The following is a 420569-nucleotide window of genomic DNA, read 5'->3' as shown; positions in this document are numbered from 1 at the left end:
AAACCCCCGCCCCCAGCGACACCGTCGGCATCAACCTTCCCAAGCCCGAACGACTCCAGGCAGCTTGACAACGCCCGATCAGGGGGCTTTTGTGACTGCTCGGCGGGATCAGATCGCGCTGGGCAGTTCCCCACGGGCGGCCTCATAGGCCGCGCCCACCCGGTAGAGCCGGTCATCAGCCAGGGCCGGAGCCATGATCTGCAGGCCCACCGGAAGCCCGTCGTCGCCGGAGAGCCCGGACGGCACGGACATACCGCAGTGCCCGGCCAGGTTCAGCGGCAGCGTGCACAGATCGAACAGGTACATCGCCAGCGGGTCGTCGACCTTCTCCCCCAGCCGGAACGCCGTGGTGGGCGTGGTGGGCGAGATCAGCACGTCGACTGACTTGTAGGCCTCGTCGAGGTCGCGGGCGATCAGGGTGCGCACCTTCTGGGCCTGGTTGTAGTAGGCGTCGTAGTACCCCGCCGACAGCGCGTAGGTCCCGAGCATGATGCGGCGCTTGACCTCCGGGCCGAAGCCGGCCGCGCGGGTCAGCGCCATCACCTCCTCGGCGCTGTGGGTGCCGTCGTCGCCGATGCGCAGCCCGAATCGCATCGCGTCGAAGCGGGCCAGATTTGACGACACCTCCGAGGGCAGGATCAGGTAATAGGCACTCAGCGAGTAGTTGAAGTGCGGGCAGTCCACCTCGGAGACCTGCGCGCCCAGCGCGGTCAATTGTTCGACGGCGGCGTTGAACGACGTCAGTACACCCGGCTGGTAGCCCTCCCCGCTGTGCAGCTGGCGGACCACCCCGATCCGCACGCCCGACAGGTCACCGCCTGCCCCGGCGCGCGCAGCGGCCACGACATCGGGCACCGGTGCATCGACCGACGTGGAGTCGCGCGGGTCGTGCCCGGCGATCACGGCGTGCAGCAGCGCGGTGTCGGCCACGGTGCGCGCGCAGGGCCCACCCTGATCCAGCGACGACGCGCATGCCACCAGCCCGTAGCGACTCACGGTGCCGTAGGTGGGTTTGACGCCGACGGTGGCGGTCAGCGCGGCCGGCTGGCGGATGGAGCCCCCGGTGTCGGTGCCGATCGCCAGCGGCGCCTGGAACGCCGCCAGCGCCGCGGCACTCCCCCCGCCGGACCCGCCCGGCACCCGCTCGACATCCCACGGATTGCGGGTGGGGCCATAGGCGGAGTTCTCCGTGGAGGAGCCCATCGCGAACTCGTCCATATTGGTCTTGCCCAGGATCGGGATGCCCGCGGCGCGCAGCCGCGCGGTGACGGTCGCGTCGTAGGGGGGCCGCCAGCCTTCCAGGATCTTCGATCCGCAGGTGGTGGGCGCGTCGATGGTGGTGAACACATCCTTGAGAGCCAATGGCACCCCGGCCAGTGCCGACGGCGCCTCGCCGGCCGCGATGGCCTTGTCCGCGGCCTCGGCGGCGGCCAGCGCCTCTTCGGCGCCGACGTGCAGGAAAGCCCCATAGCGCTCGTCGGTGGCCTCGATCTGGTCGAGGTGGGCGCGGGTGACCTCGACCGAGGACACCTCGCGGGCGGCGATTCTGGCCGCCAAGGTGGCCGCGTCGGAACGGATCAACTCACTCACTGGCTCTCCCCCAGGATCTGCGGGACCGCGAACCGGTTCTCGACGACGCGGGGCGCGGCGGCCAAGGCCTGCTCTTGGGTCAGGCACGGCACGATCTGGTCCGGCCGGGTCACGTTGACGTCCTTGAGCGGGTTGTCGGTCGCCTCGACGCCGGTGACGTCGACGGCCGCAATCGTGCTGACATGAGTCAGGATCGCGTCGAGCTGGCCGGCGAAGCCGTCCAACTCGTCCTCGGTCAGCGCCAGCCGGGCCAGTCGGGCCAGGTGAGCTACGTCGTCACGGGAGATCTGGGACACGGCCGCCAAGCCTAGTCGGGCTGTGGAACAGTGTTCGCCGTGCCTTCCTATCTGCTGCGCGTCGAGCTCGACGACCGCCCCGGCAGCCTCGGCTCGCTGGCGGTGGCGCTGGGCTCGGTGGGAGCCGACATTCTCTCCCTGGACGTCGTCGAGCGCGGAGCCGGATCAGCGATCGACGATCTGGTGGTCGAGTTGCCGCCCGGGTCGATGCCCGACGTGCTGATCACCGCCGCCGAACGACTCGAGGGCATCCGGGTGCACACTCTCCGCCCGCACACCGGGCTGCTGGACGCACACCGCGAACTCGAACTCATCGACCACGTCGCGGCGGCCGGTGGTCGCCAGACCAAGCTGCAGAAACTGGTCGACGAAGCGCCCCGGGTGCTTCGGGTCAGCTGGGCCGCGGTGCTGCGCGCCGAGGGGTCTGCCGGGGGGTTCCGCCGGCTGGCCGGCAGCGCAGGCGCCCCGGAAACCGCGGTGGTCGCGGTGCCGTGGTTGCCGATCGAGCGCGCCACCGCCTTGGACAACACCGCCGACTGGGTTCCGGCGGTGTGGCGGGACATGGATATTGCGCTGCTGGCCGCCCCACTCGGTGACCCGGGCACCGCGATCGTGTTGGGCCGCACCGGCGGGCCGGCCTTCCTGACCGCCGAGGTGGTACGGCTGGGTTATCTGGCCGGGATCGTCGCGACCCTGCTGCGCTAATCCGTTGAGGCGCCGTCGTCGGCAGCCGGTCCCTCGGCCAGCAACCTGACGAACCCGTCCTCATCCAGGATCGGCACGCCTAGTTCGACGGCCTTGTCGTACTTGGACCCCGGCGCATCACCGGCGACGACATAGGCGGTCTTCTTCGAGACCGACCCGGCGGCTCGGCCGCCGCGCGCGACGATGGCCTCCTTGGCCTCATCGCGGGAGAACCCGGTCAGCGAGCCCGTCACGACGATGCTCAGGCCCTCCAGCGTGCGTTCGATGCTCTCGTCTCGTTCGTCGGCCATCCGCACCCCGGCGGCCCGCCACTTGTCGACGATCGCACGGTGCCAGTCGACGTCGAACCATTCGGTGACCGCCGTGGCGATGGTGGGGCCGACGCCCTCGACGGCGGCCAGCTGCTCGGTGGAAGCCGCGGTGATCGCATCCAGGCTGCCGAATTCGGTTGCCAGCGCCCGGGCCGCGGTCGGGCCGACGTGGCGGATCGACAACGCCACCAGCACCCGCCACAGCGGTTGAGATTTGGCCTTGTCGAGGTTGGCCAACAACTGTTGGCCGTTCTTGGACAGCACACCTTTCTGCGTGGTGAACAGCTCGGTGCGCAGCAACTCGTCCTCGGTGAGCGTGAACAGGTCGCCCTCGTCGGTGATGACGCCGGCGCTCAGTAGCGCGATCGCCGCCTCGTAGCCCAGGGCCTCGATGTCGAAAGCGCCGCGGCCGGCGACGTGGAACACCCGCTCGCGCAGCTGCGCCGGGCAGGATCGGGCGTTGGGGCAGCGGATGTCGACGTCGGCCTCCTTGGCCGGCGCCAGCAGGGTTCCGCATTCCGGGCAGTGCGTCGGCATCACGAATTCGCGTTCGGTGCCGTCGCGCAGGTCGACGACGGGCCCGAGCACCTCGGGGATCACGTCACCGGCCTTGCGGATCACCACGGTGTCGCCGATCAGCACCCCTTTGCGTTTGACCTCCGAAGCGTTGTGCAGGGTGGCCAGCCCCACCGTCGAGCCGGCGACCTTGACCGGGGTCATGTAGGCGAACGGGGTGACACGGCCGGTGCGACCGACGCTGACCCGGATGTCGACCAGCGTGGTCTGCGCCTCCTCCGGCGGATACTTGTAGGCCACCGCCCAGCGGGGCACCCGCGAGGTGGCGCCGAGCCGGCGCTGCAGCCTCCGCTCATCGACTTTGACTACCACTCCGTCGATTTCGTGTTCGACGTCGTGGCGGTGCTCGCCCCAGTAGACGATGCGTTCGGCCACCGCCGCCATGCCCTCGACGCGGGTGGTGTGGGTGGAGACCGGCAGTCCCCAGGCCTTCATCGCGGTGTAGGCGTCGTGCAGGGTGTCGGGGTTGAAGCCTTCGGTGTAGCCGAGGCCGTGACAGACCATCCGCAGGTTGCGCCGGGCGGTGACGGCGGGGTTCTTCTGCCGCAGTGAGCCGGCCGCACTGTTGCGGGGATTGGCGAACGGCGGCTTTCCCTCGGCGACCAGTCCGGCGTTGAGGGTTTCGAAGTCCTCCAGCCGGAAGTACACCTCGCCGCGCACCTCCAGCACCGCCGGGACCGGGAATTCGCTGTCGGCGGTGAGGAATTCGGGAATGTCGACGATGGTGCGCGCGTTAAGCGTCACGTCTTCGCCGACGCGACCGTCACCGCGGGTCGCCCCGCTGCTCAATCGGCCGTCGCGATAGACCAGACCCAGCGCCACCCCGTCGACCTTGAGCTCGCACAGGTAGCTGGTATCGCCGCCGATCTCACCGATGACCCGGCCGGCCCAGGCCGTCAGCTCATCGGGCGAGAACACGTCTTCCAGCGACAGCATCCGCTCCAGGTGCTCGGCCGGCGCGAAGTCGGTGGTGAAGCCGGCCCCGCCCACCAGCTGGGTGGGCGAGTCGGCGGCGCGCAGCTCGGGGTGTGCCTCCTCAAGTGCGAGCAGCCGGTTGAACAGTTCGTCGAACTCGCCGTCGGTGATGATCGGCGCATCCTTGACGTAGTAGCGAAACTGGTGTTCGCGTACCTCTTCGGCCAGGTCATGCCACTGCCGCCGGATGTCGGGGGTGACGCTGTCCGCCTCTGGGCTCACGTTGGCAGGTTATCTGCTGGCTACCCTGGCGGCATGCCGCACCCGATCATGTTCCGCGATGACGACCCGGGTCTGACGGACCTGCGCCGCATCGCCCTGGGGTTTCCCGAGGCCATCGAGAAGATCTCCCATGGCCGCCCGGTGTTCTGCGCCCCCAAGATGTTCGCGATCTACGGCGGCAGCACCAAGGTCACCGGCGCGATGGTGCGCCACCCCCACGCGCTACTGGTCAAAGTCGACGAGTCCGAGCGGCGGGCACTGGAGCAAGACTCGCGATTCTTCTATCCGATGTACCTGGGTCCGTCCGGTTGGCTGGGACTGGATTTCACTGCGGCTCCGGTGGATTGGGACGAGGTCGGCGAGCTGATCGACGCCTCGTTTCGGCTGACCGCGGCGCAGCGGCTGATCCGGCGTCTGGACGGGACCTAATCCTCGACAACCTCGACGAATGCCCGCAGCCGCTCGATGGCGGCGTCCCAGCGCCGCGACAGTCCGGTGAGATAGTCGCTGGCATCGGCCAGCTGCTGAGGCTGCACCGTCCAGATGCGCCGACGACCGCGACGGCTGCTGCTGATCAGACCCACCGCCTCCAACAGCTGCAGATGTTTGGTGGCAGCTTGACGCGTTACCGGAATGGCGTCGGTTATCTGCGACGTCGAACACGGCCCTCCGTCGCAGAGGCGCCCGATGATGCGCAACCGGTTCGGGTCGCCGAGCGCGTCGAAAACGGGCGCCTCGATGACCGTCACGCCCGCTCCAACTCCAGGTATTTGCCCACCAACCGAACCTGGTGCGCCCAGCCGCCGGTGTTCGCCTCGAAGGCGCTCGATTGCCGGGACGCCGGCAGTGCGTCGAAGCCGCTCTCGACAATGGTGAGCCGCACTCCGTCGGTCGTCTCGACCAGGGTGAACTCCACCAGCGTGGTGGGTTCGTCCTCGACGTCTGTCTCACCCGGGCAGGGGTGCCAGCGGAAGGCGAGCCGCCTGCGCGGTTCGACCGTGACGACCTGCCAGGTGCTCCGGTTGCCGGCGTGCGGTTCCTGCAGCCGGGCAACCTCCTCATCGACGGTCGTCGGCGTGATCGTCGCCGTCACCGACGCGCCGGCGACAAAGGGACCGTCGATCCGGACGCCGAACCATTGCCCGAACTGCCCCGAGTCGCTGATCGCGCGCCAGACCCGGTCCAGCGGTGCCCGCAGCACGACTTGCTTCTCGATACGGTCGCTGCTCATATGCAACCTCCTGGTTGCCTATCAGTACAGCAAGTCTACGGCTGAAGCGCAACTTTTTGGTTGCCCTTATATCGCCTCGGGATCGCCGGCCAGCGCCTCGCCCACTTTTCGCACCAGGCCGGCCGCGGTGCGCGCCCACGCCGCGGTGGCGCCGGCCATCCCGCAGACCGGGCTGATGCCGACCCGCTCGGCCAGCACCGAGCGGGCAAAGCCGATCCGGTCGGTGATCGCGGCCGCCGCGGCGGCCAACTCCTCCACGGACGGGGGCCGCGACGACGCGACCGCCGGAATCAGCCCCATCACCACGGTGCGGCCGGAATCGATGAACGCGCCGATCTGGTCGTAGTCTGTGGAGTCCAGCGCGGTGCAATCCAGCGCTAATGCCGTGATCACGCTGCGTTGCAACACGTTCCACGGCAACTCAGAAGTACAGGTGTGCACCATCACCTCGCCTCCCACCGCCTCGACGCAGCCGTCGAGCAGCGTCGTCGCCACCGTTTCGTCGATGGCGCGCACCGGACTGAACGAGGTGACCCCGGCCAGCCGACCGGTCACTGCGGCGGCCAGGGAGGGCTCGTCGAGCTGCACGATCACCGGAGTGTCGAGCCGGCGGGACAATTCGGCCCGGTGCCTCTTCAGGCCCTCTGCCAGCGATGCGGCCAAGTCCCGTACCGCACCGGGGTCGGTAATGGCCCGGTGCCCTCCTGCCAACTCCAGTTGCGCGGCCAGGGTGAGCGGCCCGGGCGCCTGCACCTTGACCGGATGCCCACCGCCGCGCAGGCCGGCGATCTCCCAGGCTTCTTCGAGGGCGTCGGTGTCCTCGGCGAGCAGGCTGACCGCGCGACGGCTCAGCGCGCCGGGGCGCGCGGCCAGTCGGTAGCCGCGGGGGGCGGTGTCGATGGCGATGTCGACCAGCAGCGCACCGGCCCGGCCGATCATGTCGGCACCGACCCCGCGGCCCGGCAATTCGACCAGGTGAGCCAGGCTTGCGCCCAGCTCACCGACGACCACGTCGGCGGCCTGCCGCGCGGAGATGCCCGGCCAGGAGCCGATTCCGGTCCCGACAGCGAAGGCATTCACCCGGCAACCGTATCGGGATAACCTTTCAGCGGTGAAAACATGGCGGCGGGCACTGATCTGTGGCCCGGTCGCGATGTTGCTGGGCTGCACCCGATTGGTCGGCGGTGCGGCGTTGCCACCGGTCGGTCCACTTATGGCGGACGGCGTCCTAAGCGTCGGCCGGCTCATGCTCGATACGTCCCGGATGCGCGGCATCACCGGCTCCGGCGAGGAGCTGACCATCATCCCCACAATGGATTCCACCGCGCCGGTGGACATCGACGAGCTCGCCGCAACCGTCCCGCCGCCCTGCCGCTTCATCTACGCCGAGACGATGGTGTTCGGCAGCGAGCACACCCAGTTCCACAAGACCACCTACCAGTACCCGCCCAAAGGCGCTTTGATCTCCGAGGGTGCCGCGGCCTACCCCGACCCGGAGTCGGCCCGCCGCGCCCTTGACACTGTGGTGACTACCGTCGCCGAGTGCGCCGACAGTCCCACCGGGCCGGGGTTGGTCGGCGAGTGGAGCGCCGATGAGCAGTCGCTACATACCCGTCCCGGTGCCTGCGGACGTGCCTACCTGCTGAAATCGGTGGTCCTGTTTGAGGTCACGCACTGCGGCTTTTCCGAGTCGATCGCCGACCTGGTGCTGACGAACATGGCGGCCGAGGTGCCCGGGTAGGTCGACTCACACCCCGGTGCCGGCGATCGTGGCACTGGCGATGACCTCGTCGCCTTGTGCGTCCGGGCGGTAACAGGCCAAGGTCTGGCCGCGGGCCACGCCGCGCAGCGGCTCACGCAGCCGCACCCGCAGCTCGTCGCCGACCAGTTCGGCCAACGCGCCGACGGTCTCGCCGTGGGCGCGCACCTGCACCTCGCACTCGAGGGGGCCCTGCCACGCGCTCCCCGAGGTGAACACCGGCGCGCGCCCGGTCAGCGCCACCACGTCCAGGTCGGCGACGGCCCCCACCGTGACGGTGGCGGTGGCGGCGTCGATGCCGGTCACATACCGCGGCTGGCCGTCCGGGCCGGGGCCGGCGATGCCCAGGCCCTTGCGCTGGCCGATGGTGAACGCGTGTACCCCGTCGTGTTCGGCCAGCACCGCGCCGCCGGCGTCGATGACGGCCCCGGGCCGGACACCGATCTGGTTGCCCAGGAAGGTGCGAGTGTCGCCGGTCGGGATGAAGCAGATGTCGTGGCTGTCGGGTTTGCTCGCCACGGCCAGGCCGCGTTCGGCGGCTTCGGCGCGGATTGCCGGCTTGGGTGTGTCACCGATCGGGAACGCCGCGTGGCTGAGCTGTTCGGCGGTCAGCACCGCCAGCACGTAGGACTGGTCCTTGTCGGCGTCGACCGCGCGGCGCAGCCGGCCGTCGACCAGCCGGGCGTAATGGCCGGTGGCCACCATGTCGAAGCCGAGCGCCAACGCCCGGACGGCGACTGCGGAGAACTTGATCTTCTCGTTGCACCGCACGCACGGGTTCGGGGTCTCGCCGCGCGCGTAGGACTCGACGAAGTCGTCGATCACCTCTTCTTGGAATTGTTCGGAGAAGTCCCACACGTAGAACGGGATGCCCAGCACGTCGGCGACCCGGCGGGCGTCGTCGGAGTCCTCCCGCGAGCAGCAACCCCGCGAGCCGGTGCGCAGGGTGCCCGGGTTGCGGGACAGCGCCAGGTGCACGCCGACCACGTCATGTCCGGCGTCGACCATGCGGGCCGCGGCAACCGACGAATCCACCCCACCGCTCATTGCGGCGATTACCTTCATCGCGGCACCCCCGCAGCGGCCAGCATGGCGTGGCGGGCCCGGTCCACCGCGCCCGGGAGCACCGCCAGCACCGCGTCCACGTCATCATCGATGCTGGTGTGTCCCAACGACAGTCGCAGCGAACCACGAGCGATCACCGGATCGGCGCCCATCGCGGTCAGGACGTGTGAAGGCCGTGCCACCCCGGCGGTGCAAGCCGAACCGGTGGAGCATTCGATGCCGTTGGCGTCCAACAGCATCAGCAGGGAATCACCTTCGCAGCCGGCAAACGTGAAGTGCGCGTTGCCGGGCAGCCGCTCGGTGCGCGACCCGTTGACGCAGGTGTCTTCGATCGCCGCGAGCACCCCGTCGATGAGCCGGTCACGCAGGGCCGCGACACGGTCGGCGGTCACCTCAAGTGACCCGACAGCGATCCGCAGTGCGGTCGCCATTCCGACCGCGCTCGCGACATCCGGTGTGCCCGAACGGATGTCACGTTCCTGACCGCCGCCGTGCGTCAGTGGAACACAAGACACGTCGCGGCGTATGAGCAGTGCGCCGGCGCCGCAGGGCCCACCGAACTTGTGGGCGGTCAGACTCAGCGCGGACAGTCCACTAGCGGTGAAGTCGACCGGCAGCGCCCCTACGGCCTGCACTGCGTCGGAATGCATCGGCACCCCGAATTCGGCGGCGATCGCAGCGAGTTCGGCGATCGGCATGACCGTGCCCACCTCATTGTTGGCCCACATCACCGACACCAGCGCGACGTCCTCGGCGTCGCGCAAGGCTTCCCGCAAAGCATCCGGTGACACCGACCCGTCGGGTCCGGTGGGCAACCAGGTGATCTCGGCGCCTTCGTGGTCGGCCAGCCAGCTGACCGAGTCCAGCACGGCGTGGTGCTCGATCTCGGTGGTGATGATCCGGCGCCGGCGGGGGTCGGCGTCCCGGCGGGCCCAGTAGATGCCCTTGACCGCCAGGTTGTCGCCGTCGGTGCCGCCGGCGGTGAACACCACTTCGGACGGGCGTGCGCCCAGCTGCGCGGCGATGGACTCCCGGGACTCCTCCATCCGGCGCCGCGCGGTGCGACCCGCGGCGTGCAGCGACGAAGCGTTGCCGACCCTGCCCATCACAGCCGTCATCGCCTCGATGGCCTCGGGGTACATCGGGGTGGTGGCGGCGTGATCCAGATAGACCATGACCGGCCCAGGATACCGGGCACTTCGAGCCGGCCCGGCGCGGCGGCAGGCTGCCGGGGTCGTCAACAGAAGATGCAGGCCGGTCGGGTCGGCTGTGCCCGGCACCCGACCGCGGCCTGGCAGCGGGCGGCCAGCTCACGGCGATCGGCTCCCGGCAGCTGCAGGGATGCGACGTGCACCTGCGCGACGACGCCCCGTGCGGTGATCAAACGCCGCATCGAGGCCACCAGGGTGTCGTCGCCGACGAAGGCCGGCAGGGTCGAGCGCGCTCCGTCGTGGCGGTGGTAGGTCAGCCGCAGCGGCTGCACCGGGCGCGACGCGTCGACGGCGGCCTGGAACATCGCCGGATAGAACCTGCCGTGGGCGCGCCCGCACCAGGTGGTGCCTTCCGGGAACGCCACGACGGTGCGACCGGCCCGCAGCCTGGCCGCCACCGCCCCGACCACCGCCGGCAGCCGCCGCAGGCTGTCCCGGTCGATCGGAATGATCCGCATGAGCCGGGCCAGCGTCCCGATGCCCGGCCAGCTGATCAGGTCGGCGCGTGCCACGAACATCCCCGGCGACACCGCGCCGACGACGAACACGTCCAGCCAGGAAGTGTGCGCGCTGACCACCAACATGCCGCGTAGGTTGCGCACCGGTCCGCCCGTGGTGATCACCCGCACCCCGAAACAGCGCAACACCAACCGGCAGCAGCCGCGCTGGAACCGCACCCGCCCCGGGAGCGGCACCGCAAGCAGTGGCAGCACCGGAACGAGCAGCAGGACCAGCGCGAGCCGCAACACCACCACCGCCGGGGACAGCTGCTCGACACCGCCGCGTACGCACGCCGGCGTGCAGAATCCGCGGGGCGCCCAGGCGTGCGTCACGGGCCCGGTCACGCGTCCGCGGTGGCGCCGGCCACCGAAGACACCGCCGCCACCGAGCGCAGCCGGTGCAGGTAGCGCGTGTCGGCTTCGCTTCGGCACAGCAGCGCCGGGAAGTCCCCGACCCCGAAGGCGGGGTCGTGGGCCGGTTCACCGCAGATCCGCGCTCCCAGCCGCAGGTAGCCGCGCAGCAGCGGCGGCATGACCGGGCGGGCCGGCGGCGCGATCTCGTCGAGCGATCTGCCCTCGAGCATCACCGGCCGGTACGGGGTCACCCGGTGCGGTGAGGCGTGCCGGCGGCGCACGAAATCACGGACGCCGCGGATCTGAGTGCCGGGCGGGCCCTCGCCGTTGACGGGCACCGACACGCAGCCGGTGATGTAGTCGTACTGGTAGCGGTCCAGATAGGCCAGGATCCCGGCCCACATCAACAGCACGACGGCGCCGTTGCGGTGCCCCGGGCGTACCACCGCCCGGCCCATCTCGACCAGCGACGGCCGCAGCGGGTCCAGCGCTCCGACATCGAATTCGCTTGCGCTGTAAAGGCCACCGGCGGCGATGGCGCCGGTCGGGGGCAGCATCCGGTAGCAGCCGACCAGCGCTCCGGAGTTGTCGTCGCGCACCAGCAGGTGGTCGCAGAATTGGTCGAACCGGTCGGCGTCGCGGCCGTCGGCGGCGTAGGGCAGGGCGAAACCCGGCTCGGTGCTGAACACCTCGTAGCGCAGCCGCTGGGCGGCTTCGATCAGGGCGGTGTCGGTGGATACCAGCAGCGAGTAGCGCGGGGTGTCGGTCGTGGCGGTTTTCGGGTCGGGGGCGATGAGTACAGAACCAGTGCTCACACTCAGCACGGTGGCGCAGCCATGCGGCGCCGAGGCAATCACCGCATGACATGTCGGTGCACGCTCGGTGACGACTTGTGCCCGGCGGCAGTTCAGTTACCGAGAAACACCACGTTGTCGCTGACGGGGTTGCGCGGAATGCGCAGGTTGTTGGCGGGAAAAGCGGGGTCGGCGTAACCGATGCACAGTCCGCACAGCACCCTGAGGTCGTCGGGGATGTCGAGTTGTTCCCGCACGATCTCGGGATACATCGCCGTGGACACCTGTACGCAGCTGTCCAGTCCGCGGTCGGTCAGGGCCAACAACAACGTCTGCAGGAACGCTCCGACCCCGACCGCATCAGCTAATCCCAGATCCTGGTGCATACACACGATCCCGGCTACCGGGGCACGGAAGAACTCCCAGTTGCGGCGCTGGGCATTCCACCGTCCGTCGCCGTCTTCTCGGGCCAGTCCCATCGCGCCGTACACCAGCGCGCCGAGTTCGCGGCGTAACCGGTTGTGCGACTCGGGAAGTCCGCCGATCACTTTGGGCCGGTTGACCTGCACCTCGGCGGATAATGCCGCCACCAGACGTTCGCGGCGTGTGCCGGTGACGATGAACAGGTGCCAGGGCTGGATGTTGGAATTCGACGGCGCCCGCATCGCCAGGCTGAGGGCCTCATTGAGCAGCTCGGCCGGGACCGGTTTGTCGGCCAGGAACATTCGCGACGAGTGTCGCCGATTGACCACGTCATCCAAGCGGGTGTCCATGTTGCGACTCCAACGCTCAGGCGGCGGCGCCGCCGCCGTCGGCGTGCAGTGTCGAGCCGGTGACGAAGCTGGAGCGCGGGGAGGCCAGAAACAAGACGGCTTCGGCGATCTCGGTCGCGTGCGCGGTGCGACCGAGCGGAAGCGTCCGGCCCAGTTCGTCGTTGACGTCGCCCCACTCGGCGACCACCCCATCGGTGGCCGTCGGGCCGGGCGCGACGCTGTTCACCCGCACACCCTGCGGTCCGAATTCGGCGGCCCAGGTGCGGGTCAGCGATTCCAACGCGGCTTTGGACGCACTGTAGCTCGACGCACCGGGGACGCCCTTGAACGCGACCATGCTGGTGACGTTGACGATGCTGCCGTAACCGCGCCGCAGCATCGCCGGCACCAGGGACGCGACCAGGAAGTAGGCGCCGCGCACGTTGGTGTCGAACGTCGACTCGAAGGATGACACGTCCTGTTCGATGGTCAGCGCGCCGGGGAAGCTGGCGGCGTTGTTCACCAGGATGTCGACGCCGCCATCGCCGCATTGCCGGACAAGGTCGTTCACCGATTCGAGGTCGGACAGGTCGGCGGCCACGAACCGCACGCCGGCGCCCAGCTCGGCGGCGGCTGCGGCGCCGCGGTCAGCGGACCGGCCGGTGATGATGACCGCGGCGCCGTGCCGCGCGAGCAGCCGTGCGGACTCGAGCCCGATGCCCGCGGTCCCGCCGGTCACCAGTGCGGTCTGGCCGGCAAGTTCGTTCACTGCGTCGCCAGCCAGTCCGCCAGGCGGGTCTGAGCCAAAGTCGCCTCAGCGCCGGTGACCAGCCCGGTGTCGCCGACCTTGGTGCCGAAGTAGACCGCCTCCGGGTCGACGACGATCGGCAGGGTCTCACCGCGGTGGGCCAGCGCCACCGCGGCCAAGTCGGCGAAGGTCATCTTCTCCGGCCCGCCGACCTCGACGATGCCGTCGACCGGCGCCGCCTGGGCGGCCCGGGCCACCGCGGCGGCCACGTCGGCGCCGGCGATCGGCTGGATCAGCCCCTCGGGGGCCCGAACCACGCCGTCGACGGTCAGCGACGCGGTGATCGCCTCGGCGAACTCGTGGAACTGGGTGGCGCGCACGATCGTGTACGGCAGCCCCGATTCGGTGATGATCCGTTCCTGGGCGACCTTGGCGCGCATGTAGCCGCTGTCCGGCAGGGTGTCGCAACCGACGATCGACAGCGCCACGTAGTGGCCGACGTCGGCCGCCTTGGCGGCCGCCACCTGGTTGGTCGCCGAACGGGTGAAGAAGTCCATCACCGGGTCATCGTCGAAGTTCGGCGAGTTCACCACGTCGACCAGCACGTCGGCGCCCGACAGTGCCTCCACCAGGCCCTTGCCGGTGAGCACGTCGGCGCCGGTGTCGCGCGACGCCGCCACCGGCTCATGCCCCGCGGCGGCCAACAGCGCGACCACCTTCGAGCCGATCTGCCCGCTGGCGCCCATCACAGTGATTTTCATGTCTTTCAGACCTTCCGTTTGCCGTTTACGCTCCCTTCACATTGGCACCGGAGAAGCCGTGGGTGTACCCCGGAAAGTCCGTAGTCTCACCCGCGCCACGGAGCATCACGCAGTTCGCGGCGCGACCGGATGCCGAGCTTGGCGAACACCTTGCGCAGGTGCCATTCGACGGTGTGCGCGCTGATGAACAACTGCACACCGATCTCGGCATTGGTCAGGCCCGCGCCGGCCAGCTCGGCGATCTGCCTTTCCTGCGCGGTCAACGCGTCGCCCGCGGCGACAGGCTGCTTGCGGACCTTCTCCCCGGTCGCCTGCAGCTCCCGGTGACTGCGCGCGGCGAACGCCTGCGCCCCGAAGCCGCTGAACATCGCATGCGCGAGCCGGAGTTGGGTCCGTGCGTCGGTGCGGCGGTTCTCCCGGCGCAGCCACTCCCCGTAGAGCAGGTGGGTGCGCGCCAGCTGCACGGCGATACGGGTTCGTCCCAGCCGTTCGATCGCCTCGGCGTAGAGGCCTTCCGCGGCGTCGCCGTCGCTGAGCAGCGCCCGGGACCGGGCCCGCACCCCGAGCGCCCAATCGGTTCCGGCGGCCCGGGTTCGGTCGTCGAGTTGCTCCAGCGCGTCGGCGGCTACGGCGTGCTGGTCGGTTCGCGCGGCGGCCTCCACCAGTTCCGCCAGGTTCCACCCGTAAAGCCCCAGATCCTCGTATTCGCACGCCCGGCTCAGCGCTTCGTATGCCAGTTGGTAGCGGCCCAGGCCGTTGTGCAGCACCGCCCCGGCATAGCCGGCCAGCGCGGTCACCCGTCCCTCCCCGCGCGCGGCCCCTTGGCGTGTGGCGGCGTCGATCAGCGCGACGGCCTCCGCTTCCTCACCGGCCCACGCCGCGAGTGCCAGCGCGTGGTAGCTCACCGGCGCCTGGCCGGCGGCGGCCGCGATGGCGCCGGCGTCGGCGATCAGCACCCGGGCCGCTGCGAACTCGCCGGCCTGGACATGGACACCGGCCCGAGTCGTCAGCGCCATCGGCAAGGCCGCGAGCGCACCGGTGCCGGTGGCGACCCGGACTGCGTCGGTGGCGATCCGGTGCCAGGCTTCGTCGTCCCACAGATCGTGCACGGCTGCTTCGTATCCGACCGGAAACGCCTGCCATGACCAGGTTCTGGGGATCAGCGCCGCAACAGCCGCACGCATCGGCGCCACGCCGGCGGCGCTCCCTGCGCTGATTCGGGTGGTCAGGGCCCGCAGCAGCAACTCGGACGGCCGGTTCGGGTCAACATCCGGTCCGGCGGACAGCGTCGCTGTGACGTGTTCGCGTACATCGGCCCCAAACCGCCGGCCGGCGTACATCGCCGCGCTGACCGCTTCCAGCAGCGTCTCCTGTGCCATCGCCGCATCCAGTGGCTCCAAACCACTTGCAGCACGAAAGAATTGGTGCACCGAGTCGACCAGTCCGGGCGCTTCGCCGCCGCCGCGGCCACGGGTGAACGCCAACTGCGCGCGCATGCGTGCCACCCGAGCGCGCTGCAGATCGTCCAACGGCGCCAGTTCGGCGGTGGCCAGCAGCTGACCGGCCGTGTCGAGATCGGCGGCCGCGCGCATCGCCTCGGCCGCGTCGAGGGCGCGGGCGCCGCGCCGGGCGGCGTCCGGGGTCAGTTCGGTGGCCCGGTTCAAAAACGCTGCTGCGGCGGCGGTTCCACCACGAAGCTGGGCTCGCCCGGCGGAGTGTTCCAGTTCAGCGGCCACCGATTCATCCGGTACCGCCGCGGCGTGTGCGGCGTGCCAGGCGCGGCGGTCGGGGTCGTGCGCCGAGTCGGTCGCTTCGGCCAGGGCACGGTGGGCCTGCCGGCGCTCATCGTGCTGCGCCGCACGGTAGACGGCCGAACGCACCAGCGGATGACGGAACCGCACCCGCGGGCCGGTTTCGAGAAGCCCCGCCGCTTCGGCCGGCGCCAGGGCCGCCGTCGGCAGGCCGAGCAGCTGTGCGGCGGCCAGCAGCAATGTCGGGTCGCCCAGCGGCTCGGCCGCGGCCAGCAGCAACAACCGCTGGGTGTCGTCGGGCAACGACCGGACCTGGACCAGGTAATGCTGTTCGATCTGGCCGGCGACGGGTTGGACGTCGGGCGGGTAGTAGCCGCCGGCCAGTTCGGCCGCCGACAGCCCCCGCGGCAACTCCAGCAGCGCCAGCGGATTACCGTGCGTCTCGGCGACGATGCGGTCGCGCACCTGCACATCGATGCGGCCGGTGACGGCGGAGGCCAGCAGCTCGCGGGCGTCGGCGTCGCCGAGTCCGCGTAGCACCAGCCTCGGAAGGCCGGTCAGGGCGTCGACCGGCTCGCGTAGCGCGAATACCAGCGCGACCGGTTCGGCCACCAGGCGGCGGGCCACAAAGCCCAACGTCTGCGCGGTTACCCGGTCCAGCCACTGGGCGTCGTCCACCAGGCACAGCACCGGGCGCTCGCCGGCAGCCGCGGCGAGCAGGCCCAGCACGGCCAGGCCGACCAGAAAGCGGTCCGGGGCGAGACCTGACTTCAGCCCGAAGGCGATCTGCAGCGCCTCGCGTTGCGGCTCGGGAAGCGCATCGGCGCAATCCATCACCGGGACGCACAGCTGCTGCAGGCCGGCGAAGGCGAGTTCCATGTCGGACTCCACCCCGGCGGTGCCGATCACCCGGAACCCGGTCGCGGTCTCGGCGAGGTGGTCCAGCAACGCAGTTTTGCCGACACCGGCCTCGCCCCGCAGGATCAGCACCTGGCCGTCGCCGGCGCGGGACCGCGTGAGGAGGTCCTGCAGTTGCGCCTGCTCGGCATCCCTGCCGACCAGCCCACGACCAGTCCCCCGCAAGCGGGAGGTACCCCCAGCAAAAGCCCCCGTTTCGTGTACGAAACGGGGGCTGTTGCGTCTACTGCTCACGCAGAAGAAATTAACCCTTGCGGGCCTTGACCGCATCGGTCAGCTGCGGGGCGACCTTGAAAAGGTCCCCGACGATGCCGTAGTCGGCGATCTCGAAGATCGGCGCTTCCTCGTCCTTGTTGACCACCACGATGGTCTTGGACGTCTGCATGCCGGCCCGGTGCTGGATCGCGCCGGAGATGCCCAGCGCGATGTACAGCTGCGGCGAGACGGTCTTGCCGGTCTGGCCGATCTGGAACTGACCCGGGTAGTAGCCCGAGTCCACCGCGGCACGCGAGGCGCCCACGGCCGCACCGAGCGAGTCGGCCAGGTCCTCGACAACCGAGAAGCTCTCCGCGCTGCCGACACCACGACCGCCGGCCACCACGATGGAAGCCTCGGCGAGCTCCGGACGGTCACCGGCCACCGCGGGCTCACGCGAGGTGACCTTGGTGACGTTCTCGCCCGCTGCGGGCACCTCCACGGTGACCTGCTCACCGGCGCCGGCGCTCGGGGCCGGCTCCACGGCACCCGCCCGCACGGTGATCACCGGGGTGTCGCCGGTGGGCTCGGCCTCGACAGTGTAGGCGCCACCGAAGATGGAGTGCACCACCTTCGCGCCTTCTTTGACCTCGACCACATCGACCAGCAGACCGGATCCGATCCGGGCCGCCAGCCGACCGGCCACCTCTTTGCCGTCGGCGCTGGCGGCGAGCAGCACAGCGGCCGGGGTCGCCGATTCGGTCAGCGCGGCCAGCACGTCGACGGTCGGGGTGAGCAGGTAGCTCTCCACCACGTCGGACTCGGCGACATAGATCTTGGCGGCGCCGGCCTCCTTCAGCCCGTCGACCAGCGGGGCGGCGGCGCCGGGGCCCCCGACGACGACAGCGGACGGTTCGCCGAGCACACGCGCGGCGGTGATCAGTTCGGAGCTGACCTTCTTCAGCGCTCCGTCGGCGTGCTCAACGAGCACCAGTACTTCAGCCATAGTTTGTCTTCGTCTTTCTCTAAGTCCGGGGATCGCTTAGATGAGCTTCTGGGCAACGAGGTACTCGGCGATCTTGGTGCCGCCTTCGCCCTCGTCGGTCACCTTCTCGCCAGCGGTCTTCGGTGGCTTCGGCGTCGAAGCGGTCACCTTGGAGCCGGCGTTGGCGACACCGACCTCGTCGCCCTCCACACCGATCTCTGCCAGCGTGAGCACGCTGACTTCCTTCTTCTTGGCGGCCATGATGCCCTTGAAGGACGGGAAGCGCGGCTCGTTGATCTTCTCGTTGACGCTCACCACCGCGGGCAGCGAGGCTTCCAGGGTGAACACCCCGTCGTCCGTCTCACGCTCACCGGTGACCTTGCCGCCCTCGACGGTCAGCTTGCGCAGGTGGGTCAGCTGCGGAAGACCCAGGTACTCGGCGATGATCGCCGGAACCGCGCCGCCGACACCGTCGGTGGACTCGTTACCGGCGATGACCAGCTCGGTGCCCTCGATGGCGCCCAGCGCCCGGGCCAGCGCCCAGCCGGTCTGCACGACGTCGGACCCCTTCATGCCGTCGTCGAGCAGGTGCACGGCCTTGTCGGCCCCCATCGACAGCGCTTTGCGGATCGCCTCGGTGGCCCGCTCGGGACCGGCGGTCAGCACGGTCACCGTTCCCTCCGCGCCTTCCTTCTCGCGGATCAGCAGCGCCTCTTCGACGGCCCGCTCGTTGATCTCGTCGAGCACGGCGTCGGCGGCGTCACGATCCAGCGTGAAGTCACCGTCGGTGAGCTTGCGCTCCGACCAGGTGTCTGGGACCTGTTTGATCAGGACCACGATGTTCGTCATGAGTGTGGTTCGTCCTCCTCGAAGGGGTCTTGCAGCGGCCGGCCACAAGACTGGGTCACGATTCACGCAGCCGCACAATCATGTTACTGATGAGTAACTTAGAGCGGTTCGCGTGTACAGCGTAGCGGGTCGTGATAGGGCCGCTGCGGGGTAGCCGGTTCGGGGACCGTGCGGTTCGCGTTAGCCTGCCTGTGCAATGAAATCCACTGACGGTCCCGATTCCCCCGCAGACACCACGTTGATGCTGACGGGGGAACGCACCATTCCCGGCCTCGACGTCGAGAACTACTGGTTCCGCCGCCATGAGGTCGTCTACCAACAGTTGGCGCAGCGATGCGCCGGTTTGGACGTGCTCGAGGCCGGCTGCGGCGAAGGCTACGGCGCCGACCTGATCGCCGGCGTGGCACACCGGGTGATCGGCCTGGACTATGACGACGCCGCGGTGGCGCATGTGCGGGCCCGCTATCCGCGGGTGGAGGCGATCCAGGGGAATCTGGCCGAGTTGCCGCTACCAGATGCAGCGGTGGACATCGTCGTCAATTTCCAGGTCATCGAGCACCTGTGGGACCAGGCCCAGTTCATTGCCGAATGCGCCCGGGTGCTGCGACCGGGCGGGTTGCTGATGATCTCCACCCCCAACCGCATCACCTTCTCCCCCGGGCGCGACACCCCGATCAACCCGTTCCACACCCGCGAACTCAACGCCGCCGAGCTGACCGAACTGCTGGTCGACGGCGGATTCGTCATGGACGGCGTTTACGGGGTTTTTCATGGGCCGGCTCTGCGCGAGATGGACGTTCGACACGGCGGCTCGATCATCGACGCCCAGATCGAACGCGCGCTGGCCGATGCGCCGTGGCCGGAGGATCTGACCCGCGACGTCGCGGCGGTGCGTACCGCCGACTTCGACATCATCGAGGCCGGCGACGGTCACATCAACCGCCATATCGATGACAGCCTGGATCTGGTCGCGATCGCGGTGCGGCCGTGAGCGAAAGGCCTTCGGTACCGGGGATGTTCACCCTGGTGCTGCACACCCACCTACCGTGGCTGGCCCACCACGGCCGCTGGCCCGTCGGCGAGGAGTGGCTCTACCAATCCTGGTCGGCGGCCTACCTGCCGCTGATGCGGGTGCTGCGGACACTGGCCGCCGAGGGCCGGCGGAACCTGCTCACCCTCGGGATGACGCCGGTGGTCGCCGCCCAACTCGACGACCCGTACTGCCTCGACGGCATGCACCACTGGCTGGCGAACTGGCAACTGCGCGCCACCCAGGCCACCACCCTGCCGGATCTACGCGCCTTCGGCCGCCACGAGTGCGCCGCGGCCGAGCAGGCTCTCGACGAGTTCGCGCTGCTGTGGCGCCACGGGGCCAGCCCGCTGCTGCGCGAACTGGCGCAGGCCGGCACCGTCGAACTGCTCGGCGGTCCGCTGGCCCACCCGTTCCAGCCGCTGCTGGCACCGCGACTGCGTGACTTCGCGCTGCGCGAGGGCCTGGCCGACGCCCGGGCGCGGCTGGCCTACACCCCGACCGGGATCTGGGCGCCGGAATGCGCCTATGCGCCGGGCCTCGAGCACGGCTACGCCGCCGCCGGAATTTCGCACTTCATGGTCGACGGTCCCTCGCTACACGGCGACACCGCGTTGGGCCGCCCGGTCGGTGAGACGGACGTGATCGCGTTCGGCCGCGACCTGCAGGTCAGCTATCGGGTGTGGTCGCCGAAATCCGGTTATCCGGGGCACGGCTCCTACCGGGATTTTCATACCTATGACCACCGCACCGGACTGAAGCCGTCCCGGGTCACCGGCCGCAACGTCGACCCCGAGCACAAGGCGCCGTACGACCCGCAGCGCGCCGAGGCCGCCGTCGACGCCCACGTCGCCGATTTCGTCGAGGTCGTCCGTAACCGGCTCAGCGACGAATCCGAGCGGATCGGCCGGCCCGCCCATGTGGTCGCCGCCTTCGACACCGAGCTGTTCGGCCACTGGTGGTACGAGGGACCGCTGTGGCTGGCCCGGGTGTTGCGGGCGCTGCCGGAGGCCGGGGTTCGCGTCGGCACCCTGTCGGACGCGATCAGCGACGGGTTCGTCGGCGACGCCGTCGAACTGCCGCCCGGCTCATGGGGTTCGGGCAAGGACTGGCAGGTGTGGTCCGGCGAGAAGGTCGCCGACCTGGTGCAGTTGAACACCGAGGTGGTCGACACCGCGCTGGGCGCCGTCGACAAGGCCCTGGCCCAGTCCGCGGCGCCGTCGGGCCCGACCCCGCGCGACCGGGTCGCCGACCAGATCCTGCGGGAGGCGCTGCTGACGGTCTCCAGTGACTGGCCGTTCATGGTGAGCAAGGACTCCGCCGCCGACTACGCCCGCTACCGGGCGCAGCTGCACGCCCACGCCACCAGGGAGATCGCCGACGCGTTGGCATCAGGGCATCGCGAAGCGGCCGAACGGCTGGCCGAGGGCTGGAATCGGGCCGACGGTCTGTTCGGCGCACTGGATGCCCGTAGGCTGCCACGGTGACCCCTCTACCTCAACGACGAGGACCAGCCACGTGAAGATCCTGATGGTTTCGTGGGAATACCCGCCGGTGGTGATCGGTGGGCTGGGTCGGCACGTCCACCACCTGTCCACCGCGCTCGCCGCCGCCGGGCACGACGTCGTGGTGCTGGCCAGGCGTCCCTCCGACACCGACCCGAGCACGCATCCGTCCTCGGACGAGATCAGCGAGGGCGTGCGGGTGGTCGCCGCGGCCCAGGATCCGCACGAGTTCTCCTTCGGCGACGACATGATGGCCTGGACGCTGGCGATGGGTCACTCCATGGTGCGCGCCGGGTTGTCTTTGAAGATCGACGGCGGCCAGACGTTATGGCGTCCCGACCTGGTGCACGCCCACGATTGGCTGGTGGCGCACCCGGCAATCGCGCTGGCCGAATTCTATGATGTGCCTTTGGTTTCCACGATCCATGCCACTGAGGCTGGGCGGCATTCCGGCTGGGTCTCCGGCCGGCTGAGCCGTCAGGTGCACGCAGCGGAATCCTGGCTGGTCCGCGAATCCGATTCGCTGATCGCCTGTTCGGCCTCCATGCGTGACGAGATCATCGACCTGTTCGGGCCGGGGCTGGCCGAAACCACCGTGATCCGCAACGGAATCGACGCCGCTCGTTGGCCGTTCGCTCACCGCCGGCCCCGGACCGGCCCGCCGGAGCTGCTGTTCGTCGGGCGGCTCGAATACGAGAAGGGCGTACACGACGCCATCGCGGCGCTGCCGCGGATCCGCCGGGCTCACCCGGGGACGACGCTGACCATCGCCGGTGACGGCACTCAGCAGGACTGGCTGATCGAATGCGCCCGAAAGCACCGGGTGCTCAAGGCGACCCGGTTCGTAGGGCGGCTGGACCACGAGGAATTGTTGGCGTTGCTTCACTGCGCCGACGCCGCGGTGCTGCCCAGCCACTACGAGCCGTTCGGCTTGGCCGCACTGGAGGCGGCGGCCGCCGGAACCCCGCTGGTGGTGTCGAACGTCGGCGGGCTGGGTGAGGCCGTGATCGACGGCGAAACCGGTATGTCCTGCCCGCCGCGCGACGTGCCGGCCCTGGCTTCGGCGGTCTGCACGGTGCTCGATGACCCGACCGCGGCGCAGCGCCGCGCCGTGGCCGCCCGGGATCGGCTCAGCGCCGACTTCGATTGGCACACCGTCGCCGACGAGACCGCGCAGGTGTACCTGGCCGCCAAGCGACGCGAGCGCGAACCGCAGCCGCGCCGGCCGATCATCGAGCACGCTCTGCCCGACCGGTAGCCATCGCCGTGTGGGGCCGCACCTCCGCCGTAGTCACGCACCGTCGTTCGTGGCTGGTGGCGCTCGCGATCCTCTTGGCTGCCGCCGCGCTGATGGCATTGGGCGGACACAATGCCGACGCCAGCGCATCACCGGATCTGCTGCCCGGATCCTCGGAGTCCGCTGCGGTCGCCGCGGCGCAGCGCGGCTTCCCCGAGGGCGATCGGGCGACGGCGATCCTCGTCGTCACCCGCGATGACGGCGCAGCGCTGAGCACCGACGACCTCGAGGCGATCCAACAGGCGGACGCCCGCATGCAGCGGGCCGCCCGGCCGGGAACCGGCACGCCCGGTGTGGTGCGGGTCTCCGGAGACGGCAGAGCAGCGATCGCCACCGCGCCGTTGAGCAGCTCGCTGTCCGGATTCGAACTTCGCGACACGGTGCAGGCACTGCGGTCGGCGGTGACCGACCGGCTGCCCGGCCCACTGGCCGCCCACGTCACCGGCGGGCCCGCTTTCGGCGCCGACATCGCCAATGCCTTCACCGGCGCCAACATCACCCTGCTGGCAGTGACAGCGCTGGTGGTCGCACTCCTGTTGATCGTCACCTACCGCTCACCGGTGCTGTGGTTGCTGCCGCTGCTGGTCGTCGCGTTCGCCGACCGGGTCGCCACCGTGGTGGGCGCCGTGGTCGCCGACGCGGCCGGGGTCACCTTCGACGGCTCGACATCGGGGATCACCAGCGTCCTGGTGTTCGGCGCCGGTACCAACTACGCGTTGCTGCTGATCTCCCGGTATCGCGAAGAGCTGCGCCAGTCCGCAGATCACCGCAGCGCGTTGCGCGCCGCGGTGCGTGCTGCCGGTCCGGCGATTGTGGCCAGCAACGCCACCGTGGTGCTGGCTCTGCTGACGCTGATCGCGGCGAGCATTCCGAGCACTCGCAGCCTGGGAATCTGCGCGGCCTGCGGGCTGGTGGTGGCCGCGGTGTTCGTACTGCTCGTTCTCCCGCCGCTGCTGGCGCTGTGCGGACGAAACGTCTTCTGGCCGTTCATTCCCCGGATCGGTGAAGATTCGACGACCACCCGCTGGCGCCGGGTCGCCGAGGCGGTGGGCCGCCGGCCGGCCCCGATCTGCGCGGTCGCGGTGGTGATGCTGGGGGTATTGACAACCGGGCTGCTCGGCACCCGGATCGGCCTTTCGCAAACCGAGCAGTTCCGGGTTCGCGCCGACTCGGTGACCGGCTTTCAGACCCTGGCCGAGCACTTCCCGGGCGGCGCGTCCGACCCCACGGTCGTCATCGGGTCCAGCGCCCGCACGGCAAAGCTCCGGGATGCCATCACCCGGGTGCCCGGGGTGACATCGGCGGTTCCCACCGGCCTGTCGCCGGCCGGCAAGACCCGGTGGTCTGTCGTGATCGACGCCGCACCGTCGACCGCCCACGCATTCGACACCGTTACGGAACTGCGGGATTCGGTCCGCGTCGCGGACCCCGGTGCACTGGTCGGCGGTGCCGACGCCCAGGCGCTCGACATCCGCGACGCCGCAGACCGTGACCGTCGGGTGCTGATCCCGGCGATCCTGGCAGTGGTTCTGGTGGTGCTCTACGCGCTGCTGCGCGCCGCGCTCGCCCCGCCGATACTGGTCGCCGCGACCGTGCTCAGCGCGCTGGCCGCACTCGGCCTGGGTGGCTGGGCCAGTATCCATCTGTTCGGTTTCCCCGCCCTGGACAACGGCACCCCGCTGTTCGCGTTTCTGTTCCTGGTCGCCCTGGGCGTCGACTACACGATCTTCCTGGTGACCCGCGCCCGCGAGGAGAGCGCCGAACACGGCACCCGCGAAGGCATGGTGGCCGCGGTCGCCGCCACCGGCGGGGTGATCACCAGCGCGGGCATAGTTCTGGCCGCGGTGTTCTGCGTGCTCGGTGTGCTGCCGCTGATCGTGCTGACCCAGTTGGGCATCATCGTCGGGGTCGGCATCCTGCTGGACACCTTCGTGGTCCGCACGCTGGTCATCCCGGCGTTGTTCGCGCTGATCGGCGACCGGATCTGGTGGCCGTCAAGACCCGCGGGCATCCGGGGATGAGAAGCCGCGCCGCGATCCTGCGCAGCTACGGCGCCCCTTGGTCGCTCGAGGAGTTCGAACTCGATCCGCCGCGCGCCGGCGAGGTCCTGATCAAGATGGCGGCGGCGGGCTTGTGCCATTCCGACGAACACATCCGCCAGGGCCATCTGGCCGCGCCGTCGCAGCACGCCCCCATGGCCCCGACCATCGGCGGCCACGAGGGCTCGGGTGTGGTCGTCGCGGTCGGTGACGGTGTTGCCGGGCTGGCCCCCGGCGATCACGTGGTGACGTCTTTCGTCGCGGTATGCGGTCAATGCCGTTGGTGCGCTTCAGGCATGGAGTACATCTGTGATGCCGGGGCGGGCACCATGCTGCCCGGTATGCCTACCGACGGCACCTTCCGGCACCACGGCAGCGATGGCTGCGACCTCGCCCATGTGTCGAAGATCGGCGCGTTCGCCGAGCACACCGTCGTCTCTGCCGCCTCGCTGGTCAAGATCGAGCCGCACCTGCCACTGCTGCCCGCCGCGTTGCTGGCTTGCGCGGCACCGACCGGATACGGCTCGGCGGCGTACCGCGGCGGGGTGCGCGGCGGAGACACGGTGGTGGTCATCGGGGTGGGCGGCATCGGCATGGCCGCGGTACAGGGGGCCCGTATCAACGGGGCGGTCCAGATCGTCGCGGTGGATCCGGTGGCATTCAAACGAGAGTCGGCAATGGCATTCGGCGCCACCCACACCGCGGCCGGCGCGGCCGAGGCTTTCGGGGTGGTCACCGACCTGACCCGCGGGGTGATGGCCGACGTTGTGGTGGTGTCCCCGTCGGTCGTCACCGACTCCGATGTCGAAGACGCGCTGCGCCTGACTCGCAAGTCCGGCACCTGCGTGCTGACCGGAATGTCAGTGCAGGGCACCCGGACCGGTCTCGATCCGCAGGATCTCATGCTGATGAACAAGAGCCTGTGCGGCACCGTCTTCGGGTCGTGCAACCCGCGCACCGACATCCCGATGTTGGCCACGCTCTACGAGGCGGGCCGACTGCAGCTCGACGAGATGATCACCAAGCGTTACCGGCTCGACGACATCAATGAGGCGTACGCAGACCTGGCCGCCGGCGCATTGGTCAGAGGCGTCATCGACTTCGGCCTCTAGACATTCGTCGCCGCTAGCTGGTGACCTCGAGCCCGTCCAAGCTCCCGGCTTCCCGCCACTGGCCCAGGATGTCGGCGTATTCGGTGGGGCTGCCGAAGAAGAAGCTGTCTTGGCGCAGCCTCGCGTTGGCCTGGCCCTCGCGGTTGTAGTAGCCGGGCGTACACGTTTCACGCCGGCCGGCGATGACACCGGAGCGCTGCACCACACCGTCGACCCAGCCCTGCTCGGCGTCGGGGGTGGCCTCCAGCGCGGTGATCCCCTGCTGCAGCGCCCGGGCGATCACCCAGGCCACGTGACTGGACTGGGTGTCGATCAGGTAGGGGAAGTTCACGGTGAACCCGGACTGGGCGATGCTCTCGATGAAGCAGTTCGGGAAGCCGCTGACGTGCAGCCCGTGGAAGGTACGTACCCCGTCGGCCCACTTGTCGGTCAGTGTCACACCGTCCCGGCCGATGACTTCGAATCCGGTACGCCGGCAATAGTCGGTTCCCACCTCGAATCCGGTGGCGAAAACCAGGCAGTCCAAAGGGTATTCGGTGCCGTCGACCACGGCGCCGGCACTGGTGATCCGCTCGACGCCGCGGCCCCGGGTGTCGACCAGGGTGACGTTGTCGCGATTGAATGCCTGCAGGTATTCGTCGTGGAAGCAGGGCCGTTTACAGAAGTAGCCGTACCACGGTTTCAATGCTTCGGCAGTGGCCGGATCGGTCACCAGCGCGTCGACGCGGCCGCGGATCTCCTCCATCTTGGCGAAGTCGGCGAGCTCTGCGCGGGTGGATTGGTCGACTGCCCCGTCTCCGCTGACGATCGGCAACTTCTTGGTGAGGCTGGTCCACGCGTCGTCGACCAGGTCTTCGTCGGCGTGACCGCCCGCGGTGAGGATCTGGAAGTTCTCCATGCGGCGCCGCTGCCAGCCGGGCTCCAACTCTGCCGCCCACTGCTGGTCGGTCGAACGGTTACCCCGCACGTCCACCGTGGACGGAGTGCGCTGGAATACGTACAGCTGCCCTGCCGCCTCGGCCAGCCGCGGCACGCATTGAATCGCCGTGGCACCGGTTCCGATGATCCCGACCCGCTGGTCGCCCAGCTGCTGCAACTGTGTGCCGGTGTAGTCGTAGTCCCAGCGGCTGGTGTGAAAGGTCCGGCCGGCGAATTCGTCGATTCCCGGGATACCAGCCAGCTTCGGTTTCTGCAGGTACCCGTTCGCCATCGACACGAATCGGGCCCGGATCACATCTCCCCGGTTGGTGGAAATCAGCCAGCGTGTTATCGCTGGGTCCCAACGGATTTCGAGCACCTCGGTCTGTAGGCAGGCGTCCCGGTACAGGTCGTAGTGGTCGGCGATTCGCTGGCAGTGCGCGAAGATCTCCGGTCCCTTGGCGTATTTCTCGGTCGGGACGTAGCCGAGTTCCTCCAGCAGCGGCATGTAGACGTAGGACTCCACGTCACAGGCGATGCCCGGATACCGGTTCCAGTACCAGGTGCCACCGACGTCGGCCGCCTTGTCGATCAGCCGGATGCTCTGCACCCCGAGCTCGCGCAACCGGGCACCAGTCAGCAGTCCACCGAAGCCTGCGCCCACGATCGCGACGTCGACCGCATCGGACAGCGGCTCCCGGGTGAACCCCGGGTCGGCCCACGGATCTTCGGCAAATCGGGAGAAGCGACCTCGCACCTCGACGTACTGGTCGATGCCGTCGTTCCGCAGGCGTCGCTGACGCTCCCGGGTGTACTTGTCCCGCAGGGCATTCGGATCAAAGGCTGCGCCTTGGAAATCCTGGCCGTCCGTCACGATCGAGGCACCTCCGGATCACCAACTGCCCAGCAACCCGCTCAGCATATAAGCAATCAGTCGATTCGGGCAGCCGTGGCGACCGCCATCGGGGGCGCGTTGTTCTACGCGCTTGTTGCGGCGGCGATTCCGATGTCGATCCATTCGGCGAGCCGACGCCGCGAGCCCAGATGCTCGCCATCGACGTGGACCCAGCCGCGCATGGTTCGCCCGCCCATCTCCATGGGTTGAGCAGGAGTGGTTCTCAAGAGCTGTTCTGCGCGTGCGGCACCGACGCGGACCAGCAAGCCGCTGTCAGCACTGGCGGCGATCGCGATTTTGCCGGCGACGAGGAAAGCCAAACCTCCGAACATCGCCTTTTCGAGCACCGGTGGGCCATCGGCAAATATCTCCCGCACGCGGGCTGCCAGCTGCGCGTCGTAGGCCACTATGACCCCGAACGTGTGGGCCAGTGGCGGATTACCGCCGCGGATTGCCCGGGGGTATCGGATGGAGCCCGAGCAGGCCGTTCCGAGACTGTCATAGCTATCTCTCCAACGCTGGACTTGATATTACAGCGACGCCAGATACCGCACCCGGTTTGCGATAACCCGTTGCGACACATCGGCATCGGGCACCAGCAGATCGAACCCGTGCGGACAACCCGGGTACACGTGCAGCTCGACGGGGACGCTCGCGGCGATCAGCCGCTGCGCAAAGGCAACGTCCTCCCCGGCGAAGATGTCCAGGTCGCCGACATCGAGATAGGCCGGCGGTAGGCCGGCCAGGTCATCGGTGCGGGCCGGCGCGGCGTACCCGTCTGCGTCGCCGCCGCCCAGCAGCGCGCCCCAGCCGGTGGCGTTGTCGTCGTAGCTCCAGGTGAGCAGCGTGCCACCCGCCGCATCGCCACCACCGGTCCGGTCGTCGAGCATCGGGTAGATCAGCAGCTGGGCTGCGATCGCCGGCCCGCCCCGGTCCCGGGCCAGCAGGCACACCCCGGCCGCCAGTCCCCCGCCGGCGCTGTCGCCCATCACGGCCAGCCGGGACGCATCGACGCCCAGCTCGGCGGAGTGCCCGGCCAGCCAGCGCAGTGCCGCATAGCAGTCCTGCAGCGGAACCGGATGCGGGAATTCCGGGGCGACCCGGTAATCGACCACCAGCATCGGCACCCCCGACGCGGCGACATAGCTGCGGACCACCTCGTCGTAGAGCCCACCGAGGCGTCCCCAGTCCAGGATCATCCCGCCGCCGTGCAGATACAGCGCCGCACTGCCGGGCTGATCGGCGCCGACCAGCCGGTACCAGCGCAACGGAAGCGTCCCGCCGTCGTAATCCAGCGAGAACTCCTGCACCTCAACGCCGCTGATCGGTTGCCGCGACGCCAGCGCCTGGTTGAACATGTGACCGGCGGTGCGGCGACGGGTGGCGACGTCACCGACCGCCGGCGGCGGCACCGCGTCGGCGCCTTCTCGCATCGCCAGCAACGCCGCGAGCACCTGGGGGTCGGGAGGACCGGCCATCAACACTCCGTCCCGGTGACCGCGGTCGCCACCACCTTGGTCTCCAGATATTCCTCGAAGCCGGCCAGCCCCATCTCACGACCGATCCCGGACTGCTTGTAACCGCCGAACGGTACGTCGGCGGAGTACCACATGCCGCCGTTGACGTTAACCGTCCCGGCCCGCAGCCGGGAGGCGACATGGGCGGCCCGGCCGCCGCTGCCGAACACGGTGGCGGACAGCCCATAGAGCGAGTCGTTGGCGATCCGCACGGCGTCGGCGTCACCGTCGTGTGCCAGTACCACCAGTACCGGGCCGAAGATCTCCTCGCGGGCCGCCCGGGCGTCGTTGGTCAGCCCGGCGATCACCGTCGGTTCGATGAAGAAACCGCGGTCCAGGCCGGCGGGCCGCCCGCCGCCGCAGTGAAACGTTCCGCCTTCGGCGATCGCCAGGTCCAGATAGGACTGCACCCGGTCGCGCTGCCGAGCCGAGATCAGCGGTCCACACCGTGTTTTCGGGTCGCTGGGGTCTCCCACCGGAATCCGGGCCATTGCCGCGGCCACCGCGTCGAGCGCCTCGCCGTAGCGGTCGCGAGGCACCAGCAGACGGGTGGTGAGCGCGCAGCCCTGCCCGGCGTGGGTCGTCACCGTCGATGCCGCCGCGGTGCACGCGCGGGCCAGGTCGGCGTCGTCGAGAACCACGAATGCCGACTTGCCGCCGAGTTCTAAGAAGACTTTCTTGATGGTCTGCGCGGCAGCGGTCATCACCGAGCGGCCGGTCGCGGTCGAGCCGGTGAAGGAGACCACGTCGACCCGGGCATCCTCGGCCAGCCGGGCTCCGATGCGGTGGTCGGCCGCGGTGAGAATATTCACCACCCCCGGCGGGAAGTCGGTCTTGTCGGCAATGATCCGGCCGACTTCGGCTGCGCACCATGGAGTGTCGGGCGCCGGCTTGAGAACGACGGTGTTCCCGGCCGCCAGTGCCGGTCCGAGCTTGGCGAAGGTGACCTGATGCGGGAAGTTCCACGGCGTGATGGCCCCCACCACCCCGAAAGGCTCTCGCACGAGGGTGCGTGCGGTCGGGATGCCCAGCGGGGCGGCCACGCCGAAGTCCACGGCCCAGGGATAGCTTTCGGCGGTGGCGGCGGGGAACTCCAGGTCGTCCACCGGGCCCTGCAGTTGGCCGTGGTAGGTGAGCGCCCGCGGGGCGCCGGCCTCGGCGATGGTGATCTCACGCAGGCTTTCGATCTCGTCGTTGAGTGCGTCGCGCAGTTGCCGAAGGCAGTGCACCCGTAACGCGGTGTCGCAGCACCAGTCCGAGGAGTCGAAGGCTGTCCTGGCGGCGGCGACGGCGCGGTCCAGGTCGGTGGCATCGGCGTCCGCGGCCTGCCCGAGAGGTTCTTCGGTGGCCGGGTTGATGGTGTCGAACGTGCCCCCACCACCGGGCTGAAGCGCGCCATCGATCAGCAGTCGGGTCGACGGGCCGGTCACGATCCTAGGCTAGCGACGAGGCCGCGGCGTAATCAGTCGATTGATCACATGCGCTACGGTGACGCCGGAGGAGGTGACCGGTCAGTCCCATGCCGCTGTTGAGCGCCCTGCGCCTGAACATGACCAATGTGCCCGGCGCCGGGCACGCCCAGCGCTACCGGGCGGCACTGGAGATGGCGTCCTACGCCGATGCCCACGGGCTGACCGCGATCGGTTGCGAAGAACATCATCTCGCGGCCACCGGATGGTTGCCGGCCCCGCTGCTGATGGCCGCCGCCGTCGCCGGATGCACCGAGACCATCCGGATCAGCGTCGGCGCGCTGCTGGTGCCGCTCTATGACCCGGTACGGCTGGCCGAGGACATCGCGGTCCTCGATCACCTGTCCGCCGGGCGGGTCAGCTTCGTCACCGGAATCGGTTATCGCCCAGCCGAATACCACGCCGCCGGCAAGGATTTCCGGAGACGGGGACGGCTGATGGACGAATGTCTGACCGTGCTGTTCAAGGCCTGGGGCGATGAGCCGTTCGACTACCGCGGCCAGTTGGTCGACGTGACGCCCAAGCCGTACAGCAGGCCGCATCCGGTGTTGTTCATCGGCGGGATGAGCATCGCGGCGGCCCGCCGGGCGGCCCGCTTCGGGTTGCCGTTCTCGCCGCCGATGCCGATGCCCGACGTCGAAGCGGTGTATCGGGATGAGCTGGCGCGCAACGGCAAGCAGGGTTTCGTGTTCAGCCCCGGAAACGGCAACACCGTCACGCATCTGAGCACCGATCCGGAGCGGACCTGGGCCCGCTGCGGTCACCACTTCCTCACCGAGGCGCGCGAATACAGTTCGTGGGCGGCGCCGGACGTGCCGCGCCCCAACGAACGTCCGGCGAGCACGATCGCCGAACTGCGCCGGGCCGGCACGGTGGAAGTGCTGACCCCCGGCGAACTCATCGCGCAGTGCCGCAACGGACGGACCGGCGTGACCCTGCATCCGCTGATCGGCGGCCTGCCTCTCGAGGACGGGTGGGAGAGCCTGCGTCTGCTGGTCGAGCGGGTGCTGCCGGAGCTGGAACCCTGACGGTTCAGGCCTGGATGGCAGCCAGCCCGACCATTCGATCGCCACCCCAGCTGCGCTGCAGATATCCCAGTACCCGATCCAACTCGGTCTGGGTGACCGCGGCCCGCTCACCGGGTTCCAGCGGATCGAAGTGGAAGATGTAGAGCCGCGAGGCGAACTGTTCGAACGGCAGCGACGCCTCGCCGAAGCGTTCGGCGTGTCCGGCGGTGCTCACCACCACACCGTCGCCCCAGTCCTGGCCACTGTCGTTGTTGGGGTTGTAGAAGTAGACCCGCATGGCCCCCTCGGGGTCCAGGCTCACCCGCAGCACGGTGATCGCATGCCACCCGACGAATCGGGCGGCGCTGTCGGTCACGGCGATACCGGCCGGCTGCGGGTGGATGAGCGGTTGATTTCCGTTGTAGAACGGGTGGTAGGCGCCGTAGAAGTGCCGCAGAAAGCCTTCCAGGTCAACCAGATTGCCGGTCGCGACATCGACGTTGATCCGGAAGCCACGCCCGGACCACCACCCGTGGAACTCCGGATTGACCCACCTGTGCGGGTCGCCTTCCCGACCTACACATCGCCGGAACATCTCCGCGTAGATGCGGTCCAGATGCGGCACCACGAGCAACGACACCGGATCGAGGTCGACGGGAAGGTGCGCGGCCACCCCCGCAGCGCTGTTCCCCGACGAGATCGGCTGCCCCTCGAAGTGCATGACGATTTCGTCGTCGCGCGCCGCCCAGGTGATCGTCTGAAGCAGATAGTCCGGATCGTTGTAGGACCACATCGACAGGGCACGCGCTGCCTGGCAGGTCGGGTTGTCACCCTGTCCCACCCCCAGCGGCAGCCCGAGCATCGACAACGTCCCCGCCAGTAGCCAGGTGTGCGGGTCCTGCGCAGGTCCGAACACCTGGGTAAGCCGCTCCCGGGACTGCTTGGAGACCGGCAGTGCCAACTGGCGCCACAGCGACGGCGCCACCGGCGGTTGGTAGAGGATGCCGCGTTCCAGCAGCAGCGCCAGCCCGTAGATGCATTGGGCCGTCTCGACGTGCACCGCCCCCGAGATCAGGCTGTGCACCAGATCGTGGAAGCAGAGCAGGCTGTCGCGGCCGGTGCTGGACAGGCCCAGCGCCTCGCCGATCAGATAGTCGCTCTTTTCCACCAGGAAGCGCAGCAGTACTGCGTGATAGGCCGAAACCAGCCCGGTGTCGTGCATCGACCGCGCGAATCCGGCCGCCTCGTACTGCAGCGTCGGTTCGTCCATCGATTCCAGCCGGCTGCGATACACCTGGACCCCGGGGTCTTCGCGACAGCCGTCGGTGGTGCCGTACAAGCTGGTGATCAGCCGATCGGTGCCCACCGCACCGCTGCCCAGATCAATGTCCGGATCGCTGCGCACGATCGAGATCTGGGTGATCATCGCCTTGATCTGGTCGACCTGGATGGGCCGCTGCCGCAGAATCCGCCAGATCTCGTCGACCAGCCGGTCGAGGACGCCGTCGTAACCGACCTGGTCGACCAGGTAGCGAAACAGGTCACGTGTCAACCGCGCCATCCGGCCCTGCAGTTCGCGCTCCGCCTCGGTCGGCGGGGTCAACAGCAGGGACAGGTTGATCGCCAGTACCTGCGCGAGATGGTGCCGCGCCTGCTCTGCGGTGATCAGCGGATGGATGTACTCGCCGTTGGCGACCGCGAGCAGACGCAGTTCGTTGACCGCCTCCAGCACCACGGTGTCAGGATTCGGGCTGCGCAGCGAGCCGGTGGTCAGCACCGGCAACAGCGTGCGTGGTGACGCCCAGTCCGTCCCGAGGAACAGGCCGGCCTCCTCCAGTGCCGCCGTCCGGGCCTGTACCGCCGCGCAGCCTCCCGGTTGCAGCAACACCAACCGGAGTCCGTCCAGAACACGCCGCAGCCGTTCCGGCTTGCCCATCACACCGGCCTCCGCCAGCGCCCCGGTCGCGTCGTCGAGCCTTGCCAGACGACTTTCCAGGGTCGCTACGTCACCGTTTGTCTGGCCCTCCGGTGAATTCGCAGTCACAACGGGTTCCTCACGTGCGTGCCGCCGCGTCAAACGTAGAAGTCAAGCCCCTCTTGCTGCTTGAGCAACCGCCGCATCTCATACGGATCCTCACCGAAGAAGTAGACCAGACCCCAGTGGGTGCCGAATGCGGTGCGCTTGGTGACAGTCTCTTCGAGCGGTGCGGTGAGTTCGTGCGATTCGAAGTATTGGTGATCCTCGGTCTCCTCGGGGATGGCCAGCGTGCTGACCACCCGACGGCGTGGATATACCCCGAAACAGCCCGCGTGCCCTTTGGCGTCGACGACCTCGCGCGGGAAGAACTCCTCGAGTTCCTCCTCGGTGGTCTTGGGGTCGAACACCACCACCAGGCCCTGATAGCCGTTGAACCCGTAGACGCGTTCCAACAGTTCGAAGACCTTGAAACCCGGCGGCCGGTAGGCGACCTCACCGAAGTACATCTCCCCATCGCTGGTCACGAAGTACTCGGGGTGGACGAAGCCGAAATCGATGTCGAACGTCTTGATCAACTTCTCGATCTGAGCGGTGATCTGGGCCCGGTAGCGTTCCAATTCCGGCGACGCCGGCACGAATACCGAATATCCGAGCGTGACGTACTCAGAAATGTTGAGGAAGCGAATTTTTCCATTGTGCACCCACGCCTCGACAGCGAATTCCCAGCCGTCGAGATGCGACTCCATCAAAGCCGGAAATTCCTCATCGGGAATCGAGTCGATGTCGTCGGGAGCACGAATTACCCGATGCCCCAGACAGCCGGCCTTGTCGAATGCCTTGAAGTGGATGGGGTCGTTAGGGTCCCCGTCGAGCTTCAGCAGCGTCTGGTTCACCCGCTTGAGGAACCGGATCACATCGTCGCGGTCGTGGGCCTCCTCGAAGATGCCGACTCGGATCCCGCCCAGCTGGGCACGACGCTTCATCAGTGATTTGTCCCGCAGCAACATGGCTTGGCCGAGCAGCCGCGGGTTGTCCAGCAGGACGGAGTTGATGGCCCCCGCCCACTCGACGGTCTCCTCGAAGAGCGGGATCGCGACGTCGACGCCGCGCTCCTTGAGGGTTTCGGCGATCTCCATCGACCGCTCGTTGAGACGCTCGAAATTCCAGGCGATATAGGGAATATCGTGCTGCTGACAGTATTCCTCAGCCCAGTCCGGTGCAACGACCACATACCGGCGGTCGAAACGGTCCACCGCATCAATGGCGTTCAAACTCCAGCCGAGTAATGCGATATAACCCTTCTCCGGGTTCCGGCGCTTTTCCGAGGTCCGCTCTTCTGTGATTCCGGCGGAATTCTGCAAAATCCCTCCATTACTTCCGGTTTTCTGCGTGCGCTTTCTCGTCCACGGTACCTGCCGGGCGCCGGCGCGCATCCGCCGTGCAGCGGGCGGGCCGCAGCGCCCGCACTCGGGCAGGGGCGGGCTCCAGCGGCGTCGGCGAGGCCGGCGATCTTGGCCGAATCAGGAGACGGCGAGCGTCAGCGCGCCGCTTTCTTGCGTTCGATGTCGGCCAGCGCGGCGGCCAGCTCGGCCCGCTCGGCGGCAGAGGTCTCCCACGCCAGTTTGCGGTTCTTGACCACCTTGGCCGGGGCACCCACCGCTATCGAGTAGTCCGGGATGACGCCCTTGACCACCGCGTGGGCGCCCAGCACGCAGCCGCGGCCGACGCTGGTCTCGCGCAGGATGGTGACCTTGGCCGCGATCCAGGTGTCCGGACCGATCCGCACCGGGCTCTTGATGATGCCCTGGTCCTTGATCGGCATGTCGATGTCGTCCATCCGGTGGTCGAAGTCGCAGACGTAGCACCAGTCCGCCATCAGCACCGAGTCCCCGAGCTCGATGTCGAGATAGGTGTTGATGACGTTGTCGCGACCCAGCACCACCTTGTCACCGAACCGCAGCGACCCCTCGTGGGCCCTGATGGTGTTCTTGTCGCCGATATGCACCCAGCGGCCGATCTCCAGCTCGGACAGCTCCGGGGTGGACTGAATCTCGACGCCCTTGCCCAGGAACACCATGCCGCGGGTGATGATGTGCGGGTTGGCCAGCTTGAACTTCAGCAGCCGCCAGTAACGCACCAGATACCACGGGGTGTAGGCGCGGTTGGCCAGCACCCAGCGCAGCGAGGCCAGCGTGAGAAAGCGGGCCTGGCGCGGATCCCGCAGACGCGAACCACGCCAGCGTTTGTGGATCGGAGCACCCCACATGGTCGTCATGGCCGGAAAGCCTACGCGAGCGGGTTTCGCCCACGCGCTACCCTCACCTGGACTCGTTCACTGCCCTGCCGATGATTGGGGACTGCCACTGTGTTGCGGCGACGTGGTGTCCTGGCAGCCATCGCGGTGACATCGATGGCGTGGGCGCTGGGCGGCTGCGCCAACACCGATTCGTGGGTGGACGCCGCCCCCGCGCCCGGCTGGCCCGCCCAGTATGCCGACGCCGCCAACAGCAGCAACTCCGCCACCGCGGGGGCCACGGATCTTCAATTGGACTGGACCCGTTCGGTCAAGGGCGAACTGGGAGCCGGTCCCGCGCTGGGCATTCACGGCTGGCTGGTGCTCAATGCACAGACCGAGGCCGGTTGCTCGCTGATGCAATGGGAGAACGCCGATCACGGCAGGCAGCGCTGGTGCACCCGGTTGCATCAGGGCGGCGGCTTCTTCGGTCCGCTCGTCGACGGCTTCGACAACGTCTATGTCGGCCAGCCCGGAGCGATGCTGTCCTTTCCGCCCACCCAGTGGATCCGCTGGCGGGCACCGGTGATCGGGATGCCGTCGACGCCGCGGATTCTCGGTGACAGCCTGCTGCTGGTGGTGACCCACCTGGGTCAGGTGCTGGTTTTCGACGCGCACCGGGGCACTGTCGTCGGCACGCCGCTGGACCTGGTGGACGGCGTGGACCCGACCGACTTCCGGCGCGGACTGTCCGATTGCGACGCCGCCCGCCCGGACTGCCCGGTCGCCGCCGCACCCGCCTTCTCACCGGCGAGCAACACCGTGGTGACGAGCCTGTGGCAGCCGGGCGCCAAGGAGTCCGGACTCGTCGGCATCAGGTACCACCCGGGCGGCACTCCCCTGCTCACCCAGGAGTGGACCAGCGATGCGGTCGCCACCGGGGTGCTGGCCAGCCCGGTGCTGTCCGCGGACGGCTCCACCGTCTACGTCAACGGACGCGACCAACGGCTGTGGGCGATCGACGCCGCCAACGGGAAGGCGAAATGGTCGGTGCCGCTGAAGTTCCTGGCGCAAACACCGCCCGCGGTGACACCCGGCGGGCTGATCGTCTCCGGCGGCGGGCCCGAGACGCAACTGGTGGCCTTCGCCGACCGCGGTGACTACGCCGAGCAGGTGTGGCGGCGCGACGACGCCATCCCGCTGTCTTCGGCGAGCCTGGCCGGAAAGGTCGGCTACACCGTTGTCTCCGGTACCAGTGTCGGCCCGGCCGGCTTGTCGCTGCTGGTGTTCGACCCGAAAGACGGTCACACCGTCAACAGCTATCCGCTGCCCGAATCGCGCGGGTTCCCGCTGGGGGTGTCGGTCGGCCATGACCGGCGGGTAGTGGTCACCACCAGCGCCGGTCAGGTCTTCAGCTTCGCCCCGGCTTGAGTTCAGACGGCGACCCGCTTCGCGCGGCTCCGCCGCGCTTGCGATCGCCTGAGGGTTCAGACGGCGAGCGGCGGCAGCGCGGTGCGCGGCACTTTCACCGAGGTGGCACCGGAGCTCATCGGCAACAGCTCCCCGGGCGCGAAGTAGAAGATCACGTCCTCGTTGGTGATGGCGAAGTTCTGATAGTGCGTCGGGTCCATCCCCGAACCCGACGAGATCAGGATCGCCGGCACGCCGGTCTGGCGCTCGAGGTCGCGCTGCACAACCGGAAAGATCGCTTCCAGCGGCTTGCTGTTGGACGCGAACAGCGTCTCGAAGGTGATCGGCTTACGGGTCGCCAGATCGTAGTTGAAGGACTGGTACCAGGTGGACGGCTGCGGGCCGCCGAGATCCTGGAAGATCTTGAGCACGACGCTCTGGGTTCCCTTGGGCGCCTGGCCCGAACGGTGCTGCTCGGAGGTCGCGTCCATCTCGTAAGGCATGTCCCGCGAGCCGGGCGACTTGGCCACCGTCAGGAACCCGTCGCGGTTCTGCACCAGGTAGTCGGTCAGCGTCTGCTGGTCGGGGTAGTCGACCGGGAACTTCATGTCCAGGGTGTAGCTGGAGTTCGAGGAGTGGACGTGACACAGCTGCCCGGACTCGATCGTTCCACCCAGTTCGGCACAGGGCGGACCCGCGATCGCCGAGGACATACCCAGCCAGCCGCCTACTGACCCGCCCACCAACAGGGCGGCCACCACAATGCGCATTGTCGGCTCGTCTCGCTTTGTCTCGACTTGCCGCAGCAAGCAGGAATGGCCCCGAAGCCGACAGCCTACCGGGCCGCTCACCGGGACGGACGGCAGACGAACGCAATCGCGCCGGTGGCAGACGAGGTGGCTGTCGATCCCGCTCGGCGGCCGCCCGCTACGAACTGAGCTGCTCCGCCGTCGCACGGATCTGCCGGATGAGGCGGTCCCGCTCAGATGGGCTCACCTGATCTCGCAGCGGCCCCAATTGCAGCTCGTAGACCGGTTCGCCTTTGTCGAACACCGGTGCGGCCAGGTAGCTGATCGACAAGGATTCCGAAGTAGCCAGTTCCGCCGCGGTATAAGCATTGCCGCCCAGCCCGGTCAGCAGCTGGAACACCCGCTGTCGAAGTGCAGCCCGCCCGGGGTGTTCGGCGAGCAACGCGGCGACCTCGGCGAGCACATCGAGGGCAGCTGGATCGGTGGCCCCCAAACCGAACACCACGACACCATCGCGCTGGGCCTGGTCGAGCAGATCGCCGAAGAACGGTCGCCGGGCTTTCTCCGCGGTGCGCAGCCAAGTCCGTCGCGCCTGCACACCACGGTGCGCGATCACCGCCGCAGCTACCGGTGCGACGATAGGCAGACGGACCCCGATTCCGACCGCGGCCGGAATCTGGCCTCGACCGCCCACCACGGTCAGAAAACTCAACTCGGTGGCGCCCACCATGGCGAGGGCCGCTCCGCAACCCGCCCGCTCCGAGAGCTGCTCGATGGTGGCGGTGGATTCGGGCGAGACGGCCCACAGTTCGCGGACCGCCTTCGCGACACCCATCAGCCCGGGACCCAGCGTGTACTTGCGGTCGGACCGGCGAACCACCCATCCGGCCCGCTCCAGCGTCAGCAGGATCGAAGTCACCGTCGCACGGTTCAATTCCAGCCGCGACGCGATCGACGCGACGGAATCCGGTTCTCGCTGGTCGGCGAGCAAACCCAGGACGGCGACTACCCGATCGGTCGGTGGCGAGCCCACTCGCTCGTCCTCATTTCGCCCCTCATCGGCCCGGGCCATTGCACTCCTTATGTCGGGTTCATGCCGAGAACCTCCGGACGTGACCGAATCCTACGAGGAAGGTCGGCCCGACCCCGCGCACCAGTAGTCAGCCGGGCCAAACGGCTTGCGCCGAGGTCTTTGCGAGGCGATCCATCCCGCCGTCTTCGAAGTAGGAGACGACGGCGTTGTCGTCGTGCACCACGAGAATGTTCGCGTCGAGGACCGCAAGCTGTTGGAACAGGCGGTCGCGGCCTGCCCCTCCTTTGCGTTGCGGCTCGTCGAGGACGATTGAGTCGCGATCAGCGAGACGCGCGGCAGATGAATGCCGTCGCACGCGCGGCCACCCGATGTCCGAGCCGGGTGATGACTACCGACAGTGCTCGGTCGCCGCGCAATCGCAGGCGCCGCCGCAGCACGTCGGGATCGACGGCAACGCCGCGGACCAGGATTTCCAGGGTGCCGCAGTCGAGGGCTGCCAGCGCCTGCCGAAGGCGCTTCTCGCTGTACGGCAGCGTCTCGAGTACCTCGAATCCGCGCACCCCGTCCGGCAGGTGATCGCCGGAAAGGTAGGCGATGTCGGGGTCGAGCTGCCACAGTCCGTGCCGGGCCCCGTACTGGCGGACCAGGCCGGCCCGCACCACCGCGCCGTCCGGATCGATGATCCAGCGTCCCGCCGAGCGCACGTCGCAGTCCCCCGGGTCGGCGTCGGTGATCTGCTCGCCGCGGTCCAGGATGGTGGCCCGGCGACGCACACCGGCCCCGGTCAGGCCGGGCGACCACAGGCAGGCCTCGCGCACCGAGGAACGCCACGACGTGACCTCGATCTCGCCCTGAAAACCGAGCATCCCAACTTTATCGAAATCGATTCCGGGAGCGACTTTTACGGCGATATCGCGGCCGGCGTAGACATCCAGTAACCGATCCAGGGCCGGCTGGTAGTCGGCCGGGTCGAAACGGCGCCGCCCACCGCCACGACGGCCCGGGTCGGCCAGCACCACCGCATCGCGGGTGACCGGCGCCAGTGCGTCGGCGCGGACCAGCGCGACCCCACTCAGGTTGTGGCGCGCCATCGCCAGCCGTATCGGGTCGAGATCGCTGCCCAGCACACGATCGGTCACCTCGGACAGCGCCGCCAACTCGGTGCCGACCGAGCAGGTCACGTCGTGTACCACGACATCGGGTGCGACCGCCGCGATCCGCTGCGCCCGGTGCCGCGCCACCGGTGCGGCGCTGGCCTGTTGCAGCGCCTCGTCGGTGAACAGCCACCGCGACGTTGCGGGCAGCTCGGCCAGCTTGGCCACCGCCCGTCGGCGCAGCAGGACGGTCTCGACCAGTGCCGGTGTCCGCTCGCCGAAACGGCCCCGCAGGGCGGCGATATCGGCGACACGCGTGACGTCGGTCAGCGCGAACCCGGCAACCTCGGCCAGGGCGGCGTCGCCGACCGCCGAGCTCAGGTAACCGACGTCGTCGGCACGAAAATCTAGGACGGTTTGACCCCGGTGATCATCACGTTGTAGAACCAGCCCTTCGGCACCACCCGGCGCAACACGTTGGCGTCCACCCAACTCAGCGCCGTCCAACTGCCGAAGGCGAACCTCGCCCATTTCCAGCCGAGTTTGCCCGGCGGAACCGTGGACTCGAACGTCCGCACCGGCCAGCCCAGCATGGCGGCGGTGAACTCTTCGCTGGCGGTGCTCACTTCGACGGCACCGGCGTTGGCCGCCATCCGTTCCAGGTCGCTCGGCTCAAAGGTGTGCAGGTCGACGATCCATTCCAGGGCCGCCGCCCGCGAATTCTCGTCGAGCTCTTCCTGCGGCCGTCGCCAGCTGCCCAACCCGGGCAGCTTCATCGCGGCGACGGTGGTCTTCCAGGTCAGGTCGGCCAGCCGGCGGGCGTAGCCGTTGCCGACGGTGGTGGGCTCGCCGGCGAACACGAACCGCCCGCCGGGCTTGAGCACCCGCAGCACCTCGCGCAGCGACAGCTCGACGTCGGGGATGTGGTGCAGCACCGCGTGGCCGACCACCAGATCGAAGGTGTTGTCCTCGTACGGGATGCCTTCGGCATCGGCGACCCGGCCGTCGACGTCCAGGCCGAGGGCCTTGCCGTTGCGGGTGGCGACTTTGACCATGCCCGGCGACAGGTCGGTGACCGACCCGCGCTGCGCCACTCCGGACTGCATCAGGTTGAGCAGGAAGAACCCGGTGCCGCAGCCCAACTCCAGCGCCCGCTCGTAGAGCGGCGCGGACCCGGTCCGTTCTGAGGCGGGCACGATCACGTCGAAGCGGCCGCGCGCATAGTCGATGCAGCGTTCGTCGTAGGAGATCGACCACTTCTCGTCGTACTGCTCGGCTTCCCAGTCGTGGTAGAGCACCTGGGCGAGCTTGCTGTCGTGGCGGGCCGCCTCCACCTCTTCGGCGGTGGCGTGCGGGTTCGGCGTCGGTTCCGTACTCATGATCGGTCAGCCTAAAGCCTGGTTGCCGACGCGGCGAAGCCGGGCGCTGGGGGCTATCGCCGCGCCCGGCCCACCTCTCGGGCTCAGCTCGCCACGGATGCCAGCGCGTCGCCGATCAAGTCGCCCGTCGTCTGCGCACTGGTGCTGGCGGTGTCGCCCATGGCGCCGGTGATGGTGTCGATCACCGCCTGCGGGAAGGCCTGGAACGCGGCGACCACGTCGTTGAAGCCGGTCTGCAGCGCGCTGGTGATGTCCGCCTGATCACCACCCTGGATGGCCTCCCAGATGTTCCACAGCGCGATCTGCTGCGTGTAGACCAGGTCGCGGTAGTCGACGAACAATCCGGTGAACAGATCCGGGGTCGCCGGGACGGCTATACCGTCCCAGCTGACCAGCGTCCAGCCGTCGGTGGGGTTGCCCTCAAGAATGGCCTGGCCCGCGTTGGGGGGCGGCCCGCCGTTTTCGAGCACCGTCTGCAGAATGGGCCAGATATCGGGGTTCTTGACGTTCATCAGCGTCCAGATGGCGATATCCCCACCGCTGGACGACGCCACAGCGGTCGTGGCGCCGTCACCCGCAATGGTGTTGTCGTACATCGTCTGGACGGCGGCGTTGACCTGATCCTCGAAGACCACCCCGTTGTAGCTGGTGCCGGGCTCCGTGGCGTAGAGGTTGCCGAGGATCCACGAAGCCATCGGCAGGAAAAAGTTAGCTTCGGTGATCAGGTCGCGGGGCGCTCCTTCGAAGGTTCCGGCGGGGATCTCGTTGAGATCCGACAGCACCTGCACGTCGGGCATCCCGGGCAGAAGGGCCAGCGCGGCCATGGTCTCCTGGGTCCGGACGAGCTCCGAAGCGTAGATGCCGGCGATACCGCCCGGGAACTCCGCCTGGATGGCGGCGGCGACGTCGTGCGCCTGCTGCTCGCCCAGGTCGGTCAGGTGAGCACCGGGTGGCATCGTGCCGAGAATGCCGTTGACGTCGTCAGTCGATTGCCCGTGCCGCACCAGATCCAGCGTGATGTCCTCGGCGGTCAGCGCGATGTCGAAGGTGCGTGCGGTCGGTGGCGCCGACACCGGGGTGGCGGTGACGATCCCGGCGCCGGCTAACGCGATGCCCACGGCGACCCACCGATAGCCAATAAGTCGCTGCATGTCCAACCCCCCTGAGTTGACTATGTGACTACTCCCCACGGTACTCACGTTGGACTCAGCTGAGCAATGCCAATTCTCCACAAATTCGACGTCTTTGGTTCAGGCCGTCCTGATACGAAGCCGGCGCAGCGGGGCTGCCGCTGCGTCCGGCCTCGGCCGTGTGCTCAGATCGCGATCGACGCCAGCGCGTCTCCGACCGCGTCGCCGGCGCTGCTGCCGGCGGCGTCGCCCGCGGCCCCGGTGATGGTGTCGATCACCGACTGCGGGAACGCTTCGAAGGCGGCGAGCACGTCGTTGAAGCCGGTCTGCAGCGCCGCGGTGATGTCGGCCGGGTCGCCACCCGCGATGGCCTCCCAGATGTGCCAGCCGGCCATCTGCGGCGCGACCATCAGGTCACGGAAGTCGACGAAAAGCCCGGTGAGCAGGCCGGGGTTCTCCGCCACCTCGGTGCCGTTCCAGCTGACCAGCGTCCAGCCGTCGGTCGGGTTGCCCTCGATCACGACCTGGCCGGTGTTGGGCAGAATCCCCTGGAGCAGCGACTTGAAATAGAGCTCGAAATCGGGATTCGTGACGTTCATCATCACCCAGGTGGAGATCGCCGCACCATGGGAAAACGCAACATCGGTCCCAGTGCTGTCGGGGTCCGCGATGCTGGTGTTGTAGATCGCCTGAATCGCGTCACCGTAGTTGTCCTGGAACGCCATCCCGTTGGGGTTGATGTCCGAACCCAGCATCGGCACCCAGTTCTGCCCGAAGATCCACGCGATGGTGGGCATCAGATAGAGCAGACCCGGGAGGGTGCCGGTCTCTCCTTCGAACATCCCGGCATTGATCTCGCCGAGCCCGGCCAGATGGGTCACGTCCATCCCCAGCAGCGCAGCCAACGGCGCTGCGGTCTCTTGCGTGCGGAAGAAGTCCGACGCGTAGATCCCGTCGATACCCCCGGGGAACGCCCCGTGGATGAGCGGGGCGACCGCGGCCGCCTGGTCCACGCCGTCCGCGCTGAGGTGTGCACCCGGTGCCGTCGTCCCGATGAAGCCCGTCACGTTCTCCGTCGATTCCGCGTGCCGGACCAGATCTAGCACTATGTCCGCTGCGGTCAGCTGGATGTTGGGCATGGCCACTACGGCAGCCATCGGCGAGCTCATCGGTACGACCGGAGTGTTGAGGGCCAGCGTGCCGGCGCCGACCAGGGCGACTCCGGCGGTGATCCACGGGCGGGTGTGGCGCATGGCGTACTCCTTCAGCGGCGGCAGATTCCGTTACGCTACGCGGCGTAGCGCAATTTCTTCGCTGAGAATAATCTGAGGTTTTCCCTATTGTCAATGGGTTGTTCGTCAGGGCCGATAGGCGCCCGGCCGCTACGCGCTCAGCCCGCCGGTCAGGGTGTCCATCACCGCCTGCGGGAACGCGCTGATTGCCGCGACCACCTCGCCGAACCCGGTCTGCAATGCGGCGGCGATATCCGCCTGGTCGCCACCTTGGAATGCCTCCAGGATGTGCCAGGCGGCCATCTGCGGCGCCGTGGTCAGATCCCGCCAGTCGACGAACAGCCCGGTGAACAGGTCCGGGGTGGCCGACACCTCATGTCCGTCCCAGCTGACCAGCGTCCAGCCGTCGGTGGGGTTGCCCTCGATCACGACCTGGCCGGTGTTGGCCACCGGATAGCCGACGCTGATCAGTTCGTTGATGACCAGCCCGAAGTCGGGGTTCTTGACGTTCATCAGAGTCCAGATCGCGATCGTCCCGGCGTGGCTGAACGCCGCACTGGTCATCGCGCCGTCCGGGTCGGCGACGGTATTGCCGTAGATGGCTTCAATCGCGTCGCTGACACGATCGTTGAACACGGCCCCGTTGACGTCCACCTCGGACCCCAGTTGTGGCACCCAGTACTGCCCCATGATCCACATGAGCGGGGCTGCGACATAGCCGATCTGGGTGAACATGTCGAGCGGCTGACCCTCCAACCAGCCCGCGTTGAGTTCGTTGAGCCCGGCCAATGTCGTGATGTCCATATTCAGCAAGTCGGCCAGCGGCTGTGCGGTGTCGTGGGCCCGGATCAGCTCCGAGGCGTAGATGCCGTCGATCCCGTCCGGGAACGCCGCCCTGATCTCGGGGGCGACGTCGCCGGCCTCCTGCTGTCCGACCGCGGTCAGCTCGGCACCGGCCGGTGTGGTGCCCAGGACACCCTCGGCGTTGTCCGCCGACTGGCCATGCCGTATCAGGTCAAGAGTGATGTCCTGGGCGGCGAGCAGGAGTTCGGCCGTGGTCGTGCCGGGCAGCGGCATTGTGACCGGCGCCGCCGCGACGGCGCCCGCTCCGACCAGCGCGACGGCAGCAGTTGTCCAGGTCCGGGTGACAAGTCGCATGGGCTCTTCCTAATGCCGGCACGGCGAGCGAGTTCGCCGTGTCACGCGACGTTAGCTGATAACAGCGTGAAAAAATGCCGTTATCGCCCCAAGGCTGTTCCGGCGTGGCGGACTAACGTGCGGTGTCGGTGGCTTTGCTTCCGGCCGCGAACACCTCCGCGAAGCGGCCGGCCCTCCTCGCCGCGTCGTCGCGGAGACCGCTGGTAGTGGCTAGATCGCCACCGACGCCAGCGCGCCGCCGGCGGTGTCGCTCATAGCCCCGGTGATGGTGTCGATCACCGCCTGCGGGAACTGGGTTATCGCGGTGAGCACCTGGTCGAATCCGGTCTGCAGCGCCGCGGTGATGTCCGCCTGGTCGCCGCCCAGGAGTGCCTCGTAGATGTTCCAGAGCGCCACCTGCGGCGCCGTGATCAGGTCACGGAAGTCGACGAACAGTCCGGTGAGCAGGTCCGGGGTCTGCGGGACGGCTGTCCCGTCCCAGCTGAGCAGCGTCCAGCCGTCGGTGGGGTTGCCCTCAAGGATGGCCTGGCCCGCGTTGGGCGGCGGACCGAGCGTTTCCAGCAGCTGCTGCACCAGCAGCAAAAACGGCGGGTTGTCGACGTTCATCAGCACCCAGATGGCGATCGGCCCGCCGCTGGAATACGCCACATCGGTCATCGGGCCGCCGCCGGCGATGGTGTTGTTGTAGATCGCGCCGAGAGCGCCGGTGACCTGCTCGTCGAACTGCACCCCGTTGATGGAGCCGGGCTCCGATACGAGCGGAAAGCCGAGCACCCACGCGGCCATCGGCGCGAAATAGCCGATCTCGGTAAGCAGATCCCGCGGGCTGCCCTCCAGGAGACCGGCGGGGATCTCGTTGAGCCCCGGCAGGATCTGCACGTCCAACCCCAGCGCCTGGGCCAGCGGGACCGCGGTCTCCTGGGTCCGGACGAGTTCGGAGGCGTAGATCCCGGCGATGCCGTTCGGGTACTCCTGCTGTATGGCCTGGGCGACGGCGTCCGCCTGTTGTTCACCCAGCGCGGTGAGATGAGCACCGGGCGGCAGTGTGCCGAGGATTCCGTTGAGATCGTCGGTCGATTGCCCGTGCCGCACCAGATCCAGCGTGATGTCCTCGGCGGTGAGCCGGATGTCGAACGCGCTCACCGCGTGCGCCTGCGGCGGGGCGCCGACGACGACACCGGCGAGGATGATTCCGGCGGCGACCAAGGGGCTTGCAGCGCGGTACAACATGTCGATTCCTGCTACCTGACGCTAGAATGTGATCTAGCTCACTGTCAAGGTTGCGCGGCCAGCGCTGCTTAAGGGTTGTCGAAGTTCCCGTCAATCGAGGCCTTAATCGCGGCCAATGCCTGTCCGGGGGCGTCGACGAAGCGGCCGGCCCACTTGAGCGCCGCGTCGTAAACCCCGTCGGGGGCCACCATGTCGTCGATCAGCCCCAGTGCGAGCGCTTCTTCGGCATCGAAGAACCGTCCGCTGAACGCCAATTCCTTGGCGCGGCTCGCGCCGATGGTGTGGGTCAGCCGGGTCAGCCCCGCAGCGTCGGGAACGAGGCCGGCCAGAATCTCGGTGGCGCCGAACTTGACGTTGTCGCCGCTGATCCGCCAGTCCGCCGCCAGCGCCAGTGCCAGGCCGCTGCCCAGCGCGTAGCCGGTGACGGCCGCCACCGTCGGCTTGCCGATTGCCGCCACGGCCCGCACGGCCTCATGGCGGACTCGGGTGAATCCCTCGGCCTCAACGGCGATCAGGGTGCGCAGCTCGGGCACGTCGTCACCGGCGCAGAAGATCTCGTGTCCGCCGAACAACACCACCGCGGCCACGTCGTCACGCGCCGACACCTCCGCCGCGGCGTCGGTGATCTCCCGGTAGACCTGCCGGGTCAAGGCGTTGGTCGGCGGACGCGACAGCACCACGGTGGCCACCCCGGGTGTCTCGGATGAGGTGTGGACCGCAACGAATTCGCTCATCCGGGCCACCGCGTACCCCGCGCCGCGTTGTAGCGCTCGGAGTTGAAGAACTCGATCTGCCAGTTGTCGCCGTGGCGGGCCAACCTGGGTTGGGTCACCACGATCTGGCGTTCCAGCGCCAGCACGTCCTGCACGCTGCGGCCGGCCAGCGAGTCCAATTGGGTCCAGGTCGGCGGCAGCAGAAAAGTGTTCCCGGCCGCGAAATCCTCGATCGCGGCTTCGGGAGTGATCCAGTCGGCCCGGTCGGATTCGGTGTTCTCACCGTCGGCGCGCTGCCCGACCGGAAGCCCGGCCACAAAGAAATAGGTGTCGTAGCGACGGGTGCGCTCGGCCTCGGGTGTCACCCAGTTCGCCCACGGCCGCAGCAGGTCGGCGTGCAATACCAGGTTCTCGGTGCGCAGAAAGTCGGCGAATGACAGGTCACCGGCGGCCAGCTCGCGGCGGGAGTCCGCGTACACCGACGCATCGGCGACCACGCGCCGCGGGTCGTCGATGGGTCCGGCGAACAGCACCCCGGACTCCTCGAAGGTCTCGCGTACCGCCGCGCACACCAGCGCCGCGGCCAGTTCGACGTCGACGCCGAAGCGCTGCGCCCACCAGGCGGGCTCCGGCCCGACCCAGGCGATCTCGGTACTGCGGTCCCGGTCGTCGACCCCGCCACCGGGGAACACCATCACTCCCGCGGCGAACTCCATGGCCGCATGACGGCGCATCAGGAACACGTCCAGGCGACCGCGTCCGCTGTCCCCGTCGCGCACCAGCATCACCGTCGCAGCCGGCCGCGTCGGCAGGGGCGGCGGTTGGGACTGGTTCATGCGCGCCTCCGATGGGCTGCCCGACCGCGGGTCCGGCGAGCGAAGTACCGCCCGTCGATGACGTCCAATGAGATCGATTGGCCGAACGCGGCCGACAGGTTGTCTGCGGTCAGCACATCGCTGAGCAGGCCGGCGGCGACCGTGCGGCCCTCGGCCAGCAGCAGGCAGTGGCTGAAGCCGACCGGAATCTCTTCGACGTGATGGGTGACCAGCACGATCGCCGGTGCGTCCGGGTCGGCGGCCAGATCGGCCAGCCGGGCGACCAGTTCCTCGCGCCCACCCAGGTCGAGGCCCGCCGCCGGTTCGTCGAGTAGCAGCAACTCCGGATCGGTCATCAGCGCGCGGGCGATCAGCACCCGTTTGCGCTCACCTTCGGACAGCGTGCCGTAGGTGCGGTCGGCGAGGTGCTCGGCACCCAGGCTTTCCAGCAGGTCGACCGCGCGGTCGTGGTCGATGGTGTCGTAGCGTTCGCGCCACCGGCCCAGCACTGCGTAGCCAGCCGAGATGACCAGGTCGCGGACGGTTTCATTGTCCGGGATCCGCTGCGCCAGCGCCGAGGAGCTCAGGCCGACTCGGGCCCGTAGCTCGGTGGTGTCGACCCGTCCCAGCTGTTCGCCGAGCACAAAGGCCACGCCCGAGGACGGGTGTTCGGTGGCGGCTGCGATCCGCAACAGCGACGTCTTGCCGGCCCCGTTGGGCCCGATGATCACCCAGCGTTCGTCGAGTTCGACCGACCAGTCCAGCGGTCCCACCAGGGAGCGTCCGTCACGGAGCAGTGCAACGCCCTCGAAGTGGATCAGCAGGTCTTGATCGGCCGCTGCGGAGGGGCCGGGGCGTCCGGTGTCGGGCACGGCCCTATGGTGCCGTATCCCGCCCCTGTGGTGACCGACCGGGGTGCCGGTTGGCCCGCTAGGCCGGAGGGATCTCGACCCGGCGCAGCACGCCGTCGTACGCATCGGCGGCCTCGATCTCGGCGCGGGTGACACCGAGGAGGAACAGCACCGTGTCCAGGTACGGGTAGCTCAACGATGCATCCGCCACCTCGCGCAGCGCCGGCTTGGCGTTGAACGCCACACCCAACCCTGCCGTGGCCAGCATGTCGATGTCGTTGGCGCCGTCGCCGACGGCGACGGTCTGCTCCAGCGGCACGCCCGCCCGCTCGGCGAACTCTCGTAGCGCGTCGGCCTTGCCGGCCCGGTCCACCACCGGCCCGGTCACCCGGCCGGTGAGCTTGCCATCGACGATCTCCAACTCGTTGGCGGCGACGAAGTCCAGCTTCAGTTCGTCGGCCAGCGGTGCGATCACCTGCCGGAAGCCGCCGGACACCACACCGCATTTGAAACCCAGCCGGCGCAGCGTGCGCAACGTGGTGCGCGCACCCGGTGTGAGCTCGATCTGCTGGGCAACCTCGTCGATGACACCGGCGGGCAGGCCGGCGAGAGTTGCCACCCGGTGGTGCAACGACTCGGCGAAGTCGAGTTCGCCGCGCATGGCGGATTCGGTGATCGCCGCGACCGCGTCTCCGGCGCCGGCGCGGGCAGCAAGCATCTCGATGACCTCGCCCTGGATGAGGGTGGAGTCGACGTCGAAGACGATGAGGCGCTTCGTCCGGCGGGACAGGCTGGCATCTTGGAATGCCACATCGACCCGCTGCTGCGCGGCGACCTGGCTCAGCGCGAACTGCAGCCGGCCCGCGGCACCGGCAGGCACCGAGACCCGCAGCTCCAAACCGGTCACCGGGTAGTCCGAGACGCCCCTGATCATGTCGATATTGGCATCGATCTCAGCGATCTCACGAGCCAGCGCTCCGAGGGCTGCGGCCGCCACCGGCCGTCCCAGGACCACGATCCGGTGTGTGGACGGCACGGCGATGATCGGCGCGTCGTCGCTGCGTTCGATCGTGACATCCAGGCCGACGCCGTGGATGGCCGCGGTGACCTCGGCGGCCAACGCCGTTCCGTCGGCCACCTCCGGGGCCCCCGACACCAGCACGCCCAGCGTCAGCCGGCCACGGACCACGACCTGCTCGACGTTGAGCAGCTCAATGCGGTACTGCGACAACACCTCGAAGAGCGCCGACGTCACACCGGGCTGATCGACGCCGGTGACGGTGATCAACACCGGCACCTTGGGCGCGCTCACCCGCGGCGGCTGCCGGACCGGACCCGGTGCCGCCTCACCCCCAACGGGCTCATCAGACCGGCGCGGGCTCGTACAGCTCGTCGCCGGGATGACGGCCGACGTGCGCCTCGGCACGCAGCCGATCGATCATGTGCGGGTAGTGCAGCTCGAAAGCCGGCCGCTCCGAACGGATCCGGGGCAGCTCGGTGAAGTTGTGCCGCGGCGGCGGGCAGCTGGTGGCCCACTCCAGCGAGTTGCCGTAGCCCCACGGGTCGTCGACCGTGACGACCTCGCCGTAGCGCCAGCTCTTGAACACGTTCCAGGTGAAGACGAGCATCGACGCGCCCAGAATGAACGCTCCGACAGTGGAGACGATGTTGAACGGCTGGAAGCCGTCGGTGGGCAGGTAGTCGGCGTATCGGCGCGGCATACCCATGTTGCCCAGCCAGTGCTGGATCAAGAACGTGGTGTGGAACCCGATGAACGTCAACCAGAAGTGCAGCCTGCCCAACCGCTCGTCGAGCAACCGGCCCGTCATCTTCGGGAACCAGAAGTAGATGCCGGCGAACGTGGCGAACACGATGGTGCCGAACAGCACGTAGTGGAAGTGCGCGATCAGGAAGTAGCTGTCGCTGACGTGGAAGTCGATCGGCGGGCTGGCCAGCATCACGCCGGTCAGGCCGCCGGCCAGGAACGTGACGATGAAACCGAGCGAGAACAGCATCGGTGTCTCGAACGTCATCTGGCCCCGCCACATCGTGCCGATCCAGTTGAAGAACTTCAGCCCGGTCGGGATGGCGATCATCAGGGTCAGCAGCGAGAAGAACGGCAGCAGCACCGCGCCGGTGGCGTACATGTGGTGCGCCCACACCGCGGTCGACAGGCCCGCGATGCTCATCGTCGCGTAGACCAGGGTGACGTAACCGAAGATCGGCTTGCGGGCGAACACCGGGATCACTTCGCTGACGATCCCGAAGAACGGAAGCGCGATGATGTACACCTCGGGATGGCCGAAGAACCAGAACAAGTGCTGCCATAGCAACACGCCGCCGTTGGCGGAGTCGTAGATGTGCCCGCCCAGGTGGCGGTCGACGGCCAGGGCGAGCAATGCGGCGGTCAGCAGCGGGAAGACGATCAGCACCATGATCGAGGTGACCAGGATGTTCCAGGTGAAGATCGGCATCCGGAACATCGTCATCCCGGGGGCCCGCATGCAGGCCACGGTGGTGATCATGTTGACCCCGCCCAAGATGGTGCCCAGACCACTGACGGCCAGGCCCACGATCCACAGGTCCGCGCCGGCGCCGGGCGAGTGCACCGCGTCACTCAGCGGCGTGTAGGCGGTCCAGCCGAAGTCGGCCGCGCCACCGGGGGTGATGAAGCCGGCCAGTGCGATCGTCCCGCCGCACACGAACAGCCAGAACGCGAATGCGTTGATCCGCGGGAACGCCACGTCGGGGGCGCCGATCTGCAGCGGCAGCACCAGGTTGGAGAAGCCGAACACGATCGGGGTGGCGTAGAAGAGCAGCATGATGGTGCCGTGCATGGTGAACAGCTGGTTGAACTGTTCGTTGGAGAGGAACTGCAAGCCCGGGGCGGCCAACTCGGTGCGCATCAGCAGGGCCAGCAGGCCGCCGATGAAGAAGAACACCATGCAGGCGACGCAGTACATGATGCCGATCAGTTTGTGATCGGTGGTCGTGACCATCTTGTAGAGCAGACCGCCCTTGGGGCCCATCAACGGGGGAAACGGCCGAGTGGGCTCGAGTTCTGCGCGCGGGGGTGCTTCGGCGGTCAAGATTCCTCCAAACATGGGCATCCCGGGAACTTGGGTCGAATCCTAACCCCGGGCGTCGCCCCGCCGGTATAGGCCTCCTACAAACTGTCGTATTCGTCTCCGCGACGGGCACGCCGCCGGCGGGTGTTAACGTCACCGCGTGACCTGGGCGGACCGGCGGGCGGTGTCGGTGGCAGCACTGGCCGTGATGCTGATCACGGCTTCAGGTTGCGCGGGTGAGGGTTCCGAAACGGCGCCGACTTCTACCACCACGACCATGGTCGCCGGGGCCGGCGTGCTCGGCAATGACCGCCGGCCCGATGAGTCGTGCGCGGCAGAGCCGGCCCGTATCGACCCGGGACCACCGATGCGGTCGGTTCACAACGCGGCCGGCGTGGAACCACCGGGCGCCGAGGTACCCGAAGAACCGGAGCGCATCGTGGTGCTCTCCGGTGATCAGCTCGACGCGCTGTGTGCCCTGGGTCTGCAGTCCCGCATTGTCGGGGCCGCGTTGCCGGACGGTTCGCAGAGTCAACCGTCATACCTGGGCGCCGTGGTCCACGAGCTGCCGGGCGTGGGCACCCGCAGCAATCCGGACATCGATGCCATCGCCGCACTGCACCCGGATCTGATCCTGGGGGCGCAGGGTCTGACGCCCGACTATTCGGCGCTGGCGTCGATCGGCCCGACCGTGTTCACCGGGGTGCCGGGCGCGGCATGGGAGGACAACCTGCGCGCTGTCGGCGCCGCGACCGCGCGCAGCGGCGCGGCTGATGCGGTGCTCGACAAGTTCGGTGAGAACGCCGCCGAAACCGGTGAGGCCAGCGATGCCACCCATTTCCAGGCGTCGGTGGTTGCGCTCACCGACAATGGCGTGCGGGTGTACGGGGCGGCCAACTTCGCCGCCAGTGTGCTCAAGGCCGTCGGCGTGGACCGGCCGGCATCGCAGCGCTTCACCGACCAGCCCTACATCGAGATCAGCGCGAGCGAGGGCGATCTGGCCGGCCGTGCGGACTTCTCGGCAGCCGACGGCGACATCGTCTACGTGTCATTCGCCTCAGCGGCGGCCAAGGCGCGGGCGGCCACCGTGTTCGACAGCGTCTCCTGGCGCCGGCTGGCGGCCACCCGTGACAGCCGAGTGTTCGTGGTCAACAACGAGGTGTGGCAGACCGGGCAGGGGCCGATCGCCGCCCGCGGAGTGGTCGACGACCTGCACTGGGTGAGTGCTCCGATCAATTAGCCGGCCCCTCCCCGATCACCCGCTGCAGTTCGGCCGACGCCTGTTGCCTGGCCGCGTCGGCCTCGTCGCGCAACCGCTGCACATCGGAGTCCACAGCACTGACCCGGTCTTGCAGGGATTCCAGTTCGCGTACCTGCCGGGCCCGCAGCTCACCTTCGGCGCCGTCGGTGCCGAGCACCCGCAGCTGTTCGGCGATGCGACTCTGCGCGGCGTAGGCCTCGCCGCGCTGCTCTTCGGCTCGCTCGCGCTGCTCCTCCAGCCGGCGAGCGGTGGCCCAGTGCGCCAGCACCCGAGAGAGCGTGTCGACGGTCGCCGCGTCCAGTGAGCGGCCGGCCAGCCACTCCTCCAGTTGGCCCGGTTCCAGGTCGTCATAGTCGATCGTGGAGGAAGCCGGCCAGGTCTCCAGCACCGTCGCCTCAACCGCCTGGTGCCCGGGCACCGGGACACTGAACCGGCGCCACACCCCGTCGTTGCCGGCGTCGGTGGCGCCGACCTGCGTGGTGAGCGTGTGGTGTGAACGCGAGGGCAACTCGAAGACCACGTCGACCAGGTCGTCGTGGTCGTTCTCGGCGTGCAGGGTGTGCCGCCGCTCGTAGCGCTGTTCCTCGACGACGGCGTCGGCGGTCAGCCGGATCCGGGTGGTGACGGTCTGCAATGTCGCAAAGCTGCGGCAGCGCACCGCGAGATCCTTGGCGAAGGCCAGCCGCACATCGGCACCGCGGGCGGTGAAGCCCAGCATGGCTTCTCCGGCATAGCCGTCCTGCTCGTAGATGACCGCCGGGCCTTCTTCGAGCACCACGCCGGTGGTGTTGGTGAACGCCAGCACGATGTCGGGAGCGAGACCGCGATCATCGCGCCACACCAGCTCCCGACGCGCCCCCTCGACGGGCGCGACGGCCAGCGGGACCATCGCCGCCCCGCCCCGCTTCAGTGACACCGGCGCGCCCAGTCGATACTCGAAATACTCGCCGCGGTCGGCGGTTTCGACATCAGCGGCGGCGTCTTGGTACGCATCGGCGCCGATCATGGAGGCAGCGCCGCCCGTCCGAGGGACCATGAGCATCTCGTCGTAGCCCCGCCCGGGCACCGCTACGCGCTCGTCTTCCTCCACCACCACGCGCCGCACCTGCCGGCCGTGGTAGAGATCGATGTCGAACGAAATCGGTTGTCCGGTGGTCAAAGTCACTTCGACGTCGGTCAGGTCCTCATCGATCGGGTTGTGGATGATGCCGGTGGCGACCAGCGTCACCGTGTCACCGTCGCGAATCGCCCGATACGACACCCGCCACATCGGTGCGGCAACGATGTAGGACACCCGCACCTCTTCGGAGGCGCCACGGATCTGCACGGTGACATCGCAATTGCGGCCCGCCGTGGCGGCGCGGGACCGGTCGATCAGGTAGTCCAGGTCCTCTTTCGACTGGGGTTCCAGCACATCGAGGCGGCGGGCGTCGGCAAGGTCGAGCAGGGCGACCGCACCGGATTCCGTGCGCAGCACCAGCAGTCGACTGTGCTTTCCCGCACCGGCCGCATCGTCCATACCGATCACTTCACCGCGGTGCGCCTGCTCGCCGCAGTGCACCTCGACGGCACGGCCGCGCAGCGCGGCGAGCAGGCCGACAAGTGCCTCACCCGGGTCCAGAAGCAGGTTGCGGTCAGCCAACTCGGTGCGCGGATCGGTCGGCGTGTCGAAGCAGACGGCGCCCACCGACGCGCTGCCCCCGGCGGCGTCGACCGTCAGCGATTTCAGCACGTCCTTCATGTCGTCGCGGCGGAACGTCAGCGCGAAGTCACCGTCCACCGGCCCGCGGCGGCCCACGAAGGCCATGCCGTGCTTGTAGAGGACGAGGCGATCGACTTTGGGGCAGGTGACCATGTTGCGCACGATAGCGCGCGGCACCGACATCGTTTTGCAGGCCGCAAGACGCCGATCGAACGATCTCGAGGCTTTTGCACCGGTAAACGCATACGCCCCACTGGACCTCTCAGTACTTGGTCACCCGGATTCGCTCGCGCTCACGTCTTACGGGTGTGAGACAACAAAAATTTACTGCACTGCAGAGGCTTTCATTCGGCTGATCTTTGCCATTGAGGCCGCTGATTGCTGGAGTGATCGGCGTGGCGCGGACCACTTCATTTTCGGCGACGGAAAACCCCGGCCGCAGTACGCTCATGCGGTGCCGGAAACGTCATACGCCAAGTGTGGCGATCTCAGCCTGGCCTATCAGCTATTCGGTGATGGGCCGATCGAGCTGGTCGTCGTCGGGCCGTTCGTCACCCACATCGAACTGGCCTGGACCCTCCCCCAATTCAAATCGTTCATGGACCAGCTCGGAACGTTCTGTCGCATCGCCTGGTTCGACAAAGCCGGGGTCGGGCTGTCGGACCCGGTGCCGAAAGTTCGCACGCTGGAGGAACGAGCGGCCGAGATCGAAGCGGTCATGGACACGGTCGGTTTCGAACAGGCCGTGGTGTGCGGACTGAGTGACGGCGGGCCGGTCGCCATCATGTTCGCGGCAACATGGCCGACGCGAACGCGGGCGCTGATCCTTTCCGGCACCGTTGCGTATTGGGGCTTCGAGGGCTGGGCCGACCTGGACCGAGACCCGGCCGAGCTGCGGGCGCGCTTCCTTGCCGAATTGGGTGAGGCCTACACGCCGTCGATCGAGCAGCTCGCCCGCTTCAGCAAGCCGGCCGCACGGTCCGGTCCGGGTGGGGCAATGGCGAAACCGCCAGTATCAGTGCCCCATCCGTCCGCTCGTTACGCCAGCTCGCGGCGTGCGAGCGCATGTGTGCCAGCCCGGGAATGGCGCGGGCTTCCTTCGAAGCGGCGTTCCTGATCGACGTGCGGCCGATCCTGCCGACCCTCACGGCGCCGACCTTGGTCATCCATGCCCGCGAGGACCCCGCGGTGCCCGTGCAGGGCGGCCGGTACCTCGCCGGACATATCCCCGGAGTGCGATACCTCGAGGTCGAGGGGACGGATCACGCACCCTTTCTGACCGAGCCGGACAAGATCCTGACGGAGGTCGAAGAGTTCCTCACCGGTAGCCATGCGGCGCCGGCGCAATCACACCGCGCCTTGCGCACCGTCTTGTTCACCGACATCGTCGCGTCGACGCAACGCGCCGCGGCGACCGGCGACGAGCGGTGGCGAGCGGTGCTGCAACGCTTCGGTGAGATCACCGCCGAGCTCACGGAGCGATTCAGCGGCGCGGTGGTGAAAAGCACCGGCGACGGTCACCTCGCCACGTTCGACGGCCCGACGCAGGCGATCCGCTGTGCGGAGGCATTGCAGTCCGACGCCGAAGCACTGGGCATCGAGATCCGGGTCGGCATCCACACCGGTGAGTGCGAACTGATCGACAACGACATCGCCGGCATGGCCGTGCACATCGCGGCGCGGATCGTCGGCCAGGCCGGCGCGGGCGAGATTCTGGTGTCGCGTACCGTGCGCGACCTGGTCGTCGGTTCGGGCACCGGCTTCGAGGACCGCGGTAGCGTCGAGCTTCGCGGCGTTCCCGGCAGCTGGCAACTTTTGGCGGTCAATCGCAACGGCCCGCCGGCCGGATCCGCCGAGGCAGAACTGGCGTCGACGCCGACCCCCGGCCCGCAGGCCTCGATGCGCCGGTCGGACCGTGCCATCGCCGTGATGGCACGGCAAACACCATGGATTCTTCGCGGGGCCGCTCGCCTCGCGCTGACCACCCGCCGCAGATGAATGTGTCAAAGATTACCTAACGGCCCCGGCGCCGCCCTCACGCTGGGCAAACGCGCGTCGCCGTCGCGCTTAGGCCGAGGGGCAGACGACCACCACACAATTTACTTCGCTAGACTATATAAAAACGCCGAGCCGCGAAGAGAGATTTCACCGATGAGCACCGTTTCCGCTTACGCCGCCACGTCGCCAGAGGCGCCGCTGACCAAGACCACCATCACCCGTCGCGAACCCGGCCCGCACGACGTCGCGTTCGACATTGCTTTCGCAGGCATCTGCCACTCCGACATCCACACCGTCAAGGCCGAGTGGGGCCGACCGCAGTACCCCTTGGTCCCGGGCCATGAGATCGCCGGCGTGGTGACCGCGGTGGGTGCGCAGGTCACCAAGTTCAAGATCGGCGACCGCGTCGGTGTCGGCTGCTTCGTCGACTCCTGTCGCGAGTGCCCCAGCTGTCTGGCCGGCCATGAGCAGTACTGCACCGGCGGCGGCATGGTCGGAACCTACGGCGGCGTCGGCCGCGACGGCCAGCTCACCCAGGGTGGCTACAGCGGCGCGATCGTCGTCGACGAGAACTACGTGCTGAGCATCCCGGATGAGGTCCCATTGGATGCCGCCGCACCGTTGCTCTGTGCCGGTGTCACCACCTACTCTCCGCTGCGCCACTGGAATGTCGGTCACGGCAAGCGAATTGCGGTCGTCGGCCTGGGCGGCCTGGGCCACATGGCCGTCAAGCTCGGGACCGCGATGGGCGCCGAGGTGACCGTGCTGTCCCAGTCTCTGAAGAAGATGGAGGACGGCCTGCGGTTGGGCGCTGAGCACTACTACGCCACCAGCGAGCCGCAGACGTTCAAGAAGCTGCGCAACAACTTCGACGTCATCCTGAACACCGTCTCGGCGAGTCTGGACCTGGGCGCGTACCTGGGCCTGCTCACCCTGGACGGCACGCTGGTGGAGCTGGGCATGCCGGAGAGTGCGCTGGCGGTGCCGCCGGGCCCGCTGGTCCGGATGCGGCGCAGCGTGTCGGGGTCGTTGATCGGCGGGATCGCCGAGACGCAGGAGATGCTGAACTTCTGCGCCGAGCATGACGTGCGGCCCGAGATCGAGGTGATCGAGCCGGACTACGTCAACACCGCTTACGAGCGGGTGCTCGCCTCCGACGTGCGCTACCGTTTCGTCATTGACACGGAGTCGTTGCGGCAGAGCTGATCTCGGGATCTGGGCTAGACAAAGCGCTGGCGTCCGGCCAAGGCGCCTGACAGCACCTGCACCAGGTAGACCGTGAGCATCATGAGCCAGGGCACGGTCCATCCGCCACTCACGTGGTGCAGCAGCCCGAACAGGAATGGGCCGACGCCGGCGAGTAGGTAGCCGAAGCCCTGCGCCATCCCGGATAGGCTCGCGGTGTCCTCCGCATCGCGGGCCCGCAGCGCAATCACGGTGAGCGCCAACGAGAACACACTCATTCCCAAGCCCACCAGCACGCTCCACAGCAGTGGTGCGGCCGCGGGCGCGATCAGCAGACCGAGCATTCCGGCGATGCCGAGCACCCCCAGCCCGACGATCCATCCGCTTTGGCTGTCGCGACGGGCGGCCAGCGGCGAGACGATCAGACTGATCGGCACCGCGATCAGCGAGATCAAGCCGAGCAGCAAGCCCGCATGCGCGTCGCTCATTCCGTTCTCGATCAGCACCTCGGGCAGCCAGCCGATCACCACGTAGGCGAGGAACGACTGGGTGCCGAAGAACAGCGTGACGGTCCAGGCCAGCTTGCTGCGCAACAGCGACCGGCGTTTCGTCGCGGCCGCGGGTGCGGCGGTGCCGGCCCGCTCGAATCCGCGGGCTCCCACCACCCATGCCGCCAGAGCCAGCAGGGCCAGCGCACTCCACACACCCAGTGCCGATCGCCAGCCTCCCAGCACGTCGTCGAGCACCGGGGTGACCGCGGAGCCCAGCGCTCCTCCCCCTTGCAGCGCCGCGGTGTAGATCCCGGTCATCAGCCCGACCTGCGCCGGGAACGAACCCCTGATGATCACTGGGATCAGCACGTTGATCAGCGCGATTCCGGCGCTCGCCACCAGTGTTCCGCCGAGCACGACCAAAGGCCCGTCGCACACCCGGATCAGCAGTCCCGCAATGAGTGTCAGCAGCGCCGCCGAGACCGTCCGGCCCAATCCGATCCGCCGGGACAACCACGGCGCGGCCAGCCCGGCTCCCGCGAAACACAAACCTGGCAGTGTGGTCAGGACACCGGCCCAGGTGTCCGAGGCGCCCAATGCTCTACGCATCTCCGGGAGCAGCGGACCCACGCTGGTGATCGCCGGGCGCAGGTTCAGTGCGGTCAACACCACCGCGACGGTCAGCAGTGCGCCGCCGGCCGCCATCGTCGCAGGACGGAATTCGGCGGCGCCCTCGAGTTCCAGTTCAAGATCGTGCTCGTACTGGCCGAGTGTTTCGGTGCGCGCTACGCGGGTCACCTGAAGTAGGATCGCATACATCCTATGATTGGATGAAAGGAGGACGCTGTGCCGTTGGTCACCACCCGCCGCACCGGCTTGGTAGATCAGGTGATTGAACAGCTTCGTGCTTCGGTGACCGGCGGGGAATGGCCGGTCGATTCACGAATCCCCCCGGAGCCGGAGCTCGCCGACGCGCTCGGCGTGGGCCGCAACACCGTGCGCGAGGCGGTCCGGGCGCTGGCCCACAGCGGGATCCTGGAGGTCCGGCAGGGCGACGGGACCTACGTGCGCGCCACCAGCGAAGTGTCCGGCGCCGTACGCCGGCTGTGCGGTTCTGAGCTGCGCGACGTGCTGCAGGTGCGACGCTGCCTGGAGGTGGAGGGGGCACGCCTGGCCGCAGTCGCCCGCACCGAGGCCGATCTGGCCGAGTTGCAGACACTGTTGGATCGCCGCGACGGCTACCAGCAGGAAGGTCGGCACGCCGAATTCGTGCGGGCAGACACCGATTTCCATCTCGCCGTGGTCCGCTCCTCGCACAATCCGGTGTTGACCGAGCTGTACTGCGGGCTCACCGCAGTGGTCATGGCCAGTGTGGCGACGACGATCGCGAAACCGGTTCAGTCGGACCAGATCCGGCACCGAGGCTTGGTGGAGGCGATCGCCGCACGCGACGTCGAGGCGGCCGGGCGCGAGGCGGGCGGATTCCTCGCCGAGCTGTTAGACCGGTTGCCGGCGCGAACTTGAGCCGCTCAGTTGCGCCGAAGCCCGAGTACCCGCAGCAGTTCGGGCCGGCGCAGGATGAGTCCGATCCACATCAGCACGCCGACATACACCGCAGATAACACGAAGCCGGCCAGCGGCTTGTCGGCGTGCAGGTTCATGGTCACCGCCCCGCCCAGGTAGGCGGTCAGGCCCAGCGCGCCCAGTACCGCGGTGCGAGGGATCAGGAAGACGATCAGACACACCAGCAGAACCCAGCCGATCACCGCGGTCTTGTCCGGGGAGAAGCCCAGCGCTTCGGTGCCTTCGCGGGCGAAAGACACGCCTGCGATCTTCGGGATGGCGTCGAAGGCGAAGAACAGCCCGAGCAGAGCGGTGATCACGGCTCCGGCGATCCACGCCCTGGAGCGTCGCGGTTTGGCCGTACCGTCGGTGGTTGTCGTCATCCTGCACTCCTGTGTCGAAGGTGATCACCGCCAGGCTAAGCGTCTGTCGCGCCCGCCGGTTCGCGAGCATGCAGCCGCAACGCTGTGTAAGCACAGGCCGCCAGGGCGGTGACCACCAGCAGCAGCAGCCCGACGGTGTAGTCGTTGTGTACCGAATCGTACGTGGCGCCCATCACCAGCGGCGGGAAATATCCGCCTAATCCTCCTGCAGCCGAGACGATTCCGGTAATCGACCCCAGGGAGCCGGCGGGCGCACGGCGGGCCACCCACCCGAACACCCCACCCGTACCGATACCGAGCCCGACGGCCAGCGTGATGAACGTGACCGCCGACCAGACATCGGGCGGGGGCTTGAGGGCGGCGACAGCGGCCATCACCGCAGTAACCGCCAGTGACGCCAAGACGACGTACTTGGGTGCGATACGGTCGGCCAGCATTCCGCCCACCGGTCGGGCCAGCACGGCGGCCAGTGCGAACGCCGCCGTGCGTTCTCCGGCGCTGATCTGCGAGAACCCGTAGATGGTCTTGATGTAGATGGGCAGATAGTTGCTGAACGCGACGAATCCGCCGAACACCACCGCGTACAGCAGCGACATCTCCCAGGTGACCCGCAGTCGCGCCGCCGCCAGCAGCTTCGGCGCCACCGGGTCGGTGTAGGGCTGGAAGTACGGCCCGTTGCGCATCACCGCCAGGCAGACCACGGCGGTAACCGCCAGCGCCGCCGCGATGATGAGGTGGGTGTGCACCAGCCCGATTCGTCGCACCAAGCGCGGGGTGAAGAACGCCGACAGTGCCGTGCCCATCATGCCCATGCCGAACACGCCCGTGGCAAAGCCACGACGGGCCGGCTCGAACCAGTTGTTGGCGAACGGGATTCCGACCGCGAACACCGCGCCGGGGATACCGAGCAGCAGTGCTGACAGCAGCACCAACGGGAAGCGGCCGGCCTGTTCGGCCAACCCCACCGCCAACACCGGAATGATCGATGCCACCGAGATCCCGACGAACATGCTGCGACCACCGAACCGGTCGGTCAGCGGGCCGGCCACCATCCGCCCCAGTGATCCGACCAGGATCGGGGTGGCCACCAGCAGTCCGACTTCGGTGCTGTCCAGCCCCATCCGCGCCGCGTCGGTCATCGCCACCGGGCCGATCAGGTTCCAGGCCCAGAAGTTGATCACCGACACCCAGGTGGCCAGGGCCAGGTTCACGCCGCGGCGGGCACCGGCAGCGGGTCGGTCAGCGGTCGTCACCAGATTATGCAAACACCCTGACGCACGGTCGGTTCGTCATTCGCTGAAAATGCCGGCGCGGCCATGACTGGCGTTCAGCGACGAAGTGGACGATCCCGCTGGTTCAGAACTCCCAGTCCTCGTCTTCGGTGATGACGGCCTTGCCGATCACGTACGAGGAACCCGACCCGGAGAAGAAGTCGTGGTTCTCGTCACCGTTGGGGCTCAGCGCCGACAGGATCGCCGGGTTGACGTCGGTCTCGTCGCGCGGGAACAGCGCTTCGTAACCGAGGTTCATCAGCGCCTTGTTGGCGTTGTAGCGCAAGAACTTCTTGACGTCCTCGGTCTGCCCCACCCCGTCGTAGAGATCCTGGGTGTACTCGACCTCGTTGTCGTACAGCTCGAAGAGCAGCTCGTAGGTGTAGTCCTTGAGCTCTTGACGCTTGGCCTCGTCGAGGGCAGCCAGCCCGCGCTGGTACTTGTAGCCGATGTAGTAGCCGTGCACTGCCTCGTCGCGGATGATCAGCCGGATCACGTCGGCGGTGTTGGTCAGCTTGCCCCGACTCGACCAGTACATCGGCAGGTAGAACCCGGAGTAGAACAGGAAGCTCTCCAGCAGGGTTGAGGCCACCTTGCGCTTGAGCGGCTCGTCGCCACGGTAGTACTGCATGACGATGGCAGCTTTGCGCTGCAGGTTGGTGTTCTCCTCCGACCAGCGGAACGCCTCGTCGATCTCATTGGTCGAGCACAGCGTGGAGAAGATCTGGCTGTAGCTCTTGGCGTGCACCGACTCCATGAAGGCGATGTTGGTGTAGACCGCTTCCTCATGCGGGGTGATGGCGTCGGGGATCAGGCTCACTGCGCCGACGGTGCCCTGGATGGTGTCGAGCAGCGTCAGGCCGGTGAAGACCCGCATGGTGAGCTGCTTCTCCTCGTCGGTGAGGGTTCCCCACGACGGCAGGTCGTTAGAGACCGGCACCTTCTCGGGCAGCCAGAAGTTTCCGGTCAAGCGGTCCCAGACCTCGAGGTCCTTGTCGTCTTGCACCCGGTTCCAGTTGATCGCCGAAACCCGATCGATCAGCTTCAATTTTTCGCTCACCAGAACCCCATTTCACCCACCGGCAGCTAGGACCCCGACACTACCCCTGGTGTCCGACAACCCGCGGCAACACAAGTGGTTGTGTCTGCGTGTCGCATCAGCCTACGCCGGAAAAGTGGTACTCGCTCGCCCGCAACGAGCGGGTGGAGCGCCAATACTGCCAGGTCATCCCGCTCCACAGCGTTCGGTTGACGCCGTGTTCGTCGAGGTACCAGCTGTTGCAGCCGCCGGTGTTCCACACCGACCCACCCAGCTGCCGCTGCAGTTCGTCATTGAAACGGTCCTGGGCGGCGCGGGTCGGCGCCAGCGCCTGCGCTCCGACGGCGTCCACCGCGGCGATCGCTTGGGCGACGTAGTGGATCTGCGACTCGATCATGATCACCACCGAGGTGTGCCCCAGGCCCGTGTTGGGGCCCAGCAGGAAGAACAGGTTGGGCATGTCGGCGACCGCGATGCCACGGTGCGCCACCACCCCCTCGGTGTTCCAGCGGTCGACCAGGTCCTCCCCTCCCGGTCCCTTGATGTCGACGTAGGTGTAGGAGTCGGTGACGTGGAAGCCGGTGGCATAGACGATGACGTCGCACGGGTGCTCCACACCGTCAGCCGTGACGATCCCGTCGGCGGTGATCTTCTCGATACGGTCGGTGATCAGCTCCGCCTTCGGGTCGGCAACCGCCCGGTAATAGTTGGGCGCGTAGAGGATTCGTTTGCAGCCGGCCCGGTAGCTCGGGGTGAGCTTGCGGCGCAGCTCCTTGTCGCGGACGTTGCGGCGGATGTTCCACCGGCCGACGAGCTCGACGGCCCGCAGCAGGCTCGGCCGCCTGGTCATGGCGTAGCCGAGTCCCTCCAGCCCCCAGTAGATGCCGGCCCGCACCGCACTACGCAGGCCCGGGACGGTCGAGAATGCCGTCAGCAGCGCCTTCGGAAACGGGCTGTTGGGCCGCGGCACCACCCACGGCGGGGTGCGCTGATACAGCTGCACCTGGGCCACCTTCGCGTCATCAGAAACCAGCTCGGGCACGATCTGGATGGCGCTGGCGCCGGTGCCGATCACCGCCACCCGCTTGCCGGTCAGGTCGACGCTGTGATCCCACTGCGCGGAATGGAAAGCCGCCCCGGCGAATTCGTCCATACCGTCGATGTCGGGAACCCGAGGGATATGCAGCGCCCCGGCCCCGGAGATCAAGAAGTCGGCGAGGAACTCCTGGCCGGTATTGGTGAACACATGCCAGCAAAATTCACCGTCGTCCCAGTACGCGCGGGTCACCTGTGAGCCGAACCGGATGTGGCGGCGCAGCCCGTACTTGTCGGTGACGCCCTTGAGGTAGCCCAGAATCTCGGGCTGCGGCGAGAACAGTTTGCTCCAGGTGGCCTTCGGTTCGAAGGAGAAGGAGTACAGGTGCGACGGGACGTCGCAGGCGCAGCCCGGATAGGTGTTGTCGCGCCAGGTCCCGCCGATCTCATCGGCCTTCTCCAGGATGAGGAATTCCACGCCCTGCTTCTGTAGAGCGATGGCCATGCCGAGCCCGGAGAAGCCGGTCCCGATGATGAGTGCTCGGGTACATACCGGTGCGCGTCGGTCGGCGTCCTCGGCGGTGTGATCGGTCAGCGTCATCGCGCGTCCCTCCCTTTTTCGGATATAACTGTTCAGTCTGTTTGCTGGCCTTGAATCCGTCAACGGCGTCCCGCCTTCCCCCTGAGTCCTGCGGGAAGGCGGTTCGGCGGTTACGGCACTCAGCCCATCAGGGCCGTCACACCTGGTGATTCAGGTCGATCAGTGAATCCATCAGCGGCGAATACGGGCTCAGGTCGAAGCTGTTGCCGGCGTGCAGAATTCCGGTCGCCATATCGTCGCGAGCGTTGAGTAGACCCGCGATGATAACGGTGGCCGGGTCGGTGAACGCATCGTCGGCGATGGTTCCCAGCCCTTGCAGTCCTCCGGTCAGGTCCGTCCAGGCCTGCGTCCAGTCGCCGGAGCCGAAGTCTGTCGCGAATTGAAAGCGATTTGAAGTATTTCGCCCAACCGTCAGGCGACGGGCCGGCGCTGAACGGCCTGATGAATCGGTTGATCGGGGTCCATCGCGATGCCGAGGCTGTTGGCGGTGCCGTCGATGACGCTGATCATGATGGTCGTCAGGTAGCCCACGAAGGTGTCACGGGGCATTCGCCGCGGGCTGTCCAGTTCCGGACCGAGCCACCAGTCGGTGGCCGAGGTCGCCGTACCGAAGGCCGCGAACGCCGCCAACTCCAGCGTCCCGCCGTTGAGATCGAGCTCTCGCAGTTCATTGCTGAACATCTCGGCCATCGCCAGCGTGATGGTCCGGCCTTCGTTGAGCGCCCGCATCGTCGACTCGGACTGCGCGCGCACCCGACCCTGGATGAAGAACCGCAACACATTGGGATGCTCGTCGACCAGGGCTACGTATTCTTCGACACTGCGCTGGATGATCTCGCGCAGCGAATTGGTGGCGACGTCGATGGAGGCGAAGATCGCCGCCCACAGGTCGTCGCGCAGCCGAGTTCCGACCGCCTCGAACAGGTCGTCCTTGTCGGTGAAGTGCCGGTAGATCTTGGGCTTGGCGGTACCGGCTTCCTCGGCGATCTGCCGCACGCTCAGATCGGGCCCGAGCCGGTCGATGGCCCGGAAGGCGGCCTCGACGATCTCGCCACGGACCTTCTTGCGGTGCTCGCGCCAACGCTCGCTGCGCGCGTCGACCTTCTGCCCACCGTTGTCGGCCGGCTTGGGCCTACTCGTTCCGCGCACGTCAAGCACCTTACCGTCTTGCCACAGCTGACCTGGGGAGACCGCGCGGTGACCTGGTCCGTTAGCATCGGTAGACAGTTCCCGTGGCGCTTCGACGCGCATATTTGAGACGAGATGTAGTGACCCAACGATTCGACCTGGCCATCGTCGGCGGGGGCCCGGCAGGGTCAGCAGCAGCCTGGCAGGCCCGCCAGGCCGGTGCGAACGTCGTCGTCCTGGACAAGGCCGACTTCCCACGCGACAAGCCCTGCGGTGACGGGCTGACCGCCCGCGCCGTCAGCTATCTGCAGAAGATGGGGCTCGCCGAGCAGGTCGACAAGTTTCACCGGGTCAACCGGGTGAAGGTGTTCAGCCCCAGCGAGTGGGAGCTGTCGTTTCCGCGCCGCCCCGGAATGCCGAACCACGGGTACGTCGCGCGCCGGCCCGAGCTGGACACCCTGCTGCTCAAGCACGCCGAGTCGGCCGGCGCCCAGATCCGCCAGTCTGCCGAGGTCACCGCGCCGATTCTCGACGATGCCGGGCGGGTGACCGGAGTGCAGCTCAGAAGCGGCGAGAAGGTGCTGTCAGACGCGGTGATCGCCGCCGACGGCGCCTACTCCCCGATCAAACGCGCGCTGAAGTTGGACTCGGCCTACAACGGCTACTCCGCGATCGCGATCCGCGCCGAGATGCCGGCCGTCCGGCCGGACGTCGATTCGCTCGACATCTACTTGAAGCTGGTGTTCGAAGGTGACCAGCTGCCCGGCTACGGCTGGGTGTTCCCGCTGGGTGACGGCCGGGTCAACATCGGACTGGGTTACGTCAACAGCTACAAGAACTGGCAGGCCATCAACGCCACTCATTTCCTCGGCGAATTCCTGGAGACGCTGCCGCGGGACTGGGAGCTGCCCTCGATCACCGAGCTGAAGCAGTCCAAGACGGTGCGAGCCTGGCGGCTGCCGATGGGTTTCACCGCGTGGCCGCCGTGGCGGCCCGGCGTGCTGTTCACCGGTGACTCGCTGGGCGCGGGCCGGCCGACCTCCGGAGCGGGCATCTCCAAGGCGCTGGAGTCGGGCTTGGCGGCCGGCGAGTGCGCGATCGCGGCACTGACCAACGGCGGCCCCGACGACTTCACCAACTACGCCCAGCGGATGGAAGCCGCCTGGGGCCGGGAGTACAGGCGCGGCCGGTTCTTTCACAAGCTGGCCGGTATGCCGAGAGTGGCCAATGCCGGCATCAGACTCCTCGACAACGCGCGCTTCCGCGATCTGCTGCTCACCCGGCTCTACGCGGGACAGCAGGGCCCGGCGCACAAGTACTGAGGCCCCTCCCGCGCCGAGGGTGAATCGGTCGCGGCCGGCCAGCACCCGGGTGTTGTCAGCGTCGACCGCGGTCAACTCGGCCCGATTTGCGGGACACCTTGCCCGCAGCGGCCCGCGCGGCCTGCTTGGCGAGGGTCTTCTCCCGTGCGGTGCGTTTCGGCACCGACTGAGCCCGCCCCCGCGATGAACCGGGTGTGCGGCCCCGCACGATGCCGACGAACTCGTCGACCAGTGCCGACTGGATCCCTTCCGGGAAGACCAGCGCCACGGGGCAGGCGGGCGCGTCGGCGATCGGGCGGTAGGTGAGGTCCTTGCGGTGATACAGCCGCGCCAGTGACTGCGGAACGATCAGCACACCCAGCCCCGCGGCGACGAGCTCTATTGCGTCCTTGGTGGTTTCGGGTCGGTGATCGGCCGGGTTGCCGGGAGCGCCCGCCCAGCCGACGACATCATCGAGTGGGAGCACTATCGGCTCGCCGTCGAGATCCGCGGCGGTGATCGTGTCGGCGGCGGTGAGAATGTGATCGGTCGGCACCACAGCCACCGTCGTCTCGTCGTAGAGCGGGATGATTGACAATCCAGCCGTGTCGGCCGGCGGTCGCAACAACGCCACATCGACGGTGCCCGCCCGCACCGCGGCGACCGCCTCTGCCGCGGCGACGGTGTGCAACCGCAGCGGGACTTCAGGTTGGCGCTCCGCCCAGGCCCGAGCCCACTTCGCGGGCGTCCCGCCGGGGACGTACCCGAGGGTGAGGGAAGGCCGGTCCACCGCATCAGGCTACCGATACGCTGGTTGCATGAGCAGGCCGAACGCACAGTCCATGAAACCTGCCACGGCGGCCAAGAAGCTGGACGTGTACTTGCCCGCGACGCCGGCAGAGTTCCAGGAGAACCCGGTGACCCGCAGTGAGCTCGCAGCCCTGCAGGCGGATCCGCCGCAGTGGCTCAAGGACCTCCGCAAGAACGGGCCGCACCCGAAGAACCTCGTGGCGGCCAAGCTGGGCGTCTCGATCGGCGCTCTCGCGCGAGGCGGTGTGGGCAATGCGCTCACCACCGCGCAGATCGATCAGCTGCTCGAGGAGAAACCGCAGTGGCTGGTCACCGAACGCGAGAGCTATCAGATGGTGCTCGGTGAGCAGCGACGCGTGAAGGCGCTGCATGCCGAGCAAGCCCGCAAGAGCTGATCTGCGACGGCACCGCAGCCGTCACAACATGCAGCTGACGCAACCCTCCACCTCAGTGCCCTCCAGTGCCATCTGGCGCAACCGGATGTAATACAGCGTCTTGATTCCCTTGCGCCAGGCGTAGATCTGCGCCCGGTTCACGTCGCGGGTGCTCGCGGTGTCCTTGAAGAACAGCGTCAACGAAAGCCCCTGATCCACATGTTGGGTGGCCGCGGCGTAGGTGTCGATGACCTTCTCGTAGCCGATCTCGTAGGCGTCCTGGTAGTACTCCAGGTTGTCGTTGGTCATGTACGGCGCCGGGTAGTAGACCCGGCCGATCTTGCCTTCCTTGCGGATCTCGACCCTCGACACGATCGGGTGGATCGAGGACGTCGAGTGGTTGATGTAGGAGATCGACCCGGTCGGCGGAACCGCCTGCAGGTTCTGGTTGTAGATGCCGTGCGCGGCAACCGATTCCTTGAGCCGGCGCCAGTCGTCCTGGTCCGGGATCCGGATGCCGGCGTCGTCGAACAGGCCCCGCACCTTGGCCGTCTTCGGCTCCCACACCTGCTCGGTGTACTTTTCGAAGAACTCTCCGGTGGCGTACTTCGACTTCTCGAAGCCCTTGAACGCCTGACCCCGTTCCAGCGCAAGGCGGTTCGATGCCCGCAGAGCGTGATACAGCACGGTGTAGAAGTAGATGTTGGTGAAGTCGATGCCCTCTTCGGAGCCGTAGTGGATGCACTCCCGGGCCAGGTAACCGTGCAGGTTCATCTGGCCCAGCCCGATGGCGTGCGACTCGTTGTTGCCCTGCTCGATCGACGGCACCGACCAGATGTGGGTCTGATCCGACACCGCGGTGAGCGCTCGGATGGCGACCTCGATGGTCTGGCTGAAATCAGGCGAATCCATCGCCTTGGCGATGTTGAGCGAGCCCAGGTTGCAGGAGATGTCCTTGCCCACCTTGGCGTAGGTCAAGTCCTCGTTGTACACCGAAGCGGTGGAGACCTGCAGGATCTCCGAGCACAGGTTCGAGTGGGTGATCTTGCCTTCGATGGGATTAGCCCGGTTGACGGTGTCTTCGAACATGACGTAGGGATAGCCGGACTCGAACTGCAGCTCCGCCAGGGTCTGGAAGAACTCGCGTGCTTTGATCTTGGTCTTGCGGATCGACGAGTTGTCGACCATCTCGTAGTACTTCTCGGTGACCGAGATGTCGGCGAACGGCACCCCGTAAACCCGTTCGACGTCATAGGGCGAGAACAAGTACATGTCCTCGTTCTTCTTGGCCAGATCGAAGGTGATGTCAGGGATCACCACCCCCAGGCTCAGCGTCTTGATCCGGATCTTCTCGTCGGCGTTCTCGCGCTTGGTGTCCAGGAACCGGTAGATGTCCGGGTGATGGGCGTGCAGGTATACCGCCCCGGCGCCCTGTCTGGCGCCAAGCTGGTTGGCGTAGGAGAACGAGTCCTCCAGCAGCTTCATGATCGGGATGACCCCGGAGGACTGATTCTCGATGTTCTTGATCGGGGCGCCGTGCTCGCGAATGTTGCTCAGTAGCAACGCCACTCCCCCACCGCGCTTGGACAGCTGCAGAGCGGAGTTGATCGAGCGGCCGATCGACTCCATGTTGTCCTCTATGCGCAGCAGAAAACAACTCACCGACTCGCCGCGCTGCTTCTTGCCGGCGTTCAGGAACGTCGGGGTGGCCGGCTGGAACCGGCCGTCGATGATCTCGTCGACGAGCTTCTCGGCCAGCGCAGTGTCACCGGCGGCCAGGGCCAGCGCCACCATGCAGACCCGGTCCTCGAACCGTTCCAGATAGCGCTTGCCGTCAAAGGTCTTCAGTGTGTACGAGGTGTAGTACTTGAACGCGCCCAGGAACGTCGGGAACCGAAACTTCTTGGCGTAAGCGCGATCCAGCAGCGTCTTGACGAAGTTGCGCGAGTACTGGTCGAGTACCTCGCGCTCGTAGTAGTCCTTCTGAACCAGGTAGTCCAGCTTCTCGTCCTGATTGTGGAAGAACACCGTGTTCTGGTTGACGTGCTCCAAGAAGTACTGACGGGCGGCCAGCACATCCTTGTCGAACTGGATCTTGCCGTCACCGTCGTACAGGTTGAGCATCGCGTTGAGCGCGTGGAAATCCAGCTCGCCCACCGGAGTGCTGCGGTTCGTTTCGGCTACCTGCTCTGCAGTTGCAACGGTAGGTGGCATTGGTCGTCCTTCCAGAATTCGGCCAAACCCGCGCGGACGGCTTGCACGTCCTCGTCGGTTCCCATCAATTCGAATCGGTACAGATACGGCACCCCGCACTTGCGGGCGATCACGTCGCCGGCGTAGCAGAACTCCGCACCGAAGTTGGTGTTGCCGGCCGCGATCACGCCGCGCAGCAGCCCCCGGTTGTGTTCGTTGTTCAAAAAAGCGATGACCTGCTTGGGCACGTAGCCGCCCGCTGCGTCGTCAGCGATGTTCGGTGTCCCACGGCCGCCGCCGTAGGTCGGCAGCACCAACACGTAGGGCTGGTTCACCTCGATGCGCCCGTGCAGCGGAATCCGGATCGTCGGCAGCTGCAGCTTCTGCACGAATCGGTGGGTGTTCTCCGACACCGAGGAGAAATACACCAGGCTGCATTCAGAATCCGCAGACACGGCGACCCCCTTCAGCTCTCAGTCAGACTCCACCCGTACCCGACCCTGTGGCGGCTTACGCGCTGAGCGCGATCTGCGCCAGCGCCTTGATGCGGTCGGGCCGGAAACCCGACCAGTGCTCGTCACCGGCGACGACCACCGGGGCCTGCAGGTAACCCAGCGCCATCACGTAGTCGCGGGCCTCAGAGTCCAGCGAGATGTCCACGGTCTCGTAAGCGATGCCCTGGTTGTCCAACGCCTTGTAGGTGGCGTTGCACTGCACGCATGCGGGCTTGGTGTAGACGGTGATGCTCATGGGCGGCAGACTCCTCAGCGAATCGTCGACAACGAACGGATGACGGATCAGGTACTACTTTCAACAGGCCGCCAAGGCCTTGGATTTCCAGCCTCAACCGCAGCTCCGGGCACCGAATCGATGCTGTTCGCCGCAGTCCGGTCAGCCGGTCGATCCGGGGTCTGTCGGTGCTTGAAACACTACACCTAGTGGGTTGCCTTGAGAAGCCATACAAGATGTTCCGAACAACATTCTTGAAATTCGCTGGTTGTAAGCGTGCCGCCGCTCTCGCCTCGGCGTGTCGCACGTCACAAAAAACTTGACGACCACCCATAGCGACAGGTCTACCACCACCCACCGACAACAACGCCGGGACGCCGGCCCCGCGACCACCTTCCAGCAAAGACGTGGCAGGGGCGAATCAGCCCGCCTCGCGCGCCAGTTTTGCGACCACATCACGCACATCGGCCACCAACTGTGCGTGCTCGCGCGGATGCTTTCCGTCCAGCGTGCCGATCGGCACCGATAACTTGATCCCCTCGACCACCCGCGGGCCGGCGAGGCCGAAGGACTTGCGGGTCTCGTCGTGCGCCCACACTCCTCCGTACCGACCCAGCGCCGCCCCGATCACCGCCAGCGGCTTGCCCTTCAGTGCCCCGTCACCGAACGGACGCGACAGCCAGTCGATGGCGTTCTTGAGCACGCCGGGGATGGTGCCGTTGTATTCCGGCGTGATCACCAGGGCCGCGTCGGCGTCGGCGGCGGCCCCGCGCAGGGCCGTCACCGACGGTGGCACTGCCCCGGGACTGTCCAGGTCCTCGTTGTAGAACGGCAGCTCGCCAAGACCCTCACAGACCGTCACCGTGACGCCGTCCGGAGCGGTCTCGGCCGCCAGATGCGCGATCTGGCGGTTGACCGACGCCGTGCGCAAACTTCCGACCAGCACCAATACCTTGATCTGCAAGTTCACCGCCATGCCTGAGCCGAACCGGAGGCCGTCCCGATTCATTCCCTCGAGGACCGGCGTGCAATCGGCTCGCTACCGCGACAAGGGCTTCTTCGAGGGGAGTAGCGCGCGGCTGAACACCCTGTTGGCCTGGCGCATCGCCACGCTGTAGGGCAGCCAGGCCAGCCGCTTGAACGCGTACAGCGCCCGGATGTCACCGGAGGTGTAGACCAGGTAGCGGTTGCGGGCCACTCCGGCCAGGATCTTCTCCGCCGCCTTCTCCGGGGACACCGCATGGCCGGCAAAACGGCCCACCCATTTCTCCACCTGCGGGTCCTCGCGGTCGACCCCGGCGATCTCGACGGTGTTGACCAGCCCGGTCTTGACCGCGCCGGGCACCACCACCGAAACCCCGATGCGGTGTCGCGCCAGGTCGAACCGGAGCACCTCCGACACCCCGCGCAGGCCGTACTTGCTCGCGGAATAGGCCGCGTGCCAGGGCAAGGCGACGATTCCGGCCGCCGAGGACACATTGACCAGGTGCCCGCCGCGGCCGGCTGCGACCATCTGCGGCAGGAACGATTCGATGACGTGGATCGGACCCATCAGGTTTATGTCGACCATCTTTCGCCACTGCTGGTGGGTCAACCGGTCGACGGTCCCCCACGCCGACACACCGGCGATGTTCATCACGACGTCCATGGCCTGATGGCGCGCATGGATGTCGGCGCCGAACGCGGCGACATCGTCGTAATCGGCGATGTCGACCGCCCGATGCTCGGGCACCAGCGCACCCAGGGCGCGCGCGTCGGCGACGGTTTCGGCGAGGCCTTCGGCATTGCGGTCGGTCAGATACAACTCGGCGCCCGCCTCAGCCAGGCGTAACGCGGTGGCCCGGCCGATCCCGCTCGCCGCCCCGGTGATGAAGCACCGCTTGCCCCGGTAATACTCCGCTACGCGTGTCATGGGTGCAGACGATACCGGCGGTACCGATCGCGGAAGATTCAATCCCGCGATGGGTAGCGACGGCGGCGACCCGCTAGCCCGTTCCGCCACCCCACAGCGCGGTGCGCCACAGCGCCTCCAGCACTCGGACCCCGCGATCCACATCGCCGTCGGCGCCCAGGAAGGCAGTGTCACCGGAGAGCATGTAGGCCGTGGTGGCGGCCAGCGTCCGGACCAGTGCGGGGATGTCTTCGCTGATCGGGTTCGCGGTGCCGGCGGCGATCTCGTCGTTGACCACGCCGACGATCTGGTTGATCACCGCGTCGATCTGGGCGTCGAGCAACTCCCGGATCTCGGCGTCGCTGTTGCGTGCCATGTTGCACGCCGACATCACTGGATCGTTGTGCGCATAGACCGCGGCCGCACTGCCCACCATGCGCTGGGCGAATGCCGCCGGCGATTCGTCGGCGCCGCGCGCCGCGAAGTAGTGGGTGAGTTCTTCGAGCTCATGGCTCGCCTCGGTGAGGATGTGTGCCAGTACGGCGTACTTGGAATCGAAGTAGAAGTAGAAGCCCGACCGCGCCACCCCGGCCCGGTCGCTGATGGTGCTGACCGACAGCTCCGCGAACGGCTTCTCTTCCAGCAATTCCCGCACTGCCTGCACAATCGCCTGGCGTTGCTTGTCGCCTCGCCGTAGCGGTAGATCGTCGGGAGGCGCGCCGTCCGCGTCGTGCTGGCTGCTCACCCTTGAACCTTGCACCACGCCGCGCCGTATTCAAACTTGACACCCGTCAATTTTGATCTGAAGATGTGGTTACGTGACGGTCGCCACAGGGTCCCATCGTCGCTGCGCTTCATGACGTCCACGAACGAGAGGTAGTCAGCCGATGACGACCATGACCACCCCGCAGTACCTCCTCGACCAGGCCCGGCGCCGGTTCACCCCGACGCTGAACACCATCCCCGGGATGGGCGCCCTCGAGAAGCGGCTGTTGAACGTGGACTGGCCCCAGAAGACGCTGGCCGAGCCGCCACCGGGGAGCGAACTCAAGGCGATCGTCGGCGACTCCGGGCTGCCGGTGCTCGGCCACATCGTGGAGATGTTCCGCGGGGGCCCGGACTTCCCGATGCACATCTACCGCAAGCACGGTCCGGTGTACTTCGCCGAATCGCCGATTCTGTCCTCGGTCGTCGCGCTGGGTCCCGACGCCACCGAGACCGTGTTCGCCAACCGCAAGAAGGACTACTCGACCACCGGATGGATCCCGGTCATCGGCCCGTTCTTCAACCGCGGGCTGATGCTGCTGGATTTCGAGGAGCACTTGGCGCACAAGCGGATCATGCAGGGTGCGTTCACCCGGACGCGGCTGGCCACCTACGTCGAGGACATGGACCGAGTGGCCAGCGCGCTGGTGGCGAACTGGCCCACCAACGACCCCCGGTTCCTGTTCTTCCCGGCGGTCAAGGAACTGACCCTGGACGTGGCCTCGGTGGTGTTCATGGGCATGGACCTGCGCAACGACCACAAGACGGTGGCCAAGGTCAACCACGCGTTCGAGCAGACCACCCGGGCCGGCGGGGCCATCATCCGCACGCCCTTGCCACCGTTCAAGTGGTGGCGCGGTCTGCAGGGCCGCAAGGTGCTCGAGGAGTACTTCACCCAGCGGGTGCGCGAGCGCCGCAACGTCGAAGGCACCGACATGCTGACCGTGCTGTGTCACACCGCCGATGAGGACGGCAACACCTTCACCGACCAAGACATCGTCAACCACATGATCTTCTTGATGATGGCCGCCCACGACACCACCACGTCGACACTGACCACGATGGTCTACCACCTGGCCGCCCACCCGGAATGGCAGGAGCGGGCGCGCGAAGAATCGGAGCGGCTCGGCGACAGCCCGCTGGACATCGAAGCGCTGGAGAAGCTGGAGACCCTCGACCTGGTGATGGACGAGTCGCTGCGGCTGGTCACCCCGTTGCCGTTCAATATGCGCCAGGCCGTGCGCGACACCGAGCTGCTCGGACACCACGTTCCGGCCGGGACCAACGTGACACTGTGGCCCGGGATGAACCACTGGCTTCCCGAGTTGTACACCAACCCACGCCAATTCGACCCCGAACGATTCCTGGAACCGCGTTCCGAGCACAAGAAGCATCGCTACGCTTTCGCGCCGTTCGGCGGCGGTGCACACAAGTGCATCGGGATGGTCTACGGACGGCTGGAGGTCAAGACCGTCCTGCATCGGCTGCTCCGCCGCTACCGCCTGGAGTTGTCCCGGCCCGACTACCGTCCGAAGTGGGACTACGCCGGCATGCCGATACCGATGGACGGTATGCCGATCGTGTTGCGTCCGCTCTGATCTGGACATCGGCCTCGGTACGCGCCACGGAACCCTGCACCACGCCGCGCCGGATTCAAACTTGACTGGCGTCAAAATTGATCCAAGGATTGAGGATCGAGTGACGTTTATCACCGCCTGCCCGGCCTGTTAAAGGAGCGTCCGTGACCACGATCAGCACCCCGCGCTACCTGATCGACCAGGCTAAACGCCGGCTCACCCCGTCGTTCAACAACTTTCCGGGCATGGGGGCGCTGGAAAAGCGACTGCTGACCACGGAGTTCCCCGAGAAGAAACTCGCCGAGCCACCGCCGGGCAGTGGACTCAAACCGGTCCTCGGCGACGCCGGACTGCCGATCCTCGGGCACATGATCGAGATGCTGCGCGGCGGGCCGGACTACCTGATGCGGATGTATCACACCAACGGCCCGGTGCTCTTCGGCGATTCGCCCGTCTTGCCCGCCGTCGCGGCGCTGGGCCCCGATGCGACGCAGGTCGTCTACGCCAACCGGAACAAGGACTACTCGCAGCAGGGCTGGGTCCCGGTGATCGGGCCGTTCTTTCACCGCGGCTTGATGCTGCTGGATTTCGAGGAACACATGTTCCACCGGCGGATCATGCAGGAGGCGTTCGTCCGGCCCCGCCTCGTCGGCTACGTCGAGCAGATCGACCGGGTCGCGTCCCAGGTGATCGCCAACGACTGGGTCACCAACGATCCGCGCTTCCTGCTCTACCCCGCGATGAAGGAACTCACCCTCGACATCGCCGCGCTGGTGTTCATGGGGCACGAACCCGGCACCGATCATGAGCTGGTCACGAAGGTCAATAAGGCGTTCACCACGACGACCCGCGCCGGCAATGCCTTGATTCGCACCAGCGTGCCGCCCTTCACCTGGTGGCGTGGCCTCAAGGCGCGTGAGCTGCTGGAGAGCTACTTCACCGACCGGGTCCGGGAGCATCGCGGCGTGGAGGGCAACGACCTCCTCACAGCGCTGTGCTACGCCGAGGACGAGGACGGCAACCGGTTCTCCGACGCTGACATCGTCAACCACATGATCTTTTTGATGATGGCCGCCCACGACACGTCGACGTCGACGGCCACATCGATGGCCTACAACCTCGCGGGTAACCCGGAATGGCAGCAACGCTGCCGCGACGAATCGGATCGCCTGGGCGACGGGCCGCTCGACATCGAATCGCTGGGGAAGCTGGAATCGCTCGATTTGGTCATGGACGAATCGATCCGGCTGGTGACGCCGGTGCAGTGGGGGATGCGCCGGACGGTCCGCGACACCGATCTACTGGGCTACTACATCCCCAAGGGCACCAATGTCATCGTCTACCCCGGGGTGAATCACCGTCTTCCCGAATTATGGACGGACCCACTGAAATTCGATCCAGAACGGTTCACCGAACCGCGTAGTGAGCACAAGCAGCACCGGTATGCGTTCAATCCGTTCGGCGGCGGCGCACACCGGTGTATCGGTATGGCGTTCGGCCGCCTCGAAGTCAAAGCGATCTTGCACCGGTTGCTGCGCCGGTATCGGCTGGAGTTGCCCCACCCCGGCTATCAGACGCGCTGGGACTACGGCGGCATGCCGATTCCGATGGACGGGATGCCGATCGTCCTGCGCCCGCTCTAGCCCACCCGCAGATCAGGCTGCCGTCAGCAGCCGGTTGGCGCAGGTGATGACCGCGTCCAGCGCTGAACGCCCGGCGTCGGGTGCGAAACCCACCGCCCACGCCGCGCCGCGACCGTTCGAGCCGTGGATGAACGTGGCGGTCTCGGCGCCGCACCGAAGCTGGTGAAAGCCCAGGATTTCCAAGGTGATTCCGCGGTCGTGCAGCATCGTGGTGAGCGCGGCCAGCGGTCCGTGCGCCGCGGCGGTGCAGGTTCCCTTAACGCCGCGGACGGCGATGGTCGCCTGGTAGGTGCGTCCCTGCGGCGGCCCCAGCCGGCCGGCTGGGCGTTCGGCGTCCAGACAGGACCAGCGGCTCAGTGACAGTGGCCCCGTAGCGCGCCCGTAGGCGGAGACGAAGCCGTCCCAGGACAACCGCGCGGCCTGGTCGCGCAGTTCACGTGGGAGCGGAACCCTGAATTGGTCAGCGAACGAAGTGGTGGTCATATCTCGGTCTCTTCTGCTCGAGGAGCGACCGACGGGTAGTAGCTTCCGACCCACAGCGGGGGGTCGGTCTGATCAGACCCCGCTGCGGGTACTGGCTACTACAAGCAGATGACTCATGATCCGGCCAGGCTAGTCCCGCTCCGGCCGGGGTGCAACCGAGTTATGCAGCTCAGTTCAGGATGCGGCGGGCCACGTTGGTGGTCACCAGGTCGAGCAGTTCGTCGGCGCGGCCGGCCAGGATGGTCCTGATCGCGTACAAGGAGAACCCCTTGGCCTGCTCGGCGGTGATCGCCGGCGGGATCGACAGCTCCTGACGGGCCGTGACGACGTCGACCACGGCCGGTCCGTCATAGCCGAATGCATCGGTGAGGGCCGCTTCCAGGTCGCCGGGCCGCTCCACCCGGCGCCCGAACATGCCCAGCGCGGTCGCGACGGCGCCGAAGTCCGGGTTGTGCAACTCGGTGCCGAAGTTGACGATGCCGGCCGCCTTCATCTCCAACTCGACGAAGTTCAGCGACGAATTGTTGAACACGATCACCTTGACCGGCAACCGGTTCTGCGCCAGCGTCAACAACTCGCCGAACAGCATCGCCAGCCCGCCGTCGCCGGCGAGGGCGACGACTTGGCGTTCACGGTCGACGGTCTGGGCGCCGATCGCGTGTGGCAGAGCACAGGCCATGCTGCCGTGGTTGAACGACCCGATCAGTCTTCGCCGCCCGTTCATGGTCACGTAGCGCGCCGCCCACACCACCGGGGAGCCGACGTCGACGGTGAACACCGCGTCGTCAGCGGCCAATCGATTGGCAACCGCGGCAACATATTCCGGGCGGATCGGGGTGCGGTCGCGATCATTGGACGCAAGTGCGTCCAGTCGCTTGCGGGTCTTGCGGTAGTGCCCCAGCGACCGCTCCAGGTGGGTGCGGTCGTTCTTGCTCGCCAACAACGGGCGCAACGCGGCGATGGTGTCGGCCACGGTGCCCAGGAGTCCGAGATCGATCGGGGTGCGCCGGCCCAGGTTTCGGCCACGGATGTCGACCTGGATGATCTGGGCGCGGTCGGGATAGAACTGTTGATAGGGAAAGTCGGTGCCCAGCATCAGCAGCACGTCGGCTTCGGCGATCGCCTTGTAACCGGACGCGAATCCGAGCAACCCCGTCATGCCGACGTCATGCGGATTGTCGTACTCGATGTGCTCCTTGCCGCGCAGCGCGTGCACGATCGGGGCCTGCAACATGTGCGCCAACTCGATGACCTGATCGTGGGCACCGGCCACCCCCGCGCCGGCCAGGATGGTGACGTTGGTGGCGGCGTTGAGCATGACCGCCGCCGCGCCCATTCCGCGCTCGTCGGGATGGCACACCGCCCCGGCAGGCAGCACCGGACGCGATCCCCAGGCGGTGTCCTCGACGTGGCTGGACAAGATCTCGCCCGGCACGACCACGACGGCGACCCCGTTCTCCTCGACCGCGGCGCGCATCGCCATCTCCAGGATGCGCGGCGCCTGTTCGGGGGTGCTGACCAATTCGCAGTAGACGCTGCACTCGCGGAACAGGTTCTGCGGATGGGTTTCCTGGAAGTAGTCGGAGCCGATCTCGGCGAGTGGGATGTGAGCGGCGATCGCCAGCACCGGCACCCGGCTGCGCTGCGCGTCGAACAGGCCGTTGATCAGGTGCAGGTTGCCGGGCCCGCAACTGCCGGCGCACACCGCCAACCCGCCGGTCAGCGCGGCGTCGGCGGCAGCGGCGAACGCCGCGGTCTCCTCGTGGCGTACCTGTTCCCAGCCGAAGTCGCCGGCCCGGCGGATCGCGTCGGTGAAGCCGTTGAGACTGTCCCCCGGGAGCCCGTAGACACGTTGCACACCGCTGCGCTTGAGGACGGCGATGACATGGTCTGCGACGGTTGCCATTTCACGGTCCCCTTCCCGGCGCGAGCGTGCGCAAAAACGGTTTTCACCTCGGCGTGTCAGCCGGGGACGCGCACACTCGCGCAAGAATGCGCTGGGGGGAACGCTACTTGATCAGCGGGTCGCGGGGCATCCCCAGGATTCGCTCGGCGATCTGGTTTCGCGTCACCTCCGAGGTGCCGCCGGCGATCGCGATGCCGCGCGCCCCCATCACCATCCGGCCGGCCATCGCGCCCGGCCCGTCGTCGAGAGCGACGTCCGGACCCAGCAACGCCGCTCCGATCGCTGCACCGTCGCCCATGTGCTCGGCGAGCTTGAGCTTGGTGACGTTGCCCTCCGGGCCGGGCCCGGCGCCGGCGATGCTGCGCGCCACCCGGCGCAGGTTCAGCAGCCGCAACGCGTGCTCGTCGGCGACGAACCGGCCGATGCGCACCGCGGCATCGGCCACCGGCTGCCGGCCCTGCTGGGCCAGCGCGATCAGGTGCTGGTCGACCCCGGCGGTGAAGGAACCGCCGCCGCCGATGCTGACCCGTTCATTGCCCAGCGTGGCCCGGGCCACCTTCCAGCCTTCGTTGACCTCGCCGACGACGTCCTCGTCCGGCACGAACACATCGTTGAAGAACACCTCGTTGAACTCCGAGCCACCGGTGATCTGACGCAGCGGCCGCACCTCGACACCCGGCGCCTCCATGTCGATGATCACCATGGTGATGCCGGCGTGCTTGGGGACGTCGAAGTCGGTGCGCACGGTCGCCAGCCCACGCCGGCACAGGTGCGCACCGGAGGTCCACACCTTCTGGCCGTTGATCTTCCAGCCACCGTCGACCCGGGTGGCCTTGGTCTTGACCGCGGCGGCATCCGAGCCGGCATCCGGCTCGGAGAACAGCTGGCACCAGATCTCTTCTTGGCGCAGCGCCTTCTCCACGAACCGCTCGATCTGCCATTCGGTGCCCTGCTGGATCAGCGTCAGGATCACCCAGCCGGTGATCGAGTAGTCGGGCCGCTGCACTCCGGCGGCGCTGAACTCCTGCTCGATCACCAGCTGCTCGACCGCGTCGGCGCCCCGGCCCCACGGCTTGGGCCAGTGCGGCATGACGTAGCCGGTCGCGATCAGCCGGTCCAGCTGGGCCTCGGTGGCCGCCGCGGCGATCTCGAGCGCGTCGGCGTGAATCCGGGTGCGCAGCTCCTCGGCCTCGGGCGGCAGATCCAGGTCGTTGGCCCGGGTGATGCCGGCCGCGGCGCTCTCGTATACGGCCAGAGCCGGAGCATCGCCGCCGAACAGCGCCTGCACCGTCAGGGCACGGCGCAGCTGCAGGTGGGCGTCGTGTTCCCAGGTGTAGCCGATACCGCCGTGCACCTGGATGTTGAGCTCCGCGTTGCGCACATAGGCGGGGAACGCCAGGGTGGCGGCCACCGCGGCGGACAACCGGAAGGCGAATTCGTCCTCGCCGTCAGCACGGGCGGCGTCCCACACCGCCGCAGTGGCCGACTCGGCCCCGACGAGCATGTTCGCGCAGTGGTGCTTGATGGCCTGGAAGGTGGCGATCGACCGGCCGAACTGTTCGCGAACCTTGGCGTATTCGACAGCCGAATCGGTGCAGTCGGCCGCGCCGCCCACCGCCTCGGCGGCCAGCAGCACCCGAGCCCGCGCCAGCGCCGACTCACGGGCGCCGGCCAGGGTGTCGTCGGCGCTGACCCCGACACCGGTCAGTGTCACCCGCCCAGACCGGCGGGTCGGGTCGAGGTTGCCGGGCACATCGACGTTCACGCCGGCCCGGTCACGCTCGAGCACCAGCACGTCCTCGCCGGCGGCCAACAGCAGCACGTCGGCCAGTCCCGCGCCCAGCACGATCCCGGCGTCACCGGAGGCCACTCCGCCGTCCAACGCCACACCACCGGCCAGCCCGACCCCGGCGGTGACCGAACCGTCGATCAGCCCGGGCAGCAACCGAGCCTGCTGGTCAGGAGTGCCGGTGGCCGCGATCACCGCCGAGGCGATGACCGTCGGCACGAACGGTCCCGGCGCCACCGCCCGGCCCAACTCTTCGATCACCACCACCAATTCGGGCAGCCCGAAGCCCGAGCCGCCGTGCGCCTCGTCGACGTGCAGGCCCAGCCAGCCCAGCGCGGCCAGCTCACCCCAGAACGGCGGCCGGCCCTCGTCGGCGGAATCCAGCAGTGCCCGCGCCGCCGCGCGAGCCTTCTGCGCGGTCAGGAATCCGCGGGCCACCTCGGCCAGTTCGCGATGGTCTTCGGTTACTGCAATGCCCATTGGAGGCCTCCTGGTCGGTGTCTACTTGGGGGCGAACCGCTGCCCGGCATCGAGCCGCAGGCACTGCCCATTGAGCATCGGGTTGTCCACGACTGCGGCAACCAGCTTGGCGAACTCCTCGGGCCGGCCGAGTCGCTTGGGGAACGCCGCGTCCTTGGTCAGGGCACTGGCGAATTCCTCCGGGATGCCCTTGGTCAACCCGGTGGCGAACAGGCTCGGCGCGATCGCCAGCACCCGGATACCCACCGAGCCCAGATCGCGCGCCATGGTCAGCGCCATGCCCGCGACGCCCGCCTTGGCAGCGGTGTAGGCCACCTGGCCGATCTGGCCCTCGAAGGCCGCGATCGACGCGGTGTTGATGATGACGCCACGCTCCTCGTCTTCGGGCTCGTTGGTGCTCATGTGAGCGGCGGCCAGCCGGTTGAGGTTGAACGTCGCGACCAGGTTCAGGTCGATCACCGAACGGAACGACTCCAGGTCGTGCGGGCCGGACTTGCTCAAGGTGCGCTTGGCGATGCCGCCGCCGGCGGTGGTGACGATGACGTGCAGGCCGCCGAGGCCCTCGACCGCGGCGGCCAGGGTCTTCTCGGCGGCTGCGAAGTCGGTGATATCCACCGGGTGGAAGGTGCCCCCGAAAGCGGCCGCCACCTCCTTGCCCTCCGAGCCCTCCCGGTCGAGTACGGCCACGGCCGCACCACCGGCAGCCAGCAGCTCCGCGCTGGCCCGGCCCATGCCGGAGGCGCCACCGACGACGACGACCTTCTTGCCGCTGATCTCCATGCAAACTCCTTTAAGCAAGTACTTGAGTATCACCGAACAAGTTATCGTTCGGCTCGCAACCCACTGCCACTCGGGCATCCGGGGGGCCTCGAGGAGGTACCAGTGGCCGCACCGATCGCGCCGGAGGTGATCGAGCGCCGCGACGGCACGGTGGCCTACCTGCACACCGACCCGGACCTACCCCCGGTCGCGGTTGTCGACCGCTCCCCGATGTCCACGCGCCACAAACTGCTGTTCGGTGCGCTCGCCGTCGTCGGCGCGGTGGCGTGGGTACTGATCGCCTTCGTCCGCGGCGAGTCGGTGAACGCGGTGTGGTTCGTGGTCGCCGCGCTGTGTACTTACATCATCGGATTCCGCTGCTATGCAAGGCTTATCGAGCGCAAGATCGTTCAGCCCCGCGACGAGTACGCCACTCCCGCAGAAATCTTCGAGGACGGCACCGACTATCTGCCGACCGACCGGCGGGTGCTCTTCGGCCACCACTTTGCCGCGATCGCCGGCGCCGGTCCGCTGGTCGGCCCGGTGCTGGCCACTCAGATGGGTTACCTGCCGGGCACGATCTGGATCGTGATCGGCGCGGTGGTGGCCGGCGGCGTGCAGGACTACCTGGTGCTGTGGTGCTCGACGCGGCGCCGCGGCCGCTCGCTGGGGCAGATGGCCCGCGAGGAGCTGGGCGTCATCGGCGGCGCCGCTGCGATCATCGGGGTGCTGGTCATCATGGTGATCCTGATCGCGGTGCTGGCGCTGATCGTGGTGCGGGCGCTGGCCGTCAGCCCGTGGGGCGTGTTCTCCATCGCGATGACGATCCCGATCGCGCTGTTCATGGGGATCTATCTGCGATTCCTGCGGCCCGGCCGGATTTCCGAGGTGTCCCTGATCGGCATCGTCGCGCTGCTGGGCGCCGTGGCGTCAGGTCGATGGGTTGCCGAAACATCCTGGGGCGCGGCATGGTTCACGTTGTCCCCGGTGACGTTGTCGTGGTGCGTCATCGGCTACGGCTTCGCCGCCTCGGTGCTGCCGGTGTGGTTACTGCTGGCGCCGCGCGACTACCTGTCGACGTTCATGAAGGTGGGCACCATCGCCCTGCTGGCAGTCGGCATCCTGATCGCCCAACCGCTGATGGCCGCTCCCGCCGTGTCGTCGTTCGCGCACACCGGCGACGGGCCGGTGTTCGCCGGGTCGCTGTTCCCGTTCCTGTTCATCACGATCGCGTGCGGGGCACTGTCGGGATTTCATTCACTGATCGCCTCGGGCACCACCCCGAAGCTGCTGGAAAAAGAGAGCCAGATGCGGCTGATCGGCTACGGCGGCATGCTCACCGAGTCTTTCGTGGCGGTGATGGCGCTGATCACCGCGTCGATTCTGGACCAGCACCTGTTCTTCACCCTCAACGCTCCGGTCGCTTCAACCGGGGGCACCGCCTCCAGCGCCGCCGCCTACGTCAACGGGCTCGGACTCGGCGGGTCGCCGGTGACCGCCGAGCAGATCAGCGAGGCCGCCACCGCCATCGGTGAGCAGTCGATCGTGTCGCGCACCGGCGGTGCGCCGACCCTGGCGCTGGGCATGGCCGACGTGCTGGGACGGGTGTTCGGCGGGCCCGGCCTGAAAGCGTTCTGGTATCACTTCGCGATCATGTTCGAGGCGCTGTTCATTCTGACCACCGTCGACGCCGGCACCCGGGTGGCCCGGTTCATGCTTTCCGATGCGCTGAGCAACCTCGGCGGGCCGCTGCGCAGGCTGGCCAACCCGGGGTGGCGGATCGGGGCGTGGCTGTGCAGCGTGGCGGTGGTCGCCGGATGGGGTTCGATCCTGTTGATGGGGGTCACCGATCCGCTGGGCGGAATCAACACCCTTTACCCGCTGTTCGGCATCGCCAACCAACTGCTGGCCGCGATCGCACTGACCGTGGTGACCGTGATCGTGATCAAACGAAGCCGACGCAAGTCGGACCTGAAATGGGCACTGGTACCGGGTATCCCGCTGCTGTGGGATCTGACGGTCACCATGACGGCGTCATGGCAGAAGATCTTCTCCTCCGATCCACGGGTGGGCTACTGGACGCAGCACTTCGCCTACCGGGCCGCCGAGCGGGCCGGCGAGACGTCGTTCGGCCCGGCCGGCGACGCGGCGCAATTGCACGACGTCGTCCGCAACACCTTCATCCAGGGCAGCCTGTCGATCGTGTTCGCCACCCTGGTCGCGGTGGTGTTCGTGACCGGAATCCTGGTCTCACTCAAGGCACTTCGTGGTACCGCTGCGACCAATGAGGCCCCGCCGGTGTTGTCCCGGCGGTTCGCACCTGCCGGACTGATCCCAACCGCGGTCGAGCGAAAGGTGCAGGCGCAGTGGGACGCTCAGCAAGCGCGCTAGTCCGGGCGATCCGCCAGATCGGCTGGTACCGGGCGTCGCTGCTCGGCGACAACCACTACCGACGGTACCTGGAATACCGCCGGCGGGCTCATCCCGGCGAACCGGTGCTCTCCGAGCGGGACTACTGGCGGCGGCGCTATGACGCCGATCCCGGCGAGCGGTGCTGCTGACCCCGTTTGTCAGGCATGATCGATAGGTGGCTGACATCACCCGCAGGGGGGCGGCGCGCAATGCCAAGCTGGTGGGCCTGCCGCTGAGCTTCGCCGGCCGGGCCGCGGTCGGGTTGGGAAAGCGGCTGGCCGGCAGGTCGAAGGACGAAGTCACCGCCGAGCTCATGGAGCAGGCGGCCGAGCAGATGTTCACCGTCCTCGGCGAGCTCAAGGGCGGTGCCATGAAGGTCGGCCAGGTGCTCTCGGTCCTAGAGGCCGCGGTGCCCGCGGAATTCGGCAAGCCCTACCGGGAGGCGCTGACCAAGTTGCAGCGCGACGCCCCACCGCTGGCCGCGGCCAAGGTGCATCGGGTCCTCGACTCCCAGCTGGGCACCAGGTGGCGCGAGCGGTTCGACTCCTTCGACGACGATCCGGTCGCCGCGGCCAGCATCGGCCAGGTGCACAAGGCGGTGTGGTCCGACGGCCGCACGGTAGCCGTCAAGATCCAATACCCCGGCGCGGATGAGGCCCTGCGCGCCGATCTGAAGACCTTGCGGCGCCTGACCGGGGTGCTCAAGCCGCTGGCCCCCGGCGCCGATATCCAGGGCATCGTCGACGAACTGATCGAGCGCGCCGACATGGAACTGGACTACCGGCTGGAGGCCGACAACCAGCGTGCGTTCGCCAAGGCTTATGCCGGCCACCCGCACTTCGCGGTGCCGCACGTGGTGGCCAGTGCGCCCAAGGTGGTGATCCAGGAGTGGGTCGATGGCATCGGTATGTCGCAGATCATCGCCGGCGGCACCGTCGAGCAGCGCGACCTGCTGGGTGCCCGGCTGGTCGAGTTGATCGGCGACGCACCGGCCCGGGTGGGCATGCTGCACGGGGACACCCACCCGGGCAACTTCATGCTGCTGCCCGACGGTCGGATGGGTGTCATCGACTTCGGTGCGGTGGCGCCGCTGCCCGACGGCCTGCCCGTCGAGCTGGGCATGGCCCTGCGGTTCGCCGGCCAGTCCAACTACGACCTGCTGCTGCCCACGTTGGAGAAGGCCGGCTTCATCCAGCCGGGCGAGCGGATCTCGGTCGGGGAGATCGACGAGATGCTGCGCCGCTACGTCGAACCGGTGGCACCCGAGGTGTTCCATTTCAGCCGCGAATGGCTACAGAAGCTGACCGCCGCCCAACTGGATCAATCGATTCACCAGATCAAGACCGCGCGCCAACTCGACCTGCCACGTGGTCTGGTGATGCTGGCGCGGGTCGTGGGTACGACGGTCGCCATCCTGGCTCAGCTGGACGCGCACGTGCCGGTTCGGGCGATCGCACTCGACCTGCTGCCCGGTTTCGCCGCGTAACCCGTCACAGGCCGTCAATACCGCCTCCGTAGCCAAATCTTGATCAAGCCTTGACCGAGTCGTGGGTATGTGGCCGGGGGTTGCCGGCCCGAATCTCCCTACCATCAACGGCATAACAAAGGTTGTTTGTTCGGGAAGGTAAGCCGCAGATGTGGAAATCGGTGCGCTCTGTAATCGTCGTCGTCGGGGTCGCCGTCACAACGCTCGTGACGCCGCCGGGAACGAGTTCGGCTGCGGCCGGCCAACCACCGGGCGGCGGTGTCGCATCGATCCAGCCGGCGTCGGGCGCCGTCGTCGGCGTGGGGCACCCGGTGGTGGTGAGTTTCGCCGCACCGGTGCTGGACCGTTTGGCCGCCGAGCGCGCCGTCGCGGTGCGGACGGACCCACCCATGACCGGAAGGTTTGACTGGGTCGACGACACCGAGGTGCAGTGGCTTCCCGACCGCTACTGGCCGGCACACAGCACCGTGGCGCTGTCGGTGGGCAAGCTCTCCGTCGACTTCACCACCGGAGCGAAGGTGGTGGGCGTCGCCAGCATCTCCTCCCATACCTTCACGGTGACCGTCGACGACGAGGAGGCCGGCCCGCTGCCGGCACCGCACCACCGCCCGCACTGGGGCGAAGACGGGGTGATGCCCGCCTCGATGGGCAAGTCCGACTTCCCCACTCCGACGGGCAACTACACCGTGCTGGCCAAGGACAGAAAAGTCCTGATGGACTCCAGCAGCGTCGGCATCCGGAACGACGACCCGGAGGGCTACCGGCTCGACGTCGAGCAGGCCGTGCGCATCACCCGGCGCGGGCTCTACATCCACTCCGCGCCGTGGGCGCTGCGCTCCCTGGGGCTGGAGAACGTCAGCCACGGTTGTGTCGGTCTGAGCCCCACGGACGCCGAATGGTACTTCGACCGGGTCAACATCGGCGACCCGGTGATCATCAAGGAGTGACGCCGCTCGCCAGGACGACCCCTACGACGTCGATGCGCCGCCGAATTCCACCGGCATTGCGTCGATTCCGTTGATCCAGGGCAGCACGGAACGCGATGGGCGGTCCAGCTGGTGTATGTCGGGAATGATGTCCGCCAGCGCACCGAAGATCAGGTTGATCTGCATGCGGGCAAGATTCGCGCCGATGCAGTAGTGCGCACCGGGAGCACCGAAACCCAAGTGGGGGTTGGGACTTCGCAGGATATCGAACGTGAACGGGTCGTCGAAGACCTCTTCGTCGTAGTTGGCGGAGCCGTAGAACATCCCGACCCGCTGCCCTTTGGTGATCTGCACCCCACCGAGTTCGCTATCACGCAGCGCGGTGCGCTGGAAGGAGATCACCGGGGTGGCCCAGCGGACTACCTCATCGACCATGGTCGGCGGGCGTTCTGCCACGAACAGCCGCCACTGCTCGGGGTGGTCGAAGAACGCTGCCATCCCCTGCGAGGTCGCGTTGCGGGTGGTTTCGTTGCCGGCGACCATCAGCATCATCACGTAGTAGCCGAATTCCAGCGCGGTCAGCGCCTCTCCGTCGATAGTCGCAGTGACCAGGGTTGTCGCGATGTCGTCGCGCGGGCGAGCTTTGCGGTCTTCGGCCATCTGGTAGGCGTAGCCCAGCAACTCGGCGGAGGCCTGCATCCCGTCGGCTGCCGCCTCCGGGTCGCCGTTGCCGCCGCCCACCAGTCGGTTGCTCCAGTCGAAGACCTGCTGGCGCTCATCTGTGGGCACACCGATCAACTCACAGATGGTCGCCAACGGCAGCTGAGAGGCGACTTCGGTGACGAAGTCGCCGGTGTTGTGCTCGGCGGCGGCGGCGACGATCTCGCGGGCCTGGCGGTCCAGGGAGTCCCGCATGTCGGCAACGACCCGCGGCGTGAATCCGCGGGAGACTATCCGGCGCAGCTTGGCGTGCTTGGCTCCGTCGAGAAACAGCATGATGTTGTCGCGGCTGGCGTCGTGGAGCTCTGGGTTGTCCGTCGTGTTCGTCCGGATCAGCGAGGTGTTCTCGTGCGAGGAGAACACCTCATCGTGCAGCGACACCGCCCGCACATCGGCATGCTTCGTGACGACCCAGTAGCCCTCATCGGGGTAGCCGGAGACGCCGAACGGCTGGGTGTTCCACCAGATCGGTTCGGTCTTGCGCAGCAGTGCGAACTCCTCGTGCGGGATCCGCTCGCCGATGAGAGTGGGGTCGGTGAAGTCGAACCCCTCCGGCAGTAGGCGCTGTGTCTCGGTCATCGTGCTCCCTCTCGCTCTACCAGCGGTTGCCACGCCAGACCTTCATCGGCGTTGTTGACGTAGCCGCCCGACGGGGCGGCGAAATGCGATCCGAGCAGCAGCGCCCGCTCATCGGCGGCGCCACGCAGCAGTCGTAGCCGGCTGGCCCGGGCAGCGCTGGGGTCTGCGTCGGGCAGGGCGCAGATCCCGGGGTCAGCTATCTGGATCGGATGGTGCACGACGTCACCGCTGATGTACGCGACGGCGCCGGCGGACTCGATGCGCACCGACACGTGGCCGGGGGTGTGGCCCGCGGTCGGGACGAGCCGGACCGCCTCGGTCAGCTGGTGATCGGGGTCGATGAGCCGCAGCTTGCCGTGGTGTTCCAACGGCGCAACGCATTCCGCTGGCACCCGGTCCTCACCGGCGCTGCCGTGCCAGTGTTCGTGCTCGGCCGCGGTCACCAGGTAGTCGGCGCCGGCGAACGTCGGCACCCAGTGCCCGCGCTGCTCGGTGGTGTTGCGACCGGCGTGATCCCGGTGCAGATGCGTGCACACCACAGCCGTGACGTCCTCGGGACGAAACCCGGTGGCGGCCAACGACTCCTCGAAGCGATCAGGTATCTGCCGGGTCCGCAGGAAGCTTTCGGCGAAGCAGGTGTCGACGAGCACACGGTCCGCTGCGGACTCGATCAGATAGGACTGGATCGCCATCAGGATGTTGCCCGCCGCGTCGACGTAGTCCGGCGCCAAAGCCGCCGGAAATCGCGCGGGTGCGTTACCGAAGAGTCGCGACGGCGGGATCGGGATGACCGCCTGAAGAACCGCGTGGATCCGAACTTCGCCGACAGTCCAGTGCTGCACGCCCGTGGTCCCCTTCTCGCACGGCGATCGTATGACACAAATCATTTGGATTCAACGGTCGATCGGACCCGGTCGAACCGCGTCGATCTGGCACACTCGACCGCGTGGCAGCACCGACCGTCCGCTTCCGGCGGCTCGCCGAACAGGTGGCCGACGAGCTACGTCGTCGCATCCTCGCCGGCCAGCTCACCGACGATCACGTGCTGCCCAAGGAAGACGAACTGCTGGTCGAATTCGCCATCAGCAAGCCGTCCCTGCGCGAAGCCATGCGGATCCTGGAAGCCGAGGGACTGCTCACCGTGCGCCGCGGCAAACACGGCGGCGCGGTAATACATCGCCCCACACCAGCGAACGTCGCTTATACGATGGGCCTGGTGCTGGGCTCCCAGCAGGTGAGCCTCGCCGATGTCGGCACCGCGCTGCTTCAAGTGGAACCGGCATGCGCGGCGCTGTGCGCGGGGCGGCCGGACCGCAAAAGCACGGTGGTGCCGATTCTGCGGCGACTGCACGAGGAATCGGTGGCTTCCGTCGACGACCTGCCGCAAGCGACCTCGGCCAGCCGGCGCTACCACGAAGCGCTCGTCACGCACTGCGGCAACGTCACCATGCTCGTCATGGCGGGTGCACTCGAAACCCTGTGGTCAGCTCATGAGCAAAGCTGGTCGGCGCAAGTCACGGACCATTCGACGGTGCCGGTGTCCGAACGCCGCGCCGTCCTCGAAGACCACCGCCAAGTGATCGACGCGATCGACGTGGGTGACGCCCAGCGGGCACGAGACCTTTCCGCGGCGCACCTGGTGCACGCCCAGCGCTACCCCGGCTGGTCGGGAACCGTCGATCCCGCGATGATCCGCCCGGGCGGATCGCGCGCGGTACGCGACGGGGGCGACTGAGTCACCGCGACCACGATTGACGTCCCGTCTTATTTCCATATGATTTGGTTATGATGGAGCGCGACGGGACACCATGAGCGCGGATGAGCTGGTGCGTCCCGGTGGCTCCGCGGCCTGGTCACCCTCGGTGGTGCCGCCGATCGGCGTGGAGTTGAGCGACTCGCAGGCGCTCGCCGTGGCGTTTCGCCACCTCGCCGAGATCGGCTTTGCCGAGAACATGGCCGGTCACATCACCTGGCAGCCCGACGGGCAGACCGAGATGCTGGTCAATCCGTGGGGATTGTGGTGGGCCGAACTGACCGCCTCCGACATCTGCACCGTCGACGAGGACGCCCGGGTGATACGCGGCCGCTGGGATGTCACTCCGGCAATTCATCTCCATACCGAGTTGCACCGGGCCCGCGCCGACGCGCGGGTGATCATCCACAACCATCCCTATTACGTCAGCCTGCTGGCATCGCTGCAGACACTGCCCGAACTGGTGCACCAGACCGGGTCGCTGTTCCTCGATGACCTGTGCTTCGTCGACAGCTACGACGGCGAAATAGACAGTGCCGACCGGGCTCGAGAGCTTGCCGCGCGCATCGGCGCCGCCAACCTGGCCATCCTGGCCTCGCACGGGGTGATCGCCACCGGACGCACGCTCGCCGAGGCGGTCTATCGGTCCGCGACCATCGAACGGGTCTGCAAACTGGCCTACCACGTCATGCTGACCGGCCGGACGCCGTCGCCGATGAAGCGGTCCGACATGGCCGGTATGCAGGCGTCATTGATCGAACGCGCCGCCGACGTGTACTGGGCCGGCGCAGCACGCATGACCATCAAAGCCGACCGTCACGTGCTGGACTGAGCAGAAACGAGGCTCGTGAGTGAAATCGATCGATGAGCTCAGCTCCGACCCGAAATTCACCACCGCCAAGGTCGGCGCCGAGCGTACGGTGACGTTCCTGCCCGAACCGCCACGCGCGCAACGCCGCTACACGGTGATCTCGGTGGACGATCACATCGTCGAACCTCCCGACACCTTCGAAGGCCGCGTCCCGCGCAAACTGGCCGACCGGGCGCCCAAAGTAGTCGAGACCGAAAACGGCGGCCAGACTTGGATATACGACGGCCAGTCATTGCCCAACGTCGGGTTCAACGCCGTCGTCGGCCGGCCGGTGTCGGAGTACGGTTTCGAACCCGCCCGGTTCGACGAGATGCGCCGCGGCGCCTGGGACATCCACGAACGCGTCAAGGACATGGACCTCAACGGCGTCTACGCCTCACTGAACTTCCCTTCGTTCCTACCGGGCTTCGCCGGACAGCGGCTTGCGCTGGCGACCGAAGACCGAGAGCTGGCACTGGCCTCGGTGCGCGCCTGGAACGACTGGCACCACGAGGTGTGGGCCGGTTCCTACCCGGACCGCATCATCGGTTGTCAGCTGCCGTGGCTGCTGGACCCGGTGCTGGCTGCGAAGATGATCTACGAGAACGCGGAAAGAGGCTTTCGCGCCGTCACTTTCAGCGAGAACCCGGCCATGCTGGGCTTGCCGACCATCCATTCCGGTTACTGGGACCCGTTGATCGCCGCCTGCGCCGAGACCGGCACCGTCGTCAATCTGCACATCGGGTCGTCCGGATCGGCACCGTCCACCACCGACGACGCACCGCCCGACGTCCAAGGCGTGCTGTTTTTCGCCTATGCCATCTCGGCCGCGGTGGACTGGCTGTACTCCGGGCTTCCCAGCCGATTCCCCGATCTGAAGATCTGTCTGTCCGAGGGCGGGATCGGCTGGGTCGCCGGGCTATTGGACCGGCTCGACCACATGCTGAGCTACCACCAGATGTACGGAACGTGGAAAGCGCTCGGCGAAACCCTCTCCCCCGCCGAAGTGCTCCAACGCAACTTCTGGTTCTGCGCCGTCGAAGACCAGTCGTCATTCTGCCAGCATGAGCGCATCGGCACCGACCACATCATGCTCGAAGCCGATTACCCGCACTGTGACTCGACCTGGCCGCACACCCAGCGCGTCATCCACGAGGAGATCGGCGGCCTTCCCCCTGAGGTGATCCGAAAGTTCACCTGGGAGAACGCCTCTCGGCTGTATCAGCACCCAGTGCCCGAAGCGGTCCAGCGCGACCCGGACGCCTTCTGAGATGGACACCTCCTCGCCGCTGCGTATCGCGGTACTCGACGACTACCAGGGCATCGCCGAAACCGTGGATTGGTCGCCCATCCCGCGGCCCGTCGACCTGCTGGCGCTGCGCGAACACATCGCTCCCGGCGACGAGCTCGTCGCCCAGCTGGCCGATCGCGAGGTGGTGGTGGCTATGCGGGAGCGCACCCCGATCGACGCCGGCCTGCTGGGCAGATTGCCGTCGTGCAAGCTGCTGGTCACCACCGGACCGTTCAACGCCGCCATCGACATCGCGGCCGCCCACCGGCTCGGGATCACCGTGTGCGGGACCGGCGGCATCATCACTCCGACGGTCGAACTCACCTGGGCGTTGATCCATGCCCTGCAGCGCCACCTGATCATCGAGGACGCGGCACTGCGGGCCGGGGGCTGGCAACAGACCGTCGGCGCCGATCTCGCCGGGGCGACGCTGGGACTGGTCGGGCTGGGCCGGATCGGCCGACTGGTCGCCGCGGTGGGCCACGCCTACGGTATGCGGGTGACGGCATGGAGCCCGAACCTGACCGCGGAACGCGCCGCCGAAGCGCAGGCGGAGCTGACAGACCGGCGCAGCCTGTTCGAGACCGCGGACGTGGTGTCAATTCATCTGGTGCTCTCCGAAACGACCCGCGGTGTCGTCGGCCGCGACGAACTCGCCGCGATGAAACCCAGCGCGATCCTGGTCAACACCTCCCGCGGCGGCCTGGTCGACGAGGCGGCGTTGATCGAGGCACTGCGCACGAACCGCATTCGGGGTGCGGGGCTCGACGTCTACGGCGAGGAGCCGCTACCGTCCGGACACCCGTTGACGACGCTGAAAAATACCGTGCTCACCCCACACCTGGGCTATGTCACCGAGAAATGCATGGACCGGTTCTACCGGGATATCGTCGACGACGTCGCGGGTTACTGTGCGGGTACTCCGCGACGGCTTGTGAACACTTGACCGACGCCATTTATTCGATATTGACAGACATAGCCTCGTAACAATGAAGTCGCGTCGGAATAACAATTAGGCAAAGTATTCTGTGCGGCGGTGTTCAGAATTTTCATGCACGGAAAAGGGCCCACGACCAGATGGTCGCAGGCCCTTTAACGAGAGGTTTATTTGGTGCCGCCGGCCAAGCCGATGGGGGCACCGATAGCGTCGGCCGCCATTCCCGCGATCGGGCTTGCCGCGGCGGCTCCGGCCGGCCCCGGCGCCACCAACGGCACGGGTGGGGGCATTCCGGGCACCACCGGAATTGGGGCGATCGGAATCGGCGCCACCGGCCCGGGAAGACCCATCGGCACGGGTCCTGCGAGAGTGGTCAAATCAGCCACAGCCGGCCCGCAGGGCACTCCCGTGCCGGCCACCAACGTCGCATCGGCCACGCCGGCAACCGGCGCCGCGCCTTCACCGGAGGTGAGAGCGACCACGCCACCTGCGCACACCGGGCCACCTAGCGGCGGCGCGGCAAAGGGGACAGCCACCGCGTGAGAACTGAATATCAGTGCGCTTGTATACAAGCCAATACCGGCGAATATCGCGATACCGGCTCTCCCGAGGCTCTTCAACGTAAACTCCGATTGTTAGTATCCAGCCCCCCGGACGCGCAATCTGTGACTGCGAATGAACCGTATCACAATGGTGTAAGTAGCCAGCCGACCCAATTAATTCGTTACCGTACCGATGCGGATCGGCCACGTTGACTCTGCATCCACCGGCGAGCTACTCGCACTTTTGCGCGGTCAGCGCAGAGTGAGTGGAGTACTCAATAAAATGAGTGGAGCTAAGGGGATTCGAACCCCTGACCCCCACACTGCCAGTGTGGTGCGCTACCAACTGCGCCATAGCCCCGCGATGTCGTGCTCATCGAAGCTACACCACCGCCATACCGCGGCTCAAAACACCTGGTCGCTCGGCCGCCGTTCAGGCCGGGTGCCGGGCTTGGTGCTGGCTGTAGGGCACCGCCTCGAGCAGGGTGACCGTCACGTTGGCGCCGCTGGGCACCTGATAGCTGCGCTGCTCCCCGGGACGGGCCCCGGTGATCGCCTTGCCGAGCGGCGACTGCGGCGAATAGACCTCCAACCCGCTCTGGTCATCGTCGCGCACCCCCAGCAGGAAGGTCTCGGTGTCGTCGTCGTCGTAGCGCACCGTGAGCACCATGCCGGGTTCAGCCACACCGTCGTCCGGCGGATCCTCGCCGACAACCGCAACCGACAACAAGTCGTGGATCTGATGAATCCGGGCCTGGCGCGCCTGCTGCTCGGTGATGTCGGCGCTGCCCGAGCCGATATGCGGCTCAGACAATTCGGCCAGCTCGGCCAGCAGCCGGTCCTTGGTCTGCTGTGTCATCCAGACACCTTGCGAATCAGTCATCGACGATCTCCTTCACTAAAGGGAATTGCTTGGATACCTGCGGGATTCAGCGCAGCGGATCGAGCTCACGCAGAACGGCGGACTGCTTGCCGGTGGTGATCTGCTCGGCCAGCAGCCGGCCCGTGACAGGGCCGTGCGTCATGCCCCACATACCGTGGCCGCCGGCTACATATACGGTGCGCGGACACACCTCACCGACCAGGGGCCGCCCGTCCGGGCTGACCGGTCGCGGGCCTACCCACACATCGGTGCGTTCAGCCCAGCGCACGCCGTCGAGCAGCGGCCGTGTTGCCGCGACGATGGCCTCGACGCGCGCAGGGACGATCGGGGCATCCGGATCCCCGAACTCCATGGTGCCGGCAACCCGCAGCTTGGAGTTCAACGGCGTGCAGGCCACCCGGGCATCGGGCAGGTAGATCGGACCGGTGACCGGCCCGTCGACCGGCACGGTGAAGGAGTAGCCGCGCCCGGCCCGCACCGGTACCCGAATCCAGCGCGCCGCCAGCCGCGACAGCCAGGCTCCGCTGGCGATCACCGCCGCCGCCGCCGTCAACGTCGCACCGTCTCGGCCCGTCACGGCAACGCCGTCCCCGGCGGGCGCCACGTCTGTGACGTCCATGGTGTGCAGCACGGCGCCGCGGTCCACCACCGCGCGACCCAGCGCAGTCACGAACCGACCGGGGTCGAGGAATCGCTGGCCGTCGATCTGCACCGCGGCGGCGACCGCCGATGAGGCCAGCGGCACCCGCTCTCGCAGCGCCGCACCGGTCAGTTCAGTGCAGAACACCGGCCGGCCGGCCTCGGAGAACCTCCGCAACTCGTCGAGCAGACGCTCGGCATCGGCCGAAGTGCGGAAGATCGCGGTGATCGGCGCATCGGTGACCGGGGCGTCCACCCCGTTGGCCACCAGCACGTCGTAGGCCTCGATGCACTCGGCGCTCAGCGGTGCGTTGGCCCGCACCGCACGACGCCACGCCGACGGGCGACTGTTCGCGGCGAAGCGCGCCAAAAACGTCCACAGTGCCGGGCCCGAGTTGAGCGGAACCTGCAGCGGCGCGCCCCGGCTGAGCAGGGACCGCAGCCCGAAACGCAGATTGGCGGGCTCGTTGAGCGGGATGGCCAGTGCCGGGGAGATCCAGCCGGCATTGGCCCATGAAGAACCCGCCGCAACACCGACCCGATCGACGAGCGTGACCTCGACACCGCGCTCCTGCAGGAACCAGGCGGTCGACAACCCGACGATGCCGGCGCCCACCACGATCACCGACCGTGGCGCGCCATCGATCCGGTTGTCGGCACCCATCACTCCATGATGCGGCGATCGTCAGACGGCCGGTTTGACCGAATCACACAACGATGACATCAGCCTTTGTCGAGAATCGACATGTCGCCGGCCGCCAGCTCGATCATCGCCGCGAATCGGGTGCGCGCATCGTCCAGGCCCAGCGGGGTCACCTCCGCCATCTTGCGCAACCGGTAACGCATGGTGTTCTCGTGTACGCCGAGCCGCTCGGCCGCTCGCGCCAGATCGCCCTGAGCGTCGAGCCAGGCCCGCAGTGTGGCCACATAGGGCGTGCCGTGCGCCGCGTCGTGATGGCGCAGTTCTGCAACGGGCCCACGAGCCGGCACCCGGCCGGATCGGGCCGCGGTGTAGAGCCGTCGTAGCACGATCTCGTCCCACGCCTCGTCGTAGGCCGGCGGCGCACCGTCGGGCGACCCGGCTTCGTGCAGCGCCAGGCACTCCTCGGCCTCCCGGCGCGCCGCGGCCAGTTCCGCAACGCCTGCGACCGCGCTGATCCCGGCCAGCACACTGGCCTGCTGCGGCAGTGCCGAGCGCAGCCCGCGCACCCACTGCCGGGCCTGCGCCGTGTCCTGCGCCGGCAGCACCGTGTAAACGGTGTTGGCGGCCAGTGCACTACGACCCGGACGCGACCAGCCGAATCCGGTGGTGACGGCCTCGAAGGCCAACAACAGCCCGGCATGCGGCTGGGTGGCGATCCGGGTCTGCACGGCGATCACCCGCAGCGGCGCCTGCGGCAGACCCAGCCGGGCAACCAGGGCGGCGGCGTCGGCACAATCAGTTCCACCGTCCAGCAGCCGAGTCACCCAGTCGGATTCGACCTGGCGTTCCAGGTCGGCACTGGCCCGTGACCGTAGTACGTGCAGTGCCACCGTGCGGGCGCCGTCGGACAGTGCGGTCAGCCGTCGGCCGTTCAAAGGAGCCGGGCAGGCCACCCACACCGCTCCCAGCGGCTCGCGGCCGGCCCGTACCGCCACCACCATCCGGCCGGTCAGCCCGTGCTCGGAGTCCGCAGCGACGAACAGCGGTTCATCGTGGCGATCCAAATGCGCTAGGACGCCGCGCTTTTCGAACAACTCCCGCAGCGGCCCGGCCTCCTGCCGGTTGAGGATCGTCGCCGAGCGCGCCGGATCGGCGTGCCGCTGGCCGCTCGAGTAGGCCAGTACCCGGCCCAGCTGGTCCTCCACGGTGACCGCTCCGCCGACAGCATCGGCGAGGCTGTCGGCCACCGCGAACAGATCCGTCGGGCCGCGACCGGATTCGGTCTCCCTGCCTTCAAGCACCAAGCCGTAGACGACAGCGGCCAGTTCGCTCCAGGACACCGCTGGATCCACCACCAGTACCGCCAGCGACTCGCCCTCACCGGCGAATGCGGTCTTGTCCTCGCCGTCGCGCACCAGCACGGCGACCGCCTTGGCGGCCACCGCCCAGCGCACCGCCTCCTTTACCGAGCGGGCGCCGACGGCCAGCAGGACGTCGCCGACGACGGCGCGCTCACCGGTCACCTCGTGCATCACGACGCTGCTCAGCCGCGTCGTCCGCGGGACGGAACAGAACCGGAGGCGAACCCCGTAGCTCCCCACTACGTTGACCAGCCGGTCCAGCGTCACCATCAACCGAGCCTAGCCACGTCGCGCCGGTGATCTCGCCGATCGGGGCGCGCGCCCGAGTCTCCGGCGCCAGTACCCAGCCCACGGCCGCCACCAGCAGGACGCCGCCGCTGATCATGAACCCCCACTCGAACGACAGTCGTTGGGCGATCTGTCCGACCACCAGTGAGCCGACGATCGACCCGAGGTCGGCCATCATCTGATAGGTCGCCACCGCGGTCCCGGCCCGGGCCTGGCTCCCGACCAGGTCGGCGATGACAGCCTGCTGCGGCGCACCGTACATACCCGAGGCCACCCCTGCCAGATACGCTGCGGCCAGGAACATCGGCAGCGACGAGCTCGCACCGAGCAGTATCGTCGCGACACCGGACACCGCTACGCCGATGATGAGCGGGCCGCGCCGGCCGATCCGGTCGGACAGATGGCCGCTGGGCAGCACCGCGCAGACATTGCCGATCCCGATCGTCGCCAGCGCCAGACCGGCGACGGCGGGTCCGCGACCCAGGATCTCGGTGACGAACAACGGCACCAACGCGACCCGCAATCCGAACACCGACCAGCCGGTGGCGAAGTTCGACAACAGCGCCGACCGATACGCGCGATGGGCCAGCGCCGCTCGCACCGACACCGTGGGCCCCGACGAGTCGGCCGGTTCGGCAAGGTGCGAGTTGCGCAGGCTGACGAACACCCCGGTGGCCGCCACCAGCAGCACCGAACCGTAGAACAAGAACGGCGCACTCAGACCGAAACCCGCTGTCAGACTGCCCAATACCGGACCGCCCACCGTGCCCAGCAGGAACGCGGTCGCGAACATTCCGGCAACGCGCCCGCGAGCATCCGCCGGGCTGATCCGGATCATCAGCCCCACCGCGGCGATGAAGAACATAGTCGATCCGACACCGCCGAGCGCGCGGAAAATCAGGAGCTGCCAATAGGTCTGGACGAAGGCACAAGCGGTAGTCGACACCGAGACGATCAACAGTCCGGTCACATAGACCCGGCGCTCCCCCAGTCGCTGAACCAGCAACCCGCTCACCGGGGCGAAGCACAGCCGCGTCAGCGCAAACGCGGTGATGAGGAACGTGGTCGCGGAGATACTCACCCCGAAATGACGGGCATAGACCGGCAGTACCGGCGACACCACCCCGTAGCCCAGCGCGATCAAGAAGTTCGCGGCGAGCAAGACTCCGACCTCCCGCGGCAGCCGCGTCCGGGCGGCCGAAGAGTCGGAGGTCACCCGACAACTTTAGTCATCGGTTCGGCTGGGCCTGCAGACCGCGTTAGGGATCGCTGTGCGCCGGGTCATTGTCGCGCCCCGGTAATCTCAAGCCCGGAGGCCTGATCATGATGAATAGCCGCGGCGACGGCGAGACCCGGCGATGAGCAACGTCATCGGTCCGGCCCGCAGCGCCGACCCGGACGACCCATCGCAGCGGCCGACGCTGTTGCGACTGTGGGATCAGCGGGCCGCATTCAAACCATTCGCCGTCGCCGGCGCCACCGCGGTCGTGGCCGGGGGTGCACTGGCCGCCGCCATCGCCGCGCCGTCACCGACCCGCCACGGCGTCTGGGCGGTCGCCTACCTGGTGCTGGTGCTGGGCGTCGGCCAACTGGTACTCGGTGCGGGCCAGGCACTACTGGCGGCCGAGCCGCTGACACCGGGCCTGGCCACGGCCGCTGCCGCTGCGTTCAACGTCTCCGGGGTAGCGATAGTGCTCGGTGTCGTCACCGACCGCATCGTGGTGTTCGACGCGGGTGCCGCGCTGCTGTTGGCGGTGCTGGCATGGTTGTTCTACGTCGTCCGGCGCGGTGCGCGACCCGGCTGGACCCTGGTGGCCTACCGACTGTTCATCGCGGCGCTGATCGTGAGCATCCCGATCGGAATGCTGATCACCACCGCGGGTCGCGGCTAGCTCGCGGGCCCGGCCCGGGGCCTCAGTGCTGGGTGAGCAGCTTGGCCAGCACCGCCGCCTGACTGCCGTCCAGATCGCGGGTCGCAGTCACCAGGGTGACGGTTTTCTTGCCGCGGGTCAGCTCACGCAAGCCCTCAAACGCGGCAGCGCCCTGCGGGGTCCGTAGCTCGTCTTTGTAGCGGGCGACGAACTCATCGAAACGCTCCGGCTGATGGTCGTACCAACTGCGGAGCTCCCGCGACGGTGCCGCGTCCTTGAACCAATGCCCTACCCGCGGGTCGTCCTTGCGGAATCCCCGCGGCCAGACCCGGTCGACAAGAATCCGCTCCCCGTCTTCTGCATGGAGTTCGTCGTAGACGCGGGCCACCCGGATCGCGGTTTTCGGGGTCATACCCCAGGATATCGCCGGCTCACAGGTCGTTGAGGCGTGCTATGCGGTCAGTCACTTCGGGCAGCGACGACCTTCAAAGTTAGCTTAGGCAATGCTATCTTGATGATATGTGTCAAGTCCCGTTTCGCGGACTGCAGTATCTTCACGCGGACAGCGGCAAGGCCGGTGCGCTGATCGCGCCGGCTGACCGAACGGCCGGCGCCGATGACTTCGGCACGCGGCGACGATAGGCGCCGATGGCCTCGATCTGGATAGCAGCCCCACCGGAGGTGCATTCCGCGCTGCTGGGCCATGGGCCCGGCCCGGGCGCGCTGCTGACCGCCGCGGGCGCCTGGTCGGCGCTGAGCGCCGAGTACTCGGCCGTGGGCGCAGAGCTCGTCATGCTGCTCGGTGCCACCCGGTCGTCGGCCTGGCGGGGCGCGAGCGCCGACGGCTACGTCGCAGCGCACGCGCCGTACCTCAACTGGTTGACCCGGGCCAGCACCGACAGCGCCCGCGCCGCCGCGCAACACGAAGTCGCGGCAGCCGCCTACAGCACCGCCCTGGCCACCATGCCCACCCTGGCGGAGTTGGCACTCAACCACACCGTCCACGGCGTATTGACCGCCACGAATTTCTTCGGCATCAACACCATCCCGATCGCGCTCAACGAGGCCGACTACGCCCGCATGTGGGTCCAGGCCGCCACCGTGATGGCGACCTACGACGCGGTGTCGGGCGCAGCCGTGGCGTCGCTGCCCGGCACCGAGCCGGCGCCACCGATACTGGCCGCCGACACCAGTACCGGCGGCGACCCGGAACCGACCGACCCGATCGACGAGGCGAATCGCTGGTTCTGGTTCTGGTTCTGGAACATCGTCTTCTGGTCGAATGTCCTGCACCTCGTGACGATTGCGGTGCGGATCCCGATCTTCCTACCGCTGTTCATCTCCGCCATCAACGAATTGATCGCGTCGATGCAGCCGCAGCCGGAGCCGGCAGTCGCCGAAGCCGTGGTAGCGCCCACCCCCGGCCCGTTCCGCCTGGCCGTACCGCAGGCCGCCCCGAGGTCCGCAGATCATCCCGTCGCGATGGGTTTCGGCATCGGTCCCGGCATCGCCGGATCGGCGGCTACCACCGCCGGCCCGGCGGGCCCGGCCACCGCGGGCGCGCCGCTGCCGATGAGCGGCGCCGAGATGTTGGGCTACCTGGTCTCCGGGGGCTACGCCGAAGACTTCGGGCCCACCCTGATCGACCGGGACCGGGCCAGCGCACCGGCTTCCGGTCTCGCGGCCGCCAGCGCGACCAAGGCGCCGTCGGCGCGGGCGCCGTTGCGGTCACGGAAGCGCCGGCGAACGGCGATGAAGGAATACGCCGACGCCACGCTGGTGATGGATGCCCAGATGATGGACCCGCCCGTCGACCCGGCGATGGCCGGCTCGGCAACCGGCGCCGGGCCGCTGGGGTTCACCGGAACAGCACGGCGAACCGCTGCCCGGTCGACGGGCCTGATCCGAATGCGCGATCACGCGTTCCGGGCCGGCCCGGTGGTGCCGCTGCTGCCCGAGACCTGGGAGCGTGCCGAAGAAGAGGAGGAAGAAGTTCAAGACTGACGTCTGCTCGGCCCAGAACCAGAAACGGAAAGCCGGCCAGAGCTTGTCGCTCTGACCGGCTACCTCGATGTGGAGCTGCCGGGAATCGAACCCGGGTCCTACGGCATTCCCTCAAGACTTCTCCGTGCGCAGTTCGCTATGTCTCTACTCGGATCTCCCGGTCACGCGAACAAGCCGAGATGACGATCCCAGTCGCTGTTGATGTCCCGATAAATCCCGCGACCGGACGTATCGGTTGATCCCTCTAGTCGATGCCAGGGTCCGGGCCGAGGGAACTCCCGGTCTGACAGGCTCACCGTCGCTTAGGCAGCGAGGGCGAAGTCGCTCTGAAGAGCGACCTTTGCCGGAGTAAGTGCAACCTTGGCGCTTACTTGGTTACAGCGACGCTTACGGTGGTCTCCTGCCTGCACCGGCACGCTTCCCTTGATTCGACACACGCAGTCGAAACCTTTCAGCCCCCTGTCCTTGATCTTTGTGCTTTTCCCGCCATTTCGACGAGACAACTCATGGTACCGGTCTGCAACGACAGGCCGCGACATTTTCTTCCCGGCGTCCCGCGACACCGCTACCCGCCGGTGATCATCGCCACCGCGACCACCGCCGCAACCATGCCGACCACCTGCCAGAGATGCACCCGCTCGCGCAGCACCGCGATGGCCAGCAGCACGGTGACCACCGGGAACAGCGAGATCAGCATGCCACCCAGCGCCAGCGACGAATTCCGCAGCGCCAGCAGCATGGCGACGTTCGCACCGATATCCATCATCCCGGCGGTCAGCGACAGCTTCATCGGCGTTCCTGACGGCAGCCGCAGCTCACGAGCGGCGGCCGCGATGATGATGACCACCACCGTGGCCGCCAACCTGGCAAACATCAGCGGCCACAACACGGACTCGACCGGCGCCTTCTCGATGAACACGAAGTTCAGCCCGAATCCCACTCCGGCGCCGATGGTCAGCCACGCCACCTTCGGGGTGAACCGGTGCGGTGTTACGTCCTCGTCGGTGACTTCCCGGCTCACCAGGACCACCGCCACCAGCGCCAGCACGATGCCGACGCTGACGACTAAGCCGGGCCGCTCACCTCGGATCAGGCCGACCGTGACCGGTACCCCGGCTGTCACGACAGCGGACAGCGGCGAAACCACCGAGATGGGGCCGGATCTCAGTGCCGCGTAGAACCACCAACTGGCCACCCCCAGCGCCAGACCGCAGGCCGAACCCCAACCGACAGCGCCCGGATGGATCGGTCCACCGGTCCCCACCGCGATCGCCGTCAGTCCTACCAGCGCCAGCGGGGTGGAGACCAGCAGCACCCGCAGCGGCGAGACCCGCCGGGACGCGAGGCCGCCGACGAAGTCGCCCATTCCGAAGCCGGCCGCCGATACCAGCGCCAGCCCCGTACCGATCAGGTCATACCCTTGGCGCGTCGTCCCAGCGCGCGGGTGACTTCGCGCTGCGCGTCGCGGCGGGCCAGATCCTGCCGTTTGTCATGGGCCTGCTTGCCGCGGGCAAGCGCCAGTTCGACTTTCACCTTGCCCTCGGTGAAGTACACCGACAGCGGAACCAGGGTGAGGTTGCCGTCGCGGATCTTGCCGATCAGCATGTCGATCTGGCGTCGGTGCAGCAGCAGCTTGCGGGTGCGCCGCGGTTCGTGGTTGGTCCAGGTGCCGTGGTGGTACTCGGGGATGTGCATGTTGCGCAGCCACACCTCGCCGTCGTCGACGGTGGCGAACGCGTCAACCAGTGAGGCTTGACCGGCCCGCAGGCTCTTGACCTCGGTGCCCAGCAGCGCCACTCCGGTCTCGTACACGTCGAGAATGGAATAGTTGTGCCGTGCTTTGCGATTCGACGCAACGATCTGTTTGGCGGGCTGCTTCTTGGCGTCCTTGCCCGCCGGCTTCTTGGCCACCGCTATCGCCGAACGTACAGACGAAGCGTCGCGTACGCCGTCGCCCCGGCCATCGCTGCACCCAGCAACAGCAGGATCGGTGAGATGTAGAGGATGTCGGCATAGTCGATACGGGCGATCAGATGTGCTTGGTAGAACTGGCTGAGCGCGTTGTCGAGGAACAGCGCCCGCACCACGATCAACCCGACGATCGCGATGATGACGCCGACGGTCGCGGCCAGCACCGCCTCCACCAGGAACGGCAACTGGGTGTACCAACGACTGGCCCCCACCAGGCGCATGATCGACACCTCGGTGCGTCGGGTGTAGGCGGCAACCTGAACCATGTTTGCGATCAACAACACCGCCCCGACCGCCTGCACCAGGGCGATGGCAAACGCGACGCTGGAAAGTCCGTCGAGCACGGCGAACAGCCGGTCGATCAGCTTCTTCTGGTTGAGCACGCTGAGCACACCGGGCTGGTCGACCATCGCGGCGTCGAAATCCTTGCTCTGTTCAGGGTTGTCCAACTTGACGATGAACGACGCCGGGAAGGAATCCTTGCTCGCCACATCTTTGAACTCCGGGAACTTGCGGATCGCGTCGGCGTAGGCGTCGTCGGAGTTGAGGTAGCGCACCGACTTCACGTCGTCGCGGCCCTCGATGCGCTCCCGCAGCGCCTTGCAGGCCGGCGCTTCGCAGTTCGGGTCATCGGCTGCGACATCGGTGTTCAAGAACACCTGCGACTCGACCCGGTCCAGGTAGATGTTTCGGGACTGGTCGGCCAGCCGCACCACCAGCAGGCCACCGCCGAAGAGGCCGATCGAGATCGCGGTGGTGAGGATCATCGCCACCGTCATGGTGACGTTGCGGCGCAGGCCGGTCAGGACCTCGTTGAACAGGAAACCAAAACGCACGTCAGCGATCCATTCCGTAGACACCGCGCTGTTCGTCGCGCACCAGCCGTCCCAGCGACAGCTCGACGACACGTTGACGCATCGAGTCGACGATGTGGTGGTCATGGGTCGCCATCAGCACGGTGGTCCCGGTGCGGTTGATCCGCTCCAGCAGATCCATGATGTCCTCACTGGTATCCGGGTCGAGGTTTCCGGTCGGCTCGTCGGCCAGCAGCACCAGCGGCCGGTTGACGAAAGCGCGCGCGATCGCCACCCGCTGCTGCTCGCCGCCGGACAGTTCGCCGGGCAGTCGGTTGGCTTTGCCGGACAACCCGACCATCTCCAGCACCTCGGGGACCACCCGGTTGATCATCTCCGGCTTCTTGCCGATGACCTCGAGGGCGAACGCGACGTTCTCGAACACCGTTTTCTGCTGCAGCAGCCGGAAGTCCTGGAACACGCATCCGAGGATCTGACGCAGACTCGGGATGTGGCGGCCGGGCAGCTTGTTGACGTGGAACTTCGACACCTGGATGTCGCCTTTGGTGGGTGTCTCCTCGGCCAGCAGCAGTCGCATGAACGTCGACTTGCCCGAACCGGACGGTCCGATCAGAAAAACGAACTCACCCTTGTCGATTTTGACGTTCACGTTGTCCAGGGCCGGGCGGGCCGATGATTTGTACTGCTTGGTGACATGGTCGAGCGTGATCATCACGGCACGCAGTTTAGCCGTGCGGCATGCCGCACCCGGTCAGGCCACGTCTACGGCGCCGCGGGATGCGACGTCACCGCTCCGGGCCGGGCGGGCACTGCGGGGCTGCCGGGCTGGCCGGGAAGCTGCGGAGCGCCCGGAGCTGCCGGGGATTGCGGCGACCCCGGTGCCGGGCTCGCACCGGGCTGCTCCGGCGGAGCCGGGGCCGGCGGGGGACACAGCGGCGGGCAGAACGGGAATCCCGGCGTCGGGGTCGGCGGTTCCCCGGGCGGCGGCTCTGTCGGGCCGGTCGTCTCGGTGGTGGTCGGCGGCGTGGGGGTCTCGGTGACGGTCACCGGTGGCTGCTGCAACCTGGTTCGCGGCACCCAGGTATAGGCCGGGTCGGGGATGAAGCCGGGCGGCACCACCTGCGGCGCAGCCGGCGGCGTCGGCTCTGTGCGGTAGGTGCCGTAGACCCACCACACCGCGGCGAACGCGACGATCAACACCACGGTGGAGGTGCGGATCCGACCGTTGAGCAGATACTCCGGCCAGCGGCGGGCCGAATCACCCGAGCCGGCGGCATCCGGTTTGGACAGCCTGAACCTCACGGTGTCTGCACCGGCTTCAACTCGCCGGCGGTGACGACACCGGCCGACGCCAGCGCCCGCACCACCTGAATGCGCAGCCGGCGTCCCACCTCGAACTGCTTGCCGGGCAGGGTGCGGGCCACCATCCGCAAATTGACGACGCCTAGCTCGATGCTCTCCACCCCCATGATCGACGGCTGATCCAACAGCAGGTCACGCAGCGGAGCGTCGGACTCGCGCGCGTTCTCACACACCTGGTGCAGCACCTCATTCACCTTGCTCAAGTCGGCGCTGGTCGGGACCGGGATGTCGACGACGGCGCGCGCCCAGTCCTTGGACAGGTTCAGTGACCGGACGATATTGCCGTTGGGAACGGTGAACACCTCTCCGTCGGCGGTGCGCAATTTGGTCACCCGCAGCGTCACGTCCTCGACGGTACCCAGTGCCTCCACCGACGCCCCGATCATGCTCAGCTGCACCAGATCGCCGAAGCCGTACTGCTTTTCGGTGATGATGAAGAATCCGCTGAGCAGGTCCTGGACCAGTTTCTGCGCCCCGAAACCGATCGCGCCACCGATCACCGCGGCCGGACCCACCAGCGATCCGACCGGGATGTCGAGAATGCCGGTGATCTGGACGGCCACCACCACGCACAGCATGACCACCGACACCCAGGAGATCACCGAGGCCACCGCCTGCCGGTGCTTAGAGGCCTCCGAGCGCACCAGCGCGTCACTGGTTTGGAAGCCGCTCTCCAGCCGACTGGTGACCCGGCGCGCCGCCCAGGTGATGAACCGCGATGCCAGCGCCGCGCCGAGCAGCAGCAGGACGATCCGCAATCCCTTGGTGATGACCCACTCGCCGATCTCACCGCGCCACACGTCGTGCCAGCGCTGTCCGGGCGAGAAGGCCAAGATCATCAGTTCAGTCGCCTTCCGGCCTGTTGCGCCACCGGATTCCGGCTTCCAGGAAGCCGTCGATGTCACCGTCGAGCACCGCAGCCGGGTTGCCGACCTCGTACTCGGTGCGCAGGTCCTTGACCATCTGGTAGGGGTGCAGCACGTAGGAGCGCATCTGGTTGCCCCACGAGCTGCCGCCGTCGCCCTTGAGTGCGTCCATCTCGGCGCGCTCCTCTAACCGCTTGCGTTCCATCAGCTTCGCCTGCAGCACCCGCATCGCCGACACCTTGTTCTGCAACTGCGACTTCTCGTTCTGACAGGTGACGACGACCCCGGTCGGGATGTGGGTGAGCCGCACCGCCGAGTCGGTGGTGTTGACCGACTGCCCGCCCGGCCCGCTGGAGCGGTAGACGTCGACGCGGACATCGCCCTCGGGGATGTCGATGTGGTCGGTGGTCTCCACCACCGGCAGCACCTCAACCTCGGCAAACGACGTCTGCCGGCGCCCCTGGTTGTCGAAGGGGCTGATCCGCACCAGTCGGTGGGTGCCCTGCTCCACCGAGAGCGTGCCGTAGGCGAACGGGGCATGCACCGCGAATGTCGCGCTCTTGATCCCGGCCTCTTCGGCGTAGGAGGTGTCGAACACCTCGACGCCGTACTTGTGCTGCTCGGCCCAGCGGATGTACATCCGCATCAGCATCTCGGCCCAGTCCGCGGCGTCCACGCCGCCCGCCCCGGAGCGGATGGTGACCAGCGCCTCGCGTTCGTCGTACTCGCCGGACAGCAGCGTGCGCACCTCCATGGCGTCGATGTCCTCGCGCAGTTTGGCCAGTTCGGCGTCGGCCTCGGCGACCTCCTCCGCACCACCTTCCTCGGCGGCCAGTTCGTACAGAACAGGAAGGTCGTCGACGCGCTGGCGCAGGTCCTCCACCCGGCGCAGCTCCGCCTGGGCGTGCGACAACTCGCTGGTCACCCGCTGGGCACGGGTCTGGTCGTCCCACAGGTTCGGGTCGGAGGCCTCGTGTTCGAGTTTGTCGATGCGAGTGCGCAGGCCGTCGACGTCTAGGACCCGCTCCACCGTGGTCAAGGTGGCGTCCAGGGCGGCGATGTCGGGCTGACGGTCAGGTTCCACGTTTATCGAGGTTACCGGCGGCCCTCGGGGATCGACCTCTAGCATCGGTGATAAGCCGGTGCATGCACGACTTCCGATAGGAAAGAAGGTTCGAGGATGCGGCCCTACCACGTCGCGATCGTCGGCTCCGGCCCATCCGGGTACTTTGCCGCGGCCTCCCTGCTCAAGCTGGCGGCGGGCGGTGAGGTCGACGTGCGCGTCGACATGCTGGAGATGCTGCCGACGCCCTGGGGTCTGGTGCGCTCCGGTGTGGCACCGGATCACCCGAAGATCAAGTCGATCAGCGCGCAGTTCGAGAAGACCGCCGCCGATCCCCGATTCCGGTTCTTCGGCAACATCGCCGTCGGCGATCACGTACAGCCCGCGGAACTCGCCGAACGCTACGACGCGGTGATCTATGCCGTGGGCGCCCAGTCCGACCGGCACCTCGGTATCCCGGGCGAAGACCTGCCCGGCAGCGTCGCCGCCGTCGACTTCGTCGGCTGGTACAACGCCCATCCGCATTTCCGGGACCGAACGCCCGACCTGAAATGCGACCGGGCGGTTGTCATCGGCAACGGCAACGTGGCACTGGACGTGGCCCGCATCCTGGTCACCGATCCCGATGAACTGCGCAGCACCGACATCGCCGACCACGCACTGGAGCTGCTCGATCCGCGAGGTGTGCGCGAGGTGCTGATCATCGGCCGGCGCGGTCCGCTGCAGGCCACCTTCTCCAGCCCGGAGCTGCGGGAATTGGGTGACCTCAAGGGCTTGTCGGACGTCGACGTGGTAGTCGACCCGGCCGACTTCGACCAGATCTCCGACGCCGACCTCGAGGCGGCGTCCAAGCATGCCAAGACCAACGTCAAGGTGATGCGCAACTACGTGGGACGCGAGACCCACCCGGGCCGCCGCCGAATCGTGTTCCGGTTCGCCACCTCTCCGATCGAGATCCGCGGCGACGGCCGGGTCGAGGAGATCGTGCTGGGCCGCAACGAGCTGGTGACCGATGAAGACGGCCGGGTCAGTGCCAAGGACACCGGGGAACGCGAGGTACTGAGCGCCCAACTGGTGGTGCGCTCGGTCGGCTACCGGGGAGTGCCGACACCGGGCCTGCCGTTCGACGAGCGCAGCTGCACCATCCCGCACGCCGACGGCCGTATCGAGGGCACCCGCAATCAGTACGTGGTCGGTTGGATCAAGCGCGGGCCGTCCGGGGTGATCGGCTCCAACAAGAGCGACTCGCAGGCCACCGTCGACACGCTGGCCGCCGACCTGGCCTCCCGAGCAGCAGAAGCCGAGCTTCCCGACCTCGACGCAGACTACGGCGCGCAACTACAGAAGTGGCTGCTGTCGCGGCAGCCCGAGCTGGTCACCGACGAGCACTGGCAGTTGATCGACGCCCATGAGCGGTCCTCCGGGGCGTCGCACGGCCGACCGCGGGTCAAGCTGGTCGACGTCGCCGAGATGCTGCGGCTCGGGCGCGGCTGAGCCGGCCGCTGCGCCGCACGGCGGCTCAGACCGGGCGGGTCAGATTCCAGTTGTCGGGGTTACGCGGCGAGTACACCACCGGCAGCAGATCGCCAATGCTCGGCCAGTTGGCGACGTCGACAGCGAGTCGCTGGTAGACCTCGTGCTCGGCCAACGTGGGCCCGTTGATGACGCCGGTGATCGTGACGTACTGCACCCCGATGGCGTCGGGCCGGGGACTGACTCCGGTGACCAGCAAAGTCCCGTCCTGTGCCCGGCCGCCCGGGCCCGGCCGGAAGAACCGCGGAGCCAAGAACACCGCCAGGATCGCCAGCAGCAACAGCAGTGCCCACATCTCCCACATCAGGCCATGGTAGGACTTCAGCCATGGCGCAGATCAACGACAATCTCGACCCCGATCTCCATGAAGACCTGACTCTGGCGTTGGCCCTGGCCGACCGGGCGGATTCGATCACCCTGGCGCGGTTCGGTGCGCTTGACCTGCGGGTGGACACCAAGCCCGACCTCACCCCGGTCACCGATGCCGACCAGGCGGTCGAAACGGCTCTGCGTGAGACGCTGGCCGCCGATCGGGCCGCGGATGAGATCCTCGGTGAAGAGTTCGGCGGCACAACGTCTTTCAGCGGCCGCCAGTGGATCATCGATCCGATCGACGGCACCAAGAACTTCGTGCGGGGGGTCCCGGTCTGGGCCACCCTGATCGCGTTGCTCGAAGACGGCGTGCCGATCCTCGGGGTCATCAGCGCGCCGTCACTGCACCGGCGCTGGTGGGCGGCGCGCGGCCAGGGCGCGTTCGGCTCGGTGGGCGACGCCCCGGCACGACGGCTGTCGGTCTCCGCGGTGGGCGACCTGGGCTCGGCCAGCCTGTCGTTCGCCGGGCTGACGACATGGGTTCACCGTGGCCTGCGGGAGCAGTTCCTCGATCTGACCGAGCAAGTGTGGCGGGCCCGCTCCTACGGCGATTTCTGGGCGTACTGCTTGGTCGCGGAGGGCGCTGTGGACGCAGCCATCGAGCCGGCGGTCTCGGTGTGGGATCTGGCCGCCGTCGACATCCTGGTGCGCGAGGCCGGTGGCGTGTTCACCGACTTATCCGGCAACCCGGGCCCGCACGGCAACTGTGCCGTGGCTGCCAACCCCGCCCTGCACCAGCACGTCCTGACCGCCCTGACCGTGGAGTAGTCGGCCGCCCGGCCAGGGAGTCGGCTGAGGACTTCGTCACATCTTACTGTCGAGTCATCTTACTTCGGAGTAAGGTGGTCTCACCGAATACTCTTTCCTTTCAGTGAGGCTCTGACATGACTGACACTGCATCCGTGGCCCACGGCTCCAAGGACGGACGGTCCGGCCGATCGAGTGCCATCGGGCTGGAGAAGCCGAAGCGCACTCCTATCGCAACCGCCCTGGCGCTGGTCACTCCCCTGGTCAGCCGGGAGTTCCTGGACCGGCATAACCTGCGCAATCCGCTCAACCGCACCCTGAACTACGGGGTCAAGGCGGTGTTCTCGGCGGCCGCGGCGACCGGCCGCGAGTTCAAGCGGGTCCAGACCCTGGGCCGGGCTCCCACCCGGCTGAAGGCGAGCGGCAAAGACTACTTCGACCTGACCCCCGACGACGAGCAGAAGATGATCGTCGAGACCGTCGAGGAATTCGCCTCGGAGATTCTGCGCCCGGCCGCCCACGACGCCGACGAGGCCGCTGACTACCCGCACGAATTGATCGGCAGGGCCGCCGAACTGGGCATCACCGCGATCAACATCCCGGAGGACTTCGACGGGATCGCCGCGCACCGCTCCGCGATCACCAACGTGCTGGTCGCCGAGGCACTGGCCTACGGCGACATGGGCTTGGCGCTGCCGATCCTGGCGCCGGGCGGCGTGGCCGCCGCGTTGACCCACTGGGGCAGTGCCGACCAGCAGGCCACCTACCTGCCGGAGTTCGCCGGCGAGAACGTCCCCCAGGCGTGCGTGGCCATCACCGAACCGCATCCGCTGTTCGACCCCACCAACCTGAAGACCACCGCGGTGCGCACCCCCAGCGGCTACCGGTTGGACGGCGTCAAGTCCCTGGTCCCGGCGGCGGCGAGCGCCGAACTGTTCATCGTGGCCGCCCAACTGAACGGCAAACCGGCGCTGTTCATCGTGGAGTCCTCGGCCGAGGGCCTGACCGTCAAAGCCGACCCCAGCATGGGTATCCGCGCCGCGGCGCTGGGCCACATCGAGCTGAACAAGGTGTCGGTGCCGCTGAGCGCCCGCCTCGGTGAGGAGGAGGCCTCTGCCGCCGATTCCGCCCAGATCTACTCCGAAGCGATCGCGCTGTCCCGTCTGGGCTGGGCAGCACTGGCAGTCGGCACCAGCCACGCGGTGCTCGACTACGTGATGCCATACATCAAGGAGCGCCAGGCCTTCGGCGAGCCGATCGCCAACCGACAGTCGGTGGCGTTCATGTGCGCCAACATCGCCATCGAACTCGACGGGCTGCGCCTGATGGCCTGGCGGGGGGCGGCTCGTGCCGAGCAGGGCCTGCCGTTCATCCGGGAGGCCGCACTGGCCAAGCGGATCGCCACCGACAAAGGCATGCAGATCGGCCTGGACGGCGTGCAGCTGCTCGGTGGCCACGGTTACGTCAAGGAGCACCCGGTCGAACGCTGGTACCGCGACCTACGGGCCATCGGCGTCGCCGAAGGCGTCCTGGTCATCTGAGTCACTCAAGTCAGCCCTTCCGATAACGATCTGAAAGATCCGTCATGGCAATCAATTTGGAACTTCCCAAGAAGCTGCAGGCCGTCATCGAGATGACGCACGCCGGCGCCGCCGAGATATTGCGCCCGATCTCGCGCAAGTACGACCAGCGCGAGCACGCCTACCCGGTCGAACTCGACACGCTGGAGACCCTGTTCGACGGTGTGTCGAAGGCCGGCGGTAACGCGATGGCCGGAGCCGAGGCATTCCGCGAAACCGAGGGCAAAGAGGGCAACCGCAACGGCGCCAACATGGCCGCGCTGCTGCAGGTTCTCGAGATGAGCTGGGGCGACGTCGCTTTGATGTTGTCGGTCCCCTATCAGGGGCTGGGCAACGCCGCAATCTCCGGTGTGGCCACCGACGAACAGCTCACGCGGCTCGGCAAGGTGTGGGCGGCGATGGCGATCACCGAGCCGAGCTTCGGGTCCGACTCGGCCGCGGTGACCACGACGGCCACCCTGGACGGCGACGAGTACGTGATCAACGGCGAGAAGATCTTCGTCACCGCCGGCTCCCGGGCCACCCACATCGTGGTGTGGGCGACGCTGGACAAGTCGCTGGGCCGCGCGGCCATCAAGTCGTTCATCGTGCCGCGTGAACACCCCGGCGTCATCGTCGAGCGCCTGGAGCACAAGCTCGGCATCAAAGCCTCCGACACCGCGGTGATCCGGTTCGACAACGCCCGGATCCCCAAGGACTACCTGCTGGGCAGCCCGGAGATCAACACCGAGAAGAGCTTCTCGGGAGTCATGGAGACCTTCGACAACACCCGGCCGATCGTCGCGGCGATGGCGATCGGGGTGGCCCGTGCAGCTCTGGAGGAGCTGCGCCAGATTCTCACCGACGCCGGCGTGGACATCTCCTACGACAAGCCGGCCCACGCGCAAAGCGCACCGGCCGCCGAGTTCCTCCGGATGGAGGCCGACTGGGAGTCGGCGTACCTGCTGACGCTGCGCTCGGCATGGCAGGCCGACAACAACATCCCCAACTCCAAAGAGGCGTCGATGGGCAAGGCCAAGGCCGGCCGGATGGCCACCGACGTCACGCTCAAGACCGTCGAACTGGCCGGGACCACCGGCTACTCGGAGCAGACCCTGTTGGAGAAGTGGGGCCGCGACTCGAAGATCCTCGACATCTTCGAGGGCACCCAGCAGATTCAGCAGCTGGTGGTGGCCCGCCGACTGCTTGGCCTGTCGTCCTCCGAGCTCAAGTAGCCCCGCTCGTTCTTCACTCTCAAGGGTGCAGGTTTGTACGCGACGCCCCGCATGACGTGTACAAACATGCGAACCCTGACGCTTGCCCAGGCCCCGAACAAAAAGTAATGTTGCTTTTACTTTTTGAGCCACGAGTTGGGGGCAGCCGATGGAATCCTTCGTTCACCTGCGCAAAGGCGTCACACCCAAGCGCGTCCACGCGGACCTCGATGGCCTGAAAGACGACGAGCTGGGCCGCGGCGGGTTCACCGGCCGCACCGCCAACATGTATCGGCGACACGATCCGACCGCCTACCGCGCCGACGGCCCGTTGCGGCCCATCGACGTGCTGGCCACGCAGCTCGAACCGACCGACGCCACCGACCCCGCCGGGCACCCGCTGCGGTTGTTCGACAACGCCGACTGCTGCATCTCGCTGTCCCGGCGCTCCGTGGAGATGCCATTTCACGTCCGTTACGTCGACGGCGACCTGCTCTGCTTCGTCCACGCCGGTTCCGGGCGGCTGGAGACCGAGTTCGGTCCCCTGGACTACCGCGAGGGCGACTGGGTGTACCTGCCCAAGGCGACGACCTGGCGCCAGTTGCCCACCGCCGAAACGACGCTGCTGCTGATCCAGGCCACCGACGAGTTCCGGGTGCCACCGCCGGGTCCGCTGGGCCGACACTTCCCCTTCGACCCGTCGCAGGCGGTCATCCCCGAGCCGGTCCCCATCGACGACGACGGGCGCGAAGAGTACGAAGTGCGGCTGATCCACGAAGGCGGACCGACAACGCTGTACTACCAACACAATCCGATTGACGTGGCGGGTTGGCGCGGCGACAATTTCGCATTCACGTTCAACATCGCCGACTACAACGTCGTCACCTCCGACAGCCTGCACCTGCCCCCGACGGTGCACATGTTCATGCAGGCCACCGGCGTGTACGTGATGAACTTCCTGCCCAAGCCCGCCGAGGGTGTGCCGGGCACCGAACGCACCCCCTGGTATCACCGCAACGTCGACTACGACGAGATCGCCTTCTTCCACGGCGGATCGCTCTACGGAATCCCCATGCCGCCCGGCCTGATCAGTCATGCTCCCCAAGGCGTGCACCACGGCGCACCGGAGAAGGCCCGCGAACGCGCCCGGTGCAAGTTCGACGACTACCAGCGCGTCGACTGGCAGGTGATCGCCATCGACACCCGCCGCCGACTCACCCCGTCACCGGAAGTTCTCGCCCACGACCTAGGACAGCACGCATGACCGCCAAGCACGATTACGAGCGTATCCCCTATCTCATTGCCTACCAGAACAATTCCGGCGTTCGTGACGTCTACGGCGGCGTCGCCGAGCTGGTTGTGCTGGAGAGCTACCTGCTGCGACCGAAGGACGTACCCAGTGACACCGTGCTGGTGTTCATGCACCCGATCGGTGGCGGCGCCTACCTACCGATGGTCAACGCGCTGGCCCGCGCCGGGCACCACGTCATCTACTGCAACAGCCGATTCCGCGGCACCGACTCCGCGCTGTTGATGGAGAAGGTCATCGAAGACCTGGGGCAATGCATCTCCGACGCCAAGAGCCGGCTCGGCTATTCCAAGGTCGTGCTGGCCGGCTGGAGCGGTGGCGGCTCGCTGTCGCTGTTCTACCAGCAGCAGGCGCAGAACCCGACGGTCACCGCAAGCCCGTCGGGCGACGGCCCCGACCTGACCAAGCTCGGGCTGATACCCGCCGACGGCGTCCTGCTGCTGGCCGCCCACATCAGCCGGCACGGCACCATGACCGAATGGCTGGACGCCTCGATTCTCGACGAGTCCGATCCGAGCAAGCGAGACCCGGAACTGGATCTCTACAACCCGGACAACCCCAACCAGCCGCCGTACACCGAGGAGTTCCTGGACCGCTACCGGGCCGCCCAGATCGACCGGAATCGCCGGATCACCAGCTGGGTCAAGGCGAAGCTGGCCGAGCTCAAGGACGCCGGACGTCCCGAAGATGAGTTCGCGTTCGTGGTGCACGGCACCATGGCCGACCCGCGCTGGCTGGATCCGACGGTGGACCCCAACGAGCGCACTCCGGGCAGCTGCTACCTGGGCGATCCGCAGGTGGTGAACATGAGCCCGGTCGGGTTGGCGCGCTTCTGCACGCTGCGCAGCTGGCTGTCGCAGTGGAGTTACGACGACGCTCACGGCGACGGCGTGGACTGCGGCAACGACATCGCAGTGCCCACGCTGGTGATCGGCAACATGGCCGACGACGCCTGCACCCCCAGCCACACCCGTCGGCTCTTCGAGGCGATCGGGCACCCGGACAAGGAGATGCACGAAATACCGGGAGCCAACCACTATTACGCCGGCCCGGATCAGCGCCCGGCGCTGCGAGAGGCGGTGGCCATCGTCACCGATTGGCTGGACCGGCATGAGTTCGTAGGCTCTTCGGTATGACACCCACCGCCGGTGCGCTCGACGGCATCCGCGTCATTGAGCTCGGCACGCTGATCTCCGGACCCTTCGCGGGACGCCTGCTCGGAGACATGGGCGCCGAGGTCATCAAAATCGAGCTGCCCGGCAGACCCGACCCGTTGCGCACCTGGGGGCAGGCCGAACAAGACGGACACCACTTCTTCTGGACCGTGCATGCCCGCAACAAGAAGGCCGTCACGCTGGACCTGCGCACCGACCAGGGGCGCGCGCTGTTCCTGGAGCTGATCGACAACGCTGACATCGTTGTGGAGAACTTCCGGCCCGGCACGCTGGAACGCTGGGGCCTGGGTTTCGATGTGCTGCGGCAACATAACAACGGCATCATCCTGGTGCGGGTCTCCGGCTACGGGCAGACCGGACCCGACGCCCACAAGGCCGGGTACGCCTCGGTCGCCGAGGCCGCCAGCGGGCTGCGGCACATGAACGGTTTCCCCGGCGGCCCACCGCCGCGGCTGGCGCTGTCCCTCGGCGACAGCCTCGCGGGCATGTTCGCCGCCCAAGGTGCGCTGGCCGCACTGTACCGGCGCACGGTCACCGGCGAAGGCCAGGTTGTCGATGTCGCGCTGACCGAATCCTGCTTGGCCATCCAGGAATCCACCATCCCCGACTACGACGTCGGCGGAGTGGTGCGCGGGCCGTCCGGCACCCGCCTGGAAGGCATCGCGCCGTCGAACATCTACCAATCCGCCGACGGCAGCTGGGTGGTGATCGCCGCCAACCAGGACAGCGTCTTCGCCCGGCTGTGCCAGGCGATGGGCAGTCCCGAACTGGCGACCGACCCGCGGTTCGCCGATCACGTCGCCCGCGGCCGCAACCAGGACGAGCTGGACGGCATCATCGGCGAATGGGCTGTGCAGCGTAAGCCCGACGACATCATCGCGACGCTGAGCGCCGCCGGAGTGATCTCCGGGCCGATCAACACGGTCGCCGAGGTGGTCAACGACCCTCAGCTGCAGGCCCGCGGCATGCTCGCCGAGCACTGGGACGAAGGCGCCGAACGAACCGTGTTGGGCCCCGGCATCATCCCGGTGCTCTCGGACACTCCGGGCCGAATCCGTAACGCCGGGTCAGCCCGGCCCGGACAACACAACGATGAGGTCTACGCCGGGCTGCTGGGTAAGACTGGAGCAGAATTGGACGACCTACGCGCGCAGGGGGTGCTGTGATACCCAGCCGGGTCTCGATCCGCGAGGTGGCATTACGTGACGGACTGCAGATCGAGCAGCCGATCCCGTTGCACGCCAAGCTCGAGCTGCTGGCCGCGATCGCGGCTACCGGGGTGCGCGAGGTCGAGGTGACCTCGTTCGTCTCCCCCACCAAGGTCCCCGCGCTGGCCGACGCCGCCGAACTCGCCGCCGAGCTGTGGCGCTACCCCGACCTCGAATTCTCCGCGCTGGTCGCCAGCCCGGGTGGCGCCAGCCGGGCGGTCGCCGCGGGCCTGACCTCGATCGAGTACGTGGTGTGCGCCTCGGATTCGTTCAGTTCGGCCAACGTCGGGCGGCCGACCGCCGACGCCGTTGCAGCGATCGGCGACATCGCCGGCATCGCCCATGACGCCGGCGCGTCGGTCGAAGTCATCATCGCCACCGCGTGGGACTGCCCGTTCGACGGTCCGACGCCGCCCGGGCGCGTCACCGACATCGCCGAATCGGCGAGCACGTTCGGCGTAGACCGGATGGCGATCGCCGACACCATCGGCACGACCACCCCCCGGCGCGTCACCGACCTGATCGCCGCGGTGCGGCCGATCATCGGCGACGTACCGCTGGGGGCGCACTTCCACAACACCCGCGGCGCGGGGCTGGCCTGCGCCTACGCGGCGGTTCAGGCCGGCATCACCCGGCTCGACGCCTCGGCCGGCGGCCTGGGGGGTTGCCCGTTCGCTCCCGGCGCCACCGGCAACATCGCCACCGAAGACCTGGTCTACCTGCTCGGCGACTGCGGCATCGAGACCGGCGTCGACCTGGATGCCGCCATCGCCGCGGCCGGCGTGGCCAGTTCAGTCGTCGGACATGGGTTGCCCAGCGCGCTGTTGGCCGCCGGGGACCGGAAACGGGACTGAACGCGACGTGTCCAACCAGACGGTGTCCAACCGGCGTGAGCTCAGCTCGAAGGGCCGCCAAACGCGCCAGGCCATCGAACAGGCCGCCCGGGAGCTGTTCGCAGAACGCGGCTTTCACGGCACCACGCTGGCCGACATCACCTCGGCAGCCGGCAAATCCAGCGCCGTGCTGTACCGGTATTTCAGCGACAAAGAGGATCTGCTGGCCGCGATGGCGGAGTCATTTCTGTCCGACGTCGTCGAGCCGTCCGGACTGAAAATGCGGTTGCCGGACTCCCCGCAGGACACCGAGTTCTTCTCGTCGGTGGTCAGTGCCTACTGGGGCATGTTCAAGCAGAACATCGGCGTCATGATCGCAGTGGCCCAACTGGCCGCCACCAAGCAGCGATTCGCCGCGCTGCAGAACGAGTTCCGGCGGTTCGGCATCGAGATCGTCGCCGCCTCGGTCCGGCGCGCCCAGCAACAGGGCCACGGCCTTGACCTCGACCCCGACCACATCGCGGCCGCGATCGCGCTGCTGTTCGAGAACTTCACCGTCGTCTTCGTCGGTCCGTCCGGACCGGGCTGGCGAATCAGTGACAGCGATGCCATCGCGACGCTGTCGACGATCTGGCGGAGGACCCTGTACGGCTGCTGAACACCAAGTGGAGGACTTACCATGGATTTCACACTGCCCGAACATCTTCCGGGTCTGCTCGCCGAGATGGACGACTTCATCGAGCGCGAGATCGCCCCGCTGCAGGCCGAGAACATGCAGTACTTCGACCATCGTCGGGAATTCGCCCGTACCGACGTGGAGAACGACGGCATCCCGAACCGCGACTGGGAGGACCTGCTGGCCGAGATGCGCCGCCGGGCCGACGCCGCCGGCTGGCTGCGCTACGGGCTGCCGTCGTCCCTGGGCGGCCGGGACGGAACCAACGTCGACATGGCGGTGATCCGTGAGCATCTGGCGCACAAGGGGCTCGGCCTGCACAACGACCTGCAGGACGAGTCGTCGATCGTCGGGAACTTCCCGCAGGTGATCATGATGGAGCGGTTCGGCACCGACGAGCAGCGCCAGGCCTGGTCCCAGGCCCTGATCACCGGCGAGCGGTCGATGGCGTTCGGCCTCACCGAACCGGCCCACGGATCGGATGCGACCTGGCTGGAAACCCGCGCCGAGTCCGCTCATGACGGCTGGGTGATCAACGGCGCCAAACGGTTCAACACCGGAGTGCATCGAGCCACCCACGACTTGGTCTTCGCACGCACGTCCGGTGACCCCGGATCGGCTCGCGGCATCACCGCGTTCCTGGTGCCCACCGATACACCGGGTTTCAGTGTCCCGTTCTACTGGTGGACATTCAACATGCCCACCGACCACGGCGAGGTCGAGCTCACCGACGTCCGGGTGCCCGCCGATGCAGTACTCGGCGAGGTGGACCGTGGCCTCGAGGTGGCGCAGACGTTCCTGCACGAGAACCGGATCCGCCAGGCGGCGTCCAGCCTGGGTGCCGCGCAGTACTGCATCGACCGCGCCGCGAAGTATGCGACCGAGCGCAAGGTGTTCGGCAAGCCGCTCTCGGTCAACCAAGCCGTCCAGTGGCCGCTGGCCGAATTGCAGACCGAAGCCCAGATGGTCCGGCTGCTGGTGTTTTACGCGGCCTGGCACCTGGACCGCGACCACCACCTGGAGGTCTCCGACAAGGTGTCGATGGCCAACTACCGCGCCAACCGGCTGGTGTGCGATGCCGCCGACCGGGCCATTCAGACCTTCGGCGGGATCGGCTACACCCGTCACGAGCCGTTCGAACACATCTACCGGCATCACCGCCGCTACCGGATCACCGAGGGCGCCGAAGAGATCCAGATCCGCCGGGTCGCACAGCGGCTGTTCGGGTTCGACCGCAAGCGATGAGCACCGAGCAGCTGGCCGACCGGCTTTCGGCGGTACTGGCACCGACATTGGGCCCGGTCACCATCGAGGGCCTGCGCGCGCTGACCGGGGGTGCCAGCCGGGCCACCTGGGCGTTCGACGCGGTCTTCGAGACAGGGAAAGCCACCGGGCGGCGCGCGTTGATCCTGCGGACCGGACCTCCCGATGAGATCAATGCCAGCATGGAGCTGGAAGCACACGCGCAGCGTGCCGCACGCAAAGCCGGGGCCCCGGTCCCGAACGTCGTACTCGCAGACAATTCTCCTGGGGCGCTGGGAAATCCATTTCTGATCTGCGATGCGATCGCCGGGGAGACGGTGGTTCGACGTATCGAGCGCCAGCTCGATGACACCGGACGCGACATCTTGCTACGGCAGTGTGCGCAGGCCCTGGCCGCCATCCACCGGTCAGACCCGACCGGTATCGCGTTGAGTGCCGAAGATCAGCTCACCGGCTGCCGCAACCAGCTGGACGCGATGCACGACACCACGGCCATCTTCGAGTGGGCGTTTCGGTGGCTGGAGAACCACCGGCCGCCTGCTGTGCAGCCGCAGCTGGTGCACGGCGACTTCCGGATGGGCAACCTGATCGTCGACGGGGCCGGGCTGGCGGCGGTGCTGGATTGGGAGTTGGTACATCTCGGCGACGGCTGTGAGGACCTGGCCTGGTTCTGTCTGCGGGCCTGGCGGTTCGGTGCCCCGACCGACCGCGGCGCCGGCGGGCTGGGCAGTGTCGAGGCGTTCCTGGCCGCCTACGAGCAGGCCGCCGGTGTGGCCGTCGACCCGGACCGGTTCAACTGGTGGCTACTGCTGGGCACCCTGCGTTGGGGAATCATCTGCCGCTACCAAGCGGAGCGGCATCTGAGCGGGCAGGCCCGCTCGGTGGAGCTGGCGACCATCGGCCGGCGGGTCTCCGAAACCGAATGGGACCTGCTACGCCTGCTCGACGGGCCCTCAGCGCCGCCCGGCGACGATGCGCGGAGCGCAGCGACGGGAGAAGAAGCCGGGCACTCGGCGCCCCCCGGCGACGATGAGCGGAGCGCAGCGACGGGAGAAGAAGCCGGGCACTCGGCGCCCCCCGGCGACGATGAGCGGAGCGCAGCGACGGGAGGAGAAGCCGGGCCATCGGCACCGCCGGTGACCGGCCGGCGGCCGACCGCCGCCGAGCTCGTCGCCGCGGTCACCGAGTTCCTCGACACCGATATCCGGACGGCCACCGAAGGCCAGGTCAACTTCCACACCCGGGTGGCCGCCAACGCGCTGCGCATCGTCGAACGGGAGTTGCGCGACGCCTCGAGCGGCGCCGCGACGCAAGCCCTGGCCGGAGTGGGTTTTGCCGACGAGGCCGGGCTGGCCGCTGCCATCCGGGCCGGTGACCTCGACGACCGACCCGACGCGGTCGGCGCCTGCCTCTACACGCTGGTGCGGCACCGGCTGTCAATCGACCATCCCGGTTACGATCGCTGAGCGTTAGAGTCACTGCGCGACAGTCACTTCGACGGCCGTACGCCAAACCCGCTCTATCGGTACCATCCGGGCAGTAGCATTCCCCACGTGTCTGACTCCACGTCCTCCACGTCTTCCACGCCTTCTTCCCAGGCGCTGCGGATCCTTGTCTACAGTGACGACGCCGCGACCCGCGCACGGGTCATGACCGCCTTGGGCAAGCACCTGCACCCGGATCTACCGGACCTGAGTTATGTCGAAGTCGCGACGGAGCCGGTGGTGATCCGGCAGATGGATGCCGGCGGAATCGACCTTGCCGTTCTGGATGGCGAGGCCACCCCAGCAGGCGGGATGGGCATCTGCAAACAGCTCAAGGACGAGATCACGCCTTGCCCGCCGATCGTGGTGCTGACCGGCCGCGCCGACGACGCCTGGCTGGCCAAATGGTCGCACGCGGACGCCGCTGTGGCGCACCCGGTGGACCCCATGGCACTGAGTCGTGCGGTGTTGGGCCTGCTGCGTACGCCAGCGCCCAGTTAATACGGGTTAGGGCGCCCTCAGAAGCGAATTGCCCTGTGGCCGTTGACCGCTGAGAGGTGACTCCGGTCACAGTTGCGGTCAATTTCGGGTTCTTCGCAACCGCCCGGTTGCCGCGCGTTAGGCTGTGCCTGAACTCACATCGACGCCCGGAAGGGAACCACGTCACTCGCATGGACTTGTATCTGCCGATCCTCGCCCTCGCCGCGCTCGCTGCCGGTTTCGCCGTGTTCTCCGTGGTCGCCGGGGCGCTGGCCGGCCCATCGCGTTACAACCGGGCAAAGCTGGAAGCCTACGAGTGCGGCATCGAACCCACCGACCAGCCGGTCAGCGGACCGCATGCCCCGTCCGGGCAGCGCTTCCCGGTGAAGTACTACCTGACCGCGATGCTGTTCATCGTCTTCGACATCGAGATCGTTTTTCTCTACCCCTGGGCGGTCGCCTTCGACGGGCTCGGGATGTTCGCGCTGATCGAAATGGTGCTGTTCGCCGCCGTTGTCTTCGTCGCGTATGCCTACGTCTGGCGGCGCGGCGGTCTGAGTTGGGATTGAGTGGGAGTAGGCGGACTTAGAAAATGGGATTAGAAGAACAGCTGCCGAGCGGTCTCCTGCTGTCCACGGTGGAGGACCTGGCCGGCTACTTCCGCAAAGGCTCGCTCTGGCCGGCGACCTTCGGCCTCGCCTGTTGCGCGATCGAGATGATGTCGACGATGGCACCCGACTACGACCTGTCGCGCTTCGGCATGGAGGTGTTCCGGGCCTCGCCGCGACAGGCCGACCTGATGATCGTGGCCGGTCGGGTCAGTCAGAAGATGGCGCCGGTGCTGCGGCAGATCTACGACCAGATGGTGGAACCCAAGTGGGTGCTGGCAATGGGTGTTTGCGCGTCGTCGGGCGGGATGTTCAACAACTACGCCATCGTGCAAGGCGTCGACCATGTCGTCCCGGTCGATATCTATCTTCCCGGCTGCCCGCCCCGGCCGGAGATGCTGATGTACGCAATCCTGAAGCTGCACGAGAAAATTCGCGATATGCCGTTGGGCGCCAACCGGGAGCAGGTGATCACCGCCACCGAGGAGGCGGCGCTGTCGGCCCCGTCCACCTGGCAGATGAGGGGGTTGCTGCGGTGAGTCAGGGCACTGCCGACGGTGAAGGCCGGGACGAGGACGGCACCGAGGATGTCATCAAGGTCCGCCGCGGCCTGTTCGGCGCGGCCGGCCCGGGCGACACGTCCGGCTACGGGCGACTGGTGACCGAGGCCGCGCTACCGGGTGAAACCAAGAGGCCCTACGGCGGGTACTTCGACGAACTCGTGGACACCCTGACCGCGGCGCTGCAGCGCGGAGGGGTCGAATTCGCCGATGCCGTAGAGAAAGTGGTGGTACATCGTGGCGAGCTGACCCTGTATGTCCACCGGGCGCAGCTCCCGGCGGTCGCCCAGCTGCTGCGCGACGAACCGGCCCTGCGCTTCGAGCTGAGCCTCGGGGTCTCCGGTGTGCACTACCCCGCGGACACCGACCGCGAGCTGCATGCGGTCTACCCGTTGCGGTCCATCACCCACAATCGCCGGGTCCGGCTGGAAGTCGCTGCCCCGGATGCGGATCCGCACATTCCATCGCTGTTCAAGATCTATCCCACCACGGACTGGCACGAGCGCGAGACCTACGACTTCTTCGGGATCATCTTCGACGGCCACCCCTCGCTGACCCGGATCGAGATGCCCGACGACTGGCATGGCCACCCGCAACGCAAGGACTACCCGCTGGGCGGCATCCCGGTCGAGTACAAGGGCGCGCAGATACCGCCGCCGGACCAGCGGAGGGCTTACAAGTAATGAGCACCGAGACGCCCCGGACCGTCCTGAACGTCGGCGGCCAGGAATGGGACCAGGTGGTCGAAGCGGCCAAGGCCGCCGATCCCGGCGAACGCATCGTCGTCAACATGGGGCCCCAGCACCCGTCCACGCACGGCGTGCTGCGGCTGATCCTCGAACTCGACGGCGAGACGGTGACCGAAGCCCGTTGCGGCATCGGCTATCTGCACACCGGCATCGAGAAGAACCTGGAAAGCCGCTACTGGACCCAGGGCGTCACGTTCGTGACCCGGATGGACTACTTGGCGCCGTTCTTCAACGAAGTCGCCTACTGCCTCGGGGTGGAGAAGCTGCTCGACGTCACCGACCAGATCCCAGAGCGCGTCAACGTGATCCGGGTGCTGATGATGGAACTCAACCGGGTCTCCTCGCACCTGGTCGCGCTGGCTACCGGCGGTATGGAACTCGGTGCGCTGTCGGTGATGCTGTTCGGCTTCCGCGAACGCGAGTTGGTGCTCGACATCTTCGAGACGATCACCGGGCTGCGGATGAACCATCAGTACATCCGGCCCGGCGGGGTGTCGGTGGACCTGCCCGACGAGGCGATACCCCAGATCCGCGACTTCCTCGAGCTGATGCCCAAGCGACTCAAGGACATCGAGGACCTGCTCACCGAGAATTACATCTGGAAGGCCCGCACCAAGGGCGTGGGCTACCTGGACCTGACCGGCTGCATGGCCCTGGGCATCACCGGCCCCATCCTGAGGGCCACCGGCCTGCCGAATGACGTCCGCCGTGCAGAACCCTATTGCGGCTACGAGGACTACGAATTCGATGTGATCACCGATGACGGCTGTGATGCCTACGGCCGCTACCTGATCCGTATCGCAGAGATCAAGGAGTCGTTGAAAATCGTCGAACAATGTCTGGATAAGTTGCGGCCCGGTCCGGTCATGATCGAAGACCGCAAGATCGCCTGGCCGGGCGACCTGACAGTAGGACCGGATGGGCAGGGCAACTCCAAGGAGCACATCGGCTGGATCATGGGCCACTCGATGGAGGGGCTGATCCACCACTTCAAGCGGGTCACCGAAGATCTGTGGGTGCCGCCGGGGCAGGTATTCGTCTCGGTCGAGTCGCCTCGCGGCGAACTCGGGGTGCACATGGTCAGTGACGGCGGCACCCGGCCCTACCGGGTGCACTACCGGGATCCGTCCTTCACCAACCTGCAGGCGGTCGCCGCTATGAGCGAGGGCGGGCTGATCGCCGACGTGATCGCCGCGGTTGCCAGCATCGATCCGGTCATGGGAGGGGTGGACCGGTGAGCGAGACGAACGGTCAGATCAACAAAACGGGGCGGGACCGGCTGATGCCCGCGACGGCGGGCACCGATGGCAAGCGGGTCTTTCTGCAGCTGGGCCGGCCGCCGGAGGAACCCAATCAGTTCAACCACCCCGATGCGCCGCGCGCCTACTCCGACGACGTGCGGGCCCGGCTGGAGGCCGACGCCAAGGAGATCATCGCCCGCTACCCACAGCCGCGTTCGGCGATCCTGCCGCTACTGCATCTGGTGCAGGCGCAGGACTCCTACATCACCCCGGCCGGTATGGCGTTCATCGCCGAGCTGCTCGGAATCACCGGCGCCGACGTCGCCGGGGTCGCGTCGTTCTACTCGATGTACCGGCGCGGTCCGACTGGCAAGTACCTGGTCGGCGTCTGCACCAACACGCTGTGCGCGGTGATGGGTGGCGACGCCATCTACGCTCGCCTCAAGGAACACCTGGGCATGGAGGACGGGGCCGACGACACCACGTCCGACGGGGCGGTCACCCTGGAGCACATCGAGTGCAACGCCGCATGTGACTACGCGCCGGTGGTGATGGTCAACTGGGAGTTCTTCGACAACCAGACGCCGGAATCGGCAAGCGACCTGGTCGACAGGCTGCGTGACGACCAGGAGGTGCGGCCCACCCGCGGGATGCCGTTGTGCAGCTTCACCGAGACCGAACGGGTTCTCGCCGGCTTTCCCGACGAACGCGCCGACGACGGCCAGGGCGGTGCCGGCGCGGCGACGCTGGTCGGCCTGCAGATCGCGCGCGAACACGGGATGGCCGCGCCGGAGCCGGGCAACAGCGCCAATGGGGGCGGGAAATGACGCTTGCGGGCGGCACTCCGCTGACACCGGTGCTGAGCAGCTACTGGGACGACCCCGAGTCGTGGACGCTGGAGACTTACCGCCGCCACGACGGTTACGCCGGTATGAAACGCGCGTTGGAGATGACGCCCGACGAGGTCATCGAACTGGTCAAGGAATCCGGGCTGCGCGGCCGGGGCGGCGCCGGGTTCTCGACCGGGACCAAGTGGTCCTTCGTCCCGCAAGGCAACGAAGGAGCGGGCGCAAAGCCTCACTATCTGCTGGTCAACGCAGACGAGTCCGAACCCGGCACTTGCAAGGACATGCCGCTGCTGATGGCGACGCCGCACGTGCTCATCGAGGGCATGATCATCTGCTGCTACGCGATCCGGGCCCGGCAGGCGTTCATCTACGTGCGCGGCGAGGTACTGCCGGTGGTGCGCCGACTGCACGCCGCGGTCGCCGAAGCCTACGCGGCCGGTCTGCTGGGCACCGATATCGGCGGCAGCGGTTTCGACCTGGACATCACGGTGCATGCCGGAGCCGGCGCCTACATCTGCGGCGAGGAGACCGCGCTGATCGATTCACTGGAGGGCTACCGGGGCCAGCCGCGGCTGCGACCGCCGTTCCCGGCGGTGGCCGGGTTGTACGCCTCGCCCACCGTGGTCAACAACGTCGAATCCATCGCCAGCGTGCCGTCGATCCTGCACAACGGAGCGGACTGGTTCCGCTCGATGGGCACCGAGAAGTCTCGCGGCTTCACCCTGTATTCGCTGTCCGGGCACGTGAAGCGGCCCGGCCAGTACGAGGCCCCGCTGGGTATCACGCTGCGTGAACTGCTCGGCTACGCCGGTGGGATACGCGACGGGCACCGGCTGAAGTTCTGGACGCCGGGCGGGTCGTCGACCCCGCTGCTGACGGAAGAACACCTCGACATCCCGCTGGACTACGAGGGTATGGCGTCGGCCGGCTCGATGTTGGGCACCAAGGCATTACAGATCTTCGACGAGACCACCTGCGTGGTGCGCGCGGCCCGGCGCTGGTCGGAGTTCTACAAGCACGAGTCCTGCGGGAAGTGCACACCGTGCCGCGAAGGCACCTACTGGCTGGTGCCGATCTACGAACGGCTGGAGACCGGCCGCGGAACCCGCGAAGACCTCGACACATTGCTGGACATCGCCGACGTGCTGTTCGGGAAGTCCTTCTGCGCCTTGGGAGATGGTGCGGCGATGCCGGTGAAGTCGTCGATCGAGTACTTCCGTGACGAATACATCGCCCATCTTGACGGGGGCTGCCCGTTCGACCCGAAAGAGAGCATGTACGTGGCAGGCGGAGCAGACGGCGGTGCGGCGTGACCGGGCCCGATCGGCAGGAGAACCCCGAGTCGGTGACGGTCACCATCGACGACCGGCAGATCACGGTTCCCAAGGGCACCTTGATCATTCGGGCCGCCGAGCAACTGGGGATCGAGATCCCGCGGTTCTGCGACCACCCGCTGCTGGACCCGGTCGCCTGGTGCCGGCAGTGCATGGTCGAGGTGGAGGGCCAGCGCAAGCCGCAGCCGTCCTGCGCGGTGGCCGCCGCCGAGGGCATGGTGGTGCGCACCCAACACACCTCCGCCGAAGCCGATCGAGCCCAGCACCTGGTGATGGAACTGCTACTGATCAACCACCCGCTGGACTGCCCGACCTGCGACAAGGGCGGCGAGTGCCCGCTGCAGAACCAGGCGATGAGCCACGGCCGCACCGAGACTCGCTTCGAAGAGGCCAAGCGGACCTATCCCAAGCCGATCAACATCTCCTCGCAGGTACTGCTGGACCGGGACCGCTGCATCCTGTGCGCGCGCTGCACCCGGTTCGCCGACGAGATCGCCGGGGACAAGTTCATCGAGATGATGGATCGCGGCGCGCTGCAGCAGGTCGGCATCTACACCGAGACGCCGTTCGACTCCTACTTCTCCGGCAACACCGTGCAGATCTGCCCGGTGGGGGCGCTCACCGGCGCCTCGTACCGGTTCCGGGCCCGCCCGTTCGACCTGGTGTCCACACCCAGCGTCTGCGAGCACTGCGCGGCCGGCTGCGCCCAGCGCACCGATCACCGCCGCGGCAAGGTGATGCGGCGGATGGCCGGCGACGATCCGGACGTCAACGAGGAGTGGAACTGCGACAAGGGGCGTTGGGCGTTCACCTACGCCGTCCAGCCCGACCGGATCAGCACGCCGCTGGTGCGCGACGACAACGGGAACCTGGTCCCCACCTCGTGGCCGCACGCGGTGGCGGTGGCGGCTCGCGGCCTGGCCGCGGCCCGCGGACGCACCGGTGTGCTGGTGGGTGGCCGGGTGACCGCCGAAGACGCCTACGGCTACGCCAAGTTCACCCGGGTGGCGCTGCGCGGTGACGACATCGACTTCCGGGCGCGCATCCAGTCCGCCGAGGAGGCCACGTTCCTGGGCGCCCGGGTGGCCGGGCGCGGGATCGGGGTCAGCTACGCCGACCTCGAAACCGCCCGAACAGTGCTGCTGGTCGGCCTGGAACCCGAGGAGGAATCGCCGATCATCTTCCTGCGGCTGCGCAAAGCCGCCCGCAAGAAGGACACCAAAGTGTTCGCGGTAGCGCCGTTCGCCGACCGCGCGCTGGACAAGATGTTCGGCACCCTGCTGCCGACCGTTCCCGGCGACGAGGCAACGGCGCTGGACGGCCTGCACAATGACTCATCCCAAAGCGAATTGGGGCAGCTGCTGCGCCAACCCGGCGCGGTGGTGCTGGTCGGCGAGCGATTGGCGGGCTCACCCGGCGCGCTGTCGGCAGCGGTTCGGCTGGCCGACGCGACCGGTGCGCGGCTGGCCTGGGTGCCGCGACGTGCCGGGGAGCGCGGCGCGCTGGAGTGCGGCGCCCTGGCGGGGCTGCTGCCGGGCGGGCGTCCGCTGAGCGACGCATCCGCGCGGGCCGAGATCGCGCAAGCGTGGGGCCTGGACGGCCCCGACGAGCTGCCGTCGCAGACCGGACGCGACACCGATGCCATCTTGGCGGCCGCCGCCGAGGGCACATTGGGGGCGCTGCTGGTCGGCGGGGTCGAACCGGCCGACCTGGCCGACCCGGCCGCGGCGCTGGCCGCCCTGGACGCGATCGGATTCCTGGTCAGCATCGAGTTGCGGCACAGCGAGATCACCGAACGCGCCGATGTGGTCCTGCCGATCGCGGCGGCGGTCGAGAAGTCCGGCACCTATCTCAACTGGGAGGGCCGCCACCGCCGGTTCGGTGTGGCGCTGGCTGAGCGCGGCACCCTGTCCGACGTGCGGGTGCTCGACGCGCTCGCCGAGGAGATGGGTGTCGATCTGGGGCTTTCCACCGAGGAGGCGGCGCGCGACGAGCTGACCCGGTTGGGCGCCTGGGACGGCGAGCGGGTGGCCGCCCCCGACGTCACGCCGGGCCGTCCGGGACAGCCTGACTCCGGCGAAGCCGTGCTGGCCGGCTGGCGCATGCTGCTGGACAACGGATTGATGCAGGCCGGTGAACCGAACCTGGCCGGCACCGCCCGCAAGCCGGTGGCGCGACTGTCGGCACCGACCGCCGCCGAGATCGATGCCGCGCCCGGCGATCCGGTCACGGTCAGCACCGAGCATGGAGACATCACCCTGCCACTGGTCATCACCGAGATGCCGGACCGGGTGGTGTGGCTGCCGATGAATTCTGCTGACTCAGCGGTGCACCGCAATCTCGGGGTCAGCCCGGGTGCGGTGGTACGGATTGGACGCAGACCATGAGCATTCCCTGGTGGCTGATGCTGGCCAAGGTGGTGGCCGTCTTCGGATTCCTGGTGTTGACGGTGCTGTTCGCCATCGTCATCGAACGAAAAGTGCTGGGGCGCATGCAGATGCGGCCCGGGCCCAACCGGGTCGGACCGAAGGGCTGGCTGCAGAGTCTCGCCGACGGCGTCAAGCTGGCCCTGAAGGAAGACATCACCCCCTTCGGCGTTGACCGCGCGATCTACGTGATGGCTCCGGTCATCTCGACGGTGCCGGCGATCACCGCGTTCGCGGTGATCCCGTTCGGCCCGGAAGTCAGTGTCTTCGGCCATCGCACCGCGTTGCAGCTCGCCGACCTGCCGATCGCGGTGCTGTTCGTCTTGGCGATGTCCTCGATCGGGGTGTACGGGATCATCCTGGCCGGCTGGTCGTCGGGGTCGGCCTACCCGCTGCTGGGCGGAATCCGCTCCACCGCCCAGGTGATCTCCTACGAGGTCGCGATGGGGCTGGCGTTCGCGTCGGTGTTCCTCTACGCCGGGACGATGTCCACCTCGGGCATCGTGGCGGCCCAGGACCGGATGTGGTTCGCGTTCCTGTTGCTGCCGTCGTTCATGGTCTATCTGACGGCGATGGTCGGTGAAACCAACCGTGCGCCATTCGATCTGCCCGAGGCCGAGGGCGAGCTCGTCGGCGGCTTCCACACCGAGTATTCGTCGTTGAAGTTCGCATTGTTCTTCCTGGCCGAATACATCAACATCACCACGGTTTCGGCGTTGGCCGTCACATTGTTCTTCGGCGGCTGGCACGCACCGTTCCCGCTCAACATGTGGGCCGGCGCCAACCAGGGATGGTTGCCGCTGCTGTGGTTCACCGCCAAGGTGTGGGGTTTCATCTTCATCTACATCTGGCTGCGTGCCACCCTGCCCCGGCTCCGCTACGACCAGTTCATGGCGCTGGGCTGGAAGATCCTGATCCCGCTGGCGCTGGTCTGGGTGCTGGTCGCCGCGGTGATGCGCAGCCTGCGCAATGACGGCTACCAGCACTGGGAAATCGTGCTGATAGGTCTCAGCACGATCACCACGCTGGTGGTACTGCTGTTGCTGCATCGCCGCTTCAGCGCGGTGAACACCCGGCGTGTCGAGCCCGCGCCACCGCCCGCCAGCGCACTGACCTCGTCCGGGGGTTCATTCCCGACACCACCGCTGCCGCAGCGTAATTCACCGCGGGTCAAGGAGGATGTCAATGGCTAAGCTCAGAGACGCGCTGGCCGGGTTCGGCGTCACCTGGAAGACGATGTTCAAACGGCCGATCAACGACGGCTACCCGGAGACCAAGAAGCCGACGGCGAAGCGCTATCACGGCCGCCACCAGCTCAACCGGCATCCGGACGGGTTGGAGAAGTGCATCGGCTGCGAACTGTGCGCGTGGGCCTGTCCGGCCGACGCCATCTATGTGGAGGCCGCCGACAACACCGACGACGAACGCTTCTCCCCCGGCGAACGTTACGGCCGTGTCTACCAGATCAACTACCTGCGCTGTATCGGCTGCGGACTGTGCATCGAGGCCTGCCCCACCCGCGCGCTGACGATGACCAACGACTACGAGATGGCCGCGGACAACCGTGCCGATTTGATCTTGGAGCGCGACCAACTGCTGGCGCCGCTGGAGCCCGGCATGACCTCACCGCCACACCCGATGCCGGACGGCGCCACCGAGAAGGACTACTACCTGGGCAGGGTCAGCCCGGACGGACTCGACGAGAACCCGGACCTGTTCGTGATGTTGGACCGGAAGAAGCAGGGCAAGGCCTGATGGGCACCACACTGCTTGCCGCCGACGTCGTCGTCCGCACCTCCACCGGGGAGGCCGTGGCGTTCTGGGTTCTCGGCGCGTGTGCGCTCATCGGTGCGGTCGGGGTCGTCACCGCCGCCAAGGCGGTGTATTCGGCACTGTTTCTGGCGATGACGATGCTCGTCCTGGCCGTGTTCTATTTCGTCCAGGACGCGATGTTCCTCGGTGTGGTGCAGATCGTGGTCTACACCGGCGCCGTGATGATGCTGTTCCTTTTCGTGATGATGCTGATCGGGGTCGACTCCGTCGAGTCATTGGTCGAGACCCTGCGCGGCCAGCGGATCGGCTCGACGCTCGCCGGGATCGGCTTCGGGGTACTGCTGATCGCCGGGATCGGCGGCGGGACAATGCACCTGCGCCGAATCGGTGCTCCCGCCGCGGCGACCGGCGACTCGGCGGAGCTGGGCCAGAGCAACGTCGAGGGGCTGGCGGCGCTGATCTTCACCCGCTACCTCTGGGCGTTCGAGCTGACCAGCGCGTTGCTGATCACTGCGGTGGTGGCGGCCATGGTGCTGACGCATCGCGAGCGCCTGCAACCGCGGATAACCCAGCGGGAACTGTCCATCCAGCGCTTCCAGGCCGGCCACCACCCGACGCCGCTGCCGACACCGGGCGTCTACGCCCGCCACAATGCCGTCGACATCGCCGCCCGGTTGCCCGACGGGTCCTACTCGGAGTTGTCGGTGTCAGACACCTTGACGCACCGCTGGGTCGGCGCCACCGGGAACGCCGCACCCGCCGGCGACGCCGGTGCAGCGGTCAACGGGGAGGAATCGGGCCAGTGAATCCGGAGAACTATCTCTACCTTTCGGCGATGCTGTTCACCCTCGGCGCCACCGGAGTGATGTTGCGGCGCAATGCCTTGGTGATGTTCATGTGCGTCGAGCTGATGCTCAACGCCGCCAATCTGGCGTTCGTCACCTTCGCCCGGCTGCACTCCCAGCTCGACGGCCAGATGGTGGCGTTCTTCACGATGGTCGTCGCCGCCTGCGAGGTGGTGATCGGCCTGGCCATCATCATGACGATCTTCCGGGCCCGGCGATCCGTGTCGGTCGACGACGCGAACCTACTGCGCGGCTAGGAGTTGGGGAGCTCTATGACGAATCTGAGCCAGCTGGGCTGGCTGCTGGTGGCCCTCCCGGCGGCCGGCGCGTTGATCTTGTTGGTCGGCGGGCGGCGGACCGACCGGTGGGGGCACCTGCTGGGCTGCGCCACCGTGCTCTCCTCGTTCGGGATCGGGCTGGCACTGCTGGCCGACATGCTGAGCCGGCCGGGCGAGGATCGGGCGATTCACACCCACCTGTTCAGCTGGGTGCCGGTCGGCGCCCTGCACGTCGACTTCGGGGTGCTGATCGATCCGCTGTCGATCTGTTTCGTGTTGCTGATCAGCGGAGTGGGCGCGTTGATCCACATCTATTCGATCGGCTACATGAAGACCGATCCCGATCGCCGCAGATTTTTCGCCTACCTGAACCTGTTCGTCGCGGCGATGCTGCTGCTGGTCGTCGCCGACAACTACCTGGCCCTCTACGTGGGCTGGGAAGGCGTCGGCCTGGCGTCCTACCTGCTGATCGGGTTCTGGTACGGCCGGCCGGTCGCAGCCGCGGCCGGCAAGAAGGCTTTCGTGTCCAACCGGGTCGGTGACTTCGGACTGTCGCTGGCCATGTTCGTCATGTTCGCCGCGTTCGGCACGCTGTCCTACGACGGGGTCTTCGGCGCCGCCCAGGCCGCCGGGCCGAGCGGGTGGACCACCGCCATCGGGCTGCTGCTGCTGCTGGGGGCCTGCGCCAAGTCTGCGCAGGTGCCGCTGCAGGCCTGGTTGTTCGACGCGATGGAGGGCCCCACCCCGGTGTCGGCACTGATCCACGCCGCCACCATGGTGACCGCCGGGGTGTATTTGATCGTGCGGTCGGGCCCGGTGTTCGACCTGTCCGCCGACGCCCGGCTGGCGGTCGTGGTGGTCGGCGCGATCACGCTGCTGTTCGGTGCGATCATCGGCTGCGCCAAAGACGACATCAAGCGGGCGCTGGCCGCCTCCACCGTCAGCCAGATCGGCTATATGGTGCTGGCCGCGGGCCTCGGCCCTGCCGGCTACGCCGTCGCGATCCTGCACCTGCTCACCCACGGTTTCTTCAAGGCCGGGCTGTTCCTGGGTTCCGGTTCGGTGATGCACGGGATGAACGACGAACAGGACATGCGCCGCTACGGCGCGCTGCGGGCCTTCATGCCGGTGACGTTCGTGACGTTCGGACTGTGTTATCTGGCGATCATCGGGGTGCCACCGTTCGCCGGCTACTGGTCCAAGGACGCCATCATCGAGGCCGCGCTGGCTACCGGCGGGACGCGAGGCTGGGTCTTGGGCGCGGTCACGATCCTGGGCGCCGGCATCACCGCGTTCTACATGACCCGGGTGATGCTGATGACGTTCGGTGGCGAGCGCCGCTGGGCGGCCGACGAGAGCGAAGTGACCGCAGAGCGGGCGCTACAGCATCCACACGAGTCTCCGCGGGTGATGACCTGGCCGATGATCGTGTTGGCCGTCGGCGCAGTGTTTTCCGGTGGTGTGTTGGCCGTCGGCGGGCGACTCGAGCATTGGCTGGAACCCGTTGTGGCGCCGGTGGTGGTCGGCCACGAGGCGGCGCATGCCATCCCGTCCTGGCTCACCGGAGCCGTCACTTTGGGGATCGTCCTGCTCGGCGTCGCGGTGGCGTACCGCATGTACAGCCGCAAACCGATACCGATCACCGCACCCGCCGATGTGTCGCCCCTGACGGTGGCGGCCCGGGAGTATCTCTACGGCGATGCCTTCAACGAGGAGGTGTTCATGCGTCCGGGTAACCGACTGGCGCAAGTCCTGGTCGACGTCGACGACCGGGTGGTCGACGGTTCGGTCAACACGGGGGCCGGGCTGGTCGCGATCGCATCGATCCTGGTTCGGCGCCTGCAGACCGGCTTCGTGCGGTCCTATGCGCTGACCATGCTGGCCGGCACGGTGCTGGTCGTCGCGGTAGTCCTGGCGGTGCAACTGTGAACACGCACCTGCCCTGGCTGAGCCTGCTGTGGCTGCTGCCGCTGGTTGGCGCCGGCCTGGTCATCGTGCTGCCGGCCGGGGCCGCGCAGCTGGCGAAGTGGGCCGGGCTGGTGGTGAGCCTGGCGACGCTGGCGGTGGCGATCGTGGTCACCACCGGTTTCGACACGACACCCGTCGCCGCCCCCTACCAGTTCGTCGAAAGCCATTCCTGGATACCGGCGTTCGGGGCGAGCTACACGCTCGGCGTGGACGGTATCGCGGTGATACTGGCACTGCTGACCGCCGGGCTGGTACCACTGCTGATGCTGGCCGGCTGGAACGACGGTGGCCGGCGAAGCCGCGGCCCGCACGCCTTCGCCGCGCTCACCCTGACCGTCGAGGCGATGGTGCTGATCTCGCTGGTCTCGCTGGACGTGCTGCTGTTCTACGTGTTCTTCGAGGCGATGCTGATCCCGATGTACTTCATGATCGGCGGCTTCGGCAACGGCGCGGGTCGATCTCGCGCGGCATTGAAGTTCTTGCTCTACAACCTGTTCGGTGGCTTGATCATGCTGGCCGCAGTGATCGGGGTGTACGTGGTGAGCGCCGCTGAAGGTCCGGGGGGGTCGGGCACGTTCGACTTCCGCGAACTGGTCTCCCTGTTCTCCTCTGCCACCACCACCGTGGATCCGGGTGTGCTCAAGCTGCTGTTCGCCGGTTTCATGTTCGCGTTCGCGGTCAAGGCTCCGCTGTGGCCGCTGCACCGGTGGCTGCCCGACGCCGCGGTGGAGTCCACCCCGGCTACCGCGGTGCTGATGATGGCGGTCATGGACAAGGTGGGGACCTTCGGCATGCTGCGGTACTGCCTCCAACTGTTCCCGGACGCCTCGACGTATTTCCGTCCGGCCATCATCGTGCTGGCGGTGATCGGGGTGGTCTACGGCGCGATGGTGGCGATCGGCCAGCGTGACATCATGCGGTTGATCGCCTACACGTCGATCTCCCACTTCGGTTTCATCATTCTGGGCATCTTCGTGATGACCAGCCAGGGCCAAAGCGGTTCGACGCTGTACATGCTCAACCACGGGCTGTCCACCGCGGCGCTGTTCCTGATCGCCGGATTCCTGATCTCCCGGCGCGACGGCGCCCGGGCGATCGCCGACTACGGCGGCGTGCAGAAGGTGGCCCCGGTCATGGCCGGCACCTTCATGGTCGCGGCGATGGCCACCCTGTCACTGCCCGGGCTCGCACCGTTCATCAGCGAATTCCTGGTATTGCTGGGCACTTTCAACCGGTACTGGCTGGCAGCGACGATAGGCACGACCGCGCTGGTGCTGTCGTCGATCTACATGTTGTGGCTCTATCAGCGGGTGATGACCGGCCCGGTCACTGCCGGCAACGAACGCATCCGCGACCTGGTGCCGCGTGAACTCGTCGTCGTCGCACCATTGATCGCACTGCTGCTGTTCCTGGGCTTCTACCCGAAACCGGCGCTGGACATCATCAACCCGGGGGTTGAGCACACCATGACCACGATCGGTCAAACCGACCCGGCACTGCTGACCGCTGAGGGGGCGCACTGACCATGTCGGGCATGCCAACACCCCATATCGAATACGACCTCATATTGCCGCTGCTGATCGTCTTCGGCACCGCGGTCACCGGCGTGCTCTTCGAGGCGTTCGTGGCGCGGCGAGCGCGCTACCTGACACAGGTCCTGCTCTCCGTCGGCGGGCTGGCCGCCGCGTTCGTCGCCGTCGTCGCGGTGGGACGCGAGGTTCCGGACGGCGGTCGGATCGCGGTGCTGGGCGCGGTGGCCGTCGACCGGCCGGCACTGGTGCTGCAGGGCACCGTGCTGCTGGTCGGGATCATGGCCGTCATCTTCACCGCCGAACGCAATGTCGGCGCCACTCTTCCCGAGGGGCCGGGCGCCGCGCCCGCGCCGGCGGTGTCCTCCGCCGCCCGCGGGAAAGCAGGCCTGGACTCCTTCACTCCGCAGGCTTCGGCGGTCCCGGGCGGCGCCATCGAGCTCGAGGCGGCACGCTCCGGGGTGACCCAGACCGAGGTGTTCCCGCTGATCGTGTTGGCGATCGGCGGCATGATGGTGTTCACCGCCGCCAACGACCTGGTCACCATGTTCGTGGCACTCGAAGTGCTGTCGCTGCCGCTGTATCTGCTCTGCGGGCTGGCCCGCTACCGTCGCCTGCTGTCGCAGGAAGCGGCGCTGAAATACTTTCTGCTGGGTGCGTTCTCGTCGGCGCTGTTCCTGTTCGGCGCCGCCTTGATCTACGGCGCCACCGCAACGCTGACGCTGCCCGACATCGGCGAGCAGTTGTTCTCCCACAGCGGTGATCCACTTGCGCTGATCGGCGCCGGGCTGTTGTTGGTGGGGCTGTTCTTCAAGGTCGGCGCCGTGCCGTTCCATTCCTGGGTCCCCGATGTCTACGTCGGCGCGCCGACACCGATCACCGGATTCATGGCGGCCGCCACCAAGGTCGCCGCGTTCGGGGCGATGCTGCGGATCATCTATGTCGCCCTGCCGGCGCTGCACGATCAGTGGCGTCCGTTGTTGTGGCTGATCTCGGTGTTGACCATGGCGGTCGCCACCATCGCCGCGATCACCCAGACCGACGTCAAGCGGATGCTGGCGTACTCCTCGATCGCTCATGTCGGTTTCGTGCTGACCGGCGTGCTGTCTGCGATTCCCGCGGGTGTCTCCTCGACGCTGTTCTATCTGGTCACCTACAGCTTTTCCACGGTGGGCGCGTTCGCGGTGGTGAACCTGATTCGCGGCTCCGGCGGCGAAGAGGAGCTCGATATGTCCCGGTGGGCCGGCCTGGGGCAGCGTTATCCCGTTGTGGGTCTGTTGTTTTCGATGTTCCTGCTGGCGTTCGCGGGCATTCCGCTGACCAGTGGGTTCGTCAGCAAGTTCGCCGTGTTCAAGGCGGCCGCCGAGGGCGGTGCCGTCCCACTGGTGGTCATCGGTGTGATCACCAGTGGTGTCGCCGCCTACTTCTACGTTCGGGTGATCGTGCTGATGTTCTTCACCGACTCCCCCGACGAGCCGCCGATCCTGGTGCTTCCCAGCGTGTGGAGCAAAGCGGCGATCGCGCTGTGCGCCGTGGTCACCATCGTGCTCGGGGTATTTCCGCAGCCGTTGCTGGACCTGGTGGACGCGGCCACGGTATTCGCGCTCTGACCGGCCGATCCCGGTTTCGACGGTCTGGGCGCGCGGCGATCAGATCGCGCCGCCATCGCCTTCCCACGGGCGGAAGCTGCCGTCGAGTACCTCTTGGTGCCCGATCACGCGCCCGGTCACCACGTCAGGATCGACCTGCACCAACTGGACCGCCGCCTGCGCGAACTCCTCGGCCGAGGCCACCTCGTCGAACTCGCTCACGTAATAGGAAAGACCGGGCGTCGGAATGGGTTTGGACGGCGAGAGCGCGTTGACGGCGATGTTGTGATCCTGCAGTTCGTAGGCCGCGCACTGCGTCAAGTGCTCCAGAGCCGCCTTGGACCCGCCGTAGCCCGGCAGCACACCGCCGCTGCGGTCCGCATAGGGACCGTTGCCGGGTCGTCGTGCGGCGACAGAGGTGATGTTGACGACCGATCCCCGGCCCGCCGCGATCATGTCCGGGCACACCAACTGGATCAGGTCGTAAGCGGCGAACACCGCGATCTCGAAGTGGCGGCGGTACGCCGGCAGCGGTATGCCCAGTACGCCCGGCCAATTGGCCTTTGTCGCACCGGTTGTGGGTGGTCGCACGGCGGGTTTGGCTGCCGGCCTGCTGGCGGACTTCGACGTGGGCGGCCGTCCGGGAGCGGTGAACGCCGCGTTGTTCACCAGGACCGTGATGGGCCCCAACGCATCGCGTGCCTGCGACACCAGACGCGTCACGTCATCGGGGTCAAGAAGGTCGGCGCGAATCGGAACGGCGCGACCGCCGGCGGCCTCGATCTCGGCCACGACCGACCCGATGGTGCCGGGAAGCCGTTCATCCCAGGTCTGATCGGTGCGTGCGACGACCGCCACCGCTGCGCCTTGGGCCGCCAACGCCTTGGCAATCTCTCGCCCCAGGCCCCGGCTGGCACCGGTGACGATCGCGGCGCGCCCCTGTAGTGGTGTCATCGGATCACACTCCCTTCCGGAGCGGTCGACGCCCCCGGTGAGGATTCGCGGTGATGCGGCCGGCCTGCCAACACGGCAGTCACGGTAACAGCTTTCGCACTCCTTGACCCCGGTCCGCTGGTCTTCAGATCGCATGAGTTCCAGGGCACGTGAGCACTAGGGTGAATCCATGACTGCGGTGACACTCACAGCCCTTGAGGATCACATCGCCTGCGTCACCTTGAACCGGCCCGAACGGTTGAACGCCATCGACGGGACACTGATCGACGGGATGGACGCAGCCCTCGACGAACTCAGCAGCGGTAGGTTCCGGGTGGCGATCCTGACCGGCGCCGGGCGGGGCTTCTGCGCCGGCGCCGACCTCAGTGGTACGGGTGAGCCGTGGACCCCACCGAGCAACAGTCCGGCCTTCAAGATCACCTACGACGCGCAGGTTCGGCTCGCCGACCAGCTCACCCGGCTCTACGAGCTACCGATCCCGGTGATCGCCGCGGTCAACGGCGTCGCTGTCGGCGGCGGCTTGGCGTTCGCGCTGCACTGCGACATCCGCATCGGTTCCGAGGATTCCCGGTTCGGGTCGGTGTTCATCACCGCCGGGTTCTCTTCGATGGATATGGGCACCAGTTATCTGCTGCCCAAGACCGTCGGCGCCGGTGTCGCCCGTGAACTCATGCTGACCGGGCGCATCATCGATGCCGACGAGGCCTACCGCATCAAACTGGTGCACCAGGTCGTCGCGCCGGACGAACTCATGGCCGCGGCGACCGCCATGGCGCACTCGATCGCGCGGAACAACGCCTACGGGGTCTGGCAGACCAAGATCGGCCTCAACGCCGCCCTGGACGCACCCAGCCTGCGGCACGCCAAGGAGATCGAGAACCGCACCCAGGTGCTGAGCGGGTTCACCAACAATCCCACCGAAGCCGCCCTCGCACATCGGGAGAAACGGCCCCCGAACTGGGATCGGCTCTAGCCACGCGGCAATCAGTTGGGGCATCGCCCTCGTGCGCGGGTACATCATGGACAGGTGGACGACGAATCATTTCAGCGCCTGGTCGCGATGCTGGACTACACCATGTTCGTGGTGACGACCGCGGCCGACGGCCATGCCTCGGGCTGTCTGGTCGGGTTCGCCACTCAAACAAGCTTGGAGCCGCCGAAGTTTCTGGTCGGGGTGTCCAAACGCAACCACACCTTCGGGGTGGCGGCCCAGTCCGGGCATCTGGCCGTCCATGTCCTGTCGCGCCGCGACATTGAACTCGCCCGGCTTTTCGGCGGCCAGACCGGCGACGACATCGACAAATTCGAGCACTGCTCCTGGCACAGCGGCCCAGCGGGAATGCCGATCCTCGACGACGCCCCAGCATGGTTCGTCGGCAAGACGCTGAGTCGTATCGAGCTCGGCGACCATCTGGGCTACCTGCTGGAACCCATCGCCGGGTACGCGCCCCAGCGCACCGAGGAGCTGCTCGCCTTTTCCGACGTCGACGATATCGAAGCGGGCCACGGCGCCTGAAACAGCATGAGCCGCCGACGGTCTGCGCTCAACTCGGCTGGCGCACCGCAAGCCCGGCGGCCTGGTAGATCGCGTCGATGACGCTCATGTTCTCGATCGCATCCTGCGGCGTGGTCAGCACCGGCGCGCCACGCAGCACGGCGTCGGCGAACGCGTCGAGCTGGTAGGCGTAGGAGGCCCGGTGGGTGAAACGCTCGACGCGCTTGCCCCGCTGCGAGTGCACCCGCAGCCGGTGGAAGTACTGCGGCATCAGCGGATTGAGCGCGCGTAGCTCACCGCGATCGCCGACCACCCGGGCGCTGACCTGCAACAGGTTCGACGACCACAGTGAGCAGCGAACCGCCCCGGTGTGCCCGGCCGGGAACCGCAACTGCGCGGTCATGGCGCGGTCGATCTGCGGGTCGCGCAGTTTCGCCTGCGCGGAAATGACTTCCGGTGTCGCACAGCCGAAGGTGCGGGCCATGTGCACCGCGTAACAGCCGGCGTCCATCAACGCCCCGCCGGCCAGCGAGATGTCGTAACGAATGTCGGAGAACCGGGGCAGCGGGAAGCTCAGCGCGGCCTCCACCCGCCGCAGCGTTCCCAACTCCCCCGAGGCGATGATCTCCTCGATGCGCAACGTCATCGGGTGGTAGCGGTAGTGGAACGCCTCCATCACCACCCGGTCGGTGTGCGCGGCCACCTCGGCGATCTCGCGGGCCTCGTCGGCGTTGGCGGTGAACGGCTTCTCGCAGAGCACATGCTTGCCGGCGGCCAGCGCCGCCCGCGTCCATCGCCCGTGCAGGTTGTTGGGCAGTGGGTTGTAGACGGCGTCGACCTCGGGGTCGGCGACCAGCGCGTCGTAGCTGTCGTGGACCCGGTCGATGCCGTGCTTGGCGGCGAAGGCGCGCGCGCGACCGATGTCGCGTGCTGCGACTGCGCTCACCACCACCGCGGGGTTGTCGGCAGCGGGTTTGAGCAGCGACACCGGAGTGATCCGCGCGGCACCGAGCACGCCGATCCGCAGCCGGGGCGTGGGTCCGCTCATCCCAGCGTGCTCCGCTGCAGGATGAAGCCGGATGCCGGACCGTCGGTGTGGCCCGACGTCGTCATCTCGACCACGCCGCGGGCTTGCTCACGCACCGCGGTGTCGGGATCGAGCACCGACAGGTAGACCTCGTGTTCGGCCAGTGAGTCGACCGCGGCGTCGAGGTAGCCGTCCACGGTCTCGATGTGGGTGGCCCCGGGGCCGTTCTGGAACAGCCAGCGCGGCGGGTCGGTCAGGCTGTCCCAGGCGTCGGTGACCGCGGCCGCGAACTCGATGTGGTCGCTCTGGTTGGGCATGCCCGGCCCGAATTCCGCACCGCCGTAGATGGCCACCACCACGTCGGGTCGCGCCTCGCCGATCACCGAGGCGATCTTGGCACGCAACTCCGGCGTGTTGCGGATGTTGCTGTCCGGGAAGCCCCAGAAGTCGACGTGAGACACCCCCACGATGGCCGCCGCCCGCCGTTGCTCGTCCTCGCGCAGCGGCCCGGCCTGCTCCGCTGCCATGCCGGCGATGCCCGCTTCCCCACTGCTGGCCAAGGCATAGCGGACGGTTTTGCCGGTAGCGGTCCATTTGGCGACTGCGGCGGCGGTGCCGTATTCGGGATCGTCCGGGTGTGGGACCAGCACCAGCAGCGATGCCCAGTCGGCCGGGAAGGGCAGGGGTCGGGTGAATTCGGGCATCCGGCTAGGCCATCACGCCGTGAGCGATGATGGCGGCGGTCCGTTCCACCCAATCACCGCCGAGATCATCATCGGGGCGCAGGAACATGCCCAACAACGTTGCGCCGCCGATCAGTTCAACCAACCGGTCGGGGTCCACATCTGCTCGCGCGTCACCCCGGGCCACCGACGCGGCCACCCAGCCCCGCATCACGTCGAACAGACCCTGGAATCGTTCCAGGGCCCGGGCAGTCAACTCGGCGTTGGTCGCCATGTCCGCGATCAGGCCGGGCAGTGCGGCCCGCACCACCGGACTGGTCAACGCCTCACGCGCGCCGGCCATCATCGCCCGCAGGTCGCCGGCCACGTCGCCCGGCGGTGCGGTCACCGCACTCGGCGGCACGGACAGCACGGCCTCGTGCACCAGTTCGGCCTTGCTGGGCCACCGGCGATACAGCGCGGTCTTGGTGGTCCCGGCCCGCTCCGCGACAGCCGCCAGGCTCAGATTCGAATACCCGACTTCGACAACCAGTTCCGCGGCCGCCCGCAGTATGGCAGCGTCGATACGAGGATCGCGGGGTCGCCCGGCGCCCGGCCCCTTGTCAACCGATGAAGGTTCTGCTTTCATAACGCTACCTGTCGTATCGTAATTAGTCTGACGGAGGACGATACCGTGGTCGACCAACCGACTGTGGAAAAAGATGTCGGCCGGATCCAACGCTCCAGCCGCGATGTCACCACCCTGCCCACGGTAATGTCTCGCTGGCTCGGGACGCAGTTGCCCGACGGGGCCGCGCCGGAGATCACCGTGGAAAGCGGGGTCGACACCAACGGCATGTCGTCGGAGACCATCATGCTCACGGGCCGCTGGATCTCCGATGGAGCCCCCGTCGAACAGCGTTGGGTGATGCGGGTGGCCCCCACCGACGAAGACGTCCCGGTGTTCGTGGCCTACCGACTGGACCACCAGTTCGAGGTGATGCGGCGGGTCGGTGAACTCACCGACATCCCGGTGCCCAAGGTCCGCTGGATCGAACCGACCGGCGAGGTGCTGGGCCGGCCCTTCTTTTTGATGGACCGCGTCGACGGCGAGGTCCCCCCCGACGTCATGCCCTACACCTTCGGCAGCAACTGGTTCTCCGACGCGACCGCCGAACAGCAACGCAATCTGCAGGACTCCACCATCGAGGTGCTGGCCAAGCTGCACGCGATCCCCGATGCCGCGCAGCGCTTCGACTTCCTCGCCGAGGGCGACGACGGGTCCGGCGGCGACACTGCGCTGCGACGGCACTTCGACCACGTCCGGGATTGGTACGAGTTCGCGGTGCCCGACATCGGGCGCTCGCCGCTGCTGGATCGCACCTTCGCCTGGCTGGAGGCGAACTGGCCGGCGGGTGCGGCCGCCGGCGAGACGGTGCTGTGCTGGGGTGACTCCCGGGTCGGCAACGTGCTCTACCGCGGCTTCCGTCCGGTAGCCGTGCTGGACTGGGAGATGGTGGCCCTGGGTCCGCGCGAGCTGGATGTGTCGTGGACGATCTTCGCTCACCTGGTGTTCGAGGAACTCGCGGGGTTGGCCGGGTTGCCGGGGCTGCCGCAGGTGCTGCGCGAAGACGATGTGCGGGCCACCTATCAGCGGCTCACCGGTGTTGAACTCGGTGAGTTGCACTGGTTCTACGTCTATGCGGGCGTGATGTGGGCGATCGTGTTCATGCGGACCGGGGCTCGCCGGGTGCACTTCGGGGAGATGGAGAAGCCCGACAACCCCGAGTCCCTGTTCTACCATGCCGGATTACTGAAAAAGCTGATCGGAGAACAGAACTGATGCTGGGACCACTCGACGAATACCCGGTTCACCAACTGCCGCAACCGATTGCCTGGCCCGGCTCCTCGGACCGCAACTTCTACGATCGGTGCTATCTGAACGCCCATGACCGCACCGGCGACATCTTCTTGGTCACCGGCTGCGGCTACTACCCCAACCTCGGCGTCAAGGACGCGTTCGTACTGGTTGCGCGCCGCGGCGAGACCCAGACCGCGGTGCACCTCTCCGATGCCATCGACCAGGACCGGCTCAACCAGCGCGTCGGCGCGTACCGCATCGAGGTCACCGATCCGCTGCGCTCGCTGCGGGTGGTCATGGACGAGACCGAGGGCATCGCGCTCGATCTGCGCTGGCAGGGACTGTACGACCCGGTGCAGGAGCAGCGGCACATTCTGCGGTCGGGCAACCGGGTGACCCTGGACGCCCAGCGTTTCGCCCAACTGGGTTCCTGGAGTGGGCAGATCGTGATCGACGGGGAGGAGATCGCCGTCGACCCGTCGGTCTGGATCGGATCGCGCGACCGTTCCTGGGGTATCCGCCCGGTGGGCGAACGCGAACCGGCCGGCCGGCCCGCCGATCCGCCGTTCGACGGCATGTGGTGGCTGTATGTGCCGATGGCCTTCGATGAATTCGCGGTGGTGATGATCATCCAGGAGGAGCCCGACGGGTTCCGCTCGCTCAACGACTGCACCCGGATCTGGCGCGACGGCCGCATCGAGCAGCTGGGCTGGCCGCGGGTGGCCACCCGCTACCGCTCCGGCACCCGTATCGCCACCGGCGCCACCATCGAAGCAACCCGGCCCGACGGCACCCCGGTGGTCTTCGAGGTGGAATCCAAACTGCCGGTGCCGATTCACGTCGGAGGCGGCTACGGCGGCGACACCGACTGGCTGCACGGCGAGTGGAAGGGCGAGAAGTTCACCGAGCGGGTGACCTACGACATGACCGATCCGGGCATATTGGGGCGCACCAGTTTCGGGATGATCGACCATGTCGGGCGTGCAGTGTGCCGCGACGGTGACGCCGCCCCGGTCGAGGGCTGGGGACTCTACGAGCACGGTGTGCTGGGCCGGCACGACCCGACGGGATTCCCCGACTGGGTCACCATGGCGCCTTAAGCCGAGTTAATCGCTACGAGATGATTTCGCGATCGGCCGCCAGGCCGTCGACGGATCCGGTGGCCAGTTCCACGAGGTCACGCAGCTCGCGGTTCACCGCCTCGGGGTGTTCGAGGATCGAGCAGTGTCCCCCGCTCATTTCGACGAACTTGGCCAGATTCGGTGCGGCCGAGGCGATCCGCCGCGACGCACCGATCGGCAGCAGCCGGTCGCGGGTGCTGCCGATGACCAGGGTCGGCACTGAGAGGCCGTCGAGGCGGATATGCGACGACGGACCGAGCGCGTCGACGAGAGCCCGCACCCAGTGACCACGGCCGGACGCCGGGGTATTGGCGAACAAGTCACAGATCAGCGATGTGACAGCCGGATCGGCCTCACCACCGACGGCGAGCATGTGCACAAAACGCCGAACCGCCACATTCGCCGGCCCGACGATCGGGACCGTGCCGAATGTCAGCAACCCACGACGCGCTGCCTGCACTCGGGCCCGCTGCAGCGGCGGCGGCACCCGGAACAGGTCGACCTCGCCAAGCAGGTTGCCGGTGGTGGTGTTGATCAGCGCGACCGCGTCGGCGCGCTGCTCGACCCGGTGCCGGTAGCGATCCGACCAGGCGCTGATGGCGATGCCGCCCATCGAGTGCCCGGCGATCACGGCGCGCTCCCCCGGCTCCAGGGTGGCTTCCAGCACCGAGTCGAGATCGGAGGCCAGGTGGGTCAGGCTGTAGCCGCCGCGCTTGGGCACCCCGCTGCGCCCGTGGCCGCGGTGGTCGTAGGCGATCACCCGGTAATCGCTGGTCAGGTCGGCGATTTGATGCCGCCAGACTCCGATGGCGCAGGTGATCCCGTGCGCCAGCACGATCGGGTAGCCGTCGGCTGGGCCGAAGACCTCGGCGTGCAGGCGGGTTCCGTCGGCGGCCTGGACCACCACGGTGCGCCCGGCCGGCAACGCCGCCGGGAATGCCTGGACGACACGTCCCCGCCGACTGGACCGTTGAGAACTCTGAGAACTCATTGCCACCTCATCGGAGATGCGGCTACGCTGCCGCACCGCGAGTCTACGCGGCCGTGGTTTAGGTTTTCGGTTAGCCACTACTGACGAAGGGGTCGCCCATGCGCGCGGTACAGATATCCCAGCTCGACGGACCGGCAGCTGCCCGGGTAGTCGATCTCGACGAGCCGGCCGGCGATGGTGCCGCTGACGCCGTCGTCATCGACGTCCACGCCGCCGGGGTGGCATTTCCCGATGTGCTGCAGTCCCGCGGGCTCTACCAGCACAAACCGGAACTGCCATTCGTACCGGGTGGGGAGGCCGCCGGCGTGGTGCGCAGCGCCCCGCCTGGCACCCATGTCCGCGCCGGCGATCGGGTGGCGGCACTGACCATGCTCAACGGCGCGATGGCGCAGGTGATCGCGCTGCCCGCCGCCCAGGTGTTCAAGTTGCCCGACACGGTGTCGTTCGAGGCCGGGGCCGGGCTGCTGTTCAACGACCTCACCGTGCTGTTCGCACTGACCGAACGGGGCAAGTTGTCGGCGGGCGCCACGGTGCTGGTGCACGGCGCCGCCGGGGGCATCGGCACCTCGACACTGCGGCTGGCCGGTCCGTTGGGGGCGTCGCGGGTGATCGCCGTGGTCTCCACCCCCGCCAAAGCCGAGGTGGCTCGGGCCGCCGGCGCCACCGATGTGGTCCTGGCCGACGGGTTCCGGGACGCGGTGTCCGAGCTGACCGGCGGGCGTGGCGTGGACCTGGTCCTCGACCCGGTCGGAGGCGACCGCTTCACCGACTCGCTGCGCTCGCTGGCGCCCGGCGGGCGGCTGCTGGTGGTGGGGTTCACCGGCGGTGACATTCCCACCGTGAAGGTGAACCGGCTGCTGCTCAACAACATCGACGTCGTCGGGGTCGGCTGGGGGGCGTGGGTGATGTCGCATCCGGGCGAGTTGCAGCGGCAGTGGGCCACCTTGGAGCAGCTGTTGGCCTCCGGGGCGGTGGCCGCGCCGCAACCGGACCTGTTCGGCCTGGAGCAGGCCGCTGATGCGTTGGCGGCACTGGAGAACCGCACCGCGGCCGGCAAGGTCGTGCTGCAAATGCGGCAATAGCGCCGCCGCACCCGCCCGGATTATTCGTTGCTTCCCGCGGGCCGAACGTGGGTACTCGCCTCGGCAAGGATCACCACGACCGAATCCAGCGGGGGCAGAGATGGACACCATCGCGTTGAGCCGTACCCAGCAAGTGCGCGCTGCCGCACGCTGCCTTGGTGCGGTGTTGTTGACCTTCGGGGCGACACTGCTGTTCCCCGCTGCGCCGGGATCGGCCCAGCCGTGCCCGGACGTCGAGGTGGTGTTCGCCCGCGGCACCGGTGAGCCACCCGGCGTCGGCGGCGTCGGACAAGCGTTCGTCGACGCGCTGCGCGCCGACGCCGGCGGCAGGTCGGTCGAGGTGTATCCGGTCGACTACGCCGCCAGCGGTGATTTCGGCTCGGGCGTCGATTTCGCCCGCACCGTGGTCGACGGAATCCGCGACGAGGCCAACCACATCGAGGCGACCGCCGCGAACTGTCCCAACACCAAGATGGTGCTCGGCGGCTTCTCCCAGGGCGCGGTCGTCACCGGGTTCGTGACCTCACCGTCGGTGCCCACGGAGGTGCCCGCAGAGTTCCTGGGTTATGTGCCTCAGCCGATGCCGCCGGAGGTGGCCAACCACGTTGCGGCGGTGGCCCTCCTCGGCCTGCCGTCGCAAGACTTCCTCCGCGGCTACGGGGCGCCGCCGGTCACGATCGGGCCGCTGTATGCGCCCAAGACCATCGAACTGTGCGCCCCCGACGACACCATCTGCAATGGCGCGCCCGGCGGGCCGCCGAACATCGCCCACGGTATGTACCCGGTGAACGGCATGGTCGGCCAGGCGGCGCAATTCGCCGCGCAGCGACTCTGACCACCGGGCGGGCGGCGTCAGGGCGCCGGATCTTCGGCGCGATCCAGCTTTCCCGGTGCGAAGTAGTCGAAAGCGGTTCTCATCTCGGCGAGGTTCCCGTCGGTGCCCTGCAGTGAGACCTCGGCATCACCGAAGGTCTTGGTGCCCAGCCCGCGAGTCAGCCGCCTGATCCAGCCGGCGACCCCGTCGGGTTGATAACTGTCCGCGTCGCGCAGGAACAGCCGGGCGGTATGTATCCGGCCGGCATCGACCGTCGTGATGCGCTCGATGACACTCCAGGGGATCACCTGCTTGGCATAGCGCCGCCCGTAAACACCCTCGGCGTCGACACGGACCTCGACACCGGACTGGAACAGCCGTGGCACGGTCATCGCCACACCGAGGCCGAAGAAGGCAATCGCGAACCAGCCGAGGACGCGCAAGGTCCCTGAGGACCAACCGTGTGCGGACTCGACCGGTCCGAATCCCCCGACCATCCACAGCCCGCCGCAGACGAAGGCCACACTGATGACGACCAGCCTCGCGACCTTCTTCCGGTCCAGATGCGCTTCGAACGGCATGTGACCTCCCCGCTGTCGACGCGCGCGTGACTTCAGTGCGGCATCAGGTGTCGGCATCCTTGATCCGCGCCTTGAACTCCGGACATTCAACCAGGGGCGTGTGGGTGCACGTCACGGCGTGGGTCAGGCTATCGCGCATGCGGGTGAGGCGGGCGATTTCCTCGTCGACTTGGTGGGCCTTCTCTGCCATTCGCGCGCGCAGTTCGATGTCGCTGGGAGTGGCCGCCAGGAACCGCTCAATCTGGGCAAGCGTGAATCCGGCCGCTTTGGCGCAGCTGATCAGCGCCAACCGGTCAAGAACGTCAGGTTCGTAGGTGCGGCGAAGCCCGTTGCGTTCACCGGAGTTGATCAGCCCGCGCCGCTCATAGAACCGCAGCGCCGACGACGCCAGACCGGACCGGTTGGCGACTTCCGCGATGTCCAGCATCGATGCCTCCTTGACTTGAAGCGTGGTTCAAGTCAGAGACTAGCGGCGAACCGCCTCCACGGAAAGGAACCCAGCGCCATGCCGCTACATCCGCAAGTCCGAGCCCACCTCGATCGACTGGCCGGCAGCAACTTCGCCGACCTGCACACCTTCGCCCCGGAACAGGTCCGCCACGCCATGCGGCTGATGACCCAAAGCGCGGGCGAGCCGGAACCCGTCGCAAGCGTTCGGAATCTGGTCATTTCGACGGACGCCGGTGATCTGCCGGTCCGGATCTATCACCCGCAGCCAGGCGAAGTACGTCCGGTGATCGTCTTCTTCCACGGCGGCGGTTTCGTACTCGGCGACCTGGACACCCATGACGGCCTGGCCCGGGCACTGGCGAACCGCTGCGGCCGCGTCGTCGTCGCGATCGACTATCCGCTGGCCCCCGAGCACAAATATCCCGCCGCGATCAATACCGGTTTCGCCGCGACGACGTGGGTGGCCGACAACGCCGCCGAATTCGGAGGCGACGCGACCAACATCGCCGTCGCCGGTGACAGTGCCGGCGGCAATCTGGCCGCCGTGGTCGCACTGATGGCCCGCGACGCCGGCGGCCCCGCGATCGCACACCAGGTATTGATCTACCCCGACTTGGATTTTCGGCGATCGAACGTCTCGATCCGAGAGTTCGCGGGAAAGTACGGGAACATCAGCCGGGAAACCCAGCACTGGTTCATGAACCACTATCTCAACGGAGCGGACGAGAAGCTCCATCCACATGTCTCGCCGCTGCTGGCCGCGCGCCTCGATCAGCTTCCCCCGGCGTTCATCGTCACCGCCGAGTTCGATGCGCTGCGCGATGAGGGCGAACAGTACGGTGCCCGACTCCGGGAGGCGGGAGTGCGCACCACTGTCAATCGCTACGCCGGCATGATCCACGAGTTCATCCGCTGGCCGTTCGACGACGCCGGCCGGGCGCTGGACGATATCGCCGCCACGCTCCGAGCTACGTCCGTGTCGCCTTGCTGAAGGCCCGACCGAGACAACATACGTCGCTCCTGGCAGGGCTGAAAGCGATGACACAATGGGCGCCTGCTCGACTGGCCGCTGCCCGAGCGGTTCCGGGGAAGGGGCGACGCCATGACGACGAGCTCGGCAAATCAGGTCAAACGCCGGGGCCTCATGCAATCACTCACCGGGCTGTGCGTCCGCTATGTCGAGCGCCTGATGCCCGACCCGTATCTGTTCGCGGTGATCCTGACCCTCATCGTCGCCGGGCTGGTCGCTGTCCTGGTGCGCGGAGCATCGGCCAGCGGCATGGTGACCGCCTGGTACAGCGGGGTCTGGGGGCGGGAGAACATCTTCACGTTCGCCTTCCAGATGGTGCTGATCCTGGTGACGGGCTACACGCTGGCCCAGGCGCCGGTGCTGAAGCGGGCCATCGTCGGGGTCGCGGGAATGCCGCGCAGCCAGGCGCAGGGCGCGCTGCTCTGTTTCACCGTGAGTGCCGTTCTATCCCTGCTGAATTGGGGCCTCGGTCTGGTGGCCGGTGCGCTGGTCGCCCGGCAGGTCGCGCGACGTTTCCCCGACTCGCATTTCGGCTACCTGATCGCCGCGGCGTTCATGGGCTTCATCGTCTGGACGCAGGGGCTCTCGTCGTCGATCGCACTGGCGAATACCGATGCCGGCAGCCCCATCAACGTGATCCACAAGATCGCGGGCTTCACCGTGCCGCTGCGCCAGACCATCTTTGCGCCCTACAGCTGGCTGTCGGTGTTGGTCGTGCTGGCGGTACTCGCGATCGTGGTGTGTCGGATGGAGCCATCGGTGCGTCTTGCGCCGGATCCCGCGGTGTTCGACGACGACGATCCGGTTGTCGAGCCGCAGGGCGGCAAGACGTTCGCCGAATGGCTGGAAAACCAGTGGATCCTCAACGTGCTCGTGTTCGCTGCGGGCATCGCGTATTTCGTGATGAGTGGTTTCGCGCTGAACATCTCCTCGACGATCATGCTGTTCACCGTCACCAGCGCGCTGCTGCACCGCACGCCGATCCGGTTCATCCGCGCGTTCACCGGTGCCGCGAAGGTGTCCGGTCCCCTGCTGCTGCAATACCCGCTGTACGGCGGCCTGGTGGGGCTGCTCGCCTATCAAGGCGCCGAGGACTCCAAGCCGCTGCAGACACTGCTGGCCCAAACACTGGTCAACGGCGCGACGCAGTACACACTGCCGTTCCTGACGTTCCTCGGCTCGGTGATCATCAGCCTGTTCGTGCCCTCCGGCGGCGGGCACTGGGCGGTGCAGGGCCCGATCGCGGTCGACTCGGCGCTGGCGATCGGCCAGCACTCACCCGCCTATCTCGGGTTGATCTCCATGGCCGTCGCCGTCGGCGAGGGCGTGGCGAACATGATCCAGCCGTTCTGGCTGCTGCCACTGCTGGCCATCGCGAAACTCAATGTCCGCCAGGTGATGGGGTTTACGGTCGTGGCCTTCGTCATCGGGTTGGCGGTGCTGGGGGCGATGACCTTGGTTGCGCCGTGGGTGGTGTGAGGCCAACGTCGCCATTTCCTTGATATCTGCTCTTGCGTGTCCGATGCTCGTGACGGAAGCACACTCACCGATGCCTCCCCTAGCCCAGGTCGCGAAGGAGAAACGGCGTTGAACACACCGGAAGCCGGCAGCCTAGACCGGATTGTCGCCGCCCTGCGGGAGTGTTATGCCGCGATGGAAGCCGTCTGCGCCGACCTGGCCGACGCCGAGTGGAAGGCGCGGTCGCTGTGCCCGGACTGGACGATGCGCGACGTGATCAATCACGTCACCAGCATCGAAGCGGTGCTGGCAGGGTGGCTGCCCGACGACGACCGCACTCCGCCGCCGTTCGGCAAGGCCGCGGATTTCCTCCACGAAGCAGCCACCGACGACGACGCCGGCTACCTCGAACTGGTGCGTGGGGTTTATGACCACCGCCGACACGACCTTGCCGCACTGTCGGACGCTGATCTCGAGCGACCTTCGTGGACTCCGGTCGGGCCCGGCACCTACGGGCGGTTCCTGGAGATCCGGGTCTTCGACTTCTGGGTGCACGAACGAGACATCACCACCCCGCTCGGTCGCAAGACCGACGACACCGGCCTCACGGCCGAGATCGCACTGGCCGAGGTCGCCGGCTCGCTGGGCTACATCGTCGGGAAGAAGGTGGGCCTTCCCGACGGGAAAAGCATCACCTTCGATCTCACCGAACCGATCACCCGGCAGTTGCATGTTGCCGTCGACGGACGAGCGAAGGCCGTTGACCACCTTGCGAATCCGGATGTCACACTGAGCACCGATTCCACGACCTTCATCCAACTGGCCTGCGGGCGCATCGATCCACAGTCCCAGATCGATTCCGGCACCCTCACCTGGAAGGGTGATAACGAGCTCGGCGACCGCGCCGCCCGCAACCTGCGGTTCACGATGTGATCACCCGGCCGGCTTCCGTTGACTTTCACTTCGACGTCATGTGCCCCTACGCGTACCAGACGTCGCGGTGGATCCGGGAAGTCCGAGACCTGACCGGTCTCACCGTGAACTGGCGCTTCTTCAGCCTGGAAGAGGTCAACCGGCAAGAGGGCAAGAGGCATCCCTGGGAGCGCGACTGGTCCTATGGCTGGTCGATGATGCGTATCGGGGCACTGCTGCGTCGCCGTTCGATGAACGACGTTGATGCCTGGTACGAGCGCGCCGGCCGCGCCCTGCACGTCGAGGGCCACAAGCCGCACGAGAAGGCGGTCGCCCGCCACCTGTTGGAAGAACTCGGATTCGATCCCGGTCTCGTCGACCAGGCGATCGCCGACCCGACGACCAGCGACGAGGTGTTGGCTGATCATCAACGCGTGGTCGCTGCCAGCGGTTACGGGGTACCCACGCTGTTCTTCCCGGACGGACAGTGCCTATTCGGGCCGGTGCTCGTCGATCCGCCCACCGGCGAGGCTGCGGTGCGACTCTGGGACGCCGTTGTCGGCTGGACTGAGTTTCCACAGCTGTACGAGCTGCAGCGGCCGAAGACCCCTGCCGACCAACGGCACATTGCCGAGACCTTCCGGCCGTATTTAGAGGCCCGCGACTGGGTGTCGATCAACCGCGGCGAGGTGGTTACTTTCACCGCCCGGGAGACCGAGGGCTGACGGCAGCACCTCGATCGACCACATGGGCAGGTCCCAAACGCAGCGCACATGCTCGGTCAGACGCAGTGCTGCCGCGAAGCCTCATTGCGCCGGAACAGGATCCAGCGGCGGCCTATGCTGCCCGATATGGCCGATTTCACAGCCTCGCCTCCGCCTGACCTGGACGACGTTCCGTCCGCCGAGGGACCGTTGCCACCACCGTCTGACCTCCTCGGTCGACCGTACGCACTGCCCGTCGACATTCTCGGCGAACTCCACGGGCCGCTGTTCTACGCCGACTACAGCGGCGTTCGAAAGCTCTACGCCTGCTCACGGGAGCTGACCGAAGAGCTGTGCGACGAGAACCGGTTCGCCAAGAACCTGATGCAGCCATTGGCCCGGGTCCGCCTCCTAGCAGGTGATGGGCTGTTCACCGCGTACCACGGCGAGCCGAATTGGCAGAAGGCTCACGACGTCCTGATACCCGGTTTCAGCTACGCCGGACTCCGCAACTACCACAGCGCCATGCTCGACATCGGCACCCAGTTGATCGACCGCTGGGATGCCCGCGTCGGGTATCGGCCGGCAGACGCATCGACCGACCTGCAGAAGCTCGCGATGGACACCGTCGCCCTTGCCGGCTTCGGAGCACGATTCGACTCTTTCAATCACGAAGGACTTGCCCCGATCCCGCGAAGTTTCACAGCGGCCCTGGATGAGCTCGGAAAGGCTGAGCGGACCCCAGAATTCGACGAAGCACTCGCCTATTTGCATCGCAGCTTCGACGAGCTGGTCGAGGAACATCGAACCGCCAGCACGCACAAACTCGACGACCTGCTGTACGTCATGCTCGGAAAGGGTTCCGACGACCGACCGTTACTGGACCCAGACAACATTCGCAACCAGATCATGACCTTTCTCATCGCCGGCCAACTGACCACATCCGAACTGATGCCCACCGCGCTCTACAACCTGATGCAGCACCCGGCCGTACTGTCGCGTGCCGCGGCAGAAGTAGATGCCGTGTTCGGTAAGGGCGACGACTATCTGCCGACCTATGACGACATCGGAAGGCTCGAGTACCTGCGACGGGTGATCAACGAAACCCTGCGACTGTCGCCGCCGGTCATCGGCTTCGACCGAATGGCCCTGGCAGATACCGTCATCGGCGGCAGATACCCGATCAAGAAGGGCGAGGCCGTCACCGTCCTGACCGGGGCGCTTCATCGTCAGCCCGAATGGGGCGACAACGTCGAACTCTTCGATCCGGACAGGTTCGATGCCGAACGAGCCGCCAGCAGACCGGGGGCGGTGTTCAAACCCTTCGGCACCGGTGCACGATCCTGCATCGGACGCCAGTTCGCATTGCACGAGACGGCCATGACGATCGCCCGGCTGATCCACCGGTATCGCCTGATCGACTCGCAACACTATGTGTTGCAGTTCGAGAGCGAACGCAGTCGGCGCCCAGTGGGCTTCAATCTCGACCTGATCCGGCGAACACCGGAGAACCGCCACAGCATGGCATCCCCGGAATCCCCGCCAGCACACCGGAATGCATCGGGTGGCATCACCCCCGTCAAAGCGGGCACAACGCTCGCGGTGCTACATGGCTCGAATCTCGGAACCTGCCGGGCGCTGGCCAAGCAGCTCGCCGAAGAGGCCACCGACCTTGGCTGCGTCGCCACCATAGCGCCCCTCGACGACTTTGCCGGCGCCCTGCCGAATGCCGACGCAACCGTCATCGTCGCCTCGTCATACAACGGACAGCCGACGGACGACGCGCGCGCATTCCTCGCCTGGCTGCTCAGCGAGAACGCCGCGTTGGACGGCGCACCGTACTTCGCGGTACTGGGCGTCGGGGATCACAACTGGGCCGACACCTACCAGTCGGTGCCCAAACACATTGACGAACGCCTGACCGAACTGGGCGCCCGGCCCCTTATCCCCCGGGCGTCAGCCGATACCTCGGGGGATCTCAATGGGATTGTCGAAGAGTTCTCCATCGCTTTGCGCGCAGCACTCTCCGAGCACTTCGGCGATCCGGACGCCACACCGATCACCGACGACGACGAACCGCTCTACGACCTGCATCCCATCATCGGCCCGGTCACTGCGGCAATTGACGCCCGGTTCGCTGTGACACCGATGACAGTGTTGGACAACACCGGACTAGGGGGTGACGACATGACCCTCGGAGGAGCCAAACGCTTTGTCCGCGTTGTCCTTCCCGATGGAGTTGGATACCAGACGGGTGATCACCTGACTGTTCTTGCTGACAATCCGCCGGATCTCGTAACCACGGTGCTCGAGCTTCTTGGCATCGACGGCGAACGGCGGCTGTCTATCAATTCTCGACGGACCTCGCGGCGGTTGATCGCACTCGACCGGGAGGTAAGTGCCCGCGAGCTGCTCACCCACTTCGTTGAGCTGCGAAAGCCCGTCACGCGGAGCCAATTACGCCGCCTCGCAGTGTCCAACCCATACCAACCGGAGCGTGAACGCCTTGAGCAACTCGCTGCATCGGCGGATCCGTGCGTCCTCGGCCCATTCGAATGTCTGCTCGAGTTCCCGGCATGCGTGCTGACGGGGGCGCAGCTGCTGGACCTGCTGGAACCGATGACGCCGCGCCACTATTCCATTGCGTCGTCCTCCCGACTAGCGCCGGGCCTGGTCGCACTCGTAGTCAGCGTGCTCGACGCGCCGGCCCGGTCCGGCTATGGGCAATTTCAAGGCGTGGCGTCCAACTATCTGGCCACCGTCGCCCCGGGTGCCCAGATTCGGGCGCGGGTCGACCCGGCCCGCCAGGCGTTCCGTGCCGGTGCCGACCCCGCGAGAAACGTGATCCTGGTCAGCGCCGGCACGGGTGTTGCCCCGTTCCGCGGCTTCCTGGGCGACCGCTTAGCCGCCAAACAGGAGGGAACGCCCTACTCGCCAGCGTTGTGTTTCTTTGGAGTCCGAAACCCCGACCTGGACTATATATTCCGCGAACAGTTCGAGGCCGCGGAATCGGAGGGAATCGTCCGGATGCGCCCGGCCTTCTCCCGCGCACCTCTCAACGGCGTGCGGTATGTCCAAGACCGGATCACCGCCGACGCCGACGAAGTGTGGCAGTTGCTCGGCGACCCCGCCAAGCACACTCACGTCTATGTGTGTGGCGACGGCGCCAAGATGGCGCCGGCGGTGCGGCAGGCATTCATCGACATCTACCGCGCGCGTACCGGAAGTGACGAGAGCCAAGCTCGCGAATGGCTTATCGGCCTGGTGGAGTCCGACCGATACGTGGAGGATGTATGGGCCGGATGACCGTTTCGACTCTCAATGACCCGTTCGACCGACGCGAAAGTGACTTCAGGCCAATCGGTAGGCTGCACTTTCCTCCGTAGCGGGAACCGGTCACGACGCAACGTGACCCTCGACCCCACCGGGGACTACCGACCACGCCCCCCGTGCCCCAAACGGAAAAAGCCGCAAACCTGAAGTAGGTCTGCGGCCATTCCGATGCCTTGCGACATCTCATTTTGTAGCGGGGACAGGATTCGAACCTGCGACCTCTGGGTTATGAGCCCAGCGAGCTACCGAGCTGCTCCACCCCGCGTCGGTATCTAGAGGCTACCCAACGGACGGCGAGGCGCCAAATCGGCTGCAGCCGGCACCCGCCAGCTATCGCCGCCACAGCTGACAGACTGAAACCGAAGTGGAACCAAAATTAACAACACCCGATTCGCCGCCGAGCTGACGTGGTTGCATCAGAGCATCGCCGCAGCCGCCACCTCCGCGTGCCGTAGACACAATCATCCCTGTTAGCCGCATTATCCGAGCCGCCATCCATCACGGGATCGAGCGCTCCAGTCGATACGACCGCCATTCCACCAAGCTCTTGAAACAGAAGTTCAGCTGGAATCAGACTTAACTTTTTTCTTGCGGGCCGCCGGTGGCTGTGCGATGCTGCACACACGGTGCCATGTGCGCCCTGCATCACATCCCCGCCTTCCGGGCGGGACCAACGAGTCGGGAGAGACTACGGATGCCTGGAATCGTCGACGGCATAGGCCGTCTGCTCAGCTACCGGATGAGTGTCGGAGAACTCATCGGGCTGGGTCTGATCCTCGGGACGCCCTACCTGATCATCGGCCTGATCTGGTCGCTGACGCACACCGCTCACCTCCATGAGATGCAAGGTGTGGACCTGGTGGTCTCCTTCCTCGGATCGATCGTGTCGTGGCCGGTGTTGCTGTTCGCAAACGTCTGCATGCAGTGACTCCGATGACCCCATCGGATTCCGCACGCCGGCTGATCCACCTCGCCGATCAACAAATGGCCGGCCGGCCGGGCCTTCGGGCCGTGGTGGACTGGTTCCTGCAGTACCTGAAGAACCATCCGATCCAGTCACTGGGCACCGCCGGCAGCCAGGTGGTACTCGGGGTGCGGGCCATCCAGTACCTGTTCGCCGACCTGTTCACCGGGCGCTTCCTGATCGGTGAATTCATCGATCAAACGGCGTTCGTCGCCGGCGCCGCTTTCCTGCCAACGGTTTTCGTCACCATCCCGGTGGGAGTGACTCTCTCGATCCAGTTCAGTGTGCTGGCCGGGCAAGTCGGCGCCTCATCCCTCGCCGGTGCGGCCACCGGGCTCGTCATCATCCGCCAAGCCGCCCCACTGGTCGCCGCGATGCTGCTGGCAGTGGCCGTCGGTTCCGCGGTCTGTGCCGACCTCGGATCGCGGACCATGCGCGAAGAGATCCAGGCCATGGAGGTCATGGGGGTCTCGCCGGTGCGACGGCTGGTCGTACCCCGGCTGGCCGCCCTGATGACCGTCGGCGTATTGCTCACCGGCATCACCTTTTTCGTCGGGTACGTCGCCGGCTACATCTTCAACGTGTTCCTGCAAAACGGGACGGCAGGCTCCTTCATCGCCACCTTCTCCTCGTTCTCCGACGTCGGCGACATGTGGCTGGCATTCGCCAAATCCATCGTCTTCGGGATGATCGTCGCGATCGTGAGCTGCCAGAAAGGCCTCGCCAGCCACGGCGGACCCGCTGGGGTCGCCAACTCGGTGAACGCCGCGGTCGTCGAGTCGATCCTGCTGCTGATGTTCGTCAACGTCTTGATGAGCCAGCTCTACGTCATCCTGTTCCCGAGGCAGGCACTGTAGAAGATGGTCATTCCCAGCGCTTTTCAGATCCCGGCCCTGCGCCCGATCGCCGAATCGGCCAACGGCGCCTTCCTAGCGGTGGCCCGCACCGGGCACCTGGTGCATTTCTTCGGACGCACGTTCGCTTCGATCCCGACCATGCTCCGGCATTACCGCCGCGAGATGCTGCGATTGCTGTCCGATATCGCCTGGGGCAACGGGTCGATCGTGGTGGGCGGTGGCACCATCGCCGTCGCGCTGGCACTCGGGGCGATCGCCGGCGCGCTGGTCGCCGTCGAAGGCTACAACGTGTTGGACCTACTCGGGCTGGGTCCGGCCACCGGCCTGATCTCCTCTTTCGCCACCACCCGCGAACTGGCCCCGATCATGGTTGGGATGGCGTTCATCGCCCAGGCCGGCTGCCGGTTCACCGCCCAGCTCGGCGCGATGCGCATCAACGAGGAGATCGACTCGCTGGAGGCCATGGCGATCAACCCCATCCCGTATCTGGTCACCACCCGGGCGGTCGCCTCGGTCATCGCAGTCGTCCCGCTGTTCCTGGTGGCGCTGGGCGTCGCCTACCTGTCCTGCCAGTTCTCGGTGATCCTGATCTCGGGCCAATCCAATGGGTCCTACCTGCACTACTTCTCGCTGTTCGTCAACGGTCGCGACGTGTTGTACGCGACGTTCAAGGCCACCGTGTTCGTGTTCGTCTCGTCGACCATCCAGAGCTATTACGGGTTCGTCGCCTCGGGTGGCCCGGCCGGCGTGGGCATCGCAGCGGGGCGCGCGATGCGAACCAGCGTCACCGCGGTGGTCGTGGTGAACATGTTCTTGACCATGGCGCTGTGGGGCGTCGAGTCCGGCGCCAGGTTCGGGGGTTAGGCGATGCCGAACTCGTTCGACACCGACCCGCGCGGGCCGTCTAATCGCCGAGTGTTCGTGCTGGGCGTCTGTTTCATTGTCATCGCCGTCGCCACCGCGACATTGATGGTCGCCAAATCCCAGGGCCGGCTGGACAACCTGGTCCGGATCGACGTGCGGCTGTCCAACATCGGCGACGGCCTGCCACCTCGCTCCGATGTCAAGTACCACGAACTTCTGGTCGGTTCGGTCGCCGACATCACCCCGTCCACGCACGGGCTGCCCAACGAAGTCCACGTGGTGCTGAAACCCGAACATGCGGCCAAGATCCCCAACACCGTCACCGCCCGGGTCGTGCCGGCCAACCTGTTCGCGGTCTCGGCGATCCAGTTGGTCGACAACGGCGCGGGCGCAGACCATCTGCGCTCGGGCTCGGTGGTCTTCGAAGACGAGTCGCTGCCCACCGTGCTGTTCCAGAACGTGCTGAACAAACTCCGGCAGTTGATCAGTCCCCTGGGTCGCAAACCCGACGACACCACCGTCGGCGTGATCGCCGCTCTGGGCACCGCCACCCACGGACGCGGCCAGGAGCTGACCGACACCGGACACAATCTCAACGAGATTCTGGCGCAACTGAACTCCGTCGTCGCCGCAGACGACACCAATCCCACCACCTTGTCGGCGCTGACAGCGGCCGCCGAAGGCCTGCAGCGGGTGTCCCCCGAACTGTTCGACGCGCTGGACCGATCGATCCGACCCATGACGACCATCGCGGAGAAGGGACCGCAGCTGTCCAGCCTGCTGACCGGCGGAACCGACACCGCAGCCACGTTGGCGAGCGCCCTGGAGAATCAAGCCGAGCGGATGATCACCATCACCAGCCAGTTCACCCCCGCCCTCGGCGTGATCGCCGATCACGCCGGCGAATTCCACGGAGTGTCAACCAAGTTGCAGACCCTGGCCGACCGGGTCTACGACATCATCTGGGACCCGGACGCGAAGGCCCTCAGGGTCAAGGCGGCGATCGCGCTGACACCGAGCCGCAACTATGTCCGCGCCGACTGTCCCCGCTACGGCGAGCTGGCCGGACCGAGCTGCGCCACCGCACCGGAAGTGCCCACCGCACCGGAGTTGTTTCCCGCGCTGGAATCCCAGGGCGTCTCGCCCACCCCGGGCATGACGGAGAACCGCCCGAACACCACCGCACCCAGGCACTCGATGCCCGGCGATCCACAGGGACCACCGATCCCGCCGCCGCCCGGACCGCGGCCGGCCGAAGTCCCCACCGTCGAGCCCCAGGGCGCGGTTATCGGCGGCAACGTCGGAGTTGTCGGCAGCCCCCAGGAGAAGCAGCAGATCAGTCGGATCACCGGGAGCGCCGATACCCCCACGGTGCTGCTGCTGGCCCCGCTGCTGCGCGGCAGCACGGTGCGCCTGTCCCAGACCGGAGAAGGTGGCCGATGAGAAGTCGTCGCAAATCGGTGATCGGCATGGCCATCTTCACCACCTTCGCCTTGACCGTCACCTGGATGGTCTACAACACCCTGCGCCGCGACATCGCCGGACCCACCTACAGCTACTCGGCGATCTTCAGCGACGCCTCCGGCATGACCCCGGGCGACGACGTACGGGTCGCCGGCGTACGCGTCGGACGGGTCGACCGGGTGCAGCTGGCCGGCACCGCCGCCAAAGTGCAGTTCCGGGTGCAACGCAGTCAAAAGCTCTTCCAGAACACGATCGCCTCGGTGACCTATCAGAGCATCATCGGGCAGCGCTATCTCGGGCTGGCCCAAGGCGCAGGCGACAACCACGAGATCCTGCCCAACCACGGCCAGATACCGATCGAACGCACCAACCCGTCGCTGGATGTCTCCTACATGCTCAACGGATTCGAGCCGCTGTTCGCCGAATTGGACCCCGAACAGGTCGACAACATCAGCAATGCGACAGTACTTGCCCTGCAAGGCAATCAGACCTCGATTCTGATGCTGATCACCCAGTCCTCGCAGATGGCGGAGACCTTCGCCGGCCCCGACGAAGTGCTCAGCGCGCTCATCACCAACCTCGATCAGCTGATGACCGACTTGGCAAAACAGAGCACCAACATGGAAAGCATGATCCGTCAGTCGCGCGACACCATGGTGACGCTGGCGAACCAGCGAGAACCGCTGGTCGACTCGGTGGGCTCGATCAATGCCACCATGGCGCGGTTGTCCACCATCGTCGACAACATCGCCCCAGATCTCGAAGAATTCGTCGGCCGCCAACCCGGTCTGCTCAACTACGGGGTCAACGACGGCCGCGAACGGTTCGCCTACATGGCGGCGAACCTGCCCTACGTCTTGCAGGGGCTGGCCCGGGTCACCCAGAGCGGCACCTACACCGACGTCTACGCCTGCGAACTGGACCTCGGTCTGTGGCGCGGTCTGTTCCACTGGTTCCGATCGTTCGTCGGCGCAGCCACCGCCAGCGAAGGCCTCGCCCACCAGCACTCGGCGGCGTGCCGATGAGCCTCATCCCCGCCGCACTCAGGCGCCCCATCGAGTCCTTCAGCCGGCCCTGGACCGGCGTGTTCGCGATCGTCATCATCGCCGCGGTGCTGATGGCTACCGTCGTCTACTCCGGCCTGGGTGTCGGGAAGACCCGCTACCACGGTGAATTCGCCCAGGCCGCGCAGATCCGCTCGGGGGCCGTGGTGACCATCGCCGGAGTCAAGGTCGGCACCGTTGAACGCGTCAAGCTGGCCGGCGACCATGTTGTCGTCGCATTCAATGTCGAGCGCGGCATCCCGCTGGGCTCCGGCACCCGCGCCGCGATCAAGTTGACCACCATCTTGGGATCGCGCTATCTCGAACTGTCACCGGCGGGCGCCGGGCAGGTCGAGAACCGCACGATCACCTTGGCGCACACCGAGGTCCCCTATGATCTGCAGCGGACTCTCGCCGGAGCGACACGCACCCTGGGGCCGGTGGATGCCAACCGGTTCGTCGACTCGCTGAACACGCTCAACGCCAACCTCGGCGGGGTCGCCGGCGAACTGCCGCAGGCGCTGACCAACTTGCAGGCGATGGCCGACATCATCGCCGACCGTCGCGAGCAACTGGGCACGCTGCTGACCAACACCGAAACGCTCACCACCATGCTGCGCGAACAACGGGCCAACCTCGGCGCCCTGGTCCTGCAGGGCCGCGATGTGCTGCGTGAGATCGCCACCCGGCGGGCAGCCGTGCAACGACTGTTCGCCAGCGCCACGTTGCTGGTCGGCCGCACCCACGGGATCCTCAACGACGAGGCGGCCGTCAACCAGATGATCAGGGACTTCCACGAATTCATGAAGATGACCGCCGACCACGACGCACTGCTGCGCAACTTCCTGCAATCCACTCCGGTGGCCCTACGCAACTTCGCCAACGCCACCGGCAGCGGCAACGCCGCCGACGTCTTCCTGCCCGCCGGTATCTTCGTCGACTCCTGGATGTGTGCGCTGAGCGGACGCGCCCGGCAGTTCAACCTGGTCGAGTACTTCAAGGACTGCCAATGAGCCGCGCATTGAAGCTCTACATGCTCGCCGGCGCGACCGCCCTGATCCTGGCCGTCACCGGCGCCGCGGTGGCGCCGCAACTGATTCCCGACCTGCCACGGATAGCCCTGCACAAGATCCGGGTGACCGCCCAGTTCTCCGATGCCGTCGGCCTCTACACCGGCAACGGAGTGTCGGTGCTCGGGATGGACGTCGGCAAGGTCACCAGCATCACCCCCAAGGGCGGCTACGTCGAGGTCACGCTCGCGATCGACGCCGAGGTGGACATCCCCGCCGACGTCGAAGCCGTGACCGTCTCCTCCTCGGTGCTCACCGACCGTCACGTCGAACTCACCCCCGCCTATCGCGGCGGACCCAAGCTGCGCAACGGCGACGTGCTGAGTCTGGACCGCACCCGCACGCCTGTGGAGTTCGAACGAACGTTGGCGATGATGCACAAGCTGGGCAGCGCATTGCGCGGCAACGACAACAACCAGGGCCCGCTGGGCGAATTCGTGGCGCTGGGATCGCAGATCACCGTCGGGAACGGCCCCGACATCAAGGCAACGCTGGGCCGGCTGTCGGAGGCACTGCAGGTCGGGTCGGACAAGGGCGCACACAGCAAGAAGACCATTCAGACGATCATCGCCAATATCGCCGAACTGAGCGAAGCGGCGTCCCGAAATGACACCGCGCTAAGAGAATTCGGCTCCTATGTCCATCAGCTCAGCCAGATCCTGGCCGCGGAGAACCTCGGCGCGGGAAACACCGGCAACAAGATCAACCGGTTGCTCGCCGAGACCTCGCGGCTGCTGGAAGGCAACTCCGACCGGTTGCGGGATGCATTCACGGGGGTCCGCACGGTTGCCACGACGCTGACCGACAACGAACGGGATCTACGCGAAATCCTCGACGTGGGGCCACTGTTCGTCGACAACTTCTACAACGTGATCGATGAGAGTGCGGGCAGTCTGCGGGCCCACCTGCTGATCGGCAAGACCCTGTTCAACAGTCAGTTCGGCAAAGAGATCTGCAACTTGATGGGCCTGCGGCAGCTCACCTGCGCGACCGGAACATTGCGGGACTACGGACCGGACTTCGGGCTGGGCAGCATGCTCGATCTGATGCAGGACGGGATCGGTGAGCAGCCGTGAAGCGGCCGACAGTGTGCAGACGCGGTGCCCGCGCAGCGCTGGCGATCGCAACCGCACTACTGACGGTCGGGTGCGGCCTGGACCTGGAAAGCGTCGCCCTGCCCGCGCCCGGTGGCGGCGGGCCCTACTACACCATCACCGCGGTCTTCTCCGACGCCCTGAACCTGCCGGAGAAGGCCAAGGTTCGGTTGTACGGGGCGCAGATCGGCGAGGTCGAATCGATTCGGGCGCGCGACTTCAACGCCTACATCACCATGCGGATCAAGTCCGCGGTACCGCTGTACGCGGGCAGCACCGCCGAGTTGCGCTCGGCCACCCCGCTGGGCGACATCTTCGTGCAGATCTGGCCCGACAAGAACCGGCCCGACGACGCGCCGCTGCTGCACAACGGCGCCGTGCTGCCGCTGGAGTCGACCGCCAACGCTCCCACCATCGAAGAGCTGATCAGCTCGATGGCGATGCTGGTCAACGGCGGTACGGTGCGCCACCTGGTGTCGATGCTCAACGGCGCGGGCAAAGCGGTCGGCGGGCGTGGCGAAAAGCTCGGTCTCCTGCTGGACCAGACCGCGACCCTGCTCTCCCGGATGAGCTACCGGTCGCAGCAGTTGGACCTGACATTGCGGCGGTCATCGGAGTTGGCCGCGACCATGTCGGCGCGTCAGAACACCTTCGATGACGCCTTGACCCACCTGGCGCCGGCCCTCAACGTCATCTCCGACAACACCTCCGACCTGATCGACCTGGTCGATACCGGGGCGCGGATCACCCGTCAGCTGTCCCGCTTCCCGTCGCTGCAAGGTACCGACACCCGCAGTGTGAGCGCCGATCTCAACAAGCTCGCCGGGGTGTTCAACGACATCGCCATCGACCCCGAACTGTCGCTGATGTCGTTCAACCGCTTCCTGGGCATCCTGATGAAGACCTTCAACGGCACCGCGGCACATGTGCGAGGCGAGATCGACAAGATCACCCTGGTTCCCTGGCCCGACAAGAACTACCCGGGCGACCCCGGATTCCACTGGTCGGACGGCACCGACTGGCATCTGATGATCGGGGACCTCCGCTACGAGTGGAACATGTTGCTCTCCCGGATCTACGGACCGCAGCGATGAGGCCCTTCCTCGACCTCCTCGACCTGTTCGCCCGGCTGGGCGTGTGGCTGGTCCAAGTCGGCTACCGGCGACGTATTCTGTTGTCCGGCATCGGATTGGCACTCACCACGGTGTTGGCGGCGGCCTACGTGACGGTCTTCGGTGTCGGGATCAACCCGGCCCAGCAGACGATCTCGGTGCGGGTGCTGCTCCCGCAATCCGGCGGACTGCTGGTCAACCAGGACGTCACCCTGCGGGGGATACCGATCGGCCGGGTCAGCGATGTACACCTGACCGCGGCGGGGGCCGAAGCCGTCGTCGCGCTGCGCGCCGACCGCCCCATTCCGCGCGACAGCCGGGTGCGGGTATCCGGGCTGTCGGTCGCCGGTGAGCAATACCTCGACTTCCGACCCGAACACGACAACGGGCCCTACCTCACCAACGGATCGCTGGTCGGTCAGGATCAGACCACCGTGCCGGTATCGCTGCCCCAGATCATCGATGACAGCCGCGGCGCCCTCGGCCAAGTCGACGCCGAGAAACTGACGGCCGTCTTCGACGAACTTCGGGTCGGTCCGGATGGCGCCAGGAAACTGTCCGCTCTGTTGGACGGCACTGTGCTGTTGGCCTCGACGCTGGACGGCGTAATTCCCGAGACGGTCAGCATGTTGCGCAACACCCGGATCACGTTCACCACCTTCGGCGACGTCGCCCCGGGCCTGAGCGGCACCAGCAACGACCTGCAACAGATCCTCGGCGGCGTCAACGACATGGACGGCGGGTTCCGCACCCTGGTCGATCTCGGCAGTACCGAACTGGGGCAGGTCGACAGCTTCATCGGCGACAACCGGGAAAACGTCTACGCGCTGCTGGGCAACCTGACCACTCTGTCGCAGATCTTCTATCTGCGGGTGCCCGCTCTGCAGGACCTGTGGCGCCCCGACCACGGCTCCCTGGTGGACCGGCTGGCCGGCACCGTGCACGACGGCGGCATCTGGGTGATCGCCGACATCTACCCCCGGCACCGGTGCGACTACGGCCTGCCCCGAAAGCCGCCCTCGGCGGTGAACTTCCCCGCACCGTTCCGCTACACCTACTGTCCCGACGACGATCCGTCGCTGCTGGTCCGCGGTGCCCGCAACGCCCCACGACCACCCGGTGACGACACCGCCGGGCCGCCTCCGGGCCACGACCCGCTGGCGACCCTGGAGCCGCCACCGGTCTATCCGCCCCACACCTTGCCCACGCCCGACGGCGGTCCGCAGCTGCCCGCATGGATCCCCAACTGAGGAGAAAGCCGAACCCGATGCGAAAAACAGCCGACCCTGACGTGTTCGACCAACTCGATGAACAACTCGGCACCGATGCACCGGTCAAGGAGACCGACGACAGTGCCGACAGTGCCACCGACGAGCCCGACTGCGACGAAGCCCGGACCGGCGCAGCCCCCGAGTCGCCGTCGCAACGCCGCCGGGCGGTGGTGGCGCTGTTCGTCGCCCTGACGATCGGGGCCCTGGCGTATTCGGGGTACGCGGGTTGGCGCCTGCACCAACTCGACGCGCGCGCCGCTGCTGGACAGGCCGCCCTGGCCGCCGCGAAGGACTACGCCATCGTCCTGACGACCCTGGACACCGCCGACATCGACGGCAATTACACCCGCGCGCTCGACGGCGCGACCGGCCAGTTCAAGGACGCCTACAGCCTGGGGGCCAAGCAGTTACGTCAGATCCTGATCGACAACAAGGCTTCCGGAAAGGGCATCGTCATCGACGCGGCGGTCAAGTCCGCTACCACGACCAGGGTTGAGGTGTTGCTGTTCACGGACCAATCCATCACCAACGCAGTGCGTTCCGAACCACGGATCGACCGCAACCGGATCCAGATGACCATGGAACTCGTCGAAGGCCGTTGGTTGGCCAGCCAGGTCGACCTGGTGTGAGCGACCGGGAGAGCAGCGCATGACCACCGTTGAGAAACCCGAGATCGGAACTCCCACCGAGGTGCCCGCGGCTTCGCCCCGACCTCGCCGGCTGCGACGTTCGGCACGAACGGCTGCCGCGCTGTGCATCATCGCCGTGCTCGGCGGCGTGGGATTTCAGAGTTGGCTGCTGTACTGCCACCATCGATCGGGTATCGCGGCCCACGAAGCACTGGACGCCGCAACAAAATACGCGGAGATCCTGACGACCGCGAACCCCGGCACCATTGACCGGCAGATCGGCGAAATCCTCGACGGATCGACAGGTGGGTTCCACGATCGCTACGCCAAGCAGAGCTCGGATCTTCGCGCGTTGCTGCTCGCCAACCAGGTGACCACAATCGGCACCGTCGTCGACTCGGCCGTCAAATCCGCCGACGCCAACAACGCCACTGTGCTGTTGTTCATCGAACAGACCTTCACCAGCGCCACGTTGAAAGACGTCCCCGCCGGCCGGCCGGCCCAGCCCGACGTCACCGCCATGGCGATCACCCTGGCGAAGGTGGCCGGTCATTGGCTTGTCAGCGACGTCGCCGCAGGGCAGCAACAGAAATGAGTGCGATGAGCAAGCTCTGCGGCCTGGCCGCAGTGTTCAGCACCGCCGGCACTTTGCTGATCACCTCGCCGGCAGCCGCCGCTTCGGCGCGCGGTTTCTGCGACGAGCTGCAGGCGACATGGGACGGCCAACGGTGCACGACGCTGGTTGTCTCGCCGCGAAAGGCCGAGCGTTACATCGCCTTTGACCTCCCCGAGCCCCTGCTGGACAAAGCTGAGACCGGACCGATAGTGCGCGACTTCTACCATCGGCTGATGACCGGTTGGCGCGATTCGGGCGCCGAGGCGATACGAGACAGCAGCGCAATCGCCTCTTTCGAGAGCATTCCGGGCCCCGGCGCAGTGCAGTCGCTCATCATCCATGAGTGCCTGGAACCATTCGGGATGCAGGCCAACAACGCCTATCGCACTTTCGTCTTCGATCTGGACAAAGGCCGCCGGCTCGCACTCGGTGACCTGTTCAAGCCGGGTATCGATCCGATGCGCGTCATCCCGCCCGCTGCCGCGCCGGTGTTGGCGGCCGCGCTGGACGCAGCGGCTCCCCCGCATGCCCCGAACACTTATCCGTTCACCGTGGAGGAATTCCAGCCCGGCCCGACCGGCAGCGGATACACCGGCGACTATCGGGCCTTCGCAATGTCACCGGACGAGCTGGTCCTGTACCTGCCCGACGCCCCGATGCTCCGGGAGAAGCCGCAGCCCGCCGACCGGTTCGTGTGGTCGATGGATGGCGGTGCGGTGGTGGCCAGGGTGCCGCTGGCATCGCTGTCGGCCTCCCTGCGGCCGGAATACGGTGGAACAACATGATGCCCCGCCGAGATGGACCGCCGGGATGGACTATGCGGACACAACCGCGCACTTATAGGAGGACCTGGAGATGATGCTTGTGGTGCGGGTCATCGATCTCGTCGTCAGCATGCTGCGCTACCTGGCCTCACCCGAAGGTCGGTTGCTGCGCGTCGGCGTGCTGGTGGTGGTGTTCTTCGGCGCACTGGTCGGGGCGGCCGGGATCATCTGGGCACTCGCACAGCTGCCGCACTATCTGGCCGGGCCATAGCCGTCACGTATCGCTGCATCGAAAGGATCGCTGAAATGCCGACCTGCCATGAACAGGACAGCCAGGACCAAGCCCCCCACCGCGTGCTCGACACCGCCCAGACCCGGATTCACGTGGACCAGTACACCCCCCGCTGGGACCATGAAGTCGTCGACCTCACTGAGGCGCTGGACTTTTGGTCGGCCGCCGCATCCGCCGCAAATGTGGTCATGCAGTTGAGCATGCCCGGCGTCGGTCACGGGGTCGTGGAGAGCCGGGTCGAATCCGGCGCGCTGATGGAACATCCGTGGAAGCGGTTGCGCACCACAGCCCAATACATGGCCGTCGCGGTCCTGGGCACCGACGAGGAGCGCGCCGCCTACCGAGACGCAGTCAACGTCGCACACCGTCAGGTTCGCTCGACCGCGAACAGCCCGGTCAAATACAACGCCTTCGATCGCGACCTGCAACTGTGGGTTGCCGCGTGCCTGTTCGTGTTCTACGAGGACACCTATCAATTGCTGCGCGGCAAGATGACCGAGGAACAGGCGGAGAACTTCTACCAGCATGCCCGGCCGCTCGGCACCACGTTGCAGGTCACCGATGAACAGTGGCCCGCCACCCGCGCCGAATTCGACACCTATTGGAACGCGACGTGCCAGACCCTTGAACTGGACGACGTCGTCCGCGACTACCTCATGCGCCTGATCAACCTGAAAATGATCAACCCGGTCTTCCGGGTGATCTTCGGACCACTACTGCGGTTCTTGACGATCGGGTTTCTTGCACCGAGATTTCGTGAGCTGCTCGGTGTCGAATGGTCGCAGACCGAGGAACGTCAGTTTGAGAATCTGTTCCTGTTCGTCTCGTTCGTGAACCGTTTCATCCCCGGCTTCCTGCGCACGGTCAATTACCGCGTGCTGATGGCCGACGTCCGCTACCGGATCCGGCGACGCAAGGCGCTGATCTGATCATGTCGCCACCCGCGGTGGGAGACCTGGACCGGGGCAGCATGCTGTGGCATGTCCTGGCCGATCGGCGTTACCTGTTCGTGTTGCCCAGGGCGGTGTGTCTGCTGATGCTGCATCCGGGCATTGCCGCGGGTATCACCGAGCACGCGCTGATGCGCGATCGCATCTGGCTGCATAAGAAGCGCACCGTCACCCAGGCGGTCAATTACGCCTACACCGGCGTCGACATGAGTCCCCAGATGCGGTTCTCCCACGAGCACGTCAAGGGCCTGGACAGCTCCGGGCGGAAATATCATGCGCTGAGCCCGGATGTCTTTCATTTCCAGCACGCCGCTTACGTAGAATCTTTGTTTGTAATGGTCAATACCTTCATCCGGCCGCTCGGCCCGGACGAACACGAGCAGCTCTACCGGGAGTGCTGCGCCTGGTACCGCAGGTATGGCATATCCAGCCGGTCGATGCCGCCGAACTGGCCGCTGTTCGTCGACTACTTCGAGGACTACTGCCGGACACAACTGTTCGCCGGTCCGCACTTCGAGCCGTTCCGCGAACAGATTTTCACTCCCACCGACTGGTGGCCGCGTGCGGTCCCCCACCGGGCCATCCGTGCGCTGCAGCATCCCCATGCCCGCGAACTCACCGGAATCACCGTCACAGCCGCGGACCGGCGGTCACTGCGGCGGTTCACCCGGTTGGCCCGGCTGTCGGCTGTCGCCCCCAGACACCACTGGAATGCACGAGCGCGCGCCGCACTGCGCACCGACCGCCATGACGGCGCGGCGCAGTCCACCTGCAGCACCCCGTCCCGGTCGGCATGAGGCGAGAATTCCCTTGGCTCAACACCTGTCAGAGGTAGCACCCACCGTCCGGCGACGTCCCAAAGACCGCAAGGATCAGATCGCTCGCGTCGCCGCCGAGTCATTCAGCGCCCTCGGCTATCACTCGGTGAGGCTGGAGTCCATCGCCGGCGAGGTCGGCATCTCCGCTCCGGCCCTGTACCGCCACTATGCAAGCAAGTACGACCTGTTCCGCGACGCCGTGCTGGCGTTGAGCCAGCAACTGGTCGATGCGACGGATCTAGCCACTGATCTGGCCGCCGACCCGGCTGCTGGACCTGCCGACGAGCTGCTGCTGGATCAGCTGGTACAGGCCGTTATCGACGTCGCATTGCGCAATCGCGAATCCGGTGGCCTCTACCGATGGCAGGCGCGCTACCTGCGTGAAGCGGACGAGGCGCGGCTGGTCGATCAGCTGCGGCTGGTCGGCCACCGCCTCCAACAGCCGCTGGCCGAGCGGCGTCCCACCTCGACCCCGTTGCAGCGGCGAATACTTGCGACGGGATTGCTCAGTGTCGCCGGCGGCATCGCCGACCATCGCGTGCGCGCTCCGGCCGAGGACATCACAGACGTGCTGAGCGCGGCGTCGTCGGCGTTGCTGAACGCCGAGTTGCCCACCCCGGAGAATTTTGTGCCGGGCGCGCCCGCATGGCGCATCTTCACGCCGGATGCCGGGACCTACGAAGCGCTGTTGCACGCCTCGATGATGCTGTTCCACCGACACGGCTACGCAGAGACCAGCATGGCCCAGATCGCCGCGGTGGCCGGCGTGCGCGTCGCCGGGATCTACCGCTACTTCCCGGGCAAGGCCGACATCCTCAGCACCGCGCTACGGCGCTCCTCCGACCGGCTCTCCGCCGAACTGTCCCGGGTGAACAGCAACCGGCCCGAACCGCGGGAAGCGCTGACCCAACTGGTCGATGCCTTTGTCGCCACCTCATTCGCCAACCCGGAGTTGGCGTCGATCTACTACAGCGAACGGGTCAATCTCACGCCGGCCGATCAGAAGACGCTGCGCAACGTGCAGCGATCCACGATCGACTCCTGGGTTCGGTTGCTTCTGTCGGCGCGCCCCGAACTCACCGCAACCCAGGCCCGATTCCTGGTACACGCTGCGATGGGGCTGGTGGTCGACGTCGGCCGACTGGTGCACTACGACCGGCCCGAAACGGATCCGGCGGGCTCAGCGGACGCGAACCACGCCTACCCGCAGGCATGCGTCCGCGCGCTGATGCACGCCGTGCTCTTCGATTCTTGATCGGGTCACCGTCGGGCGCGGCGGGCCCGAGGTGCCCCGGCTCGCGCTACTTGGTGCCGTTGAACTTCGCCATGGCGTCGTCGAGGCGCTGCAGCGCCGACCCGTAGGCCGCGAAGTCGCCGCGACGCTGCGTTTCGCGCACCGCGGTGATCGCCGCATCGATCTCATGCAGCGCGGCGAGCTTCGCCGGAGACAGCCCGGCGTCGCTGCCCGCCGGCGGAGACGGGACCGCCGCAACGGGCGGAGCAGCCGCTGCCGGGTGCTCCTGGGCCACGCCGCCGTCGGTGGGCGCGATGTCGGTCGCCGCCGCACTCGCCCCGGGCCCGAACAGACCGGTCAGCGCATCGGAGACCGTCGGGCCGTAACCGATCTTGTCGTTGTACATCATCGCCACCCGGATCAGCCGCGGGTACGACGACGACGCGTCACTGGAACCCGGTGAGGCGTAGACCGGTTCGACGTAGAGCAGCCCACCCTGAGCCACCGGCAGGGTCAGCAGATTGCCCCACCGGATGCGGTTCTGGTTGTCGCGTCCGATCACCCCGAGGTCCTGGCTGACCGCGGTGTCGGTGGTGATCGCGTTGTTGGCCAGCTTGGGACCGTTGACCTGGCCCGGGATGGTCAGCACGGTGAGCTTGCCGTAGGTGTCCGGATCCGAGCTGGCGCTGATGTAGGCGGCCAGGTAGTCGCGTTTGAACCGGTTCATCGCGCTGGTCAGCTGATAGGACGCCGAACCATCTTCCTTGACAAGGTTTTTCGCGACGATGTAGTAGGGCGGCTGGAAGCTGCTGGCGGTCGGGTTGGGATCCAGCGGCACGTCCCAGAAGTCGGACGTGGAGAAGAACGTCACCGGGTCGTTGACGTGGTACTTGGCCAACAGCATCCGCTGCACCTTGAACAGGTCTTCGGGATAGCGCAGGTGCTCGGCGAGCTCGGGTGAGATCTCCGCCTTGGGCTTGACCGTGCCGGGGAACACCTTCATCCACGCCTTCAGCACCGGGTCCTTTTCGTCCTGGGCGTACAGGCTCACGGTCCCGTCGTAAGCGTCGACGGTGGCCTTCACCGAGTTGCGGATATAGGACACCCGCCGGTCCGGCAGCAGCCGGTTGAACTCCACCTCTTTGGAGTCCGCGGTAGCCGACGACAGCGAGGTCAGCTGCGAATAGGGGTAATTGTCCAACGTGGTGTAGCCGTCGATGATCCAGACCAGCCGCTTGTTGACGATCGCCGGGTAGACCGTCGAATCGGTGGTCAACCACGGTGCGACCGCCTGCACCCGGCCGGCGGGGTCGCGGTTGAACAGGATCTTGCTGTCCGAACCGATCACCGACGAGAACAAGAAGTTGCGTTCGGCGAATTTAGCGGCGAACACGCTGCGGGACAGCCAGTTTCCGATGCTAACACCGCCGCCACCGGTGTAGGTGTAGTTCTTCGTCTCGGTGTTGGTCTCGTAGTCGTATTCGCGGTCGGCGCCGTTGCGTCCGACGATCGCGTAGTCGGCGAGAGTGTCGGCGATCACCGGACCGTAGTAGACGCGCGGCTGGTCGAGCCGTGCCGGCCCGTCGGAGACCACACCGCCGTTGGCGCCGACGACGTTCGCCAGGAACTCCGGGTAGCCGCCGTTCTGGTTGGGGTCGTTGGCGATTCCTCGCACGGTGTTGGCCGGCGAGGCGATGAACCCGTTGCCGTGGGTATAGACGGTGTGCCGGTTGATCCAGTCGCGCTGGTTGTCGATCAGCCGATCGGGGTTGAGCTCGCGGGCGGCGACCACATAGTCGCGCAGCTCGCCGTCGTGATCCCGATAGCGGTCGATGGTGAGCTGGTCGGGGAAGAAGTAGAAGTTCTTGCCCTGCTGGAATTGGGTGAAAGCGGGGCTGACGATGGTCGGGTCCAGCAGCCGGATGTTGGAGGTGGTGGCGGCATCGGCGCCCACCTGCGCGGCCGTGGCCCGTGCGTCGCCGCTGTAGTTGCGGTAGGTGACCACGTCCTCTGTCAGCCCGTAGGCCTGCCGGGTCGCCGCAATCGAGCGGGAGATGTATTCGCTCTCCTTCTGCGCCGCGTTGGGCTTGACGCTGAACTGTTCCACGATCAGCGGCCAGCCGGCGCCGACTACCACCGACGACAACAGCAACAGCACCAGGCCGATCGCCGGAATCTGCAAGTCGCGCAGCACGATCGCCGAGAACACCGCGACCGCGCAGATCAGCGCGATCGCCAGCAGGATCATCTTGGCGGGCAGCACCGCGTTGATGTCGGTGTACCCGGCCCCGGTGAACGGCTTGCCGGTGCGGGTATGGCTGAGCAGCTCGTAGCGGTCCAGCCAGTAGGCGGCGGCCTTGAGCAACACCAGGGTGCCGATCAGGCTGACCACCTGGATACGTGCCGGACGGCTCAGGGCACCGGCACGGCCGGACAACCTGATGCCCCCGAAGATGTAGTGCGTCGTCAGGTTCGCGATCGTGGCGAGGAAGAACGTCACCAGCAACAGACCGATCACCAGCCGGTAGAACGGCAGGTCGAAGGCGTAGAAGCCAAGGTCCTTGCCGAACTGCGGATCGGTGATCCCGAAGTCACCGCCCCGCAGGAACAACTGGATGCGCACCCAGTAGCTCTGGGCGACGATGCCGGCCAGCAGACCGATCCCCACCGGTATCCCGAAGGCGACCAGCCTCAGCCGCGACAACACTGCGGTGCGATAGCGCGCCACCGGATCGTTCGCGCCGCCCGAGGGCACGAACACCGGCCGGGACCGAAAGGCCAAGGCCAACCCGGCGAACACGACCCCGCCGACCATCAGCCCCACCACCACGAAGGCGACCAGGCGGGTCAGCAACGTGGTGACGAACACCGACCGGTAGCCGAGCTCTCCGAACCACAACCAGTCGACGTAGCCGTCGATCAGCCGCGGCCCGACCAACAACAGCGCGATCACGGCGAGGGCGCTCCCGATCATGACCCGGCTGCGCGGGGTCAACTTCGGCATTCTCGCGGTGGGCCGCATACCCACGTGCCACGCTCCCTAGCTCGGTTGTCCTGACGGCCCCACTGTAGCCAACCGCGCATCAGCAAGACGGCGGCTGACCTCCGCCGGTCAGGATTCGCAACGCGTCGACCGCCTGGGCGAGGCTGTCGACCTTGATCAGCTGCAGCCCGTTGTTGTCCGATCGGGCCTCGTAACAGTTCTCGGTCGGGACCAGAAACACCGTCGCGCCGGCTTCCCGGGCCGCAATCATCTTGTGCGTGATCCCCCCGATCGCGTCGACCTGACCGTTGGCCTTGATGACTCCGGTGCCGGCTATGAAGTTCTGCCCGGCCAGCGTGCCGGTGCCGAGCTTGTCGACGACGGCCAGCGAGAACATCAGGCCGGCCGACGGCCCACCGATATTGGCGAGGTTGAAGTCGACTGTGAACGGCGCCCACGGCGCGTCGAGTACCGAGACGCCCAAGAATCCGTTGGGGCGGTCCTTGTTCTCTCCCAGCGTAATCCGCGCCGTGCCGGGTGCGGCATTCTTGCGCCGGTAGTCGATGGCCACCGTCTCGCCCGGTTTGGTTCCGGCCAGTCGCTTGGTGAACTGTTCGACGGTGTAAACGGCGTCGCCGTTGACCGCATCCACGGCGTCACCGCGCTGCAGCGCGCCGGCCGACGGCCCGGGGTCCTGGACGTCGGCCAGGGTGACCGCGCTCGGGTAGCGCAGGTAGCCCAGGGCGGCGTATTCGGCGCTCTGCTCGGACGCACGGAAATCGGCGTCGTTGTCCTCGTCGACTTCCTCCCGGGACTTGCCGGGCGGATAGACCAGGTCACGGGGCATGAGCTGTTCGCGCCCGGACAACCACAGAGCCAGCGCCTCGCCCAGTGTCAGCCCGTCGCGCTGGGACACCGTGGTCATGTTCAGATGACCCGACGTGGTCTGCGTCCTGATGCCCTGGATGTCGACCACTTGCTTGCCGTCGACCATCCCGAGCGTGTCGAACGTGGGCCCGGGACCCAACGACACGAAGGGCACGGTCACCGCTGTCAGCAGTACGCCGAACACGACCACCGGCAGCAGCGCCGCCAACAGCGTCAGAATCCGCCTGTTCACCCCGGGTATGGTAAACGGCCCCGGGCCGAGGCGGGCCTGGACCGTCGGGGACCGCGCGTCGCACGTCGCGCGATGCAGGTCGGTACGGTTGTGTCTATGGCTGATCTGCCCTTCGGTTTCTCCTCCGGGGACGACCCCGACCGCGAACGGCCCGGCTCGGGCTCCGGGGCCGGCGATCCCTTCGGTATAGGTGCCGGTTTCAACATCTCCGATCTGGGTCAGATCTTCACCCAACTCGGCCAGATGTTCAGCGGTGCCGGCACCATGGCTCCCGGCGGTCGCCCGTCCGGGCCGGTGAATTACGACCTCGCCCGGCAGGTTGCGGCCCGCTCGATCGGTTCGGTCGCGCCGGTTACGGCCTCGACCGCCACCGCCATCGGCGACGCGGTGCGCCTGGCCGAGACCTGGCTCGACGGTGCGACGTCATTGCCGGCCGGCACCACCGGCTCAGCCGCGTGGACACCCGTGGACTGGGTGGAACACACCATGGCCACTTGGCAGCGACTGTGCGACCCGATGGCCGAACAGGTTTCGTCAGTCTGGGCTTCGGCGCTGCCGGACGAGGCCAAATCCATGGCCGGACCGCTGCTGTCGGTGATGTCGCAGATGGGCGGATTGGCGTTCGGATCGCAGTTGGGCCAGGCACTGGGCCGGCTGTCCGGGGAGGTGCTCACCTCGACCGACATCGGATTACCATTGGGCCCCAAGGGGATTGCCGCGCTGCTTCCTGGTGCGATCGAAGAACTGGCCGGTGGCCTGGAGCAGCCGCGCAGCGAGATCGTCACCTTCTTGGCCGCCCGCGAGGCCGCCCACCACCGGTTGTTCAGCCACGTCCCGTGGCTGTCCAACCAGCTGCTCAGCGCCGTGGAGGCCTACGCCCGCGGCATGAAGATCGACATCCGGGGAATCGAGGAGCTGGCCCAGGGATTCGACCCGACTTCGATGACCGACCCCTCGGCGATGGCAGAGCTGCTCGGCCAGGGCGTGTTCGAACCCAAATCGACACCAGAACAGCTGGCTGCCCTGGAGCGCCTGGAGACCCTGCTGGCCCTGATCGAAGGCTGGGTGCAGACCGTGGTCAACGGGGCGCTGGGCGACCGGATTCCGGGTACCGCCGCGCTGTCGGAGACGCTGCGCCGACGCCGCGCCACCGGGGGCCCCGCCGAGCAGACCTTCGCCACCCTGGTCGGCCTGGAACTGCGCCCACGCAAGCTGCGCGAAGCCGCGGTGTTGTGGGAACGGCTGACCGCCGCCGTCGGGGTGGACACCCGAGACAAGGTGTGGCAGCACCCCGACCTGCTGCCCGAGGCCGCCGACCTCGACGACCCGGCCGCGTTCATAGACCGGACCCTCGGCGGCGACACCAGCGGCATGGACTCCGCAATCGATCAGGCGATCGCGGATTTCCAGAGAGAGGCCGACGACACTGCCGGCAACGGCGACGCCGACCAGCCGTGACCGCTAGATCCTGTGGATAGCTGATCACCCCGCCGCGCCCGGCGTGACAGGGTCGGGTGTATGACCAGGGCCGACTCCGCGACGTCCACCTACGCGCTGGACCCGGCGCGGCCGGTGCTGCTGCGCCCGGACGGGGCGGTGCAGGTCGGCTGGGACCCCCAACGGGCGGTACTCGTGCAGCCGCCACGCGGCCTGAGCGCAGCCGGGCTGGCCGCCGTGCTGCGCTCGATGCAGACCCCGACCAGCGCCGCCGAACTACGGCTCGAAGCCGCCCGGCACGGCCCGGTGGACACCGCGGAGCTGAACGACCTGTTCGACGCACTGGTCAACGCACGCGTCGCGGTGCGAGACACCGGTTCGCGCCGGCAGTGCGGCCCTGTGTCGCTGCGGGTGCACGGCCGTGGGCCGCTGTCGGATCTGCTGGTCGAGTCGCTGCGCTGCTCGGGCGCCGTGGTCCGGCGCAGCAGCCACCCGCACGCCGCGGTGAGCACCGCCGGAACTGATCTGGTGGTGCTGTCGGACTATCTGGTCGCCGAGCCACGGCTGGTGCGCGAACTGCACGCCGAGCGCGTGCCGCACCTACCGGTGCGGGTGCGCGACAGCATCGGTGTGGTCGGCCCGCTCGTTCTGCCCGGCACGACCAGCTGCCTGGGGTGCGCAGACCTGTACCGGCGAGACCGGGACTCCTCCTGGCCGGCGGTGGCCGCCCAGCTGCGCCACACCGTCGCCCACACCGACCGCGCGACGGTGCTGGCGACGGTGGCGCTGGCCCTGAGCCAGGTCGAACGGGTGATCGCGGCGGTGCGCGGGCTGGTCGCCGACCGCGACCTCGGCCCGCCTCCGACGCTCAACGCCACCCTGGAATTGGATCTGGTGAGCGGATCGATCATGACGCGACGCTGGGCTCGGCATCCGCTGTGCGACTGCTGACGTTGCGCCGCCTACCGGCGATTTCACACGCGGTGACCCCCGCCACAACGACGTCATGGATGATGGACAGGTGTCAGAGATCAAGCGCGGGAGCGCGGCGCGCAACGCGAAGCTGGCCAGCCTGCCCGTCGGCTTCGCCGGCCGGGCCGCCCTCGGACTCGGGAAGCGGCTGACCGGCAAGTCGAAGGACGCGGTCACCGCCGAGCTGATGGAGAAGGCGGCCAACCAATTGTTCACCGTCCTGGGTGAGCTCAAGGGCGGCGCAATGAAGGTCGGGCAGGCGCTGTCGGTGATGGAGGCAGCCATCCCCGAGGAGTTCGGCGAGCCCTACCGGGAGGCGCTGACCAAGCTGCAGAAGGACGCCCCGCCGCTGCCGGCCGACAAGGTGCACCGGGTGCTCGACGCCCAGCTGGGCACCAAGTGGCGGGAACGGTTCACCGACTTCGACGACACCCCCATCGCCTCGGCCAGCATCGGCCAGGTACATCGCGGCGTGTGGGCCGACGGCCGCCGGGTCGCGGTCAAGATTCAGTACCCCGGCGCCGACGAGGCGTTGCGCGCCGACCTGAAGACCATCCGCCGACTGACCGGCGTCTTCAAGCAACTGGCCCCGGGCGTGGACGTCCAGGGTGTAGTCGACGAACTGATCGAACGCACCGAGATGGAGCTGGACTACCGGCTGGAGGCTGACAACCAGCGGGTCTTCGCCAAGGCCTACGCCGGACACCCCCATTTCCTGATCCCCAACGTGGTGGCCAGCGCGCCCAAGACGGTGATCCAGGAGTGGATCGACGGCGTCGGTATGGCCGAGATCATCCGCAACGGCACCGTCGAGCAGCGGGACTTGATGGGCACCCGGCTGGCCGAGTTCACCTGGGACGCCGCGCGCCGGCTCGAGCTGATCCACGGTGACGCCCACCCCGGCAACTTCATGCTGCTGGCGGACGGCCGGATGGGCGTGATCGACTTCGGCGCGGTGGCGCCGATGCCCGGCGGGTTCCCCCCCGAACTGGGCGCGGCTGTGCGCTACGCCAGGGACAAGGACTACGACCGGGTCATCGCGGCCATGCGCACGGGCGGCTTCATCCAGAAGGGCCAGGACGTCTCGGTACGTGAGATCGACGAAATGCTGCGCCAGTATGTCGAACCGGTCGAGGTCGAGACGTTCCACTACACCCGCAAGTGGCTGATGAGAATGGCCGGCAGACAGCTGGAGCGCCCCGTCGAGCAACTCAAGACCGCCCGTCAGCTGGACCTGCCGCCGAAGCTGGCGATGCCGATGCGGGTGCTCGGGTCGACCACGGCGATCATGTGTCAACTCGACGCCCATGTGCCGGTCAAGCGGATCTCGGAGGAACTGGTGCCGGGCTTCAGTGATCCGGACGTCGAAACGGTCGGCTCCCCCTCCTAGGACTCAGGCCGCCACCGGCTCCTTGCGCGGCCGGCCGCGGGGCCGTTTGCGGCCGATGACGGTGCCGCGGTCGAAGATCTCGCCGCCCCAGACCCCCCACGGTTCGGCGCGCTGCAAGGCCAGCGCCAGGCACTGCCGCCGGATCGGGCAGTCAGCGCACAGCGCCTTGGCCCGTTCCAGATCGGCCGGGTCGTCGGCGAACCACAGGTCGGGTTCGCGGTTGCAGGGCAACTCGGGGAATCTTCGATTGCGCGGATTGCGCGCGGTGGTGGTGGACATCTGCTGGTCACCTGCTCTCCGGTACGTCTGGCGTGATCCGGGCCGGGCGGCGGGTAGCCGGTGAGAAAAACAATGGCCACGGATCCTGGTCGGGTCCGTGGCCTTCTGAAGGCTGGGGCTGGCGCTTAGGGCGTACCCCGATGCACGGACGCGTCGGCTACGGCGACGGCATGGCGAATACGCTGTGCCGCCGCCTCGGCAGCGGCATGGCGCGCGCCGGCCGGGCGTACCCGAAAACCGCTGATCGTGGTCATGGTGTCCGAGGTTAGCGGGTCGACACCGGGACTCACAACCGAATTACTGCGGGCGGCGGCTCAGCCCCGGTTACGGACCAGCTCGAGCACGTCGGAACCGAACTGTTCCAGCTTGCGCGCACCGATGCCCGGAATGGCGACCAGAGCGGCCTCGTCGACGGGCAGCATCTCGGCGATCGCGGTGAGCGTGTTGTCGGAAAAGACGATGTAGGCGGGCACTTTCAGCTCGCCGGCGGTGCGCAGCCGCCAGTCTTTGAGCGCGATCAGCAGTTCGGTGTCGACGTCGGCCGCGCATGTCTCACACCGGCTCAGCATGATGGCCGCCGGCGTGCTCAGTGCCTTGTTGCAGACCCGGCAGTGCTTCGGGGCACCCCGGGCCCGGCGCCGGGCGGGGGTCCGCGAATCGGATTGCGGCACCGCGCCGTCGATACCGTTCAAGAACCGCGACGGTTTGCGCCCGGCCCGGCCGCCCGGAGCGCGGGCCAGCGCCCAGCTCAACGCCAGGTGCACCCGGGCGCGGGTCACGCCGACGTAGAGCAGCCGGCGTTCCTCCTCGACGGCCTCGCTGTCGGCGCCGTGTGCCAGGGCGTGCGAGATGGGCAGGGTGCCGTCGGCGAGCCCCACCAGGAACACCGCATCCCATTCCAGGCCCTTGGCGGCATGCAGTGACGCCAGCGTGACGCCCTGCACCGTCGGCGGGTGGCGGGAGTCGGCGCGCATCCGCAGTTCGGCCAGCAGGCCGGGCAGGTCCAGGTCGGGGCGCTGCGCCACTTCGTCGTCGACCAGTTCGGCCAGCGCACCCAGGGCCTCCCAGCGTTCCCGCGCCTTGGCGCCGCTCGGTGGTTCGGCCGTCAGTCCCAGCGGTTCCAGCACCCCGCGGACAATGCCGGGCAGCGGCGACCCGCCGTCGGGCAGCGGCGACTCACCGTCAGCTCCGCGCTGCGCGGCCCGCTGTAAGGCGACCAGCGACTGCCGGATCTCCTGGCGGGTGAAGAAGCCCTCTCCCCCGCGGACCTGGTAGGCGATGCCGGCCTCGGTCAGCGCCTCCTCGTACACCTCGGACTGCGCGTTGATCCGGTACAGCACGGCGATCTCGGCCGACGCGGTGCCGCCCTCGATCAGCCGGGCGATCGACTTGGCCACCGCGGCGGCCTCGGCGACCTCGTCGGGATGCTCCCGAAAGGTCGGCGGCGGGCCCGGATCGCGCTGGCCGACCAGCTTCAGCTTGCTGCCCGCCACCCGCCCGCGGGCCGCGGCGATCACCCGGTTGGCCAACGACACCACCTCCGGGGTGGACCGGTAGTCGCGTTCCAGGCGCACCAGCGCCGCGTCGGGAAACCTGCGGGTGAAGTCGAGCAGATAGCGCGGCGAGGCGCCGGTGAACGAGTAGATGGTCTGGTTGGCGTCACCGACCACGGTCAAGTCGTCGCGCTGGCCCAGCCAGGCCGAGAGCACCCGCTGCTGCAGCGGGGTGACGTCCTGGTATTCGTCGACGACGAAGCAGCGGTAGCGGTCCCGGAATTCGGCGGCCACCGCCGCGTCGTTCTCGATCGCGGCAGCGGTGTGCAGCAGCAGGTCGTCGAAATCGAGCATCGCCACTTCGCCGCGGGCCTTGGCCGCCTCATAGCCGGCGTAGACCTCGGCCAGCTGCACGGCGTCCACCGGGGTGTCCCGGCCGGCCGCGGCCACCGCGTCCGGATACTGCTCCGGCCCGATCAGAGACGCCTTGGCCCACTCGATCTCGCCGGCCACGTCGCGGACGTCGTCGTTGCTCAGGCGCAGACCGGCATGACCGGCGGCCCGGGCGACCACCCCGAACTTGCGATCCAGCAGTTCCCAGCCGGTGTCACCGACCACCCGCGGCCAGAAGTAGCGCAGCTGCCGCCGTGCGGCGGCGTGGAATGTCAGGGCCTGCACCCCGCCGACGCCGGCGGCCGCACCTGCCCCGGCCGCCGATCCCAGGGCGCGCAGCCTCGAGCGCATCTCGCCGGCGGCGCGCTGGGTGAACGTCACCGCCAGCACCTGCCCGGGCGCGACGTGACCGCCGGCGACCAGGTGGGCGATCCGGTGGGTGATGGTGCGGGTCTTGCCGGTCCCGGCGCCGGCCAGCACGCACACCGGCCCGCGCGGCGCCAACACGGCGGCACGCTGCTCGTCGTCCAGGTCGGCGATGAGCGCATCCATGGCGTCCATCTTGACAGGGGCCTCCGACGCCGGCCCGCGAGCGGCCCGCATCCTCTCCCGGCTAGCGTTAACAGTTATGACTGCCAGCGATCCACCGCTCATCATGTACACGACGCAATGGTGCGGTTACTGCCGCCAGCTCAAGAAGTCCCTGGAGAAGTTTGAGATCGCCTACGACGAGATCAACATCGAGCAGGATCCCACGGCTGCCAAGTTCGTCGAGTCTGCCAACGGCGGCAACCGCACGGTGCCGACGCTGCGCTTCGCCGACGGCTCGACGCTGACGAACCCGACCGGACGCGAGGTCAAAGCGAAGCTGGACCGGCTGGCGGGTTAACCGTCAACCCACGACTCGATGATGGTCCGCGCGATCGAGATCGACCCGGGCAGCAGCAGTTTCGCCTCCGCGGAGCCGCCCGTCCAGGCCCCGGCAGCCAGGGCGGCCCGCACCTCGTCGCGAGTGAACCAGGAGGCCTCGGTGATCTCGCCGTCACTGAAGACAAACTCCTGCCCCCGGTCGGCGACGGCGTGGAAGCCGACCATCAGGGACCGCGGGAACGGCCAGGGCTGGCTGCCCAGGTAGCTCACGTCGCGTACCGCCAGCCCGACCTCCTCGTGGACTTCCCGGACCACGCAGGCCTCGAACGACTCGCCGGCTTCGACGAACCCGGCCAGCAGCGAGAACATCCGGGCCGGCCAGTTGTGCTGGCGGGCCAGCACCACACGGTCGGCGCCGTCGTGCACCAGGCAGATCACCGCCGGGTCGATCCGCGGGAACTCCTCGGCGCCGGTGATGGGGTTGGCTCGCGCCCACCCGCCGCGCACCGGCTTGGTCGGTGTGCCGTCGGCGGCTGAAAAGCGTGCGTTGTCATGCCAATTCAGCAGGGCGATCGCCGAGGACACCAGTTGGGCGCTGGCGTCGTCGAACACGTCTCCGGTCGCCCGTAGGTCCAACACCGAGACGTCGGTGTCGGGCGGCGCCTGCAGCGCGCCACGGATCGCCCAGACATGCCGGCCGTCTTCGAGTCGGCCCAGAAACACCGCGTCCGGCGGCGGCGCGGCGCCCAGTTCACCGGCGTCATGCAGCACCACCCGGCCATCGGCGACCAGCACCTGGTTGCGCGGGTCGACCCGCAGCAGCGCCGCGGCCGGCCAGCCGACGACGGCCGCGTCGGTGTCGGTGCGCAACTGGTCGGCCCGGTCGGCCCCGACCCGCGACAGCAGCGGTACCTGGCGCAGTCGGAAGCTCACTGGGCGCTCACCGTGCGCACGTAGAGCAACCGGTCGCCGGCCTCGATCGCATCCAGTTCCGCTGCGTCCAACCGCAGCAGCTGCCCGCCGCGGACCACCGCGAGCACGATCTCGTTGAGATGCTTCGCCGAACCACCGACCTCGGTCTGCTCCACCTCCCGCTCGGCGATGGCATACCCGGCGTCGGGGGTGAGCAGGTCCTCGATGATCTCGACCACGCTGGGCGTGGTGGTGGCGATGCCGAGCAGCCGCCCAGCCGTCTCCGAGGACACCACTACCGAGTTGGCGCCGGACTGTTCCAGCAGGTGCTGGTTCTCGGCTTCCCGAATGGCCGCCACGATGGTGGCTTCGGGGGCGAGCTCGCGGGCGGTCAACGTAACCAGCGCCGCGGTGTCGTCGCGGCCGGTGGCCACCACGATCGCAGCCGCGCGCTGGGCACTGGCCAGCCGCAGCACATCGGACTTGGTGCCGTCACCGCGCACGGTGACCAGTCCCTTTCCCTCAGCCTGGTCGAGCACGGACTGGTCGCTGTCCACCACGACGATGTCCTTGGGGGGCGACTCATCGTCGCCGCGCATCGCGGCGATAGCGGTCTTACCCTTCGTGCCGTACCCGATGACGATGGTGTGGTCTTTCACCCTGCTCCTCCAACGCTGAATACGGAATGCCTGCCGGGAATTGTCGGTGAACGCCTCCACGGTCGTTCCGACCAGCAGGATCAGGAAAGCGATCCGCAACGGGGTGATGATCAGGACATTGATCATCCGGGCGTACTCGGTGACGGGCGTGATGTCGCCGTACCCGGTCGTCGACAGGGTCACCGCCGAGTAGTACAGGCAATCCAGGAAGGTCAACCGGTCGCCCTGTACATCCTGGTAGCCGTCGCGGTCGAAATAGACGAAGAACGTGGACACCAACAGTGCCGCCAATGCGATGGCGGTGCGCCGGTAGACGGTGCGGCCCGGACTGGATTGTCGCTGCGGCATCCGCATGCGGCCGACGAGCGCGTAACTGGGCTGGGCGGTCAGCGGCTCATCCAGGCCGCGCAGCCGCCGCCATCTAGCGCTCGCCACGACGGGCGGTCATCGGTCAGCCTGACGCACGGACCCACTGTAACCACACCCGTCGTCAACAGTTGAGCAGTGCGGCCAGCTCGGCGAAATCGGGCAGCTCATCGGGTAGGACGGTCGTCCCGGTGCGCACGTAATGGAAGGCGGCCCGGACCTGCGATTCCGGGCGGCCGGTCAGCGCGGCCCATGCCAGCCGGTACACGCCGAGCTGAACGGTGGCGTGGCGTTGGGCCTCCGGCCCGTCCGGTGCCGCACCGGTCTTCCAGTCCACCACGGTGACGCCGCCGTCCGGCTCGGCGAACACCGCATCGATGCGGCCGCGCACCACGGTCTGCCCGAAGGCCATCTCGAAGGGCACCTCGACGGCGGTGGGTGAGCGGGCGGCCCACGGCGAATCCAGGAACGCCGCCTGCAGATCCGCCAGCTCCTGCGCGCCGGCCCGGGACGTGTCGGCATCGGCTGCACCGGGCAGATCGTCGAGCTCGAAGAGCCGCTCGGCACCGTAGAGCCGTTGCACCCACTCGTGAAACGCGGTGCCCAGCAACGCGTGCGGGTCCGGGCGGGCCGGGAGCCGGCGGGTCAGCCGCTGCGCTGCACCGGCGGGATCACGGCTCAACTCGACCAGGTTGCTCACCGAGACCTGGTTGGGCAGCGATCGGGCCGGCGGCGCGGCGGCCAGGGCCCGCTCGGCCAGCAGCGCATCGACGTCAGCGGACCATGGGCTCTCCGCCTGCGCGGCGTTCCGCGGTTCATCGGCTTGCAGCGCCGCGTTGACCAGCGCCGCACCGCGTTCGACATCGCCACGGCGCCCGGCCAGCGGATCGACCGGCCAAGTCGCTTCGCTGGCGTTGTCGCACAGCGGGTTTCGCTCCCCTGCGGCCGGTGCTTCCGCCCACTGCTCGACCACTCCGCAAGGTTGCCCGGCGGCGGCCGAGCGCTCGATCACCGCCTTGAGTTCGGACAGGAACTCCGACGGGCCGCGCGGCTTGGTTTCGCCGTGGGACCAGTGGTGACCGGAGACCAACAGGGTGTCCTCGGCGCGGGTGACCGCGACATAGAGCAGCCGGCGCTCTTCATCGACACGACGCTGATCCAGCCGGCCCAGATGCTTGGAGATGGTGTCGGACAGCTGCTTTCGATCGGTGACCGCCGACGTGTCGAGCACCGGGACACCGTGGGCGCCGGGTTCATGCGGCGGTCCCAGCTTCGCCTCTCCTCCGTCGAGCCTCACTGAACCGCCGAGTTCGGCGCGGTCGCCGCGCAGCAGCGGCGGCAGCTCGGCGGCGTCGGACAGCCAGCTGCGCCGCGATGCGGTCGACGGAAACACCCTCGCCACCAGATGCGGTACCGCCACCACCTGCCATTCCAATCCCTTGGCGGCGTGCACCGTGAGGATCTGGACCCGGTCGGCGGCGACTGCGGGTGCAGCCGGCGCCAACCCGTTCTCCACCTCGGCGGCCGCGTCCAGGTAGCCCAGCAGGCCCGGCAGCGACGCCGAGCCTGCGGCCCCGTAGCCGGCGACCACATCGGCGAACGCATCGAGCTGCTCGGTGCCGGACGCCCCTGTGACCGGCTGGGCGGCGAGCACCTCACAGTCCAGGCCGAGCGTCCGGCGCACCTCGGCGACCAGGTCGGGCAGCGGATGCCACAAGTGGCCGCGCAGCGCGGTCAGCTCCTCGGCCAGTGCCACGATGCGCCGGTGCCCGGTGGCCGAATAGCGCTCCGCCGGTCCCGGATCGGCGAGCGCGTCCGCCAGGCATGCGGTGTCGGAATCGGGGCCGGCCTGCGCGGCGATCTCGACGGCCGAGACCGGCCCGCTCGCGCTGTCGGGCCGGGCCAGCTCGGTGGCCCGCCGCCATAGCGCGGCCAGGTCGGCGGCGCCGAGCCTCCACCGCGCGCCGGTCAGCACGCGGATCGCCGCGGCGCCGGCGGTCGGCTCGGAAACCAGCCGCAACATCGCCACCAGGTCGGCGACCTCGGGCACCGACAGCAGCCCGGCCAGCCCGACCACCTCCACCGGCACGCCCCGGGCGCGGATCGCCTCGGCGAACGGCGCGGCGTCGGCGTTGCGCCGCACCAACACCGCCGCGGTGGGCGGCGCGACCCCGTCGTCCTCGGCTTGCCGGTAGCGACGCTGCAGCGCCTCGGCCACCCATTCATGTTCGGTGGTCAGGTCGGGCAGCAGCGCGAGCCGCACGCTGCCCGGTGACGCGTCCGGGCGCGGCCGCAGCGTGTGCACGGTGACGGAGCGCTGCCGAGCCTCCGCGGAGACCTCATTGGCGACATGGAGCACCTCCGGCGGGTTCCGCCAACTCGTCCGCAACTCCAAGGTCGGGGCCGGGCTGCCGTCGGAGAGCGGGAAGTCGGTGGCGAACCGGGGCAGGTTGGTGGCCGAGGCGCCGCGCCAACCGTAGATCGACTGAATCGGGTCGCCTACCGCAGTCAGTGCCAGCCCATCGTCGGCGCCACCGCCGAACAGTGACGACAACGCGATGCGCTGGGCATGTCCGGTGTCCTGGTATTCATCGAGCAACACCACCCGATAGGTGGCGCGCAGGCGGGCGCCGACGGATTCGCCGGCCTGCGCCAGGCGCGCGGCGGTGGCCATCTGCGCCCCGAAGTCCATCACCCGCTCCGCGGCCATCCGCTGATGCAGGGCATCGATCAGCGGCACCAGCTCGGCACGCTCGGTCTGAGTGTCCAGCATCTTGCGCAGCGACTGATTGGGTTCGGCGCGCTGACGCGGGCCGGGCGGCAGGGTGTGGACCAGCCGCTCCAACTCCAGGTGGGTGTCTCGCAGCGCAGCGGTGTCCACCAGGTGTTCTGCCAGTTGCCCGGCCAGGCGCAACACCATCGAGGTGACCGCAGCCGGATCCCGGTCGGTGCGCAGCTCGGCGGGGTAGCCACTGACCACGTCGAACGCCAACTGCCACAGCCCGGTCTCGGTGAGCAGCCGGGTACCGGGTTCGATCCCCAGCAGCAGCCCGTACTCGCGCAGCAGCGCGCCGGCGAACGCGTGGTAGGTGCTCACGACAGGCGCTCCCAGCTTCGCCTCTCCTTCGTCGAGCCTCGCTGAACCGCCCGGTCGATGCGGCTCAGGGACCATCAGGCCGGCGCCGGCCAGCCGGGCCAGCCGGGAGCGGACCCGGCGCAGCAGTTGGCCGGCGGCCTTGCGGGTGAACGTCAACCCCAGCACCTGGCCCGGATCGGCGTAGCCATTGGCAACCAGCCACACCACCCGGGCGGCCATCGTCTCGGTCTTGCCGGCACCGGCCCCGGCGATCACCACCAGCGGGCCCGGCGGCGCGGCGATGACCGCGGCCTGCTCCTCGGTGGGCTGGTGCAATCCGAGCGCGGCAGCCAGCTCGGCGGGGTCGTACCGGACCGTCATGCGCCGCTCCCGTCGGTGTGGGCCGGGCAGATCGGCCGGATCGGGCAGTGTCGGCAGCCGTCGTTGACCCGGGCGGTGAACTCCGGACCGGCGGTGGCCGCGGCCGCCTGCGCGATCCGCTCCCGCCATTGCCGGCCGGATTCACCGGTGAGCGGGTCCTGCTCCCGCTCGGTGGCGCCGCTCGCCCCGGACTTGGCCGGGTAGACCAGCCGGGCGCCGCCGAGCTGCTCGTCGGCTCCGATAAGGCCCGCGTCGGCCGCCAGCTGGTAGACGGCCAGCTGTGCGTGCTGTTGTGCGTCGTCCTTGCTGACCGGGGTCTTCGCCGTCTTGACGTCGACGACCACCAGCCGTCCGGCGGCGTCGCGTTCGACCCTGTCGATCCGGCCGCGCAACCGCACCCCCGCAGCCGACTCCGCGGCGTCGATCATCCCGTCGAAGGCGACCTCGGTGCCGACCTCGGTGAGCTGGTCGCGGGTCTGCGTCCGCCACTGCAGGAACGTTTCGATCATGGCGCGGTGCCGGTCCTGCTCGTTGACCGAATACCACGGCGACTCGAAGGGCAGTTGCTGCCAGGCCCGGTCCAACTCGGCCAGCAGTTCTTCTCGGCCGGCGGCCGATTCGGCGACCAGAGCGTGCACCACCGACCCGATCGTCGAGCGCAGGTCACGGCCGTCGCTTCCGCCGTGCCGTTCGGCCAGCCAGCGCAGCGGGCAGTCCAGCAGGCTCTGCAGCGCCGAGGGCGACAGCGTGACGACTTGCCCGCCGTCGGCGCGCCACAGCGGCTCCTCGGTGCTCACCGCCGCCGCCCCGTGCCAGCCGGCCGGGTCGGCACCCGGCACGCCGGAGCGGGCCAGGCGTGCCAATTGTGTTGCGGCGTCGGAACGTTCGGAGTCACTGACAACTCCGTCCGGGGCGCAGACCACCGCCCGCAGGCGCCCCACGAGCCCAGCCACCGACAGCACCGGCGGGGCCACAACCGGTGGTGCCGGCGCCGGGCCGCCGTCGGGAGTGGCGCAGGCCGCCAGTTCGGTGAGGAACTCCGACGGGACCTGCTCCTCGGCGCCGCCGGCATCCCCCTCACCGTCGACCGCGGTGATCATCAACCGGTGGCGTGCCCGGCCCATCGCCGCCACCAGCAGCCGCCGCTCCTCGGCCAGCAGCGGCGCCCGGACCGAGACCTGTTCACCGAGGCCCTGCAGAGTGTCCAGCAGCCGCTGGGTTCCCAGCACGCCGCCGCGCGGGATGGTGTTGGGCCACAATCCTTCCTGAACACCGGCGATGACCACCAGGTCCCACTGGCGCCCGAGCGCGGCATGCGCGCTCAGCACACCGACCGCCTCGACGCCGGTGCCGGGCTCGGCGCGGGGCATCACCAGTTGCATGGCGGTGACGTGTTCGGCGAGTCCGGCGAGGGTGGCGCCGGCGGTGCGCGCCGCGTACTGCTCAGCAAGATCGAACAGCGCGGTCACCGCGTCCAGATCCCGACCCGCCTGGGCGCCGGCCGGGCCGCCGCGCTCGGTGGCCGACAGCCAGCGTTGTTGCAGCCCCGATCGATTCCAGGCCTGCCACAGCGTGTGGTGCGGGTCCCGGCCGTCGGCGTGACTCCGGGCCGCGGCCTGCAGCACCGCGCGCACCCTGCGCAGCGGGCGGGCGTGGGCGGCAGGCAGCTGGCCGGGTTCACCGGAGAGCACCGCAGCCAGCCGGTCGCCGGGATCGGTCTCCGGGCGGGCCGTGCTGCCGCGGCGCAGGATGCGCTGCAGCTGTCGCAGCGAGATCGGATCCAATCGCCCGATCGGGCCGGTGAGCAGTGTCAGCGCCCGCGGGCCGTCCACGCCCTCGGCGGCGCATTCCAGCACCGTCAGCAGGGCGGCCACCGCCGGCTGCTCGGCCAGCAGGCCGCCGGCGGCGGGGAGGATCACCGGAATGCCGGCGGCTGACAAAGTCCGGGGCAACCGGGCCGCCGCACGCGGCACCGACCGGACGATCACCGCCATCTGCGACCAGGGCACGCCGTCAACCAGGTGGGCGCGCCGCAGCGTGTCGGCGATCAAGGCGGCCTCGGCATGGCCGGAGGCCGCGGTACGCACGGTGACCGAGCCCGCGTCGGGCCCGGTGCCCTGCAGGCGGCGGGTGGCGCTGGGCCCGGGCAGTCGCCCGGCGATGGCGTTGATGGCCCGGGCCACCGCCGGGGCGCACCGGTGCGATGCCGTCAAGGCCAGGATGCCGGCACCACCGGCCTGCGCGGGCAGCAGGACAGCGGGCTCGGCGCCGCGGAACCCGAACACCGCCTGGTCGGGGTCACCGGCGATGACGGTGCGCTGCACGCCGGCGGCGAGCACCCGCACCAACCGGGCTGCCTGCGGGTCGAGTTGCTGGGCGTCGTCGACCAGCAGCAGCCGGATCCGGCTGCGTTCCTCGACCAGCAGGTCCGGGTCGGTCGCGAAGGCCTCCAATGCGGCCCCGACCAGTTCCGCGGCGCCCAGCGCCGGCGTGGTCGCCTGCGGTGCCGCGGTGCCCACCGCAGCACGAAGCAGCATCACCTGCTCGTACTGCCGGGCGAATCGGCCCGCGGCTATCCACTCCGGGCGGCGGCATCGCTTGCCCAGCCGGACCAGCTCGGCCGGGTCGACGCCGCGTTCCGCGCAGCGCGCCATCAAGTCCCGCAGTTCGGTGACGAAACCGTCGGTGGCCAGCGCCGCGTGCAACGACGACGGCCAGGCCCGGACGCCGTCACCGGCGAGCAGTTCGCGGATGACGCTGTTCTGTTCGGCCCCGGTGACCAGCCGGGGCGGTGCGGCCTCGGCCCGCCGCGCGGCCCGCTGGAGCACCGCGAAGGCGTATCCGTGCACGGTGCGAACCAGCGGTTCCCTGATCGCCTGGCCCGCCGCCGGGCCGCCCGCGGCCAGCAGGGTCGCAGTCAGCGCGCCGCGGTCCGCCGCCGGAAGCCGGCCCGATCCCGTCAGCAACAGCAGCGAATTCACCTCAGCCCCGGCGGCGACGTGCGCTGAGGCCACCTCGACCAGCAGGCTGGTCTTGCCGGTCCCCGGGCCGCCTCGCACCTGCAACACCCCCCGCGCGCGCGGGTCGAGCGCCGCCGCTACCTCGGCGGCATGCGATCCCCAGTGCTGCGTCATAACGCCCATGACAGCACTGCCCTCTGACAATCCCGGCCTCGCCTGGCACCATCGACGGGTGAATTCCGATCAGCATCTGCACGTGCACCGCTACGGCCCGGACGGTCCGGTACAGCTGTTGGCGGTGCACGGCTTGACCGGCCACGGCGCACGGTGGCGGAACCTGGCCGGGCACCTTTCCGAAATCGCTTTCGCTGCACCGGATCTGATCGGCCACGGACGGTCGTCGTGGGCAGCCCCATGGACCATCGAGGCCAACGTAGCGGCGCTGGCCGCGCTGCTCGAGAGCTCCGCAGACGGCCCCGTCGCGGTCGTCGGGCACTCCTTCGGCGGGGCGATAGCACTGCATCTGGCCGCAGCGCGCCCCGATCTGGTCGACGCCCTGGTGCTGCTCGACCCCGCGATCGGGCTGGACGGCGATTGGATGGCCGAGATCGCCGCGGCGATGCTGGCCTCCCCCGACTACCCGGATGCCGCGCAGGCGCGCGCCGAGAAGGAGCACGGCGCGTGGTCCGACGTGGATCCCGCGCTGCTCGACATCGAACTCGACGAGCACCTGGTGGCACTGGCCGATGGGCGCTTCGGCTGGCGGATCAGCGTGCCGGCGATGATGTCGTACTGGAGCGAGCTGGCCCGCCACGCGGTGCTGCCCGGCGCCACGGCGACGACGCTGGTGCGGGCCACCCGGACCTCGCCCGCGTATGTCGACGACGCCCTGGTCGACGCCCTGCGGGCCCGGCTGGGCACCGACTTTCACCTGGTGGACCTGGACTGCGACCACATGGTCGCTCAGGCTCGCCCCGTCGAGGTGGCAGCCGTGGTCCGCCAACAGCTGGCCCGGCGCTAGGAGCTCGACCGTGGCAGCAGTCACCGACGAACAGGTCGAGCGGGTGCGAGCGCTGATCGTCGGCATCCCACCCGGGCGGGTCGCCACTTACGGTGACATCGCCTCCGAGGCAGGGCTTTCCAGCCCCCGCATCGTCGGCTGGATTCTGCGGATCGACGGCTCCGACCTGCCGTGGCACCGGGTGATCGGGGCGTCCGGGCGGCCGGCAGCGCACCTGCGCAGCGAGCAACTGGAACGGCTTCGCGCCGAAGGGGTGCTGGCCGTCGACGGCCGGGTGAACCTGCGCACCACGCGTCACCGGTTCTGACAGCGCCCCGTCGGCGGTGTCAGAGCGCCAGACGGACCAGCGCCGCAGTGCGGGCCAGCCCAGGGAAAGCCTCTGCCGTCGACCGCGGGTGCAGGGCGTGTACCGCGAGCCGGAACATCAACGCGCGCAACAGCATCTGCGGCCACTCGGGCAACGTCTCCCAGCGTTCGATGAGCCCGTCGTCGGCGTCACCCCACGACAGGGCATCCACCACCACCACTCCGGCGGCCCAGGATGCCGGCCGCCAGTACGGCGTGATGTCGGTGATGCCGGGCGCCGCAGCGCCGGAGAACAGCACCGTGCCGTACAGGTCGCCGTGCACCAACTGGCTGGAACTCTTGGTGGGCTTGCGCAAGGTGGCGAGCTGATTGATCAGGTCGATCGATCGCTGACCGTCCACCGAACCCGGGGCCAGCCGGGCGCCGGCCTGCAGTGAGGCGAACGGCCGTTCCTCCCACGCGGCCCGGTCGGCGGCGATGAACACGTCGACGTCGGCCCACGGCGCCACCGGTGCCTGGGTGAGGAAGCGGGGCCGTTCCAGCTTGGAAGTGGCCTCGTGCAGCCGAACCGCAGCCGAGACCACCTCGTCGTGACGGGGCTCCGGGCTGCCGGCGACGAAGGTGTCGGCCCGCCAACCCGACACCACATAGCGTCCGTCGGTGGAACGCACCGGCCGGGCCAACCGGATGCCGTCGGCGAACAGCGATTCGCGTACCTTTGCCGACCACGCGGCCCTGGCGTGGTCGGCGACCATCGACACCACCACTTCCCCGCACTTCCAGCCGTCCTCCCAGCCGGCACCCAGTGCGGCGGGTTGAACACCGCGAAGACCGAAAGTCGCCAGCACATGCTCAGGCGGCGGCTCGACAGTCACGGGCTCAGCCTAAGCGGTGATCACAAGCGCGGTGCGGAGCCTCGCCGGGGGTCAGTACATCACCATGTCGGGCTGCATCTGCTTGGCCCACGCCACAATTCCACCCTGCAGATGGACCGCGTTGGCGAATCCGGCCTTCTTCAGCGTCACCAGGGCCTCTGCCGAACGGATGCCGGTCTTGCAGTACAGCACCGACATCCGGTCTTGAGGCAGGGTCGCCAACCCCTCGCCGCTGTCGATCATCGACTGCGGAACCAACCGGGCGCCCTCGATGCGGTTGATCTCCCACTCCACCGGCTCACGCACGTCGATCAGCGCCAACTGCTGCCCGGAGTCCAGCAGCTCGCGCAGCTCGGCCGGTGTGATGGTGGAGCCGGCGACCGCTTCGGCCGCTTCGTCGGAGACCACCCCGCAAAAAGCCTCGTAGTCGATCAGCTCGGTGATCTTGGGCGTGGACGGGTCCTTGCGGATCCGGATGGTGCGGTAGCTCATCTCCAGGGCGTCGTAGACCATCAGCCGGCCCAGCAGCGGCTCCCCGATCCCGGTGATCAGCTTGATCGCTTCAGTTCCCATCACCGATCCGATGGATGCGCACAGAATCCCCAGCACGCCGCCCTCGGCGCAGGACGGCACCATTCCGGGTGGCGGAGGCTCGGGATACAGGTCGCGGTAGTTCAGGCCGCGCTTTTCTCCGGCCGGGCCGTCCGGAGCGTCCTCCCAGAACACCGAGACCTGGCCCTCGAAGCGGTAGATCGACCCCCACACGTACGGCTTGTGCGCCAGCACCGCGGCATCGTTGACCAGGTAACGGGTGGCGAAGTTGTCGGTGCCGTCCAGGATCAGGTCGTAGGACTCGAACAACTCGACGGCATTTTCCGGCTCCAGTCGGACCTGGTGCAGCCGCACCTGGACCAGGGGGTTGATCTCGTTGATCGAGTCGCGGGCGCTTTCGGCTTTGGAGCGCCCGATATCGGAGACACCGTGGATGACCTGGCGCTGCAGGTTGGATTCGTCGACCACGTCGAAGTCGACGATCCCGATGGTGCCCACGCCGGCGGCGGCCAGGTACAGCAGTGTCGGTGCGCCCAGTCCACCGGCGCCGATCACCAGTACCCGTGCGTTCTTGAGCCGCTTCTGCCCCTGCACACCGACGTCGGGGATGATCAGATGACGGCTGTAGCGCGCTACTTCATCCCTGGTCAGCTCGCCGGCCGGCTCCACCAGTGGCGGCAGTGATATCGACACCGAACAATCTCCTCAAAGTCGCTTCCGCCACCATCACAGCAGCTGGTGGGGTCAACGACAAACGGCCTGGGAAGCTTCCCCAGCGATCCGAAGCCGACGGGATCGGCTCAGGGAATCGGCGATGGCCAAGGATTGAACCGGCAGGTCTTTCCGTCGGGCTTGACCCAGTCCGGGTCGAACTTCGCCGCGTCGTCATTGGAGGTGCCGAACGTCTGCTGCATCATCACCGGCGCCAGGGCGTCCTGCTTCTCGCACGGTTCGTGGTGCTGATAGCCGAGCGCGTGACCGACCTCATGGTTGATCAGATACTGCCGGTAGGACCCGATGTCCCCCTGGAAGGGCACCGCGCCGCGCACCCAGCGGGCCTCGTTGATGAACACCCGCGGTTGCGAGTTCGCCCCGTAGGAGGGGTTGTAGCAGGACGCTTCCAGCGGTATCTCGTAGCCGCAGCCCTCCCGAACCGTCAGCGGTGAGGTCAGCGAGATACGGAAATCGGGGTCGACCCCGCTGCCGGCATCGACCCGGACGAACCCGATCTGCGGCGTGTGCGTCCACCCCTTGGGGTTGCGCAGGGTCTGGTCGACCATCCGGGCGAACGCCTCGTCGCCGCCGAAGGCGGTCGTGTCGATGCCGTTCTCCACCTCGATGGTGTAGGCGAACACCTTCTCGGTGCCCCTGCCGAACTCCGGTTGCGTGCCCGGGATGATGTGCCAGGCCATGTCACCGGCCTCGGTGAACGGCCCACCGTCGGGCAGCACCCCGGTCGGCAGGTTGACATCGAATTCGGTGAGGCCCCGCGGTGGCGCGCCGATGATCGACGTGCCGGCAGATCCGATCGTCGGCGGACCCTGAACCGGCTCGTTGGTGTCCGCGGCGCGCACTCCTATGCCGGTCACGGTCTGATACACCACCACGACCGTGAGGACCATCAACACCGGCAGCGCGTAGGCGCGCCAGCCGTAGGTGGACACGAACCTGCCCAGCCAACTCTGTTTACGCCACTGGCGGTGGATGTCGCGGTCGGACCGCAGGCGCCCGGCGCCGGCAGCGAGCGGGTCGCGTTGCGCGCGCAGGGGTTCGCGGAAGCGATCCCGAAGAACCGGGGCTCGACCGCCGCCGTGTTGCCCCGGGTCGTAGGTCACCGTCCCAGAATGACACAAGCACTGCGAGCTGGGACTCTTCGCCGCGCCAGGGAGGGGCGGTCCGGGCTGTCCCCGAAACCGCTCGGCGCCGCGTTGGTGGATGTCGCTGGCCAAACTGACGGATGCAGCGCGTAGTCTCGCTCTCACGCACCGGCCGCCGGGCACCCATTTCCCGCGGCCGGCCGAATCTGGATTGAGGAGTCGATGAGCAAACCGATCGACACGGCCGAGCGGGGTGGCGCCAAGTCGGCCGGCCGCAGCTCGGGCAGCGCCAAGGCGCCGGCGGCCGGTGGCCGTCGGGGTAGTCGACTGCCCCGCGACGAGCGTCGCGGCCAACTGCTGATCGCAGCCAGTGAGGTCTTCGTCGATCGCGGCTACCACGCGGCCGGTATGGACGAGATCGCCGACCGGGCCGGCGTCAGCAAACCGATTCTTTACCAACACTTCGCGTCGAAGCTGGAGCTGTACCTGGCGGTGCTGAGCCGGCACGTGGAGAACCTGGTCTCCGGAGTGCGGCAGGCGTTGCGGACCACCACCGACAACCGCCGGCGCCTGCGGTCGGCGGTGCAGGCGTTCTTCGACTTCATCGAGCACGACGGCCAGGGTTACCGGCTGATCTTCGAGAACGACAACGTTGCCGAGCCGCAGGTCGCGGTCCAGGTGCGGGTCGCGACCGAATCGTGCATCGACGCGATCTTCGATCTGGTCAGCCGCGACTCCGGCCTCGACCCCCACCGCGCCCGGATGGTCGCGGTGGGACTGGTCGCGATCAGCGTGGACTGCGCCCGCTACTGGCTCGACAGTGATCGCCCGATCTCCAAGGAAGACGCCGTCGATGGCACGGTGGCGTTCGCCTGGGGCGGACTGTCACACGTGCCGCTTACCCGCTAAGAGGAACTGGCCGCGGTGGCGGCGTCGGCACCGATTCCGAACCCGACCCGTCGGCTGTCGGCGACGCCGATCTCCACGTAGGCGATCTTGGCGGCCTGCACCAGGAATCGACGCCCCTTGTCGTCGGTCAAGGAAAGCAGCCCCGCATTCTCTGCGCCCTTACCCAGCGCGGCGGCGACGAGCTTCTCGACTTCATCGGGCGTCTGCGCACTGTTGATGACCAATTCACGCGCGCTGTCGGTGACCCCGATCTTGACCTCCACGCCGGCCCCTTTCGTCTCTTCGGTTGAGCCGGTTCACCCGTCCCAGGATGCAGGCTAGTGGACGATGCCGTCTGGGGTGATGGCGGTTGATGGCGGCGACCCGCCGCTACGCCAGTCCCAACTCTCGCATGCGCTCGTCGTGAGTGTGCTGGATCCGGTCGAAGAACCCGGCCAGCTGGGTCAGGCCGGCGGCCCCGGAGATCACCAGATCGACGAGTTCGTCGTGCTCGGCCAACACAAACTGCGCCTGGGTGACCGCCTCGCCGAGCAGCCGGCGCGACCACAACGCCAACCGGCTGCGTTGCTTGGCACTGGACGTCACCGCACCGCGCACCTCGTCGACGACGAACTGGGAATGTTTGGTCTCGGCGAGCACCGCTCGCACCACGTCGGCCGCCTCGTCCGGCAGACCACCGGCGATCTCCAGGTAGAAGTCGGCGGCCATCGCATCACCAACGTAAGTCTTGACCAGTGCCTCCAGCCAGGTGCTGGGCATCGTCAAGCGGTGGTAATTGTCCAGGGCGCTGGCGTATTTCGACATCGCCGCCACCACGTCGACGCCGCGGCTGTCCAAAGCTTCGCGCAGCACCTCGTAGTGCCCCATCTCGGCGGCGGCCATGGCCGCCATCGAGATCCGCCCGCGCAGATCGGGCGCCATGCGCGCCTCGTCGGTGAGCCGGTAGAACGCAGCCACCTCGCCGTAGGCGAGCAGCGCGAAGAGCTTGTCGACACCGGGATGATCGGCGGACAGTCGCGGCTTCGAAGCCTGCGCCACCGGGTCGGCCGAGGGAACCGAATTCATCACCACACTGTAGGCGTTCCGCCACATTGGACCGGTGCCCGGCCCGACCAGGTAGGATGAGTACTCGGCAGTGCCGATTCGGCGCTGCCGAGCAATGTGCGTACACGCGGTTGGCCCGCCTCCTCGGCGAGTGCAGGGCCCCTTGATTTTGGCAAAGTATCGACCGTCAGAGCGTGTGCGCCCCGGACCAGCACGCGATCGACTTACATACCGCGCCGACTTCGAAAGGCACCCGCCACCGCATGACCCCGCTTATCTCCACCACCGTACCCACCTCTCCCCCGACCTTCGCCGAACTTGGCGTCCGCGACGAGATCGTCCGCGCACTAGCCGAAGACGGCATCGAGCACGCCTTCGCGATCCAGGAACTGACGCTGCCGCTGGCCCTGGCCGGCGACGACCTGATCGGCCAGGCCCGCACCGGGATGGGCAAGACGTTCGGCTTCGGTGTCCCGCTGCTGCAGCGGGTCAGCACCAGCACCGACCGGCCGCTGACCGGTATTCCGCGCGCACTGGTCGTGGTGCCCACCCGTGAGCTGTGCATCCAGGTCTCCGGCGACCTGGCCGACGCGGCGAAATACCTGACCGCCGGAACCGACACCGTCCGGCCGCTGTCGGTGCAGGCCATCTACGGTGGCCGGCCCTACGAGCCGCAGATCGAGGGGCTGAAGGCCGGCGCCGACGTGGTGGTAGGCACCCCGGGCCGGCTGCTCGACCTGGCCCAACAGGGCCATCTGCAGCTGGGCGGGCTGACGGTGCTGGTGCTCGACGAGGCCGACGAAATGCTGGACCTGGGCTTTCTGCCCGACATCGAGCGCATCCTGTCCCGCATCCCCGACGATCGGCAGTCGATGCTGTTCTCGGCGACCATGCCGGGCCCGATCATCACGCTGGCTCGCAGCTTCATGAACCAGCCCACCCACATCCGCGCCGAGGCGCCGCACTCCTCGGCGGTGCACGACGCCACCGAGCAGTTCGTCTACCGGGCCCACGCAATGGACAAGGCGGAGCTGGTGGCCCGGCTGCTGCAGGCCCGCGGCCGGGGCGCCACGATGATCTTCACCCGCACCAAGCGGACCGCGCAGAAGGTGGCCGACGACCTCGGCGAGCGTGGGTTCAAGGTGGGCGCGGTACACGGCGACCTCAACCAGGTCGCCCGCGAGAAGGCCCTCAAGTCATTCCGGACCGGCGACATCGATGTGCTGGTTGCCACCGACGTGGCCGCCCGCGGCATCGACATCGACGACGTCACGCACGTCATCAACTACCAGTGCCCCGACGATGAGAAGACCTATGTGCATCGCATCGGCCGCACCGGCCGCGCCGGCAAGACCGGCGTCGCGGTCACCCTGGTCGACTGGGACGAACTGGCCCGCTGGACGATGATCGACAAGGCCCTGAACCTGTCCTGCCCGGACCCCGCGGAGACCTATTCCAGCTCACCGCACCTGTTCACCGAGCTGAACATCCCCACCGACGCCAACGGCACCATCGGCAAATCGCGCCGGTCACCGGCCAAGCGGCCCGACGGCGAGACCCGCGAGACCCGCGAGACCTCAGCAGACCGGCAGCGGTCGCCCCGCAGTTCCGATCGGTCCCGGCGGCGTACCCGGGGCGGCCAGGCGGGCACCGCCGACGCCGCGCCGCAGGCCGCCCGGTCCGCTGAGGCCGGCGAGACCAAGACCGCCGGACCTTCCGACGACAACGGCCAGGGCGCGCCACGCCGTCGTCGTCGCCGACGGCCGAGCAAGGCCACGGCCGCGGTGAACGGCAGCTGAGCCGGGCTCGCTGAGATGGTGCGACCGGAGCGCCGCACCGCCGGCGATCTGGTGGCCGCAACGGTGATCGCGGTCGCGGTCGTCGTCGCCGGGGTGCTCGTCTGGTGGACCAGTGACGCCCGCGCCACCGTCAGCCGGCCGGCGTCGGACTCGGCCACCAATCCGCCGCCGGCGGCTATGGTTCCGGCTGCCCTGACCCAACTGTGGACCGCGCCCAGCCCGGTCACCCGGGCTCCGGTGATGGTCTCCGGCACGGTGATCACCGGCGAGGGACCGCAGATGACCGGGCGCGACCCGGCCACCGGCGAGGAGCGCTGGAGCTACGCCCGCGGGGTCGATCTGTGCGCGGTGTCCTGGATCTACCGGTATGCCGTCGCGGTGTATCCCGACGCCCGCGGCTGTGGCCAGGTCAGCACGGTCGTCGCCGCGACGGGCTGGCGCGGACCGGCCCGAACCAGTTACGCCGATGCGAGCGTGACCGTCACCTCCGAGGGCAGCTCGGTGCTCTCGGCCGGAAGCACCCGCCTGGAACTGTGGCGCTCGGACATGGTCCGGGTGCTGTCCTACGGGGAGATCGACGCCCGGGTGAAACCATCGGCTCGCGGTCGCGGCCATGGCTGCACGCTGGTGTCGGCGGCCGCGGCCACGTCGGCGGTCTCGGTGCTCGAATCCTGCCCGGGCCAAGACGATCTGCAACTGACCCTGCTGCGTGCCGGCAAGGAAGAAGACGAGCCGGAGACCCAACATGTCCCCGAGCCCGGGGTCGCCGCCCACTCCGGCGCCCGGGTACTCGCGGTGACCGACTCCGACTTCGGCGCCAACACCGCGGTTTATCTGCCCACCCCCCAACCCCGGGTCGAAGTAGTCGACCAGACCGGCACCACGATCGCCAAGACACTGCTGCCGGGCAAGCCCAGCCCCGCCAGCACCGCCGTAGCGGTGTCGCGGCCCACCGGATTGGTCTGCTGGTGGACCGGAGATGCCGTGCTGGTGTTCGACTCCGGAACCCTGACCTATCGCTTCACCGTCCCGGCGGCGGGTGCCGCGGTTCCGCTGGGACCGGCGGCGATGATGGCCGATCGACTGCTGATCCCGGTGACCGACGGAGTCGGCGTCTTCGACCAGCACACCGGCGCCCGTGAACGCATCATCCCGGTCAGCCGCCCCCCGGGGGTCCCGGCGGTGTTTCCGGCGGTGTCGGGACCGACGATCCTGGAGCAACGCGGGGACACCGTGGTCGCGATGGGTTGACGGCGGTGTCCACGAGGCGCGAGCGTGCGCAACTCCGGTATTTCACTCGGCGTGTCGACCGGGGACGCGCACCGTCGCGCGAGGAATGCGGCTACACCTCGGGGGTGAAGGTGGGAAGCGCTTTGCCGTTCTTCCAGTACTTGAGCAGCGCTTCGGCCAGCTCCCGATAGGCCTGGGCCCCTTTGTTCTTGCGCCCCGCGAGCACCGACGCCCCCGATGCGCTGGCCTCGGCGAAACGCACGGTGCGCGGGATCGGCGGGCCCAGCACCGCCAGACCGTACCGGTCGGCGATGTCGAGCAATACGTCGCGGCTGTGGGTGGTGCGCGAGTCATACAGGGTCGGTAACGCTCCGAGCAGGCGCAGCTTCGGATTGGTGATCGCCTGGACGTCGGCGACGGTGCGCAGGAATTGGCCGACGCCGCGATGGGCCAGGGTCTCGCACTGCAGCGGCACGATCACCTCGCCGGCCGCGGTGAGTCCGTTGAGGGTGAGCACCCCCAGCGACGGTGGGCAGTCGATGACGGCCACATCGAACTCGCCGTCCAGCTTGGCCAGTGCCCGCTGCAGGGCGTACTCGCGGCCGGCCCGCATCAACAGCATCGCCTCCGCGCCGGCCAGGTCGATGTTGGCCGGCAGCAGGGTCATCCCCTCGTCGGTGGACACCAGTGCCGTGTTGGGTTCCACCTCCCCGAGCAGCACCTCGTGCACGGACACCGGCAGCTTGTCGGGGTCGTGTCCCAGCGAGAAGGTCAGGCAGCCCTGCGGGTCGAGATCGACCAGCAGCACTCGCCGGCCCAGTTCTGCCATCGCCGCCCCCAGCGACGCCACCGTCGTGGTCTTGGCCACGCCGCCCTTCTGGTTGGCAACCGCCAAGATTCGCATGCCTGTCACACAGGCCATACTGGCACGGCTTGCGGCCCGGCAGCACCAAACGCAGGTCGATGTCCGCCGTCGGGCAGAATCGACGGACGTGGGCATCGAGGAGCACCGACTGCTGCTGCTACGCCACGGTGAGACCGAGTGGTCAATGAGCGGGCGGCACACCGGGCGCACCGATTTGGAGTTGACCGACACCGGCCGGCGCCAGGCGGTGGCCGCTCGCACAACGGTGACAAAACTCGGGCTGGACAACCCGCTGGTGGTCTGCAGCCCGCGCCGCCGCGCCCAGGTGACCGCCGAACTCACCGGCCTGCACGTCGACGAAGTCTCCGGCGACCTGGCCGAATGGGACTACGGCCGTTATGAGGGTCTGACCACCGCGCAGATCAGGGAGTCCGAACCCGACTGGCTGGTCTGGACGCACGGCAGTGCGGGCGGTGAATCGGTGGCACAGGTCAGTGATCGCGCCGACCGGGCGGTCGCGCTGGCGCTGCGGCAGCTGGTCTCGCGCGACGTGGTCTTCGTCGGGCACGGCCACTTCTCCCGGGCGGTGATCACCCGTTGGCTCGAGCTGCCGTTGGCCGACGGCGCCCGCTTCGGAATGACCCCGGCGTCGATAGCGGTCTGCGGTTTCGAGCACGGAGTGCGCCAGCTCACCGCACTCGGGCTGACCGGGCCCGGAGCATAACGCTCTTGCCGACACCGCCGACCACGACGACACCTGCATTCGTGCTGTCCGGACCGGCCGGGACGCTGGTCGCCGACGGGATGACGACCGGCTTCTGCGATGTCGGCGCCGCACAGGCCGCGTTGAACTCCGGTGAAGCGCCAATCGTTGTGGGCGCCTTACCTTTCCGCCCAGGGAACGCTGCCGCTCTGTTCGTGCCGGGCCGGGTGCGTCACGACGACGCGCTGTCGCCCGGGCTCAACGAGGCTCTACCGGCGGTGCGCATCGTCGCCGAAGTTCCGGAGCCCGACGAGCACCGCGCCCGGATCCGCCGGGCACTGCAGGAACTGACCGCGGCACAGGGCGCCGTGCGCAAAGTGGTGCTGGCCCGTGGGCTTCGGCTGTCCGCCGACGCGCCATTGGACACCGGCGTCGTCCTGCGCCGGTTGGTCGCCGCCGATCCGAGCGGCTACGGCTATCTGGTCGACCTGAGTGCCGCCGGCGGCAGGTATGCCGGGGCGACTCTGGTGGGCGCCAGCCCCGAGTTGCTGGTCGCCCGCGACGGCGACCGGCTCACCTGCCGGCCGTTCGCCGGCTCGGCGCCGCGCTCCCCGGACCCGGCCGTCGACGCCGCCAACGGGGCCGCGCTGGCCGAATCCGGCAAGAACCGCCACGAGCATCAACTGGTCGTCGACCAGCTGCGCACCGTGCTCGGGCCGCTGTGCACTGAACTCGACGTCGCACCGGCGCCACGGCTGACCGGGACGGCCGCGGTCTGGCACCTGAGCACCCCGATCAGCGGTCGACTCCGCGACACTGCCACCACTGCACTGGATTTGGCCCTGGCCCTGCACCCGACGGCGGCGGTCGGCGGGGTCCCGACGGCGGCCGCGGTCGACCTCATCGCGGAACTGGAGGGCGACCGAGGTTTCTATGCGGGCGCGGTGGGCTGGTGCAACGCCGACGGCGACGGCCGGTGGGTGGTGTCGATCCGCTGCGCGCAGATCTCTGCCGACCGGCGATCCGCGCTGGCCCACGCCGGCGGCGGGATCGTCGCCGAATCGGATCCGGACGAGGAACTGGCCGAAACCGTGACGAAATTCAGCACGATTCTGTCGGCACTGGGCGTTGCGCCGCCCAGCGCAGCGCCGCAGGACTGAACAGCGCCGCCAACACCGCAACTGCGGCCACGCCGACGACCGCGCCGTACCCCCACCGGTGCGAACCGACTGCCAGGTACCAGGCCACCGGCAGCAGCGTCAGGTTCACAAACACCGCGATGCCGCGCCCAAGCCGCCGGCCCCGCAGCAAAGCCCAGCCGGCAGCCAGCACCCCGGCGCCGAACAGCGCGAACCATGCCGCGGTGCCGTAGCCGTTGACGGCTTCCTGGTGCGCTCCGGTCAGTGCCCGTAACACCAGCACCGCCGCGACAGCCAGCGCGGCCGCACCCTGGACCGCAACGATCAGGCCAGCACCGAACACGGCGCGCGGTGGACCAGCGACGGCGTTCACGCCGCCAGCCTAACCACCTCATCCCCTAGACTCGTGCGTCGTGCGTGCCGTGCTGATCGTCAACCCCAATGCCACGTCGACAACCCCGGCGGGGCGCGACCTGCTGGCCCACGCGCTCAAGAGCCGTCTCGACCTGAGCATCGTGCACACCGACTATCGCGGCCACGCCATCGAGATCAGCCAGGCCGCCGCGCGCGACGGCATCGATCTGGTAATCGTGCACGGCGGCGACGGAACCGTGCACGGCGTGGTCAACGGCCTACTCGGAGCGCCCGGTTCGCCACCGCCGACACACCTGCCCGCGGTGGCGGTGGTGCCCGGCGGTTCGGCGAACGTGTTCGCCCGGTCGCTGGGAATCGCCGGTGACCCGACCGTCGCCACCAACCAGCTGATCAGCTTGATCAACGGCCGTGACGGGCAACCCAATTGGCGCCGGATCGGGCTGATCGACTGCGGCGAACGGTGGTCGGTGCTCAACGCCGGGATGGGCGTCGACGGCGAGGTCGTCGCCGCGGTCGAAGCCGAACGAGAGAAGGGCCACGCCGTCACCGCGCTGCGCTACATCCGGGCGGCGGTTCCGGCCGTGCTGGCCACCACCCGCCGCGCACCGACTTTGACGTTGCAGCTGGGCGACGATCAGCCGGTTGCCGGCGTTCACTTCGTGTTCATCTCGAACTGCAGCCCGTGGACCTACGCCGATGAGCGGTGTGTGTGGACCAACCCCGACACCACCTTCGAGTCCGGCATGGGCGTGTTCGCGACCACCAGCATGAAGGTGCTGCCCACTTTGCGGCTGGTCCGCCAGATGCTCTCCAAGCGCCCGAAGCTGATCGCCAAGCAGCTCATCCGCGACGACGACGTGACCGCGCTGCGCGTCGACGCGGGCGACACACCGATCGCCACCCAGATCGACGGCGAATACCTCGGATTGCGCTCTGCGATGACCTTCCGTGCGGTGCCCGACGTACTCAACGTCGTTGCTCCCCCGGCAAAAAATCTCGCTGACCTGCGAAGATAGCGCTCCAATCGGCCGATGAGCGCAAAGTTGAGACTACTGTAGTACACGTCGGCGGCCCGGCTGGGAGCAGCCCCGCGCAGGCGTGACGTTGGCCACGTGATAACGCACACTCTTGACATCTGTCCAGGCTGTGAAACGATCAAACGATCGGAAGCAAGCCGTAATTATTTCTTGCCGCCGCTTATAACAGTCGAAAAGCAAAGTTGCGCGCCGTGCTGCGCTCAGAGTGAGGAGTTGGAGACCTATGGATTGGCGCCACAAGGCGGTCTGTCGCGACGAGGACCCGGAGCTGTTCTTCCCGGTGGGAAACAGCGGTCCGGCACTTGCCCAGATCGCTTCCGCTAAGCAGGTCTGCACCCGATGCCCGGTGGTTACCGAGTGCCTTACCTGGGCGCTGGAGACCGGCCAGGACGCCGGCGTGTGGGGCGGCATGAGCGAGGACGAGCGGCGGGCGCTCAAGCGCCGCAACGCCCGGACCCGGGCGCGCAGCGGGGTCTGACCCGAGCAGACAAACAACGACGCGGCTCCGACCTGGTCGGGGCCGCGTCGTTTTGTGTCGGGCTCTCACAGCGCCTGACGGGTCCGCCGGCTTCCGACCGGAATTCGTAGCACCATCTCGGTCCCACCCCCCGGGGCGTCGCGCGCGGTCAGCGAGCCGTTGAGCTCCGCCGACACCAGGGTGTTGACGATCTGCAGGCCGAGCCGGTCTGAGGTCTCCAAACTGAACTCGGCAGGCAGGCCGTGGCCGTCGTCGTGCACCACCACGTCGAGCCAGCGCGCCGATCGTTCGGCGCGGATCGTCACACCGCGCCGATCCGCGCCCGCGTCGAAGGCGTGCTCGATCGCGTTCTGCACCAGTTCGGTGATCACCATGGTCAAAGCGGTCGCCCGGTCAGCGTCGAGCGCTCCCAGCGTTCCGGTGCGCGCCACCCGGATCGGAGTGTCCACGCTGGCGACGTCGTTCATCATCGGCAGGATCCGGTCGATCACCTCGTCGAGATTCACCACCTCGTCGACCGACATCGACAGCGCTTCGTGCACCACCGCGATCGATGACACCCGCCGCACCGATTCCAGTAGCGCCTCGCGTCCTTCGGTGCTGGTGGTGCGGCGCGCCTGCAGGCGCAGCAGCGCCGCGACCGTCTGCAGGTTGTTCTTCACCCGGTGATGGATCTCGCGGATCGTGGCGTCCTTGGACAGCAGTGCACGGTCCCGGCGCTTCACTTCGGTGACATCGCGAACCAGCACGGCGGCCCCGGCGGGCCGGCCGTGCACGATCAGCGGCAGGGTACGCAGCAGCACCACCGCGCCGGCCGCGTCGACCTCGAACCGCATGCTGGATCCGCCGGCCAGCGAGTCGCGGACGTGCTCGGCCAGCTCATGCGCCTCGAAGGAGTCCGAGATCAGCGGCCGGGTGACGGCCACCAGGTCGTGTCCGGCGAGCTCGGCGGCCAGCCCCATCCGGTGGTAGGCCGACAGCGCGTTCGGGCTGGCGTAGGTGACCGTGCCGTCGACGCCCAGCCGGATGAATCCGTCGCCGACGCGCGGGCTCGAGCGCGACACCGCGATGTCGCCGACGTCGGGGAAGGTGCCCTCCGAGAGCATGTGCACCAGATCCGCCGCGCAGTCCAGGTAAGCGGCTTCCAGCCGGCTGGATTCGCGCCGGCCCGTCAGCGCGGTTTGGTGGGTCAGCACGGCCACCACCCGGTCGCCGTGACGGACCGGGACGGCCTCCATATTGCGTTGCCCGGCAATACCTTCCCGCCCGATCACGCCCGATTCGAATGCCCCTACAACCAGCGGCATCCACTCCGCGACGGCAACGGTGCCGACGGCATCGCTGAGCAGCACCGTGGCAGCGGTGTTGGGCCGGCACTGGGCGACGCACACGAGCGCGCCACTGGCATCGGAGTCGCGGCGCACCCACATCAGGTAGTCGGCGAACGACAGGTCCGCCAACAGTTGCCACTCCCCGACCACCGCATGCAGGTGATCCACCGCGTTGCCCGGCAAGACGGTGTGTTCGGCAAGCAGGTCACCGAGGGTGGACATGGGTCATGTCATCCCGTGGGGCGCTGCGATCAGCCGATCACGGCAATGAGGTCGCCGGCCTGGATGACGTCTCCGACCTTCACCGCGACCTTGCTGACGGTGCCAGCGGTCTCGGCGAGCACCGGGATCTCCATCTTCATCGACTCCAGCAGCACCACGGTGTCGCCCTCGTTGATCTGTTCGCCCTCGTGGACCACGACTTCGAGCACGCTGGCCACGATCTCCGCGCGGACGTCCTCGGCCATCTTCACCTCGTTCATCACCCAGTCGACGATTCCCTGATCCCCAAAATCCTTGGTGTTATCGAACCACAGCCCTGCCTCGCCGTTGAGCAGGGCGCACGCTTAAAGCGTGTCGAACAACTGTGCTAGGTGTTCGACACCGCCCTTCTCGGGCGTCGTGAGTTCAGGCCGCTGGTGCGGTGTGAACTTCGGTTCCCGCGTCATTCGGGCTGGTTTCACCGGCACACGCAGGGTGCTGGTCAGCGCCGTCCCGTCGGCGGGCGTTGGTGGCCCGGCCTCCTGCTTGGGGGTCCGGGGATCGTGGGTGGTCGTGATGGTTTTGGCCCCAGCGGGCCAGGTTCGTCGCCGCGTTGGTGTCACGATCGAGGCGATGGCCGCCTGCGCAGACGAACACCCTATCGGCCAGGCTCAGATCGGTGCGTCGATCACCGCAGATCGAGCAGAGCTGGCTGGAGGGATACCACCGGTCGGCGACCGTGACTCGGCCGTGCCGCCATGCCTGCTTGTAGTGCAGTTGGCGGGCGAACTCGGCCCAGCCGGCATCGGATATCGCGCGAGCCAGCCGGTGGTTGGCCAGCATCCCAGCTACATGCAGGTCCTCGATGACGAGCCGGTGGTGAGTCTTGACCAGCTGGTTGGAGACCTGGTGTGCGAAATGTCGGCGCACGTTGGCGACGAAGTGATGATGCCGGGCCAGCCGGGCGGCGGCATCACGGCGGTTGTGTGATCCTTTCTTCTTGCGGGACAACGATTTCGCCAACCGACGCTGGGTGGCCATGCCGGCGGCGAGTGCTTTGGGTGCGTCGATGATCCGAGCGACCTCGGTACCGTCGCTGGTGGCGCAGACCAAAAATGCCGACAGGCCCCGGTCTATGCCCACCCAGCCGGCATCCTCGTTCGGGTGGTGCTGGCGGTGGGGGTGCAGTTCGGCGGCTTCAACGTTGAGTGACACCCACCAGCGCCCCCCACGATGGGTAATGGTGGCGAACAGGATTTTCGCCCGACTCTTGGCGAGCATGCGCCGCAACCGGCGGGTGTCGTCGTGCACCGCGATGACACCGATACCGGGCAACGTCACCGAGCGGGGGCGATCCCCGTCACCGACGCGGATCGCCGGTTTGCCACCCTTGGGGTGCTTGTTACGCAACCGGAACGACGGCACCACACCGGATTTCTTCTTGAACTTGGGAAAGCCGACCCGTTTGCCTTTGCGTTTGCCCGATCGCGACTCCGACCACGCGGTGAGTCCTTTACCGCAATCCACAGCGGCTTCCTCGAACACCTGCTGACACACCTGGGTGCGCCACGCTAAGCCGGTCACGACCCGCTCGGCCCTACCACGGATATCGACGGTGAACACCCGCCCGGCGTCCTCGGTTTTCTTCCACGCGTTGAACGTGTTAATAAGGTCAAAGCCTGTCCACGCAACCACGATCTGCGGATCGGCGCGCCGCGCGCTCAGAGCGGTTTTGACGATGCGCAGGCACTGATTGAACGCGAACCGCGACGCACCCGCATGCCGCGCCAGCACCTCGTACTGCCCAACCGTCGGGTCGAGACAGAACTTGAACGTAGTGTGCCGGCTCATCATCGATGATGCTGCCACCGCCCACCGACAACACCCTGACATGCGATAACGTGTCAGGCCACTCGATCAGCATCGTCGGTCATGTGACCTCGAACTGCCACGGCGACGGCCTGCCGCTGGTGTCGCACCCAAACCTGGGCCAAAGTGCTCACCGCGGTACGCGGCGAGGTCCGCACCCGCACCGCCCGCCGACCAAACCCCTCGGCAGCGGTCGTCGATTCCTCGTCGGTCAAACCATCTGCGGTGTCGGGACCCCGCAGCTTGGACGGCGCCACAAAGGTCGACGGCATCAAAGGCCACATCCTCGTCGACAGCGCAGGCATGCTGGTCGCCGCGGTCATCACCGCAGCTCATGTGCAAGACCGGGCCGCCTTCCCCGAACTGCTACGCCAAGCGAAACAGATCGACCCACCATCGCCCACGTCTGACTCGACAAGGGCTACACCGGCGCCACGGTCGCTGAAGCCGCCCAGCGCGCCGGTGTCAGCATCGATATCGTGTCCGGACCCAAACCCGCAAGCCGGTGCCGAGTCCAGCCACGCCGCTGGATTGTCGAACGCACCAAACGGTGGATCAACCACTGCCACCGACTCGACCGCCATCACGAAGTAACCCTCGTCGCCCACGAAGGCTTTCTGATCCTCAGCCAAATCGCCCTGCTACTCCGCCCACTCGACCCAAGCCAGTTGTTCGACACGCTTTAGCGACGGGACCTCAGTGTGCACCCCGCACACCGATTAAGGGATCTCCAAGACAAGTAAGCGGATCTAGAGAGTTCGATCCGTGACCGTGTCGTGTTTCTGCTGTGACAATTTCATAGCACCGTTACTCCAGTGTTTCGAACGCGTGACGTATTCGTCGTGACGCGGGGGACGAATCGAAATCGAACTGAGGAGTGCACGTTGTCTGTGAACCGTTTCGCGAGCCCACGAGTCCGCTTACCGCTGGTGTGCGCCAGCGCAATGACGCTAGCCACGCTGGGATTCGGCGTCGCGTCCGCCAAAGCCGCCCCGGCACTGGTCGACGACCCGATGCCGATTCCGGCCGCGATCGGCGCCCCGGCACTGCCCGGCGTTCCCGGACCCGCAGCGGGCGGCCAGGCCGCAGGCGTGAACGCCGCCAACTCCTTCCTGCAGGCGCTCAACGGCATGCTGAACCGTGTGGTGCCCGGGGTCGGCTCGATCATGCCCAGCGACGTCAGTTCGCTGACTCCGCCCGGTGCAGGCGTCCCCGGGGCTCCCGCGCTCGAGACTCCGCCGGTGCCGGGTGCTCCCGCAGCCGCTGCCGCCCCCGTGCCGCAGACCCTGGCGGGAGCGCGGACGTTTCAGTGAGCGTGAGACGCGACGCTGAGCGGACCCACGTGGCGCGTGGCGGGGCGGCAAGCCCCGCCACCGCGTCACAGCTGGTCGTATGAAAGACTGTCCAGCCGGAACACCTGCTAGGAGGGTCGAACATGGCAAAGCGTGGCCGCAAGAAGCGCGATCGCAAGCACAGCAAAGCCAACCACGGCAAGCGACCCAACGCTTAGAACGCTGATCGCAAGCCCGGCCGGAGGCTGGGTGCAGCGGGTCAGCGTCACCGGCCCCAGCTGATCGCAAGCCCGGCCGGGAGCAGCCGCACCTAGCCTTCGCGGTGGACGATCGTGGTGCGGCTGATCTCCAGCCGGACCCGCTCGTAGAGCTGTTGCGGCGCCTTGTCGCCACTGCATTTGCGAGCGATCAAGGTTTTGATCCGTTCCTCGACTCCGTAGTGTCGCAGGCAGCCGGGGCATGCTTCGAGGTGCTGGCGCAGCTTGGCCTTGGTCTCGGCTGTACATTCGCCGTCCAACAGCGTCCATACCTCGGCGATGACCTCAGAACAGTCTGCGGCCGGCCCGTCGGGACCCGGCGTGGCGCAACCGTCGGTGTACTCGGTCACGACGACACCTCCTCGGATGCCTGGCCATCACGGATGAACCCGCGGTCGCGGGCCACATCGGCCAACAGACTGCGCAACTGGCGCCTGCCGCGGTGCAGGCGCGACATCACCGTGCCGATCGGCGTATCCATGATCTCGGCGATCTCCTTGTACGGGAACCCTTCGACGTCGGCGTAGTACACCGCCATCCGGAATTCTTCGGGAAGCTGTTGCAAGGCCTCTTTGATCTCGGTGTCCGGCAGCAACTCCAGTGCCTCGACTTCCGCCGAGCGCAGGCCGGTCGAGCTGTGCTCGGCGGTGGCCGCCAGCTGCCAGTCGGTGATCTCCTCGGTCGGGTATTCGGCGGGCTTGCGCTGCTTCTTGCGGTAGCTGTTGATGTAGGTGTTGGTCAGGATGCGGTAGAGCCAGGCCTTGAGGTTGGTGCCCTCCCGAAATGATCGGAACCCGGCGTAGGCCTTGACCATCGTTTCCTGCAGCAGATCCTCGGCGTCGGCGGGATTGCGCGTCATTCGCAGCGCACCGCCGTAGAGCTGATCGAGCATCGGGATCGCGTCGCGCTCGAAGCGCGCCGTCAGCTGCTGGTCGGTCTCATCGGAACGAACAGGGGTCTTCGTTTCGGTCCCGGTATCGGTCGCACCTTCACCCTCAGGCATCTCGATCGTCGCAGTCCCTTCTGTCGCGGTGCCCACGCTCGGCCCAGCCAATGGCTCGATTTCCAACAGACCTATCGCCGTTGACACCCGGACTCCTTCCCGATCCTAGGACCGTGACCGACAGTTGCGCGCAATGACCGCACACTGCCTTGCTCAACAGCGTCGGCTACGGCGCTATTTCCCGTCGTATTCTGGCTCGGTGAGTCGCGCGGCAACCCCGGCCATCGCCGCGCTTGTCGCCGCGCAGGTGCCCCACGAGGTGCTGCGTTACCGCCACGAGCCGGACCAGCGCTCGTTCGGAGCCGAGGCCGTCGAGCGACTCGCCACCGCGGGGCCGTCCGGTGTGCGGCCCGAGCAGATCTTCAAGACGCTGATCGTGGAACTCTCCGGGGCGGTGCCGCACGCCTTGGCGGTCGCGGTTCTACCGGTGCCCGCGACGCTGTCGTTGAAGGCCGCCGCCGCCGCGCTCGGCGCGTCCAGGGCGGTGATGGCCGACCCGGCGGTCGCACAACGGGCGACGGGTTACGTACTGGGTGGGATCTCGCCGTTCGGCCAGCGCAGGGCGCTTCCGACGGTGGTGGACGCCTCAGCAACGGGTTTCGAGAAGGTGTTGTGCAGCGCGGGACAACGCGGCTGCGACGTGGCGGTGGCGCCGGCGGATCTGATTCGACTCACCGATGCGGTCATCGCTGACATTCGGGCCCGCTGAGCGCCGGGTCGCGCTCCCCCGGTCGCCTCCACCGGCACCGTCAGGCGCTGGATCCCTCGACCGGTCCCGGGTCTTCACGCGGTGCGTCACTGAGCGCCTCGTCGATGGTCGTGCAGAACGACAACTCACCGTCGAGGCCGGTCGCGTTCACGACCCGGCCTGCGATGGGTTGACTGCTCACCAGGCGGAGGCTGATACCCCGGCGGCGACACCTGGTCGATTCCTCGCCCAGCACCGCGAACGCGCAGGCTCCCATGAACTCGACTCCGCTGGTGTCGACGATCAGCGGACCCCGGCCTTCAGTGATCGCTGCGGCCTCGGCCACCAGTCGCCGCCAGACGTCCACGTTGGATGCATCGACACTGCCGCCGGCAAAGACCAGCAGCGCTGAGCCGGTGCGCTCCAAAACGACGCGCACCTCGGTGTCGGGACGAGCCGCCACGGAGGCCAGGGCCGCGCCGGGTCGGACGGGACGATCCGTGGCAGTCACCATCGCACCTGCCCCTACCTTCCTTGTCCGACCCGACGACCCCTCGAGGCCCAGCCATGCCGAACAGCGACCGAGTTTACGGCGTAAACCGAACAGCATACGGATGAAGCTACGCCAGTCTGTTTACGTTGTAAACCCCCGGTGGGCGGAGACAAGTCCGAGGGCCATCAGCGCACCCGACCAGGCGCGCCGGCCGGCCGGTGACGACCAGTCTCGGGGCCGCCCGGAACGCGACGCGCCCCGTCCGAATCAACATCGGACGGGGCGCGTCTGGAGTAGTTCAGTCCTTGAAGGCGTCTTTGACGTTCTCGCCGGCCTTCTTCAGGCTGGACTTGCCCTGGTCGGCTTTGCCCTCGTTCCTGAGGTCGTCATTGCCGGTGGCCTTGCCGGCGGCCTCCTTGGCTTTGCCCGCAACATCCTGCGCGGCGTTTTTGGCCTTATCCGTCAGTCCCATCGTGAAGCTCCTCCCTCATGCGTGCATGCGTCCTGGCCTTGCGACACGCAACATACCCACTTCGTTTACAACGTAAACCCGTGGTTCGGAGTCAGCTGCCTCAGTGGCGGGCGAACAGTAGTTCAAGCCGGTCCAGCATGGCTTCCAGCGCCTCTTCGAACTCGGTGCCGCTGTGATCTTCCGACAACATCGGCTGCAGCCGCTGCAAGTGCGGATAACTCGTCAGGTCACGTGCGGGACGGCCGCTGTCCTCGAGCAGGGCTTCTTCGGGGTGTAGGACAGCGCCGCGTGCCGACACTTCCAACAGCAGGTGCCCGATCAGGAACGTGGTGTAGGCCCGGTAGGCAACCACCGCGGCGCTGTCATCGAAGCCGTAGGTGATCAGCGTGTCGAGGAAGCTCTCCATCCAGCGCAGGCTGCGCAGCGGCGGGCGAACCCACGGCGCTTCGGGGGCTTGGGTGGCGACCAGCGGAAAAACCTCCGGGTGATCGAGGGCGATCTGGCGCACTCCGTGCGCGAGGCGCATCAGGTAGTCCTGCCAGCCGTCTTCTTGTCGCCGTGCGGCGAGTTGGTCGGCGTAGAGCCGGGCGACGATGTGGTCGACGACACCGGTGAGCAGGTCGCCGCGGCTGTGCACGTAGCGATAGAGCGCCATCGCCTCGACTCCGCAGGCCGTTCCCAGCCGACGCATGGTCAACTTCGACAGGCCGTGGCGGTCGATGAAGTCGATGGCCATCTCCAGGATCGCGTCGCGGCTCAACTGCGTCACCGGTCGCAGACCGTCGACGATGTCGGCCCCGTCAGCTCGAACCGGCCGCTGAGCACCACGATCGCCGGCATCCACCCTGATCACCCTTTTCACAGCATCGACGGCACGACTCCGGTAGCGATCATCGGCGATCTACTTCGCGCGCCGACCGTTAGTTTACGTCGTAAGCTCGCCACGATATGTCGAAAGCGTTCACAGTCCTGCCACCGACTACCGGGGTGCCGCTTTCACGTCACTGGGATGGGTCGCCAATGGCGTCACCCGGATATCCATGTAGGCGAACAGCGGGAGACCCGAAAGGATTTCGTGCAGTTCGTCATTCGACGCGACATCGAAGATCGAGATGTTCGAGTACTCCCCGACGATCCGCCAGATGTGCGGCCACCTGCCGGAGCGCTGCAGGTCCTGTGAGTACGCCTTTTCCCGGGCCACGATCTCGGCACGGTCTCGTGGGTCGAGGTCATGCGGAATCCGCACATCCATCCGTACGTGAAACAGCATGGCGGCCTCAGTCCTGCACCGGGTCGAGGACGAAGTTGTACGTCACCGCGTAGCTGCCGTCCGGCTGCGCCTTGGGGTCGAGCATCAGTTCCGGCTTCACCGCGGAGGCGACGTCGTCGGCGTTGTGCGGGTCGCCGGGGAAGTACAGCTGACCGGTGACCAGCTCATGGCCGGGCGCTGACACCTTGAAGTGCACGTGCGCCGGGCGCCAGGCGTGCCAGCCGGCCGCCGCGATGAGTTGCCCGCAGGCACCGTCGGTGGGGATCATGTACGGCTTCGGCTTGATCGTGGTGATCACGAACTTGCCGTCCGGACCGGTCGAGACACTGCCCCGCAGGTTCCACACCGGCAGGCCGGGCGCGTACTGCGAGTAGAGGCCGTCGTCGTCGGCGTGCCAGACTTCGAGCTTCCCTGCCACCGGGGAGCCGTCGAGGGATGTGATGGTGCCTTCCCAGACCAGCGGGTCACCCTTTTCGTCGTCTCGCATCGGCAAGGTGGCGTTCGGGCCCAGCTCGGGGGCGTTGGGCACGTAGTAGGGGCCCTCGATGGTGCCCTTGTTGCCCTTGCGGTGCGCGGTGGTCTCTTCCTCGAGCGCGTGCTCCACCCACACATCCAGGAAGAGCGGCCATTCGCCGTCGTGGCCGACCTTGATCAGCCAGGCTTTGAGCGCGTTGTACTCGGGGTAGGTGACCTGGTGCTTGTGCACGATCGCGTGCACTGCCTCGAGCACCTCGCGGGCCAGCATGTCGACCCGTTCCTTCGGGGTGTCCTTGACGGCATCGAAAGATCCCTTGTCGAGGGCGAACCGATCGCTCGCCGCATTACCGGAAGCAGCGGCCGTGGGCTGCGGCGCATCCAAAGTGGTCATGACTTCTTCTCCTCGGTTACTCAGCGGTCGTCGCGGTAGCGGGCCAGCTTCTCGGGGTCGACCTCCACGCCGAGGCCGTTCCCCGGCGGCACGTGCAGGACGCCGTCGCGAATCTGCAGCGGCTCGGCGAGCAGGTCGTCGCTCATGTCAAGGAAGTTGGAGAGCTCGCCGGCGCGACGCGCGGTGAGCTGATAGGCCGCCCCGAAGGCCACCGCGCAGGCGGTGCCGAGCTGCCCGTCAATCTGGTTGCCCAGCACCACTTCCAGCCCGAGTCCCTCGGCCAGGTGGTGCACCCGCTGCGAACCCGTGAAGCCGGTTCGCGCGGTCTTGATGGAGATGGCGGTCGCCGACCCGCCGAGGACCTCCCGAGTCACGTCCGCCGGCGTCGGGACCGATTCGTCGGCGATGAACGGAACATCGAGGTGACTGACCAGCCACCGCCGTCCGAGCACGTCATCGGCCGGGCACAATTCCTCGGCGAACAGCAGATCCAGGTCGGCCATCTCCTTCATCGCCCGCAGCGACTCCGACGGCGTCCAGCCGCGGTTTCCGTCGACATAGAGCTCGATTCCGTCACCGAACCGTTCGCGCAGCGCCCGAACCACCGCGGTGTCCAGCGAGATCGGGAGGCGCCCCACCTTCACCTTGAAGGTGGTGATGCCGTAGGTGTCGCGCATCCGTTCGGCTTCAGCGACCATCACCGCGGGTTCGTCGAACCCGAGCATGTGGCTGACCCGCATCCGGTCGATGAACCCACCGAGCAATTCGTGGACCGGCAGCCCCAGCGTTCGGCCGAGCGCATCCCAGATCGCCATGTCCACCGCGGCTTTGGCGGTCGGGTTGCCGACTGTGCGAGCGAGCCGGGTGCCGACCGTCTCGCGCTCCAGCAGTGTCAGCCCGATGAGTTGCGGGGCGAAAATCTGCTCTATCACCGCGATGATGCCGGCCTGAGTCTCGCCATAGGTGAAGGGCCGCGGCGGTGCCTCCGCGACGCCGATAATCCCGTCGTCGGTGTGCACCCGCACCAGCACGTGTTGCGCGACGTGCACCTCGCCGGAGGCGAACTTCAGCGGCTTGGAATAGCTGATGGAAAATGGAATAGCTTCCAGTGCAGTGATTTTCATCGGACACCCTCTGGTTCCAGTACGGGGAAGGCGGCCTGGACCACGGCCCGGACGGCACCGACGACCGGGGAGTCGTCACCACTGCGCCAGGCCAGCGCCAATTCGATGGTCCCGGCATCGAGCAGATCGCGGAATACCACGCCTTCCAACGGCAACCGTCGCGCGGAGTCCGGCACCACCGCAACCCCGAGCCCGGCGGCAACCAGCGCCAAGAGCACCGCGGTGCTCGGAGCCTGATGTTCGCGGTGCGGCACGAAGCCGGCGTTTCGGCAGGCCCGCAGCACCGCATCGTTAACGGCCGATTCCCGGCTCTGGTAAACGACGAACTGTTCGTTGCGCAGATCCGACAGGGAGACCACCGGTTCCACCGCGAGCCGGTGGTCAACCGATACCGCCAAAGCCAGCGGTTCGACGGCGATGGTTCCCAACGCCAACCCCTCACCGACGGCGGGGGGCCGCAGTACTCCCAGATCCAGTGCGCCGGAACGCAATGCGTCGCAGTGCGCGGGGGTGAGCAGGTCTGCCTGAATCTCGAGGTCGACGCCGGGCAACTCGGCCTGAACCATGCGAGCGATCCGCGGCAGGTGCGACAGCGCGGCGGTTCCGGTCAGGCCCAGCCGAATCCGGCCACTGCGCCCCGCGGCGACCCGCCGCACGCCGCGTACCGCATCGTCCACGTCCCCGAGGATCCGAGCCGCCTCGTCCTGGAGGTATTCACCGGCAGGGGTGAGCGAGACCTGCCTGGTGGTTCGGTTGAACAGCGTGGTCTTCAACTCCGCCTCCAGCTGTCGGATCGCATAGGACAGGGCGGGCTGCGCAACGTGCAGCCGCTCGGCGGCCTGGCCGAAATGACAGGTCTGGGCCACCGCGGCGAAATAACGTAGGTGACGTAGCTCCATGGGCGTTCTCTCGCACTCGCTCGTTTTTCTGCATCGGTCCGGGAGTCACCCGGCGACATACCTCAGCGTATGACCGCGATCCATACCGAACAAGGACATATTTTCCCTCGATTGATCGTGAATTTTCATTAATCTCTGCCCGGCCCAGGACTAGGCATTTAGCTGGTGTGACGATCACCACCCGGTGCGAGGGTTGAGGAACCAACCCCTTGGAGGCACCCATGACCGCACCTAGCACCAGCAAGCTGGATCGTCTGGCGAGCGTTCTCGACGACGCGGTGATCGAGGATTCCGAAGCCGGCATCTACCGGGTCAACCGTCGGATCTTTACTGACCCCGAGATCTTCGAGCTGGAGATGAAGCACATCTTCGAGGGCAACTGGATCTACCTGGCGCACGAGAGCCAGATCCCCAACCCCGGGGACTATTTCACCACCGACATCGGCCGCAGCCCGGTGGTGATCACCCGCGACAAGGACGGTCAGCTGCACTGCCTGATCAACGCCTGCGCCCACCGCGGGGCACTGCTGTGCCGGCGTAAGACCGACAACCGGATGACGTTCACCTGCCCGTTCCACGGCTGGACCTTCCGCAATGACGGCAGCCTGCTCAAGGTCAAATTGCCCGAGGGCGCGGGATACCCGCCGGGCTTCGACACCAACGGATCACACGACATGACCAAGGTCGCACGCTTCGAGAACTACCGCGGCTTCCTGTTCGGCAGTCTCAACCCGGACGTGACGCCGCTTGCCGAATACCTCGGCGACGCGACCAAGGTGATCGATCTGCTCGTCGACCAGTCTCCGGAGGGGTTGGAGGTGCTGCGGGGCACCTCCACCTACACCCTGCACGCCAACTGGAAGGTCCAGATCGAGAACGGCGCCGACGGCTACCACGTGACCTCGGTGCACTGGAACTACGCTGCCACCACCTCTCGGCGCACCACCGGCGACTCCGCCTATGAGACCAAGGTGCTCGACGCGTCCAAGTGGGCCGAGGAAGGCGGCGGCTACTGGGCGTTTCCCAACGGCCACATGTGCCTGTGGACCCAGGCGGCCAACCCGGAAGATCGGCCGCTCTACAGCGAGATCGACCGATTGCGGGCCGCACACGGAAAAGCCAAGGGCGAGTTCATGGTCGCCGGCTCCCGCAACTTGTGCCTCTATCCGAACGTCTACCTGATGGACCAGTTCTCTACGCAGATCCGCCGCATCCGCCCGATCTCGGCCGACCGGACCGACATCACCATCTACTGCATCGCACCCAAGGGCGAGAGCCCCCGGGCCCGCGCCAACCGGATCCGCCAGTACGAGGACTTCTTCAACGCCACCGGCATGGCCACCCCCGACGACCTGGAGGAGTTCCGCTCGGTCCAGACCGGCTTCCATGCCGAGCCCGCGCCGTGGAACGACGTCAGCCGCGGCGCCGAACACTGGATCTCCGGACCGGACGCCGTCGCCGAGTCGCTCGACATGCACAACGTCATCTCATCGGGGGTCAAGGCCGAGGACGAAGGCTTATTCGTTGTGCAAGACCAGTATTGGCTGGAGGCCATGCGAGACGCCCTGACCAAGGAGCGGGCCGGCGAACAGGCCCGGGCGGCGGCCCACACCGGCGGCACCCACCGGACCACCTGCGGGCACTGAACGAAGGCATTGATGATGACCCTCACCGAAAACACTCAGTCCGACAACACCACGACCGGCGCCAAGCACATCACCCAGAACGCCATCGAAGCGTTCCTCTATCGCGAGGCGCGGTACCTCGATGACCGCGAGTTCGAGAAATGGCTGGAGTGCTACGGCGACGATGTGGTGTTCTGGATGCCGGCCTGGGATGTCGACGACCGGCTCACCGAGGACCCCCAGACCGAAGTCTCGCTGATGTACTACCCCAACAAGGGCGGCCTGCACGACCGGGTCTTCCGGATCCGCACCGAGCGTTCCTCGGCGACTTCACTTCCCGACCCGCGCACCAGCCACAACATCAGCAATGTAGAGGTGATCGAACGCCGCGGCGATGTGGTCGACATCCGCTTCAACTGGCACACCATGTACTACCGCTACGAGGAGGTCGACCCGTACTACGGGACGTCGTTCTACACCATCGACTTCTCCGGGGAACAGCCGCTGATCCGGCGAAAGACAGTGGTGCTCAAGAACGACTACATCGACCACGTCGTGGACATCTACCACATCTGAGGAACCCCGCTATGACCGTCACATCGCACCCCCAAACACCGGTGGACACCGCGAGCCCGGCGCCTGCGCACCAGGTGGCGCTCGGGTTCGAAGACGGTGTCACCCGGTTCGTCAGCTGCGCCGAAGACCAGACGATCGCCAGCGCGTCCTACCGTCAGCGGGTCAACATCCCGGTGGACTGCCTCGACGGCGTGTGTGGCACCTGCAAAGCGTTCTGCGAGTCCGGGACCTACGATCGCGGCAGTTACCTGCCCGACGCACTCACCGAGGACGAGGCGGCGGCCGGCTACTGCCTGCCCTGCGTCATGAAACCGCGCTCGAACATTGTCCTGCAGATCCGCAGCACCTCCGAGGTCGCCAAAACGCAGGCCACCTCTTATTCGGGCACGCTGGTCGAACTCAAGCGACTGTCGGCGACCACAGTGCTGATGGGGCTGGAGATTGCGCACCGGGCGGAACTGGCCTTTCTGCCGGGCCAGTACGCCAACATCGCTGTACCGGGTGCGTCGGCGACCGAGAAGGTGACCCGGTCGTATTCGTTCAGCAATGCCCCCAACGACGAGCGGCTGACGTTTCTGGTGAAGCTGACCCCCGGTGGGGTGATGTCGGCCTACCTGACCGACCGGGCCGCGGTCGGCGATCAGATCGAGTTCACCGGACCGCACGGGTCGTTCTTCCTGCGCGAGACCGACCGTCCGGTGCTGTTGCTGGCCGGTGGCACCGGTCTGGCGCCGGTGCTGGCGATTCTGCGCAAACTCCGCGACGACGGCAGCCGGCGCCGAGCCCACCTGATCTACGGCGTCAGCAGCGACGAGGACCTGGTGGCGCTCGACGCGCTCGCCGAAGTCGCCACCGGGCTGCCGGGTTTCAGCTGGGATTACTGTGTGTCCGACCCGAACAGTTCGGCACCCAACCGGGGGCCGCACAAGGCCCACGTGATGAGCCTGATCGCACCCGAACACCTCTACGACGGTGACGTCGCCACCTACGTGTGCGGTCCTCCCCCGATGGTCGAGGCGGTGCGCAAGCACCTCACCGACGCGCACGTCGCGCTGACCGGGTTCTACTACGAGAAGTTCGCTCTGGCGGTGCCCGGCGGCACCGCGCCTGCCACCCCGGCGGAGACCGACGAGCACGCAGCACCGGCCACGCCGGCAGCTGCGGCCGCGCCGGTCGCACCGGTCGCACCGGTCGCACCGGTCGAAGATCTGCTCCCGGCCGCCGACGCCCGGGCCGTCATCGGCCAGGTCATGCTGCCCGCCGCGCAGATCGTGCCGACGCCGGATGCGAAAGTGGCCACCGCAGAAGGCGATATCGCCCGTCGCGTCCTCGGCCAGCTGCTCACCCCGGCCGACCCCGATGGCGGTACCGCTACTCCCATCGATATCGATGAGGGCGGCCTGCTGGTTGCGGCCGGCGAGGCCCGGTCCGTCATCGGCCAGGAGATGTTCCCGTCCGCCGAACCTGTCGCCGTCACCCCACCGGCTGCCCAGTCGGCGACGGTTGCCCCGGACGGCTACCAGATCGGCGAGGAGCACCCCGCGGTGCACGAATCCGACGCCCTGTTCGAGGCCCGCGAAGCCCTCGAACTGGGCGCAGTGGAGCTGACCTTGGGGCGGCTGACCAGCCAGCAGCTCACCGGCTATCGGCTGTTGGCGGAGTCGACGATGCCCTACGTCGACGGTGACCGGCTGGTGGATGCCACCCAGTACACCGAGACCAATGCGGCCTTCCACGAGTATCTGTTCACCCTGACCGGCAACGACCACCTGCTGCGGGCCTACCAAGCACTCGGGGTCAAGGGCCGAATGGGCGAGGTGCTGCGCAACGCCACCTGGTGCCACCCGCTGTGCGCCCAGGACCACGTCGACATCGTCGCCGCGTTCGAGGCCGGCGACCGCACCGGCGCCCGCGGCCTGATCTCCGCCCACGCCGACCGGGCCAAGCAGACCATGCGGCGTGCCATGGCCGACGCGCTCGCGGTGCGGCGGCCGCGCTTCGTCACGCCCGGCCGCTTCGACGGCAAAGTCGTGGTTGTCACCGGTTCCGCGCAGGGCATCGGCGAGCGCATCGCCCGTCGGATCAACGCCGAGGGCGGGACGCTGGTCCTTGCCGACCGCTCCCAGTTGGTCGTCGACCTGGCCCGGGAACTCGCCGACGGGCCGGTCGCCGGCGATCCACAGACCCTGGCCGTCACCGTTGACCTGGAGCAGCCAGAGGGAGCGAGTTCGCTGGTTCAGCAAGCGCTTTCGCGGTTCGGCCATATCGACGTACTGATCAATAATGTGGGCGGGGCGATCAACTTCAAGCCGTTCACCGAATTCAGCGGGGCCGAGATCCGCGCGGAGGTGGACCGTTCACTGCTCACCACGCTGTTCGCGTGCCGTGCCGCACTGCCGTCGATGGTGGCTCGCGGGCAGGGCGTGATCGTCAACGTCTCGTCGGCGGCCACCCGTGGGGTCAACCGGATTCCGTATTCTGCGGCCAAGGGCGGCATCAACGCGATCACCGCGTCGCTGGCGATGGAGTACGCCGATGCCGGCATCCGGGTCTGTGCCACCGCGCCTGGCGGCACGCAGGCCCCACCGCGCCGGATCTCGCGTGGCACACCGGAACCCGTCAGTGATACCGAGCGCGCCTGGTTCCAGACCCACATCGATCAGACCATCGACTCGTCGCTGCTCAAGCGCTACGGGACCCTCGATGAGCAGGCCGCCGCGATCTGCTTCCTGGCCTCTGACGAGGCGTCATACATCACCGGCACGGTGCTGCCGGTCGCCGGCGGCGATCAGGGCTGAGCGGCGGCCGGCCGCGTCGCCGACTGCAGTGTCCCGCCGTGGTCTAGCGAAATACCTGCTTTACTTCTAACAATGGTCCCTGCGGTGTGCATCGGGCGTGATCAGCAGCTGGCCGAACTCGCCGGACGCGTCGGCGCCGTCGCGACCGGCGGCGCCGCGATGGTGTGTGTTGTCGGCCCGGTCGGAATCGGCAAGACCACGCTGCTACGTCACCTCGCCGAGGTCCACCACGGTCCGACCTACCGGGCGCAGGCCATGGAATGGGAGACCGGCACACCGGCAGGGGTACTGCATCAACTGCTGCAGGACTCGCCGCCGATCGACCCGGTTGCCGCCGCGGCTTGGCTGGTCGACCGCGTCACCGGTGACGGCCCGGCGCTGATCATGGTCGACGACGCCGAATATGCCGACCCGATCTCGTTACAGGCGCTCAGCACCGCCGTTCGCCACCATCGCGGGGCGTCACTGCTGGTGCTGCTCGCGCAGACGACACCGACTCCCCTGCTGACCGGGCTGAACACCGACGAGATGCGCCTGGGCGGGCTGGATTCCGCGGCGGTGGCCGAACTGGCCCGGCTGCGCGGCGGAGTGCTGCATCCGGTGATGGCCGAACTTCTGACCCGCCACACCGGCGGCAATCCGCGTGACGTGCTCGCCCTGCTCGACGAACTTCCGGCGTCGGTATGGACCCATCCGGACACCCCGCTGCCCGCCCCGGCGCACATCACCGCCGACGTGCGCGCCCGGCTGGACCGTTGCGCCCGCGAGACCCGCCACCTCATCGAAGCTCTGGCGATTCTCTCGACGGACGAATCACTGGACGCCGCAGCACAGTTGGCCGGATCAGACGATCCGCTCAAAGCGATCGACGACGGCGTCGCGGCCGGCCTGATCACCGTGACGGCAGAACACCGGCCACACCTGAAGGATTCGCTGACCACTGCGGCCGTCATCGAGATCATGGGTGTCCGCGCAATCGCCGCGGCGAACCGCCGGGCCGCGCAGATCGTGGTCGATCCCGCCCGCCGGCTGCGCCACCTGGTCGCCGCCACGCCGACCACCGAGCCACGATTGGCCGACCGGGTCGAAGAACTGGCTCACGCCCAGGCCGCTTCCGGAGCATGGGCCGAGGCGGCGAGGCTGTTCCGTGATGCCAGTCGGCTCACCGCCGATCCACTACTGCGCGACGAGCGGTTCACCCGATCGGTGGACGCGCTGGTGGCGGCCGGCGACTGCGCGGGGGCGGCCGCGCTGGTTCCGGTGGTGGAGAGCATGCGCGAGACCCCGCTTCGCAACGCTGTGCTGGCCTATCTGGCCATACTTCGTGGCCGGGCGGCCGAGGCCGAGGTCCGGCTGCGCCGGGCCTCTGACATCGTCAACGCCGACCGTGACCCGGCGACGGCGGCCCTGATCGCCCAGCGTTACGTGCTGAACTCACTGATGCGTTGCCGCGGGGAGGAACTCGTCGGCTGGGCGGATCGTGCGATAGCACTTGCCGGCGACGAGTCGCCCGCCGGTATCGAAGCTGCCGCCATCCGCGGGTTGGGGTTGGCGGCGTCGGGACGATCACGCGAAGCCGCCGCCGCCTACGACGACCTCGACGTGCGCATCGGCTACGGCGCGCAGGCTCAACGCGTCAAAATGGGACGCGGCTGGCTTCAGCTGAGCATGGACGACATCGACGGGGCCCGCAGCAACCTGGAGAGCGCAGTGGCGATGGCGGAGCTGGGCGGTTCAGCGCGAATCACGCTGTGGGCGATTGCCTGGCTGGCGCGGGTGCAGTTCACCGTCGGCGACTGGGACCGGGCGTTGCACAGCGCCCGACAAGGCCGCGAGCTGGCTGCCAGCACGGGCATCGTGCTGGTCACCCCGCTGCTGGCGTGGACCGAGGCTCAGGTACATGCCCTGCGAGGGTCTTGGCAGGCCGCCGCGGCGGCGGTTTCGGCGGCGGACGCGGCCACCGGCGACTACGAACTGATGCGACTGCCCGCGCTCATCGCGCGGGCAATGACCGCCGAAGCCGAAGCCGACCACGCCACCGTACGGCGGGTGCTCGAACCATTGACCAGGGCGTCGTGGGACCCCGCGCTGCACCAGCCGGCATTGTGGCCGTGGGTCGACGTGCTGGCCGGTGCGCTGGTCAGCGACGGGCAACTCGATGCTGCCGATGCGCTGCTGCGGTCGCACGAGCCGTATTCCGCTGAGCACCGATCCGCGAAGGCACGGCAATGCAGCGCACGCGGCAGGCTGCTCGGGGCGGCGGGCGATCTCGCCGCAGCACGGCGGTCCTTCGACGAAGCCCTTACCTTGTTGGACGGTCTGCCCTTGCGTTACGACCTGGCCCGAGTCAACTTCGCCTACGGGCAGACGCTGCGCCGCGCCGGCAAGCGGCGCGACGCCGACACCGTCATCAGCGCCGCGCGGGAGTTGTATCTGTCTTTGGGCGCGCGCACTTTCATGGATCGGTGTGACCGTGAGCTCAAAGCCGGCGGGGTACACCAGCTGCGCGGACCGCGCCGATACACCGAACTGACCCCGCAAGAGGAGTCGGTGGCATCCCTTGTGGCCCAAGGCCACTCAAATCGTGAGGTGGCCGCCGAGCTCTACATCTCACCGAAGACCGTGCAGTACCACCTGACCCGGATCTACACCAAACTCGGAGTGCGGTCCCGATCCGAGCTTGCGGCGCTGCGCCGCTGACCTACCCTGCATCAGTCCCGACGCGTCCAGATCGACGTCCGTGGCCACGAGATCAACCCCCGACGCCGGCCGGTTGATCTGCAATCCCGCGAGCACGCACCGGCGCTCCGGTCTTGGCCACCACCTCGTCGTAGTCCACCCCGGGAGCCAACTCCACCAACGCGAAACCGTCCCCGGCGACGTCGAGCACCCCCAGGTCGGTGATCACCCGGCTGACCACGCCGCGGCCGGTCAAGGGCAGGTCGCAGGCGGCGACCAGCTTGGCAGCACCGGTCTTGGTGGTGTGATCCATCAAGACAATCACCCGGCGCACGCCGCTGACCAGATCCATCGCTCCGCCCATGCCTTTGACCATGGCGCCCGGCACCATCCAGTTGGCCAGGTCGCCGTTGGCCGCGACCTGCATGCCGCCCAGCACGGCCACATCGACATGGCCGCCACGGATCATCGCGAAACTGGTCGCGGAGTCGAAATACGATGCCCCGGGCAATACGGTGACGGCCTGCTTCCCGGCGTTGATCAGGTCCGGGTCGACTTCGTGGTCGTAGGGAAAGGGCCCGACGCCGAGGATGCCGTTCTCGGCGTGGAGCGTGATGGCCGAATCTTCGGGCAGGTAACCGGGAATCAGCGTGGGCAGCCCGATGCCGAGGTTGACGTAGTCACCGTCGTGCAGTTCCCGGGCCGCCCGGGCGGCCATCTGATCGCGGCTCCAGCTCATCGCGTCGCCTCCTGCTCTCGTGCCTGATTGCCCGCCTCCTCAGCGGGCTCGTGCCTCGCCCGCATCGTCACCGGCCGGGTGGTGCGTTTCTCGATGTCTTTGCGCGCGGCCTGCTCTGGGGTGAGTGCCAGGATTCGCTTGACGAAGATTCCCGGCAGGTGAACCGCGTCGGGGTGCAGTTCCCCGACCTCGACGACCCGCTCGGCTTCGACGATCGTGATCTGACCGGACATTGCCGCCGGCGGGTTGAAATTGCGTGCCGCCGCATGGAATTGACAGTTGCCGGCCTTGTCTGCAACCGCGGCGCGCACCAACGCATAGTCAGTGACGATGCCTTCCTCGAGCACCATTTCGGTCCCGCGGAAGGTCCGTACCTCTTTGGGCGGCGAGGCGATGGCGATACTTCCGTCAGGGTGATACCGCCAGGGCAGGCCCCCGTCGGCGACGGCGGTCCCGACCCCGGTGGGGGTGAAGAAGGCGCCGATGCCGCTGCCGCCGGCGCGCATCCGTTCGGCCAGGGTGCCCTGCGGGGTGAGTTCCACTGTCAGTTCACCACTGAGGTATTGGCGGGCGAACTCCTTATTCTCTCCGACGTAGGAGGCGACAACTCGACTGATTCGCCGCGCGTCGAGCAGCAGGCCCAGCCCTGCGCCGTCGACACCGCAGTTGTTGGACACGATGGTCAGGTCCGTCGCACCCTGCTCGAGTAGCGCGTCGATGAGAAACCAGGGGATGCCGGCCAGCCCGAAGCCGCCGACGGCCAGGCTGGCGGCGTCCGGTATGTCAGCGACCGCCGCGGCGGCCGAGTCAACCACCTTGTTCAGTGCCATTTGCGCCTCTCCTCCTCGTCGCTGCGCTCCGCATCGTCGGCGGCGCGTCTCACGATTGCTCCAGGTGTTCGATCAGGGCCGGGGTGATGATGTCGGGCCGTTCGGCGTTGGCCAGGTGCGCGGCGTGCGGAACGACCAGTAGCCGGCCGTCTTTGACGCCGGCGGCGATCTCGTCGAGCTTGGCCGGCGGGGTGGCCGGGTCGTCGGCACCGGCGATCGCCAACGTCGGCGCGGTGATGGACGCCAGGCCGTCGCGTACGTCCAGGGTGGCGATCGCCTCGCAGCACCCGGCGTAGCCCTGCGCGGGTGTCGCCGCCACCATCGCCTCGCTCTCGTCGCGCACATCCGGTTGCACGGCAAGGTATTCCGGGGTGAACCAGCGCTGCACGACTGATGCGGCCACAGCGCCGGCGCCCTGGGATCGCACCGTTGCCGCCCGCTCGACCCAGGCTTCGGCCGGTGGCAGGTGCGCCGCCGTGCACAGCAGCGCCAGCCGATCGACCCGTTCGGGGTTGCGGGCCGCGAGTCGCATCGCGGTCATCCCGCCCAGCGACAGTCCGACCAGGTGTGCCCGTTCGATCCCGAGGCGGTCCAGCAATGCGACCACGTCGTCGGCCAGGTCGTCGATCGTGTAGGGCCCGGCCGGAACCGGGGATTGGCCGTGCCCGCGAGTGTCGTAGCGCACCAGCCGGAATCGCCGCTCCAGTTCGGCCAGCTGCGCACCCCACATTCGGTGGGTGGAGCCCAGTGAGTTGGACAGCACCACGACCGGACCGGTTTCGCGGCCGGTGACCAGAGCATGCACCGCGACCGCGCTCATCGCGCGGCCTCGAAAACCGCGGCGAGATCGGGCTGGCAGATAACGATGCCGGCGGAAGTGGTCACCTTTTCAACAGTAATGACCAGTATTGATATTTTGAAATACCAATATTTCTTTGATTGATAGATCAAATTCATCAATCTCAGGGTCGTTCCTCGTCTCCCGGTGCCATTCCGCGGTGGCGGCCGTATTCTCCGCGCTGGACTTGGCCGTCTCGGCCCGAGCTGACGATCTAGGCAACATCGAGCGCCGAGTTCTCCTCACTGTCGTGGCTCGCCCCTACCGCAGATGAGGCCCGCGCCGGTATCGAGCGGCTCGTAGAAGAGTGGGGGTCACAGTGACCGACCGCCACCCCCACCCAACTGACCCCGGCTATCCGGCGATAACTCCGATCATCGGCGGCATAGGCTGATCAGCATGGCAAATCCAGGACCTCTTTCAGGCAAGACCATGTTCATCTCGGGTGCCAGCCGCGGTATCGGCCTGGCCATCGCCAAACGGGCAGCCGCCGACGGCGCCAACATCGCGCTGATCGCCAAAACCGCCGAACCGCACCCCAAACTGGACGGCACCGTCTACACCGCCGCCGCCGAGATCGAAAAAGCCGGCGGGCAGGCGCTGCCGATCGTCGGCGATATCCGCGACGGCGATTCGGTGGCAGGTGCTGTCGCGGCGGCAGTCGAGCGGTTCGGCGGGATCGACATCTGCGTCAACAACGCTTCGGCGATCAATCTCGGGTCGATTCTCGAGGTGCCGCTGAAGCGCTTCGACCTGATGAACGGCATCGAGGTGCGCGGCACTTACGCGGTGTCGCAGGCCTGCATCCCGCACATGATCGGCCGGGAGAACCCGCACATCCTCACCTTGTCGCCGCCGATCCGTCTCGAATCGAAGTGGCTCAAGCCGACCGCCTACATGATGGCCAAATTCGGGATGACGTTGTGCGCGTTGGGCATGGCCGAAGAGCTGCGCTCGCACGGGATCGCCTCCAACACGCTGTGGCCGCGCACCCTGATCGCCACCGCCGCGGTGCAGAACCTGCTCGGCGGCGACGAAGCGATGGCCCGGGCCCGCACGCCCGATGTGTACGCCGACGCCGCCTACGCCATCCTGACCCGACCGGCCACCTCCTACACCGGCAACTCGGTGCTCTGCGAGGACGTGCTGCTGGAATCCGGCGTCACCGATCTGTCGGTCTATGACTGCGTTCCCGGCGGGGACCTGGGCGTGGACCTGTGGGTGGACACCGTCAATCCGCCGGGCTACGTGCAGCCGTGATCTCGGCGGCGACCGGGATGACCAGCCGGAAACAGGCGCCGCCGTCGTGGGGAACGCAGGTCAGCTGACCGCCGTGCGCGTCGGCCAGCGCACGCGCGATCGGCAGCCCGAGCCCGGCGCCGCCGTGGTCTCGGCCGCGGGCACTGTCCAAGCGCACCAGCCGGTCGAAGATGCGCTCGGCGTCCTCGGCGCGGATGCCGATCCCGGTGTCGGCAACGGTCAATTCGGCGGTGCTTCCGGCGCGCCTCACGTCGACGGTGATGTGCCCGCCGGGCGGGGTGTAGCGCCGGGAGTTGTCCAGCAGATTCGACAAGATCTGCGCCAGCCGGGTCGGATCCGCGCGAATCGCCAGGCTGTCCAGGCCGGTGCGGGCCGGGTGCAGTTGTGGGGCCAGTAAAGCCGCCCGGTCGAGCTGGGTGTCGACGATCCCGATCAGGTCGATGTCTTTGAGCTCCAGTGGCAGGCCGGCGTCGATGTAGCTCAGGTCCAGCATGTCGGTGACCAACCGGGTGGCCCGCCGGGCCTCGGTGAGCAGCATCGTGGCGCGGCGGTGCTGACGGAGCACTTCGGGTTCGACTGAATCCTCGTCGATGTTCTGGCCGAGACCCTGACCGACACCCTGACCGACATTGCCGGCGATCTGCTCGGCGGCCGCCTGAATCCCGGCGATCGGGGTGCGCAACTCGTGGGCGGCATCGGCCAGAAAACGCCGGACCGCCGCTTCCGCGCGCCGAGCCCCTTCCGCGGCCCGTTGCGCGCGCTTCTCGGAATCCTCCAACTCATCGAGCATGTCGTCGAAAGCGCTTGCCGCACGGCCGAGTTCGGTCTTCGGCCGGTCGGGGCGCAGGCGCCGGCCCCGGTCACCGGTGGTGATGTCACGTGCCAGATCGGTGAGCCGATCCAGCGGTGCGAGCATGGCCCGGCTCACCCCGGCCAACAGAACCGCCGCGACGAGCAGAATCCCGAGCCCGGCGCCGATCATCAGGCGCCGCAATCGGCTCAGCGTCTCGGCGGCTTCGGTGGTGTCGGCGACCAGGATCACCCGTCCGCCGTAGGCCAGGGGATGCACCAGGACCGTCGCGGTCTCGTCGGGTTCCAGCGGCGGGGGCGCCATTCTCGATCCGGTGGTCGCGTCGGGTTCGATGGCAGGGTCGCCGAAACTGGACCCGTCCGCGGCGACGACGAGTGCGCTGATGATGCCGCCGTTGAGTTGATCCGCCAGTTGTTCAGGGGAAATATTCAGTGCCACCAGGGAATCCGCCCGATCGGTGGCCAACGACAGTCGCTCGTGCAGGCTGCGATTCTCCAGTGCGGTCAAGGTGGCGTTGATCACCAACCCCATGGTCAGCATCAACACCGCGAGCAGCGCCAGCACCATCACCGTCAAACGTCGGCGCAGCGACGGTGTGGCGGTCATGAGGCTGACAGTTGCAGCCGGTACCCGATCCCGCGCACGGTGTGCAGGATCCGCGGTCCGTGCGACTCCAGCTTCTGGCGCAACCCACTGATGTGGACCTGAACCAGGTTGGGGTCATAGGCCTCATACCCCCACACCGCGTTGAGGATCTGGGCGCTGCTGACGATGCGGCCACGCTGTTCCACGAGGTAGACCAGCACCCGCAGCTCGGTGGCGGTCAGGCCCAGCGGGGTTCCCGAACGCGAAGCCACCCCGGCGTCGACGTCGACCATCAGGTCGCCGAACTGCACCGCCGCCGGCAGCCGGCCCCGCCGGCGCAGCACCGCACCGACCCGCGATACCAGTTCGGCGAGTTCGAACGGCTTCACCACGTAGTCGTCGGCGCCACCGTCGAGTCCTCGCAGCCGGTCCGGCAGGCCATCGCGCGCGGTGAGCAGCACCACTCCGACCTCGCCCCAGCGCAGGATCACATCCATCAGGGCAAATCCGTCGCGTCCCGGCAGCATCACATCGAGCACCACCAGATCCGGCCGGAACCCGTCCAGCACCTCCTCCAGCCCGCTGCCGTCGGGCTGGGCTTCGGCCAGATAGCCGGCGTCGGCCAGCGCCTCGCTGACCATCTCGCGGATCGTCTCGGAATCCTCTACCACCAGCACCCGAGGAGTCCCCACACTGAAGGTCTCGGCGCCACGCGCTGAGGGATTGCCGCCTCGCCGTTCGGCGGACCGCGAATCGGCCATGTCCATTGATAACACCACCGGGCCCGGATGGGGAGCACCCACCGGCGGAGTTTTCGTCCACCGCCGGATTCTTCAGGTTCACTTCAAGTTCACCGTTTAACGTCGCCATGACTCGGACAGTGGTGCGCCCAGCGGCCGTCAACCGACGCAAACCGGGGGGACTCAGGAGAAATCATGACGCCGACCGCTAACAGAACTGTCTAGCAATGGATTTCGCAATGCTGCCGCCGGAGGTCAACTCGGCCCGGATGTACTCCGGAGCCGGCGCCGGGCCGCTGTTGTCTGCCGCTACCGCTTGGAACGCTCTGGCCGCCGAACTGAACAGCGCGGGCCTGGCCTACGACTCGGTGATCGACGAGTTGTCCAGCGGCTGGGTCGGGCCCAGCTCCGCCGCAATGGCCGCCGCCGCCACACCGTACGCCCAGTGGATGCACGCCACCGCGGCCCAGGCCGAGCACGCCGCCGCCCAGGCCAGAACCGCCGCCGCGGCCTATGACTCGGCGTTCGCGATGACCGTGCCGCCACCGGTCGTCACCGCCAACCGCAGCCAGCTGATGAGCCTGCTTGCCACCAACTACCTGGGCCAGAACACCGCCGCCATCGCGGCCACCGACGCCCAGTACTACGAGATGTGGGCTCAGGACGCCACCGCCATGTACGGCTACGCCACCGGCTCCGCCGCCGCCAGCACCTTCGCCCCGTTCACCCAACCGCCACCGACCACCAACCCCGCCGCAGCGACGAACCAGGCGGGTGCCGTCGGGCAGGCGACAGCCACCGCGGCAGGCAACCAGGCCAATACCGCGGCCTCCGCGATCACCCAGGCCCTGCAGGGCCTGGCATCGCCGGGCTCGGCGGCGGCCGGAACGAATGCGTCCCTGCTCAGTTCGGTCGGGTCGGCGGCGGCGCTGGAGCCGGGCTTGGCGGCGTCGTACGCGGCGCTGGCGGCGAGCCTGTTCGGCACCTTCGTCATCGACTCGGCCGGCACCTTCGGCGTCGACGCGGCAGGCTCTTTCGGTATCGACCTGATCGGGATCGGCGAAATCGAGAGCGAATTGCTGCCGGAGATGGCGCTGGCCAGTGCGGTGACGCCGGTGAGCGCCGAGATGGGCGAAGCCGCCACGCTCAGCGGGTTGTCGGTACCGCAGGCGTGGGCCACCGCAGCCCCAACAACGGTGATCCAGCAGATCGGCGGCGCATTGCCGACTGCCGCCGAGGGCGCCATCCCCACCACGGCCGCCGGGGCCACCGCGCTGCCGATGGCTGCGATGGCCGCCGCCGGTCTGGCCGGCCGCGCCACCGCCGGCGTCGGCCGGGGCCGCGGCGCCACCGCGACTTCCAAAGCGACCTCCAAAGCGACCTCCAAAGGAACCGCGAAGCCGACGCCGCGCCCCATGGTCAAGCAACGTGACCAGAAGCCCGAGGCGCCGCCGGTGCGACCGCTGAACGGACCGATCACGCGGATCTCCGGCGAGCTGCGGGAGCTGGCCGACCTCCGCGACGCCGGAATCCTCACCGAAGAGGAGTTCGCCGAGGAGAAGCGGCGCCTCCTCGGCCGGTAACACCTATGGATTTTGCGTTTTTACCGCCGGAGATCAACTCGGGCCGGATGTATGCCGGCGCGGGCGCGAGCCCGCTGCTGGCCGCCGCGTCGTCCTGGGATGCGCTGGGCGCCGAACTGAACACCGCGGGCCTCGCCTACGAATCGGTGCTGACCGAGCTGTCCTCCGGCTGGGCCGGGCCCAGCGCCGCCGCCATGGCCGCGGCCGCCGCGCCGTATGCCCAGTGGATGCGCACCGCCGCGGTGCAGGCCGAAGAGACCGCCATCCAGGCCAGGGCCGCCACCGCCGCGTATGAGAGCGCGTTCGCCATGACCGTGCCGCCGCCGGTCATCGCCGCGAACCGCAGCCTGCTGATGTCCCTGGTCGCGACCAATTTTCTGGGTCAGAACGCCCCGGCGATCGCCGCCGCCGAAGCCCATTACGCGCAGATGTGGGCTCAGGACGCCACCGCCATGTACGGCTACGCCGTCAGTGCCGCCGCCGCCACCAGACTGGTCCCGTTCACCCAACCGCCGCGCACCACCAACGCCGCCGGATCAGCCGCCCAGGCCGCCGGAATCGGTAAAGCCGTGGGGCAGGCCACCGGGTTCAGTAAAGCCGTGGGTCAGGCCACCGGGTTCAGTAAAGCCGTGGGGCAGGCCGCCGCCATCGCCGCTGAAGGACAAGGCGAGGGGCTGCTCGCCGGGTTCACCCAGGCGCTGCCAGGCAGTACCTTCCCGACCGCCGCCGGTTCGTCGACGGGCTTGTCGGCGTTGGCCGGTGTCATCGGACCGCTCACCACCGCCTTGGCTGCGGGCGGCGCTCCCGCCGTCGAGCTCTCCAACGCCGGCCTGGAACTCGTCGTCGACTCGGTGGGCACGTTCGGCATCGACGCGCTCGGCACGTTTCTGATCGATCCGCTCGGCGTCTTCGGGGTGGTCGAGGAATTGGCCCGGGCCGCGATGGCCGGCGCGCTGCCGTTCGCCAGCATGGCCTCGGCGAGCTCGATCAGCGGCTTGTCGGTGCCGCTGGCCTGGGCATCGGCGGTGCCATCGGTGATCGGGCAGGTCGGGGTCTCGCTGGCCTCGGCCGGTAGCTCCGCCGCCCCGGCCGTCGCCGCCGGTGAGACAGTGGTCCCCGCGGTGGGAATGGCCGCGGCGGGCCTGGCCGGCCGGGCCAGCGCGGGTGCCACCCGCGGGCAACGCGTCCCCACCGCCGGCAGCATCACCTCGCGGCCACCCGAAAAGCGGCCGAACGACCTGCCGGAGCTGACGCCGGAGTCGGCGTTCGGCCTGCTGATGGGTGCCGATGTCGAACTGCGCGAGCTGGCCGAGTTGCGCAACGCCGGGATCCTCACCGACGAGGAATACGCCGCGGAGAAGCGAGCCCTGGTCGGGCGTTAGCCCAGCCACTGGAGCAGCTTAGAGCAGCGTCGCCTGTTCGGGCTGCGGCGCGGCTGCCGCGATCAGCTCCGGTCCGTTGTTGCGCACGCTGTTGACCAGCGTCGAAACCTCACGCAGCACGACCGCGGGCGCCGCCGGGGGGTGGGCCAGCAGCTCGGTGTCGACCGGAGAATCCGGGTCCAGCCAAGCGTCCCAACTGTTTTCGGGAAGCAGCAGCGGCATCCGATCGTGAATGCCGGCGAGTTCTCCGACCGCCGCGGTGGTGATGATCGTGACGCTCAACAACGGGTCACGCCGTTGGTCGGGACGCCAGACCGACCACAGGCCCGCCGCAAACAGCATCGCGCCGTCGCCGTGGATGTAGAAAGGTGTCTTGCGTGCCCGGTGTCCGGTCTGAGTCCCGTCGAGTTCCGCTGGTGCGGCACGCCATTCGTAGAAGCCGTCCATCGGCACCAGGCAGCGCCGGCGTTCGGCTGCCGCGCGGTAAGCCGGCGAGGTGGTGAGCTTGTCGGCGCGGGCGTTGATCAGCAGCGGGCCCCCGCTCACCGGCGCGCCGTCGGGGCCGGCTTTCGTCCATGCCGGCACCAGCCCCCAGCGCATCAGCCGGACCCGGCGGGTCGGCGCCCCAGAGTCGGGGCCGGAGCCGGTACGCCGGCTGACCACGGTCGCGACGGGATCGGTCGGTGCCACGTTGTAGTTCGGGCCCGGATCAGCGTCCGGCGGGACCTCGTTGATCGCGTCGATCCGCTCGGCCAGCAGCGCCGGGTCGGTGGTTACCGCGAAACGCCCGCACATGCCTCCATGGTGACAGCTAATCCAGCCGGGTGGCGGTCACGGCCCAGAACGGCATGTGGATCACGTTGTCTTCGAGCAGCGGTTGCAGGTACGCGAACCGTTCGGCCAGTGCTCGGACACCGGCCAGCAGGTCTTCGCGGCCGAGCGCCTCCATCACCGTGATCATCTCGGTGAACGAATTGGGATCGAAGGTGCCCTGATAGGTGGTGGGCCCGATGTGGTCGATCCGCCACCCGGCCTCGGCGAGCAACGGCCCGAAACGTTCGGGCGAGAGGCCGTCCAGTTGCCAGCCGTTGACGTTGTGGCGACCGGCCTCGAACATGAACAGCCGTGCCTGCGGTTTGGTGGCCCGGTGCAGGCTGCGCGCATAACGCAGCTGGGTTTCCTCGTCGTCCTGGAACACGTGGTAGAACGCGCTGTCGACGACGGTGTCGAAACGACCGTCGAACCCGGCGAGATCGACCGCGTCGGCCACCTGGAAGTCGACTGTCACCCCGGCCGCCGCAGCGTTGCGTCGCGCCAGCGCGATCGCGGCCGGGGAATGGTCGACTGCGGTCGTCGAATAGCCTTGGGCCGCATAGTGGATCGCGTGGTGGCCCGGGCCGGTGCCGGGATCGAGTACCTCACCCCGCAGCGCGCCGTAGGCCACCAGCTGCTGCACCGCCGGCTGGGGACGGCCGATGTCCCAGGGTTCTGGAGGCCCGGAGGGCCCAGAAGGCACAGCACCGGCGAACTCGGCATCGCTGCTCATCAGCCCCACTGTGCGCGACGGAAGTTAACGAAACCAGAACGTGCGGTTACGAACGGCGGTAGCCGGCCCGGCAATGGCAAGATCGCCGCTGTGCGCTTCTCAATCCTCGACCTCGCGCCGGTACGCACCGACCAGTCCAGTCCGGACGCGCTGGCGGCGACGATGCGGCTCGCAAAGCTGGCGGACGGACTCGACTACACCCGGTACTGGGTCGCCGAGCACCACAACGTCCCCTCGGTCGCAGCGACCAGCCCGGCGGTGCTGATCGCGATGCTCGCGGCCGCGACGTCCCGTATGCGGGTCGGCTCGGGCGGGGTGATGCTGCCCAATCACGCGCCGCTGGCGGTGGCCGAGCAGTTCGCGCTGCTGGAGGCCGCCTACCCGGGCCGCATCGACCTGGGCATCGGACGGGCACCTGGCGCCGATCCGGTGACGTCGATGGTGCTGCGCGGCGGCCGCGGCGATCGCGACGACCACGCCGTGGACGATTTCCCCGACCATCTCGATGACGTGATCGCCCTGCTGGGCGCCGCGGGAGTGTCGGTACAGCTGCCCGACCGCAGCTATGTTCTGCGGTCGACGCCGCACGCGCTGACGAAGCCGCGGGTCTTTCTGTTGGGGTCATCGGTGCAGTCGGCCCGAGTCGCCGCGGCCAAAGGGCTGCCCTATGTGTTCGGGCATCACCTGTTCGGCGAACAGACCGCCGAGGCGCTGGCGCTCTACCGGTCGGAATTCGTGCCGAGCGAGCTCACCGGTGAGCCGATCACTTTTCTGACCGTCAACACCGTGGTCGCCGAAACCCGCGCGGAGGCAACCGCTTTGATACTGCCCCACCTGCATTTGCAGGCACGGACGGCGACCGGGCAACCACCGGGCCGCTTGGATCTTGTCGACGACGCCGCCCAGGCGCGACTCACCCCGGATCAGAGCCGTATCGCGCAGGTCGAGCTCGAACGCGCGGTGCTGGGGTCACCGGCCGAGGCGGTCGCGCAGTTGCGGGAGTTGGCCGGGCGGTTCGGGGTCGATGAAGTGATGCTCAACCCGGTCGCCTCGGCGCGGCGGGGCACCGACCCGGCCACGGCGCCGGGACGCGAATCCACGGTGTCATTGTTGGCCGAGGCGCTGGGGGCGAAGGTGAACTGCCGGTAACGGCCGCCTGGACAGAAAGTGCTTATGGGTAAATGGATCGGGTCCGGTTCCGAACGGCCGATGAACAACTGCTGACAGTCTCCGAAAAGGCCCCTTCGTGGGTGTGTCGGGGCGTTCAGATCACCTAGCGTCGGGTCTGTACCCAACCGGGTAGCGCGATCCGAATTTCGACGATCGCAGACCACGAAGGACTGGACGAGGAGCGTTATGTCGTTCGTAACGACGCAACCCGAAGCCCTACTGGCCGCAGTCGCCAACCTGCGAACCATCGGTTCAGCGATGACCGCCCACAGTGCGGCGGCAGCGGCACCCACCACCGGGGTGATTCCGGCCGCCGCCGACGAGGTCTCCGCGTTGACCGCGGCGCAGTTCGCCGCACACGCCCAGGCCTACCAGATGGTCAGCGCCCAGGCCGCGGCCGTCCACGAGATGTTCGTGAACGCGCTGAGCAACGGAGCCGGCGCGTACGCCGCCACCGAGGCGGCCAACGCCGCCGCGGCCGGTTAGGTCGCGGCAATGGACTACTTGAGCTCACCTCCCGAGGTGACATCCACCAAGATCTATTCCGGGCCCGGCTCCGAACCGATGACGGTGGCGTCGTCGGCGTGGAGCGCACTGGCCGCCGAGCTGAAATCCGTTGCGGCGTCCTACCGGGCGGTCATCAGCCAGCTGACGAGTGAGGAATGGCTGGGGCCGGCGTCGGCGACGATGGCGACCGCGGCCGCGCCCTATGTGAACTGGATGGAACTCACCGCCGCGCAAGCCGAGCAGGCCGCCGGCCAGGGCCGGGCCGCCGCGGCCGCCTACGAGACGGCACACGCAACGATTGTGCCGCCGATGGCGGTCACGGCCAACCGCCAACAGCTGCAGCAGTTGGTCAACACCAACATCCTCGGGCAGAACACCCCGTCGATCGCGGCCACCGAAGCCGAGCACGGCGAGATGTGGGCGCAGGACACCATGGCGATGTACGGCTACCACGCCCAGTCCAGCGCGGCCACCAAGCTCGGCGACTTCACGCCGCCGCCGAACCCGACCAACCCGGGCGGCGAGGCCGCGACGGGCAACGCCCTCGCACAGGCGGCCGGCAGCGCCACGGCGACCCAGGCCACGAAGGCGTCCGGCACGCTGCAGAGCCTGATGAACTCGATGACCGCACAGCCGGCAGTCGACACACCGACGGGCGCCGACGCCATCCTGGCCGACCCGAACTACCAACTGGGCAGCCAGACGATGAGCCAGCTGATCTCCAGTACCAACCTGCAGGCAAACAACATCTGTGCGGTTTGGCGTGGCCTGAGTGGTGTCACCGGGGTACAGAACCTGCTGAGCAGTGCAGCTAAGGATGCCGCCAAGGCCGCAGGCGGCGCTGCCTCGAGTGCCGCGGGCGCTGCCTCAGGCGCCGCCAACGCGGCATCGGGCGCCGCCGGCTCCATCGGCGGCCTATCGGTGCCACCGGCCTGGATTCCGCCCGCACCACCGATGAGCGCGTTGGGCCCGGTCTCGGGCGGCTCATGGGTGCCGGTCGGTCCCGCCGCGACTGTCCCGTCTGCCGGTGGAATCCTCGGCACGACCCCGATGGCGCCCCCAGCGGGAATGCCCGGAATGGCCGGAATGCCCGGAGTGCCCGCCGCGGGTGCGGCCGGGGCCGGATTCCGCGGGTTCGGCGCTCCGCGCTACGGAACCGCATTGACTGTCATGCCACGCCGTCCGTTCGGCGGATAGCGGCCAGGGGATCAGTGATCGACTACGGGGCACTGCCACCGGAGATCAATTCCGCGCGGATGTACGCGGGAGCCGGATCCGGCCCGATGTTGGCAGCAGGGGGGGCCTGGGATGTACTGGCCCAAGAGTTGAGCCTGACGGCGGCCGCATTGGATATGACCATCGCGGATCTGACCGGCGGCCCGTGGCGGGGGCCCTCGGCCACGGCCATGGCGGCCGCGGCGCTGCCGTTCACCACCTGGTTCAAGGCCACCGCCGCGCAAGCCGAGCTGGCGGCCAGCCAAGCCAAAGCCGCCGCGGCCGCCTTCGAGGCAGCCTTCGCCATGACCGTTCCGCCCCCGGTGGTGCTGGCTAACAGGGTCCAGCTGATGACGCTGGTCGCCACCAACTTCTTCGGCCAGAACGCCGGGGCCATCGCGGCGACCGAAGCCCACTACGCGGCGATGTGGGCGCAGGACGCCACCGCGATGTACACCTATGCGGGCGGGTCCGCCGCGGCGTCGCAGCTGTCGGAGTTCAGTTCGCCGCCGCAGACCACCAATCCCGCCGCCCCCGCCGGGCAGGCCGCCGCAACCACCCAGGCCGTGGGCAACTCCGCAACGTCGCAGGCGTCATCGCAGGCACTGTCCACGACGCAGTCGCTGGCCCAGGCGGGAACCGCGACCGGGGCGCCCACGACGCCGGGCAGCACAGTGGGTGGCGGGACCGCGGGAGGCGGCACAGCGGGAGCCGGCACCGCCGGAGGTGGCACCGCGGGAGGCGGTACCGCTGGGGGCAGTACGGTGCCAGCGGGCATCACCTCTCTGCTGCACCAGTGGACATCAATCAACAAACTTCTCGGAGGCGGACTCGGCGCGACACCGATCGGTGACTCCGCCTCCCAGACCATGATCACCTGGGAACACGCGCCCAAGGCCTACACGGGGATCAGGGACATGCTCGCGAACGCAGCGGAATCGGCCAAGACGCCGGGAACCGCGGGATTCGTGGCGCCGGGCACCGGCGGCGGGATGCCGGCCGCCACGCTGAGCCGCGGCATGCAGATCGGTGGCCTGTCGGTGCCGCAGAGCTGGCCGGTGACCCCGAGTGTGGCCAATCAGGCGGCGACGCTGGTGTCGAGCCGGATGGCCGCGGAAGGTGCGGCGGCCGGAGCGACGCCCCGGGCCGGGCTCGCCGGCATGCCCGGCATGGCGGGTATGGCCGGGGCCGGTGCCGCCGGCGGTGGGGCCAACGGCTTCCGGTTTGTGCCGCGCTACGGCTACCGCCACAAGATGATGACCCGCCCGCCCAGCGCCGGGTAGTCGCCCACCACCGACCGCCGGCCGCCGGCCGCCGATCAGCGATCAGCGGCCCGTGCGAAACCGATATCAGGCCGGTTTGGCCGGTTTGGCCGCGTCGGCGCCGCCGACGACCTCCGCCGGTGCGTCACCGAAGCGGCTCGCCACCACCGGAACCCATACCTGAGCGCCGCGCTGGTCGCACTCGTTGGTGTCGACAGTCGCGACCATCGCGCCGTGCAGAACGCCCGGAATGGTCGGCTCCAGCGACAGCACCTGGGTGGTGGTCTGTTTGCCCAGCCGCCCATCGGCACCCACACATGCCGCCTCCACCTGCTGCGGCCGGGACCGCCAGGTCTCGTTGTCGTACTCGAGGACCATTTCGGTGCCACCGTCCGGCATTACCGCCGCTTTGCGGTGGTCCTTCTGGTCGAGCATCCTCGCGGTCGCGGTGCACACGTTGTTGTCGCACGACGACCGGACAGCCCACCAGGTACTGACATTGGGCGGGTGCGGATTGGGCACCCCGTTGTACTTCTCCCCCGCCCGGTTGGCGTCGACACGGAAGGTCCCGTCGAACGGGGGCGCCTTGACCGGTGGCGTCACGGCTCCGGCCGGCGCCCCACCTGCAGCGGCGGCCGTCTCCACCGGCTCGTCCTCCAACAGGCGCGGGACGACTGCCGCCACCGATCCCACCAATACCAGTGCCAGCGGCAGGACAACAGCCGGCCGCGCCAGTTTCGCCAGCCGGCTCGGCGGGGGCGGGGGGAACACCGATCGGGGCACACCCCGAACAACGGTGTGGGCCGCGTCGGACGCCTCATCGCCAGCCGGGTCGTCGATCCGCTCAGCCAGCGCCGCGACGAAATCCGAACAGGTCCGGAACCTCTCGGCGGGGTCCTTGGCCAGTGCCGCAGACAGCACATCGTCGAACTGTTCGAGCTCCGGACGCTGTGCACTGAGCAGTGGGGGCGGGGTGTTCAGATGATGACTGATGACGGTCACCGGGTTGTCATGCTGGAACGGCGGCCTACCGGTGAGCATATGGAAGGTGGTGGCGGCCAGCGCGTATTGGTCGGCGTATTCGAGCCCCTCAGAACCCATCAATTGTTCCGGCGCGGCATAGGCGATGGTGCCGATCGCCAGATTGCTCGCAGTCAACCCGCTGGGGCCGCTCAGTTGCCGGGCGATGCCGAAGTCGGCCAGCACAGCGTTCAGCTCGCCACCTTGCGACTCGGTCACCAGGATGTTGCTGGGTTTGACGTCGCGGTGCACCACGCCTTGCCTGTGGGCGTAGTCGAGTGCATCGGCGATGCTCTCCACGATCGGGACTGCGGCCTCAACCGGCATGCCGGCCGGAAACCTGCGGGTGATCAGCTCGGCGAGCGTCTCGCCGTCGATGTACTCCATGGCGATCCACAGCCGGCCGCGATACTCGCCACGATCGTGCACGCGCACGATGTTCGGGTGATCGAGCACCGCAGCGGCTTCGGCTTCTCGCCGGAAGCGCTCTTCATACTCATCGTCGGCGCTCAACGACCGGCGAAGAACCTTCAGCGCATCGCGGCGCGGCAGCCGTGGATGCGCAGCCAGGTACACCTTGCCCATCCCACCGGCCCCCAACAGTTTGAGGACGGTGTACTCAGCAAAAATCGAGCCCGCTGCCAGAGCCATACGCCGATCGTAACGACCCCGGGTGAACGGTCGGGTGATGTAAAGCGGCCAACCGGCAAAGAACACCACAAAGCGCCGGGTTGAAGCGGCGGTCGCAGCTTCGCCTCTCCTCCGTCGAGCCTCGCTGAACCACCGGGTTGAAGCGGCGGTCCCAGCTTCACCTCTCCTCCGTCGAGCCTCGCTGAACCACCGAATACCCGCGCCGGAGCCAAACGCTGGCAGGATGAACCTGTGACGACTTGGCCGGCACCGACCACCACCACCCCTGTCGACGCAACGGTCACCGTGCCCGGGTCGAAGTCCCAGACCAACCGGGCGCTGGTCCTGGCGGCGCTGGCGGCGGCACGCGGCGCCGGGGTCTCCACCCTCTCCGGCGCATTGCGCAGTCGCGACACCGACCTGATGCTCGACGCGCTGCGCGCCCTGGGGCTGCGGGTGGAGGCGGTGGCCCATCAGGTGACGGTCAGCGGTGAGATCGACCCCGAGCCGGATACCCGGTTGAACTGCGGCCTGGCCGGCACCGTGTTGCGGTTCGTGCCGCCGCTGGCCGCGTTGGGCACCGCCAGCGTGATATTCGACGGCGACGAGCAGGCCCGGACCCGGCCCATCGCGCCACTGCTGGATGCGATGCGCGGCCTGGGCATCGCCGTCGACGGTGACGCCCTGCCGTTCGCGATCAAGGGCGCCGGGTCCGTCGCCGGCGGCAGCGTGGAGATCGATGCATCGGGATCCTCCCAGTTCGTCTCCGGCCTGTTGCTGGCCGCAGCCGCGTTCGACGACGGCCTGACCGTGGTGCACACCGGCGCCTCCCTACCGTCGGCGCCGCACATCGCGATGACGGTGACGATGCTGCGCCAAGCCGGCATCGACGTCGACAACGCCACCGTCAACCGCTGGCGGGTTCGGCCGGCGACGCCGGCGGCCCGGCACTGGGAGATCGAGCCGGACCTGTCCAACGCCACCCCCTTCCTGGCGGCCGCCGTGGTCACCGGCGGCGAGGTGCGCGTCCCCGACTGGCCTACCGTCGGCGTTCAACCGGCCGGCACCATCACCGACATCATCGGCAGAACGGGTGCGGTGATGCACCACACCGACTCGCAACTACACCTACGAGGGCCGGGAAGCTACGGGGGATTCGACGTCGACCTGCGAGCCGTCGGCGAGCTCACCCCGACGGTGGCCGCGCTGGCGGCGCTGGCGGCACCGGGATCGGTGTCGCGGCTCAGCGGTATCGCCCACCTACGTGGGCACGAGACCGACCGGTTGGCGGCGCTGACCACCGAGATCAACCGACTGGGCGGCGACAGCGTCGAGACCGCCGACGGCCTGGTGATCACCGCGACACCGCTGCACGGCGGAACCTGGCACTCCTATGCCGATCACCGGATGGCCACCGCCGGCGCGATCATCGGGCTGCGGGTCGCCGACGTCGAGGTAGAGGACATCGAGACCACCGCCAAGACGCTGCCTGCGTTCCCCCGGATGTGGGCGGAGATGCTGGCCGATTCGGGTTCGGGCGTTTGAAGCCGGGCGACTACGACGAGTCCGACGTCAAGGTCCGTTCCGGCCGCGGCTCCCGACCGCGCACCAAGATCCGTCCCGAACATGCCGACGCACAGTCGGCCATGGTGGTCAGCGTCGACCGCGGGCGTTGGGGTTGCGTCCTGGACGGTGAGCCGGATTGCCAGGTCACCGCGATGCGCGCCCGCGAGCTGGGCCGCACCCCGATCGTCGTCGGCGATCACGTCGACGTCGTCGGCGACCTTTCCGGCCGACCCGACACCCTGGCCCGCATCGTCCGGCGGGGGCCCCGGCGAACGGTGTTGCGGCGCACCGCTGATGACACCGATCCGACCGAGCGGGTGGTGGTAGCCAACGCTGACCAGCTGCTGATCGTGGTGGCCCTGGCCGACCCGCCGCCGCGCACCGGTCTGGTCGAGCGGACTCTGATCGCCGCCTACGCCGGCGGCCTGACGCCGATTCTGTGTCTGACCAAGACGGATCTGGCCGATCCGGAACCGTTCGCCGGCCAGTTCGCCGACCTGGATCTCACGGTGGTCACCGCGGGTCGAGACGACCCGCTCGAGGCGGTCGCCGAGCTGTTGGTCAACCGAATCACCGTGCTGCTGGGCCACTCCGGGGTCGGCAAATCGACCCTGGTGAACCGCCTGGTCCCCCAAGCCGACCGCGCCGTCGGCCGGGTCACCGACATCGGCCGGGGGCGACACACCTCCACCCAGTCGGTGGCGCTGCGGCTGGTCGGATCCGGCTGGGTGATCGACACCCCGGGCATCCGATCCTTCGGCCTGGCCCACATCGCACCCGATGACGTGCTGATGGCGTTCTCCGACCTCGCCGAGGCGATCACCGAATGTCCGCGCGGCTGTGGACATCTGGGGCCCCCGGCCGATCCCGGATGCGCCCTTGACACCCTCACCGGGCCGGCCGCACGGCGAGTCGCTGCCGCGCGACAGCTGTTGTCGACGCTCCGAGAGGGTTAGCGGCCGCCAGACGGCCCGTTCAGGCGGCCAGGTCGGTCCGCTTGTCGCGGCGCCAGCCCCGCACGGTCGAGATCGCGGTCTTGAGCCCGCGACGCCGTCCGGTCACCGGGTCGGTACCGGTCGATCCCGGCGCCAGCTCGGCGAACATCTTCTCGCTGCGGGTCTCCGGGGCGTCGTCGGCGGTGTCGCGCAGGAATCGGTCCGGCAGCGACAGTTTGGCGATGGTGCGCCAAGTCTTGCCGTATTGCACCAGGAAGGGTCCGGAAGTGTAAGGCAGGTCGTAGCGCTCGCAGACCTGGCGCACCCGCACCGCGATCTCGGGATAGCGGTTGCTCGGAAGGTCCGGATACAGGTGATGTTCGATCTGATGCGACAGGCTGCCGCTCATGAACCGCATCGGCTGCCGGGCGTCGATGTTGGCACTGCCCAACAATTGCCGCAGATACCACTGGCCCCGCGACTCACCGATCATGTCGGTTTTGCTGAATTTCTCCGCGCCGTCCGGGAAGTGACCACAGAAGATGATCGCGTTGGACCACACGTTGCGGATCACGTTGGCGATCGCGTTGGCCTTGAGCGTCGAGGCGAACGTCGCGCCGGGCGACAGCGCAGTCAAGGCCGGGAAAGCGACGTAATCCTTGAACACCTGCCGGCCGGCCTTGTCGGCGAACTCCCGAAGCCGATCAACGTAGGCCTGACGGTCGCCACGAGGCGTGAATATCTTGCCGATATCCAAGTGCTGCAATGCGATTCCCCACTCGAACCCGATCGCCAACATGACGTTGTAGAACACGTTGAACACGTTGGAGCGTTTCCAGGGCTGATCCCGGGTGACCCGCAGCAGGCCATAGCCCACATCGTCGTCCATCCCGAGGATGTTGGTGTACTTGTGGTGCTGGAAGTTGTGGGTGAAGCGCCAGTGCTTGGACGCCCCGGACATGTCCCACTCCCAGCTGGTGGAGTGGATCTCCGGGTCGTTCATCCAGTCCCACTGGCCATGCAGAACGTTGTGGGCGATCTCCATGTTCTCGATGATCTTGGCCAGCGCCAGGGTCGCCGTGCCGGCCCAACGCGCCGGGCGGCGCGAGCTCCCGGCCAGCAGTACCCGGCCGGCCACTTCGAGGGTGCGCTGGGTGGCGATGGTGCGGCGGATGTAGCGGGCGTCGCGCTCTCCGCGGGAGGTCTCCACGTCGCGGCGGATGGTGTCCAGTTCGGCGGCGAGATTCTCTACATCGGCGTCGGTCAGGTGCGCGAACACCTCGACGTCGGTTACCGCCATCAGACCCCTTTTCCGGACGTACTCAATACCTTGACTTACGATATCGTAACCTACGCTCGCGTAAGTTACCAGCGGGTAACCATCAGACCTCCAGTTGGCAAGCACCCGCGGCCGCCGAGACACACGTCTGGATGCGAGTGCCCGGTTCGTGGTCGACACCGGTGCGCAGGTCCCGGACCTGACCGTCCACCAGCTCCACCACGCAGGACTGACAGATCCCCATCCGGCAACCGAACGGCATCTGTACCCCGACGCTCTCACCGGCCTCCAGCAGCGTCGTCGCCGCATCCACGGCGACGCTCTTGCCGCTGGCTGCGAAGGTGACGGTACCGCCACCCTCGGCCACCGCGCTACGCACGACGCCGAACCGCTCGATGTGCAGTTGGTCGGCGATCCCGGCGGCCGCCCAGATGCGCTCGGCATCGCCCAGCAGTGCCGCCGGCCCGCACGCCCAGGTCTGCCGGCCGCGCCAGTCGGGAACCTCGGCGTCCAGGGAATCGGGCCCGGACAGATCCAACCGGCCTTGGCTTCGGGTGGCGCGTACCTCCAGCCGGTAGCCGGGGTGCGCGCGCGCCAAAGCGGCCAACTCGTCGGCGAACAGCATGTCGGTGCGGGTGGGCGCCGAGTGCAGATGCACCACATCGGTGATGCCGTCCCGGCGGGCCAGGGTGCGCAGCATCGACATGACCGGGGTGATTCCGGACCCGGCGGTCAAAAACAGCACTGTGGCCGGCGCCGGGTCGGGCAGCACGAATTCGCCCTGCGGGGCGGCCAGTCGGACCACGGTGCCCGGGGCTACCCCGTCCACCAGGTGGCTGGACAGGAATCCCTCGGGCATCGCCTTGACGGTGATGGCGATGGTGCGCGCTCCGCGCACCGGGATCGAGGTCAGCGAGTAGGACCGCCAGCGCCAGCGTCCGTCGACCAGCAGGCCGATGCCGATGTACTGGCCGGCCTGGTAGTCGAAGTGGAAACCCCAGCCGGGTTTGATGACCAGCGTCGCCGAATCGGCGGTTTCACGCCGCACCTCCTGTACCCGGCCGCGCAGTTCGCGGGCCGACCACAATGGGTTGGCCAGCCGCAGATAGTCGTCCGGCAGCAGCGGTGTGGTGATTTGTGTAACGATGCGGCGCAACGCATTCCAACCCGGATGACGGTCAGCGCCGACTGCGGTCGCCCGCTTGGTGTCGCCGACGTTCGCATTGAACGACGGAATCTTCCTGCTCAACTCAAAAACGTCCCTGCTCGCTACCCGGAGATCGATAAACCGACGGTAGCGCAGCTTTCCCCGGCCGACATCAGAGCAGGTCAAGCAGGAACGGCAGCTCCTGGGTCGCATACCAGGCCAGGTCGTGGTCCTGGGCGTCGCCGACGGTCAGCTCGGCGTCCTCGTCGCCGAGATCGGCGTCGTCGATCGCGGCCACCGCCGCGAGCACCGCCGGTTCGGCGGCCGCGTTGTCCACATAGGCGGCGACCACGTCGCCGATCGCGACCGTCCCGTCCAGCCGCACCACTGCGGCGTCCAGATCGGGGCGAACGCTGACCGGCTCGACCTCGGCGACCAGCACCGCCCTGCGGGTAGGCAATGTCTCGCCCGCTGGACCGGCGGTGCCCGCGGTGTTGGCGCCGAGCAGCCGCAGTGAGGCCAGCGCGGCCTCGCCGAGGGCGACCTCGGCCAGTTCCTCGTCGTCGCCGTGCGCGTAGGACTCCCGCAGTGTCGGCGTCACTGCGAACGCGGTCCCGCTGACCGGCCGCAATGAACCGTCGGCGACCAGCTCGACCAGCATGGCCAGCGTCGCCGGGATGTAAACCCGCATGAGCGAAAACCCTAGCCTGTCGCCTCGCCCAACAGCGTCGCCGCGTAGTCCTCGACGTAACGGTAGTTCCCGCGATCGGGGCGCTGATAGTCACCGGTAACGACAGGCTGCTCCGGCAGGTCCACCTGCGGGCGCTTCACTTCCCGATACGGGATCGTCGACAGCAGGTGCGCCATCATGTTCAACCGCGCGTGTTTCTTGATCTCCGACTCGACTACGTACCAGGGGCTGGTCGCGAGGTCGGTGTGCACCATCATCTCGTCGCGGGCCCGCGAGTAGTCGTCCCAACGGTTCACCGCCTCGAGGTCCATCGGGGATAACTTCCACTGCCGCAGCGGATCGTTGCGCCGCTTGCGGAAACGGCGCAGCTGCTCGGCTTGCGAGACCGAGAACCAGTACTTGCGCAACAGGATTCCGTCGTCGATCAACAGCTGTTCGAAGACCGGTGCCTGGGCCAGGAACAGCGCATGCTCGTCCGGCGTGCAGAATCCCATCACCTTCTCCACGCCGGCGCGGTTGTACCAGGACCGGTCGAAAAGCGTGACCTCGCCGCGAGCCGGCAACGCCGCGACGTAGCGCTGGAAGTACCACTGACCCCGTTCGCGTTCGGTGGGCGCAGGAAGAGCCGCCACGTGCACCACACGCGGGTGAAGGCTTTCGGTGATGCGCTTGATAGCACCGCCTTTGCCGGCCGCGTCACGGCCCTCGAAGATCACCACGACCCGGGCTCCAGTAGTGCGCACCCATTCCTGCAGTTTGACGAATTCGATTTGCAGACGCAGCAATTCGGCCTCGTAAACGTCGTCGGCGATCCGGGGTTCGCCGCTCATGTGGCCGCCTCCAGCAGCTCGGCAAGTGCCTCGTCCAACAGCGCCGAGACCAGCCCGACGTCACTCATCGACTTGCGGTCGGCGTTGACCCCGTAATACAGCGTGCCGTTGTAGGAGGTGACCCCGATGGTGAACGCCTTGTTGGGCAGCAGCGGGGGCACGCTGTAGGTCTCGAGCAGTTTGGCACCGCAGACATAGAGCTGCCGCTGGGCGCCGGGCGCATTGGTGATCAACAGGTTGAACACCCGCCCGGAGAACCCGGCGAAAGCGGTAGCGACCCGAACGCCCATCGCGTGCAGAGTCGGTGGAGCGAACCCCGACACGGTCAGGATGGTGCGGGCATCCACCAGGCCGGTCGACGTGGGATGCGATTCGGTGGCGTAGGCGATCTGCGAGAGGCGGACCACCGGATTCGGTTCTCCGACGGGAAGATCCACCAGGAACGGGGTGACGGCACCGATAGGTTGACCCGCGGTGTCGTATTCGCGGTCCGGGTACACCGACAGCGGCGCCATGGCCCGCACCGTCCGCGTCGAGGAGACCGGCTCGCCACGGGACAGCAGCCAGTTCCGCAGTGCCCCGGTGATGACGGCGAGCACGACGTCGTTGATGGCGCAGTCGTAGCGGACCCGGACCGTGCGATAGTCCTCCAGCGCACCGCGCGCCACCGTGAAGAGGCGGTTCTGCGACACCTGGGTGTTGAGCGGCGTGCGCGGAGCCGTGCCGTGCGCGATCGCCCGGGCGGCGTCGAATGCCTTGCGGCCCACCCAGGTCAGTGGACTGCCGACCGTCGACCCCACCGCCTGCAGCTGGGTCCGCGGCGCAATCACCCAATCCCCGACCGCGCCGACGACCAGTTCGACGGCGCCGGGCTCGTGACGCGGCACCCAGATGTCCTCGTCGAACGGCGGGGGGCGCTGCGTCCGGTCGACCAGGACGTGTCCGATCGCCGGCGCCGCCATTCCATGGACGAGCGCCTGATGCGACTTGATGTAGAGCGCGATCCGGTTGTCCGCCAAGCCTTCGATCAGGTACATCTCCCACAGCGGCCGCAGCCGGTCCAGCGGCTGTTGACCCAGGTGAGCAATCAGCTCGTGCAACTGCCGGTCACTGCCGGGAGACGGCACCGCGAGATGCCGCACGTGATAGGTGATGTCGAACTCGTGGTCGTCTACCCATACCGGGCGGGCCAGGTTCATCGTGACTTCACGGATCTTCTGCCGGTAGCGCGGGGTCTGCGGCAACCGTTGCTCGACGGTGTCGAGCAACTTCTCGTAGCTCAGCCCGCCGCGCGGCTTACGCAGAATGTAGAGCGACTGCACGTACATCGGCGTGGTCGTGTTCTCCAGCCGATAGAAGGCCGCATCCGTCACCGACAGCCGGTTCACCATCGCGGCCCGCCCTCCCTGCTGACTCGTTCCGGCCGCGCGTTGTACTCAACGGGCCCCGGAACCCAGAAATACTGCCGCTCACCGTAGCCCGTCCCTTCCGCGTAGCGCATGGAGATACGGCGGCATGGCGCACGCGAATACGGCCGCGCCATGATTGTGCGATGATCGCCGGACACCTCCTGCCACTCTCCAGCAGGCCATCCGTCGGATCGACCCTGGAGAGCTGCCGTGACCACCGACCCAACCCCGCTCGGGCATTCGACCGTCGCGCCGGTGATCGACTACGAACCACCGGCGCGCGCGGCGGCGCCGTGCCGTCCGGCGCAGTCCCTGACATCGGGACCCGGGGCACGGCCCCGCCGCGCGCATTCACCGGGAGTGCGGCCGGACCGGCCTACGCGGGCCGTGCTGCCGCCGCCGCTACAGTCTGCCGCCGTGTTCGCCGACGCCGCGCTGCGCCGGATCCTGGAAGTCCTGGACCAGCGCCGCCCGGCGACGCACCTGCATCCGCTGCTCGTCGCCGGGATGGCCGAATCGGTGCTATCGGTGCGCCCGGTCGCAACGGCGGACCGGGGCGGGCCGGCGACCCTGCAGCGGGTGCGCGTCCAACCGGCCGGATCCGGCGAGCCGACCACCGCTGTGGAGGCGTTCGGCACCTACCGGCGCGGCCGGCGCACGCACGCGCTGGCCTGCCGCATCGAGCGGGTAGCGGCGACCGGAGACAGCACAGCCTGGCAGATCGTCGCACTGCACATCGGTTGACGGCTTCCAGCCGTTACCGACCCTCAGTTCTTGCGCGGCGTCTTCGCCGATTTGGGTCCGCGGCCTTCACGGCGGGCTGCCTCACGGCGCTCGCGGCGCGAAACGGCTCCCGCCGGCTCCAGGTCGCGATTGCGCCGCACCTGCGCGGAGCCGTCCTCGTCGGGACCGGAGTAGGTCAACCCCGCTGAGCCGTCGGCTCCGCGGGCTCCGTCGGCACCGTTGGCGCCGTCGAGTCCCTTGGCACGCAATCCGAACTGTGCCAATCCCTCCGGGGCATCCATCGGCGCCACCGACTGCGCCGGTGCGGCCTCGACGGCGACGTTGAACAGGAAGCCGACCGACTCCTCCTTGAGCCCCTCGAGCATGCCGGTGAACATGTCGAAGCCCTCCCGCTGGTACTCCACCAGTGGGTCGCGCTGAGCCATCGCCCGCAGACCGATGCCCTCCTTGAGGTAGTCCATCTCGTAGAGGTGCTCGCGCCACTTGCGGTCGATGACGGACAGCAGCACGCCGCGTTCCAGCTCCCGCATGGCACCGGCCCCGGCGGTGCCGTCGACCTCGGCTTCGCGCGCGGCGTAGGCGTTCTCAGCGTCGGCGAGCAGCGCCTCGAGCAGCTCCTCGCGGGTCAGGTCGTCAGCCTCGCCGACGTCGGCGGCGTGCAGCAGTTCGTGGTAGTCGATCCCGACCGGGTACAGCGTCTTCAACGCGGTCCACAGTTGCTCGAGATCCCAGTCCTCGGCGTAGCCCTCGGTGGTCGCGCCGTCGACGTAGGCGGTGACCACGTCGACGAGCATGTCGTGGGCCTGCTCGGCCAGGTTCTCTCCGTCGAGGATCCGCCGGCGCTCGGCATAGATCACCTTGCGCTGCTGGTTCATCACCTCGTCGTATTTGAGGACGTTCTTGCGGATCTCGAAGTTCTGCTGCTCCACCTGGGTCTGAGCGCTCTTGATCGCCCGGTTGACCATCTTGGCTTCGATCGGCACGTCGTCGGGCAGGTTCAGCCGGGTCAGCAGTGACTCCAGCGCGGCGCCGTTGAACCGTCGCATCAGCTCGTCGCCCAGCGACAGGTAGAACCGCGACTCCCCCGGGTCACCCTGGCGGCCGGACCGGCCCCGCAGCTGGTTGTCGATGCGCCGCGACTCGTGCCGCTCGGTGCCCAGCACGTAGAGGCCGCCGGCTTCGATCACTTCCTGGGCCTCGGCGGCCGCCTCCGCCTTGATCGCGGTGAGCGTCTCGTCCCAGGCCGCCTCGTACTCGTCGGGGGTTTCGACCGGGTCCAGGCCCTTGCTGCGCAGCTTCTGGTCGGCCAGGAAGTCCGGGTTGCCGCCGAGCACGATGTCGGTGCCGCGGCCGGCCATGTTGGTCGCCACGGTGATCGCGCCGCGGCGGCCGGCCTCGGCGATGATGTGCGCCTCGCGTTCGTGCTGCTTGGCGTTGAGGACATTGTGCGGGACCCGCCGCTTGGTCAGCTGCTTGGACAGGTACTCCGAGCGCTCCACGCTGGTGGTGCCGATCAGCACCGGCTGACCCTTCTCATAGCGCTCGGCGAGGTCGTCGACGACCGCGAGGAACTTGGCCTCCTCGGTCTTGTAGATCAGGTCGATCTGGTCGGTGCGGGCCATCGGCTTGTTGGTCGGGATGGGCACCACACCCAGTTTGTAGATCTCGTGCAGCTCGGCGGCTTCGGTCTCGGCCGTGCCGGTCATCCCGGCAAGCTTCTCGTAGAGCCGGAAGTAGTTCTGCAGGGTGATGGTGGCCAGCGTCTGGTTCTCGGCCTTGATCTCCACCTGCTCCTTGGCCTCGATGGCCTGGTGCATTCCCTCGTTGTAGCGCCGCCCCACCAGCACCCGGCCGGTGAACTCGTCGACGATGAAGACCTCACCGTTGCGGACGATGTAGTCCTTGTCGCGGTTGAACAGCTCCTTGGCCTTCAGGGCGTTGTTGAGGTAGCTGACCAGCGGAGAGTTGGCGGCTTCGTAGAGGTTGTCGATGCCGAGCTGGTCCTCGACGAACTCCACGCCGACCTCGTGCACGCCGATGGTGCGCTTGCGCAGGTCCACTTCGTAGTGCACGTCCTTCTCCATCAACGGCACGATCCGGGCGAACTCGGAGTACCAGTTGGAGCTGCCGTCGGCGGGCCCGGAGATGATCAGCGGGGTGCGCGCCTCGTCGATCAGGATGGAGTCCACCTCGTCGACGATGGCGAAGTTGTGCGGGCGCTGCACCAGCTGGTCGAGCGAATGCGCCATGTTGTCACGCAGGTAGTCGAAGCCGAACTCGTTGTTGGTGCCGTAGGTGACGTCGGCGTTGTAGGCGACCCGCCGCTCGTCGGGGGTCATCTGGGACAGGATCACCCCGACCTCCAGGCCGAGGAACCGGTGCACGCGACCCATCCACTCGCTGTCGCGCTTGGCCAGGTAGTCGTTGACGGTGACGACATGCACGCCGTTGCCGGAGATCGCGTTGAGGTAGGCCGGCAGCACACAGGTCAGGGTCTTGCCCTCACCGGTCTTCATCTCGGCGACGTTGCCGTAGTGCAGGGCCGCGCCGCCCATCAGCTGCACGTGGAACGGCCGCTGGCTCAGCACTCGCCAAGCCGCCTCGCGGGCCACCGCGAACGTCTCGGGCAGCAAGTCATCGAGGGATTCCCCGTCGGCGTGACGAGAGCGGAACTCGTCGGTCTTGGCCCGCAGCTCGGCGTCGGTGAGCGCTTCGACATCCCCGGACAGGGTGTCGACGTAGTCGGCGACCTTCCTGAGCCGTTTGACCATGCGGCCTTCACCAAAACGCAGCAACTTGGACAGCACGGCTATGTCCCCTACTCAGTCTTCGGCATTACGAGCGTCACCCATGGTAGGTGACAGCGGGGCGAAGGTCGGCTTTGCCGCGGCGCAGCGGTGTCAGGACGGCTTCTCGGCAGCGTCAGTCCACGCGGCGTCACACCAGCCGGATCAGGCCGTAGTCATAGGCGTGCCGGCGGTAGACCACCGATGGCTGGTCGCTCTCCTTGTCGTGGAACAAGAAGAAGTCATGGCCGACGAGTTCCATCTCGTACAGCGCGTCGTCGACGGACATCGGCGTGGCGGTGTGCTCCTTGGTGCGGACGATCCGGCCCGGCTCGTGGTCGTGGTCGCCGTCGTGGCCGTGCGCGGCCCCACCCCGGTGATCAGGTTCGGCGGTGCCGTCCCGATTGAACGCCGCGGCGAGGAACTCCGGGTCCACCGTGGTGGCCCCGGTGGCCTCGGCCACCGACAACGGGGTCTTGTCGCCGTAGGAGACGTTGCGGCGGTCTTTGCCGCGGCGCAGCCGGCCCTCCAGGCGGTCGATCGCGGCCTCGAACGCGGCATAGAAACTGTCGGCGCGGGCCTCACCGCGGACCGCCGGCCCGCGACCGTGCGCAGTGATGTCGATCTGCTGGCAGGACTTTCGCTGCCGGCGGTTGTTCGCGTGCTTGAGCTCGACGTCGAACAACCGAATAGAGCGGTCCAGTCGCTCCAGACGGGCCAGCTTCTGCGCGACATAGACCCGGAAGTGATCCGGGATCTCGACGTTGCGGCCCTTGACCACAATCTCGGCGCCTAACGACTGATCGGGGCTCTCCTCGGCATCGATCGACGTGCCGCTGGTTTCCACGAATTGACTTTGACTTGCCATGCTCGACACTCTTTTCTCGTCGTCTCGACCACGTTCTCTCGGTTCACCCGTCCCTTGATGACGACCGTAGCCATGCCGCCGGGTACGTGCCACTGGTTTGACGGTCCCGTTGCGCATTGGTGTCCGCACTGCCGTCATGCCGCTGCGATCACCAGCGCGGCGACCACCGCAACACCCTCGGATCTCAGTACCCGCACCGACTCGGCCAACGTGGCGCCGGTGGTGACGACATCGTCGACGATCAGGACATCACCGCCGCCGCCGGGGCGAAGCCGGCGCCGGCTCAGCAGCACCCGGCCGGCGATGTTGCGTTCGCGGGCGCCGCTGCCCAGCCCGACGGAGTCTCGGGTCAGTGCCCGCATCCGCAGCGCCGGCGCCACCGTGATGCCGGGATGCCGCGCCGTCGCCGCGGCCGCGATCCGCCCGATCGGGTCACCACCGCGCCGGCGGGCGGCGCTGCGCCGAGTGGGCGCCGGGATGATCGTCAGCGGCAGGTCGAGCATCCGCCAGCACACCAGCCGGTGCAGGGCGGCGGCCAGCGTCGATGCCAGCGGCGTGATCAGGTCGGTGCGCCCGTGCTCCTTCACCGCGACGATCGCCTGCCGGCGGGCTCCGGCGTAGCGGCCCAGCGCGAACACCGGCACCTGCGGATCCACCCGCGGACTGACCAGGCGCGGAGCATCCGGTCCGACGGCGAGTTGTGCCGCGCAATTGCGGCACCATCCGGTCGTCGGGGCGCCGCAGCCACCGCACTGCCGCGGAAGCATGAGATCCATACCGGCCACAAACACACTCCGGAGGCTGCCACCGGGCACCGACAGCCGGACAGAAAATCTCTACTACGCTATGTCGTACTCCCATGTCAAGGGGTATTTCGTCAACTGTGACCCTAACGCCGGACCCCAAAACTGTGAGCCCCCTGACAGATTCACGAATTTAGCCGCTCGATACTGCTAGCGTCGCCGTCCATGACCACCGAAGCAACAGAAAAGGGCACGCCCACCAGCGATTCCGGCGGCGCCGCGCTGGTCGGCAAAGGCTGGGCCCAAGGCGTAGCCCTGGTGATGATCTTCGGATTCCTGGTGATGGGAATCCTGGCCTACCGCACCTACACCGCGTCGATGCCGATGCCGGATCGCGTCGTCACCGAGACCGGGCAGCAGCTGTTCACCGGCGACGACATCACCCGCGGCCAGGAGTTGTTCCAGGCCCGCGGACTGATGCAGTACGGATCGGTGCTGGGCCACGGCGCCTACCTCGGCCCGGACTACACCGCCGAATACCTGCGGTTGGCCACCGAGAACGTGGCCGACCAGTTCGAGGTGCAGGGCGTTCCCAACCCGCATGACGAGGTGGTCGCCGAGTTCCGGACCAACCGCTACAACGCGGACACCGGCACCCTGGTCTTCACCGACAAGCAGACCCGAGCGTTCAAAGACATCGAGAAGCAGTACGCCGACTACTTCGGCGAGGACTCCACCAAGTACGGCCTGTTGCCGCACATGATCACCGACCCGGGCGAGATCCGCGACCTGACCGCGTTCTTCGGCTGGACGGCCTGGGCGGCGGCGGCCGACCGGCCCGGGCACGCCTACAGCTACACCAACAACTGGCCCTCGGAGCCGCGCGTCGACAACGGCCCGACCGGGTCGGTCGTGGTGTGGTCGGTGCTGTCGCTGATCATGCTGCTCGGCGGCATCGGAATCATGTTCACCGTCTACGGCCGGTGGAGCCAGAACATCGGCTGGCACGGCACCGAGATGACCAAGCTCGAGTTCCGCCAGCCCGGCGAGGTGCCGCTGACCCGCTCGCAGCGCGCCGCGATCTGGATCTTCGCCGTCGTCGCGGTGCTGTTTTTGGCCCAAACCCTGCTGGGCGGCGCCGTCGAGCACTACCGCGCGGATCTGTCGGCGTTCTACGGAATCGACCTGGCCAAGATCCTGCCCTACAACCTGGCCCGGACCTGGCACCTGCAGCTCTCGTTGTTCTGGACCGCGGCCGCGTTCCTGGCCGGCGGAATCTTCCTGGTGCCGTTCATCACCCGCCGTGAGCCCCGCAAACAGTCGGTACTGGTCTACGGCCTGCTCGGCGCGCTTGCGGTCGTGGTCTTCGGGTCGATGGCGTTCGAGGCGCTCTCGATCTTCGGGGTGATCAAGCCCGGCACCGTGCTGTCTCAGCAGTGGGAGTTCCTGGACCTGCCGCGACTGTTCCAGGTGCTGCTGATCGTCGGGCTGTTCCTGTGGATCTTCATCATCTGGCGCGGCATGCGCTCGAAGCTGGCGACCACCTCGAAGTTGAACCTGCCGTGGATGTTCTTCTTCACCGGCCTGGCCATCCCGAGCTTCTACGCGGTCAGCCTGCTCGCCGGCAGCGATACGCACTTCTCGGTCGCCGATTTCTGGCGGTTCTGGATGGTGCACCTGTGGGTCGAGGACTTCCTGGAGCTGTTCACCACGGCGATGGTGGCCTACATCTTCGTGCAGCTCGGGGTGGTGCGGGAGCGCGTCGCGCTGCTGGTGATCCTGCTCGACATCATCTTGTACTCCGCCGGCGGCGTGATCGGCACCATGCACCACCTGTACTTCTCCGGCACCCCGGTGGAGCACATGGCAATGGGCGCATTCTTCTCGGCCGCCGAGGTCATCCCGCTGACCTTCCTGACCGTGGAGGCCTGGGCGTTCCTGCAGCTGGGCGCCCGCCAGGAGGCCGGTGGCGAGCACAACTTCCCGGCTCGCTGGGCGGTGATGTTCCTGGTCGCGGTCGGGTTCTGGAACTTCCTGGGCGCGGGCATCTTCGGCTTCCTGGTGAACCTGCCGGTGGTCTCCTACTACGAGATCGGCACCGCGCTCACCGCCAACCACGCGCACGCGGCGATGTTCGGGGTCTACGGCATGCTCGCGGTGGCCCTGGCGATGTTCGCTTTCCGGTACGTGATCCCGGCGGACAAGTGGCCCAACAAGCTGGCCCGAATCTCCTTCTGGGGCATGAACATCGGCCTGGCCTGGATGGTGTTCGTCACGCTGCTGCCGCTGGGTGTGCTGCAGCTGTTCCACTCGGTCAACGCCGGCTACTTCGAGGCGCGGTCACTGGGATACATCACCAAGCCGGGTAACGCACTGCTGGAGTGGATGCGACTGCCGGGCGACCTGATCCTCATCGTCGGCGGCGTGGTCCCGTTCTGCTGGATCGCCTGGATCGCGCTGCGCAACTTCCGCTCCGGCGAGACCGTCGACGAGTTGCCGGAACACCCGCTCTACACCACGGCGGCGACCGGCGCCGATACCGAAGCGCAGGGCTGACGGCCATGACGATGCCGGGAGCGTGGGTGTGGCTGATGTCCGGCTACGCCCTGCTCCTGCTCGTCTTCGCGTGGGGCTTCGACAACATGGCCAAGCGGACGTCGGCGCGCGCCGCCCAGTGGCGCACCGGAAAATTCGTCTACCACGAAGATCACGACGCCTGGAAGTGCCCGCAGGACCAATGGCTCTGGCCGACCGCGTTCGACAAGGACAACCGGGTCATGCGCTACCGGGCGATGCCGTCGATCTGCAACTCCTGCCCGGTCAAGGACACCTGCACCACCTCGAATCACGGCCGGGAGATCAGCCGGCCGGTGGACCCGTGGCCGCATTCGGAGGCAGGCCGGTTCCACCGGGGTATCGCATGTGCGGTGGCCGGATTCGGAGTGGTCATGCCGCTGGCGACGCTGATCGCCAACCACCGGCCCGCCGAGGTATTGGTGCTGGGCGCGACGATTCTGATCGTGCTGGCCGGGGGGTCCCCGCTGGTACGCCATCTGTGGAACACTCCCTCCAACGCCCCCTTGGACACTCCCTCAGACACACCGCACGAGGCCGGCGGGCAAGAGCAGGTCGAAGCGGCCATCGACCGGTACTCCACCCGATGGGGCGGCTTTTCCGAGAGCTCTTCGACCAGGAAGCAGCACATCAGTGAGTGAAGAGCTTATCACCGTATCGGTGATCGTGATCGTGGCGCTGGCGGTGCTGGCCTACTTCTCCATCAAGGTGCTGCCGGAGTACGAGCGCGGCGTCGTGTTCCGGGTGGGTCATGCCCGCCCCCTCTACCAGCCCGGGCTGCACTTCCTTATCCCCTTGGCGGATAGGCTGATTCGGGTCGACGAGCGAGTCGTGACACTCACCATTCCCCCACAGGAGGTGATCACCCGCGACAACGTCCCGGCCCGGGTGAACGCGGTGGTGATGTTCCAGGTGGTCGATCCGCTCAAAGCGATTCTGGCGGTGGAAAACTACGCGGTGGCCACCTCCCAGATCGCCCAGACGACACTGCGCTCGCTGCTGGGCCGCGCCGATCTGGACACCCTGCTGGCACACCGTGACGACCTCAACGCCGACCTGCGCACCATCATCGACAAGCAGACCGAGCCGTGGGGTGTTCAGGTCCGGGTGGTCGAGATCAAGGACGTGGAGATCCCGGAGTCGATGCAGCGCGCGATGGCCCGCGAGGCCGAGGCCGAGCGCGAACGTCGGGCGAAGGTGATCAACGCCCGCGGTGAACTGCAGGCCTCCGAAGAGCTGAGCCAGGCGGCCGAGACGCTGTCGCGCAATCCCGCCTCGCTGCAACTGCGTTACCTGCAAACCCTTTTGGAGCTCGGCGCCGACCAGAACTCCACCGTGGTGTTTCCGCTGCCGGTGGACATCATCACCCCGTTCCTGGGCGGCGCGGCCGAGGTGCTGCGCAGCCGTTCCCGGAAGCCCTGACCCGCTGGCCACCGGCATCGGAGTTCGTGGACCAAAGGCCCTGCAGTCGGTCGCCCGACGCGGTTACCCTGGGCAGTGCCGGGCGCGATCGATGCCCGGCCGGCCATTCGGGAGCCACCATGGGTGATCGGAAGTCAACACGGGCGGTTGGCGTCGGCATCGACGGGTCACCGGCCGCACGCGCCGCCGCGGCCTGGGCGGCCGGCTGCCCGGTGGCCGTGATCCGCAGTCCTGACAGCGGCCGACACACCGGGCCGATGGTTGCCGAAGTCGATGCGTCACCGGACAATAGGGCCGTGCTGGGATGGGAGTTGGCGATCCAGCTGTTCATCTCGGGCACCCGCGGCCGGCGGAGCCTGGGCTGGGCCGGCGGTTGTTCGGTGCTCACCGTGGGCGGTGCACCGCGATGACGGCTGCTGCGAAAGGACGCGGCATGGTCAAAGTCTTTCTGGTAGACGATCACGAGGTGGTGCGCCGCGGTCTGATCGACCTGCTCGGCGCCGATCCGGAGCTGGACGTGGTCGGCGAGGCCGGGTCGGTCGCCGAGGCGATGGCGCGCATTCCGGCCCTGCGTCCCGACGTGGCGGTGCTCGACGTACGGCTCCCGGACGGCAACGGCATCGAGCTCTGCCGCGATCTGCTGTCCCGCATGCCCGAGTTACGGTGCCTGATCCTGACCTCGTTCACCTCCGACGAGGCGATGCTCGATGCCATTCTGGCCGGGGCCAGCGGCTACATCGTCAAGGACATCAAGGGCATGGAGTTGGCCCGCGCCGTCAAGGACGTCGGCGCCGGACGCTCCCTGCTCGACAACCGCGCCGCGGCAGCGCTGATGGCCAAACTACGTGGCGCCATCGCCAAGCCCGATCCACTGTCCGGGCTGTCCGAACAGGAACGCATCCTGTTGAGCCTGCTCGCCGAGGGCCTGACCAACAAGCAGATCGCCGACCGGATGTTCCTGGCGGAGAAGACCGTCAAGAACTACGTGTCGCGTCTGCTGGCCAAACTGGGCATGGAACGCCGAACACAGGCCGCGGTGTTCGCCACCAAACTCGAGCGCTCCCGGAATGACTGACGACGACCCCACCGAAGGCCGGGACGGCCCGGACCCCCTGCGCGACACGCTTTCCCAGTTGCGGCTGCGCGAACTTCTGGTCGGCGTCCAGGACCGGGTCGAACAGATTGTAGAGGGACGCGACCGCCTCGACGGCCTGCTGGCGGCGATGCTGGTGGTCACCTCCGGGTTGGAACTCGACGCCACCCTGCGTTCCATCGTGCAGACGGCCACCAACCTGGTCGAGGCCAAATACGGTGCGCTGGAAGTACACGACCACGACCGTCGAATGGTGGAGTTCGTCTACGAGGGCATCGACGAGGACACCTTCGCGCGGATCGGCCGGCTGCCCGAAGGCCTCGGCGTGGTGGGTCTGCTGATCGAAGATCCCAAACCGCTGCGACTGGATGACATCGCCAAACACCCTGCATCGGTGGGGTTTCCCGCATACCACCCAGCGATGCGCACCTTCCTCGGTGTGCCGGTGGGTATGCAAGACGAGGTCTTCGGCAATCTGTATCTCACCGAGAAGGCCAACGGTCTGCCGTTCAGCGAGGACGACGAGGTACTGGTGCAGGCACTGGCTGCCGCCGCCGGGATCGCCATCGCCAACGCCCGGTTGTACGCCCAGGCCAAGGCACGGCAATCCTGGATCGAGTCCACCCGTGACATCGCCACCGAATTGTTGTCCGGAACCGATCCCACGACGGTGTTCCGGCTGATCGCCGAGGAGGCCAGCAAGCTCACCGGCGCCGAGGCTGCGCTGGTGGCCGTTCCGCTGGAGGAGGACACCCCCGAAGCCGAGGTCAACGAGCTACTTGTGGTCGAAACCCTGGGTGCTGCAATGGCTTCCATTGCCGGTGACACCATCCCGGTCGTCGGCACGTCAGTCGGCGAGGCATTCTCCCAGCGCATGCCGCGCCAGGTGGACCGGCTGAGGCTGACCGGCGTCGACGGGGCCGGCCCGGCGCTGATCCTGCCGTTGCGCGCCGCCGACGCGGTGGCCGGCGTCGTCGTGGTGATGCGCCACGGCTCCACGATCCCGTTCAGCATCGAACAACTCGACATGATGGCCGCGTTCGCCGACCAGGCCGCGTTGGCGTGGCAATTGGCCACTTCGCAGCGCCGCATGCACGAACTCGACGTGGTCACCGACCGGGACCGGATCGCCCGTGACCTGCACGACCATGTCATCCAACGGCTTTTCGCCGTCGGGTTGTCGTTACAGGGCACCATTCCCCGGGCCCGCTCCGCCGCGGTGCAGCGCCGGCTCAACGACGCGGTCGACGACCTGCAGGAGATCATCGGCGAGATCCGCACCACCATTTTCGACCTGCACGGCTCCTCCTCGACGGTGACCCGGCTACGGCAGCGGCTGGACAACGCCGTCGCCCAGTTCTCGGGCTCGGGGCTGCACACCACCGTTGCGTTCGTCGGCCCGTTGTCGGTGGTCGAGCCGGCGCTGGCCGATCATGCCGAGGCGGTGGTCTCCGAGGCGGTCAGCAACGCGGTTCGGCATTCCGGCGCGACCGAATTGACGGTGCAGATCAAGGTCGAGGACGACCTGGGCATCGAGGTGGCCGACAACGGCCGCGGGATGCCGGAGGTGATCACCCGCAGCGGCCTGTCCAATCTGCGACGGCGCGCCGAGCAAGCGGGCGGGGCGTTCAGCGTCGAAGCGGCACCGGGTGGCGGCACCGTGCTGCGCTGGTCCGCGCCGCTGATGACGCAGCAGTAGCTCGCTGCACTAGACGCACACCGCCCGGTTCTCGTTCGCGGCATCGGCGGGATCCGCTTGGGGCTCATCGGGCATCAGCCATTCGACGATGTCGTTGAGGAAACGCCGCGGTGTCGCCGGCAGCGGGTCGGCGTTGATGGGGGCCCACCCCACCCGCAGCAACATCTGCGGATGGCCGCTGGTTCCGAAGACGTCGCGACGTACCGCGGCGCGTGTTTCGGCGATCTCCAGCGGCTCGGTGACCGGACAGCTGGCCAATCCCAGCGCCGTCGCGGTCAGTAACACCACGCTGGTGGCCTCACCGGCGCGCAGCTGGGCCAGCCGATCGTCCTCCTCGGTGCCCAGCGCCAGCATCACCGCGCGATCCTGGGCGGGAGCGGCGCCGGGCGGTTGGGCCAGCAGCGGGTCGGCGAACAGCCGGCCCGGGATCGGTGCGCCGGCGGTGGGCGCCGGAACGCTGCGCGCCGGGACTCCGGCCACCGACCCGTATCGACCGCTCCAAGTCGCCAGCTCGGCGAGGTAGTCGTAGTCGGTGCGGTGCGCGAAGACGGCCCGGGCCACCACCGTGTTCAGCCGATCCAGCTCGTCGATCCGGCGCAGCATCACCCCGGCGCGGGCGGCGCGGGCGCCCATCAACGCGATGTCGGCCGGCGCCACCGGCCATCCACTGAAGGATCGGCGGTCGGTGCGCCGCCGTGGTATCGCGGCGGCCAGTGCGACATTCACCTGTTCGGGGAGCTGCTCCGGATCGGGACCGAACAGCTCCACCGACGCCAGGTGGTCGGGGTCGGCCGGATCGGGCAGCCGATGTACCTTGCCGCGCCAACCCAGCGCAGCCAGAGCGGCCACACAATGATGCAGCGCCGCACCACAGCTCAGGGTCAGACCGCGACCGTCGGGATCCACGTTGCGCAGGTGCAGGTCGGGGTTGGCGAACAGCTCCAGTCGAGGCGGCTGTGTCGCCAACTGCACCTTCCAGCGCCACGGCTGGGAATTGTGCACCGACGGTGCGCGGGCCGCCAGCTGCAGCGCAGTGCGAACGGTCTCCCTGACGGCCGCGGTGTCCGGGTAGCCAACAGACTGTTGATCCACGGTCCGCCCCCTTCTCTCGACGCAGCTGACTGCCTTCACGATGCTCCTGTCCGGGCCGGCCCGGACAGGGCACGAAGGCCCGCCGGTGCCGCCGTTGGACCTCGGGACTCAGGACTTCCGGCCCTGCCGACTCCCTCCCGCGCGGGCGGATCATAAGAGCGGGGCCCGAAGAGGAGGTCAGCATCGTGGAGCAACTGACGACACTGGACGCGGGGTTCCTGGAGGCCGAAGATTCCGACCGCCACATCAGCCTGGCGATCGGCGGATTGGTCATCTTGGAGGGGCCGGCGCCGGATTACGCCGCGCTGGTTTCCACGCTGGGCGCGCGGATCAGCGCCTGCCGCCGCTTCGGTCAGAAGTTGCAGATGCACCCGTTCGACCTGGCGCCACCGGAGTGGGTGAGCGACCCCGACTTCGACATGGCGCATCACTTACGGCGGGTCGCCCTGCCGCGCCCCGGTGACGACACCGAACTGTTCCGCTTCATCGCCGACCAGATGGCCCGCCGGCTGGACCGAGATCGGCCACTGTGGCAGATCTGGGTGATCGAGGGGTTGACCGACGACCGGTGGGCGATGCTGATCAAGGTTCACCACTGCGTCGGCGACGGCATCGCGACGTCGCACCTGTTCACCGGGCTGTGCGATGAAAGCGACGGCGACGGCATAGCCAGTTTCGCCGGCCACATCCGGGGTTCCCACGAATCCCATTCGGGCGGGCTGCATTTCGGGCTGCCTTCGGTGACCACCAACCCGGCGAGCTGGGCGGCCGACCTGTGGAATGTCTCGACTGCGATCAGCGCCGCCGCGGTGCGGGCCGCCCGCGGCACCGTCGAGCTGTCCGCCGGGCTGCTGCATCAGGGCGTCACGACCTCGTTGAACGGGCCGATGCGCGCGATGCGCCGGTACAGCTCCGCCAAGGTATCCCTGCACGACGTCAACCAGATCTGCCAGGCGTTCGACGTGACCCTCAACGACGTCGCGCTCGCTGCCCTGACCGAGGGCTACCGCGGCATGCTGGAGCGCCGGGGCGAACGCCCGCGCCCCGAAACGCTGCGCACCCTGGTGCCGGTGTCGACGCGCTCGGGCGACGCCGACGGCCGGACCGACAACCGGGTCTCGGTGATGCTGCCCTACCTACCGGTGGAGGAGGAGAACCCGGTGCGGCGGCTGAAGCTGGTGCACTCGCGGCTGAGCCGAACCAAGAGCACCGGGCAGCGCCAAGCCGGCAGCGCGTTCGTCTCCGCGGCCAACTACCTGCCTTTCCCGCTGACGGCATGGGCCGTGCGGCTGTTGACACGGTTGCCTCAGCAGGGCGTCACCACCCTTGCGACCAATGTGCCCGGCCCGTCGCAGACCCTGCACATCATGGGACGCGAGGTGCTCGACGTGCTCCCGGTGCCGCCGATCGCGCTGCAGCTGCGCACCGGGGTGGCGATGCTGAGCTACGCCCAGAGCCTGTTCTTCGGGGTCCTCGCCGACTTCGACACCATGCCCGATGTCGACGAGTTCGCCCGCAGCATCGAGACGGCGGTGGCCGGCCTGCTGTCCAGCGCCAAGCGGCGCAAGGCCACCCGGGAGCGGGCCGAACACCGGCGCCTGTCGCTGGTGGCCAACGGGTAGAGCTTGCCGGGCGTCAGCCCGGCAGCACCGGCACGGCGCCGCCGACCATGAACGGACCCACCGGCGACCAGCTCTGCTCGTCCTCGGCTCTCGACGACGACAGCGCCAACACCCCGCGCGGGTCGGCCACATAGACGGTGGACGGGTCGGCGACGATGGTCGACACCGGCAGCTGAAGATTGCCGTTGGGCGCATCGGAGTTCACCCCGTCGATGTTGACGTAGGACACCGGGTCTTTCGGATCGGACCGGCTCACCACGATGTCGTCGCCGGTGCGCCAGCTCAGCGACACCACCGAGGAGCCGAGTCCGAAGCCCAGCCGGCGCGGATAGTTCAGTACGAACTGGCCGCCCGGGGCCTGCTCGACACCGGCCAGGATCACCTGCCCACCGATCACCATGGCAGCCCGGGTGCCGTCACGGGACAGCTGTAGCTCGCTGATCGGTCCCGGGAACCTCGCGTTGATCGCCCCGGAATCAACCGGGATCCGGGCCGGGCGGCCGGAGGCCTCTTGGATCGCCCGCAGCACGTTGTTGCCGTCGACCACCACCCACACCGCTTCGTCCAGCGACCAACTCGGCCGCGACAGGGTGTGCCCGTCTGCCGCTTGCACGGCCTCGCCGCCGAGGTCTCCGATCCACAGCGTGGCCGGCGGGTCGGGGGCACCGGGGTGCACCACCACCGACGCCACCTGACGTCCGTTGCGGGACAACGCAGCCGACTCCTGGTCGGGCTCCCGGCCGAACGCCCCGGGAACCCGGTTGGCCTGCTGTCCGTCCAGGACCAGCAGTGACCCGCCCACCAGCGCGTGTATCCCGGCGCCGGCGCCGTCGGAGGCGCCCGGGTCGGTGGTCGCCACATCCGAGGTCGTCCACCCGTCCGGGAACCGGTCGTCGAGCGCCGCGCCGTCGGCGTTGATCACGTACGGCCCCTTGACATCGGCTCGGGTCAGCGTCCAGATCAATTGGGCGGCAAGCAATTGCCTGGTGTTCGGGTCGGTGGTCGACAAGCTGTCCAGGTCGATCTTGGCCCCGCCGTAGCCACGGCCCACCCCGCTCTTGCCGCCGTCGGCGCGGGTCACCGGTCCGCGCAACCGCAACGGTGCCGCCAGCAGGTTGCGCACCCCGGCCATCTCCGGGCGCGGGCCGGCGATCAACTTCGACACCAGTTCGGTGGCCAACTGGTCGGGGTCGGACACCGCGACGTATCGCGGATCGGGAACCACCGTCTTGCCGGTGGGGTCGACGAAGTACAGCGTGTTGCGTTTGTAGGTGGCCTGGAACTGCTGCCAGTCCAAGAAGACGCCGTTGGGCAGCCGGTCGATGCGCCAGCCGTCGGAGGTCTTGAGCAGTTCGATCGGCTCGGGAGCGGGCAGTGCGCCCTCGGCGGTCTCGAAGACCCCCATGTCCGACAGCGAGCCGAGCATGTCGGCCCGCATCGTGACCGCGACCCGGTCGGCGCTGCGGGTTTCGACGAACACCACGTTGTCGATCAGCAGTGCGCTGCCGGCGTCGTCCCAGCCATCCGACGCCGACTGGGTGAGGAACTGCCGCGCCGCCCGATGCCGATTGGCCGGATCGGCGGTCGCCTTGAGGAATTCGCGCAGCAGCACGTCGGGGTCCATTCCCGGGGTGGGTTTGGGCAGCACCGACGGCGGTGGCGCCTGAACCGTGCCGATCGCCTGCGGGGCCGACGTGCTGGGCACCCCGGCGCAGCCCGCCAGGGCGAGAACCATGCTCATCAAAGCGACCAGCAGCGCCGCCGGACGGGCCCGGCGGTTCAGCGAGGCTCGACGGAGGAGAGGTGAAGCTGGGACCGCCGCATCAACCCGGCGCATCACCCGCTCCTCTCGGCGTGTTCACGCGCTCGCTGCCGACGCTCCCGGCGCTCGGCGGCGCTCACCGGTTTCATCGGAAGCGGGCTGGTGGTGACCTTGTGCCCGCGCACCAGCGGCAGGGTGAGCCGGAAGCAGGCGCCCTTGCCGGGCTCGCCCCAGGCCTCCAGCCGGCCCTGGTGCAGGCGGGCGTCCTCGACACTGATCGCCAGTCCCAGCCCGGTACCCCCGGAGCGCCGCACCCGCGACGGGTCGGCGCGCCAGAACCGGCTGAACACCAGCTTCTCCTCCCCCGGCCGCAGCCCCACCCCGTGGTCGCGGACCGTGACCGCGACGGTGTCCTCGTCGGCGCCCATCCGGATCACCACCGGCTTGTGCTCGGCGTGGTCGATGGCGTTGGCGATCAGGTTGCGCAGGATCCGTTCCACCCGGCGCGGATCCACCTCGGCGATCACCGGATCGCCCGGCATGTCCACCTTGAGTTCGACGCCCGCGTCGGCGGCCAGATGACCCACGTTGTCCAGGGCGCTGCCGACGGTCGAGCGCAGGTCCACCGACTCCACGGACAGTTCGGCCACGCCGGCGTCGTGCCGGGAGATCTCCAGCAGGTCGCCGAGCAGCGATTCGAACCGGTCGAGTTCACTGACCAGCAGCTCGGTGGAGCGCCGTAGCGAGGGCTCCAGGTCTTCGCTGTGGTCGTGGATCAGGTCGGCGGCCATCCGCACCGTGGTCAGCGGGGTGCGCAGTTCGTGGCTGACGTCGGAGGTGAACCGGCGCTGCAGGTTGCCGAACTCCTCGAGCTGGGTGATTTGACGCGAAAGAGACTCGGCCATGTCGTTGAACGACACCGCGAGCCGGGCCATGTCGTCTTCGCCGCGCACCGGCATACGTTCGGACAGGTGCCCCTCGGCGAACCGCTCCGCGATCCGCGAGGCCGACCGCACCGGCAACACCACCTGGCGCGACACCAGCAGGGCGATCCCGGCCAGCAGCACCAGCAGCACCAGGCCGCCGGTGGCGATGGTGCCCCGCACCATGGCGATCGTGTTGCGCTCGGTGCCCAGCGGATAGATCAGGTAGAGCTCCAGGTTGGTGATCCGCGACGCCGTCGGCGTCCCGATCACCAGCGCCGGACCGGAGAACCCCTCGACGTGCACGGGGGCGTACTGGTAGCTGACCTGACCGGCTTTGACGAACTCACGCAGCGCGGCCGGCACCTCCTCGACCGGCCCGGCGGAGGTCGCCGCGCGCGGTCCCTCGCCGAGCACCACCAGCACCGCGTCGAACGCGCCCGCGGTTCCGCTGCCCGAGGCCGGGTCGGTCTTGCTCATCAGCGTGTTGCGGGCCAACTGCAGGCTCGAGGTCAGCGAACGGGCCTCCTCACCGCCGACGATGCCCCCGGCGGTGACCCGGGCCCGCTCGATCTGTTCGGTGGCCGCCCGGACCTTGACGTCCAATACCCGGTCGGTGATCTGGCTGGTCAGCACGAAACCGAGCGCCAGGATGACCCCGGCCGACAACCCCATCGTCAGCACCACGACCCGCAGCTGCAGAGAACGGCGCCAGCCGATCTGCACCGCGCGGCGCAGCGTGTTCACGCCGAGCAACAGCGGACCCGATCGCCGGGGGCGCCGTCTGGAACTGAAGATCACTGGCGCTCCTCCTCAGCATCGCTGGCGCTCTGCCTCGTCGGAGACGCGGTACTCAATCGCGCTTCTCCTCGGCATCGCTGGCGCTCTGCCTCGTCGGAGACGCGGGGATCACGTTCGCCGCTCCCCAGTGGGGATCACGGAGGTCCGGCCTTGTAACCCACTCCTCGAACGGTCAGCACCACGGTCGGGTTCTCCGGGTCTTGCTCCACCTTGGCCCGCAGGCGCTGGACATGCACGTTCACCAGCCGGGTGTCGGCCGGATGCCGATATCCCCAGACCTGTTCGAGGAGCACTTCACGAGTAAACACCTGGCGCGGTTTGCGTGCCAGCGCCACCAGCAGGTCGAACTCCAACGGGGTCAGGGAGATCTGCTCACCGCCGCGGCTGACCTTGTGAGCCGGCACGTCGATGTCGATATCGGCGATCGAGAGCATCTCGGCCGGCTCGTCGTCGTTGCGGCGCAGCCGGGCCCGCACCCGGGCCACCAGCTCCTTGGGCTTGAACGGCTTCATGATGTAGTCGTCGGCACCCGACTCCAGCCCGAGCACCACGTCGACGGTGTCGGTCTTGGCGGTGAGCATCACGATCGGCACCCCGGAGTCCTTGCGCAGCACCCGGCACACGTCGATGCCGTTCATGCCGGGCAGCATCAGGTCCAGCAGCACCAGATCGGGCCGCAGCTCGTGCACCGCGGTGAGCGCCTGGGTGCCGTCACCGACGACCGCGGTGTCGAAACCCTCCCCACGCAGCACGATGGTGAGCATCTCGGCCAGCGAAGCGTCGTCGTCGACGACGAGAATCCTTTGCCTCATGGCGTACATGGTGTCACCAGATCGAGATAAAACGCTGCTACCACACGCGTGTTTCGCAGGTTAACCGTGCAGAATGCCGGCCAACTCCGCCGGCGAGACCGTCGGACCGGCCAGCTGCCAGCGTCCCCCGAAGCCGCACTGCGCCAACCCGCGGTACACCTCGCCGGTGCGACGCTGCAGCCCGTCGTCGCGCTCATAGCTGTCCCGAGCCCGCGCGGTGTCGCGCACCTCGCGGTCCCGGGCCCGCTGGGCGGCGAGTTCGGGCGGGACGTCGAGCAGCACCTGCCAGTCCGGCGCAGGCAGCTCGAGCCGCTCGAACTCCAGCTGCCGCACCCAGCCGACCACCTCGCCGTCGGCATCTTGATGCAGCCGGGCGGCGCTGTAGGCGGCGCTGGAGGCCACATACCGGTCCAGGATCACCACGTCGTAGCCACGGCGCAGCTCCTCGATCTCAGCTTTGGCGCCGGCGCGGTCCAGCGCGAAGAGCATCGCCATCGCATACACCGAGTCCGCAAGGTCGCCGTGCTGCCCGCGCAGCGCCTCGGCGGCGACATCGGCGGTCACCGAGGCGCCGTAGCGCGGGAACGCCAGGCCGGCCACCGTCAGACCGGTGGCTTCCCAGGCCGCCTGCAGGCCCCGGCTCAGGGTGTTCTTCCCGGCGCCGTCGACCCCTTCGATCGCGATCAGCACGGCGCGAGTGTGCGGTTTCGTACGCGACCTGCGGCGTGTCGCGTATGAAACCGCACGGTCGGCATGGGCTCAGTACCGGTAGTGGTCCGGCTTGTAGGGGCCTTCGACGTCGACGCCGATGTACTCGGCCTGGTCCTTGGTCAGCTTGGTCAGGGTGCCGCCGAGGGCCTCGACGTGGATGCGGGCCACCTTCTCATCCAGGTGCTTGGGCAGCCGGTAGACCTCGTTGTCGTACTCGTCGTTCTTGGTCCACAGCTCGATCTGGGCGATCACCTGGTTGGAGAAGCTGTTGCTCATCACGAACGAAGGGTGCCCGGTGGCATTGCCCAGGTTGAGCAACCGGCCCTCGCTCAGCACGATGATCGAGTTGCCGGTGTCACCGAAGGTCCACACGTCGACCTGCGGCTTGACGTTGTCGCGGACGGCTCCGGAGGATTCGAGGGCGGCCATGTCGATCTCGTTGTCGAAGTGGCCGATGTTGCCCAGGATGGCCTGGTTCTTCATCGCCTTCATGTGCTCGAGGGTGATGATGTCCTTGTTGCCGGTGGTGGTGATGACGATGTCCGCGTCGCCGATGGCCTGCTCGACGGTCGCGACGTCGTAGCCCTCCATCAGCGCCTGCAGCGCGTTGATCGGGTCGATCTCGGTGACCGTCACCCGAGCGCCCTGACCCTTGAGCGACTCAGCCGAGCCCTTGCCGACGTCGCCGAAGCCGCAGACCAGCGCCTTCTTGCCGCCGATCAGTGCGTCGGTGCCGCGGTTGATGCCGTCGATCAGGGAGTGCCGGCAGCCGTACTTGTTGTCGAACTTGGACTTGGTGACCGAGTCGTTGACGTTGATCGCCGGGAACACCAGCTCACCGGCGGCGGCCAGCTGGTAGAGCCGCAGCACACCGGTGGTGGTCTCCTCGGTGACACCCTGGACCGCCTCGGCGATCTTGGTCCATTTGGTGTTGTCGGTCTCGTAGCGCTCGCGCAGCCGGGTCAGGAAGACCTTCCACTCGTGCGAGTCGCCGTCCTCAGCGGGCGGCACCACGCCGGCCTTCTCGTACTGGGCGCCGCGCAGCACCATCATGGTGGCGTCACCGCCGTCGTCGAGGATCATGTTGGCCGGGTCGCCGTCCCAGGTCAGGGCTTCCTCGGCGCACCACCAGTACTCCTCCAGGCTCTCGCCCTTCCAGGCGAAGACCGGGGTGCCCTTGGGCTCGTCGACGGTGCCGTGCGGGCCGACGACGACCGCGGCGGCGGCGTGGTCCTGGGTGGAGAAGATGTTGCACGACGCCCAACGGACTTCGGCGCCGAGGTCGACCAGAGTCTCGATGAGCACCGCGGTCTGGATGGTCATGTGCAGCGAACCGGTGATGCGGGCGCCCTTGAGCGGGTTCACACCGTGGTACTCGTCGCGCAGCGCCATCAGGCCGGGCATCTCGTGCTCGGCCAGCCGGATCTCCTTGCGGCCGAACTCGGCCAGCGACAGGTCGGCGACCTTGTAGTCGATGCCGTTGCGGCTGTCCGCGGTCAAACTCATCAGTGCGCCCCCGTAAGGTTCGGTGAAATCAGCTCCGCTACAAGCTACCGGCGGGAGTCCGAGACGGCTCGAGCGGGTCAATCGACGTCGATGACCCCGTAGGTCTCGGCAGCCGGGGTGAACAATCGGGCCAGGTCAGCGGCCACATCGTGGTCGGCTTCCGGGGGCATGGAGACGTAGCTCATGGCCAGTCGGACGATGGCCCGGGCCAGGATGCCGGCGTCTTCGGGGCTGGCCTTGACCCAGCTGTGCATGAACGACGACGTGAGCCGCGCCGAGCAGCGGGTGATGATCGGGCCGCTGTCGGTGGTGATGATCTGCAGCAGGTCCGGCTTGGCCGCACCGGTCAGCAGCGAGATCACCAGCGGGTCGGCGGCCGATTCGGAGAAGAAGGACCGGAACCCCTCCAGGAACGCGGCGTGGACCTCGCCGACGTTGCCGTAGATGGCGGACTCGACGGCGTCGACGAGCCGGTCGGCCAGCCGGATCGCGTAGCCCTGCGCCAAGCCCTGACGCGAGCCGAACTCGTTGTAGATGGTCTGCCGGCTGACGCCGGCCGCCTCCGCCACTGCGGCCAGCGTGATCGATGACCAGTCCCGGCTGGTCAGCAACTCCCGCATCGCGTCGAGCACCGAGTCGCGCAGTAGCGCCCGGGATGCCTCGGCGTAGGGGATGCGTTTCACCACCGCGAGATTAGCGGGTGTCACGCTCATCGTCGCTCATGTCGGCGCCTCCACTACTTCGAAATCCAGCTTTTCGCGGACCGCGCAGTCCGGGCAGCACCACTCGTCGGGAATCTGGCGCCAGGTCGTGCCGGCCGGGAATCCTTCGCGGGGCGCGCCGGCGGCCTCGTCGTAGACGTAGCCGCAGCCCGGGCAGCGGTAGGCGGCCATCACGCCGCCGCCATGTCGGTGCCGGAATGGCGGGCCAGGATTTTCGCCCGCCGCCGCGGATCGATGTTCACCCGGGTGATGTCGCCGCCGTAGTGCGCCAGCACCCGGTGATCCATCAGCCGCCGCCACAGCGGCGGGAGGTAGGTCAGCCCGATCAGCGAGGCGTACCCGCTGGGCAGGTTCGGCGCCTCGTCCATGCTGCGCAAGGTCTGGTAGCGCCGGGTGGGGTTGGCGTGGTGGTCGCTGTGCCTCTGCAGGTGATAGAGGAACAGGTTGGTCACCAGATGGTCGGAGTTCCAACTGTGCTCGGGCGTGCAACGTTCGTAACGGCCGTTCGCGCGGGTCTGGCGCAGCAGGCCGTAGTGCTCGATGTAGTTCACCGACTCCAACAGCGAGAAGCCGTAGACGGCCTGGATCACGACGAACGGGATCAGGGCCGGGCCGAACACCGCGATCAGCACGCCCCACAGCACCACCGACATCAGCCATGCGTTCAGCACCTCGTTGGACAGCCACGTCGCCGGATTCGACGGCCGCTTGCCGAGCCGGCGCAGCCGCGCGGCCTCCAGCAGCCAGGCCGAACGCACGCCACCGAAGACGCTGCGCGGCAAGAACTCCCAGAAGGTCTCGCCGAACCGGCCCGACGCCGGGTCTTCGGGGGTCGCCACCCGCACGTGGTGACCGCGGTTGTGCTCGATGTAGAAGTGCCCGTAGCAGCTCTGCGCCAGGGTGATCTTCGACAGCCACCGCTCCAGCTGTTCCTTCTTGTGCCCGAGTTCGTGAGCGGTGTTGATGCCGACGCCGCCCAGGGTTCCCACCGACAGCGCCAGCCCGATCTTGGCGAACCAGCTGAGTGACCCCTCGACACCCAGCCAGCTCAGATCGGATGCGGTGAACAGGTAGCAGCCCAGAACGACGCTGGCGTACTGGCACGGAATGTAGGCGTAGGTGCAGTAGCGGTAGTACCGGTCGTTCTCCAGGTGCGCCATCAGCTCGTCGGGCGGGTTCTGCCCGTCGGCGCCGAAGCGCAGGTCCAGCGCCGGCAGCAGCAGGTAGACCAGGATCGGCCCGATCCAGAACGGCACCTGGGCGACCAGATGCCAGCCGAGCCGGTTCATCGCCAAGATCAACGGCAGCATGGTGAACATCAGGGTCGGGGCGATCAGGCCCATCAGCCACAGGTAGCGCTTCTTGTCCCGCCACACCTCCGGTGCTGCCGCCACAGTGCCCGTCCGTGCCATCTGCGCTATCCGTGCCATCCGCGTCCCTCCTTGTGAGTTCCACCACCGTCGCGAATGGACATTACATCTTGCTGCGTCCGTTGTCTAGACATTTGATGTCAATTTGTACACACGGGCGTTTGGCGCGCCGGCGGCCACGCATCCGTATAACTTTGAGTGGACTTTGACTGCAGAAAGCACTCACGGATGGGCGCTACCGCGATGACAACGGCAGGTTCGGGCGCAGATTCGCGGCGACGCACGGCCGTCCGGCTGGGCGCCGACTACGCGGCCGGGCTGGCCTTCGCCCACCTGCTCACCACCGCCGAAGCGATCGCCGTGGTGCTGTCGCTGAGCGGTGAGACCCCGACCGGCGCCAACATCCTGCTGCGCCCGCAGAACGTGATCCTGACCGCGGTGCTGGTCGGGCTGGGCACTCTCGCCGTGGTCATTGCGGGAACGGCCAGCATCGCGGGATCGCTGCGCTGGTACACCGCCGGACAGCAGCCCGATGCCGGGCAGCGCCGCGCCGCGATCAACATCCTGCGCCGTCAGTCGACGATCGTGCTCGGCACCTGGGTGATCGGCGGGGCCATCGGCCTGGCCGCGCTGCGCTCCAGCGACGTCGGGCTAATGGTGCTGTTGTCCATGGTCGTCGTCTTCGGCGGCACCGCGACGCTGAGCACCAGCATGCTGTTCACCCACCGCACCTTCCGGCCGATCGTGGCCGCCGCCTGGCGCGAGACCGATATCCGCGAGACCGCGCCCGGTGTGCTGACCCGGCTGGTCACCATGTGGTTCATCACCAGCGCGCTGCCCGCCGCGGCCATCGTCATCCTGATCGTCTGCCGGCGGACGGGATGGATCATCGAACGCACCGCCTCGGTGGAGACCCCGGTGCTGGTGCTGTGTCTGGTCGCGGTGCTGCTCGGGGTCCGCGCCATGATCCTGGTGGCCCGCTCGATCTCCGATCCGGTCGGCGAGGTCGTGGGCGCGATGGCCCGGGTCCAGCACGGCGATATGGACACCTCGGTCGGGGTCTATGAACAGTCCGAGATCGGCCGGCTGCAAACCGGATTCAATCGCATGGTGGCCGGCCTGCGCGAACGCGACCAGCTACGGGACCTGTTCGGCCGACACGTCGGCCCGGATGTGGCCCGCCTCGCCGTGGAGCGCGATCTCGCGCTCTCCGGCGACGTGCAGGAGGCGGCGATCCTGTTCATCGACCTGGTGGGGTCGACCGAGTTGGCGGCCACCCACCCGCCCGATGAGGTGGCCGCGGTGCTCAACGACTTTTTCCGCATCGTGGTGGCCGCGGTCGACGCCCAACACGGCTCGATCAACAAATTCCAGGGCGACGCGGTGCTGGCGGTCTTCGGCGCCCCGGTCCCCTCCGACGATTCGGCCGCGGCGGCGCTGGCCACCGCCCGGACCCTGCTCACCCAGCTTCGCCGGCTGCCGCTGGTGGACTTCGGGATCGGCGTCTCGGCGGGCCCGATGTTCGCCGGAAACATCGGCAGCGAGAACCGCTACGAGTACACCGTGGTCGGCGACGCCGTCAACGAGGCGGCGAGGTTGGCCGATCGCGCCAAAACCGTCAGCACACGCGCATTGTGCTCGGCGAGCGCGCTGGAAAGGGCCGACGAGTCGGAGCGATCACGCTGGGCATCGCACGGCTCGGCGGTGCTGCGCGGCCGCGCGCAGGCCACCGTGATGTCCACACCGACGGCCGAGCACAGCTCCGGGCCGGCCACCGGGGTGTGACCTGGCTCCCACGCCCATGCCACACTCGGGGCATGGTTTACGCGATCGCCCGCCCTCAGATCGAGGGCAACATAGCCGTCGGTGAAGACCGTCAGCTCGGCTTCGCCGAGTTCGGCGCCCCGCAGGGCCGGGCGATGTTCTGGCTGCACGGCACCCCCGGCGCTCGGCGGCAGATTCCGGTCGAGGCGCGGATCTACGCCAAGGAGGCGAACATCCGGCTGATCGGGGTGGACCGGCCCGGGATCGGTTCCTCGACGCCCTACCAGTACGAGACCGTGTCCCAGTTCGCCGATGATCTGCGCACCGTGGCCGACACGCTCGGCATCGACAAGATGGCGGTCATCGGGCTGTCCGGCGGGGGCCCGTACACCCTGGCCTGCGCCGCGGCGATGCCCGAGCGGGTGGTGGCCGCCGGAATCCTGGGCGGGGTGGCCCCGGCGGTGGGCCCCGAGGCCATCGACAGCAGCTTGATGACACTGGCCCGGCTCGCCGAGCCGGTGCTGAGCCGGGCCGGCCGGCCGGTCAGCATCTTGGCCGCCGGCCTGATCCGGATGATCAAGCCGGTGGCTTCCCCGGCGCTGGAGCTCTACGCCCTGATCTCCCCCGAAGGCGACCGTGCACTGCTGGGCCGGCCGGAGTTCAAGGCGATGTTCCTCGACGACCTGCTCAACGGCGCCCGCAAGCAGCTCGCTGCGCCCATCGCCGACGCCGTGCTGTTCGCCCGCTATTGGGGTTTCCGGCTCGACGAGGTGAAGGTGCCGGTGCACTGGTGGCACGGCGATGCCGACCACATCGTCCCGTTCGCCCACGGGGAACACGCGGTCTCGCTACTGCCCGATGCCCGGCTGTACCCGATCCCCGGGGAGAGCCACCTGGCCGGGCTCGGCCACGCGGAAGAGATTCTGCGCACGATGGCGCAGGCTTGGGACCACGCCGAGTCGCGCTGACCGGCCCCATGACAGCGCCCCAATCGATCAGGGAGTTGTTCGCCCAACTCGGCTTGCAGGAGGTGCCGTCGGCCGACGGCACCCTGACCATGGAGATGCCCGTCGATGAGCGGGTGGTCAACACCGCCGGCGGGCTGCAGGGCGGGTTGATCGCCACCATGGCCGACGTGGCCGCCGGACAGCTCGCCGCCCGCAGCACCGCGTTCGGCAACGGCATCGCCACCACCGACCTGTTCATCCGATACCTCCGGCCGATCAAGATCGGACCGGCCCGCGCCGTCGCGGCCATCCTGCGCACCGGCCGGCGCTCGGTAGTCGTTCAGGTCGACATCTTCCGGGGCAACGACGACGAACTCGCCGCCACCGCGACGGTGAACTTCGCGGCCATCGACTAGCGTCGGCCCCACCGGACCGGTCGCCGCCGCTACGCATAGCGGCGTGCGATGATCTGCCCATGTCGGTCGTACTGGTGCACGGCAATCCGGAATCGGACGCGATCTGGGACCCACTGGTTGACGCGCTGGGACGCAGGGACGTGGTGCGGCTGTCGCCACCGGGGTTCGGCGCCCCACTGCCGCAAGACTTCTCGGCGACCTACCTGGCTTACCGCGACTGGCTCGCGGCCGAGCTTGAGACCATCGGCGCCGCCGGCGAACCGATCGATCTCGTCGGACACGACTGGGGCGGGGTTCACGTGGTGAACCTGATGATGCATCGAGCCGACCTGGTGCGCAGTTGGACCACCGACATCATCGGTGTGTTCGACCCCGACTACGTCTGGCCGGAGACGGCACAGATATGGCGGACCCCCGGCAAGGGTGAACGCCTGGTGGAGTCCATGCTCGGCGGCACGGTTGAGGACCGGACCGCGCTGTGGTCGGCCACGTTACCGGCCGATATCGCCCGTTCCATGGCGCACGCCCAGGGCCCGGAGATGGGGCGGGCGACCCTGCTGCTGTACCGCTCGGTGGAAGGACCCGGCGCCATGGCCAAGGCCGGCGGCGGGCTGGAACGAGCGCGTGCCCGCCCGGGTCTTTCGCTGTTGGCCACCGGGGATCCCTACGTCGGGTCCGAGGAGATCCGGCGTCGTGCGGCGCTGCAAGCGGGTGCCCGCACCGAGGTGCTCGACGGGCTCGGCCACTGGTGGATGACGCAGGACCCGGTCGGTGGCGCCGCGGTACTCACCCGCTTCTGGGAGTGGGTCGACCTCAGTTCGCCGGGCTCAGGCGGCTCTCGATGAAGTGCGGCAGCCGGAACCGGCGCGGCTCATGCGCGACCGGTGCCTCTGGGGCCACTCCCCCGTTCTGGGCCGCGGCGTAAGCCCCGGAATTGCCGGCGACGTGCAGCACCTGGCCACGCCAGGTGATGTCGGCCTCCCGATAGGCCTCGATGAGGGCGCGCTCCAGCAATTCGTCGGCCTCGTCGATCGACAGCGCAGCCAGCTCGATGAATTCGCCGTCGCGGGCGTCGAGCTTGAGCGTCGTCGGGCCGGACTCGACCAGGTCGCAGTTGGCCCGGATACTCAGCTCGGCGTTGGCGCGCGCCAGCCCGGCCAGCGCGTAGGCGGCCAGCAACGCGCGACCGGCCTCGTCACCGGCGGGCCCGCAGTCGAAACGCAGTTGCCGCAGCGCAGCGAAGCTCAGAACCTGGGTGCGAAGGATGCGGCTGCAGCACACACCGCCGCCGGCACCCGCGCGCGAATCCGTCGGTGTGCCCTCGACCAGCACGCCGATGATCTCACCGGACAGCACGCCGCGAAAGCGGCTCTGGCCGGTGCCGCGTGCCGCGTCGATCGCGCCGAAAACCAGACTGCCGGGGCTCAATTCGCCGACGGCGCGGGAATTTTCCGGGGTGCTCTCGCGCGCCGCCCGGTAGGCCGGGTGAGCGATAGCCGGCTTGCCTTCGATCGACCCGGTCAGGAAGTGGCCGTCGAAAATACGTTGCGGCAGTTCGAGATCGGTGTAGACCGACCGGCCTCCCTCGTAGGACACCTCCAGGTGCGGCACCCTGCTCAGCAGCGGATGCTGATCGCGGATGCCCTGCAGGATCGCGGCTTCCACGCGCTGGATCTGGCTCTGGTTGTCGTCGATGACCACCGTCGCGGTCGGGTTGCCGTCGATCAAGCGGGTCTCGTGGGTGATGGCCGAGGGGCCGCGTCCGGCGCGGTGGGCCGGGCTGATCGCGACGTGGGGACCGCCTGCGGGCGCCAACTCGGTGGCCACGCTCAGGGTGCTGGCACCGCCGGCCTGGCAGGCAGCGGTGAGCTGTTGGTAGGAGAAGCTGGACAAAGCGGTCAACCTTTCTGCTCCGGCGAGTCTGGCACATGCGTGCGGTCCAGGTCGGGCTCGAGATAGATCACCTGTGCCGCGGGCACGACCCTGCGGATATTGGCTTCGGCGACATCGATGGTGGCCGCGACGCCGGCCAGGTCCAGCCGCGGAAGCAGCGCGATCTTGGCTCCCACCAGCATCTCGTCGGGACCCAGGTATTGGGTTCGGAGGTGGATCAGCCGGGTGACGTTGGCGGTCTGTTCCAGCGCCGCGCGGATGGCCTGGTCCTCGGCGACCGTGGCACCCTCACCGATCAGCAGACTGTGCATCTCGAGCATCAGGAACACCGCGACCACTCCCAGCAGCGCGCCGATCCCCAAGGTCGCCACGCCGTCCCATACCGGGTTGCCGGTGAGCACGCTCAGACCCACCCCGGTCAGCGCCAGCGCCAGGCCGATCAGCGCGGCGGTGTCCTCCAGCAGCACCACCGGAAGCTCGGGGTTGCGGGAGTTGTGTAGGAACCGAAACCAGCTGCCGTCACCTTTGAGTGGGCGCGACTCCACCAGCGCGGTGCGAAAACTGAAGGTCTCCAACCCGATCGCCACGACCAGGATCGCGATAGCCACCACCGGCGAACTCAATTCGACCGGGTGGCGGGCCTTTTCGTAGCCCTCGTACAGCGCGAACATCGAACCCATGCTGAACAGCACCAGCGCCACCACGAACGACCAGAAGTAGCGGCTGCGCCCGTACCCGAACGGATGCAGCGCGTCGGGCGGCTTGGCCGCGGCCCGCTGCCCGAACAGGAGCAGCGCCTGGTTGGAGGTGTCGACCACCGAGTGCACCGCTTCGGCGAGCATGGCGGCGCTGCCGGTGATCACGTACCCGGTGAACTTTGCCACCGCGATTCCGGCATTGGCCGCCAGCGCCGCGATGATCGCCCTGGTGCTACCCGACGACGACACTCACAGCCCTATCGTCGCCCGGAAGATGGCGGACCGCTGCTGGGCGAGCAGCCGGATCGGTCCGTCGTCGCTGGGCACCCAGGCCGACTCGCCCCGGTGCAGCGTCAACGTCTTCGACTTGGCGTGCACCGTGACCGAGCCCTCGGTGCACAGCAGGATCTGCGGGCCGTCATGGTGCGCCGGGGCGTCCACCTCGTGACCGAGATAGGTACCGTCGAGCGTCAGCCGCGACACCGCGAACTCCTCGGCCGGGGTCTGGTAGACCACCTCCGGCCCGTCGGTGTGCACCGCCGACCGCAGCGCCTCTTCAGTGGTGGGGGTGAAGTCCAGCACCCGCAGCAATTCGGGCACGTCGACGTGCTTGGGCGTCAGCCCGCCCCGCAACACGTTGTCGGAGTTGGCCATCACCTCCAGCCCGACACCTTGCAGGTAGGTGTGCAGGTTGCCGGCCGGCAGGAAGATCGCCTCGCCGGGAGCCAGGCTGATCCGGTTGAGCAGCAGCGCGGCCAGCACGCCGGCGTCGCCGGGATACCGCTCGCCGAGTTCGAGCACCGTCTTGGCTACCGCAGCGAATTCGCCGGCTTCCGAACTGAGGTATTGGATGGCCCCGTCGAGCACCGCGGGCACCAGCACGTCGAGATCGGGCTGGGGCGCGGTGATCCAGGTGGTGAACAGTGCCCGCAGACCGTCGGCGTCGGACTGGTCGTCTTCGGTAGGGGCACCGCCTGGAGAGTCGCCGAGTAGATCGATGAACGGATCGAGGTCCGAGACCGCCAGCGCCCGCAACAGCTCGGCGGTGCGCGCCGCGGGCCGGAAGCCGGCCAGCGCCTCGAACGGCTGCAGTGCCACCAGCAGTTCGGGCTTGTGGCTGGTGTCGCGGTAGTTGCGGATCGGCGAGGACACCGGAACCCCGAGCCGCTCCTCACGCTGGTAGCCCTCGATCGCCTGCATGGTGCTGGGGTGGGCTTGCAGGGACAGCGGCTCGTCGGCGGCCAGCACCTTGACCAGAAACGGCAGCCGGTCACCGAAGCGGGCGTGGGCCACCGGGCCGAGCTGGCCCTCCCAGTCGGCGGTCAAGACGTCCAGCAGCGACACCTCGCCCTCGGGGGTCTCCAGCCAGGCCGGGTCCCCGGGGTGCGCGCCCAGCCACAGTTCGGCCTCCGGGTGCGCCGCGGGGACCGGCCGTCCGGTGAACTCGGCGATAGCGGTCCTCGACCCCCAGGCGTAGGTCCGTATCGCGCCGCGTAGTGGTTCCACTGTTCCCGTCAACCCCGTAAAAGTCGCACGTAGGCGGCGGCCATCTCCAACCGCACGGCCAGCACCGCAAGCTGTTCTTCGCTCGGGCCCGGGCCGGTCGCTGCCGGCGCCCCCAAAGACCCTGCCGGCCCGGAGGTTTCCTCCGGAGCCCCCGGCGTCAGCGGCACATCCCCCGCGCCGACCAGGTCGACATCGGCCAAACCACTGATCCGGGCCGCCACCACGGTACGCTCGGCGGCCAGCGTCAGGGCCAGCACCCGCAGTCGGTCACCGGCCGGGCCGTCGATCTGTTCGTCGTGAAAGATGTCCGCCGATCCGCCGCCGCCCTCAGCGGCCTGAGCCCGCAGCGCGGTCACCGCATCGGCCAATCCGGTCGCCGCCACCGCGGTCCGCCCGATCCGCAACATCGTCGCTGAACCGTGCCGGGCCAGCGCCAGCGTCGCCGCGCAGTCACCGGCGAGTGCGACTTCGCGGCCGACGATCCGGTCCGCCAGCGTTTTCGCCGGGTTGGTGAAGAGCTCGCGCCCGGCGCTGTTGCGCAGTGCCTCGGCGTCCAACTCGTCGGCCAGCGCGCCCAGGTCGGTCTGCACATCGGCAGCCCCCGCCTCCAAGGCTCCCAGCACGGCCAGCCCGGCGGCCAGATAGCGCGGCAGGCCGAACTCGGCAGGGACACCGATTCTCGGCTCCAGCACCGCGACACGGCCGGCGGTGGCATCGCGCAGCGGCCCCTCGTAGGGGGCGACCACCACCACCCGCGCGCCGCGCCGCACCCCGGCTGCGGCCGCGGCGACCAGCGCCGGATCCCCCGGGTCGTCGCCGGCGACGACCTGCACGTCCAGCGGTCCGATCCACGTCGGGGCCTCGGCGGCCAGCACCAGCGGTTCTCGAGCCGAATCCCCGCGGGCCGCAGCGAGCAGGCTTCCCGCGGTCGCCGCGGTACCGCGAGTCGACACCCAGATCAGCGTGCGCGGCGGATAGTCCCGGCTGTCGCTGCGCACCACGTCCAGGGCGCCCTCGGCGACCGCGGCGGCAGTGGCGCGCACCTGCGCCCCGGCCATCGACGCGGCCCACAACGACCCGTCGTGATCAGCAGCCAGCAGCGCCTCGGTGTCGTCGAGATCGACGGTGGAAGAAAAAGGGCCGGAGAACGCGTTCACGACCGTGACTTCTCGGCGGCGCTGACGGCCTCGACCTGCTCGGTGACCTGGGCAACCACCGCGTCCACTGCGGCGGCGTCGGGTGCCTCCACGTTGAGCCGCAGCAGCGGTTCGGTGTTTGAGCTGCGCAGGTTGAACCAACTGCCCCCGCCCAGGTCGACGGTCACCCCGTCGAGGTGGTCGACGGAGACCTGCTCGCCGAACGACGCGACCACCGCCTCCGAATAGGCTTGCGCGTCAACTCCTTCTGCCAAGGTGTAGTTGATCTCGCCGGACGCCGCGTAACGCTGGTAGTCGGCGGTCAGCTCGGACAACGGCCGCTGCTGTTCACCGAGCGCGGCCAGCACGTGCAGGGCGGCCAGCATCCCCGAGTCGGCGCCCCAGAAGTCCCGGAAGTAGTAGTGCGCCGAGTGCTCACCGCCGAAGATGGCCCCGGTCTCGGCCATCAGCCCCTTGATATAGGAGTGCCCGACCCGCGATCGCAGCGGCGTACCGCCGCGCTCGGCCACCAGTTCGGCCACCCCCCGCGAGGTGATCAGGTTGTGGATCACCGTCGCACCGGGTTCGCGGGCCAGTTCGCGGTCGGCGACCAGGCCGGTCACCGCCGACGGAGACACCGGCTCACCGCGCTCGTCGACGACGAAGCACCGGTCGGCGTCGCCGTCGAAGGCCAGGCCGATATCGGCACCACTGTCTCGGACGAACGCCTGCAGGTCGATGAGGTTGGCCGGGTCCAGCGGGTTGGCCTCGTGGTTGGGGAAGTTCCCGTCCAACTCGAAATACAGCGGCAGCAATGTGATCGCCTCGACCGAGCCGAACACCGCCGGGGCGGTGTGACCGGCCATCCCGTTGCCGGCATCGACGGCGACCCGCAGCGGACGCAAGCCGGTGACGTCGACCAGGGAGTGCAGGAACGTCGCGTAGTCGGCCAGCACGTCGCGATCGGTGATGCCACCGCGCGCCTCGGCCCGGCCGGCATCCGGGTCCACGCCGGCGATCAGTTCGTCGCGGATCCGCGCCAGACCGGTGTCGGCGCCGACGGGCTTGGCGCCCGCCCGGCACAGCTTGATGCCGTTGTAGGCGGCCGGATTGTGGCTGGCGGTGAACATCGCACCCGGGCAGTCCAACGACCCGGAGGCGAAATAGAGCTGGTCGGTCGAGGCCAGACCGATCCGGACCACGTCGAGGCCCTGGGCGACCACCCCTTCGGCGAACGCCGCCGACAGCGGTGGCGAACTGTCCCGCATGTCGTGGCCGATCACCACTTGCCGGGCACCCTCGTCGGCCATCAGCCGGGCGAACGCGGCGCCGATCTCGGCGACCAGGGATTCATCGATCTCCGAACCGACCAGGCCACGTACGTCGTACGCCTTGATCACACGGTGGACAGCCGCAGCGGGCCGAGACATGGACAGGGCTCCTGACGAAGTGGACTCTTGACGCTCAAGCCTAGCCCGGAACCCGCAATCAGTCCGACGGGTCGGGTAACACGCGCAGGTGGCCGCGACGCCGACCGTTGCTCTTGCCCGGTGGACCGGGCGGCGCCAGTACGGCGCCGCCTGAGGTGGCCGAGGGTGCGCCCCGGGCACCGGAATCCGCCGGGGCGGCCTGCGGGTACCACCCGTTGGCCGGCCCAGAAGGTCCAGCCTGCCCGGACTGGCTCTCGCGAACCGCTTCGGCAAGCGCGATCAGGTCGTCCTCCTCCGGCGACACCCACGGGCCGGGGTGGCGGACCACTTCCCAGCCCCGCGGGGCGGTGATCCCCCCGGCGTGGCTGAAACACAGGTCCCACGAATGCGGCTCGGCGGCGGTCGCCAGCGGTCCAACCACGGCGGTGGAGTCCGAGTAGACGAACGTCAGCGTCGCCACCGCGTAGTGCGGACACGCAGGCCGACAGCAGCGGCGCGGAACGTTCACGCCCGTGAGGCTATCGTGGCCGCGCACCGCCGCGGCGCCGGACACGCGCAACGGGCCGGCACCCTATGCGCAACCGTTACCATCTTCTTCCGTGAGCGCCACCCGCCGCCTTCGGCGCGGCCGCGAACCCCGCGGCCCGCTGTTGCCTCCGACCGTGCCGGGTTGGCGAACCCGTGCCGAACGGTTCGACATGGCGGTGCTGGAGGCCTACGAACCCATCGAGCAACGCTGGAAACAACGCCTGTCGACGCTCGACGTTGCGGTCGATGAGATTCCGCGGATCGCCGCCAAGGATCCTGACAGCGTGCAGTGGCCCCCGGAAGTGGTCGCCGACGGGCCGATTCCCCTTGCTCGTTTGATTCCGGCCGGAGTCGATGTCCGCGGCAACCCGACGCGAGCGCGAATCTTATTGTTCCGCAAGCCGATCGAGCAACGCGCAAACGACAGCGTGGAACTCGCGGATTTATTGCACGAAATTCTGGTGGCTCAGGTCGCCATCTACCTGGACGTTGAACCCGGCGTCATCGACCCGACGATCGAGGACTGAGCGGCGCCAATAGCCGCAACAGCGGCGGCGTTCAGATGATGCCGCGCTTGAGGCGCCGGCGCTCACGCTCGGACAGACCACCCCAGATGCCGAAACGCTCGTCGTGCCCGAGCGCGTATTCCAGGCACTCGGTGCGCACCGAGCACCGCTGGCAGATCTTCTTGGCCTCACGAGTGGAGCCGCCCTTCTCCGGGAAGAACGCCTCGGGGTCGGTCTGCGCGCACAAGGCGCGGTCCTGCCATTGCTCATTGGTGGCCGAGGCAGGGTCGAACGGCTCGAATTCGTCATAGCCCTCGGGTTCGGGTACCAGACTCAGGTGTGGCCGACTGGGCGCCGGCTCGGCCTCTGCTGGAGTGGTCATTCCGGTATGGGCGTGCGGTGTCCCCCCCATTACGCCCCAAAGGTGCTCATAGGACATGCCCCGCCTCCTCACCTGTTGCTGCGATACTGATCTGGCGTCCGTATTGTGATGTTGTCCATCTCAATTCGAACATGTGATCGAATCTCGGTCTGCGACACCAGAATCGGCAGGCCAACCGGGAAATGACACTGATGTGATTAGACACGGGTTGAGTGGCCCGGTCAAGCGGAATAGCCAAATTCCTTACCATCCCGTGACCGATTTCGGACGTGTCCGAGACCGGCGAGTCCTTGTCATCTAGCCCACACTGCTCTCTCGGCGTGTCTTGCCGGGCCTGTTGCGCGCCCACCCAAGGCGGTCCGCCACACCGGCCGCATTCACTCCGAAGGTACTGTCGTGCGCTGTGAAGGTCACGGTTCTCGTCGGTGGGGTCGGCGGTGCCCGGTTCCTGCTCGGCGTCCAGAAACTGCTGGGTCTGGGCCAGTTCGGCGACGGCTCCGATAACGGTGCCACCCACGAGCTGACCGCGGTCGTCAACGTCGGTGACGACGCCTGGATGCACGGGGTGCGCATCTGCCCGGACCTGGACACCTGCATGTACACCCTGGGCGGCGGGGTGGACCCGGAGCGCGGTTGGGGTCACCGCGACGAAACCTGGCATGCCATGGAGGAGCTGGCCCGCTACGGCATGCAACCGGATTGGTTCGGTCTCGGCGACCGCGACCTGGCCACGCATCTGGTCCGCACCCAGGCGCTGCGCGCCGGCTATCCGCTGACGGAGGTGACCGCGGCACTGTGTGAGCGCTGGCAACCGGGCGCGAGGCTGCTGCCCGTCACCGACGACAGCTGCGAAACCCACGTCGTCATCACCGATCCGGACGACGACTCTCAGCGCGCGATCCACTTCCAGGAGTGGTGGGTGCGCTATCGCGCCGAGGTGCCCACCCACGGATTCGGGTTCGTCGGCACCGAGAAGGCCAACGCGACACCGCAAGCCGTCGAGGCCATTGCCGAAGCAGACATCGTGCTGCTGGCCCCGTCGAATCCGGTGGTCAGCATCGGCGCCATCCTGGCCGTGCCAGGCATCCGGGCGGCACTGCGGTCCACGGCGGCACCGATCGTCGGCTACTCGCCGATCATCGACGGAAAACCGTTGCGCGGCATGGCCGACACCTGCCTGAGTGTGATCGGTGTGGATTCCACGTCGCAGGCCGTCGGCGAACACTACGGGGCGCGAAGCGGAACCGGGATCCTGGACTACTGGCTGGTGCACGAAGGTGAGGAGACCGCCCCCGGAAGCGTGGCCGGCGTGACGGTGCGCAGCGCTCCACTGCTGATGACCGACCCGGCGGCGACGGCCGAGATGGTGCGCACCGGACTGGTTCTCGCGGGCGTGACATGACCGAACACGGCAGCGCCGCCAAGGTCGAGATCCTGCCGGTCACCGGCCTGGACGAATTCCGGCCGGGCGATGACTTGGCAGCTGCGCTGGCGCAGGCCGCGCCGTGGCTGGCCGACGGCGACATCGTGGTCGTCACCAGCAAGGTGGTGTCCAAGTGTGAGGGCCGCATCGTGCCGGCGCCGCACGACGCCGAAGCGCGTGATGCGTTGCGCCGCCAACTGGTCGAGGCCGAAGCGGTGCGCGTACTGGCCCGCAAGGGCCGCACCTGGATCACCGAGAATCGGCTCGGCCTGGTGCAGGCCGCCGCGGGCGTGGACGGCTCCAACGTGGGCTCCGACGAACTCGCGCTGCTGCCGGTCGATCCCGACGCCAGTGCCGCCACGCTGCGCGCCGGGCTGGCCGCGCGCCTCGGTGTCAGCGTGGCCGTGCTGATCACCGACACGATGGGGAGAGCCTGGCGCAACGGGCAGATCGACGTCGCGATCGGGTCGTCGGGCCTGACCGTCCTCAACGGCTACGCCGGCGCCGTCGACCGGCACGGCAACGAGCTGGTCGTCACCGAGGTGGCCGTCGCCGACGAACTCGCCGCGGCTGCCGACCTGGTCAAAGGCAAACTCACCGATGTTCCGGTGGCGGTGGTGCGCGGCCTGTCCAGCCCCGACGACGGTTCCACCGCGGCCGCGCTGGTGCGTTCCGGTTCCGACGACCTGTTCTGGCTGGGCACCGCCGAGGCCATCGAGACCGGACGCCGCCAAGCCCAGCTGCTGCGCCGCTCGGTGCGCACGTTCGACGGCGAGCCGGTGCCCGCGGATCTGGTCACCGACGCCGTCGCCGAAGCCCTGACCGCTCCGGCGCCACACCACACCCGGCCGGTGCGATTCGTCTGGCTGCAGAACCCGGGAGTTCGCACCCGCCTGCTCGATGCGATGGCGCAGCAGTGGCGTGCCGACCTCACCGACGACGGCAAGTCTCCCGAGGCCGTCGAGACCCGGGTGTCGCGCGGGCGGATCCTCTACGACGCACCCGAAGTCGTCATCCCGGTCATGGTGCCCGACGGCGCCCACCACTACCCCGACGCCACCCGCACCGCCGCGGAGCACACCATGTTCACCGTGGCGGCCGGCGCCGCCGTGCAGGCACTGCTGGTGGCCCTGGCGGTGCGCGGGGTGGGAAGTTGCTGGATCGGCTCCACCATCTTCACGCCTGAGTTGGTGCGCGCCGAGCTGGATCTGCCGGCTGACTGGGAACCGTTGGGCGCCATCGCGATCGGCTACTCCACCGAGCCACCCGAGCCTCGGCCGCCGGCCGCCGTCGACGACCTGCTGGTCCGTCGGTGAGCACCCACGCCTCCGCCGTCGAGGTGCTGGCGGCATGGGCGGCTCCGGATTCCGCGCAGGATGCGCTGCGCCACGCGGTGCTGGCGTTTCTGGCCTCCCGCGCCGATGCGTGTGCCCGCGAATCCGTTCCCGGCCACATCACGGCCTCGGCACTGGTACTCGACCACACCGGGCAGCGAGCGCTGTTGACACTGCACCCGCGGGTCGGCCGCTGGCTGCAACTCGGCGGGCACTGCGAGGACAGCGACGCCGACATTCTGGCCGCCGCACTGCGGGAGGCCACCGAGGAATCCGGCATCGTCGGGCTGCGACTCGATCCGCAACTGGCGGCCGTGCACGTGCATCCGGTGACGTGCTCTCTGGGGGTGCCGACCCGGCATCTGGACCTGCAGTTCGTGGCGCACGCGCCGGCCGGCGCGCAGATCGGCATCAGCGACGAGTCGGTAGACCTGCGGTGGTGGCCGGTGGATGCACTGCCGCCCGACGCCGACGACGCGCTGCGGTATCTGGTGGCCCGGGCGGTCGCGGCCGGCTGAACCGGCCGAGCGTGAGCCTCCTGCTTCCGTTGGCACTGCGGCCATGGCGGACAAGTTCGAGAAGGGTGCGCCCTGAGCGCAGAGCCAGCGGAGAACGGCTCAGATGTCGCTGGAGTACCGGATCCCGCAGTCCGGGATCGACACCCCCGGCCACACCCGCGCCCCGCGCAGCAACTCGCAGCGCGCCCCGATGTCGGCGCCGTCGCCGATCACCCCGTCGCGGATAAGAGCTCGCGGCCCGATCCGGGCGCCGAATCCGATGATCGATCGTTCGATCACGCAGCCCGCCTCGACCCGCGCCCCGTCGAAGATCACCGCGCCGTCGAGTCGGGCGCCCGGGCCGATCTCAGCGCCGCGCCCGACGACCGTGCCGCCGATCAGCACCGTGCCCGGCGCCACCGCGGCGCCGTCGTGCACCAGCGACTCACCGCGCCGGCCGCCCAACGCCGGCGACGGCGCGATGCCGCGCACCAGATCCGCCGAGCCCCGCACGAAATCCTCCGGGGTGCCCATGTCGCGCCAGTAGCTGGCGTCGACGTAGCCGCAGACCTTGACCCCGTCCGACAGCAGCGCCGGGAACACCTCGCGCTCCACCGAGACGGGCCGCCCCCGCGGGATGGCCTCGATGATGTTCCGGGACAGCACGTAACAGCCTGCGTTGATCTGATCGGTCGGCGGATCCTCGGTCTTCTCCAGGAACGCGGTGACCCGGCCGTCGTCGGTGGGCACACAGCCGAACGCGCGCGGGTCGCCGACCCGCACCAGATGCAGGGTCGCCTCGGCGGCCTGCTCGCGGTGATAGTCGTGCAGCTCGGCCAGGTCCGCACCGGACAGCACGTCGCCGTTGAACACCATCGCGGTGTCGTGGCGCAGCTTGGGCGCGACGTTGGCGATACCGCCGCCGGTGCCCAGTGGCTCGTCCTCGGTCACGTAGTCGATCTGCAGGCCCAGCGCGGATCCGTCGCCGAATTCCGCGGAGAACACCGCCGGCTTGTAGGAGGTGCTCAAGATGACGTGCTCGATACCGGCGGCGGCGATCCGCGACAGCAGGTGGGTGAGGAACGGCAGACCCGCGGTGGGCAGCATCGGCTTGGGTGCCGAGAGCGTCAGCGGCCGCAGTCGGGTGCCTTTGCCGCCGACGAGTACGACGGCATCGACCTGGCTGAGTGTCACGGGCGTCCCTTCGTCAGCTTGCGGCGGGCACCGCGCACCGCCAGGCGCGAGCGCACCGCCAGCGCCCCCCGCATGGTCGCGCGCAGTGGCGCTCGCCACCGACCGGGGTGCCGGTCGGCCAGGTAGGTGTAGGTGCTGCGGTGGTGCGCCGCCAGGTTGGCCGCCGGGTCCTTGCCGGTGGCGTGCCCCTTCTGGTGCAGCACTTCCGCAGACGGAACATAGACGTTGAGCCAGCCGGCCTTACCGAGCCGGTCCCCCAGATCGACGTCCTCCATGTACATGAAGTAGCGCTCGTCGAAGCCGCCGACCTGATCGAAGGCCGCACGGCGCACCAGCAGGCAGGCCCCGGAAAGCCATCCCACCGGGCGCTCGCTGGGCTCCAGGCGCTCCTGCCGGTAGGCCCGCGACCACGGGTTGTCCCGCCACAGCGGGCCGACGACGGCGTGCATGCCGCCACGGATCAGGCTGGGCAGGTGGCGCGCCGACGGATACACCGAGCCGTCGGGCTCGCGGATCAGTGGACCCAGCGTCGCCGCCTGCGGCCACCGGGCGGCCGCTTCCAGCAGGGCGTCGATGCTGCCCGGACCCCACTGCACATCGGGGTTGACGACGATCAGAAATTCGCTCTTTCCGGCAAGTTCGGCCACCCCCCGGTTGACGGCTCCGCCGTAGCCCAGGTTGGCCCCGGTGACCAGCAGTTCCACGTTCGGATAACGCTGCACGGCTTCCTGCGGCGCACCGTCGGTCGATCCGTTGTCGGCCATCACCACCTGCACCGGGCGGTCGGTGGCCAGCGCCAGCGACGCCAGGAAGCGGTCCAGGTGCCATCCCGGCGAATACGTCACCGTCACCACCGGCAGGGCCTCACTCACGGCGTAGAGGCTATCTGGCCAGTGCCGCGGCCAGCGCATCGCGCCATGGGCGCAGTGGCGTCAGGCCGGCCCGCGCCGACTCGATCCCCGACAACGCCGAGTACGCCGGCCGGGCCGCGGGGCGGGGATGCGCGGCACTGCTGACCGGGCGTACCCGGTCGGAGTCTGCGCCGAGCGCGGTGAACACCGCGCAAGCCTGCTCGTAGCGGCTCGCCGTACCGCCATTGGCCCCGTGCAGCAGCCGCGCACCGGGCCACGCCTCGACCAGAGCCAGCAGCGCATCGACCAGGTCGCCGACATAGGTCGGTGAGCCGATCTGGTCGTCGACCACCTCCACCGTGGAATCGCCGGCGGCCCGCTCCCGCATCGCCGCGACGAAATCCGAGCCCCCGGCGGCGCCGGTGTAGACCCAGGCGGTGCGCAGCACGAGGGTGTCCGGTGACGCGGCCAGCACCGCGTTCTCGCCGGCCAGTTTGGTGTTGCCGTACACGCTGAGCGGCCGGGTGGCGTCCCCCGGCTCGTAGGGACGCGGCGGGGCGCCGCCGAAGTCGCCGTCGAAGACGTAGTCGGTGGAGATGTGGATCAGTCGCGCACCGGCCCGCCCGCAGGCGGCGGCCAGGTGGCCCGGTCCGGCCACGTTGACGGCATGGGCATGCTCGGCGTCGGTCTCGGCGGCGTCGACGGCGGTATAGGCCGCGCAGTTGACCAGCACATCGCCGGAATGCAGGTCGATGGCTCCCACCGCGGCGGCGTCGGTGATGTCGCACTGCGCCGAGGTCAGGGCCAGTACGTCATGGGCTGTCTCGGCGGCGCGTGCCGCCAGAAAGGTGCCGACCTGGCCGCCGGCCCCGGTGATCACGATCCGCGAAGTCATAGCCGGTGAGTCTGGCACGCCGATCGCGGCTACCGCCGATACGGCCGTGACGCAAGTAGCCTCAAGTGATGCCTGCGCAACGTGTGATTCGTGTGATCGCCACCGTGGCAGCCGTCGCCGTCGTCCTCGGCACCGGAGTGGCCTGGAGCCGCGTCCGGTCCTTCGAGGACGGCATCTTCCACGTCGCATCGCTGGCGCTGGGCCAAGGCGGCTCCGACGGCGCGGTCGACATCCTGCTGGTCGGCATGGACAGTCGCACCGACGCCCACGGCAACCCGCTGACCCCCGAGGAGCTGGCGACGCTGCGGGTCGGGGACGACGACGCCACCAACACCGACAGCATCATCTTGGTCCGCATCCCCAACAACGGGAAGTCGGCCACCGCGATCTCGATCCCCCGCGACTCCTACGTGGCGGCGCCGGGGTTGGACAAGACCAAGATCAACGGCGTCTACGGCGCCACCAGGCTCGAGACCGCCGATGCACTGGTCGAAACCGGGATGGACCCGGTGCAGGCCCAGGCGCGCGGCACCGAGGCGGGCCGCGACGCCCTGATCAAGACGGTGGCCGATCTGACCGGTGTGACCGTCGACCACTACGCCGAGGTCGGGTTGCTCGGCTTCTCGCTGATCACCGACGCGTTGGGCGGCGTCAACGTCTGTCTCAAAGAGCCGGTGTACGAAGAACTCTCCGGCGCGGACTTCCCGGCCGGCTGGCAGCGACTCGACGGGGCGCAGGCACTGAGCTTCGTCCGGCAGCGCCACGAGCTCCCGCACGGCGACCTGGACCGGGTGCGCCGCCAGCAGACCGTGATGGCGTCGCTGGCCCACCAGGTGATCTCCGGCAAGACGCTGTCCAGCCCGGGCACCGTGTCGCGGCTGCAGGCGGCGGTGCAACGCTCGGTGGTGTTGTCGGCGGGCTGGGACGTGATGGACTTCATCACCAAACTGCAGGATCTGGCCGCCGGCAAGGTCGCGTTCGCCACCATCCCGGTGCTCGAGGAATCCGGCTGGAGCGACGACGGCATGCAGAGCGTGGTGCGCGTCGACCCCGACCAGGTGGCGCAGTGGGTGGCCGGACTGCTGCATGACCAGGACGAGGGCAAGGTCGAGCAACTGGCATACGACCCCGAGCACACCACCGCCAGTGTGTACAACGACACCGACATCAACGGCTTGGCCGCGGCCGTCTCAGGTGTGCTGAACGCCAAGGGATTCGGAACCGGGCCCGTCGGCAACCTCGAGGCCGGCCATGTGCCCGCCAGCCAAGTGCAGGCCGCCACCACCGACGACCCCGGTGCGCAGGCGGTGGCCAGGGATCTCGGCGGATTGCCGGTGGTGGCAGTCGAGTCGGTGCCGGCCGGCGCGGTGCGCGTCGTGCTGTCAAGCGACTACACCGGGCCGGGGTCGGGTCTGGGTGCCGGGGACCGCGCCGAGGTAGCGGGGCTCTCCGGCGCCGACGACGGCGAGTTGGCCGAAATCCCCGCTCCGTCACCGATTCTGACCGCGGGTTCCAACGACCCGCAGTGCGTGAACTAACGTCGACGAGGTGACCAACCTCAGCTCGGCGATCCTTGATCCGATCATGCGCGCCGACCCGGTGGGACCACGGATCACCTACTACGACGACGCCACCGGCGAACGTATCGAGTTGTCCGCGGCGACCCTGACGAACTGGGCCGCCAAGACCGGCAACCTGCTGCGCGACGAACTCGGCGCCGGGCCGGGCAGTCGGGTGGCGACGTTGTTGCCGGCGCACTGGCAGACCGCGGCGGTGCTGTTCGGAGCGTGGTGGATCGGCGCCGAGGTGCTGCTCGGATCGGATGGCGACGCCGATATCGCCCTGTGCACCGCGGATCGGCTCGACGACGCCGACGCCGCGGTGGCCGCCTCCGGCGGCGAGGTGGTCGTGTTGTCCCTGGACCCGTTCGGCCGGCCGACCCCGGATCTGCCGGTGGGTGTCACCGACTACGCGACGGCGGTGCGGGTGCACGGCGACCAGATCGACCCCGAGCGCTCCCCCGGTGCGGCGCTGGCCGGATCGTCCGTCGACGAGGTGCTCGCAGTATGCGAAAAGTCAGCGGCTGCAATAGGTTTGACGTCCTCGGACCGAGTATGGTCGGCCAACGGCTGGGGCACCCCGGGCGAACTGGTCGACAACATGCTGGCGGTTTTCGCTGCCGGCGCGTCACTGGTGCAAGTCGGCAATCCGGATCCGGACGCGCAAGAGCGCCGCCGCGACAGCGAGAAGGTAACCCGAACGCTGGACTGATCCGGCCGCGGGCTCCATTCGCCAGCAGCCCTGGCATTCATGCATAGATGCTTATATGCTGATACTCTTACCGGCAAGAACCAGGCATGACTAGAGGGGATAACTCATGGCGGTGCAGGGGCTGCTGGCCAAAGCGGCAACGACGGTGTTCACCGGGCTGGTCGGAGTGAGCGCCTACGAAGTGGTGCGCAAGGCGCTGGACAAGGCTCCGCTGCACGAGGCGGCGGTGACCGCCACCGAGTGGAGCCTGCGCGGCACCCGGCGAGCCGAGGAGGTCGCCGAGTCCGCGCGGCTGAAGGTGGCCGACGTGGTCGCCGAGGCGCGCGAACGCATCGGCGAGGAGGCGACCCCGCCGGCGGTGGCCGTCGCACACGACCACGACCACTGATCGCCGGCGACGTGAGCGCCCCCAATAGCGCTGAGCTGATCGTCGTCTCCGACGCTGCCGGGCGGATGCGGGTGCGGGTCCCCTGGGTCCGAAGTGACTCGCGGCGCGCGGTGGCGGTCGAGGAGACGGCCGGCCGGGTCCACGGCGTGCGCACCGTGCACGCCTACCCTCGCACCGGCGCGGTGGTGGTGTGGTACTCCCCGAAACGATGTGACACCGACGAGATCCTGGCGGCGATCCGGTCCGCAGCCACCGTTGCCGCCGAGCTGATCCCGGCTCGCACGCCGCGCTCGGCGGATATCCGCAACACCGATGTGCTGCGCATGGTGATCGGCGGAACCGCACTGACACTGCTGGGCGTGCGCCGCTACGTATTCGCCCGGCCGCCGCTGCTGGGACCGAGCGGCCAACTCGTCGCGACCGGGGCGACGGTCTTCATGGGCTATCCGTTCCTGCGCGGCGCGCTGCGCTCGATCCGTTCCGGCAAGGCCGGCACCGACGCGCTGGTGACCGCCGCGACCATCGCCAGCCTGGTGTTGCGCGAGAACGTGGTGGCACTGACGGTGTTGTGGCTGCTCAACATCGGCGAGTACCTGCAGGACCTCACGCTGCGCCGGACCCGGCGCGCCATCTCGGATCTACTGCGCGGCAGCCAGGACACCGCCTGGGTGCGGCTGGCCGACGGCCCTATGGCGGGAACCGAGGTGCAGGTGCCGATCGACACCGTGCAGATCGGCGATGAGGTGATCGTTCATGACCACGTGGCGATCCCGGTCGACGGCGAGGTCGTCGACGGAGAGGCCATCGTCGACCAGTCCGCGATCACCGGCGAGACCCTGCCGGCCAGCGTGGTCGCCGGGGACGCGGTGCACGCCGGTTCGGTGGTGGTCCGCGGCCGCTTGGTGGTGCGTGCCACCGCGGTGGGCAGCCATACCGTGATCGGCCGGATCATCAGCCGCGTCGAGGAGGCGCAGCAGGACCGCGCTCCGATTCAAACCGTCGGCGAGAACTTCTCCCGCCGCTTCGTGCCGGCCTCTTTCATCCTGTCGGCGGTCACGCTGCTGGTCACCGGTGATGTCCGCCGTGCGATGACCATGCTGTTGATCGCCTGCCCGTGCGCGGTTGGGCTGGCCACGCCGACGTCCATCAGCGCGGCGATCGGCAACGGCGCGCGGCGCGGCATCCTGATCAAGGGCGGCTCACACCTGGAGCAGGCCGGCCGGGTCGACGCCATCGTGTTCGACAAGACCGGAACACTCACGGTAGGGCGCCCGGTGGTGACCAATATCGTTGCAGTTCACAAGGATTGGCAACCCGAACAGGTACTCGCCTACGCGGCCAGTTCGGAATTGCACTCGCGCCACCCGCTGGCCGAGGCGGTGATCCGTTCCACTGAGGAACGCCACATCAGCATCCCCCCGCACGAGGAGTGCGAAGTTCTGGTCGGACTGGGCATCCGCACCTGGGCCGACGGGCGCACCCTGCTATTGGGCAGCCCGAACCTGTTGCGCGCCGAGAAAGTCCGCATCTCGAAGAAGGCGGCGGCCTGGGTCACCAAGTTGCGCGCCCAGGCCGAAACCCCGCTGCTGCTGGCGGTCGACGGCACTCTGGTCGGGTTGATCAGCCTGCGCGACGAGGTGCGCCCGGAGGCCCACGAGGTGCTCGGCCAGTTGCGCGCCAAGGGTATTCGCCGCATCGTGATGCTCACCGGCGACCATCCGGAGACCGCGGCGGCAGTGGCCGATGAACTCGGCATCGCCGAATGGCGCGCCGAGGTGCTCCCCGAAGACAAGCTGCAGGTGGTGCGCGGCCTGCAGGACGAGGGCTACGTGGTCGGCATGGTCGGTGACGGCGTCAACGACGCTCCGGCGCTGGCCGCCGCCGACATCGGCATCGCGATGGGGCTGGCGGGCACCGACGTGGCCGTGGAGACCGCCGATGTCGCCTTGGCCAACGACGACCTGCGCCGCCTGCTGGACGTCCGCGACCTGGGCGGCCGGGCCGTGGAGGTGATCCGGCAGAACTACGGTATGTCGATCGCGGTCAATGCCGCCGGGCTGCTGATCGGCGCCAGCGGCGCGCTGTCACCGGTGCTGGCGGCGATTCTGCACAACGCCTCGTCGGTGGCCGTGGTCGCCAACAGTTCGCGGCTGATCCGCTACAAGCTGGACTCCGAACCGATGACAGCCGCCCCCGCCGGGGCGTAATCTGTGTCCGTCCCGACTGTCCCTGTCGAGCAACACCACCAGCTCCAGGGCAGTCGGGACTTTACTCGGCAGCCATCAACAACCACAGCCCTCGCCGCGCCAGGACCGGAAGCCCTGCCACACCGACACCGCCGCCACCCCCAGCCCGATCAGCGGGTCCAGCCACCATCCGCCCGACCACTGCGTGGTGAGGGTCAGCCCGACCAGCACCGCGGCGGCCTGGATGGCACATAGATAGTTCTGCACGCCCTCGCCGACGGTGGCCGCCGAGCCCAGCCGGGTACCGAGCCGGCGCTGCGCACGGCCCAGCATCGGCATCACCAGCACCGCCGCGGCGGTGATCGCGATCCCGATGACGCTGCCCTCACTGCGGTGCTCACCGAACAGGTGGCGCACCGATTCGGCGGCGATGTAGGGGGCGTTGATCCAGAACGACACCGCAACCCCGATCTGGGCGCGCCGCTCGGCCGTGTCGGACAGCGTGCGGGCACCGGTGAACCGCCAGATCACGACGGCCCCGGCCAGCGCCTCGGGAATGGCGCCCAGCGCCCAGCCGGTCAGGGCGATGGAGCCGGCCGCCAGGCCCTGCCACACGCCGACCACGCCTTCCACCCCGACCACCACCAGGCTGACCCAGGCGAGCCGGCGAGCCCATCGCGCGGCGCGGTGCCAGCCGGCGTCCAGCACCGGGTGCGCATGATCGTGAGGGACTACATCTTGGGGGGCCCCGTGGGTGTCGGCTCGGTGGGTATCGACGACGCCCACCGATTCGGGGCTCTCGATGCGACTGTCCACGCCGGAAATTCTACCGCCCGCCGGGCGTGGGGATCGCAAGCGCGGCGGAGCCGGGCGCTGCGGGTCACCACCATCGGGCCTGCTCAGCCCGGGGTGAGCCGCACCACCCGGTTGTTGCCGCGATCGGCCACGAAGACTGTTCCGGACTTGCCGACCGCCACATCCAACGGGGTGTTGAGCCCGGTGAACGCCAGGGTGGTCGGGGTGGTCGCGCCGGCGGCGAGCTCGAGGACCTTGTTGCCGTCGTGCTCGGTGACGTAGACGTTCGCGCCGGAGTCGACCGTGATGCCCCACGGCACCGCGACCCCGGTGAACGGCAGCACCACCTGGTTGGAGGACCCGGCCGCCAGCTTCAGCACCCGATTGTTGTCGGTGTCGGTCACGTAGACGGTCCCCGAACCGTCCACCGTCACCCCGTCGGGATTGCTGAGCCCGCTGAACGGCAGCACCGTCTGGGTGTTCGACCCGGCCGCCAACTCCAACACGCGGTCGTTGCCGCGGTCGGCGACGTAGACGTTGCCGCCGGAGTCCACCGCGACCCCCTCGGGGTAGTTCAGGCCGCTGAACGGCAGCACGACCTGGTCGTTCGAACCGGCCGTCAGTTTCACCACCCGGTTGTTGAAGTCCGAGACGTAGACGGTGCCGTTCTTGTCGACGGTCACGCCCTGCGGTTGGTAGAGCCCGCTGAACGGCAGCACGGTCGGCGCGGAGGATCCAGGAGCCAGTTTGACCACTCGTCCGTACATGCCCTGGCTGGTGACGTAGACGTTGTCATCGGTGTCCAGCGCGACCCCGCTCGGCGAGAGCCGGAAGTTGATGCCGCTGAACTGCAGCTCACTCTGGCCGGCCGGCGCCGCCGAAGGGTGCGACGGGCGCGCAATCAGGTAGCCGACGACGCCCAGCGCCGTGACCAGCGCGAGAATCGCGGCCCCGAGAACCATCCAGCGTCGGGCGCCGGGGGCGGCGGGTGCCGGGCGGAACGTCGGCGATGCAGGCGGTACGTAGGTCGGCGCCTGACGCACGGGTTGCGGCGCGGGCCGCTCGCGCCAGCCGGTGTTCTGACCGCCCGAGGACACCGGAGCCATCGGGGCCGCCGGGGCCGCCATGGTCGCGGTGCCGAAGGCCGCCTCTTCGCCGTGCCGAATGATGGTGGCCGCCTGATCCTGTTGTGGGCCGGGCAACGCCTGGTGCGCGGCAGACGCCAGCTCGCCGGCACTGCGGTAGCGCTCCTCGGGCCGCTTGGCCATCCCGCGGGCGATCACCTGGTCGAACGCGGGCGGAACACTGCCAGGGCGCTGCGCGCTGGGCCGCGGTGCCGGTTCGGTCAGGTGCGCCGCGATCAGCCGCTCGATGCTGTCGGCCCGATACGGCGGCGCCCCGGTCAGGCATTCACCGAGCACGCAGGCCAGCGAGTAGATGTCGGCCCGGTAGGTGACGTCGCCGCCGGTGAACCGTTCTGGAGCCATGTAGTTGTAGGTGCCCACCGCCGTCCCGATCTGGGTCAGCCCTGGATCGGTGGCCGCGCGGGCGATGCCGAAATCCACCAGGTAAGCGAAGTCCTCGCCGGTCACCAGAATGTTCTCCGGCTTGACGTCGCGGTGCATGATGCCGGCGGAGTGCGCGGCGTCCAGGGCGGCGGCGACCTGGCGCACCACCGCCACCGACCGGGCCGGGCTGAGTGGGCCGCCGCGGTTCAGCAGGGCGCGCAGCGACTGGCCCTGGATCAGGCGCATCTCCACGAAGAACTGTCCGTCGATCTCGCCGTAGTCGTGGATCGGTACCACGTGCGGTTCGCTGAGCCGCCCGGCGGTGTCGGCCTCGCGCTGCAGGCGCGCGTGCAGCACCGGGTCACCGGACAGTTGCGGTGAGATCAGCTTCAGCGCCACCGCCCGGTGCTTGCGGGTGTCCTCGGCCTCGTAGACCTCACCCATGCCGCCGCTGCCCAGCAGCCGGATCAGCCGATAGGGCCCGAAGTGGGAGCCTGCCCGAGAGCCGGGCCCGCCGCTATTCATCGGTTCGCATCCACTTTCACCACCCGGTCGTTGCCGCGGTCAGCGACGTAGACATTGCCTTGCCTGTCTACTGCGACGTCCAACGGCGTGTTCAGCCCGGTGAAAGGCAACACAACCGGGATGGCGGCCCCGGATGTGAGTTTCACAACCTTGTTGCGGTTGCGCTCGGTGACGTAGACGTCGCCACCGTCGTCCACCGCGATACCCCACGGCGCGGCGATCCCGGCGAAGGGCAGCACCACCTGTTCGCCTGAGGCCGCCAGCAGCTTGAGCACCCGGTTGTTGCCGGTGTCGGTGACATAGACGTTGCCGGCGGAATCCACCGCCACCCCGTGCGGCTTGTCGAGGCCGACGAACGGCAGCGCGGTCTGGAGGTTCGAGCCGGCTTCCAGCCGCAGCACGACGTCGTCGCCGCGGTCGGCGACGTAGACGTTGCCGTCGGAATCCACCGCCACCCCATCGGGATCGTCCAGGCCCGCGAATGGCAGCACCGTGTGCGAGTCGGAATCGGCTGCGAGCTTGACCACGCGGTTGTTGATGTCGGAGAAGTAGACGTTGCCGCTGTCATCGACCACCAACGCGCGCGGCTGGTACTGCTCGCTGAACGGCAGCACCGTCGAGTCGTCCGAGTCGGCCGTCAGTTTCACCACCCGGCCGTGCATGCCTTCGCTGGTGACGTAGACGTCGCCGTCGGCGTCCAGTGCCACCCCGCCCGGCGAGAGCCGGTAGTCCAGGCCGGTGAACGGCAGCACATCCTGCGGCGGAGTCGCCACCGCCGACGCCGCCGAGGGGCGGGACACCAGGTGCCCGGCACCGGCGACGACCGCGACCGCAGCGAGCGCGGCGGCCGCTGCCAGGACAGGCTTGCGCGGGAGCCGTAGCCGACGGGACGGGGTGGGCATGGCCGGCGCTTCGGCGCGTAGGTCCGCGCGCAGCAGTGGGGCCACCGGGAGCGGTCCCGGGGACGGCGACGCACCGAAGCCGGCGCCGGTTGACGCCCACCCGGTAGCGGCCGGCACCGGCTGCAGCGCGGCGTCGGCCCAGCCGCCGGTACCGATGTCGGGGCGCGAGTCGACCCGGGCCTCTGCCTCCAGGCCGCCGGGCAGGTGCAGGGCGGGCTCGCCGCGCCGCAGGATCCTGGCGACCTGGTGGCGTTCGGGCTCGGTCAGCGCTTCGTAGGCGGCGGCGGCCAACTCACCGGCGCTGCTGTAGCGGTCCTCCGGTCTGCGGGCCAACCCGCGGGCCAGCACATCATCGATGGCGGCCGGGACACGCCCCGGGCGCAGCTTGCTGGGTCGCGGGGATGCCGTCGTCCGGCGTTCTTCAACCGCGTCCTCAACCGTGTCGGCAGAGAACGGAGGCACCCCGCTCAGGCATTCGGCCAGCACACAACCCAGCGAGTAGATATCGGCGAGGTGGGTGGCCTGCTCGCCGGTCAAGCGCTCGGGCGCCATGTAATTCACGGTGCCGGTCGCCGGATCGGCCGGCGCACCCGGATCGGCGATGGCCGCAGCCACGCCGAAGTCCATCAGGTGGGCCAGGTCGCCGTCGGTGACCAGGATGTTGTCGGGTTTGACATCACGGTGGATGACGTCGGCGTTGTGCGCCGCATCCAGCGCCGCGGCGATCTGGCGCACGATGGCCACCGCCCGCGGCGGGCTCAACGGCCCGCCGTCGGCCAACACGGTGGCTAGGTCGGTGCCGTCGATCAGGCCCGTCTCCAGGTACAGCAGGTCGTCGATCTCGCCGTAGGCACGGATCGGCACCACGTGCGGCTCGGTCAACTGACCGGCGGCTTCGGCCTCGTCCTCCAGCCGACTGCGGAAGGCGTCGTCGCCGGAGAACGACTCGGAGATCAGCTTGAGCGCCACCGCCTCGTCGTTGCGGGTGTCCTCCGCCCGGTAAACCTCACCCACGACGCCGTGACCCAACAACCGCCCGAGTTGATAAGGGCCAAACCGCGACCCGACCCGCGAACCCGGCTCGGTGTTGTTCACCGACGACACTCCCTTCGCCTCGCCTAGCTGCTCCGGTGCCGCGAAACCGCGGCGAAAGACCACCTGCCAGCTTAACCGGCTGTTCACCCGACAGAAATCTGGCAGATGGTCACGAAATGGCGTTCACCGCCGCCAGCAGCTTGGTTTTGAAGGAATCCGGCAGTGGGATGGACCCGTACTGGTCCAGCCCGTCCTGGCCCGGCCCGATCGCGGCCTGCATGAACGCCTTGACTGCGGCGGCCGTGGCGGCGTCGGGGTACTTCGAGCAGACGATCTCATAGGTCGCCAACACGATCGGGTAGGCGCCGGCGCTCGTCGGCTTGTAGAACGAGGACGTGTCCAGCACCAGGTCGTTGCTTTGGCCGGAGCCGGTAGCGAATTTCGCCGCGGCGATGGTCTTGCCGACCGAGTCGGCAGAGATCGACACCGGGTCCGGCCCCGCCGAGGTCACGATCCCGGCCATGTGCAGTTGCTTGCCCACCGCGAACGACCACTCGTTGTAGGTGATCGCCCCGTCGGTGCTCTGCAGCACCGCCGAGGTCCCGTCATTTCCGGCGGCACTGACGCCGACACCCCCGTTGAACGTCTCACTGACACCTCGGCCCCACGCGCCGTCGGACGCACCGTCGAGATACTTCTGGAAGTTATCGGTGGTACCGGACTTGTCGCTGCGGAACACCACGGAGATCGGCGTCGTCGGCAGGTTGGTCCCCTTGTTGAGGGCCTTGATCGCCGGGTCGTCCCAGGAGTTGATGCTCCCGTTGAAGATCTTGGCCGTCGTGGGCCCGTCCAGGTTCAGCGAGCTCACGCCGCTGATGTTGAAGGTGATCGCAATCGGTCCGAACACGGTCGGCAGATCCCATGCCGGAGAACCGCACCGCGCCGAAGCCTGTTCCACCTGACCTTTCGACGGATCCAACGCGACATCGGAACCGGCCAGGTCGGTTTCGTTGCCGACGAACTGTTCCACGCCCTTGCCGGATCCGATCGCCGCGTAGTCCAGCGTGTGGCCCGGGCAGGCCCGGATGTAGGCGTAGACGAATTGCTCGATCGCGTTCTCCTGGGCGGTCGAACCGCTGGCATGCAGCTCCTGCTTGCCGCCGCAGTCCACCGATCCGGACGCATCGCCGGATGACCCGGACTTTGTGCTCGAATCGCCGCACGCCGAAACCATCAGTGCGCCAACAACGAGCAGCGCCAACAACGCAGTCCATCGGCCGAATTTCACAGGACAAAACTTTACCGCTACTCCCGGCAAGTGGTCGTGGCATTGCTCGATGCGGTCTTGACGGCCACGCCGCGCCGAGCGACCGGGGTGAATCCACAACTGATCAGCAGGAGGCGGACGTAACATGACCGGCGATGCCACCCGAGAGGCTCGCCAGCGAGACCGCGAATGCCTGCGCTCCGGCGATGAGCGCGGTAATCACCGGTGTGCCGGCTCATAAAATGGTGCTGCGCAAGGAATTCCGTAACGTCGCGGAGGAGAACCTGCGACTCGTCGGTCGCTGGGACGCCGTCAAGGACCGGCTGAGCGACTCCCCGTTCCGGCTGTCCGGCGGCCAGCAGCAATTGCTGTGCACCGCCCGCGCGCTACCGCACCGCGTTCTTCTTCGGGGGCAGGCTGGTCGAGGAAGGGCCCACCGCGCAGCTGTTCTCCTTCCCGCAACACCAGGAGACCGTCCGCTACATATCCCGGGGGCAGTTGACCGCCGAGAACGCCTAGGTATTCGCAGAGTACGACGAAAGGGTGTAACCGTGAAGATTCGTGTACGCAGCCTGCTGGCCCTGTCTGCCATCGCACCGCTGATCCTGGCGGGAGCGGCCTGCGGGCAGAAAACCGCTACCCCGCCGTCGGATTCGGCTCCGTCGGCCGGCGGCGTGGCCACCACGCCGGCATCATCGGACGTGTCGCTGTCGGAGACCGGCAGCACCCTGCTCTATCCGCTGTTCGATCAGTGGGGTCCGGCCTATCACCAGCAGTACCCCAACGTCACCATCACCGCGCAGGGCACCGGTTCGGGGACCGGTATCTCGCAGGCCGCCGCCGGGGCGGTTGACATCGGCGCCTCGGACGCCTACCTGTCCGAAGGCGACATGAAGGAACACCCGGGCCTGATGAACATCGCGCTGGCGGTCTCCGCCCAACAGGTCAACTACAACGTTCCCGGTGTCACCGATCCGATCAAGCTCGACGGAAAGGTGCTCGCGGCCATGTACTCCGGCACCGTCACTGTCTGGAACGACCCGCAGATCACCGCGCTCAACCCGGGGGTGAATCTGCCCGACACCCCGGTGGTGCCACTGCACCGCTCCGACGGCTCGGGCGACACCTTCCTGTTCACCCAGTACCTGTCCAAGCAGGATCCCGACGGCTGGGGCAAAGCCCCCGGCTTCGACACCACCGTGGACTTCCCCGCCGTGCCCGGGGCACTGAGCGAAAACGGCAACGGCGGCATGGTGACCGGCTGCGCCGAAACCCCCGGGTGCGTCGCCTACATCGGGATCAGTTTCCTCGACCAGGCCCGCGACAAAGGCCTGGGTGCGGCGCAACTCGCCAACGCCGCCGGCAACTACTTGCAGCCCGACGCCAAGAGCATCGCGGCCGCGGCGGCCGGCTTCGCCGATCAGACCCCGGACAACCAGGCCGTCTCGCTGATCAACGGGCCCGCCCCCGACAGCTACCCGATCGTCAACTACGAGTACGCGATCGTCAACGCCAACCAGAAGGACGCCGCGACCGCCCAGACCCTGCAGGCATTCCTGCACTGGGCCATCACCGACGGCAACGACCCCTCCTTCCTGAACAAGGTGCACTTCCAGCCGCTACCCGACGCGGTGGCGAAGCTGTCGCAGGCCCAGATCGCCAAGATCAGCGCCAAGTAAACCGGCCGTGCGCCGCACGCGGCCGTCTTCTGCTCAGCAGGGCCGGAGCAGGTCGGAATGGTGCTGGAACTGCTGGCCGGTATCCCCAGCGTCATCGTCGGACTGTGGGGTGCAATGACGTTCGGCGAGGACGCCGGTCTCTGAACCGAACCACGTACACGACAGGCCCGCCGGCAGTATCGTCGGAATCACCCTCGTCGGGACGCACTACGCGCGACGTACGAAACGGAGGCCACGATGCGGTTGGGCAACATACTTGGCACGGTGGTGTTGATCTGGTTGGTGATCGGGGCCATCGCGGTATGGCAGCGCGGCTATCTGTCAAATGTCGAGCCGACGTGCCGCTCGGCAGGAACCATCGCACTGACCGTGCTCGCCGGGCCGCTGAACTACGGCGGCGTCAACCCCCAAGTGGCGAGCTGTCAGCTGCCGACACCGAGTTCGATGCCCGACAGCAGCAAACACCTCATAGGAATGGAGTAGCCATGATCGGTTTGGGAGTCCTTCTGCTCATTCTCGGCTTCATATTCAAGGTCCAGATTTTGTGGAGCATCGGCGTCGTCCTGCTGGTGATCGGCGCGGTGCTGTGGATCTTGGGTTCCGTCGGGCGTCCGGTCGGCGGCCGCCGGCATTGGTACTGATCGCCTGCTAGGTCACCGCGGCCGCGCCGCTACCCTGGTCGATGATGCCGACTAACCCGAACCCCCGGCCACTGGACGGATTTCGGGTCCTGGACTTCACCCAGAACGTGGCCGGGCCGCTGGCCGGTCAGGTGCTGGCAGACCTGGGCGCCGAAGTCATCAAGGTGGAGGCGCCTGGCGGTGAGGCCAGCCGACACATCACCTCGGTGCTGCCGGGCCGACCGCCACTGGCCGTCTACTTTCTGCCCAACAACCGCGGCAAGAAGTCGGTGACCGTCGATCTGCGGACCGCCGAGGCCAAGCAACAGATCCTGTCACTGGTCGACACGGCGGACGTCGTACTGGAGGCATTCCGGCCCGGCGTGATGGAACGGCTCGGGCTGGGGCCCGACGAACTGCGTTCGCGCAACCCGAAACTCGTCTACGCCCGATTGTCGGCCTACGGCGGCAACGGGCCGAACGGCGATCGGCCGGGGGTCGACCTGATGGTGGCGGCGGAGGCCGGGATGACCTCGGGCATGCGCACCCCCGACGGCAAGCCGCAGATCATCCCGTTCCAGTTGGTCGACAACGCCAGCGGGCATGTGCTGGCACAGGCGGTGTTGGCCGCGCTGCTCAACCGGGAGCGCCACGGTGTCGCCGACGTGGTCGAAGTGGCGATGTACGACGTGGCGGTGGCCCTGCAGGCCAATCAGCTCACCGTGCACCTGAACCGGCCGGACACCCCGGCCGCCGAGGCACCGGCCAAGCGGCGCAAGGGAGTCGGCTTCGCCACCCAGCCCTCAGACGCCTTCCGCACCGCCGACGGCTGGGTCGTCATCAGCGCCTATACGCCCAAACACTGGGATACGCTGTGCCACACCATCGGCCGACCGGACCTGATCGACGATCCACGGTTCGCCGATCAGCGCTCCCGGTCGATCAACTACCCCGAGCTCACCGGTGAGCTGGAATCCACCCTGGCGTCGGCCACGTCGGCCGAATGGGTTGATCGGTTGCAGCGCAACGGCTTGATGGCGTGCCTGGCCAACACCTGGAAGCAGGTGGTGGACACCGCGCTGTTCGCCGAGAACCGGTTGGCGCTGCGTACGAGCGACGGCGACGGCGCGATCACGGTGGTGCGCACACCGGCCCGATACGGCTCGTTCGACGCCGTTGCGACCGGTGCGCCCCCGGAGCCGGGTCAGCACAACACGGAATTCTTGGGTGCTGAACTGCGGGGCTGAACGGCCAGCACGCGGGCGCCCAGCAGCGCGGTCAGCAGCGCCGCCACACAGACCAGCCCGTCGTCCTTGAGTCCCCACTTGATCGCGACCAGCGTCGCCGCGCCGGCCACCATCAGCAGCGAGCCGACGGCCGCGCCGCGGCCCGGCGCGACCACCACCGGGGCATCCCAGCCCGGCAGCGGGTTGTTCTCCAGCGGCCGCAGCACCACGAACAGCACCGCCATCACCGCTGCCACGATCAGCAGCTGCAGCACACTCAACGCTACGAAGTGCGGCAGGCCCGGATAGCGCGGCAGGCGGAGCCCGTCGAAGAGCAGGTGCACGCCCAGCAGCACCGGGATGTGCCACAGGTACAGCGTCATCGCTCCGGAGTTACCGATCGCGGTCAGCCACCACACCCGGGGCCGCTGCGCCCACCGGCCGATCGCCGGTGCGGCCCAGATCGCCAGCGCGCTCATGACGATCGCGTGCCCGGCCAGCAACAGCGAGGGCGGGCTGGTGTTGGACAGCTGGTGGTCACCGGTGCCGACCATGCTCGGCTGGTAGGGCCCGAACCACAGCAGTCCCACGTTGACCGCCAGCAGCGCTGCCGCCACGATCAGGGCCGCCGGCCGGGCCAGCAGGCCACGCCGATAAGCCACGCCGAACATCGCCGGAATGAGCCAGACGGCGAGGTTGAGATATCCCAGCGGCGCCAAGGCGGGCCAGTGCAGCCGGAGCACGTCGACCACGGCGATTCCGGCGTAGATCCCGGCCACCCCGGCGGCCAGCCGCGCCACCGTGGTCACCCGGTAGAGCACCGGCATCGCGGCCAGCACCAGCACGTAGGCCCCGAGGAACCACAGCAGCTGAATGCTGACGCCGGCCACCGGTTCGTAGACATGCCGTGGCAACAGCGGGTACAGCAGACTCAGCGCACAAGTCCAGAAGGCCAGGTAGTAGAACACCGGGCGGAACAGCCGCAGGCAGCGTTTCATCAGCCAGCCGCCCCAGTCGGCGCCGGGCCGCCACGAGGTCACACACGCCGCGGCGCCGGCGAAGAAGAACAGCGGCATGATCTGGAAAACCCACGTCAGCATCTGGAAAGACGTCGACGTGGCGAGCAGGTTGTCCCAGATCAGCACGCCGTCACGGATGACGCTGGTGGCCATCACGGTGTGCCCGACCACGACGCCGATCAGGGCGGTGATCCGCATGACGTCGACGGCGCGGTCACGATCAGCCGGCGTTGCCGCGGCCAGTTCGGCAGGTTCGGGGAAGCTCAGCTGCAGTGTCATGGTGCTCGGTTCCTTTTCAGGCCTGGTCGCCGGCATCGGGCTGCGCCAGGCTGCGGGCGTAGCCGGTACCCATGCCGAGCAGGAGCAGGCCCGCGACGATGAACGCCGCGACCCGGAACATGCCGTCGAGGGTGCCCAGGTCGAACAGGAACAGCTTCGCGGTTGCGGCGCCGGTGAGCGCCAGGCCGGCGGTGACCGCCCACGTGCGGACGCCGCGGTCGGCCAGGTGCAGCGCGTGGCGCAACAGTGCGGCCGCCAGGGCGATCCAGCAGATGGTGGCCGCCATGTGACCGGCCAGGAAGCCGCCGCCGGTGCCGGCGATCGCGACGCCGGCGGTGACGGTGAACATGGTGACGGCGTAGAGGCTCAACGCCGCGCCGACCGCGGCGGGGATCCGGGCCCTGTCGGCGGTCATGCCCGTGGCGGTGTAGGCCCGGGCGAGGGCGGCCACCAAAGCGATCACCAGCAGGCTGGCGACCAGTGTGGACACCGAGTCGGCGGTCGACATCGCGGTCGCGGTGACCAGGTTGTGCGGTGCCGCGTAACCGAAGTAGGCGATGAGGCCGACGAAACCGAACGCGGTCGCAGGTCGGCGCGCCGCACTGCTCTGCCGCCCGGCGACCGCGACCACCACGGCCATCGCCAGCAACACCGGCGCCAGTACCGATCCGTGCAGCACGGTGGTGACCGCGATCAGTGCGGCGACCGCCGACAGCGCCGAGAAGACTTCGACGACAACAGCCGGCAGGCGCCGCCCGGCAATCCGACGGCCGGTGAGGACGATCGCGAGCATGGCAACCGACAGCGCCGCGGTCAGCGCGGTGGCCGGCACCCGGCCCACGGCAGCCCCGGCCGCCAACACCGGCAGGGTCCCGGCGGCGGTCAGTAGCGCGATCGCGCCGGGTTTGGTGGTCGTCGGCAACACCAGCAGCCCGCTGGTGACGGCCAGCATCGCAGCCGCCGTGCAGGCGGCGCCGATCAGCCATCGATGGTCCTGGCTGCCGGCGGCCAGCGCCACCAGCAACGGCACCGTCGGGGCCGCGATGCGGGCCGCGAACACCGCGGTCCAGTTCTTGCCCAATTGCACCGGCAGCGCCGCCGCCGACAATGCCAGCAGGAAACCGATCAACAGCAGGTCGACGTCGCCGGTGAGGACCGGCGCCAAGCCGATCAACGGCACCAGTACCAGCACTCCGAGGTGTTCGGAGTCCCAGCGCCGCGCCAGGGTCAGCCCCGCGCCGCCCACCAGCGCGGCGAGGGCCAGACCGAGGGCTGCGGGCACCCACTCGTAGAACGCGGTGATCGCGATGACATCCAGGTAGGCAGCGGCGATCCCGGTGGCGGCCAACGCGATAGCGCCGATCCGTCCGCCCGGCCGGCTGTACAACCGGCCTGCCGTCGCGACCAGCGCAGCCGACAGCGCGAAGCCGCCGGCCACCCTGATCTGTGGGCGCAAGATGCCGGCTTGGGCGGCCAGCACCAGCAGCAGCACCACGCCGACCAGCGTCACCGCGACCCCGGCGACGGCCAGCAGTTTCCCGATCCAGTTGGTGTCGGCCGGGACGGGGGGTTCCGGCAGACCGGTCGGTGGCGTGTCGGCCGGCTGCCGAACCGGTTGAGGGGCCGGTCGTGGCCGCGGGGTGGTCGGCGCCGGGGCGGTGGCGGTGCTGATCAGCCGGTCCAGGTCGGCCAGCTCGCCCGAGACGCGGTGAAGCTGCCAGGACAGGGTGTGGACTTCTGCGGAGAGCCGACTGATGACGGCGCGCGGTTCGGTCATGGCCGTGACGATGCCGGTTCTGCGGCCGAAACGGATGAGTAGGACTACCTGATCTGCCGCGGTTATTGATCGCCGCGGTTATTCATCCAAGCCGTGCTCAATGGCGTAGCGGGTGAGCTCCACCCGATTGGCGACCTGAAGCTTGCGAAACGTCGCCTGGACGTGATTCTCCACGGTGCGGTGACTCAACGACAGTTTCGCCGCGATCTGCTTGGCGGACAATCCCTTCGCCACATAGCGCAGCACCTCGGTTTCCCGCTCCGTCAGTGCCGGGGTCGCCGGCCCGGAGTCCGGGCTGCGCGACAGCCGGCGGTATTCACCCAGAACCAGCCCGGCCAGTCCGGGGGTGAACACCGCACGCCCGGCCGCCGTTGCGTGCACCGCGGTACTCAACTCGTCGCGCGAAGCGCTTTTGACCAGGTACCCGGTCGCGCCGGCCTTGACGGCCTGCAGCACGTCATCACGTTCATCGGAGGCGGACAGCACCAGCACCCGCGTCGACGGCGAGACCTCGAGCACCGCGGTCGTCGCCGCGACGCCGTCGCCGTCGGAAAGTCGCATGTCCATCACCACCACGTCGGGCCTGACCACCTCGGCCCGGCGGCGTGCGGCGGCTACCCCGTCGGCGGTGGCGACCACGGTGAAACCCGATTCGGCCAGGTCGCGGGCCACCGCGTCCCGCCAGATCGGATGGTCGTCGACGACCATCACCGTGGGAGGTTGAGTTCCCATTCGGTTCCCTCCCCGACTTCGGTGTGCAACGCCGCGCTACCGCCCAGCGCCGCCAACCGGCCCACGATCGACTTCGAGACACCGACCCGTCCCTGCCGGGCGGCCTCGTCCAACCGGCCCGCGGCGATGCCCACACCGTCGTCGCGCACAGTGACGGTCACGGCGTCGCCCAGGTCTTCGCACAGCACGAAGGCCCGAGCGTCCGGGCCCGCGTGGCTGCGAACATTGTCCAGCGCGTTGCCGATCGCCGCATCGAGTTCGGCCGCGGCGCCGCGGGCCAGCATCACCGGCGTGGCCGGCAGGCTCATCGACACCCGGTCGTCCGCCCGGCGCGCCAGCAGAGCGCGCAGATCGGTTTCGGCGGTATCGAGATCCACGACAAACCCCGCCGAGCTGACCAACCGCCGCAGCGCACGTTCCTGCTCGCCAGCCAGGTCCGCCAATTCCACTGCCGCGCCGCCGATCTCCCGGCCGCGGCGGGCAACCAGCGCCAACACCTGGATGGCGCCGTCGTGGACGTGCCGGGACAACCGTTCGCGTTCCTCGGTCGCCGCCGAGAGCCGGGTCGCGCGCTGCAGGTCGTCGTGGGCACGGCGCGCCGTCTGGACGGCCATACCCACGGCCAGCCCGAGCGCCAACTCGATGATCACCGTGGCGTTGCGGCCGAAGTTGAGGCTCACATAGCCCTTCACGAATGCACTGGCCGCGGTGACCACCACCGCGGCGGGCATGCCGCCGGCCGGGCCGAACTGCAGCGCCGCCGAAATCGTGGCGTTGCTGGCCCACAGCGTCGTCGGCCAGGTCTGGTTGTCCAGCGCCCAAGATCGGGAAGCGACCAGTTCAGTGGACAGCATCAGAACCACCACGACGAGCAGTTCGGCGATCACCCACGCCGGTCGGCGGCCGAAGCCGCGCAGGTAGGCGATTGCGCAGGCGATGCTCCAGGCGATCAGCACAGCGAACAGCACCCAGGCCACGCCGGGTCTTGCCAGGTCGTCGTTGATCGCGATCTGAAAACCCAGTGCGTAAAGGCAACTCAGCAAGCGGAACAGCTGCGCTGCCCGCCACAGCGGCGCGCTCGGATCGGGATCGCGGAAGCTGGTCACACGAACTGCCAGGCGGCGCGGGCGATGGCCAACTCCTCGTTGGTGGGAACCACCAGCACCGTGGTGCGCGAGCCGTCGGTGGAGATGACCCGCGCGCCCTTGCCGGTGCGGTTGCGCTGCGGGTCGACGACGATACCCAGTCCGTCCAGGCCCGCCAGTGCGTCCTCGCGCACCGCGGCGACGTTCTCCCCCACCCCCGCTGTGAAGGCGATCGCGTCGACGCGACCGAGCACCGCCAGGTAGGCGCCGATGTATTTGCGCAGCCGGTGGATGTAGACGTCGTAGGCCAGCTTTGCCGGCGCCGAACCGTCGGCGATACGTTCGAGCAGCTCCCGGAAGTCGTTGATCCCGCACAGCCCCTTCAATCCGGAGCGCCGGTTGAGCAGGTCGTCGAGCTCCTCCACCCCCATGCCGGCGGTGCGCCTCAGGTGCATCAGCACGCCGGGATCGATATCGCCGCAACGGGTTCCCATCACCAGACCCTCCAGCGGGGTCAACCCCATCGAGGTCTCCACCGCCACCCCGCCGCGCACCGCCGAGGCCGACGCCCCGTTGCCCAGGTGCAGCACGATGGTGTTGAGCTCGGCGAGGCCGACGCCCAGCGTCAGGGCCACCTCGCCGGAGACGTACTCGTGCGAGGTGCCGTGAAAACCGTACCGGCGGATGCCGTAATCGCTTGCCACCTCGCGCTCTATCGCGTAAGTGGCGGCGGCCTCCGGCAGCGAGTGGAAGAAGCCGGTGTCGAAGACCGCCACATGCGGCACGTCCGGGAAATCGGCGCGCGCCACCTCGATGCCGATCGCGTTGGGCGGGTTGTGCAGCGGTGCCAGCTCCGCGAGCCGCTCGATCTCAGCCAGCACCGCGTCGGTGATCAGCGTCGGCGAGTAAAACTTGGTGCCGCCGTGCACAACCCGATGCCCCACTGCCCGGACGGTGCCGAGGTCCACACCGGAGTCGACGAGCTGCTGGTGGATCCAGCGCAGGCCGGCGGCATGGTCGGGGATCGTCCCGTCCGGCTCACCGATCTGCTCGACCAGTCCCGAGACCACCGCGGTGCCGGCCACCGGATCGACCAGTTGGTACTTGATCGACGACGACCCGGAGTTGAGCACCAGTACCAGGCCGGTCCGTCCCGAAGTCACTGAGCCACCAACTGCGCCTGGATCGCTGTGATCGCCACCGTGTAGACGATGTCGTCCACCAGCGCACCCCGGGACAGGTCGTTGACCGGTTTGGCCAACCCCTGCAACACCGGTCCGATCGCCACCGCGCCGGCGCTGCGCTGCACCGCCTTGTAGGTGTTGTTGCCGGTGTTCAGGTCCGGGAACACCAGCACGGTGGCCCGCCCGGCCACCGCCGAGTCCGGCATCTTGGCCGCCGCCACCCCCTCGTCGACGGCGGCGTCGTACTGGATGGGCCCGTCGGCGAGCAGGTCGGGGCGGCGCTCGTGCACCAATTGTGTTGCGGCACGCACCTTGTCCACACCGGCCCCGGCGCCGGACTCACCGGTCGAATACGACAGCAGCGCCACCCTGGGTTCGATGCCGAACGCAGCCGCGGTGGCCGCCGAGGAGATCGCGATATCGGCGAGTTGCTCGACGGTCGGGTCCGGCACCACCGCGCAGTCGCCGTACGCCAGCACCCGGTCCGACAGGCACATCAGGAAGACACTGGACACCGTCGACACCCCGGGCGCGGTTCGGATGATCTCGAACGCGGGGCGGATGGTGTGGGCCGTGGTGTGCGCGGCACCCGACACCATCCCGTCGGCCATACCCAGTTGCACCATCATCGCGCCGAAATAGGAGATGTCGCGCATGATCTCGCGGGCGCGGTCCTCGGTCATCCCCTTGTGTGCGCGCAGTCGGGTGTATTCGGCGCCGAACGATTCCAGCAGGCCGCTGCTTGCGGGGTCGATCACCTGCGCCGCTGCCAGGTCCACCCCGAGTTCGGAGCCGCGCCTGCGCACCGCGTCTTCCACGCCGAGCAGGGTCAGGTCGACGATGCCACGCGACAGTAACCGGCCGGCCGCCAACAGGATCCGGTCATCGGTGGCTTCGGGAAGCACGATGTGGCGGCGGTCGGCCCGGGCCCGCTCCAGCAGCTGGTACTCGAACATCTGGGGGGTCACCACCGTCGACGCCGGAACCCGGATCCGCTCGGCCAGTTCGGCGCCGTCGACGTGGGCGGCCATCACCGCAAGCGCGGTGTCGATCTTGCGCAACGCATCGACGGTGATCCGCGATCCGGTGTGCGATACCTGTTCGGCGGTGTCGTAGGTGCGGTGGCCGGTGGCGATCAGCGGCAATGTCGGCCGGAGCCCCTTGACGAGTTTGTCGATGGCCGGATGCGGCAGCAGTCCGCCGTTGAGGATGATCCCCGCCAACGACGGGAAGCCCTGTGCCTCATGGGCGTTCACCAGCGCCAGCAGTACGTCGGAGCGGTCGGCCGGCACGATCACCACCTGGCCTTCGGTCAGCCGGTCCAGGATGTTCTCGGCGGTCATCCCGCCGACCATGACACTGAGCGCCTCCCGGCGCAGCAGCTCCGGATCGCCGCTGTAGACGGTGCCGCCCAACGCCGTACAGAGTTCGGCCATCGTGGGAGCGGCCAGCAGCGCCACCTCCGGGACTGCGAACGCCGGAATGCCGGCACCGGCCAGCTGCCCGGAGATGGCCTGGGTGACGTCCGCCAGCCGGTCCGGGTCGCAGCGGTTGGCGATCACCGCGGCCGGGTGCGCGTGGACGGCGGCCACCTCGGCCAGGCAGCGCGCGGCGATCTCGCCGATGGCCTGCGCATCGCGGTTGTGACCGTTGACGGCCAACACCAGCGGGGCTCCCAGGTTCACCGCGACACGGGCGTTGAAGGTCAACTCGCTGGGATTGACGACGTCGGTGTAGTCGCTGCCGACCACCAGCACGGTGTCGCACTGGCGCGCGACGTCGTGGAACCGCGCGACGATCTCACCCAGCGCAGCTTCCCGGTCGGAGTAGACCTGCTGGTAGGTCACACCGCGGCAGCCGCTGTGGTCGTCGATCTTGGCGGTGGCGTGCGCAAGCAGCAACTCGAGTTGCTCATCGGGCTCGTCGAGGGAGCGGACGATCGGGCGGAACACACCCACCCGCGCCGACGAGGCGGCCAGTAGGTGCAGCAGGCCCAGCGCGATCGCGGACTTGCCGGTGCCGCCCTCGGCGGCGGCCAGGTAGATGCTCGGCGTGCGAGCCGGTTCGGCTTGGGTTTCGGCGGCCATGGTGCTCTCAACCTAATTGAGGCGATCGCCGACGGCTTCGATCACCGCCAGATTGCAACCACGCAGGTGCTGATCGCACTTTTCCTGCAGACATGCAATCTCGCGGAAGTGCCGAGTAGACCTCAGCGCAGCAGGTGCCGGCTCATCACTACTCGCTGGATCTGGTTGGTGCCCTCGTAGATCTGGGTGATCTTGGCGTCGCGCATCATCCGCTCGACGGGGAAGTCGGTGGTGTAGCCGGCCCCGCCGAACAGTTGCACGGCATCGGTGGTGACCTCCATGGCCACATCGGAGGCGAAGCACTTGGAGGCCGCGGAGATGAAGCCCAGCCCGGTCTCACCGCGCTCGGCACGCGCCGCGGCGGAGTAGACCATCAGCCGGGCGGCCTCCAGCTTCATCGCCATGTCGGCGAGCATGAACTGCACACCCTGGAAAGTGCTGATGTTCTTGCCGAACTGCTTGCGGTCCTTGGTGTAGTCGATCGCCGCGTCCAGGGCGCCCTGCGCGATGCCGACGGCCTGGGCGCCGATGGTCGGGCGGGTGTGGTCCAGGGTGCGCAGCGCGGTCTTGAATCCGGTACCGGGCTCGCCGATGATCCGGTCGCCGGGGATGCGGCAGTTCTCGAAGTACAACTCGGTGGTCGGTGAACCCTTGATGCCGAGCTTGTGCTCCTTGGGACCGATGGTGAAGCCTTCGTCATCGACGTGCACCATGAATGCCGAGATGCCGTTGGCGTCCAGGTCGGGGTCGGTCACCGCCATCACCGTGTACCAGCTGGACCTGCCGCCGTTGGTGATCCAGCACTTGGACCCGTTGAGGATCCAGTCATCCCCGTCGGCCTTGGCGCGGGTGCGCATCGCCGCGGCGTCACTGCCGGCCTCCCGCTCGCTCAAGGCGTAGGAGGCCATCACCTCACCGGACGCCAGGCCCGGCAGCACCTGCCGCTTCAACTCGTCGGAGCCCGACAGGATCAGGCCCATGGTGCCCAGCTTGTTCACCGCCGGAATCAGCGACGAGGAGGCACACACCCGGGCCACCTCTTCGATCACGATGCAGGCCGCCACCGAGTCCGCGCCCTGCCCGCCGTACTCCTCGGGCACGTGGACAGCGTTGAACCCCGAAGCGTTCAGGGCGGTCAGCGCTTCTTCGGGGAAGCGCGCCTTCTCGTCCACCTCCTTGGCGTAAGGAGCGATCTCCTTCTCGGCCAACGCGCGGATCGCTGCCCGCAGCTCGTCGTGCTCCTCGGGGAGTTTGAACAGGTCAAACGACGGATTTCCGGCCCACCCAGCCATCACAGCCTCCTAAATTACTCGCCGGTAACTTTACCCTGAAGCGCCGCGTCCTTCGCAAGTACGGTGTCGGCCAGCTGATCCTGGAACGCCACCATCCGAGCCCGCAATCCGGCGTCGGCGGAGCCCAGGATGCGTACTGCCAGCAAACCCGCGTTGCGCGCGCCGCCGATAGAAACGGTGGCCACCGGCACCCCGGCCGGCATCTGCACGATCGACAGCAACGAATCCAGCCCGTCCAGGCGGGCCAGCGGGACCGGCACACCGATCACCGGCAGCGGTGTGGCCGAAGCCACCATGCCGGGCAGGTGCGCGGCACCGCCGGCGCCGGCGATGATCACCTCGATCCCGCGGCCGGCGGCGTCGCGGGCGTAGTCGAACATCCGCTGCGGGGTGCGGTGCGCCGAGACCACCCCGACCTCGAACGGGACGTCGAATTCGGCCAGCGCCATGGCCGCGTCCTCCATCACCGACCAGTCGCTGTCACTGCCCATGATCACGCCGACCCGGGGGCTGTTAGCCATGTGCATCCCATCCGTCTGACATCTCGCGCCACACACCGTGCGACAACCAGTGTGCCGCGCTTTCGGCCCGCTCACGCAGCTTCGCCGACGCGGTCGCGTCGTCACCGAGCAGGTTGACGTGCCCGATCTTGCGGCCGGGCCGCTCGTCCTTGCCGTACAGGTGCACGTGCGCGTCGGGATAGCGGGCGAACAGGTGGTGCAGTCGCTCGTCCATCGTCATCGCCGGCGGCTGTGGTGCGCCGAGCACATTGGCCATCACGGTCACCGCGGCCACCGGAGTCGTGGCGCCCAGCGGATAGTCCAATACCGCGCGCAGATGCTGCTCGAACTGGCTGGTAGCTGCGCCGTCCATGGTCCAGTGTCCGGAATTGTGCGGTCGCATCGCCAGCTCGTTGACCAGCAACTCGCCGTCGGTGGTCTCGAACAGCTCGACGGCCAGCACCCCGACCACGCCCAGCTCCTCGGCTAGCCGAAGCGCCAATTGCTGTGCGGCAGAAGATGATTCGTCGGACAGTTCGGGGGCCGGCGCGATGACCGTCACGCAGATCCCGTCTTCCTGCACCGTCTGGACCACCGGCCACGCCGCGCCCTGGCCGAACGGCGACCGGGCGACCAGCGCCGAGAGTTCCCGCCGCATCGCGACCCGCTCTTCGGCCAGCACCGGCACCCCGGAGGCCAGATAGTCGGCGGCGGCGGCACGAGCCGCAGCCACGTCGTCGACGATCGACACCCCACGCCCGTCGTAACCGCCCCGGGTCGCCTTCACCACCATCGGGCCACCGGTGAGCGCGGCGAACTCGTCGAGGGCGGCAATGTTCTCGGGGGCCTCGATCGCGACGAACCGCGGCACCGGAGCCCCCAGCGCCGCCAGCCTGCGACGCATCACCAGTTTGTCCTGGGCGTGCAGCAGCGCTGCCGGCGGCGGCGCCACATTGATCCCCTCGGCGACCAGCTTGTCCAGCAGCTCCCCCGGGACGTGCTCGTGGTCGAAGGTGAGCACCGTGGCCCCGGCAGCGGCGCGGCGCAGGTCGTCGAGGTCGGTGTGCGAGCCGATCACCACATCGGGAGTGACCTGGGCCGCCGGCTCGTCCGCCGCGGCCGCCAGCACCCGCAGCCGCTGGCCGAGCGCGATCGCGGCCTGGTGGGTCATCCGGGCCAGCTGACCGCCACCGACCATGGCGACCAAGGGGCTCCCACTTACGGGGCCATCGGCGGGCGACGGCGTCGAAGCTGGAGGCTCGGAGGGCGCAGGCACGGGCAATATCGTGTCACGTCGGCCCGTGGACGCCGTTATCCAGTCATTAGGCGCAGGTGAGCCAAAGTCCGTACACTGGCAAATTGTGTCTTTTACCGACGCCACGATCGCCCGCCTGCCGCGGGCGATCCGGCCGCTGGCCGAGCGCCACCATGAGTTGATCAAGTTCGCCATTGTCGGCGCGACCACATTCGTCATCGACTCAGCGCTGTTCTACACGCTCAAGCTGACGATTCTGTCGCCGAAGCCGGTCACCGCCAAGGTCATCTCCGGAATCGTCGCGGTGATCGCCTCCTACATCCTCAACCGCGAGTGGAGCTTCAAGGACCGGGGCGGCCGGGAGCGCCACCACGAGGCATTGCTGTTCTTCGGGGTCAGCGGGGTCGGCGTGCTGCTGTCGATGGCGCCGTTGTGGTTCTCCAGCTATGTCCTGCAGTTGCGGGCGCCGATGGTGTCGCTGACCATGGAGAACCTCGCCGACTTCGTCTCGGCCTACATCATCGGCAACCTGCTGCAGATGGCGTTCCGGTTCTGGGCGTTCCGGCGCTGGGTCTTCCCCGACGAGTTCGCGCGCAGCACCGACGCCGCGCTGGACGCGACGATCGAGACCGGCGCGCTCGCCGAGGCGATCGAGGACTCACTGGAGGGCGGTCCGGACACCGGTGTGGTGACCCTGTTCCGGCGCCCCGCTCGGCGTCAGCCCCCAGCGGGCGGGTTGTCGAAGACTTCCTGATAGAGCAGCCTGTGGACCTGTTCCACGCGCGGGATGTCGTAGAACTCCAGCGGTTCTTGTGACGCCGACTCGATGATCAGCGTCCCGGTTCGCAACATCCGGTCGACGAGCCCGTGGACGAACTCCACGTGAGAGATCCGCGCCAGCGCGATGTCGATGCCGCTGCGGGTCAGCAACCCGTACCGGTACATCACGCGCCGATCGGTGACGACGAAATGCGTGGTCAGCCAGTTCAGGAACGGCCAGAGTGCCAGCCAGCCGACCACCACCAGCCAAATCGCCCAGATCACCCCGAAGACCACGTTTTTGGCATTGGGGTCCCAGGCCCGTGGGTTGACGATCCCCGATGCGAACCCCGCGCAGGCCGTCGCCAGCAGCAGGGCCAGTATTGCGCCGATCAGGCGTTTGACGTGCGGATGGCGGTGCAGCACCACCTGTTCGTCCTCGGCCAGCACGTTCTCCGGATAACCCACGGGAAGTCCTAGTTGCCGTCTTCGTTCGGCGGTCCCAGCTTCGCCTCGACTCCGTCGAGCCTTGCTGAACCGCCGGTCGGCCGCAGCCGCGTGACGTCGCCGGCCGACACGGTGACCGTCTCATTCCCGGTGTTGATGACGAGCCGGCCGGCGTCGTCGATGGCCTCGGCGAGGCCCTCGACTCGCCGGTCGCCGGGCATGTCGGCGCGTACCCGGGCGCCCAGGGTGCAGCTGTGCCGGCGGTAGTCCGCCGCCAGCGCCTCGTCCGCCCCGCCAGCCGCACGCCACGCCGCGATTCGGGCCGCGAGGTGCCGAAGTATCTTGTCTGCCCAGATGTTTCGGTCGATCACCGAGGCGCCGAGCATGGCCAACGAGACCGCCGCCGGATCCGGCGCCTCCTGGGCGGTCATGGTCACGTTCAGGCCGAGTCCGACCACGATGAGCTGCTTGGGCGCGGCCACCTCGGCGAGGATGCCGGCCAGCTTGCCGTCGCCCACGATGACGTCATTGGGCCACTTCAAGCCGACCTGCAGCCCTGAGGCCTCGGCAAGCGCATCGGCCACCGCGACGCCGGTCGCCAGTGTCAGCCAGCCCCATCCCGATGTCGGCACCATGTCGGCGGCGACCCCGACCGACAATGCCAGCTGGCTGCGTGCCGGCGCCACCCAGTGCCGGCCGTGCCGTCCGCGGCCAGCCGTCTGGTGTTCGGCCAGCAGCAGCGCGCCGTCGATGTCCTCGCCCGCCGCGGAGCGGGCCAACAGATCGGCGTTGGTGGAACCTGTCTCGGCGACCATGTCCAATGCGCGCCACGCTTGGCCGGGTCCAACCAGCCGGTCTCGCAGAACGGTTGCGTCGAGCGGTGATCGGGGCTGCTGAACATCCATTTCGCCAGCCTAGGGCCGGTGCTGTCGCCGCGCCGGTTGAAACGCCCGACCGCGGGGTATTCACACACCGTGGAGGAGCTGATCGGGTGATCACCGGGGGGTTGAACAGGCGAATTCACCGTCGTCACAGCGCACAATCGGTTGCGGTGTCGCTGGCCAGCCGGTTCGTCGTCAAGAATGTGGTGCGCGCGTGGGCCATGCGGCCGGACCTGGCGTGGCCGTTCGCATCGGTTGACCGGTTTGCCGGCTGGGCACCCTACCGGCCGCCTGTATGCGTTGAACGTCTCCAGCTGGGTTCCTGTGTCGCCGAACGGGTTCAGGGTTCCCGGACGGCGTCGCAGCGGGCGATCCTGTATCTGCACGGCGGTGCATTCCTGACGTGTGGCCTGAATACCCACCGCTCCCTGGTGGCACGGCTGTCCCTGGCCGCCGACGCGTGCGTCCTCAACATCGATTACCGAATGTTGCCCGCGCACCGGATATCCGACGCGATCGAAGACGGTCTGAGCGGGCTGTGCTGGCTGATCCGTCGCGGCTACGACCCAGAACAGATCGTGATCGCCGGCGACTCGGCCGGTGGATATCTCGCCTTCATGACAACCTTGGCCGCTCTGCAATCCGAATTGACGAAACCTGCTGGCATAGCAGTGGTTTCACCCTTCACCGATGCCGATCCGACGGCGAAGTTGCGGCACCGCAACGCTGACCGGTGCGCGATGTTCCCGCGCGGAGCGCTACCGACGTTCACCCGCTATCTCCGCCGGGCCCAAGTTGTCTCCCCGGTGGATGCCGACCTGACGGCACTGCCACCGGTCACCATCCACGCCAGCTCCGACGAACTGCTGCTGCCCGACGCCGAGGTCATGGCGCAGCGGCTGGAGGCCGCCGGCGTCCCGTGCGATCTGCATCTGTGGGACGGCCAGATTCACGACTTTCCCCTAGCGGCCGACGTGCTCCCCGAAGGTCGGCGGGCGATCCGCTACATCGGTGACTTCGTCAAGGAAGTCACCGATGTCATCGAACCGCCCGAACCCAATAAGACCGCCGCCTGACGCCAGAGCGCCCAGCTTCATGCACCCAGCTTCGCCAGACGATTCCGCAGCGGCGCCAGAGCGCATGCGTGCCGATACATGTCGGCCCATGGGTCGCCGCGTTCGGACATCCGGTTGGGCACGCCGCGCAGGGTGAACCCGTCCGGTCGCATGCCGGGCACGTCGAGTTCGTCCCATTCCAATGGGGTGGCCACCGGCGCACCGGGGCGAGCCCGTACCGCGTACGGCGCTACCGCCGTCTGCCCGTAGGCGTTCCGCATGACGTCCACATACAGCCTGCCGTCGCGGCCGCTCTTGCGGATTTCGCAGGCCCGATGCAGCGGGTCGTCGTCGACGACGAGGCCGGCGATGGCGCGGGCGAACTCCCGAGCGGTATCGAAATCGGCGCTGCCACACAGCGGTGCGACGACGTGCAGGCCGCGAGAACCCGTCGTCTGCACGTAGGCCGTCATACCCAGCTCCTGGAGCACGTCGGCCACCGCCCGCGCGGTGGCCCGGACCACGGCGAAGTCGTCGTCGGCCGGGTCCAGATCGAACACCAGTCGATCGGGTTCTTCCAACTGCGGCCGGCGGGACAACCAGGCGTGCAGCGTGACGCAGTCCTGGTTGGCCGCCCATACCAGCGCCTCGTCCCGCGCCGCCACCGGATGCGTGACGCTGCCCTTTCCGGACTTCCTGGCGACCTCGACCCGGTCCATCCAGTCCGGCAGTGACGCGGCGAAGTTCTGCTGGATGAACCCTTCCTCCTCGATGCCGCCGGGAAAGCGGGTCAGCGTGAGCGGACGGCCGTCCAGATGCGGGATCATCACCGGCGCCAGTTCGGCGTAGTAGTCGATCAGGTTGCCCTTGGTGATCGCTTCGTGGGTGGCGGAGGCCGGGAAGAGCACCCGGTCCGGGTGAGTGATCGCGACGTTGGGCTTCATACCAGCCGCGTACCCGCTGGCACCGAGGCGATAAACCGAACGCTGTGAGCCTCCACTGCTGGAGTGCCAGCGATTTTGGTTTCGGCTCGTCGCATGAGGTGAACACGCCGAAGTGGGCCTAGGCGGGTCCGGTCGGGCGATCCGATCGCCCGCGATTAAGATCATTTCTTATGACAGTTAGTGAGCACTCCGGGGAGCCCGCCGTAGAAGCCCGAGGTGAGCATGTCGTCGACATCCACACCACCGCAGGCAAGCTTGCCGACCTCAAGCGCCGGACCGAGGAGACCCTGCATCCGGTCGGTGAGGCCGCAGTCGAGAGGGTGCACGCCAAGGGCAAGCTGACCGCCCGCGAGCGCATCCTCGCCCTGCTGGACGAGGGCTCGTTCGTCGAACTCGACGCGCTGGCCAAGCACCGCAGCACCAACTTCGGCCTGGCCGAGAAACGGCCGCTCGGCGACGGCGTGGTCACCGGCTACGGCACCATCGACGGCCGCGAGGTCTGCATCTTCAGCCAAGACGCCACCGTGTTCGGCGGCAGCCTCGGCGAGGTCTACGGCGAGAAGATCGTCAAGGTCCAGGAGCTGGCCATGAAGACCGGCCGGCCGCTGATCGGGATCAACGACGGCGCCGGTGCCCGCATCCAGGAGGGTGTGGTCTCGCTGGGCCTCTACAGCAAGATCTTCCACAACAACATCCGCGCCTCCGGGGTGATCCCGCAGATCTCGCTGATCATGGGCGCGGCCGCCGGCGGTCACGTGTACTCCCCCGCCCTGACCGACTTCATTGTGATGGTCGACCAGACCAGCCAGATGTTCATCACCGGCCCGGACGTGATCAAGACCGTCACCGGCGAGGACGTCACCCAGGAGGAGCTGGGCGGTGCGCACACCCACATGGGCAAGTCCGGCACCGCGCACTACGTCGCCTCCGGCGAGCAGGACGCCTTCGAGTACGTGCGCGACCTGCTGAGCTACCTGCCGCCGAACAACTACGCCGACCCGCCGCGCTACCCGGTGCCGGTTGCGGACGGCGCGATCGAGGACAACCTCACCGACGAGGACGTTGAGCTGGACACGCTGATCCCGGACTCGCCGAACCAGCCGTACGACATGCACGAGGTGATCACCCGGATCCTCGACGACGACGAGTTCCTCGAGGTGCAGTCCGGTTACGCGCAGAACATCATCATCGGGTTCGGCCGCGTCGAGGGGCGCACGGTCGGCATCGTGGCAAACCAGCCCACCCAGTTCGCCGGCTGCCTGGACATCAACGCCTCGGAGAAGGCCGCGCGGTTCATTCGGACCTGCGACTGCTTCAACATCCCGATCGTGCTGCTGGTCGACGTGCCCGGCTTCCTGCCCGGCACCGAGCAGGAATACAACGGCATCATCCGGCGCGGTGCCAAGCTGCTCTACGCCTACGGTGAGGCCACCGTCGCCAAGATCACCGTCATCACCCGCAAGGCCTACGGCGGCGCGTACTGCGTGATGGGTTCCAAGGAGATGGGCGCCGACGTGAACGTGGCCTGGCCGACAGCCCAGATCGCGGTCATGGGCGCCTCCGGCGCGGTCGGTTTCGTCTACCGCTCTCAACTCTCCGAGGCCGCTAAGAAGGGCGAGGATGTGGACGCGCTTCGCCTGCAACTTCAGCAGGAATACGAGGACACCTTGGTGAACCCGTACGTCGCCGCCGAGCGCGGCTACGTCGACGCGGTGATCCCCCCGTCGCACACTCGCGGCTACATCGCGACGTCGCTGCGGCTGCTGGAACGCAAGATCGTCCAGCCGCTGCCCAAGAAGCACGGGAACATTCCCCTGTGAGCGGAACGAGCGGAGAGAGCGCAGCGAATGACGCGAGCAGTGAAGGCGCCGTGAGCCCGGTCGAGGGTGACGAAGCCGAGGCGACCACCCCGGCGGTGGAGACTCCCACGGCCGCCGAGCCGCACATCCGGGTGCTCAAGGGCAATCCCACCGACGCTGAGATCGCGGCACTGGTCACCGTCCTCGGCACGGCCGGCGGCGGCGCAACCGAAACCGGCACGGGCGACCGCAACCTTTGGGGGCACCCGGTCGACAAACTCCGTTTTCCGCTGTTCAGCTGGCAGCGGATCACGCTGCTGGAACGCACTCACATGCGCCGGTGACGAGGCAGAGCGCCAGCGATGCGGAGAATATCCGGCGCCATCAAGCACCGCCGGTGACGAGGCAGAGCGCCAGCGATGCGGAGGATATCCGGCGCCATCAAGCACCGCCGGTGACGAGGTTCGTCCTGGGATCTGCTTCACCAGGTCGGCTCGGTGTGCTGCGCGGCGCCGGAATCGATCCGCTGGTGGTGGTCTCCGGTGTCGACGAGGACGCCGTGATCGCCCGCCTGGCAACGGATGTCGGCCCGGGCGAGGTAACCGGCGCCCTGGCTGCCGCCAAGGCTGAGCAGGTCGCGCAGGTTCTGCCGACCCCAATCAGCGCCGATTGCGTTGTGATCGGCTGTGATTCGATGCTCTACATCGACGGCGAGTTGTGCGGCAAGCCGCCGACGGTCGACGACGCCCGCGCCAAATGGCAGACAATGGCCGGACGAGAGGGAAAGCTCTACACCGGGCATAGCCTGATTCGGTTACGCGACAACGTGATCACCGAACACATCACCGAAACTGCTGTCACCACAGTGCGTTTCGGCGTGCCCCCAGAAGCCGACTTGGAGGCCTACCTGGCCAGCGGCGAGCCGCTGCGGGTCGCCGGCGGGTTCACCCTGGACGGTCTGGGCGGCTGGTTCGTCGACGGCGTGGACGGCGACCCCTCGAGCGTGGTCGGCATCAGCCTGCCGATGCTTCGCCGGCTGCTGGCCGGGGTGGGACTCTCGATCGCGCAGTTGTGGACAGCCAACCCGGTGGCCTGATCCGCGGACGCTCGTCGGCGGCTTCACACCGCGGACGGCAGGGGATCCGCCGCCCACAACGCTGCGGGCCCGCACGGTAGGCTCGATGACGTGCCAGTGCCTGCCGATTCCAGTCCCGCCCTGCAGTCCTACGCCCACCCGGAGCGGTTGGTGACCGCCGATTGGCTCGCGGGGAACCTCGGCAAACCCGGTCTCGTCGTGGTGGAGTCCGACGAGGACGTGCTGCTCTACGACGTCGGCCACATCCCCGGCGCGGTGAAGATCGACTGGGTCACCGACCTCAACGACGCGCCGGTCCGCGACTACATCACCGGTGAGCAGTTCGCCGACCTGATGAACCGCAAGGGCATCTCCCGCGACGACACCGTGGTGATCTACGGCGACAAGTCCAACTGGTGGGCCGCGTACGCGCTGTGGGTGTTCACCCTGTTCGGCCATGAAGACGTGCGACTGCTCGACGGCGGGCGCGACCTGTGGGTGTCCTCGGGCCGCGAGACCACCCTGGATGTGCCGTCGAAGACCACCACCGGCTACCCGGTGGTGCAGCGCAACGACGCGCCGATCCGCGCGTACAAGGAAGACGTGCTGGAGATCATCGGCACAACACCACTGATCGATGTCCGCTCGCCGCAGGAGTACACCGGCGAACGGACCCACATGCCGGACTACCCGGAGGAGGGTGTGCTGCGCGGCGGCCACATCCCCACCGCTGTCTCCATCCCGTGGAGCAAGGCGGCCGACGACGCCGGCAGGTTCCGCAAGCGTGAAGAATTGGAACAGCTGTACGGCTTTCTCAAGCCCGAGGATCGTCCGGTCGCGTATTGCCGCATCGGGGAACGGTCCAGTCACACCTGGTTCGTGCTGACCCACCTGCTCGGCATGGAGGGGGTCCGCAATTACGACGGCTCCTGGACCGAGTGGGGCAATACCGTGCGGGTGCCCATCGTCGACGGCTCCGAGCCGGGACAGGCGCCGGGATCCGCAGCGGGCCGATGAGTCTGCCTGACGGCCTGGCACAGGTGGTCTCGGACTTCTCAGAGGTCGAAGGCCAGGACAAGCTCACGCTGCTGCTGGAATTCGCCGACGAACTTCCCGACCTGCCCGAGGACCTGGCCGAATCGGCGATGGAGCCGGTGCCGGAGTGCCAGTCGCCGTTGTTCCTACATGTCGACGCCACCGACCGGCAACGGGTGCGGCTGTACTTCAGCGCGCCCCCGGAAGCGCCGACCACGCGCGGGTTCGCCTCGATCTGGGCCGCGGGCCTCGACGGGCAGTCCGCCGACGTCATTCTCGGCGTGCCGGAGGACTTCGCCTCCAGTCTGGGCCTGGCGAAGCTGATCAGCCCGCTGAGACTGCGCGGGATGTCGGCCATGCTGACCCGGATCAAGCGGCGGTTACGCGCGGCCTGAGGGGCACCTGGAACAGGTTCGGCGGTCGCGCTTTACACTGCCTGAAGCTAGATTCTTAAAGACCTTTCTTAAAGATGCCGTCAGGAGGGCAAGTGGCGAACCATGCCAGCACGAAGATCTCCAAGGTGCTCGTCGCCAATCGCGGGGAGATCGCAGTCCGGGTGATCCGCGCCGCCCGCGACGCCGGCTTGCCCAGCGTGGCGGTGTACGCCGAGCCCGACGCCGACGCGCCGCACGTCCGGCTGGCCGACGAGGCGTTCGCCCTGGGCGGGCAGACGTCGGCCGAGTCGTACCTGGTGTTCGAGAAGATCTTGGCGGCCGCGGCGCAGTCGGGTGCCAACGCGATCCACCCCGGCTACGGCTTCCTTTCGGAGAACGCAGACTTCGCGCAGGCCGTGCTCGACGCCGGGCTGATCTGGATCGGGCCGAGCCCGCAGTCCATCCGCGATCTCGGTGACAAGGTCACCGCCCGCCACATCGCCGCGCGCGCCAAGGCGCCGCTGGTGCCCGGCACCCCGGACCCGGTCAAGAACGCCGACGAGGTGGTCGCCTTCGCCAAGGAGTACGGCGTGCCGGTGGCGATCAAAGCCGCGTTCGGCGGCGGCGGTCGCGGCATGAAGGTGGCCCGCACCCTCGAGGAGATCCCCGAGCTGTTCGATTCGGCCACCCGCGAGGCGATCTCGGCGTTCGGCCGCGGTGAGTGCTTCGTGGAGCGCTACCTGGACAAGCCCCGCCACGTCGAGGCCCAGGTCATCGCCGACCAGCACGGCAACGTCGTCGTCGCGGGCACCCGGGACTGCTCGCTGCAGCGCCGCTTCCAGAAGCTGGTCGAGGAGGCCCCGGCGCCGTTCCTGACCGACGCACAGCGCAAGGAGATCCACGAGTCCGCCAAGCGGATCTGCAAGGAGGCCGGCTACTACGGCGCCGGCACCGTGGAGTACCTGGTCGGCCAGGACGGCCTGATCTCCTTCCTGGAGGTCAACACCCGCCTGCAGGTGGAGCACCCGGTCACCGAGGAGACCTCGGGCATCGACCTGGTGCGTGAGCAGTTCCGCATCGCCAACGGCGAGACGCTGGACCTCACCGAGGACCCCGAGCCGCGCGGACACTCGATCGAGTTCCGGATCAACGGTGAGGACGCCGGCCGCGGCTTCCTGCCGGCCCCCGGCCCGGTCACCCGTTTCGACCCGCCGACCGGCCCCGGTATCCGGATGGACTCCGGCGTGGAGACCGGTTCGGTGATCGGCGGCCAGTTCGACTCGATGTTGGCCAAGCTGATCGTCACCGGCGCGACCCGCACCGAGGCGCTGGAGCGCGCCCGGCGTGCCCTGGACGAGTTCCACGTCGAGGGGCTGGCCACGGTCATCCCGTTCGACCGTGTGGTGGTGCGCGACCCGGCATTCATCGGCGATGAGAACGGCTTCACCGTGCACACCCGCTGGATCGAGACCGAGTTCGACAACACCATCGAGCCCTTCACCGGTGGGGAGCCCCTCGACGAGGAAGACGCCCAGCCGCGGCAGAAGGTGGTCGTCGAGGTCGGCGGCCGGCGCCTGGAGGTGTCACTGCCGGGCGACCTGGCGCTGGGCGGCGGCGGTGCCGGCGGCGCGGCTGCCGGAGCCATCCGGAAGAAGCCGAAGGCCCGCAAGCGTGGCGCGCATGGCGGCGCAGCGGCGTCCGGTGACGCGGTGACGGCACCGATGCAGGGCACCGTGGTGAAGGTGGCTGTCGAGGAAGGCCAGGAGGTTGCCGCAGGTGACCTGGTCGTCGTCCTGGAGGCCATGAAGATGGAGAACCCGGTCACCGCGCACAAGGACGGCACCATCACCGGCCTGGCGGCGGAGGCCGGATCGGCCATCACCCAGGGCACGGTGCTCTGCGAGATCAAGTAGACCAAGTAGTCAGTGCGATCGGCCCGTGGCAGCTTCGGATGCCGCGGGCCGACGTACGCACAGGTGCTCCGGCTCGATGCCGGCGCGGGCTAGGTTTGGCGCCGACGGTGGTTAGCGGTGCTGGCGCTGCGGTTTCGTCCGATGAAAATCCAGGCCAGACCCCCGAAGGCCAGCACTAGGGCCAGGATCCCGAACGCCAGAGACCAGCCGCCGGCGTGCAGCGCGGCGGCGCTCATGAAGCCCACCAGTGCCAGCGCCGCCATCAACAGCATGGCCAGGCCCGGCGCCTCACGGCGGTCCTTGAACACCATCCCGGCCCGCGGCTGGGTCGTGCGCGCCTCATCGATGGGGTGCTCGGTCTCACTCATGAGCCTGCAGATACCCGCCGCGGTCTCCTTCGAAACCCTCAGCGCTGATGGCGGCGACCTGCTACGCCGCCTCGCGCAGCGCGGCCAGCAGCGGTTCGGCGGCCTCTTTGAGGAATGCCTCCTGCGAGTCCCCGCCGATCTGGATGAGCGCGATGTCGGTGAAACCGGCGTCCCGGTAGGCGCGCACCGCATCGACGATCGGGTCCAGATCCGGGCCGCACGCGATGGCGTCTGCCACGTCCTGCGGCTTCACGAACTGGGTGGCCGCAGCGAACGCCGCCGGCGTCGGCAGCTCGGAGTTGACCAGCCAGCCGCCGCCGAACCAGCGGAACTGCTGGTGGGCGCGTTGCACCGCGGTGTCGCGGTCGGGGTCCCAGCACACCGGAAGCTGTCCGATGACCCGGCCGGCCGCCAGCCCGGATGCCTGACGTGCGGTGTGCCAGGCGTGCACCAGGTCCGGGTCGGGCTGCACCGCGATCAGGTCGTCGGCGGCGGTGGCGAATCTGTCGATGCCCTTCTCGCCCGACATCGCGACGGCCAGTGCGACCGGGATCTCCGGCAGGTCCCACAGCCGCGCCTGGTCGACTCGGAAGTAGTCGCCGCGCAGATTGACCGTGTCCCCCATCAGCAGCTCGCGGATGATCTTGATCGCTTCGCCGAGCATGGCCTGCCTGCGGCGGACGTTCGGCCAGCCGGCGCCGGTGACGATGTGCTCGTTGAGGTTCTCCCCGCTGCCCAGGCCCAGCGTGAACCGGCCGTCGGCCAGGATCTGCACGGTGGCCGCCTGCTGCGCCACCACCGCCGGGTGGTAGCGCATGGTCGGGCAGGTCACATACGAGCACAGCCCCACCTGCTCGGTGGCCTGCGCGACCGCCCCCAAGACCGACCAGGCGTTGGGCGCGTGGCCCTGCGACGCCAGCCACGGTGAGAAGTGGTCGCTGCACACCTCGAAGTCGAAACCTCGCTCTTCAGCGGAGACGGCATAACGGACAAGGTTTTTGGGCCCGCTCTGCTCGGTCATCAGGGTGTAGCCGAACCGTGTCATGACCTCCGGGTACCCAACGGCCGACCGCCGAAACGGAGCCCGCACGTTCGGCCGCCGTTTGGCCGACCCCGCCCGCGGGGTACCCGCGGGCGTGACCATTGCACCTGCTCGGGCCGAGCCCGGGCTGCCTATCGCGTGCGGACCGCTGTCGGCAGCGGTCTGCGGGCTGCTGCGCCGGCCTGCGGGCGCAACCGACGGCTTCGCTGCCCCGACCGCCGGCGCCGACCCGTATGGCCGGGATCTGCAGCTGGCCCTGTACGTCTGCTACGAGCTGCACTACCGCGGCTTCGCCGGAGTGGATCCGGACTGGGAATGGGATGCCACCTTATTGGAACTGCGCTCGCGACTTGAGCGCGCATTCCTCGATAGTGTTCGGCGGGACGTCGGAACGATACCGCCGGACACCACCGCCGAGGACGAAATGGACACGGCGGCAACCGAGCCCGTGCACGGCAGCGGTCCCTCGTGGTACCTGCGCGATCACGGCACCTGGGAGCAGGCTCGCGAGTACTTCGTGCACCGGTCGCTGTATCACCTCAAGGAGGGTGATCCGCACGCCTGGGCGATCCCGCGGCTGACCGGCCAGGCCAAGGCTTCTTTCGTCGCGGTGGAGTTCGACGAGTACGGCGCCGGCCGGGGTGAACGGGTGCACCAGCAGCTCTTCGCCGACCTGCTCACCGCTGCCGGCTTGAGCGCCGAATACCTCGCCTACCTCGACGTTGTTCCCGCTGAGTCGCTCGCGGTGGTGAACCTGATGTCGCTGTTCGGGCTGCACCGCCGTTGGCGGGGCGCGGCCGTCGGGCATTTCGCCTCGACCGAGATCACCTCCCCGCCCGGATCAAGCCGCCTGGTGGCGGCGCTGCGACGGATGGGTGCCCCGGAGCCGTGCCTGGCTTTCTACGCCGAGCACGTCGAGGCCGACGCGGTCCACGAGCAGGTGGTGCGCACCGACGTGGTCGGCGACCTGATACGCCACGCACCGCAACTGGAGGCCGACGTGGTGTTCGGCATGCGCGCATATGACGCGGTGGAGAACCGACTGGCCGATCTCATGATGACGGCCTGGTCAGCAGGGGGATCTTCACTACTCGCAATGTGAAAGTTAAAGTTTCACTAGGATTTTGCGGAATTTATCGCTCATCTCTTTACCAATCGAAGCGGGCGTCGGTAACGTCTGATTCCTCCGGTTGAGTTCACAGCCGTCATTGAACGTCACCGTGTCTATGCAGGTCGGGAAACTGCGCTGACGTTATCCAACAGCACGATTCGTCGACTGATGGAGTCACAATAATGACTACCAGCAAGATTGCCGAGACCGCTTTCGCCACTCCTGCAACCGAAGCCACCCAGGCCTGGCGGAATCACACCGCCAAGTTCACCGTGCACTGGGGCCGGGCCGGAGCAGTGGTCGCAGCGGACGGGGAGATCGACGCAGCCAACGCCGGACCGTTCGCTGACTACGCCCGACGCTGCGCCGACTGCTGCGAATGGCTGATCCTGGACTTGGCCCAGTTGACCTTTATCGGCACCGTCGGATTTACGGCCCTTCAATCGATCGGCGCGCGGTGCACGACCGCGCGCACCCGGCTGATGGTGATACCGAGCCCGGCGTTGTCCAGAGTGCTACGGATCTGCGACCCGCAGTCGCGCCTTCCGCTGGTGGCGTCGCTGGCTGACGCCCTGGCCGACGTGCAGAAGTCCGGCCGGCCGCTGCGCGCGGTGCCCTGAATCTAGGCGGGCACCGCGTCGGCAGACCGATCCCAGGCGCGGTGCTTGGCCAGCTCGGCGGCGAAGGCATCGAAGAAGTCCTCGTCCAAGTCGCCCGCCGCCGCAGTGGTGGTGACCACGCCGGTCGAGACGGTGACGGTGTTGTCGGCGCTGTCGGAGGCCAGCTGTTCGGCGATTCCGGCTTTGGGTAGCAGCTCGACGCCCGCCCCGAAGGCCGCCACCGTTTTGAGGTGCTTGTAGGCCTCGGTGATGAAATGCATGGCGTAGCCGTCCGCAGCCAGCGTCTTCATCGCCTCGGGCCCGCACGGCACCACCACCGCGTCATAGAGCACCGACGCCATCGTGGTGACGGCCCGATCGACTGCGAGCCGCCCACCTGATCCGCCCTCCAGTTCCCCGCCGGCGATCGGCGCCAGGACCTCGGCGGTGGCGCCGCGCTGCCGCATCGCCTCGACGAACCGCTGCGTGCCCTCCACGTCGACACCGTCGGCGGCCAGTACCGCGATCTTGCGGCTCTCGATGCTCTCGTTCGCGGTGTTGAGCTGTGACAGCGCCGGTGACACCACCGCCTCGTCGACGGGTTGCTCGCTCGGGACCGGTAGGCCCAGCTTCTCTGCCAACTGCCGCGCCAGGTCGTGGTCGATCAGATTCAGTTGCTCGACGACGCGTTGACGGATCTCGATGGTCTCGCACTTGCCCAGTTCGAACGCGTACGCGGCGACGATGTGCTTGGCCTCCGGTTCGGACATGCTCTTCCAGAACATCCGCGCCTGGCTGTAGTGGTTCTCGAAGCTGGCGGCACGCTTGCGGATCTTGTCACCGTCCACTTTCTGGGTGTAGTGCCGGAACACGCCCTCGTCTACCCCCGAACCGCCCAACGCCGGGCAGCCACCGCCCACCGAGTTCTTGGAGTAGCTGGACTTGCCGGCCGGGATGCCGATCTGGCCGTAGCCGTCGTGTTGGTTGGTGTGCACCGGCGCCACCGGCCGGTTGACCGGCAGCTGCGCGAAGTTCGGTCCGCCGAGCCGGATCAACTGGGTGTCCAGGTAGGAGAAGTTGCGGAACTGCAGCAATGGGTCATTGGTGAAGTCGATACCCGGCACCACATTGGCGGTGTGGAAGGCCACCTGTTCGGTTTCGGCGAAGAAGTTGTCCGGGTTGCGGTTGAGCACCATCTTGCCCACCGGACGTACCGGAACCTGTTCTTCGGGAATGAGCTTCGTGGCGTCCAACAGGTCGAAATCGAAATTGAACTCGTCGCTTTCGGCCACCAATTGCACACCGAGCTCCCACTCCGGGTACTGGCCGGCCTCGATCGCGTCCCACAGGTCCCGCCGATTGAAGTCGGGATCCTTTCCGGCGACCTTCTGGCATTCGTCCCAGATCAGCGAGTGCACGCCGAGCTTGGGCTTCCAGTGGAACTTCACAAAGGTGCCCTGCCCCTGCGCGTTGACGAAGCGGAAGGTGTGCACGCCGAAGCCCTGCATCATCCGGTAGCTGCGCGGCAAGGCGCGGTCCGACATCAGCCACATGATGGTGTGCAGCGTCTCCGGCTGCAGCGACACGAAGTCCCACAGCGTGTCGTGGGCGGACTGGGCCTGCGGAATCTCGTTGTCCGGTTCGGGCTTCACCGCGTGCACGAGGTCGGGGAACTTGATCCCGTCCTGGATGAAGAACACCGGGAAGTTGTTGCCCACCAGGTCGTAATTGCCCGCCTCGGTGTAGAACTTGGTGGCGAACCCGCGCACGTCGCGCACGGTGTCGGCCGAACCGCGAGAGCCGGCCACCGTCGAGAACCGCACGAACAACGGGGTTTTGGTGCCCGGCGTGGTCAGAAACCGTGCCGCGGTGTATTCGGCGAGCCAGTCGTCGTAGGGCTCGAAATAGCCGTAAGCACCCGCCCCGCGGGCGTGCACCACCCGCTCCGGGATCCGCTCGTGATCGAAATGGGTGATCTTCTCCCGGGCGTGGAAGTCCTCCAGCAAGGTCGGCCCGCGCTCCCCGACGCTCAGTGCATCGTCGGTGTGGTCTACCCGGACCCCCTGCTGGGTCGTCAGATATCCGGACTGCCGGTCGAACCGGTAGTCGTCGAGCTGTCGCTGCTTGGGGTCGTCGGTAGTCACCGCTTGTCCTCTCGTCGGCGCATTGGGAATTCCTTGCGTGGGTATCCCAGCCGGAACATCCGCAAACGGAGAGGAAGAGCCGTGGCCATATCGGCTGTGTTGTTCGACGTCGACGGCACCCTGGTCGATTCGAACTACCTGCATGTGCACGCGTGGCGGCGTGCGTTCGCCGAGCTGCGCATCGAGGTGGAGTCCTGGCGCATCCACCGCGCCATCGGAATGGACGGGTCCGCGCTGGTGCGGCTGCTGTCCGACCAATCCCCCGACCAAGCGCCCGACCACGTCCGCCAGCGGCTCAAGGACCTGCACTCGCGCTACTACCTGCAGACGACGGCGCTGCTGTCGCGGTTGCCGGGCGCCCGGCAGCTGCTGGAACGCGTGGCCGCCCTCGACCTCTCGGTGGTGCTGGCCACCTCGGCGCCCGAGGATGAGTTGACGATATTGCGCAAGGTACTCGACTGCGACGACCTGATCACCGCGGTCACGTCGTCCGCCGACGTCGACGTCGCCAAACCGGACCCGGACATCATCGCGGTCGCCCTGGACCGGGTCGGCGCAACGGCCGAGCGGGCGGTTTTCGTGGGCGACGCGGTCTGGGACGTGCAGGCGTGCGTGCGCGCCGGACTGCCGAGCGTCGGTGTGCTCAGCGGCGGCATATCCCGTGCCGAACTGGAAACGGCAGGCGCCGCGGGCGTTTTCGACAACGCCGAGGACCTCCTGGCACACCTCGATCAGACACCGATCGCAGACCTGGCCGACGGTCGCGCCGGACGGCGATGAGGCCGCGTTCCTATGACGTTCCGACGGCGGCGGCGAGCGCCGCCAGTGCAGCGAACATCCAGGCCAGGTAGTCGCCGATGTGACCGGAATGCGCGGCGCGCAACGCACGCAGTACCGGCGCAGTGACAGCGGCGGCGGTGCGGCGCACCCCCGGACGCCAGCGGTGCAGGCCGGCGGCCGCCACTCCCACCGCCGCGAGGCAACCGAGGACGCCCAGCACGGCGCCGAGCACCGACCAACCGGGTGCCGCGGCGGCGGCACCGGCGTCGACGAAACGCCGGGCCGCGGTATCGGCGCCGTGCGCGAACCCGGGCAGCACGCCGGCGGCCAGACAACCGGACAGCAGCAGCCCGATCGCCGTGTACATGCTGGGCGGTGTCCGCCGCAGCCAGGTGTCGGGCTCCTCATCGCCTCGGGTTCTGCGCCCGGCCGCCGCATCGTCGGTCGGCTCGCTGCGGCCGCCGAGCCCGGTGAAACAGCGGATGCCGGCCCGCAGCACCGCACCGGCGGTGAGCGCCGAAACCCCCAGGAACAGTGCCGATCCCCACGCACTGCCGACGGCCTCCTCGCACAGGGATTTGCCCAGCGCGGTACCGAACGGCGGCAGGCCGGCCAGTGCCACCGTCGCAACGAGATAGCAGGCCGCCAGCACCGGCTGTCCCCGGCCCCGGCCCACCAACTCCCACTCGTCGACACTGTGGTGACGGTCCAGCAGGATCCCGACGATCAGGAACAGCGCCGACTTGGCTCCGGCGTGACCGACCAGGTACACCGCCGCGCCGCCCACACCCGGCGAGCTCAACGTCGCGGTGGCCACCAGCGCCAACCCCATGTGGCCGATCGTCGAGTAGGCCAGCAGGCGCTTGAGGTGCCGCTGCAGCACGCACATGACAGAGCCGGTGACCGCGGTCAGCACACCTGCCGCCATCAGCGCGCGGCTCAGCGCGGCCGGTGGCAGCACTCCGGCGAACACCTCCCAGTACACCCGCCACAGCCCGTAGAGGCCCAGTTCGACCATGACCCCGGAGAACAGCACGCACACCCCGGCGGGCGCGACGGCGTGCGCGTCGGCCAGCCAGAAGTGCAGCGGCACGATCGCGGCCTTGACCAGCAGCGCCGCGGACACCAGCACGAAGGCGGTCACTACCAGGGCGTCGGATGGGCCGTCCCGCAACGCCGCACCCAGCTGGGCCATGCCCAGCTGGCCGACTCGGGCGTAGAGCACGCTGATGCCGATCAGGGTCAGGCAGGCGCTGAGCGACTGGATGATCCCGAAGTTGTGCGCGCCCTGGATCGCCGACCGGTCCTCGATCTTGAGGCCGGTCAGCGCGTAGGCGACCGCACCCATCAACTCGAGGAAGACGAAAAGGTTGAACAGGTCCGCAGCCATGACGAAGCCGTTCATCGCCGCCAGGAAGATCAGCAGCAGGGCGTCGAAACGGGGACCGGCTTCATCGAGTCCGCGGCGACTGTACAGCGCCGCGCATCCGGTCAGTGCGCCGATCAGCACCGCCAGTCCCGCCGACAGCGGATCGGCCGCCAGGGCGATACCGACTGCCAGTCCGCCGGGTGGACGCCAGTCGCCCATCCAGACCAGCACGGTGCGCCCGGCTGCCGCGGCCAGCACGCAGCCCGCGGCGCCGGTGGAGGCCGCGGACACGGTCACCACCACCGCGTTGGCGAGCGGCCTGGGCAGTCGCCGGCCCAGCGCCAGCAGCAGGCATGCCGTCAGGATCGGCACCGCGACCAGCAGCGGCAGCAGGACGGCAGCGGCGGCCGGCACGGCGCCTCAGCCCCGCAGCGCGGACAACTGATCCGGGTCCAGAGTGTGGTGGCGCTTGTGGACCTGGATGGCCAACGCCAGCAGCAGCGCGGTGACGGTGGCCTGAATGACGATGTCGGTCAGCGTCATCGCCTGCACCACCGGGTCGACCACCGCAGCCTGCTGGCCGGAGGCGGCCGGGGCATCGACGAAGATCGGGGGCGCCGCGCCACGCTGGTAGCCGACCGCCAGCAGCAGCAGATAGGTACCGGCTTGGGCCACAGACAGACACACCACCGCGTGAATCAGATTGCGGCTGCGCACGATTCCGAACGAGCCGATCAGCACCAGCCAGCCCGCCACGCCGTACACGTACCCGCTCATGTGCCGCTCACAACTTCTCCCCCCGCGGGGCGACGGTGATCTCTTGGGCCAGGAACTGCGCCAGCAACACCGTCATGCCGCACGCCACCGCCACACCGACCGCCGCGTTGAGCAGCGGTACCGTCCCGCCGGACAGCAGCTGACCGGCTGTGCCGGTGGGCAACACGTTGGCCAGGAACGCACCGCCGGTGAGCAACCCGGCGATCCCGATTCCGGCGAATGCCGCCGCGCCCAAGGTCTCTCCGATATCGAAGGCGTTGACCGGCCGCAGCCGGTCCAGCGCCCGGAAGCTTCCGGTGATGTAGAGCAGGTGCAGGCCGGCGGCCAGCACCACACCGCCCTGGAATCCGCCGCCCGGTGTCAGATGCCCGTGCACCACCACGTCGAGGCCCACCGCCAGGGTCACCGGCAGCAGCAGGTAGCCGACCAACCGGGTGGCGTCCAGCGCGGCGCTGCGGTCGCTCGCGTGGTACTCGCGCTCCTCGACCGCCGGACGCAGCAGGGCCATCACACCGGTCACCGAAGCGATCAGGATGGTCTCCTCGCCGAAGGTGTCCAGGGCGCGCAGGTCGAAGTTCACCGACGCGACCACGTTGGCGGTGGCGTGCGTAAATGCTTCTCGCACGGCAAGATCCCGGTACAGATGGTGGCCCTGCCCGAACGCGGGCAGCTCGGCGAACCCCAGCCACAGCAGCAGCCCCACGCCGGCCGCACCCGCGAGGAACAGTGCTGTGCGCCCCGCGCGGGTCATCGGCCGATCTCCCGGTGCCGGCGCTGCACCGTGCGGACGGTGAGCATGACCATCAGCGGCACCACCACGCCACCGATCAGCAACTGGGACAACGCCACATCGGGCGCCTGCAGCACCACGAACAATACGGTCAGAGCCAACCCGAACACCGCCAGCATGATCGCCTGCCGTTGCGGATCAGCGGTCAGGGCGACGACGGTCCCGGTGACGCCGACCAGCGTGACCGAGACCAGGAGCAGCGCGGTCATGGCGGTGAATCTGCTTCCGACACACCGGCTTCCTGGGCGGTCAGCCGGGCGGTGGCCGCCGACATCGCCGGTGCGGTGAGCAACACCAGCGCGACGGTCACCGCTACCATCGCCGACGCTTCGGTCCAGCCCCGATGCAGGATCAGGCCCAGCCCGGTCAGCGGAAAGCCCACCGAGTTGGTCACGGTGAGCAGGTGCAGCTGGTCGACCACATCGTGCAGCACGGCCGCCCCCAGCGCGCAGCAGGCCATCACCGCCACACCGGCCACGACCAGGATCCAGGCGATCACGGTTCGCCCGCCAACAGTCGGGCGTAAACCAGGGTTCCCGGGAAGGTGACCAGCGCCAACACCAACGGCACGATCAGGCCCCAGTCCTGGCCCCAGGAGACGATCAGCACCATCAGCATCGCGATGACACCGACCCCGGCGAACTCCAGACCGACCAGACGCCGCCGGGGAGCGCCGCGCGCCGCCATCCAGACGCCCGGCAGGAACACGCCGCCCTGCAGCATCAGCGCGGCCAGCTCCCCCGAACTCATTGCCGCACCGCCGTCTCGAGCGCGCCCGGGCGCGGGCCGACCCGGTGCACCAGCACCGACTGCGCCGCACTGTCGAGCACGACTGTCCCCGGCGTCGTTGCCAATACCAGCGTTGCGGCGGCCCGCCGGGCCGCCGCAACCGGCGCCGGCTCGGCCGGCAACGCCAGCCGGGTGATCGCCGAACGGGACCGCCGCGACGGCACCAGGACGTAAGCCCAGACCTGCGCCGTCTGCGTCACCAGTTCGGCGGCGACCCTGGGCAACCAGCGCAGCCATCCGAGCCGGAACTGCCAGCTACCGTCGTTGGCGCGGCGCGCCGCGCGGGCGACGACCGCGCACGGCAACGTGCACACCCCCGCCGCCAGCAGTTCCTGGGCGGTGCGCTCGGTCAGCGTCACCACCCATACGCCGGCGGCGACCAGCCACCACAGCAGCGTCTCGCCGACCGCGCCCGCTACCCGGCTACCGGCCGCGGACACGGCGGTTGTGCTTCTTGATCGCCGTGACCAGTTCCGCTTTGCGCATCGTCGATCGGCCGTGAATGTCCAGTCGGCGTGCGACATCCAGCAGGTGCTGCTTGCTGGCGTTGGCGTCGACGCCCTCTGCGGAGCGCGCCGAATTGTTCAGACCGCCGCGGGTCGCGCGCTTGTCGGAGGGGCCGGGTTTCTTCTTGGCCACCCAGTGATCCCCGACCTTCTCGAAACTGTGCTTGAGCGCCGCATAGGCGACCCGGTGCGCGCGCTGCTCGCTGCCGTACTCCTTGGCGGCGGCGTCGTGCGCCTTGGCGAAGGTGCGCTGCGCCTTGGCGCTGGAGCGTTGCAGAGTGCTGGGCAACTCGCCTTGCTTGGCGGCGCCGCTCTTCGTCGTCTTGGGCATGAGACCTCCAATCAGCGACTGCAGTCCGGTCTGCATACCCGCCTGGGCGGCTCGGCAACCATCCCGGTCAGCGTCGCCGCGCGGCCAGCACGCCGGCCCCGGCCGCGCCCAGAGCGGTAGCCGCTCCGGCGACCAGCCCCGCGTGCCGGGCCGCCCAGAGCTGCGGGCTGTGGGCGTGGGCAGAGTCGTCGAACTCACCGCGCGCCCCGTGATCGGTGGCGGCGTCCACCGGCTGCCACAGATTGTGCGTCGCCTCCCCGTCGATGTATTCGTCGGTCTGCTGCGAGTCATAACCGGTGCGGGCCAGGTAGCGGTCCAGCAGCGGCGCGGCGAACCGCTGCGCCAGCAAGGTGGCCACGGTGCTCTCCCCGGCCCAATACTGCTTGCGCCGGGGATGATCGGCGGCGCGCAATACCGCTTTGGCCACCAGCTGCGGCTGGTAGATCGGCGGCACCGGCTGCGGGTGGCGGGGCAGCCGGGACAGCACCCAGGAGAACTGCGGAGTGTTGACCGCCGGCATCTGCACGAGCGTGATGTTCACCTTGGAGCCGTCGTGCAGCAGTTCGCAGCGCACCGATTCGGTGAACCCGTTGATGGCGTGCTTGGCCCCGCAGTATGCCGATTGCAGCGGGATCGAACGCTCTCCCAATGCGGAGCCCACCTGCACTATCGCGCCGTGGTCGCGGGGCTTCATCTTCGCCAGCGCCGCCATGGTGCCGTAGACGAAGCCGAGGTAGCAGACTTCGGTGACCCGCTTGAATTCGTCGGGCCCGATCTCGCTGAACGGCGCGAACACCGAGGTGAAGGCGACGTTGATCCAGGTGTCGATCGGCCCGAGTTCGTCCTCGGCGCGGTCGGCGGCGGCCGCCACGGCCGCGTAGTCGGCGACGTCGGTGGGAATCGTCAGCGCAGTTCCACCGGCATCCTCGACATCGCATGCCGCACCCTGTAATCCGGCTTCGCCCCGGGCGAGCAGGGCCACCTTGGCGCCGCGCGCGCCGAACTGCTGCGCGACGGCGCGACCGATCCCGGCGCTGGCGCCGGTGATGACGACAGTCTGGGTCATGACTGAACTCCGTTCTGCAAGACGCGTTTTCCGGCCAGCCGCTCGGCGAGCCGGGAGGCCAGTGCCATGATGGTCAGGGCCGGGTTGGCCGACCCCTGCGTCGGGCACACCGAACCGTCGGCGATGAACAGATTGGGCACCTCCCACACCCGGTGGTCGGCGTCGACGACGGAGTTCTCCGGCGCGGTGCCCATCCGGGCGCCACCGATCAGGTGGGCATAGCGCTGAATGGTCAGCACGTCCTGCGCGCCGGCCGCGTGCAGGATGTCGGTGATCACCCGGGTGGAGTAATCCATGTTCGCCTTGTCGTTGTCACAGCGGGTGTAATCCATCCGGGCCACCGGGATGCCGTAGCAGTCGGTCTCGTCGGCCAGCGTGATCCGGTTGTCGGGCAGTGCCAGCAGTTCGTTGAGCACCCCGATCGTGCTCCAGTGGTTGTAGTCGCGCATGTATTCGCGCAACGCCCGCCCCCAGTGTCCGTCGGCGAGCACGTGCTCGGACCAGCCGATCGGCAGCGGTGAGACGGTCTGGATGGAGAATCCGCGAGCGAACCCGCGGGTGGTGTCGGTCTCGTAGAACTGCTCGCTGCTCACCTGCGGCGGCGGCGCCTTATACATCCGCAGCTCTTCGGGCCATCGGCCCGCGGTCTGCGCGGCGCCTTGGACCATGACGTAGCGGCCGACCTGATCGGTGTTGTTCCCCAGCCCGTGCGGAAACCGGGAACTGGCCGAATTGAGCAGCAGCCGTGGCGTTTCGATGGAATACCCGGCAACCGCGACCACCTTGGCGCGCTGCAGCTGCTCGGTTCCGGCGCTGTCGTGGTACACGACGCCGCGCGCCGCCCCGGAGTCGTCGAGTTCGACGCGGGCGGCCATGCAGTCCGCCCGGATCTCCACACCGTGTGCCAGTGCGTCAGGCAGATGGGTGACGTACGGGCTGGCCTTGGCGTTGACCTTGCAGCCCTGCAGACAGTAGCCGCGGTAAATGCAATGCGGCCGATTCCCGAAGGTGCCGTTGACGATTCCTACCGGCCCTACCCGCATCTCGATCCCCAGATTGCGGGCACCCTCCCACAGCTTGGAGGCGGCTCCCGAGATCGGGTGCGGCGATGACGGGTAGCGGTGCGGATAACCCCACGGCCAGTTCTGTCCCGCCACCGGCAGCTCGGCCTCCAGCACTTCGTAGTGACGCCGGATGTCCTCATAGTCGATCGGCCAGTCCGCCCCGACACCGTCGGTGCTGCGGGTGCGCAGATCGCTGGGGTGAAACCGCGGGCAGTAGCCGGCGTAGTGCACCATCGAGCCGCCCACACCGCGGCCGGAATTGTTCTTGCCCAACTCGATCGGGTCGCCGCCGCCGATGATGCGCTTCTGCGTCCAGTACAGCGGGTGCGATCCGGCTTCGTCGGAGACCCAGTCTTCGTCGGGATGCCAGAACGGGCCCGCCTCGATGATCACGATGCGCCACCCGGCCCGCGCCAGCCGTTGCGCCAGCACCGATCCGCCGGCGCCCGCACCGACGATCACCAGGTCGACCTCGTCGTCGGTGGCATACCGGCGCATCGTCTTCTCGCCCGGCAGGTCCCGCGCGTGCACGTCGAGCAGGAATCGCGAGTCGTTGTCGGGTGGGCCCAGCGATCCCTTGAGCAGGCCGCGCCAGAAATCGCCCACTACGAGCCCTCTTCTTCCCGCACCAGTTCCACCGGATCCTTGTCGATGGCGCCGCGGGTTTCGAACGGCTCGCGCACCGCCCCCGGCCCGCTCGGCCCACCCAGCCGCATGAAGCCGCGCGGGTACGCCGGTCCGCCGAACCCGATCTCGTTCCACGCCCACGGGTGCGAGTAGAACGCCGACAGCGTCATCCGCATGCACACCGACCAGGCCCGGCTCTGGTTCAGCTGCGACCAGCTGCCGCCGTGCAGCCAGCCCTTCGAGAAGTGATCGACCAACGCCAGCTGGGTGGGGACCTCCGCGTCGGCGAACGACGCCCTGCCGTAGCGCTCTCGGGCGGCCTCGTCCAGGCCTTTGAGCACCAGCCGCCAGGTGTCGCGGTCATCGGGCATGTCGGCGTACTGGTAGCCGTCGAGCCGCCCATCGGCCAGCTTGGCGTCGACGAACTCGGCCACCGGCACCCGCGGTTCGTGGTCTTGGGCCAGCACGATGTCACAGAAGGCCCGCAGTGTCGGCTCCTCGCCGGCGGTGAAGAACCGCAGCGGCCCCGGCGGCTCCAGCCGGGCCAGCACCACCTTTCTGGTGGCCTCGTCCCAGCTGTCTGTCGACTCGAGCACGTCGAAATCCGGGTAACGCCCGATCATCTGCGGTGTGGTGCCGCGACGTTGCCGCGGTAGCCACGACGGGTGCGGGGGCTGGCGATCGGCCCGCAGGTTCGGCAGGTGGTCGGGGCGGGAGGTGTCGGCCATGATGCCGGCACCTCAGCGTTCGCGGCGCAGCACCGCGGCCAACAAGCCCATCCCACCGACCATCGCCATCAGGCCGGGCGCAGCAATCGGCGGACCCATCGGAACGTTGTAGGACGCGTTCTTCCAGCCGCCGGGTTTGCGAGCCACCCCGCGGGCATGCAGGTACTCGCCCAACAGACCGTTGGCGGCGTATACGCCCGCGGTCAGCGGCAGCCAGCGTTTGGCCCAGCGGCGGGAGAACACCCCGGCGACACCGGCGATCACCACCGGGGGCGTGACCAGGACCGGGCTCCACATCCACTTGTTGCCGAAGCCGGCCTTGTAGTGCTCGAGATAGATCTCGGCGGTCGTCACTACCGCGGCGACCGCGGTCAACCCAGACAGTGACCGCTCGAACCGCCCGTGCGCGATGTTGCGCAACATGCGGTCGATGATCTCTTCGGCTTCGCCCATCCACTCCGCGTGACTGCCCGGCCGCGATTCGGCTTCGCCGGTGCCCAGCAACATCATCTGTGCACTCCATTCATCGATGTCCGCCGATTCCCGGCAGTACCCCGCTACTACAGGCACCAAACATCCCCGCGCATCGCCAGGTTTCGCGCGCAACAGAAGGGGGAATTGATCGGAGTACAGGCGAATGGAGGACGGATGCGGATCGGTGGTTTGGCCGGTGCGATCGTGCTGATTTGGCTGCTTTTCGGTGTTTTCGCCGCGTGGCAGCGCGACTACTTTCATGGGGGTCAAACCAGCTGTGCGACGGCCGGAACCATCGCCGCCACCACACTGGTCGGGCCACTGAACTATCTCGGATTCAATCCGGTTGTCTCGGATTGTCATTTACCGCAACCCTCTTCGCTGGGTTCAGTTGTTTTGATCGTCTAACAGAAGGGATTGGTGATGATCGCGCTCGGAGTGATTTTGCTGATTTTGGGGTTCGTTCTCGGGATCAACGTGTTGTGGACCATCGGAATCATCCTGCTGGTGGTCGGCGCTGTGCTGTGGATTCTCGGCGCGGTCGGTCGCCCCGTCGCAGGCCGGCGCTACTGGTATTGACCGCCGGCACGTCGTGTCCTGACAACGCCGAGGCGGAGTCCGCGGAGGCCGGTGTAACGTGAGAGATCGATGTCTGAGTTGGAGCCCAAGTACGCTGAACTGCAGTCGATCTACGACATCTCGAATGAGTTCTTCGAGCTGTTCCTAGGTCCGACAATGGGCTATACCTGCGGGTATTACCGGCGTCCGGAAAGCACTCGCGACGAAGCGCAGAACGCCAAATTCGACCTCGCCCTGGGCAAGCTCGGTCTGGAGCCGGGCATGACACTGCTCGATATCGGCTGCGGCTGGGGCGGCGGTATGCAGCGCGCTCTCGAAGAATTCGATGTCAACGTCATCGGGCTGACGCTCAGTGAGCGACAACGCGAATACGCCATCGCCAGGCTGGCCGACGTTCCCACCGGTCGGACCGCGCAGGTGCGTTTGCAGGGCTGGGAAGAGTTCGATGAGCAGGTGGATCGCATCGTGTCGATCGGCGCCTTCGAGCACTTCGGCCACGAGCGCTACCCCGATTTTTTCGACATGGCCTACCGCGCCTTACCGACCGACGGGGTGATGCTGCTGCACACCATCACCGCCATTACCCAGGACGACGCCCAGCGGTTGGGCCTTCCACTGACCATGAACATGGTTCGGTTCAACAAGTTCGTCATGACCGAGATCTTCCCCGGCGGCCGGCTGCCGACGGTGTCCATGGTCGCCGATGGTGCAACGGTGGCCGGATTCACCGTCAGCCGCATCCACGAGATCGGGCCCAACTACGTTCGGACCCTGCAGGACTGGGCCGCTGCGCTGACAGCCAACAAAGACCGGGCGATCGCCGCCCAGTCCCAGGCGGTCTACGACCGCTACGACCGGTACCTCAACGGCTGCGTGAAGCTGTTCCGAGACGGCTACACCAGCGTCCACCAGTACACACTGCACAAGTGACGTTGCCGGCAGAGCCCGCCGCGGCGCAGCTTGTCATATGCGCTCAGCATTTGCTGTAGCTGTGCCTCTGCATCATCGAGTAATCCTGGTGTGCGAGCTTCGGGGTCGGGGCCGGGTGACGGGCATTTCGGTGCGCACCGCGTCGTAGTGCTCCGGGATCGTGGCGGTCAACATTGGCACCCATTCGCCGCGCACAATGCATTCCGCCTCGTTCAGCACCTCTACGGTCAAAGTGTCGGTGGTCATCGCCCTCACCTCCTTCACCATGCAGGCCGCCTCCCGGCCCCTCGCAATCAGGCGTTGATGGCCCGCTCGCCGTGTCCACTGGCGACCTTGATCCGGCGCGGTTTTGCCTTCTCCGCAACCGGAATGGTCAGCCGAAGCACCCCGTCCTGGTAGCTGGCCTGGATCTGCTCCGCGTCGAGGTTGTCGCCCAGAAACAACTGGCGGCTGAACACTCCGCGCGGCCGTTCCGCCGATACCATCTCGCGGTTCTGATCAAGGCCGGGCCGCTCGGCATGCACGGTCAGCACGTTGCGTTCGACATCGAGGTCCAGGGAGTCTTCCCTCGCTCCCGGCAGGTCGAACTCGACGATGAACTGATCACCCTCGCGCCAGGCGTCCATGGGCATGACCGCCGGCCGAGCCGTGGTTCCCAGGACCTGCTGAGTCCAGCGGTCGAGATCACGAAACGGATCGGTACGCATCAACATCATCTCCACCTCCTCCATTTACGGCAGATCATCTATGTCCGCCGTCATAGATTTCTATATATCATCGAGAGTAGGTTCGTGCAAGAGGATTTTTCGACGAGTGGAAGCGACGTGCGGTGGCCGAAGACGTGAATGCCCGATCCGAGCTCGGGGTATACAGCATTTCCGTGGCTGCAGAGTTGTCCGGCATCGGTCCCCAGACGCTACGGCTCTACGAGCGGCGCGGCCTGCTCACTCCGGCGCGCACCGCAGGCGGGACACGCCGCTACAGCGATGACGACCTGGCGCGGCTGCAGCGGATCATGGAGTTGGTCGCCGGCGGGATCAACGTGGCCGGTATCGGGGAGATCCTCGGCCTGGAAGCCCGCAACGCCCGACTGGAGTCGGACAACACCAGGCTGGAGTCGGACAACAATCGACTGAAGTCGGACTATGCCCTGCTCGTCGCCCGCCGGGCTGAACGATCAGGCCGTGGCCGAAACGAAAGGGGTCATGATGACGAACGCTGAAGGACTGCCGCCGACCGGAGACGTTCCGGAGGCAGATCTCGCCGAACAGCGAATGGCGGCCGACCCGACCGACGAGGACGAAGGCCTGAACCCGGCCTACCCCGAAAACGCCGGCGACATCGACGCCAATCCGGCCGACGTGATCGACCAATCGATCAACGTCCCGCTTCCCAGCGACGACTACCAGGACCGATAGCCGGCCCGCTCAGCCGCGGTGGGAGGTATCGCGTCGCCGGTGGCTGGTGTCGCACAGCGGGTAGTTGCGGCTGCGCCCGCAGGCACAGATCGCCACCATGAACCGGTCCGATTCGACGACGCCCTCGGGTGTCTCGATGCGGACCGGTCCGGCGACCAGCACCGGGCCGTTGCGGACCGGTTGCACCAGCCGGTGCTGGGGCTCGGTCATGGCTTGTCCGCCCGGATCACTACCAATTGCTCCTCGCGGCAGCCGCGGGGCATCCGCCCGGTTCGCTCCAGCCAGTCCGCCTGCGCCGAGAACACCGGGCCGAACGGAATCCACTGGGAAGCCACGACGGCGGCATCCAACCCACTGTCCCGCAACAGCTTCAACGACCGGCCGGTATCCGCCAGCGCCGATTGGACCAGCAGCACCGACCCGCCGCTGCGCAACAGCGACGCGGCCGACCGGCACAGCGGATCAAGCACGATCCGGCCGTCGACGCCACCGTTCCACGACAACTCCGGACCGCCCGCCACCGGGATCGAGCCGCCGCCGTGGCGCGGGCTGGGCACGTAGGGCGGATTCGACACGATCAGGTCGAACGGCTCGCAGGCCAGCGCGCCGGTCCACGACGCGTGCCGGATCTCCACATCGACCCCGGCCGCGTGCGCGTTGTCCCGCGAGAAGCGCACCGCCCGCGGACAGATGTCGAAAGCGGTGACGCTGCCGGCGCCCATCTCCGCCGCCGCGATCGCCACCACCCCGGACCCGGTGCACAGATCGAGCACCCGGCGCCGGCGGGCCAACCCGGAGGATTCCATGGCGTCGATCAGCAGATATGAATCATGCTGCGGCACATAGACCCCGGCAGGGGTCAGCGACTCGGGCCCAGCGGGACACGTGGCGGCGATGGGGTTCACCTAGCCGGGTTACCCAGCCACAGGCGCGGACAAACGCCACTGATCAGTCGCGCCACCACGAAGCGGACACCGGGTCAGGCCGGGATCTGCTCGGTGCGGCAATGGCCGATCAAAGGCCGAGCAAACTCACTCGTCGTCTTTGTCGCGCAGGTCGCGCACCGCCTGCTTCGCCGATTCGGTGAACTCGTGCATCTTCTGCTTCGCGCCCTTGGTGGCGATGCTGACCCGATCCGGATCCTTGATCATCGCCTTGGCGGTATTCTTCGCCACGTCCATCCGAATCTGCGGTGGCACCGGCGGAATGTCGGGGTCGACCACCACTTCCAGCACTACCGGACCCGACGCCGCCAGCGCCTGCTCCCAGGCGTTCCCGATATCCTTCGGGTCGTCACAGCGGATGCCGGTCAGGCCGAGCAACTTGGCGAACTCGGCGTACGGCACATCCGGAATACGCTGCGTTCCCTCGAATTTTGCTTCTCCGGCCATCGCCCGCTGCTCGAAGGTGACCTGGTTGAGATCCTGGTTGTTGAACACACAGAAGATCAACGGGCCCTTCGACAGCCGCTCTTTGTATCGCTTGACGGTGATCATCTCGGCCATCCCGTTCATCTGGAAGACCCCGTCCCCGACCAGGGCGATCACCGGTCGGCCCGGATGCGCCAGCTTGGCGGCGATCGCATACGGCGTTCCCGGACCCATCGTGGCCAGATTGCCTGCCAGCGAAGCGGCCATTCCCGGCCGCAGCTGCAGATGCCGCGCCCACCAGTTGGCCACCGAGCCGGCATCGGTGGTGATGACGGCGTTGTCGGGTAGCCGCTTGGAAAGCTCATGCACCACCAGCTCGGGGTTGAGCGGGGTGGCCTTGTCGTGGGCCCGCTTGTCGAGCACCCGCCACCACTCCTGCACTTCGCTTTCGATCTTGCGCCGCCAGGACCGGTCTTCTTTGTGTTTGAGCAGCGGAATCAGCTCTTGCAGAGTGTCTTTGGAGTCACCGATCAAATTGGCGTCCATCGGATACCGGACGCCGATCATCCGGCCGTCGTGGTTGATCTCCACCCCGCGGCACTGCCCTTCTTTGGGCAACCATTCGGAGTAGGGGAAGCTGGACCCGATCATGAAGAGGGTGTCGGCGCCGGACATCATCGCTTCGCTGGCGGTTGAGCCGAGCAGCCCGATCGGACCGGTGACATAGGGCAGGTCGTCGGGCAGCGATGCCCGCCCCAGTGCGGTCTTGGCGACACCGGCGCCGAGCAAGTCGGCCACCTGCACCACTTCGTCGGCAGCATCGGCGGCACCCGCCCCGATCAGGATCGCGACCTTCTTGGCATCGTTGAGGATGTCGGCGGCCTTCTGCATTTCCGGTAGCGCCGGAAGCATTCGTGGTTTGGACCAGCCGACACTGCTGAACACCGCGCCGTGCACCCGCGGCGGCGACGGCACGGCATCCTCTTCGGCCACGTCCTCGGGCAGGATGATGGTGGCCACCGTCCGATTGGTCAACGCCACTTTGCACGCCCGGTCGACCAGATGCCGTGCTTGCACCGGCGACATGCAGGTTTGCACGAAGTCCGACGAGACGTCCTTGTACAGCGACATCGGGTCGATCTCCTGTTGAAAGGCCGCACCGAGCGACATCCGCTTCTGCTGACCGACGATCGCGACCACCGGCTGATGGTCCAGTTTGGCGTCGTAAAGCCCGTTGAGCAGGTGGATGGCCCCGCCGCCGGAGGTGGCCAGGCAGCAGCCGAGCTCACCGGTGAATTTGGCGTGCCCGGTCGCCATGAACGCCGCCATCTCTTCGTGGCGGGGCTGAATCAGCTCTGGGTTGCCATCGGCACGGTCCAGTGCGCCCAGCATGGACAGGATGCCGTCGCCCGGATACCCGAAGATCCGGCGCACCCCCCACTGACGGAGCCTGTCCAGGATGAAGTCCGCGGTTTTCGGCATTAGCCACTCCCTTCGACACGCACACGGTTACCCGCAACCGGCCCGGTCAAACGGTGCGGTGAACGCCGGGAGCGTCGGTCAGGGCGTCACGCGCCACCTGCAGGTCGGCGACGAACTCCCGGTAGGTCTCATCGCGCCGGTCACTGCGGTCACGCAGCACCGCCGAGGGATGCACGGTCGCCAGCACCCGTGGCCGATGGCCCGATCCCCCCGGCAGGCTCGACAGCTCCCCTCGCCCGGTGGAAACCCGGAACGCAGCGCCCAGCAACGACTGGGCGGCGGTCGCGCCCAGACAGATCACCAGTTGCGGCCGCACCGCGTCGATCTCGGCGATCAGCCACGGCCGGCATGCCACCACCTCGGTGCGGCCGGGCTTCTGATGGATCCGGCGCTTGCCCTCCCGGCGGGTGAACTTGAAATGCTTGACCGCGTTGGTCGCATAGATCAGTTCCGGGTCGATGCCCGCGTCGTGTAGCGCACGGTCCAGCAGCCGGCCGGCCGGACCGACGAACGGATGGCCCTCACGGTCCTCGTGATCGCCCGGCTGCTCACCGACCAACATCAGCGGTGCGCGGCGGCGGCCCTCGCCGAAGACGGTCTGGGTGGCGTTGCGGTACAGCTCGCAACCATGACACCGCGCGGCCGCCTCCCGCAGCGCGCCCAAGGCCCGGCTGTCGGGTAGGTAGCGCTGCGCGCCGGGCGCTTTCGCCGTTGCCATGGCACTCACGCCGCCGGCTGAAACATCACCCAAGACAACGCATAACCCGAGGTCGTCATGGGGCAGGCATACCCGTCGTGGCGTTGGCTAATCGTGGCCGGGGATCGGTCCACTCGGCTGGAACCAGCACCGCGCTCACCCCGAGGCGCCGGCGGAGACACACTCGGCGAAAAACAGACGTGTTTCAGTTGCGCGGTGTCCCAAAATTGTGGATGCTTACGCAAGCTCGGGCGTTCAGCAGACAGCGCCGGTCAGGACGTCCTTGCATGCCCTCATGTGATTCCCGACCGCGGTTTGCCCGCCGGCCGTTGGAATCAGCTCATACTGTTTGGGTACGAGAAGGCGGGTACACGGTGGTCGGGGACGTCAATGCTCAATTTGCGATGCCGGTAGGCGACGATGCCGAGGTCCACAGTGACCTCGACCTCGTCGTGGGGCACGGCGAGCCGCAGCGGGTCGGCCGGTTCCGGTACTGGCTCGGCGAGCAGCGCTGGGAGTGGTCGGACACCGTAGCCCGCATGCACGGCTACGAGCCGGGCACGGTTGAGCCCAACACCGAGTTGCTGCTGCAGCACAAGCATCCCGAGGACCGCCCCCAGGTCGCCGAGGTGCTGGAGCGCGTCATGCAGGGCGAGCCCTTCAGCAGCCGGCACCGGATCATCGACACCGCCGGGCAGGTGCACTGGGTGATCGTGGTCGGCGACCGGATGGTCGACGACAACGACGTGGTAGTCGGCACCGCCGGCTTCTATGTCGACGTCACCGATGTGCTGCAGGCCGATGTCAGCGCCGCGGTCTCCGAGGTGACCGAGTCCCGAGCGGTGATCGAACAGGCCAAGGGGGTGCTGATGATCGCGTACGGCATCTCCGCCGAGCGGGCATTCGACATCCTGGTGTGGCGTTCGCAGGAGACCAACATCAAGGTGCGCGACCTGGCGACCCGCTTCATGGACGCTTTCACCGGCAGGCTGCCGACCGGGGTGCTCTCCGACCTGGACCACACCCTTTTGACCGTGACCTGAATCGAGGGCGCTACGCAAGACTTGACACTGCCCCGCTGAGGTTGTCCGCGCGGTCAGGTGGGTAGCCACCTGAAGTGGTACGAGTGATAGCAGCCGATTCCGGCCCCCTGGATGCGGCCGGCGTGTGTCTGCTGCACGCCACCGGCAGGCTGGACAGCTGCACTTACCTCGAAGTTCGTGACAGCGTGATCAAGGCGGCGCTGGACGAACCGCAGGCCGTCCTGGTCGACGTCAGCGGCCTGGAAGTGCCTGCGCCTTCGGCATGGTCGGTCTTCACCAGCGCCCGTTGGCAGGTGAGCACCTGGCCTGATGTCCCGATCCGGCTGATATGTCCCCGATCGGACGTGGCTGCGCAGATCGACCGCACCGGCGTGACCCGCTCCGTTCCGGTGCATGCCGATGTCGAGAGCGCGTTGGCGGCGCTGCGGCACGACAAGCAGCCGCCCCGCCGACGGGTCCGGATCGAGTTGCCGCGTCACTTGAGCAGTCTGCGCGACTCCCGCAACTTCGTGACCGAGTGGCTGACCAACTGGTCGCAGTCCCAGCTGATCCCGACCACCAAGGTGATCGTCGACGTGTTGGTGGAGAATGTGCTGCGCCACACCGAAAGCCGACCGCTGGTCCTACTGGAACGCGCTGACACCGCGGTCACCATCGCGGTCCAGGACACCAACGGCACCCCCGCGGTGCTCCGCGAAGATGCTGACGGTGGCGCCAGCCAGGCGTCCGGCCTGGCTGTGCTCGGGGCGCTGTGCCGCACGTGGGGCAGCAGCCCCACCGCGACCGGCAAGACGGTGTGGGCTGTGGTCGGAACGGAGAACCGGCTTTAGCGTGGTTCGGCTTGCCTGCACCGGGCTTCTTTCACTGCCCGCCACCTCGCCGGCCGACCACCTGCTGCGCCACCTCGGCCAACTGGGTGTTCGTGGTCTGCGACAGCCGCTTGAGCAGTTCGAAAGCCTGCACCGCATCGATGTCGAACCGTTCCATGAACATCCCCTTGGCCTGCCCGATGACATCGCGGGAGGCAAGTGCACTTCGGAACTGCTCGTCGCGGCGCACCATGTGCCAGGCCAGCGCGGCGTGGGTGGCCAGGGCCAGACCCAACTCCACCGCCTCGTCGTCGAAGGCGTTCGGGGTCTCGGCGTAGAAGTTCAGAGCTCCGGTAGACCCCTGACCGGTGAACAACTCGAACGCCACGATGGATCGGATGGGCGTGGTCGACGCGACCTCGCCGCAGTACGAGGGCCAGCGCTGCTCGCTGCCGATGTCGTCGAGGCGAACGACATGATGCTTCCACGCCGCGGTCAGGCACGGCCCCTCCCGGCGGCGGCGCTGAATGTCGTCGAGCAGGACGGGATAGGCGTCGCTCGCCGCCAGCGTCTGCACATCCCCTTCCGACGTGGCGACCGTGACGCCGGCGTGCTGGGCGCAGGGCATGTGACCGAGCAGATTCGCGACCAACTCGTCTAACGCACCGTCTACATCGACACGGGGACGACGGTCCAATGTACGGACCAAATCAGCCACATCCCGCATCAGATCATTGCGGTCCGTCACCGCCATCTCATTGCTCCGTCCAACAACGCGGCGATCCCGAGGTCCCCTCCGATGCACCCATGTTCCTCCGTTCGGTCGGGCACGGCAACAATTTTCGTCTCGCGCCCGCGAATCGGCCCGGACTAAGAATTCATCAAATATCACTCAGGACTTACACATTCAGCGATTCCCGCGCTCACCGTCGACCTCGCCGCCCGGGCCACGGTACGCGCCGGCGCCACCACCGGCAGCAACCGGTCGTACACCCGTAGCGTGTCGGCGGCGACCCGCTCCCAGCAGTATCTTGAGCGGGCACGTTCCCGGCCGGCGGCGCCGTACTTCGACGCGGCGCGCCGATCCCGCAGGATGGCGTTGACCGCGTTCGCGCAGGCGCGCGGATCCTTCGGCGGTACCAGCAGGCCGGTCACGTCGTGGACGACGGTGTCGAGCATGCCGCCCACCGCCGACGCCACCACCGGCACCCCGCAGGCCATCGCCTCCAGCGGCACGATTCCGAACGGTTCGTACCACGGTGTGCACGTCACCACGTCCGCCGAGCGCAGCAATGCCGGCATATCTTCACGGGCAACCGCGCCGCAGAACGAAACCCGTTCCGCCACACCGAGGTCGACGGCCAGCTTGCGCAATCGGCAGGCTTCCGGGACGGTGTCGAGATCCTCGGGTCCGCCGGCGACCACCAACTCGGCGGCGGGGACGGTGGTCAGCGCCTCGATCACGGTGTCGAATCCCTTGCGGGGCACGAACCGGCCGACCGCGACGATGCGACGCCGACCCGACCGGGGAGCGATCGGGCCGTGCGGTGCGAATCGGTCAACGTCGACACCGCACGGCACCACCGAGATCCGCAGCCGGTCCCGGCCCAGCCGGATCAACTCGAACGCCTCGTCGCTGCACCCGGCCGTCACCCACGTTGCCCGGCGCGCTACCCGCGTCTCCAGTCGCAGTCGCTCGGCGGGACTGGTGTTGCGATGTCCCTGGTGTCGTTGCTTGACCACGCCCAATCCATGAAACGTCTGGACCGTCGGCACCCGGCGGCGTTCGGCGGCCCGTTGGGTGGCGATCCCCGACATCCAGAAGTGCGCGTGCGCGATGTCGGGCCGTTCGCAGTCCCACTGCTCATCCAGGTACCGGCCGAACATTCCCATGTACGGCAGCAATTCATCCTTGGGCAGCCGGCGCGGCGGGCCCGCGGGCACGTGGACCACCGTGTAGCCGTGCACGGTCTCAACCCGCTCAGGCAGGTCGGGATCATCGCGACGGGTATACACCTCGACGTCGTGGCCGCGGCGGGCCAGCGTCGCCGACAATTCGGCGACGTGGACGTTCTGGCCGCCGGCATCGGCTCCGCCAAACGTGGCGAGCGGGCTCGCGTGTTCGGAAACCATGGCGATCTTCATCGCGATCCTCCCCCTGTCGGTCACCCACACTGCGCTTGGATGACCTTGTCCCACTCGCACAGGAACCGTTCGAGCCCGAAGTGTTCCGTCGCGTAGTCGCGGGCCGCCTTGCCGACCACTTCGGCCAGGTAGCGGTCGGCTACCAGCCCGCTGAGCGCCGCCCGCAAGGTGTCGACGTCGGCGCTGACGACACCCGCTTCGGGCGGCACCACCAGTGGCGTCATGGTCGAAGCCACCGCCACCACCGGCATGCCCAGGAACATGGCTTCCACCAGCGAGGGCGCCAGCGACGTCCAGCGCGCGGTGTGCAGGTAAACGCGCCGGTGCGCCAGTTCCTTCGTCAGCGGGCCGGTCCGCAGGTCGCCGTGGCCGGTGACCCCGGCGCAGCGATGTGCGGGGTCGTTGAGGTCATCGGTCCCGATACCCCAGACGTCGACCGGCGCGGCTTGTCCGAACGTGCCCAGCAGATCAGCGCCCACCGTGCGCCATCGTCGCACCGGCTCGTTGATCACGGCAGCCGCGGCCGCGATGTCACCGGTGTAGAGGTGGCCCGGGTCGGCGATCCCGGGACGGATGACCGTGGTCGGGGCACGGCCGTTGTCCCACATCAGCCGATTGAAGTCGGTGACGTGGATCAATGGGATGTCGTCGCGGTCGGCGATCGGATGCCGGCTCTCCACCACGAAAGGGCGCGGCGTGTTGTGCTCGACGTAGACGGCGGGAACGTCGATGCCGGGCCGGCGGCCCAGGATGCGTTCGGCCAGCTCCAGCTCGTGTGGGCGCTGCAGCACCACCAGGTCGACGTCCTGTTGGCGCAGCTCGCCCACCGGGACCTCCGTCGCCCGCGGCCAGTCGTGCCCGCAAAGCCCGCGGCCGTCCGGATCGCGTGGCGCGTTGACCGGAACGAGGTAGCGGTGCCCGCCCGAGACCAAGCAGTCCATCCAGGAGACGTGCACGTTCCAGATGAGCAGCGAACGCCGGATGGTCTGCGGAAACGCCATAACCGGTTGTTACCCGCGACGGTGACGGCTAAACGTCGCAGCGGCTGCCGAAGCCGTTTGCTGCAAGGGAATTCACCAGAGCACAGATTTCGAACGTCGTTACGAAATCGTTGCAGAGCGACGCGGATCGGGGTAGGTTCAGGAGCAGGTTGAGTTCACAGCCACCCGGAAGACGCGTCATCCACGCAAGCCAGGGAGGCCCACTCCCTGCTTCTCATCCGTGAGGGCATAACTCGCGTCGACGCGATCCACAGTACGAGTTTCGACTGATGGAGTACTCAAATGACTGCACTCAAAGCAGCCGGGTCGGCCTCCCCGGCGCCTCGAATAGCTACGCTGCCCCCGTCCGATACCTGGGAGAACCACACCGCCCGCTCGGTCACCCGTTGGGGACGTTCTGGGGCCGTGATCAGCGTTGACGGCGAGCTCGACGCCTCCAACTCCGACCAGCTGGCCGATTACGTGCGGCACTGTGCGACTTATTGCGAATGGCTGGTTCTCGACCTGAATAACGTGGAATTCATTGGCACGGCAGGGTTCTCGGCACTGAAGGCGATCACTGACCACTGCGCCGACGCCATGATCCAATGCACGACGGTGCCGGGGCCGGCGGTAGCCCGACTGTTACGAATCTGCGATCCCGCCAACACTTTGCCGACGACGGCGTCGGTTTCAGAGGCGCTCGGCAGCGTGCAGGGGCTCCGGCGGGTCCGCTAAGCCTCTCGTCCCTCGACCAGCTCGCGGGCCCGCGCTTCGCTCTCCACCGCGGGCCCCGAGCCGGGCAATCGCCGGCCCGCCACCTCGGGGGTGAACGCCAGCGCCAGAGCGCCGATCGCCCCGGCTGCGATCAGCAGGTAGGCCGGCGCCATCGGCCCGACGTTCGAGACCAATGCCTCGGCGACCAGCGGCGTGGTGCCGCCGAACGCCGACACCGAGATGTTGAAACCGATGGCGAGCGCGCCGTAGCGCACCCGGGTGGGGAACAGCGCCGGCAGCGTCGCCGGCAGGGTGGCGTCGAAGCAGAGCAGCATCGCTCCGATCAACAGCAGCCCGACGAACGCCACCGGATAGCTACGGGCGGAGCGGATCAGCATGAACGCAGGCACCGACAGCGCCAGCAACATCGCTGATCCGGCAAACAGTACCGGTTTGACGCCGATGCGGTCGGACAGCCGCGCCAACGGCACCACGGTGGCCATCATCACCAGCAGCGTCAGCACGATCAGCAGCAGCCCGGTGGTGGACGGAATCCGCGCGGTGGTCTGCAGATAGGTGGGTAGATATCCGGTGAGTAGGTAATCGGTGACGTTGTAGGTCAGCACCAAGGCGATGCAGAGCGCCAGGGGCCGCCACCGTCTGGCGGTGCGGCGCAACTGCTCTGCGACAGAGTCGTCTTCGTCGTCTTCGCCGCCGTTGGACTGCTGGTAAGCGGGTGACTCCTCAAGGCGCAACCGCAGATACAGGGCGGCCAGCCCCAGCGGAGCGCTGAGCAGCAACGGGATTCGCCACCCCCAGCTGAGCATGGCTTCCTCGGGCAGCCAGCTCTGCAGCCCGGTCACCAGCGCACCGGCAACGACATAACCGGCCTGCGAACTCAGCGGCAGAAACCCTGCCATCATGCCCCGCTTGTTGTCCGGGGCCTGTTCACCGACATAGACCATCGCGCCGACGTACTCGCCGCCCGCGGAAAAGCCCTGCACCATGCGGGTCACGATGAGCAGGATCGGCGCCGCGACCCCGATGGCGCGGTAGTCGGGCAGCAGCCCGGTGGCGGTGGTGCCGAGCGTCATCAACACCAAGGTGGTAACCAGCACCCGTTTACGTCCGATCCGGTCGCCGAGCGGACCGAAGACCAATCCGCCGAGCGGGCGCATCGCGAACGCCGCGGCCAGCGTGGCGAAGGCGCCGATCAGGCTGCCGGCGCCCGGAAAGAACACCCGCGCAATCGTGGTGGCGAGGTAGCCGTAGACACCGAAGTCGTACCACTCCATGAAGTTGCCGATGGCGGTGCCACGAATGGAGCGCCGGACTTCCGCGGGATCGGCGACCCGGATCTGATCACGCCGCCAGCGCCGGCGACGGCGGTTACGGCCGGCCAGCGTCGATCCCAGTCGATCCCAGTCGATTCTGCAACTGCCGGGCGGCGAAGTCGGCCCCTTGTTCGACCATCGTTGCGTCGTCACCGGCATAGCTGTCGTGCGCGGCGAAGCTGAGCCCCTCGGAGCAGACCGCGTCCTCCGGCGCGCACACCTGCAGAGTCTTGGCCTGGTATGTCGGTCCGATCGCGATTGCGGGCTCTTTGAGGAACTTCATCGCCCGCTCGTTGGGCATCGCGAACAGCACGACCGCGGCGACATGCTCGGCGACGTCCGGAGCCAGCGGCTTGGGCACCGTCGCCGGGTCGACACCGTCGGGGACCTGCGCCGAGGTGACGAAGCCCATCACCGCCGCGCCCTGGGAGTAGCCGCCCAGCACCATCTTGGTTCGCGGACACGACGTCGCCCGGGAGACGACATGAGCTCCCGCGTCGCGAACCCCGTCGACACCGGTGTCCCAGTTGTCGGTGGCCGGGTAGTTGACCGGGTAGACGGACAGCGGACCAGAGCCCAGCCGCGTATTCAGCGCGTCGGCGAAGGCCTGCCCGGTGGGTCCGACGCCGGGAGGCTCACCGGTTCCGCGCGCGAACACCAACTCGGTATCGGGACACGGCTGGGCCGTCACGACGGGAACGCCTGGGGTGAAAAGGATCGCGGCACCGACAATGGATGCCGCGATCGCCAGAGGGCCAAAGCAATAACGGGAGTCACGCGCGGACATGTCGGTGTAGGTGCCCACCGTGGGCCCGGCTCAAACCCGCCCTCGCAAACTTTTTTCAGCACCTGTGCCTGGACAACGGTCCCCCACTTTGTTATGACAAGAGGGTCAGGTGTCTGTCGACGTCTCCCCTCTCGCGCACCCGGCCGACAGGCCTGGGCTCTCGGGTCTGCGCGAAAGGGGAGAACAATGTGGAATAACACGACGCACCGGCTGCGCCGGGTCACACAAGCCGCGGCGGCGGCGTTACTGCCGGGACTGATCGGTCTGGGCGCGGCCGCGCCACCGGCCGGCGCGGCAGGGCCGGAGTTCCTCTCCGTGCCCTCGCCGAGCATGGGCCACAACATCACCGTCGAATTCCAGGGCGGTGGAGCACCTGCGGTCTACCTGCTCGACGGCCTGCGCGCCCGTGAGGACCGAAGCGGTTGGGACATCGAAACGCCGGCCTTCAACGAGTACAGCGGTTCCGGAATTTCCGTGGTGGCACCCGTGGGCGGTCGCTCCAGCTTCTACACCGACTGGTACGGGTCGGCCAACGGCCAGACCTACAAGTGGGAGACCTTTCTGACCAGTGAGCTGCCGAACTTCCTCTCCGGCAAGGGCGTGCGCTCGACGCGCAACGCGGTGGTGGGTGTCTCCATGTCCGGATCGTCGGCGCTGATCCTGGCGGCCTACCATCCACAGCAATTCGCTTATGCCGCCTCGCTTTCGGCACTGCTGACAGCGTCCAGTGGCAACGGGCCGACGCTGATCGGCATGGCGATGAACGACGAGGGCGGTTTCAACCCGCAGGACATGTGGGGACCGACCGGCAGCGCGGGCTGGCAGCGCAACGACCCCACCGTCCAAGCCGGACGCCTGGCGGGCGCCAACACCCGGCTATGGATCTACAGCGGTAACGGCAGCCCGTCGGAGATAGGCGAGGGCAGCCTGCCCGGTCAGGTGATCGAGCAGATGGTCATGCAGAGCAACAACGCCTTCCGCGACGCCTACACCGGCGCGGGCGGACACAACGCCACGTTCAACATCGACACCAGCGGGGTGCACAGCTGGGGCTATTGGAACGCCCAGCTGGTGGCGATGAAGCCGGACATGCAGCGCACGCTGGGGGCCGGAGGGCAAGCCTGACGGGCGAAACCGATCAAGAGTCGTAACCCAGGATTGCGTCGCGGGCCCGGTCCACCATCGAGGCGAACGGCCCGACGAACGCATTAGCCAGCGCACCCTCGGCTCCCGGGTGCGGCCTGGTCGGGGCGATCGCCTCGGCGAGCTTGACCGCCCGTTCCAGCAGCTGTAACTCGGTGTCACCGAGTTCTGCACGCAGCCGGGCGAACTCGTCGCGTTCTTCATACCCGGCGTGTTCGATGACGTCGTCGCGCAGTTCCCGCAGCTTCTCGGTGAAGAACTCCGAATCGACGTCGACGTCCTCCAACTCCCCCAGCGCCGACTTGGTCTGCCTCTCCTCGGCCAGCCGCGCCTTGATCAGCTCGCCGCCGCCGTCGAGCTCGTGCGCGGCTCGCGGGTGCACGATCTCCTCTTCGGCGGTTTCGTGCACGGCCAGCAGGCGGCGCAGCCGCACGAACGACTCTTCGCGTTCGCCGCCGGCAGCCAGCAGTGTCTCATCGAAGAGCGTCTTGATCCGCTCATGCTGCGCGGTCAGGAAATCGACCACGCCGACCGGGGTGCGCAAAGACGTCTGTGCCATGGCTACCGGCTACCCCACCCGGGTGCCGGCAAAACCCGTCAGGCCACCACCCGGAAGTGCTCGAGCGAGGAGTCGGCGGCGTCGGGCAGCGCCATCCCGGCCGCCAGTCCGGAGCGCAGATAATCGATGACAGCCGCGTTGAGGCGCTCGCCGGGCACCACCGCCGGCACCCCGGGGGGATACGGCGTGATCTGCTCGGCCGCGACACGTCCGGCGGCCGCCGATGCGGGGACCATCTCGGTGCGGCCGAAGAACGCGTCGCGTGGCAGTTGCACGCTCTCCAGTTGCAGCTCCTGCGGTGTCGGCAGCCGGATCGGCGATGGCGGATCGAACGATGTTGCGGCGCTGCGCCAGTCACTCAAGGCATCCAGCAGCCGGTCGGCGGAGCGGTGGTCGTCGGCGAAGGACATGGTGGCCAGAATTCGCCGGTGATCGGCCAGCCCCACGTCGAGGCAACGGTATTCACGCAACCAATCCCTGGCCTGGTAGCCCGACGTTCCGGTCGCCGACACGTCCACCAGCACCTGCATTCGATCCAGGTCGTGGGAGGCCTCTGCGCCCAACAGCACATCGTCGAGCACCCCGACATCGGGTAGTGCGTTGATGCGCTGACGCACCTCGTGCGCCAACTCCAGTGCAGCACCCAGCAATTCGCGGCCGTGTTGCGCCATCTGGCGGCGCCAGCCGTCCAGCGCCGCGTAGATCGGCACGCTGGGGCTGGTGGTCATCAACAGGTCGGCGCACGCGGTGAGTCGCTCCCGGTCGATGAGATCGCCCTGGACGTGGTAGACCGAGCCCTGCTCGAACCCGGCGCCCATCTTGTGCACGCTGACCACGCAGACGTCGGCGCCGGCGTCCATCGCCCAGGTGGGCAGGTCCGGGTGGAAGGGCAGGTGCGCACCCCAGGCTTCGTCGACAATCAGCGGTTTGCCGCGCTGATGGCAGATCTCGGCGATGGCGGCCAGGTCCGCGCAGGTTCCGTACGGCGAGGGGCTGACGATCAGCGCGCCCGCGGCATCGGGATGTTCCTCCCACGCGCCGGCAACCCGTTCGGGGGACGGCGGGTGGCTGAAGTGCCGCTCGGCGTCCCAGCGCGGGGTGATCCAGCGCGGCTGGATACCGGAGAAGATCAACCCGCCGACAATCGATTTGTGGCTGTCCCGCGGCAGCAGCAGCCCGCCGTCGGCGCCACCGGCCACCGCCATCATCGCGGCGCGCACGGAAAGGGAACTGCCGCAGGTGGAGAAGAACGCCATCGAGGCACCGACCGCGTCGGCCATCAGCTTCTCAGCGTCGGCCAGGAAGTCTCCGCGTGCTTCCCAGTCGTCCATACCGCCGCGGGCGAGCACATCGGCACCGAACAGGTCGGCCCCCAACGCCTCACGCACGGACTCGTCGGCGCCACGCCCCCTGCGATGCCCCGGCGGGCTGAAGCCGTACCGGTCTTTGCGCTGGTAGTCGGCCAGGGCTTCCAGGACAGGTGCTCGGCGGTGATCCGTATCGGCCATATCGGCTAGGCATACCCAGGACGAGCAGCGGGTAACCGGCTCTCATGACCGACCGCATCACCGAGCCATGGGGTGCGCGTACGCCGTACGCCGCCGGGCAGCGGTGGCCCGATCGGGTGGACACCGAGCTCACCGACGGTCTGAGCGTCGACGAAGTGGACTGGGCGCAGTCCGCCGCGGTGCTGCATTCCAACGGCGACGGCATCGACATCGCCTCCCACCACGGCCGGATCGTCGGGGTGCGAGGCCGCCGCATCGACCGGGTCAACCACGGGCGGGTGGACCCGAAGGACCTGTTCGGCTGGCAGGCCAACAACTCGCCCGATCGGCTGACGGTGCCGCTGGTGCGGGATGGCGCACGACTGGTCGAATCCGATTGGGACACCGCGATGAATCGGATCGTGTCGACGACGCAGGCGCTGCTGCGCGACATCGGCCCCAGCGCGATCGGCTTCTATACCAGCGGCCAGCTGTTACTGGAGGAGTACTACACCCTCTCGGTGATCGCGCACGCCGGGCTGGGCACCAATCATTTGGACGGCAACACCCGGCTGTGCACGGCCACCGCAGAGTGGGCGCTGAAGGAGACGTTCGGTTGCGACGGCCAACCCGGTTCCTACACCGACGTCGATCACGCCGACGTGATCGCGCTGTATGGCCACAATGTGGCCGAGACCCAGACCGTGTTGTGGTCACGCATGCTGGACCGGCTGGCCGGCGACGACCCGCCGCAGATCATCTGCGTTGATCCGCGCGAAACCCCGGTCGCCAAAGCCGCGACCGTGCATCTGGCGCCGGTCCCCGGAACTAACTTGGCGTTGATGAACGGCCTGCTGCACGAGGTGATCGCGAACGACTGGGTGAACCACGACTACATCGCCGCGCACACCGTCGGCTACGACGACTTGGCGGCGTGCGTTGCGCAGTATCCACCGGAACGGGTGACGAAGATCTGTGACGTGACGGTCGCGGATCTGCGCCGCGCCGCGGAGATCATCGGTCATGCCGAACGACTGTTGTCGACTGTGCTGCAGGGCTTCTACCAATCCCACCAGGCGACCGCGGCGGCGGTTGCGGTCAACAACCTCAACCTCATCCGCGGCATGCTGGGCCGCCCCGGCGCCGGTGTGCTGCAGATGAACGGTCAGCCGACCGCCGAGAACACCCGGGAATGCGGCGCCAACGGCGATCTGCCGGCCTTTCGCAACTGGCGCAACGACGCGCATGTCGACGAGCTGGCCCGGCTGTGGAACGTCGACGCGGCGCAGATACCGCATTACTCCGATCCCACCCACATCATGCAGATGCTGCGTTTCGCCGAGCAGGGCACCTTGCGGATGCTCTGGATCAGCGCCACAAATCCGGCGGTGTCGCTTCCGGAGTTGCGGCGCATCCGGCGCATCCTCGGGCAGTCGCGGCTGTTCGTGGTGGCGCAGGACATCTTCGCAACCGAGACCGCCGAACTCGCCGATGTCGTGCTGCCGGCCGCGGCATGGGGCGAGAAGACCGGAACGTTCACCAATGCCGACCGCACCGTGCACATTTCCGAGAAAGCCGTCGATCCACCCGGGCAGGCCCGCCCCGACCTGGAGATCTTCTGCGACTACGCCGAGCGGATGGAGTTCGCAGACCGCGATGGCGCCCCGCTGATCTCCTGGAAGGACCCCGAGTCGGCATTCGCGGCCTGGCAGCGCTGCAGCGCCGGCCGTCCCTGCGATTACACCGGGTTGAGCTATCCGAAGCTGCGCGGCGGCAGCGGAATCCAATGGCCCTGCAACGCCGAGAGCCCCGAAGGCACCGAGCGTCTCTACACCGGTGGCGAGTTCTTCAGCAGACCGTCCTATTGCGAAAGCTACGGCAAAGATCTTGTCACCGGAGCTTCCGTCGAGGCAGCCGAGTACGGGGCGGCGAACCCCGACGGCAAGGCGATGTTGCGAGCCGCCGGCTACACCCCGCCGCATGAGCAGCCCGTCGACGATGATGAGCTGTGGCTGACCACCGGCCGAACTGTCTATCAGTTCCACACCCGCACCAAGACCGGTCGCGCACCGCAACTCAACGACGCTGCCCCGCAGGTATGGGTGGAGTTGTCGGACGGTGACGCCGAACGCCGTGGGATCCGCGACGGTGACATGGCCGAAATCCGTTCGGCGCGCGGCAGTGTGAAGGCACGCGCGCGGGTGGGAGGCATCCGCGACGGGGTGGCGTTCCTGCCGTTTCACTATGGGTATTGGGACACCGACGGGGCAGGCCACCATCGCGCGGCCAACGAACTGACGATCACCGACTGGGACCCGGTGTCCAAGCAGCCACTGTTCAAGACCTCGGTTGTGCGCATCAGCCGAAGCACCGACGCAGACCGGAGTGGCTGGTGAAACTCGACTTGACGCTGCGGGAGCTGCACCGCTCCGAAACTTCGCTAGGCAGTCGGTTCCGCCGGGTCGGCCAGCGACACAAGGCCGATCACGAAGTCTTCCATCTCTGCGCCGATCTCGCGGAATGGTCCGACGAGCACGTTCACCGGCTCGCGCAGGCCGGGCAGAGCCGCGGGTTGCACCTGGCCAAGTCGCCGCCGCGGGTCGGGCGGCTGTTGTCGTCGCTGCGGCAGACGACCAGCGTGGTACTCGGTCGGCGGCCCGAGCCGGGTCTTCTGCTGCTGGCCGACCTGCGCAGCCTGCATCTGCACGCCGCGGCGGTATCGGTGGACTGGGTGCTGCTCGCCCAGGGCGCACAGGCTGCCCGCGACGGCGATCTGCTCGAGCTCGCCTCGGCGTGCCACCCGGAGACGCTGCGCCAGCTGAAGTGGGCCGACACCATGCTCAAAGAGCTTGCGCCGCAAGTACTGGTGTCTTAGCGCCGGAAGGCGATGACCAGGGCCAGCAGGTCCAGACCCAGCAGCACCCAGCCGATCAGCGGAACCACGAATCCCCGCCGGCGTCCCGCCGTCCAGAACGAGGCCAGGATGGTCAGCGCGGCGATGACCGGCGCACCGTAATAGAGGATGCCGAAAACCACTCCGCTCGGCCCGAGATCCGGACACTCGGCCGTGCTACAGGCGGCAGTGCTCATCACCGCGCCCGTCGCGAACATCATCACCAGGGCGGCCCCGGCGGCGGTCAGCAGGGCCGTCGCCCAGTTGACCCAGAGCCGGGCGCGATGGTCGTCGGCACTGTGGTCGGTCTTGATCGGTACCGGCATCGGTTCTCCGGTCACAGCGCCACCTTCCGCGCTGCCAGCTCACCGACCAAAGCGTCGCAGAAGGCCGGCAGGTCGTCGGGCTTGCGACTCGACAGCAGGGTCGACGGACCGGAGTCGCAGCGCACCAACGGCTCGTCGACCCAGTCGCCGCCCGCATTGACGATGTCGGTGCGCAGGCTCGGCCACGACGTCATCCGACGCCCGGCGACGACCCCGGCTTCCACCAGGGTCCACGGGCCGTGACAGATCACCGCGACAGGCTTCCCGGCGTCGAAGAACTCCCGCACGAACGCCACCGCCCGCCGGTCGGTGCGCAACTGATCCGGATTGGCCACCCCGCCCGGCAACACCAGTGCGTCGAAATCATCCGCTGAGACGTCGTCGACCACGTGATCCGGGTCGAATTCGTCGGCACGGTCCAGGTGGTTGAACGCCTGAACCGGCCCCGGCTTCGTCGACACCAGCACCGGGGACGCCCCGGCCTTGGCAACCGCACGCCACGGCTCGGTCAACTCGATCTCCTCGACACCTTCGGGCGCCACCAGAAATGCGACCCGTCGGCCCTCTCGCGATCCAGGCATCGACCTCCCCTTTCATTACGGACACCTCCTGCCATACCCGATGACCCGGCCGAACAAACGGCCGCGGATCGCGCAATTGGTTCGTGTAGCCGGTGGCAACCGTGGGTATGCCGCCGAGATGAAATGGTGGGGGTGGTGTAGCGCGGCAGCCGTGGGCGTGCTGGCCTGCGCCGGCTGCTCGGCTCCGGGACGCTCGTTGCAGAGTGCGCCCGAAACCGCTTCGGTACCGGTGCAGACACCGCTGCGCGCCCCGGTGTGGTCGTACCGGACCGGGTCACTCATTGCGCTCACCGACGACGGGCGGTTGGCGGCGGTCGATCACCCCGACAACCCCGGTGCGGTGACCACCCGGCTGTCCGCCCCGCTGGGCGCCGGGCGCAACGTACAGATCAGCCGCGCCGACGACCGGACGGTGTTCGTGCCGCAGCCCGGCCGCGGCCGCGTCGCCGCGGTCGAATTGCCCGGCCTGAAGCAGGTCGGCGACATCGACGCCGGGCCGGCCCCGGGCTACCTCTCCGAAGATTCGGGCATGCGGGTGCTGCTCGCGCTCTCCACCGACGGGTCGACGGTGACCCCGGTCGAGGAGCTCGGTCTGCGGAGACTGCCGGCGACCCCGGTGGCCGCGAACGCCACCGGCGTCGTCGACGGCGCCAACCGGGGACGTGCGATCGAGTTCCACGTCTACGGACCGGACGGTCTCTCCTATTACAAGGGGCCGGCGTCGCCGCCGGAGCACCGCGGCCGCTACGACGCCCAGGTCTCGGCGGCCGCCGGAGACGGCACCGCCGCGAGCCGGGTCTATCTGGCCGACGCGAGCGGCGACACGCTGTACGCCGTTGAGAGCGCCCGCAGCGGGCACGGTTTGCAGGAGATCGGCCGCTCGCCGGTCTCGTCGCCGATCCGCTATCTGGGCTCCGACGACACTCGGGTGTATGCCGCCACCGACACCGACGTGACGATCTTCGAGGCGGCGACTTTCACCGGCTACCCACACGGCAGCATCCCGGTGCTGCGTGTCATCGACTACCGGGCCGGTCTACCGTCCGGGCCGGCCCGGTCCGCACCTCTGTCCGGCATGGCGATCGGACCCGACCGGGTGTATCTGACCTTTCGGGGCCAGCCGGTCGTGGTCAGCGTCGCCAAGCCCCGACTGTGAGAACGGGAGGTTTCGATTGAGGACGACCGAGCGGGTCGGCATCGACGATGACGTCGCGGTGCTCACCGAGCAGATCCGCGCACTGCGGGAGCTGGGGCAGCGCGAGCAAGTCGAGGACGAACAGATCTATGACCTGAGCATCCGGTGGGGCACCGCGCTGGCCGGGCGGCTGCGCCGGCTGGCGCACTACCACGGCCGCGGCCTGCTCGACGACGACGCCGAAGCCCGGTTTACCGCGGTGTGCGACGAGTTGCGCGACGTCGCCGATCTGGTGGAACGGTTCGGCCTGGCCCGCCCGGAGTTGCCCGGTTAATCGCAGAATTCCTTGTACCGCAGTCGGATCGCGGTCCGTGGCTGCGGGCAGGACGGGTTACGGCAGGTCAATGCGACGAGGTAGACGTCGTCGTCTTCGTCGAGGAACAAGAATCCCAGGTACAGCGCCTGGCCGATCGCGAACTCCGTTCCATCGCAGGCGGCGCAGTGTCCGCCGCGCACCGTCACCAGTTCCGACACCCGATCGCGGGCCGGCTGGTTCAACGCGATCAGTTCCGGGCGGGTGGCTGTCTGCGCTGTGGCGGTCACGTCTAGATCTCCCCATCCATGCCGTAGTAGACATTGTCCTCGCGCCAGCCACCGCGTCCCTTCCCGATGTGGGCGTAGTCCTCGACGAACTCGATCTGGTTGATCCACTTGGCCATTTTGAAACCGACCTGCGTCTCGGCGCGTAGCCGCAGCGGCGCCCCGTGCTTGATCGGCAGCGGTTGGCCGTTCATCGCATAGGCCAACAACATCTGCGGCTTGTGGGCCAGCTTCAGATCGAACACCTCGTAGAACTGCCCGCCGCCCTCGGCGCTCGGTTCGTCGGTGCTGTTGTCCTGCATACTCATAAAACAGATGTAGCGGGCTTGCGGCAGCGGCCGCACCAGATCCACCAGGGTGCCCAGCGGAAGTCCGGTCCATTCGCCGATGGATGACCAGCCCTGCACGCAGTTGTGCAGTACCCGCTGGGTGTGTGGCTCGGCCAGGGCACGCAGCCCGGCAAGATCCAACGTCACCGGTTGCTCCACCAGCCCACCGACCCGCAGCCGCCAATCGACGAAGTTGTGCACCGCCATCACCTTGTAGTTCTCGGCGGTCGGCGGCTTGCCGTTGACACGGTGCTCGGTGGAGATCATCCGCGCCGGATACTGCTGCCGGGAATCCAACCTGCGCAGCAAGCCCTTTCGAGGCAGACTGATCACCGCGCCGAGCACCCGGCGCACCGAGGCCGGGCTTCGCAGGCTCCACATCGTGGCCGCGACGTGGACGGCGACGATCGCCGCGATGATGAGCAGCGACAGTGCGGTCGACCAGTAGGTGTTACGGACCGACCCGAAGATCATCAACGCGGTCAGCCGGCCCCAACCCCAGAAGAACAACATCGACAGGTGGATCACGATGAAGACCCCGAACGCGGCCAGGCCCAGGAAATGTAGACTGCGGGCACCCTGTCGGCCGCCGAACAACCTGACATAGCGGGGAAATCGCGCCTCGATCGCCGGTGACTGCGCGGCGCCGGTGAGGATCTGAAACGGGGCCAGCACGAAGATCACACCGGCGTAGGTGAGTTTCTGGATGGCGTCCAGTGGCTCACCGGGTAGCAGCGGCGGCAGGTTGAAGCTGAGGTAGGTGACGATGTCGTTCCATGCCTCGGCGAAGATCGACCACGAATACGGCCAGTACCGATGCCACTGCCCGGTCGCGAAAAGCAGTATGTAATAGGACAATCCGACCAGAATCCAGCCGATGACCGCAACGAAGTGCCAATGTCTGCCCATGCCCAGCTGCGCGTGTCCCGGCAGCGCGATCAACGGGTGGTACTCCTCCTCCTCATCCAGGGTGTCGTAGAGCTTGTCGGTGGGCATGACCTTGCCGGTGAACCGGGCCCACTCCGTTCCGGGAGTGCTGTCGTTGTGCCGGTACAGCTTCGGATGGGTGGACAAGATCTCGATGCCACTGCGTATCAGCAATGTCAGGAACAACACGTTGAGCCAATGCTCGACGCGCAGCCACGCCGGGAAATCGAGCGGCATCAATCCCTCCAATCCCGCCGCCGACCGAACGCCACGTTGACGCCGGTGAGCACCGTCAGGTGCACGGCCAGGAAGGCGCCCGCACAGGCCAGCGCGAGGCTGCCCGGAGCGATATCCCACCTCCCGGTCAACGCCGGCAGCCCGGGGAGGCTCAACAGCCGGCTGATCAGGTAGCCGATCACAAACGCGGTGCACAGCACGCTGCCGACCAGCCATCCCACGGCCGGCACGACGTCATCGACGTCGATCCAGGTGGTGACGATGGCGGCGAGGCAGCCGATGATGACCGCGACGCAGTGCACCGCGAAATAGCCGGGCGGGCTCGAAGCAGTTGCCAGGACGTAGCCGTGCGTCGCCGCCACCCCCAGCAGCGCCAGGTCAGCGGTCAGCGTGACCGTCCGGGGCAGGTTGAACGCGATCTTCGGCATCTGCGGTCCGTTCACCGCTGGATGAGCTCGTCCGCTTCCCGCTCGGCCGCATCCGCGATCTTGCCGACGCCGGCCGATTGGGCCATCACTCAGTACTTGTCACAGGTCTTGGCGATGGGACCGACCATGTTGACGAACTGCGCCGCCTCGGGCACGCCCTGGGCCTGCTCCAGCATCTGCTCACGCTGCGGCGGGGGCGAGGCGAGGAAGTTCTGCAGGAACGACTGCGCGGTCGGTGTGGCGTTGAATTGTGCTGCGGTATCCGGTGACTGCGCGTTCATCGCCGCCACCACCTGTGAATAATTGCAGGTGGTGTTGACCGCGGGATTCTGCGCGGGATCCGCGGCCGCCGTCCCCACGCCGGCCGACAGTGCCAGCGCAACCCCGCCGGCGGTGGCGGCCATCCTGGTCAAAGATATTGTGGTCATTGCAATCTCCCCTGCTACTCAAGCCCCGCCGAATCGGCGTCGGCACCGACGTAGGCTTGCCGTTTGCCCACCGACTAAACCACCGCTTCAATAAGGAGTCGGTAAGGTTTACCGCCCGGCGTTGACGGGTACCGCTCGAAGCGCTGTGAAGATCACCCGGTTGCTCACCGCCGCTGCCCTGTGCGGTTCGTCGCTGCCCTGGATACCGGAGTTGCCCGGGACGGCATCGGCTGCGGGTTGCCCGGACATCGAGGTGGTGTTCGCCCGCGGCACCACCGAGGCCCCCGGCGTCGGTTGGATCGGTCAGCAGTTCGTCGACGCGCTGCGCTGGCGCACCGGCGGTCGCGCCATGGACGTGTATCCGGTGGATTATCCGGCGCTGCATGACTTCGCGCCCACCGTCAGCGGGGTTATCGACGCCGGCAACCACATCCGCGACACGGCGGGCGCCTGCCCGGCGACTCGGATCGTGCTCGGCGGCTTCTCGCGAGGTGCCGCGCTGGCCGGCTACGTCACCGCGGACACCGCCGCGCAGCCCGGGTTCCCTCCGCCGCTGTCCCCCAAGGTGGCCGACCATGTGGCGGCCGTCGTGCTGTTGGGCAAACCGTCAAACGCGTACCTGGCCGGACTCGACGCGCCGCCCGTGACGATCGGCACCCCATACGGCGCCAAGATGATCGACCTGTGCGCCCCCGGCGACCCGGTCTGCTCAGCGGGCGACGACGGCGCCGCGCACGCCGCCTACGCGGCGAACGGCATGACGGCGCTCGCGGCGGACTTCGCCGCGCAGCACCTCACTCCACCCGAAACCGTTCCCGCTCCTGCCCTTTGAAGAACAACGCTGCGAGACTCGGCGCGGCTGCGCGCCCGATCCCAGGCATACCCCCTGCATATTGCGGGTAGACAACGAACATGACGCTGCGTGCCAGTTCGGCAATCCCGATCGAATCCGTCGAAGTCACGGCCTACTCGATCCCCACCGACGCTCCCGAGTCAGACGGCACCCTCGCGTGGGATTCGACCACCCTCATTCTGGTCAGTGTGCGGGCCGGTGGGCAGGTCGGCACCGGCTACACCTACGGCGGCACGGCGGTGGTTACGGTCGTGCAGTCCAAACTGGCCGACGTCATCAAAGAAGGCGACGCCCTGCAACCGCCGGCCCGCTGGGCTGACATGCAGCACGCGGTGCGCAACCTGGGCAAGCCGGGCGTGGTCGCGGAGGCGATTTCGGCGGTCGACATCGCGCTGTGGGATCTGCGGTCCCGGCTGCTTGACGAGCCGTTGACGATCGCACTGGGCGCGGTGCACGACGGCACCCCGGTCTATGGCAGCGGCGGGTTCACCTCGTATGACAACGACACCCTTTGCACCCAGCTGTGCGACTGGGTGGCGGCCGGGATCCCGCGGGTGAAGATGAAAGTGGGCCGCGACCCGGACGCCGACGAGGGGCGGGTGCATGCCGCCCGCGTGGCGATCGGCGACGACACCGAGCTGTTCGTCGACGCGAACGGGGCTTATGGCCGCAAGCAGGCGCTGCTGTGCGCGCAACGCTTCGCCGCGTACGACGTGCGATGGCTCGAAGAGCCGGTCTCCTCGGACGACCTGTACGGCCTGCATCAGCTGTGCGCGCAAGGCCCGGGCGGGATGGACATCACCGCCGGCGAATACGGCTACCACCTGCCCTACTTCCAGCAGATGCTGGACGCCGGGGCGGTGGATTGCCTGCAGGCGGACGTCACGCGCGCATTGGGCATCACCGGGGTGCTCAAAGTCGCCGCGCTGTGCGATGCGCGCGGCATGGACCTGTCGTTGCACTGTGCGCCGCAGATCAGCGGCCAGGTCGGCACGGCGATCTGGCACCTGCGGCACCTGGAGTACTTCCACGACCATGTCCGCATCGAGGGGTTGGCGTTCGACGGGGCCATCGATCCAGAACCCGATGGTGTGCTGCGTCCGGACCGCAGTGCGCCCGGGCACGGGTTGACCGTCAAGCACGCCGATCTCGAACAGTTCCGGATCGCCTGATTGCACTGCGGCAGGTCGGGTCGTGACTACCCTGGCCCGCTTGCGGGTATGCACCCGGCCGTGAACAGCCCGCCGCTGCTCGAGCGATACCCCCCGCAGGTGCTGCGCCAATACGCGCTGATCGCCGACGGGGAGCGAGGGATCGTGGTCGGTCCCCGCGGCGATTTCTGCTGGATGTGCCTGCCCCGCTGGGACAGCCCGGCGGTGTTCAGTTCGCTGCTCGGCGGTGCAGGGGTGTACGCCGTCACCCCGGAACCGCGCTATGTGTGGGGCGGCCGATACGAGGAGCGCTCGCTGATCTGGCGTTCCCGCTGGGTCACCACCGACGGGATCGTCGAGTGCCGAGAGGCGCTGGCCTTCCCCGGCGACCCGCACACCGCGGTGGTGCTGCGCCGCATCCGGGCACTCGACGGCCCGGTACGTATGCAGGTGGCACTGCAGGTTCGGGCCGACTTCGGCGCCACCGCCATGACGAAGCTGTCCTGCAGCGGCGGGGTGTGGACCGGCCGAAGCGGTCCGCACCGGCTGCGGTGGTCGGGCGCCGAGAAGGCTCGCCGGGCCGGCGACGGGTCGCTGCGCATGCTGGTCGACGTCGAGCCGGGCCGCGACCACGACTTGGTGCTCGAGTTGTCCGAACGCGCATTGCCGGACCAGCCGGTCGACGCCGGACGCGCCTGGCTTGCCACCGAAAATGCTTGGCGGCAAGCCGTTCCGGAGTTCACAGGCACGCTGGCCGACGTCGATGTCCAGCAGGCCTATGCGGTGCTGCGCGGCCTGACCAGCGCCGGCGGCGGGATGGTGGCGGCCGCGACGATGTCGCTGCCGGAGCGGGCGAAGGCGGGACGCAATTTCGACTATCGCTATTGCTGGATTCGCGACCAGTGCTACGCCGGGCAGGCGATCGCCGCCGCCGGACCGCACCCTTTGCTGGATGACGCTGTCCGGTTCGTCTCCGAGCGGGTGCTGGCCGACGGGCCCGGCCTGCGACCGGCCTACTGTGTCGACGCGACCCCGCCGCCGGCCGAACACGACCTAGATCTGCCGGGATATCCCGGCGCGGCCGCAAAAACCGGGAATTGGGTCCGCAAGCAGTTCCAGCTCGACACCTTCGGGGAGGCGCTACTGCTGCTGGCCGCCGCCGCCCGACTGGATCGGGTGGACAGCACCCATTGGGTTGCGGTGCACACCCTGGTGGAGGCGATCGAAAACCGTTGCGCCGAGCCCGATGCCGGGGTGTGGGAGCTCGACGACCGTCGCTGGGCGCATTCCCGGCTGATCTGCGCGGCGGGGCTGCGCCGAATCGCGGGCGCGGCGTCGCTGGCCGAAGGTGCACGCTGGCAGCAACTGGCCGACAAGCTGGTCAGCGATACCAGCACCGACTGCCTGCACCGCGACGGCAGATGGCAACGCGCACCCGATGATCCGGGGATCGACGCGGCCCTGTTGCTGCCGAGCCTGCGCGGAGCCGTCCCGCCCGACGATGCTCGCACGGTGGCCACGCTGGCCGCGGTGCGCCGGGAGCTGACTCAGGACGGCTTCGTCTACCGCTACCGGCCCGACCAGCGCGAACTTGGCGAGGCCGAAGGGGCGTTCCTGCTGTGCAACTTCGCCATGGCACTTGCAGATCACCAGCAGGGCGATGATCTCGCGGCGCTGCAGTGGTTCGAGCGGGGCCGCACCGCGTGCGGTCCCCCGGGCCTGCTCACCGAGGAGTACGACGTCGGCCAGCGTCAGTTGCGCGGCAATCTGCCACAGGCGTTCGTGCATGCGCTGCTGTTCGAGGCCGCGCACCTGTTGGCCGCCGACGTCACGGCTTGAGTTACCGCTTGAGTCACGGCTTGAGCAGGATCTTCACCGCGCCGTCGCGCTTCTCCTGAAAGATCTGGTAGGCGTGCGGCGCCTGCTCCAGCGGTAGTTCGTGGGTGGCGAAGGTGTCGACGCCCAGTGGATCGTCGTCGGTGAGCAGCGACATCAGCTTGTCGGCCCGCGGTTTGACGTTGGCCTGCCCCATCCGCAGCGTGATCTGCTTGTCGAACAGGGTGAACATCGGCAGCGGGTCCAGCTTGCCGCCGTAGACGCCGATGATCGACACGGTGCCGCCGCGTCGCACGATGTCGATCGCCGAGTAGAGCGCGGCGAGCCGGTCGATGCCGGCCTTGCTGATCAACGGTCCGGCGACGGCGTCGGGCAACAGCGAGCTGAGTTGCTGTACGGCTCTGGCGCCGGCGGAGCCGTGCGCCTCCATGCCGACGGCGTCGATCACCGCATCGGTCCCCCGTCCGCCGGTACGGTCGCGGATCACCTCGCCCAGGTCGGACGTCGCACGCAGGTCGATGGTTTCGATCCCTCGGCGTGCCAGCCGGTCCAGCCGCTCGGGAACCAGATCCACACCGATCACCCGGGCCCCCTGATGCGCGGCGATCCGGGCCGCCATGTCGCCGATCGGCCCGAGTCCCAGCACCGTCACCGAACCGCCGTCGGGTATCTCGGCGTAGTCCACCGCCTGCATCGCGGTGGGCAGCACGTCGGACAGGTACACGAACCGCGAATCCGGCGGCCCCTGCGGCACTTTGATGTGGGTGTAGTGCGCCTGCGGCACCCGCAGGTATTGCGCCTGCCCGCCCGGAACCTGGCCGTAGAGCTTGGAATAGCCGAACAGTGCGGCACCGGTGTCCTGCTCGCGCACCCGGGTGGTGTCGCACTGGGTGGGCAGGCCGTGGCGACACATGCAGCAGTGCCCGCAGGCGATCTGGAACGGGATGACCACCCGGTCACCGGGCTTCAGGTTGGTGACCGCGCTACCGACTTCCGCCACGATGCCCATCGGTTCGTGGCCCAGGATGTCGCCGGGGTCCATGAACGCCCCGAGCACCTCGTAGAGGTGCAGGTCGGATCCGCAGATGTTGGTGGTCGTCACCTCGATGACGGCGTCGGTCGGCTGCTCGATCACCGGGTCGGGCACGGTGTCGACCTGAACTTTGCGTTTGCCCTGCCATGTCACTGCCCGCATTCCGGTCGCCTCCGTGCTGTCGCGGTCATGTCGCGCGAACATCGCCCGGCTACCCGCCCGCACCGCCGCACAAACGCTTTTCGGCCGCTCACGTTTCACCGCCGCGGTACCGGGTAACTGATCGACCATGACGTCGTTGTGGCTCGCCGACCGGATCGCGACATCACCGGCTTCCAACACCGTGGCGGATCTCCCGGCGTTCGCCGACGTAGTGGTGGCGGGCGCCGGCATCACCGGCCTGATGACCGCGGTTCTGCTGGCGCGGGCGGGCCGCGAAGTGCTGGTACTGGAGGCCCGGACCGTCGGCGCCTGCGCGACAGGCAACACCACCGCCAAGATCAGCCTGCTGCAGCACACTCAGTTGTCGACGATATCGGCGAAGCAGGGGAAGCGACTGGCCGGCGAGTACCTTGCCGGCAATCGCGCCGGACAGGACTGGCTGCTGTCGTTCTGCGCGTCAACCGGTGTCGCGGTCCAGCGCGAAGACGCCTACAGCTACGCCCAGTCCGAGCAGGGGGTGGCGGCGGCGCGCGCCGAGTTCGACGCCTGCCGCGCACTGGATCTGCCGGTGAGCTGGGAGGCCCGCGCCGACGTGCCGTTCCCGTTCCACGGCGGTGTGCGGCTGGCGGAGCAGGCTCAGTTCGACCCGATGCAGTTTCTGGAAGCGCTGCGCTCCGAGTTGCTGGCCAGCGGCGGACAGCTGGTGGAACACACTCGGGTGCAACGTGTTTCCGGTGGCCGAGACGGCTTGCGGCTCGACCTCGACGGCCCGCGAGTGAGCGCCGAACTACAGGCCAGCCAACTGGTGCTGGCCACCGGAATCCCGATCCTGGACCGCGGCGGGTATTTCGCCCGGGTCAAACCCAACCGGTCATATTGCATGGCGTTCGATGTGCCGGGTGAGATCACTCGCCCGATGATGATCTCCACCGATTCGCCGACGCGATCGCTGCGCTACGCCCCGGTCGACGACTCCGAGCGCCTGCTGGTCGGCGGGGCGGGTCACACCGTAGGCCGCGCCAAGCATCCCACCGATGCGCTGGCCGAACTGGAGTCGTGGGCGATCCAGCATTACCCGGGCGCAACCCGCACGCACCTCTGGTCGGCGCAGGACTACGCCCCCATCGACGAGCTGCCCTATGTCGGGCCCATTCTGCCCGACAACAACACCATCTACGTGGCAACGGGTTTCAACAAATGGGGTATGACCAACGGGGCGGCCGCAGCGCTGGTGTTGTCGGGCCGGCTGCTCGGCGAGCGACCGGGCTGGGACGGGGCGTTCTCCAGTTGGAGCACCCGCGAGCTACGCGGCCTGTCCACCGCGCTGACGGCCAATCTCGAAGTCGGCTTCAATCTGGCAAAGGGCTGGATCACCCCGGCGGCCCAGATCGGCCGGCAGTGGCTGGGCGACGACGCCCCCGGCGTGGTCAGCGGACCCCCGTGGCATCTGCAGGCCCGGTGCCGGGTGGACGGCGTCGAGCACCGCCTGTCCCCGGTCTGCCCGCACCTCGGCGGCATCGTCAATTGGAACGACGCCGACCGGGCCTGGGAGTGCCCGCTGCACGGGTCGCGCTTCGCCCCCGACGGCGCCCTGCTGGAGGGTCCCGCCACCCGCGGCCTGCGAAACGCCGAGGCGAGCGATGTGCACCATCGGCCATGACACGCTGAGCGCGTTTCCGGCTCGGTGACGGCGGGTACTGCGCTGAGATGGGATTCCATGTGGCGCAGGTCCAGGGGTGCCTTGCGGGTTTCGACTATCCGGGCACGGCGGCACAACTCGCCGACCACGCCCGGGACAACGGCGCCGAGCCGAAGCTGGTCGACACGCTGCGTGCCTTGAAGAAGGACAGCTTCGAGGGGCCGGACGCGGTGATGTCGTCACTGTCGGCCCAGAACGCGCTGGGCGGGTGAGTCGCCGGCTATTCCAGCTGACCGCGCAGTTTCGCCAATGACTTGGCCAGCAGCCGCGACACGTGCATCTGCGAGATGCCGACCCGTTCGGCGATCTGGGTCTGGGTCATCGATTCGAAGAACCGAAGCACCAGCACGGTACGTTCCCGCTCGGGAAGCCCGTTGAGCAAGGGCCGCAACGCCTCTCGATCCTCGATCCGGTCCATCCGGGCGTCGATGTCACCGAGGGTGTCGGAAATCGAGCGGACATCGTCCTCATCCGAGCTGCCGCCGCTGTCGATCGAGAGGGTGTTGTAAGAGCTGCCCGCCACCAGCCCTTCGACCACCTCGTCGCGGCTCATCTCCAGCTCCCGGGCCAGTTCGGAGGGGGTCGGAGCCCGTCCCAGGCGTTGGGAGAGGTCCGCGGTGGCGGCCCCGAGCCGCAGGTGCAGTTCTTTGAGCCGACGAGGCACCTTGACCGACCAGCTGTTGTCCCGGAAATGCCGGCGGACTTCGCCCATGATCGTCGGGACCGCGAACGAGACGAAATCCGAGCCGGTCTCGACGTCGAAGCGCGTTACAGCGTTGACCAGGCCCACCCTCGCGACCTGGACCAGATCGTCGCGCAATTCTCCGCGTCCCTCGAACCGGCGGGCGATGTGATCGGCCAGCGGCAGGCACCGCTCCACGATCTTGTCCTTGCGGTTGCGGAAATCAGCGGAGCCCACCTCGTATTGGGCGAGCTCGCGAAACATATCGCCGACGTCGGAATATTCCGATCCTGACTGTGAGCCGCCCCTGGCGGCGCGCGGGGTCACCGCCTGGATTCCGCCCGCCGGGTTGTCAAGGTCACTCCGAACACCCCACTGGCGCCGTCGGATTCCTGGCCGTCGTGGATCTGCACGTCGTCTACGAGCGAGGTGAGTACGTGCCAGCTGAAGCTGCCCGGCGTCAGCACGTCCGCTCCGTCGCCGGCGGCCGACGCCTGGATCGTCACGCCGTCGTCGGTCGGGTCGACGATCACCTTCAGCACTGCGTCGGGGGAAGCGCAGCGGATCAGTTGGGTACACAGCTCATCGATAGCCAGCCGTAGATCAGCCACCGTGTCGACGTCGAAATCCTCAAAGGTCGCGATAGCACCGACCAACATGCGCACCACGGCCAAACTCTCCACCCTGGGCGCCACCCGCAGTTCGACGGCTCGCTCGCTGCACGACCGCGATGTCCGGTCGCTGTGGATGTCGGTCATAGAGCCTCCCGGCGATGTCGGACCGAGACTACCGCTGCGCACCGCTGGACTGTTCACGCCGTCAATACCGCGCACTCGGCCGCCCGGAGGTTAGTCACGGGGTGTCTGTACCCGATTGCGGTGCCAGTCAACCCTGCGAATTTCGGCACGCAGAGCAGGGGCAGAGCCGAAACGGCCCGGCCGGAGACCGGCCGGGCCGTTCGACGTCTCGAAGATCAACTGGTCGAATGCTGCGGGGTCACGTCGGGGTGCGCCAGATGCCACTGCTGGTTCACCCGGCCGATCCGCCGATGCTCGATCAGCAGCCAAAGCGTGCCCAGCCCGGCGGCGAACACCGCGAAGGCCGCGACCTCCAGGCCCTGTCGGTCGTGGCCGGTGGCGAATGCGGTGAGGCAGCCGATCCCGGCGACCATGCCCACCACCAGCAGCGTGTAACCGGGCCAACCCATCACGTCGATCACGGCACGGCCGGCATGCGGCCGGGTCGTGCGGACATGGTCAACGGGGTCATGAAATGTATCGCCCATTGGTTTTTCCTTTCGTGAATCGTCCGGCCAATCCGGAGGTCGCGCGAGGAAGTCGACCGCTGTGGCGAACCCGTCCGCTACCGAAAACTATCGTAGGTCGATGTGATCCAAATAACGCTCGACTTTCAGAAGGTTCACAGCCACCCCGCAGCAATACCGATACTGGGTCTCTGATCAGGCCATACCGCTGATCGGCGGGGCGCTGATAATCAGTACGAACAGCATCAAAGACAGCAGAAACCAGCCGGCGCCCTGCCATCCCCACCAGGTGCCACGCGCGCGCCACACCTGGTAGGTGCGCAGGAAAGCCCGCAGTCCGCCGGCCGCGAAGATCACCGGCGATCCCGCGGCCAGCACGGCCCGGTACGGCCTGCCGCACACCACGGTCGCCACGGTTTCGGGGGCCGGGTCACAGGAACTGGCCCACCACGCCGCCAGCAAGACGAACGCCACCCCGACGACGGTGGTCAGGCCCGCGAACCGGATGGCCGAGCGAACCTCGTCGTCCTCCTGGCCCAGCCGGTCGCCACCGGGGCGCGGTTGCATGGGGCGTTCCATGCCTCCCACCGTCCGCGCTGATCAGCTCTGGGTCAAGACGATTCGACGTTTGAGTGGGCGGCCCGTCGGGAAGCCTTGCGGGTGTGGCGGGCCGACAGAGCACTGGTCTGTCACATCCACGAAAATCCAGGGAGGGATTTTATGTCGGACGAAAAGAAGAGCGGCCCCGAAGAAGGCTTCCGGGGCGCCGTCGAAGGCGTCAAGGGCAAGGTCAAGGAAGCCGCCGGAACCGTGACCGGCAACGACGAGATGGCCCGTGAGGGCAGGGCTCAGCAGGACAAGGGCGAGGCCCAGCGCGACGCCGCCAAGCACGAAGCCGAGGCTGACGCGGCCCGGGCGGGCGCGAAAGCGGCAGAGGCGCGCGAACAGTCCCACCAGTAGCCCGATAGAGGACAGGCCCGGCCCGCGCAGTGGGCCGGGCCTGTCGCTGTGCGGTTATTCGCGCCGCGCAACGGGTAATAGTGCGGGTAACAGTGCCTTGAAGGCACCCGGAGCACCCGAGGGTTGGAGCCAGGCGATGGACATTCTGCTACTGACCGACCGGGACGAGTTCGAACAGTCCCTGTCGGCGTTACGCGTCTTCGGGCATTCGGTTGTCCGCGCGCCGCTCACCATCGCCACCCGGTCCGCCTGCCGTGGTGTGACAGCCGTGCTGGTCGATGGCTGTACCGACCTGACCACCTCCCACGAGACCTGCCGGCGGCTGCGCGCCTGGGAACCGTCGGCCGCAGTGCTGGTCATGGTGACCGCCGAAGACTTCGTCGCCGTCGACCTCGACTGGCAGGTCGATGATGCCCTGGTCGCAACAGCGGGGCCGGCCGAGGCGCACGCGCGACTGCGGCTTGCGCTGGCACGCCGACGCGGAAATCTCCACAGCGCAGTCCAATTCGGCGATCTGGTCATCCACCCGGACAGCTATACCGCGTCGCTGTCAGACCGCGAACTCGACCTCACCCTCACCGAGTTCAGGCTGCTGAACTACCTGGTGCAGCACGCGGGTCAGGCGTTCACCCGCTCTACGCTGCTGCGGGAGGTCTGGGGCGGGGAGGGCAGCCGCCGCAAAGTCGACGTCCACGTGCAGCGGCTGCGCGCCAAACTCGGCGCCGAACACGAGTCGATCGTGGACACCGTTCGCGGCGTCGGCTACATGACACCGGAATCACCCCAACCGCAATGGCCCATTGCGAACTGAGCGAACTGAGCGAACTGAAGCCGACGGAGAGCGCGAGGGATATGACCGAACAACCCGATATCGATCCCGCCACCGACACCAGCGACGACGACACTCTGCCGCCCAGCGAGGCGACCGATTCCGACGAGCTGCGTAACGATGACGGAGATGCGACCGTCACGCCGCCGGACAGCTGGCAGCCGGTCGATGAGGCGATCAACGAGTCGCTGGACGACAAGCTGGCCGCTGAGCAACCCGACACCGGCTTCCAGCGAGGGACCGGCGAAGCCGAACGGCCCACTACCGGCGGACGCCACCGCGCACAGGTCTCCGGCAGCCCCGAAGACGGCAGCTCGTTCTACAACGTCGAAGAATGAACTGGCTCAGAAAAATGAACTGGCTCAGTAGTTGTCGCAGTCGTTGGCCAGCGGGCTGAAGATGGCGACGTACTCGGGATCCTCGGGCGTGCTCTCCGCCTGCTCGACCAGCTGCTGACGCTGCGGTGGCGGCGCGGCCAGGAAGTTCTGCAGCCAGGCCTGCGCCGACGGCGTCGCGTTGAATTGCTCGGCGACGCCCGGTGATTGATCGTTCATCGCCGACACCACCTGCGAGTAGCTGCAGGTGGTGTTGACTGCGGCGTCCGGGTCGGCGGCCGCGACGGCCGGGCCGGCGGTCAGCACCAGTGCGGCGCCCGCGCCGGCCAGCCGGGTGAGGGCAAGCATCAGAACACCGCGACCAGGACCGCCAGGTCGCCCAACAGCAGGACCCAGCCGCACACCCACACCGCGATCCCGCGGCGGCGTGTCGTCGCAAAGAAGAAGGCGAGAAACAGCGTCAGCGCCGCGACACCCGCCGCCCCGTGGTACAGCAGGCCGAACAGCGTGTCGTTCACCCGGAGGCCCGGGCAGCCGGCGGTGTTGCACAACGCGGTGCCGGCCACCCTGGCCAGCGCGAACGCCATCAGCAGCGCGGCGGCCGGCGCGATCAACAGGGACAACGTCCAGTTGATCCAGGTCCAATCGCGCGGCGGCGCTTCAACCGCCCGAGGGGCGGTGAGCGCATCGGCGAATATCGGCCGGACCGCCGGCGCCCTGTCGTCCAGAATCGTCATGCTCGCCCCCCGGTCACCGATGCCACGACTGGCGGATACCCGGCGAGGAGGGCGGCAAAACCGCACCGTCCGGCAGCCCGGCCGGAGAATTGGCACCATGGCGGGGTGAGCCGCGAAACCCAAGCCCCGCTGGCCCGGTTCTCTGCGCTGACCCGGGACTGGTTCACCGGCACGTTCGCTGCGCCCACCACGGCGCAGGAGCAGGCCTGGTCGGCGATCGCCGACGGACACAACACGCTGGTCGTCGCGCCCACCGGCTCCGGCAAGACGCTGGCGGCGTTCCTGTGGGCCCTGGACCGGCTGGCCGCGGAGCCGGGATCGGGGCACGGCACCAAAGTGTTGTATGTGTCGCCGCTCAAGGCGCTGGCGGTCGACGTGGAGCGCAACCTGCGCACCCCGCTGGCCGGTATCGGCCGCATCGCGGCGCACCGCGGCCTGCCCTCCCCGGCCGTCACGGTAGGAGTGCGTTCCGGCGACACGACCGCGGCGCGGCGCCGCGAGCTGGTCGCCAAGCCGCCCGACATTCTGATCACCACCCCGGAGTCGCTGTTTTTGATGCTGACCTCCGCGGCGCGCCAAGCACTGGCCGGGGTGCAGACGGTGATCGTCGACGAGGTGCACGCGGTGGCGGGAACCAAGCGCGGCAGCCACCTGGCGTTGTCGCTGGAGCGTCTCGATGCCCAGCTGGCCGCACCCGCGCAGCGCATCGGGCTCAGCGCGACCGTACGTCCCGCCGAGGAGGTCGCCCGGTTCCTGTCCGGACAGTCCCCCACCAGGATCGTGGCGCCGCCGGCGGCCAAGACGTTCGAGCTGAGCGTGCAGATGCCGGTGCCGGATATGGCCAGCCCGGCCGAGGGCACCATCTGGCCGCAGGTGGAGGAGCGCATCGTCGACCTGGTCGAGGCGCATCACTCGTCGATCGTGTTCGCGAACTCGCGCCGACTGGCCGAGCGCCTGACCGCGCGGCTCAACGAGATCCACGCCGAACGGCACGAAGGCGCCGACGAGGGGGCACCGGTCTTGGCGCGGGCACACCACGGGTCGGTGGCCAAGGAGACCCGTGCCGCCGTCGAGGAGGACCTCAAAAGCGGGCGGCTGCGTGCCGTGGTGGCGACCTCGAGCCTGGAGTTGGGTATCGACATGGGCGCGGTCGACCTGGTCATCCAGATCGAGGCACCGCCATCGGTGGCCAGCGGCCTCCAGCGCATCGGACGGGCCGGGCATCAGGTCGGCGAGATCTCGGCCGGCGTGTTGATTCCCAAACACCGCACCGATCTGATCGGCTGCGCGGTCTCGGTGCAGCGGATGCTGGCCGGTCAGATCGAGACATTGGCGGTGCCGGCCAATCCACTGGATATTCTGGCCCAGCACACCGTCGCCGCAGCCGCGCTGGAGCCGCTGGACGCCGAGGCCTGGTTCGACACGGTGCGGCGGTCCGCCCCGTTTGCGACGTTGCCGCGCAACGTGTTCGAGGCCACGCTGGATCTGCTTTCGGGAAAATACCCCTCGACCGAATTCGCCGAGTTGCGGCCGCGACTGGTCTACGACCGCGACACCGGCACCCTGACCGGCCGGCCCGGTGCCCAGCGGCTGGCCGTCACCTCCGGTGGCGCCATTCCGGACCGTGGACTGTTCACGGTGTACCTGGCCGGCACGCAAAAGCCTTCGCGAGTAGGCGAACTCGACGAGGAGATGGTCTACGAATCGCGGCCCGGCGATGTGATCTCGCTGGGCGCCACCAGCTGGCGGATCACCGAGATCACCCATGACCGGGTGCTGGTGGCCCCGGCACCCGGCCAGCCCGGCCGGCTGCCGTTCTGGCACGGCGACGGCGTCGGGAGACCGGCCGAGCTCGGCGCCGCACTCGGGGAATTCACCGGAGAGTTGGCCGGTCTCGACCGCGCTGCCCTCGACAAGCGCTGCGCGGGTTTGGGTTTCGACGACTACGCGACCGACAACCTGTGGCGGCTACTCGATGACCAGCGCGCCGCCACCGGAACCGTACCCACCGACACCACGCTGGTGGTGGAGCGGTTCCGAGACGAGCTCGGCGACTGGCGGGTGGTGCTGCATTCGCCGTACGGGCTGCGGGTACACGGCGCGCTGGCGCTGGCGGTGGGCCGGCGGTTGCACGAACGCTACGGCATCGACGAGAAGCCGACCGCCTCCGACGACGGCATCGTGGTGCGGCTGCCCGACGCCGACTCGGACTCCGGCGCGCCCGGGGCGGACTTGTTCGTGTTCGACGCGGACGAGATCGAGCCGGTCGTCACCGCCGAGGTGGGCGGCTCGGCGCTGTTCGCCAGCCGGTTTCGGGAATGCGCGGCCCGGGCGCTGTTATTGCCGCGCCGGCACCCCGGCCGCCGCACGCCGTTGTGGCAGCAACGCCAGCGGGCCGCCCAACTGCTCGACGTGGCCCGCCGATACCCCGCGTTCCCGATCGTGCTGGAGACCGTGCGGGAATGCCTGCAGGACGTCTACGACGTCCCGGCGTTGACGGATCTGATGGCGCGGATCGCGCAGCGCCGGGTGCGGGTGGTGCAAGTGGAGACCACCACCCCGTCGCCGTTCGCGGCATCGTTGTTGTTCGGCTACGTCGGGGCGTTCATCTACGAAGGCGACAGCCCGCTGGCCGAGCGTCGCGCGGCGGCCCTGTCGCTGGACCCCACCCTGCTGGCCCAACTGCTGGGCCGGGTGGAGCTGCGTGAGTTGCTCGACCCCGACGTCGTTGCTTCAACCGCGCGACAGCTGCAGCACCTGACCCCGGAGAAGGCCGCCCGCGACGCCGAGGGGGTGGCGGATCTGCTGCGTCTGCTCGGGCCGCTCACCGCCGAGGAGGTCGCGCAGCGCTCGGGTACGTCGGCGGGCACCGTGGACGTCGGCGGATGGCTGGAGCATCTGCTGGCCGCCCGGCGGGTGCTGACGGTGTCTTTCGCCGGGCGGCGCTGGTGGGTGGCGATCGAGGACATCGGGCGGCTGCGCGACGGGATCGGGGTGGCCGTGCCACCCGGGGTGCCGGCCGGTTTCACCGAGCCGGTCGCCGATCCGCTGGGTGAACTGCTGGGCCGCTTCGCCCGCACCCACGGGCCGTTCACCACCGGGCAGGCCGCCGAGCGGTTCGGGTTGGGCACCCGCGTGGCCGCTGACGCGCTGGGCCGGCTGGCCGCCGACGGGCGGGTGGTGCGCGGCGAGTTCGCGGACTTCCCGGACTCCCCGGGCGAGCAGTGGTGCGACACCGAAGTGCTGCGCATCCTGCGGCGCCGGTCACTGGCCGCGCTGCGCTCGGCCATCGAGCCGGTGTCCCCGGCGGCCTACGCGCGTTTCCTGCCGGCCTGGCAGCAGCTGGGTGCCCGAGGCGCCGCATCCGGCCTTGACGGGCTGGCCGGGGTGATCGAGCAGCTGGCCGGGGTGCCGCTTCCGGCCTCCGCGGTCGAGCCGCTGGTACTGGGATCGCGGGTGCGCGACTACTCCCCGGCCATGCTCGACGAGCTGCTGGCCTCCGGAGAGGCGCTGTGGTCGGGGGCGGGGGCCCCGGCCGGCAACTCGCCCGCCGCAGACGGCTGGATCGCCTTCCACACCGCCGATTCGGCGCCGTTGACGTTGACCCCCGGCGCTCCGATCGAATTCGGCGAGGTGCACCGGTCGATCCTGGATGCGCTCGGCGGTGGCGGCGCGTACTTCTTCCGCCAGCTCTGCGGTGAGAGCAGCGAAGCGGATTCGAAAGCGTTGAAAGCCGCGCTGTGGGAGCTGATCTGGGCGGGATGGGTCACCGGCGACACTTTCTCCCCGATGCGCGCGGTGTTGGCCGGGACCCGTCGAGCCACCCCGGCCCACCGCACCAAACGCCCGCCCCGCCTGAGCCGTTTTCATGTCGCGCACGCCTCATCCCGCGCCGCCGACCCGGCCGTGGCCGGACGCTGGTCCAGACTGCCTGCACCGGAACAGGATTCCACCGTGCGAACCCATCACACCGCCGAGCTGCTGCTGCACCGCTACGGGGTTCTGACCCGCGGCGCGGTGGCCGCCGAGGGGGTACCGGGCGGATTCGCCAACCTCTACAAGGTGCTGAGCGCGTTCGAGGAGGCCGGGCGCTGCCAGCGCGGCTATTTCATCGAATCGCTGGGGGCGGCCCAGTTCGCCCTCGCCTCGACCGTGGACCGGCTGCGCGGCTACCTCGACGGTGTCGACCCGGCCCGGCCCGAATTCCACGCGTTGGCACTGGCCGCCGCCGACCCGGCCAACCCGTACGGGGCGGCACTGAGCTGGCCGGCGCATCCCGGCACCGCCCGGCCGGGCCGCAAGGCCGGGGCGCTGGTAGTGCTGGTCGACGGCGAACTGGTGTGGTTCGTCGAGCGGGGTGGCCGGTCACTGCTGAACTTCGCCACCGGCGCCGACGCCGCCGAGGCCCAGCGCGCCGCCGCGGGTGCGCTGGCCGGGCTGATCGCCGACCGCCGGGTCGACGGGATTCTCGTCGAGCGGGTGGACGGCGCCCCGGTGCTGGAGCACCGCGACTCGCCGACGGTGGCCGCCTTGACCGAGGCCGGGTTCTCCCGCACCCCACGGGGATTGCGGCTGCGCTGATGCCCGAAGGTGACACCGTCTATCACACCGCCGTCGTGCTCGACGATGCCTTGACCGGAAAGACGTTGACCCGCTGTGATATCCGAGTGCCACGCTACGCAACCGTCGACCTCACCGGGCAGCGGGTGGACGAAGTGGTCAGCCGCGGAAAGCATCTGTTCATCCGCATCGGCGTGGCCAGCCTTCACTCGCATCTGAAGATGGACGGCAGCTGGCGGGTGGACCGCACCGGACGCCACGCCGTCGACCATAGGGCGCGAATCATCTTGGAGGCCGGTACCGTTCGCGCCGTCGGTAACGACCTGGGGATGCTGGAGGTGCTGGACCGCGACCGTGACGGCGAGGCCGTCGCGCACCTGGGTCCGGATCTGCTCGGCGCCGACTGGGACCCGGACACCGCCGTCGCCAGCCTGGTGGCCGATCCGCAACGCCCGCTGGCGGCGGCCTTGCTGGATCAAACCGTGCTGGCCGGCATCGGCAACGTCTACTGCAACGAATTGTGCTTCGTCGCCGGTCGGCTGCCGACGACCCCGGTTGCCGCACTGGCGGATCCGGCCCGCGTGGTGGCGCGGGCCCGCGACATGCTCTGGGCCAACCGGCTGCGGTGGGCCCGCTGCACCACCGGAGACACTCGGCCGGGACGGCAGTTGTGGGTGTACGGCAGGGCCGGGAAAGCCTGCCGGCGTTGCGGCACCCGCGTGCAATCAGACCGCAGCGGTGAGCGGATCAGTTTCTGGTGCGCTTCGTGTCAGCGATGAGTGCGGAATCGTCGCCACCGGATTGACGCCGGGGTTTCGGCTTGATCTGAACTACCCCATTGCACTTACCGTAATCAGTGTCTACTTTCAGCTAAGTTAACGCCTGTATCAGCGTCGCTCCACCTTGTCGGGGGGTTCACGATCATGCGCACAGCTGTTCGTCCATATCGCAGCATCGGCGTCATGCTCGTCGGCGCCGGGCTGGTTCTGGCACCCACCGCACTCCCGGTCGCACCCCCGCACGATGCGGCCGGCTCGGCTCGCGCGGTGCGACTGGCGAGCGTCGACGCCGACTCCCCCTTGGGTGCAGGTCCCGCCTACGTCATCGGCGGCAGCACCATCGCGATCCCGCCGCCGGGCTACGTGGACGCCGTCAACCAGCTGTACCTGCAGCCGCACGGCTACACCGGCACCCCGCAGGGCCTGTTCACCCCCGAAGGCCTGTACCCGCTGACCGGGCCCAAGAGCCTGACGCTGGACCAGTCGCTGGCCCAGGGCCAGGAGATCCTGCGCGAGACGATCGAACGCCAGATCGCCAGCGGCAACGTCGACGCCGCCAACCCCGTCACCGTGTTCGGCTGGTCGCAGAGCGCCACCATCTCCTCGCTGCTGATGCCACAGCTGGCCGCCGACGGCGTCCCCGGCGACGACGTGCATTTCATCCTGGTCGGCGACCCCAGCAATCCCAACGGCGGAATGCTGGAACGCTTCCACGTCCCGATCGACGGCGAGAGCCCGTCGGCGCCGGCGCTGGGCATCACGTTCAGCGGGGCGACCCCGTCGGACCTGTACCCCACCGATATCTACACCGCCGAGTACGACGGCTTCGCCGACTTCCCGCGCTACCCGCTCAACTTCCTGGCCGACCTCAACGCCTACCTGGGCATCCTCACCGAACACACCGGCTACCCGGTCTTCTCGGCCGACCAGATCGCCAACGCCGTCGAGCTGCCGACATCAGCAGCCGACAGCCTGACCCACTACTACATGATTCCGGCCGACAGCCTGCCACTGCTGGTGCCGCTGCAGATCATCCCGTTCATCGGCCAGCCGCTGTATGACCTGCTGGAGCCGGACATGCGGATCCTGGTCAACCTGGGCTACGGCAGCATCGACCACGGCTGGGACCCGGGACCCGCGGACGTGCCCACGCCGTTCGGACTGTTCCCGACCGATCTGAACTGGGGCGACGTCTTCACCGCACTGGCCAACGGCGTCACCACCGGCATCCAGAACGCCATCGCCGACCTGTCGAACCCGGACAACTACGACCTGTCGAACATCCTGACCAACCCGTGGCTGAACAGCATGGTTGAGCTGACCAACCTGTTGGGCTTCACCGACGCGACCAGCGTGGGCGACCTGGACCTGCCCGGGCTGCTGGAGCTGGCGCGCAACGGACTGAGCGTGGCCACCGGCTTCCCGACCCCCGACGTGTCACTGTTCTCGTCGTCGCCCACCGAGATCCTCAACATGATCACCGGGACGCTGTCGGCCGACTACTCGGCGCTGCTGCCGATCGGCGACACCATCAACACGCTGCTGACCACGGTGCCGTCCCTGTTGGCCGGCTTCGTCAGCGAGCAGCTCTCCCAGGGCAACATCCTCGGCGCGATCGGCGAGCCGCTCGCCGCGATTACGGGCTTGGTGCCGTTCGCCACCATCTTCGGGGCGGGTGTGCCGATCGTCGAGGCACTCGGCGGCACCCTGGTCAACCTGGCCGATCTGTTCGGCCTGGGTGGCGACTTAACGCCTTAGCGACCCAACCCCTGACGTCCTAGTGCCGCTGGCCGATCACGGCCAGCCGCCGCAGCCCACACCGGGGACACAGCCGCCGCCGCCACCGGGACCACCCCAGCCGCTCGGGCCGCCCGGAATCTGGCCGCCGCCACCGCCGGGCCCGCCACCACCGGTGGGTCCGCCCGGAATCTGACCGCCACCGCCACCGGGCCCCCCACCACCGGTGGGTCCGCCCGGAATCTGACCGCCACCGCCACCGGGGCCACCGCCACCGGTCGGGCCGCCGGGGGCTCCGGGCTCGCCGGGGTACTCCCCGCCAGGCGCACCGGGTGCCGGCTCCATCGGCGTCATCTCCGTCGTGGTGGTCGTGGTCGTGGTGGTGGTGGTGGTCGTGCTGGTCGGGGCTTCTTCTTTGGTTCCGCTACAACCCGCTGCCACCAGTGCCGCCGTACTGCCGAGCACCGCGATCGCCATCCTGCCGTGCGTCTTCATCAGAATCAGGCTCCCCTCTGCTCTGTCGTCGCCTTCCTGTACCCGGGACGGTCACAACTGAAACGCGCGCCGGCTGACAAAGCTGCGCTGCCGGCCGGTCAACGGGTCCTCGAACTCGAGCCGGTACGCCAGCAGCTGCAGCGGGGTGGAGAAGTCATCGGGCGCGACCTCGACGACCTGCGGATACAGCGAATCACCGTCGATCGGCAGGCCGAGCGATGCCAGATGCACCCGCAACTGGTGGGTGCGCCCGGTACGCGGGGTCAACCGGTAGTTGCCCTCACCCAACGCCTCGACCAGTGTCTCGGCGTTGGGTTCGCCGGGTTCCTCACGCGCCTGCAGGCAGCCGCGCCGCTTGACGATCCGGCTGCGCACCAGCCGCGGAAACTCTCCCACCGGCTGCGCGGACGAGCGGGCCAGGTACTGCTTGCGCACGGCCCCGCGGGCGAACAGCGTCTGATAGGGGCCGCGCAACTCGCGGCGGGTGGTGAACAGCAAGACCCCGGCGGTGAGCCGGTCCAGTCGGTGCGCCGGGCTCAACTCGGGAAGCCCCAGTTCACGGCGCAGCCGCACCAGCGCCGTCTGGGCCACATGGCGCCCCCGGGGCATGGTCGACAGAAAGTGCGGCTTGTCGACCACCACCAGATCCTCGTCGTGGTGCAGCACCGGGATGCCGAACGGCACCGTGACCTCGTCGGGCAGCTCCCGGTACCAGAAGACGTGCGCTCCGGCCGGCAGCACCGTCGTCTCGTCGACCACCGCCCCGTCGGCGGTCACCACCTCGGCGGCGGCCACCTTCGCCGCAGCAGCCGCGCCGAAGCGGGCGTGCAACTCGGCGGCCACCGGCCCGCCGTGCAGCCGTAGCCGCGCCGGGCCCAGGCCGTCACGTACCGGCAGCGGGGCGGGACGTCGGCGGGTCATCGCAGGCCTTCTCGGGGTTTCGTCACTTCCGGACGAGTGTATCCCCCACGACTCGTTGTTCACTGTAATCACTTGCGTCACTGTGGCTTTGGTCCGGTTTCTTGTCGGTGGGCTTCGTTACTATTAGCACATGTGTTCGAATGACCGCGAAGAGGTGCTCGGGGCGTTCGACGCCCTGGCCGCCGGGCTCGATCGGGCGCTGGACTTGTCGTTCGACGCGCTGACCACACCGGAGCGTTTGGCGCTGCTGGAACGTTGCGAGCGGCTGCGGCGCCGCCTGCCGGCCCTCGAACACCCGTTGATCAACCAGGTCGCCGAGCAGGCCGACTCCGAGGAGTTGGGCGGCAAGCTCCCCTGGGCGCTAGCCGACCGGCTGCGCATCACCCGCGCGGAGGCGCGCCGGCGTATCGCCGCCGCCGCCGATCTCGGCGAGCGCCGAAACGTGGTCGGCGAGTCACTGCCGCCGGTGCTGCCCGAGACCGCGGCAGCCCAGCGCGACGGGCAGATGGGCGGCACCGCCGTCGAGGTCATCCGTGGTTTCTGGCACCGGCTGCCGACTGACGTCGACGTCGAAACCCGGGCGCGCGCCGAAAAGCACCTGGCCGGCCTCGGGCGGGAACATCGCCCCGACGAGCTGGCCAAACTCGCCGACCGGCTCACCGACTGCCTCAACCCCGACGGGGTCTTCTCCGACGTCGACCGCGCCCATCGGCGTGGTCTGGTGATCGGCAAGCAGGACGCCGACGGGATGAGTCCCATCACCGGCTGGCTGGACCCGCTGACCCGCGCCGGCTTGGACGCGGTGCTGGCCCGCTGGGCCGCGCCGGGGATGTGTAACCCCGACGACGACAGTCCGTGCCGTTCCGGCACCCCCTCACAGGACGCGATCGACAACGACCGGCGCTCGGCCGGACAGCGCAATCACGACGCGCTGGCCGCCATGTGCGCCAACCTGCTGGCGTCCGGTGAGTTGGGCAGCCATCACGGGCTGCCGGCCACCCTCGTCGTCTCGTTCAGCCTGGGTGAGCTCGAAGCCGCCGCGGGCAAGGCGACCACCGCCGGCGGTACCTGGCTGCCGCTACGCGACGTGATCCGGCTGGCCTCCGGGGCGCATCACTACCTACGGATCTACGACGGCGCCAAAGAAATCGCGTTGTATCACGGCAAGCGGCTGGCCAACGCCGGTCAACGGTTGGTGCTCTACGCGAAGGAGCGCGGGTGCAGCCATCCGGGCTGCCCGGTGCCCGCCCTGCTCACCGAGGTGCACCACAACAGCGACTATGCGCGGAGCCACCGCACCGATATCGACGACCTCACGCTGCGCTGCGGGCCGCACCATCGGCTGCTGTCCGGCGGCTGGCGCACCCGCAAACGCTGCGACGGGGTGATCGAAACCCTGCCCCCGCCGCACCTCGATGGGGGCCAACCCCGCACCAACGGCTACCACCATCCGGAGAAGCTGCTGCGCGACAGCGCCGACGAGGACGATCCCGAGGATCCGTAGCGGTGGCCGCGTGCGCTCATGCCCCTACGCACGAAAGCCACATCGGCCACAACCGTCGAGGGTTGCGGCCGATGTGGCTTATCGGTACGGACTGACTCAGCTGATACCAAGCATGTCGAAGATGCCCAGGTCACCCAGGAAGGTGGTCAGGTCGGTGGCGCCGTCTACCGGGGTGGCGCCCGTGCCCAGCAGGCTGGTCAGCAAGGCGCCCAGCGACTCGTCGCCCAGCACTCCGGTGCCGGTCGGGTCCATGATCGTGCCGCCGACGGGGAGGCCGTCAACGAACTGGTCCCAGCCGGCGCTGAGCTGATCCGGGCTGATTCCCAGCAGGCTCGCGACGGTGGCGTCGCCGAAGCCGTTATCAGCCAGCAGGCTGTTGATGGAGGTGTTGGCGTCGATCCCCAGCATGTTGTTGAGCAGGTCGGCAACCGACGTGGTCGGCGACAAGTCGATGCCGAGGAACGACAAGTTCAGCAGCCCGACGTACGGGCCGAAGCCGAACTGGGTCAGCAGGGCCCCGATGCTGGTGTTGATGCCGTCGGCACCTCCGATGAAGCCGCCGAGCAGCGAATCGATCGGCACATCACCCAGGGGGGCGCCGCCAATCTGGATGCCGGACAGCACTGCAGTGAGGTCCTGGCCGAGCAGGCCGCCGCTGATCTCGTTCAGCGAGACGCTGGTGCCATCCGCGCCAACCGGGTTCAGGGCGGCCAGCAGGACGCTCAGGTCGGAACTGGTGCCGATTGGGTTGCCGTCGGGGCCGTCGCCGAACAGGGCGAGCACCTGGCCGATGTTCCCGACACCGACAGTGTCCAGCAGGTTCTGCAGGCTGGCGACGAAGTCGGTGACCATGGGAGCGGGGTCGGCGGTCAGCACGAAGTCGCGCTGTACCGACGCGGCGATGCCGGCGGTGACCGTCGGAGCAACGACCGCGCCGCCGAACACAGCCGCACCAGCTAAGGCAGTACCGGCCGCGAATGCGCCGGCTTTAGCCACGAAGCCGCGCGAATGCATCGGCGCTGCAAGGGAAAGAGTTGACATGTAACAGGGCCCCCCTTCAGGGATCGAAACAAAAATAATGTGCGATTTCTACAACGCACATTAACTTATTATGCACTCAGCCTCATGTCAACTACTTCACCGTTTTCTTTCGCGTGCGTCAGCAACCGCTGTTCGCAGGAATTTACCAGCTCATAAGCAACATCAGCGAACTGTCGCAACAGCGATGCCAGGAGTAACGCCAGGAGCCGACCATGCGTGAGATAACAGATCACTCAGCATTTTATAGGTTTTTCAGTCCTGCAGAACGGCTGCAGTCGGGCGCAATACCGCATCGGCGTTAACATCCGGCTATAGCCATCAAATAGTATGAAATTTACGGCCTAGGAATACCGGTCAATTCCGTCCCTGGAGCAAAATACGCACAACTGCGGGAGCGGTCTACAGCAAAGCTGAAATGAATACAAAACCGCACCCGGCCAGCTGGCCGGGTGCGGCAGGTCTGACGCGCGCCTGGTTGCTACCAGTTCAGCAGACCGAAGGCCTCCAGGATGTCGGTGATCGGCGTGGCGCCGTCGATCGTCAGGGTGCTGTCGGCGGGCAGGAGACTGCTCAAGAACGTGCCCAGCGTCTGCTCGCCCAGGAATTCGCCGGAGGGGTCCAGCAGCGTGCCGCCGAACGGCAGGCCGTCGAGGTACTGATCCCACGGCTGGCTGGGAGTCAGGTGGAACAGGTCGGCCAGAGTGGCCTGGTCCAGCGGGGTCGTGCCGGCGGTGAGGGTGTGCAGGTACTCGCCGAGGGTGTAGGCGCTGTTCGGCACGACCGACGTAGTGGGGAAGAGAATTCCTACCGTTTGGGTGACGTCGGTGGTGGGCACTTTCAGTATCCCGCTCAGCCAGTCGTTCAGCGAGCTGCCGACGCTCAAGTCGGGATGGGTGTCGATTGAAGCGACACCGCCGCACGACAGGGTGCAGCTGATGAAGTTCATGTTGTCCAGCCCCAGCGCGCCGATCAGGCTCCCGTACTGGCTGAGCATCGAGCCCAGGCCCACCGCGTCGGCCAGGTCGGTCAGGGAGTGCTCGCCGGCGCCGGCACCGAGAACCACGTCGATGACGTTGCTGAGGTCCATGTTGCCGATTGGCACGCCGCCGACCACGAACAGGCCGCCGGCGCCCAGCAGGGAGTCGCCGGTGGTGCTGTAGAGCGGCTCGGTCAGCGATACCCCGAACATGGTGCCGACACCGCCCAGGGTGATGCCGTCCGGGTTGAGCGCGGCCAGCAGGGCCGACACGTCCGCGCTGACACTGAGCGGCGTCGTGGTGCCGGGGATGTCACCGAACCCTCCCAGCACCGCGTTGAGGTCGCCCACCCCCATGGTGTCGAGCAGGGTCTGCAGGCTCTGCGCGAACGTCGGGAAGTCGACCAGCGCCACGTTGTGGTGCACAGAAGACACGGAGAACGGCGCACCGGGAAGCTCCGGCCCGGCCGTCGCGACACCCATCAGACCGGCGCCCGCGAGAACGGTGGCGGCGGCCAGCGAGCCGCCCTTCCTCGCCAGGACACGCGGGCGCGCCCCCCCGAAAAGATCCGCCATGGACCACACCTTCCCCGGTACCCGGATCCCCCATGTGACCCAGCTGATGGAGAGGAAAGTAATGCCCCCTGAAACAACTGTCAAACATATGTTAATGCTTATTACAGACTAAATGCACGGTTTTTTAAGCGGAGTCGCCCCCGGAGTAATGAAACCGAGTTCATGGAAGCGGAATGGGCTCCAGGATCTCGGTCCTGGCTTCGGGTGCCCCGGCCCGCAACGCGTCCGCCGAGGCGTCATCGGGCTGTTCCTGCGACAGGATCTCGGCCTCCACCCGGGCGGTGTAGTTAGCCACTTCCGCGTCGACGGCGTCGTCGTCCCAGCCCAGCACCGAGGCCATCACCTCGGCGACTTCGCGGGCGCAGTTCACCCCGCGGTGGGCGTACTCGATGGAGATCCGCGTCCGGCGGGCCAGCACGTCCTCCAGGTGCAGGGCGCCCTCGGCGGCGGCGGCGTAAGCCACCTCCACCTTCAGATAGGTGGGCGCCTCGGCGATCGGGTCCAGCAGGTCCGGCTGCCCGTCGGCCAGTGCCAGCACGTCGTGGATCAGCGAGCCGTAGCGGTCCAGCAGGTGGCGCACCCGGTAGGGGTGCAGATCCTGTTGCGCACCGACGTGCTCGGCCTGATTGACCAGCGCGAAATAGCCGTCGGCTCCCAACAGCGGCACCTTGTCGGTGATCGTCGGCGCCACCCGCGTCGGGATGAACTCGGCGGCCGCGTCGATCGCGTCGGCGGCCATCACCCGGTAGGTGGTGTATTTGCCGCCGGCGATGGCCACCAGGCCCGGCGCGGGCACCGCCACCGCGTGCTCGCGGGACAACTTGGAGGTGTCGTCGTTCTCCCCGGCCAACAGCGGCCGCAGTCCGGCGTAGACACCCTCGATGTCGGCATGCGAGAGCGGGGTGGCCAGCGCGGTGTTGACGGTGGTCAGCAGGTAGTCGATGTCGGCCTTGGTGGCCGCCGGGTGGGCCAGGTCCAGGTTCCAGTCGGTGTCAGTGGTGCCGATGATCCAGTGGGTGCCCCACGGGATGACGAACAGCACCGACTTCTCGGTGCGCAGGATGATCGCCGCCTCGCTGACGATCCGGTCCCGCGGCACCACGATGTGCACGCCCTTGGAGGCCCGGACGTGGAACCGGCCGCGCTGACGCGACAGCGCCTGGATCTCGTCGGTCCACACCCCGGTGGCGTTGACCACGACATGCCCGCGCACCTCGGTGGTCGCACCGTCCTCAGAATCGCGCACGGTCACCCCGGTCACCCGGTCGCCTTCGCGCAGTAGCGCCACCACCTGGGTGGAGGTGCGGATGACCGCCCCGTAGTGCGCCGCGGTGCGCCCGACGGTCATGGTGTGCCGGGCGTCGTCGACGACGGTGTCGTAGTAGCGGATGCCGCCGATCAGCGCGCTGCGTTTGAGCCCCGGGCACAGCCGCAGCGCCCCGGCGCGGGTCAGGTGACGTTGCGCGGGAACGGATTTGGCCCCGCCCAGCTGGTCGTAGAGGAAGATTCCGGCAGCCACGTAGGGCCGCTCCCACCACCTGTTGGTCAGCGGGTACAGAAACGGCAGGGGTTTGACCAGATGCGGTGCCAGCGTGGTCAGCGACAGCTCACGCTCGTGCAGTGCCTCGCGCACCAGACCGAACTCCAGCTGCTCGAGGTAGCGCAGCCCGCCGTGGAACATCTTCGAGCTCCGGCTCGACGTCCCGGCGGCGAAGTCGCGCGCCTCGACCAGCGCGACCTTCAGACCGCGGGTGGCGGCGTCCAGCGCGCAGCCGGTACCGACCACGCCCCCGCCGATCACCACCACGTCGAACTGTTCGCTGCCGAGTCGTTCCCAGGCTTGTGCTCGTTGGTCAGGTCCCAGCGTGCTCACGGTTGCCAGGCTACGTGGCCACCCGGCCGGGACGGGTGTGACACCGGCCTCACGGGCGGCGGCGCGCCTCAGTCCAGGTCGTCGTGCGTCATCAACCGGCGGGCGGCCTCGGTGAGCGAACCCGACAGCGACGGATACACCGCCAGCGTCTGCGCCAGATCCGACACGGTGATCCGGTTCTGTACCGCCAGCGCGATCGGCAGGATCAGCTCGGAGGCGATCGGCGCCACCACCACCCCGCCGATCACCGTTCCGGTGGCCGGCCGGCAGAACAACTTGAGGAAGCCGTGCCGCATCCGGCTCATCTTGGCCCGGGCATTGGTCTGCAACGGCAGCATGACGGTGCGGGCGGGCACGGTGCCGTCGTCGATCTGGGACTGCGGCACCCCGACCGCGGCGATCTCGGGCCGGGTGAACACCGCCGCGGCCACCGTGCGCAGCCGGATCGGAGCCACCGCGTCACCCAACGCGTGATACATCGCGATCCGGCCCTGCATTGCCGCGACCGACGCCAGCGGCAGCAGCCCGGTGCAGTCCCCGGCCGCGTAGATCCCGGGGACCGACGTCCGCGACACCCGGTCCGCCTCCAGATAGTTGCCGGGGCCGAGCTCTATGCCGACCCGGTCCAGGCCCAGCCCCGAGGTGTTGGGCACCGACCCGACCGTCATCAGCGCGTGGCTGCCGGCCACGGTGCGGCCGTCGGTCATCGTCACCAGCACCCCGTCTTGCGTGCGGGTGACCGATTGAGCCCGGGCGTTCTTGACCAGGGTGACGCCGCGTTCGGCGAACGAGCGCTCCAGCACCCGGGCGGCGTCGGGGTCCTCGTGCGGCAGCACCCGGTCGCGGCTGGCCACCACCGTCACGTGCACGCCGAGTTCGGTGTAGGCGTTGACGAACTCCGCGCCGGTCACCCCGGAGCCGACGATCACCAGGTGTTCGGGCAGCGTGCGCAGGTCGTAGAGCTGGCGCCAGGTCAGGATCCGCTCGCCGTCCGGTTCGGCGTTGGCCAAGATGCGCGGACTGGCGCCGGTGGCGATCAGCACCACGTCGGCATCGAGCACGCGCTGCGCGCCGCCGGGTTGATGCGGCGCTGAACCGCCGTGCTCGGTCACCCGGATCCGGTGGTGCGCCAGGCCTGGCTCGGAGTCGATCAGCTCCCCGCGGCCGGCGATGACGTCGACGCCGGAGTTCAGCAGTTGAGTCCGGATGTCGTCGGATTGCGCCGCGGCCAGCGACTTGACCCGCTCGTGGATCTGGTTCAGTTCGATCTCGGCGTCGGTGAAGTGGATGTCGAAACCCAGGTGCGGGGCCCGCCGCAGCTCGGTGCGCACCCCCGACGAGGCGATGAAGGTCTTGGACGGCACGCAGTCCCACAACACGCAGGCTCCGCCGATGCCATCGGCGTCGACCACGGTGACCGTCACCGCGTCCGGGCCCTTGGCCGCCGCCACCAGCGCGGCCTCGTAACCGGCCGGGCCGCCGCCGAGGATCACGATGCGGGTCGAGGCAGATGTCACAGCGACTAACCTATCGGGGGCTCGACGTTTAAGCTTTCTGCCGTGCCGCTCTACGCCGCCTACGGGTCAAACATGCATCCCGAGCAGATGCTGCAGCGCGCACCGCACTCCCCGATGACCGGGACCGGCTGGTTGCACGGCTGGCGGCTGACGTTCGCCGGCGAGGACATCGGCTGGGAGGGCGCCCTGGCGACCGTGGTCGAGGACCCGGACTCGAATGTTTTCGTCGTCCTGTACGACGTGACCCCCGAAGACGAGAAGAACATGGACAGCTGGGAGGGATCGGACTTCGGCATCCACAAGAAGATCCGCTGCCGGGTGGATCGGGTGGACGGGATCACATCGGGCCCCGGGGACAGTAAGCCCGAGCCGGTGCTGGCCTGGCTGTACGTGGTGGACGCCTGGGAGGGCGGGCTGCCGTCGGCGCGCTATCTGGGCGTGGTGGCCGAGGCCGCCCAGATCGCCGGTGCGCCAGACGAATACGTGCGCAATCTGCAGACGCGCCCGGCCAGCAACATCGGCCCCGGGTCTTAGCTCGCTCCGTATCTTTGCCGCGAGCGTGCGTGTTTGCGCAAGTTCAGGGCAGCCCGGCTTGATCCACGACGCCGGCCATCACCTTCACCCCGATCGCCAGCGCCCGCTCGTCGAGATCGAACGTCGGCTGATGCAGATCCAGTTGCGGCCCGGCGCCCGGCCACACCCCGAGGCGGGCCATCGCGCCGGGCACCTGCTCCAGGTACCAGGAGAAGTCCTCGCCGCCCCCGGACTGCCGAGTGTCGGCCAGCACGTCCGGCCCGACGGCCTCGATCGCGTGGGTGAGCATCCGCGTCGACACCGCTTCGTTGACCACCGGCGGCACCCCGCGGTGGTAGTACAGCGTGTGCTCGATGTTCAGCGGCGCCAATAACGCAGCCACCGCTTCCTCGACGATGCCCTGCATCGCCACCCAGGTGTCGCGGCTCGCGGTGCGCACGGTGCCGGCCAACCGCCCGGCCTGCGGGATCGCGTTGGCAGCCGCCCCGGAGTTGACCGCTCCCCACACCATCACCGTGCTGTTACGCGGGTCGATGCGCCGAGACAGCACCCCGGGCAGCCCGGTGATCAACGTGCCCAGCCCGTAGACCAGATCGGCCGTCAGATGCGGCCGCGAGGTGTGCCCGCCGGGGCCGCCGACGGTGATCTCGATGGTGTCGGCCGCCGAGGTGATCGGACCCGGGATGGTGGCCACCCGGCCGACCTGCAGCCGCGGGTCGCAGTGCAGCGCGAAGATCCGGCTGACCCCGGTCAGCACACCGGCGGCGATCGCGTCGATCGCTCCGCCGGGCATCAGCTCCTCGGCGGCCTGGAACACCAGCCGCACCCCGACCGGCAGCTCCGGCGCCGCGGCCAGCGCCAGTGCGGCGCCCAGCAGGATCGCGGTGTGGGCGTCGTGGCCGCAGGCGTGCGTCACCCCCGGCACCATCGAGGAGTACGGCGCCCCGGTCTGCTCGGTCATCGGCAGTGCGTCGATGTCGGCCCGTAACGCGATTCGCGGCCCGTCTTCCGGGCCGAAGTCGCAGATCAAGCCGGTCCCGCTGGGCAGCACCTTGGGGTTGAGGCCGGCGCCGGCAAGGCGTTCGGCGATGAACTGGGTGGTGGCGAACTCCTGGCGGCTCAGCTCCGGATGGCGGTGCAGATGCCGCCGCCAGGCCACCAGCTCGTCGGCGTTGACGGCCAACCACGCCTCGGCGGCCTGCGACGCGGACGCTGGAAACATTCACGCAGTATCCCACCGCTGCACGCGACTAAGCTCATTGGCTGTGACGGTTGCGCTCCCGACCCAGGCGGCGGCCGTCGTCGCCCGACGCACCGGCGTCGACACCCACGACGTGGCGATCGTGCTCGGTTCGGGGTGGGCGCCCGCGGTGGCGGAGCTGGGCACCCCGACCGCGGCGATGCCGATGGCGGAGCTGCCCGGGTTCAGCGCACCGACCGCGGCGGGTCACCTGGGCGAACTGGTGTCGATACCGATCGGCAGCCACCAGGTCCTGGTGCTGGTCGGCCGGATCCACGCCTACGAGGGCCACCCGCTCTCCGATGTCGTCCGCCCGGTTCGCACCGCGGTCGCGGCCGGCGCGAACACCGTGGTGCTGACCAACGCGGCCGGCGGCCTGCGCGAGCACTTCGATGTCGGCCAGCCGGTGCTGATCAGCGACCACCTGAACATGACCGGACGCTCGCCGCTGGAAGGCGCGCATTTCGTCGACATGGTCGACGCCTACACCCCGGCGCTGCGCGCACTGGCCCGCCAGGTCGACCCGACGCTGGTCGAGGGCGTCTACGCCGGGATGTCCGGCCCGCAGTACGAAACCCCGGCGGAGATCCGGATGCTGCGCACCCTGGGTGCCGACCTGGTGGGGATGTCGACCGTGCACGAGGCGATCGCCGCCCGGGCGGCCGGCGCGCAGGTGCTGGGACTGTCGTTGGTGACCAACCTGGCGGCCGGGCTCACCGGCGAGCCGCTCAGCCATGCCGAGGTGCTGGCCGCGGGCCGGGAGTCGGCGGCCCGAATGGGTGCGCTGCTCGCCGACGTCGTGATCCGGTTGTGACGCCTGAAGAGTGGATCGCTCACGACCCGGACCCGGTGACCGCCGCGGAGGTGGCCGGCTGGGACGCCGACGACGCCTCCGCCCGGTTCGCGGCACCGCTGAAGTTCGGCACCGCGGGCCTGCGCGGACCGGTTCGGGGCGGGCCGGACGCGATGAACCTCGCCGTGGTGCTGCGCGCCAGTTGGGCGGTGGCGACGGTGCTGAAGGCGCACCGGCACGCCGGCTCGACGGTGGTGGTCGGCCGCGACGCGCGGCACGGCTCGGAGGATTTCGCGGCTGCCACCGCGGAAGTGCTTGCCGCGGAGGGCTTCTCGGTTGCCCTCCTGCCCGATCCGTTGCCGACGCCGGTAGTGGCGTTCGCAGTGCGCCAGATCGGGGCGGCGGCCGGCATCCAGATCACCGCCTCGCATAATCCGGCAGAAGACAACGGTTACAAGGTGTACTTCGACGGCGGCGTGCAGATCGTGGCACCCGTGGACGCCGAGATCGAGGCCGCTATGGCGACCGCTCCCCCGGCAGACGAAATCGCCCGGCGTCCGGTCCGGCCGGCCGGCGGCGATCTGGTGGAACGCTACATCGGGCGGGCCGCCACCGTCCGACGCCACCGCGGGCGGGCCCGGGTGGCACTGACCCCGCTGCACGGGGTGGGTGGTGCGCTCGCCGTCCAGGTGCTGCACGCCGCGGGATTCAGCGATATCCATACCGTGGCAAGCCAATTCGACCCCGACCCGGACTTCCCCACGGTGGCGTTCCCCAATCCGGAAGAGCCCGGTGCCGCTGACGAGCTGCTGGAACTGGCCGCCGGCGTCGACGCCGACATCGCGATCGCGCTGGATCCCGACGCCGACCGGTGCGCGGTCGGTTTCGCCGGCCCGGACGGCTGGCGGATGCTGACCGGCAACGAAACCGGTTGGCTACTAGGTGATTACCTGCTTTCGCGGCTGCCGGCGGACCGGACAGCCGGTGCGGTGGTGGCCAGCACCGTGGTGTCCTCGCGGATGCTGGTCCGCATCGCGGAACGCTACGGGGCCCGCCACGTCGAGACGCTGACCGGGTTCAAGTGGCTGGCCAGGGCTGATGCGCCGCCTATCGGGCGGCAGGGCACAGTTCTGGTCTATGCCTACGAGGAGGCGATCGGCTACTGCGTCGACCCGGATGCGGTGCGCGACAAGGACGGCATCACCGCCGCGGTGCTGGCCTGCGACCTGGTGTCGGCGCTGCGCGATCGGGGCGCCTCGGTCACCGGCGCGCTGGACGAGCTGGCCCGGCGGCACGGCGTGCACGTCACCGACGCGGTGTCGCGCCGGGTCGCCGACGTCACCGAGGCGATCGCGGTGATGGACCGACTGCGTGCCGACCCGCCGGGTCTGCTGGCCGGATTCGTGGTGACCGCAGCTGATCTGCTGCACCGTCGCGGGCCGGTCACCGACGCCCTGGAGTTCACCGGGCAGCGCGACGGCAGCTCGGTGCGGGTGGTGGTGCGACCGTCGGGCACCGAGCCGAAGCTCAAGTGCTACCTCGAAGTGACCCGGGTCCCTTCCGATGACCCGGCCGCGGACCGCGCGGAGGCCTCGCGGGTGTGCGCGGCCGTCGCCGACGAGGTGCGGGCCTGGTAGCCGGATTCAGCGCGGCCCGAACTGACGGTCGCCGGCATCCCCCAGCCCCGGAACGATATAGGCGTTCTCGTCGAGTCCGTCGTCGATGACGGCGGTGAACAACCGCACCCCGGGATGAGAATTCTCCAGCGCTGCAATACCTTCCGGCGCAGCCACCACGCACAACACGGTGATGTCGTCGGCCCCCCGCTCGCGCAGCACCGCCACCGCGTGCGTCATCGACCCGCCGGTGGCCAGCATCGGGTCGAGCACCAGCACCGGTCGCGCACTCAGGTCCTCGGGTAACGCGGCGAGGTAGGGCACCGGGGTGAAGCTCTGCTCGTCGCGCACCACCCCGACGAATCCCACCGCGGCCTCCGGCAGCAGGGCCTGCGCCGCGTCGACCATGCCCAGCCCGGCCCGCAGCACCGGCACCAGCAGCGGCGGGCAGGCCAGTCGCGCGCCGGCCGCGTCGCCCCGCGGCGTGCGCACCGCCACCGGATCGCAGGCCGCGTCACGGGTGGCCTCGTAGATCAGCATCAGCGTCAGATCGCGCAGCGCCGCCCGGAATCCCGCACTGTCGGTGCGCTCGTCGCGCAGCGAACTCAACCGGACCGCGGCCAGCGGGTGATCGACGATGCGGACATCCACGGGCTCAAACCCTACGGGTCATGCGCCGAGGAAGTTGAGGATCTCAAAGACCACCGCGCCCATGTCTAGCAGCGGCCCCAGCGAGATCAGTGGTTCCCCGTTGAAGACGGCGTCCGGGCCGAGCCAGTCGACCACATCCAGGGAGACCGCCAGCTCATGCCACGCGCCCAGCAGATAGGCGTCCACCTCGTTGGTGAAGCGGTAGCCGGCCAGCAGCGCCTCGACGAACGGATCCGGCAGCCGATCGTGCCCGGCGAAGCCGAGCAGGTCGTTGACCGGGTCGACGAAGCTGCGCACCGAGGCGTACTGCAGACCCGCCAGCATCTGCAGCGGATCCATCCGCAGTAGGAAGCCGGCGACGCCGGAGCCCTCGGCCAGCTGACCGCTCGCGGTGACCGCCCAAGGCCCGATGGCGTCGGTCCCGTTGACGCCGACGGAGGGGTCACCCGGGTTGCCGTACCCCCAGTCGATGCCCAGCTTGAGTCCCGGCGCCAGGGCGTCGCCGATGACCTTGCCGAAGTCGCCGAGCGCGTAGATCGGCCACAGGATCGGCAGCTGCTGAGGAATGGAGTAGAAGTCGGTGTCACCGATGGTGCCCAGATCGACGGTGTCGGAGAGGTTGTCGAACTCCAGGTAGGAGAAATGCACCGTCGCCGTCCCGATCAGCGCGTTGACCACGGCCAGCAGGTTGGAAGGGTCTTGGGGGAAGTTCGCCAGGCCGTCGTACTCACCGGTGTAGATGTCGGTGTCGAATCCGCTGGTTGGTGTGGGCCCGATGCTCAACGGGATGCCCAGAAACGGCAGGTGCACCGGTTGGTCGCTCAACAGCGGGTATGCCGGGAAGCGGGTCAGGATTCCGCCGAGCGGGTTGTTGGGGTTGCCGATCAGCACGAAGTGCAGGGCGTCCAGGTTATCGGCGCCGGGCCCGGCAGCGAGCAGGTTGACCATCTCCTGGGTGGAGATGGTGGCGCTCTGCGAGTAGCCGAACACCGTGACGTCATCGCCGGCCTGCAGTTGTGGCGCCATCGCGTCGTGCAGGATGTCGACGCCGCGGGCCACCGACTCGGCGAAGGTCAGGTAGGGGTTCGGTGGGGGCAGGCACACCAGCGGGCAGAACTGCTCGGGGGTGACCAGAGGTTCGAACCGGTAGCCGGGAAACGTCGGCTGCCCGGGGAACCACGGCGCGGCGGGCTGCAGGAAGCGGTCCAGCACCGCGTCCAGGTAGCCGCCGACCCCTGGGTCGGGGATGCTGGTCGGCCCCATGATCCAGCCCTCATCGGCGCGCAGCGCGACGTCCGGCCGGTGTTGCGGGCCGGCGCCGACCATGCCCGCCACGCCCGGCCCGCAGGTGGCCGCCAACAGCGACGCCGCCGTCAGCAGCACCGCCCCCAGCCGACGGCCAGGCATCGGGGTCAGGCGTCGAGGTAGTTGAAGATGCTGAAGCCCACCCCGAGCAGGTCCAGCAGCGGCTGCGCGGAGATCAGCGGGGCACCGTTGAAGATGGCGTCCGGCCCCAGCACGTCGAGCAGATTCCACTCGGTGGCCAGGTCTTGCCACCCGTTGAGCAGCAGCTGATCCAGCTCGACGGTGAAGTTGTAGCCGCCCAGCAGCGAGTCGACCACCGATTGCGACAGCGGATCCTGTCCGGCGAAGTCCAGCAGGTTGTTGATGGTGTTGGTCAGGCTCTGCACCCCGGCGTACTGCATGCCGGCCAGCATCTGCAGCGGGTCCATCCGCAGCAGGAACCCGGCGACACCGGTGTCCTCCGACAGGTGGCCGGTCGCGGTGACCGCCCAGGCGCCGGCCGCGCCGATCGGGTCGACACCGTTCACGGCGATGCCGGCGTCCGGGGCGCCCGGGTTGCCGTAGGACCAGTCGATGGCCACCTTGAGCACCGGCGACAGCGCATCGCCGACCAACTTGCCGAAGTCGCCGAGCCCGTAGAGGGGCCCCAGGATCGGGAGCTGCTCGGGCAGCATGTAGAAGTTCGCGTTGCCGATCGAGCCGAGGTCGATGGCGTTGGCGAGGTTGTCGTTGAAGTAGGAGCCGTGCACCGCCGGGATTCCCATCAGCGCGTTGATGACGGCCAGCAGGTTGGTGGGGTCCTGCGGAAAGGCGGACCAGCCGTCGTATTCGGTGCTGTAGATGTCGGTCGCGAACGGCCCGGTCGGGGTCGGGTCGATGCCCACCGGGATGTTCAGGAACGGAATGTGCTGCATGCCACCGTCGAAGCCGTCCGGGAAGTGCAGGCGGGTCAGAATGCCGCCGATCGGGCTGTTCGGGTCACCGATCAGCACGAAGTGCAGGTTGGCCGGGTCGTAATCGCCGCCCGGCGCAGTGGCGATCAGGTTGTGCATCGCCAGGGTGGACACGACGGCGCTCTGCGAGTAACCGAACACCGTGACTTCGTCACCGGCCTCCAGTTGCCCCCGGATGGCGCCCTCCAGGTTGGCGGCGCCCTGCGCCAGCGAGTCCGCGAAGTTCAGCTGCGGGACCGGCAGCGGCTGGCAGACGATCGGGCAGAACTGCTCCGGAGTGATCAGGCCGTTCAACGCGTAGCCGGGGTAGGTTGCCTGCCCGAGGAACCACGGTGTCGCCGGCTGCAGGTAGAAGTCCCGCACCACGTCCATGTAGCTGCCGATCGTCGGGTCGGCCTGGCCGGTGCCCGTCATGATCCAGGCTTCGCTGCCCAGCAGCACCAGCTCTTGGACGTCGGTGATCAACTTCTCCAGCCGGGACGCCAGCGCCGGCGTCAGCAGCGACGACACACCCAGGAGGACGGCGCACAGCACCGCCAGCAGCGTCGAGCCCAGCGGGTGCAGTCGTTTAGCGGTCATCGCGGACCTTCCGGGTCGTTCCACTCGCTCTTTGGTTCCACCCGACGACTTCACATGGATCTATAAGGCGGAATTCAGCGTTGAGCCTATTAAGAAAACGGGTGTTGTCAAATCCACAATGTGAGGCCAGTCGTCCACCGCAGGTGGACGGGCGTCCCCGACGCCGTTCTCGGCGTGTCGCGCGCTTACGCCCCGAAGGAATTGAAGATGTCGAAGCCCGCGCCGACCAGACCCAGCAGCCCGTCACCGGGAATGCCGACTCCGCTCAGCACCGCGTCGGGGCCCAGCACATCGCCCAGGTCCATCGAGTTCGCCAGGTCACTCCACCCGTTGAGGATGAACTGGTCGACCTGGTTGACCAGGTCGTAGCCGGTGATGACCTGCAGGAAGTCGGTGATGCCGGTGATGGTGCTGATGTCCGAAGCCGACAGGGTGCCACCGCTGGCGGCGGCCGCGACGTCCGCCCACGGGCCGACCATGCTCTGGATCAGTGCGTTCTGGGTGCCGGCCAGCATCTGCAGCGGGTCCATCTTCTCGAACAGGCCCATCACGCTGGAGCCGTCGTAGAGCTCGCCGGTGGGCGTCATCGCCCACGGTCCCCCGGCCACCCCGAACGCCTGCTGGTAGGCACTGCCGTTGATGAACTCGCCGGCCGGGATCTGGTACATCCCGTTGACGTCCGGGTCTCCGGCGTTGCCATAGCCCCAGTTGATGGCCAGCCGCGCCCAGGGCGAGAAGAAGTCGCCGAAGAACTGCCCGGCTGTCCCGCCGTTGAACATGAACTGCAGGATCGGCAGGTTCTGCGGGATCATGTACAGGTTGGACTCGCCGATGGTGCCGACGTTGATGGCGGCGGCCAACTGGTCGGCGGTGTAGGCCGGGTAGTACGGGTGCACCGTCTGGATGCCGATCAGGGCATTGATGACGGCCAGGATGTTGGTCGGATCCTGCGGGAAGTTGGCCCAGCCGTCGTATTCACCGGTGTAGATGTCGGTCGAGATGTGCTCGGTTGTTGTGGCGTCCACGCTCAGCGGGATGTTGACGAACGGCAGGTGCTGGTCGTCGGGGAACTGGAAGCGGTCCAGGATGCCGCCGATCGGGTTGTTCGGGTCGCCGATCAGCACGAAGTGAAGGTTGCCCAGCTGGTCCAGGGTCGGGTAGCCGGTGGTCCCCGCGTTGGCGATCAGGTCGTGCATCTCGATGGTGCTGACGGTGGCGCTCTGGGAGTAGCCGAACACCGTGACGTTGTCGCCGGCCAGCAGTTGCGGAAGGATCGACTGGTGCAGCGCGGCGACGCCCTGATCCAGGGACTGGCCGAAGTTGAGCGCCGGCTGGCCGGGGATGCAGACGAACGGACAGAACTGTTCCGGGGTGGTCAGGCCCTGGAAGTTGTAGCCGTCAAAGGTCGGCTGGCCGTCGAAATGCGGCGACGACGGCTGCAGGTAGCCGGCCAGGATCTGGCTGATGTAGGAGCCGACGGTCGGGTCGGGAACCCCGGTGCCGCTCATGATCCAGCCTTCGTCGGCCAGTAGCCGCAGTCGGGCGATGAGCTGGTCCATCCCGTAGGCCGGCGACGGCATCGATGCCACGCTCAGCACGGCGGCGCACAGCACCGCCAACACCATCGCCCCCAGCGGGCGCAACCGCATAGTCGTCATCACGACCTCCCCGACTCCAGGTGTTTGCGTTGTCCCGTGCACATCCCTGGCGATGTGAACCTAACCAAAAGATGAGTGCGACGCCATTGTTAACACAAGAAATTCAGGATTCTTTATTCGGCATCGCACGGCGGTGACTGGGTGCCGCGAATCCCGGCATCAATCCCGCCGCCGATCCCCGTGCCAATCGCGGTGCTAATGCCGGCGCTAATCCCGCCGCCAATCCCGGTGCTAATCCCGGTTTGGGGGGCCTGAGGGCGCCTCGTTACTCTGTGCGCCATGGCAGCTGACCTCGTACCGATCCGCCTCGCGGTGACCGCTGGTGACCGTTACACCCTGTGGGCGCCGCGCTGGCGCGACTCCGGTGACGAGTGGGAAGCGTTTCTCGGCAAGGACGAAGACCTGTACGGCTTCGCCACCGCGGCCGACCTGGTGGCGTTCGTGCGGACCAATACCGACAACGACCTGGCGGATCATCCGGCCTGGCGGCAGCTGGCCGAGGCCAACGCGCACCGGCTCAACCCGAGCCGCAGCCGCCAGTACGACCTGATCGCGGTCGAGGAGCTGCTGGCCGAGAAGCCGACCAAGAAATCTGTGCGATCGGTGGCCGACGCGTTGGAGATCATCTCCTCGATCGGGTCGGTCTGCGACTTGACTGCGGTGACGAAGTTCTTCAACGGCAACCCCAGCCTGGGCACGCTGGCCGGCGGCGTGGACAACTTCACCGGCCGGGCCGGCCGCAAGCGCTGGAACGCGATCGCCGAGATCATCGGCCGCAGCTGGGGCAACGTGCTGGCCGCGGTCGAAGAAGTCATCAGCACCCCCGACGTCGACGCCGCCGCGGCCTCCCGCGCGGCCGACGAGCTGGCCGAAGAACCCCCCGTCGAGTTGGAGGAGTCCGCCGCAGAAGACGCGGACGACACAACAGACACCGAAGAGCCCGTGGCGGCCGCCGCGACGCCCGAGCATGCCGCCGGTGACCGGCTGGTTCTCGGCGGTGACGCGAACTTCTGGACCAAGGTGGGCATCGACCCGGTCCGGATCATGACCGACAACGGAACGTTTTTCACGCTGCGCTGCTACCTCGGCGACAAGCCGGTGTTCCTCGGCCGCAACGGCCGGATCAGCGTGTTCGGCTCCGAGCGCGCCCTAGCCCGGTATCTGGCCGATGAGCACGATCACGACCTGTCGGATCTGAGCACCTACGACGACATCCGTACCGCTGCCACCGACGGTTCGCTGGCGATCGACATCACCGACGACAACGTCTACGTGCTGTCCGGCATGGTCGACGACCTGACCGACGGGCCCGACGCCGTGGACCGCGAGCAACTCGAGCTGGCCATTGAGTTTCTGCAGGATGTGGGCAGCTACGCCGAGGACGGAGTGGTCACCGAGACCCTCAAACCGGACCGCGCGCTGGGCCGGATGGTGGGTTATGTGCTCGACCCGGAATCGGTGGCCGAACCACAGCGTCCGTTCGCTCCGGCGGTCAAGGAATGGGAGCAACTCGAGCAGTTCGTGCAGTCGCGGCTGCGGCGCGAGTAGCTCGCGAACTCTTGGCTTTCCCGCCCTGCCCGGCTGTCCGCCAGGCAGCGCCCATGATCGGGACCGTGCAGGTACGCGCGCCGGGTATCTCAGAATTCATCGATAATTGCGGTATTCATTTGCCCGATTTCATTGCCGAGTGGTCGTATCCCCGATAACATCCGGACCGATAACCTCTGGCCGGGCCGTGTGGTTTTGCGGGGCCCTTCCAAATTCGAAAGGACTACACATGCGCAAGGCAACGCAACGAGCCGCAGCTGTATCCGCCGCAGTTTTGGGGATCGCACTGATCGGCACGGGTTGCAGCAACACCAAGGAAAAGACCAGCGAAGCCTTGAGTTCGGCCAGCTCGGTTGCGTCCTCGGCCAGCTCGGTGATCTCGTCCGCGGTCACCACCCCCGCCGAGGAGAGCGACGCCGCCAGCTCCACCGAGATGACCGGTGCGGACGGCAAGGAATACAGCGTCGCCGGCCCAATCCTGGCCAAGCTGGACTCCCTGGACGCCGCCGCCAAGCAGAGCCTGGGTGAGCCCACCGCCGCCGAGCAGAAGAACCCCGACGGCGGCGTCTACCAGCAGTTCGACGGCGGCGTGATCGTTCACACCACCCGTTCCTACGTGGTGTGGGGCAAGATCCGCGACAAGTGGAACGAGCTGGGCGGTTCGCAGGGCAAGCTCGGTTACCCGACCAGCGACGAGACCACCAACGCTGACGGCACCAAGCAGACCACCTTCGAGCACGGCGTCGTCACCTGGAAAGAAGGCGACACCGAGGCCACTGTCACCGAGCACTGATCTGACCGGAGAAGGCCGGGCGGTCGCAATCGCGATTGCCCGGCTTTCGCCGTTCTGCCTCGCCACCGTTTTGCCGCCGCCGTTTTGCCGGCGCCGCTTTAACGGGCGCCTTTTCGCCGGCCGACCGATTCAGCCCACCAGCACCGCGAATCGCGGCTTGATCACTTCCTCGATGATCCCCACCCGCTGGTCGAACGGGATGAACGCCGACTTCATCGCATTCACCGTGAACCGCTGCAGATCGGTCCAGCCGTAGCCGAACGTGTCGGCCAGCACCAGCATCTCCTTGCTCATGGTGGTGTCGCTCATCAGCCGGTTGTCGGTGTTCACCGTCACCCGCAGCCGGGCGCGGGCCAGCAGGTCGAACGGGTGCTCGGCGATGCTGCCGACCGCACCGGTCTGCACATTGGAACTCGGGCACAATTCCAGCGGGATCCGCTTGTCCCGCAGGATCGCCGCCAGCCGTCCCAAGTGCACGCCACCATCCTCGTCGACGGTGATGTCGTCGGTGATCCGCACCCCGTGCCCGAGCCGGTCGGCGCCGCAGAACGCAATCGCCTCGTGGATGGAGGGCAGTCCGAACGCCTCGCCGGCGTGAATGGTGAAGCGGGCGTTGTGGTCTCGCATGTACTCGAACGCGTCCAGGTGCCGGCTCGGCGGGTAGCCGGCCTCGGCGCCGGCGATGTCGAAACCGACCACGCCCTTGTCACGGAACCGAATGGCCAGCTCGGCGATCTCCCGGGACAGCGCGGCGTGGCGCATCGCGGTGACCAGGCAGCGCACCGTGATCTCCCGGCCGGCGGCCGCCGCCCGGCGTTCCCCGTCGGCGAAGCCGGCCAGCACCGCGTCCGTCACCGCGTCGAACGACAGCCCACCCTCGATGTGCAGTTCGGGGGCGAACCGCACCTCGGCGTAGACCACCGCGTCGGCGGCCAGATCCTCGACGCATTCGGCGGCGACCCGGTGCAGCGCGTCGGGGGTCTGCATCACCGCCACGGTGTGGCTGAACGGCTCCAGATAGCGCTCCAGCGAACCGCTGTGCGAGCGGGTGCGAAACCAGGTCGCCAGCTCGTCGGGATCGGTGGTGGGCAACCCGTCGTAGCCGACCTGCCCGGCGATGTCGACGACGGTAGCCGGGCGCAGTCCGCCGTCCAGGTGGTCGTGCAGCAGCGCTTTGGGCGCGTGCCGGATCATCTCCAGGCTCAGCGGTGTGGTCATGGGGTCGCTCCGATGATCAGTGGCCGCGGGCCTGGGACGTCATCGCCGCTCAGGATGCGGTAGCCGCCGTCGAGTTCAGCGCCTGCCGGCCCGAACCGTTGCGGGGTGTCGGTGTAGAGCGTGAACAGCGGCTCACCGGCGCTGACGGACTCACCCGGCCGACGGTGAATCCGCACCCCGGCCCCGGCCTGCACACGTTCACCCGGGCGGGAGCGACCCGCTCCCAGCCGCCATGCCGTCATACCCACCGCCATCGCGTCGATTTCCCCCATTGTGCCGCCCCGGGGTGCGGTGATGGTCTCCGAACATGCCGCGACCGGTAACGGGACACTCAGATCACCGCCCTGGGCGGCGACCATCGCGACGAAGGCGTCCATCGCGGTGCCGTCGGACAGCGTGGCCGCGGGGTCGCGGTCGGTGATCCCGGCCAGGTCGAGCATCTCGGCGGCCAGCGTCACCGTCAGCGCCACCACGTCGTCGGGCCCGCCGCCGGCCAGCACGTCGAGGGCCTCGGCGACCTCGAGGGAGTTGCCGACGGTGGCCCCCAGCGGGCTGTTCATGTCGGTGAGCAGGGCTCGGGTCGGCACGCCGTGCGCCGCACCGAGTCCGACCATCAGCTCGGCCAGCTCCCGGGCCTGATCGGCGGATTTCATGAACGCGCCCGACCCGACCTTGACGTCGAGGACCAGCGCCTGCGCCCCTTCGGCCAGTTTCTTGCTCATCACCGAGCTGGCGATCAGCGGCAGCGACTCCACGGTGGCGGTGATGTCCCGCAATGCGTAGAGCTTGGCATCGGCGGGCGCGCACGCACCCGCGGCGAAGATAGCCGCTCCGACATCGACGAGTTGTTCCCGCAGCCGCTCCGTGGACAGCGCCGGGTCGAAGCCCGCGATCGACTCCAGCTTGTCCAGGGTGCCGCCGGTGTGGCCCAGGCCGCGCCCGGAGGCCTGTGGCACCGCCGCACCGCAGGCGGCGACCACCGCGACCAGCGGCAGGGTGATCTTGTCGCCCACCCCGCCGGTCGAGTGCTTATCAACAGTGATCAGCCGGTGGCCCTTACGCCGCAGATCTGAAAAGTCCATCCGCTCCCCCGAGGCGATCATCGCCGCGGTCCAGCGCGCCGTCTCTTGCGCGTCCATGCCGCGCAGGAAGATCGCCATCAACAGCGCCGACATCTGCTCTTCGGCGAGCACGCCGCGGGTGTAGGAGTCGATCAGCCAGTCGATCGCGGCGTCGCTCAGGCGATGACCGTCGCGCTTGGTGGCGATCAGCGTCGGGGCGTCGAAGGATCCGGTCACCCCCATGCGTCGGGTCCGAAGGCGTCCGGCAACAGTTCGGCCAGCCGCCGCGCACCGGCCGGGTGGTCGACGAGCAGCTCGGGTCCGCCGTGTTCAAGCAACACCTGACGGCACCGGCCGCACGGCATCAGTAGGTTGCCGGCGGCGTCGGTGCACGACAGCGCCACCAGCCGTCCGCCCCCGGCGGCGCACAGCCCACAGACCACCGCGCACTCGGCACACAGGCCCAGACCATATGAGACATTCTCCACATTGCAGCCGGTGAACACCCGTCCGTCGACGGTCAACCCCGCCGCACCGACCGGCAGCCCCGAATACGGCGCATAGGCGTTCGCAGCTACCGAAATCGCGTTGCGCCGCAACAGCTCCCAGTCAACTACCTCAGGCACCTCAGCTGCGTCCATATCGTTGTGAGTACATCGCGCCACCCCGTCCGTCCGCTGCCGTTTGTCGAATGTCACCCTAACTTCGGCCATTCGTACCCGTCGGTAACTTCAACATGGTCGTTTCGACCCTGTGGATGGGTTTAGAGTCCAAGCCGAGGTTTATTGACAGCGATGGCGTTGCGTAGCTGCCGCAAGCCTGGCGAAGCGGGCGGCTACAGATATTTGGAGGCGCTGATGACGGCGACATCCGCCGATGCGGCGATGACCGGGACACAGGCTGGCGCCCGGCGTTCCCGGCGGCAGAGTCTTTACAAGGGCGACCCCGGAATGTGGGCATTCGCCCTGCACCGGATCACCGGTGCGACCATCTTCTTCTTCCTGTTCGTCCACGTGATCGACACCGCCCTGGTGCGGGTCAGCCCACAGGCCTACACCGAGGTGATCGCGACCTACAAGACGCCGATCGTCGGCCTGATGGAGCTGGGCCTGGTGGCCGCGGTGCTGTACCACGGCCTCAACGGGGTCCGGCTGATCCTGATCGACTTCTGGTGGCAGGGCTGCCGCTGGCAGCGCCAGATGCTGGTGGCGGTCTGCGCCATCTGGCTGGTGGTGATGGTCCCGGTGGTGGTCCGGATCGGCATGCACATGGCGGAGCGATTCTTATGAGCACACCAGACCTGCAGCTCGGTCGCGGCGCGGTGGCCCCGGTCCGCGGCCCGGATCGCGACCGGCCGGCCAGCCTGGGCGACCCCCGGTCTCCGCAGCGGCACTCCGGCATGCCCAACTTCGAGAAGTACACCTGGCTGTTCATGCGGTTCTCCGGCGCCGTACTGATCTTCCTGGTGCTCGGGCACCTGTTCATCATGCTGATGTGGCAGGACGGCGTGTACCGGATCGACTTCAACTACGTGGCGGAGCGCTGGCACTCGCCGTACTGGCAGATCTGGGACCTGAGCCTGCTCTGGCTGGCCGAACTGCACGGCGGCAACGGCCTGCGCACGATCATCGGCGACTACACCCGCACCGCCCGCAGCCGTTTCTGGCTGATGACGCTGCTGGCGTTTTCGATGATCTTCACGCTGGCACTGGGCAGCTACGTGCTGCTCAGCTTCGACCCGAACATTTCTTGACGGCAGATCTCCTACGAACGGGTGATATCGCGGTGATTCAGGAACATCGATACGACGTGGTGATCGTCGGCGCCGGCGGCGCCGGGATGCGCGCGGCAGTGGAAGCCGCGCCCCGCGCTCGTACTGCAGTACTGACCAAGCTGTACCCCACGCGCAGCCACACCGGCGCCGCCCAGGGCGGCATGTGTGCCGCGCTGGCCAATGTCGAAGACGACAACTGGGAGTGGCACGCCTTCGACACCGTCAAGGGCGGCGACTATCTGGCCGACCAGGACGCCGTCGAGATCATGGCCAAGGAGGCCATCGACGCGGTGCTGGACCTGGAGAACATGGGCATGCCGTTCTCCCGCACCCCCGAGGGCCGCATCGATCAGCGCCGGTTCGGCGGGCACACCCGCGACCACGGCAAGGCCCCGGTGCGCCGCTCGTGCTACGCCGCGGACCGCACCGGCCACATGATCCTGCAGACCCTGTACCAGAACTGCGTCAAGCACGACGTGGAGTTCTTCAACGAGTTCTACGTGCTGGACCTGGTGCTCACCGAGACCCCGTCGGGTCCGGTGGCCACCGGGGTGGTGGCCTACGAGCTGGCCACCGGCGCCGTCCACGTCTTCCACGCCAAGGCGATCGTGCTGGCCACCGGAGGCTCGGGCCGGATGTACAAGACCACCTCCAACGCCCACACCCTGACCGGTGACGGCATGGGCGTCGTCTTCCGCAAGGGACTCCCGCTGGAGGACATGGAGTTTCACCAGTTCCACCCGACAGGATTGGCCGGGCTCGGCATTCTCATCTCGGAGGCCGTGCGCGGTGAGGGCGGCCGGCTGCTCAACGCCGACGGTGAACGGTTCATGGAGCGTTACGCCCCGACGATCGTCGACCTGGCCCCCCGCGACATCGTGGCCCGCTCGATGGTGCTCGAGGTGCTGGAGGGCCGCGGCGCCGGGCCGAACAAGGACTACGTCTACATCGACGTGCGCCACCTCGGCGAAGAGGTGCTGAACGAGAAGCTGCCCGACATCACCGAGTTCGCTCGCACCTACCTGGGTGTGGACCCGGTCAAAGAGCTGGTGCCGGTCTACCCGACGTGCCACTACGTGATGGGCGGCATCCCGACCACGGTGACCGGGCAGGTGCTGCGCGACAACACCGCCACCGTGCCGGGCCTGTATGCCGCCGGCGAGTGCGCCTGCGTGTCGGTGCACGGCGCCAACCGGCTGGGCACCAACTCGCTGTTGGACATCAACGTGTTCGGCCGCCGCGCCGGTATCGCCGCGGCCGAATACGCCGGATCCCACGACTTCGTCGAGATGCCGGAGAACCCGGCTGACATGGTGATCAACTGGGTCTCCGACATCCTCTCCGAGCACGGCAACGAGCGTGTCGCCGACATCCGCGGCGCCCTGCAGCAGTCGATGGACAACAACGCCGCGGTGTTCCGCACCGAGAAGACGCTCAAGCAGGCGCTGAGCGACGTCCACGCGCTCAAGGAGCGTTACTCCCGAATCACCGTGCACGACAAGGGCAAACGCTTCAACTCCGATCTGCTGGAGGCGATCGAGCTGGGCTTCCTGCTGGAGCTGGCCGAGGTCACCGTGGTGGGTGCCTTGAACCGCCAGGAAACCCGCGGCGGGCATGCCCGCGAGGACTACCCCAATCGCGACGACGTCAACTACATGCGCCACACCATGGCCTACAAGCAGGGTTCCGACCTGATCTCCGACATCAGGTTGGACTACAAGCCGGTGGTGCAGACCCGCTACGAACCGAAGGAACGGAAGTACTGATGGCCTCGGCAACTGGCTCGGCAACTGGCTCCGAAACTGGCTCGGAAACTGGCTCCGGGTGCTGCGGATCCGAGGGCGGCTGCTGCTCGCCGGGGCCGTCGAGCGCGGCACCGGAGGCACTGGTCGACGGTCCCCCGGCCGGTGACCCGCCGCTGCCCCCGGTCCCCGAGGGCGCGCAGATGGTCACGCTCAAGATCGCCCGCTACAACCCGGACAACCCGGACCAGTACGCCGCCACCGACGGCTGGCAGAGCTTCCGGGTGCCGGCACTGCCCACCGACCGGCTGCTGAACCTGCTGATCTACGTCAAGAGCTACCTGGACGGCACGCTGACCTTCCGCCGGTCTTGCGCGCACGGGGTGTGCGGCTCGGACGGCGTGCGGGTCAACGGGAACAACAAACTGGCCTGCAAGATGCTGATGCGCGACATCCTGCCGAAGAAGGCCGGCGGCAAGGAACTGACTCTGACCATCGAGCCGATGCGCGGGCTTCCGGTGGAAAAAGACCTCGTGGTCAACATGGAACCGTTCATGGACGCCTACAAGGCGATCAAGCCGTACTTGATCACCACCGGCAATCCGCCCACCCGGGAACGGATCCAGAGCCAGCACGACCGGCTCCGCTATGACGACACCACCAAGTGCATCCTGTGCGGCATCTGCACCACCAGCTGCCCGGTGTACTGGAGCGAGGGTTCGTATTTCGGCCCGGCCGCGATCGTCAACGCCCATCGGTTCATCTTCGATTCGCGCGACGAGGGTGCCGCCGAGCGCCTGGACATCCTCAACGAGGTGGACGGGGTGTGGCGCTGCCGCACCACGTTCAACTGCACCGATGCCTGCCCGCGCGGCATCGAGATCACCAAGGCGATCCAGGAGGTCAAGCGGGCGCTGATGTTCGCCCGCTGACCCCTCCCCTTCTCGGCGAGCGTGCGTGTCCCCGGTCGACATGCCGCGGAAGATCCCGGGTTTGCGCACGCTCGCGCAGTGCCGATCCACCGCCGTGATAAACCACTGGGATGCACTGGTACACCGGTAACACCGTCTACGACACCGTCCTGACCTTCGCGTTCGGCTTCGCCGTGTTCGTGATCGTCGGCAGCTTCTTCGGCCAGAGCTCCTACGGCCGGTTCTCCTCGGCCAAGCTCGGCTTCAACCTGAACCCGAAGTTCGGCTGGTGGCTGATGGAGATCCCGGCGACAGTGGTGTTCTTGGCCGCCTACTTGAGTGGGCCGGCCCGGTTGGAGCCGACTTCACTGGTGCTGGCCGGGATCTGGGCGCTGCACTACGCCAACCGCGGCTGGTACTTCCCACTGGCGATCCGGCAGGTGCCCGGCAAGCGAAGCACCTTCAACGTCTCGGTGGTGGCGATGGGCATGCTCGTCACCACCATGCACGGCTACCTGAACGGGGCGCTGTTCAGCCATGACTACTTCGGCCGGTACGGCACGTCGTGGTTGACCGACCCCCGGTTTCTGGTGGGCCTGGTGATCTACCTGTGCGGGTTCGCGCTGATCGTCAATTCCGAGTCGATCGTGCGGAACCTTCGCGACAAGAACGGTTCAGGCGTTGCCGAATACCGGATTCCGTTCGGCGGCGGCTACCGGTTCGTCACCAGCCCCGCCTACCTGGGCGAGATGATCGCCTGGACGGGTTTCGCCGTGCTGACCTGGGGGCTGCCCGGCGTCGTCATCCTGTTGATCACCGCCGGCAACCTGATCCCCCGGGCCCTGGACACCCACCGGTGGTATCGGGAGAAGTTCGCCGACTACCCCACCGACCGCAAGGCACTGGTGCCGTTTCTGCTCTGAGGCATCTGCTCGTCACATTTTCGCGGGGCGTCTCGTCTAACGGGTATGACCACTCAACCGCGTATCGAACCGCTGCCCCCCAAGAAGACCGGCGCGCTGGTGCGGGCCATGTACCGCTACACCAAACGCCGCTTCGGTGAGGTCCCCGAGCCGTTCACCGTCATCGCCCACCACCCGCGACTGCTGGTCGCCAGTGCCGTGCACGAAGGCCTACTGCAGTCCGCGTCACGCAAGCTGCCGGCCGGGGTACGAGATCTGGCGGTGTTCTGGACCGCCCGCACCATCGGCTGCTCGTGGTGCGTCGACTTCGGTGCCATGCTGACCCGGCTGGAGGGCCTGGACGTCGAGCGGCTCAAACACATCGACGACTACGCGACCTCGCCGCGTTTCACCGACGACGAACGGGCCGCGATCGCCTACGCCGACGCGGTCACCACCGACCCGCACAGCGTCACCGACGAACAGATCGCTGATCTGCGAGGGCGGTTCGGCGACGACGGCGTCATCGAGCTGACGTATCAGATCGGGGTGGAGAACATGCGGGCCCGGATGTACTCGGCGCTGGGCATCACCGAGCAGGGGTTCAGCTCCGGCGACGCCTGCCGGGTCCCGTGGGCTACCGCGGATCAGAACGCAGCGGAGAACCGGTGAACTTGTCCGGGTTGGCGATATCCCAGACGGCGTAGACCAATCCGTCGCGCACCGTCATCGCGGTCACCCGCGGCAACAGCTCGGCGAACCCGTCGGCGCCGGGCGCGCCGGGCGTATAGGTGCCGAGTTCGCCGTTGACCAGCGCCAGCTGGTTCGCGCTCACCAGCGTCGGCCCGTAGCGGCGTGCCAGGCCGAACAGGAACCGGGCCACCTTCTCCGGGCCGCGGACGACCCGCACCGCCGTCGGCGCCCGACGATTCGCGTCGCCGGTGAACCTCACGTCCGGATGCAGCAGCGACACCACCGCGTCCAGGTCACCGGCGGCCATCGCGGCCATCAGCGACCCGACCACCTCGGCGTGCCGCGGATCCGGTTGCGGCGGCGGATCGGCGGCAACGGCGCGCCGGGCACGCGACGCCAGCTGCCGGGCGGCGGCCTCGGTGGTGTGCAGCACCTCGGCCACCTCACCGAACGGCACCGCGAACCCGTCGTGCAGCACGAACGCCACCCGCTGATCCGGGTTCAGCCGCTCCAGCACCACCATCGCGGCGAACCGGGCGTCCTCACCGGCCACCACCGCCGACAACGGATCATCGTCGGCGCGGGCCACCACCGGCTCCGGAAGCCACTCGCCCACATAGGATTCGCGGCGCCGCGGCGCGGAGCGCAACCGGTCCAGCCCGAGCCGGCTCACCACCGTCGTCAGCCAGGCCCGCAGGTCGGCGATCTCGTCGCGTTCGGTGGCGTCGAAACGCAACCAGGCGTCCTGCACGATGTCCTCGGCGTCGGCGAACATGCCGGTGAGCCGGTAGGCCACCGCCAAAAGATGGGGCCGCAACGCCTCGAAGTCCTCGACCGCCGCCGTCATCGCTCCAGCCTAAGCGCGAATCGGATTCTCCCCGGTTAGGCCCGTGCACAACCCGCTCCGCGACACAATGCAGCAATGGCCAAGCCGCGCATCTCCCCCGTCCGCTGGCGACCCCCGCCGTCGCGGCCACTGCCGCAGCCCGACCCGACGCCGAAGCTGACCGTCGTCGAGATCCCCGGCACCGCCCCCGAAGACGTCGTCGTCGACGCCGACGGCACCATCTGGACCGGCGTCGAGGACGGGCGCATCATCGCGGTCGACCCCGCTGACGACAAACCGCGGGTGATGACCGACACCGGCGGGCGCCCACTGGGGCTGGCCTTCACCCACGATCACCGGCTGCTGATCTGCGACAGCCACCGCGGGCTGCTGCGCTTCGACCCGAAAACGGCCCAGCTGGAGACGCTGGTCAGCCATGTGGCCGGCCGGCCACTGACGTTCTGCTCGAACGCGGTCGAAGCGGCCGACGGCACCATCTATTTCACCGAGTCCACCGACCGGTTCCGCTACGAGCACTACAAGGCCTCGGTGATCGAGGCGCGCGCCAGCGGTTCACTGCTGCGACGCACCCCCGACGGCACGACGACGGTGCTGGCCTCGGGGCTGCACTTCGCCAACGGCGTCACGCTGACCGCCGACGAATCGGCGGTGGTGTTCGCCGAGAGCACCGGATGCCGGTTGTCCAAGTACTGGCTGACCGGACCGCGGGCCGGTTCGATCACCTCCCTGGTGAACGAGCTGCCCGGCCATCCGGACAACATCTCCACCGGGCGCGACGGCCGGATCTGGGTGGCGATGGTGTCGGAGCGCAACGCGCTGTCGGAGTGGCTGTCGCCGCGGGCGCCGGTGCTGCGCACGCTGATGTGGCGGCTGCTGCCCTACCGCTGGCTGCCGGACCCGGCGTCGGTGGTGTGGGTGGTCGGGTTCGACGCCGACGACGGCCGGGTACTGGCCCAGTTCCGCAGCACCGATCCGGGATACGGCCTGGTCACCGGCGTGGTCGAGACCGACGGTCGGCTGTGGCTGGGCCGCATCGCCGGGTCGGGCCTGGCGCATTTCCAGCTGTAGCCTCCGTAACTTGCGCACCATCAGTCACAGCGTGGCTCCCCTGGTTTGCGGCGCGATTCGCCTACCCTGCACACACGATGACTTTTGTGCGCTCGGTATCAGCCCTGGTGACGGCGGGTTTTCTCGCCGCCGCCGCACCCCTGGCAGCGGCCGACCCCACCCCGGGACTCAACGCGGGGACCGTCGGTTGCCCGTACCAGGTCAGCACCCCGCCCGCGGTGGACGCCTCGGAAGTGCCGCAGGCAGGTGATCCGCCGGTGCCACTGCCGGTGCCGGCCACCCCGGTGGGCGGGGAGGCCCTGGCCGGCTGCGGGGTCGTCGCCGCGCCCGGCACCCCACCGGTGCCCGGTGACATCTCCGCCGAGGCGTGGCTGGTGGCCGACCTGGACAGCGGCGCGGTGCTCGCGGCCCGCGACCCGCACGGCCGGCACCGGCCGGCCAGCGTGATCAAGGTGCTGACCGCGATGGCATCGCTGAACGAGCTGGATCTGAACAAGGTCGTCCCCGGCACCCAGGACGACGCCAACGCCGAAGGCACCCGGGTCGGTGTCGGCCCCGGCGGCAACTTCACCGTCAACCAGTTGCTGCACGGGCTGTTGATGGGATCGGGCAACGACGCCGCCCACGCGCTGTCCTCCCAGCTCGGCGGCATGGATGTGGCGCTGCACAAGATCAACACCCTGGCCGCCAAACTGGGTGGCCGCGACACCCGCGCCGCCACCCCGTCCGGGCTGGACGGGCCGGGCATGAGCACGTCGGCCTACGACATGGGGCTGTTCTACCGCTACGCCTGGAACAACCCGGCGTTCGCCAACATCGTCGCAACCCGGTCCTTCGACTTCCCCGGCTACGGCGAGGTGCCCGGCTACACCCTGGAGAATGACAACCAACTGCTCTACAACTACCCGGGCGCGCTCGGCGGCAAGACCGGCTACACCGACGACGCCGGACAGACGTTCGTCGGCGCGGCCAGCCGGGACGGCCGCCGGCTGGTGACGGTGCTGCTGCACGGCACCCGGCAGCCGATCCCGCCCTGGCAGCAGGCCGCGCACCTGCTCGACTACGGCTTCGCCACCCCGCCCGGCACCCGGGTCGGAACCCTGATCGAGCCCGACCCGGCACTGGTGGCACCTCGTGCCCCCGCCGACGGCCCCAACCCCCAGGCCATGGCGCTGGCGCCGGCTGACGACACGGTGCCGGTGCGGGTCGGGGTCAGTATCTTCGGCACCATCGTCGTGTTCGCACTCATCATGGGTGCCCGGGCGGTGAACCGCCGCCCCGGAAGGGGAACGGCATGGTGAAGGCGCTGCGGGTGTTCGGCTGGCTCGCCGGGTTCCTGCTGATCGGGCTCGGGTTGAGCCGGATGGCGCTGTCGCTGGATTCCATCCCCGACGGCCAGGACGTCAACGCGACCGTGGACAGTGAGAGTCGGGCGGCCGGGGCGCTGTTGGTCGGATTCGGCATCGGCTATATAGAGGCGTTCCGGCGACCGCAGATCCCGGCCGGGGCGGTACAGCTGCTGGCGCTGACCATGGCCCTGCTGGGGGTGTCCCGGCTGATCTCGATGGCCGACGTCGGCATGCCCCACCCGTCTTTCACCGCGGCCTGTGTCGTCGAGTTCGTAGCGGCCGGACTGACGTACTGGTATGCGACCCTGGCCGACCGACACGACGCGCGCACCCGGTAACCCAGCCCATCCCTTACGGTGAGCCAGATGGGCCGAATCGGGGAACTGCGCCGATCCTCGCCGCTGGCACTGCTGGTCGGCGTGGCCGCTGCCAGCGTCGGCATCATCTACGGCTACGACCTGTCCAACATCGCCGGCGCCCTGCTGTTCATCGAGAACGACTTCGGGCTGACCGCCGCCCAGCAGGAGATGGTGACCACCGCGACGGTGGTCGGCGAGATCGGCGGCGCCCTGGCCGCCGGCTGGCTGGCCAACGCGATCGGGCGCAAGAAATCGATGGTCTCGGTGGCGATGGGCTACGCGGCTTTCGCGTTGCTGGGGGCGGCGTCGACGTCGGTGCCGATGCTGACCGTGGCCCGGCTGCTGCTCGGCGTCACCATCGGGGTGTCGGTGGTGGTGGTCCCGGTGTTCGTGGCCGAGTCGGCGCCGGCCGCGGCCCGCGGCGCGCTGCTGGTCGCCTACGGGGTGGCCACCGTGATCGGGATCATCGCCGGCTACCTGATCGCCTACCTGCTGGCCGGCACCGGCAACTGGCGGGCGATGTTGGGTCTGGCCGCGATCCCCGCCGTGCTGGTGATGTGGGTATTGACCCGCATCCCCGACACCGCCCGTTGGTATCTGCTCAAGGGCCGCGTCGACGACGCGCACCGCACCCTGCGGCGCATCGAACCGAACATCGAGGCCGCGCAACACGAACTCGCCGAGATCAGCCGGACACTGGCCGAGGAACGCCAGGGTGGGGTCGGCGTGCTGCGCGAGATGCTGCGGCCGCCGTACCTGCGGGCGACGCTGTTCGTGGTGACGTTGGGCTTCTTCATCCAGATCACCGGGATCAACGCGATCGTCTATTACAGTCCCCGACTGTTCGAGATGATGGGCTTCGAAGGCGATTTCGCGTTGTTGGTCCTGCCGGCGCTGGTGCAGGTCGCCGCGCTGGCGGCGATGTTCGTCTCGCTGGCGTTGATCGACCGGGTGGGCCGCCGTCCCATCCTGCTGTCCGGGATCACCGCGATGGTCGCCGCCAACGCACTGCTGATCGCGGTGTTCGCCGCCGGTTCGAAATTCGGTGATGCACTGGCGGCGGTCAAGTTCGGCGGGGTGCTGCTGTTCACCGTCGGCTACACGTTCGGGTTCGGTTCGCTGGTGTGGGTGTACGCCGGGGAGGCCCTGCCGGCCCGGCTGCGCTCGATGGGCGCGTCGGCGATGCTGACCTCGGATCTGGTGGCCAACGCGATCGTCGCCGGGGTGTTCCTGACCATGCTCACCGCACTGGGCGGTGCCGGAACCTTTGCGGTGTTCGGGGTGCTGGCACTGCTGAGCCTGGCCTTCGTGTACCGCTACGCCCCGGAGACCAAAGGCCGGCAACTGGAAGACATCCGGCACTTCTGGGAGAACGGCGGCCGCTGGCCCGCCGAAGAAGCGACTGCCCCCGAGATCGGCGCGTCGGCGTGTCCGTGATCTCCGCCGGCGCCGTCGTGATCGACGGCCGGGTCTGTCGGCCCGGCTGGCTTTCGGTGGACGACGGGCGGATCGGCGACTGCGGGACCGGGCCGGTTAGCGCCGACACCGATTTCGCCGATTGCGTTGTGGTGCCCGGGTTCATCGACATGCATCGCCACGGCGGCGGCGGCGCCTCCTACCCGGATGCCCCGGACCGTGCCGCGGCACTACACGCCGCGCACGGCACCACCGGCGGGCTGGCCAGTCTGGTGACCGCCGCCCCGGAGGTGCTGCTGACCCAGGTGCGCACCCTGGCCGACGCGACCCGGCGCGGCGTGGTCGACGGCATCCACCTGGAGGGGCCGTGGCTGAGCGGGCACCATTGCGGTGCACACGATCCCGCGTGGCTGCGTGACCCCGACGACGCTGAGATCGATGCGCTGCTGGCCGCCGGCGACGGTGCGATCCGGATGGTCACCCTGGCACCCGAGCTGCCCGGCGCGCTGACCGCGATCCGGCGCCTGGTGGACGCGGGAGTGGTTGTGGCCGTGGGCCATACCGACGCCGCATATGACCAGACGCGGGCGGCGATCGACGCGGGCGCGACCGTCGGGACCCACCTGTTCAATGCGATGCGGTCGTTGCATCACCGCGAGCCGGGACCGGTGCCGGCGCTGCTGGCCGACCCCCGGGTCACCGTCGAGCTGATCGCCGACGGCGTGCACCTGCACCCGGCGGTGATCCGGCATGTCGTGGCCACCGCCGGCCCCGAGCGGGTCGCCCTGGTCACCGATGCGATGGCCGCCGCCGGAGTCGGCGACGGCGCATTCACCCTGGGTGGGCTCGACGTCGAGGTGGCCGACGGGGTGGCCAGGTTGCGCGGCACCGCGACGATCGCCGGCAGCACCGCCACCATGGACCGGCTGTTCGCGACGGCGGTGAACCTGCTCGGCGGAGACGATGCGGCGCTGACCGCCGCGGTGCGCATGACCGCGGCCACTCCGGCCCGCGCACTCGGCCTCGACGCCGGGGTTTTGCGAGCCGGCTCCGCGGCTAATCTGGTCGTGATGAACCCCGACCTGCAGGTGGTGCGGGTAATGAGCCGCGGAGTGTGGCTGAGGTGAAGGAGAACCATGAGTGAGCCGACGATCACCAATGTCCCCGAGCAGCACCGCTACGAGATCAGCGTCGACGGGAAGCAGGCCGGGCTGGCCGCCTACCGCGACAGCGGCGACCAGCGGGATTTCCACCACACCGAGATCGACAAGGCGTTCGGCGGCCAGGGACTGGCCAGCAAGCTGATCGCCTTCGCGCTGGCCGATACCCAGGCGGCGGGTAAGCGGATCGTGCCGAGTTGCTCGTTCGTGGAGGCCTACGTCGCCAAGCACCCGGAGTACGCCGGCTGAGGTGAATTGACGCTGTTCACAGCGGTGATAGCGTTGACCGGCACCGAGGTGAGGGGTCAGATATGTTCGTCGACCGGGGCAAGTTGCGGTACGGGGCCGCCGATTCCGGTGCGGCCGGTGAGCATGCCCAGGCCGGTGGCGAACATCTGGCGGGCGCGTCGCCGGCGGCCGGGATGTTCGGGGATTTCCCGGACGCGCACGGGCTTCACGAGACGCTCAGCGAGGCCCATGACCACCACAGCACGGCGCTGGACCGTCACCGCGAGATTCTCGAGGGTGTCGCCGCCAAGGCGAACTATGCCGAGAAGCGGTTCGGGGCCATGGATGACCACAACGCGCAGGTGTTGCGCGCGGTGCGGCCCGATTAGTCGGTGCGCAGGTTGTCCGCCGACGTCGCCGCCCAGGCGGTGGCGAACAGGATCAGCCGCACGGTGACGTAGGCGAACACCAGCAGCCCCAGCACCGGACCGAACACCGCGCCGGCGGGGCCGTTGATCACCGACTGCAGATAGACCGAGCCGGCCTGCTTGAACAGTTCGTAGCCGACCGCGGCGATCAGGCCGGCCCGCGCCGCACTGGCGAGGCTGACCGACTCGCGGGGCAGCCGGGCGATCATCCAGGTGAACAACAGCCACGACACCGCGACCGCCATCCCCACCGAGGCGACCCGCAACAACGCTCCCAGCAGATCGAAGTCGGGAACACCGAGCCAGCGCAGGATCTTGCGCATCAGTTTCGGGTTGGCCAGGGCGGTCAGCGCGACCGTGACGCCCATGGCACCGAACGCCCACAACATCGCAACCAGGTCCGACAGCTTCGCCGAGACGAAACCCGGCTTCTCCGAACGTATTTCCCACATCTCCGAGAGCGCCTCGCGCAGGTTTGCCATCCAGGTCAGGCCAACCCAGGCGGCCGTCGCCAGGCCGATCAAACCCACCGAGGCGCGTGAGGAGATCGCGGTGTCCATCAAGGTGACCAGCTCGTCGCCGAACTCACCGGGAATCAAATGCCTGATCCGGCGCGTGATCTCGTCGAGCACCTCGGGCCGCCGCGACAGCAGGAAGCCGCTGACGGAGAACCCGACCATCGCCAGCGGGAACAACGCGAAGATGGTGTAGTAACTCATCCCGGCGGCGAAGAAATTGCCCTGGCAGTCGTCGTAACGTTCCTGCGCCCGCATCACGTGGTCGAACCAGCCGTAGCGCGCCCGCAGCCGGTCGAGGATGCCCGGCTTGCCCGGCTCAGCCGGGTCGGTCTGGTCGGTCACGGCTTTACTCATGCCGGCGGCGGAAGGAATCCCACCCGGTCGTACACCCGCGCGATGGTGCGGGCGGCCACTTCCCTGGCGCGCTCGGCGCCGGCCGCCAGCACGGCCTGCAGCTCGCCCGGGTCGGCCAGCAGTTCGTCGACCCGAGCCTTGATCGGCGTGACGAACTCGGCGACGGCCTCGGCGGTCTCCTTCTTCAGATCGCCATAACCCCGGCCGGCGTAGCCGTCCACCAGTTTCTCGACGCTGACCCCGGTGATCGCCGACTGGATGGTCAGCAGGTTCGACACGCCGGCCTTGGCGTCCGGGTCGTAGCGAATCTCGCGTTCGGAGTCGGTCACCGCCGAGCGGATCTTCTTGGCACTGCGCGCCGGATCGTCGAGCAGGCTGATGAGCCCCGCGTCGGTGGCCGCGGACTTGCTCATCTTGGAGGTCGGGTCGGCCAGGTCGTAGATCTTGGCGGTGGCCTTGGGGATCATCGGCTCGGGGACCACGAAGGTGCCGGGGAACCGGGCGTTGAACCGCTGCGCGACGTCACGGGCCAGTTCCAGATGCTGGCGCTGGTCCTCGCCGACGGGCACCACGTCGGTGTCGTAGAGCAGCACATCGGCGGCCATCAGCACCGGATAGGTGAACAGGCCCACGGTGGTGGAGTCCGAACCCTGCCTGGCCGACTTGTCCTTGAACTGCGTCATCCGGGAGGCCTGCCCGAATCCGGTGAAACAACCCAGCACCCACGCCAGTTCGGCGTGCGCCGGAACGTGGCTCTGCACGAAGATCGCACTGCGGGCCGGGTCGATACCCAGCGCCAGGTACTGCGCGGCCGTCACCAGGGTGCTGCGGCGCAGCGTCTCCGGGTCCCATCCCGGGACCGTGATCGCGTGCATGTCGACGACGCAGAACAGCGCGTCGTGGTCGTCCTGGAGTTCGGCCCAGTGGGTGATCGCGCCGAGGGCGTTCCCGAGGTGAAGCGAGGCCGAGGTGGGTTGGACGCCGGAGAAGACGACGGGACGAGATGGGCTAGTGCTCATGATCGCTCGATCCTGTCACGCCGCGGCGGCGGCGCCCGAACGTGGTGACGAAGCGATTGCTCTGAAATGATCCACTGCGTGGACCTGACGTATGACGACAAGATCGCCGTGCTGGATCTCGGCGACGACGAAAACCGGTTTTCTCCCGAGTTCCTTGACGAGATCGATCGTGTGCTCGACGAAGTAGTGGCTTCCGACGCGGCGGGACTGGTCACCACCGCCGGCGGCAAGTTCTACACCAACGGACTGGACCTGGACTGGCTGATGGCCAACGGCGACCGCACCGACTGGTATGTCGGGCGGGTGCACGCGCTGCTGGCGCGGGTGCTGACGCTGCCGATCCCGACGGCTGCGGCGGTGGTCGGCCATGCGTTCGGCGCCGGTGCGATGCTGGCGATCGCCCACGACTTCCGGGTGATGCGCGCCGACCGCGGCTTCTTCTGCTTCCCCGAGGTCGACATCCGGATTCCGTTCACCCCCGGAATGGCAGCGCTGATCCAGGCCAAGCTCGCCCCGCAGGCTCAGTTGGCGTCGATGACGACCGGTCGCCGGTTCGGCGGGGTGGACGCCGCGACGTTCGGGATCGTGGACGCCACCGCGAGCGAGGGCCTGGTCGACGGCGCCGCACTGGACATGTTGCGGCCGCTGGCCGGCAAGGACACCGCCACACTGGGCGCGATCAAGAACACCATGTTCGGACCCGCGGTGGCGGCGCTGACGACGGGCTGAACAACACCGGCCCCACCCGTCACCGGCGGGCAGGCATAGGGCTGTTGCCCGCCTCACTCGAAAATTCAAGGTGACCAAAGACTGGTGAGCGGTCTCGGTGCTGGTGTTAGGCGGCGTCAGTG

General features: G+C 68.1%; 404 protein-coding genes, 2 tRNA genes, 1 other RNA gene and 4 pseudogenes. 193 read left to right on the top strand and 218 right to left on the bottom strand.

The genetic code is table 11. The features are described 5' to 3' along the window. Positions 1-108 precede the first annotated feature (108 nt). Both gatA and gatC read right to left on the bottom strand, forming a co-directional pair. Complete coding sequence (gatA, locus tag ACZYY4_RS07275; RefSeq protein ID WP_463808960.1) at positions 109-1590, bottom strand: Asp-tRNA(Asn)/Glu-tRNA(Gln) amidotransferase subunit GatA; 1482 nt, start codon at positions 1588-1590, stop codon at positions 109-111. Continuing rightward, positions 1587-1886 carry an Asp-tRNA(Asn)/Glu-tRNA(Gln) amidotransferase subunit GatC gene (gatC, locus tag ACZYY4_RS07270; RefSeq protein WP_463808959.1) on the bottom strand — a complete coding sequence of 100 codons (300 nt, stop codon included), beginning with the start codon at positions 1884-1886 and terminating at the stop codon, positions 1587-1589. The genes gatA and gatC overlap by 4 nt, the downstream gene beginning before the upstream one ends. Positions 1887-1925: 39 nt before the next feature. Here gatC and ACZYY4_RS07265 point away from each other — a divergent pair, with 39 nt between their 5' ends. Continuing rightward, positions 1926-2591: an ACT domain-containing protein gene (locus tag ACZYY4_RS07265; protein WP_463808957.1), complete on the top strand. Its 666-nt coding sequence runs from the start codon at positions 1926-1928 to the stop codon at positions 2589-2591. Here the strand turns inward: ACZYY4_RS07265 and ligA are convergent. After that, positions 2588-4675: an NAD-dependent DNA ligase LigA gene (ligA, locus tag ACZYY4_RS07260; protein ID WP_463808956.1), complete on the bottom strand. Its 2088-nt coding sequence runs from the start codon at positions 4673-4675 to the stop codon at positions 2588-2590. The genes ACZYY4_RS07265 and ligA overlap by 4 nt on opposite strands. A gap of 33 nt (positions 4676-4708) precedes the next feature. Here ligA and ACZYY4_RS07255 point away from each other — a divergent pair, with 33 nt between their 5' ends. After that, the gene (locus tag ACZYY4_RS07255; RefSeq protein ID WP_463808955.1) at positions 4709-5104 is read left to right on the top strand and encodes an MmcQ/YjbR family DNA-binding protein; all 396 of its coding nucleotides are present in this window, start codon (positions 4709-4711) and stop codon (positions 5102-5104) included. On the opposite strand, the gene ACZYY4_RS07250 is transcribed toward ACZYY4_RS07255, so the two are convergent. The 3 genes from ACZYY4_RS07250 to ACZYY4_RS07240 form a co-directional block, all read right to left on the bottom strand. Next, positions 5101-5424, bottom strand: coding sequence for an ArsR/SmtB family transcription factor (locus ACZYY4_RS07250; RefSeq protein WP_463808954.1), 324 nt, complete (start codon positions 5422-5424; stop codon positions 5101-5103). The genes ACZYY4_RS07255 and ACZYY4_RS07250 overlap by 4 nt on opposite strands. Next, positions 5421-5906: an SRPBCC family protein gene (locus ACZYY4_RS07245; protein WP_463808953.1), complete on the bottom strand. Its 486-nt coding sequence runs from the start codon at positions 5904-5906 to the stop codon at positions 5421-5423. Before ACZYY4_RS07245 ends, ACZYY4_RS07250 begins: the two co-directional genes overlap by 4 nt. A gap of 66 nt (positions 5907-5972) precedes the next feature. Next, entirely contained in the window at positions 5973-6986 is a 1014-nt protein-coding gene (locus ACZYY4_RS07240; protein ID WP_463808952.1) for a uroporphyrinogen decarboxylase/cobalamine-independent methonine synthase family protein, read from the bottom strand. 73 nt (positions 6987-7059) lie between these two features. On the opposite strand from ACZYY4_RS07240, the gene ACZYY4_RS07235 reads away from it, so the two are divergent. Next, on the top strand, positions 7060-7647 hold the full coding sequence (locus ACZYY4_RS07235) for a sensor domain-containing protein (protein ID WP_463808999.1): 588 nt from the start codon (positions 7060-7062) through the stop codon (positions 7645-7647). Between the two features lie 6 nt (positions 7648-7653). Here ACZYY4_RS07235 and mnmA read toward each other — a convergent pair whose 3' ends face one another. From mnmA to ACZYY4_RS07185, 10 genes are all read right to left on the bottom strand, one after another. After that, entirely contained in the window at positions 7654-8730 is a 1077-nt protein-coding gene (mnmA, locus tag ACZYY4_RS07230) for a tRNA 2-thiouridine(34) synthase MnmA (RefSeq protein WP_463808951.1), read from the bottom strand. Continuing rightward, complete coding sequence (locus ACZYY4_RS07225; protein WP_463808950.1) at positions 8727-9905, bottom strand: cysteine desulfurase family protein; 1179 nt, start codon at positions 9903-9905, stop codon at positions 8727-8729. The genes mnmA and ACZYY4_RS07225 overlap by 4 nt, the downstream gene beginning before the upstream one ends. A 62-nt stretch (positions 9906-9967) precedes the next feature. Beyond that, positions 9968-10786, bottom strand: a complete 819-nt coding sequence (locus tag ACZYY4_RS07220; RefSeq protein WP_463808949.1) for a lysophospholipid acyltransferase family protein — start codon at positions 10784-10786, stop codon at positions 9968-9970. Continuing rightward, the gene (locus ACZYY4_RS07215; RefSeq protein WP_463808948.1) at positions 10783-11610 is read right to left on the bottom strand and encodes a GNAT family N-acetyltransferase; all 828 of its coding nucleotides are present in this window, start codon (positions 11608-11610) and stop codon (positions 10783-10785) included. The genes ACZYY4_RS07220 and ACZYY4_RS07215 overlap by 4 nt, the downstream gene beginning before the upstream one ends. Positions 11611-11702: 92 nt before the next feature. Next, positions 11703-12362: a nitroreductase gene (locus ACZYY4_RS07210; protein ID WP_463808947.1), complete on the bottom strand. Its 660-nt coding sequence runs from the start codon at positions 12360-12362 to the stop codon at positions 11703-11705. 16 nt (positions 12363-12378) lie between these two features. Beyond that, positions 12379-13110, bottom strand: coding sequence for an SDR family NAD(P)-dependent oxidoreductase (locus ACZYY4_RS07205; RefSeq protein WP_463808946.1), 732 nt, complete (start codon positions 13108-13110; stop codon positions 12379-12381). After that, complete coding sequence (locus ACZYY4_RS07200; RefSeq protein ID WP_463808945.1) at positions 13107-13850, bottom strand: SDR family oxidoreductase; 744 nt, start codon at positions 13848-13850, stop codon at positions 13107-13109. Before ACZYY4_RS07200 ends, ACZYY4_RS07205 begins: the two co-directional genes overlap by 4 nt. An 86-nt stretch (positions 13851-13936) precedes the next feature. Then, positions 13937-16684 (bottom strand): helix-turn-helix transcriptional regulator, encoded by a 2748-nt coding sequence (locus ACZYY4_RS07195; protein ID WP_463808944.1) that lies wholly within the window; start codon positions 16682-16684, stop codon positions 13937-13939. A 79-nt stretch (positions 16685-16763) separates the two neighbouring features. Then, positions 16764-17720, bottom strand: a complete 957-nt coding sequence (locus ACZYY4_RS07190) for an electron transfer flavoprotein subunit alpha/FixB family protein (RefSeq protein ID WP_463808943.1) — start codon at positions 17718-17720, stop codon at positions 16764-16766. A gap of 36 nt (positions 17721-17756) precedes the next feature. Continuing rightward, positions 17757-18548 (bottom strand): electron transfer flavoprotein subunit beta/FixA family protein, encoded by a 792-nt coding sequence (locus tag ACZYY4_RS07185; protein ID WP_463808942.1) that lies wholly within the window; start codon positions 18546-18548, stop codon positions 17757-17759. Positions 18549-18744: 196 nt separating this feature from the next. On the opposite strand from ACZYY4_RS07185, the gene ACZYY4_RS07180 reads away from it, so the two are divergent. From ACZYY4_RS07180 to ACZYY4_RS07160, 5 genes are read left to right on the top strand one after another with little or no spacing between them, the layout of a single operon-like run. Continuing rightward, positions 18745-19539: a class I SAM-dependent methyltransferase gene (locus ACZYY4_RS07180; RefSeq protein WP_463808941.1), complete on the top strand. Its 795-nt coding sequence runs from the start codon at positions 18745-18747 to the stop codon at positions 19537-19539. A gap of 23 nt (positions 19540-19562) precedes the next feature. Continuing rightward, positions 19563-21065 (top strand): 1,4-alpha-glucan branching protein domain-containing protein, encoded by a 1503-nt coding sequence (locus ACZYY4_RS07175; protein WP_463808998.1) that lies wholly within the window; start codon positions 19563-19565, stop codon positions 21063-21065. A 31-nt stretch (positions 21066-21096) separates the two neighbouring features. Next, entirely contained in the window at positions 21097-22341 is a 1245-nt protein-coding gene (locus ACZYY4_RS07170; protein ID WP_463808940.1) for a glycosyltransferase family 4 protein, read from the top strand. A gap of 8 nt (positions 22342-22349) precedes the next feature. Then, the gene (locus ACZYY4_RS07165; RefSeq protein ID WP_463808939.1) at positions 22350-24401 is read left to right on the top strand and encodes an MMPL family transporter; all 2052 of its coding nucleotides are present in this window, start codon (positions 22350-22352) and stop codon (positions 24399-24401) included. Continuing rightward, positions 24398-25531 carry an NDMA-dependent alcohol dehydrogenase gene (locus ACZYY4_RS07160; RefSeq protein WP_463808937.1) on the top strand — a complete coding sequence of 378 codons (1134 nt, stop codon included), beginning with the start codon at positions 24398-24400 and terminating at the stop codon, positions 25529-25531. The genes ACZYY4_RS07165 and ACZYY4_RS07160 overlap by 4 nt, the downstream gene beginning before the upstream one ends. A 13-nt stretch (positions 25532-25544) precedes the next feature. Here ACZYY4_RS07160 and ACZYY4_RS07155 read toward each other — a convergent pair whose 3' ends face one another. From ACZYY4_RS07155 to ACZYY4_RS07140, 4 genes are all read right to left on the bottom strand, one after another. Further along, positions 25545-27323 carry a flavin-containing monooxygenase gene (locus tag ACZYY4_RS07155; RefSeq protein WP_463808936.1) on the bottom strand — a complete coding sequence of 593 codons (1779 nt, stop codon included), beginning with the start codon at positions 27321-27323 and terminating at the stop codon, positions 25545-25547. 104 nt (positions 27324-27427) lie between these two features. Next, a complete protein-coding gene (locus ACZYY4_RS07150) occupies positions 27428-27751 on the bottom strand; it encodes a TfoX/Sxy family protein (RefSeq protein WP_463808934.1) in 324 nt (107 codons plus the stop codon). Positions 27752-27874: 123 nt separating this feature from the next. Next, positions 27875-28822: an alpha/beta hydrolase gene (locus tag ACZYY4_RS07145; RefSeq protein WP_463808932.1), complete on the bottom strand. Its 948-nt coding sequence runs from the start codon at positions 28820-28822 to the stop codon at positions 27875-27877. Continuing rightward, entirely contained in the window at positions 28822-30291 is a 1470-nt protein-coding gene (locus ACZYY4_RS07140; protein WP_463808930.1) for an aldehyde dehydrogenase, read from the bottom strand. Before ACZYY4_RS07140 ends, ACZYY4_RS07145 begins: the two co-directional genes overlap by 1 nt. 89 nt (positions 30292-30380) lie before the next feature. On the opposite strand from ACZYY4_RS07140, the gene ACZYY4_RS07135 reads away from it, so the two are divergent. After that, a complete protein-coding gene (locus tag ACZYY4_RS07135; protein ID WP_463808929.1) occupies positions 30381-31358 on the top strand; it encodes an LLM class flavin-dependent oxidoreductase in 978 nt (325 codons plus the stop codon). Positions 31359-31362: 4 nt separating this feature from the next. Here the strand turns inward: ACZYY4_RS07135 and ACZYY4_RS07130 are convergent, their stop codons facing one another. The 3 genes from ACZYY4_RS07130 to ACZYY4_RS07120 all read right to left on the bottom strand — a co-directional run bounded on the left by ACZYY4_RS07130 (position 31363) and on the right by ACZYY4_RS07120 (position 35590). Beyond that, on the bottom strand, positions 31363-33273 hold the full coding sequence (locus ACZYY4_RS07130) for a hypothetical protein (RefSeq protein WP_463808997.1): 1911 nt from the start codon (positions 33271-33273) through the stop codon (positions 31363-31365). A 137-nt stretch (positions 33274-33410) separates the two neighbouring features. Further along, a complete protein-coding gene (locus ACZYY4_RS07125; RefSeq protein ID WP_463808996.1) occupies positions 33411-34451 on the bottom strand; it encodes an ATP-grasp domain-containing protein in 1041 nt (346 codons plus the stop codon). Between the two features lie 401 nt (positions 34452-34852). Next, entirely contained in the window at positions 34853-35590 is a 738-nt protein-coding gene (locus ACZYY4_RS07120) for an acyltransferase (RefSeq protein ID WP_463808927.1), read from the bottom strand. Positions 35591-35725: 135 nt separating this feature from the next. Here ACZYY4_RS07120 and ACZYY4_RS07115 point away from each other — a divergent pair, with 135 nt between their 5' ends. Further along, positions 35726-36979 (top strand): outer membrane protein assembly factor BamB family protein, encoded by a 1254-nt coding sequence (locus ACZYY4_RS07115; RefSeq protein ID WP_463808926.1) that lies wholly within the window; start codon positions 35726-35728, stop codon positions 36977-36979. A 56-nt stretch (positions 36980-37035) separates the two neighbouring features. Here the strand turns inward: ACZYY4_RS07115 and ACZYY4_RS07110 are convergent, their stop codons facing one another. Beyond that, positions 37036-37728: an esterase gene (locus ACZYY4_RS07110; RefSeq protein WP_463808925.1), complete on the bottom strand. Its 693-nt coding sequence runs from the start codon at positions 37726-37728 to the stop codon at positions 37036-37038. Positions 37729-37885: 157 nt separating this feature from the next. Beyond that, positions 37886-38779: a helix-turn-helix domain-containing protein gene (locus ACZYY4_RS07105; protein WP_463808924.1), complete on the bottom strand. Its 894-nt coding sequence runs from the start codon at positions 38777-38779 to the stop codon at positions 37886-37888. A gap of 175 nt (positions 38780-38954) precedes the next feature. Between ACZYY4_RS07105 and ACZYY4_RS07100 the strand changes: the two genes are divergently transcribed. After that, positions 38955-39053: a hypothetical protein gene (locus ACZYY4_RS07100; protein WP_463808995.1), complete on the top strand. Its 99-nt coding sequence runs from the start codon at positions 38955-38957 to the stop codon at positions 39051-39053. Positions 39054-39060: 7 nt separating this feature from the next. Here ACZYY4_RS07100 and ACZYY4_RS07095 read toward each other — a convergent pair whose 3' ends face one another. From ACZYY4_RS07095 to ctaD, 11 genes are all read right to left on the bottom strand, one after another. Then, the gene (locus ACZYY4_RS07095) at positions 39061-40326 is read right to left on the bottom strand and encodes a THUMP-like domain-containing protein (protein ID WP_463808994.1); all 1266 of its coding nucleotides are present in this window, start codon (positions 40324-40326) and stop codon (positions 39061-39063) included. Further along, complete coding sequence (locus ACZYY4_RS07090) at positions 40242-41213, bottom strand: methyltransferase domain-containing protein (RefSeq protein WP_463808923.1); 972 nt, start codon at positions 41211-41213, stop codon at positions 40242-40244. The genes ACZYY4_RS07095 and ACZYY4_RS07090 overlap by 85 nt, the downstream gene beginning before the upstream one ends. An 83-nt stretch (positions 41214-41296) precedes the next feature. Further along, entirely contained in the window at positions 41297-42364 is a 1068-nt protein-coding gene (locus tag ACZYY4_RS07085; protein WP_463808921.1) for a histidine phosphatase family protein, read from the bottom strand. 164 nt (positions 42365-42528) lie between these two features. Beyond that, a complete protein-coding gene (locus ACZYY4_RS07080; RefSeq protein ID WP_463808920.1) occupies positions 42529-43596 on the bottom strand; it encodes a histidine phosphatase family protein in 1068 nt (355 codons plus the stop codon). Between the two features lie 129 nt (positions 43597-43725). Beyond that, a complete protein-coding gene (locus ACZYY4_RS07075) occupies positions 43726-44733 on the bottom strand; it encodes a histidine phosphatase family protein (protein WP_463808919.1) in 1008 nt (335 codons plus the stop codon). A 210-nt stretch (positions 44734-44943) separates the two neighbouring features. Next, positions 44944-45963 carry a histidine phosphatase family protein gene (locus tag ACZYY4_RS07070; RefSeq protein ID WP_463808918.1) on the bottom strand — a complete coding sequence of 340 codons (1020 nt, stop codon included), beginning with the start codon at positions 45961-45963 and terminating at the stop codon, positions 44944-44946. Between the two features lie 68 nt (positions 45964-46031). Beyond that, on the bottom strand, positions 46032-46697 hold the full coding sequence (locus ACZYY4_RS07065) for an enoyl-CoA hydratase (RefSeq protein WP_463808917.1): 666 nt from the start codon (positions 46695-46697) through the stop codon (positions 46032-46034). After that, positions 46694-47512, bottom strand: coding sequence for an NUDIX hydrolase (locus tag ACZYY4_RS07060; RefSeq protein ID WP_463808916.1), 819 nt, complete (start codon positions 47510-47512; stop codon positions 46694-46696). Before ACZYY4_RS07060 ends, ACZYY4_RS07065 begins: the two co-directional genes overlap by 4 nt. Continuing rightward, complete coding sequence (locus ACZYY4_RS07055) at positions 47509-48363, bottom strand: ABC transporter ATP-binding protein (RefSeq protein ID WP_463808915.1); 855 nt, start codon at positions 48361-48363, stop codon at positions 47509-47511. The genes ACZYY4_RS07060 and ACZYY4_RS07055 overlap by 4 nt, the downstream gene beginning before the upstream one ends. Before the next feature lie 58 nt (positions 48364-48421). Continuing rightward, positions 48422-49654: a phosphoserine phosphatase SerB gene (gene serB, locus ACZYY4_RS07050; RefSeq protein WP_463808914.1), complete on the bottom strand. Its 1233-nt coding sequence runs from the start codon at positions 49652-49654 to the stop codon at positions 48422-48424. A 52-nt stretch (positions 49655-49706) separates the two neighbouring features. Further along, on the bottom strand, positions 49707-51431 hold the full coding sequence (gene ctaD / locus ACZYY4_RS07045) for an aa3-type cytochrome oxidase subunit I (protein WP_463808913.1): 1725 nt from the start codon (positions 51429-51431) through the stop codon (positions 49707-49709). A 187-nt stretch (positions 51432-51618) separates the two neighbouring features. On the opposite strand from ctaD, the gene ACZYY4_RS07040 reads away from it, so the two are divergent. Then, complete coding sequence (locus tag ACZYY4_RS07040) at positions 51619-52650, top strand: iron-siderophore ABC transporter substrate-binding protein (RefSeq protein ID WP_463808992.1); 1032 nt, start codon at positions 51619-51621, stop codon at positions 52648-52650. Here the strand turns inward: ACZYY4_RS07040 and ACZYY4_RS07035 are convergent. Continuing rightward, positions 52643-54526, bottom strand: a complete 1884-nt coding sequence (locus tag ACZYY4_RS07035; RefSeq protein ID WP_463808912.1) for a hypothetical protein — start codon at positions 54524-54526, stop codon at positions 52643-52645. The two genes, ACZYY4_RS07040 and ACZYY4_RS07035, sit on opposite strands and share 8 nt — an antisense overlap. Before the next feature lie 301 nt (positions 54527-54827). Here ACZYY4_RS07035 and ACZYY4_RS07030 point away from each other — a divergent pair. Beyond that, positions 54828-56371 (top strand): annotated as a pseudogene (locus tag ACZYY4_RS07030) (adenylate/guanylate cyclase domain-containing protein). Positions 56372-56524: 153 nt separating this feature from the next. Then, complete coding sequence (locus ACZYY4_RS07025) at positions 56525-57577, top strand: NAD(P)-dependent alcohol dehydrogenase (RefSeq protein ID WP_463808911.1); 1053 nt, start codon at positions 56525-56527, stop codon at positions 57575-57577. Positions 57578-57591: 14 nt separating this feature from the next. On the opposite strand, the gene ACZYY4_RS07020 is transcribed toward ACZYY4_RS07025, so the two are convergent. After that, a complete protein-coding gene (locus ACZYY4_RS07020; RefSeq protein WP_463808991.1) occupies positions 57592-58752 on the bottom strand; it encodes a CynX/NimT family MFS transporter in 1161 nt (386 codons plus the stop codon). A 141-nt stretch (positions 58753-58893) separates the two neighbouring features. Between ACZYY4_RS07020 and ACZYY4_RS07015 the strand changes: the two genes are divergently transcribed. Next, positions 58894-59571, top strand: a complete 678-nt coding sequence (locus ACZYY4_RS07015) for a FadR/GntR family transcriptional regulator (protein WP_463808910.1) — start codon at positions 58894-58896, stop codon at positions 59569-59571. A gap of 5 nt (positions 59572-59576) precedes the next feature. Here the strand turns inward: ACZYY4_RS07015 and ACZYY4_RS07010 are convergent, their stop codons facing one another. The 5 genes from ACZYY4_RS07010 to ACZYY4_RS06990 form a co-directional block, all read right to left on the bottom strand. Continuing rightward, the gene (locus ACZYY4_RS07010) at positions 59577-59993 is read right to left on the bottom strand and encodes a DoxX family protein (protein ID WP_463808909.1); all 417 of its coding nucleotides are present in this window, start codon (positions 59991-59993) and stop codon (positions 59577-59579) included. A gap of 35 nt (positions 59994-60028) precedes the next feature. Further along, the gene (locus tag ACZYY4_RS07005; protein ID WP_463808907.1) at positions 60029-61246 is read right to left on the bottom strand and encodes an MFS transporter; all 1218 of its coding nucleotides are present in this window, start codon (positions 61244-61246) and stop codon (positions 60029-60031) included. Positions 61247-61349: 103 nt separating this feature from the next. Next, positions 61350-62324: a class 1b ribonucleoside-diphosphate reductase subunit beta gene (nrdF, locus tag ACZYY4_RS07000; RefSeq protein WP_463808906.1), complete on the bottom strand. Its 975-nt coding sequence runs from the start codon at positions 62322-62324 to the stop codon at positions 61350-61352. A 97-nt stretch (positions 62325-62421) separates the two neighbouring features. Next, a complete protein-coding gene (locus ACZYY4_RS06995) occupies positions 62422-63939 on the bottom strand; it encodes a flavin-containing monooxygenase (protein ID WP_463808905.1) in 1518 nt (505 codons plus the stop codon). 411 nt (positions 63940-64350) lie between these two features. After that, entirely contained in the window at positions 64351-65088 is a 738-nt protein-coding gene (locus ACZYY4_RS06990; protein WP_463808904.1) for a TetR/AcrR family transcriptional regulator, read from the bottom strand. Between the two features lie 119 nt (positions 65089-65207). On the opposite strand from ACZYY4_RS06990, the gene ACZYY4_RS06985 reads away from it, so the two are divergent. After that, on the top strand, positions 65208-66389 hold the full coding sequence (locus ACZYY4_RS06985) for an NAD(P)/FAD-dependent oxidoreductase (protein ID WP_463808902.1): 1182 nt from the start codon (positions 65208-65210) through the stop codon (positions 66387-66389). 55 nt (positions 66390-66444) lie between these two features. Here the strand turns inward: ACZYY4_RS06985 and ACZYY4_RS06980 are convergent, their stop codons facing one another. Beyond that, on the bottom strand, positions 66445-67158 hold the full coding sequence (locus ACZYY4_RS06980) for a LysR family substrate-binding domain-containing protein (RefSeq protein ID WP_463808901.1): 714 nt from the start codon (positions 67156-67158) through the stop codon (positions 66445-66447). Positions 67159-67186: 28 nt separating this feature from the next. Between ACZYY4_RS06980 and ACZYY4_RS06975 the strand changes: the two genes are divergently transcribed. Further along, positions 67187-67573: a DUF5997 family protein gene (locus tag ACZYY4_RS06975; RefSeq protein ID WP_463808900.1), complete on the top strand. Its 387-nt coding sequence runs from the start codon at positions 67187-67189 to the stop codon at positions 67571-67573. Between the two features lie 21 nt (positions 67574-67594). Here ACZYY4_RS06975 and nrdE read toward each other — a convergent pair whose 3' ends face one another. The 6 genes from nrdE to ACZYY4_RS06945 form a co-directional block, all read right to left on the bottom strand. Further along, complete coding sequence (nrdE, locus tag ACZYY4_RS06970) at positions 67595-69766, bottom strand: class 1b ribonucleoside-diphosphate reductase subunit alpha (RefSeq protein WP_463808899.1); 2172 nt, start codon at positions 69764-69766, stop codon at positions 67595-67597. Continuing rightward, positions 69733-70200: a class Ib ribonucleoside-diphosphate reductase assembly flavoprotein NrdI gene (gene nrdI / locus ACZYY4_RS06965; protein ID WP_463808897.1), complete on the bottom strand. Its 468-nt coding sequence runs from the start codon at positions 70198-70200 to the stop codon at positions 69733-69735. Before nrdI ends, nrdE begins: the two co-directional genes overlap by 34 nt. A gap of 55 nt (positions 70201-70255) precedes the next feature. Further along, entirely contained in the window at positions 70256-70495 is a 240-nt protein-coding gene (locus ACZYY4_RS06960) for a redoxin NrdH (protein WP_463808896.1), read from the bottom strand. 400 nt (positions 70496-70895) lie between these two features. Continuing rightward, positions 70896-71450: an NAD(P)H-dependent oxidoreductase gene (locus ACZYY4_RS06955; RefSeq protein WP_463808895.1), complete on the bottom strand. Its 555-nt coding sequence runs from the start codon at positions 71448-71450 to the stop codon at positions 70896-70898. A gap of 63 nt (positions 71451-71513) precedes the next feature. Further along, complete coding sequence (locus ACZYY4_RS06950; protein ID WP_463808894.1) at positions 71514-72386, bottom strand: SDR family oxidoreductase; 873 nt, start codon at positions 72384-72386, stop codon at positions 71514-71516. A 73-nt stretch (positions 72387-72459) separates the two neighbouring features. Continuing rightward, the gene (locus tag ACZYY4_RS06945; protein WP_463808892.1) at positions 72460-73110 is read right to left on the bottom strand and encodes a TetR/AcrR family transcriptional regulator; all 651 of its coding nucleotides are present in this window, start codon (positions 73108-73110) and stop codon (positions 72460-72462) included. Between the two features lie 142 nt (positions 73111-73252). On the opposite strand from ACZYY4_RS06945, the gene ACZYY4_RS06940 reads away from it, so the two are divergent. Further along, positions 73253-74728: a cytochrome P450 gene (locus ACZYY4_RS06940; protein ID WP_463808891.1), complete on the top strand. Its 1476-nt coding sequence runs from the start codon at positions 73253-73255 to the stop codon at positions 74726-74728. 143 nt (positions 74729-74871) lie between these two features. After that, a complete protein-coding gene (locus tag ACZYY4_RS06935) occupies positions 74872-76350 on the top strand; it encodes a cytochrome P450 (RefSeq protein WP_463808889.1) in 1479 nt (492 codons plus the stop codon). A 12-nt stretch (positions 76351-76362) separates the two neighbouring features. On the opposite strand, the gene ACZYY4_RS06930 is transcribed toward ACZYY4_RS06935, so the two are convergent. The 4 genes from ACZYY4_RS06930 to ACZYY4_RS06915 all read right to left on the bottom strand — a co-directional run bounded on the left by ACZYY4_RS06930 (position 76363) and on the right by ACZYY4_RS06915 (position 81788). Further along, positions 76363-76833: a homocitrate synthase gene (locus ACZYY4_RS06930; protein WP_463808888.1), complete on the bottom strand. Its 471-nt coding sequence runs from the start codon at positions 76831-76833 to the stop codon at positions 76363-76365. Positions 76834-77002: 169 nt separating this feature from the next. Next, positions 77003-78739, bottom strand: coding sequence for a ubiquinone-dependent pyruvate dehydrogenase (gene poxB, locus ACZYY4_RS06925; protein ID WP_463808887.1), 1737 nt, complete (start codon positions 78737-78739; stop codon positions 77003-77005). A 103-nt stretch (positions 78740-78842) separates the two neighbouring features. Continuing rightward, positions 78843-81008: an acyl-CoA dehydrogenase gene (locus ACZYY4_RS06920; protein WP_463808886.1), complete on the bottom strand. Its 2166-nt coding sequence runs from the start codon at positions 81006-81008 to the stop codon at positions 78843-78845. A gap of 21 nt (positions 81009-81029) precedes the next feature. Then, positions 81030-81788: an SDR family NAD(P)-dependent oxidoreductase gene (locus ACZYY4_RS06915; protein ID WP_463808885.1), complete on the bottom strand. Its 759-nt coding sequence runs from the start codon at positions 81786-81788 to the stop codon at positions 81030-81032. A 102-nt stretch (positions 81789-81890) separates the two neighbouring features. Here ACZYY4_RS06915 and ACZYY4_RS06910 point away from each other — a divergent pair, with 102 nt between their 5' ends. The 4 genes from ACZYY4_RS06910 to ACZYY4_RS06895 all read left to right on the top strand — a co-directional run bounded on the left by ACZYY4_RS06910 (position 81891) and on the right by ACZYY4_RS06895 (position 86612). After that, the gene (locus ACZYY4_RS06910; protein WP_463808884.1) at positions 81891-84158 is read left to right on the top strand and encodes a carbon starvation CstA family protein; all 2268 of its coding nucleotides are present in this window, start codon (positions 81891-81893) and stop codon (positions 84156-84158) included. After that, positions 84134-84328 carry a YbdD/YjiX family protein gene (locus ACZYY4_RS06905; protein ID WP_463808883.1) on the top strand — a complete coding sequence of 65 codons (195 nt, stop codon included), beginning with the start codon at positions 84134-84136 and terminating at the stop codon, positions 84326-84328. Before ACZYY4_RS06910 ends, ACZYY4_RS06905 begins: the two co-directional genes overlap by 25 nt. Positions 84329-84354: 26 nt before the next feature. Then, a complete protein-coding gene (locus ACZYY4_RS06900) occupies positions 84355-85665 on the top strand; it encodes a macrolide-binding ATPase MABP-1 (RefSeq protein WP_463808882.1) in 1311 nt (436 codons plus the stop codon). Between the two features lie 149 nt (positions 85666-85814). Then, positions 85815-86612, top strand: a complete 798-nt coding sequence (locus ACZYY4_RS06895) for a L,D-transpeptidase (RefSeq protein ID WP_463808881.1) — start codon at positions 85815-85817, stop codon at positions 86610-86612. 21 nt (positions 86613-86633) lie between these two features. Here the strand turns inward: ACZYY4_RS06895 and ACZYY4_RS06890 are convergent, their stop codons facing one another. Continuing rightward, positions 86634-87890, bottom strand: a complete 1257-nt coding sequence (locus tag ACZYY4_RS06890; RefSeq protein ID WP_463808880.1) for a cytochrome P450 — start codon at positions 87888-87890, stop codon at positions 86634-86636. Continuing rightward, positions 87887-88732, bottom strand: a complete 846-nt coding sequence (locus tag ACZYY4_RS06885) for an MBL fold metallo-hydrolase (protein ID WP_463808879.1) — start codon at positions 88730-88732, stop codon at positions 87887-87889. The genes ACZYY4_RS06890 and ACZYY4_RS06885 overlap by 4 nt, the downstream gene beginning before the upstream one ends. Positions 88733-88836: 104 nt before the next feature. Between ACZYY4_RS06885 and ACZYY4_RS06880 the strand changes: the two genes are divergently transcribed. From ACZYY4_RS06880 to ACZYY4_RS06865, 4 genes are all read left to right on the top strand, one after another. Further along, positions 88837-89625 (top strand): FadR/GntR family transcriptional regulator, encoded by a 789-nt coding sequence (locus tag ACZYY4_RS06880; protein WP_463808877.1) that lies wholly within the window; start codon positions 88837-88839, stop codon positions 89623-89625. A gap of 73 nt (positions 89626-89698) precedes the next feature. After that, positions 89699-90475: a class II aldolase/adducin family protein gene (locus ACZYY4_RS06875; RefSeq protein ID WP_463808876.1), complete on the top strand. Its 777-nt coding sequence runs from the start codon at positions 89699-89701 to the stop codon at positions 90473-90475. A 19-nt stretch (positions 90476-90494) separates the two neighbouring features. Next, complete coding sequence (locus ACZYY4_RS06870) at positions 90495-91763, top strand: amidohydrolase family protein (RefSeq protein WP_463808875.1); 1269 nt, start codon at positions 90495-90497, stop codon at positions 91761-91763. Position 91764: 1 nt separating this feature from the next. Further along, the gene (locus ACZYY4_RS06865) at positions 91765-92730 is read left to right on the top strand and encodes a D-2-hydroxyacid dehydrogenase family protein (RefSeq protein ID WP_463808874.1); all 966 of its coding nucleotides are present in this window, start codon (positions 91765-91767) and stop codon (positions 92728-92730) included. 158 nt (positions 92731-92888) lie between these two features. Here the strand turns inward: ACZYY4_RS06865 and ACZYY4_RS06860 are convergent, their stop codons facing one another. The 6 genes from ACZYY4_RS06860 to ACZYY4_RS06835 all read right to left on the bottom strand — a co-directional run bounded on the left by ACZYY4_RS06860 (position 92889) and on the right by ACZYY4_RS06835 (position 98293). Next, on the bottom strand, positions 92889-93218 hold the full coding sequence (locus ACZYY4_RS06860) for a hypothetical protein (protein ID WP_463808873.1): 330 nt from the start codon (positions 93216-93218) through the stop codon (positions 92889-92891). Between the two features lie 333 nt (positions 93219-93551). Beyond that, positions 93552-93624 (bottom strand) — tRNA-Ala (locus ACZYY4_RS06855). A 72-nt stretch (positions 93625-93696) separates the two neighbouring features. Beyond that, on the bottom strand, positions 93697-94146 hold the full coding sequence (locus tag ACZYY4_RS06850; RefSeq protein ID WP_463808872.1) for a GreA/GreB family elongation factor: 450 nt from the start codon (positions 94144-94146) through the stop codon (positions 93697-93699). 46 nt (positions 94147-94192) lie between these two features. Then, positions 94193-95449: an NAD(P)/FAD-dependent oxidoreductase gene (locus tag ACZYY4_RS06845; protein ID WP_463808871.1), complete on the bottom strand. Its 1257-nt coding sequence runs from the start codon at positions 95447-95449 to the stop codon at positions 94193-94195. A 59-nt stretch (positions 95450-95508) separates the two neighbouring features. Next, positions 95509-97059, bottom strand: coding sequence for a PucR family transcriptional regulator (locus ACZYY4_RS06840; protein WP_463808870.1), 1551 nt, complete (start codon positions 97057-97059; stop codon positions 95509-95511). Then, positions 96941-98293 carry an MFS transporter gene (locus tag ACZYY4_RS06835; protein ID WP_463808868.1) on the bottom strand — a complete coding sequence of 451 codons (1353 nt, stop codon included), beginning with the start codon at positions 98291-98293 and terminating at the stop codon, positions 96941-96943. The genes ACZYY4_RS06840 and ACZYY4_RS06835 overlap by 119 nt, the downstream gene beginning before the upstream one ends. 142 nt (positions 98294-98435) lie before the next feature. Here ACZYY4_RS06835 and ACZYY4_RS06830 point away from each other — a divergent pair, with 142 nt between their 5' ends. Then, complete coding sequence (locus ACZYY4_RS06830; RefSeq protein ID WP_463808866.1) at positions 98436-98969, top strand: hypothetical protein; 534 nt, start codon at positions 98436-98438, stop codon at positions 98967-98969. Between the two features lie 22 nt (positions 98970-98991). Here ACZYY4_RS06830 and ACZYY4_RS06825 read toward each other — a convergent pair whose 3' ends face one another. Next, positions 98992-99360, bottom strand: coding sequence for a DUF488 domain-containing protein (locus ACZYY4_RS06825; RefSeq protein ID WP_463808865.1), 369 nt, complete (start codon positions 99358-99360; stop codon positions 98992-98994). 236 nt (positions 99361-99596) lie between these two features. On the opposite strand from ACZYY4_RS06825, the gene ACZYY4_RS06820 reads away from it, so the two are divergent. Next, on the top strand, positions 99597-100952 hold the full coding sequence (locus ACZYY4_RS06820) for a PPE domain-containing protein (RefSeq protein ID WP_463808864.1): 1356 nt from the start codon (positions 99597-99599) through the stop codon (positions 100950-100952). 67 nt (positions 100953-101019) lie between these two features. On the opposite strand, the gene ssrA is transcribed toward ACZYY4_RS06820, so the two are convergent. From ssrA to prfB, 8 genes are all read right to left on the bottom strand, one after another. Beyond that, positions 101020-101411: a transfer-messenger RNA gene (gene ssrA, locus ACZYY4_RS06815) on the bottom strand. A 106-nt stretch (positions 101412-101517) separates the two neighbouring features. After that, on the bottom strand, positions 101518-102363 hold the full coding sequence (locus ACZYY4_RS06810; RefSeq protein ID WP_463808990.1) for a DMT family transporter: 846 nt from the start codon (positions 102361-102363) through the stop codon (positions 101518-101520). Further along, entirely contained in the window at positions 102360-102863 is a 504-nt protein-coding gene (smpB, locus tag ACZYY4_RS06805) for an SsrA-binding protein SmpB (protein ID WP_463808863.1), read from the bottom strand. The genes ACZYY4_RS06810 and smpB overlap by 4 nt, the downstream gene beginning before the upstream one ends. Positions 102864-102865: 2 nt before the next feature. After that, positions 102866-103759 carry a permease-like cell division protein FtsX gene (gene ftsX, locus ACZYY4_RS06800; protein WP_463808862.1) on the bottom strand — a complete coding sequence of 298 codons (894 nt, stop codon included), beginning with the start codon at positions 103757-103759 and terminating at the stop codon, positions 102866-102868. Between the two features lies 1 nt (position 103760). After that, on the bottom strand, positions 103761-104450 hold the full coding sequence (gene ftsE, locus ACZYY4_RS06795) for a cell division ATP-binding protein FtsE (protein ID WP_463808989.1): 690 nt from the start codon (positions 104448-104450) through the stop codon (positions 103761-103763). A 50-nt stretch (positions 104451-104500) separates the two neighbouring features. Then, on the bottom strand, positions 104501-105040 hold the full coding sequence (locus ACZYY4_RS06790; RefSeq protein WP_463808860.1) for a hypothetical protein: 540 nt from the start codon (positions 105038-105040) through the stop codon (positions 104501-104503). Beyond that, on the bottom strand, positions 105037-105939 hold the full coding sequence (locus tag ACZYY4_RS06785) for a mechanosensitive ion channel family protein (protein WP_463808858.1): 903 nt from the start codon (positions 105937-105939) through the stop codon (positions 105037-105039). The genes ACZYY4_RS06790 and ACZYY4_RS06785 overlap by 4 nt, the downstream gene beginning before the upstream one ends. Positions 105940-105943: 4 nt before the next feature. Further along, positions 105944-107050: a peptide chain release factor 2 gene (gene prfB, locus ACZYY4_RS06780; RefSeq protein ID WP_463808857.1), complete on the bottom strand. Its 1107-nt coding sequence runs from the start codon at positions 107048-107050 to the stop codon at positions 105944-105946. Positions 107051-107146: 96 nt separating this feature from the next. Here prfB and ACZYY4_RS06775 point away from each other — a divergent pair, with 96 nt between their 5' ends. Then, entirely contained in the window at positions 107147-108523 is a 1377-nt protein-coding gene (locus ACZYY4_RS06775) for an FAD-dependent oxidoreductase (protein WP_463808856.1), read from the top strand. 25 nt (positions 108524-108548) lie between these two features. On the opposite strand, the gene ACZYY4_RS06770 is transcribed toward ACZYY4_RS06775, so the two are convergent. Next, on the bottom strand, positions 108549-108866 hold the full coding sequence (locus tag ACZYY4_RS06770) for a hypothetical protein (protein ID WP_463808855.1): 318 nt from the start codon (positions 108864-108866) through the stop codon (positions 108549-108551). A 23-nt stretch (positions 108867-108889) separates the two neighbouring features. Between ACZYY4_RS06770 and hisN the strand changes: the two genes are divergently transcribed. The 25 genes from hisN (at position 108890) to nuoN (ending at position 136651) form a co-directional block, all read left to right on the top strand. Further along, positions 108890-109702, top strand: coding sequence for a histidinol-phosphatase (gene hisN, locus ACZYY4_RS06765; protein WP_463808854.1), 813 nt, complete (start codon positions 108890-108892; stop codon positions 109700-109702). Positions 109703-109818: 116 nt separating this feature from the next. Further along, a complete protein-coding gene (locus tag ACZYY4_RS06760; protein WP_463808853.1) occupies positions 109819-111222 on the top strand; it encodes an acyl-CoA dehydrogenase family protein in 1404 nt (467 codons plus the stop codon). 44 nt (positions 111223-111266) lie between these two features. Then, positions 111267-112475, top strand: a complete 1209-nt coding sequence (locus tag ACZYY4_RS06755; protein WP_463808852.1) for an acyl-CoA dehydrogenase family protein — start codon at positions 111267-111269, stop codon at positions 112473-112475. 148 nt (positions 112476-112623) lie between these two features. Beyond that, on the top strand, positions 112624-113718 hold the full coding sequence (locus ACZYY4_RS06750; RefSeq protein WP_463808850.1) for a homogentisate 1,2-dioxygenase: 1095 nt from the start codon (positions 112624-112626) through the stop codon (positions 113716-113718). Further along, positions 113715-114899, top strand: coding sequence for an alpha/beta hydrolase family protein (locus tag ACZYY4_RS06745; RefSeq protein WP_463808849.1), 1185 nt, complete (start codon positions 113715-113717; stop codon positions 114897-114899). Before ACZYY4_RS06750 ends, ACZYY4_RS06745 begins: the two co-directional genes overlap by 4 nt. After that, positions 114896-116104, top strand: a complete 1209-nt coding sequence (locus ACZYY4_RS06740; protein WP_463808848.1) for a CaiB/BaiF CoA transferase family protein — start codon at positions 114896-114898, stop codon at positions 116102-116104. The genes ACZYY4_RS06745 and ACZYY4_RS06740 overlap by 4 nt, the downstream gene beginning before the upstream one ends. Continuing rightward, positions 116101-117000, top strand: a complete 900-nt coding sequence (locus ACZYY4_RS06735; RefSeq protein ID WP_463808846.1) for a hydroxymethylglutaryl-CoA lyase — start codon at positions 116101-116103, stop codon at positions 116998-117000. The genes ACZYY4_RS06740 and ACZYY4_RS06735 overlap by 4 nt, the downstream gene beginning before the upstream one ends. 22 nt (positions 117001-117022) lie before the next feature. Beyond that, on the top strand, positions 117023-117637 hold the full coding sequence (locus ACZYY4_RS06730) for a TetR/AcrR family transcriptional regulator (protein WP_463808988.1): 615 nt from the start codon (positions 117023-117025) through the stop codon (positions 117635-117637). Positions 117638-117658: 21 nt separating this feature from the next. Then, a complete protein-coding gene (locus ACZYY4_RS06725) occupies positions 117659-118900 on the top strand; it encodes an acyl-CoA dehydrogenase family protein (protein ID WP_463808845.1) in 1242 nt (413 codons plus the stop codon). Beyond that, a complete protein-coding gene (locus ACZYY4_RS06720) occupies positions 118897-120384 on the top strand; it encodes a phosphotransferase family protein (RefSeq protein ID WP_463808844.1) in 1488 nt (495 codons plus the stop codon). Before ACZYY4_RS06725 ends, ACZYY4_RS06720 begins: the two co-directional genes overlap by 4 nt. Positions 120385-120471: 87 nt before the next feature. After that, entirely contained in the window at positions 120472-120903 is a 432-nt protein-coding gene (locus tag ACZYY4_RS06715; RefSeq protein WP_463808843.1) for an Rv3143 family two-component system response regulator, read from the top strand. 170 nt (positions 120904-121073) lie between these two features. Beyond that, complete coding sequence (locus tag ACZYY4_RS06710) at positions 121074-121451, top strand: NADH-quinone oxidoreductase subunit A (protein ID WP_463808841.1); 378 nt, start codon at positions 121074-121076, stop codon at positions 121449-121451. A gap of 23 nt (positions 121452-121474) precedes the next feature. Continuing rightward, a complete protein-coding gene (locus ACZYY4_RS06705; protein WP_463808839.1) occupies positions 121475-122029 on the top strand; it encodes a NuoB/complex I 20 kDa subunit family protein in 555 nt (184 codons plus the stop codon). Further along, positions 122026-122733, top strand: coding sequence for an NADH-quinone oxidoreductase subunit C (locus ACZYY4_RS06700; RefSeq protein ID WP_463808838.1), 708 nt, complete (start codon positions 122026-122028; stop codon positions 122731-122733). Before ACZYY4_RS06705 ends, ACZYY4_RS06700 begins: the two co-directional genes overlap by 4 nt. After that, positions 122733-124037 (top strand): NADH dehydrogenase (quinone) subunit D, encoded by a 1305-nt coding sequence (nuoD, locus tag ACZYY4_RS06695; protein WP_463808836.1) that lies wholly within the window; start codon positions 122733-122735, stop codon positions 124035-124037. The genes ACZYY4_RS06700 and nuoD overlap by 1 nt, the downstream gene beginning before the upstream one ends. A gap of 44 nt (positions 124038-124081) precedes the next feature. Continuing rightward, the gene (nuoE, locus tag ACZYY4_RS06690; RefSeq protein WP_463808987.1) at positions 124082-124867 is read left to right on the top strand and encodes an NADH-quinone oxidoreductase subunit NuoE; all 786 of its coding nucleotides are present in this window, start codon (positions 124082-124084) and stop codon (positions 124865-124867) included. Beyond that, positions 124864-126201 carry an NADH-quinone oxidoreductase subunit NuoF gene (gene nuoF / locus ACZYY4_RS06685; RefSeq protein WP_463808835.1) on the top strand — a complete coding sequence of 446 codons (1338 nt, stop codon included), beginning with the start codon at positions 124864-124866 and terminating at the stop codon, positions 126199-126201. Before nuoE ends, nuoF begins: the two co-directional genes overlap by 4 nt. Continuing rightward, positions 126198-128609, top strand: coding sequence for an NADH-quinone oxidoreductase subunit G (locus ACZYY4_RS06680; RefSeq protein ID WP_463808834.1), 2412 nt, complete (start codon positions 126198-126200; stop codon positions 128607-128609). The genes nuoF and ACZYY4_RS06680 overlap by 4 nt, the downstream gene beginning before the upstream one ends. Beyond that, positions 128606-129841 carry an NADH-quinone oxidoreductase subunit NuoH gene (gene nuoH, locus ACZYY4_RS06675; protein WP_463808832.1) on the top strand — a complete coding sequence of 412 codons (1236 nt, stop codon included), beginning with the start codon at positions 128606-128608 and terminating at the stop codon, positions 129839-129841. The genes ACZYY4_RS06680 and nuoH overlap by 4 nt, the downstream gene beginning before the upstream one ends. Further along, positions 129828-130403: an NADH-quinone oxidoreductase subunit NuoI gene (gene nuoI / locus ACZYY4_RS06670; RefSeq protein ID WP_463808830.1), complete on the top strand. Its 576-nt coding sequence runs from the start codon at positions 129828-129830 to the stop codon at positions 130401-130403. Before nuoH ends, nuoI begins: the two co-directional genes overlap by 14 nt. Further along, entirely contained in the window at positions 130403-131227 is an 825-nt protein-coding gene (locus tag ACZYY4_RS06665; protein WP_463808828.1) for an NADH-quinone oxidoreductase subunit J, read from the top strand. Before nuoI ends, ACZYY4_RS06665 begins: the two co-directional genes overlap by 1 nt. After that, positions 131224-131523 (top strand): NADH-quinone oxidoreductase subunit NuoK, encoded by a 300-nt coding sequence (gene nuoK / locus ACZYY4_RS06660; protein WP_112684462.1) that lies wholly within the window; start codon positions 131224-131226, stop codon positions 131521-131523. Before ACZYY4_RS06665 ends, nuoK begins: the two co-directional genes overlap by 4 nt. A gap of 15 nt (positions 131524-131538) precedes the next feature. Beyond that, positions 131539-133473: an NADH-quinone oxidoreductase subunit L gene (gene nuoL / locus ACZYY4_RS06655; RefSeq protein ID WP_463808826.1), complete on the top strand. Its 1935-nt coding sequence runs from the start codon at positions 131539-131541 to the stop codon at positions 133471-133473. Further along, on the top strand, positions 133470-135035 hold the full coding sequence (locus tag ACZYY4_RS06650) for an NADH-quinone oxidoreductase subunit M (RefSeq protein ID WP_463808825.1): 1566 nt from the start codon (positions 133470-133472) through the stop codon (positions 135033-135035). The genes nuoL and ACZYY4_RS06650 overlap by 4 nt, the downstream gene beginning before the upstream one ends. A gap of 2 nt (positions 135036-135037) precedes the next feature. Next, positions 135038-136651 carry an NADH-quinone oxidoreductase subunit NuoN gene (gene nuoN, locus ACZYY4_RS06645; RefSeq protein ID WP_463808823.1) on the top strand — a complete coding sequence of 538 codons (1614 nt, stop codon included), beginning with the start codon at positions 135038-135040 and terminating at the stop codon, positions 136649-136651. A 39-nt stretch (positions 136652-136690) separates the two neighbouring features. Here the strand turns inward: nuoN and ACZYY4_RS06640 are convergent, their stop codons facing one another. Next, entirely contained in the window at positions 136691-137584 is an 894-nt protein-coding gene (locus ACZYY4_RS06640) for an SDR family NAD(P)-dependent oxidoreductase (RefSeq protein WP_463808822.1), read from the bottom strand. 169 nt (positions 137585-137753) lie between these two features. Between ACZYY4_RS06640 and ACZYY4_RS06635 the strand changes: the two genes are divergently transcribed. Continuing rightward, positions 137754-138557: an enoyl-CoA hydratase/isomerase family protein gene (locus ACZYY4_RS06635; RefSeq protein WP_463808821.1), complete on the top strand. Its 804-nt coding sequence runs from the start codon at positions 137754-137756 to the stop codon at positions 138555-138557. A gap of 54 nt (positions 138558-138611) precedes the next feature. Beyond that, positions 138612-139100, top strand: coding sequence for a flavin reductase family protein (locus ACZYY4_RS06630; protein WP_463808819.1), 489 nt, complete (start codon positions 138612-138614; stop codon positions 139098-139100). A gap of 28 nt (positions 139101-139128) precedes the next feature. Here ACZYY4_RS06630 and ACZYY4_RS06625 read toward each other — a convergent pair whose 3' ends face one another. From ACZYY4_RS06625 to ACZYY4_RS06615, 3 genes are read right to left on the bottom strand one after another with little or no spacing between them, the layout of a single operon-like run. After that, on the bottom strand, positions 139129-140127 hold the full coding sequence (locus tag ACZYY4_RS06625) for a Gfo/Idh/MocA family protein (protein WP_463808818.1): 999 nt from the start codon (positions 140125-140127) through the stop codon (positions 139129-139131). Then, positions 140124-140810, bottom strand: coding sequence for a PIG-L deacetylase family protein (locus ACZYY4_RS06620; protein ID WP_463808816.1), 687 nt, complete (start codon positions 140808-140810; stop codon positions 140124-140126). Before ACZYY4_RS06620 ends, ACZYY4_RS06625 begins: the two co-directional genes overlap by 4 nt. A 4-nt stretch (positions 140811-140814) precedes the next feature. Further along, positions 140815-141417, bottom strand: coding sequence for a TetR/AcrR family transcriptional regulator (locus tag ACZYY4_RS06615; protein ID WP_463808815.1), 603 nt, complete (start codon positions 141415-141417; stop codon positions 140815-140817). A gap of 45 nt (positions 141418-141462) precedes the next feature. Here ACZYY4_RS06615 and ACZYY4_RS06610 point away from each other — a divergent pair, with 45 nt between their 5' ends. Together ACZYY4_RS06610 and ACZYY4_RS06605 are read left to right on the top strand one after the other, a co-directional pair. Further along, the gene (locus ACZYY4_RS06610) at positions 141463-142611 is read left to right on the top strand and encodes a phosphotransferase family protein (RefSeq protein ID WP_463808813.1); all 1149 of its coding nucleotides are present in this window, start codon (positions 141463-141465) and stop codon (positions 142609-142611) included. Next, positions 142611-143729: an Rv3169 family protein gene (locus ACZYY4_RS06605; protein ID WP_463808811.1), complete on the top strand. Its 1119-nt coding sequence runs from the start codon at positions 142611-142613 to the stop codon at positions 143727-143729. The genes ACZYY4_RS06610 and ACZYY4_RS06605 overlap by 1 nt, the downstream gene beginning before the upstream one ends. 13 nt (positions 143730-143742) lie before the next feature. Here ACZYY4_RS06605 and ACZYY4_RS06600 read toward each other — a convergent pair whose 3' ends face one another. Further along, on the bottom strand, positions 143743-144741 hold the full coding sequence (locus tag ACZYY4_RS06600; RefSeq protein ID WP_463808809.1) for an alpha/beta fold hydrolase: 999 nt from the start codon (positions 144739-144741) through the stop codon (positions 143743-143745). Between the two features lie 98 nt (positions 144742-144839). Between ACZYY4_RS06600 and ACZYY4_RS06595 the strand changes: the two genes are divergently transcribed. Together ACZYY4_RS06595 and ACZYY4_RS06590 are read left to right on the top strand one after the other, a co-directional pair. Further along, positions 144840-145823 carry an NADPH:quinone oxidoreductase family protein gene (locus ACZYY4_RS06595; protein ID WP_463808808.1) on the top strand — a complete coding sequence of 328 codons (984 nt, stop codon included), beginning with the start codon at positions 144840-144842 and terminating at the stop codon, positions 145821-145823. 100 nt (positions 145824-145923) lie between these two features. Then, positions 145924-146658 (top strand): cutinase family protein, encoded by a 735-nt coding sequence (locus ACZYY4_RS06590; RefSeq protein WP_463808807.1) that lies wholly within the window; start codon positions 145924-145926, stop codon positions 146656-146658. A 17-nt stretch (positions 146659-146675) separates the two neighbouring features. Here the strand turns inward: ACZYY4_RS06590 and ACZYY4_RS06585 are convergent, their stop codons facing one another. Further along, positions 146676-147218, bottom strand: coding sequence for an STM3941 family protein (locus tag ACZYY4_RS06585; protein WP_463808805.1), 543 nt, complete (start codon positions 147216-147218; stop codon positions 146676-146678). A 43-nt stretch (positions 147219-147261) separates the two neighbouring features. Beyond that, positions 147262-147645, bottom strand: coding sequence for a MerR family transcriptional regulator (locus tag ACZYY4_RS06580; RefSeq protein WP_463808804.1), 384 nt, complete (start codon positions 147643-147645; stop codon positions 147262-147264). A 78-nt stretch (positions 147646-147723) separates the two neighbouring features. Here ACZYY4_RS06580 and ACZYY4_RS06575 point away from each other — a divergent pair, with 78 nt between their 5' ends. From ACZYY4_RS06575 to ACZYY4_RS06555, 5 genes are all read left to right on the top strand, one after another. Further along, positions 147724-148659, top strand: a complete 936-nt coding sequence (locus ACZYY4_RS06575) for an alpha/beta hydrolase (protein ID WP_463808802.1) — start codon at positions 147724-147726, stop codon at positions 148657-148659. Between the two features lie 111 nt (positions 148660-148770). Beyond that, a complete protein-coding gene (locus ACZYY4_RS06570; RefSeq protein ID WP_463808801.1) occupies positions 148771-150177 on the top strand; it encodes a TIGR00366 family protein in 1407 nt (468 codons plus the stop codon). 108 nt (positions 150178-150285) lie between these two features. Next, positions 150286-151089, top strand: a complete 804-nt coding sequence (locus tag ACZYY4_RS06565) for a maleylpyruvate isomerase family mycothiol-dependent enzyme (RefSeq protein ID WP_463808799.1) — start codon at positions 150286-150288, stop codon at positions 151087-151089. Then, the gene (locus tag ACZYY4_RS06560; RefSeq protein ID WP_463808798.1) at positions 151086-151793 is read left to right on the top strand and encodes a mycothiol-dependent nitroreductase Rv2466c family protein; all 708 of its coding nucleotides are present in this window, start codon (positions 151086-151088) and stop codon (positions 151791-151793) included. The genes ACZYY4_RS06565 and ACZYY4_RS06560 overlap by 4 nt, the downstream gene beginning before the upstream one ends. 126 nt (positions 151794-151919) lie before the next feature. After that, positions 151920-155078: a bifunctional cytochrome P450/NADPH--P450 reductase gene (locus tag ACZYY4_RS06555; RefSeq protein WP_463808796.1), complete on the top strand. Its 3159-nt coding sequence runs from the start codon at positions 151920-151922 to the stop codon at positions 155076-155078. A 218-nt stretch (positions 155079-155296) separates the two neighbouring features. Here the strand turns inward: ACZYY4_RS06555 and ACZYY4_RS06550 are convergent. Beyond that, positions 155297-155370 (bottom strand) — tRNA-Met (locus tag ACZYY4_RS06550). A gap of 429 nt (positions 155371-155799) precedes the next feature. Between ACZYY4_RS06550 and ACZYY4_RS06545 the strand changes: the two genes are divergently transcribed. The 16 genes from ACZYY4_RS06545 to ACZYY4_RS06470 all read left to right on the top strand — a co-directional run bounded on the left by ACZYY4_RS06545 (position 155800) and on the right by ACZYY4_RS06470 (position 170168). Further along, a complete protein-coding gene (locus tag ACZYY4_RS06545) occupies positions 155800-156033 on the top strand; it encodes a hypothetical protein (RefSeq protein WP_463808795.1) in 234 nt (77 codons plus the stop codon). 56 nt (positions 156034-156089) lie between these two features. Continuing rightward, positions 156090-156926 carry an MlaE family ABC transporter permease gene (locus tag ACZYY4_RS06540; protein WP_463808985.1) on the top strand — a complete coding sequence of 279 codons (837 nt, stop codon included), beginning with the start codon at positions 156090-156092 and terminating at the stop codon, positions 156924-156926. A 3-nt stretch (positions 156927-156929) separates the two neighbouring features. Continuing rightward, positions 156930-157790, top strand: coding sequence for an ABC transporter permease (locus ACZYY4_RS06535; RefSeq protein ID WP_463808794.1), 861 nt, complete (start codon positions 156930-156932; stop codon positions 157788-157790). A gap of 3 nt (positions 157791-157793) precedes the next feature. Further along, positions 157794-159233, top strand: coding sequence for an MlaD family protein (locus ACZYY4_RS06530; protein ID WP_463808792.1), 1440 nt, complete (start codon positions 157794-157796; stop codon positions 159231-159233). After that, entirely contained in the window at positions 159230-160279 is a 1050-nt protein-coding gene (locus ACZYY4_RS06525; protein ID WP_463808791.1) for an MlaD family protein, read from the top strand. Before ACZYY4_RS06530 ends, ACZYY4_RS06525 begins: the two co-directional genes overlap by 4 nt. Further along, entirely contained in the window at positions 160276-161310 is a 1035-nt protein-coding gene (locus ACZYY4_RS06520; RefSeq protein WP_463808790.1) for an MlaD family protein, read from the top strand. The genes ACZYY4_RS06525 and ACZYY4_RS06520 overlap by 4 nt, the downstream gene beginning before the upstream one ends. Further along, complete coding sequence (locus ACZYY4_RS06515; protein ID WP_463808788.1) at positions 161307-162443, top strand: MlaD family protein; 1137 nt, start codon at positions 161307-161309, stop codon at positions 162441-162443. The genes ACZYY4_RS06520 and ACZYY4_RS06515 overlap by 4 nt, the downstream gene beginning before the upstream one ends. Beyond that, complete coding sequence (locus ACZYY4_RS06510) at positions 162440-163555, top strand: MlaD family protein (protein ID WP_463808786.1); 1116 nt, start codon at positions 162440-162442, stop codon at positions 163553-163555. The genes ACZYY4_RS06515 and ACZYY4_RS06510 overlap by 4 nt, the downstream gene beginning before the upstream one ends. Continuing rightward, on the top strand, positions 163552-164823 hold the full coding sequence (locus ACZYY4_RS06505; RefSeq protein ID WP_463808785.1) for an MlaD family protein: 1272 nt from the start codon (positions 163552-163554) through the stop codon (positions 164821-164823). The genes ACZYY4_RS06510 and ACZYY4_RS06505 overlap by 4 nt, the downstream gene beginning before the upstream one ends. 17 nt (positions 164824-164840) lie before the next feature. Continuing rightward, positions 164841-165473: an Mce protein gene (locus tag ACZYY4_RS06500; RefSeq protein ID WP_463808784.1), complete on the top strand. Its 633-nt coding sequence runs from the start codon at positions 164841-164843 to the stop codon at positions 165471-165473. A gap of 19 nt (positions 165474-165492) precedes the next feature. Then, entirely contained in the window at positions 165493-166068 is a 576-nt protein-coding gene (locus ACZYY4_RS06495; protein WP_463808783.1) for an Mce protein, read from the top strand. Positions 166069-166073: 5 nt separating this feature from the next. Beyond that, positions 166074-166874 carry a hypothetical protein gene (locus ACZYY4_RS06490; RefSeq protein WP_463808781.1) on the top strand — a complete coding sequence of 267 codons (801 nt, stop codon included), beginning with the start codon at positions 166074-166076 and terminating at the stop codon, positions 166872-166874. Between the two features lie 70 nt (positions 166875-166944). After that, positions 166945-167124, top strand: coding sequence for a hypothetical protein (locus ACZYY4_RS06485; RefSeq protein ID WP_463808780.1), 180 nt, complete (start codon positions 166945-166947; stop codon positions 167122-167124). 35 nt (positions 167125-167159) lie between these two features. Further along, a complete protein-coding gene (locus tag ACZYY4_RS06480) occupies positions 167160-168074 on the top strand; it encodes an oxygenase MpaB family protein (RefSeq protein ID WP_463808779.1) in 915 nt (304 codons plus the stop codon). A 2-nt stretch (positions 168075-168076) separates the two neighbouring features. Beyond that, entirely contained in the window at positions 168077-168892 is an 816-nt protein-coding gene (locus tag ACZYY4_RS06475) for an oxygenase MpaB family protein (protein ID WP_463808777.1), read from the top strand. A gap of 13 nt (positions 168893-168905) precedes the next feature. Beyond that, positions 168906-170168, top strand: a complete 1263-nt coding sequence (locus ACZYY4_RS06470) for a TetR/AcrR family transcriptional regulator (protein ID WP_463808776.1) — start codon at positions 168906-168908, stop codon at positions 170166-170168. A gap of 46 nt (positions 170169-170214) precedes the next feature. Here ACZYY4_RS06470 and ACZYY4_RS06465 read toward each other — a convergent pair whose 3' ends face one another. After that, a complete protein-coding gene (locus tag ACZYY4_RS06465) occupies positions 170215-173175 on the bottom strand; it encodes a UPF0182 family protein (protein ID WP_463808774.1) in 2961 nt (986 codons plus the stop codon). A 55-nt stretch (positions 173176-173230) separates the two neighbouring features. Continuing rightward, a complete protein-coding gene (locus ACZYY4_RS06460) occupies positions 173231-174250 on the bottom strand; it encodes a YlbL family protein (protein ID WP_463808773.1) in 1020 nt (339 codons plus the stop codon). 96 nt (positions 174251-174346) lie between these two features. Between ACZYY4_RS06460 and ACZYY4_RS06455 the strand changes: the two genes are divergently transcribed. From ACZYY4_RS06455 to ACZYY4_RS06445, 3 genes are read left to right on the top strand one after another with little or no spacing between them, the layout of a single operon-like run. After that, on the top strand, positions 174347-175708 hold the full coding sequence (locus ACZYY4_RS06455; protein ID WP_463808772.1) for a zinc-dependent metalloprotease: 1362 nt from the start codon (positions 174347-174349) through the stop codon (positions 175706-175708). 60 nt (positions 175709-175768) lie between these two features. Further along, positions 175769-176638 (top strand): cyclodehydratase, encoded by an 870-nt coding sequence (locus ACZYY4_RS06450; protein ID WP_463808770.1) that lies wholly within the window; start codon positions 175769-175771, stop codon positions 176636-176638. Between the two features lie 55 nt (positions 176639-176693). Continuing rightward, positions 176694-178049 (top strand): macrolide-binding ATPase MABP-1, encoded by a 1356-nt coding sequence (locus ACZYY4_RS06445; protein ID WP_463808768.1) that lies wholly within the window; start codon positions 176694-176696, stop codon positions 178047-178049. A 3-nt stretch (positions 178050-178052) separates the two neighbouring features. Here ACZYY4_RS06445 and ACZYY4_RS06440 read toward each other — a convergent pair whose 3' ends face one another. Together ACZYY4_RS06440 and ACZYY4_RS06435 are read right to left on the bottom strand one after the other, a co-directional pair. Then, positions 178053-178328 carry a WhiB family transcriptional regulator gene (locus ACZYY4_RS06440; RefSeq protein ID WP_463808766.1) on the bottom strand — a complete coding sequence of 92 codons (276 nt, stop codon included), beginning with the start codon at positions 178326-178328 and terminating at the stop codon, positions 178053-178055. A gap of 314 nt (positions 178329-178642) precedes the next feature. Then, positions 178643-180775, bottom strand: a complete 2133-nt coding sequence (locus tag ACZYY4_RS06435) for an ATP-dependent DNA helicase UvrD2 (RefSeq protein ID WP_463808765.1) — start codon at positions 180773-180775, stop codon at positions 178643-178645. A 67-nt stretch (positions 180776-180842) separates the two neighbouring features. Between ACZYY4_RS06435 and ACZYY4_RS06430 the strand changes: the two genes are divergently transcribed. Then, complete coding sequence (locus ACZYY4_RS06430; protein ID WP_463808763.1) at positions 180843-181103, top strand: mycoredoxin; 261 nt, start codon at positions 180843-180845, stop codon at positions 181101-181103. Here the strand turns inward: ACZYY4_RS06430 and nudC are convergent. Genes nudC through ACZYY4_RS06410 form a run of 4 tightly spaced genes read right to left on the bottom strand, consistent with a single transcriptional unit; the run spans position 181100 to position 189612 of the window. Then, on the bottom strand, positions 181100-182017 hold the full coding sequence (gene nudC / locus ACZYY4_RS06425; protein ID WP_463808761.1) for an NAD(+) diphosphatase: 918 nt from the start codon (positions 182015-182017) through the stop codon (positions 181100-181102). The genes ACZYY4_RS06430 and nudC overlap by 4 nt on opposite strands. Next, the gene (locus tag ACZYY4_RS06420; RefSeq protein WP_463808759.1) at positions 182014-183090 is read right to left on the bottom strand and encodes a potassium channel family protein; all 1077 of its coding nucleotides are present in this window, start codon (positions 183088-183090) and stop codon (positions 182014-182016) included. The genes nudC and ACZYY4_RS06420 overlap by 4 nt, the downstream gene beginning before the upstream one ends. A 55-nt stretch (positions 183091-183145) precedes the next feature. Further along, complete coding sequence (locus tag ACZYY4_RS06415; RefSeq protein WP_463808758.1) at positions 183146-186478, bottom strand: ATP-dependent helicase; 3333 nt, start codon at positions 186476-186478, stop codon at positions 183146-183148. Further along, a complete protein-coding gene (locus ACZYY4_RS06410; RefSeq protein WP_463808757.1) occupies positions 186475-189612 on the bottom strand; it encodes an ATP-dependent helicase in 3138 nt (1045 codons plus the stop codon). Before ACZYY4_RS06410 ends, ACZYY4_RS06415 begins: the two co-directional genes overlap by 4 nt. Before the next feature lie 58 nt (positions 189613-189670). On the opposite strand from ACZYY4_RS06410, the gene ACZYY4_RS06405 reads away from it, so the two are divergent. Together ACZYY4_RS06405 and ACZYY4_RS06400 are read left to right on the top strand one after the other, a co-directional pair. Then, positions 189671-190459: an alpha/beta fold hydrolase gene (locus ACZYY4_RS06405; protein WP_463808756.1), complete on the top strand. Its 789-nt coding sequence runs from the start codon at positions 189671-189673 to the stop codon at positions 190457-190459. Positions 190460-190469: 10 nt separating this feature from the next. Beyond that, positions 190470-190766 (top strand): MGMT family protein, encoded by a 297-nt coding sequence (locus tag ACZYY4_RS06400; protein WP_463808754.1) that lies wholly within the window; start codon positions 190470-190472, stop codon positions 190764-190766. Positions 190767-190785: 19 nt separating this feature from the next. On the opposite strand, the gene ACZYY4_RS06395 is transcribed toward ACZYY4_RS06400, so the two are convergent. The 3 genes from ACZYY4_RS06395 to ACZYY4_RS06385 form a co-directional block, all read right to left on the bottom strand. Further along, positions 190786-191640: a TIGR02569 family protein gene (locus ACZYY4_RS06395; protein ID WP_463808753.1), complete on the bottom strand. Its 855-nt coding sequence runs from the start codon at positions 191638-191640 to the stop codon at positions 190786-190788. A 51-nt stretch (positions 191641-191691) separates the two neighbouring features. Further along, complete coding sequence (gene moeZ / locus ACZYY4_RS06390; RefSeq protein WP_463808752.1) at positions 191692-192885, bottom strand: adenylyltransferase/sulfurtransferase MoeZ; 1194 nt, start codon at positions 192883-192885, stop codon at positions 191692-191694. A 107-nt stretch (positions 192886-192992) separates the two neighbouring features. Continuing rightward, positions 192993-194027 carry a DUF3152 domain-containing protein gene (locus tag ACZYY4_RS06385; protein WP_463808751.1) on the bottom strand — a complete coding sequence of 345 codons (1035 nt, stop codon included), beginning with the start codon at positions 194025-194027 and terminating at the stop codon, positions 192993-192995. 204 nt (positions 194028-194231) lie between these two features. Between ACZYY4_RS06385 and ACZYY4_RS06380 the strand changes: the two genes are divergently transcribed. Beyond that, on the top strand, positions 194232-194918 hold the full coding sequence (locus ACZYY4_RS06380; RefSeq protein WP_463808750.1) for a TetR/AcrR family transcriptional regulator: 687 nt from the start codon (positions 194232-194234) through the stop codon (positions 194916-194918). Here ACZYY4_RS06380 and ACZYY4_RS06375 read toward each other — a convergent pair. Together ACZYY4_RS06375 and ACZYY4_RS06370 are read right to left on the bottom strand one after the other, a co-directional pair. Beyond that, complete coding sequence (locus ACZYY4_RS06375; RefSeq protein ID WP_463808749.1) at positions 194915-195181, bottom strand: DUF3107 domain-containing protein; 267 nt, start codon at positions 195179-195181, stop codon at positions 194915-194917. The two genes, ACZYY4_RS06380 and ACZYY4_RS06375, sit on opposite strands and share 4 nt — an antisense overlap. Before the next feature lie 106 nt (positions 195182-195287). Then, entirely contained in the window at positions 195288-195983 is a 696-nt protein-coding gene (locus ACZYY4_RS06370; RefSeq protein ID WP_463808747.1) for a ferritin-like fold-containing protein, read from the bottom strand. A gap of 242 nt (positions 195984-196225) precedes the next feature. Between ACZYY4_RS06370 and ACZYY4_RS06365 the strand changes: the two genes are divergently transcribed. Both ACZYY4_RS06365 and ACZYY4_RS06360 read left to right on the top strand, forming a co-directional pair. Then, positions 196226-197761: a DEAD/DEAH box helicase gene (locus ACZYY4_RS06365; RefSeq protein WP_463808745.1), complete on the top strand. Its 1536-nt coding sequence runs from the start codon at positions 196226-196228 to the stop codon at positions 197759-197761. Positions 197762-197776: 15 nt separating this feature from the next. After that, a complete protein-coding gene (locus tag ACZYY4_RS06360; RefSeq protein ID WP_463808744.1) occupies positions 197777-199012 on the top strand; it encodes an Rv3212 family protein in 1236 nt (411 codons plus the stop codon). Positions 199013-199103: 91 nt separating this feature from the next. Here ACZYY4_RS06360 and ACZYY4_RS06355 read toward each other — a convergent pair whose 3' ends face one another. Next, positions 199104-199904, bottom strand: a complete 801-nt coding sequence (locus tag ACZYY4_RS06355; RefSeq protein ID WP_463808742.1) for a ParA family protein — start codon at positions 199902-199904, stop codon at positions 199104-199106. Positions 199905-199983: 79 nt separating this feature from the next. Between ACZYY4_RS06355 and ACZYY4_RS06350 the strand changes: the two genes are divergently transcribed. Together ACZYY4_RS06350 and ACZYY4_RS06345 are read left to right on the top strand one after the other, a co-directional pair. Further along, the gene (locus ACZYY4_RS06350; RefSeq protein WP_463808740.1) at positions 199984-200580 is read left to right on the top strand and encodes an acid phosphatase; all 597 of its coding nucleotides are present in this window, start codon (positions 199984-199986) and stop codon (positions 200578-200580) included. A gap of 80 nt (positions 200581-200660) precedes the next feature. Continuing rightward, on the top strand, positions 200661-201719 hold the full coding sequence (locus ACZYY4_RS06345; protein ID WP_463808984.1) for an isochorismate synthase: 1059 nt from the start codon (positions 200661-200663) through the stop codon (positions 201717-201719). Here ACZYY4_RS06345 and ACZYY4_RS06340 read toward each other — a convergent pair. Beyond that, positions 201661-202071, bottom strand: coding sequence for a hypothetical protein (locus tag ACZYY4_RS06340; RefSeq protein WP_463808739.1), 411 nt, complete (start codon positions 202069-202071; stop codon positions 201661-201663). The two genes, ACZYY4_RS06345 and ACZYY4_RS06340, sit on opposite strands and share 59 nt — an antisense overlap. 40 nt (positions 202072-202111) lie before the next feature. On the opposite strand from ACZYY4_RS06340, the gene ACZYY4_RS06335 reads away from it, so the two are divergent. Next, positions 202112-203089, top strand: a complete 978-nt coding sequence (locus tag ACZYY4_RS06335) for a diacylglycerol/lipid kinase family protein (RefSeq protein WP_463808738.1) — start codon at positions 202112-202114, stop codon at positions 203087-203089. A gap of 244 nt (positions 203090-203333) precedes the next feature. After that, positions 203334-203588, top strand: coding sequence for a WhiB family transcriptional regulator (locus ACZYY4_RS06330; RefSeq protein ID WP_013829861.1), 255 nt, complete (start codon positions 203334-203336; stop codon positions 203586-203588). A 65-nt stretch (positions 203589-203653) separates the two neighbouring features. Here ACZYY4_RS06330 and ACZYY4_RS06325 read toward each other — a convergent pair whose 3' ends face one another. The 4 genes from ACZYY4_RS06325 to ACZYY4_RS06310 form a co-directional block, all read right to left on the bottom strand. Beyond that, entirely contained in the window at positions 203654-205141 is a 1488-nt protein-coding gene (locus tag ACZYY4_RS06325; protein ID WP_463808737.1) for a sensor histidine kinase, read from the bottom strand. A gap of 29 nt (positions 205142-205170) precedes the next feature. Beyond that, positions 205171-205386 carry a biotin/lipoyl-binding carrier protein gene (locus ACZYY4_RS06320; RefSeq protein WP_085081772.1) on the bottom strand — a complete coding sequence of 72 codons (216 nt, stop codon included), beginning with the start codon at positions 205384-205386 and terminating at the stop codon, positions 205171-205173. A gap of 160 nt (positions 205387-205546) precedes the next feature. Next, positions 205547-206971 carry an RNA-guided endonuclease InsQ/TnpB family protein gene (locus tag ACZYY4_RS06315; protein WP_463808736.1) on the bottom strand — a complete coding sequence of 475 codons (1425 nt, stop codon included), beginning with the start codon at positions 206969-206971 and terminating at the stop codon, positions 205547-205549. Between the two features lie 53 nt (positions 206972-207024). Continuing rightward, a complete protein-coding gene (locus ACZYY4_RS06310) occupies positions 207025-207261 on the bottom strand; it encodes a hypothetical protein (RefSeq protein ID WP_463809002.1) in 237 nt (78 codons plus the stop codon). On the opposite strand from ACZYY4_RS06310, the gene ACZYY4_RS06305 reads away from it, so the two are divergent. The 3 genes from ACZYY4_RS06305 (at position 207215) to ACZYY4_RS06295 (ending at position 208499) form a co-directional block, all read left to right on the top strand. Further along, positions 207215-207583, top strand: coding sequence for a transposase (locus ACZYY4_RS06305; RefSeq protein WP_463808983.1), 369 nt, complete (start codon positions 207215-207217; stop codon positions 207581-207583). The genes ACZYY4_RS06310 and ACZYY4_RS06305 overlap by 47 nt on opposite strands. Before the next feature lie 350 nt (positions 207584-207933). After that, positions 207934-208302 (top strand): hypothetical protein, encoded by a 369-nt coding sequence (locus ACZYY4_RS06300; protein WP_463808734.1) that lies wholly within the window; start codon positions 207934-207936, stop codon positions 208300-208302. A 122-nt stretch (positions 208303-208424) separates the two neighbouring features. After that, complete coding sequence (locus tag ACZYY4_RS06295; RefSeq protein ID WP_011728008.1) at positions 208425-208499, top strand: 50S ribosomal protein bL37; 75 nt, start codon at positions 208425-208427, stop codon at positions 208497-208499. Between the two features lie 92 nt (positions 208500-208591). Here ACZYY4_RS06295 and rsrA read toward each other — a convergent pair whose 3' ends face one another. Continuing rightward, positions 208592-208888, bottom strand: coding sequence for a mycothiol system anti-sigma-R factor (gene rsrA, locus ACZYY4_RS06290; RefSeq protein WP_463808733.1), 297 nt, complete (start codon positions 208886-208888; stop codon positions 208592-208594). Beyond that, on the bottom strand, positions 208885-209541 hold the full coding sequence (locus ACZYY4_RS06285; protein WP_463808732.1) for a sigma-70 family RNA polymerase sigma factor: 657 nt from the start codon (positions 209539-209541) through the stop codon (positions 208885-208887). The genes rsrA and ACZYY4_RS06285 overlap by 4 nt, the downstream gene beginning before the upstream one ends. A 199-nt stretch (positions 209542-209740) precedes the next feature. Between ACZYY4_RS06285 and ACZYY4_RS06280 the strand changes: the two genes are divergently transcribed. After that, positions 209741-210250: a YbaK/EbsC family protein gene (locus ACZYY4_RS06280; protein ID WP_463808730.1), complete on the top strand. Its 510-nt coding sequence runs from the start codon at positions 209741-209743 to the stop codon at positions 210248-210250. A 40-nt stretch (positions 210251-210290) separates the two neighbouring features. On the opposite strand, the gene ACZYY4_RS06275 is transcribed toward ACZYY4_RS06280, so the two are convergent. The 7 genes from ACZYY4_RS06275 to ACZYY4_RS06245 all read right to left on the bottom strand — a co-directional run bounded on the left by ACZYY4_RS06275 (position 210291) and on the right by ACZYY4_RS06245 (position 215355). Continuing rightward, complete coding sequence (locus ACZYY4_RS06275; protein WP_463808728.1) at positions 210291-210743, bottom strand: anti-sigma factor antagonist; 453 nt, start codon at positions 210741-210743, stop codon at positions 210291-210293. Positions 210744-211020: 277 nt separating this feature from the next. After that, positions 211021-211194: a CsbD family protein gene (locus ACZYY4_RS06270; RefSeq protein WP_463808727.1), complete on the bottom strand. Its 174-nt coding sequence runs from the start codon at positions 211192-211194 to the stop codon at positions 211021-211023. A gap of 100 nt (positions 211195-211294) precedes the next feature. Beyond that, positions 211295-211930, bottom strand: a complete 636-nt coding sequence (locus tag ACZYY4_RS06265; RefSeq protein WP_463808982.1) for a TetR/AcrR family transcriptional regulator — start codon at positions 211928-211930, stop codon at positions 211295-211297. Positions 211931-212173: 243 nt separating this feature from the next. Continuing rightward, the gene (catC, locus tag ACZYY4_RS06260) at positions 212174-212464 is read right to left on the bottom strand and encodes a muconolactone Delta-isomerase (RefSeq protein WP_463808726.1); all 291 of its coding nucleotides are present in this window, start codon (positions 212462-212464) and stop codon (positions 212174-212176) included. 7 nt (positions 212465-212471) lie between these two features. Beyond that, positions 212472-213332 carry a catechol 1,2-dioxygenase gene (catA, locus tag ACZYY4_RS06255; protein ID WP_463808724.1) on the bottom strand — a complete coding sequence of 287 codons (861 nt, stop codon included), beginning with the start codon at positions 213330-213332 and terminating at the stop codon, positions 212472-212474. A 20-nt stretch (positions 213333-213352) separates the two neighbouring features. Then, a complete protein-coding gene (locus ACZYY4_RS06250) occupies positions 213353-214456 on the bottom strand; it encodes a mandelate racemase/muconate lactonizing enzyme family protein (protein ID WP_463808722.1) in 1104 nt (367 codons plus the stop codon). Continuing rightward, positions 214453-215355, bottom strand: coding sequence for a LysR substrate-binding domain-containing protein (locus ACZYY4_RS06245; RefSeq protein ID WP_463808721.1), 903 nt, complete (start codon positions 215353-215355; stop codon positions 214453-214455). The genes ACZYY4_RS06250 and ACZYY4_RS06245 overlap by 4 nt, the downstream gene beginning before the upstream one ends. Positions 215356-215576: 221 nt before the next feature. Between ACZYY4_RS06245 and ACZYY4_RS06240 the strand changes: the two genes are divergently transcribed. The 4 genes from ACZYY4_RS06240 (at position 215577) to ACZYY4_RS06225 (ending at position 223054) form a co-directional block, all read left to right on the top strand. Next, positions 215577-217001 carry a Rieske 2Fe-2S domain-containing protein gene (locus ACZYY4_RS06240; protein WP_463808720.1) on the top strand — a complete coding sequence of 475 codons (1425 nt, stop codon included), beginning with the start codon at positions 215577-215579 and terminating at the stop codon, positions 216999-217001. 15 nt (positions 217002-217016) lie between these two features. Beyond that, positions 217017-217556: a benzoate 1,2-dioxygenase small subunit gene (gene benB / locus ACZYY4_RS06235; RefSeq protein ID WP_463808718.1), complete on the top strand. Its 540-nt coding sequence runs from the start codon at positions 217017-217019 to the stop codon at positions 217554-217556. 11 nt (positions 217557-217567) lie between these two features. Continuing rightward, positions 217568-220354 carry a benzoate 1,2-dioxygenase electron transfer component BenC gene (gene benC, locus ACZYY4_RS06230; protein ID WP_463808716.1) on the top strand — a complete coding sequence of 929 codons (2787 nt, stop codon included), beginning with the start codon at positions 217568-217570 and terminating at the stop codon, positions 220352-220354. 72 nt (positions 220355-220426) lie between these two features. Next, complete coding sequence (locus tag ACZYY4_RS06225) at positions 220427-223054, top strand: helix-turn-helix transcriptional regulator (protein ID WP_463808714.1); 2628 nt, start codon at positions 220427-220429, stop codon at positions 223052-223054. A 52-nt stretch (positions 223055-223106) separates the two neighbouring features. Here the strand turns inward: ACZYY4_RS06225 and ACZYY4_RS06220 are convergent, their stop codons facing one another. The 4 genes from ACZYY4_RS06220 to ACZYY4_RS06205 are packed head-to-tail and all read right to left on the bottom strand — an operon-like array spanning position 223107 to position 225559. Then, on the bottom strand, positions 223107-223772 hold the full coding sequence (locus ACZYY4_RS06220) for a CoA transferase subunit B (protein WP_463808713.1): 666 nt from the start codon (positions 223770-223772) through the stop codon (positions 223107-223109). Continuing rightward, complete coding sequence (locus tag ACZYY4_RS06215) at positions 223769-224602, bottom strand: CoA transferase subunit A (protein ID WP_463808712.1); 834 nt, start codon at positions 224600-224602, stop codon at positions 223769-223771. The genes ACZYY4_RS06220 and ACZYY4_RS06215 overlap by 4 nt, the downstream gene beginning before the upstream one ends. A gap of 49 nt (positions 224603-224651) precedes the next feature. Next, positions 224652-225422: a 3-oxoadipate enol-lactonase gene (gene pcaD, locus ACZYY4_RS06210; RefSeq protein WP_463808710.1), complete on the bottom strand. Its 771-nt coding sequence runs from the start codon at positions 225420-225422 to the stop codon at positions 224652-224654. Continuing rightward, complete coding sequence (locus tag ACZYY4_RS06205; protein ID WP_463808709.1) at positions 225419-225559, bottom strand: hypothetical protein; 141 nt, start codon at positions 225557-225559, stop codon at positions 225419-225421. The genes pcaD and ACZYY4_RS06205 overlap by 4 nt, the downstream gene beginning before the upstream one ends. A 280-nt stretch (positions 225560-225839) precedes the next feature. On the opposite strand from ACZYY4_RS06205, the gene ACZYY4_RS06200 reads away from it, so the two are divergent. Continuing rightward, positions 225840-226700: an SDR family oxidoreductase gene (locus ACZYY4_RS06200; protein ID WP_463808707.1), complete on the top strand. Its 861-nt coding sequence runs from the start codon at positions 225840-225842 to the stop codon at positions 226698-226700. On the opposite strand, the gene ACZYY4_RS06195 is transcribed toward ACZYY4_RS06200, so the two are convergent. Together ACZYY4_RS06195 and ACZYY4_RS06190 are read right to left on the bottom strand one after the other, a co-directional pair. Further along, a complete protein-coding gene (locus ACZYY4_RS06195) occupies positions 226672-228117 on the bottom strand; it encodes a HAMP domain-containing sensor histidine kinase (RefSeq protein WP_463808705.1) in 1446 nt (481 codons plus the stop codon). The genes ACZYY4_RS06200 and ACZYY4_RS06195 overlap by 29 nt on opposite strands. Continuing rightward, complete coding sequence (locus ACZYY4_RS06190) at positions 228114-228857, bottom strand: response regulator transcription factor (RefSeq protein ID WP_463808981.1); 744 nt, start codon at positions 228855-228857, stop codon at positions 228114-228116. Before ACZYY4_RS06190 ends, ACZYY4_RS06195 begins: the two co-directional genes overlap by 4 nt. Positions 228858-229063: 206 nt before the next feature. Between ACZYY4_RS06190 and ACZYY4_RS06185 the strand changes: the two genes are divergently transcribed. After that, a complete protein-coding gene (locus ACZYY4_RS06185; protein ID WP_463808703.1) occupies positions 229064-230419 on the top strand; it encodes a PPE family protein, SVP subgroup in 1356 nt (451 codons plus the stop codon). 5 nt (positions 230420-230424) lie between these two features. Beyond that, complete coding sequence (locus ACZYY4_RS06180; RefSeq protein WP_463808702.1) at positions 230425-231801, top strand: PPE family protein, SVP subgroup; 1377 nt, start codon at positions 230425-230427, stop codon at positions 231799-231801. An 18-nt stretch (positions 231802-231819) separates the two neighbouring features. Here the strand turns inward: ACZYY4_RS06180 and ACZYY4_RS06175 are convergent, their stop codons facing one another. Together ACZYY4_RS06175 and ACZYY4_RS06170 are read right to left on the bottom strand one after the other, a co-directional pair. Continuing rightward, positions 231820-232596 carry an SOS response-associated peptidase gene (locus ACZYY4_RS06175; protein ID WP_463808701.1) on the bottom strand — a complete coding sequence of 259 codons (777 nt, stop codon included), beginning with the start codon at positions 232594-232596 and terminating at the stop codon, positions 231820-231822. Between the two features lie 16 nt (positions 232597-232612). Further along, entirely contained in the window at positions 232613-233347 is a 735-nt protein-coding gene (locus ACZYY4_RS06170) for a class I SAM-dependent methyltransferase (protein ID WP_463808699.1), read from the bottom strand. Positions 233348-233437: 90 nt separating this feature from the next. On the opposite strand from ACZYY4_RS06170, the gene ACZYY4_RS06165 reads away from it, so the two are divergent. From ACZYY4_RS06165 to ACZYY4_RS06150, 4 genes are all read left to right on the top strand, one after another. Then, complete coding sequence (locus tag ACZYY4_RS06165) at positions 233438-234496, top strand: LLM class flavin-dependent oxidoreductase (RefSeq protein ID WP_463808698.1); 1059 nt, start codon at positions 233438-233440, stop codon at positions 234494-234496. A 207-nt stretch (positions 234497-234703) separates the two neighbouring features. Continuing rightward, on the top strand, positions 234704-235003 hold the full coding sequence (locus tag ACZYY4_RS06160; protein WP_463808696.1) for a PE family protein: 300 nt from the start codon (positions 234704-234706) through the stop codon (positions 235001-235003). 9 nt (positions 235004-235012) lie between these two features. Further along, positions 235013-236221, top strand: a complete 1209-nt coding sequence (locus tag ACZYY4_RS06155; protein ID WP_463808695.1) for a PPE family protein — start codon at positions 235013-235015, stop codon at positions 236219-236221. Positions 236222-236235: 14 nt separating this feature from the next. Next, entirely contained in the window at positions 236236-237522 is a 1287-nt protein-coding gene (locus tag ACZYY4_RS06150; RefSeq protein ID WP_463808694.1) for a PPE family protein, read from the top strand. 66 nt (positions 237523-237588) lie between these two features. Here the strand turns inward: ACZYY4_RS06150 and ACZYY4_RS06145 are convergent, their stop codons facing one another. Beyond that, positions 237589-239172, bottom strand: a complete 1584-nt coding sequence (locus ACZYY4_RS06145; RefSeq protein WP_463808692.1) for a serine/threonine-protein kinase — start codon at positions 239170-239172, stop codon at positions 237589-237591. A 231-nt stretch (positions 239173-239403) separates the two neighbouring features. Here ACZYY4_RS06145 and aroA point away from each other — a divergent pair, with 231 nt between their 5' ends. Together aroA and rsgA are read left to right on the top strand one after the other, a co-directional pair. After that, positions 239404-240696: a 3-phosphoshikimate 1-carboxyvinyltransferase gene (aroA, locus tag ACZYY4_RS06140; protein ID WP_463808691.1), complete on the top strand. Its 1293-nt coding sequence runs from the start codon at positions 239404-239406 to the stop codon at positions 240694-240696. Further along, positions 240693-241673, top strand: coding sequence for a ribosome small subunit-dependent GTPase A (rsgA, locus tag ACZYY4_RS06135; protein ID WP_463808690.1), 981 nt, complete (start codon positions 240693-240695; stop codon positions 241671-241673). Before aroA ends, rsgA begins: the two co-directional genes overlap by 4 nt. Before the next feature lie 19 nt (positions 241674-241692). Here the strand turns inward: rsgA and ACZYY4_RS06130 are convergent, their stop codons facing one another. From ACZYY4_RS06130 to ACZYY4_RS06110, 5 genes are all read right to left on the bottom strand, one after another. Then, a complete protein-coding gene (locus ACZYY4_RS06130) occupies positions 241693-242952 on the bottom strand; it encodes a fatty acid desaturase family protein (protein ID WP_463808688.1) in 1260 nt (419 codons plus the stop codon). Positions 242953-243034: 82 nt separating this feature from the next. After that, the gene (locus ACZYY4_RS06125; protein ID WP_463808686.1) at positions 243035-244180 is read right to left on the bottom strand and encodes a ferredoxin reductase; all 1146 of its coding nucleotides are present in this window, start codon (positions 244178-244180) and stop codon (positions 243035-243037) included. Positions 244181-244250: 70 nt separating this feature from the next. Continuing rightward, positions 244251-244769: a DUF6912 family protein gene (locus ACZYY4_RS06120; protein ID WP_463808684.1), complete on the bottom strand. Its 519-nt coding sequence runs from the start codon at positions 244767-244769 to the stop codon at positions 244251-244253. Positions 244770-244780: 11 nt separating this feature from the next. Then, entirely contained in the window at positions 244781-245599 is an 819-nt protein-coding gene (gene ppk2 / locus ACZYY4_RS06115) for a polyphosphate kinase 2 (RefSeq protein WP_463808683.1), read from the bottom strand. Continuing rightward, positions 245596-246990 (bottom strand): WS/DGAT/MGAT family O-acyltransferase, encoded by a 1395-nt coding sequence (locus ACZYY4_RS06110; protein ID WP_463808681.1) that lies wholly within the window; start codon positions 246988-246990, stop codon positions 245596-245598. Before ACZYY4_RS06110 ends, ppk2 begins: the two co-directional genes overlap by 4 nt. A 228-nt stretch (positions 246991-247218) precedes the next feature. On the opposite strand from ACZYY4_RS06110, the gene ACZYY4_RS06105 reads away from it, so the two are divergent. Then, positions 247219-247752 (top strand): Rv3235 family protein, encoded by a 534-nt coding sequence (locus ACZYY4_RS06105; RefSeq protein ID WP_463808679.1) that lies wholly within the window; start codon positions 247219-247221, stop codon positions 247750-247752. 23 nt (positions 247753-247775) lie between these two features. Here the strand turns inward: ACZYY4_RS06105 and secA are convergent, their stop codons facing one another. The 3 genes from secA to ACZYY4_RS06090 form a co-directional block, all read right to left on the bottom strand. Then, positions 247776-250559: a preprotein translocase subunit SecA gene (gene secA / locus ACZYY4_RS06100; RefSeq protein WP_463808677.1), complete on the bottom strand. Its 2784-nt coding sequence runs from the start codon at positions 250557-250559 to the stop codon at positions 247776-247778. A 130-nt stretch (positions 250560-250689) separates the two neighbouring features. Next, a complete protein-coding gene (gene hpf, locus ACZYY4_RS06095) occupies positions 250690-251406 on the bottom strand; it encodes a ribosome hibernation-promoting factor, HPF/YfiA family (protein ID WP_463808675.1) in 717 nt (238 codons plus the stop codon). 134 nt (positions 251407-251540) lie between these two features. After that, positions 251541-252182, bottom strand: coding sequence for a ComF family protein (locus ACZYY4_RS06090; protein ID WP_463808980.1), 642 nt, complete (start codon positions 252180-252182; stop codon positions 251541-251543). A 192-nt stretch (positions 252183-252374) separates the two neighbouring features. Here ACZYY4_RS06090 and ACZYY4_RS06085 point away from each other — a divergent pair, with 192 nt between their 5' ends. From ACZYY4_RS06085 to ACZYY4_RS06060, 6 genes are all read left to right on the top strand, one after another. After that, positions 252375-254705 (top strand): nitric-oxide reductase large subunit, encoded by a 2331-nt coding sequence (locus ACZYY4_RS06085; RefSeq protein ID WP_463808674.1) that lies wholly within the window; start codon positions 252375-252377, stop codon positions 254703-254705. A gap of 5 nt (positions 254706-254710) precedes the next feature. Further along, positions 254711-255364: a hypothetical protein gene (locus tag ACZYY4_RS06080; RefSeq protein WP_463808672.1), complete on the top strand. Its 654-nt coding sequence runs from the start codon at positions 254711-254713 to the stop codon at positions 255362-255364. A gap of 7 nt (positions 255365-255371) precedes the next feature. Further along, positions 255372-256145 carry a slipin family protein gene (locus ACZYY4_RS06075; protein WP_463808979.1) on the top strand — a complete coding sequence of 258 codons (774 nt, stop codon included), beginning with the start codon at positions 255372-255374 and terminating at the stop codon, positions 256143-256145. Between the two features lie 119 nt (positions 256146-256264). Beyond that, a complete protein-coding gene (locus ACZYY4_RS06070; protein ID WP_463808671.1) occupies positions 256265-256555 on the top strand; it encodes a hypothetical protein in 291 nt (96 codons plus the stop codon). 23 nt (positions 256556-256578) lie between these two features. After that, positions 256579-257220, top strand: coding sequence for a hypoxia response regulator transcription factor DosR/DevR (gene dosR / locus ACZYY4_RS06065; protein ID WP_463808977.1), 642 nt, complete (start codon positions 256579-256581; stop codon positions 257218-257220). Further along, a complete protein-coding gene (locus ACZYY4_RS06060; RefSeq protein WP_463808669.1) occupies positions 257213-258937 on the top strand; it encodes a GAF domain-containing sensor histidine kinase in 1725 nt (574 codons plus the stop codon). Before dosR ends, ACZYY4_RS06060 begins: the two co-directional genes overlap by 8 nt. 9 nt (positions 258938-258946) lie before the next feature. Here ACZYY4_RS06060 and ACZYY4_RS06055 read toward each other — a convergent pair whose 3' ends face one another. Continuing rightward, a complete protein-coding gene (locus tag ACZYY4_RS06055; RefSeq protein ID WP_463808667.1) occupies positions 258947-260029 on the bottom strand; it encodes an Acg family FMN-binding oxidoreductase in 1083 nt (360 codons plus the stop codon). Positions 260030-260214: 185 nt separating this feature from the next. Between ACZYY4_RS06055 and ACZYY4_RS06050 the strand changes: the two genes are divergently transcribed. Then, complete coding sequence (locus tag ACZYY4_RS06050; RefSeq protein WP_463808666.1) at positions 260215-261651, top strand: WS/DGAT/MGAT family O-acyltransferase; 1437 nt, start codon at positions 260215-260217, stop codon at positions 261649-261651. A 13-nt stretch (positions 261652-261664) separates the two neighbouring features. Here ACZYY4_RS06050 and lpqB read toward each other — a convergent pair whose 3' ends face one another. The 8 genes from lpqB to ACZYY4_RS06010 form a co-directional block, all read right to left on the bottom strand. Next, on the bottom strand, positions 261665-263488 hold the full coding sequence (gene lpqB, locus ACZYY4_RS06045; RefSeq protein ID WP_463808664.1) for an MtrAB system accessory lipoprotein LpqB: 1824 nt from the start codon (positions 263486-263488) through the stop codon (positions 261665-261667). After that, the gene (mtrB, locus tag ACZYY4_RS06040) at positions 263488-265137 is read right to left on the bottom strand and encodes an MtrAB system histidine kinase MtrB (RefSeq protein WP_463808662.1); all 1650 of its coding nucleotides are present in this window, start codon (positions 265135-265137) and stop codon (positions 263488-263490) included. The genes lpqB and mtrB overlap by 1 nt, the downstream gene beginning before the upstream one ends. A gap of 134 nt (positions 265138-265271) precedes the next feature. Beyond that, positions 265272-265958: a two-component system response regulator MtrA gene (gene mtrA, locus ACZYY4_RS06035; protein WP_013829915.1), complete on the bottom strand. Its 687-nt coding sequence runs from the start codon at positions 265956-265958 to the stop codon at positions 265272-265274. Between the two features lie 51 nt (positions 265959-266009). Continuing rightward, positions 266010-266639: a dTMP kinase gene (locus tag ACZYY4_RS06030; RefSeq protein WP_463808660.1), complete on the bottom strand. Its 630-nt coding sequence runs from the start codon at positions 266637-266639 to the stop codon at positions 266010-266012. 69 nt (positions 266640-266708) lie between these two features. Next, entirely contained in the window at positions 266709-268166 is a 1458-nt protein-coding gene (gene ahcY, locus ACZYY4_RS06025) for an adenosylhomocysteinase (protein WP_463808658.1), read from the bottom strand. 77 nt (positions 268167-268243) lie between these two features. Continuing rightward, positions 268244-268879, bottom strand: a complete 636-nt coding sequence (alkX, locus tag ACZYY4_RS06020) for a TetR family transcriptional regulator AlkX (protein WP_463808656.1) — start codon at positions 268877-268879, stop codon at positions 268244-268246. Positions 268880-268885: 6 nt separating this feature from the next. Then, complete coding sequence (locus ACZYY4_RS06015) at positions 268886-269059, bottom strand: rubredoxin (RefSeq protein WP_463808655.1); 174 nt, start codon at positions 269057-269059, stop codon at positions 268886-268888. Then, entirely contained in the window at positions 269059-270318 is a 1260-nt protein-coding gene (locus ACZYY4_RS06010) for an alkane 1-monooxygenase (protein ID WP_463808654.1), read from the bottom strand. Before ACZYY4_RS06010 ends, ACZYY4_RS06015 begins: the two co-directional genes overlap by 1 nt. Before the next feature lie 258 nt (positions 270319-270576). On the opposite strand from ACZYY4_RS06010, the gene ACZYY4_RS06005 reads away from it, so the two are divergent. From ACZYY4_RS06005 to ACZYY4_RS05990, 4 genes are read left to right on the top strand one after another with little or no spacing between them, the layout of a single operon-like run. Further along, a complete protein-coding gene (locus ACZYY4_RS06005) occupies positions 270577-272043 on the top strand; it encodes an adenylate/guanylate cyclase domain-containing protein (RefSeq protein ID WP_463808975.1) in 1467 nt (488 codons plus the stop codon). A 32-nt stretch (positions 272044-272075) separates the two neighbouring features. Continuing rightward, a complete protein-coding gene (locus ACZYY4_RS06000) occupies positions 272076-272990 on the top strand; it encodes an alpha/beta fold hydrolase (RefSeq protein ID WP_463808652.1) in 915 nt (304 codons plus the stop codon). Between the two features lie 8 nt (positions 272991-272998). Then, positions 272999-273385, top strand: a complete 387-nt coding sequence (locus tag ACZYY4_RS05995) for a PaaI family thioesterase (protein WP_463808651.1) — start codon at positions 272999-273001, stop codon at positions 273383-273385. Positions 273386-273444: 59 nt separating this feature from the next. Further along, the gene (locus tag ACZYY4_RS05990; protein ID WP_463808649.1) at positions 273445-274230 is read left to right on the top strand and encodes an alpha/beta fold hydrolase; all 786 of its coding nucleotides are present in this window, start codon (positions 273445-273447) and stop codon (positions 274228-274230) included. On the opposite strand, the gene ACZYY4_RS05985 is transcribed toward ACZYY4_RS05990, so the two are convergent. The 6 genes from ACZYY4_RS05985 to ACZYY4_RS05960 are packed head-to-tail and all read right to left on the bottom strand — an operon-like array spanning position 274199 to position 280556. Then, on the bottom strand, positions 274199-275287 hold the full coding sequence (locus tag ACZYY4_RS05985; RefSeq protein WP_463808648.1) for a type I-U CRISPR-associated protein Cas7: 1089 nt from the start codon (positions 275285-275287) through the stop codon (positions 274199-274201). The two genes, ACZYY4_RS05990 and ACZYY4_RS05985, sit on opposite strands and share 32 nt — an antisense overlap. Next, positions 275284-276225: a cation diffusion facilitator family transporter gene (locus tag ACZYY4_RS05980; RefSeq protein WP_463808647.1), complete on the bottom strand. Its 942-nt coding sequence runs from the start codon at positions 276223-276225 to the stop codon at positions 275284-275286. The genes ACZYY4_RS05985 and ACZYY4_RS05980 overlap by 4 nt, the downstream gene beginning before the upstream one ends. Beyond that, a complete protein-coding gene (manA, locus tag ACZYY4_RS05975; RefSeq protein ID WP_463808974.1) occupies positions 276226-277482 on the bottom strand; it encodes a mannose-6-phosphate isomerase, class I in 1257 nt (418 codons plus the stop codon). 8 nt (positions 277483-277490) lie between these two features. Continuing rightward, positions 277491-278639 (bottom strand): TobH protein, encoded by a 1149-nt coding sequence (locus ACZYY4_RS05970; protein ID WP_463808646.1) that lies wholly within the window; start codon positions 278637-278639, stop codon positions 277491-277493. Next, positions 278636-280048, bottom strand: a complete 1413-nt coding sequence (locus ACZYY4_RS05965; RefSeq protein WP_463808644.1) for a phosphomannomutase/phosphoglucomutase — start codon at positions 280046-280048, stop codon at positions 278636-278638. The genes ACZYY4_RS05970 and ACZYY4_RS05965 overlap by 4 nt, the downstream gene beginning before the upstream one ends. A gap of 58 nt (positions 280049-280106) precedes the next feature. Beyond that, positions 280107-280556: a DUF3499 domain-containing protein gene (locus ACZYY4_RS05960; RefSeq protein WP_463808642.1), complete on the bottom strand. Its 450-nt coding sequence runs from the start codon at positions 280554-280556 to the stop codon at positions 280107-280109. A 91-nt stretch (positions 280557-280647) separates the two neighbouring features. On the opposite strand from ACZYY4_RS05960, the gene ACZYY4_RS05955 reads away from it, so the two are divergent. After that, entirely contained in the window at positions 280648-281103 is a 456-nt protein-coding gene (locus ACZYY4_RS05955) for a metallopeptidase family protein (RefSeq protein WP_463808641.1), read from the top strand. A 31-nt stretch (positions 281104-281134) separates the two neighbouring features. Here ACZYY4_RS05955 and ACZYY4_RS05950 read toward each other — a convergent pair whose 3' ends face one another. Further along, the gene (locus ACZYY4_RS05950; RefSeq protein ID WP_463808973.1) at positions 281135-281494 is read right to left on the bottom strand and encodes a WhiB family transcriptional regulator; all 360 of its coding nucleotides are present in this window, start codon (positions 281492-281494) and stop codon (positions 281135-281137) included. A 373-nt stretch (positions 281495-281867) separates the two neighbouring features. Between ACZYY4_RS05950 and cofD the strand changes: the two genes are divergently transcribed. From cofD to ACZYY4_RS05935, 3 genes are read left to right on the top strand one after another with little or no spacing between them, the layout of a single operon-like run. Next, positions 281868-282866 carry a 2-phospho-L-lactate transferase gene (gene cofD, locus ACZYY4_RS05945; protein ID WP_463808639.1) on the top strand — a complete coding sequence of 333 codons (999 nt, stop codon included), beginning with the start codon at positions 281868-281870 and terminating at the stop codon, positions 282864-282866. Beyond that, positions 282863-284203: a coenzyme F420-0:L-glutamate ligase gene (locus ACZYY4_RS05940; protein WP_463808638.1), complete on the top strand. Its 1341-nt coding sequence runs from the start codon at positions 282863-282865 to the stop codon at positions 284201-284203. Before cofD ends, ACZYY4_RS05940 begins: the two co-directional genes overlap by 4 nt. Next, positions 284200-284739, top strand: a complete 540-nt coding sequence (locus tag ACZYY4_RS05935; RefSeq protein ID WP_463808637.1) for an NUDIX hydrolase — start codon at positions 284200-284202, stop codon at positions 284737-284739. The genes ACZYY4_RS05940 and ACZYY4_RS05935 overlap by 4 nt, the downstream gene beginning before the upstream one ends. Positions 284740-284838: 99 nt before the next feature. Here ACZYY4_RS05935 and manB read toward each other — a convergent pair whose 3' ends face one another. Genes manB through rfbD form a run of 3 tightly spaced genes read right to left on the bottom strand, consistent with a single transcriptional unit; the run spans position 284839 to position 287658 of the window. Continuing rightward, on the bottom strand, positions 284839-285912 hold the full coding sequence (manB, locus tag ACZYY4_RS05930; RefSeq protein WP_463808635.1) for a mannose-1-phosphate guanylyltransferase: 1074 nt from the start codon (positions 285910-285912) through the stop codon (positions 284839-284841). After that, entirely contained in the window at positions 285909-286766 is an 858-nt protein-coding gene (locus ACZYY4_RS05925; RefSeq protein ID WP_463808972.1) for a glycosyltransferase family 2 protein, read from the bottom strand. Before ACZYY4_RS05925 ends, manB begins: the two co-directional genes overlap by 4 nt. Before the next feature lie 28 nt (positions 286767-286794). Next, complete coding sequence (gene rfbD, locus ACZYY4_RS05920; RefSeq protein ID WP_463808634.1) at positions 286795-287658, bottom strand: dTDP-4-dehydrorhamnose reductase; 864 nt, start codon at positions 287656-287658, stop codon at positions 286795-286797. A gap of 68 nt (positions 287659-287726) precedes the next feature. Between rfbD and ACZYY4_RS05915 the strand changes: the two genes are divergently transcribed. The 4 genes from ACZYY4_RS05915 (at position 287727) to ctpC (ending at position 292524) form a co-directional block, all read left to right on the top strand. After that, positions 287727-289196: an LCP family protein gene (locus ACZYY4_RS05915; RefSeq protein ID WP_463808632.1), complete on the top strand. Its 1470-nt coding sequence runs from the start codon at positions 287727-287729 to the stop codon at positions 289194-289196. A 10-nt stretch (positions 289197-289206) separates the two neighbouring features. Then, a complete protein-coding gene (locus ACZYY4_RS05910; protein ID WP_463808631.1) occupies positions 289207-289929 on the top strand; it encodes a TIGR03089 family protein in 723 nt (240 codons plus the stop codon). A gap of 106 nt (positions 289930-290035) precedes the next feature. Next, positions 290036-290317: a DUF1490 family protein gene (locus ACZYY4_RS05905; RefSeq protein ID WP_463808629.1), complete on the top strand. Its 282-nt coding sequence runs from the start codon at positions 290036-290038 to the stop codon at positions 290315-290317. A gap of 65 nt (positions 290318-290382) precedes the next feature. Beyond that, the gene (gene ctpC / locus ACZYY4_RS05900; protein WP_463808971.1) at positions 290383-292524 is read left to right on the top strand and encodes a manganese-exporting P-type ATPase CtpC; all 2142 of its coding nucleotides are present in this window, start codon (positions 290383-290385) and stop codon (positions 292522-292524) included. Positions 292525-292599: 75 nt separating this feature from the next. On the opposite strand, the gene ACZYY4_RS05895 is transcribed toward ctpC, so the two are convergent. The 4 genes from ACZYY4_RS05895 to pstS (ACZYY4_RS05880) all read right to left on the bottom strand — a co-directional run bounded on the left by ACZYY4_RS05895 (position 292600) and on the right by pstS (ACZYY4_RS05880) (position 298556). Continuing rightward, positions 292600-293211, bottom strand: a complete 612-nt coding sequence (locus tag ACZYY4_RS05895; RefSeq protein ID WP_463808970.1) for a cation efflux transmembrane domain-containing protein — start codon at positions 293209-293211, stop codon at positions 292600-292602. 191 nt (positions 293212-293402) lie between these two features. Next, complete coding sequence (locus ACZYY4_RS05890; RefSeq protein ID WP_463808628.1) at positions 293403-295331, bottom strand: serine/threonine-protein kinase PknD; 1929 nt, start codon at positions 295329-295331, stop codon at positions 293403-293405. Beyond that, entirely contained in the window at positions 295328-297328 is a 2001-nt protein-coding gene (locus ACZYY4_RS05885; RefSeq protein WP_463808626.1) for a serine/threonine-protein kinase PknD, read from the bottom strand. The genes ACZYY4_RS05890 and ACZYY4_RS05885 overlap by 4 nt, the downstream gene beginning before the upstream one ends. 109 nt (positions 297329-297437) lie before the next feature. After that, entirely contained in the window at positions 297438-298556 is a 1119-nt protein-coding gene (gene pstS / locus ACZYY4_RS05880) for a phosphate ABC transporter substrate-binding protein PstS (RefSeq protein ID WP_463808625.1), read from the bottom strand. A 185-nt stretch (positions 298557-298741) separates the two neighbouring features. On the opposite strand from pstS (ACZYY4_RS05880), the pseudogene ACZYY4_RS05875 reads away from it, so the two are divergent. From ACZYY4_RS05875 to ACZYY4_RS05850, 6 genes and pseudogenes are all read left to right on the top strand, one after another. Then, positions 298742-299054: pseudogene (locus ACZYY4_RS05875) on the top strand (phosphate ABC transporter ATP-binding protein); the annotation flags it as partial. 32 nt (positions 299055-299086) lie between these two features. Beyond that, positions 299087-300214: a phosphate ABC transporter substrate-binding protein PstS gene (gene pstS, locus ACZYY4_RS05870; protein ID WP_463808623.1), complete on the top strand. Its 1128-nt coding sequence runs from the start codon at positions 299087-299089 to the stop codon at positions 300212-300214. A 45-nt stretch (positions 300215-300259) separates the two neighbouring features. Next, positions 300260-300340 (top strand): annotated as a pseudogene (locus ACZYY4_RS05865) (hypothetical protein); the annotation flags it as partial. A 111-nt stretch (positions 300341-300451) separates the two neighbouring features. After that, positions 300452-300697: a hypothetical protein gene (locus tag ACZYY4_RS05860; RefSeq protein WP_463808622.1), complete on the top strand. Its 246-nt coding sequence runs from the start codon at positions 300452-300454 to the stop codon at positions 300695-300697. Positions 300698-300699: 2 nt separating this feature from the next. Further along, positions 300700-300855, top strand: coding sequence for a DUF6131 family protein (locus ACZYY4_RS05855; RefSeq protein WP_463808621.1), 156 nt, complete (start codon positions 300700-300702; stop codon positions 300853-300855). Positions 300856-300899: 44 nt separating this feature from the next. Further along, positions 300900-302081 (top strand): CoA transferase, encoded by a 1182-nt coding sequence (locus tag ACZYY4_RS05850; RefSeq protein ID WP_463808620.1) that lies wholly within the window; start codon positions 300900-300902, stop codon positions 302079-302081. On the opposite strand, the gene ACZYY4_RS05845 is transcribed toward ACZYY4_RS05850, so the two are convergent. The 9 genes from ACZYY4_RS05845 to ACZYY4_RS05805 form a co-directional block, all read right to left on the bottom strand. After that, positions 302039-303358 carry an acyltransferase family protein gene (locus tag ACZYY4_RS05845; RefSeq protein WP_463808618.1) on the bottom strand — a complete coding sequence of 440 codons (1320 nt, stop codon included), beginning with the start codon at positions 303356-303358 and terminating at the stop codon, positions 302039-302041. The genes ACZYY4_RS05850 and ACZYY4_RS05845 overlap by 43 nt on opposite strands. Before the next feature lie 16 nt (positions 303359-303374). Further along, positions 303375-305135, bottom strand: coding sequence for a DUF2339 domain-containing protein (locus ACZYY4_RS05840; RefSeq protein WP_463808617.1), 1761 nt, complete (start codon positions 305133-305135; stop codon positions 303375-303377). Positions 305136-305213: 78 nt separating this feature from the next. Then, on the bottom strand, positions 305214-305867 hold the full coding sequence (locus tag ACZYY4_RS05835; RefSeq protein WP_463808616.1) for a response regulator: 654 nt from the start codon (positions 305865-305867) through the stop codon (positions 305214-305216). After that, complete coding sequence (macS, locus tag ACZYY4_RS05830) at positions 305843-306973, bottom strand: MacS family sensor histidine kinase (protein ID WP_463808614.1); 1131 nt, start codon at positions 306971-306973, stop codon at positions 305843-305845. Before macS ends, ACZYY4_RS05835 begins: the two co-directional genes overlap by 25 nt. Beyond that, the gene (locus tag ACZYY4_RS05825) at positions 306970-308115 is read right to left on the bottom strand and encodes an acetate kinase (RefSeq protein ID WP_463808612.1); all 1146 of its coding nucleotides are present in this window, start codon (positions 308113-308115) and stop codon (positions 306970-306972) included. The genes macS and ACZYY4_RS05825 overlap by 4 nt, the downstream gene beginning before the upstream one ends. Next, positions 308112-310223: a phosphate acetyltransferase gene (gene pta / locus ACZYY4_RS05820; protein ID WP_463808611.1), complete on the bottom strand. Its 2112-nt coding sequence runs from the start codon at positions 310221-310223 to the stop codon at positions 308112-308114. Before pta ends, ACZYY4_RS05825 begins: the two co-directional genes overlap by 4 nt. A 122-nt stretch (positions 310224-310345) precedes the next feature. Continuing rightward, entirely contained in the window at positions 310346-311515 is a 1170-nt protein-coding gene (locus ACZYY4_RS05815) for an acyl-CoA dehydrogenase (RefSeq protein WP_463808610.1), read from the bottom strand. A gap of 14 nt (positions 311516-311529) precedes the next feature. Beyond that, a complete protein-coding gene (gene purE / locus ACZYY4_RS05810) occupies positions 311530-312036 on the bottom strand; it encodes a 5-(carboxyamino)imidazole ribonucleotide mutase (protein ID WP_463808608.1) in 507 nt (168 codons plus the stop codon). After that, positions 312029-313222 carry a 5-(carboxyamino)imidazole ribonucleotide synthase gene (locus tag ACZYY4_RS05805; RefSeq protein ID WP_463808607.1) on the bottom strand — a complete coding sequence of 398 codons (1194 nt, stop codon included), beginning with the start codon at positions 313220-313222 and terminating at the stop codon, positions 312029-312031. Before ACZYY4_RS05805 ends, purE begins: the two co-directional genes overlap by 8 nt. Positions 313223-313376: 154 nt before the next feature. Between ACZYY4_RS05805 and ACZYY4_RS05800 the strand changes: the two genes are divergently transcribed. Beyond that, positions 313377-314024 (top strand): GtrA family protein, encoded by a 648-nt coding sequence (locus tag ACZYY4_RS05800; protein WP_463808605.1) that lies wholly within the window; start codon positions 313377-313379, stop codon positions 314022-314024. On the opposite strand, the gene ACZYY4_RS05795 is transcribed toward ACZYY4_RS05800, so the two are convergent. Further along, positions 313988-314497, bottom strand: a complete 510-nt coding sequence (locus ACZYY4_RS05795; RefSeq protein WP_463808603.1) for a PH domain-containing protein — start codon at positions 314495-314497, stop codon at positions 313988-313990. The genes ACZYY4_RS05800 and ACZYY4_RS05795 overlap by 37 nt on opposite strands. Before the next feature lie 8 nt (positions 314498-314505). Continuing rightward, positions 314506-315381: a biotin--[acetyl-CoA-carboxylase] ligase gene (locus ACZYY4_RS05790; RefSeq protein WP_463808602.1), complete on the bottom strand. Its 876-nt coding sequence runs from the start codon at positions 315379-315381 to the stop codon at positions 314506-314508. A 146-nt stretch (positions 315382-315527) separates the two neighbouring features. On the opposite strand from ACZYY4_RS05790, the gene ACZYY4_RS05785 reads away from it, so the two are divergent. Then, positions 315528-316433 carry an alpha/beta hydrolase gene (locus ACZYY4_RS05785; RefSeq protein WP_463808601.1) on the top strand — a complete coding sequence of 302 codons (906 nt, stop codon included), beginning with the start codon at positions 315528-315530 and terminating at the stop codon, positions 316431-316433. Between the two features lie 17 nt (positions 316434-316450). Here ACZYY4_RS05785 and ligD read toward each other — a convergent pair whose 3' ends face one another. After that, on the bottom strand, positions 316451-317356 hold the full coding sequence (ligD, locus tag ACZYY4_RS05780) for a non-homologous end-joining DNA ligase (RefSeq protein ID WP_463808599.1): 906 nt from the start codon (positions 317354-317356) through the stop codon (positions 316451-316453). Between the two features lie 170 nt (positions 317357-317526). Here ligD and ACZYY4_RS05775 point away from each other — a divergent pair, with 170 nt between their 5' ends. From ACZYY4_RS05775 to ACZYY4_RS05750, 6 genes are all read left to right on the top strand, one after another. Then, the gene (locus ACZYY4_RS05775) at positions 317527-319176 is read left to right on the top strand and encodes an acyl-CoA carboxylase subunit beta (protein ID WP_463808598.1); all 1650 of its coding nucleotides are present in this window, start codon (positions 317527-317529) and stop codon (positions 319174-319176) included. A 50-nt stretch (positions 319177-319226) separates the two neighbouring features. After that, positions 319227-319499, top strand: coding sequence for an acyl-CoA carboxylase subunit epsilon (locus ACZYY4_RS05770; RefSeq protein WP_463808597.1), 273 nt, complete (start codon positions 319227-319229; stop codon positions 319497-319499). 110 nt (positions 319500-319609) lie between these two features. Then, positions 319610-320251: a Maf family protein gene (locus ACZYY4_RS05765; protein WP_463808596.1), complete on the top strand. Its 642-nt coding sequence runs from the start codon at positions 319610-319612 to the stop codon at positions 320249-320251. Positions 320252-320341: 90 nt separating this feature from the next. After that, positions 320342-321247: a sulfurtransferase gene (locus tag ACZYY4_RS05760; RefSeq protein ID WP_463808595.1), complete on the top strand. Its 906-nt coding sequence runs from the start codon at positions 320342-320344 to the stop codon at positions 321245-321247. Beyond that, entirely contained in the window at positions 321244-321660 is a 417-nt protein-coding gene (locus ACZYY4_RS05755) for a SufE family protein (protein ID WP_463808593.1), read from the top strand. Before ACZYY4_RS05760 ends, ACZYY4_RS05755 begins: the two co-directional genes overlap by 4 nt. A 92-nt stretch (positions 321661-321752) precedes the next feature. Continuing rightward, complete coding sequence (locus tag ACZYY4_RS05750) at positions 321753-323552, top strand: acetyl/propionyl/methylcrotonyl-CoA carboxylase subunit alpha (RefSeq protein WP_463808592.1); 1800 nt, start codon at positions 321753-321755, stop codon at positions 323550-323552. Between the two features lie 89 nt (positions 323553-323641). Here the strand turns inward: ACZYY4_RS05750 and ACZYY4_RS05745 are convergent, their stop codons facing one another. Next, positions 323642-323920, bottom strand: coding sequence for a hypothetical protein (locus tag ACZYY4_RS05745; RefSeq protein WP_463808591.1), 279 nt, complete (start codon positions 323918-323920; stop codon positions 323642-323644). Positions 323921-323981: 61 nt separating this feature from the next. Continuing rightward, positions 323982-324965: a TIGR03557 family F420-dependent LLM class oxidoreductase gene (locus ACZYY4_RS05740; RefSeq protein WP_463808590.1), complete on the bottom strand. Its 984-nt coding sequence runs from the start codon at positions 324963-324965 to the stop codon at positions 323982-323984. Positions 324966-325056: 91 nt separating this feature from the next. Here ACZYY4_RS05740 and ACZYY4_RS05735 point away from each other — a divergent pair, with 91 nt between their 5' ends. Both ACZYY4_RS05735 and ACZYY4_RS05730 read left to right on the top strand, forming a co-directional pair. Then, positions 325057-326064, top strand: a complete 1008-nt coding sequence (locus ACZYY4_RS05735) for an iron-containing redox enzyme family protein (protein WP_463808589.1) — start codon at positions 325057-325059, stop codon at positions 326062-326064. A gap of 191 nt (positions 326065-326255) precedes the next feature. Next, positions 326256-326693: an STAS domain-containing protein gene (locus ACZYY4_RS05730; protein WP_463808587.1), complete on the top strand. Its 438-nt coding sequence runs from the start codon at positions 326256-326258 to the stop codon at positions 326691-326693. A 2-nt stretch (positions 326694-326695) separates the two neighbouring features. On the opposite strand, the gene ACZYY4_RS05725 is transcribed toward ACZYY4_RS05730, so the two are convergent. Continuing rightward, a complete protein-coding gene (locus ACZYY4_RS05725; RefSeq protein ID WP_463808586.1) occupies positions 326696-328816 on the bottom strand; it encodes a catalase in 2121 nt (706 codons plus the stop codon). An 81-nt stretch (positions 328817-328897) separates the two neighbouring features. On the opposite strand from ACZYY4_RS05725, the gene ACZYY4_RS05720 reads away from it, so the two are divergent. Then, positions 328898-329596: an HAD family hydrolase gene (locus ACZYY4_RS05720; RefSeq protein ID WP_463808585.1), complete on the top strand. Its 699-nt coding sequence runs from the start codon at positions 328898-328900 to the stop codon at positions 329594-329596. Between the two features lie 10 nt (positions 329597-329606). On the opposite strand, the gene ACZYY4_RS05715 is transcribed toward ACZYY4_RS05720, so the two are convergent. From ACZYY4_RS05715 to ACZYY4_RS05660, 12 genes are all read right to left on the bottom strand, one after another. Continuing rightward, positions 329607-331379: a complex I subunit 5 family protein gene (locus ACZYY4_RS05715; RefSeq protein WP_463808584.1), complete on the bottom strand. Its 1773-nt coding sequence runs from the start codon at positions 331377-331379 to the stop codon at positions 329607-329609. 6 nt (positions 331380-331385) lie between these two features. Next, on the bottom strand, positions 331386-331742 hold the full coding sequence (locus ACZYY4_RS05710) for a sodium:proton antiporter (RefSeq protein ID WP_463808582.1): 357 nt from the start codon (positions 331740-331742) through the stop codon (positions 331386-331388). A 7-nt stretch (positions 331743-331749) separates the two neighbouring features. Continuing rightward, entirely contained in the window at positions 331750-332493 is a 744-nt protein-coding gene (locus tag ACZYY4_RS05705; RefSeq protein ID WP_463808581.1) for an MnhB domain-containing protein, read from the bottom strand. After that, a complete protein-coding gene (locus tag ACZYY4_RS05700) occupies positions 332490-332741 on the bottom strand; it encodes a Na(+)/H(+) antiporter subunit B (protein ID WP_463808579.1) in 252 nt (83 codons plus the stop codon). The genes ACZYY4_RS05705 and ACZYY4_RS05700 overlap by 4 nt, the downstream gene beginning before the upstream one ends. After that, on the bottom strand, positions 332738-333031 hold the full coding sequence (locus ACZYY4_RS05695) for a monovalent cation/H(+) antiporter subunit G (protein WP_463808578.1): 294 nt from the start codon (positions 333029-333031) through the stop codon (positions 332738-332740). The genes ACZYY4_RS05700 and ACZYY4_RS05695 overlap by 4 nt, the downstream gene beginning before the upstream one ends. Continuing rightward, positions 333028-333282, bottom strand: a complete 255-nt coding sequence (locus ACZYY4_RS05690) for an MrpF/PhaF family protein (protein ID WP_463808576.1) — start codon at positions 333280-333282, stop codon at positions 333028-333030. The genes ACZYY4_RS05695 and ACZYY4_RS05690 overlap by 4 nt, the downstream gene beginning before the upstream one ends. Then, the gene (locus ACZYY4_RS05685) at positions 333279-333761 is read right to left on the bottom strand and encodes a Na+/H+ antiporter subunit E (protein ID WP_463808575.1); all 483 of its coding nucleotides are present in this window, start codon (positions 333759-333761) and stop codon (positions 333279-333281) included. The genes ACZYY4_RS05690 and ACZYY4_RS05685 overlap by 4 nt, the downstream gene beginning before the upstream one ends. Further along, positions 333745-334158 carry a ChaB family protein gene (locus ACZYY4_RS05680; RefSeq protein ID WP_463808573.1) on the bottom strand — a complete coding sequence of 138 codons (414 nt, stop codon included), beginning with the start codon at positions 334156-334158 and terminating at the stop codon, positions 333745-333747. The genes ACZYY4_RS05685 and ACZYY4_RS05680 overlap by 17 nt, the downstream gene beginning before the upstream one ends. Positions 334159-334225: 67 nt before the next feature. Then, entirely contained in the window at positions 334226-335224 is a 999-nt protein-coding gene (locus ACZYY4_RS05675; RefSeq protein ID WP_463808571.1) for an SDR family oxidoreductase, read from the bottom strand. Then, the gene (locus ACZYY4_RS05670) at positions 335221-336894 is read right to left on the bottom strand and encodes a GMC family oxidoreductase (protein ID WP_463808569.1); all 1674 of its coding nucleotides are present in this window, start codon (positions 336892-336894) and stop codon (positions 335221-335223) included. Before ACZYY4_RS05670 ends, ACZYY4_RS05675 begins: the two co-directional genes overlap by 4 nt. Continuing rightward, the gene (locus ACZYY4_RS05665) at positions 336894-337643 is read right to left on the bottom strand and encodes a gluconate 2-dehydrogenase subunit 3 family protein (protein WP_463808568.1); all 750 of its coding nucleotides are present in this window, start codon (positions 337641-337643) and stop codon (positions 336894-336896) included. The genes ACZYY4_RS05670 and ACZYY4_RS05665 overlap by 1 nt, the downstream gene beginning before the upstream one ends. Positions 337644-337655: 12 nt before the next feature. Next, the gene (locus ACZYY4_RS05660; RefSeq protein WP_463808969.1) at positions 337656-338096 is read right to left on the bottom strand and encodes a hypothetical protein; all 441 of its coding nucleotides are present in this window, start codon (positions 338094-338096) and stop codon (positions 337656-337658) included. 195 nt (positions 338097-338291) lie between these two features. Between ACZYY4_RS05660 and ACZYY4_RS05655 the strand changes: the two genes are divergently transcribed. The 3 genes from ACZYY4_RS05655 (at position 338292) to ACZYY4_RS05645 (ending at position 339626) form a co-directional block, all read left to right on the top strand. Beyond that, positions 338292-338525, top strand: a complete 234-nt coding sequence (locus ACZYY4_RS05655) for a hypothetical protein (protein ID WP_463808566.1) — start codon at positions 338292-338294, stop codon at positions 338523-338525. A gap of 12 nt (positions 338526-338537) precedes the next feature. Continuing rightward, positions 338538-338696: a hypothetical protein gene (locus ACZYY4_RS05650; RefSeq protein ID WP_463809000.1), complete on the top strand. Its 159-nt coding sequence runs from the start codon at positions 338538-338540 to the stop codon at positions 338694-338696. 69 nt (positions 338697-338765) lie between these two features. Beyond that, entirely contained in the window at positions 338766-339626 is an 861-nt protein-coding gene (locus tag ACZYY4_RS05645; protein ID WP_463808564.1) for a cyclopropane mycolic acid synthase family methyltransferase, read from the top strand. Positions 339627-339698: 72 nt separating this feature from the next. On the opposite strand, the gene ACZYY4_RS05640 is transcribed toward ACZYY4_RS05645, so the two are convergent. Together ACZYY4_RS05640 and ACZYY4_RS05635 are read right to left on the bottom strand one after the other, a co-directional pair. Next, on the bottom strand, positions 339699-339872 hold the full coding sequence (locus ACZYY4_RS05640) for a hypothetical protein (protein ID WP_463808562.1): 174 nt from the start codon (positions 339870-339872) through the stop codon (positions 339699-339701). Positions 339873-339919: 47 nt separating this feature from the next. After that, positions 339920-340342 (bottom strand): Hsp20/alpha crystallin family protein, encoded by a 423-nt coding sequence (locus tag ACZYY4_RS05635; RefSeq protein WP_463808560.1) that lies wholly within the window; start codon positions 340340-340342, stop codon positions 339920-339922. 113 nt (positions 340343-340455) lie between these two features. Here ACZYY4_RS05635 and ACZYY4_RS05630 point away from each other — a divergent pair, with 113 nt between their 5' ends. Next, complete coding sequence (locus tag ACZYY4_RS05630; protein WP_463808559.1) at positions 340456-340848, top strand: MerR family transcriptional regulator; 393 nt, start codon at positions 340456-340458, stop codon at positions 340846-340848. Further along, the gene (locus tag ACZYY4_RS05625; protein WP_463808558.1) at positions 340835-341044 is read left to right on the top strand and encodes a hypothetical protein; all 210 of its coding nucleotides are present in this window, start codon (positions 340835-340837) and stop codon (positions 341042-341044) included. The genes ACZYY4_RS05630 and ACZYY4_RS05625 overlap by 14 nt, the downstream gene beginning before the upstream one ends. Positions 341045-341053: 9 nt before the next feature. Here ACZYY4_RS05625 and ACZYY4_RS05620 read toward each other — a convergent pair whose 3' ends face one another. From ACZYY4_RS05620 to ACZYY4_RS05605, 4 genes are all read right to left on the bottom strand, one after another. After that, positions 341054-341254: a CDGSH iron-sulfur domain-containing protein gene (locus ACZYY4_RS05620; RefSeq protein WP_463808557.1), complete on the bottom strand. Its 201-nt coding sequence runs from the start codon at positions 341252-341254 to the stop codon at positions 341054-341056. Then, positions 341251-341940, bottom strand: a complete 690-nt coding sequence (locus ACZYY4_RS05615; RefSeq protein ID WP_463808968.1) for a HemK2/MTQ2 family protein methyltransferase — start codon at positions 341938-341940, stop codon at positions 341251-341253. The genes ACZYY4_RS05620 and ACZYY4_RS05615 overlap by 4 nt, the downstream gene beginning before the upstream one ends. Positions 341941-342075: 135 nt before the next feature. After that, entirely contained in the window at positions 342076-343896 is a 1821-nt protein-coding gene (locus ACZYY4_RS05610) for a thiamine pyrophosphate-requiring protein (protein WP_463808556.1), read from the bottom strand. A 46-nt stretch (positions 343897-343942) separates the two neighbouring features. Beyond that, complete coding sequence (locus ACZYY4_RS05605) at positions 343943-344614, bottom strand: UdgX family uracil-DNA binding protein (protein ID WP_463808555.1); 672 nt, start codon at positions 344612-344614, stop codon at positions 343943-343945. A gap of 383 nt (positions 344615-344997) precedes the next feature. On the opposite strand from ACZYY4_RS05605, the gene ACZYY4_RS05600 reads away from it, so the two are divergent. Both ACZYY4_RS05600 and ACZYY4_RS05595 read left to right on the top strand, forming a co-directional pair. Next, entirely contained in the window at positions 344998-345636 is a 639-nt protein-coding gene (locus tag ACZYY4_RS05600; protein ID WP_463808553.1) for a PAS and ANTAR domain-containing protein, read from the top strand. Between the two features lie 83 nt (positions 345637-345719). Then, complete coding sequence (locus ACZYY4_RS05595) at positions 345720-346466, top strand: STAS domain-containing protein (RefSeq protein ID WP_463808551.1); 747 nt, start codon at positions 345720-345722, stop codon at positions 346464-346466. A 31-nt stretch (positions 346467-346497) separates the two neighbouring features. Here the strand turns inward: ACZYY4_RS05595 and ACZYY4_RS05590 are convergent, their stop codons facing one another. The 3 genes from ACZYY4_RS05590 to ACZYY4_RS05580 form a co-directional block, all read right to left on the bottom strand. Then, positions 346498-347199 carry a GAF and ANTAR domain-containing protein gene (locus ACZYY4_RS05590; RefSeq protein WP_463808550.1) on the bottom strand — a complete coding sequence of 234 codons (702 nt, stop codon included), beginning with the start codon at positions 347197-347199 and terminating at the stop codon, positions 346498-346500. Between the two features lie 134 nt (positions 347200-347333). After that, positions 347334-348590, bottom strand: a complete 1257-nt coding sequence (locus ACZYY4_RS05585) for a glycosyltransferase (RefSeq protein WP_463808548.1) — start codon at positions 348588-348590, stop codon at positions 347334-347336. A 20-nt stretch (positions 348591-348610) separates the two neighbouring features. After that, entirely contained in the window at positions 348611-349591 is a 981-nt protein-coding gene (locus tag ACZYY4_RS05580) for a glycosyltransferase (RefSeq protein WP_463808547.1), read from the bottom strand. A 405-nt stretch (positions 349592-349996) separates the two neighbouring features. Here ACZYY4_RS05580 and ACZYY4_RS05575 point away from each other — a divergent pair, with 405 nt between their 5' ends. After that, positions 349997-350308 carry an STAS domain-containing protein gene (locus ACZYY4_RS05575; RefSeq protein ID WP_463808546.1) on the top strand — a complete coding sequence of 104 codons (312 nt, stop codon included), beginning with the start codon at positions 349997-349999 and terminating at the stop codon, positions 350306-350308. Here ACZYY4_RS05575 and ACZYY4_RS05570 read toward each other — a convergent pair. Both ACZYY4_RS05570 and ACZYY4_RS05565 read right to left on the bottom strand, forming a co-directional pair. Beyond that, positions 350305-351609, bottom strand: coding sequence for an MFS transporter (locus tag ACZYY4_RS05570; RefSeq protein ID WP_463808967.1), 1305 nt, complete (start codon positions 351607-351609; stop codon positions 350305-350307). The genes ACZYY4_RS05575 and ACZYY4_RS05570 overlap by 4 nt on opposite strands. A gap of 67 nt (positions 351610-351676) precedes the next feature. Then, positions 351677-352408, bottom strand: coding sequence for a cutinase family protein (locus tag ACZYY4_RS05565; RefSeq protein WP_463808966.1), 732 nt, complete (start codon positions 352406-352408; stop codon positions 351677-351679). Between the two features lie 186 nt (positions 352409-352594). Between ACZYY4_RS05565 and ACZYY4_RS05560 the strand changes: the two genes are divergently transcribed. Beyond that, entirely contained in the window at positions 352595-353533 is a 939-nt protein-coding gene (locus tag ACZYY4_RS05560) for an esterase family protein (RefSeq protein ID WP_463808545.1), read from the top strand. Positions 353534-353546: 13 nt separating this feature from the next. Here ACZYY4_RS05560 and ACZYY4_RS05555 read toward each other — a convergent pair whose 3' ends face one another. Both ACZYY4_RS05555 and ACZYY4_RS05550 read right to left on the bottom strand, forming a co-directional pair. Then, positions 353547-354110, bottom strand: coding sequence for a hemerythrin domain-containing protein (locus ACZYY4_RS05555; RefSeq protein WP_463808543.1), 564 nt, complete (start codon positions 354108-354110; stop codon positions 353547-353549). Positions 354111-354148: 38 nt separating this feature from the next. Continuing rightward, complete coding sequence (locus tag ACZYY4_RS05550; RefSeq protein WP_463808541.1) at positions 354149-355618, bottom strand: aminotransferase class I/II-fold pyridoxal phosphate-dependent enzyme; 1470 nt, start codon at positions 355616-355618, stop codon at positions 354149-354151. A gap of 44 nt (positions 355619-355662) precedes the next feature. On the opposite strand from ACZYY4_RS05550, the gene ACZYY4_RS05545 reads away from it, so the two are divergent. Together ACZYY4_RS05545 and ACZYY4_RS05540 are read left to right on the top strand one after the other, a co-directional pair. After that, positions 355663-357993 (top strand): molybdopterin oxidoreductase family protein, encoded by a 2331-nt coding sequence (locus ACZYY4_RS05545; protein WP_463808539.1) that lies wholly within the window; start codon positions 355663-355665, stop codon positions 357991-357993. Next, entirely contained in the window at positions 357990-358472 is a 483-nt protein-coding gene (locus tag ACZYY4_RS05540; RefSeq protein ID WP_463808538.1) for a hypothetical protein, read from the top strand. The genes ACZYY4_RS05545 and ACZYY4_RS05540 overlap by 4 nt, the downstream gene beginning before the upstream one ends. On the opposite strand, the gene ACZYY4_RS05535 is transcribed toward ACZYY4_RS05540, so the two are convergent. Together ACZYY4_RS05535 and ACZYY4_RS05530 are read right to left on the bottom strand one after the other, a co-directional pair. Beyond that, positions 358469-358831, bottom strand: a complete 363-nt coding sequence (locus ACZYY4_RS05535; RefSeq protein WP_463808536.1) for a hypothetical protein — start codon at positions 358829-358831, stop codon at positions 358469-358471. The two genes, ACZYY4_RS05540 and ACZYY4_RS05535, sit on opposite strands and share 4 nt — an antisense overlap. Then, positions 358828-359397 carry a type 1 glutamine amidotransferase domain-containing protein gene (locus ACZYY4_RS05530; RefSeq protein ID WP_463808535.1) on the bottom strand — a complete coding sequence of 190 codons (570 nt, stop codon included), beginning with the start codon at positions 359395-359397 and terminating at the stop codon, positions 358828-358830. The genes ACZYY4_RS05535 and ACZYY4_RS05530 overlap by 4 nt, the downstream gene beginning before the upstream one ends. Positions 359398-359515: 118 nt before the next feature. Between ACZYY4_RS05530 and ACZYY4_RS05525 the strand changes: the two genes are divergently transcribed. Both ACZYY4_RS05525 and ACZYY4_RS05520 read left to right on the top strand, forming a co-directional pair. After that, positions 359516-360553, top strand: a complete 1038-nt coding sequence (locus ACZYY4_RS05525) for a hypothetical protein (RefSeq protein ID WP_463808965.1) — start codon at positions 359516-359518, stop codon at positions 360551-360553. 16 nt (positions 360554-360569) lie between these two features. After that, complete coding sequence (locus ACZYY4_RS05520) at positions 360570-360866, top strand: hypothetical protein (protein ID WP_463808533.1); 297 nt, start codon at positions 360570-360572, stop codon at positions 360864-360866. On the opposite strand, the gene ACZYY4_RS05515 is transcribed toward ACZYY4_RS05520, so the two are convergent. The 4 genes from ACZYY4_RS05515 to ACZYY4_RS05500 all read right to left on the bottom strand — a co-directional run bounded on the left by ACZYY4_RS05515 (position 360863) and on the right by ACZYY4_RS05500 (position 363481). After that, complete coding sequence (locus tag ACZYY4_RS05515; protein ID WP_463808532.1) at positions 360863-361135, bottom strand: hypothetical protein; 273 nt, start codon at positions 361133-361135, stop codon at positions 360863-360865. The genes ACZYY4_RS05520 and ACZYY4_RS05515 overlap by 4 nt on opposite strands. A 2-nt stretch (positions 361136-361137) precedes the next feature. Continuing rightward, positions 361138-362628, bottom strand: coding sequence for a molybdopterin-dependent oxidoreductase (locus tag ACZYY4_RS05510; RefSeq protein ID WP_463808530.1), 1491 nt, complete (start codon positions 362626-362628; stop codon positions 361138-361140). Then, the gene (locus ACZYY4_RS05505; protein ID WP_463808529.1) at positions 362625-363053 is read right to left on the bottom strand and encodes an oxidoreductase; all 429 of its coding nucleotides are present in this window, start codon (positions 363051-363053) and stop codon (positions 362625-362627) included. Before ACZYY4_RS05505 ends, ACZYY4_RS05510 begins: the two co-directional genes overlap by 4 nt. Positions 363054-363142: 89 nt before the next feature. Further along, positions 363143-363481, bottom strand: a complete 339-nt coding sequence (locus ACZYY4_RS05500) for a hemophore-related protein (protein ID WP_463808528.1) — start codon at positions 363479-363481, stop codon at positions 363143-363145. 145 nt (positions 363482-363626) lie between these two features. On the opposite strand from ACZYY4_RS05500, the gene ACZYY4_RS05495 reads away from it, so the two are divergent. From ACZYY4_RS05495 to ACZYY4_RS05485, 3 genes are all read left to right on the top strand, one after another. Further along, positions 363627-364313, top strand: a complete 687-nt coding sequence (locus tag ACZYY4_RS05495) for a cutinase family protein (RefSeq protein WP_463808526.1) — start codon at positions 363627-363629, stop codon at positions 364311-364313. Between the two features lie 80 nt (positions 364314-364393). Then, positions 364394-365506 carry an enolase C-terminal domain-like protein gene (locus ACZYY4_RS05490; RefSeq protein WP_463808524.1) on the top strand — a complete coding sequence of 371 codons (1113 nt, stop codon included), beginning with the start codon at positions 364394-364396 and terminating at the stop codon, positions 365504-365506. A 48-nt stretch (positions 365507-365554) separates the two neighbouring features. After that, the gene (locus ACZYY4_RS05485) at positions 365555-367324 is read left to right on the top strand and encodes a glycoside hydrolase family 15 protein (RefSeq protein ID WP_463808522.1); all 1770 of its coding nucleotides are present in this window, start codon (positions 365555-365557) and stop codon (positions 367322-367324) included. A 13-nt stretch (positions 367325-367337) separates the two neighbouring features. On the opposite strand, the gene ACZYY4_RS05480 is transcribed toward ACZYY4_RS05485, so the two are convergent. Continuing rightward, the gene (locus ACZYY4_RS05480; protein ID WP_463808520.1) at positions 367338-368516 is read right to left on the bottom strand and encodes a zinc-dependent alcohol dehydrogenase; all 1179 of its coding nucleotides are present in this window, start codon (positions 368514-368516) and stop codon (positions 367338-367340) included. A gap of 127 nt (positions 368517-368643) precedes the next feature. Between ACZYY4_RS05480 and ACZYY4_RS05475 the strand changes: the two genes are divergently transcribed. Next, positions 368644-370176, top strand: a complete 1533-nt coding sequence (locus ACZYY4_RS05475) for an FAD-dependent oxidoreductase (RefSeq protein WP_463808519.1) — start codon at positions 368644-368646, stop codon at positions 370174-370176. 47 nt (positions 370177-370223) lie between these two features. Beyond that, positions 370224-370427 (top strand): DUF2795 domain-containing protein, encoded by a 204-nt coding sequence (locus ACZYY4_RS05470; RefSeq protein ID WP_463808518.1) that lies wholly within the window; start codon positions 370224-370226, stop codon positions 370425-370427. 8 nt (positions 370428-370435) lie between these two features. Here ACZYY4_RS05470 and ACZYY4_RS05465 read toward each other — a convergent pair whose 3' ends face one another. From ACZYY4_RS05465 to ACZYY4_RS05450, 4 genes are all read right to left on the bottom strand, one after another. After that, positions 370436-371224: an RNA polymerase sigma factor SigF gene (locus ACZYY4_RS05465; RefSeq protein WP_463808517.1), complete on the bottom strand. Its 789-nt coding sequence runs from the start codon at positions 371222-371224 to the stop codon at positions 370436-370438. Continuing rightward, on the bottom strand, positions 371221-371655 hold the full coding sequence (locus ACZYY4_RS05460; RefSeq protein ID WP_463808516.1) for an ATP-binding protein: 435 nt from the start codon (positions 371653-371655) through the stop codon (positions 371221-371223). Before ACZYY4_RS05460 ends, ACZYY4_RS05465 begins: the two co-directional genes overlap by 4 nt. A 215-nt stretch (positions 371656-371870) precedes the next feature. Then, on the bottom strand, positions 371871-372182 hold the full coding sequence (usfY, locus tag ACZYY4_RS05455) for a protein UsfY (protein WP_463808515.1): 312 nt from the start codon (positions 372180-372182) through the stop codon (positions 371871-371873). A 174-nt stretch (positions 372183-372356) separates the two neighbouring features. After that, positions 372357-372740: a hypothetical protein gene (locus ACZYY4_RS05450; protein ID WP_463808514.1), complete on the bottom strand. Its 384-nt coding sequence runs from the start codon at positions 372738-372740 to the stop codon at positions 372357-372359. 141 nt (positions 372741-372881) lie between these two features. Between ACZYY4_RS05450 and mbp1 the strand changes: the two genes are divergently transcribed. The 3 genes from mbp1 (at position 372882) to ACZYY4_RS05435 (ending at position 374288) form a co-directional block, all read left to right on the top strand. Further along, positions 372882-373121 (top strand): microaggregate-binding protein 1, encoded by a 240-nt coding sequence (gene mbp1 / locus ACZYY4_RS05445; protein ID WP_463808513.1) that lies wholly within the window; start codon positions 372882-372884, stop codon positions 373119-373121. A gap of 136 nt (positions 373122-373257) precedes the next feature. After that, on the top strand, positions 373258-373932 hold the full coding sequence (locus ACZYY4_RS05440; protein WP_463808511.1) for a winged helix-turn-helix domain-containing protein: 675 nt from the start codon (positions 373258-373260) through the stop codon (positions 373930-373932). Between the two features lie 41 nt (positions 373933-373973). Continuing rightward, positions 373974-374288: a hypothetical protein gene (locus ACZYY4_RS05435; RefSeq protein ID WP_463808510.1), complete on the top strand. Its 315-nt coding sequence runs from the start codon at positions 373974-373976 to the stop codon at positions 374286-374288. A 24-nt stretch (positions 374289-374312) separates the two neighbouring features. Here ACZYY4_RS05435 and ACZYY4_RS05430 read toward each other — a convergent pair whose 3' ends face one another. Together ACZYY4_RS05430 and ACZYY4_RS05425 are read right to left on the bottom strand one after the other, a co-directional pair. Further along, positions 374313-374636: a hemophore-related protein gene (locus tag ACZYY4_RS05430; protein ID WP_463808964.1), complete on the bottom strand. Its 324-nt coding sequence runs from the start codon at positions 374634-374636 to the stop codon at positions 374313-374315. Next, positions 374633-375022 carry a hypothetical protein gene (locus ACZYY4_RS05425; protein ID WP_463808508.1) on the bottom strand — a complete coding sequence of 130 codons (390 nt, stop codon included), beginning with the start codon at positions 375020-375022 and terminating at the stop codon, positions 374633-374635. The genes ACZYY4_RS05430 and ACZYY4_RS05425 overlap by 4 nt, the downstream gene beginning before the upstream one ends. A 105-nt stretch (positions 375023-375127) precedes the next feature. On the opposite strand from ACZYY4_RS05425, the gene ACZYY4_RS05420 reads away from it, so the two are divergent. The 3 genes from ACZYY4_RS05420 (at position 375128) to ACZYY4_RS05410 (ending at position 382119) form a co-directional block, all read left to right on the top strand. Then, positions 375128-379603 (top strand): ATP-dependent helicase, encoded by a 4476-nt coding sequence (locus ACZYY4_RS05420; protein ID WP_463808507.1) that lies wholly within the window; start codon positions 375128-375130, stop codon positions 379601-379603. Further along, complete coding sequence (gene nei2, locus ACZYY4_RS05415; protein WP_463808505.1) at positions 379603-380361, top strand: endonuclease VIII Nei2; 759 nt, start codon at positions 379603-379605, stop codon at positions 380359-380361. The genes ACZYY4_RS05420 and nei2 overlap by 1 nt, the downstream gene beginning before the upstream one ends. A 144-nt stretch (positions 380362-380505) precedes the next feature. Then, positions 380506-382119, top strand: coding sequence for a PE-PPE domain-containing protein (locus ACZYY4_RS05410; RefSeq protein ID WP_463808504.1), 1614 nt, complete (start codon positions 380506-380508; stop codon positions 382117-382119). A gap of 36 nt (positions 382120-382155) precedes the next feature. On the opposite strand, the gene ACZYY4_RS05405 is transcribed toward ACZYY4_RS05410, so the two are convergent. Together ACZYY4_RS05405 and ACZYY4_RS05400 are read right to left on the bottom strand one after the other, a co-directional pair. Then, positions 382156-382593 (bottom strand): hypothetical protein, encoded by a 438-nt coding sequence (locus ACZYY4_RS05405; protein ID WP_463808503.1) that lies wholly within the window; start codon positions 382591-382593, stop codon positions 382156-382158. Between the two features lie 51 nt (positions 382594-382644). Further along, positions 382645-383514 carry a pseudouridine synthase gene (locus tag ACZYY4_RS05400; protein WP_463808501.1) on the bottom strand — a complete coding sequence of 290 codons (870 nt, stop codon included), beginning with the start codon at positions 383512-383514 and terminating at the stop codon, positions 382645-382647. Positions 383515-383644: 130 nt separating this feature from the next. Here ACZYY4_RS05400 and ACZYY4_RS05395 point away from each other — a divergent pair, with 130 nt between their 5' ends. Further along, on the top strand, positions 383645-385018 hold the full coding sequence (locus ACZYY4_RS05395; RefSeq protein WP_463808499.1) for an HNH endonuclease signature motif containing protein: 1374 nt from the start codon (positions 383645-383647) through the stop codon (positions 385016-385018). A gap of 96 nt (positions 385019-385114) precedes the next feature. Here ACZYY4_RS05395 and ACZYY4_RS05390 read toward each other — a convergent pair whose 3' ends face one another. The 4 genes from ACZYY4_RS05390 to ACZYY4_RS05375 all read right to left on the bottom strand — a co-directional run bounded on the left by ACZYY4_RS05390 (position 385115) and on the right by ACZYY4_RS05375 (position 391001). After that, on the bottom strand, positions 385115-386059 hold the full coding sequence (locus tag ACZYY4_RS05390; protein WP_463808497.1) for a hypothetical protein: 945 nt from the start codon (positions 386057-386059) through the stop codon (positions 385115-385117). Positions 386060-386537: 478 nt separating this feature from the next. Continuing rightward, on the bottom strand, positions 386538-387611 hold the full coding sequence (locus tag ACZYY4_RS05385) for a hypothetical protein (RefSeq protein ID WP_463808496.1): 1074 nt from the start codon (positions 387609-387611) through the stop codon (positions 386538-386540). 160 nt (positions 387612-387771) lie between these two features. Next, entirely contained in the window at positions 387772-389493 is a 1722-nt protein-coding gene (glpD, locus tag ACZYY4_RS05380) for a glycerol-3-phosphate dehydrogenase (RefSeq protein WP_463808963.1), read from the bottom strand. A 59-nt stretch (positions 389494-389552) separates the two neighbouring features. Beyond that, positions 389553-391001, bottom strand: a complete 1449-nt coding sequence (locus ACZYY4_RS05375; RefSeq protein WP_463808494.1) for an NAD(P)H-quinone dehydrogenase — start codon at positions 390999-391001, stop codon at positions 389553-389555. Between the two features lie 42 nt (positions 391002-391043). Between ACZYY4_RS05375 and ACZYY4_RS05370 the strand changes: the two genes are divergently transcribed. Then, positions 391044-391535: a gamma-glutamylcyclotransferase gene (locus ACZYY4_RS05370; RefSeq protein ID WP_463808492.1), complete on the top strand. Its 492-nt coding sequence runs from the start codon at positions 391044-391046 to the stop codon at positions 391533-391535. 43 nt (positions 391536-391578) lie between these two features. On the opposite strand, the gene ACZYY4_RS05365 is transcribed toward ACZYY4_RS05370, so the two are convergent. Then, complete coding sequence (locus ACZYY4_RS05365; protein WP_463808491.1) at positions 391579-392757, bottom strand: amidohydrolase; 1179 nt, start codon at positions 392755-392757, stop codon at positions 391579-391581. 43 nt (positions 392758-392800) lie between these two features. On the opposite strand from ACZYY4_RS05365, the gene ACZYY4_RS05360 reads away from it, so the two are divergent. Continuing rightward, the gene (locus ACZYY4_RS05360) at positions 392801-393589 is read left to right on the top strand and encodes a purine-nucleoside phosphorylase (protein ID WP_463808489.1); all 789 of its coding nucleotides are present in this window, start codon (positions 392801-392803) and stop codon (positions 393587-393589) included. Next, positions 393586-395205, top strand: a complete 1620-nt coding sequence (locus tag ACZYY4_RS05355; RefSeq protein ID WP_463808488.1) for a phospho-sugar mutase — start codon at positions 393586-393588, stop codon at positions 395203-395205. Before ACZYY4_RS05360 ends, ACZYY4_RS05355 begins: the two co-directional genes overlap by 4 nt. 6 nt (positions 395206-395211) lie before the next feature. On the opposite strand, the gene upp is transcribed toward ACZYY4_RS05355, so the two are convergent. The 4 genes from upp to ACZYY4_RS05335 all read right to left on the bottom strand — a co-directional run bounded on the left by upp (position 395212) and on the right by ACZYY4_RS05335 (position 400330). Beyond that, positions 395212-395835: a uracil phosphoribosyltransferase gene (gene upp / locus ACZYY4_RS05350; protein WP_463808487.1), complete on the bottom strand. Its 624-nt coding sequence runs from the start codon at positions 395833-395835 to the stop codon at positions 395212-395214. A gap of 18 nt (positions 395836-395853) precedes the next feature. Further along, positions 395854-397242, bottom strand: coding sequence for a PE-PPE domain-containing protein (locus tag ACZYY4_RS05345; protein ID WP_463808486.1), 1389 nt, complete (start codon positions 397240-397242; stop codon positions 395854-395856). 5 nt (positions 397243-397247) lie between these two features. Then, positions 397248-398672, bottom strand: a complete 1425-nt coding sequence (locus ACZYY4_RS05340) for a PE-PPE domain-containing protein (RefSeq protein WP_463808484.1) — start codon at positions 398670-398672, stop codon at positions 397248-397250. 185 nt (positions 398673-398857) lie between these two features. Further along, entirely contained in the window at positions 398858-400330 is a 1473-nt protein-coding gene (locus tag ACZYY4_RS05335; protein ID WP_463808483.1) for a PE-PPE domain-containing protein, read from the bottom strand. 279 nt (positions 400331-400609) lie between these two features. On the opposite strand from ACZYY4_RS05335, the gene satS reads away from it, so the two are divergent. Next, a complete protein-coding gene (gene satS, locus ACZYY4_RS05330) occupies positions 400610-401878 on the top strand; it encodes a protein export chaperone SatS (protein WP_463808482.1) in 1269 nt (422 codons plus the stop codon). 229 nt (positions 401879-402107) lie between these two features. Beyond that, positions 402108-402671, top strand: coding sequence for an LGFP repeat-containing protein (locus tag ACZYY4_RS05325; RefSeq protein WP_463808481.1), 564 nt, complete (start codon positions 402108-402110; stop codon positions 402669-402671). Between the two features lie 129 nt (positions 402672-402800). On the opposite strand, the gene ACZYY4_RS05320 is transcribed toward ACZYY4_RS05325, so the two are convergent. The 3 genes from ACZYY4_RS05320 to ACZYY4_RS05310 are packed head-to-tail and all read right to left on the bottom strand — an operon-like array spanning position 402801 to position 405591. Next, positions 402801-403889 (bottom strand): adenosine deaminase, encoded by a 1089-nt coding sequence (locus tag ACZYY4_RS05320; RefSeq protein ID WP_463808479.1) that lies wholly within the window; start codon positions 403887-403889, stop codon positions 402801-402803. Further along, complete coding sequence (locus tag ACZYY4_RS05315) at positions 403886-405193, bottom strand: thymidine phosphorylase (protein WP_463808477.1); 1308 nt, start codon at positions 405191-405193, stop codon at positions 403886-403888. The genes ACZYY4_RS05320 and ACZYY4_RS05315 overlap by 4 nt, the downstream gene beginning before the upstream one ends. Beyond that, positions 405184-405591 (bottom strand): cytidine deaminase, encoded by a 408-nt coding sequence (locus ACZYY4_RS05310; protein WP_463808476.1) that lies wholly within the window; start codon positions 405589-405591, stop codon positions 405184-405186. Before ACZYY4_RS05310 ends, ACZYY4_RS05315 begins: the two co-directional genes overlap by 10 nt. Positions 405592-405804: 213 nt before the next feature. Between ACZYY4_RS05310 and sdhC the strand changes: the two genes are divergently transcribed. The 6 genes and pseudogenes from sdhC to ACZYY4_RS05280 form a co-directional block, all read left to right on the top strand. Next, positions 405805-406239 carry a succinate dehydrogenase, cytochrome b556 subunit gene (gene sdhC, locus ACZYY4_RS05305; protein ID WP_463808962.1) on the top strand — a complete coding sequence of 145 codons (435 nt, stop codon included), beginning with the start codon at positions 405805-405807 and terminating at the stop codon, positions 406237-406239. Next, entirely contained in the window at positions 406236-406703 is a 468-nt protein-coding gene (locus tag ACZYY4_RS05300) for a succinate dehydrogenase hydrophobic membrane anchor subunit (RefSeq protein WP_463808474.1), read from the top strand. The genes sdhC and ACZYY4_RS05300 overlap by 4 nt, the downstream gene beginning before the upstream one ends. A 32-nt stretch (positions 406704-406735) precedes the next feature. Then, positions 406736-408490 (top strand): succinate dehydrogenase flavoprotein subunit, encoded by a 1755-nt coding sequence (sdhA, locus tag ACZYY4_RS05295; RefSeq protein WP_463808472.1) that lies wholly within the window; start codon positions 406736-406738, stop codon positions 408488-408490. Next, positions 408490-409398, top strand: a complete 909-nt coding sequence (locus ACZYY4_RS05290) for a succinate dehydrogenase iron-sulfur subunit (RefSeq protein WP_463808471.1) — start codon at positions 408490-408492, stop codon at positions 409396-409398. The genes sdhA and ACZYY4_RS05290 overlap by 1 nt, the downstream gene beginning before the upstream one ends. Before the next feature lie 110 nt (positions 409399-409508). Next, entirely contained in the window at positions 409509-410300 is a 792-nt protein-coding gene (locus ACZYY4_RS05285; protein WP_463808469.1) for a phosphatidylethanolamine N-methyltransferase family domain-containing protein, read from the top strand. A gap of 6 nt (positions 410301-410306) precedes the next feature. Continuing rightward, positions 410307-410951, top strand: a pseudogene (locus ACZYY4_RS05280) (carboxymuconolactone decarboxylase family protein); the annotation flags it as partial. Here ACZYY4_RS05280 and ACZYY4_RS05275 read toward each other — a convergent pair. Beyond that, entirely contained in the window at positions 410917-411819 is a 903-nt protein-coding gene (locus tag ACZYY4_RS05275) for a sigma-70 family RNA polymerase sigma factor (protein ID WP_463808467.1), read from the bottom strand. The pseudogene ACZYY4_RS05280 and the gene ACZYY4_RS05275 sit on opposite strands and share 35 nt — an antisense overlap. Before the next feature lie 75 nt (positions 411820-411894). On the opposite strand from ACZYY4_RS05275, the gene ACZYY4_RS05270 reads away from it, so the two are divergent. The 7 genes from ACZYY4_RS05270 to ACZYY4_RS05240 all read left to right on the top strand — a co-directional run bounded on the left by ACZYY4_RS05270 (position 411895) and on the right by ACZYY4_RS05240 (position 417788). Continuing rightward, positions 411895-412887, top strand: a complete 993-nt coding sequence (locus ACZYY4_RS05270; RefSeq protein ID WP_463808466.1) for an SMP-30/gluconolactonase/LRE family protein — start codon at positions 411895-411897, stop codon at positions 412885-412887. A gap of 77 nt (positions 412888-412964) precedes the next feature. Continuing rightward, positions 412965-414188: a D-alanyl-D-alanine carboxypeptidase family protein gene (locus ACZYY4_RS05265; RefSeq protein WP_463808465.1), complete on the top strand. Its 1224-nt coding sequence runs from the start codon at positions 412965-412967 to the stop codon at positions 414186-414188. Next, positions 414182-414574, top strand: coding sequence for a DUF4345 domain-containing protein (locus tag ACZYY4_RS05260; protein WP_463808463.1), 393 nt, complete (start codon positions 414182-414184; stop codon positions 414572-414574). Before ACZYY4_RS05265 ends, ACZYY4_RS05260 begins: the two co-directional genes overlap by 7 nt. A gap of 45 nt (positions 414575-414619) precedes the next feature. Beyond that, on the top strand, positions 414620-416032 hold the full coding sequence (locus tag ACZYY4_RS05255; RefSeq protein WP_463808961.1) for a sugar porter family MFS transporter: 1413 nt from the start codon (positions 414620-414622) through the stop codon (positions 416030-416032). Next, positions 416023-417138, top strand: coding sequence for an N-acetylglucosamine-6-phosphate deacetylase (gene nagA / locus ACZYY4_RS05250; RefSeq protein ID WP_463808462.1), 1116 nt, complete (start codon positions 416023-416025; stop codon positions 417136-417138). Before ACZYY4_RS05255 ends, nagA begins: the two co-directional genes overlap by 10 nt. Before the next feature lie 9 nt (positions 417139-417147). Then, entirely contained in the window at positions 417148-417420 is a 273-nt protein-coding gene (locus ACZYY4_RS05245; RefSeq protein ID WP_463808461.1) for a GNAT family N-acetyltransferase, read from the top strand. Positions 417421-417482: 62 nt separating this feature from the next. Beyond that, the gene (locus tag ACZYY4_RS05240; protein ID WP_463808460.1) at positions 417483-417788 is read left to right on the top strand and encodes a DUF2563 family protein; all 306 of its coding nucleotides are present in this window, start codon (positions 417483-417485) and stop codon (positions 417786-417788) included. On the opposite strand, the gene yhjD is transcribed toward ACZYY4_RS05240, so the two are convergent. Beyond that, positions 417785-418699, bottom strand: a complete 915-nt coding sequence (yhjD, locus tag ACZYY4_RS05235) for an inner membrane protein YhjD (protein ID WP_463808459.1) — start codon at positions 418697-418699, stop codon at positions 417785-417787. The two genes, ACZYY4_RS05240 and yhjD, sit on opposite strands and share 4 nt — an antisense overlap. Then, positions 418696-419718: a tryptophan--tRNA ligase gene (gene trpS, locus ACZYY4_RS05230; protein ID WP_463808458.1), complete on the bottom strand. Its 1023-nt coding sequence runs from the start codon at positions 419716-419718 to the stop codon at positions 418696-418698. The genes yhjD and trpS overlap by 4 nt, the downstream gene beginning before the upstream one ends. Before the next feature lie 78 nt (positions 419719-419796). Between trpS and ACZYY4_RS05225 the strand changes: the two genes are divergently transcribed. Continuing rightward, a complete protein-coding gene (locus tag ACZYY4_RS05225; protein ID WP_463808457.1) occupies positions 419797-420447 on the top strand; it encodes an enoyl-CoA hydratase-related protein in 651 nt (216 codons plus the stop codon). The last annotated feature ends 122 nt before the right edge of the window (positions 420448-420569 follow it).

This window comes from Mycobacterium sp. IDUB_21 (assembly GCF_055419425.1).
The sequence above is the reverse complement of the archived record's forward strand: the minus strand, read 5'-3'. Positions and strand labels throughout refer to the sequence as shown.

Excerpts from the sequence above, each read along its gene's own strand:
- ACZYY4_RS07255 (WP_463808955.1), top strand. The coding sequence starts at position 4,709 with ATGCCGCACCCGATCATGTTCCGCGATGACGACCCGGGTCTGACGGAC.
- ACZYY4_RS07245 (WP_463808953.1), bottom strand. The coding sequence starts at position 5,906 with ATGAGCAGCGACCGTATCGAGAAGCAAGTCGTGCTGCGGGCACCGCTG.
- ACZYY4_RS07235 (WP_463808999.1), top strand. The coding sequence starts at position 7,060 with ATGTTGCTGGGCTGCACCCGATTGGTCGGCGGTGCGGCGTTGCCACCG.
- mnmA (WP_463808951.1), bottom strand. The coding sequence starts at position 8,730 with ATGAAGGTAATCGCCGCAATGAGCGGTGGGGTGGATTCGTCGGTTGCC.
- ACZYY4_RS07225 (WP_463808950.1), bottom strand. The coding sequence starts at position 9,905 with ATGGTCTATCTGGATCACGCCGCCACCACCCCGATGTACCCCGAGGCC.
- ACZYY4_RS07210 (WP_463808947.1), bottom strand. The coding sequence starts at position 12,362 with ATGGACACCCGCTTGGATGACGTGGTCAATCGGCGACACTCGTCGCGA.
- ACZYY4_RS07200 (WP_463808945.1), bottom strand. The coding sequence starts at position 13,850 with ATGAAAATCACTGTGATGGGCGCCAGCGGGCAGATCGGCTCGAAGGTG.
- ACZYY4_RS07190 (WP_463808943.1), bottom strand. The coding sequence starts at position 17,720 with ATGGCTGAAGTACTGGTGCTCGTTGAGCACGCCGACGGAGCGCTGAAG.
- ACZYY4_RS07185 (WP_463808942.1), bottom strand. The coding sequence starts at position 18,548 with ATGACGAACATCGTGGTCCTGATCAAACAGGTCCCAGACACCTGGTCG.
- ACZYY4_RS07180 (WP_463808941.1), top strand. The coding sequence starts at position 18,745 with ATGAAATCCACTGACGGTCCCGATTCCCCCGCAGACACCACGTTGATG.
- ACZYY4_RS07175 (WP_463808998.1), top strand. The coding sequence starts at position 19,563 with ATGTTCACCCTGGTGCTGCACACCCACCTACCGTGGCTGGCCCACCAC.
- ACZYY4_RS07160 (WP_463808937.1), top strand. The coding sequence starts at position 24,398 with ATGAGAAGCCGCGCCGCGATCCTGCGCAGCTACGGCGCCCCTTGGTCG.
- ACZYY4_RS07145 (WP_463808932.1), bottom strand. The coding sequence starts at position 28,822 with ATGGCCGGTCCTCCCGACCCCCAGGTGCTCGCGGCGTTGCTGGCGATG.
- ACZYY4_RS07135 (WP_463808929.1), top strand. The coding sequence starts at position 30,381 with ATGCCGCTGTTGAGCGCCCTGCGCCTGAACATGACCAATGTGCCCGGC.
- ACZYY4_RS07130 (WP_463808997.1), bottom strand. The coding sequence starts at position 33,273 with ATGGGCAAGCCGGAACGGCTGCGGCGTGTTCTGGACGGACTCCGGTTG.
- ACZYY4_RS07125 (WP_463808996.1), bottom strand. The coding sequence starts at position 34,451 with ATGGAGATCGCCGAAACCCTCAAGGAGCGCGGCGTCGACGTCGCGATC.
- ACZYY4_RS07120 (WP_463808927.1), bottom strand. The coding sequence starts at position 35,590 with ATGACGACCATGTGGGGTGCTCCGATCCACAAACGCTGGCGTGGTTCG.
- ACZYY4_RS07115 (WP_463808926.1), top strand. The coding sequence starts at position 35,726 with ATGGCGTGGGCGCTGGGCGGCTGCGCCAACACCGATTCGTGGGTGGAC.
- ACZYY4_RS07110 (WP_463808925.1), bottom strand. The coding sequence starts at position 37,728 with ATGCGCATTGTGGTGGCCGCCCTGTTGGTGGGCGGGTCAGTAGGCGGC.
- ACZYY4_RS07105 (WP_463808924.1), bottom strand. The coding sequence starts at position 38,779 with ATGGCCCGGGCCGATGAGGGGCGAAATGAGGACGAGCGAGTGGGCTCG.
- ACZYY4_RS07090 (WP_463808923.1), bottom strand. The coding sequence starts at position 41,213 with ATGAGTACGGAACCGACGCCGAACCCGCACGCCACCGCCGAAGAGGTG.
- ACZYY4_RS07085 (WP_463808921.1), bottom strand. The coding sequence starts at position 42,364 with ATGCAGCGACTTATTGGCTATCGGTGGGTCGCCGTGGGCATCGCGTTA.
- ACZYY4_RS07080 (WP_463808920.1), bottom strand. The coding sequence starts at position 43,596 with ATGCGCCACACCCGCCCGTGGATCACCGCCGGAGTCGCCCTGGTCGGC.
- ACZYY4_RS07075 (WP_463808919.1), bottom strand. The coding sequence starts at position 44,733 with ATGCGACTTGTCACCCGGACCTGGACAACTGCTGCCGTCGCGCTGGTC.
- ACZYY4_RS07070 (WP_463808918.1), bottom strand. The coding sequence starts at position 45,963 with ATGTTGTACCGCGCTGCAAGCCCCTTGGTCGCCGCCGGAATCATCCTC.
- ACZYY4_RS07065 (WP_463808917.1), bottom strand. The coding sequence starts at position 46,697 with ATGAGCGAATTCGTTGCGGTCCACACCTCATCCGAGACACCCGGGGTG.
- ACZYY4_RS07060 (WP_463808916.1), bottom strand. The coding sequence starts at position 47,512 with ATGAACCAGTCCCAACCGCCGCCCCTGCCGACGCGGCCGGCTGCGACG.
- ACZYY4_RS07040 (WP_463808992.1), top strand. The coding sequence starts at position 51,619 with ATGCTGATCACGGCTTCAGGTTGCGCGGGTGAGGGTTCCGAAACGGCG.
- ACZYY4_RS07035 (WP_463808912.1), bottom strand. The coding sequence starts at position 54,526 with ATGGTCACCTGCCCCAAAGTCGATCGCCTCGTCCTCTACAAGCACGGC.
- ACZYY4_RS07025 (WP_463808911.1), top strand. The coding sequence starts at position 56,525 with ATGAGCACCGTTTCCGCTTACGCCGCCACGTCGCCAGAGGCGCCGCTG.
- ACZYY4_RS07020 (WP_463808991.1), bottom strand. The coding sequence starts at position 58,752 with ATGGCGGCCGGCGGCGCACTGCTGACCGTCGCGGTGGTGTTGACCGCA.
- ACZYY4_RS07010 (WP_463808909.1), bottom strand. The coding sequence starts at position 59,993 with ATGACGACAACCACCGACGGTACGGCCAAACCGCGACGCTCCAGGGCG.
- ACZYY4_RS06995 (WP_463808905.1), bottom strand. The coding sequence starts at position 63,939 with ATGACGCTGACCGATCACACCGCCGAGGACGCCGACCGACGCGCACCG.
- ACZYY4_RS06975 (WP_463808900.1), top strand. The coding sequence starts at position 67,187 with ATGAGCAGGCCGAACGCACAGTCCATGAAACCTGCCACGGCGGCCAAG.
- nrdE (WP_463808899.1), bottom strand. The coding sequence starts at position 69,766 with ATGCCACCTACCGTTGCAACTGCAGAGCAGGTAGCCGAAACGAACCGC.
- ACZYY4_RS06960 (WP_463808896.1), bottom strand. The coding sequence starts at position 70,495 with ATGAGCATCACCGTCTACACCAAGCCCGCATGCGTGCAGTGCAACGCC.
- ACZYY4_RS06955 (WP_463808895.1), bottom strand. The coding sequence starts at position 71,450 with ATGGCGGTGAACTTGCAGATCAAGGTATTGGTGCTGGTCGGAAGTTTG.
- ACZYY4_RS06950 (WP_463808894.1), bottom strand. The coding sequence starts at position 72,386 with ATGACACGCGTAGCGGAGTATTACCGGGGCAAGCGGTGCTTCATCACC.
- ACZYY4_RS06940 (WP_463808891.1), top strand. The coding sequence starts at position 73,253 with ATGACGACCATGACCACCCCGCAGTACCTCCTCGACCAGGCCCGGCGC.
- ACZYY4_RS06930 (WP_463808888.1), bottom strand. The coding sequence starts at position 76,833 with ATGACCACCACTTCGTTCGCTGACCAATTCAGGGTTCCGCTCCCACGT.
- poxB (WP_463808887.1), bottom strand. The coding sequence starts at position 78,739 with ATGGCAACCGTCGCAGACCATGTCATCGCCGTCCTCAAGCGCAGCGGT.
- ACZYY4_RS06920 (WP_463808886.1), bottom strand. The coding sequence starts at position 81,008 with ATGGGCATTGCAGTAACCGAAGACCATCGCGAACTGGCCGAGGTGGCC.
- ACZYY4_RS06915 (WP_463808885.1), bottom strand. The coding sequence starts at position 81,788 with ATGGAGATCAGCGGCAAGAAGGTCGTCGTCGTCGGTGGCGCCTCCGGC.
- ACZYY4_RS06895 (WP_463808881.1), top strand. The coding sequence starts at position 85,815 with ATGTGGAAATCGGTGCGCTCTGTAATCGTCGTCGTCGGGGTCGCCGTC.
- ACZYY4_RS06890 (WP_463808880.1), bottom strand. The coding sequence starts at position 87,890 with ATGACCGAGACACAGCGCCTACTGCCGGAGGGGTTCGACTTCACCGAC.
- ACZYY4_RS06875 (WP_463808876.1), top strand. The coding sequence starts at position 89,699 with ATGAGCGCGGATGAGCTGGTGCGTCCCGGTGGCTCCGCGGCCTGGTCA.
- ACZYY4_RS06865 (WP_463808874.1), top strand. The coding sequence starts at position 91,765 with ATGGACACCTCCTCGCCGCTGCGTATCGCGGTACTCGACGACTACCAG.
- ACZYY4_RS06850 (WP_463808872.1), bottom strand. The coding sequence starts at position 94,146 with ATGACTGATTCGCAAGGTGTCTGGATGACACAGCAGACCAAGGACCGG.
- ACZYY4_RS06845 (WP_463808871.1), bottom strand. The coding sequence starts at position 95,449 with ATGGGTGCCGACAACCGGATCGATGGCGCGCCACGGTCGGTGATCGTG.
- ACZYY4_RS06840 (WP_463808870.1), bottom strand. The coding sequence starts at position 97,059 with ATGGTGACGCTGGACCGGCTGGTCAACGTAGTGGGGAGCTACGGGGTT.
- ACZYY4_RS06830 (WP_463808866.1), top strand. The coding sequence starts at position 98,436 with ATGAGCAACGTCATCGGTCCGGCCCGCAGCGCCGACCCGGACGACCCA.
- ACZYY4_RS06825 (WP_463808865.1), bottom strand. The coding sequence starts at position 99,360 with ATGACCCCGAAAACCGCGATCCGGGTGGCCCGCGTCTACGACGAACTC.
- ACZYY4_RS06820 (WP_463808864.1), top strand. The coding sequence starts at position 99,597 with ATGGCCTCGATCTGGATAGCAGCCCCACCGGAGGTGCATTCCGCGCTG.
- ftsE (WP_463808989.1), bottom strand. The coding sequence starts at position 104,450 with ATGATCACGCTCGACCATGTCACCAAGCAGTACAAATCATCGGCCCGC.
- ACZYY4_RS06785 (WP_463808858.1), bottom strand. The coding sequence starts at position 105,939 with ATGATCTTGGCCTTCTCGCCCGGACAGCGCTGGCACGACGTGTGGCGC.
- ACZYY4_RS06775 (WP_463808856.1), top strand. The coding sequence starts at position 107,147 with ATGCGGCCCTACCACGTCGCGATCGTCGGCTCCGGCCCATCCGGGTAC.
- ACZYY4_RS06770 (WP_463808855.1), bottom strand. The coding sequence starts at position 108,866 with ATGTGGGAGATGTGGGCACTGCTGTTGCTGCTGGCGATCCTGGCGGTG.
- hisN (WP_463808854.1), top strand. The coding sequence starts at position 108,890 with ATGGCGCAGATCAACGACAATCTCGACCCCGATCTCCATGAAGACCTG.
- ACZYY4_RS06760 (WP_463808853.1), top strand. The coding sequence starts at position 109,819 with ATGACTGACACTGCATCCGTGGCCCACGGCTCCAAGGACGGACGGTCC.
- ACZYY4_RS06755 (WP_463808852.1), top strand. The coding sequence starts at position 111,267 with ATGGCAATCAATTTGGAACTTCCCAAGAAGCTGCAGGCCGTCATCGAG.
- ACZYY4_RS06750 (WP_463808850.1), top strand. The coding sequence starts at position 112,624 with ATGGAATCCTTCGTTCACCTGCGCAAAGGCGTCACACCCAAGCGCGTC.
- ACZYY4_RS06745 (WP_463808849.1), top strand. The coding sequence starts at position 113,715 with ATGACCGCCAAGCACGATTACGAGCGTATCCCCTATCTCATTGCCTAC.
- ACZYY4_RS06740 (WP_463808848.1), top strand. The coding sequence starts at position 114,896 with ATGACACCCACCGCCGGTGCGCTCGACGGCATCCGCGTCATTGAGCTC.
- ACZYY4_RS06725 (WP_463808845.1), top strand. The coding sequence starts at position 117,659 with ATGGATTTCACACTGCCCGAACATCTTCCGGGTCTGCTCGCCGAGATG.
- ACZYY4_RS06720 (WP_463808844.1), top strand. The coding sequence starts at position 118,897 with ATGAGCACCGAGCAGCTGGCCGACCGGCTTTCGGCGGTACTGGCACCG.
- ACZYY4_RS06710 (WP_463808841.1), top strand. The coding sequence starts at position 121,074 with ATGGACTTGTATCTGCCGATCCTCGCCCTCGCCGCGCTCGCTGCCGGT.
- ACZYY4_RS06705 (WP_463808839.1), top strand. The coding sequence starts at position 121,475 with ATGGGATTAGAAGAACAGCTGCCGAGCGGTCTCCTGCTGTCCACGGTG.
- nuoD (WP_463808836.1), top strand. The coding sequence starts at position 122,733 with ATGAGCACCGAGACGCCCCGGACCGTCCTGAACGTCGGCGGCCAGGAA.
- nuoE (WP_463808987.1), top strand. The coding sequence starts at position 124,082 with ATGCCCGCGACGGCGGGCACCGATGGCAAGCGGGTCTTTCTGCAGCTG.
- nuoF (WP_463808835.1), top strand. The coding sequence starts at position 124,864 with ATGACGCTTGCGGGCGGCACTCCGCTGACACCGGTGCTGAGCAGCTAC.
- nuoH (WP_463808832.1), top strand. The coding sequence starts at position 128,606 with ATGAGCATTCCCTGGTGGCTGATGCTGGCCAAGGTGGTGGCCGTCTTC.
- nuoI (WP_463808830.1), top strand. The coding sequence starts at position 129,828 with ATGTCAATGGCTAAGCTCAGAGACGCGCTGGCCGGGTTCGGCGTCACC.
- ACZYY4_RS06665 (WP_463808828.1), top strand. The coding sequence starts at position 130,403 with ATGGGCACCACACTGCTTGCCGCCGACGTCGTCGTCCGCACCTCCACC.
- nuoL (WP_463808826.1), top strand. The coding sequence starts at position 131,539 with ATGACGAATCTGAGCCAGCTGGGCTGGCTGCTGGTGGCCCTCCCGGCG.
- nuoN (WP_463808823.1), top strand. The coding sequence starts at position 135,038 with ATGTCGGGCATGCCAACACCCCATATCGAATACGACCTCATATTGCCG.
- ACZYY4_RS06640 (WP_463808822.1), bottom strand. The coding sequence starts at position 137,584 with ATGACACCACTACAGGGGCGCGCCGCGATCGTCACCGGTGCCAGCCGG.
- ACZYY4_RS06635 (WP_463808821.1), top strand. The coding sequence starts at position 137,754 with ATGACTGCGGTGACACTCACAGCCCTTGAGGATCACATCGCCTGCGTC.
- ACZYY4_RS06625 (WP_463808818.1), bottom strand. The coding sequence starts at position 140,127 with ATGAGCGGACCCACGCCCCGGCTGCGGATCGGCGTGCTCGGTGCCGCG.
- ACZYY4_RS06620 (WP_463808816.1), bottom strand. The coding sequence starts at position 140,810 with ATGCCCGAATTCACCCGACCCCTGCCCTTCCCGGCCGACTGGGCATCG.
- ACZYY4_RS06615 (WP_463808815.1), bottom strand. The coding sequence starts at position 141,417 with ATGAAAGCAGAACCTTCATCGGTTGACAAGGGGCCGGGCGCCGGGCGA.
- ACZYY4_RS06605 (WP_463808811.1), top strand. The coding sequence starts at position 142,611 with ATGCTGGGACCACTCGACGAATACCCGGTTCACCAACTGCCGCAACCG.
- ACZYY4_RS06600 (WP_463808809.1), bottom strand. The coding sequence starts at position 144,741 with ATGAGTTCTCAGAGTTCTCAACGGTCCAGTCGGCGGGGACGTGTCGTC.
- ACZYY4_RS06595 (WP_463808808.1), top strand. The coding sequence starts at position 144,840 with ATGCGCGCGGTACAGATATCCCAGCTCGACGGACCGGCAGCTGCCCGG.
- ACZYY4_RS06590 (WP_463808807.1), top strand. The coding sequence starts at position 145,924 with ATGGACACCATCGCGTTGAGCCGTACCCAGCAAGTGCGCGCTGCCGCA.
- ACZYY4_RS06585 (WP_463808805.1), bottom strand. The coding sequence starts at position 147,218 with ATGCCGTTCGAAGCGCATCTGGACCGGAAGAAGGTCGCGAGGCTGGTC.
- ACZYY4_RS06580 (WP_463808804.1), bottom strand. The coding sequence starts at position 147,645 with ATGCTGGACATCGCGGAAGTCGCCAACCGGTCCGGTCTGGCGTCGTCG.
- ACZYY4_RS06575 (WP_463808802.1), top strand. The coding sequence starts at position 147,724 with ATGCCGCTACATCCGCAAGTCCGAGCCCACCTCGATCGACTGGCCGGC.
- ACZYY4_RS06570 (WP_463808801.1), top strand. The coding sequence starts at position 148,771 with ATGACGACGAGCTCGGCAAATCAGGTCAAACGCCGGGGCCTCATGCAA.
- ACZYY4_RS06555 (WP_463808796.1), top strand. The coding sequence starts at position 151,920 with ATGGCCGATTTCACAGCCTCGCCTCCGCCTGACCTGGACGACGTTCCG.
- ACZYY4_RS06545 (WP_463808795.1), top strand. The coding sequence starts at position 155,800 with ATGCCTGGAATCGTCGACGGCATAGGCCGTCTGCTCAGCTACCGGATG.
- ACZYY4_RS06540 (WP_463808985.1), top strand. The coding sequence starts at position 156,090 with ATGGCCGGCCGGCCGGGCCTTCGGGCCGTGGTGGACTGGTTCCTGCAG.
- ACZYY4_RS06535 (WP_463808794.1), top strand. The coding sequence starts at position 156,930 with ATGGTCATTCCCAGCGCTTTTCAGATCCCGGCCCTGCGCCCGATCGCC.
- ACZYY4_RS06530 (WP_463808792.1), top strand. The coding sequence starts at position 157,794 with ATGCCGAACTCGTTCGACACCGACCCGCGCGGGCCGTCTAATCGCCGA.
- ACZYY4_RS06525 (WP_463808791.1), top strand. The coding sequence starts at position 159,230 with ATGAGAAGTCGTCGCAAATCGGTGATCGGCATGGCCATCTTCACCACC.
- ACZYY4_RS06520 (WP_463808790.1), top strand. The coding sequence starts at position 160,276 with ATGAGCCTCATCCCCGCCGCACTCAGGCGCCCCATCGAGTCCTTCAGC.
- ACZYY4_RS06515 (WP_463808788.1), top strand. The coding sequence starts at position 161,307 with ATGAGCCGCGCATTGAAGCTCTACATGCTCGCCGGCGCGACCGCCCTG.
- ACZYY4_RS06505 (WP_463808785.1), top strand. The coding sequence starts at position 163,552 with ATGAGGCCCTTCCTCGACCTCCTCGACCTGTTCGCCCGGCTGGGCGTG.
- ACZYY4_RS06500 (WP_463808784.1), top strand. The coding sequence starts at position 164,841 with ATGCGAAAAACAGCCGACCCTGACGTGTTCGACCAACTCGATGAACAA.
- ACZYY4_RS06495 (WP_463808783.1), top strand. The coding sequence starts at position 165,493 with ATGACCACCGTTGAGAAACCCGAGATCGGAACTCCCACCGAGGTGCCC.
- ACZYY4_RS06490 (WP_463808781.1), top strand. The coding sequence starts at position 166,074 with ATGAGCAAGCTCTGCGGCCTGGCCGCAGTGTTCAGCACCGCCGGCACT.
- ACZYY4_RS06485 (WP_463808780.1), top strand. The coding sequence starts at position 166,945 with ATGATGCTTGTGGTGCGGGTCATCGATCTCGTCGTCAGCATGCTGCGC.
- ACZYY4_RS06480 (WP_463808779.1), top strand. The coding sequence starts at position 167,160 with ATGCCGACCTGCCATGAACAGGACAGCCAGGACCAAGCCCCCCACCGC.
- ACZYY4_RS06475 (WP_463808777.1), top strand. The coding sequence starts at position 168,077 with ATGTCGCCACCCGCGGTGGGAGACCTGGACCGGGGCAGCATGCTGTGG.
- ACZYY4_RS06455 (WP_463808772.1), top strand. The coding sequence starts at position 174,347 with ATGGCTGATCTGCCCTTCGGTTTCTCCTCCGGGGACGACCCCGACCGC.
- ACZYY4_RS06450 (WP_463808770.1), top strand. The coding sequence starts at position 175,769 with ATGACCAGGGCCGACTCCGCGACGTCCACCTACGCGCTGGACCCGGCG.
- ACZYY4_RS06445 (WP_463808768.1), top strand. The coding sequence starts at position 176,694 with ATGGATGATGGACAGGTGTCAGAGATCAAGCGCGGGAGCGCGGCGCGC.
- ACZYY4_RS06440 (WP_463808766.1), bottom strand. The coding sequence starts at position 178,328 with ATGTCCACCACCACCGCGCGCAATCCGCGCAATCGAAGATTCCCCGAG.
- ACZYY4_RS06435 (WP_463808765.1), bottom strand. The coding sequence starts at position 180,775 with ATGGACGCCATGGATGCGCTCATCGCCGACCTGGACGACGAGCAGCGT.
- ACZYY4_RS06430 (WP_463808763.1), top strand. The coding sequence starts at position 180,843 with ATGACTGCCAGCGATCCACCGCTCATCATGTACACGACGCAATGGTGC.
- ACZYY4_RS06415 (WP_463808758.1), bottom strand. The coding sequence starts at position 186,478 with ATGACGGTCCGGTACGACCCCGCCGAGCTGGCTGCCGCGCTCGGATTG.
- ACZYY4_RS06410 (WP_463808757.1), bottom strand. The coding sequence starts at position 189,612 with ATGACGCAGCACTGGGGATCGCATGCCGCCGAGGTAGCGGCGGCGCTC.
- ACZYY4_RS06380 (WP_463808750.1), top strand. The coding sequence starts at position 194,232 with ATGAGCAAACCGATCGACACGGCCGAGCGGGGTGGCGCCAAGTCGGCC.
- ACZYY4_RS06370 (WP_463808747.1), bottom strand. The coding sequence starts at position 195,983 with ATGAATTCGGTTCCCTCGGCCGACCCGGTGGCGCAGGCTTCGAAGCCG.
- ACZYY4_RS06365 (WP_463808745.1), top strand. The coding sequence starts at position 196,226 with ATGACCCCGCTTATCTCCACCACCGTACCCACCTCTCCCCCGACCTTC.
- ACZYY4_RS06360 (WP_463808744.1), top strand. The coding sequence starts at position 197,777 with ATGGTGCGACCGGAGCGCCGCACCGCCGGCGATCTGGTGGCCGCAACG.
- ACZYY4_RS06345 (WP_463808984.1), top strand. The coding sequence starts at position 200,661 with ATGACGACCGGCTTCTGCGATGTCGGCGCCGCACAGGCCGCGTTGAAC.
- ACZYY4_RS06330 (WP_013829861.1), top strand. The coding sequence starts at position 203,334 with ATGGATTGGCGCCACAAGGCGGTCTGTCGCGACGAGGACCCGGAGCTG.
- ACZYY4_RS06325 (WP_463808737.1), bottom strand. The coding sequence starts at position 205,141 with ATGTCCACCCTCGGTGACCTGCTTGCCGAACACACCGTCTTGCCGGGC.
- ACZYY4_RS06320 (WP_085081772.1), bottom strand. The coding sequence starts at position 205,386 with ATGGCCGAGGACGTCCGCGCGGAGATCGTGGCCAGCGTGCTCGAAGTC.
- ACZYY4_RS06315 (WP_463808736.1), bottom strand. The coding sequence starts at position 206,971 with ATGAGCCGGCACACTACGTTCAAGTTCTGTCTCGACCCGACGGTTGGG.
- ACZYY4_RS06310 (WP_463809002.1), bottom strand. The coding sequence starts at position 207,261 with ATGCCGTCGACCTTTGTGGCGCCGTCCAAGCTGCGGGGTCCCGACACC.
- ACZYY4_RS06300 (WP_463808734.1), top strand. The coding sequence starts at position 207,934 with ATGACGCTAGCCACGCTGGGATTCGGCGTCGCGTCCGCCAAAGCCGCC.
- ACZYY4_RS06285 (WP_463808732.1), bottom strand. The coding sequence starts at position 209,541 with ATGCCTGAGGGTGAAGGTGCGACCGATACCGGGACCGAAACGAAGACC.
- ACZYY4_RS06275 (WP_463808728.1), bottom strand. The coding sequence starts at position 210,743 with ATGGTGACTGCCACGGATCGTCCCGTCCGACCCGGCGCGGCCCTGGCC.
- ACZYY4_RS06270 (WP_463808727.1), bottom strand. The coding sequence starts at position 211,194 with ATGGGACTGACGGATAAGGCCAAAAACGCCGCGCAGGATGTTGCGGGC.
- ACZYY4_RS06265 (WP_463808982.1), bottom strand. The coding sequence starts at position 211,930 with ATGGCCATCGACTTCATCGACCGCCACGGCCTGTCGAAGTTGACCATG.
- catC (WP_463808726.1), bottom strand. The coding sequence starts at position 212,464 with ATGCTGTTTCACGTACGGATGGATGTGCGGATTCCGCATGACCTCGAC.
- catA (WP_463808724.1), bottom strand. The coding sequence starts at position 213,332 with ATGACCACTTTGGATGCGCCGCAGCCCACGGCCGCTGCTTCCGGTAAT.
- ACZYY4_RS06250 (WP_463808722.1), bottom strand. The coding sequence starts at position 214,456 with ATGAAAATCACTGCACTGGAAGCTATTCCATTTTCCATCAGCTATTCC.
- ACZYY4_RS06245 (WP_463808721.1), bottom strand. The coding sequence starts at position 215,355 with ATGGAGCTACGTCACCTACGTTATTTCGCCGCGGTGGCCCAGACCTGT.
- ACZYY4_RS06240 (WP_463808720.1), top strand. The coding sequence starts at position 215,577 with ATGACCGCACCTAGCACCAGCAAGCTGGATCGTCTGGCGAGCGTTCTC.
- benB (WP_463808718.1), top strand. The coding sequence starts at position 217,017 with ATGACCCTCACCGAAAACACTCAGTCCGACAACACCACGACCGGCGCC.
- benC (WP_463808716.1), top strand. The coding sequence starts at position 217,568 with ATGACCGTCACATCGCACCCCCAAACACCGGTGGACACCGCGAGCCCG.
- ACZYY4_RS06225 (WP_463808714.1), top strand. The coding sequence starts at position 220,427 with ATGGTCCCTGCGGTGTGCATCGGGCGTGATCAGCAGCTGGCCGAACTC.
- ACZYY4_RS06220 (WP_463808713.1), bottom strand. The coding sequence starts at position 223,772 with ATGAGCTGGAGCCGCGATCAGATGGCCGCCCGGGCGGCCCGGGAACTG.
- ACZYY4_RS06215 (WP_463808712.1), bottom strand. The coding sequence starts at position 224,602 with ATGGCACTGAACAAGGTGGTTGACTCGGCCGCCGCGGCGGTCGCTGAC.
- pcaD (WP_463808710.1), bottom strand. The coding sequence starts at position 225,422 with ATGAGCGCGGTCGCGGTGCATGCTCTGGTCACCGGCCGCGAAACCGGT.
- ACZYY4_RS06205 (WP_463808709.1), bottom strand. The coding sequence starts at position 225,559 with ATGAATTTGATCTATCAATCAAAGAAATATTGGTATTTCAAAATATCA.
- ACZYY4_RS06200 (WP_463808707.1), top strand. The coding sequence starts at position 225,840 with ATGGCAAATCCAGGACCTCTTTCAGGCAAGACCATGTTCATCTCGGGT.
- ACZYY4_RS06195 (WP_463808705.1), bottom strand. The coding sequence starts at position 228,117 with ATGACCGCCACACCGTCGCTGCGCCGACGTTTGACGGTGATGGTGCTG.
- ACZYY4_RS06190 (WP_463808981.1), bottom strand. The coding sequence starts at position 228,857 with ATGGCCGATTCGCGGTCCGCCGAACGGCGAGGCGGCAATCCCTCAGCG.
- ACZYY4_RS06185 (WP_463808703.1), top strand. The coding sequence starts at position 229,064 with ATGGATTTCGCAATGCTGCCGCCGGAGGTCAACTCGGCCCGGATGTAC.
- ACZYY4_RS06180 (WP_463808702.1), top strand. The coding sequence starts at position 230,425 with ATGGATTTTGCGTTTTTACCGCCGGAGATCAACTCGGGCCGGATGTAT.
- ACZYY4_RS06175 (WP_463808701.1), bottom strand. The coding sequence starts at position 232,596 with ATGTGCGGGCGTTTCGCGGTAACCACCGACCCGGCGCTGCTGGCCGAG.
- ACZYY4_RS06170 (WP_463808699.1), bottom strand. The coding sequence starts at position 233,347 with ATGAGCAGCGATGCCGAGTTCGCCGGTGCTGTGCCTTCTGGGCCCTCC.
- ACZYY4_RS06160 (WP_463808696.1), top strand. The coding sequence starts at position 234,704 with ATGTCGTTCGTAACGACGCAACCCGAAGCCCTACTGGCCGCAGTCGCC.
- ACZYY4_RS06155 (WP_463808695.1), top strand. The coding sequence starts at position 235,013 with ATGGACTACTTGAGCTCACCTCCCGAGGTGACATCCACCAAGATCTAT.
- ACZYY4_RS06145 (WP_463808692.1), bottom strand. The coding sequence starts at position 239,172 with ATGGCTCTGGCAGCGGGCTCGATTTTTGCTGAGTACACCGTCCTCAAA.
- ACZYY4_RS06130 (WP_463808688.1), bottom strand. The coding sequence starts at position 242,952 with ATGGCGGTAACCGACGTCGAGGTGTTCGCGCACCTGACCGACGCCGAT.
- ACZYY4_RS06120 (WP_463808684.1), bottom strand. The coding sequence starts at position 244,769 with ATGCGGGTTTACATCCCGGCGACGCTGGCCATGCTGGTCGAGCTGGTC.
- ppk2 (WP_463808683.1), bottom strand. The coding sequence starts at position 245,599 with ATGAGCGGCGAACCCCGGATCGCCGACGACGTTTACGAGGCCGAATTG.
- ACZYY4_RS06110 (WP_463808681.1), bottom strand. The coding sequence starts at position 246,990 with ATGGTGAACCGGCTGTCGGTGACGGATGCGGCCTTCTATCGGCTGGAG.
- hpf (WP_463808675.1), bottom strand. The coding sequence starts at position 251,406 with ATGGCAAGTCAAAGTCAATTCGTGGAAACCAGCGGCACGTCGATCGAT.
- ACZYY4_RS06090 (WP_463808980.1), bottom strand. The coding sequence starts at position 252,182 with ATGGATCTCATGCTTCCGCGGCAGTGCGGTGGCTGCGGCGCCCCGACG.
- ACZYY4_RS06085 (WP_463808674.1), top strand. The coding sequence starts at position 252,375 with ATGACCACCGAAGCAACAGAAAAGGGCACGCCCACCAGCGATTCCGGC.
- ACZYY4_RS06080 (WP_463808672.1), top strand. The coding sequence starts at position 254,711 with ATGACGATGCCGGGAGCGTGGGTGTGGCTGATGTCCGGCTACGCCCTG.
- ACZYY4_RS06070 (WP_463808671.1), top strand. The coding sequence starts at position 256,265 with ATGGGTGATCGGAAGTCAACACGGGCGGTTGGCGTCGGCATCGACGGG.
- dosR (WP_463808977.1), top strand. The coding sequence starts at position 256,579 with ATGGTCAAAGTCTTTCTGGTAGACGATCACGAGGTGGTGCGCCGCGGT.
- ACZYY4_RS06060 (WP_463808669.1), top strand. The coding sequence starts at position 257,213 with ATGACTGACGACGACCCCACCGAAGGCCGGGACGGCCCGGACCCCCTG.
- lpqB (WP_463808664.1), bottom strand. The coding sequence starts at position 263,488 with ATGCGCCGGGTTGATGCGGCGGTCCCAGCTTCACCTCTCCTCCGTCGA.
- mtrA (WP_013829915.1), bottom strand. The coding sequence starts at position 265,958 with ATGTACGCCATGAGGCAAAGGATTCTCGTCGTCGACGACGACGCTTCG.
- ahcY (WP_463808658.1), bottom strand. The coding sequence starts at position 268,166 with ATGAGTTTGACCGCGGACAGCCGCAACGGCATCGACTACAAGGTCGCC.
- alkX (WP_463808656.1), bottom strand. The coding sequence starts at position 268,879 with ATGAGCGTGACACCCGCTAATCTCGCGGTGGTGAAACGCATCCCCTAC.
- ACZYY4_RS06015 (WP_463808655.1), bottom strand. The coding sequence starts at position 269,059 with ATGGCCGCCTACCGCTGCCCGGGCTGCGGCTACGTCTACGACGAGGCC.
- ACZYY4_RS06010 (WP_463808654.1), bottom strand. The coding sequence starts at position 270,318 with ATGGCACGGATAGCGCAGATGGCACGGACGGGCACTGTGGCGGCAGCA.
- ACZYY4_RS06000 (WP_463808652.1), top strand. The coding sequence starts at position 272,076 with ATGGTTTACGCGATCGCCCGCCCTCAGATCGAGGGCAACATAGCCGTC.
- ACZYY4_RS05995 (WP_463808651.1), top strand. The coding sequence starts at position 272,999 with ATGACAGCGCCCCAATCGATCAGGGAGTTGTTCGCCCAACTCGGCTTG.
- ACZYY4_RS05990 (WP_463808649.1), top strand. The coding sequence starts at position 273,445 with ATGTCGGTCGTACTGGTGCACGGCAATCCGGAATCGGACGCGATCTGG.
- ACZYY4_RS05965 (WP_463808644.1), bottom strand. The coding sequence starts at position 280,048 with ATGTCTCGGCCCGCTGCGGCTGTCCACCGTGTGATCAAGGCGTACGAC.
- ACZYY4_RS05950 (WP_463808973.1), bottom strand. The coding sequence starts at position 281,494 with ATGGGGGGGACACCGCACGCCCATACCGGAATGACCACTCCAGCAGAG.
- ACZYY4_RS05940 (WP_463808638.1), top strand. The coding sequence starts at position 282,863 with ATGACCGAACACGGCAGCGCCGCCAAGGTCGAGATCCTGCCGGTCACC.
- rfbD (WP_463808634.1), bottom strand. The coding sequence starts at position 287,658 with ATGACTTCGCGGATCGTGATCACCGGGGCCGGCGGCCAGGTCGGCACC.
- ACZYY4_RS05915 (WP_463808632.1), top strand. The coding sequence starts at position 287,727 with ATGCCTGCGCAACGTGTGATTCGTGTGATCGCCACCGTGGCAGCCGTC.
- ACZYY4_RS05905 (WP_463808629.1), top strand. The coding sequence starts at position 290,036 with ATGGCGGTGCAGGGGCTGCTGGCCAAAGCGGCAACGACGGTGTTCACC.
- ctpC (WP_463808971.1), top strand. The coding sequence starts at position 290,383 with ATGCGGGTGCGGGTCCCCTGGGTCCGAAGTGACTCGCGGCGCGCGGTG.
- ACZYY4_RS05890 (WP_463808628.1), bottom strand. The coding sequence starts at position 295,331 with ATGAATAGCGGCGGGCCCGGCTCTCGGGCAGGCTCCCACTTCGGGCCC.
- ACZYY4_RS05860 (WP_463808622.1), top strand. The coding sequence starts at position 300,452 with ATGCGGTTGGGCAACATACTTGGCACGGTGGTGTTGATCTGGTTGGTG.
- ACZYY4_RS05855 (WP_463808621.1), top strand. The coding sequence starts at position 300,700 with ATGATCGGTTTGGGAGTCCTTCTGCTCATTCTCGGCTTCATATTCAAG.
- ACZYY4_RS05850 (WP_463808620.1), top strand. The coding sequence starts at position 300,900 with ATGCCGACTAACCCGAACCCCCGGCCACTGGACGGATTTCGGGTCCTG.
- ACZYY4_RS05845 (WP_463808618.1), bottom strand. The coding sequence starts at position 303,358 with ATGACACTGCAGCTGAGCTTCCCCGAACCTGCCGAACTGGCCGCGGCA.
- ACZYY4_RS05840 (WP_463808617.1), bottom strand. The coding sequence starts at position 305,135 with ATGACCGAACCGCGCGCCGTCATCAGTCGGCTCTCCGCAGAAGTCCAC.
- ACZYY4_RS05835 (WP_463808616.1), bottom strand. The coding sequence starts at position 305,867 with ATGGGAACTCAACCTCCCACGGTGATGGTCGTCGACGACCATCCGATC.
- pta (WP_463808611.1), bottom strand. The coding sequence starts at position 310,223 with ATGGCCGCCGAAACCCAAGCCGAACCGGCTCGCACGCCGAGCATCTAC.
- ACZYY4_RS05815 (WP_463808610.1), bottom strand. The coding sequence starts at position 311,515 with ATGGCTGGGTGGGCCGGAAATCCGTCGTTTGACCTGTTCAAACTCCCC.
- purE (WP_463808608.1), bottom strand. The coding sequence starts at position 312,036 with ATGGCTAACAGCCCCCGGGTCGGCGTGATCATGGGCAGTGACAGCGAC.
- ACZYY4_RS05790 (WP_463808602.1), bottom strand. The coding sequence starts at position 315,381 with ATGGATGTTCAGCAGCCCCGATCACCGCTCGACGCAACCGTTCTGCGA.
- ligD (WP_463808599.1), bottom strand. The coding sequence starts at position 317,356 with ATGAAGCCCAACGTCGCGATCACTCACCCGGACCGGGTGCTCTTCCCG.
- ACZYY4_RS05775 (WP_463808598.1), top strand. The coding sequence starts at position 317,527 with ATGACAGTTAGTGAGCACTCCGGGGAGCCCGCCGTAGAAGCCCGAGGT.
- ACZYY4_RS05755 (WP_463808593.1), top strand. The coding sequence starts at position 321,244 with ATGAGTCTGCCTGACGGCCTGGCACAGGTGGTCTCGGACTTCTCAGAG.
- ACZYY4_RS05745 (WP_463808591.1), bottom strand. The coding sequence starts at position 323,920 with ATGAGTGAGACCGAGCACCCCATCGATGAGGCGCGCACGACCCAGCCG.
- ACZYY4_RS05740 (WP_463808590.1), bottom strand. The coding sequence starts at position 324,965 with ATGACACGGTTCGGCTACACCCTGATGACCGAGCAGAGCGGGCCCAAA.
- ACZYY4_RS05730 (WP_463808587.1), top strand. The coding sequence starts at position 326,256 with ATGACTACCAGCAAGATTGCCGAGACCGCTTTCGCCACTCCTGCAACC.
- ACZYY4_RS05710 (WP_463808582.1), bottom strand. The coding sequence starts at position 331,742 with ATGAGCGGGTACGTGTACGGCGTGGCGGGCTGGCTGGTGCTGATCGGC.
- ACZYY4_RS05705 (WP_463808581.1), bottom strand. The coding sequence starts at position 332,493 with ATGACCCGCGCGGGGCGCACAGCACTGTTCCTCGCGGGTGCGGCCGGC.
- ACZYY4_RS05700 (WP_463808579.1), bottom strand. The coding sequence starts at position 332,741 with ATGACCGCGCTGCTCCTGGTCTCGGTCACGCTGGTCGGCGTCACCGGG.
- ACZYY4_RS05690 (WP_463808576.1), bottom strand. The coding sequence starts at position 333,282 with ATGAGTTCGGGGGAGCTGGCCGCGCTGATGCTGCAGGGCGGCGTGTTC.
- ACZYY4_RS05680 (WP_463808573.1), bottom strand. The coding sequence starts at position 334,158 with ATGCCCAAGACGACGAAGAGCGGCGCCGCCAAGCAAGGCGAGTTGCCC.
- ACZYY4_RS05675 (WP_463808571.1), bottom strand. The coding sequence starts at position 335,224 with ATGACCCAGACTGTCGTCATCACCGGCGCCAGCGCCGGGATCGGTCGC.
- ACZYY4_RS05665 (WP_463808568.1), bottom strand. The coding sequence starts at position 337,643 with ATGGCCGACACCTCCCGCCCCGACCACCTGCCGAACCTGCGGGCCGAT.
- ACZYY4_RS05660 (WP_463808969.1), bottom strand. The coding sequence starts at position 338,096 with ATGGGCGAAGCCGAAGAGATCATCGACCGCATGTTGCGCAACATCGCG.
- ACZYY4_RS05655 (WP_463808566.1), top strand. The coding sequence starts at position 338,292 with ATGCGGATCGGTGGTTTGGCCGGTGCGATCGTGCTGATTTGGCTGCTT.
- ACZYY4_RS05645 (WP_463808564.1), top strand. The coding sequence starts at position 338,766 with ATGTCTGAGTTGGAGCCCAAGTACGCTGAACTGCAGTCGATCTACGAC.
- ACZYY4_RS05640 (WP_463808562.1), bottom strand. The coding sequence starts at position 339,872 with ATGACCACCGACACTTTGACCGTAGAGGTGCTGAACGAGGCGGAATGC.
- ACZYY4_RS05635 (WP_463808560.1), bottom strand. The coding sequence starts at position 340,342 with ATGATGTTGATGCGTACCGATCCGTTTCGTGATCTCGACCGCTGGACT.
- ACZYY4_RS05625 (WP_463808558.1), top strand. The coding sequence starts at position 340,835 with ATGACGAACGCTGAAGGACTGCCGCCGACCGGAGACGTTCCGGAGGCA.
- ACZYY4_RS05620 (WP_463808557.1), bottom strand. The coding sequence starts at position 341,254 with ATGACCGAGCCCCAGCACCGGCTGGTGCAACCGGTCCGCAACGGCCCG.
- ACZYY4_RS05610 (WP_463808556.1), bottom strand. The coding sequence starts at position 343,896 with ATGCCGAAAACCGCGGACTTCATCCTGGACAGGCTCCGTCAGTGGGGG.
- ACZYY4_RS05605 (WP_463808555.1), bottom strand. The coding sequence starts at position 344,614 with ATGGCAACGGCGAAAGCGCCCGGCGCGCAGCGCTACCTACCCGACAGC.
- ACZYY4_RS05600 (WP_463808553.1), top strand. The coding sequence starts at position 344,998 with ATGCCGGTAGGCGACGATGCCGAGGTCCACAGTGACCTCGACCTCGTC.
- ACZYY4_RS05590 (WP_463808550.1), bottom strand. The coding sequence starts at position 347,199 with ATGGCGGTGACGGACCGCAATGATCTGATGCGGGATGTGGCTGATTTG.
- ACZYY4_RS05585 (WP_463808548.1), bottom strand. The coding sequence starts at position 348,590 with ATGAAGATCGCCATGGTTTCCGAACACGCGAGCCCGCTCGCCACGTTT.
- ACZYY4_RS05580 (WP_463808547.1), bottom strand. The coding sequence starts at position 349,591 with ATGGCGTTTCCGCAGACCATCCGGCGTTCGCTGCTCATCTGGAACGTG.
- ACZYY4_RS05565 (WP_463808966.1), bottom strand. The coding sequence starts at position 352,408 with ATGTCCGCGCGTGACTCCCGTTATTGCTTTGGCCCTCTGGCGATCGCG.
- ACZYY4_RS05560 (WP_463808545.1), top strand. The coding sequence starts at position 352,595 with ATGTGGAATAACACGACGCACCGGCTGCGCCGGGTCACACAAGCCGCG.
- ACZYY4_RS05555 (WP_463808543.1), bottom strand. The coding sequence starts at position 354,110 with ATGGCACAGACGTCTTTGCGCACCCCGGTCGGCGTGGTCGATTTCCTG.
- ACZYY4_RS05550 (WP_463808541.1), bottom strand. The coding sequence starts at position 355,618 with ATGGCCGATACGGATCACCGCCGAGCACCTGTCCTGGAAGCCCTGGCC.
- ACZYY4_RS05545 (WP_463808539.1), top strand. The coding sequence starts at position 355,663 with ATGACCGACCGCATCACCGAGCCATGGGGTGCGCGTACGCCGTACGCC.
- ACZYY4_RS05530 (WP_463808535.1), bottom strand. The coding sequence starts at position 359,397 with ATGCCTGGATCGCGAGAGGGCCGACGGGTCGCATTTCTGGTGGCGCCC.
- ACZYY4_RS05525 (WP_463808965.1), top strand. The coding sequence starts at position 359,516 with ATGAAATGGTGGGGGTGGTGTAGCGCGGCAGCCGTGGGCGTGCTGGCC.
- ACZYY4_RS05505 (WP_463808529.1), bottom strand. The coding sequence starts at position 363,053 with ATGCCGAAGATCGCGTTCAACCTGCCCCGGACGGTCACGCTGACCGCT.
- ACZYY4_RS05500 (WP_463808528.1), bottom strand. The coding sequence starts at position 363,481 with ATGACCACAATATCTTTGACCAGGATGGCCGCCACCGCCGGCGGGGTT.
- ACZYY4_RS05490 (WP_463808524.1), top strand. The coding sequence starts at position 364,394 with ATGACGCTGCGTGCCAGTTCGGCAATCCCGATCGAATCCGTCGAAGTC.
- ACZYY4_RS05485 (WP_463808522.1), top strand. The coding sequence starts at position 365,555 with ATGCACCCGGCCGTGAACAGCCCGCCGCTGCTCGAGCGATACCCCCCG.
- ACZYY4_RS05480 (WP_463808520.1), bottom strand. The coding sequence starts at position 368,516 with ATGCGGGCAGTGACATGGCAGGGCAAACGCAAAGTTCAGGTCGACACC.
- ACZYY4_RS05475 (WP_463808519.1), top strand. The coding sequence starts at position 368,644 with ATGACGTCGTTGTGGCTCGCCGACCGGATCGCGACATCACCGGCTTCC.
- ACZYY4_RS05470 (WP_463808518.1), top strand. The coding sequence starts at position 370,224 with ATGGGATTCCATGTGGCGCAGGTCCAGGGGTGCCTTGCGGGTTTCGAC.
- ACZYY4_RS05460 (WP_463808516.1), bottom strand. The coding sequence starts at position 371,655 with ATGACCGACATCCACAGCGACCGGACATCGCGGTCGTGCAGCGAGCGA.
- usfY (WP_463808515.1), bottom strand. The coding sequence starts at position 372,182 with ATGGGCGATACATTTCATGACCCCGTTGACCATGTCCGCACGACCCGG.
- ACZYY4_RS05450 (WP_463808514.1), bottom strand. The coding sequence starts at position 372,740 with ATGGAACGCCCCATGCAACCGCGCCCCGGTGGCGACCGGCTGGGCCAG.
- mbp1 (WP_463808513.1), top strand. The coding sequence starts at position 372,882 with ATGTCGGACGAAAAGAAGAGCGGCCCCGAAGAAGGCTTCCGGGGCGCC.
- ACZYY4_RS05440 (WP_463808511.1), top strand. The coding sequence starts at position 373,258 with ATGGACATTCTGCTACTGACCGACCGGGACGAGTTCGAACAGTCCCTG.
- ACZYY4_RS05435 (WP_463808510.1), top strand. The coding sequence starts at position 373,974 with ATGACCGAACAACCCGATATCGATCCCGCCACCGACACCAGCGACGAC.
- ACZYY4_RS05425 (WP_463808508.1), bottom strand. The coding sequence starts at position 375,022 with ATGACGATTCTGGACGACAGGGCGCCGGCGGTCCGGCCGATATTCGCC.
- nei2 (WP_463808505.1), top strand. The coding sequence starts at position 379,603 with ATGCCCGAAGGTGACACCGTCTATCACACCGCCGTCGTGCTCGACGAT.
- ACZYY4_RS05410 (WP_463808504.1), top strand. The coding sequence starts at position 380,506 with ATGCGCACAGCTGTTCGTCCATATCGCAGCATCGGCGTCATGCTCGTC.
- ACZYY4_RS05405 (WP_463808503.1), bottom strand. The coding sequence starts at position 382,593 with ATGAAGACGCACGGCAGGATGGCGATCGCGGTGCTCGGCAGTACGGCG.
- ACZYY4_RS05400 (WP_463808501.1), bottom strand. The coding sequence starts at position 383,514 with ATGACCCGCCGACGTCCCGCCCCGCTGCCGGTACGTGACGGCCTGGGC.
- ACZYY4_RS05395 (WP_463808499.1), top strand. The coding sequence starts at position 383,645 with ATGTGTTCGAATGACCGCGAAGAGGTGCTCGGGGCGTTCGACGCCCTG.
- ACZYY4_RS05390 (WP_463808497.1), bottom strand. The coding sequence starts at position 386,059 with ATGTCAACTCTTTCCCTTGCAGCGCCGATGCATTCGCGCGGCTTCGTG.
- ACZYY4_RS05385 (WP_463808496.1), bottom strand. The coding sequence starts at position 387,611 with ATGGCGGATCTTTTCGGGGGGGCGCGCCCGCGTGTCCTGGCGAGGAAG.
- ACZYY4_RS05365 (WP_463808491.1), bottom strand. The coding sequence starts at position 392,757 with ATGTTTCCAGCGTCCGCGTCGCAGGCCGCCGAGGCGTGGTTGGCCGTC.
- ACZYY4_RS05345 (WP_463808486.1), bottom strand. The coding sequence starts at position 397,242 with ATGCCTGGCCGTCGGCTGGGGGCGGTGCTGCTGACGGCGGCGTCGCTG.
- ACZYY4_RS05340 (WP_463808484.1), bottom strand. The coding sequence starts at position 398,672 with ATGACCGCTAAACGACTGCACCCGCTGGGCTCGACGCTGCTGGCGGTG.
- ACZYY4_RS05335 (WP_463808483.1), bottom strand. The coding sequence starts at position 400,330 with ATGACGACTATGCGGTTGCGCCCGCTGGGGGCGATGGTGTTGGCGGTG.
- satS (WP_463808482.1), top strand. The coding sequence starts at position 400,610 with ATGGCAGCTGACCTCGTACCGATCCGCCTCGCGGTGACCGCTGGTGAC.
- ACZYY4_RS05325 (WP_463808481.1), top strand. The coding sequence starts at position 402,108 with ATGCGCAAGGCAACGCAACGAGCCGCAGCTGTATCCGCCGCAGTTTTG.
- ACZYY4_RS05320 (WP_463808479.1), bottom strand. The coding sequence starts at position 403,889 with ATGACCACACCGCTGAGCCTGGAGATGATCCGGCACGCGCCCAAAGCG.
- ACZYY4_RS05315 (WP_463808477.1), bottom strand. The coding sequence starts at position 405,193 with ATGGGGGTGACCGGATCCTTCGACGCCCCGACGCTGATCGCCACCAAG.
- ACZYY4_RS05310 (WP_463808476.1), bottom strand. The coding sequence starts at position 405,591 with ATGGACGCAGCTGAGGTGCCTGAGGTAGTTGACTGGGAGCTGTTGCGG.
- ACZYY4_RS05300 (WP_463808474.1), top strand. The coding sequence starts at position 406,236 with ATGAGCACACCAGACCTGCAGCTCGGTCGCGGCGCGGTGGCCCCGGTC.
- ACZYY4_RS05290 (WP_463808471.1), top strand. The coding sequence starts at position 408,490 with ATGGCCTCGGCAACTGGCTCGGCAACTGGCTCCGAAACTGGCTCGGAA.
- ACZYY4_RS05285 (WP_463808469.1), top strand. The coding sequence starts at position 409,509 with ATGCACTGGTACACCGGTAACACCGTCTACGACACCGTCCTGACCTTC.
- ACZYY4_RS05275 (WP_463808467.1), bottom strand. The coding sequence starts at position 411,819 with ATGACGGCGGCGGTCGAGGACTTCGAGGCGTTGCGGCCCCATCTTTTG.
- ACZYY4_RS05270 (WP_463808466.1), top strand. The coding sequence starts at position 411,895 with ATGGCCAAGCCGCGCATCTCCCCCGTCCGCTGGCGACCCCCGCCGTCG.
- ACZYY4_RS05265 (WP_463808465.1), top strand. The coding sequence starts at position 412,965 with ATGACTTTTGTGCGCTCGGTATCAGCCCTGGTGACGGCGGGTTTTCTC.
- ACZYY4_RS05260 (WP_463808463.1), top strand. The coding sequence starts at position 414,182 with ATGGTGAAGGCGCTGCGGGTGTTCGGCTGGCTCGCCGGGTTCCTGCTG.
- ACZYY4_RS05245 (WP_463808461.1), top strand. The coding sequence starts at position 417,148 with ATGAGTGAGCCGACGATCACCAATGTCCCCGAGCAGCACCGCTACGAG.
- ACZYY4_RS05240 (WP_463808460.1), top strand. The coding sequence starts at position 417,483 with ATGTTCGTCGACCGGGGCAAGTTGCGGTACGGGGCCGCCGATTCCGGT.
- yhjD (WP_463808459.1), bottom strand. The coding sequence starts at position 418,699 with ATGAGTAAAGCCGTGACCGACCAGACCGACCCGGCTGAGCCGGGCAAG.
- trpS (WP_463808458.1), bottom strand. The coding sequence starts at position 419,718 with ATGAGCACTAGCCCATCTCGTCCCGTCGTCTTCTCCGGCGTCCAACCC.